Source organism: Rhodanobacter koreensis (assembly GCF_054782855.1).
The window spans coordinates 110,619-571,991 of the sequence record NZ_BAAGRR010000001.1; the positions used below are offsets into that span (position 1 = coordinate 110,619).

Genomic DNA, 461,373 nt, shown 5'->3' on the forward strand with positions numbered 1-461,373 from the left:
TTCGCCCCGTGGCCCGGCGCGCTCGGCCAACGCATCTACGCCGAGATCTCCAAACCTGCATGGCAGCAGTGGCTTGCCCACCAGACCACGCTGATCAACGAATACCGGCTCAACCCGCTCGATCCGAAGGCACGCAAGTATCTCGGCGAAGAGATGGAGAAATTCCTGTTCGGCGGCGACTTCGCCAAAGCCGCCGGCTTCACCGCACCCGACAGCGAGTCTTGACGAAAAGCTGCCCGTTCGGTCTAATACGCGGCTCCATGCAACGCGTGACCGCCCAAGCGGTTGTCCGCACTGTCGTTGCCAAGAAACCCTGGCCGGGTAGCTCAGTTGGTAGAGCAGGGGATTGAAAATCCCCGTGTCGGCGGTTCGATTCCGTCCCCGGCCACCATGTACATCCGTTGTTTACGAAAGCCGCACGAGTTGCGGCTTTTGTTTGTGCGGCAGAAACTGCCTTCGGTCCGATTCGCTGCCTCGCACAGATGATCTGCCACGAAGTGCACGTATCCGGCATGGGCTTATAGCAGCGTGGCGCAAAGATGGAGTACCCCAGCTTGCGGCTCAGCATTCAAACAGATGAGCCTTCCCTCTTTCGGCCATCGCGCATGGAGGATCCGTGCCCGGTGGGTACAGCGCATCGGCCCGCGGAACGGCCAGGGCTGAGGAACTCAACCTGGCCCTGTTTCCCAATAGGATCCGGTTGCAAGTACCTCCCACTGGGCGGGTCAAAGGTCCGGAACAGGTTGTAGTTCGTCCCCGACTCCGTATCGTAGTACTGGCCGGGATAGCGCAGGTTGAACACGTAGCCCGTCGTTGACGTCGGCTGCTGCTCCCCAAACGGATTACCCTGATAGGTCCATACAAGACGCGATCCTACGGTTCATTCTTGAGCTTTCGGCCTAGTCACTCGATTTCCGGCAGACGGATTAACTCCTCGGCTCCAGATCATCCAGAAGACAAGTCCGGCTAACGCGCCTGTGGGCGCCATCGTCAATAAATCTTCAACACGCGGCTGGTTAGGTAGTCGAATGAGGGTTGCCATCAAGGCGCCAACTAGGAGGCCTATTAGCAGCGCTGACCACCATCGCACCAAGTTCTTCCTTCTCAAAAGAAAGTATGCCGGCAGCCCAAAAAGCGCCATCAAACCACAAGAATAAACATAGACGATCGCACCCATCACTAGGAATATCCCCAGGTCTGCTAGCTTGGACGGCGGACTGATTGCAGTGCCGACGACCACGGGTACCAAGGGAGCGATCAAGAATCCCAGGACGGTAGTTATTCTGCGTTTCATAGGTAATCCTAGTGCGTGCAGCCACATTGTTGTTTTGACTGGGCGATGATTTGGCTCATTTGGCCACCCCAAACGATTTGGTTAGCGGCCCAGTTCGGCCCTATTCCACCGCCGAGCGCGGACTGTGTCCAAGCATCGCCCTCACCATAGGTATGAGCCACGCCATTTGTAACCGTTCGGGCGACATACCCTGGAGCGAAGGCACTGTTGCCCCCAGTTATATTTACGACAATCGGGGCGCCGGTGTTCAGATCGCTTGTGAGGTAAGACGTCACGGGATTGTTCGGTGCGACAAAGGGCACCGCAGCGTTGTTGGGGGTCCCACCTGGGGTGGCAGGATTCGGATTCCCAGGCGTCGGATTGTTAATAAGGCCTTGCATGACGTCGTTTGGATCAGCACAACCGATCGAGCGTGTGACGTCATACTTGTGATACCAAAAATCGTTCGGACCGAGGCTTGCCGGAAAATCGGACGGCGCAGGAAGTCGGAAGGCTGGCCCACCACCTGGATATGCGCACGTAACAGAGCCGCCACTTACTGAACAATCAAGCCCTAATGGGTCAATGTTGCTGAGCGGGGCGTTATTGCCGTAGGCATAAGTACTGATCTGCCCACCAAATAACCCCATCGGATCGCTCTGTATATAGCGTCCGCATGCTGCACAGTAATCGCGATATCCGTTGTGTAACAGGCCAGACTCGGCGTCGTAGTACTGGCCCGGATAGCGCAAGTTGAGCACGTAGCCCGTTGATGACGTCGGTTGTTGCTCGCCGAAGGGGTTGCCCACATAGGCCCACTGCCAGATCACCGTGCCCATGCCGTCAGTGACCACGCGTGGCGCACCCAGTTGATCGGCCGTCAGGTAATTGACCGTGCTCGTGGTAATGCTGCCATTGATCGTGTTGTCGATCACCGCCACCAGCAAACCGCCCAGCCAGATGTAGTCGCGGTTGGTGGTGCCGTATTCGCCGATCAATTGGCCGGCTTCGTCGTAGGCGTAACGTTCAGTCGTAGCCTGCGGGAACGCGGCCACCTTGCCGATGCGCTCGCCCATCGCGTTGTAGGTGTAAGTGCCCACCGTCTGGCCATTGAGCTGCGCCATCGTCAGGCGGTTGCGGCCGTTGTAAGCAAAGCCGTAGGTATTGCCACCGATCACGCTACCGGTCGTGTTGCCGTCGGCATCGTTGGCTCGCGGGCCGCTGCCGATGCTGGCCAGCTGATGCGTGCCGGGGGTGTAAGCATAGCTACCGGCGCCCGTGACCAGATCGGTCGCGGTTTTGCTCATGCGATCGCCGGTTTGATTGTAGGTGTAGCTTTCCAGGGTGGCGCCCGCATCGGCAATGCCGGTGAGCCGATACAACGGATCGTAGCTGTAGGTTTCCGTGGCCGGGTTGGCACCAGCCGCATTGCCGATCGCCGTGATATCACCCATCGCATCCCGCGCGAAGTGCAGGTTCAGCGCCGAGCTCGTCAGGTCGGTAAGCCGGTAGTTGGCGTCATAGCTGCGCGTAATGCCCTGGCCGTTGCCCAGCGTGTAACTGCTGATCGGCCCGAACGGCAGCCAGGTCACGTTGCTGACCACCGTGGGCGATGCCGTGCTGGCCCCTGCCGGGGTCACCTGCACGCCACTGACGCGCCCATCGCTGTCGTACGTGTAGCTGATGGCAGTCTGATCGGGTGTACTCACGCCGCTCAACCGATCTCCCGCGGTGTACGCATAGAGCGTGCTGTCGGTCTGGCTCGCCGTTATCTGCCGCTTCTGGATGACGTTACCTCGAGCGTCATAGCAGAACGCCGTGGTCACACCGCCTTCCACCACCCGCGTCAATCGGCCGACCGGACTGGACGCAGTGCATCCGGTCACTGAGTTGGCTTCGTCGTAGGCATAGCTGACGTTGAGCGTGGTGTCGGTGTAGCTGGTGCTGGCCAGCCGATTGCCCGCGTCATAGGTCGACGTGCTGACGACCCCGTTGGCATCGGTGTGTGTCAGACGGTTGCCGGCGGCATCGTAGGTGTCGGTGCTGGTGCCGGTATCCGGGCTGTGCAGCTGGGTCCGGTTGCCGAGTCCGTCGTAGGTGTAGGTGGTACTGAGAGAGGTCGGATCGGTGACGCCCGCCACGCGGTCCAGCGCGTCCAGATTCACCGTACTGGTGGTGTTCTGTGTGGCCGTGTCGGTGCCGTTGTAGTTGGCGATCGTGCTGGTCAATCGGTTGAGTGCATCGAAGCCCTGATGGCCCTGGTAACCCAACGCATCGGCACTGTGCACAAGGTTGCCGTTGGCATCGTAACTGTCGCTGTAGCCGGCGCTGAAGACTGTGTGACTGAGGCCGTCGACGAGAGCCGTAAGCTGCCCCAAGGTGTTGAACTGACGGCTCAGGCTATGCGTGACGCTGCCGCTGGCGGTGTTGACCTGCTCCTGCGTCTTGTTACCTGCCGCATCCAGCGTGTACTGGACGTAGTTGCCTTGGGCATCGGTGATACGGGTCAGGCGATGGGCCGCGTCATAGGTATAGCTGGTGGTGACGTTGTCCGGATCGGTGATCGAGGCGACCGCGCCATACGGCGTGTAGCCGATCGTCGTGGTGGCGCCCCCGACATTGCGTGAAGCCAGCCAGCCGCGCGGGGTATAGGTCAGCGTGGTGACGACGCCATTGGCATCTTGCAGGCTGGTAATGCGGCCCGCACCGTCGTAGGTCAGATACGTCGTGGTATGACCCAAGGCATCGGTCACCGACTGCAGGTCGCCGTGATGCGAGGTGGCGCTGTCGGTCAGGTAGTAGGTATAAGTGGTGACATCAGCCACATCCGTACGCGGACCATCGACGGAGAGCAGCAGGCCAACGATCGGGCATTGGATCGTATCGACGGCCGTGCAGTAGGTGTATGTCCAGCGGCGCACACCCGTCGGCGGCGTGCCGTTGGTGGCGCAGGTGTATGACGCCGCGGGGTCGATTTCGCAGCGGGCCAGCGGTTGGCCAGCGGTGTTGTAGACCCAGGCCGTCGAGGCGACAGTGGCGCCGGACGCGTTGAGCACGGTGCGCGTTAGCGGAACGCGTAGCGTGGTGTCCCAGGTCGTGTTGGTGGTGCGTTGGCTGGACGTGCCGAAGGCATCGACCTGCTGATCGAGCAGGCCGTTGGCGTCGTAAGTGGTCTTCGTGATGTTGCCGTTCCAGTCCGTGGTTGAGGCCACGTAGCCGTTGCTATCGAATGTCGCCGAGGCATTGGGCTGATCGCAGCTGGAACCGCAAGGCGCACTGACGGTGCTGGCATGCACCGATCCATTGGGCACCACGAAACTCAAGGTCGCCTGTACACCCGTGGGATACGTTACCGAGGTCGTGCTGTTGCTGTTGTAGACCACCTGGGTGAGATCGACACCTCCCGGCAAGGTCGACTTCGTGGCTTGGCCTTGAGCGTTGTAGCCAATGCTCGTTAGCCGGGTGTTTGACTCGTCGATGTCACCGGTCAGTGCATTGGGAAGATTGGTGCCGCCAGTGAGCGTGCTTTCGTTGTAGACGTACTGGCGTGTCTTCGTGTCGGGGTACGTCACGGTCGCCAAATTGCCGTTCGTACCATAGGCGTAACCGAGTACACCGCCATCAGGCTGGGTCACGGTGGCCACGTTACCTTGCGCGTTGTAGGTGAAGTTGAGCGAGCGCCCGCGCGAATCAGTTACTGTCAGCAGCAGGCCGGTCGACGGCGCCACGCTCGTCGGTGTGGAGGCTGTGCTGTACGCCAAGGTAGTGACTTGGCCATTCGTGTCCGTGATCGACAGCAGGTTACCGTTCGCGTCGTACGCCTCCTGATAGCGCGTGCTGGCATCAAAGTACAGCCATCCGGTGATCGCGCCCGCCGCATTGGTCTGCGAGGTCAGACGATCGGCGACATCGGGATCGGTTGTCCATTGGCCATTCTGCAGGGTGAAGACCACCTGCAAGCCATCCGGTCGGAACACGGTCACTATCGACGTTGTGCCGTCGCTCAGATACTCCAGGCTTCGATCGAAGCTGTGCCGCCAATGGGCACCGACGTGAGATGGAGCAACGGCTGCTTGACTGTTGTAGTAACGACGAAAGCTCAGTCCATCCAGCGATGCGTCTTCATCGTCGCGGTATTCGTTGCCGGTACCTAGGTCAATGGGGTCGCCTGCGCAGTTGCAGGGCTTGCCGGTGTTTTTGCCGGGAGCATAATCGTATGCGGTAGCTACGATGACAGAGGTTCCTCCACAGGTTCCGCTAACTTTTACCGTTGCTACCGTGGGAACGTTGTAGATTTTTTCATATGGATCGTGCAGTGAAACCTGATAAGAGCAACCTGGAAACGCGTATGCATACTGCTGCTGGTAGTGCGCCCAAAAGTCACTGACTGCAGCACTGATCGTGCCGTCCTGGGTTCCGTATGAAAGACCTATATAAGGAGGACCGTAGAACACGCCGTTCGTCTGAGTAACAGCAGCATTCTTCGCGGGAAATATTTCCGTGTCCGCCGCGCCCGCAGATGCAAAAGAAGCACTTGACGACTTCGCAAGTTCACCATGCACACTCTTGGTCGATGCAGCAACGCCAGTAGCAGAATTTGTTGTGGCACTTCCTACCAAAACGATACCCAGCAGCACGCACCGAACGAAGTCCATTTGATTCCCCTGTGACGTGGATTGCTGTGTGGATGGGACGATCCGCTGCCATTGACCAATCACGTTCATGCGTTATAGCAAATTCTTACCAAGACGCATTGTGCGTTGCGTCTACGAAGTTCACCGGCACAACAGCCTTGGCCAAGCCTTCTCTTGCATCACACAGCCACCACCGCAGGGCATGCATCAACAAAAGCCCCAACGAGAAAGGCCCCCTTTCGGGGGCCAATGAACCGGGCAACAGGGTTGCTGCGGTTCGGAGCGCTCGGTGCATCGGCGAGGAACCAGACTTCCCGTGCAAGATCAATTTGCGGCAACGACGACAGGACGGCTATCGAAGGATGGCCTCTGACCATGCAGGCGGATGCCATGTCTATAGGTAGTTCGGCGCATATCTGGGCCAAAAGTGGATATTCGTCGAGATATGTCACCGTTTTATGTGCATCAAGGGCGATTGAACTACAAGTTTGAGTTGCAGCAATCGCCGTAAGCAGCTGACATTGAAATATATTCAAAAACCTTTAAGAACAGAGTGAAAATCCCTGTGTTGGCGGTTCGATTCCGTCCCCGGCCACCATGTATACAAACGGCCTGCATCAATGCAGGCCGTTTTCGTTTGTGCGGTCAGTTGCCCAGGATCGCGCTCACACTTCGAGCCGATCATCCGAACGCGCCACCAGTGCATACAACGCCGGCATCAGGAAGATGCTGATCAATAGTCGCGTGAACAGGCCGCTGACGATGACGAGGGCAAACGGTCGCTGGGTATCCGTGCCGACGCCGGTGGACAATGCCGCCGGCAATAGCCCCAGCGCCGCCACCAATGCGGTCATCATGATCGGGCGAAGACGCAGGATGGCGCCTTCACGGATAGCCTCGGTGATACCGGTGCCGCTGCGCCGAAGTTCGTTGACGTAGGAGATGTAGACGACAGCCGTCTGCACCGAGACGCCGAACAGGGCCAGGAAGCCGATGCCGGACGACACCGAGAACGGCGTGCCGGTGAGCCAGAGCGCCACGATGCCGCCGACCGGGGCCGACAGCAGCACGCCGAGCACGGTGATCAACGGGAACTTGAAGTTGCTGTAGAGCGTGAACAGCAGCAGGAAGATCAGCGCCAGGGTCAGCGGCAGGATGACGTTGAGCTGCGCGCGCGATGCCGTGTATTCGGTGTATTCGCCACCCCAGTCCAGATGGTAGCCCTGCGGCATGACGACCTTCTTGTTGACCTGCTGGATGGCGTCTTCCACTGCGCCGGCCAGGTCGCGGCCCTGCACCGAGAACTGCACGCCGATGTAGCGCGAATTGTTCTGGCGGTAGATGAACGAGGCGCCGTTGGTCACGCGGATGTCCGCGAATTCCTTGAGCGGGATCTGCTGCCCACCGGGTGTCGCCACCGGGATGTTGCCGATTTCCTCGGGGGTGTCCCGGTACGGGCGATCGAGGCGGACCACGAGATCGAACTGCTTTTCCTGCTGCACCACCTGGGTAGCCACGTCGCCGCCGATGGCGGTGGTGATCAGGGCATTGATGTCGTCGACGTTCAATCCATAGCGGGCAATCGCCGCGCGATTGATCTTGATGGTCAGGCTGGGTTGGCCAAGCTCCTTCACCAGGGTCACGTCGTGGATGCCGCGCACCTTCTCCAGGATCTGCTTGATGGCCTTGCCCTTCTGCTGCAGCGTATCCAGGTTGGGGCCGAACACCTTGACCGCCAGGGCGCTCTTCAGGCCCGACTCTGCCTCGTCCACCGCATCCTCGGCCGGCTGGGTGTAGTTGAAGATGATGCCGGGGAACGCCTGCAGTTTCTGGTTGATGGCCTCGGTCAGCGCAGCCTTGGTGTGATAGCGGCCGGTCCATTCCGAGTAGGGTTTCAGGCCGACATAGAACTCGACGTTGAAGAAACCGGTCGAATCGGTGCCGTCGTCGGGCCGGCCCAGTTCCGAGGCGACCGTGGTGACCTCGGGAAAGGAGCGCAGGATGTCCCTGATTTCGGGCGTGATCTTCGCGGACTCGTCGAACGAAATCGTATAGGGCATCGTGGCACGCACCCACAACGCGCCTTCATCCAGCTGCGGCATGAACTCACCGCCGATGAACGGGATCAGCAGCAGCGAACCGGCCAGCAGAATGGTCGCCACACCTGTCGTCCACCATGGACGGGCAAGGCAGAGATCGAGACCCTTGGTGTAAACCGATTTGATCGCCTCGAAAGCGGCATTGCGCCGTTCACGCACACCATGGCGCATGAAGTACGCGCACAGCACCGGCAACAGCACCAGGGTGACGATGAGGGAGCCGACCAGGGCGAAAACCATCGTGTCCGCCATCGGCTTGAACAGGGTTCCCGACGGACCGGACAGCACATAGATCGGCAGAAAACTGGCCACGATGACCGCGACGGCATAGAACAGCGGGCGATCCACCTCTGCTGCAGCGTCCAGGATGATCTCCTTGATGCTGAGCGACGTTCCCTTGCGGTCGGCAACCTGGCGGAAAATGTTCTCCACCATCACCACCGCGCCGTCCACCAGGATGCCGAAATCGATCGCGCCGATGGACAGCAGGTTGGCCGAGGCTTGCTGGAGGTCCAGACAGATGAACGCGAACAGCAGCGCCAGCGGGATGGTGGTGGCGACGATCAGTCCGGCGCGGAAATCGTAGAGGAAGAAGATGAGGATCACGACGACCAGCACCATGCCGCGCAGCAGGTTGTCCTCGACAACCTTCGTGGTCAGTGCGATCAGGTCGCTGCGGTCGTAGAACGGAACGACCTTCACATCCTTGGGCAGGACCTGCTCGTTGAGTTCCTTCGTCTTCGCCTCGACTCCTTTCAGGACGTCCTGCGCCTTTTCACCCGTACGCAGCAGGATGACGCCCTCCACCGCGTCGTTCTGTTTCTCGTAGCCGAACTCGCCCAGCCGCGGCGCAATGCCGATGACCACGCGGCCGACATCCTTCAGCAGGATCGGGGTGCCGTTATGCACCGCCAGCACCACGTTGCCGATGTCTTCCAGCGTTTCCATGCGGCCCAGGCCGCGCACGTAATAGAACTGGCCGCCTTGCGAATAGAAGCCGCCGCCGGCGTTGCTGTTGTTCGCCGTCAGCGAGGCTTCCACCTGCTGCACCGACAGGCCGGCGCCGGCAACCTTCACCGGATCGAGCAGCACCTGGTATTGCATGGTGCCGCCGCCGAATCCCGAATCGTCCGCCACCCCGGGAACCGACTTGTACTGGGGTTCGATGGTCCAGGCCTCGAGCGTCTTGAGCTCCATCGGCGACCGATCCGAACTCTGCAACACGTAGCGGTAGATCAGGCCCGATGGCGAGGACAGCGGCGACACCGAAGGGGTCACCCCGCTCGGCAGGCTGACACCGGGCAGCAGGTTGAAAACCTGCTGGCGTGTGTAGTCGTCACCCGCGCCGTTGTGGAATGTGATGATGACATCGGACAATCCATACAGCGAGATCGAGCGGACGTTGTCCGTCTTCGGAATGCCGGTCATGCCGATTTCGACCGGTACCGTGATCAGCCGCTCCACTTCCTCGGCGGTATGCCCGGGCCACTGGGTGATGATCTCGACGATGGGCGGCGACAGATCCGGATAGGCGTCCACCGGCAGGCGCTGCAGCGAGCGCGCTCCCGCGCCGATCAGCACGAGCATCATCAGGATGACGAGAAAGGGCTGGCTCAGCGAAGAGGCCACGACCCGGTTCATGAGCGACGCCGTCCGCGACGGCGATGAAGGTGCCTGGTCGCTCATTGGCTTTGCATGAACTGGACGAAGATGGCGCCATCGACCACGATCTGGTCGCCGGCCTTGAGCCCTTCCGGAATCACGTACTGGTCCCCGGTGCGGGAACCCAGGGTGACATGCTGGCGCGCGAAGCTGCCGTCGTGCTGGACGGCATAGACAAACGGCAGGTTCTCGTCGTCACGCAGGATCGCCGACACCGGAACCAGCAGCCCGCTGCTTGGCTGGCGCGCCTGGATCCGCACGCGGACATACATCTGCTTTTTCAGAAGGCCTTTCGGATTTTCGACGACCACGCGGGCGATCACCGCACGGGTGTCGGGGTCGACCAGGGCCGAGATGTTGTCCACGGTTCCGGCAAGGTGGGTGGAAGCGATGCCGGTCTCCACCTGGGCGGTATCACCCACGCTGACCGAAGCCAGCTCGGAAGCGGAAATCTGCGCCATCACCCAGACCCGCGAAAGATCGGCCACGGTGAAGCACGGTGTGGTGCCTGCCTGCAGCAGTTGCCCGGGCGTGATCAGTTTTTCCGCCACGGTGCCGGTGATCGGCGAGCGGATGATGCCCTCGATACGCGACACCGACCGGCCAGCCTGGATGTCCCTGATGACCTGCGGATCCACATCCAGCGACACCAGCGCCTGCCGGGCGGCGTCACGGTCTGCCTCGGCGTTGGCTGCGTCGGTCTGAGCCTGCTCGTTTTCGCGCTGTGAAACGCCATTGTGCTGGACAAGGTCCTTGTCCGCGTCGGCTAGCCGACGGGCATTCTTTGCGGTGACGATGGCCTTGACATAGGCGCTGACGGCTGCGGCAAAATCGGGCGAATCCACTTCCGCCAGCGGCTCGCCTTTCTTGACGTGCTGGCCGGGAGAAACGAGCAGTCGTGACACCGGCCCCGAGAACGGCGCCAGTACACTGGTGGCCTGATCGTTGTCGAAGTCCACCGCACCGGTGGCCTCGACCGTCTTGCGGAACTGCGACGGTGCAACGGTGTAAAGATGGATGCTCTTGCGCTGGTCGGCCGTCAAGCTGACATTGCGGGGCGTCGCCGAGGCTGTCTGCGTGTCGTTGTCCGTCTTGCTGGAGCAACCCGGGGTCAGCACGAGCGTCGTCACCAGCATGCCCGCAGCAGCGAATGTGCGCAGCCATCTGCCCCGGTGTTCCGCATCCGGCATCGCGTAAAGAGATTTATTTTTCATCTTGATCCCGGATTGAATCCGCCTGGTCGGGGCCTGCTTGGTCTGGGCCTGCCTGCTTTGGAGCTGCCTGCAGCAGCTCGGCGCGATGCCACCAGCCACCGCCAAGCGCCTGGAACAACGCGGCCGTGTCGGCATAACGATTGGCCTGGGCCTGCACCAGGTTGATCCGGGCCTGCAGATCGGCCTGCTCCGCACTCAACAGCGAGAGATAGCTGGCATAACCGTCCTTCCATTGCCGCTGCGACAGGTCCAGGGTGACCTTGGCGGCATCGGCGGCAGCGGCAGCGGACTTCAGGCCATCGGCATCCTGGTCGAGCGCCACCAGGGTATCGGCGACATTCTGGAAGGCCGTCAGCACCGTGCTGCGATATTGCTCGGCCGCTTCGACATAGGCTGCCTTCGCGGCGCGCTGCTGGTGCAGCAACGTGCCGCCCTGGAAAATCGGCGCGGTGATGGCCGCGCCCAGATCCCAGAAACCCGTACCTGCCTTGAATACCTGGCCGATGGCCAGCGCCGTGCTGCCGGCATCCGCGGTCAACTGGATATTCGGTAGCCGGTTCGCCGTGGCGATGCCGATCTGGGCGCTGGCGGCGTGCATGTTGGCCTCGGCCTGACGCACATCCGGGCGCTGCGCCACGAGTGCCGAGGGGAGGCTCACCGGCAGGTCCTGCGGCAACCGCAGACTCGAAAGCTCGAACTTCTCGGCCGGCGCCTGGCTCGGAAACCGCCCGACCAGCACAGCCAGCAGGTGCCGCTGCTGGGCCAGCTGCTTGAGCAGCGGCGGCAGCGTTGCGGTGACCTGCGCGAGCTGCGATTCCTGCGCGGCGACATCAAGCCGGCCGGCATAACCCTTCGCAAACTGGTACTGCAGGGTTTGCAGCATCCTGGTGTTGATGTCGATCAGCTGGCGCGTCGCATCGATCTGCGCCTGCAGCGATGCTTCCTGCACCGCCGCGACGACCACGTTGGTGCTCAACGTGACGTGCGTTGCGATCATCTGGAAACGAACGGCCTGTTCCTGCGCCTTCACCGATTCCACGGTGCGGCGGTTCAGGCCGAAAAGGTCGGGGGCATACGAAATGCTGACCTGGGGAGTGAACACGTTGTACAGAAGTGCGTTTGAGCTGGGCGTGGGCGAGATAGTCCCCGGCGTCTTCTGGCGACTGGCCGAAAAGCTCGCCGAGACGCTGGGGTAGTAGGCACCTCGTTGCGCCAGCACGTTCTCCCTGGCCACCGACAATGCCGCCTGCGCCGCCTTCAAGTCGGCGTTGTTGGTGAGCGACTGTTCGATCAGCGCATTGAGCGGAGCGGAATGGAACAGCGTCCACCAGTCGCCGGGAATATCGCTGCCCTCGGCAAAGTGCTGGGCTTCACCACCAGCAACCTTCGGGGTTGCCGCAGTGGTCGAAAGTGGGCGGGAGGTATAGCCGCTGACATCGGGCGCAGCCGGCTTCCTGAAGTCGGGGCCGACCGTGCAACCGGCAACCAGCAAGCAGGCCAGCAGCGCGGGGAGAATCGGTGGCCGCGATAGTGACGCGTTCGCAAAAGACGAAATTCCCCCTGTCCTCCCCCCACCTGTCTTGCTGGTTGCGGCAAACACGTCAGCCCACGTTTTTTTCATGCGAACGCGTCTTCGAGAGCAAGGAGGAAACACGGAAAAATCCAATGAAACGCTATAACATATCAAACGATAGCGAAAGCCCTGCCGGAAGTCATGGCTGCAAGGCAGGCAGCGGGAACCGGCGCCGGTGGCTGGACACCCGTCGAACGGCCCCCGCGATATTTCACATGCCGCGAAAGCCCGGGCTGCCCGAATCTCTCGACAACTCAATCCGGCCGGGACACGACAGCCGTGGCACAGCGTTGTTGACGGGCCGAACGGAGCATCACCACGGCGGTATCGTCGACCAGGGACAGGCTGTAAAAGCGCGTGTTCCGTGCGGGAGGCGTCTGGCAGGCCCTTGCCAGCAGCGCCGGCTGCCGCTGCAGATCCGCGGCGCTGGGCTCGAAGCGCATGTCGACGACATCAGGGATGTAGTACATCAGGAACATGTGGGTGTGGAACACGTCGCCCACCTGCATGTACGGAATGATCAGCGTATGCACCAGCGGGAATTGTTCGGCGATATGCGCGGTGACCGGTGCATAGCCGATGCTGCCGTCGAGCAGCAGGGCGCGGATGGGGTGCTCCACCTTCAACTCGGCAAGATCCTCGGCAAGATGCGCAGCGATCCGGTCCTCGTAAATTTTCTGCTCGCCCAGGGCGTTGCCGTACGCGCTGGCAAAGGTGCACATGCCCAGTGCAAGCATGCACGCTGCCGCCAGGGCCCACTTCCCGGACCGATGCCACTGCCGCAACGCCGACTGCATGACGATCAGCGCCGCCGCCAGCAGCGCGCCCACGCCCATCAGCACACGCGGCTCGATCTCCGGCTTGAGCAGCACCAGCATCGGCCCGAATACGCAGGCGAGCGCGGCCAGCGGCAACAGCAGACTGGTGGCGAACAGGATCGCGCTGACCCAGAGCGGCTGCGTGAGGCGCGCCCTCAGCGCGTAGCGGATGCCGACGATCACGGGGAACAACGCCAGCAGGATCAGCACCGGGGCGAAGTACCGCCACCACTGCACATTGAAACTGCTGCCGATGAAAACAAGGAAATCGACGATATTGACCTTCACCACCGGAAGATCGTGCAGCCCGTGGATCTTTTCGCTTTGCTGCCTTACCCAGCCGTGGATGTGGATGCCGACGACGAGCTGATAGATCAGCATGGCCAGGCCCGCCTGCAGTGCGCGTGACAGGAACTGCATCGCCAGCTGGCGTGGCTGTTTGTCCTGCAGCTGGGCCAGCACCAGCTCCAGCAGGATGAAGATCAGGCAGGCATTGATGGCCGGCTGATAGAAACAGAGGCTTGCAAAAAGCGCGAGAACTCCCAGCCACCAGTCCCGACGGGTATCCCTGAGCGCAATCATCGGCAGCAGGGCAAGCAGCATCGCCATGCTCATGCTCAGGGCATCGAACTTGTAGGAAAGGCTTTCCATGTAGAACGGCTGCGCGCCAAGCGGGAATGCCACCAGCGCAGCCATCCATGGCGAGCCGATGGCGTACCGGCGTGCGATCAGCACACCAGCCCAGGCGAGGATGGCGATGGCCCCGATCTGGGTCAGCGGCGAGATGTCCACCATGGCGGAGTCGTAGTACTGCAGCAGCCGCATCAGCAGGGTCGTCAGCGGCCGGCCGTTGGAATCCCAACCGGTATGCCCGACCAGCGCGCGCTTCAGATCGTCATCGAAATAGCGGTTCGCGCGCAGTATGGGAAACAGGACCAGGAGATAGAGCGCGAGAAGGATCGCGAAAACGCTGCGGTCCGCGCTCACAGGAGCATCGCCGGTACCGGGCGGATCATCATGCGGAATCGACTGACTCACGAAGCAAGGTTCCCTGTACAAACGAGGATGTCGATCACAACCACTCCGCATTGGCCATATCAAGCCGCGCCATACGCTTCACCGGCCAGCAAACCCGAGGCCATGCCCGACATGCTGCCAGTGCGGCTTGGCAGCCGCTTCCGCGTCGGCACAGGCTATGTTCAGGCTGGCCGGAATCCGGTCGGCATGAAGCAAATCCCGCGTACTGACATGACGAATCGTACGACAGAACGGGCACGCCCTGCCCTCTTGTTCATCGCAGGTTGACCTCGGCCGGCCAAGACTCGGGTTTCCTGCAAGCAACGAGGAACCGTCACATGAAGAACAAGATCACTTCACTGACTTTCGCGCTCGCGTTGGGCACGTTTTCGCTGGGAATTTCCGGCATGGCATTCGCGCAGCAGGCCATGACCGAGCCGCAGGTGCACAGCACGCTCACCGAACAGGGCTATACCAAGGTGCACGACCTCAAGTTTCGTGACGGCATGTGGTATGCCCATGCCAGAAGCGCCAACGGCAAGCGTGTGGCTATCCGCATCGATGCGAAAAGCGGCCAGATCTATCCCGACGCACAGGTGTCGCGACTGAGTGAACGCGATGTACGCGCCTCGCTGGAAACCCAGGGCTATACGCATGTCCACGACGTGGACTACAAGGATGGCCTGTGGAACGCCAAGGCCGAAAATCCGGCCGGCAACCACGTCCGGCTGAAAATCGACGCCGGCACCGGCAAGGTGGTCGGCACCGAGTAATACCGAAAGGCGGCCCGGCGCATCCCTGGTGCGCCGGGCCGCAATGCAGCATCGCCGGCCTGGGCCATCGGTTGGGTGGACCGGTACGCGGTCGCTTACTAGTATCGGGTGTTCCCTCCCCCGCGACAGGTATCGCCCGTGAAGCGACTGATGCTTTCCACTCTTGCCCTGGCCGTATCTTCGGCCTTGATGGCCGCCAGCGTATCGGCACCCACGTTCGATCCACACCGCCTGTCCGACGAAGTGAAGACCCTGTCCTCCGATGCGTTCGAGGGCCGTGGTCCGGCCACGCCGGCCGAAACGAAGACCATCGATTACATGGTGGCGCAGATGAAGGCCGCCGGCCTGCAGCCCGGCGGCGACCTCAAGGACGGCAAGCGCACGTGGACCCAGGCCGTACCGCTGCTGCGCACCGAGATCATCGGCACGCCAAGGTTGACGCTTGCCCTGGACGGCAAGGAGCAGGCGCTGACGCAAGGCAACGAGATTGCCGTGCGCGCCCCCATGGACGGCTCGACCTCCGTCGCCATCGCCAACGCGCCGCTGGTCTTCGTCGGCTACGGCGTGAAGGCTCCGGAGCGTCACTGGGATGATTTCAAGGGCGTCGACCTGCACGGCAAGATCGCGGTGGTGCTGATCAACGATCCCGATTTCGAGACCGGCGTAGGCGATTTCGGCGGCAAGGCGATGACCTACTACGGTCGCTGGACCTACAAATACGAAGAGGCTGCGCGCCAGGGCGCGCTGGGTGTGCTGATCGTGCACGAGACTGCTCCCGCCTCGTACGGCTGGGCCACGGTGAAGAACTCCAACACCAACACGATGTTCGACATCGTGCGCGACAAGCCCGCCGCCGTGCATCCGCAGCTGGAAGCGTGGATCCAGCGCGATCTCGCCGTCGCGATGTTCAAGCAGGCCGGACTGGATTTCGACGCGCTGAAGAAGCAGGCGCAGACGCGCGACTTCAAGCCGGTGACATTGAAGGGTGAAAGCCTGTCGGCCAGCTTCAAGGTCGACAAGAGCGTGATCACCTCGCACAACATCGTCGGCCGCATCGAAGGCAGCAAGCGCCCGGACGAAACGGTGATCTACAGCGCGCACTGGGATCATCTCGGCGTCGGCCAGCCCGACGCGAAGGGCGATCGCATCTACAACGGCGCGGTCGACAATGCCACCGGCACGGCGGCGCTGATCGAACTGGGACGCGCGTTCGCACATGCACCCCGGCCCGAACGTTCAGTGGTGTTCCTCAACGTCACCGCCGAGGAGAAAGGCCTGCTCGGCTCGGAATACTACGCGACGAATCCGCTGTACCCGCTGGCCACCACCGCCGGCGTGCTCAACATGGACGCACTCGATCCGCACGGCCCGGCGCGCAACTTCACCATCTCCGGCAGTGCCAAGCTGGGCCTGCTCGACGACCTGATCGCCGACGCGAAGCAATACGGCATGAGCTACACACCCGATCCGAAGCCGGAAGCCGGCCACTTCTTCCGCTCCGATCACTTCTCGTTCGCCAAGCGCGGCGTCCCGGCGATCTCGTTCGGCTCGGGCAATGACTGGGTCGATGGCGGCCTCAAGGCCGGCAAGGCCGCCGAAGACGAGTACGTTGCCAAGCACTATCACCAGCCGTCTGACGAGTGGCAGGCAAGCTGGCCGTTCACCGGCATGGCACGCGACCTGCAGCTGCTCTACACCGTAGGCAGCCAGCTCGCCAACTCCGACCAGTGGCCGGACTGGAGCAAGGATTCGGAGTTCCGCGCCACCCGCGACGCGACGGCGGCCGAGCGCAAGTAACACCGCTTTTGCAGGAGCGACTGGAGGGCACCTCGAACAGTCCGCATTTTCATCGTCATCCCGGCGAAGGCCGGGATCGCATTTTTCCGCTGCAAAAGCACAGCGATCCCAGCCTTCGCCGGGATGACGACATGGGGAGGGTTTCGAGGCTCCTTTCAGCGGATCAAGGATTCGGAGTTCCATGCTGCGCGCGATGCAGCAGCTGCAGAACGCAAGCAAGCAATGTGCAACGTGCTCCTTCCCCTGCTTGCAGGGGAGGGGGTCAAGAGCACTGCTGCACCAGGTTCAATGCTGGCCGTAGGCCCACAGCAGGAATGGCGGCAGCATCTGTCCCCACGCCGCCTGGTTGTGGTGGCCGCCCTGCAGCAGGAACAGCGAGACATCGGCCGTGCGCGATGCGTGCCTCGCGTAATCCATGTCGACCGAGTAGCCAAGCTGCTTCAGGCCGCGCGCATGGAAGCCGTCGGTACCGCGATAGCCGCCGATGACATCCTGCACGTCGTTGACCGCATCGATGATGCCGTTGCCGTCGCGATCGCTGGTTTCCTCTGCCGTGCCCACCGCGAACCACATTTTCAGGCCGTCGCGCCGCGGCCCACGGTCTACCATGCCCTGCACCAGTCGCGTGTGCTCGATCGCCGTGGCGCTGCTGCGGTCGGCGGCCAGCCAGAACGAAGGCGAAAACGTACCGATCCGGCCGAACACGTCCGGATACTCCCAGCCAAGGTTGAACGCATTCAGCGCACCCAGCGACCAGCCAAGCATGGTGCGCTCGTGGACGGATCGGCGCGTGCGGTAATGCGCGTCGATATACGGCACCAGCGCCGTGGCGACCCAGGCGGAATAGTCCTGCGCCCGCGTGCCGATCGGCCCGATCCGCGAACCACCGGTCACGCTGCGCCCTGTCGCGCGATCGGACAGACCGTAGCCGCTGGCGCGATCGGCGAGCATGTCGATCGCGACCACGATGACCGGTTCGATCGCATGTTCGCGATAGAGCCGCGCCAGTGTTGCCTGCAGCGCCACGGCCGGCATGTCCTGACCGTCGTTCGCATACAGCACCGGAAAGCGTCGGCTCGCTGCGGCGGCGCTGCCATAGCCCGGCGGCAGGTAGATCGCCACCTTGATCCGCTCCGGCGCGAAGGCCGGCGCATCGAGCTGCAGGCGCACCACGGTGCCATCGGCACCGGCGACTGCAGCCGCTACGGGCACGACTGCTGCCCAGCCACAACCCGCGCAGCACGCCAGCAGCAACAGACAGGCGATGAACAGGCGGCGATGCATCATGCGCATCAAGCCACGCTGGCAAACCACACGCCGTAACCCGGCAGGTGCAGTTGGCCGCCGTCAAGGTGGCCTTGCAGCAGGCCATGGCCATCCACGACCACCGGCTTGCCGAGCGCGCCCGGCAATGCCAGTTCGGTCGCCGTATCGGCGAGGTTGAACACCACCAGCATGGTCTGCCCGGCCAGACTGCGGGTAAACGCCAGAACAGGCTCGGCCGTATCGAGGAAATGGATGTCGCCCCAGCGCAGCACCGGCTGCGACTGGCGCCAATGCATGAAGGTGCGAAAGCCGTTCAACACCGAATGCGGGTCGGCATCCTGGTGTGCCACCGCCAGCAAACGATGCTCACGCGGTACCGGCAGCCACGGCATGCCGCGGCTGAAGCCGGCGTGCGCATCGTCGCTCCACGGCATCGGCGTGCGACAACCGTCGCGTCCCTTGAACTGCGGCCAGAACGCAATGCCATAGGGATCCTGCAACGATTCATAGGGAACTTCAGCCTCGGTCAGGCCCAGCTCCTCACCCTGATAGACACATACCGAACCACGCAGCGAACAGACCATCGCGGTGAGCAGATTGGCCAGTTGGCTGGAAGGCTTGCCCTTGCCCCAGCGTGTCAGCACGCGCTCGACATCGTGGTTGGAGATGGCCCAGCACGGCCAGCCCTCGGTCATCTGCGCTTCCAGCGTCTGCACCGTGCCGCGGACATGCGCGGCACTGAAATCGTCGGTCAGCAGCTCGAAGCTGTAACCCATGTGCAGACGGCCATGCCGGGTATATTCGGCCATCGTCGCCAGCGAATCCTCCGAGGAGATTTCGCCCAGCGCAGCCACGTCCGGATAACCGTCCATCAATGCACGCAGCTCGCCAAGAAACGCCAGGTTCTCCGGCTGCGTGTTGTTGTAGTAGTGGTACTGGAACGCGTAGGGGTTGTCCGGACTGAAGCCGCGGCCCACGCGCCGCTCCTTCGGCTTGGGCGGGTTGTCGCGCAACTCGCGATCGTGGAAGCAGAAGTTGATGGCATCCAGGCGCACGCCGTCCACGCCCTTGTCCAGCCAGAAACGCACGCTGTCGAGGATCGCCGCGCGCACGTCCGGATTGTGAAAATTCAGGTCCGGCTGCGAAGTCAGGAAGTTGTGCAGATAGTACTGACCGCGACGCGGCTCCCATTGCCATGCCGAACCGCCGAACAGCGACAGCCAGTTGTTCGGCGCGCTGCCATCTGCCCGTGCGTCGGCCCAGACATACCAGTCGGCCTTCGGGTTGTCGCGGCTCTGCCGGCTTTCGTGGAACCACGCATGCTCGACCGAGGTATGGCTGAGCACCTGATCGATCATCACCTTCAGGCCCAGGCCGTGGGCCCTTTCCAGCAGGCGGTCGAAATCGGCCAGCGTGCCGAACAGCGGATCGACATCGCGATAGTCGGCAATGTCATAGCCGAAGTCGGCCATCGGCGACCTGAAGAACGGTGCGATCCAGATCGCATCGACGCCCAGGCTGGCCACGTAATCGAGTCGCTCGATGATGCCCGGCAGATCACCCACGCCATCGCCGTCGGTATCCAGAAAGCTGCGCGGATAGATTTGGTAGGTGACGGCGCCGCGCCACCAGGGTGCATCACTCTTTCGTATATCCATTGGGTTCCTGCCCTGATTGCAGCGACACACCCCAAGGGCGGTCCTTCCGCGGCTTGTCGGGGAGCTTAATGGCTGCATGCAATCGCGACCGCGACAGTGCATACGTATTCATGGATGCCGTCTATCGCATTGCAACATTTCATGCGCAACGACTGTTTGGACGTCCATATAAAAATCACGGAAATCCAGCGGAATGAAGCCTGGCAACGGATCATCCCCCGCAATTCCGGGCACGGGCACGCTTCGGCGAATCATGCGAAACAGCGCATTTCGATGAGATGTCACGCCTGTTTGCGATGCAAAGCAGCAGAATGAATACGTATGCAGGAAACGGTCGGGTTGCAAAACGCCGCCCTAACATGATCGCCACGTTGACGGGTCATCGGCACATGCGGCCGCGCTGTCCACTGAAAACGTTGGGGCAATGACCGCAACCAAAACAAAATGATGTGCAACCCTGGGAGGGGATAACGGTGATACTCAAACGCAACGTGCTTGCCTTGGCACTGGCATCGGTCGGTTTCTGCGCGACCTCTGCTGTTTACGCGGCGGCGCCACTGAACGACCAACCGGCCGCTCCGCAAGCGACCAGCCAGAACGCGCAGGGAGCGCAGGACACCTCCACCACGGGTGACACCACCAAATCCAATGCCTCGACCCGGGCAAAGGCGGCAGCGGATGCCAAAGCCAAGGATCTGCAAGGCATCACGGTCACCGGCTACAACAAGAGCGTCGAGACCGCGGTCGACATCCAGCGCTATGCCGACACCATCCAGAACGTGGTGACCGCCGCGGACATCGGCGGCCTGCCGGACCAGTCGATCGCCGACGCACTGACCCGCCTGCCCGGCGTCACCGCCGAGCGTATCGGTGGCCAGGCCTCGCAGATCAACTGCGGCGGCCTTTCGGGCAACTTCATCCAGACCACGCTGGATGGCCGCGTACAGCCACCGACCAGCGGCACCAACTACGTCCAGTTCGACGATTACCCGTCCGAACTGATCAACGAAGCGACCGTGTACAAGTCCTCGCAGGCTTCGCTGATCGAAGGTGGCGTGGGCTGCACGATCGCCATGAAAACGGCCAATCCACTCGAGGCCAAGCAGGAACAGACCGTCAACGTCGATTTCCGCGGCAGCTACAACAACGGGGCCAACGATGTCTACGGCGCCGATCCGATGGGCTACCGCTTCAGCGCCGCTTGGCAAGGCAAGTTCCTCGACGACACCCTGGGCGTGGGCCTGGGTTTTGCGCGCATGGTGCAGCCGCATGTCTCCGAGCAATTCGTTGGCGAAGCGTTTGACGGGCTGCAGACCATCAATGCCGCGGGACAACAGGGCTATCCATCCCAGGGTATCCAGGTGCAGCAGAACGGCGGCAGTGAGCAGCGCAACGGCTACCTGGCGAACATCGTGTGGAGGCCCACCGACAACCTGCAGATCGGCGGAAGCGGCTTCTTCTCGCAGTACAACGACGGCTCGTTCGGCCGCGGCCTCCGTGGGCAACTGTTTGACCAGGGCCAGGCGCAGATCACCAACCCCGTGTATCTGTCGAATGGCGCCATCGTCGGCGGCACCGTGAGCAGCAACGCCACACCCGACAACTTCGGGCTGGAAACCACCGCCGACAACTACACCACCCACGCCAGCGTGTTCTCCGGCGGCCTGAATGCGAAATGGACCGACGGCCCGTGGACGGTGGTGGCCGACGCTTCGATGTCGCGCTCGGTCAGCTCCGAGATCAATGTCGACACGACCGCCGACCCCTATAACGGCCTGGGTACCGCCAACCCCACGCTGATGAACCAGTCGCTCACCTATCGTCTGAACGGCCTCAATATCGGCTCGCTCACGGTTCCCGATCCCGGCATCTACACCAACCTCGGCGACATGGCATTGTCCCGCTATGGCGTCTACCCCTACGTCTATCACGATCGTGACAAGGGCTTCCGCCTCGAGGCCACCTACGAGCTGTCGGACAACCAGGTGTTCTCGGCGCTCGAAGGCGGCGTCTACATCAACAACCATACCTACAACGCCGACCGCAGCGCCTATGTGTATGGCTCGGAATGGGGTGATGCCCAGGCAACATCGGGGCCGCCGCTGGCGCTCAACAGCAGCGATGCAATCAACACCTGCTGGCGCGGTGATTTCAGCAGCTTCCCGTGCTTCCTGGCGCTGAACGGCCCGGCGATCCTCGCCGCCAACGGCGTCACCAACACGACACCGCTGAAGAGCTGGGCCAACAACTGGACGTACATCCAGAGCGGCCAGGTCGATGTCAAGTCGCGCGATGCGTACCTGATGGCCGACATCGATACCAATGTGTTCGATCACAGCGTCACCGGCAACATCGGCATGCGCGTGGTACGCACCTCGCAATACAGCAGCGGCCTGCAGGAAGTCGACAACAACGAAGGCGTGCCGATCACCGATCAGACCGGCGTGACCAGCAGCAACTACATGCCGGTCAACCAGGGCAAGACGTACACCGACTGGCTGCCGTCGATCAACCTGACCTACCACTTCGACGATGCCAACCAGCTGCGCTTCTCCGCCGCAAAGACGATGGCGCCGCCGCCGATCAGCTCGCTGCTGGCCGGCCACGGCGCATGGGAAGCCAACGGGCAGTACAACCTGTGGAGCAATACCAGTCCGCTGCTCAGCCCGATGTACGCGAACACGTTCGATCTCAGCTACGAGCACTACTTCGATCAATCCAGCGGTGCGTTCACCGCGCACGTGTACACCAAGCACGTCGAATCGTTCGTGCAGCAAATCCAGTACAACGATTTTGACTTCGCCAGCGCAGGCATCACGGTGCCGATCGATCCGACCACCGGCAAGCCCTATCTGAACGGCGTGTACCAGACCTCGTTCAACAATACCCAGGGCGGTACGGTTCACGGCCTCGACCTGTTCTACCAGAAGACCCACTTCCTGCCTGGCGTGTGGTCCGGGCTGGGCGTGAGTGGCGGTTTCTCGATGACCCAGAGCGCAGTGAAATCCGAGTCGACGATCAGCGGCCCGCCGCAGAATCAGGGCCTGCCGGGCCTGTCGAAGAAGTCTGCCACCGCAGCCCTGTTCTACGACAACGGTACGTTCTCGGCCCAGTTGTCCGGTACTTACCGCTCGTCGTTCGTGTCCGACTCGCAGATGTCGGTGAACAACCAGATCGTCTACTTCGCTCCCGAGACGGTGTTCGACTTCCAGACCGCGTACAACTTCACCAAGAACGTGGCCCTGACGCTCGAGTTCCTCAACCTGACCAACCAGCCGACCCGTACCTATTTCGGCAACTCGCAGCAGACCGGCACGATCCAGTACTTCGGCATGACGACGTATCTCGGCGTCAAGATCAAGCTGTAATGACCATGCCGGACATCACCCTCGGGATGTCCGGCCCTGTCTCCCCTGGCCGATTCCGCCTCTCCCTGCGGAGTCGGCTTTTTTTCACCTTGTTCGCCGTGCCATGACCGAGAGATGATCGCCATCTGCCCGATGGCCGTACGCATCAAGCCGATAGTCATCTGCCGATCCATTGCACTCCTGTCCGATGCCTGCGCCTGCACGACGGAGGCGCAACCACACAAAGCAGACCGACATGCCCAGATTCCCATTCTTCGCTTGCGCCATCGTCACTGTCCTCGCCCTGCTCTCGCCGGGACCGGCCTGCAGTCAACCGGATACCGGACAGTCATCGCCTGCAACCACGACCTCGCAGCAGGCACCGTCCGATGTGTGGTACGAGATCTTCGTGCGCTCGTTCTACGACACCAACGGCGACGGCATCGGTGATCTCAACGGTGTCACCGCGAAGCTCGATTACCTGAAGTCACTGGGCGTCAGCGGCATCTGGCTGATGCCGATCAATCCCTCGCCGAGCTATCACGGTTACGACATCACCGACTATTACGGCATCAATCCGCAGTACGGCACGATGGCCGACTTCCAGCGCCTGCTGGATGCGGCTCACCAGCGCGGCATCAAGGTGATCATCGACCTGGTGATCAACCACACCAGCGCGCTGCATCCGTGGTTCATCGCCGCCAACAATCCGCAGGACCCGCATCACGACTGGTACACCTGGGCGCGCGCCGGCACCGACCTCGATGCGCTCAGCGCCACCGACACGCCGGCCTGGCACACCACCCCGACGGGTCAGCACTACATCGGCGTATTCACCGGCATGATGCCCGACCTGGATTACGACACGCCCGCCGTACGCGAGGAAATGATCCGCGTGGGCCAGTTCTGGCTGAAGAAGGGGGTCGACGGTTTCCGGCTGGATGCAGCCCAGCACATCTACTACGACTTCAAGTCGCAGGATGGCAATCCGGCGATCCTGAAGAAGAACCTGGCCTGGTGGTCGCAGTTCCGCCACGGCATCGACGCAGTAACACCCGGTGCCTACGTCGTCGGCGAAGTCACGCAGAAGACGCCCGACCGACTTGCACCGTACCTGCGCCCGCTGAGTTCCGTATTCGATTTTCCGCTGGCGAAGCAACTGATCGACAGTGCGAAGAGTGAACGTGCCGGCCATCTCGCTGCGCTGCTCGCGCAGACCGAGGCCGACTATCGCAAGGTCACCGGCAAGTCGGGTGTGGATGCACCGTTCCTGTCCAATCACGACCAGGAACGCGTGATGAGCCAGCTCGACGGCAACCCGCAGCACATGCGCGTGGCTGCCGCGATGCTGCTCACCCTGCCCGGCCAGCCATTCATCTACTATGGCGAGGAATTGGGCGTGCGCGGGCAGAAACCCGATGAAGACCTGCGCGAACCGATGCGCTGGAACCGCTCGCCGAATGCGCCCGGCGAAGCCACCTGGGAAACCCCGACCACACAAGTCGATCCGGCGGTATCCGTGGAAGCGGAACAGGCTGATCCCGATTCGCTGCTGCACGACTACGCGATGCTGATCCACTGGCGCAGCCAAATCAGCGCACTGCGCGATGGCGCCATCCACCCGCTCAGCGTGGCGAACCCGCATATCGCCGCATGGAAACTCGACGACACCGGCAGCCATGTACTGGTGGTGCACAACCTGTCCGGTGCGATGCAGTCGATGCCGTTGGACTTGCCCGGCGAAGCGCACTTCAGCAAAGTGCTGCATCAGACCGGCACCGGCGCCGAAGCCCACAACGGCAGCGTAAAGCTCCCGCCCTACAGCAGCGTGATCCTGCAATGAGCCTGCGCATCCGCCCGCCTCTCTTCTGTGCTTCCATGGCCCTCGCCGGCTTCTTGGCGCTGCCGGCGGCGCGAGCCGATTTCATTGAGCCTCCGCCGATGACCGTTCACCTCGACGCCAATGGCATCACCATCGACAACGGAACCCACATCGGCCTGGTGGGCGCACCGCTCGCCATCCACTTCGACGGTGCCGGCATCCTGCATGTGCAGACTGGTGCGCCTGACGCACAGCGTGCGCTGATACTCGATCCACATCCGGAACAGTCGCAGGTGTCGGTATCGGTAAAGATGAGCCCGGACAAGCGCTCTGCAACGATGACGTCCGAGCGGCTTGTGGCGACGTGGAACGACACCACCCTGAGCATCGATGACCCCAGCGGCCGGCATCTGCTCACCCTGTATCTCAGCGGGTTGGGCGATAACAAGGCCGGATTCATGCATGCCGTGGGCGACGCCATGTATGGCATTCACGGTTTCAATGCTACTGAACCAGCCACCGACGGCCTGCTGCGCCAAGGCCATAGGCAGATCGCCAAGGCTGGCGAGCAGGGTTACGCAGGCGCGCCATTCGTGTGGAGCACGGCTGGCTATGGCGTGCTGGTGGACAGCGACAGCAACGTGGATTTCCGGGAAACACTTCCCGGCGGAAAGCCTGATGCGGATCAACACCTGGCGAACCTCGCCATCGTGCCTGAGGCGACAGCCGCGAAGGGCGCGATGGATCTCTACATCGTCGTCGGCCAGCCGCGCGAGCTGTTCGGCGCGCTGGCGCAGCTCAGCGGGCACACGCCGCTGTTCCCGAAATGGGCGATGGGCTTCACCAACAGCCAGTGGGGCATCGACCAGAAGGAGCTGCTGCAGATCGTCGACACCTATCGCGCGAAGCACATCCCGCTCGACAACTTCACGCTCGACTTCGACTGGAAAGCCTGGGGCGAGGACTGGGGCGAGTTCCGCTGGAACGCCATGAAATTTCCCGACGGCCCCGACGGCAAGCTGAAAACCGAACTGGACCAGCGCGGCATCCATCTCACCGGCATCATGAAACCGCGCGTGCATGTCGATACCGTTGAAGGCCGCTACGCCACCGCGCACGACCTGTGGCGTCCGGATGAGAAGGCCACGCCGGACTACTTCTCGCACAAGCCGGTGAAGGACATCGACTTCGACAAGCCGGCGGCACGCGCCTGGTTCTTCAACGATGCACTGAAGCATTCGTTCGCCACCGGCATCGCCGGCTGGTGGAATGACGAGGCCGATAACACGCCCAGCAACACGCAGTTCCTCAACATGCAGCGCGCGCTGTACGACGGCCAGCGCGCCATCTCGAACGAGCGCGTATGGTCGATCAACCGCAACTTCTGGCTCGGTTCGCAGCGCTATGCCTACGGCCTGTGGTCCGGCGACATTCCCACCGGCTTCGCCAGCATGGCCGGTCAGCGCGCGCGCATGTTGAGCGCGATCAACGTCGGCGCGATGCAGTGGGGCATGGACGGCGGCGGCTTCCATGGCCATCCCTCGGACGAGAACTATGCGCGCTGGATCGAGTTCGGAGCGTTCACGCCGATCTTCCGCGTGCACGGCGATTTCGGTCAGAAACGCCAGCCGTGGATGTATGGCCCGGTCGCCGAGAAGGCAGCCACCCTTGCGATCCGCCTGCGCTATGCGCTGATCCCGTACATCTACAGTTACGAATACCAGCGCCGCGTCACCGGTGTCGGCCTGGTGCGCCCGCTGCTGTTCGACTGGCCGCACGATCCGCAGGTGCGCAACGATGTCGGCGCGTGGATGTTCGGCGACTGGCTGCTGGCGTCGCCGGTGGTCGAACAGGGGCAGACTTCGAAGGACGTCTACCTGCCCGCCGGCCGCTGGACCGACTGGTTCAGCGGCAAGGTCTACGAGGGTGGCCAGACGGTCCATCTCGCGGTCGACAGCAAGATGTGGAGCGACATTCCACTGTTCATCCGCGACGGCGCGATCATCCCGACCCAGGCGGTCGAGGATTACGTCGGCCAGCATCCGATTACCCAGCTCGACGTCGAGGTGTTCCCCGCTGCGCAACGCAGCACGTTCGATTACTACGACGATGACGGCAACACGTACGACTACGAACACGGCCAGGACTACCGCCAGACTCTGGCGGTGCAGCGCAGTGGCAACACCGTGCAGCTCGACATCGGCGCTGCCGCCGGCAGCTTCAAGCCGGCACTGCAGTTCTACCTGCTGAAGATCCACGGCAGCACGACCGCGACTGTCAGCAGCCACCTGAAATCCTTCGGCAGCCTGGACGCCCTGCAGCACAGCGCTGGTGAGGGCTGGGCCAGCGGTCACGACCGCTATGGCGACGTCACCTACGTGCGGGTGACGGCAGCGCAGGCGACAAGCGTCACGCTCGACATGAAGCAGTAGTCGGAATTCCGGCTACCCGTCCGGGAGGCGTTCCAGTCGACACCCATGGTTTTTCACTGAAAGCAACGACGTTAGGAAGGTCCGAATAATTCGTCATCCCAGCGAAAGCTGGGATCCAGCGCTGGTGCAAGTCACTGAAGACGCTGGGTTCCAGCCTTCGCTGGAATGACGGGCAAAAGCTTATTCAGAGCTTCCTTAAGGGCTGAAACCTCTCCCGCACAAGGCAGGTTGCCCGAGGGGCTCGGGGCACGCATTCGCATGTGACGCAGCGCAGGATTCATCTGCCAATGGCTGGACGCACCACCTGCCGCTGTAGCAGACTGTGCCTCGATGTAAACGTTTACATCCTGATGGTTGCTGGCTTTGCCGGCCCCTTCCGCGCCCACCCCACGCGTCGAACAGGATCCGCCATGACTCTTCCTCCTTCGCTCCGAAACCTGGCCATGGGCGCCTGTGTCGCCGCCCTGCTGATCGCCGGCAACGTCAACGCCGCGACATCCGCACCAGCCACGACCACCCTGCACATCGACGCCACCGCCAAGGGCACGACCTTTCCGCATTTCTGGGAGCAGATGTTCGGCTCCGGCCGTGCCTCGCTCGCCCTGCGCGACGATTACCGCAAGGACCTCGATGCGGTGCATCAGGCCACCGGCTTCGGCTACATCCGCTTCCACGGCATCTTCGACCGCGATGTCGGCCTGGTTAGACGCGGCACCGACGGCAAGATCAGCTACAACTTCTCCTACGTCGACCAGATCTACGACGGCCTGCTCGAGCGCGGCGTGAAACCCTTCGTCGAACTGAGCTTCATGCCGGAAGAACTGACCTCCGATCCGAAGGCGATCCAGGAGTTCTGGTACCACCCCAATATCGCGCCACCGAAGGACTATGCCGAGTGGGACGCGATGATCAGCGCGTTCGCGCAGCATCTGATCGCACGCTACGGCATCGACGAAGTGGCCAGCTGGTACTTCGAGGTGTGGAACGAGCCGAACATCGGCTTCTGGGCCGGCACGCCACCGCAGCCCACCTACTTCGCCCTGTACGACCACACCGTGCGTGCACTCAAGGCAGCGAACCCGCGCCTGCGCGTGGGCGGCCCGAGCACGGCGCAAGCCGCGTGGGTACCGGACTTCCTCAAGCATGCGCACGATGCCAAGGTGCCGGTGGATTTCGTCAGCACCCATGTCTACGGCGACGACACCGCCGACAACGTGTTCAAGACCAAGGAGAACATCCCGCGCGCGGACATGGTCTGCCGCTCGGTGGACAAGGCGCACAAGGAGATCGCTGCGTCACCGTATCCGCACATGCCGCTGATCTTCAGCGAGTACAACGCCTCCTACGCGAACCTGCCCAACGTCACCGACACCGTGTTCATGGGCCCGTGGATGGCCAACACCATCCGCGAGTGCGCCGGCAAGGTCGAGATCATGAGCTACTGGTCGTTCTCCGATGTGTTCGAGGAACAGGGCGTGGTGCAGAACCCGTTCTACGGCGGCTTCGGCCTGATCGCCGCCGACCGCATCGACAAACCCGCGTTCAATGCGTTCGCGATGCTGCACAAGCTTGGCAGCACCCGACTCGCACTCGACTCCGACTCGGCCCTGGCCACTCGGCGCGATGACGGCACCGTCGTCCTTGCGCTGTGGAACTACGCGCCGCCAGTCGGTGACAAGGCCACCTACACGCCAGGCGAACCGAGCGGCGCACCGAAGCACTTCAACATCGACGTGAAACATCTCGCCGCCGGCGCCCACGCAACCCTGTGGCGCCTCGACGAGACCCATGGCAATGCCGTCGCCACCTTCGACCGGATGGGCCGCCCGGACACCCCCAGCCGCGAACAGATCGCCCAGCTGCGCGCCGCCGGCAAGTTGTCGGCACCGGAACAGATCGACCTGAGTAGCGGCAAGCTGGATATCACCATTCCGCCGCAGGGGCTGGTGGTGGTCGAGCTGCACTGAGTTCGTGCCAGATCACCCTTTGAAAGAAGGTCGCGCTCCGACGCGGCCTTCTTGTTTTTGACAAGGCACGAAGACGCCGCGCGCTCGAATGCAACGCCTCAGTAATTCAGATGCAGGTTCAACAGGTGCAGGCTGAAGGTGAACCACAAGGCCGCCAGGCACGCCAATGCCAGCACCGTGCTGTTCGCTTTCCGCCACCAGCGGCCCGGCTCGCGCCAGGCATGGCGCGCATTCATGATGGCGGCAATGCTGCCGATGACTGCCAGCAAGCCGACCAGCTGGATCAACCGCAGCGTCACATCCAGGCCGTTGTCCAGGTTCACGAAGCTGTCGTTCGCCAACTTCAGCACGTACATCCAGCCGACAGCGAACAACAGGTACAGCAACGCCGCAACACGGCTCCAGCGATACCAGCGCATGGCCTGCGCCGACAACAGCGGCGACTGGCGATAATGCCGCCGTATCAGCGCCGCGATCGGCCACAGCAACATGGCCAGCAGGAAGACCGCCAGCGCACCAAACAGCAGCGGCAGGTTCCACGCCGCGGATTGCCAGCCCGACACCGGCATGAAGACCACCACCGGCGATGCCTCGTCGTACGAGATCCAACGCAGCTTGCCGCCCTCGATCAGCGCAGCGAGATGGCTGCCGCTGGCGTCATCCAGCCAGACGTATGGCTTCACCTCGCGCCAGTGCCGTGGCTGTCCAGCCATGTCCTGGAAATCGTGGGTGACCAGGGTGCCGTCCTTGTCCATCGTGATGCGCGACTGTCCAAACGTGTTCGCCATGCTCATGAAATTGGACATCGAGGTGCGGCTGGCGATGTAGCGACCCACCAGCACGGCGCCGTGCTCACGCGCCGTGGCCAGTGTCGGCTGCAGCAGTTGCGGCAACGCCGGGAAATAGCGGTCGGTGAAACCGTTCAGCAGCTGCCGTCGCAGGCCACCGTCATCATCGCCATCGATGGACACGAACACACCCACGTTCTGGCGCACGAACAACATCATGTTGCTGTGGAACAGTTCCGTATCGCCGCCATGGCCGATGATGTCCTGGCCGTTGCGATCCATGTGATAGAAGCCCAGTGCCATCGGCAACAGGTCCGGCACCGAATAGTGCGTGTAGTCATGCATCTGCTGTGCGGTCTGCGTGCGCAGGATTTGCGCATCGCCGTAACGGCCACCCTGCAGCTGGGCGATCATGAAATGCGCCATGTCCCCGCCGCTGACCGACATGGCGCCGGCGGCCGCCGCATTCACCAGCTCGAACGGCCTTGGTGGCTCGCTGGCCTTCGCATAGCTCTTCGCCATGTCGTGTGCGAACGAGGCCGGCAATGGCTGACGGAACGTGGCGTGCTGCATGCCCAGCGGCTGCAGGATGTACTGCTCGACGTAGTCGTCGAACGGCTGGCCGGATACGCGCTGCACGATGTAGCCGGCCAGCGCGGCGCCGTAGTTCGAATAGGCAGAGACCTCGCCTGGCGGATAGACGCGCTCGGGCACCCACTCCTTGACCCAGGCCTCGTTGCTCATCAAGCGCGCCGGATCGTTGCCGCCAAGGTTCTTGATGGTTTCCTCGAAGCCTGGCGTGTGCGTCATCAGCTCGCGCAGTGTGATCGGCTTGCCGTCGCGCGGCGGAATGGTGAAATCGAGGTACTTGTTGACGTCCGCATCGAGATCGAGCTTGCCCTGCTCGACCAGCTGCATCACGGCCGTCCAGGTGAAGGTCTTGGAGATCGAACCGACACGGAACAGCGTCGTCATCGGATCGACCGGCTTCTTCGCCGCCACGTCCGCGTAACCGTAACCCTTCGCCAGCAGGATCTGGCCGTCCTTCACCACGACCACCACCGCGCCGGCGAGATTGTTCTTCTTCAATCCATAGGGAAACAGCCCGTCCAGCCAGGCACCGGCATCCGCCGCGGTCAGCTCATTCGCCCCGATCGGCCTTGCCACCACCGGCTTTTCCTCCGGCAGCGGATTGATCTGGATCTGCGCAAGGCCGAGCGATGCGGACAGTGAAAGGCCTGCGAACACCAACATGCGCAGCAGCTTGTTCATCAGCTCGAATCCCGGATGGCAAGGAAGTGAAGAATGCAGGCAAGACCCGTCGGTGCAGGGTCAATGACCCTAAGCAACGCAGATCCATCGCAGCAGGTTACCCAATGCCACCATTCGCCTGCATGAATACGTATGCAGAGGCTGGTTGCTGCAGTGCGGCGCTCCCTACCATGCAGGATCAACGAGAATAGCCGCGTATACCGATGTTGCGCCCGCAACATGCGAAGCGTGCCGCACCATGACATAACAGCAGCAGGAGGGGCATGCCGATGATGCATCTGATCCACGCCGGGACACACGCGGTGCCGGCATGCTGAGCGTACTGCTGGTCGCAGCCATGGCGGCAAGTGCAAACACACCCGCATGGCAGGACGGACTGGACTGGCACGGTGTGCACGTGAGCATGAGCCGCGATGCCCAGGATGCCTACACACTGGCATGGCCGTACGGACAGCGTGTGATCCCGGCGCAACCGCTGCACACGGATACCGCCAGTCCGCTGTTCGACGGCCTGTTTGCGATGGCGCAGGACGACCTGAAACAGGATTCGGTGACGGCGATCCGCGACGGTGCGTTCGATCACGGCCAGCCGATTCCCTGCCTGTGCTTCGAGACTGGCCTGAAATGGCCGTATGTGTGGACGCGCGACCTGTCGTATTCGATCGACTTGGGCCTGTGGCGATTCGATGCCGCACGCTCACGCAACGGGCTGAAATTCAAACTGTCCGACGTGCGCGTGCCGTCAGCGCCGCAAGGTCTGTACGTGATGCAGGACACCGGCTCCGGCGGCAGCTGGCCGATCAGCACCGATCGCGTGGTGTGGTTCCTCGGCGCGCAGCACCTGCTCGACGACAAGGCGTTCGCGGAGGATGCCTACCACGCGCTGGGCAATACGCTGGCGCAGGACCGGCAATACGCGTTCGATGCCACGTTCGGCCTCTACCGCGGCGAGACCTCGTTCCTCGACTGGCGCGAGCAGACCTATCCGGCGTGGACGGCCAATGAGGTGACCTTCATCGGCCAGTCGTTCGCGCTGTCCACCAATGTGCTGCACTACCAGGCGCTGCAACTGGCCGCCACGCAGGCCGACGCACATCACGATGCAAAAGCCGCAGGCGATTACCGCGCACAGGCAAACGCACTGAAAGCAGCAATCAACACGCACTTCTGGCGTGCCGACCGCGGCCTCTACATGAGCTACATCGGCGGTGATGGCACGCCGTACGATACTTACGACCTGCTCGGCATTGCGCTTGCGATCACCAGCGGCGTGGCCGACGGTGATCGCGCACGACAGACACTGGCGAACTACCCCACCTGGCCGGCCGGCAGCCCGGTGATCTGGCCCGAGCGCGCCGACCAGCCGATCTACCACAACCGCGCGATCTGGCCGTTCGTCAGCGCCTATGCAATGCGCGCCGCACGCATGGTGGACCAGCCGACGCGCATCGCGCACGAAATCGAGTCGGTGATGCGCGGCGCCGCACTGTACGGCTCCAACATGGAGAACTACGAGCTGCTGACCCAGGGCCAGCACCTGGACGAGGGCAGGCACAGCGGTCCGGTGGTGAATTCGCCACGCCAGCTGTGGTCGGTGGCGGCCTACTTCGCGGTGGTTACCGAAGGTGTGTTCGGCCTCACCGAAGATGGCCGCGTCGAGCCGAAACTGCCGACCTCGCTGGTGCCCATGCTCTTCGGCCAGCGCAGATCGATTACGTTGTCGCTTCCCGATCGGAAGATCACGCTGCAGCTGCCTGAAAAGTACGGCGGCAACCTGCTCGTCGCTGCACACACCACGGCGCAAGGCACGACCACCACCGTGATGCTCAAGTCGGTGCAGGTGAAGGACGTTGCACTGCGCACCGACGCGCCGCTGTATGCACCCGCAGCCCCTGCTGCTCCCGTGCTGACGGCCGATGCCAAAGGCTGGCACGTGCAGGTCGACGGCAAGGTGCAGTTCTACCTCAATGGCCAGCACCACGGCAGCATCGACGGCAGCAGCCAGATCGCCCGTCAGCCTGGGCTGCTCTGCGTCAGTGCCACGCGCACCGGCGCGCAAGGTATCGAGTCGCTGCACAGCCCCGATACCTGCGTGGGCGACTTGTCGAAAATAGCCGGCAGCTGGCCGCGCACATGGACCGCGCCGACTGCAGGCAACTACCGTGTCGCCATCGACTACGCCAACAACCACGGTCCGATCAACACCGGCATCACCGCCGCAGTGAAGATGCTGGTGATCCGCTGCGATGGCCGCGAGGATCAGCGCATGCCGATCGTGATGCCGCACAGCGCTGGCGTGCAGCATTCGACCTGGGGCCGGTTCAACGCCAAGGCTGGCGCCACCTGCCGCTTCAGCCTCGATGACGGCTTCAACATGAGCTATCTCGCCCACTTTGCCCACTACACCGGCGGCGCCGGCGGCAGCGACGGCCCGTTGAACAGCGCCAGCATCGGCGACCTGCTGATTGCGCCGCTGGGCGGCGGGGTCACCACGCCATGAAAGGCTGAGCCCGCCCAACCCTCTCCTGCAGGGGAGCGCGGCAGTTGCGATCGTGCGGTTCAGCCGCCGGCGGTGACAGCCATATCTGTGGCCGGCCGGGTGAGCTCCAGATGTTCGCGGCACAACTGTTCGACCAGCGCACGATGATCCGGCAGGTCGTCGAGCGCACGGGCGGCCACCTGCTGGATCATCGCGAATTCACGGCGAGCCGCTTCCATGTGCGGATAGGCGCTGCGCATCGGTTCGAGGTCGGTCCGGAACTCCATGCCGTACAGTATGTACTGCCAGCTGGCGGTCATGAACATTTCCAGGTCGCCGACGAAATCCAGCCGGTGCGGCGGACGGTGCTTCCACTTCGCGAGCTTGTCCTGCAGGGTTTGCGGGATGCTGGCAGCATCGGCGTTGTCGATCCAGAACTGCGAATCGCGCCGCTGGCTCAGGCAGTAGTGCATCTTGATGAAGTCGATGATGCGGTCGTAGCGCGCCACCATCATCTCGTTGAAATGCCGCGCGGCGCTTTCCATGCTGTCGGTGTCGCCCGGCAACAGATGGGTTAGCAGGTAGGACGCCAGTTCGATCAGCGCGATGCCGGTCGATTCCAGCGGCTCCACGGAGCCGCCTGACAGACCGACCGCAACGCAGTTCTTGCGCCAGGGCTCGGGCCGATAACCGGTTTCGAACTTGATGTGCATGGCCGCCAGCCCTTCGCCGGCCGACCCCAGGTAACGGCGGAACACGGCCTCCGCACGCTCGTCGCCCGTGTGGCGCGACGAATAGACATAGCCGACACCGCGGCGCGCGTGCAGACCGATGTCCCAGATCCAGCCGGCCTCCTGTGCGGTGGAGATGGTGTAAGGCGGGATCGGCGTATCCGGTTTTGCATAAGGCACCTGCAGCGCCACCGCGCGGTCGGCGAACAGGACATCGCGGCGGCTGTGAAACGGCGACTGCATGATGCCGCCGATCAAGGCGCCGCGCAGGCCGGTGCAATCCACGTAGAGATCCGCGGTGAGCTCCCCGAGTTCCTTGGTCACCACGCATGCGATGGCGCCCTGCTCGTCCAGCACGGCGCGCTCCACTGTCGCGACGTACCGCTTCACCCCCAGCGCTTCCTGCCCGTGTTCGGCCAGCACCTTGGCAAAGCAGGCCGCATTGAAATGGAACGCATGATTCATCGGCCCCTGGTAATCAGGATCCTTCGGGCGCTTGGGACCTCGCCCGTGATCGACCAGCGTGCTTTGCATGGTCACTGCATCGGCGAACGCCATCCCCGCAGGAGCGGCTCCCAGCAGCCAGTACGGCAGCAGCTCGGGCCCTCCAGGCCGCTGACTCGGCAGGCTGAATGGATGAAAGTAATGATCGCTGCCCGGCGTGCCCGGCGGCCTGACCCAATGGCGATAGTGGATACCTTGCTTGTAGGTTGCCGTGGCTCCCACCAGGAAGCGCCGCTCGTCCAGCCCGATGGCCGACAAGGTGCCGCGGATCGAAGGAAACGTGGCCTCGCCCACGCCGAGCAGACCGATATGGTCCGACTCGACCAGATGCACCTGGACACTGTCCGGGTGAGCCGCATTCATGGCCTTCGCCAGGTAGCACGCAGTCAGCCAGCCGGCCGTGCCGCCACCCACCACCAGTACTTTCTTCAATCGCGGCATGTCCTGTTCCTTTCGCAAACGATGCAACGTCACCTGTGGTTTGGCATTCGATGACGGCTTGGCCAGTTCTCACCGCGACAACATGCTCTCGTCACGCCCTCGAAAGAAAGGCCGGACCCACGCGGGTCCGGCCAAAGTGCCATTCAGGGGAGGGTTGAAGACATCCTCGTCGTGATGCCTTCAGAACGGCAACAGTGTTGCGTCACAAGCCGCACGGACTCGGCCATCAGAACCAGAAGCCCAACTGGACACCGTAGGTACGCGGCGGCAGGTATTGCGAGATGTACACCAGGTTGCCATTGACCAGGCTGCTGCCTGCGCTGGTCTTGATGCGGTCGTCGGAGACGTTCTGCACATACACGTTGACGTACCAGCGGTCGCCCGGCTCGCTGTAACGCAGCGACAGGTCGCCACGCACATACGCCTTCTGCTCGTCGGGTGCCCCCAGGTTGAACCAGCTCAGCCACTGCGCACTCTGGTACTGGGCACTCACGCGCGGCGTCAGACGGCCACCATTCGGCAAGTGGAAGTCGTGCTCGTAGATACCGGTCAGCGAAACATTCGGCGCGTGCGGCAAGTCGTTGCCGGTGACGTTCAGGCAGTTGCCCACGCCCAGCGGCGCGGTCGGCGGGCACGCCGGGAAACCGGCGTAATCGTTGCTGCCTGCGTAAAGCAACGTGCCGAGCTTCTTCCTGGGAATGGCCGAGAAGATCAGGTTGACACGATCATCCTGTTGCTGGAAAGCCAGCTCCGACTCGAGGCCGATCACTTCGGTATCGCCCTGCACGTTCGAGAAGCCCAGACCATGCGCGCCATTGGCGTAGGTGATCGGCGCGGACAGCTGGAAATTCTTGAAGTCTTCGTAGTAGGCCGCGCTGTTCCAGGTCAGATGTCCGTTGAAGAACGCGAACTTCGTGCCGATTTCGTAGTTGGTAAGCGACTCGGGCTTGTACAGCGCACCACCGTCCTGGGTGCCGCCGGACTTGTAGCCGGTGGAGACACTGGCATAGGCCAGACCATGCTCACCGATGTCCGTGTCCACACGAGCCAGCCAGGTGACCTTGCTCTTGCTGTACGTGGCGGTGTTGTACTGGCCTGCACTGAAGCCGGTCGCCGGACCCGGCAGGACACCGGGCGAGATCGGCAGCTGCGGCACGGTCGGGTCGTAGTCCCAGTCCCAGTTGATGCCGCCGTCGTTGGCCTTGTTGTCATGCGACCAGCGCGCGCCGGCGGTCAGGCGCCAATGATCGGACATATGCCAGGTGGCCTGGCCGAATACCGCCTTGGACGCCACCGTTTCCTTCGGCTGGATGAACGAGCCCTGCCAGTTGACGGTGCCTTGCTGGGTACCGTTCATGATCGGAATGTCGAAGCGGATGTTGTTGTCTTCGTGCTCGTAGTACGCACCGACGATCCAGTCGATCGCCTGCTGGCCCTTCGACTTCAGGTCGATTTCGTTGCTGTAGCTTTCGTAGTTCGAATAGTTGGTGCGGTCTTCCTGGTACACGCCGCCGGTGGTGAAACTGGTGGGTACGGCCACGCCGACATCCTGGTCGAAATCGCTCTTGCCGGAATAGCGGTTGTAGCCGGCGATATAGCTGAGCTCCATGCCATCGTTGATTTCCCAGTCCATGCGGCTGCGCACCGTCTTGGAGGTTCGATCCAGGTACGGCGCGGTGTCGATCAACGCCGACCAGAAATCCTGGCCCGGGCGCGGCTGCTGCATCAGGCTCAGGCTGGGCGTGCCGCGATCGAGGAAATACTCGTACGACAGGTTCCACTTGAACGAGTCGCTGGGTTGCCACAGCGCGCTCACGCGGGCGGCGGTCTGATCCTGTGCGTCGTACTTCTTGCCGCTCTGGATGAACTGGTTGAGGTTGATCGGCTGGAAACTGGCCGGATTGCCGCCGGAGGCGAGATAGGTCGCCTGCTGCTGGGCCACCGACGGGATTTCGCTGGCCGGATTCTGGTAGTTGACGTAGCCATCATGCTGCTCGTGCACCACGGCCACGCGCATCGCGAAGGTGCTGCTGATCGGCAGGTTGATCGCGGCGCGCGTACCCATCTGGCTGTAGCTGCCCGCCTCGATCTGCCCATTGCCGTAGAAGCCGCCATTGATGTCGGGCTTGGCGGTCTGGAAGCTGATGGCGCCAGCGGTGGCATTGCGGCCCCACAGTGTGCCCTGCGGGCCGCGCAACGCTTCGACGCTGTCCATGTCCAGCAGCAGACCCGAGGCAGCCTCGGCGCGGGGGGCATATACGCCGTCGACGAAGGTCGCGACTTCAGGATCGGCATACTCGGTCTTGGCGCTGTCGTTGCCGATACCGCGCATGGTCAGCGTCACCACGTCATGATCACCCTCCGACGTGCCCTGCAGACCCGGCACCAGCTTGGTCAGATCCTGCACGGTCATCACACGCTCCTTGTCGAGCGTGTCCGCCGTGATCGCAGTGACTGCTACCGGCGTTTTCTGCAGCGGCGTCTCGCGCTTGGTCGCGGTTACCGAGATGGCATCCAGATCCTTGACCTTCTTGTCGGCCGCGATCGGATTCTGGGATGACGGGCCTTGCGATGACGCCTCCTGACCGGCCGCAAGCACGGTGCCCGGAGCGAGCACGAGTGCCATGGCGACATACAACAACTTGTGATGCAGATTCATTTGGCTTTCCCTCTAAATCGTACGAATGGTTGTTGGCCGCCGTATGCACCGGCGAAGACAAAGATTTCCCAGCTCCCCATGGCGCGCCGCTGATCCCGAAATGACAGCGCTGTCATTGTTGGATGATAAAGTGCTCCTGCAATGAATGCTTGCCGCAGAGCAACAAGCCATCAAGACATCCAAAAACCCACGCTACACAGGCCATGGCGTTCCATGCCAAGCCTCCCCACACCTTGATATTGATGCACCGCAAATAGCCGTCTTGGCATCCAATGCCGCAAAAAAGGTGTCCGCCTGTCGACCCGCGCTTGATGAAGGCAGCGTGGCCAATGTCGAAGTCGTGCCCGCGCCGCAGCCCGGCCGACATCGCGAAGCCGACGCCGGACCGCGGCAGCGATGCCACCGTGAACAACGGTCCGGCATTCATGGCTTGTCCCCAGGGGCCGGACATGCCAGCGTCCGGTCCGCCACCGTGCCGAGCGATACGTCGGTGACGGCGACCCGCTCACCGGAATGGCTGGTCCATTCGAATGGCCGGTCCAGCCTGCTCATGTCGGCGCCGGCGTCACGGAAGCATTTCAACGGGATGCCCACGCGCAGCCACTGCCCGCGCGGCAACGCGGCGAGTTGCCGCCCGACCGGCACCTGTCCGCCGCAGCCGGCACCGCAACCGACACCGATCGAAGCTCCTTCCGGCGACAGCGCATCGACCCGCAGCGTGGTCACCAGCAACACGTCGCCATTGGTCTCACGCTCAACGTCCAGCGGCGCCGGCGCCACCAGCGCGGCACGCGCGGCGCCTTGGCCGGACCAGCTCAGGCTGCGTGCGTCTTCCTGTGCCTTGTAGTCGAACGCGCTGATCCGCAGGCTGCCGTCCGCCGTGGCGGCAGGCGTGGCGGTGACATTCGCGGCCGCGCCGTTCGCACCGGTCAGGCGCAGCGCGAAACCCTGCGCCGGCTTGCCATGGGTGAAGTAGACACCGGCCCGCGCGGCACTCAGCTCGATCCCGGCATCCTCGGACAACGGTCCGGTATCGCCACGATCGGCATAGGTCAGGCCGAAACCGTAGGGAAACTGTGGCTGCTCGCCCCGCGCGACCGCTGCGACCGGAATCTGCGCAGCAGTGCGCGGCCATGCATAGGCCAGTTTGCCGTGGAAGTCGTGGGCGATACGGCCGTCGCGGGTGCGCAGCAGCACGTCGGCGATGCCCTCGCCCTCGCTGCCCGGCAGCCAGGCCACCACGAAGGCATCGGCAGCATTGATCTCGCGGTTCACCCACAGCGGTCGCCCGGTCAGGAACACCGCCACCACCGGCACGCCCTGCCGATGCAGGCGACGCAGCAGGTCGAGGTCGCGGTCGTTGCCGGGACGATAGGCCAGGTTCGGCAAGTCGCCCTGGAATTCGGCGTAGGGATCCTCGCCGAACACCACGATGGCGACATCGGGCCGTTGCTTGTAACTGCCGTCGACCGACAGCTCGGCGCTGCCGCCGGCCGCCTGCACCTGCGCGCGGATGCCGGCCCAGATCGAGGTGGCGCCCGGGAAGTTCGCGTTGGTCAGCCCGGTGCCCTGCCAGGTCAGCGTCCAGCCGCCATTTTGTTTGGAGATGTTGTCGGCGCCGTCGCCAGCGACAAGGATGTGCTTGCGCGGATCGATCGGCAGCACGCCGCCCTTGTTCTTAAGCAGCACCAGCGACTCGCGTACCGCGCGGCGTGCCAGCGCGCGGTGCGCCGGATTGCCGACCACTTGCGCCGACCGGGCCGCCAGCGGATTGCTCGACGGCAGCACGGCCTCGAGCATGCCCAGCCGCAACTTCACCCGCAGGATGCGAGTCACCGCATCGTCGACGCGGGCCATCGGGATCACGCCGGACTTCACCTCCGCCAGCGTGTTCTTGTACAGGCCTTTCCAGGAATCAGGCGCCTCCAGCATGTCCAGCCCGGCGTTGTACGCCGCCGGGCAGTCCTCGTTGGTGCAGCCAGGCACCTGGCCGTGCGCGTTCCAGTCGCCCAGCACGATCCCGTCGAAGCCCATGCGCCCCTTCAGCACGTCGGTGATCAGCGCCTTGTTGCCGGCCATCTTCACCCCGTTCCAGCTGGAGAACGAGACCATCACCACCTGCACGCCGGCCTTGATCGCCGGCGGATAGCCGGCCGCATGCACGTCGCGCAGCACTGCCTCGCTGACCTCGGCGTCGCCCTGGTCCTTGCCGTCGCGGGTGCCGCCGTCGCCGACGAAGTGCTTGGCGGTGGCGATCACGTGTTCGGCATCCAGGAACTGCGGCGTGCCCGGCTTGCCCTCCAGCCCCTCGACCACGGCGGACGCGTACTGCGCCACCAGCGCCGGGTTTTGCGAATAGCCCTCGTAGGAGCGGCCCCAGCGCACGTCCTGCGGCACCGTAAGCGTGGGCGCGAAGGTCCAGTTGATGCCGCTGGCGCGCAGTTCCTGCGCGGTGACCTTGCCGATCTCGTGGATCAGCTGCGGATCGCGCGTGGCACCCAGCGCGGAGTTCTGCGGAAACAACGTGCTGCCGACCAGGTTGTTGTGGCCATGCACGGCATCGATGCCGAACAGCACCGGGATCGCCAGGCGTCCGCCCGAGGTATCCATCGAGGCGCGGTAAAACGCATCGGACAACGCCTGCCACTGCAGTGCCGTGGGATACGGCTGTCCGGCCGGCTTGGAGTTGCCTCCGGCCAGGATCGAGCCGAGGTGGTAAGTGCGCGCGTCGTCCGGGGTCACCGACTTGATGTCGGCCTGGATCATCTGGCCGACCTTCTGCTCCACCGACATCTTCGCCAGCAAGGCCCGAACCCGAGCCTCAAGCGAGGGATCGGGCGGCAGCGGCGAGCTGCCTTTCGGCCACAGCTCGGGATGGACGTTGGCCGTACTGCCGGCCAGTGCGGGAATCGTCATGAACAGTACGCCAGCGAGTGATACGGCCAGGGAAAGGCGACGCAGGAACGGACTCGATGGGGGCGGCAATCGCACGGCAAGGCTCCAGGCTGGCGTACCGGCGGCACGCGTCCGGGTCGCATGGTGGCATAAATGACAGCGCTGTCAATTCGCCCTGCAACATGACCGCCGGACGCTACGGCAGCATGTTGCAGCTTCAGGGAACGCGGGCGGTGGAGTCGCGGATCTGCAGGGAGAACGGCACCTGCACCAGCTGGCCGGGGCCATGACCGCGCAATACGCCCAGCAATTGCTGGGCGGCGATCTTGCCCATCTCGCGACTGGGTTGCTGGACGGTGGTCAGCGCCGGCCACAGCTGACGCGCCAGCGGCGTATCGTCGAAACCGCAGACGGACAGGTCGTGCGGCACCTTCAGGCCGTACTCGCCGGCCGCCCACATCACGCCGGTGGCCATGTCGTCGTTGGCAGCGAACACCGCCGTCGGCCGCTCGGCCAGCGCAAACAGCTGTCGCGCCGCCTCTACACCCGAGCCGAAGGTGAAAGCGCCCTGCACGATCAGTTGCGGATCCTCGGCCAGGCCCGCTGCGGCCATCGCTTCGCGATAACCGGCCAGTCGCCACTGGCTGGCACCGTGGTCGGCAATGCCGATCACATGAGCGATCCGCCGATGGCCCAACGCCAGCAGATGCTCCACCGTCGCCCGTGCGGCCTGCTGCTCGTCCATGGTCACGCCGATGGTGTCGCCACGCCGCAGCGGCGACACGCTGGCATACGGCACATTGCGCTCGCGCAGACGCTTCAGCAGCGGCGCGTAGTCGGTGATCGGCGGGGTCAGCACCACGCCGTCAGGATGGTGATCGGAAATCAGCGCGTCGAGGCGACGAATGAAATCGTCGCCGCGCATGCGCAGCGGGCGCACCATCATGCTGTAGCGGTGCGCGTCGCAGGCCTCGAGCACGCCATCCTGGATCTCGGCCAGATAGGTCGAGGCCGGGTTGTCGTTGTTGTCGTACAGCATCGCGACCAGGAACGAGCGGTTGCCCGCCAGGCTGCGCGCCGACGGGTGCGGCCGATAATCCATCGCCTCCATCGCGGCACGCACGCGCTCCCGCGTGGCATCGCTCACGTTGGCCTCGTCATTGAGCACGCGCGACACCGTCTTGGGCGATACGTTCGCCGCGCGCGCCACATCTTCGAGGCGTACCCGCATGGATTCTCCGCTGTCGTCACACTGTCGATCGACTATGCCGCCAGAGCCCTCCGCTTTACAAGGACGATCGACTTTGCCGCCGGCGATGCCGCTCTGCTGCGCGCCAGCGTCGTCATGAATACGTATGCAGACGCTGGTTGCTGCAGTGCGACGGTACCTACCATGCAGGGCTGTCACGGGCGATCGGTCGCACCGATGTTGCGCCCGCAGCATGCGGGATGCGCCGCGCCATGACATAACTGTCGCCGGCGAGGAGGTACCAATGACCCGCATCAACCACAGCGCAACCCGCACGGTGCGCGCATGCTGAGCATGCCGCCAGCGAAGGCGGCTGTGCCGCACGACATTATCCATAGCAAGGGCAGCCATTCATGACGCCGAAACCCGCACTGTCGTTCTGGCAGATCTGGAACATGTGCTTCGGCTTTCTCGGCCTCCAGTTCGGCTTTGCGCTGCAGAACGCCAACGTCAGCCGGATCTTCCAGACGCTGGGCGCGAACGTGAACGACATCCCCGCGCTGTGGATCGCTGCGCCACTGACCGGACTGATCGTGCAGCCAATCATCGGTCACTACTCCGATCGCACCTGGAACCGCCTGGGCCGGCGCCGGCCGTACTTCCTGGTCGGTGCGGTGTTCGCCTCGCTGGCACTGCTGTGGATGCCGAACGCGCCGATGTTGTGGGTGGCCGCCGGCCTGCTGTGGATCCTGGATGCGTCGATCAACGTGTCGATGGAACCGTTCCGCGCCTTCGTCGGCGATCAGCTACCGACGCAACAGCGACCGGCCGGCTATGCGATGCAGAGTTTCTTCATCGGCGTAGGCGCGGTGATCGCCTCCATGCTGCCCTGGATCCTGGCGCAGTTCGGCGTGGCCAACGTGGCGGCGGACGGCGGCATTCCCGATACCGTGAAGTATGCGTTCTACGCCGGCGGCGCGGTGCTGCTGGGGGCAGTGCTGTGGACCATCCTGAGCACGCACGAATATCCGCCCGCACAACTGCAGTCGTTTACCGACAACGTGGTGGAAAAGCCGGCGGTGGATGCATCGCACGCCTGGCGACCGGGCTTGCTCCTGCTGGTGGTCGGTATCGCGGTGCTGTTCGCGATCAGGCATTTCGCGCTTGAGAAAGAGGTCTACCTGCTGGCCGGCGGCCTGATCGTGTTCGGCCTGCTGTTCGCATGGCTGAGCCGCACCCGCAGCCACGGCATGCTGCGCGAAGTCATGGGCGACCTCTACGGCATGCCCGCCTCGATGCGGCGGCTGGCCTGGGTGCAGCTGTTCTCCTGGTTCGCGCTGTTCGCGATGTGGATCTACACCACCTCGGGCGTGACACAGACGATCTACGGCACCACCGATACCGGCTCGTCCGCCTACAACGAGGGCGCCAACTGGGTCGGCGTGCTGTTCGCCGCGTACAACGGTTTTGCCGCACTGGCCGCGGTAGTGATCCCGTTGATGGTGCGCCGCTGGGGCCTGCGCATCAGCCATGTGGTGAACCTGTGCCTGGGCGGCGCAGGGCTGCTGTCGTTCCTGTACATCCGCGACCCGCAGTGGCTGCTCGCCTCGATGGTCGGCGTCGGCTTTGCCTGGGCGTCGATCCTGTCGCTGCCGTATGCCCTGCTGTCGGACAACCTGCCGGCGGCCAAGATGGGCGTCTACATGGGTATCTTCAATTTCTTCATCGTCATCCCGCAACTGCTCGCCGCCAGCGTGCTCGGCCTGCTGCTGCGGCTGTGCTTCCACAATCAGCCGATCTGGGCACTGGCACTGGGCGGCGCCTGCCTGCTGGTCGCCGCGCTGTTCACGCTACGCGTGCGCGAGCCCGGAGCGAGTGCCGTGCCGCTATCGAGCAGCGCCACCTAGCGCCCGCCGGCTACCCGCTTAATGGGAGCGGCTATCGCTTTTGCTGGGACGAAAGGCCAACTGGATGACCGGCGCCACCGTTGCGAGGCAACACCCGGTTCCGCTGTTTCGAGGCGATTCCGGCCTTCGCCGGAATGACCGGCAAAAAGCCAATCGACGCGCGCTACTGCGAACCCGGCAACCGCCCGAAGAACCCTTCGGCCTGCTGTACCGGCAGCGCGGCTCCAAGATCATTTCCCTGCAACTCGTCGCAACCCATCTCCGCAAGGAAGGTTGCCTGCGCCTGCGTCTCCACGCCTTCGGCGGCCACCGTCATGTGCAGTTGATGACCGAGCGTGATGATGGTCCGGGCGATCGCCGCGTCATCGGCATCCGTGGGCAAGCCGCGCACGAAGCTCTGGTCGATCTTCAGTTTGTCTATGGGGAACTGCTTGAGATAAGCCAGGCTGGAATAGCCGGTGCCGAAGTCGTCCAGTGACAGCAGCGTGCCGAGTACCTTGAGCTCGGTCAGCGTGCGCCGGATCGCCGTGACGTTTTCCATCAGCGAGCTCTCGGTCATCTCGATATGCAGCATCGACGGCGGTACTGCATAACGTTGCAGCGCCGCAGCCACCTTGTCGACCAGGCCCGGGCGCTGCAGTTGCTGCGCCGAGATGTTCACCGCAAGATTGAAATCACGATGGCCGCGATCCAGCCATGTGCGCACCTGCTTGCAGGCGGCATCGAGTACCCACTCGCCGATTTCGGGCATCAGGCCCAGCGCCTCGGCCACCGGTATGAAGCGACCCGGCGATACCAGACCAAGCTGCCGGCTGTTCCAGCGCAGCAGCGCCTCGAAACCGGTCAGGACGCGATCGCCCGCCCGGTGTTGCGGCTGATAGTAGAGCTCCAGTTCGCCGTCACGGATCGCATCGCGCAGGTGGCTGCCGAGCACCAGCCGCTCCTCGAGCGCGCGCATCTGCCCGATGGAAAACTCGGAAACCCGGTCACGTCCATCCCGCTTGGCCTGGCTCATCGCAGCCTCGGCACTGCGCAGCAGGCTCTTCGGATTCGTGCCGTGATCGGGCGAATGGCTGATGCCGACGCTGGCGGTCAGCAGCAGCCGGTAGTCGTGACCTTCGATCGGTACGGCCACCGCGGCACGCAATCGTTCGGCCAGCTCAAGCGCGGCCTGTCGCGAAAGGGCGCGGACCGCGACGACGAACTTGTCGCCGGTGAAGCGTGCGATCTGGCCCTGCTCGCTCAGCGCCGCCTGCAACCGGCTGGCCAGCCGCTTCAGCACGTCATCGCCGGTCGCGTGGCCGACGGATTCGTTGACCACCTGGAAACGATCCAGCCCGATGATCAATATCCATGCCGGCACCGCCGTATCCCGCAACATCGCGGCAAGGGCACGCTCCAGCATCAGGTGATGCGGCAGGCCGGTGACCGCATCATGGCTGGAGGCATAGGCCAGTTCCGTTTCGGCTTGGCGACGCTCGGTGACGTCACGCGCCACGGCGTAGAGCATGCCGTCCGGTGCGGCAAACGAAACCCATTCCAGCGCATGTTCGCTGCCGTCCTTGCAGATGCAGCGGGTGACGAATTCATGCACCTGCTGCCCCGGCGTGGCCAGCGCCAGCAGCGGATCCTGACTGCCGGCACCATCCTCCGGCCGCAGGAATTCGCGGTAATTCCTCGACGTCAGTTCCTCCGCGCTGTAGCCGGTGACGCGCAGCAACGACGGGTTGAACTGGATGATCCGCTCACGCTGCGGATCGATGATGCAGAAGATCTCCAGCGACAGTTCGAAGAAACGGTTGCGCTCGCGCAGGCGCCCGACCAGCCGGGCGCTCTCGATCGCGATGCCGGTGATCGGCAACATGCGATCGATACTCTGCAGTTCCTCCGGACGCGGCTCGCGTTGCTCGCGGTAATACACCGCAAACGTGCCCAGTACCTCGCCATGGCTGCCGAACACCGGCGTCGACCAGCAGGCCTTCAATCCGTGGGCCAGTGCCGGCTCCTTGTAGTTCTTCCAGTACGGATGAGTGGCGATGTCTGCCACCACGACGCGCTCGCCACGCCATGCGGCGGTACCGCACGAGCCATGCGCCTCGCCGACCTCCTGCCTGTGCACGGCCTGGTTGTATGCCTCGGGCAGGCTCGGCCCGGCCCCGTGCAATACGTGCCGCCCATCGTCGTCGAGCAGCAACAGCGAGCACAACGCACCGGGATTCAGTGTTTCGTGCAGGCGAGCGATGCGCTCCAGGCTTTCCGAAAGCGGCCGTTGCGCCGCGATGCCGACCAAGATCTCGTGCTGGCCGGCAGCCATCTGTTCCGCGCGCTTGCGCTCGGTGATGTCCTGGCACGCACCCAGCATGCGGACGGCATGGCCGGTCTCGTCGATATCCACCGTGCCGCGGCTGAGCAGGGTGCGCTCGGCGCCGTCCGGGCGCACGATGCGCTCCTCGAACTCGAACGGCTGCCGGTCCCTGCCCGCCTGCTCGATGATTTGCTGCACGCGCGCACGGTCCAGCGGGTGCACCAGCGCGAGATACGCCTGAAACGTGGCCGCATGCTGCCCGGGCGCCGCGCCGTAGATGCGATACAGCTCGGCCGACCAGGTTACCCGGTTGCTGGCGATGTCCCACTCCCAGCTGCCGATGTGCGCCACCTGCTGGGCCTGGTCGAGCATGCGCTGATGCTGCTGCAACGCCTGCTCGACCTGCTTGCGTTCGGTGATGTCGAGGAAGTAGATGGTCAGGCCGTTCGCGGACGGGTAGATGCGGTTCTCGAACCAGCGGTTGTACGGCGCATAGAACGCCTCCAGCTGGATCGGGCGTTGCTCGGCCATCGCCTGCTCGTACGCGCGCTGAAACGGCTGGTCGCCCCCTTCCGGAAACTCCGCCCAGATGTGCTTGCCGATCAGTTCCTCGGCGCGACGGCCGAAGAATTCGCAGGCTCGTGCATTCAGATAGGTGTAACGCCAGTCCCGGTCCAGTGCCACATAGGCATCCGTGATTCGCTCGAACACCTGATGAAACTCCAACTCGGGCTGGGTGCGTTCCATGGGTGTGCGCGATCCTGTCATGCGGGGCTGCCAGGCAGCTGGCGCAGGTTAAGCGATCGCGTGCGCGCGTCGCAATGCATGGCGCGGTCAGACCGTTTCGGGATACGGGACGAGAGCGAGCCGAGCAAAACGCGGGGCCGGACCGTCGCCGCTAGCGCAAGCTCGACCGTCGCACCATCAGCTTCACCGGCAGCACCTGGCTTTCCACCGGTTCGCGGCGGATCAGGCTGAGCAGGCTGTCGACAAGCGCCTCGCCGGCCAGGCGGGTGTCCTGCAATACCGTGGTCAGCGGCGGATTGACGAAACTGGCCATGGCGATGTCGTCGAAGCCTACCAATGCGACGTCCTGCGGAACACGCAGGCCATGGTCGCTGAGCGCATGCATCGCGCCGATCGCGATCAGGTCGCTGGCGGCGAACACCGCATCGAAGCCGACCTCGCGGGTGATCAGCGTGCGCATCGCCTCGTAGCCCGAGCGCTCCGTGCTCTCGGCGTTTTCCTGCAGGGTGGCGTCGGGCTCCACGCCGGCCTGCTGCAAGGCATCGGCATAGCCGCGGTAACGCGCGAAGAATTCCGGATAGTGGCTGGAGGCGTCGCCAAGGAAGGCGATGCGGCGGCAGCCACGCTCCAGCAGGTGTTCGGCCACGGCCTGGCCGCCACGGAAGTTGTCGCAGCCGATCGAGACACCTGGCTGGTCCGGCAGCACCGCGCCCCAGCGCACGAAGCGGGTGCCCTGGGCAACCAGTTTCTCCAGCTTGTCGCAGTAGGCCAGGTAGTCGCCGTAGCCCAGCAGGATCAGGCCGTCGGCTTTCTTGCTGTCGGCGAAATCGGCATGCCAGTCGCGCGAGAACTGCTGGAACGAGATCAGCAGATCGTAACCCTGCAGCGCGCAGGCCCGGGTGATGGAGCCGAGCATCGACAGGAAGAACGGGTTGATGTGCGACTCGTCGGCGGTGGGGTCCTCGAAAAACAGCAATGCCAGCGTGCCGGTGTGCATCCGGCGCAGGTTCGAGGCGTTCTTGTCGAGCTTGTAGTTGAGCTGCTCCGCAGCAGCCTCGATACGTCGACGGGTTTCTTCATTGACCAGCGGGCTGCCGCGCAACGCCCGTGACACCGTGGCCTGGGAGACCCCGGCCAGATGGGCGATGTCGATGGATGTCGATTTTCCCTTCATGTGCAGCCTGATTCGGACCCGACTCGCCAGCAGGCGAAATGCCAACCACTCCGAATCCTAGCTGTTTTGCCTGCAATCTGCCGTACCCGCCGGATGTCGCTGGCGCCAGGGCGGCCAGGTCCGGCTGCTGCGCCAGTCGGCAGCAGCCGGGCGACGCGTCTCAGGCGCGCATGTCTTCCAGCTCGATGCCCTTGGTTTCGCGTACCGCATACATCACGAACAGGAACGACAGCAGCGCGAAGCCAGCGTACAGGCCGTAGGCGAAGGTCAAGCCGATCTCGGCCAGCTTCGGAAAGCTGCTGGTGATCGCGAAGTTGGCCAGCCACTGTGCCGCAGCGGCCACCGCCAGGGCCGTGGCACGAATCCGGTTCGGGAACATCTCGCCCAGGAGCACCCACACCACCGGGCCCCAGCTCACCCCGAAGAACACCACGTAGGCATTTGCCGCGACCAGGGCGATCATGCCGGTCGAACCGGGCAGGCTGAGTGCAGCACCGCTGCCGGTGGCCTGCGAAAAGCACCAGGCCATCATCCCCAGGGTAATCGCCATGCCCGCCGAGCCGATCGCCAGCAGCGGCTTGCGACCGATCTTGTCGACCAGGGAAATCGCCACCAGGGTCACCAGCACGTTGACGATCGAGGTGACCACGGTGATCGCAAACGAATTGGCCTCGCTGAAGCCGACCGAATGCCACAGGGTCGACGAGTAATAGAAGATCACGTTGATGCCGACGAACTGCTGGAATACCGACAGCAGGATGCCGATCCACACCACCGGCAGCAGGCCGGCGGCCTTTCCGCGCAGGTCGCTCAGACGGGGCTTGTGCTCCGAACGCAGACTGTCCTCGATATCGCGCAGCTTGCCGTCCAGCGCTGCGTCGCTGTGCATGTTGAGCACGCTCTGCAGCACCACGCGCGCCTCGGCCAGACGGCCCTTGGCGACCAGATGGCGTGGCGATTCCGGCACACCCAGCACCAGGGTGCCGTAGATCAGTGCCGGCAGCACCGCCGCCAGGAACATCCAGCGCCACGCCGACAGCCCCAGCCAAAAGGCATGTGACGAACCACCGGCTGCACCGGCCAGCCACGCATCGCTGAGCAAGGCCGCAAAGATGCCGAGCACGATCGCCAGTTGCTGCATCGAACCCAGCCGACCGCGGATGTATGCGGGCGATACCTCGGCAATGTAGGTGGGCGCGATCACCGAGGCCACACCGACACCGATGCCGCCGACCAGCCGCCATAGAACAAGCTGCCACACGGCCGTCGCGAGACCCGAGCCCAGTGCACTGGCCACCAGCAGCACGGCCGCCACCTGCATGGTGCGCACGCGGCCCCAGCGGTTCGCCAGCATGCCGGCATACCACGCGCCCAGCGCCGAACCGAGCAAGGCGCAAGAGACCGCGAAGCCGGTTTGTGCCGCATCCAGCGAGAAGCCGTCACGGATCGCATCGACCGCGCCGTTGATCACGGCCGTATCGAAACCGAACAGGAAACCTCCCAGCGCCGCCGCCGCCGAGATCAGCACCACCCGCGCAGTCGCGCGCTGTTCCAACCCGTCTGTCGCGTCAACCGTGCTCATTGCGTCTCCCCCACGTCATGACATCAAGAATGTGCGCCGAGTCTGCACTGCGGCCCTGTACCGTGTCCGGCTGAATACGTATGCAGCAGCCGCCCGCTGGATCGGAAGGATCAGGCGGCGATGGGCGAGTGCCCCGGTTCGCCTGCATGCAGATGTTCGAGCATGCAGCGCGCCAGTTCGGGCTCGGCCAGCACGACCAGATTAGCGCCCTGCTGCTGCAGATGCGCCATGCAGGCATCGGAATCGGCGCGGGCGATGATCTGCAGCTGCGGATTGGCCAGCCGCGCCACGCGCACCACCTCACCGCTCTCGAAGGCATCGGGCACCGTCACCACCAGTGCACGCGCCTGGGCGAGATTGGCAGCCTCGAGCACGTCGTCGCGCGACGCGTTGCCGACGATCGTTTCGATACCCTGCTGGCGCAGCATCGCGACGCGCTCCTTTTCCTCTTCCAGCACGAGTACCGCATCGCCCTGCTTTTGCAGCGCCTCGCCGACCAGCCGGCCCACCCGGCCATAGCCGGCCACCACTACATGCCCACTCAATACGCTGGCCGCAAGGATCTCCGGTGCCGGTTCGGCGATCACGGGGGCTGTCGCGCCGCCATGCTCCCGCGCCTCGCGCGTATCCAGCCACGGCCTGGCGCGATCGAGCAGCTTGAACAGCAGCGGGTTGATCAGGATCGAGAGGATCGCGGCGGCCAGCAGCACATCCTGTGCCTCCTTCGACACCAGGTGCTGTGCCACACCCACACCGATCAGGATGAACGAGAACTCTCCGATCTGCGCCAGGCTGGTGGCAATAGTCAGCGCGGTGCGCAATGGCCGTCCAAATGCCAGCACGATGCCGAACGCCGCCAGCGACTTGCCGATCACGATGATCGATAACGCCGCCAGCACCACCAGCGGCTCGGTCAACACCACCTGGTAGTTGAACAGCATGCCGATCGAGACGAAGAACAGCACCGCGAACGCATCGCGCAACGGCAGCGTCTCCTCGGTGGCACGCTGGGCCAGCTTCGACTCGCCCATCATCATGCCGGCGAAGAACGCGCCGAGTTCGAACGACACCCCGAACAGGCCGGCTGCACCGAACGCCACGCCCAGCGCGATCGCCAGCACCGCAAGACGGAACAGTTCACGCGAGCCGGTGTGCGCGACGACCTTGAGAATCCACGGGATCAGCCGACCCCCGACCACCAGCATCAGGGTGACGAATAGCACCACCTTGCCAATGGTGAGGCCAACCGTGCCGGCGATTGCTCCGAACGACAGCGTGCCGCCACCCTCCGCACCGCCACCCAGGGCCAGTCCGATCGCAGGCAGCAGCACCAGCGCCAGCACCATCGCCAGATCCTCGACGATCAGCCAGCCGACCGCGATACGACCCCGCTCGGTGTCCATCAGGCGGCGTTCTTCCATCGCCCGCAGCAGCACCACCGTACTGGCTACCGACAGGGCCAGACCAAATACGAAGCCCTGCGCGAATGGCCAGCCAAGGCCCCAGCCCAGCAGCATGCCGAGCACGGTTGCCACCGCCATCTGGCCCAACGCACCGGGAATCGCGATGCTCTTTACCGACAGCAGATCCTTCAGCGAAAAGTGCAGGCCAACGCCGAACATCAGCAAGACCACGCCCACTTCGGCCAACTGGTGCGCCAGATGACCATCGGCGACATAGCCAGGAGTGAACGGACCCACGACGACACCGGCCATCAGGTAACCGGCCAGGGGCGGCAGCCTCAGCTTGTGCGCCAGCGCGGCAAATATGAAGGCCAGCACGATGCCGCTGACGAGGGTGCCAATGAGTGGGGCGTCGTGCATGCGCGATCCTTTCGGTACAACGATGGAAGCCGCACGGGATGAGCGCGGTGCGGCATGCAGAGGTATGCGCCGTCGCCATCCGGCGCTGGCCTGCACGTGCAAGATCCTTCAGTTGTAAGGGCGATCGGCAGCCAGCGCAAGCGCTACAACCACTTAGTTACTGCGCATTGATCACCGCGAGGAAATCGCGGCCATAGCGTTTCAGCTTGGCTTCGCCGACACCGCTGATCGTGGCCAGCTCGTCCTCGTTCGCCGGCAGTGCGCGCAGCATCGCCAGCAAGGTGGCATCGTGGAACACCACATACGGCGGCACACCATGCTGCCTGGCCAGTTGCGTACGCAGGGCGCGCAGCGCATCCCACATGTCCTGCTCGTAGGCCTCGATGCCCAGACTGCTGCCGGTGACCAGCTTGCTGTCGCGGCGACGCCGGCCGCCACGTTCGGGACGCGCATCCTCGCGCAACTTCACGACCTGGTTGCCGCCAAGCACGGCCCGGCTGGCGGGAGTCAGCCGCAGCGTGCCATAGCCTTCGGCATCGGCTTCCAGCAAACCGGCCGCGAGCAGCTGGCGGAATACCGAGCGCCACTGTTTCTCGTCCATCTCGGCACCGATGCCGAACGTGCTCAGCTGATGATGATGGAGGCCGAGTACGCGCTCGGTTTCCTCGCCGCGCAGGATGTCGATCACATGTCCAGAGCCGAAACGTTGACCGCTGCGATACACCGCCGACAGCGCCTTCTGCGCCAGCACCGTGGCATCCCAGGTCTTCGGCGGCGAGATGCAGTTGTCGCAATGGCCACACGGATCAGGATAGGTTTCGCCAAACGTGCCCAGCAGCAACTGTCGACGGCAACCGGTTGCCTCGGCATAGGCCAGCAGCGATTCCAGCTTCTGCCGCTCCACCCGCTTGCGCTCGTCGGCCGATTCGGACTGCGCGATCATCTGGCTCATCGTCACCACGTCGGACAGGCCGTAGATCATCCACGCCTCGGCTGGCAGGCCGTCGCGGCCGGCACGGCCGGTCTCCTGGTAATAGCCTTCGATGCTGCGCGGCAGATCGAGGTGGGCGACGAAGCGCACGTCGGGCTTGTCGATGCCCATGCCGAACGCGACGGTGGCCACCATCACCACGCCGTCCTCGCGCAGGAAGCGTTGCTGGTTTTTCGCACGGGTGGCTGCATCCAGCCCGGCGTGATACGGCAGTGCCTCGACGCCAAGTTCGGCCAGCCACTCGGCGGTGTCGTCCACCTTCTTGCGGCTGAGGCAATAGACGATGCCGGACTCGCCCTGATGACCCTGCAGGAATTCGGTGAGCTGACGCTTCGCGTTGTGGCGCAGGCCGACCCGATAGCCGATGTTCGGCCGGTCGAAACTGGACACGAACTGCCGTGCCTGCTGCAGCGACAACCGCTCGACGATTTCCTCGCGCGTGCGCGGGTCGGCGGTGGCGGTGAGCGCAATCCGCGGCACCTCGGGAAAGCGCTGGTGCAGGATCGCCAGCTCGCGGTATTCCGGGCGGAAATCGTGGCCCCATTGCGATACGCAGTGCGCCTCGTCGATCGCGAACAGCGCCACCTCGGTGCGCTCCAGCTGCCCGAGGAAACGACCGGTCAGCAACCGCTCCGGCGCCACGTAAAGCAGGTTCAGTTCGCCCGCCAGCAATTGCCGCTCGACTTCGCGCTGCTCGTCCGCGCCGAGACTGGAATTGAGATAGGCGGCGGCGACGCCAGCTTCGCGCAGCGCGTCGACCTGATCCTGCATCAGCGCGATCAAGGGCGATACCACGATGCCCGTGCCTTGCCGCAGCAGCGCTGGAATCTGATAACACAGCGACTTGCCACCACCGGTCGGCATCAGCACCAGCGCGTCGCCACCTTCGCTCAGATGCTCGACAACGGCCTGTTGCTGGCCGCGGAAACTGGGATATCCGAAAACGCTTTGAAGCAGGTCGAGGGCAGAGGCATTCATTGGTGACATGGTAACAAACCGTCCAGGCACTCCCGTCGGCGCGTGGCCCATTCGGCAGTAGCCGAAGCGCTTGCCGGCCGTACGTGCGGCCTCACGCCGAGGAGCGGGTTACGAGGGCGGCATGCCCCACAACGCATGGTCGAGATCGCCATCCAGACCGAACCGGCTCAACGGCACACGCCCGTTCTTCACCTCGACGCCTTCGGCCCGCAGCAACCGGGATTGCTCGCGAAAACCACGACTGCCCGGCGGCATCGCGATGTGCCCGCTGGAGCGCAGGACGCGATACCACGGCAACTCCATCCCATCGGGAACCTCGCCGAGCAGCTTGCCGACCAGTCGCGCCCGTCCGGGCAAACCGGCGCGTGCTGCAATGGCGCCATAACTGGCGACGCGACCGGGCGGAATCGCGGCGATGGCGGCGTAGATGCGGGTGGCGGCATCATTCATGTGGATCGACTCGGACAGATTCATTCGAACTTGACGCGACGCGGACAGATAGACGTGGCAGAGTAGCAGCGCCTCTCGCCAGCGGAAGTCGCACCATGCGCCACTTCGAAGCCGTGCGTTCCCACATCGGCAGCCAGCACGAGCTGCGCCACAACGACCCCTACCTGATCAGCTTCGACCTGAAACTGGCGCACGATCGTCACCAGGGCATCTATCTGGCCGAACTCGAGGATGAGTCGGGCCGCCGCTACCTGCGCATCTCCACCCCGATCGGCCCGCTGGCCGGCACCGACCCCAGCCGCTGCCTGCGCTTCAACTGGCAGCAGCGCACCGGCTTTCTTGCGGTGGCGGATCTGGACGGCTCGCCTTACCTGCACCTGTGCGAAAACCGCCCCTACGAATTCCTCGACGCTGCCGAGCTGCAGCGCGTGGTGAGCGAACTGGGCGTGCTGGGTGACCAGCTGGAGCAGATCGTCGTCAACGGCGGCGACGCACTCTGATGCGGCCTACCTGGCCACTCCAATCGTCCGCACCAGCCAGTAAGCGAGCAGCGCGGTAACCGGCAGGGTCAGGATCCATGCCCACACCATGCGCTCGACCACGGACCAGCGGATCGAATTGAAGCGCTTGGCCGCGCCCACGCCCATGATCGAGGCAGACACATTGTGCGTGGTCGATACGGGGATGCCGAACGCCGAGGCCGTGAGGATGACGATCGCCGAGCTGGTCTCGGCAGCGAAGCCGTTGATCGGATGCAGCTTGACCATCTTGTGACCCAGCGTCTTGATGATGCGCCAGCCGCCACCGGCCGTACCGCCCGCCATGGTCAGCGCGCACACTACCTTCACCCAGACCGGAATGATGAAGCCACCGGCGGTGTTCTCGGCGATCTTCAGGAACCCCAGCCATTGCGGCAACTGGTCGAACTGATGCGCGGCGGTACCACCGGCCAGCGCCAGGGCGATGATGCCCATGCTCTTCTGCGCATCGTTCATGCCGTGCGCCACACCCATCGCGGTGGCCGAGACGATCTGCGCCTTGCCGAAGAAGAAGTTGACGAACGGCGTGCGACCGAACCGGCGCGACCAGCCATGCCGGTTGGCAAACCAGGCCAGCAGCGCGTACAGCGAACCCATCAGCGCGAAGCTGATGATGAAACCGCCCAGTGGTGACAGCACCATCGGGATGATCACCTTGGGGATCACGCCATGCCCGGTGATCCAGTTGCCCTGCACCCATATCACCGAACCGAAGTCGTTGCTCGATGCCGCCAGTGCGGCGCCGACCAGCGAACCGACCAACGCATGGCTGGAACTGGACGGCAGGCCCAGCCACCACGTGATCAGGTTCCACGCGATCGCCGCCAGCAAAGCGCATATCACCAGTTGCGGACCCACGTCGATCACTCCGGTATTGATCAGCCCCGAGGCGATCGTGGCCGCCACCGCCGTACCCAGCAATGCGCCGATCAGGTTGGTTACCGCGGCCAGCAACACCGCCTGGCCCGGCGTGAGCACCTTGGTGGCCACCACCGTGGCGATCGAATTGGCGGTGTCGTGGAAGCCGTTGATATAGGTGAAGGCCAGTGCGATCAGCACTTCCGCCACGACCAGGCTGAGACTCATGCGCGATCTCCGGCGGTGAGTGGCCCAGCCCGATGGAGCGTCCGGGCCACGACCCGGCGACATGCGATAGAAGGGATCACGATGGAGCCCTCAGGAGTTCTTCAGCACGATCGAATAGACGATGTTGCCCACGTCGCGGCACTTGTCGATGGCCTTCTCGATCAGCTCGAACAGGTCCTTCGCCAGCACGGCGCGCATCACGTCGCCACCCTCGACATACAAGGTGCGATACGGCGACAGCAGCATGCGGTCGCCTTCCGACTCCAGCGCCTGCAGGCGATCCTGCAGCTTCTTTACCGGGTCGATGCGCAGGCCGCGGCGCAGTTCGCCGATCATTTCTGCGACCACCTCGCTGGAGCGTTCCAGCACCAGCGCACGCTGGGCGAAATCCACCCCGCCGAGGCGGTCGGCAACGATCTCGTAGCGTTCGGCGAATTTCTCGATGGTCTTGGGAATCTTGTACAGCGCCGAATTCAGCGCCTCGATGTCCTCGCGGTCGAGTGCGGTGACAAATGTGTTCACCAAACCCTCGCTGATCTGCGCCGCCAGCTCCTTTTCGCGCGCGCGGGTGGCAGTGAATGCAGCCATCACCGAGCCCTGGCCGGGATTGTTCAGCAGCTCATGCAGGGCCTTGGCGCTCTCGCAGACGGTAGCGGCGCTCTGTTCGAGCAAACCGTAAAACTTGTCGCCTTTGCCGAAAATCGTCTGCAGTGAAAACATGCGGGCCATGCCTGAGGGAACGGGATGACAGTCATGTTACAGGACTGCCGTGCTGCCCCGCACCACTGCCTGTGCGAGGCACCGACGTGAAGTGCAGGGCCGGCTGCCCTTACACTGCAACGCATGGCACACCTATCATTGCCGCGATGCTGACCGAAATCGCGCTCGTCCTCGTCCTGGCCCTGTGCAACGGCTTCTTCGCGCTATCGGAGATGGCACTCGTCGCCTCGCGCAAGAGCCGCCTCAGACAGATGGCAAAAACCAGCCGCGGCGCCGCGCTGGCGCTGCGCCACGCCGAGGCCCCGGAGCACTTCCTGTCCACCATCCAGGTCGGCATAACCCTGCTGATGCTGGTCACCGGTGCGATCGCCGGCGACGCACTCGGCGGCCATATCGCCGATGCGTTGCAGGGCGAACAGCTGGCATGGCTGGCGCCGTACACCCGGATCCTCGGCATCGTGCTCGGCTTCGTGCTGATCTCGTTCATGCAGATCGTGATCGGTGAACTGGTACCCAAACGACTGGCCCTGTCGGCACCGGAGCGGTTCTCGTCGTACGCGGCGCTCCCGATGCTGCTGCTGTCGCGATTGACCGCACCGTTCGTATGGCTGCTGAACATATCGAGCAACGGGCTGCTGCGGTTGCTGCGAGTCAGGCAGCATGGCCAGGGCGTAGTCACCGAGGAAGAGATCCGCCTGCTGGTGGCCGAGAGCGCCGAGCAGGGCGTGCTCGATCCGGACGAGCACAACATGGTCAACCGCGTGCTGCGCCTGGGCGATCGCACGGTGGACAGCGTGATGACGCCACGCATGCGCATCGCATGGCTGGACATGGCCGCCTCGCGCGAGGAAAACATCGCGGTACTGCGCGAAACCCCTTACTCACGCTACCCCGTCTATCGCGGCGACGAGAGCGACGTGGTCGGTGTGGTCGAGGTCAAGCGCCTGCTGCACAGTTTTGCCGAGGGCAAGCCGGAGCTGTTCGACCACCTGTCCAAGCCGCTGTTCGTGCCCGCAACGGCACGCGCACTGGATCTGCTGGAGGAGTTTCGCGATGCCGAGACGCCGCTGGCGCTGGTGGTCGACGAATACGGTGACATCGAAGGCGTGGTCACCGTCAACGACTTGCTTGCCGCCGTGGTCGGCGCCGGCCAGATCGGCCATGCCGGCGACGATGAGGACGCTCCGATCGTGCAGCGCGCGGACGGCAGCTGGCTGATCGACGGCAGCCTGTCCACCGACGACCTGCGTGAACTGCTGCAGGTCGGCGAGCTGCCCGGTGAGGACGAGCACGAATACCGCACGGCGGCCGGCATGGTGATGACTGCGCTGGGCCACATCCCGCAGACCGGCGAAGTGTTCGCCTGGCATGGCATCCGTTTCGAGGTGGTCGACCTCGACGGTGCCCGCATCGACAAGTTGCTGGTCGCCCCGGCGCCGTCACGCGAACCGTCGGACGACGAGCAGTAGGCCAACCCTACTTTACCGGGCATGGCGCGGGGCACACGCTTTCCGATGGAGCGCCTCGAAAAATCCCCAATGCGTCATCCCGGCGAAGGCCGGGATGACGCCAAGAAGCGGTTTTCGAGATTCCGATAGATGCCACGGACCGAACATCTGTGGCGGGGACTGGCCGCGTCTGCACGCAGCCCTTCGTGAAAGCTGAATTCAGCCGAGCACCTGCAATACCGGCGTGGCCTGCGCCTCGCGCCCCAGCACACCGGCCAGCGCGCGCAGTCGTGCCGCCAGTTGCACTGCGTCCGGTGCACACAACGTGGCATGACCCACCTTGCGCCCCGGCCGCGCCTGCTTGCCGTAGTCGTGCCAATGCGCATCGACCGCCTGCAGCACCGGCGCCGCTGCGGGCAGATCACCGATCCAGTTGAACATCGCCGACATGCCGCGCGCCCCCGTGTCGCCGAGCGGCAGGTCGAGTACCGCCCGCACATGGTTTTCGAACTGGCTGGTGTGCGCACCCTCGATCGTCCAGTGGCCGGAATTGTGCACGCGCGGCGCCATCTCGTTGCCGAGCAGTTCGCCGTCCTTCACGAACAGCTCCAGCGCGAACACGCCCACATAATCCAGCCGCTCGGCCAGCGTGCGCGCCAGCGTCGTGGCGCGCTGCTGCAACTGCTCGATATCCAGTGCCGGCGCCAGGCTCATCGCCAGCACGCCGTCGGTATGCCAGTTGCGGGTCAGCGGCCAGGTACGGAAATCACCGTCACGACCACGCACCGCGATCACCGACAACTCACGATCGAACGGTACGAACGCCTCCAGGATCAAGCCGTGCTTCGATGCCTGCGCACCCAGCGCAGCCCATGCCGCATCGGCATCGGCCACGCTTTTCAGACGGAACTGGCCCTTGCCGTCGTAACCCAGCCGGCGTGTCTTGAGGATGGCTGGCGTGCCGATCGCAGCGATGGCCTGGTCCAGGTCCTCGCGCGTATCCACCGCCATGAATTCCGGCGTCGGCAGGCTGCACTCGCGGAACAGGGTCTTCTCGGCCAACCGGTCCTGCGCCACCGCCAGCGCCTGCGGTGCCGGCGACACCGTCACCCGTGCGGCCAGCCAGTGCGCTGTTTCGGCCGGCACGTTCTCGAAATCGAAGGTGACTACGTCGACCTGCGCGGCGAAGGCCTCCAGCGCGGCATAGTCGGCCCAGTCGGCCGCCACCAGCGGCGCGACCTGCCCCGCACAGGCATCGACCGAACTGTCCACCACCAGGGTCTTCACACCCAGCGGTGCCGCGGCCAGCGCCAGCATGCGCGCCAGCTGGCCACCGCCGAGGATGCCGAGAACGGGCTGCCGCCGGTCACTCATTGGCGCGGATCCGGTTGCTCCAGCACCGCCTGGGTCTGACGTGCCCGCCAGGCGTCCAGTGCTGTGGCCAGCGCCGGGTCATGCAGGGCAAGCACAGCCGCCGCCAGCAAACCCGCGTTCACCGCGCCGGCACGGCCAATCGCCAATGTGCCGACCGGGATGCCGGCCGGCATCTGCGCGATCGACAGCAGCGAATCCATGCCGTTCAGCGCCTTCGACTGCACCGGCACGCCGAACACCGGCAACCGCGTCTTGGCCGCCAGCATGCCGGGCAGATGCGCAGCACCGCCGGCACCGGCGATGACTACCTGGATACCGCGTGCAGCGGCTTGCTCGGCATAGCTGAACAGCAGATCCGGCGTGCGGTGCGCGGACACCACCTGCACCTCATGTGGCACGCCCAGTTCGGTCAGCACGTCGGCCGCGTGCTGCATGGTTTCCCAATCTGAACGCGACCCCATCACCACGCCGACACATGGCGGTCTGCTTGTTCCTGTCATGGTCCAGCCATCCAAAAACGGCTATTGTACGGGCTTTCCCGTACCCCGGCACCTTCCAGAAAGCCATCATGGACAAGCGTCTACTCGATATCCTGTGCTGCCCGGTCAGCAAGACACCGGTACGCCCGCTGAGCAAACACGAACTCGACGTACTGAACGATGCGATCGCGGCCGGACAGGTCGACTCGGTCGCCGGTACAGGCGTGCGCGAGCGGGTGACCGAGGCGCTGATCACCACTGACCGCAAGGTGATCTACCGGGTCGAGGATGGCATTCCGGTGATGCTGCCGGAAGAAGGTATCGGCACCACACAGCTGACGGCCTTCCCGGTTGCCCCGTAAGATCATGCGATCCATGAACCGCCTGCGGTTCGCGCATGACACGGACACCTGCTTTGGCTTATCGTCGTCATCCGTGCGGGACATCCGGATTCCGGCCGCATCTTGCAACGCTTCAGGGGATTGGCGATGAGCGAAGCCAGTGATCCATCCAGGGTCGGCAACGACCCGTCCAGAGTCGTCAACCTGAGCCAGCGGATGGACCCCGCCAGCGAGCGCGTGGGCGAACTGCTCAACGCCGTGCGCAACATCGCCAGCCGGCGGCTGCAGCAGTGGGTCGGCAATGCCTTCGAGCACGTCGACGACGCGCTTTTCGACCTGGCCGAGAAGGCCGAGAACAACGCCGCCCAGATGCACTACTTCGACGGCATGCGCGAAGTGCGCAAGCGCCGCCCGACAGTGGAACGTCACTTCCTGAGTGCCATCACCCGCAGTCTCGGCGAGCTGACCCACCCGTTGCAGCAGAGCGCCGCAACAATGCCGTCGCCCGGGACGGTCGAGCTGTCGCTGGTGGCCGACAACGAGCTGGAGGAATCGCTGGCAATCACCAGCATGATCGGCAAACACGAATCACGGCTGGCGCGTGACCTGTTTGCCGTCAACCAGCGACTGTCGGTGATCTGCGGCGGCCACAAGATCGACGACGCCGGCAACCCGGTGGCGCCGGCGATCCTGGCACAGGCATTTCGCCAGGCGCTGCACGAGCTCAGCGCGGACATGCGGGTCAAGCTGATCATCTACAAGCTGTTCGACCGCTACGTGCTGTCGTCGCTGGAAGAGCTCTATCAGGAAATCAATACCGAACTGGCCCGTGCAGGCGTACTGCCGCAGTTGCGGCATGAAGTCGTGCGCAGCGGGGGCGCGAAGGCCGGCACTGCCGGCCATGCAGGTGCACTACCTGCCAGCGAGGCAGTGCAGGTTGCCGAGGAAACCGGCGATATCCCGAGTGACCTGCTGCAGACCCTGCATGCGCTGTTCAGCGCTCGCCGCAGCTCCACAGCCACCTTTGGTTCCGGTAGCGGCATGATCCACGGCGCACCAAACGGTCCGCTGCCTTCGGCCAACGAACTGCTCGGCGCACTCAGTGTGCTGCAGAGCCAGATCGCCACCGCCGGCCCGTTGCCGCTTGCCCAGCCCGACGATGCCGCCGCGCTCAGCCGCGAAGTCATGCAGTTGAAGGGACAGCTGCTGAGTCAGATCGGCGCCCTGCGCGGCGAGCGTCCCAGCCATGTCGCCACGATCGACGAGGACACCATCGACCTGGTCGGCATGCTGTTCGAATTCATTCTGGAGGACCGCAACCTGCCCGCCGAAATGCAGGTCATGCTGGCCCGGCTGCAGATCCCCTACCTGAAGGCGGCGATCCTCGACCGCAAACTGTTCGCACACCGCCAGCATCCGGCACGCCGGCTGCTGGACTGCCTCGCCGAACAGGCCAAGGGCTGGTCGGAAGAGTCCGACCGCGACCGTCGCCTGCACGACAAGGTGAAATCGGTAGTCGATCATCTGCTGCACGACTTCGACGATGACATGAGCATCTTCGAGCGGCTGCTGGTCGACCTGCAGCAGTTCCAGGAGGTCAACAAGCGCCGCTCCGAACTGGCCGAGCAACGCGTGGCCGAATCCACCCGCGGCCGCGAGAAACTCGAGCAGGCGCGTCGGCGTGCCGCCCGTGAAATCATCGATCGCATCGGCGAGCAGAAACTGCCTCCGCTGGTACACGGCGTGCTGGCACGGGCGTGGGCCAACCATCTGGTGCTGACCTTGCTGCGCCAGGGCGAGGCTTCGCCGGAGTTCCGCAGCGGCCTGCGTTTCGTCGATGACTTTATCGCCAGCACCCGCCCCGCGACAGATCAGGAAAGCCGGCAGGTGCTGCGGCAGATGCTGCCCGGCATCGAACGATCGCTGCGCCTGGGCCTGGCCAACGTGGCGTTCCAGGAGCACGACATCGAGCGGCTGCTGGGCCAGCTGCATGCCTACTACCGGCAGCAGCTTGGCGAGGCGGTCGAGGCAGCCGAAATCATCACCGTCGAGGAAGACGCCACGATGCTGGCGATCCCGGACAGCATCCAGCCGGTCATCGAGCGCGATGCAGAGCCGGACGACAGCACCGTCGACGACAACATCGCGGTGCCGCCCGACAGCCTCGAATGGCAGCAGGTCCAGGCGTTGCAACCGGGCACCTGGCTGGAATTCAACCATATCGAAGAGGCCATGACCCGCGCCAAGCTGTCGTGGATCAGCCCGATGAGTGGACGCTACCTGTTCGTCAACCGGCGCGGTCTGAAGGTGGCCGATTACTCGCCGCAGGAACTGGCGATCCTGCTGATCGACGGTCATGCCCGCATACTCGCTGCCAACGCGCTGTTTGATCGCGCACTGAGCGCGATTGTTGGCCGCCTGAGCCAGCCGGATGCTTCTTCGCCACCTTCCACGGGCACCGAATGAGTCAACCGGCCCCACCCGCGGCACCCGATGCCGCCCATATCGCCGCCGATGTCGAACGCGCCTTCGCCGAGGATCTGGGTCCTGGCGATGCCACCGCCGGACTGCTGCCAGCCGGCGCCCACGCGCATGCCGAGCTGACCTGTCGCGACGCCGCGGTGATCGCCGGCACGGCCTGGTTCGATGCCTGCTTTCGCCGGCTGGATCCGGCTGTACGGATCGACTGGCAGGTTCATGACGGACAGCAGGTCAGTCCCGGCATGGTCATCTGCCGTCTGTCCGGCGATGCCCGTTCACTGGTCAGCGCCGAACGTTCGGCGCTGAACTTCCTGCAACTGCTGTCCGGCACTGCCACTGTCACCGCCGACTATGTGGCCGCCGTTGCCGGCACGGCCGTACGCATCCTGGACACGCGCAAGACCGTGCCCGGCCTGCGCCTTGCGCAGAAGTACGCAGTGCGCTGCGGCGGTGGCCACAACCACCGCATCGGCCTGTATGACGCGATCCTGATCAAGGAAAACCACATCATCGCCGCAGGCGGCATTGCCGCCGCCGTGCAGGCAGCGCGACAGCTGCACCCGAACCTGTTGCTGGAGGTCGAGGTGGAAACCCTCGGCGAGCTGACGCAGGCACTCGATGCCGGCGTGGACCGGATCATGCTGGACAACTTCAGCCTGTCGCAGATGACCGAGGCAGTGCAATACACCGCCGGCCGCGTACCACTGGAAGTATCCGGCAACGTCGACCTGCACACGATCGGCGAATTCGCCCGCACCGGCGTGGACTTCATCTCGGTCGGCGCCCTGACCAAGCACGTGCGGGCCATCGACCTTTCGCTGCGGCTGCAGTTGGCCTGATCGAACCCGAGAACCGGGTCGGCTCCAGCCACATGGCGGCTTGCACGCGGGTACGGGCGCCCACACACTGCAGGCATGAGCGATCTCACCAACCTGTTGCTGTTGCTGGTACTGGCGGCCATCGTCGGACTGTGGCTGAAACTCAGTGTGGCGCGCGAGCGTGCCGTGCGGGAAGCCCGGCAGCAGTGCCAGCAACACGGTCTGCAACTACTGGACGAGACTGTCGGCTTGCGCGGACTGCGCCTGCGCCGGGTCAACGGCCTGCGTCGGATCGAGCGCTGTTATGGCTTCGAGGTGAGCATCGACGGGCACGACCGCGAGCCGGGACGCCTGTGGATGCTCGACGACACCCTGAGCAGCCTGAGTCTGCCGACGATCGAATTGCTGCCGCCGCGCGAGGCGAATGCCGGACCCATGTCGTCCGGACCAGCCTTGCGCGCATCTGGCAGCAACGTCGTACCGCTGCATCCACGCCCGCGCCCGGATGGCCGGCTGCATTGAACGCCCCGCTACGCGGCCTGATGGTTCAGCCGCTTACTTGACCACGCGCAGGTGCGGCGCGCCACGCTTGGGCTTTTCGGCACCATCATCGGCGCCAGGTGCCGGCGGCGTGTCATCAGGCTCGGGAGCAGACGGCGGCGGCGTATCCCCACCTTCTTCGTCGGCAGGAAACATCATGCCCTGCCCGTTTTCCTGTGCGTAGAGCGCCAGAATCGCCTGCACGGGAATCTGGATCGTCTGGCTGGCACCCGAAAAACGCGCCTGGAAGCTGATCCATTCGTTGCCCAGATCCAGATTCGCCACCGCGCGCATGGCCAGATTCAGCACCACCTGCCCATTCTTGACCACCTGCGGCGGTACCCGCACTCCCTTGACGGTGGCGTCGACCAGCACGTAGGGCGTGAGATTGTTGTCGCTGATCCAGTCATAGATCGCCCGCAATAGATACGGGCGATTGGAGCTCATCGGTGCAGTGTCATTCTTGCTCATGGAGTTGTCGCATCACCTTTTCCTGATCGGTCATGCTGCGCGCAAAACCCTGACTATGGAACAGACGCTCGCCGTAATCGATGATCGGCTTGCCTTCGCGACCCAGCTCGACGCCCAGCCACGGCAGCCGCCAGATCACCGGCGCCACCAGACAATCGGCCAGGCTCATTTCGGGATTGAGGAAGAATTTCGATGCCTTGAACAGTGGCAGGGTGGACAGCAGCTGCTCGCGCAGGCGCTTGCGCGCAGGCTCGGCCGGCCGGCCACCGGCACGGATGGTATCCACCTCGGGCAACCAGTCCTTCTCGATCCGCACCGCTGCCACGCGCAGCCGTGCGCGCGACTGCGGGTCGATCGGCATCAGCGGCGGATGCGGGTAACGCTCATCGAGGTATTCGCAGACCACCGACGTGTCGAACAGGGTCAGGTCACGATCGATCAGGGTCGGTGTACTGGCGTACGGATTGAGGTCGATCAGATCTTCCGGCGGCTTGGCCGGATCCACAAGCACCCGTTCATAGCTGACTCCCTTGGCAGCCAGCACCAGTCGCGCGCGATGACACTGGATGTCATCGGCCGTGGTGTAGAGCGTCAGTACGGTGCGCGAGCGAACACTTTGAACCATGCTCGATTCCCCATCGATGAGACGACTGCGGCGGCTCGTGGCCGCCGCAGTCGGATAGTGCCACCCGGCGTCAGTGGACGTCCTTCCAGTATTCCTTCTTGAGCATGGCGGCCAGGAAGGTGAAGAACGCCAGGAACAGCAGCACCCAGATGCCGTAGTGGTGGCGCTGCAGCGCGGCCGGCTCGGAAGCGTATTCCAGGAAGCTGGTCAGGTCGCGGGTAGCCTGCTGAAACTGCGCCGGCGTCAGCTTGCCTGGCTTGGCCAGTTCCAGCTTCTCGACTTCGTCGGTACCCGGCTTCATCACCGCCGTCTGCATGCCCTGCAATTCCCACAGCGGGAACGGCATGGCGGCATTCGGCAGCGCCGTGTTGTTCCAGCCGATCGGGCTGTGCGGATCCAGATAGAACGAATTGAGGTACGTGTAGACCCAGTCCGCACTCTTCGCGCTCACTTCCAGCGACAGATCCGGTGGAGCCTTGCCGAACCACTTGCCTGCAGACTCGGCCGGCATGTGCGAAATCACCGGATCATCGAACCTGGCGCCGGTGAAGTTGAGGTTCTGCATCACTTCCTGTTCGGAAAGACCCAGATCCTCGGCGATGCGCGAATAGCGCACGTACTTCAGCGAGTGGCAGCCGACGCAATAGTTGAAGAACAACCTGGCGCCACGCTGCAACGAAGCCTGATCGCGCACGTCGGAACCGGACTTGAGCAACCCGGATTCGCCTTCGGCGTGCGCCGGCATGCCGCCGATCAGCAGGCCGAGCGCCAGCGCGGCCGAGGAGAGAAAATGCTTCATCGTGATCTGCCGCTTAGTCATGCATCGTCACCCGATCCGGAACCGGCTTGGTCTTCTCCCAGCCGAAATGCGTGTAGGCCCACAGGAACGCGAAGAAGCCGAAGTAGAGCAGGGTCATCAGGCGACCGAACGCGTTTTCCCAAGTCGTGAGGTCGACGTTGCCGAACCACTCCGGGATCACCTCGGCGGTGATGCCGGCACCGACCGCACCGAGACCGAAGAACGCGATCACGAACACGCCCAGCGCCACCTTGTAGCCGGTACCGCGGTAGCGGATCGACTTGACCTGGCCGCGATCGAACCACGGCAGCAGGAACAGCACGGCGATCGCGCCGAACATGGCCAGCACGCCCCACACGGCGGTGCCCGCAAACGACGGGATCATGCGCACGATCGCGTAGAACGGGGTGAAGTACCACACCGGCTTGATCTCCGCCGGGGTGACCAGGTTATTGGCCATGATCGAGTTGTCATGCTCGAGGAACCAGCCACCGAAGGTCGGCGCGAAAAAGATGATGAACGCGGCGATCAGCAGGAAGAAGCCCACGCCGACCAGATCCTTCACCGTGTAGTACGGATGGAACGGAATGCCGTCAGCCGGCTTCAGTGCATCCCAGCGATTGCCCTTCGGGCCCTTCTTGATCTCCACACCGTCCGGGTTGTTCGAACCCACTTCGTGCAGAGCGGCGATATGCAGCACCACCAGCAGCAGCAGCACGATCGGCAGCGCGATCACATGCAGGGCGAAGAAGCGGTTCAGCGTGGCATCGGCCGGCAGGAAGTCGCCCATGATCCACTCGACCAGCTGGCCGCCGATCACCGGGATCGTGCCGAACAGCGACACGATCACCTTGGCGCCCCAGAACGACATGTTGCCCCACGGCAGCACGTAGCCCATGAACGCCTCGGCCATCAGCACCAGGAAGATCAGCATGCCGAGCAGCCACACCAGCTCGCGCGGCTTCTTGTACGAGCCGTACATGATGCCGCGGAACATGTGCAGGAACACCACCACGAAGAACAGCGAGGCACCGGTGGAATGCATGTAGCGGATCAGCCAGCCCCACTCCACGTCGCGCATGATGTACTGCACCGAGTCGAAGGCTCCCGCCGCGCTCGGGTTGTAGTTCATGGTGAGGAAGATGCCGGTGACGATCTGGTTGACCAGCACCAGCAGTGCCAGCGAACCGAAGTAGTACCAGAGGTTGAAGTTCTTCGGCGCGTAGTACTCGGTCATGTGCGCGCGATACATCGGCATCATGCCGGGTGCGCGTTCGGTGACCCAGTCGCCGATGTTCGTGAATACGTTGGCCATTACGCAGCCCCCTTCGGATCCACGCCAATCTGGATGGTCGTGTCGTCAATGAAGTTGTACGGCGGGATTTCCATGTTCTTCGGCGCCGGCACACCCTGGTACACGCGACCTGCCATGTCATAGCGCGAATGGTGGCAGGGGCAGTAGTAGCCACCCTGCCAGTTCGGGTCGAACGGTTCGGGCTTCATCTCGCCCACGTAGTTCGGCACGCAGCCCAGGTGGGTGCAGATGCCGACCATCACCAGCCACTCGGGCTTGATCGAACGGGTTTCGTTCTGTGCGTATTTCGGCTGCTGGGCGGCCGAGCTGCCGTCCGACTTCGGGTCGACCAGCCTCGCAGCCTGCTGCGGCAGGGCAGCCAGCTGCGCCGGCGTGCGGTTGACGATGAAGACCGGCAGACTGCGCCACCCCACGATCAGCTGCTGACCTGACTCGATCTTTTTCAACGACTGGGTAACCGGAGCGCCAGCGGCCTTGGCGCGCGCGCTGGGTTCCCACGACTTGATGAAGGGCACAGCTGCCGACACGATTCCGATACCACCAACCACCGCGGTGGTTGCTGTCAGGAAACGGCGGCGGCCGTGATCGACGACTTCGTTCGCCATCAGGCTCTCCGGTACTTGCAATGTCATGGTGGGGTTTTGGGCCCCGCAAAAATCGCGTTAGTGTAGCGTCAGGCCTTGCCCCGTACAATAAACCGCATCCCGGCGAAGCCGATCCGCCGTGACCCTCGCCATGATTTGCCGGAACGCCCTCTCTTCGACATGAAACATGCCGCCGGCACGCTCGCCTTCATTGCCCGCTTCGTCATCCTCGGCCTGGCGGTAGCATTCGTGGTCGGCCTGTTCTGGCCTGGCAGCGGCGAGCGCATGCGCGCGCATTTCGGCCTGACCACGACGAGGTCACCGACAACCGTCACCACACATCCTGTCAGCGGCCCGGTCTCGTATGCCGATGCGGTGGCGATCGCCGCACCTTCGGTGGTGAACATCTACGCCAACAAGATCGTCACCGAACCGGCAGTGAAGATGTACGACAACCCGGTGCTGCAGCAACTGTTCGGCGGCCAGCCCACGACCTACCAGCATCGCGAGCAGACTCTCGGCTCCGGCGTCATCGTCAGTGCGCAGGGTCAGGGCTACGTGCTGACCAACAACCACGTGATCGCCCACGCCGCCGACATCCAGGTGTTGTTGTACGACGGTCGCATCGCCAAGGCCACCCTGGTGGGTGCAGACGAGGAAACCGATCTGGCGGTCCTGAAGATCGACGCCAGCAACCTGCCGGTCATCCGCATGGCCGACCAGCAATCCTTGCGCGCCGGAGACGTGGTGCTGGCCATCGGCAACCCGCTCGGCCTCAACCAGACCGTGACCATGGGCATCGTCAGCGCGGTGGGACGCCAGTTGAACAGCGCCAGTGCCGAGGATTTCATCCAGACCGACGCCGCGATCAATCCGGGCAACTCCGGTGGTGCGCTGATCAATACCGAGGGTGAACTGATCGGCATCAACACCCTGCTGATCGGCAACGCTGCCGGTGCCGAGGGCATCGGCTTCGCGATTCCCGTCGCGACCGCCCGCAAGGTGCTGGACCAGCTGATCACTACCGGCCACGTCGTGCGTGGCTGGCTGGGCGCCGATTACGCATTCGTACCATTGGCTGCCAACGGCGGCCTGCCAGCGGCAGCACGCGGCGTCCAGGTCAGCGAAGTCTACCCGGGCGGTCCGGCGGCGCAGGCCGGCATCAAGCCACGCGATATCCTGCTGCAGATCGGCGACAACAACATACTCGATCCCGCCGACCTGCGTCGGCGCGAAGCCTCCATCAAGCCGGGCAGTACGGTGGAGGTTTCAGGTCTGCGCGATGGCGCCCCGTTCCACCTCGAAGTCACCCTGGCGCAACGGCCACCGACAAGCGCCAGTGCGTCCCTGGGTGATTGATCAACCCGATCCACGCGCAGCGGCGAGCGGTGGATGGATCGCCACGCCATAGCGCTTGCGCAGGGTTTCCACGCGCTCCACATACACCTGGGTTTCCGCATACGGCGGTATGCCACTGTAGCGCTGCACCGCGCCGGGCCCAGCGTTGTAGGCAGCGGCAGCCAGTCGCTCGCTACCGTTGAAATTGTGCAGCAGCAGGCTCAGGTAACGCGCACCACCGCGGATGTTCTGATCGGTATTGAAGGCATCCAGCACGCCCATGTCGCTGGCGGTGGCCGGCATCAACTGCATCAGCCCCTGTGCGCCCTTCAGTGACAGCGCACGCGGGTTGAATGCGCTTTCGGCATGAATGATCGCGCGCAGGAAAGCTTCGTCGACGCCGTACTCCAGGCTGGCAGCGCGAATCGAATCGGCATAGGCGGTCAGGTTGAGAGAGACGCTACCCCAGCGGATCGTCGAATGCAGGTCGCAGGCGACACAGGTCGCGATATAGCTGAAGAGCATGGTGACGGTGCGACCCTTCTGGCCATCCGGATGCAGGTTGGTGTATTCCACGCTGCCATCAGCGCGCACGATGCGATAGACCGCGCCGCGCAGGATGCGGCTACCGGGATCTTCCGACACTGCAGCCAGTGGCGCCTCGGCACCATGCGATTCGTGATAACTCCACTGACCGGGCGTGCCGGCGGCAGCGGCCGCCAGCGGAAGCTTCGCCGTGGTTTCGGCCGAGCCATGCACGGCCACCAGTGAGGCGCGCTGCACCTGTGCCTCGCCGAGGCGGTGCGCGCTGCTCTCGACAGCTCCCTGCACGTTGGCAAGCGAGGTTGATTCGGCCCGCTCCGCCACGAGGCGGCGAGCCGAGGTCTCGACCGAACCGGTCACCCCGGTCAGCGCGACGCGCGGTGGAGGTGGTTCCTGACGACGGGGTGACGGCGCGACATAGGTACTGATCGCCTTGCAGCCGTGGTAGCCGGCCCTGCTGCTGCTATATGCCACCTCGCCACTGGCGCCGGTGCACTGGTACAGCGTGCCAGCCCGTGCCCCGGTGCTCCAGCATCCGACCCAGAGCAGCGCACAGCCCATCACGACCCTTGAAAGGATCGCGCTTAATGGGAAGCCCCCGGCAGGCCGATCGACGCTTCCCCCGTGGCTTGCAACGTCGAACATGGGCGCAGTGTGCCGCCATGCGTTGCCGTCGCCAAGTGTGTGCTGACCATTTCGTGCGCCATGCCCGTGCGATTGCCGTCTCGTGTCACCTGCATCGGGTCAGAGTGGACTTTGTCCAGCCTTCGAGACCGCACGACATGCATTGCAAGTGATTGATCTACCGTGCCGATCAACTGGCAGACCCGCCATGGCAGGGGTAAACTGCACGGTTCAGCAGATTGCACTCCTTTGCTTCACGAATCACGGTATCCCGAGCCATGAGCGGCAAGCCAGCTCCCGCGAAACTTTTCATCAAGACCCACGGCTGCCAGATGAACGAGTACGACTCGGCCAAGATGGCCGATGTGCTCAAGGCATCGCACGGCATGGAATTGACCCAGGACGAGTCCGAGGCGGACGTGATCCTGATCAACACCTGCTCGATCCGCGAGAAGGCCCAGGAGAAGGTATTCAGTCAGCTGGGCCGCTGGAAGGAACACAAGCGTAGCGACCGGCCGGTGCTGATCGGCGTCGGCGGCTGCGTGGCGAGCCAGGAAGGCGAGGCCATCGTGAAACGCGCACCGTACGTCGACCTGGTGTTCGGTCCGCAGACCCTGCACCGCCTGCCCGAGTTGATCGAGAAGCAACGCGCCAGCGGCAAACCGCAGGTCGACATCAGCTTTCCCGAGATCGAGAAGTTCGACCGCCTGCCGGAACCACGTGCGGAAGGTCCGACCGCCTTCGTATCGATCATGGAAGGTTGCTCGAAATACTGCTCGTACTGCGTGGTCCCGTACACCCGCGGTGAGGAGATCAGCCGTCCGTTTGACGATGTGCTGGTGGAAGTCGCCCAGCTCGCCGCGCAGGGCGTGCGCGAGGTCAACCTGCTCGGCCAGAACGTCAACGCGTATCGCGGCCCCACCCACGACGGCGGTATCGCCGACCTCGCCGTGCTGATCCACGCGATCGCGCAGATCGACGGTATCGGTCGCATCCGTTTCACCACCTCGCATCCGCTGGAGTTCTCCGACTCGCTGATCGAGGCCTATGCGAACGTGCCGCAATTGGCGAACTACCTGCACCTGCCGGTGCAGGCGGGTTCCGATCGCATCCTCAGCGCGATGAAGCGCGGCTACACCGCGCTCGAGTTCAAGCAGAAGATCCGCAAGCTGCGCGCGGTGCGGCCGGACATCTGCGTGTCCTCCGATTTCATCGTCGGCTTCCCCGGCGAGACAGCCGAGGATTTCGAAAAGACCATGAAGCTGATCGAGGACATCGGCTTCGACCAGAGCTTCTCCTTCATCTTCTCCTCGCGCCCCGGCACGCCGGCGGCGAACCTCGCCGACGACACGCCCGCGACGGAAAAGCACGCACGACTGACCCGGCTGCAGGCAACCATCAATGCCAACGCGAAACGGATCAGCCAGGCGATGATCGGCAGCGTGCAGCGTGTGCTGGTGGAAAAGCCCAGCACCCGTGACCCGAGCGAGCTGACCGGTCGCACCGAGAACATGCGCTTCGTCAACTTCCCCGGTCATCCGCGCCTGATCGGCCAGTTCGTCGACGTGGTGATCACCGAAGCGATGAGCAATTCGCTGCGTGGGCGCCTGCCATTGGCCGATGAAGTGGCTGCCTGACGCTCCCCTCCCGTCGCCCACGCACTCTCTGCCAAGGCTCCCGACGCATGTATCGCACCGGTTACACCCTGCTGCTGTTGGCTATGTTGCTGTTCGGCATGCCCCCCTGTGCCCGCGCCAGTATCGCCAATGCACCCGGCGCCAACCTGGAAGTATCACTGGTCACCTATGGCCCCGGCGAAACCTACTGGGAGCGCTTCGGCCACGATGCCATCGAGCTGCGCGACAGTGTTTCGGGCGAAGCGGTCAATTTCAATTACGGCGTATTCGATTTCAACGAATCGAACTTCTTCATCAACTTCGCACGCGGCCGCATGCACTACCTGATGGACGCCGCACCCACCGAACTCGACGAGAGCGACTACATCGCCGCCGGCCGCTCGGTGACCCGTCAACAGCTGGCGCTGAACGCCGACCAGGCCGCCGCGCTGCGCGACTTCCTGCTGTGGAACCTGCGCCCGGAAAACGCCGGCTACAACTACGACTACTACGCCGACAACTGCACCACCCGAGTGCGCGACGCACTGGACAAGGCACTCGGCGGCGTATTGAAAGCCCGGCTCGTCGCACGTGCCGGCGGCATGACTTATCGCCAGCAGACTGCACGCCTGATGAGTGCGCAGCCCTGGCTGATGCTGGTGCTGGATCTGGGTCTGGGACCGTACGCCGACCAGCCATTGAACGCCTGGCAGGAAAGCTTCCTGCCGATGGTGCTGCAAGCGCAGTTGCGCGGCGTGAGCGTCGACAACGACCACGGTGGACTGCAGCCGCTGCTGCAGGGCGAACAACTCATTTCGCCAAACCGGCTCGACGTACCACCAACAAGCGCACCCGATCTGCGCCTGCCGCTGGCGCTGGCCGGTCTACTGCTTGCTGCGCCGATCATCCTGACACGACGCTGGTGGCCCGTTGGCCATGCCCTGCTCGGCACGCTCTACCTGCTGGCGGCCGGCCTCGTCGGCGTGCTGCTGCTGGTGCTGTGGACCCTGACCACGCACCACTCGGCCTGGGCCAATGCCAATCTGCTGCTATTCAACCCGCTGGCGTTCCTGATGATGCCGACCCTATGGCGAGCCCGTCGCGGACTTGCTGCGTCACGCTTCATCGATGGCGTGCTCGCGCTGCAGCTGATCGCTGCACTGATCGCGATCCTGCTGCACCTGCTGCCCGGCACCGTGCAGCAGAACCAGCCATGGCTGCTGTTCGCGCTGCCATGCTGGCTGGCGCTGGCGTGGAGTCTGCGCAGAGCCAGCTGACTCCACCGGCCTGCGCACACCACCTGTGCCGGAACTTACGGTGATGCCGCCTCAGTTCGGCAAACGACGGATCTTCGCGCCGAGGACACCGAGCTTCTCTTCGATGTTCTCGTAGCCGCGGTCGATGTGATAGACACGGTCGACGATGGTGTCACCCTTGGCCACCAGGCCGGCCAGCACCAGGCAAGCCGAGGCGCGCAGGTCAGTGGCCATGATCGGCGCACCACTCATTTGCTGCACACCCTGGATCACGGCGGTATTGCCTTCGAGCCGGATGTCCGCGCCGAGCCGCTGCAATTCCTGCGCGTGCATGAAACGGTTCTCGAACACCGTTTCGGTCACCACGCCGGTACCTTCGGCGACGCAGTTGAGCGCCGTGAACTGCGCCTGCATGTCGGTCGGAAACGCCGGATACGGTGCCGTGCTGATGTTGACTGCCTTCGGTCGGCGACCGCCCATGTCCAGCTCGATCCAGTCGTCGCCGGTCGAAATATGCGCGCCGGATTCCTCCAGCTTGGCCAGCACCGCGTCCAGCGTGTCGGCACGGGCGCGGCGGGCACGCACCTTGCCGCCGGTCATCGCCGCGCCGACCAGGAAGGTGCCGGTCTCGATGCGATCGGGCAGCACTTCATATTCGGCGCCGTGCAGGCGCTCGACGCCATGGATCACCATGGTCGAGGTGCCGGCACCTTCGATCTGCGCGCCCATCGCGATCAGGCAGTGCGCCAGATCGACCACCTCGGGCTCCTGCGCGGCGTTCTCGATCACCGTGGTGCCCTGTGCCAGGGTCGCCGCCATCATGATGTTCTCGGTGCCGGTGACGGTGACCATGTCCATCACGATGCGCGCGCCCTTCAGCCGCGCAGCCTTCGCCTTGATATAGCCGTTCTCGACCGTGATGTCGGCGCCCAGCGCCTGCAGGCCGCGGATGTGCTGGTCGACCGGGCGCGAACCGATCGCGCAGCCACCCGGCAGCGAGACCTCGGCCTGACCGAAACGCGCCACCAGCGGGCCCAGCACCAGGATCGAGGCGCGCATCGTGCGCACCAGATCGTACGGCGCGATGCAGGTGCTGGTGGTGCGCGGATCGACATGCATCTTCATGCGGTCGTCCAGCACCAGCTGCACGCCCATCTGGCCCAACAGCTCGATGAAGGTGGTGACGTCGTGCAGATGCGGCACGTTGCCGATGCTGACCGGTTCGTCGGCCAGCAGGCAGCCGGCAAGAATCGGCAGTACGGCGTTCTTGGCGCCGGAAATGCCGACCTCGCCGTGGAGTGGCATGCCGCCACTGATCAGGATCTTGGCCATCGTTTTCCTAGACTTGTGCGCCCCTCCATGAGCGCAAAGAAGAACCGGCATCCATGCCGGACTTTTCAATTCGAGCGGAGATCACCCTCGGCGCGCTACAGCTTCCTCGGGTGTCAGGGTTTTCAACGCCAGCGCATGGATTGCGCCTCCCATCAAGTCGCCCAGCGTGGCGTAGACCAGCCGATGTCGCGCCAGCGGCAACTTGCCGGCAAACTGGCTGGCCACCACGGTAGCCTCGAAATGGACGCCATCCGCACCACTGACCTCGACCTGCGCTCCGGGCAGGCCGTTTTCGATCATTGCCTGGATGCTGGCTGGGTCCATCGGGGGTGTTCCATGCGTGAGCCTGGGTCGACACGGCACGGATTCGGGCGCTTGCCGAATCCAACGCGCGGACTTATGACGTTAAAATGCGAATATGCCATGGTAATGGAAATCCGCTGGCACAGAAACGACAGTGGCAGCAGATCGACATGATCCGATGCTCCGTCGCCCCGGCGATTCCGGCATCAGCCTTCCTACCCGAGCCCCCATGAACGCACGCATCGCACCAGCCACTCCGATCGACCTGAACCCGGACGCCATCGCCCGCAGTGCACGCGCGGTGATCGCCACCGAAGCGGAGGCGGTGCAGGCGCTGGGGCCGCGGATCGGAACCGACTTTGTCGAGGCCTGCAGGCTGATCCTGGCCTGCAAGGGCCGCGTGGTGGTCAGCGGGATGGGCAAGTCCGGGCATGTGGCGCGCAAGATCGCCGCCACCCTGGCCTCCACCGGCACCCCGGCATTCTTCGTGCACCCGGGCGAAGCCAGCCACGGCGACCTCGGCATGATCCTGCCGCAGGACGTGGTGCTGGCACTGTCCTATTCCGGCGAAACCGATGAGCTGCTGTTCATCCTGCCGGTGATCAAGCGGCAGGGTATCCCGCTGATCGCGATCACCGGCAAGCCAAGCTCCTCGCTGGCGACCCAGGCCGACGTGCATCTGGATGGCAGCATCTCCAGCGAGGCCTGCCCGCTGGGCCTGGCACCAACCACCAGCACCACCGTCGCGCTGGTGCTGGGCGACGCGCTGGCGATCGCACTGCTGGAGGCGCGCGGCTTCACCTCGGACGATTTCGCCCGTTCGCACCCGGCCGGCAGCCTTGGCCGCCGCCTGCTGCTGCACATCAGCGATGTGATGCATAGCGGCGACGACGTGCCCAGGGTGTCGCCGGACGCCAGCCTGACTGCCGCCCTGGTCGAGATGACCCGCAAGCATCTCGGCATGACCGCAGTGATCGACGCCGAACAGCATCTGCTCGGCGTATTCACCGATGGCGATCTGCGCCGTGCGCTGGACGACGAGGGCGTCGATCTGCGGGGTGCCACCGTAGCCGACCTGATGACCCGTGGCCCGAAGACGATCGGTGCCGACAAACTCGCTGCCGAGGCTGCCCAGCTGATGGAGAAGCACCAGATCCATGCGCTGCTGGTGGTCGATGACGAGCAGCGCGTGGTCGGCGCGCTGAACATTCATGATCTGCTCCGTGCACGTGTGGTCTGATCACGCGTTCCCTTCCATACCTTCCCGCACGAGCCCACCAAGCCCATGTATCTGGCTGACCTCCCCGCCGACATCCTCAATCGCGCCGCCCGGATTCGCGTGGCCGTGTTCGACGTGGACGGCACCCTGACCGACGGGCGCCTGTGGTACGGCGAGGACGGCCACGAGGCCAAGGTATTCCACGTGCATGACGGACTCGGCCTGAAACAGCTCCAGGCCAACGGCGTACAGGTGGCCCTGATCACCGCACGGATCAGCCACCCGGTTGCGCTGCGCGCCGAGGAGCTGGATATCGCCCACGTCTATCAAGGCCAGAACGACAAGCGGGGTTGCCTGCTGGAGCTGCTCGACGCCCTGCATCTCACGCCGGAACAGGCCGCCTTCACCGGCGACGACCTGCCCGACCTGCCGCCGATGCGGATTGCCGGTCTGGCTGTGGCGGTAGCAGACGCGCACCCGTGGGTCGCCGAACAGGCACACTGGCGCACCCTCAGGAAGGGTGGCAGGGGCGCCGCACGCGAGGTATGCGACCTGATCCTGCACGCACAGGGCAAGAGCGCCGCCGAGCGGGAGCGCTGGCAGTGAAACTGTGGCTCTGGCTGCGCGACCGGCGCCTGCCGGCCGCGATCATCGTGATCGCGCTCGCCGCGGGAGCCCTCCAGTTCCTGTTGTGGTGGATGGGGCCGCCGCCGGCAACCCATGATTTTGTCGGGCCGCCGCGCTCCGGCTATACGCTGATCAACGCCCGCGTGACCGAATACAACGTCGACGGCCAGCCCGGCCTGCGAGTGCAGTCGCCGCACCTAGAACGGCGCGAGGGCGACGAATCGCTGTACCTCAATTCGCCCACGTTCCAGATGCCCGCCAAGCAGCCCGGCGTCCCGGACTGGGACGGTGAATCGCTATACGGCTGGGTGAACAAGCCAGGCACCCTGCTCAAGCTGCAGGGGCCGGTTTACATACACCGCCCCGCATTCACCGACAAGCAAGGCGTAGTGCAGCCGGAAACCACAATGCATACCTCCGAGGTCACCGCATGGCCGAAAGAGGACCGTATGGAAACCGCCCAGCCGGCGCATATCGTGCAGGGCGAACGTACAATGAGCGGAATCGGCATGCGTGCCAACCTCAACGACAATCATCTGGAGCTGCTCGATGCCTCCCACATCACCTTCCCGCCACGCACGCCCAAGCCGGCTCCGGTTCGGCCTGCTGCTGCTCAGTCTGCTCGCGCTGCAACCGGCACTCGCGCGGAAAGATGATCGCCAGAAACCGATGAACGTCGTTGCCGTGCACACCGACGGCTTCTACAGCCCGAACACCATCACCACGCTCACCGGCAAGGTAGTCGTCACCCAGGGCACGCTCAAGGCCACCGGCGACAAGGCGCTCGTCTACATGGACGCCGATCAGCAGATCAGCCGCATCGTGATCACCGGCAATCCGGCGCACATCGAACAGATCGATGACAACGGCAACCTGATGACCGGTGATGCCCTGACACTCGACTACGACAACATCAACGGTATCGCCGTGCTCACCACCAACGCCGTGGTGCATCAGCAGGGTCGTGGCGAGGCGCACGGCGACAAGCTGACATACAACACCCAGACCAGCTACATGACCGGCAGCAGCAGCGGCGACGGCCTCGTGCACATGATCATCCTCCCCAAGCCACAGCCCGCCACAGCCAAACCGGCTGCGCCGGCCAAGCCAGCTGCAGGCGCCACTCCCGCACCAGCCACTACGTCGACCACGGCCAAACCGGCTCCGGCGACGAGTGCCCCGGCCGCACCAGCCCCTGGCGCCCCGTCCATCACTCATGGACAGCCGTAACCCATGCTATCCGCCGAAGGTCTGCAGAAAAGTTTCAAGGCACGCATGGTGGTACGGGACTTTGCCTTCTCGATCCGCGAAGGTGAAGTGGTTGGCCTGCTCGGTCCCAACGGTGCCGGCAAGACCACCTGTTTCTACATGGTGGTCGGGCTGATCGAAGCTGACGCCGGCAGCATCAAGCTGGACAAGCAGGACATCACCGGCCTGCCGATGCATGCGCGCGCCAAGCTCGGCATCGGCTACCTGCCACAGGAAGCCTCGGTATTCCGCCGGCTCAGCGTGGCCGACAACATCCTGGCGGTGCTGGAGCTGCGCGACGGTCTCAGCGAACAGCAGCGCAGCAGCGAACTGGAAAGCCTGCTGGACGAACTGAAGATCGGCCACATCGCCGACCAGAAAGGCATCAGCCTGTCCGGCGGCGAGCGCCGCCGCGTGGAAATCGCCCGCGCGCTGGCGGCACAGCCGCGCTACATGCTGCTGGACGAACCGTTCGCCGGTGTCGACCCGATCTCGGTCGGCGAGATCCAGCGCATCGTACGGCACCTGAAGGAGCGCGGCATCGGCGTGCTGATCACCGATCACAATGTGCGCGAGACGCTGGGCATCTGCGACCGCGCCTACATCCTGAACGACGGCGAGGTGCTGTCCCGTGGCACCCCTGCCCACATCCTCGCCGACGAGAAGGTGCGCGAGGTCTATCTGGGTCGCGAATTCCGTCTCTAACCCTTCGGTGCGCGGTTACACGGCACTCTTGCTTGCGGGCTATGGCCGCGTCTGCGGGCAAGCGCTAGGATGGCCGCGAGTTCCTTCGATCCGGCCGGCATGAAACCCGCACTGCAGTTTCGCCTCCACCAGCAGTTGACCCTGACGCCGCAACTGCAGCAGGCGATCCGCTTGCTGCAACTGTCACAGCTGGAACTGGAAGCCGAGCTGCGCCAGATCGCCGAAGGCAACCCGCTGCTCGAATTCGCCGAAGAGGTCGAGGACGAGGAAGCGGTCGATCGCGAAAGCGCCGAAAGCGAATACCCGAGCGCCGAAAGCGTCGCCTCCGCCGGCAGCAGCCAGAACGACGGCGATGACAGCACCGAATGGGCCGATGGCGTCGCCGCCGAATCGCCGATCGATTTTTCCAGCAGCAGTATCGGCAGCAGCGGCAGTCCCGGCTCGCGTGGCGACGACGATTTCGAGCCGCAGAACGCCGCTCCCGAAACCCTGCAGCAACACCTGCTGTGGCAGCTCAACCTGGCCTCGTTCAACCCGCGCCAGCATCTGATCGCCACCGTGCTGATCGACTCGCTGGATGCCGCCGGTTACCTGTCCGAGGGTATCGAGGCGGTGCTGGCCGTACTGCCTGCCGACCTGAAGGTCGGCCTCGACGAGATCGACGCCGTGCGCCGGCGGTTGCAGGGTTTCGACCCCGCCGGCGTGGGCAGCCTGGATCTGCGTGACTGCCTGCGTGTGCAGCTGGAGCAGTTCGACCCTGACACGCCGCAGTGCGAGCTGGCCCTGCGCATCGTCGACAGCGAACTGGAACTGCTTGCGCGCAACGACATCGCACGGCTGGCGCGGCGCCTACGCGCCAACGAGGACGACGTGGCCGCCGCCGCCGTGCTGATCCGCAGTCTTGATCCTCGCCCCGGCGCTGCCCTCGATGCCACTCCGGTGGAATATGTCGCGCCGGATGTCTACGCGCTGCGCGACGGCAGCCGCTGGCGGGTCAGCCTGAACCCGGATGCGCAGCCAAGGCTAGGACTCAACCAGCACTACTGCGGCCTGATCGCGCAGGCGCGCGGCGAGGACGCCAGCTGGATGCGCGGCCAGTTGCAGGAGGCGCGCTGGCTGATCAAGAGCCTGGAATCGCGCGCCGAAACCCTGCTCAAGGTCGCCGAGGCCATCGTGCACCGGCAGAGCGCCTTCCTCGAGTACGGCCCCGAGGCGATGCACCCCCTGGTGTTGCGCGAGGTGGCCGAAGAGGTGGGCATGCACGAATCAACCATTTCACGTGTCACCACCCGCAAGTACATCCATACCCCGCGCGGTACGTTCGAGCTGAAATACTTCTTTTCCAGCGGGGTTTCCACCGAGGACGGCGGCAGCGCCTCGGCCACCGCCATCCAGGCCATGTTGCGCAAGCTGGTCGACGCCGAGGATGCGCGCAGACCACTGTCCGACCAGGCGATCGCCGAGGAGTTGCAACGCAAGGGCATCCAGGTCGCCCGGCGAACCGTCGCCAAATATCGTGAGGGCTTGCGCATTCCCAGTTCCAGCGAACGACAGCGTGCCGGCTGATCCGCACGAAAAGTCGATGCGGGAACTTGGTTACCGGGAAAGCGTTCCCATACCTTAGAGAGAGAATGATTGACGATGTACCGCCGCCACGCCGGCCACGGTACGTCAAACCCGCCGCGAAACGCGGCACTGCACCACCAGAGGAGGCGCCCCATGCAATTCCAACTCAGCGGCCAGCAGATTGAAGTCACCCCGGCCCTGCGCGACCACGCCACCGCCAAGCTCGACCGCCTCACGCGCCTCGACGACAAACTGATCAGTCTCGCCATCGTGCTGTCGGTCGACAAGCTCCGGCAATGTGCCGAGGGCACGCTGGGCGTCACCGGTGCCACCCTGCATGCCGAAGCCGCCGAGGCCGACATGTACGCCTCCATCGACATCCTGTTCGACAAGCTGGTCAACCAGTTACGCAAGCATCGCGAGAAAGTCAGCGACAAACATCAGCACGAAGCGCGCGAAGCGCGCCAGTACGGCTGATCCTTCCCGCGGCCCGCCCTCCGGCGGGCCGCCTTCGTTTCAAAGGCGCATATCCGCCCAAGCTGGCACAATGGTCATGTCGTCGCAGCAGCCCGCCGGGCCCACCATGCGACGCAAGGGACTTGGCTTGGATCGGATCAGCGCGCGACAACTCTACGATGGCGTCCACGAACGCATGGCCCTGCGCTGGCTGTCCGGCATGCGCGGGGAAACGCGCGTGATCGAGCCAGGCGCGGCACAGTCGCGCCGGCCCTCCCTGATCGGCTACCTCAACGTCATCTATCCGAACAAGATCCAGATCATCGGCACCGAGGAGCTGAACTTCCTTGATGCGCTGGATTCGCGCCAGCGCTGGGAAGTGATGCACAAGATCGCCGCCTACCAGCCGGTGGCGCTGATCGTGACCAAGGACCAGACGGTACCGGCCGACTTGCGCGAGGTCGCCGAGGAAACCAACACGCCGTTGTGGATCAGCCCCAAGCGCGGCCACGAGTTGCTGACCTACCTGCAATACCATCTCGCCCGCATGCTGGCGGCAAAGACCACCCTGCACGGGGTGTTCCTGGAGGTGTTCTCGATCGGCGTGCTGATCACCGGCGAAGCCGGTTCCGGCAAGAGCGAACTGGCGCTGGAACTGATCAGTCGCGGCCACCGGCTGGTCGCGGACGACGCCACCGAGTTCACCCTGATCGCTCCGGACGTGATCGACGGCACCTGTCCCGAACTGCTGCAGGACCTGCTGGAAGTGCGCGGCCTGGGCGTGCTCAACGTGCGCGAGATGTTCGGCCACATGTCGGTCAAGCCATCGAAATACCTGCGTCTGGTGATCCACCTCAAGCCCATGCGCGACGGCGAGGAGACCGATGCGCTGACCCGGCTCACCGGCGACATCGGCCATCGCGAGATCTTCGACGTGCCGGTGCCGATGATCACCATCCCGGTGGCGCCGGGACGCAATCTTGCCGTGCTGGTCGAGGCCGCCGTGCGCAGCCACGCACTGAAGAGCAAGGGCATCGATCCGGCACAAACCTTCATCGACCGGCAGGCACATCAGCTGCGCCGGTTGCCGCCGTGGTGAACCCATGAACGAGAACAGCACGCCCCTGCTCAATCCACTGGTCGATCCGAGCGAGATCCACCTGATCGTGCTCACCGGCATGTCCGGCGGCGGCAAGACGGTGGCGCTGCGTGCGCTGGAGGACCTGGAGTTCTACTGCGTCGACAACCTGCCCTCCGCATTGCTGCCGCAGCTGGTCAACGCGGTGATCGAAGGCCACAGCAAGCACCGGCGCATTGCGGTCGGCGTGGACGTGCGCAATCGCGGCACGGACTTCGCGCACATGCCGACCGTGCTGTCGGAACTCGCCGGTGCCGGCGTGCAGGTGCACCTGATCTTCCTGGATTGCAGCGATGCGGTGCTGATCAAGCGTTACTCCGAAACCCGCCGCCGCCATCCGCTGGCCACGCGTGGCGTGTCGCTGGCCGATGCGATCGTCGAGGAACGCCGGCTGCTGCGCCCGTTGATGGCGATTGCGGAAAAAGTGATCGATTCCAGCGAACTGAACGTGCACCAGTTGCGACGCCTCGTGGCCACCGGCTACGCCCAGGCAACCGAAGGGCTCACCCTGATGTTCCAGTCGTTCGCGTTCCGTCGCGGGCTGCCGCTGGATGCGGATTTCGTGTTCGATGCCCGCTGCCTGCCGAACCCCCACTGGCACGCGCACCTGCGTCCGCTGTCGGGCAAGGATGCACCCGTGCGTGAATTCCTCGACGCCGAACCACTGGTCGCCGAATACTTTGCCGATACTGCACGCTGGCTGGATGCATGGTTGCCGCGCTTCGAACAGGACGACCGCAGCTACGTGACCATCTCGGTCGGTTGCACCGGTGGCCGGCATCGCTCGGTCTACCTGGTCGAGAAGCTCGCCGCCCATTACCGCGCCCTTCGCGAAGGCGTGCTTACCTTCCACCGCGAGCTGGAGTGAAGACCATGCCGCTTGCATATGTCACGGACAGCCAGTCATGAGCGTCGGCGTGATGTTGATGACCCACGAGGCAGTCGGCCAGGCACTGATCTCCGCCGCGCATCACGTGATGCCGAAACTGCCGCTGCAGGTGGCTGCGGTGGAAATTCCGCCGCAGTCCGATCCGGACGTGATGCGCACGCTCACCGTACGTCATGCGCGCGAGCTGGACCAAGGGGACGGAGTACTGGTGCTGGCCGATCTCTACGGTGCCACGCCGTGCAATATCGGGCTTTCGCTCGGCGCGCTGGGCGTGCATCTGCGCTGCGTCTCCGGGCTCAACCTGCCGATGCTGCTGCGCGTACTCAACTATGCGGAAAAACCACTGGACGAACTCGCCGAGATTGCGGCCAGCGGTGGCCGCGGGGGAATCTTCATAGATCATGCTTGAACAAGAAATCGTCGTTTCCAACAAGCTCGGCCTGCACGCCCGCGCCTCGGCCAAACTGGTGCAGCTCGTGCAGGGTTTCAAATCCACCGTATGGCTGGTCAGCAAGGGCCGCGAGATCAATGCGCAAAGCATCATGGGCGTGATGATGCTGGCTGCAGGCCTCGGCACACCGCTGACCATCCGCACCGATGGCCCGGACGAACAGTCGGCGCTGACCGCCGTGGTTGAACTGTTCAATCGCAAGTTCGACGAAGGAGCCTGAATGGGCAATGCGTCTGCCAAGCCGTCGATCCACCCGACCATGTCGATCCGGCATGAGTGGTGGCGTGCATGAGGCACGTGCTCAATGGCACGATCGCCGCCCACGGCATGGCGCTGGGACGGGCCCGACTGGTGCAGCCCAGCCGTTACACCGTCGACACGAGACCACTGGCCGAGGACGAGATCGAGGCCGAGATCGAGCATCTGCACCGGGCGCTGGATACGGCACGGCAGGAGCTGCGCGAACTGCGCGGCAAACTGCATGGCGCGCTCGCCCGCGAGGTCAACGAGTTCATCGACGCACACAGCCTGCTGCTGGACGACGCGGAGCTGCTGCGCGGACTGGATGACCTGGTGCGGATCGGCCACTACCGGCCCGGCGCCGCGCTGAAGAAACAGCGCGATCGCCTGTCCGCCGTGTTCGAGGCGATGGACGATCCCTATCTGCGCAGCCGCAAGGAGGATGTCGAGCAGGTGATCAACCGGGTGATTTCCGCTCTGCAGCGGCAGACCAGTCCGGAAGAACGCAAGCTGGCCGCGCGTGTGGGCGAGATCCTGATCGCCGACAGCATTGCGCCGGCCGACATGGCGCAGCTGGCCGGCAACGGCCTGCTCGGCGTGGTCGGCAGCTCAGGTAGCCCGTATTCGCACAGCGCCATCCTCGCGCGCAGCCTCGGCCTGCCGATGCTGGTCGGCACCCGCGATGCGCTCTCCAATATCCACGACGACGACCTGATCCTGCTCGATGCCGAGCGCGGCGAGGCGGTAGTGCATCCCACCGCGCAGGACCTGTCGCGCTATCGCGCCTGGCAGCGCGAGGCGGCGATCGAGGGCCGCCGCCTGGCCAAGCTGGCGAACGCACCCACGCGCACCCGCGACGATGTCGAAATCTGCCTGTACGCCAACGCCGAAACCCCGGCCGACGTGGCCAATGCGCGCGCGCGCGGCGCGGATGGCGTTGGCCTGTACCGCACCGAGTTCCTGTTCCTCAAGCACAAGGGTTTGCCGTCGGAAGACGAGCAGTTCATCGCCTACCGCGACCTGGTAATGGGCATGGGCGGTCTGCCGGTGACGATCCGCACGCTGGATCTCGGTGCCGACAAGGCCGACGCTGCCGGGCTGGTGCTGCGTGGCGAGGACAATCCCGCGCTGGGCGTGCGTGGCGTGCGCCTGTCGCTACGCTACCCGGCGGTGTTCTCCACCCAGATCCGCGCGATCCTGCGCGCTGCCTGCTACGGCCCGGTGCGCGTGCTGGTGCCGATGGTGACCCAGCCGGACGAGCTCATCGCAGTGCGCACGCTGTTCAAGCTGGCCCGGCAGGAACTGAAGCGCGAGAACATCGATCTGCCGGAGAAACTGCCGCTGGGCGCGATGATCGAAGTGCCGGCCGCGGCGATCAACGTGCGCGCCCTGCTGGAGCATGCCGACTTCCTCGCGATTGGCACCAACGACCTCGCCCAGTACGTGCTCGCCGCCGACCGCGGCAACGATGCGCTGGAGAACATCTACAACCCGCTGCAGCCGGCGCTGCTGCGGCTGCTCTCACATGTGATCAGCGCCGGTCGCCGTGCGAAGAAACCGGTGAGCCTGTGCGGCGAGATCGCCGGCGACGTGAACTTCACCGCCCTGCTGCTGATGCTGGGCCTGCACGAGTTCAGCATGCACCCCGGCCAGATTCTGCAGGTGCGTGACCGCCTCGCCACGCTGGATCATGCACACCTGCGCCACCACGCCGCCCGGCTGCTGCGTGCGCATACGCATGAACAGGCCGAGGCACTACTGAACGAGATCATGGGCGCGTCGGCCCCGGCCTGATTCGGCCGGCCGGCAGATCCGCGAGTCCCCGCAACAGCCATCCCCAATTAGTCACGAATTGTTTCGGTGCCTTTTACATGTCCCGGCGCATTGTAGGCGACTGGGGGAAGGACCTGCGTGCAGATGCGGATCGGCTGGATTTTCAGCACGCTCACTCTGCAGATCACACGCATCCGATCAATGGTTCTGGGGAGGATCCATCATGAAGAAGTTGCTGCTCGCCGGGTTGCTTGGAGGGTTGCTGGTGGCGTGGCTGATACCCACACCGGCCATGGCGCAGAATGCTTTCGACGGCACCTGGAAGGTCGACCTGAGCAAGGTGCACACACCGAAGAAGCCTGACGTCCTGTTGCTGCAGAACGGCATGTACGACTGCAAGACATGTGTGCCAGCCATTGGCGTCAAGGCGGATGGCACGGACCAGAAGGTCACCGGGCATCCGTATTTCGACACGGTGGCGATCAGGGTCGTCGACGATCACTCCATCCAGGAAACCGACAAGCGGAACGGCAAGGTCGTCGCAACATCAACCATGACGGTTGCCGCGGACGGGAAAACCGCAGCCTTCGAATTCACCGACAGCAGCAATACCAACTCCGACCCGGTGACCGGGAAAGGTAGCATGACCCGCGTGGCCACAGGCCCCAAGGGAGCACATGCCATTTCCGGTTCCTGGCGAACGACGAGCTACGGCAATGTCTCGGATAACGGGTTGACCTTCACCTACAAGGTCGACGGTGGCAACCTGAGCATGACCAGCCCGACAGGCCAGTCCTACACCGCCAGGACGGATGGTACGGATGCGCCTTACAAGGGTGATCCGGGCACCACCAGTGTCTCGATAAGAAAGCTCGACAAGAACAGCGTGGAGGAAACCGACAAGCGCGACGGCAAGGTGATCAGCGTCTCGAAAATGACCGTCGCCGACGACGGCAGGACGATGGACATCGTCGTCAACGACAAGCTGCGTGGAACCACGATGTCGTTTGTGGCGGCGAAGCAGTAGATCCTCCGCGAATCAAGCCTGCAGGAGATTCCAGGCGAACATTCAGGGGTTTCGCAGGCCATGGACGGCCTGCCGAAGGCAAGCGGCGATGAACCGGCTCAACGACCAAAACTGGTGCTGCCGAGAAAGGCGTCCAGCAAGGCACCACGGTACTTCTGCCGATGCAGCAACAGCGAGAGCTTGCGCTGCAGATCCAGGAACGGGGTCTTCAGCGCCTTCAGTCGTCCCGTCGCCAGCGCATCGGTAACTGCCACGGCAGGCAGACAGGCGATGCCGAGCCCGGCGACCACGACCTGCTTGATCGCCTCGATCTGGTCGAGCTCAAGCACGGTTTCACCCGGCGGCAGCTGCGCCAGCACGCGCTCGCTGATCGCGCGCGTGGCCGAGCCAGGCTCACGCAACACCCAGCGCGCACCGGCGAAATCCGCCGGCTTCAGGCTGCGCTTGCGCGCCAGCGGATGCTCCGGTGGCGCGCACACCACCAGCAGGTCGTCGCGCCACGGCAACACTTCCAGCAGAGGGTGTGTCACCGGCCCTTCGACACAGCCGATGTCCAGGCTGTGATCGAGCACGCCCGCCGCAATCGTCTCGGTATTCGCCACGCGCAGGCGGATCGCCACCTGCGAATGGGCCCGCACGAACGCGCCGAGCAGTTCGTCGACGCGGTAATTGCCGACCGTGTTGCTGGCACCGATGCGCAGCTCGCCGCCCAGCGCCGAGCCGTCCTCGCTGCCGCGCCGGCCGAATTCCGCATGCCGTTCCAGCAGTTCCTGCGCCAGCGGCAGCAGCTCGCGACCACGCGCATTCAACCGCAGACGGCCGCGTTCACGCGCGAACACCGGCGCATCCAGCTGCCGCTCCATTTCCGCCAGCGCCATGCTGGCGGCTGGCTGGGTCAGGTGCAGCCGCTCGGCGGCGGCACGTACGCTGCCGTGCAATGCGATCTGCACGAACACCTCAAGCTGGCGCGGACTGATGTTGATCATCAGCCTATCTTATACATCTGATCAGATATTCCAAATTTTCCTGATTGATGTGGACGCGGACAATGGCGCAACTGCAGGAGCCATGCATGAACGCGTCAGCCATCGCCAACCTCACCCGCCCCACATTGCGCAGCCGCATGCCTGGCCTGGTGCTGGCAGTCGCAATCGGCCTCGCGGCCATGCTGCTGGGGCGGGAGCTGCCGCTGATCGGCGGCCCGGTGATCGGCATCGTGCTGGGCATTATCGTACGCAACCTGCTGGCGCCCGGTGAACGCTACAGCCCGGGTATCGCGTTCGCCGGCAAGCAGGTGCTGCAGTGGTCGATCATCGCGCTGGGGTTCGGACTCAGCCTCAGCCAGGTGGCGAAGACCGGTCTCGAATCGTTGTCGGTGACCCTGGTGACGATGACCGTGGCGTTTCTCGCCGCGTGGCTGCTCGGGCGCTGGCTGGGTGTGCACGACAAGCTGAAGATCCTTATCGGCGTGGGCACCGCGATCTGCGGTGGCTCGGCGATCGCGGCAGTGACGCCGATCATCCGGCCTGACGATCACGACACCGCGTTCGCGATCTCCACCATCTTCCTGTTCAACCTGGTCGCGGTACTGCTGTTTCCCCTGCTCGGCCATCTGATGCACATGTCGGACATGGGCTTCGGCCTGTGGGCCGGCACCGCAATCAACGACACCTCGTCCGTGGTCGCTGCCGGCTACAGCTACAGCCATGCGGCCGGCGACTACGCCACCATCGTCAAGCTGACCCGCGCCACCCTGATCATTCCGGTTTGCCTGGTGCTGGCCTTCGTGGTCGCCGCACGCGAAAAGCGCAGGCACCGGCAGGAAGGCAGCGTCGGTCATTTCAGCCTGGCCAGCATCTTCCCCTGGTTCATCCTGTGGTTCCTGGTCGCCTCGGCGATCCGTACCGCGGGGCTCATCCCCGCAGCCATACAGCCGGCGATTCATACCGCGGCGGAATTCCTGATCGTCGTGGCGCTGACCGCGATCGGCCTGTCGGCGAACCTGCGCCGGATGGCCTCGACCGGCGTTCGGCCGATTCTGCTGGGGCTGGGTGTGTGGGCCGCAGTGTCGGTCAGCAGCCTGCTAGTGCAGTTGGTGATCGGGCAGCTCTGACGTTTCGCCCTCCACGCCGCACGAAGCAGGCATGCCGGAACGTCCACATGGGCTGCGACCGCGATCTTTCACAACCTGTCCGACCGCCGGCGAACGCGCAAGGTCGTGCATATTGATGGTATGTAGGGCTACCTGACCGCGCGATACTGCAGCCATGCATTGAACCTGATTGAAATGGGACAAGGAGCGGCTGCACGATGAGAGTGATCGAGCGCGAAGAGGTAGCGAGACGCCTGACCTACGACGTGTGCATCCCGATCATCAGGCAGGCCATGATCGCCTTTTCAAATGGCGAGACGCGCCAGCTCCTGCGCTCGATCATTCCACTGGCTCAAGGGCACATGTTTGGAATCATGCCTGGTGCCCTGGGCGAAAGCGCGGCCTTCGGAGCAAAACTGATCAGCGTCTATCCGGAGAATTTCGCCAAAGGTCGGCAGTCTCATCAAGGGTTGGTAGTTCTGTTCGAACCCGGCACCGGAGAGCCGGTCTGCGTGGTCCACGCAGGCGAGGTTACGGCCATCCGTACTGCCGCGGCGAGTGCGGTCGCTACGGACGCCCTTGCACGTTCGGACGCGCGCCGTCTGGCGATTCTGGGTTATGGCGAACAGGCTGCAACCCATGCAAGAGCACTGCTGAAAGTACGCAGCATTCAATCCGTACGGGTGTGGGGACGTGTCCCGGAACGCACTGAGGCATTCTGTCAGCGCATGAGCGCCGAGCTTGGCATTCCTTTCAGTGGCACAGCCGAAGTAGAAGATCTGGCGAGCGACGCCGACATCATCTGTACCGTCACCAGCGCCCGCGAGCCGGTCTTGAAAGGAGCCTGGGTACGCCCAGGCACGCACATCAATCTGGTCGGTTCGAGCGTGGCCGGACCTGTCGAGGTTGATACGGATCTCGTCGCCCGGTCGCGCTTTATCGCTGACAGCCGTGAAGGCGTGCTCCGTCAAGGCGCCGAATTTCTGAGAGCGAAAGAAGCCGGCGTAATCGACGATGACCACATCGTTGCCGAGATCGGTCAAATTCTGACAGACGACATCGTGGGCCGCCGGTCCGATGCTGACATTACGGTTTACAAATCGCTTGGCCACGTAGTGCAGGATCTGGCATGCGCATGGGCACTCTACAGCAAGCCGTAATGTCCGCCTCATGTTCTTTGAGCCATCGCTACGGCCGACGTGCGGGCCGTTTCGGGCCGCACCGCGACGCTCGCCAATGATGAGTCGGGGACATGACTTCGCGAAGCCCGCTCTTCGCTGCAACACAAGAACCGCGTGGCCATTCGACCACGCGGTGCTCCATGCTCACGCTGCCTACCGTTCCCCGCGGGCATCCCGTGCAGCATGGCGTATGGCCTCCATGGCCAGCAGATAGGCGGCCGGTCCGTGACTGATGCGGGCGACGCCCGCATCAGCCAATTCACGCACATCAGGAAGCCCTGGCATCGCCATGACGTTCAGGGGCAGGTCTGTGGTGTCGCACAATTCCCGAATGGCATCCAAGTCGACCAGACCGGGAACGAAGAATCCGGAGGCACCCGCACGTGCATAGGCGGCCGCACGCTCCTTCGCCTCGGTCATCCCTTCGGGTGGCCTGATCCCGGTACCAAGGAACAGATCGGTCCGGGCATTGATGAACAGCGGTACGCCACGCGCGTTGGCCATGGAACGGATCGCTGCGATGCGCGCGCACTGTACGTTGACGCCATGCAAACCTGTCCCGTGCACGATGCGGTCCTCGAAGTTGATACCCACCACGCCGTGGTCCATCAACCGCGCAACATTGGCTGCGCAAACTTCTGGATCATCGCTGTAACCACCCTCGACATCCACGGTCACAGGGGCATCGACCGCACCGGCGATGCGGGCGATAACCTGTTCGACGAACGCGAAAGGCATCGACTCGCCATCACCATACCCCTGCGCCGCGGCAACGGCCCAACTGCTCGTCGCGATCACGGGCGAACCCGAATCACGGATGGCCACGGCGCTGCCGGCATCCCAGGCGTTGTAGAGGACGAGGGGGCTACCTTTTACATGAAGAGAAGCCAACAACTCTGCCGATTCTTTCTGCTGCACGATACGTCTCCCGAGGTGGTTGGGCTGGTGTGATTGGGTTGAGCCTGATGCATCAAGCTGCATCAAGCTCGAACGTCAGATGTTCGGCCTTGAAGGAACGAAGGAAGTCTTCTGCATCGAAGGCTTCTCCCAAGGTGAGCGCACCGCTCCGATCAAAGGAGGATTGGAGCATGCGTGTTGCCGCCTCGACCACCAGTGGTGCCGTCACGGCGTAGATGTCCTGTCCCTGCGCGCAGGCGCGGCGCGTACCCGCACCATCACGCGCGACTACCTCCATGGCGAATGTCTGTGCGGATCGCCCGCGCGCATCGATGGCCACCGGCACGGGTGTCGCAGCGTCGCGTATTTCGTTGAGGGATGCCGCATTGAGATAGGCACGCAGGTTGCGTACATGCAGATGGCGCGAGATCGTGATGATCTCGCTGAAAGGCATTTCTTCCATTTCCTGCACGCCATGCGGCGAATCGAAAGTCCATTCTTTCTTCGTCGCCGGGATTGCCATCGGTACCAAACTGCCGTTCTCCAGCACGACGCGGGGTACTCGATTGCGCTCGCCGGTCTTTCGAGTTCCCTTGGTCGGCCACCAATGATCGAGTGCGATGGCAACAGTCATGTCATCGACGGGGTGATGGCCAACCAGGGCACTGGCGAGAAGATCAGCAAGGCCACCATAAAAACCGGCTGCGGGGATGACGGCCACGCCGGCTGCGCGGGCACGCTCGTCATACAGTTCGAATATCGAGAGCGCGCTGGCTTGTTCTGCCGTGACATCCAGATAGGCACTCCCCGCCCGCAGGGCGGCTTCCACTATCGGTGATGCCGTATCCAGGAAAGGACCGGCGCAATTGATCACCACGGCGCAGCCGGCGAACGCCTGGTCCAGGGCTGCCGCATCATCAATGGTTGCGCTTCGCGCCGTCACCCCCGCTGGAGCGCTCGATACATCGCGGCCTACCGCAATCACGGGCAAACCGCGGCGCAGGAGCTCTGCGACGACGAAGGATCCGGTGTGGCCAGTGGCGCCATAGACGGCTACGGCTGCGTTGTTCTTGATCATTTTGAGTCTCCCGATTGACGCTACAGACCTGTCTGTTCTTGTAACGCTACAGAACGGTCTGTACCATGTCAACACCGAAGTTGGCCTGGTACCCGCAATGACTACGCCCTTGCCTGTTCGAAGCCGAAAAGCCGCCGGTCCCGAACCGGGGGACGTACGCGAACGGATTCTGGAATGCGCGTCGACCCTCTTTTACCGGCAAGGCGTCCGCGCCGTTGGTGTCGATCTGGTGGTTGAGCAGGCAGGCGTGGCGAAGACGAGCCTGTATCGACACTTCCGCACGAAAGACGATCTCGTCGTCGCGTTCCTGGAACGCGAGGACGTCGACTTCTGGGCTACCTGGGATGGGGTTGCGGCCAGGCACGCGAATGACCCGACCGGCGAACTGGCGGCCCATATGCGCTGGATAGGGGAACGCCTGTCGCGTTCGAACTATCGCGGTTGTCCGCAGATCAATGTCGCTGCGGAATTCCCCGAACAGGAGCATCCGGCAAGACAGGTAGCGCGCGCGCACATGCATGGACTCCGCTCACGCCTGGGTACCATAGCCAGGCGGCTCGACGTGAAACACCCGGACGTCCTGGCTGCGCAACTGGCATTGTTGATCAATGGCGCATTCGTCAGCTCGGAACTGCTTGCCACTGACGATGCGATCCGGATTCTTCTGACGTCCGCACAGGCACTGGTTCAGGCCGCTCGCTCAGCTGAGTAGGCCTGCCTCGAAACCCGGTACGGGATGCCGCTTCCGGACTTCGGGCGTTCACGGCACCGGAGCCGAAGGTCGGCCTTGGGGCGGCGGTCTCAAGCCTTCCCCTGCTCCACCAACGTCAACGCCACCTTGTCACGCAGATAGACCGGCAACGCCAGCTCGGGCGCTTGCATACGACCGGCTCTGAACTCGCGCATGGCCAGCTCGGCAACATGCGCTGCCTGCGGGTAGCGCATGCCATCGGCCGAATGCAGGGTGCCGGTGAGTCGTTCGCACAACACCGTGGCATAGGTGGCCCAGCCGCTGCCGACCACCTGCCATGCAGCGGCCGGTGGCAATCGCAAGGTGTCGGCGGTGCAGATGCGCTCCTCGTCCAGCACGATCAGTCCACCATTGTCGTCGCGGCGGTAGCAAGCCGCATAGATCTCGCCCATGCGCGCATCGATCACGGCGAGGATTGCGGTGTCTGCTTCCTCTGGCGCTTCCAGCGCCAGCGCCGCCAGCGAGGAGATGGTGATCACCGGCAGGTCCAGCGCCAGCGCCATGCCCTGCGCCAGCGACACACCGAGGCGCACGCCGGTGAACGCGCCGGGGCCGCGACCTACCGCGATCGCGTCCAGCGCGTGGCGACCGATGCCGGCTTCGGCCAGCAGATCGTCGGCCATCGGCAGCACCAGCTCGGTATGCCGGCGCGGCGCGATCTCGCTGCGCGCGATCAGTTCGTCGCCGTGGATCAGGGCGACGGAGCAGGCTTCGGTGGCGGTTTCGATCGCGAGCAGGTTCATGATCGCTCCATGATAGCGGCTGGCGGCTCGGTCGACGTGGGCACGTACGCATACCAGTCGATGCGGCGGGTCAGGTACATCATCAATCCGACCATCGTCAGCAGCACCAAGGCGCCAATCAGCAGTGCGTACTGTTCGGCTGCGATCAGCGCATACAGCATCGCGTAGATCAGCCCCAGCACGCCGCCCAGCAGCAGCCCGGCACGTCGTGCGTGCAGCACCGCCATCGCGTAGCCGCCGACCAGCACGGCCACCGCCGCGGCCGCCAGCGCATACGCCGGGCCGAAGCCGATCTGCTCGGACAGCGCCAGCAGCACCACGTAGAACGTGGCCAGCGCCGCGCCCACCAGCAGGTATTGCACCGGATGCACGCGCAACCGCTTGAGTATCTCGAACAGGAAGAACGCCACGAAGGTCATCGCGATGAACAGCAGCCCGTACTTGCCCGCGCGCACGTTGCGCTGATACACGTCGACCGGCTGGTACAGCTGTACGCCAAATGCCGACGCCTGCAGCGCCTTGTCCATGCCGTCGCCGGCATCGGCCCAGTGCTGGCCGTAGTTGCGGTTGAGGTCGAGCATGTGCCAGTGCGCGCTGAAGCCTTTCGCATCGAGCTGACGCTCCAGCGGCAAGGCCGCACCGATGAAGCTGGGGTCGCCCCATGGCGCGTGCATCGTCACATCGGTGTTGCGCGCCAGCGGCAGCAGTTGCATCGATTCGGTGCCGGCCAGCCGGAGGCTGATCTCGACATCGATCGGCTGATCGGCAAGCGCATCCAGATCCAGCGGCACCACCACGTTCGGCCATGGCCCCAGGCGATCGGCCGACGAATCGAAGCGCACCGGCTTGCCGTTGATGCGCAACTCGCTCACTTCCTGCAGGCCGCGCAGGTCGCCGATCGGCAGCCGCAACTCGGCCTTGCCGCCCTGCCATTGCGCGTTGCTGGCGTGGCGAAACTGGGCCAGGCCCTGCGGACGGAACTGCGCACCGAGCTTCACCGTGGAAACGAACACCGGCGCGGTGTAGATGCCGTAGCTTCGGGTCTGCACGGCCATTGCCACGTCGATCTTCAGCTCGTCCGCCAGCATGCTCTCGCTGCCGACTTGCACTTGTGGCGGCTGATTCGCGGCCACGGCCAGTTGGCGGATCGTCGGTACCGTCAGCACTGGACCGCCGAGTACCTGCTGGCCACCCCAGCCCTGCGCGATCTGCGCAATTGCTGTCTCGCGCAGTTGCTGGCGTTCACTGACCAACCCGCTCACCTGCATCAGCGGTATCGTCATCAGCAGCGCCAGTACGCCGATACCCAGCACCTTGGCCGTCACCGTCTGTGTCCATGAGCCCATCGCACCGCCCTCCCCGGAATGGAGCGTCGACTACACCACTCGCAACGGCGGCAACGCGGGCAAGCGCGGCCTGCCTGCTGGCCGCAAGATGGCTGGCGGATGACCGCGAAACTTCGCGCCGCCGCCGCGGTCACTGCCAGGACAGGCAAACCAATCGGCCCGGACAGGGGAACGCCATGCACACGATCGCGAAGTTTCTGGCCCGCAACAAGGGCTTCATCACCTTCATGCTGTGCATGATCGTGTTCCGCAGCGCGGTGGCCGACTGGAACGTGGTGCCGACCGGCTCGATGCAGCCCACCATCAGGATCGGCGACCGCATTCTCGTCGACAAGCTGGCCTATGACGTGCGTCTGCCATTCACCCACGTCTCGCTCGTGCACCTGGCCGACCCGCAGCGCGGCGACATCGTGGTACTGGATTCGCACGCTGCCCACGAGCGGCTGGTGAAACGGGTGATCGGCCTGCCTGGCGACGAAGTGGCGATGCGCGGCAATGTGCTCACCATCAACGGCCGCGCGGCCAGCTATGCCCCGGGCAACTACAGCGGCATCCACGACGACCTGCAGAATCCGGCACATTACGAAATCGAGCACTACGGCGACATTCGCCACGCGATACGGCTGTCGGTGAACTGGCCCAGTCCAGCCAGCAACTTCGGGCCGGTGAAAGTACCCAAAGGACAGTATCTGCTGCTCGGCGACGATCGCGACAACAGCATGGATTCGCGCTACTTCGGCTTCTTCCCGCGCAACGAGATCATCGGGCGCTCGCGCTACGTGGTCGCGTCACTGGATCCGCAGCATCACTACCTGCCGCGCGACCATCGCTTCGGCACGGCGCTCGACTGACGTTTCAGGCCGGTGGCTGCCACAGCTCGATCCGCGTGCCTTCCGGATCCATGATCCAGCCGAAGCGGCCCAGTTCGTTGGTGTCCGTGCGTTCGTCCACCGTGACGCCGGCGGCACGCAGTTGCGCCAGCAGCACATCGAGATCGTCCACCCGGAAATTGATCATGTATGGCTGCGTGCTCGGCGCGAAGTAACCGCTGTCGGCGGCGAACGGTGCCCATAACGTGCAGCCGGGACGCTCAGCGTCCTCGTCGAAGCGCACGCCGCCCCAGTCTTCGAGAGGCAGGCCCAGATGCTTCGCGTACCAGGCACTGAGTGCTGCCGGGTCGCGCGACTTGAAGAAGATCCCGCCAAGTCCGATTGCCCTTGCCATGTCCCGCCTCCTCAACCCGTAGCTGCTGCCGCGGTCTTCGCATCATCAAAGAATGTCTGCACATCCGCCAGTTCGCGCGTACGCGGCATCGGCGGCAGGCTGGCCAGGAACAGCTTGCCATAACCCTTGGTGGTCAGCCGCGGATCGCACAGCACCAGCACGCCGCGATCATGCACGTCGCGGATCAGCCGACCAGCGCCCTGCTTCAGGGCGATCACCGCACTGGGTACCTGCCAGCCCATGAACGGGTTGATGCCGGATTGTTCCAGTGCCTCCAGCCGTGCCATCAGCACGGGATCGTCCGGCGCAGCGAACGGCAGCTTATCGATCACCACCACGCTCAATGCCTCGCCGACCACGTCGACGCCTTCCCAGAAGCTCGCCGCACCCAGCAACACGCCGTGGCCGCTGGCGCGGAATTCCTCCAGGAGACGCGGTCGCGGCGCGGTGCCTTGCACGAACAGCGGCCACGGCACCTTGTCCTGCAGCAGCTCGGCCGCACGGCGCAGCGCGCGATGCGAGGTGAACAACAGGAACGCGCGGCCGTTCGAGGCATGCAGCACCGGCAGCACGGTCTCGATCACTTGCTCGGTGTAATCACGTGCATTCGGATCGGGCAGACCGGACGGCAGATAGCACAGTGCCTGCCGTGCGTAGTCGAACGGGCTCTCCAGGCTCAGCGTCTGCGGATCATCCAGTCCGAGCTGGCGCGCGAAATGGTCGAAGTTGCTGGCCACCGACAGCGTCGCCGAGGTGTGGATCCACGCCGCATGGGTGCGCTCGCGCAGGCCGCGCATCGGCACCGCCAGATCCAGCGGTGTGGCGTACAGCGCGAAGCCGCGCGGGAAGGTTTCGTACCAGCGCACGTCACGATCGCCGTGCGACTCGACGATGCGCTCCAGCCGCTCGGTGAACAACGCAGCGCGTTCGTGCAGGTTGGTGAAGCCGCGCGAGCGCTCGGCCTGCGAGGCGAGCAGTTCGGCCAGCGTGGCCAGCAACTCGCGCAGGTCGTGCAACCCTTCGCGCACGTCGGCGCGATCCTCCAGTGGCTGAAACGCACCGCGCGCCGGCAACGCATCCATCGCCAGCCGCAGCTTGCGCAGTGCATCCTGCAGCGCTTCGACCGGCTCCAGCAGCAGACCGATCGCACCGGTGACGCCGTTGCATTCGGTCAATGCATCCTGAGCCAGCTCGCTCAGCTGGCGTGCGCTGACGCTTTGCGAGAAGAACTGCCCGGCCAGCTCGGGAATCTGGTGTGCCTCGTCAAGGATGAAGGCCGCCGCACCTGGAAGAATTTCGCCGAAGCCTTCCTGCTTCAGTGCCAGGTCGGCAAACAGCAGATGGTGGTTGACCACCACCACATCGGCCTCCAGCGCCTCGCGACGCGCCTTCACCACATGGCAGTCATCGAAGAACGGGCACTCCACGCCTAGGCAATTTTCCGGTGTAGAGGTGACGCGTGGCCACAGCGGCGATTCCTCCGGCACCTCGGCCAGTTCCATCCGGTCGCCACGTCGCGTGCGTGCCGACCAGGCACGGATCGTCGCCAGCTGCGCGGCCTGCGTGCGCTCGAACGTGGCACCCTCGCGCACGGTCTGATCGAGCCGGTGCAGGCAGAGGTAATTCGCGCGTCCCTTCAGCAAGGCCGTCTTCAGCCGCGCGCCAAGCACCGAACGCACCTTGGGCAGGTCGCGGAAATACAGCTGGTCCTGCAACGCCTTGGTGCCGGTGGAGATGATCACTCGCTCGCCCGACAACAGCGCCGGCACCAGGTAGGCGTAAGTCTTGCCGGTGCCGGTGCCCGCCTCGGCGATCAGCGTGTCGCGTCCGGTGATCGCCTGTTGCACCGCCCGCGCCATTACCTGCTGCGCCAGCCGCGGCGCGAAGTTCGGCAGCTCACGCGCAAACGGGCCATCGGCACCGAGCAGGGCGCCGACATCATCGGACCCGATGTCATCGAAATCAGTCATCCATCAAGTATGGCCGAGTGGACCGGCGCGGCAAACCGTGCTGGCGGGAACCGCGGACGGTGCAGGCACATCTACTGGACAGTGTCACCGTCCGATCCACCAAAGGAGAATCGACATGAGACTATTCGCCCCCTCGATGGCGCCCGCGCTCGATCTGCTCGATATTCGCGGGCAGCCCATCGTGATCGGCGGCAACGGTCGCCGTACCCTGCTTTCGTTCTTCCGCGATGCCGCATGCCCGTTCTGCAATTTCCGTATCTACGAGCTGACCAACCATTACCCGGCGTTGTCTGCGCTCGGCCTGGACATCGTCGCCGTGTTCAGCGCCTCGCAAGCCGAAGTACTGCGCTTCGCCGGGCGCCGTCCGCGCCCTTTCAGTATCGCGGCCGACCCTGCCTCGACCGCGCATGAGATCTACGGCATCGAGCGTTCGCTGTGGCGCAAGCTGAAGGCCATCGTGCTGCGCATTCCAACTCTGATCAGGGGCCTGCGCCTGGTCGGCCTCGCCGGCCTGAACACCGGCAACCTGATGCCCGCTGATTTCCTGATCGACGAACACGGCCGTATCGTGGAGGCCTACTACGGCAGCGACGCCGGCGACCGCATTCCGATCGAACGCATCGAACTGTTTCTCGCACGCGGACTGATCAGGCGCGCAGCATGATCCATCGCCTCGTGCCGGTCACATCGGCGGCGGCGTGCCGATGACGCGACATGTCCACTGGCGAGGACAACCGCGAAGGTCCACCATGCCGTCACCATCACGGGAGAGCGCATCATGACGACCGAGCTGTGCATGCTGATGTGGAGTGTCGTACTGGGACTGGTGCAGATCGCACTGGCCGCCGCCTGCTCGGTCGGCCAGCGCGGGCTGGGATGGGCCGCCAGCGCACGCGACGAGGTCAAGCCGCCGCTCAGCGGCATCGGTGGCCGCCTCGACCGCGCCCGCGCGAATTTCCTGGAAACTTTTCCGCTGTTCGTCGCCGTCGTGCTGACTGCCCATCTGCTGCAGCGTCACGACAACCTGACCGTACTGGGTGCGCAGCTCTACTTCTGGGCACGACTGGCCCATTTGCCAGTCTATGCCGCCGGCATTCCCTATCTGCGCACGCTGATCTGGGCGGTGAGCATCGTCGGCATCGTGCTGTTGCTGACCGCGCTGTTCTGAAAGCTCATTTGCGGGAGCTTCGCCCCTCGGTGCCGTCATTTCCGCGGCTTTCGACGGCCGAATGGCTGGTCAAGCGGGAATGACGGCAAAAAAGCGGACCTTTCGAGGTTCCTTCGAGTTTTCTGCTGACTGAGATGTCAGTTCAATAGCGTGAAATCCCCGCCTTGTGACATTGCTGCACCCACTTGCGCGCAGTGTCGGCACCCGCTTCATCTCCGGCCTGCAGGCGCATTTCCACGATGGTCTGCCAGTTGCGCGCACATAGCGGGCCCAGCTTGGGCCCGAGCGACCACGATTGATGGGCGAGCTTTTCGGCCGTGACGTAGTCCTTCAGGCGCACCGCGATCTCGGCGCGATCCTGCAGCAGGTCGGGCGAATCCGGACTGAGCTTGATCGCCTGATCGAGCTTGGCCGCGGCATCGGCGTAACGGCCAGCCTGCTCGTCATTCTTCGCGACCTCCTGCAAGGCGGTGACACCGGGATCGCGCAACGGGTTGACATCGATGACGGATTTTTCGCGATCACCGGCCGCACGTATCGCGCCGATCATGTCATGGTCCGGCACCACCGTCGGCTTGACCGGTGCCGGTGCTCGCTCGAACAGGCTGCAGCCGCCCAGCAGGATGAGGGACAACAGGACGAGGGACAGCGAGGGGCGCTTGAACGAGTGCAACATGATCAGTTCCGGATGGGGGTATCGGTTGCGGCAGGCACCGTGCTGGCGGCGGACGCCGGATGGTTGCCGCCGCCGAACAGGCTTTGCACACCCTGCCAGAAGCAGCCCTCGCTATCGCTGGACAGCGTCCCGGCAATCACCGGCACCTGCCGCGCACCTTCGCACTGCGGCTCGGTGCGCTTGCCGTCGGCCGGGTTGATCCAGGCCATTTCCAGCCCGGCGGCGGGTACGGCGGACAATGGCCGCGTGGGCAGTTTCGCGAACAGTTCGCGCCATGCGCGCAAGGCGCCGGTGGCGCCGAACAGGCCAGTCGACTTGTTGTCGTCGCGCCCCATCCAGAACACCGCCAGATGCTCGCCGGTGAAGCCGGCAAACCAGCTGTCGCGGGTGTCGTTGCTGGTGCCGGTCTTGCCCGCGGCATGCAGCCACGCCAGCCCGGAATTGCCGATGGCGCTTGCGGTGCCGTTCAACGCCACCTGCTGCATCGCCCAGGTCGTCAGGTGCACCGCGTCCTGGTATTCGCCGTTGCCGCCCTGCACCTGATAACGCTTGATGGTTCGCCCATTGCCGTCGACCACGCCGCGCACCGCCACCAGCGGCAGCGCATGGCCGTCGGCGGCCAGGTACTGGTACAGCTGGGTCAGTTGCAGCGGAGCCAGATCCAGCGCACCGATCAGCAACGACGGGCCGGGATTGACGTTGCTGAGGCCGAACGATTCGAGGAACGACTTGATCCGCGGCAGGCCCACGGCCAGACCGAGACGAATGCTGGCCAGATTCCACGACTGTTCCAGCGCTTCGACCATCGGCACCTGGCCGTGGCTCTGGTTGTCGTCGTTCTGCGGCGTCCACATGCTGCCATCGGACTGGCGCATGCTGATCGGGCTGTCGTCGAGCAGGCTGGCCAGGTTCCAGCGCCCGGGCTGGGTCAGCGCCACCAGGTAGACGAATGGCTTGATCGTCGAACCGATCGGGCGACGCGCATCCAGCGCACGGTTGAAGCCCTGGTCGCCCGGAATCTTGCTGCCAACCACGGCCAGTACGCTGCCGGTCGGCGCATCGGTTACCACCGCCGCCGCCTGCAGCGTATCGGCGCGCTTGCCCAGCGCCTTCATCGCGCCGGTGATCGCCTGCTCGGTGTACAACTGGGCGGCCGGATCGAGCGTGGTGAAGACCGACAGATTGCCCTGGCTCAGGGTTTCGTCGTCGAAATCGGCGGTGATCTGCGTACGCACCAATTGCATGAACGCGGGGAAGCGGTTGTGCGGCAATTGGCCGTTGCTGACGATATCCAGCGGCGAGGCCTGCGCGGCGTTGACCTGCGCGGCGGTAAGCAGGCCCGTATTGGCGAACTCCTGGAGCACCAGGTTGCGCCGGGCCAGCGCACGCGCCGGCGCGCGGCGTGGATCGTAATAGCTCGGCCCCTTCACCATGCCGACCAGCAGGGCGACCTCCTGCGGCCGCAGATCCTCCAGCTGGCGGCCGAAGTAGAACTCCGACGCCGCGGCAAACCCGTGCACGGCCTGATCGCCCTGTTGGCCTAGGAATACGTCGTTGACATAGGCCTCGAGAATCCGATCCTTGCCGTAATGTGCCTCCAGCAGCATCGACATCAACGCTTCGTTGATCTTGCGCGTGAAGTTCTGGTCGCGGCTCAGGAACAGGTTGCGCACCAGCTGCTGGGTCAGCGTGGAACCGCCCTGCACGGTATGCCCGGCGCGCAGGTTGGCGAACGCGGCGCGCAGGATCGCACCGAAGTCGACGCCGATGTGGTGCTTGAAATCACGATCCTCGACAGCCTGCAGGCCGGTGACCAGCAGCGGCGGCACATCGGCCAGGCGCACGAAGCGGCGTTCCTCCTGTTTGGCACCGTACAGCGTGGCGATGCGTGCCGGATCGAGGTGAGTCAGCTCGATGCTCTTGCCCGTGGCGACATCCTGCACCGACTGCACTTCCCCCTTGCCCAGGGTGACGCGGATGCGCTTCGGCAGTTCGCCGCCATCCGGGCCGGCGTAACCGCGCGAGGAAATCGTGTAGCGCGTGCCCTGCTTCATCCAGCTGCCCGCTACCTGGCCGTGGCCATCCTCACTGTAGCCGGCGAAGGTCAGTTCCAGTTCCAGCGCAGCCGGTGTCATCGGCGTATCGGCGCCCAACGGCAACGGCCGTGCATAGACGCGGGTGGGCACGGCGAACACCAGATCGTTGAAGCGATCCTGCACGCGCTTGTTCAGCACCAGCGTATAAGGCAGCACGAAGCCGAACAACAGGCCGGTGCCGATCCAGAACGGGATGCGCAACCAGGGCCAACTGGCGCGAGCGAGCGAACGTGTACGGGTCAATAGATCCAACGTGGGGGAATCCGACGGCAAAGTGAGTCGATCATAGGGCCTGCACCCCGGCGCGCAAATGAACGCCGCGGCCGGTTTCGGGGCAAAACAAGGGCAAGGTGACGGGTTGCTCTACGCTGGCGACATCCACATCGACGATTCGGGCCGGAATGGCCGCGGACTGATGCCCAGTAGCCGGCGCAATTCATCGTTGTCCGCGACCAGGTCGGTGTCCAGCCGGTTCAGCGGGCCCCGCAACGGCGGCAAGGCATGCTGTCCCAGCCGCAACAGCCATGCCGGCAACGGCAACGGCACGGTGGCCCGCGGCAGGCTACGGCGCACCCGCGCAAACATTTCCGCAGCCGGCAGACGCTCGCCGCCGCCGATCGGCAGGATGCGTCCGGCCGCCGCCGGACACTCCAGCGCGGCCAGCACGGCCTGCGCGATGTCGTCCGCATGCACCGGCTGGCGCAGGCCACGGCCCGCCGGCAGCGGAAACAGCCTCAGGCGCATCGCGCGGCGGGCAATCGGAGTCAGGCTCTTGTCCAGTCCGGCGCCATAGACCAGGGTCGGTCGCAGCACGGTCCAGTCGCAGCCGTGACGGGCGCAGGCTGCGGCCAGCGCCGCCTCGCCGTCGCGCAGCTGGCGCGAGATGTTGCGCTCGGCCGGCACGCTGGAGTCGCGCTTGGTCTCGGCACTCATCGAACTGGTGGCGATCACGCGCGGCGCATCGCTCAGCGGAGCCTGCGACAACCATTCCGCCAGCGCCCACAGCGGGCCAAAGCTGATGATCGCCGACAACGGTGGCAGCACCGGCACGATATCGGGCAGCGCACCCTGCAGCCAGTTCACGCCAGCTTGTGCCGGTCGCGGACGCCGGCTCAGCGCCAGCACCTGCTCGCCACCGGCCAGCAGGCGGGGCAACAGGAAATGGCCGATCTGACTGCTGCCGCCGAGAACCAGTACTGTCATGCCGCACTCATTGGCTGGCTTGCAGCCGCGCGCTGAGATCCAGCACGCGCGGATGATTCGGTGCCAGCTTGCGCGCGCGGTCCAGCGACTGCATGGCCCCTGCCCGATCACCATTCGTCAGCTGCTGTTCGGCCTGATCAAGCCAGGCCGATGCCAGCCGGTTGCTGAGCGCACCCTGTGCGGCATCGCCCGGCGCCAGATCGGAGAGGTTTGCCAGCATGTCGCCGGCCTGCTTCAGCTGGCCGTTGGCCAGATCCTGATTGAACTGCTGCTCGACCTGGCCCGGCAGTGCCTGCAAGCCCTGCAGCGCAGCCGCATTGTTGCCGTCGATCGCCAGCGCGCTGCGATACAGGTCATACGCGCTGTCGCCTGGCGGCATCATGATGTTGCCGTTGCGGGTAGCCACCTGTGCACGCTGCACCAGCTGCGCCACCGCCGCACTTTGCTGCGGCGACAGCGTCGCCGGCACGGGTGCGGCGGCACCATCGTCATCCGAGGGTGTTGCCGTGGTGCCGTGCGCTTGCACTGCGCTGGCCAGATGCGCCCGCACCGCCGCGAGGTCTGCCGACTTCGGCGCCAGCGCAGCGGCCTGATCGAGCAGCTTGCCGGCCTGGGCCGTGTCGCCGGCATCAATCGCGGCGCTCGCCTGAACGGTCAGGGCTTCCGCCACATCACCGAGGCCACCTTTGGCCTGCGCGTTGTCCGGATCAAGCGCGAGCGCCGCCTTGAAATGGGCCAGCGCGGTATCGTCGCCGGTGCCACCGATGCGACCAGCGCGCAACGCGTCCTGACCCTGCTTGAGGGCGGCATCCAGCGCACTGCTGTCTTGCTGGTGTACCTGTGCCTGTAGTGCACGCAGCGCCGGAAGCGCACCGTTGTTCGGCTGCAGCGCCGCGAGTTGATCGATGCTGGCGTTGGCTCGGGCGCTGTCATTCGCATCGAATGCCTTGCGCGCCTGCACTGCCAGCGCATCGCCCACCTGATCCAGTCCATGCGCCGCCACGGCGTTGCCAGGATCGGTCTGCAATACCTGCCGATACAGCGCACCGGCACCCTGCGGACCGTCCAGCTGGCCGGCAGCCAGCGCCTGCTGGGCACGATCGACCAGATCGACCGTCTTTACCTGTGCGCCGCGTGCGCTGGCAATCGACTGGTCAAGCCGATCGATGTCGCTGCCGCCACCGAGCAGCTCGCGGGCCACCGCCGCCTGCTGCGTTGCCTGGCTCAACTGGCCCGCCTGCAGTGCGGCATCGGCCTGCGACAATTCGGCCTGACCCACCTGGCGCAAACCTGCGCGTGCACGATCGTTGTCCGGTTCAAGCGCCAGTGCAGCCTGGAACAGTTCGCGCGCGCTGGTACCGTCCTGGCCGTCCAGACGACCGGCTTGCAAGGCCTGCTGCGCCTGCCCCAGCACGTTGTTGAAATCGGTGCGCGGCAGCATCCCGCGCAAGCGGCTCTGATTGATCCACAACGCGGTGACCAGCCCGATCACCAGCAAAAGCAGCAGCGGCACCAGCCAGCCACGTCGACCACCACGCCGCGGCGAGCGTGTCGTTCGTGCGGAGGACTGGCGTGGCTCGACCTTCACTTGTGGCAGACCGTCACCGGATGGCACGCGTGGCGCATCCAGGTGATCCAGATCACCCAGGGTAGGTTCGGTGCGACGGGGCGCATCCGCGTCGTGCTGGTCTCGGCGTCCGCTCATGATCCATGTCTGTTGAAGCAACTGCACGCAGCTTAGCATCGGGCTGTCGACGCGCTTCGCGCCGCCGCAACAGGCGTTCAGCTTGCGACGCGCACGCCTCGGCGAATCCGGGTATCCGGGCCATGCGCACTGAGACCCGCGGAGGCGTCCGCTAGTTCAGCCGGTGCCTACCCGTCGCACGTCGACCACGTTCGGCAGCGCCAGCAGCTTGCCGAGCAGGGTCGACAACTGGTCGAAATCGCGCACACGCAGGGTGAAACGCATCTCCACCTCGCCGGTATGGGTGATCAGCCGGCTGGACGAGGCGATGATATGGGTGCCGGCATTGCTGATGACGCCGGTAACGTCCTTCTGCAAACCCTTGCGGTCGTAGCCACGCAGCTCGATGTCGACCTCGTAGGCCTGGCTCGCGGCGCGCCCCCAGCTGACCTCGATCACCCGGTCCGGATCGCGCCGCGCCAGTCGTGCCAGGCTGCCGCAGTCGGTGCGATGCACCGACACGCCACGGCCACGGGTGATGAAACCCCGCACGGCATCGCCGGGCAGCGGCTGGCAGCAGCGCGCCAGCGTGGTCAGCAGATTGCCGATGCCCTCGATGCTGAGCGCGCCATGATCGGGCGCGTTCGCCCGCGCGCTGACCGGCGCCGTCAGCGGTACCGCCGGCTGCGCGGCCTCCTGCAGCACGCGGGCGATCTGGCCCGGCGTGATCTCGCCCAGTGCCAGCGCGATCAGCAAGTCGTCGTGGCTCTTGAGATGGAAATGCGCCGGCAGCCTTGCTGCATCCGCGGTCGACAGCGCCAGCCTTTTCATCTCGCGCTCGAACATGCCGCGGCCGACCGCGAGGTTGGTGTCGTGGGCAATCCGGTGGAACCATGCACGCACCTTGTCCTTCGCCCGCGATGTATTGAGGTAGCCGTGATGCGGTGACAGCCAGTCGCGGCTGGGTTCGGCCACCTTGGCGGTGAGGATTTCCACGCGATCGCCGCTCTGCGGCTGGAACGTCAGCGGCACGATGCGGCCGTTGACCTTGGCGCCGCGGCAGCGATGACCGACCTCCGTATGCACCAGATAGGCAAAGTCCAGCACGGTCGCGCCACGCGCCAGATCGAACACTTCGCCCTTGGGCGTCAGCAGGTAGACGCGATCTTCCAGCAGTTCGGTGTGGAGGTCGGCCGCCAGCGCGCTATCGTCCTCGCCACGCGGCTCCAGCAGCTTGCGCATCCAGGCGATCTTCGCCTCGAATTCGGCATCGGCGCTGCCACCTTCCTTGTAGCGCCAGTGTGCGGCCACACCAAGCTCGTTGGCACGATGCATCTCGTGGGTGCGGATCTGCACTTCCAGCGTGCGCCCGGCCGGGCCCAGCACGGCGGTATGCAGCGACTGGTAACCGTTGCTCTTGGGCCGCGCGATGTAGTCGTCGAACTCACCCGGCAAATGCGGCCAACGCGCATGCACCACGCCCAGCGCGGCGTAGCAGTCGGTGACGTTGTCGACCAGCACGCGCACGGCGCGGATGTCGTACAGGTCGGAGAACTCCAGCGCCTTGCGCTGCATCTTCTTCCAGATCGAGTAGATGTGTTTCGGCCGGCCGGCCAGGTCGGCACGGATGCCGGCCGCCACAAGCGCCTGCTGCAACTCGGCCAGCGCATCGCGGATGAAGCCTTCGCGGTCGGCACGGCGTTCGTCGAGCAGTTTGGCGATGCGCTGGTAGACCTCCGGCTGCAGGAAACGGAAGGCCAGATCCTCCAGCTCCCATTTCAACTGCCAGATGCCGAGGCGATTCGCCAGCGGCGCATGGATGTCGCGCGTCAGTCGCGCCAGTGCGGCGCCCTGCTCCGCCGGCAACGCTGCCGCCGCACGCATCCGCGCCAGCTGCCGCGCCAACAGCACGAATACCACGCGCAGATCGCGCACGATCGCCAGCAGCAGCCGGCGCAACCCTTCCGAACCGCCCTCCGGTGACCGCTGCGCATGCAACGCCCATACCTGCTCGGCAGCCTGCTGGCCAACGACCAGCCGCTGCAGCTCTATCGGCAATCCGCTCGCCCGTGCCGTCCACAGTGCCGGATCCATCCGCGCCAGCTCGAACCACAACGCCGCCGCCTGGGTCTGTGCATCGCAGCCCAGCATGCCGAGCAGGTCCAGCACATCGCAGCATTCGGCCTCGGGCACCGGCTGCATGGCGCAGGCCTGGAGCGCTTCGGCCAGCAACGGCGGCAAGCTGCCGGCACGATCGCGCCACTGCAACAGGCTGGAGGATTTGACGGTTCGGGCCATGAGGCAGGGTGTCCGGTACTGCTCGCTATGGTAGCCGCAGCCGCATGCCGGCGACCGCCATGCATGCGGTGCTTGGCCTGGAGGCGGTTTACCGCGCAGAATCGTCCATCCTTAATCGTTCCGCGATCCATCGTACCCAGAGGATTCACCCATGCCGATCCGCCCACGTCACCTGATCCTGTCCATGTTGCTGACGCTGCCGTTGTGCTGCCTGCCCGTGCACGCCCAGCAGGCTGCCGGCCTGCAGCAGCGCATGAGCAGCGCCGAGTTCAAGGCCGCCGGACTGGACAAGCTGTCACCGCAGGAGCTGGCCAATCTCGACAGCTGGCTGAGCACGCACGGCAAGGTCACCACCAAGGTGGTCGATGCCAGTGGCAAACCGGTGTTCTATGCCGACAAAGCCTCGCGCAGCAAGATCAACGCGCACATCGTGGGCCATTTCGGCGGCTGGCATGGCAACGACCAGCTCACCCTGGACAACGGCCAGGTATGGCAGCAGGCCAGCTCGGACGCGCCTTCCTGCATGAGCTCGGACAATCCGGTGGTCAAGGTCAAACCGTCGCTGATGAGCAGCTGGCTGATGTACGTCGACGGCTGCAATGGCGACGTGCACGTCGAGCGGGTGCGCTGACGAAGCCACCCGTGCGATGGCTGCAATCCCTGCTCGTCGCGCTGCTGGCTGCGGGCTTGACCCTGCTGGGCGTATGGCTCGTCATGCTGTGGAGCGGCGCTGGCGCGCCATCGTTGACGGATTTCGGGCAACGGCACCCGGGACTCGGTGCCGCCTTCGGCATGCTGGTGGCGGCGCTGGTCCAGCGCCGCAAGCACAAATCACGCTGAGCCGAGCGTCTCCAACGCCTTGGCCAACCGCTTCGCCGATACCGGCTCGGCGGTCTTCAGTTCCTGCGCGAACAGCGACACGCGCCATTCCTCGATCAGCCAGCGCAACTCGGCCAGGTCCGCCGCCGTGCCGGCGGCGCGGTGCTGCAGATACGCACGCCAGTACGGCATCACCTGCAGCATGCGCTGCTGGTCCTTCGCCGGATCCTGGCGCAGCCGTTCACCGCGCAGGCGCATGGCCTTCAGATAGCGCGGGAACTGCACCAGCCGCGGCAGTGGCAGTTCGCGCAGGAACCCCGGTGTGAGCAGCGCATCGAGCTGTTCGCACAGGTCGTCGTAGCTGGCGCGGGCGAAGCCCAGCAGCGGCGGCTGCAGCCAGGGTTTCAGCTCGGCCTGCGCCTCGATGATCGGCTCGGCCAGCTTCAGCCGCTCCACCGCGGCGGTAAACAGCTCGCGTGACGCCTGCACGCGCAATGTCTCGAACGCACCTGCCGTGCGAACGTCCAGATCGTGGCGTTCCAGCAGGTCGACGAAACCACCTTCGACCAGATCCTCGCGCAGCCCATCGACGCTGCCCAGCGGCGCGTACTTCAGCGACAACGGATTGGCGATCGGCAAGCGTCGACGCGCCTGCTTCACATCGCTGGCCAGCGCGTTGCGCAGCAGGCGAACCACACCCTGCTGGTGCGCCGCACGTGCCTCGTCGACACGTTCGAACACGCGCAAGGCCACCGCCTCGCCCAGATCGACCAGCGCAGGGAAGGCCAGCAGACCACCGTCGGAGCGGACCTGTGCAGGAATCTCCTCGAAATCCCAGCTGGCGACATCCTCGCGGGTCAATTCGATATCGGTCTTGCGCGAGAACGCCTCGCGCGCCTGCCCCTCCCACTGCGCGCGCAACGCGGCAAGGTCGCGGCCGCTGGCCAGCGGCCTGCCCGGCTTCGATGACGTATCGCCGTCATGCAGGCGGTAGCGCATGCGGAAGTGCGCCGGCAGGTCGACACCGGCAAACTCGGTGGCACTCACCTCGACACCGGTGGCGCGTTTCAGGAAAGCCGCCAGGGCCCTGGCCAGGGACTCGTCGCGCGGCGATTCCGCCTCGACGAAGGCGCGTGCGAAATCCGGTGCCGGCACGAAGTTGCGACGCAGCGCTTTCGGCAGTCCGCGGATCAGTTCGGCCACCTTTTCGCCGAGCAGCCCGGGTACCAGCCATTCGCAGCGCGCCGTCGGCAGTGCATTCAACATCGCCAGCGGCAGGTGCAGGGTGACACCATCAGCCTCGTCACCGGGCACAAAGCGATATTCAAGCTTGTAGTGTTGTGACCCTATATCCAGCGCCGCCGGGAAAGCTTTCGCATCCAGCCCGGCACTACCGGCCATCACGTCGCCCAGCGACCAGCGCAACGCCGCCTGCTCCGCCGGGCGCGCCTTGCGATACCACGCATCCAGTGCGCGACTGCTGGCGATCTCTTCAGGCAGCTTGCCCTCGAAGAACGCGACCAGCTCATCCTCGTGGCGGATCAACCCTTCGCGGCGCTGCTTCGCCTCGATGCCCAGCGCCTCTTCCAGCACGCGCTGGTTGGCACGAATGAAATCCGCGGCTGCTCCAGCGCGTCCTGCGCCCGCAGCACTTGACCTTCCATGGTCGGCGCCGTCGAGGTCGCCACGCACCAGCGCCTCGCGCAGGAAGATCGCGTGCGCCAGTACCGGATCCTGCGCCTGGAACGTCACCGGCCGTTTCTCCACCAGCACGAGGCCGAACAGGCTGACCTGCTCGTAGGCCACCACGCAGCCGCGCTTCCTCGACCAATGCGCGTCGCGGCAATTCATGCGCAGCAGATGCGCCGCCTGCTGCTCGATCCACAGCGGCTCGACCCGTGCATTCGCCATGCCCCACACGCGTCCACCGACATCGAGGATCTGCGCGGAGAAGATCCAGTTCGGTGGCACCTTGGACAAGGCCGAGCCGGGGAATGCCTGAAACTTGCGCTCGCGGGTGCTCTGGTAGATGCCCTTCTCGTCCTTGCGGCCGACCTGGGTGGGCAGGCCGGCGAGCAGAGAACGATGTACCGACTCATACAGGCGATCAGCCAAGTCGCTGTCCCGGCTTTCCCCTCCGCCTGCAGAGCCTGTTCCCGGCTTGATCCGGGAGGAAGACTCGGGAAGGATGCTCTTGGCCTTGAGAGCCTCGCCCCTGCCGATTTGCCCCCTGCGCCTTCCTTCGGTCGCAGGGGGCGAAGCAGAACGCGCAGGCTGCGCTGCAGGCGGTTCTGGATGCGCCCCGCCATCCTGCTTCCAGCCCAGCTCCTGCACCACCAGCAGCAACTGCCGGTGCAGCTCGCGCCATTCGCGCATGCGCATGAAGCTGAGGAAATGCCGCGAGCACCAGTCGCGCAATTTCGACTGGGTCAGTTCCTCGTGCGCATCGTGATAGGCCTTCCACAAGTTCAGCACGCCGATGAAATCGGATTTCGGATCGGCGAACGCGGCATGCGCGGCATCGGCCTGCTGGCGCGCATCGGAGGGACGCTCGCGCGGATCCTGGATGCTGAGGAAGGACACGATGGTGAGCAGTTCGCGCAGCGAATGCAGCTTCTCGCCTTCCACCAGCATGCGCGCCAGCTGCACATCGATCGGCAGCCTTGCCAGCGTGCGACCGATCGCCGTGAGCTTGCGTGCGTCGTCGATCGCCGAAATTTCCGCGAGGCGGCGATAGCCGTCCGCCACCACGCGCGGGTCCGGTGCCTCGAGGAACGGAAAATCATCCACCTCGCCCAGTTGCAGCGCCAGCATGCGCAGGATCACGTTGGCCAGCGACGAACGCAGCAGCTCCGGATCGGTGAACGCGGCACGACTGGCGTAATCGGCTTCGTCGTACAGGCGGTAACAGATGCCCGGCCCGACACGTCCGCAGCGCCCCTTGCGTTGGTCGGCCGCCGCCTGCGACACCGGCTCCACATGCAGCCGCTCGAGCTGGCTGCGCTGGCTGTAGCGCTTCACCCGCGCGGTGCCGGTATCGATCACGTAGCGGATGCGCGGCACGGTCAGCGACGTCTCGGCCACATTCGTCGCCAGCACCACGCGGCGCTTGATACCCGGCTTGAACACGCGGTCCTGATCGCCGGCGGACAGCCGCGCATACAGCGGCATGACCTCGGTCTCGCGGTATTGCCGCCGCGACAGCAGCAGATGCGCGTCGCGGATCTCGCGCTCGCCGGGCAGGAAGATCAATACATCGCCACGCGGGTCATCGTGGCTGATTTCATCGAGCACGGCGGCGACATGTTCGGCGCTGCCCTGCTGCATGTCCTTGCTGCGCCCCTGCCGGGCTGCGATCTCGTCCAGCGAGCGCCAGCGCAGCTCGACCGGATACGCGCGCCCTTCCACTTCCACCACGGGCGCGCCGTCGAAATGCTCGGCGAAGCGTGCGGTGTCGATCGTCGCCGAGGTGACGATGATCTTCAGCTCCGGCCGTTTCACCGCCAGCCGCTTCAGATAACCGAGCAGGAAGTCGATGTTGAGGCTGCGCTCGTGCGCCTCGTCGATGATGATGGTGTCATAGGCACTCAGCCACGGATCGCCCTGCGTCTCGGCAAGGAGGATGCCATCGGTCATGAACTTGATCAGGCTGCGTTCGGACACCTGGTCGTTGAAGCGCACCTGGAAACCCACCTGTTCGCCCAGCGGGGCAGCGAGTTCCTCGGCCACGCGACGCGCCACCGAGCGCGCGGCCAGCCTGCGCGGCTGGGTACAACCGATCATGCCGGCCTCGCCGCGACCGGCGGCGAGGCACAGCTTCGGCAGCTGGGTGGTCTTGCCCGAACCGGTCTCGCCGGCGATCACCACCACCTGGTGCCTGCGGATCAGCTCGACGATGTCGTCGGCGCGCGCGGTGATCGGCAGCGATTCGTCCAGCCGGATCGCCGGCTTGGACGCCTTGCGTGCGGCACGCTTCGCGGCGGAGCGTTCGATATCGGCAGCCAGTGCATCGAGCCTGCCCGTCCCCGGCTTGCGCGACAGTCCGCGCCAGCGGCCCAGCAGCCGGCCGAAGTCGCGGCTGCACACGCCATCGAGTGCCTTGCGCAAGGTGCGCAGGCGGGTGTCTGAAGAAACGGGAGATACCGGCGGGGTGGAGTCATTCATGGGACTGCACATGATAGCCGCTGGCTATCGTCGATATCGAAAGCATTCATTTCACCCCAATCGGACAAGCGGCTACTGTCACTGACAGGTTTCCACTCAAGGGTAAGGAGCAAGCGCATGGCCATGAACATCGGTATCGCCAGGAAGGATCGCGAAGCAGTCGCCAAACACCTGTCCAGGCTGCTTGCGGACACCTATTCGCTGTACCTGAAGACGCACAGCTTCCACTGGAACATCACCGGGCCGCAGTTCAACAGCCTGCACGCCATGTTCGAGACCCAGTACAACGAGCTGTGGCTGGCCGCCGACGAAGTGGCCGAGCGCATCCGCACGCTGGACGTGTTCGCGCCGGGTTCCTACAGCCAGTTCGGCAAGCTCACCTCGATCAGGGAGGAATCCGGTGTGCCGGAGTGGAAAGACATGGTCGGCCAGCTGGTCGAGGGACACGAGATCGCCGCGCATATGGCACGCGAGACAATCAAGGCCGCGGACTCTGCCGGCGACGAGGGCACGGCCGACCTGGTCACCGGCCGCCTGAAGGAACATGAGAAGACGGCCTGGATGCTGCGTTCGCTGCTGAAGTAAGCAAGTCAGCGGCCTGCGTGAAGAAACGGCACCGCCTATCAAGCAGCGCCGTTTCTTCATCGGTCATGCCGGATTGAACAAGCCACGCAGAACGGCTTACCTCTTCGGCGCCGGGCCCTTCACTGCCGTGACAAACCCGTCCGGGCGGATGTGCTTCGCATACGCCTGCTGCACTTCCGGTGCCGTCAGTTGCAAATAGTGCTGGCCGGCGATGGTCATCGCGTCCAGCGGACGACCTTCGATCGACAGGGTCAGCAACTGGTTGCCGATCGCACCGAAGCTCGACTCGCCCAACGGGATCTGCCGCAACAGGATGCCCTTGGCGCGCTTGAGATCATCGGCCGAAACCGGCTCGGTCTGCATCTGCCTCAGATCCTGCACCACGATCGCGCTGGCCGCCGCCACCTTGTCCGGGTCACTGCCGAACGACACCTTGTAGGTGCTGCGGTGCTTGTCCAGGTCGAAGCCGGTGTCCACGTTGTAGACCAGCCCGCGCTTGTCGCGCAGGTCGCGGTACAGCCGCGAGGCGTAGAAGCCGCCGCCGAGCACTTCGTTGCCGAGGTTGAGCGCATATCGCACGGGATCATCGCGGGTGACGTCGATGGTCTGTGCCATCTGCACGCTGTCCTGCACGGCGCTCCTATCCGGCACCCGCAGCTTGCCCGGCCGGTTCGGGGGCACCGCGACATAGTCGACCTCAGGCTTGGCGCCACCGGCCTTCCAGTTGCCGAAAGTCTGCTCGACCACCTGCCTGGCCTGCGCCGGATCGACCTTGCCGACGATGACGATCGAGGTCATGTCGGGACGGAAGGTCCTGGCGTAGTACTCCTTGACCTTGTCCAGGGTCAGGCCGCCAATGCTCTGCGGAGTGGCGTGGCGCAACTGCAGGTCATTCGCCGGCAGCAGGGCCTTGAGCAGACCGAGCTCGGTCAGGAAATCCGGGGACTGCAACTGACCGGCCGTGAAGCCGGCCAGTTGCTGCTGCACCACCGCGAACGCCTGTGCAGGCAGCGCCGGATGCAGTTCGTTGTCGGCCAGCAGCTTCATGCCGTCGGCAAAATGGGCAGCCGGTACTGCCAGCGAGAAGCGCGAACCGGCGCTTTCATGCGCGCTGATCTCGTCCAGCGCCTGCTGGAACTGCAGCCGGTCCAGGTGGGTGCTGCCGAAATTGAACAAACCACCGAGCACATCCTCGACGCCGTCCTCGCCTTTCGCGGCCTGCAGATCCTGATTGGTGCGGATCTGTCCATAGACCTGCACGGTGTCGCTGATCGTCTCCGGCTGCACGATCAGGCGCAGGCCGTTGGCCAGGGTGTAGGACACTGGATGCAAGGTGGAGCGTGGCAGTTCCAGTTTGGCGAACGCCTGCGCCGCCCAGTCCGGCAGGACCACCGGCTTGTCCGGACTGGACGCGAAGCTCTCGGCCCCGCCGAAGCCCTTGCCGTCAGCCGGCTTGCCCGAGCTTTCCGGGGTGAGGATCGCGGTCACCACGTGCGCCGGATCGAACGTGCGCCTGGCCAGTGCATTCACCGCCGCCGGCGTCACCGCTTCGATCGCCTGCTTCATCGCATCGGGCGAGTCCAGATCCTGGAAAGCCAGCGCCTCCGACCACGCATTGGCGAGGCCTTCCACCGAATTCTTCTTGAATTCCAGCCCGGCGATCGCCTTGCGCTTGGCCGCCTCGACCAGCGCCGGGTCGACACCTTTGGTGGCAGCCTCGGCGAGGATGGACTGCATCTTCGCCAGCACCGGCTGCGGATTGCCACCCCGCGGGAAAATGCCCATGGCCACGGCGCCACCCGCCTTCGGCATGAACTCCCCCATGAAGCCGCCGAACAGGGCGGTGCCATCCATACCCATGCCGAACAGGGCCGCACGCTGCGAATCCAGCGCCGAACTCAGCACCAGTGCGGTGGCATAGTCCTTGTCCTGCATGCCGGGCATGCGGTAGCCGAGGTAGACCGAACCGTAAGGACTGTCGGTGGGCAGTTGCACGGTTTTCGCCTGCACCGGAGTGAAGTCGAACACGGGCCGCGCCGGCAGTTGCCGGCGCGGAATGTCGCCGAACTGCAGCTTCACCCGGGCCAGCGTGGCGACCGGATCGACATCGCCGGCAATCACCAGGATCGCGTTGTTCGGTGCGTACCAGCTCTCGTGGAACTGGCGCAACATGGCCGCCGTGGTCTTGTCGAACGACTCGCGCGTACCCAGCGGCGTATGTGCGTACGGCGTGCCGGCGAACAGCTGCGCCAGCAATTGCGAGTAGAACTTGAAATCCGGGCTGGACAGGTCGCGCGACACTTCCTGCTCGATCGCCCCGCGCTCCTTCGCCCATTCGGCGTCGGCGATGTCCAGTCCGCGCATGCGCAGGGCCTCGGTATGCAGGGCCACATCCAGATCCTGCGCCGGCGCCTCGAAATAGTACTGGGTCACGCCCTGCGTGGTGTCGGCGTTGAACGCGCCCCCCATGTTCGCAGCGATCGCCGCCAACTGGTCCTTGCTCAGCCCCGGGCTGCCGCGGAACATCATGTGCTCCAGCGCATGCGCGCTACCGGGGAACCCGTCCGGTACCTCGTCCGAGCCAACCAGGTAATTCATCTCGGTGGTGACCACCGGCGCCAGTGCGTCGCGCACGATCACCACGCGCAAACCGTTGTCGAGAGTGGCGCGGGTGACATCCGCATCGCCCGTTCTCGCCCCGGCCGCCCCGGCCAACGCCACCGCGATCGCAGCAGCCAGATACCTCACAGGTTTGTTCACTCGACACCCTCTTGGTTGACGACAAGGTTTTCAGCATCCACCCAACCGGCGGACAAGCCAAGTCCGCGAGTGTGATTCACGGCGCGGCAACAGTCTTTCGACTGCGACGCCGGATGGCCGGTGGCCGTCATTGCCGATGCAGGGCCCGCGAGGACCACGCCAGGCGCGCCGAGATCAGGCTGCATGCCCAACGCTGCCGGGAGAATATGCGTCAATCGGTCAAAATCACCGCCGCTCCTGACCTTGTGCTGACCACAGTCCACGATGTTTGTTGAGCCGACAGGCATGCATTGGTTAAGCTCCCCAAGCTTTGTCGCCTGTTGCGCAGGCTCCGCCGGGGATTTTTTTGAGCGCCACCGCAGCAAACCACGACAGCCGTTTTCCCCTGTTCACCGCCTTGGTGCTTGCGCTGGTCGTGGCCGCGATGAATATCGGGCTGTGGTGGTGGGGCAACCTGCCGCACGGTCCGGATGACTGGCACGGCAAGATCAGCGGCTTCTCGCTGTCGGTATTTCAGCGTTATCAGAGTCCGTTCAAGCAGGACTACCCCAGCGACGACCAGGTCGCCGCCGATCTGAAACTGCTGCACCGCTACACCGACAACGTGCGTACCTACACGATGCAGCAGAATCCGCAGCTGTACCGACAGGCGCAGCAGGAAGGCCTGAAAGTGATGGCCGGCGCCGAGATCGACAAGCGGCTGGACAACAACGAGCGCGAGATCGACCTGCTGATCGCCAAGGCGCGGGCGTATCCCGACACCATCACCCGGGTCATCGTCGGCAACGAGGTGCTGTTCCGCAACGACCTCACGCCCGAACAGATGATGGTCTACCTGGATCGCGTGCGCGCCGCCGTGCACCAGCCGGTGTCGATCGCCGAGCCGGACTACATCTGGCTGAAGTACCCCGAGCTGGCCCGGCACGTGGACTTCATCACCATACATCTGTTTCCGTTCTGGAACGGCCGGGCACGCAACTATGCGGTGGGAGACGCGCTGGGCGCCTACCACAACATCCAGCAGCACTTTCCGAACAAGCCCATCGTGGTCGGCGAGATCGGCTGGCCGTCCAACGGCGACCGCCACGAGTATGCCGACCCGTCCGTGTCCAACGAGGCGATCTTCGACCGCAACTGGCTCAATGCGGCCAAGGCGGAGAACATCGACTACTACCTCTTCGAGGCATTCGACCAGCCGTGGAAGGAAAACCTCGGCGAAGGTCGCACCGGCGCCTACTGGGGTGTCTTCAACGCCGATCGCCAGCTGAAATTCCCGTTCACCGGCCCGGTCACCGAGGACACCGCCTGGCCATGGAAGGCGATCGCCGCCAGCCTGCTGGCGCTGTTCCCGATGATTTTCTTCGCGCGCCGCTTCAGCCGCTTCAAGTTGATGGGCCGATTCTTCTTCTGTGCCCTGATCCAGCTCGCCTGCGGCCTGATTACCTGGTCTGCCACTCTGCCATTCAACTTCTACCTGAGCTGGATCGACTGGACCATGCTCACGCTGCTGTTCCCGGCACAGATCGCGATCCTGGCGATCCTGCTGATCAACGGCTTCGAGTTCACCGAGGTGCTGTGGCGACGCGAGTGGATCCGCCACGCCGGCATGCTCACGCCCGATCCGCCCGGGAAGCAGCCGTTCGTGTCGATCCATCTGGCCTGCTACAACGAGCCACCGGAAATGGTGATCGTCACGCTCGATTCGCTGGCCGCGCTTGACTACGCCAACTTCGAAGTGCTGGTGATCGACAACAACACCAAGGATCCGGCCGTGTGGAAGCCGGTGCAGGAGTACTGCGAGAAGCTCGGCAAGCGCTTCCGCTTCTTCCATCTGGAGCCGTGGCCCGGCTACAAGGCCGGCGCGCTGAACTTCGGCCTGAAGGAAACCGACCCGCAGGCCGACGTGGTGGCCGTGATCGATGCCGACTACGAGGTGCGCGCCGACTGGCTGGCCACCCTCACCGGCTATTTCCACGACCCCAAGGTGGCCGTGGTGCAATGCCCGCAGGCACACCGCGAGTTCGCGCACAACACGTTCCGCCGCATGACCGCGTGGGAATACGACGGCTTCTTCCGCATCGGCATGCATCATCGCAACGAGCGCAACGCGATCATCCAGCACGGCACCATGACGATGGTCCGGCGCAACGCGCTGGAAGGCACCGGCGGCTGGTCCGAATGGACGATCTGCGAGGACGCCGAACTCGGCCTGCGCCTGATGCATGCCGGCTACGAGCTGGTCTATGTCGACGAACTGATGGGCAAGGGCCTGACCCCGGCCGACTTCAAGGCGTACAAGAGCCAGCGCTACCGCTGGGCGTTCGGCGCGATGCAGATCCTCAAGGGCCGCTGGAGCTGGATGACCCAGCGCGGCCCGCTCAGCGCCGGCCAGCGCTTCCACTTCCTCACCGGCTGGTTCAGCTGGTTCGCCGATGCGCTGCACCTGATCTTCACCCTGATGGCACTGTTCTGGACCGCCGGCATGGTGGCCTATCCGCAGTACTTCAGCCTGCCGATGCAGCTTTTCCTGATCCCGGTGATCGGCTTCTTCTTCGCCAAGGCGATCTTCGGCATCGTGCTGTACCGCGCACGTGTGCCGTGCAGCTGGTACGACACGCTGATGGCCTCGCTGGCCAGCATGGGACTGTCGCACGCGATCGCGCGCGGCATCCTGCACGGCCTGACCCGCGAGAAGACCTCGTTCGTGGTGACCGCCAAGAGCCGGCGCCTGGGCGGCAGCAACTTTGCCGCATTCGCGCCAGTGCGCGAGGAAGGCCTGATGGCGATCGCACTGGCGCTGTGCATCGTCGGCATGGCGCTGGGCTACGGCACCCGCTACATCGAAGGCACCCTGTGGATGTTCATCCTCGCTGCGCAGTCGATTCCGTATGTGTCGGCAGTCGTCGGCGCGTGGATTGCGCACAAGGCCGGCGACAAGGCTGGCTGATGGCACGTGTGCTGTGGAAACAAGAGCGATCGACTGCCTCCAGATGCGCTACTGATCCAGGATCAAGGAAAACCTGATGGCGCAGATCCGCTGGTTCCAGAGTCGGGAGGGCTTCACTGTCGCGGCCGAGGGCATGCGGAAAGCGATTGCGCAATGGGACATCCCCATTGCCGAAGCGACCTTCATCAACGGTCGTTGCCCGGTATGCGACAAGCAAACCGTGTTCGAGGTCAACACCGGTGCCATGTTCGCGGAGCGGCCCAATCTTCGTGAGGGTCTGCGCTGTGCGCACTGCAGGCTGACCGCGCGCCAGCGCCTGATCCTGCTGGCGATGCAGCAGGAAATCGGCAGTCTGGCCGGCCCCTTGCACGGCGCCATGCTGGAGCAGGCCACGAGACTGTATCGCGTGGCTCATGCACGATGGCCCTGGCTTGCCGGTTCGGAATATCTCGGTGACGACCACGTCAGCGGCAGACATTACTGGTGGTCAACCCACTGGTGGCGCTGGCGGCGCACACGGCACGAGTCGATCACCTCGTTCTCCCATGCCTCACATTCGCTCGATCTGCTCGTGCACAGCGACGTACTCGAACATGTCTACGACACGAAACAGGCATTGCAGGAATGCTCTCGCGTCCTGCGCAGGGGCGGCGTGATGCTGTTCACCGCACCGTTCTTTGCGGATCGGCCCGACTCCATACTGCGCGGGCGCCTGCAGGACAACGGCCAGATCGAACACCTCGAACCACCGGAATACCATGGCGACGGCATGACGCACGGCGGCATCTATACGTTCCACAATTTTGGCTGGGACTTTTTCGAGTTACTGCGTGAATCGGGTTTCAGTCTTGTTGAAATCGGCCTGTGTCATGCCCCTGACGAGGGTCTGACTTCGGCCGATCCGGCCGGTGACCAGGCATCGTGCATGCTTCCGCTGCTGTTTCGGGCGGTGAAATGATCGAGTCGCTGCAGCTTGATGCATTGCCAACATCCGGCACGTTAATCTCGCGCTTGTAACAGCCCTCGCCGTGGCACAGGCTGTCGTGACCTGAATCGATCGAGGACGGGATCCCGCCACATGCGCCGCCCCCACCGATGCCTGAACCTTGCTCGCCGGGTTTTCGCTGCTTCTGCACTGCTGCTTCCGCTGCTGGCCCATGCCGGTGTGCAGCTGGTGGTGGATGGTGTGGACGATCCGCTGAAGGGCGCGGTGACCTCGGGCGTCGAGCTGTCGCAATACGCCACCCGCGAAGTCAGCGATGCGCAGGTGCGCCGTCTGTACGAGCGCGCGACCGATCAGGTGAGATCCGCGCTTGAACCGTACGGCTATTACGACGCCAGCATCAGCGGCGACTTGCAGCAGGTCGGCAAGGACTGGCGGGTCACCCTGCATGTGAAGCCGGGAGAGCCGGTGAAGGTCACCTCGGTCGACGTGCAACTGGACAGGACGGCTGCCGAGATTGCCCCGATCCGCCGCGCACAACGCGCCATCGAGCGGCTGAAGGACAAGCCGCTGAACCACGGCAGCTACGATGCCGCCCGCGACGCCCTGAGCGCCCAGCTCACCGCCAACGGCTTCCTCGACGCCAGGCTGATCACGCATCGGGTCGAAGTGACCCGCGCCACTCGCAGCGCCGCCATCAAGCTGGCCTGGCAGGCAGGTCAGCGCTACCGCTACGGCAAGGTGCGTTTCGAGGGTGCGCAGTTCAACGACGGCTTCCTCGATCGCTATGTACCGTTCAAGTCCGGCGACTATTTTTCCCAGGGTCAGCTGCTGCAGCTGCAGCAGGCGCTGAACGGTGCCGACTATTTCGCGGTGGTCAACGTGCTTCCGGACGTGGACGAGGCAAAGGCGGGCGTGGTCGATATCAACGTGCAGCTGGCGCCTGCAAAACGCACGATCTATACGGGCGGCCCGTTCATCGGCACCGATACCGGCTTCGGCCTGCGCGGCGGCATCGAGCGACGCTGGGTGAACCGGCGCGGGCACAAGTGGAAGAACGAGCTGGTACTGGCGCAGCGGCTGAAGACGGTGTCCACGCTGTATTCGATCCCGATGCCCGGCGACAACCAGCGCAGTTTCAACTTCGGTGCGAACTACCGCGACGCGAATACCGACACCTCGCAATCGCGCACACTGGAGCTTGTCGCCAACGAAACCCGGCTGTGGCATGGCTGGACGCGCACCCTGGGTGTGCATGCGCTGGACGGTACATTCACTGTCGGCAAGATAGGCAACGAACCCGACAATGCGCCAGGTGTTGAACACGGACGCAGCACGGAAGTGTTCGCAGAGGCCTCGCTGTCGCGCAAGCAGGCCGACAATTTCGACTTCGTGCACCAGGGCTGGTCGGTCAACCTGACCGCGCGCAGCACCGCAGGCAGCCTGCTGTCCGATGCCAGCTTCAGCCAGCTCACCGCCGATGCGAAATGGATCCACGCATTCGGTGCACACCAGCGCGACCGGCTGATCCTGCGCGGCAGTGCGGGCCACACCTGGACCGACGACTTCACGGCACTCCCACCGCTGTTGCGCTTCTTCGCCGGCGGCGACCGCTCGGTGCGCGGCTACGGCTACCAGACGATTGGTCCGCTCAACAGCGAAGGCCGCGTGATCGGCGGCGAGAGCCTGCTGGTGGCCAGTACCGAAGTCGAGCACTACTTCACCCGCAACTGGGGCATGGCGGCATTCGTCGATGCCGGCAATGCATTCAGCGGCGTCGACTACCGGCCGAAGATCGGCGCCGGCCTCGGCGTGCGCTGGCGCTCTCCGGTCGGCATGGTCCGTGTCGACCTGGGCACGCCGATCAACGACTCGCAGGCGCACGGCATCGAGTTGCACCTGGTGATCGGACCGGATCTGTAGCCATGGCCACGATGACCACACCCGCAGATTCGCCCAGCCCGCCTCGTCGCCGACGCTGGTTGCGTCGAGTCGGCATCGCGCTGCTGTTGCTGCTGGTGCTGTTTGCGGCCGCGACTGGCTGGCTGCTGGGTACCGCATCCGGTCTGCGGTTTGTGCTTGCACGTGCGCAAGCCGCCACGCATGGCGCACTCCATGTAGCGCAGGCGCATGGTCGCCTGATCGGGCCGCTGGACCTGGCCGGCGTACGCTACGACGACGGCCAGGGCACCGTGGTGAAGGTGGCGAAGGCGTACCTGGACCTGCGCTTCTGGCCGTTGCTGGCCCGGCGCGCGCATGTACTGGCGCTGGATGCTGACGGCATCGATATCGCGTTGCCGAAATCAACTCCGGACAACACCGCGAGTTCCAGCAGCTTCTCGCTGCAGCCACCGATCGACCTGCTGTTCGATCGAGTGCACATCGGCAAGGTGAAGCTGACGCAGGGCGGTCAACTGCTGTTCGCCTCCGACCGGCTCGACCTCGCCGGTGACTGGACCCATCGCGGCATCACACTCCGGCAACTCGCCCTGCAGGCGCCGGACGGCCACGTCGATCTCACCGGCACCCTGGGCATTGGCCAGCGTTACCAGGGCAACGGCCATGCCAGCTTCGCGTGGAAGGTCGGCGATGCCGACTATGCTGGCAGCCTTGTCACGCATGGTGACGGCAGGAAAGCTCATGCCGATCTCGAACTCGCCGCGCCGACCACCGCACGACTGCAGCTGGATCTGAGCCAGGTCAATGACTATGCCTGGACAGCCATCCTGGACGTGCCGCGTTTCGATCCGAAGCCGCTGCTCGGCGACAGCTCGCTCACGGGGCTGGCGATCGCCGTGCAGGGCCACGGCGATCGCTACGGCGGCACGATCGATGGCCGACTCGACCTCAACGACTATCAACTGCTGCTGCAACCGTTGCGCGCGTCTGTCAGCCGCGACTTCGACACGCTCACGCTGCAGCAGCTCGATCTCGGCTCGCCGCAGATCAGGGGCCGTATCGCCGCCAGCGGTACCGTACACCTCGATGCCAGGCCCATCGACGCCGAACTGGATGTCCACTGGAGCGATCTCGTCCTGCCGGCCGAACTGGCTGGCCAGGCGCTGTCCAGCCACGGTGGCCTGAAGGCCAGCGGCAGCACCGGGAATTACCATGCCGAAGGCAGCGTCGCCATCGGGCCGCCCGGCAAGCTCGCCACGCTGGAGCTGAATCTCGACGGCACGCCACGACAAGTCACCCTGCACACACTGGCGTTGAAGCAGCCGCAAGGAAACCTTCAGGCCAATGGCGTACTGACCCTGCAACCGATGCTGGCCTGGCAGGCCGAAGCCAAGGCCAGCCGGCTCGATCCCGGCCAGTTGTTTGCCGGCTGGAATGGCAGCCTCGATTTCGATATCGCCAGCAACGGCAAGCTGCCCGCGGAAGGTCCTGACGCCACGCTGGAGATCCGCAAACTCGTCGGCAAATTGCGCGAACGAGCCATCGGCGGCAAGGGGAAGCTGCACCTGTCGCCGGATGATGTGGTCGACGGCCAGCTTCAGCTGAATTCGGGCAGCAGCACGGTGCAACTGGAGGCAAAGCCAGGCAGCAGCAACAACGCGGATCTGAAACTGGCGATCGCATCGCTGGGCGACTGGTTGCCAAATGCCGGTGGCCGTCTGGACGGCCATTTCAACATCGGCGGACGGATGCCGAAGCTCAGCATCAATGGCCAGCTGCTGGGGCAATCGCTGAGCTGGCAGCAGCAACGGGCGGATACGCTGCACCTGATCGCCGGCGTCCCGGACATCAGTCAGCCGGCCGGCAAGCTGGACCTGAAGTTGGCTGGCGTGCACCTGCAGGGGCTGACCTTCCAGCACATCAACCTGCTGGCCGAAGGCAGCCAGGGCAATCATCGACTGGACGTCGACGCGCGTGGCAGCCAGCTCTCCCTCGCGCTGGCGTTGCGTGGTGCATTGAAGGGTGACGTCTGGAACGGGACATTGACCACCCTCAACCTCGATCCACAGGGCATGCCCGGCTGGCGACTGCAACAGCCTGCGCAACTGGGCTACAACCATGGCGCGATGAACCTGTCCGAGCTGTGCCTGAATGCCGGCGATCCCCTGCTATGCATCACTGCCAGGCACGACAAGGCCGGCAACCTCGACGCCGGTTACCGGTTGCGCGCCCTGCCGCTGGCCCTGCTGCTGAACGCGGCCGGTGAAGCCGGGTTGCCGATACGGGCCGACGGCGTTCTGGCCGGTGATGGCAAGCTCCACCGCACAGCGACCGGCACATTCAGCGGCAGCGCCTCGCTCAACTCGGCCCGGGGCAGCATCACCTATACCGACCAGCCTGACGCTCCCTTGCTGCACTACGACCAGTTCAGCCTCAATGCCGAGTTCACGCCCGCCAGCCAGCGCATCGACGTGCACGGCGGCCTCGATCAGGGTGGACGCATGGACGGCCAGATCACCCTGAGCGGGGCCCAGCAGTCGCTGGGCGGCGAGCTGACGATGCGTCTGAACAGCCTCGCCTTCATCGAACTGCTGAGCAACGAAGTGGCGAACGTCAAGGGCCACCTCGATGGCACGTTCCGCTTCGCCGGCACGTTGCAGCAGCCGTCCATCCATGGCCAGGCCACGGTCGCCGACTTCGCCGCGGAAATCCCCACGGCCGGCCTCAAGCTCAGCCAGGGCCGTCTGGTGGTCAGTACCACGGATGCGCAGCAGTTCCGTGTCGACGGCAGCGTGCAATCCGGCAAGGGTACGGTCGCGATCAATGGCAGCGCCGGACTGGGTGCAGGCGCATCTACCGCGATCACGCTCAAGGGCAGCCAGTTCACCGCCGCGGACATTCCCGCTGCCAAAGTGGTGATCTCGCCCGACCTGACCGTGAGGCAGGATGCCGGCGGCATGGCCATCGGCGGCAGCGTGATGCTCGACAGCGCCGACGTGAATGTGGACAAGCTGCCCGGTGCAGGCGGCACCAAGGCTTCGCCCGATGTGGTCGTGATCGACGAGAAGCAGCAGGAACAGGCCGCCAGCCGGATCCCGGTCAGTGCGCAGGTCAAGGTGGATCTCGGACGCAAGACGCACCTGGTCGGCATGGGCCTGGATGGCCGGCTCAGTGGCGTGCTCACGGTCGTCGAACGTCCCGGCCGCGTCACCACAGGCCAGGGCCAGATCGCGGTGGACGGCACCTACAAAGCCTATGGCCAGCAGTTGCAGATCCAGCGCGGCCAGCTGCTGTTCGCCAGCACGCCGATCGACAACCCGGGCCTGAATATCCGCGCCGTGCGCAAGCTCAATCCCACCGCCACCATCGACGAAGGCCAGGAGGTCGGCCTGCTGATCGCCGGCACGGCGCAACGACCGATCCTCACCGTTTTCTCCAATCCGGTGATGGAGCAGTCCGACGCGTTGTCCTACCTGGTCACCGGCAAACCGCTGTCACAGGTGAAGGGTGGCGAAGGCGACATGGTCGGCGCCGCTGCACAGGCACTCGGCTCGGCCGCTGGCGACCTGCTGGCCAAGGGCATCGGCTCGAAAATCGGCGTGGACGATATCGGCGTGTCCAGCAACGAGGCGCTCGGCGGCAGTTCTGCCTTCACCGTGGGCAAGTATCTGTCGCCACGACTATATCTCAGCTACGGCGTCGGCCTGTTCGAGCCGGGCGAAGTCATCACCCTGCGCTACCGACTCAGCCATCGCTGGAACTTCGAGGCGCAGAACGCCACCGATTTCACCCGCGCCAGCCTGAACTACCGGCTCGAGAAATGATCGCGCGACAGCAACCGTTCAAACCCTGCCCTGATAATCCATTCAACGTCGTGATTCCACTCGAACCGTCGAGTGTTGACAGATGATTCTGCGAATTCCCGCAGGGATGGCAGAACGGATACCCAGCAGCTTCCCCTTTCCGCCTTGAGGTCGTCCCGTGATCCGCAAGCCGCTTGCCAGAAATGCGATGTACACCCTGCTATGCGCAGGTTTCGTGGTCCTGTCCGGTTGCAACCAATCACCCGCACCCACGCAGAATCCCGCCGGTTCGGCTTCTGCCGCACCGGCATCCCCGCAGACTGCCGCTGCAGCACAGTCTGCGTCGTACACACCGCCCACAGCCGATCAGCTGTATCAACTGGTAGCGCCGATTGCCTTGTTTCCCGACAACCTGGTCGCCCAGGTGCTGGCCGGGTCGACGTATCCGGACCAGATCACCGCCGCCGACAATTTCCTGGCGCAGAATCCGGGCCTGAAAGCCGACGCGCTGCAGGCACAGGTCAACCCGCAGCCATGGGATGCAAGCGTCAAGGCATTGACCACCTTTCCATCCGTGCTGGATCAGATGGCCAAGAATCTCCAGTGGACCAGCGCCCTGGGCGAGGCCTACGTCAACGACCCGACCGATGTGATGAATGCCATCCAGGTGATGCGCCAGCGTGCATCCCAGAAGGGCAATCTGCGCAGCACCGCGCAGCAGGTCGTGCAGACCCAGCCAGCGGTAGTCAGCGACAACACGTCATATGCAGATGACGGACAGCAGCCTGCCTATTACGACGGCCCCGCCGTGGTGGAGGCGCCTCCACAGACCATCGAAATCATGCCGGCACAACAGGACACGGTATACGTGCCGAGTTACGACCCGCAGACCGTCTACGGTGGTGATGTACCGGTCTACCCGAGCTACAGCTATCAGCCGAGCGGCTACAGTACCGGCGAAATCGTGACCGCCGGTGCGATTACCTTTGGTGCCGGCATCCTGATCGGGTCGTTGCTGGAAAACCATCACCGTGACGGCGGCGGCTACAGCAATCCACCTCCGCCGCCTGGCGGTGGCTGGCACAGCTGGGGCATGAACTGGGGTGGCCGTGGTGCAGGCGGTGGCGGGCAGCGGCCGGCGGTCATCCACAACAACACGACCTACGTATCGCGCTCCAGCACCGTGATCAATCGCTATACCACCAACAACATCAACAACAGTCGCACGACGATCAACAACGTCAACAACAGCCGCAATCAGGTCGTGCAGAACCGCGACACGGGCAATCGAGCCGCCAATGCATTCCCGCATCCGGCCGCAAACGGAAATCCGCCAGCAACGCCGCGGGGTGCCATGTCGATGCCGCATTTCGACAAGACACCCCAGCAGCGAGTGACCGCCGCACAGAAAGCTGGTCCGTTGCCGAACAACACAGCGCGACCGGTTCAGATGCCACCTCGCGCCGGCATCCCGCGCACCCCGCCGGCTCATGCGCCGGCCACCGAGCCGAACCATGAAGTGCGTCCGATGCCCGCTGCACGACCGGCGCAACAGGAAGCTGTCAGGCCGATGCCGCAACACACCGGTCCGGCGACGCAGCCTGCAGCAGCTCCACGCTTTGCGCCGCACCCGGCAACGGCACCTCATGCAGCTCCGGCGCCCCGTGAAGCCGCACCGCCCCGGCAAGCTCCGGCACCTCGCCCAGCTCCGGCACCCCGTGAAGCAGCACCACCCCGACAGGCTCCGGCACCACGTCCGGCTCCCGCACCGCGTGAAGCCGCACCGCCTCGGCAGGCTCCGGCGCCGCGGCAGGCTCCGGCGCCTCGTCCGGCTCCGGCACAGCAACATCCCAATGCCGAGCATCATCCGGCCCCCCCTGCACGAACCAACGAACAGAAGCGTAAGCAGGACGACAAGAACAACCAGAACGGTCACTCCTGACAAACTCAAACGTGCCTGCGCCACCGGCAATGGCGCAGGCACGTTGATGAACATGCACCGGCGATGCAACGGCGTATCCCCGGAAACGTCGCTGCCTGCTGCATCCGGCGATCACCGCCAGCCGCTAGCCCATAAGTCATGCGCACAAACCCGAGGTGGCGGACTATCGTGGGCGTCTGACTCCTGCCGGGATAGAAGCCATGCGACACGTCCGTTGGATCCTGACTGCCGCCGTGCTGTGCGGTTCAAGCGCATGGGCGGCCTCGCCCGTGCCAACGGCGCAACAAACCGGGAATCACCCGTCCGGAATTGATCTGGCCGGCATCGACCATGGCGTGAAGCCGGGCGACGACTTCTTCCGCTACGCCAACGGCGGCTGGCTGAAAACCGCGCAGATCCCCGCTGACCGCTCCAGCACCGGCACCTTCCTCAAGGTGTTCGAGCAGGCCGAAAAGGACACCGCCGAACTGATCCGCAACGCCGGCACCAGCCATCCCGCTGCCGGCACCAGCACGCGCAAGATCGCGGACTACTACGCCGCCTGGATGGACACCGCCACGATCGAGAAGCACGGCCTTGCCCCGCTCAAGCGGGAACTGGCGCAGATCGACGCAATCGCCTCGCGCCAGGATCTCGCCCGCGTGCTGGGCAGCCGCCTGCGTGCCGACGTCGACCCGATCAATGCCACCAACTTCCACACCGAAAACCTGTTCGGCCTGTTCGTGGCACAGGGACTGGAAGATCCCTCGCGCAATACCGCCTACCTGTTGCAGGGTGGACTGGGCATGCCCAGTCGCGACTACTACCTGTCGAACGACCCGCACATGGCAGCGTTCCGCGCGAAATACCAGACCTATGTTGCCGCCATGCTGAAGCAGGCCGGCATCGTCGACGCGGAAGCCAGGGCTGCGATCATCCTCGACCTCGAGACGAAGATCGCCAGGGCACAAACCAGCCTGATCGACAGCCAGGACGTGCACAAGGCGAACAACCTCTGGCGGACGGCCGACTTCGCGCAGAAAGCACCGGGCCTCGACTGGCCTGCCTACTTCAAGGCTGCCGGCCTCGACGGCCAACCGCAGATCGACGCCTGGCAACCGGCCGCCATCACCGGCCTGTCCGCGCTGACCGCCAGCGAGCCGTTGCAGGCATGGAAGGATCTGCTGATCTTCCACACGCTCGACCACAGCGCCAGCTTGCTGCCCCAGGCCTATGCCGACCTCAGCTTCGATTTCCACGGCCGTACCCTGCAGGGTACGCCGGCGCAGCAGCCGCGCTGGAAGCGCGCCGTGGGCGCCACCAATGTCGATCTCGGCGACGCGGTGGGCCAGCTCTACGTCAAGCATTACTTCCCGGCCTCGTCCAAGGCCGCAGTGCAACAGCTGGTGAAGAACCTGATCGCCGCCTTCAACGACCGCATCGACACCTTGAGCTGGATGACGCCGGCCACCCGGCAGAAGGCGAAGGCCAAGCTGGTCACGCTGCGCGTCGGCGTCGGCTACCCGGAAACCTGGCGCGACTACGCTTCACTCGAGGTCCGCCCCGACGACGCGCTCGGCAACCACCTGCGCGCCGAGCGGTTCGAGTACGCCCACCAGCTGGCCAAGCTGGGCCAGCCGGTCGATCGCGGCGAATGGTGGATGACGCCGCAGACCGTCAACGCGGTGAACCTGCCGCTGCAGAACGCGCTGAACTTCCCCGCCGCGATCCTGCAGCCGCCGTTCTTCGATCCGAAGGCGGACGCTGCCGCCAACTACGGTGCCATCGGCGCCATCATCGGCCACGAGATCAGCCACAGCTTCGACAACACCGGCGCCGAGTTCGATGCGCAGGGCAAGCTTGAGAACTGGTGGACACCGGCCGACCTCGACCACTTCAAGGCCGCGACCGCACAACTGGCAAAGCAGTTCGACCAGTACGAAGCCCTGCCCGGCCTGCACGTCAGCGGCGAGCAGACCCTGGGCGAAGACATCGCCGACGTGTCCGGCCTGACCATCGCGTATCTCGCCTATCACAAGTCGCTCGACGGCAAGCCGGCACCGGTGATCGACGGCCTCAGTGGCGACCAGCGCTTCTTCCTTGCCTTCGGCCAGGCCTGGCGCTCGAAGATCCGCGACGACGCGCTTCGCCAGCGCCTCAACACCGACGTACATGCCCCCGCCGACTTCCGCGCACAGACCGTGCGCAACCTCGACGCCTGGTATCCCGCGTTCGACGTGAAGCCCGGCGAGAAGTTGTATCTCGATCCGAAGGAGCGGGTGAAGATCTGGTAATACTCGCCAGGACGTAGAAACAAAAGGGCCGTGATTCAAGTGAATCACGGCCCTTTTCGTCCCTGCAATCAACCGATACCAAGCCCGTCGATCCCGCTGATGGCGGCAGCGTCGAAACCGCCCAGCGCGGTAAAACACCGACCACGTTCCGCGTAATCCTTGAACTGATCGAAACTGGGTGCACCGGGCGACAGCAGGATCACGCCATCTTTCGGGGTGCGCGCTTTCGCCTCGGCCACCGCGCTGGCGAGATCGTGGACGCGCACGATCGGGCAACGCACTTCATCTGCACGCAATGCCGTTTCGATGCGGGCGCCATTGCTGCCCATGCAGACGATCGCGTGGGCGGGTGCGCTATGCATTGCATCGACAAACGGCATCCAGTCCAGCCCGCGGTCATGGCCACCGACCAGCACGGTGATCTCTCGACCACGCAGGCTTTCCAATGCCGCCAGCGTGGCCAGCGGCGTGGTGCTGATCGAGTCATTGATCCAATGCCAGCCATCGTGCTCGCCCAGCGGTTGCAGGCGATGCGGCAGCGGGCGGAAATGCGCAAGCGCCGGCGCGGCAGCCAGTGCATCCATGCCCGCGGCAGCCAGTGCCGCCAGCGCGGCGCAGGCATTGAGCGCGTTGTGCAGGCCTGGCGCGGCCAGCTGTTCTACCGGAAATACGTCTTGCTTGCCACGACGGATGAAGCCATCGGCGACATGCCAGCCTTCAGGCCGGCCAAACAGCAAGCGGTGCGGATGTGCCTGCGTCCGTTCCAGCAATACCGGCTGCAATGCATTGACCAGCAGTTGCCGGGAGACATCGGCCAGGCGCAGCTTGTCCGCCACATAGCGTTCGCGTGAGCCATGCCAGTCCAGATGCTCCTCGTACAGGCTGGTGATCACGCCGAGCTCCAGCGGACCAGCCTCACCCGTCTGGAAACTGGACAGCTCGATCACCCACAGGTCGGCGTGCCGATCGAGCAGTTCCAGCAGCGGCAAGCCGATATTTCCCGCCAGCGCCGTGCGCAGGCCGAGTGCGCGCGCCAGGTGTGCGATCAGCGCACTGGTGGTGCTCTTGCCCTTGGTACCGGTGACGGCAATCACGCGCGCATCGGACCGCTTTTCGAAGGAGTGTTCGCCAAACCACAGCGCCGTACCGGACGTGAACTGCGTGCCCCGTGCCTGTGCCGCGAGCAACGCGGGCTTGTATGCCGAAATACCGGGCGACTTAACCACCACATCGAAAGCGCCCAGCATCGACGCATCCGGCTCGCCCGCAACAATATCCAGTGCAGCATCGAACGCACGTGCCGATTCGACTTCAGCCACCCCGCAGAACAATGTCAGCGGCTGCAGCGGCAGCCGCTGGCGCAACGCCGCGATAGCCGCACGACTTTCGCGACCGAAACCCCAGATCGCGACACGCCGGCCGGCCAGATCAGCGATACGCATCAGCCGATCGACTTCAGAGCAGGCTGCAATCGCGTCGGCACGCGTTGCTCGGCGGACGGTTCCAGCCACGGTTCCAGTGCCAGCTGCGTGGCATCGAGCTGCGGCAGGATCTCGCTGCGGAAGCGTTCGACAAGCGCGTCCTCCTGCCATTCCGGCCGCTGACTCAGCGCGTACATCGCAGCGCGTGCCTCGGCACCTTCGCCCACGCATTCGAATGGCTTGTGATCCTGGTACTCGAGCAACGCGTCGAAGCCGCCGGCCTGGTTTTCATCATCCAGCAGGTTGCGACCGAAAATCGACAGCAGCCGCGGCTTGGGCAGGAACGGTGCCAGCGCGAGAAACACGAAGTGGCATTTCGGGCACTGCCCGCACCAGCGATCCGCCGGCTTCGGGCCGAGAATCCTGAAGTTGCGGTTGCAACTGGAAAACACGTCGAAATACGGCGTCAACTTCGCGAATGCCCGGGTGATCGCCAGCTCCGAATACGGGCGCAACAGCGAGCAATAGTCGAGATCGCTGGCCACGTGGGTATGCAACCAGTCACCAAGCAGTTGCTCGAACGCGTAACCCTTGCTCCACTGGTGGTTCACCTGCTGGCCTTCGTATTCCAGCGTGGCGGCCGAGGCGGAGCGCTCGTTGGCGAACGTGATGGAGTCATAACCGTACAGGATGGCGGCCACCGCGAGGATCGCCGAATTCACTGCCGTCACCGGGATGTGGCCGTTCCATGCACCGAGCCGGTTCAGCTCGAACAGCTCAGGCGCCAGTTCGCGCTGGATGTTCAACATGGGCAGGCCGGTGCGCTCGGCGCAGGCGGCGATCAAGGCGGAATTGCCGACCCACACCGCAGTCGCTTCGCCGCCGATCGACTTGATTGCCTCGACCGCAACCAGCGAATCCTTGCCACCGCCGATCGGCACCAGCGTGCGTTTCGGCAAACCCGCGGCCTTTGCCACCGATGGTGCCGCGCCGCCACGTGGAAACGCTATGCGCCCACGCAAGTCCAACCCGTTGCGATAGGCAAACTCAGCCAGCCCGTGCAGATACAGCTGATCAAGCAATTCGGCAGTGGCATCATCGAGTGGGCCGCTGGCCACCTCGATTTTCGGCGGCACACCAGCCTTGTAGTAGCTTACGCCGGCGATCAGATGCAGCAGTTTCAGCGCCGCCTCAAATGCCGCGGCGCGCGCAGCCGGAACCGCCAGCGCATTCGGGAAACGAATCCGCTCGACCAGCTCCTCACCGTCGTCGAACGCGTACGCCAGCTCGGCCACGCCATCGGCGTAGCTGCAGCGCACGAAACGGAAGACCTGGGTCAGGCGGGGTTGCATCACGGTACTCACCAATACTTTCTCCGCGCCGTAGCGCCTATTCGATCACGATCTCGTCGGCTTCGTCGCGCAGGTTGTAGTGCGAGGACATCACCTTGCCGTACGCACCAGCCTGGGCAATCAGGATCACGTCACCCTCCTGTGCCTCCGGCAGGCGACGATCGGTGCCGAGCACGTCGCCGCTCTCGCAGATCGGACCCACCACCTGGTACAGCGCGGTGGCCGGTTCGTCGAGCCGAGTCAGGTTCACGATCTCGTGCCAGGCATCGTACAGCGCGGGACGGATCAGGCTGTTCATGCCGGTGTCGATGCCGAGGTAACGGAATGCGCCCTTGCCCTTCAGCTGGGTTACCTGCGCCAGCAACGCGCCGGCATCGGCCACCAGATAACGCCCCGGCTCCATCCACAGTTGATAGTGCGGATAGGCTGCCTTGACCTCGCGCAGCACGCGGTCGAGCGCCGCAATGTCGAGCCGCGCCTCACCCGGATGCGACGGCACGCCGAGGCCACCGCCGATATCGATGAAGCTGACGCTGCCGATGCGCTCGGCCAGACTGGCCAGCTGGCCATAGACCTCGCCCCAATGGGCGTCGTCCAGAATGCCCGAGCCCAGATGCGCATGCAGACCACGCACGATCACGCCATGCGCATCGGCCAGTCGCAGGAAGGCATCGATCAGTTCCGCCGGCAAGCCGAACTTGCTGCCGCTGCCGCCGGTGCGCACCTTTTCGTGGTGGCCGAGACCGCGCCCCAGATCCACGCGTAGGACGATCTCGCGACCACGGAACAGTTCGCCCCAGTGCTCCAGCGGATACAGCGAATCGAGCGAAACGGTGGCACGCGTACCCAGCGCCCATGCGTAATCCTCGCGCGGCGCGAAGTTCGGCGTGAACAGCAGCGGTGCCGCTTCAGGCACCACGGCACTCACCGCTTTCAGTTCGCCGGGTGAAACGCACTCGAAACCGAAACCCTCTTCGGCCAGCACGCGCAGGATGGCTGGATGCGTGTTCGCCTTGACCGCGTAATGCAGGCGATCCACTGCGGCGAGCGTTTTCAGCTCGCGCGCCTGCTGGCGTACCGTCGGCAGGTGATAGACATAGCGTGGCGTGGCTTCGGCAGCCAGTTCCAGCAACTGCTGCCGCGCCGAGCCACGCCACCACGCCGTCGCTGCACCAGTTGCCTCACCACTGCCATACAGCGCCTGCCAGCTGGGACCGAACAGTGCGCTGTCGTCGGTGCGCAGCGCACCGGCGGCGATCAGCAGGTCGTGCAGGTGCGGCAGCAGCGTGTCGACCACTTCCTCGTCCACCACGAAGGTGAGGTTGAGGTTGTTCGACGATTGCGAAATCAGGTGCACGCGCAACTGGCCGAACTCGGCCAGCACGCCGGACAGCGTATGCAGCAGCGAACGCATGCCGCGACCGACCAGGGTGATCGCCGCGCACGGCGCAATCACCTTGACCCGGCATACCTTGGCCAGGTCAGTGGCCAGCGCGGCAATCGCGTCGGAGTCGAGCAGGTTCTCGGTGGGATCGAGCGACACGGTGACATTGGTCTCGGCCGAACCGATCAGGTCGACCGACAAGCCGTGTTGCTTGAACTGGGCGAACACGTCGGCAAGGAAGCCGACCTGCTGCCACATGCCGACCGACTCCATCGACACCAGGGTGATGCCCTTGCGCGCGCTGATCGCCTTGACGCTGGGCGCGTGCGCGCGCACTTCGGGACCGATCACCGTGCCGTCGAGTTCAGGGCGGTTGGTGTCCTTGATCAGCAACGGCACACGCGGCTCGCGCAGCGGCGACAGGCAGCGCGGATGCAGCACCTTGGCGCCGGTGGAGGCGATTTCCTGCGCCTCCTCGTAATCCAGCCGCTGCAGCAGGCGCGCGCCCGGTACCTGGCGCGGATTGGCGGTGAACATGCCGGCCACGTCGGTCCAGATCTCCACCCGCTGCGCCTTCAGCAATGCGCCAAAGTAGGAAGCCGACGTGTCCGAGCCACCGCGACCGAGCAGCACGGTTCGGCCCTGTGCCTCTCGGGCAATGAAACCCTGGGTAATGAACACCTCGCCCAGCACCGCCAACCGTGCGGCCAGTACCGGATCGGGCCGCGAATCGACCATCGAGGACAGCAACCGCGTGCGCTCGTTCTGGTTCGGCAATGCCACGGCAGCCAGGCAGTCACGGGCATCCAGCCATTCCGTGGGCAGCCCGCTGTGACTGAGAAAGGCGGCGCCAAGCGCGCTGGACATCAGCTCGCCATGCGCCTGCACCTGCGCCTGCCAAGCCAGCTCGCCCAGCGCCGCGGTACCCTCGCCGGCCAGTTTTGCCAGTTCGGACAAGCGGGCAGCCAGCGTGTCCGGCACAGCCAGCTGCATGTGTTCCAGCAGCTCGTAGTGCCTCTGCGTGATCGCCTTGGCTGCCTCGCTGCGTTTGCCCGCGTCGCCCTGCGCGCACATTTGCTTGAGCGCATCGGTAATGCCGGTCAGCGCGGAGACGACCACCAGCACGCGCGCGCCTTCGGCGCGGCGGCTGGCAACCAGCTCACGGATGTTCTGCCAGCGGGGAAGCGTCGCGACACTGGTGCCGCCGAACTTCATCACGATCCAGGGGGCGTCCGCAGATAGCGGCACGGGGTTTGGCGGAGTCACGGGCATTCGCTATGGGCGGTTGGGGGAGGAAGGCATCCGGGCAGTGTTGCGCTGCGGCATCGGAATTGCAAATGGTTTTCCCGGAAATTCCGTTTGGACGTATGGACGTCCGAATTTACGGGTGACTTCATCCCCCTCCCCTGCTTGCAGGGGAGGGTCGGGGTGGGGTGTTCTTGATCTTGACGAAGAGCTGACCCCTCCTCAATCCTCCCCCGAGGGGGAGGAGGCCATGGCGTGCGCTGCGCGCACATCGTCATTGGATAACTACAGGGATCCGGCCAATCCGTGCCTGCCACTCCTTCGGACCCGTCTGGTGCACCGAGGTGCCGGCCGAATCCACCGCCACGGTGACCGGCATGTCCTGCACGGTGAACTCGTAGATCGCCTCCATGCCCAGGTCGGCGAAGCCGACCACGCGCGAGGCCTTGATCGCCTTGGACACCAGATAAGCAGCACCCCCCACAGCCATCAGGTAGACCGACTGGTGTCTCTTGATCGCATCGATCGCTGCAGGACCGCGCTCGGCCTTGCCGACCATGCCCAACAAGCCAGTCTGCGCCAGCACCTGCTCGGTGAACTTGTCCATGCGTGTGGCGGTGGTCGGGCCGGCCGGTCCCACCACCTCGTCACGCACCGGGTCCACCGGGCCGACGTAGTAAATGAAGCGACCCTTGAAGTCGACCGGCAGCGGCTCGCCCTTGTTGAGCATCTCGACCATGCGCTTGTGCGCGGCATCGCGGCCTGTCAGCAGCTTGCCGTTGAGCAACAGCACTTCGCCCGGTTTCCAGCTCGTCACTTCCTCGCGCGTCACGGTGTCGAGATCCACCCGGCGTCCCTTCGAGGTGTCGTAGGTCAGTTTCGGCCAGTCTTCCAGCGACGGCGGATCGAGCATCACCGGGCCGGAGCCGTCCAGCGTGAAATGCGCGTGGCGCGTGGCGGCGCAGTTCGGAATCAATGCCACCGGCAGATTGGCGGCATGGGTCGGGTAGTCCTTGATCTTGATGTCGAGCACGGTGGTGAGGCCGCCCAGGCCCTGCGCACCGATACCGAGCGCATTGACCTTCTCGTACAGCTCGATGCGCAGTTCCTCGGCGCGATTGGCTGGGCCGCGTGCGATCAGCTCCTGGATGTCGATCGGCTCCATCAGCGCCTCCTTCGCCATCAGCATCGCCTTCTCGGCGGTACCACCGATGCCCAGCCCCAGCATCCCCGGCGGACACCAGCCGGCACCCATGGTCGGCACGGTCTTCAGCACCCAGTCGACGATCGAGTCGGACGGATTGAGCATCACGAACTTCGACTTCGCCTCGGAACCGCCGCCCTTCGCCGCGACGATCACGTCGACCTTGTTGCCCGGCACGATCGACACGTTGATCACCGCCGGCGTGTTGTCCTTCGTGTTCACACGCTTGCCGGCCGGGTCGGCCAGGATGCTCGCGCGCAGCTTGTTGTCCGGGTCGTTGTAGGCGCGGCGCACACCCTCGTTGATCATGTCGTCCAGCGACAGCGTGGCGTCCCACTGCACATCCATGCCGACCTTGATGAACACGGTGACGATGCCGGTGTCCTGGCACAGCGGGCGATGCCCCTCGGCCGCCATCCGCGAGTTGATCAGGATCTGCGCCATCGCATCCTTCGCGGCCGGGCTTTCCTCGCGCTCATAGGCGGCGGCGAGGCCCTTGATGTAGTCGACCGGGTGGTAATAGCTGATGTACTGCAGCGCATCGGCAACGGACTGGATCAGATCGTCTTGCTTGATAGTGGTCATGGGGCGGCTTTGGATGGGTGGGCAACCAGCGCCTGCGGACACTTCCGCAGCGCGCAACCTGTCTATTGTGCCGCAACCGGGCGATTCGAATCTGGCTGCGGCATGGCAGCCGAATGTCCACTTGCCGCCGACGGAGCGCCAGTGGCATGGTTTCAGGCCCCTCCGACCGCCGCCCAACAACCATGCCCAGCCCACGCCGTTTCCTGCAACTGGACGTTTTCGCGAGCCACCTGTTTGACGGCAATCCGCTGGCCGTGGTGGTCGACGCCGTCGGGCTGGACAGTGACGCCATGCAGCGCATCGCGCGCTGGACCAATCTCTCCGAGACCGCTTTCCTGCTGCCACCGACACAGGCACAGGCCGACTACCGCGTGCGCATTTTCACGCCACGCCAGGAGTTGCCTTTCGCCGGTCATCCCAGTGTGGGCAGTGCCTATGCAGCGATCGAGACCGGCCTGGTGCCCACCGGAAAGACCTCACTGGTGCAGGAATGCGCAGCCGGCCTGTTGCCGGTGCGGGTGACAGGCGATGGGCCGTCACGGATCATCCACGTGCAGGCGCCACCGGCACGTTTGACCGCGATGGATGACACCTTGCGTGCCCGCCTGGCTGCCGCACTGCACGTCGAATTGGCGCACGACCAGGCCTGTCACGTCGACAATGGACCGCACTGGATCATCTGTGACCTGCACGAGGCCGCCACCGTGCGCTCGCTGCAACCGGACATGGACATCATCGCCAGACTCTGCGAGCAGCAGGACGCCGTAGGCGTCAGCGTGTTCGGACGCGAACACGACGAAGACGTGGCGATGGCCGTGCGCGCATTCTGCCCGGCCGATGGCATTCCGGAAGATCCGGTTACCGGCAGCGCCAATGCAGCGATCATGGCATGGCTCATTACACGCGGTGATCACGCCGGCTGCGGCCTGCGCTATCGCGCCAGTCAGGGGCGTGAAGTTGGCCGCGATGGTTATGTGGAAGTCGCCCATGATCCGGCCAGCAGCGCCATCACGATTGGCGGCGCCTGCGTGATCGGCGTGCGCGGTGAATTGCATATCGGCTGATGCCGTTGACACATACCGTGCCGCGAGCCTCGCCCAAGTCGACATAACCGGCTTCGACACCGAAATCGACGCTTCCCTGTTTGGTTGTTTTTGCTTACACGCCCCGCGGCCCCGCATGCCTCTTGCGCCCGGGAGTGCGCATTCTTGGGGATGGCAAAAACCGTCTGCAAATTGCGCAATAACGCGCAAGCTTCCAATCAAGTAATTGCGCTTGCGCAATATTTTGCGACACTTCCGTTCGGCACCCGTCCCGCGTAGCTTTAGGCGATCTGCATGCGACGATCTTCAGGGGGACCGTTGTGCAGATGAAGATCGGTTGGGGATTAGGGATTACCTGAGTCACCGCATTACGGCCTGGCCTGACGGCGAGACCCCCTGCATGGATGACAAATGCGCGGGAAACTGCCGCTTCATGCCAGAGATTTCTTCATGGGAGAAACTCACATGCTTGCGCAACTGCATCGCACTACTCTCGCAACGTCCCTGGCGTTGCTGCTCACCGGCTTCAGCACCGCCTCGCTGGCAGCCACTCCACAGACAAGCATCGACGCGGGCATGGCGGCGACCAGCCAGCCAGTGCACGTCACGCTGATACTGAGACTGCACAATTCCGCTGCGCTGGAGCAATACATCCAGCAAACCGTCACTCCCAGCAGCCCGCATTACCACCAGTTTCTCAGCACCAGCCAGTTCGCCAGCCAGTACGGCGCCACCGATGCGGAAATCGCCAGGGTCCAGGCGTACCTGCAGAAACAGGGGCTGGAAAGCCAGGTGATGGCGAACCATCTCGCGATCCAGACCACCGGCACGATCGGCCAGTTCAACCAGGCCTTCCAGACGTCCATTCACACCTACGTTTCGCGTACCACGGGCCGCTCCTTCCATCGCCCCGCCGCGGCCCTGGTGCTGCCATCTGCATTGGCCGACACCGTGGCGTTCGCCAGCGGGCTCAGCAACGAAAGAAAATACCTGTCGCACCGCATCAGCGCACCCGCGCTGGCCGGGCAGTCGAAGGTTCTGGCGCTCGGCCCGACCACGTCGGGCAAGACTGCTAGCGGCAATCCCACTGCGACGGGCAAACCGGGCAGCTATACCGTGGGCGACGTCGCCAATCTGTACAACATCAATCCGCTCTACCAGCACGGCATCACCGGCAAGGGTTCGACCGTGGCCATCGTCACCCTGTCAAATTTCTATCCGGCGGACGCGACGACCTACTGGACTGACATTGGACTGACCACCAAGCCCAATCGCATCACGGTCATTCCCATCGACGGTGGTGGTGTCATCGACGGTGGCAGTGGCGAAACGGCCCTCGACGTCGAGCAGTCCGGCGGTCTCGCACCTTTCGCGAACATACTCGTCTATGAAGCCCCCAATGCCGGCAATGGCTTCACCGATGCCTTCCTGCAAGCCGTGTCCGACAACAAGGCGGACAGCATCTCGACCAGTTGGGGATTGCCGGAGATTTTCAATTTCGCCGCATTGAACGTCACCGGCGCCAGCGATACCGACACCACTGACGTCGGCGACCTGCAGGCGTTCCATCAGATCTTCATGGAGGCCGCGGCGCAAGGACAATCCGTGTTCGCCGCATCCGGCGATTCGGGCGCTTACGACACCGTGCGCGATCTCGGCGACGGGACAGGCCCCAATGAATATACGGGGCCATTGACCGTCGACTCTCCGGCATCCGATCCGTACATAACCGCTGCCGGCGGAACCACGGTGCCGTTCACCTTCACGAGCCGCTCGGGCGGTTCGGTGACCATCAAGAAAGAAAGCGTGTGGGGCTGGGACTATCTGCTGCCGTTCTTCCCCAAGAGCGAGCTGTTCTCCGCAGGTGGCGGCGGCGGCGTGAGTGTCTACTGGAATGAACCGTTCTATCAGCTGCTTACCCGGGGCATTCGCCGCAGCGAAAAGAATCAGTCACTGGTATTCAACGACCCCTCGGCAGGCCCCACCACCTTGCTGAAGCTGCCGGCCAACTTCCGCGGCAGAAACGTTCCCGACATTTCGTTGAATGCGGATCCGGAAAGCGGCTACATCGTCGTTTCCACCAGCGACGGCGGCATCATCCAGGAGGGCGGCACCAGCTTCGTCGCGCCACAGCTCAACGGTATCAGCGCCTTGCTGACGCAGAGTGCCGGACATCGCATCGGCTTCTGGAATCCGCAGGTCTATCTGCTGCAGGACATCTTCGGTGGCAGCCAATGGTCGCCATTCAACGATATCCGCGCCGGCGACAACTGGTTCTATAGCGGCATCCCCGGCTACGACCAAGGCTCGGGCGTCGGCTCACTCAACGTGGCGAACCTCGACCTGTTCCTGCGCAGTGGCTTCTAGGAACAGGCCCAACGGCTCGGAAACCTCCGGGTTCTCCGAGCCTGTCTGACCTGTCATCGCTGGCTGGTGCCCATGTCGGGCCACCGGCCAGCGATGCGCCAGGGCTTGCCGTCAAGCAAACCCATCGGCATGCTCGCTGCCACTTCCCGCGGCAGCCATGTCCATGAGTGATTCCTCGCCATCCGGCGGCTATGCCCGCAGCCTGCGTCCGCTGGACGCCGCGCTGATCGTGGTTGGCGGCATCATCGGCGGCGGCATCTTCCTCAATCCCGGGATTGCCGCACAACGCACCGATTCGGGACTGACACTGCTGCTGCTGTGGGCAGGCGCCGGCGTACTCACCCTGATCGGCGCGCTCTGCTACGCCGAACTCGGTGCACGGCGGCCGCATGCCGGTGGCACCTATGTCTACCTGCGCGAGGCGTTTGGGCCGCTGGCCGGCTTCCTGTTCGGCTGGACCATGCTGCTGGTGATCTATTCGGGCTCCAGCGCCGCGGTGGCGACGATCTTCGCCAGCTATGCAGCCTCGCTGTTCGGCCTGTCGCCGGCGATGGCCCTGCCGCTGACAGTGGGCGCACTGGTGTTCGTCGGCGGTATCAACCTGTTCGGCATACGGCTTGGTGCACAGATCCAGAATCTGTTCGCCCTGCTCAAGCTGCTGGCCGTGGCGGTGCTGGTGGTGTGCGGGCTGTTCCTGGCAGGCGCCGGCCACACTGGTGTACTGGCCGTCGATCCGGCGCATAGCGGCGCAGGTTTCATAGGCGCCGCGCTGCCGGTGCTGTTTGCGTATTCCGGTTTCACCTATCTCAACAACCTGGCCGGTGAAGTACGCGATCCGCAGCGCACGCTGCCACGCGCCCTGCTGCTCGGCATGCTGCTGGTGATCATCGCCTACGTACTGGTCAACGTGGCGTACCTGGCGGTGCTGGGCCATGCCGGCCTCGCTGCCAGTCGCGCGCCGGCCGCGGACGTGATGCAGCAGGTATTCGGCCTGTTTGGCGCCAAGCTGATCGCGCTCGGCGTGGCGATTTCCACCCTCGGCTTCTGCAACATCACCCTGGTCGCCGGTGCGCGGGTGCTGCAGGTGATGGGGGAGGACGGGCTGTTCTTCCGTTCGGTGGCGCGGCTGCACCCGCGTTATCGCACACCGAATACCGCGCTGCTGTTGCTGGTCGGCTGGGCGATCGTGCTGGCACTGTCGGGCAGCTACGGCCAGCTGCTGGATTACGCCACCTTCGGCGACTGGCTGGCCTGTGCGGTCGGTGTCGCCACGCTGTTCTGGTATCGCCGCCGCGATGGCAGCACGGCCAGTTTCAGGGTGCCGGGCTACCCGTGGCTGCCGTTGCTGTTCATCGGCATCGTGGCGTGGGTGGTGGTGATGACGATGCGCGACAACCCGCGCAATGCCGGTATCGGGCTGCTGATCATGGGCGCCGGCGTGCCGGTGTATGGGGTCTGGCGCCACTTGTTCAGGCGCACGCATCCCTAAGCCGGTGGCAGCAATGCCACAATGTGCGGATCGAACTCAAGGAGATGTTGGATGGCGCCCGCGCAAGACCTGGCCACGCCGGTAACCTCGGCAAGCAGCATCGTGCCCGAGAAGGTGCGTGGCGGCATCGATCTTGAGATCAACGGCGAGCACTTCCGCCACACCGGTGATCCGCAGATGCCGCTGCTGTGGTATCTGCGCGATGTGCTGCGGCTGACCGGCACCAAGTACGCCGGCATGCACGGTGAAACCGGGGCCGATCTGGTGCTGCTGGATGGAAAGATGGTTTCCGCCGCCACCCAGCCGATGGCCAAACTGGACGGCAAGTCGGTGGTCACGGTGGAAGGCCTGGCTGCCAGTGACGGCAGCCTGCATCCCGTGCAGCAGGCCTTTATCGACGAAGACGCGATCGGCTGCGGCTACTGCACGCCCGGCTGGCTGATTGCCGCCGTCGACCTGCTCAGGCGCAAACCGAAACCCGGCGACGACGATCTCGACCAGTTGCCGAACCTGTGCCGCTGCGGCTGCCAGACCCGTGTGCGCAGCGCGATCAAGCGCGTCGCCGCCGGCAAGGTGGGCCAGGCATGAACGATCGCGGCACCTCCGATCACACCTCCCCCGATGGCATCAGGCTCTCGCGTCGCCGCTTCCTGCAGGTGCTGGCTGCTGGCACCGGCGTCCTGATGGTTGGCATCCGCACCGCCAACGCATCCGATGCACCGCTGCCGCTCGCCCTGCTCGGCGACAATTTCTACGATCTCGGCGCCTATGTGCGCATCGACAGCGACGGCAATGTGCTGATCGGCGCACGCGATCCGGATACCGGCACCGGTGTGGCCACCTCGCTGCCGCGGATCATCGCCGACGAACTCGATGCCGACTGGAACCGTGTCAGCGTGGTGCCGCTAGGCCTCGGCGTGACCGACAACAACGGCCAGCCGCGCTGGACCTACGGACGCCAGATCGGCGGCATCGGCGGTTCGATTCCCGCCGCCTGGAACGACCTGCGCCAGGCAGGGGCACTGGCGCGCTGGCTACTGCTGCAGGCTGCGGCCCGCCAGCTCGGCGTGCCGGCCGACAAGCTGCACACCGACTCCGGCATGGTGATCGCTCCGGACGGTCGCCGCTTCAGCTACGCCAGCCTCGCCGGCGACGCCAGCAAGATCGCCCTGCCGAACAATCCTCCGCCACTGAAGACACCGGATCGCTACCGCCTGATCGGCCAGCCCGCCGGTGACGTGGACGCACGCGGGATCGTCACCGGCCTGACCCCGTTCGCGATCGACCACCACTACGGCGACGCCCTCGTCGCCGTGCTCGCGCATTGCCCGTGGCCGGACGGCACGCTGGCCCACTTCGACTTCGCCGACACCTTGGCCACCAAGGGCGTGGTGAAGGTGGTGCAGCTGAAACCCGAGCCCGGCCAGCCGCTGGGCAGCACGGTGATTGCCCCGGCCGTGGCGGTACTCGCCGAAGATACCTGGTCGGCCCTGCAAGGCCGGCAGAAACTCAAGCTCGAGTGGAAACCCGGCGCCAGCGGTGCCGAAAGCAGTGCCACGCTGGAGCAGCAGGCCGAAGCACTGGTCGCCGGCAAGACCGATCCCTCCATGCGCGTGCGCAACGACGGCGACGTCGAGGCCGCCGGCAAGAAGGCCGCACGCCGGTTGCAGGCAACCTACTACCAGCCATGGCTGGCGCATGCCACGGCCGAGCCGATGAACTGCCTGATCCGGCTGGCCAAGGATCACGCCAGCGTGGTCGTACCGACCCAGGCACCACAGCAAGCCTGGGCCGTGGTGCAGCGCCTGACCGGCCTCGCCCCTGCGCAGATCGAGATCAGCGTGCCGCGTGTCGGCGGCGGTTACGGACGCCGGCTCGACCACGACTACGTCGCCGAAGCGGTGATGCTGGCCAAGGTGGTCGACAAGCCGGTGCGCCTGCTGTGGACACACGGACAGGATCTCGATCACGACTACTACCGTTCCGGCAGCGTGCATCAGCTCAGCGTGGTTCTCGACCGCAAGCGCGAGTTGCTGGGCTGGAACCAGCGCATGGCCAGCGCCTCGGCGCTGGTGCGCCGCGGCGTGCCGGACAACCGCCTGTGGACCTCCGAGCTCGAGGCCGATCAGCTGCCGGCCGCACTCGTGCCCAACTTCCGCAGCGACTGGTATGCACTCAACTCGTCGATTCCGCGTGGGCCGATGCGCGGCATGCCGCACCTCAGCAACGCGTTCGCGGTGGAAAGTTTCATCGACGAAATCGCGCACAGCATGAAGGAGGATCCGCTCGACACGCACCTGCGCATACTCGGCGCCCCGCGTCAGCTGTCGCTGAGCGCCGGTGGCGTACTGGACACCGGCCGGCTGATCAACGTGCTGAAGCTGGTCGCCGACCGCATCGAGTGGAAGAACTGGCTGCACAGCGTGAACGGCCTCGGCATCGCCTGCTGGCACGTCAACGGCGCCTATGTGGCGCATGCGATCGAAGTGGCGATGCAGGGCGAGAAACTGATCATCCAGCGTGTCGTCTGCGCGGTCGACGTCGGCCGCGTGATCAACCCGCAGGGTCTGCAAGGCCAGGTCGCCGGTGCCACGCTCGATGCGCTCTCCACCGCACTCAACCTGGCGATCACGTTCAAGGATGGCCAGATCCAGCAGCACAATTTCAAGGATTACCCGCTGGCCAGCATGGCCCAGCTGCCCGATGCGGTGGAAGTGATCACGGTGCCGCGCGATGACCTCCCACCCACCGGCGCCAGCTTCCTCGCCATGCCCACCGCTGCCCCTGCGCTGGCCAACGCCGTGTTCCGCGCCACCGCCGTGCGCGTTCGCCGGCTGCCGTTGATGAAGGAGTTGCTGCGGTTGCTGTGAGCATTGCATCCCGCGCGGCACTGACACGACACTGCCGCAAAAGGAACAACACCAAGATCAGCGGTAACCGAAAGCTCGGGGCAAGAGCATCAGGTGTGTGATGTTGACAGGCAGTTCTTACGGAAATGTATGCGCTTGCCTAGTCTTCGATTGCTCGCGAGTTCATTCTGTGCCGCCTGACGCTGGAATGAAGCGACGGCGAAACTGTTCACCTTGAACGGCTACTCATACCGCAACTCGATCAAGGGTCACCGGATCGGGAGCTGTCTTTGAACCCTCGACAAATCCGTATGCAGCGATGCCAAAGGCAAGGTGTGGCTCTAGTACCGGAACGCACTTTTGAATCAGGAGTGCGGTTGCTATTGCAGCTGCCTGTGCCGCTTCTACATATGAAAGGTTGAGCGCCTCCTGGGTGCGCAAGAACACTGGCTCTAGCTGTCTTTGGGTGGAAAGGAAGTCCAGCTGAGGCTGGTGAGCGGGGTCTTTGTTCGGGACGAGCTTGGAGCTGTCCAACTCGATGCCGACATGAGCCAATACGTTGCCAAGAATCTGGACAAGCCTCGGGCCTTGTTCGTTTGCCACATCGGAGAGAACAGCCTGCCCTGGAGTTACTGAGGAAAGCGAAAATGCAAAAGATCGGAACAAAAAGGTGCCAGCCATACGTGCTGTCGCAGCAATTGCGGTCTCTGCGTGTACACCTTTGTCATTATTTAGTGCTGTGACAACCAAACCAACAAATTGTTGTGCGGCTTCCTGCTGCTCTTTACTTGGCGACGTCATAACAGTTTCCATGCGGCATAACGCTGGAGTTAAGCGGCAGCGTAGCCGTCCACTTTGAACGAATTGTTAGGCTCCATGCTATCCCTTGCCGCCCATCATTCCGTGACCGTCGATCAACCGTGTGTCGCGCTTTACAAGCGCCCCGTCCTCGTTACAGCTCCAGCGCTGCAGGACATAGGGATAGAAACCAGTTATCTCGAAAATCGACAGCTGGAAGCGGGCACCCCAAGCGGTGTCTTTTGGCATAACCCAAACCACTTGCCTCCCGGCATCCTTACGTAACCCAGCTCGAACTAGGTGCTTCTTGAGCAGCTCGATGTCAGAAGTGGGCTCACGTAGTGTGCCGTCAACATGAGCGGGGAGCACAGTTGCGACCCGGTTCTGTATGATTTTGGAATTTAAGCCAATGCCCTCGCGCGCTGCCAGAGACCCAAGGATAAACGTTCTGTCCTCATCGCTCAGAGGCTCATCCAAGTAGTAAACGGGGATCGTCGTCTCCATGCTTTATGTGGACCTAACTCAAAGTAGATTTCAAACGCAGTCTAATCCTGCAGCCTGCCCTCGCCGTACCCCTCAGTGGAACTGATCGCTCGCCGGCACCCATGAGGTGGATGACGAGGTGGAGGGATGAGCCAGCTTGACCGGCAGCGTGATTCCTTCGCAACCGGGCGGTGGCGGACCACCGGCGACGCGGGCTTCGGCACATTGCACGCTGTTGTCGAGATGAATCGGCGTTGCCGATGCCACGGTGCTGGTCGCTGGCGATGGCGTGGGTGCAGCCACCGGATTGGCAGGTGCCAGATGCAGTCGGTCGTAGACCTTGGCGGCGACGGGTGCAGGCGGCGGATCGGGATTGCCGCAGCCGAACAGGGCCATCGGCAGCAATGGCACGACCTTGCATTCGACGCGTATGCCGCGTGGCAGGTGGAAGGTATGCGCGACCGTGGTCTTTTCCACGGCATGGCGTAACGCCGTATCGACCGAGCTTTCGTCTTCCGGGGTCCAGTCCGCATCGAAGCGGGTGGGTTGGTAACCGATGTTCGGCGTGCCATGCCCCATGATCTGGGTGTCACCGCTCGGCTTCAGCTGTACGTAGCCGTTCGGTGAACCCTGCCTTGCTCCTTTGGCTGCACCGGGCTGGTTGCCACCGGCCTGGCCGGTGCCGGATTCCTTGCCACCGGTGCCGCTGGCGTTGCCCTGCCCAGGCGTGGGCTGTGGGCCATGGGCATGATGACCCTCGCTTTCCGGCACGGCAGCCACCCCGTTGGGCTCGCCGGGTATGGCGGTATCGCTGCCCTGCGGGGTGGCATTGGGCGCCGTGCTGACGTCACGCTCCGTACCGGTGTGGCCCGGACTGGACGTGGCCGCCGGCTGCCCGCTCGCGGTCGGTGCCGGCGACTCGCTCGGCGTGCTCGCCGTCGCCGGCGACGGGGTGACGGTAGTGACGGTGACGGCAGGCGGCGCGCTGATCTGCGGCCGCTCGATCGGCGACAGGGGAATCGACGCGGAAGCCTTCTGCGCGCTTTCGACCTTCACCGACGGTGCGTGTACTTGCACCTGCGCCGGAGCCACCGGTGCCGGCGGAACCACCGCCAGTTCCGGTTCGGCCACATCGATCTTCGCTGCCTGCAGCTTCGGCTGTTCGCGCGGCACGCTTGCCGCAGGCACGCTCAGCCGGGGCTGCAGATTTACCGTGGGCAGCGGCTGCGCCGGCAGCGTGATCGGCTGCGGCTCGGGTACCGGCGGTGTTGCCGGCACTTCGGCACGGACCGGCGTCACGCTCGCGGGCGTATCGGCCTTCGGTACCGTGGTGTTCAACGCGATGTTCGACACCGTGATCGGTGGCATCGCCGACACCGCCCGCGTCGGCAGTGCCAGCGAAGGCGGTGGCGGCAGTGGACGGGTGCCTTCGAGCTGCGGCCGGCGCACCGGCTCGGGTTGGAACTTCGGCGGTACCGGCGGCTGCAGTACCGGGGTGGGCAGGCTCACCGTCGGCGGTACACCAGCCTGCGTGATCGGTTGCAGTGATGGCGCCGGCGCGGGTCGCGGCAGGCTGACCGGCGGTGGCGGCGAAGCCACTGGTCTCGGTGTCGGCGCGCCGGACTTCGTCGTCTGCGCAACTACCGGCGATGCAGAGGCCGGGACCGCTGCCTGTGCCGTGACGACGGCCTGCATGCTTGTGCTGCGACGGCTGACGGATACGGCTCGACTGGCACTGCCCTGATGACGCGGCCCCAGCTCTTTCGGTGGCGTGCCAAGCGGCGGCGGCGGGGGCTCGGGCGCCTCGATCAGGCGCACCTGCAGGAACTGCTCTTTCGACTCCCTCGGCGGCTTCACCTCATAGGCCGGCCCGAGCACGAAACTAAACAGGAAGACCAGGTGCACCAGCAAGGTACCCACCGCTGCGAACACGCGCGGCCATCGCTCGCCCGGGCGCTCGCGGCGACGCCGGCGATAGATGCCGGCACGAGTGGCGGCAGCCAGCGGCGAGCTCAGGATGGTCCGCGAAGGGTGGCTGGCAGGAGGGCCGGCGGCAGGTTGATCCGGGGGCGGCAAGGGCATGCGGCCAGTGTAACGGGCACCGCCGTGGTTCCGCATGACACTCAGAGCCTGTTCCATGTCTCCGCGTGGAGACATGGAACAGGCTCTCAGGGATGACTGGCGGCCCCCGCGGCACGATCATGCAGTTCGGCGTCGACCGCGCGATTCGGCGTATCGACCGGACAACCCCACGCCAGCGGTTTGCCGGCACGGTACATCGCAATACACGCCTCGATACCCGGCGGCTTGGGCGCATGTGGATCGGCCGCCAGTGGTGTGGGCGCCATGCTCAGGCGCTCGTCGCCATCCTTCGCCGAGGGTGGTGGCGGCGGATCGCCACCGCAGCCGCCGGCCAGCATCGCAAGGGAAACGCCGCAGTGGATGCGCACGCCACCGGGCAGCCGGATGGTTTTCTTGACCGTGGTCTTGTCCACCAGCTTCTGCAGGGCGTTGTCGACCACGTTGCCCCTGCCGCTCCAGTCGTCATCGAAACGTGTCGCCTGGTACTTGACCGGATTGTCGTGCCGCATGACCTGCGTGTCGCCCTGCGGCAGGTTCTGCACATAGCCTGGTGTCGGTGCGCTGGCAGCCGCGGCCGGCAGTCGAGGCTGGCCATTGCTGTCGAACAGCCGCGACGTGTCGGCCGGTTTCGGCGTCGGTGGCAACTGCACCGTCATCGCTTCCTTCGATATCGGCTCGTGCGGCTTCGGCGTTGCGCGTGGTCTTGCCAGCGGCGGCGGTGTCGGCGGTGGCTGAACCACGGGCTTCGGCTGGTGTGTGATGAAGCGCACCTCCAACACCTCCTCCGGCCGCGCATGCGGCGGTACCGTTGCCGGCGGCGGGTGCATCTCGCCCCAGATCACCAGCATGAACACCACGTGCAGCAAGAGCGCCACGACCAGCGCCAATACGTGCCAGCGTCGCTCCCGCCACGGCTCGCGCCAGCGCACTTGCCGCAACCTCGCCCGGGTCGGCGCGTCCAGCGGAGTCAGCCCACGATCCGTCCGCCCATCGTCCGGCGACGGCTGGCTGTGCTGTTCGACCTGCAGCGAATGAGCGATGACGACACCTCGGTGACGCGGATGACTGCCGGCAGGATGCCGGATGACATTTGAACGCGGGAGGACTCGCGCATGCACATGGGGGTTTCACGTGCCCATGACAGACCGCCCGGCGCGGCCCCGGTTCCCCGCACTGCAGCTTGACCGCACCCGGCATTCGCTCAAATCTAGGCGGGCGGCGTCACCCGCCGCCCCGCCATGACCGCCCTCGTCCCGAACCTGCGATGGACGACCATGACGGCCCGCCACTTCAGTCGCCAACGCGCGGCTTCGTGCGGCGCCGTTGTCCATGCCGACACGATCCGCGCCCAGTCATGGGAGGGTCGCATCGTGTCGTACAACACGGAAAGCATCCGCAACATCGCGCTCGCCGGCCACGCCGGCGTGGGCAAGACCACGCTGTTCGAGGCCCTGCTGATGGCCGGCGGCGCGATCCAGACACCGGGCTCGGTGGAGCGCGGCACCACCGTCTCCGATACCGACAGCCAGGAAAAGGCGCGCGCACATTCGATCGACAGCTGCGTCGCGCATATCGACCACGGCGGCTGTCACCTCAACCTGATCGACACCGCGGGCTACGCGGATTTCCGCGGCGCCACGCTGTCCGCATTGGCGGCGGTGGAAACCGTGGCGGTCGTGGTCAATGCGATCAACGGCATCGAACACGGCACCCGCCGCATGATGGCGCATGCACGCTCGCGCGGACTGGCACGCATGCTGGTGATCAACAAGATCGACTTCGACGGTGCCAACCTGGGCGCGCTGGTGGATGCGCTGCGCGAGGAATTTGGCAACGAATGCCTGCCGGTGAACCTGCCGGCCGGTCACGGCAAGCGTGTGCTGGACTGTTTCTTCCACAGCGAAGGTGCCACCGATTTCTCCTCGCTGGCCGAAGCGCACCAGCGCATCCTGGACCAGGTGGTCGAGATCAACGAGACGATGATGGGTGCCTACCTCGACGCCGGCGAAAGTGCGCTGACACCACAGCAGTTGCACGATGCGTTCGAGCAGTGCCTGCGCGAAGGCCATCTGGTTCCGATCTGCTTCGTCAGCGCACGCACCGGCGTGGGCGTTCGTGAATGGCTGGATGTCGCCGAACGGTTGCTGCCGAATCCCGACGAAGGCAACCCGCCACCATTCGTACGCGGCGATGGCGAACCGCTGATGGTCAGTGCCGACCCGGCCAGCCACGTGATCGCCGACGTGTTCAAGATCGTCAACGATCCCTTCGTCGGCAAACTCGGCGTGTTCCGCGTATGGCAGGGCACGATCCGCCGCGACAGCCAGCTGCTGATCGACGACGGCCGCAAGCCATTCAAGGTCGGCCATCTGTTCCGCGTGCAGGGCAAGACACACGTGGAGATCGAGGCGGCGATCCCCGGCGATATCGCCGCGGTGGCCAAGATCGAGGACATCCATTTCGATGCGGTGCTGCACGACTCGCACGACGAGGATCGCATCACGCTGGCGCCGCTGGCGTTTCCTGCACCGATGTATGGCCTGGCGCTGGAACCCAAGCACAAGGGCCAGGAGCAGAAACTCTCCAATGCGCTGGGACGGCTGGCCGAGGAAGATCCGTGCTTTCGCGTCGAGCACCACAAGGAACTCAACGAAACGGTGGTGCGCGGCCTTTCCGACCTGCATCTGAAGGTGATGCTGGAGCGCATGCGCGAACGCTACGGCGTCGAGGTGGTGACCCATCCACCACGCATCGCCTACCGCGAAACCATCGCTGCCCACGCCGAGGGGCATCACCGGCACAAGAAGCAGACCGGCGGTGCGGGCCAGTTCGGCGAAGTGTTCCTGCGGGTGGAACCACTCGAGCGCGGTGCCGGTTTCGAATTCGTCGACGCCGTGAAGGGTGGCGTGATTCCCGGCCAGTTCCTGCCGGCGATCGAGAAGGGCGTGCGCCAGGCGATGGAGCATGGCGCGATCGCCGGCTATCCGCTGCAGGACCTGCGCGTGACCGTGTACGACGGCAAATACCACCCCGTCGACTCGAAGGAAGTGGCCTTCATCAGTGCGGGCAAGAAGGCGTTTCTCGACGCCGTCGGCAAGGCAAAGCCGACCGTGCTGGAACCGATCGTGAACGTCGAGGTGGCCATACCCGAGCACAACGTCGGCGACGTCACCGGCGGCCTCGCCGGCAAGCGCGCGCGCATCATGGGCACCGACGCCCAACGCGGCGGCGAACTGGTGATCAAGGCGCAGGCGCCGCTGGCCGAACTGATCGACTATCCGACCGAGCTGAAGTCGATGACTGGTGGCCGCGGCCGCTACAGCCTCGACCTCAGCCACTATGAGGCGGTACCGCCGAACGTGCAGAAGCAGCTCAGCGAGGCATGGAAACCGCATGTGGAGGAGGACTAACTCCAGCACCGGATCGTGGCCTTCACCGCGCCAGCACTTGATCCATGGCGGGATGCCGCGATCCGTATTCCTTCAGCACACACTGCGCAGGGCCGCAGGAGAGCACGATGAGCCGAGCCTTCACCAAGGAATCCGACGACGGCGATGCGCCGGCGTTGCCGGACATGCCATTGAGCGAGCACCCGAACTACGTCACGCCGCGTGGCCTGGCGCAGCTGCGTGCGCGGCTGCAGGCGGCCACCGCGCGACGCGATGCGCTGAAAGCCTCGAGCGATACGCTGTCGCAGCAGAATGAACTGGCGCCGCTGGAGCGCGAACTGCGCTGGCTCCACGCACGGGTGAACAGCGCCATCGAGGTGGATCTGCTCTCACAACCACAGGATCGCGTCGCGTTCGGCGCGATCGTCACCGTGGACAGCGTCGAGGGCGAGCAGCGCTACTGCATCGTCGGTGAGGACGAGGCCGACGCGGAACAGCACCGGGTCAGCTACCTCTCGCCGCTGGCGCAGGCCTTGCTCGGTGCCCAGATCGGCGATGAAGTGAACTGGAAACGCCCGGCCGGCGACCTGCTGATCGAGGTGGTGGCGATCGACTACGACGGCGAGACCCGGCCATGACGACCGCGCTGCTGCAGCCCTAGAGCCGACCACCCCGCTTCACGCTGAGATAGCGCTCGATCAGCGCGCCGGACAGCTCGCTGCAGCTGACATCGAGCGTGTTCACGCCTTCGCGGCGCAGGCCTTCGTGCACGCGCTCGCGTTCGCTCAGATAGTGCATCGCCGCCGCGCTGCGGATGCCGGTTTCCAAGCTGTCGCCGGCCTCGGCAGCGGCCCGGTCCAGTGCCAGCTCGCGCAGACTGACCAGCATCACCAGATGACGCTGCGCCAGCATGGCCACGGCCGCACGCAGCTCCGCATCGTCCTCGTCGCGTACGTTGGTGACCAGCACGATCAGCGCACGACGCTGCTGGTGTGCCTGCAGTGCACTGGCCGCGGCAAGGTAATCGGTGGCCAGCGGCATCGCCTGCAGGTCATAGCCGGCGGCGAGCAGCATGTCCATGCCGCCACCGCCCTGCTGCGGCGGCAGCCAGCGCTGTTGCTGACCGGTGCAGGCCAGCATGCCGACCGCATCGCCCTGACGCAGCGCGATGCTGGCCAGCGCCAGCGAGGCATTCAGCACATGGTCGAAATGCGCCAGATGATCGTCCTGCGCCAGCATGCGTCGGCCGCAGTCGAGCATCAGCACCACCTGCTGGTTGCGCTCGTCGCGATACTCGCGCGAGATCAGCCGGTTGCTGCGCGCGGTGGCCTTCCAGTCGATCTTGCGCAGGCTGTCGCCGACGCGATAGTCGCGCAGCTCCTGGAATTCGGTCCCTTCACCGCGACGACGCTGCAGCCGTGCACCGACGCTGCGCGAGGCCAGCTCGACGCTGAGTCCGGCCAGCTCGGCCAGTGATGCGAAGTTCGGATAGACCTTCACCGTGGAGGTCACACCAACAAACCGAAGGGATGTCCAGCATTGCCACGGGGAACGCAGTTGCAGATGGCAGCCTTCGAAACCGAACTGGCCGCGCGCATCCGGCGTCACCGTGTAGTCGAGCAGCAGTTCGTTGCCGGGCCGCAGCAGCAATGTGCGCGGCATCCCGCGCACCGCCCAGCCGCCCGGGTGCAGGTCGTGCAGGCGCAGGTGCTGTGTGCGCGCAGCGACCGCACGCAGACGCAGGCCAACGTGCGCCTCGGGGCCGAGTGGCATCACCGGGGACACCTCACGCTGCAGGTCCGGCGACGGCATGCGCTGCAGGCGCCAGCCATCCAGCAGCGCCAGCAGTGCCACGACCAGGGCATACGCCAGCCATGCCGACAACGGCAGCCAGCCCACACTCGTCAGCACGCCGAGTGCGGCCCAACCTGCCAGCAGCCACAACAGGAGAGGCGACGGTCGCATCATTGGCGAGGTGCGGGCACCTTGTGCAGCAGCGCGCCGAGTACATCGTCCGCACGCTGCCGCTCGATCAATGCCTCCGGTGCCAGCAGCAGGCGATGCCGCAGCGCCGGCAACGCCACTGCGCGCACGTCGTCCGGGGTGACGAAATCACGGCCGTCGATTACCGCCTGCGCACGCGCCAGCCGCGCCAGTGCCAGCCCACCGCGCGGACCCGCGCCGCCGATCACACCCGGCCATTCGCGCGTGGCGCGCACGATGCGCACGGCGTAGTCAGTCACCGCGGCATCCATGCGGATCGCGGCGACACCCTGCTGCAATGCCAGCAATTCCGGCTGCCCCATCACCGGCTGCACCCGCGAGACATCGAGGTCGGCGGCCACCTTGCCGTTGACCACGCTGGCGACCATGCGGCGCTCGTCTTCCAGCGTGGGATAGCCGATCAATACCTTGATCAGGAAGCGGTCGAGCTGAGCCTCGGGCAGCGGATAGGTACCTTCCTGCTCGATCGGATTCTGCGTGGCCACCACCATGAACGGCGCCGGCAACGGAAAGCGGCGCCCCTCGATGGTGACCTGCCCTTCCTGCATCGATTCCAGCAGCGCCGCCTGTGTCTTGGCCGGCGCGCGATTGATCTCGTCGGCCAGCAGCAGGTTGGCGAACACCGGGCCGCGGCGGATCTGGAAGCGCTCGCTCTTGGGATCGTAGATCGCATGACCGGTGACATCCGCCGGCATCAGGTCCGGGGTGAACTGCACTCGCCCGAAGGTGCAGCTGACTGATGCCGCCAGCGCACGCACCAGCAGGGTCTTGCCCAGCCCGGGCACACCCTCGATCAGCACGTGCCCGGCCGCCAGCAACGCCAGCAGTACCTGGTCGAACACCTCGGTCTGGCCGATGAAGGCGTGTGCGACCTGCGCACGCAGCGCACGCGCGTGTTCGCCGAGTTCGGCGGTCGACAACGATACCGGCGGTGTGGCCGGCTCGGCCGTGAGAGTCTCGATGGTCATGGGCGGCTCCTGAGTCGCGCCAGGGTAGATATGCATGCACGAAACGCCTGCGCGTTCGCGGGTGACTGAAAGGCCTGAGCGACCTGCCCGGGAGCGAGCTGGCTGCGCTGTGCGATACGCGCGTACAGGGCATCGCCAACCAGCATGATGCAGGCCGGGTCGCGTCGGCGCAGGCGTACCAGCACCGCCTGGCAGGCCAGGTTGTGCAGACTGCGTCCGCTGTCGCGACGGTAGATGAATTCACCGGCCGCCTGTATATGTTCAAGCAGGGCACGACGGTGCAATGACTGTGCCGGCATCAACGGCCCGAACCGCTCGCTGCGCATCGCCATCCACGCAGCCAGCAGCAGGGTCAGCGCCAGCAGCGCCGGCCAGCCCCTGAGCAGCAGCAGTTTCAGGAACGACATGCCGTCCAGCGCATACACCAGATAGACCTCACCCTGCCCGAGATTCGGCGCCAGCAGGCGCAAGCCGAACTGCTGCGCCGCAGTCTTGCGCAGCTGTTCGTGCGAGAGCATGTCCATGTTCACCAGCAGGCTGACCGAACCGGCCGCCACTCTTGTGCGGGCGAACAGATAGCCATCCTGCAGATTGCCGATCGCCGCATCGACAGCTGCGCCGGCAGCCGGTTTCAGCCGGAACCGCTGGCCACACAACTGCACATCGCTGGCTTCCTTCCCGCCGGCAGCACCCGCCGCATGGATCACACTGCAGGCGTACTCCGCCGTGCGCGGATCGAGCAAGTTCAATGCCTCGTACAATGGCGTATGCACGGCCACCGCCGCCCCCGGTGACAGCAGCAAATGACCACCCGCGCGCACCCAGGCAACGATCCGTCTGGCGTCGTCGACATCGACGCGGCCGACATCGTCACCCAGCACCAGGGTGTCGCCGGGCCTGAGCGGCATCTTCTGCGGATCCAGCGAAGTCAGCGAGGTCACCGTGTAATCCAGCCGGCGCAGTATTTGCTCGAGCGCAAAGAAGCGGTTGAAGTTCGCCTCGCCGTGCGCGGGGACTGGTTCGGTGACAACCTTGCGCTCGAAAGTGGCAAAGAAGGCTCCGACCAGGAGCAACAGCACGCCCAGCGCCAGCAGGCTCACGTAGAACGCATTGCGGTTCATGCCGGCGCCCCCGCCTGCGCCGGCCAGCCGACCAGCAGGTTCTCGACGGTGGCGTCATCCGGGTAGCGTCCGGCATAGGCAGCGAACTGCCAGGTGCGCACGATGGCGATGATGCGTTGCGCGCGCGCCTGGTCGGCCATCGCCGCGGCCTGACGCAGCCAGTCCGCCTCGGTCGCATCCATCGACGACGGCAGCTGCAGCAAGCGTGCGGTCTGTTCCACACAGCCGCGATACAGCAACGCCAGCGCCTCGCGCTGATGCTGCGTCCGCCATAGTGCGCGAATGGCGCCAGCCAGATCCGCCGGCAATGGTGCATCCGCCACCACCTGCGTGCGCAATGCCGGTATCGGCGAGGTCGGTGCCGCATCGGTGACGGTGTGCGTACTCCATCGGCGCCAGACGAATCGCAGCAGTGCCATGACCGCCACCGCCAGCGCCAACCACAATGCCAGTTTCAGGATCATCGCCACCGCGCCGGCGAATCCCGGAAACAGTGGCTGCATGGGCACGGCCGCCGGCCGCGGTGCCGGCGTGTACTTGAATACCCATTCGCGCGTCTTGCGCTCGCCTCCGAAGCGCGGATCCCGATACGTCTCGGCTGCCGCGTCCGCGAAGCGTTGCTGGTCGGCGTTGTCCACTGGCTGCCCGAACACCTGCTCCAGCGACATTGGCGTTGTCACACGCGAACCGTGCGCACTGTCTGCCGCATGGCTGGACAACGGCCAGCAACAGGCACACGCCAGCAGCAAGGCCAGCGCCTTGCCACTCAGCAGCAACCGCTGACGCAGGCGACGAAATGCCAGGTCGATATCCCACGCTTCCAGCTGCGTGCGCCGGTTGAGATACAGCGCGAATCCGCATGCCACGTACAGCGGCTCGATCGCGCTCATCGCCAGATAGGCCACCAACGAAGTCAGCAGCATCCAGATCGTCGATGCCGCGTGCACGTCGACACGAAAGAAGTCGCGCAACGACTCCGGCAGCCATTCGCGTGGAATCAACAGCATCGCCAGCAGCCACACGCTGAGGAACAGCACCAGTTCGAATTGCAGGCAGCCGTAAGTGAGCAGGCTGGCGTCGGTCACGGTGCGCCTGCGCAATACGCTCCAGCGTGCCGAACGTTGCTTGCGCGGCAGGCCTTCGAGCAAGTCCAGTGGCAGGCGCAGCGAACGGTTGCTGTCGACCCGCAACCAGCTCAACGCCGCCCAGGTGCTGCCCCACGACCACTGACCCTGGCCATGCAGGGTCTCGCGCCAGCCTGGCGCACGATCGAACACCGCGCGCGACAACACGTACAGCGGCAACCGGTCGAACAACGGCTTGAGCCACCACATCAGCACCAGGCCCAGCCAGGGCAGCCCCAATGCAACACCGAGCGCATTGCAGATCACGAATACCGGCAAGGTGAACGCAAACCATGCCGACCACACGGCGCGCGCATTCGCCCGCAGCATCGTGGCGCCCAGATCCAGCGCCTCGCGTGGCGCACGTGGCCGCAGCACCACGCTGATCCGCTCAAGCTCCATGGCTGCGCTCCCTGCCGCCGCGCCACAACCAGCCCAGCACGAGCAGCCACAGCAACGCACCGCTGCCGAATTTCACTCCGTCCGGCAACGCTGCGATCGACGACCAGTACGCCTCGATGAAGGCCGCGGCCAGCAGCATCGCGAACGCGCCCAGCGCCAGCTGCGCGCCGATCCAGCCGGCCGCGACCAGCGCCGGTCCGCGTCGTTGCCGACCCGGCATCAACAGGGTCAGGCCCAACTGCAGCCCGGCACCGCCGGCAATCACCAGCGCGCTCAGCTCGAACGCCGAATGCCCCACCACGAAACGCCAGAACGGACCACCGTAACCGATCGCGGTGAGATGCCCGGCCACGCCGCCGATCAGCACGCCGTTGGCGGCCAGCACATAGACTGCACCGACGCCGAAGAACAAGCCCGAGGCGAAAGTACGGAACGCGATGCCGACGTTGTTCATCACGTAAAAGCCGAACATCTGCAGATCGGTGCCGCTGCTGCGCCCGATGTGGGTATTCGCCGGGTCGTACATCTTTTCGAACTGCGCCAGTTGCGCACTGCTGAATACCGTATGCGCCAGCTCGGGACGCAGCTGCATAAGCACCAGGGTCGCCAGCGCAGGCAGATAGAACAGCAGCAGCGCTGCCGTCATGCAACGCCACTGCGACCGTACCAGTCGCGGAAAACCGGCCAGCAGGAACACGGCCACCCGATGCCAGCGTGGCGCCGGCGGCTGGTACAGCACGCGATGCCCCTGCTGCACCAGTCGCTGCAGCCGATCGGTGACCTCGCGGCTGTAGCCGCGCCCGCGCGCCAGCGCCAGCTGGTGGCACAGGCGTCGGTAGGATTGCGGGAAATCCAGCGCATGTTCCTGCCGCATGGTGCGTTGTGGCTGCCGGTCGAGTGCGCTCAGCCAGGACTGCAGGACGTCCCACTCGCGACCGTACATGGCGACGAAACGCTCCTGCTTCATGAGCGCCCCAGCAGCCAGTTGGCATGAGCGATCAGCTGCGACACGGCGGCGCCATCGCGGCGGCCGGTCAACGGCATCAGCAGGTTGGCCAGTTCCTCCTGCCGTTGCAGGGTGAGCTGGCCGGAACGCTCGGCGAATTCCACCAGGGCAGCCTGCTCGTCCGCCGCCAGCACAACCGGCGGCGGTATGGCCGCCATCGTCGGCACCTGCGTGCCGGCCGGCAGCTCGACCGCATGCACCACCATCGTGCCAGCCACGATGTCGCCGATGCGGCGTGCATGCGGGTCGATCAGCGTGCAGACCAGGCCGACGCCATACACGCCGGGCAACGCATCCACCACGCGCAGCAGGTTGCGCACCACCGACGGCACCCACGTCACCGGCGTGCCATCGGCATTGACCACGCGCAGGCCGAGCGCGCGCTTGCCCAGCGTCTGGCCGCCCAGCCAGACCTCGCACACCACCGAATAGGCCCACATCAATCCGAACATCAGCAGCATGGCCAGCCCGTTGCCACCCACGCCGAGCAATCCCAGCGGGATCATCGCCAACACGAACGCACCCATGCGCAGCAGTGCATCGAGCATCCATGCCTGCGCACGCGGCAGCGCGCCGGCAGCGCGCAGACGCAGGCTGATCCCCTCGGGGGTTTCGATCTCGCGTACCGTGTCGAGCATCAAACGTCGACGACGATGGTGTCGGCGATCAGGTCATGCAGACAGCGCCGTTCCTTGCCGAAGATCAGCAACGGATCGACCAGATTGACAAGCCTGCCCACGACAGGGATCAGGCCGATCAGAATGACCGGCACCACCCGCAGGAAGATGTAGCGGGCCAACCCGACACGGTTGCCGTCGGTGCGCACGATGGCAATGTCCAGCGCGCGCTTGCCGATGGTCTGGCCGCTGCGATGAATCATGATGCAGTTGACGACGAATACGCCGATCAACAGGGCCAGACCCAGCACTATCAGGCCCACCATTGGCGAAGCAGGCTTCAGCCCCTGCCTGACGCCAGTCGCCATGGTGGCGCCCCAGATGATCGGGAGGATCCAGATCAGGCTGACCAGGCCATCCAGCAGCGCAGCGCCAAGGCGTTTGCCACGTCCGGACTTGCGGTTTTCCAGATCATGCGCATCCCATGCGGCCACATCGTCGACCACGGCCGCTGGCGCGGCATACGGATTCGCTTCCATCGCTTCCTTCCCCTTGTTGCTGTCCCCGTTGCCCTCCCCCATGTCGGGCAACGATGCGAGTATAGAAGCGAATTTTGACCGCTGACTACCGCTTGGGCTTGAGCAGGGTACCGGTGCATTTCGGCGAGCCGCACAGGCACACCCACAGCTTCTTCAGGCGCGCCGTGTGCGGCACTTCCAGCACGATGCCGTAGTCGTAGGTGAGCTCCTCACCGGGCTTGATCGCGCGAATCGTCTCGATCACCACGCGGTCCCTGCGCGGATCGCCGCTGGCGCTCTCCTCGACCACCGCGCGGCAGTTCGGCGCGCAGCTGTGGTTGATCCAGCGTGCGCTGTTGCCATGCTGGTTGGCGTCGATGATGTACTCGTCGTTGAGCGTGAACAGGAACGTGTGGCCTGTCTCGCCGCCATCTCCGTACAGCTCGTCGGCTTCGACATGGGTCAGCAGCCTGCCCTTGTACTCGATGATCTCCTCGCCCTTGGGGATAGGGGTGGTGGCGAATACGCCATTGCCGTGGATCGGCGAGCGGCGGGCGGTGATGCGACGGGTCATGAAGAAGTCTGCGGCTTGGGAAGGACCCACGATGATGCCCGCTGTGTCTCGCCATGGGAACCGGCGCTGACTTTGTCATGCCTGCTGGGCTAAGATTCAAACAATCGTTTGAGGAGTCACCATGAAACGACTGTTGCGCGGTTTTCTGCTGGTCATCCTGGTTGCCGGTCTGCTCGCCTGCGGGCCACAGAAGAAAAGCGTCTACCCGCCCACGGTGAGCATCCAGCAACTGGTCGTGCTGCCGAACGGCCAGTGGCGGCTGACCGTGCGCATCCAGAACAACAGCTATGGCGAAATGGATTTCAGTTCGATCGACGGCCAGTTGCAGATCGCCGCCCTGGTGCCGATCCGCCTGCATGCGGATTTCAGGCTGGATATTCCGGCGCTGGTCGGAGACGTGATCCAGCTCGACGTGCTGCCCACGGAGCCGATGAGCACCGCGCTCCATGCCATCGCCGGCAAGGGCAGCGCCGGCTCGCTCGGCTACCGCGTCAGCGGCAGCACCAATGCGAAACCCGAGCAGGAAAAACAGCCGCGCGATTTCGATTTCAGCGGCAACGACTGGCTCTCGCCGGTACCTGGCATCCCCAACACTTACCGCTGACGTCGCAGCCACGACGTCATCTTTCACCGAAGGAATCAACATGACTGCCTACAAGGCCCCGCTCGACGATCTGCGTTTCGCCCTGTTCGACGTGCTCGGCGCCGAAAAGACCCTGACCTCGCTGCGCGGCGGCGAGGCACACAGCCGCGACCTGCTCGATGCCGTGCTGGAGGAAGCCGGCCGCCTCAGCGAGCAGTTGCTGGCACCGACCAATGGCCCCGCCGACGAGGAAGGCTGCCACTTCGACAAGGCCAGCCAGTCGGTGACCACGCCAAAGGGCTTCAAGGAAGCCTTCAAGCAGTTTGCGGAAGGCGGTTGGACCGGCCTGACCAACCCTGAAAAATACGGCGGCCAGGCGCTGCCCGGCGTGCTCGGCACCGCCACCACCGAGATCTTCCAGTCCGGCAACCTGGCGTGGAGCCTGTATCCGCTGCTGTCCGAAGGCGCCACCCACGCGCTGGAAATCCACGGCGAGGAATGGCAGCGCGAACGCTTCATGAAGCCGATCGTCGAAGGCCGCTGGACCGGCACGATGTGCCTGACCGAACCCCAGGCCGGCTCCGACCTTGGCCTGCTGAAGACCCGTGCGGAGGCCGGCGACAACGGCACCTACAAGATCACCGGCACCAAGATCTTCATCAGCGCCGGCGAGCACGACCTCACCGAGAACATCGTGCACCTGGTGCTTGCGCGCCTGCCCGACGCGCCGGAAGGCAGCCGTGGCATCTCGATGTTCATCGTGCCGAAGTTCAAGGTGAACGAGGATGGTTCGCTCGGCGCGCGCAACACGGTCGCCGCCGGCGCGATCGAGCACAAGATGGGCATCCACGCCTGCTCCACCTGCGTGATGAACTTCGACGGCGCCGAAGGCTACCTGATCGGCAAGCCGCACAAGGGCTTGATGGCGATGTTCACCATGATGAATGCGGCACGCCTGTCGGTCGGCGTGCAGGGCCTGGCGCTGGCCGAGCGCGCGCTGCAGAACAGCCTCAACTACGCGCGCGAGCGGCTGCAGTCGCGCTCGCTGTCCGGACCGAAATTCCCCGACAAGCCGGCCGACAACTTGCTGGTGCAGCCGGACGTGCGCCGCATGCTGTTGACCCAGCGCGCGTTCGTCGAAGGCTCGCGCGCGCTGGTGCTGTATACCGCGCTGCAGACCGACATCGAATCGCGTGCCGCCGACGAGGCCGCCCGCAAGGCCGCCGGCGAGCTGGTCGCCTTCCTCATTCCGATCGCCAAGGGTGTCGTCACCGAACTGGCGCAGGAATGCACCAAGGAAGCCCTGCAGGTCTATGGCGGTCACGGCTACATCGCCGAGAACGGCATGGAGCAGTTCGTGCGCGATGCCCGCATCATCACCCTGTATGAAGGCACCACCGGGATCCAGGCCGCCGACCTGCTCGGCCGCAAGATCCTCCAGCTGCAGGGTGTCGGCGCCAAGCACTTCCTGCAGGAGATCAGCGCGTTCTGCCAGCAGCACAGCGCCGACGCATCGCTGCGCAGCCTGATCGGCCCGCTGGCTGTCGCCACCAGGGAATGGAGCGACCTCACCGTGAGTCTGGCCCAGCGCATGCAGGCCAACCCGGAGGAACTCGGCGCCGCCGCCAACGACTATCTGTACTACTCCGGCTACGTCACCCTGGCCTACCTGTGGGCACGCAGCGTGACCGCCGCCGAGGCCAGCCACCAGTCGGCCGCGTTCAAGCAGGCCAAGCGCGACACCGCCGCGTTCTACTTCGCCCGACTGCTGCCGCGCACTCTGATGCACAAAGCAGCCATCGAGGCCGGCGTCGGCACCTTGCCCGACATCGCCTGAGACATCATCGGACCATCAGCAAAGAGCCCGGGCATGCCCGGGCTCTTTTTTGGATCGCATACCGGTCAGTCGTTCAACGGCCGATGACGTTCAAGAGACGACCACTGCCACCGGCTGACCATGAGGGATGTGCCCAGGTTGGTCACCTATGGCGCAAGAACGACATCATTCACGGCCGCTCGCAGCACATCAGTACCTGGAGCTGTCCTGAAGCGTGCTTCCCCCCATCCGCAGGTACTGCTGGATGAGTTCTTCATGGGCATCGGCGGCCAGCAGCAGTTCACGTGCCATGGCTTCCTGCGCATCCGCGACGCTCGGCTTCCGTGACGCGACAGGCGGCGTTTTCACGATGCGCGGAACGGGCGCCTCGGCCACGACCGATTCGGACTCGAGCAGGTAGGAGATGTCATAGGCATGATCGTTCATGCATTGAACGAAGCAATATGCTTGCCAACTCCAGACCGAAACACACGATGCCGTGGCATGGTGCGGCTGTCGCCCGATCACGGTCCACATCCGCAAGGAGACTCCTGAATCCGGGCGTGCGATCGGACGGATCGCAGAAAGACTTGATCGCCTTCTGCCGGGTCTCGCCTGGCCGCCCGCTATTCGGCGAGCTCGAAACGCGTGGTGCGCGTGGCCGGGTCCGCTTCGACCAGCCTGACCTCGACATCGGCTCCCAAGGGCAGTGCGGACGCGCTGGAAACGGTCGCCTCGATCGCGGGGTCGCGCACGATGACGACGCCCTTCTTGGGGTCGCCGGACGCGACCTCGACGATGGCGCCGGCGAAGGTCTCGCCTACGCGTGCGGCCAGCACCTCCGCTTCGGCCAGATCGAGGACGGCCTTCTCGTACTGCCGCGCGCGATGGCCCGAGGCCTGCATCGTGGCGGGCAGGCCCGGCAACGCCGAGAGTACCCACGCGGGTACTGGCTGCTTCGCGCACAGCGCCACGCAGACTTCGCCGGTGTAGCGATCGACCAGCCGACGCAGCGGCGCGGTGGCGTGGGTATATTCCGCGGCCAGCGCCCACTGCATCGGCTGCGCAGGCAGCTCGCCGTCGAACGCCGCATAGCCGGCGCCGCGCAGCACCGTGGTGCACGCGGTCAGCATCGCGACATGCGTGTCCTTGGCCGGGTCGAGCGAACGGATGAAATCGGGATAGCTCCGTGCAGGCGGCCAGTCGATGCCGAGCGCCTTCGCGGTGATGCGCAATCGCTGCAGCGACTGCGGTTCGGGTTCGGGCAAGGTGCGCAGCAGGCCGACCTTCGCCTGCACCATCAGCTGCGCCGCCGCCATGCCGGTCAACAGCGAGATCTGCTCGTTCCAGTCCTCGACCGGCAGGCGCGCACGGAAGGCCAGCGTCCACTGGCCGTCGACCACGTCGATTTCCTGCTCGGGCAACGGCAGGCTGATACCGCCACGGGAGAATTCGCGCTGCCGGCGCAATTCGCCGATCTCGCGCAACACGGCCCACATCGGATCGGCGGTACCGGCGTCGATCAGCCGCTGTACACCGGCGTAGTCGAGCCTGGCGCGGCTGGTGACGCGTGCTCGCCGCACGTCGATACCGGCGATCTCGCCACCTTTGTCCAGCTCGATCGTCCAAAGCAGGGCGGGGCGCAACTGGCCCGGCAACAGCGAGGTGGCACCCTCGGACAGCACTTTGGGATGTAACGGGATCTTGGCATCCGCGCCGTACAGCGTCTCGCCGCGCCGGTTCGCCTCGAGATCGACCGGGTCGCCGGCGGTGACAAAGGCGGCGACATCGGCAATCGCGTAGTAGACGCGATAACCGGCACCGCCGTGCTCGACGTACATCGCCTGGTCCAGGTCCATCGATCCCGGCGGATCGATCGTGATCAGCGCGATATCGGTACGATCGAGCTCGGGCAGCCGCGGATTGGCGGCGGCCCGTGCGGCGGCGGCCTCGACTTCCGGCGGAAACGCCAGTGGCAGTTTCAGCGTGGCCTGAATGTCACGCATGCCCTGCGTGAGTGCGTCGTTGTCGGCTTGAACATGGATGCGGCGGGTGGTCGACACAGGCAATCTTCCAGGCGGGTGGCTGGCGACAATCCGGGACCAACGCATCGCCCGGCGGGTGGTCGTGCTGCCCGGAATATACATGCGTCGCCCGGGACTTCCGCAGCCACCGCGTCAGGTGTAGAAACGACAGGGCCATCCCCCGCATCCTGTCGACCGCATCATGACCACCACCTCCCTGCTGATCCGTCTGGCCGAAGACGACGACGATTTCATCCTTTCGCTGGTGCCGCGCTTCGTGGATTTCACGCTGCCACCCTGGCGACGGCGACACGAATGTGTCGAGGGCATCCGCAACGACCTGTTGCGACATCTGGAAGACCAGCCGGCAAACAGCTATTTATTCGTGGCCGAAGACGCAGACGGCACGCGGGTGGGTTTCATCCACCTGCAGCGCACCGCGGATTTCTTCACCGGCCGCAGCAATTGCCACATCTCCGATCTGGCGGTGGCGCCGCAGCACGAGGGTAACGGGGTCGGCCAGGCCCTGCTGGCACATGCCGAGGGTTGGGCACGCGAACATCAGTGCCAGCTGGTGACGCTGGCGGTGTTTCCCGGCAACGAGCGCGCACGCGCGCTGTACGAGGCGACCGGTTATGCACCGGATCTGCTGCGACTGGCCAAGGCGGTGCGCTGAGCACGGCGAGGCACAAAAAAAAGATGGTGCCTGCGCACCATCTTTCTTCAAACGCCGAACGGCATGTTCCAGACCCGTCGCAGCGGTTCACCACCGCTGCGACGATTCAAGGACGCTCAGTTCCGGGTCGTGCTGCCAGCCGCTTCAGCCTGCTCACGCGCACTGAGGCGCTGGGTCAGACGGTCGATATTGGCCAGTGACAGGAGATGCGCGTAGATCCAGCCGAACACGCCTTCGCGCACGAATTCGTGGGCGGTCTTCTCGTCCAGCGCGCGCAGCTTTTCTTCGTTGACCACGAACAGGCCGTTGAGGTTGATCGACTGGCCTTCCGCGCCATCCTTGCCATCCTTCTGCAGCCGGATGTTGCGCGGTTCGAGCAGGCCATACTTGTTGAGCTGCTGCATGAACCAGCGGGTGCGCTGGATGTTCTGCTGGAACTCGCCGAGGAATTTCACCGCATTGGTCAGCAGCTCCGTGTCCGTGCCGTCTTCCTTGAACAGGCGCTCGCCCTCGACCGTACCGAAGCCCTCGTAACGCTCGTCGAGGAACACGGTGAGGTCCTCGCCCTCCTCCTGACCGGCCGGCTTCTCGGCCAGCACGAACGGATAGCGCCGCACGAACGCCGGGATATAGGTGTTCGGTGCCCACTGGCCGTCGGCGTCGACGAACAGGTTTTCATCCTGGCGCAGACCCAGCAGCGCGATCGGGCCGGCATCATTGACGTCATTGCCCGCAAACACGATCAACAGATCACGCGCAGCAAGACCGAACTCGGTACCGGTGAGCGGCACCGAATGCACGTTCATCGCGAACTTCAGGGTCGGCATGCCCTTCAGGCGCAGATCCCTGTGTGTGGCGCGATTGAGCGGCACCGGATGCTCGTAGAAAAGAACTTCAGCCACGTTGACTACCTCTGTCCCCGCCGTGCCGGGTCACCACCGAAGCGCCCCTACCAAACCCGGCGTGGGGTCTGTGTGACTGATGATCATATCAGCGCTGCAGTACGTCGCGCGACTGTACGGGGGATGGCTGGTTCACCGCGCTAGCATGCGAATTGCAATGAAATTGGTCTATGCTGGCTCCAGACAAGCATTCTGCATCGCTGAAACGCTCTCAAGGCCCTGGCTGAAGGACGATCTACATGCTGATGGAAGTGCCAAGTCGGGCCGATCTCAATGCGACCCGCGTACTGTCGCTGGACTCGGCCGGCCGCATCCTCGACTGGATCAGCTGGCAGGAGGCGGTGTGCCTGTACGTCCGCGACGCCGTGGCCTGGACGCTGGGCGACCCCTGCCTCACCGTGCACGGCGGCATCAATCGCCTGCATGGCATGCAGAGCCTGCTGCAGTTGCACCCGATCATCGCCAGCACCGGCCGCTGCCGCGATCACGCCGTCGACCCGGCGCCTGCCCTCACCAACACCGCGCTGTTCGCCCGTGACCGTCATCTGTGCCTGTACTGCGGCGATCACTTCACCCGCGGCGAACTGACCCGCGACCATGTGCTGCCGATTTCCAAACGCGGCAAGGACGAATGGGAGAACGTGGTCAGCGCCTGTCTCGCCTGCAACCTGAAAAAGAGCAATCGCACCCCGCAGCAGGCCAATATGCCGCTGCTGGCTGTACCGTACCGGCCCAGCTGGGTCGAGCATCTGATCCTGTCCAACCGCAATATTCTGGCCGACCAGATGGATTTCCTGGTCAGCCATCTGCCGCGCGACCGGCGCCCGCACGCCGCCTGAAGGCGGGCGATAGCGCCCACACGCCCAGGTTCCGCCCGGCGCTGCCCTTGCCCCGCCTCTCCGCTGGGCCAACAATACGCAGATGAACGACCTTTCCCACTATCCCCACCTGGCTCCGATCGAGACGCCGGCCGACCTGCGTCGCGTCCCTGACGACGAGCTGCCCGCGGTCGCCGACGAACTGCGCCAGTACCTGATCGAGGCCGTGGCCAGCTCCGGCGGCCACTTCGGTGCAGGCCTGGGCGTGGTCGAGCTCACCGTCGCTCTGCACCACGTGTTCGACACACCGCACGATCGCCTGGTGTGGGACGTCGGCCACCAGTGCTATCCGCACAAGATCCTCACCGGCCGTCGCGAGCGGATCACCACGATCAAGAAGAAGGACGGGCTGGCTCCGTTCCCGCGGCGCGAGGAGAGCGAATACGACACCTTCGGCGTCGGCCACTCCTCCACCTCGATCTCGGCTGCATTGGGCATGGCGATCGCCGCGCAGCGCAAGGGGGACAACCGCAAGGTCGTCGCGGTGATCGGCGACGGCGCGATGACCGCCGGCATGGCGTTCGAAGCGCTGAACCACGGTGGTGACGTGGAACCCAACATGCTGGTGGTGTTCAACGACAACGGCATGTCGATCAGCGAAAACGTCGGCGCGTTGACCAAGGTGATGGCCCGCGCGATGGCCAGTCGCCGGCTCAACGCGTGGCGCGAGCGGGCCAAGCGGGCGATCCCGAAGCAGTCGTTCTTCGGCCGCTGGTTCAAGCGCTGGGAGGAACACGCCAAGGGCATGTTCGTGCCCAGCACGCTGTTCGAGGAACTGGGCTTCCACTACACCGGCCCCATCGACGGCCACAACATCCCGCAGCTGCTGCAGGCGCTGCGCACGGTGAAGAACCTGCCCGGTCCGCAGCTGCTGCACGTGATCACCACCAAGGGCAAGGGCTATGCCCCGGCCGAGCAGGCGCAGATCGAGTATCACGCGGTCGGCCCGTTCGACCCGCAGGCCGGCCTGATCAAGAAAAATGCGCCGGCCAAGCCGACCTATACCGACATTTTCGGCGACTGGCTGTGCGACCAGGCCGCCGCCGACCAGCGCCTGCTCGGGATCACCCCGGCGATGCGCGAAGGGTCCGGCCTGGTGCGTTTCTCGAAGGCATATCCGCAACGCTATTTCGACGTGGCGATCGCCGAGCAACACGCGGTGACGCTGGCCGCCGGCATGGCCTGCGAAGGTGCGAAACCCGTCGTGGCGATCTATTCCACCTTCCTGCAGCGCGCCTATGACCAGGCGATCCACGATGTGGCACTGCAGAATCTCGACGTGACGTTCGCGATCGACCGCGCCGGCGTGGTCGGCCCGGACGGTGCCACCCATTCCGGCAGCTTTGACCTGTCGTTCCTGCGCTGCCTGCCGAACATGGTCATCATGGCGCCGGCCGACGAGAACGAATGCCGCATGATGCTGAGCACCGGCTTCCAGTATCCCGGCCCCGCCGCCATCCGCTACCCACGCGGCAGCGGCACCGGAGCCGCGATCCACCCGCAGCTCGACACCTTGCCGATCGGCAAGGCCGAACTGCGTCGCCGCGGCCGTGGTCTCGCCCTGCTGAGCTTCGGCGCGATGCTGGCGCCGGCCGCCACGATCGCCGCCGAGCTCGATGCCAGCCTGGTCAACATGCGTTTCGTGAAGCCGCTGGACGAGGCAATGATCCTCGAACTGGCGCGAACCCACGACGCCTTCGTCACGCTGGAAGACAACGCGATCGCCGGTGGCGCCGGCTCGGCCGTGGCCGAATGCCTGGCTGCGCACGGCATCAGCCTGCCGATCCTTCATCTCGGCCTGCCGGACATCTATCTGGAACATGGCAGTCGAGAAGAAGTGCTGAGCATGGCCGGGCTCGACCTGCCCGGCATCCGCAACGCGATACGTGCCCGTTTCCCGCAGGCGGGCATGCTCAACCAGGCCAACGCCTGAGTCCGCTGTCACGGCGGTTCGACGGTACGGCAACGTTGCGGGGTGGTCTGCACCAGTTCGACCCGGCTGGCGCAGGCATCACCATGAGGAGCCACGCAATCCATGAGCGGGTGGTTGATCCGTGCCGTCAACGCAAGCCGGCAGCACGCCATGGCGGTGGTGCTGGCGTTCGCCATGCTGACTGCCGGCTGCCTGTACTACGCGGCCGGTCATCTGGGTATCGATACGGATACCGATCACATGTTCGCGGCCAGCTTGCCGTGGCGGCAGCACGAACTGGCCTTCGACCGCGAGTTTCCGCAGTTCGATAATCTGCTGGTCGCCGTCGTGCGCGGCGCCACACCCGAAGAAACCGACCAGGCTGCGGCTGCGCTGGCTGCCACGCTGGGTGTCGATCGGCAGCATTTCCATGACGTGACACGACCGGATGCCGACCCGTTCTTCCGGCGCGAAGGCCTGCTGCTGCTCGGCCCGGACGACCTGGGCACACTACTCGGCTCGCTGATGGCGGCGCAGCCGTTGCTCGGGCCGCTGGCCAGCGATCCGTCGGCACGCGGGCTCCTGCAGGGTGTTTCGCTGATGGCCGAGGGCGTGCGCATCGAGCACGCCGACCTCAGTGCGTACAACACCGCGTTGCGACAGCTGCAGCAAGTACTCGATCACGCAGGCACCAGTCGACCCGTGCCGCTGTCGTGGCAGTCCCTGCTTGGCTCAGACGCCACCCGCCAGACCGACAATCTGCGGCTGGTGCTGCTGCACCCGATACTGGAGAACGGCTCGCTGCAACCAGGCCTCGCCGCCACGCAGGCACTGGAGCGCGCCATCGCGGCGCTGCCGGCCGTGCGCAGCGGCCGCGTGCGGGTGAATTACACCGGCTCGGTGGCTCTCTCGGATGTGCAGTTCGGTGCACTGACCGAAGGCATCGTCGGCAGCACCCTGGCCAGTCTCGCCCTGCTCGCGCTGTGGCTTTACCTGGCACTGCGCTCGTGGCGGCTGATCGTGGCAGTGCTGCTCACCCTGCTGGCTGGTCTGGCACTGACCCTGGGCTTCGCCGCAATGGCCATCGGCACACTGAACCTGATCTCGATAGCGTTTGCGGTGCTGTTCGTCGGCCTCGCCGTGGATTTCGCGATCCAGTTCGCGGTGCGCCTGCGCGACGAACGGCTGCATCAGCCTGCACTGGCTGATGCACTGAACGGAACCGCACGTGCAGCAGGCGCCCAGATCGCCGTAGCTGCGGTGGCCATCGCCTGTGGCTTTCTCGCATTCGCGCCGACCGCCTTTGTCGGCGTGGCCGAACTGGGACTGATCGCCGGCGTGGGCATGGGCCTTGCCCTGCTCTGCACGCTGACCCTGCTGCCGGCACTGCTGTGGTTATTCCAGCCGCGCGACCAGCAGCGCGAACTGGCGCTGCCGTTTGGCAGCACCTGCGACGCGATGCTGCAGCGGCATCGCATCATCGTGCTCGGCCTGTTTGCCGTACTCGCGGCGGCAGGTGCGATCGCCGCCGTGCGCATGCCGTTCGATGCCAATCCGCTGCATACGCAGAATCCCGACTCCGAGCCGATGCGTACGCTGCGCAGCCTCACGGACAACCCGGTCACGAACCCGTTCAACATCGACCTCATGGCGACCGACCTGGCCCAGGCACGCACACTTGGCGATCGTCTCGGGCACCTGCCCGAAGTGGCCAGCGTGATCTCCGGCGCCACCTTCGTGCCTGCGCAGCAGCAGGCACAGCTCGACCAGCTGGAGCAAGCGCAAGACTTGTTGCTGCCCTCGCTCGAGCCGGAAGGGACCGCACCCCCGGTGACACCCGCCGCGTTGCGCGAGGCGATTACCGATACCCGCGACGCGATTGCCCGCGCCGACGCGAACCTGCCCGCCGATTCACCGCTGCGTGGCATCGACACTGCGCTGCAACACCTTGCCGGTGCGCCGGACGCACGCCTGCTGGCAATGAACGAGGCGGTCACCCGATTCCTGCCCGACGAATTGGCCAGCCTGCGCGATGCGCTGAACGCCGCACCGATCACCCTGCAGAACCTGCCGGCCTCGATCCGTCGCGACTGGTTTGCCGCGGACGGCCGCGTGCACCTGCAGGTATCACCGACCATCGCCGCGCACGACACCGCGGGCTTGCGTCGCTTCGTCGATGCCGTGCAGGCAATCGCGCCGGAAGCCGGCGGTCCGGCCGTCACCACCATCGCCTCCGCCGACACCATCATGCACGCCTTCCTTCAGGCCGCGGTGCTCGCCACACTGGCCATCGCGCTGGTATTGCTGTGTACGCTGCGACGACTGCGCGATAGCGGCATCGTTCTGCTGACGCTGGCCATGTCGGCGCTGCTCACCGCCTTGCTGGCGCGCATGGCCGGCATGGCGATCAACTACGCCAACATCATCGCGCTGCCGTTGCTGCTGGGGGTCGGCGTCTCGTTCAACGTCTACTTCGTGATGAACTGGCGCGCCGGCATGCGCAGCTTCGTCGGCTCCGCCTCGGCGCGCGCGGTGCTGTTTTCCGCACTCACCACCGGTACCGCGTTCGGCTCGCTGGCGCTGTCGCATGATCGCGGCATGGCCAGCATGGGCAGCCTGCTGCTGCTCAGCCTGGTCGCCGTGCTGCTGGCGACCTTCGTGTTCCTGCCCGCCCTGCTCTACACGCTGAAGCCAGCTAGGGATGCCCTGGCCCATTCTACGTAGGCGTCACCGTGACTGTCTGTTCGCAGGCCACAGGGCCGTCGGCGAAGACAGACTGGCCGTCTGTCGAGACGGTGGACCGAAGGCATGCGGACAGACAGTCACAGCCCCACGCATTGAATTTAAAGTGATGGGGTGATGTCCAGAAGGTGCGTAGGCTGCGCCGCGCAGCTTGGCAATACGGCCACGCGCAACACACCCTACGCGCCTTCTGGACATCATGACATCTACGTAGAATGGGCCAGGGCATCCCTAGAACGGCACGTTGACCGAGACGCCGAGCGTGCGCGGCGTGGACAACTGCACCAGCATCGGGCCACCCACGCTGGCGAGAAAACTGACCGATTCGGAGTTGAGCGTGCCAATCGCCACCCGGCGATCAAGCGCGTTGCGCAGGTAAAGATCCACGCTGACACCACTGCGCAAGGTCATGCCGGTGTCGAGATCGAGCATGGCGAAACCGGGCAGGTTGAAGTTGGGGTCGCTCGAATCACCCTCGAAGCCCGCGTTGCGCTGGCTCGACAGACGCAGGTTGGCACCGGCATAGGCTGCATCGCCGGCCAGCCGGAAGTTGTACTTCGCGGCAAGCGTGGCCGTCTCCTTGGCCGAATACGGCAGGCGCGCACCGTCCTCGATACCCTGCTGCGGATTGCCCTGCAAGGTGCGTGCGTCGGTATAGGCACCCGAGCCGCTGAGCATCCATGGCCCGGTTGCATAGGTGGCCTGAAACTCGAGACCCTTGATCCTCGAATCACCCGCATTCTCGATGATCGCGTTGCCGACCGTGTAGGTGATCAGCTGCATGTTGTGCCATTCGATGTCGTAGGCATCGATACCCACGTTCAGATGGCCATCCAGATGACTTCCCTTGTAGCCGAGTTCATAGCTCTGCAGCGTATCCGAACCGAAGGTGTCGCCGGCGTTCGGATTGGAGCCGAAGATCGTGCTCTGCACCGGCGCCTGCAAGCCACCGGGACGATAGCCGGTCGATGCGCGCATGTAGTAGCTGCGGGTCTTGTCCGGCCGGTAACTGGCGGTGAGCATCTTGGTGATGTCGTCGCTGATCATGCCCTCGCGGAAACCGCCCGGGCTGCCGGCCACCGAGCCATCCTCGAAGTTGGAAAGATGCTGCGAATTGCCGCTGGCGCGCACACCGGCCGCCAGGTCGATCGTCGGGGTGATGTGCCAGGTCACGTCACCGTAGCCGGCATATTCCTGGTAGCGGGAATTCACCTGTTGCGCCAGCAGGATGCTCCGGCCCGGTGGCGGTAGGTTCGCACCTTCCAGCGCGTACTGCTCCCACTCGTCCTCGCGGTTGAACCACAGCCCCGCCAGCCAGTCGAAGTGGTCGCCCTTGCCTGAGGTCAGGCGGATTTCCTGCGAGGCCTTGTGCACGTCGTATCGGGAGTCGACATAGAGCGAGCTGAGCGCGCTGTCGCCACCGAGTGCAGGATAAAGCTGGTTGTACAGGGTCAGGAATCCATCCGGGTAATCCTGCACGCTGTGGTTGACGAAATTCTGGTACGAGCTGATCCAGTCCAGGTTGGCCCAGCCGAAGTCGTAACCGGCATGGAATGAATACAGCTGCAGGGTCTGCGTGAACGGTTCCCGATGATTGAGCTGGCGATTGTAGGGGCCACCCGACGCAGGCTGGCCCGTAGTCAGCGAATAGTCGGCCATCGACAGGCCATCGGCAGCGATACGCTGGACCATCGCGCTGAGGTTGAAGCTGAGCTTGTCGGTCGGATCGACCTCAAGCTGCGCACGCACCCCCTGAGTATGTGTGCGGTCGTCACCATTGGACGGCGTTTCGCCCACGGCGCGGTATAGCCCGGCACTGTGCTGATCCATTACCGATACGCGCAAGGCCGCCTTGTCCTGGACCAGCGGAATATTCAGCGTGGCCCGCTCGGTGTAATTCATGCCGGCTTGCTGGGTATGCGAGATGTCGAAGCCCGCTGATCCGGAAAACCCGCTGGTATCGGGCTTGTTGGTGACGTACTTGACCAGGCCACCCATCGAGCCGGCGCCGTACAGCGTGCCCTGCGGGCCGTACAGGAACTCGATGTGATCCAGATCCATCAACGCCGCGTCGAACACGAAGGTGGCGGCCGAGGCATACACGGTGCTGCCACCGACCGGCACGTCGTCCATGTATACCGATACGGTGGGACTGGTCTGGTTGCCGGTGGACACGCCGCGCATGATCAGCTCGCCTTCACCGGCACCGCCCGAGCTGGCGAAGAACACGCCCGGCTGGTACGAGACATAGTCGCTGAGCGTGCGGGCACCGACCTTCTGCAGGTCGGCCGCCTTCACCGTATCCACATGCATCGGCACTTCGCGCGACGGCTCGCGCCGGCGATTTGCAGTGACGATGACTTCGCCCAGTGTCGTCGCCTGCCTGGCATTTCCCCCACGGCTGTCAGCGGCCGGTGGCGTGGCATTTGCGCCGGTCGGCGCCGGAGTCGATTGCGCGGCGACCAGCGCCGGAATGCAGCACAGTGAAGCACCGATCAGGCGATACCAGCGATGACTGCCGGCGACATGAAGCCTTCCACCGGCACGGCCCGAGACACTACCCGCATGAAACTGCATGAGTCTGCATCCTCATCTGGCACGGATAATCCCGGTGCGGATGACAGCAGATCAAGGCCCGCCGGGATCCAACCGAGAACGACATGCGGGTGCCAGCTTAGCGCGACCATCGACAAGGCACCACGACGACCATCCCCTTGCGATCAGCAACAACCGCCGCTGACCCGATCGCGCTGCTCCAGGTCCCTGGCCGTGAACACATTGGCATAACCGGCGTCGACGAGCAGTTTGCGGATGGCGACGCCCTGATTCCAGCCATGCTCGAACAGCAGCCAGCCACCGGGCTGCAGGTGCACGCGTGCATCGCACACGATGCGGCGGATATCGTCGAGGCCATCCTGGCCGGAGGCCAGTGCACTGGCCGGTTCGAAACGCAGGTCACCTTGCGCCAGATGCGGATCGTCAGCCTCGATATATGGCGGGTTGGAAACGATCAGGTCGAAACGCTGGCCGGCGAGCGGCGCGAGCCAGTCACCGTTCACGAATGCAACGTTGCCGATAGCGAGGCTCCGGGCATTGTGCTTGGCGACCGCAAGCGCTTCGACACTGGTGTCGGTAGCGGTGATGCGTGCCAGCGGACGTTCGCTGGCAATCGCCAGCGCGATCGCGCCGCTGCCGGTGCCGAGATCCGCCACGTTGCATGCCATGTCGCGTGGCAGTCGCTGCAATGCCAGCTCGACCAGCAGTTCGGTTTCCGTCCGTGGAATCAGCGTGGCCGGGCTCACCGCCAGCTCCAGCGACCAGAAGCCGCGGCGGCCGGTGATATACGCCACCGGCTCGCCGGCTTCGCGGCGTTCGAGCAGCGCCACGTACGAGGCTTCGACATTCTCGTCCAGCAGGTCATCGGCATGCGAGTACAACCAGCTGCGTGGCTTGGCGAGCGCGTGCAACAGCAACGCCTCGGCATCGGCGCGCTCGCCGAGCCGTAGCGTGGCCGCAGCCAGCGTGCTGCGGACATCAGGCATCGTGCGACTGCCCCGTTGGCGAGCTCGGCAATTCCGGGGGCACCACCGCCGGCGTCGGCTCGGATTTGCGCCAATAGCCGCCATGCGTCCATGCATCGAAAGCCCAGCGCAGCCAGCCGATCAGTGCGTTCGCCAGCCACAGCGCCCAGGCCAGCATGGCGAGCTTGTAGACCCACAGCGAAACGCTGAACACGCCGCCGCTGGGCAACACGCCGGCACTCTGGTCGGCAAACCAGCGCAGGCTCCACGCGCTGGAGTCGTTGCCGGCCACATGCATGTCCGGCAGGCCGAGCAACCCTTTCGGCACGGCAGCGATCAGCACGGCCAGCGCCAGCAACGTAAGCGCGGCAAGACCCAGCTGCAACAGGTTGAACTTCGTCGTACCCAACGATGCCGGTGGCGTATTGCGTGCGCGCAGCCCAAGCAGGATCAGCCAGACCACCACCAGCGCGTAGGCACTCCACGCGAAGGCCGAGAAGCCCAGCCCGAGCAGCAGCCAGTGCCGGAAGCGCAGCGGCGTCGGTGCGTAACGTGCCAGCAGCCACGCCGCCAGCAGCAGCACGATCAGCTGCGACCAGTACAGCACCGCCGGACCCACGATCGGGCCCCATGTCCATAGCACCCAGCGATCCTGCGGCAACTGCAGCGAGAGATCGACGTTCGCCACCGGCGCGTGCAGGTCGAATACCGGCGTGTGCACGCGGGCGGCAACTCCATCCGGCTCACGCAGGCGCAGCGTATAGGCATGTTCGCCAGGCAATAGCGGCAGGCCGAGCTTGCCGTCACGCACGGCAAGATTGATCGACTCATCATCGCGCTTGGCATCCAGCAATTCGCTGCCCGCAGGCAGGCTGATCGCATGCTCGCCGCCGCGGGTACTGCGTGCCTGCAGGCTCAGCGTGACTTCGCTGGCACGCTCGCCCGTCGCGCTGGTCAGATGCACGCTGTCGAAGGCAAGGCTGTCGCCCGCCACCGCCACCGGCTGGCTGAAGGCGAGCTGCAGGCTCTCGCCGGGCAACGGCTGGAAACGCAGGCCGTCGTTGCTGGCACTGGTCGGTACACCCTTGGCCTCGACATGCCACATCGGCGCCACATGTACCTCCCACACCTCGGCACGATCGCCCAGTGCCGGGGCCTGCAGCGACAGTTGCGCCGTGTGATCGAGACGGCTGGTCCAGCGCACGACGTTGCTGTTCGCATTGAAGGTGATACTGATGCGGCCATCCTTGACCAGTGCATCGTCGCCGAGTGGATGCTCGCCTGGCAGCAACGGCAAGCTGATGCTGAAACCGCCCTGCTGAGGCGCGATGCGTTCGACCTGGTTCTCCACCTCCCAATCGACGCCCAGCGCCAGGCTGCGGGTCAACCGCACATATGGCGGGAAACTCTGCACCGTCGGCAGGCTCTTGCCATCGCTGGCGGTACGCATGCGATGCAGCGCGATGCTGTCGCCCAGCGGGCGACCATCGTCGACACCATCCAGCGACCAACCCATGCCGTCGACGGTCTGACCGCCGAACACGATGCGCTGCGGCCGCACGGTGAAGCGCAGGCTGGCGCTGTCCGCCGCGCCGATACGGTAGTGCAGGCTGATCCGATGCACGCCGCGGTCCAGCCGCACCAGCAACTGATCGTTGTTGCGCGTGAGTGCCGCGTCGGCATGACCGTCCACACTGACGTCGGACAGTTGCAGCACATCGTCGTCCTGCGGCAACGGCAGCGCGATCGGTGCGCCCACATGCGCTTCCAGTTCCACATCGAGCAGATCGCCACTGGCCTGCAGCTGGGCCTGCGCAATGACGGCGCATGCCGGCACACACTTCGGCACCTCGGTGAGCCGGTTGCGCAACTGGTCCAGCAACTGCTGGCTCGGCAGGCTCTGCGCATGCGCGCCATGCGGCAACAGCGCAAAGGCAAGCAGGGCAGCACCCATCACACCGCTGCCACGCCAGTCGCGCCAGCGACCACGCAAGGGCAACAGCAGGGTAGTCACCAGCTTCGCCAGCAGGGCGGCCAGCAGGCCAACCATCGCCACACGCAGCAGGCGCACCAGCCAGGCGGGTGCGATCATCAGGCGCGTGCTCTGCTCCGGCGTCACCGGCCCGGACCAGCCCAGACGATAGTTGTTGCCCTCATCCCAATGCGGCGTGCCGGCGCCGGCCTGGATCAGGGCCCGGTTGTCCTGCTCCGAACTCACCAAGTCGGATGCCGATACCCTGGTGCCCGTCACGACCACGCTCTGCAGTCTTCCTGACATGGCCACATCTGCCGACTCCACCACCGATGATGCGACGGCATTGTTGCTCACCTCTTCGACGGGAGCTGGCGGAGCCGGTGGCGCCGGTGCTGCTGGGGCGAACTGGCGCATGATCGCGGGCGGCGGTTGTTTCATCGCCTTGTTCGCATAACGCTCGTCCTGCGCCGCCGGCTCGATGAAATTTGCCGAGACGATCCGGTTCTGGTTGGCAGCCTCCAGTTGCGGATGCAGAGCGTATTGCAGTTGGGTCGCGACGAAGGGCAAGGTCCACAGCAACGCCAGCACGAAGACGGCTACCGCGCCGATGCGTGCCACGGATCTCAGGCGTCCTTCCGGTAGCGCACGCAACAGCAACGTCAGCGCCAGCACGATTGCCAGCGTCCACAGCGGCGCAGCGCTTTCGTGCTGCGCCAGCGCGAGATAGGCGGCAGCCAGAATGGCCCACGGCCAGCCGAGCAGACGCCCGGCCAGCAGCGCAATCAGCGCCACCACGAACAGGTCAAGCAGGCTCCACTGCGCCACCCACGAATCGGGCGAGCGATCGACACCGCTTGCCCCGAGCAGGCGGTAGCCATACGGCAGATGCAGGGTGGCATTGATCCCTTCCAACGGCAGTTTCCATCCCGAACTGGGCATCGCACCACCACGTGTCGGCAGGCGCAGGCCAGCGTTGAGGTTGAGTTGCTGGTCACGCAGCTCGATCCCGCTCAGGCCATCCGTGCCCCTGGTCACCAGAAGCGGGGTGTCGTTCTGCGCAGCACGCTGCAGCTGCCACGGTGCGGCTACATCCAGCCGCTGGTGATGGTGCAGCTCGCCGCTGAGATGATCGGCGACGCTGAGGCCACCACCGTCGAAGTCCAGCCACAATTGACGCTGCAGATGCAGCTGATCGCCCTGGCCACCCTCATCCCCGCGATTGCCCTGCTCGATCGCCAGACCGGAGGCATCATCCAGAACATAGGCAGGAAGATCGGCCCAGTCACCCGGTACACCCGCTTGAGCGGCATCGGTCGCGTTGCCTTCCACGCGCGTGCCGCGCAGCGCGGTATCGTCGGCATAACTCCAGACTTCCTGCCGCGGCCAAGGGGCCGCCGGCAGCTTCAACGCAACCTTGCTCAGCGGGGCGATGCTGCGCGAAGCCAGCGTGATCGTCCATTGCCCCGGACGCAGCTGCACGCGCAATTGACCATCGTTCTCCAGTCGCGCCGGCAGATCACCCGACAAAGCCGTCGCGACGAAGCCAGCCGGCAATACCGGGCCCAACAGCTGCTCGCGCGCACTACCGGTGACGTTGAACTGCAACCGTGTTTCCAGCATGGCAGGCAGACCGTCTTCGAGATGTCGGTACACGCGCAGCGACAAGGCATCGGCAGCGCGCTGTGCCGCGGCAGCTTCGCCGAGCGTGAGCTGGTCACCATTGCGCTCGATCCGCGTCACAGCCGCCCCATCGACGCTCAGTGTGATCAGTCCGATCGTCGCCGGCACATGCAGCCGTGCCGGGCGCGTTGTCCATGGCAAGCTGCCGCGCAGCTGATAGTCGCCGGGCGTCAACCACACCATCGGCTGGCCACCTCGTTGCAGGACCGTGGCCGGCTGGTTGTTCGTGCTCACCTGCTGCGGCCAGTTTTTTTCGTCACCCGGCAGCGCCACCCAACTCGGTGCGTCCACATGCACGTTCAGGCTGAAGTGTCCGCCATCCTGGCTGGCGTCGAGTGTCAAACGGCCGGGCCACGCACACTGATAGCTGGCTTCATAGGAAGATGGCATCTGGTTGGCGAGGAACGGGCAGTCGTGCCGTGGCACCTCGTGCAGCACCCAGGCCTGCCAGTCGCGCAATGGCGGCGGCACGTCCTGCGCCGGCAGAGGCGCGACAAACAGCAGCCACAGACCCAGCAACCCAAAACCCAGCAACCCTGGCGATCGACGAAGCATGCGTTTCTCCCTGTGTGCCCGCGGGGCCGGCACAGTGTAAGTGGTACACGGCAGGCCCACAGCAGCAACTGCATCCTGAAGGAGTCGTCGCCCGTATCTGCATGCATGCCACCTCAGCCTCTGATGAAACGCAGCCTGCTGCGCAATGGGGTTAACCGGCCAGCCACATCGGCCAAGCCCATGGACCATCCAAAGGAAAACGCATGCCGAGCAGTACACCCAGCCCCATCCGCGGCCCGTTTCGCCGAGGCCTGCTAGCTACCGCGCTGATGCTGCTCGGCGGCGCCCTGCTCACCGGTTGCCAGGCCGTGCTTTTCAGCGGTCTCAACGCCACCGCCAGCAAGACGGGAGTGGTCGTGCAGCGCGGTGTGGTGTTCGATGCGGTGCACCAGCTCGCACTCGACGTTTATCGGCCAAGCGACGCCAGCCATGCGCCGGTGGTGGTGTTTTTCTTCGGCGGCAGCTGGAAGTCCGGCAAGCGGCAGTGGTACGCATGGGTAGGCGAGACGCTGGCCAGGCGGGGCCTGGTGGTGGTGATTCCCGACTACCGCCTGTGGCCCATGGTGAAACTGGATGGCTTCATGCAGGATGCCGCACACGCGGTGGCGTGGACGCATGCACACGCCGGCGAATACGGCGGCAACCCGGACGACCTGTTCGTGATGGGTCACTCGGCCGGCGCGCACATCGGCGCACTGCTGGCCACCGACGCACACTGGTTGAATGCCGTCGGCATGCAGCCGCGGCAACTGGCCGGCTTCATCGGCCTGGCCGGTCCGTACGATTTTCTGCCGCTGAAGGATCCGGATTTCATCGACATGTTCGGCACCACACACAAAGCACAACTGCGCTCGCAGCCGGTGCACTTCGTCAATGGCGACGAGCCACCGATGCTGCTGATGCAGGGCACCACCGACAAGATCGTCTGGCCACGCAACGCCGAATCACTGGCACGCGCCTTGCGCCAGGAAAACGAGCCGGTCGAGGTCAAGCTCTATCCGGATATCGGCCACTTCGCGATCCTGTTCTCGATCTCGAAGCCGCTGCGTGACAAGGCACCGGTGATCCAGGATGTCGTGCAATTCATCCACGAGCATCCCCGTGCGGTATCCGTGGCAGCCCCGGCGGAAGTTAGTGCGCCGTGATCAGCGACGCACCGGCTCGATCGCCTGGGTGATCGCCTCGAACACCCATTGCCGAAACCAGCTGTGCGCGCGGTCGCCGTCTTTCGACGCATGCCAGTAGGCCAGGATCGGAAACGCCTTCAGCCGGATCGGCAGCGGCTGCACGGCAATCGGCAGCAGCGTGGCCAGGTGGTTGGCATACGAGCGCGGCACGGTCAGCAGCATCTGAGTGGCCGCGGCGATCTGGCAGGCGGAAAAGTAGTGCTGGCTGACCAGCTGCACATGGCGGAACATGCCGTTCTGGCCGAGCAGCATGTCCAGCGCATTGGCCTCGCCCAGCGCCGATACGGCGACGTGGCGGGCGCTCATGTAGTCGCTGCGCCTGAGTTGCGTGGCGCACGGGTGATCGGCGCGCATCACCACGACCAGTGACTCGTCGAGCAGACGTTTGCGGGAAATCTGCGCACTGGCCCGCAGTGGCCGATCCACTACCAGATCGACCGTGCCCGCCGCCAGCTCCCGTTCCACGTCATCGGCAGCAACACGACGACTGACCACGCGCAACTGCGGCGCGTGCTGCTCGATCCGCGCCAGCAGCGAAGGCAACGCGATCGATTCAAGGATGTCGCGAAAACCGACGGTCAACTCGAGATCCAGCTGCGCCGGATCGAAACGCGGCTGCGCGTGTGCAGTGGCATGCAGGCCTTTCAGATGCAGCTGCACCGCCGGCATCATCGTGCGCACCTTCTCGGTGGGCAGCAGCCGGTTGCCTTGACGTACAAATAGCGGATCACCCAGTTGGTCGCGCAAGCGCTGCAACGCATGCGTGACCGCCGGCTGGGTAAGGTGCAGCACGCGTGCGGCGGCACTGACGCCGCCATGGCTGTAGATCGCATCGAGCACGCGGAACAGGTTCAGGTCGATGCGGTTGTCGGTGCGGTCCATGTCCTGCTCCGTAAAAGAAACTTCGAAAAGCCATCGTCATTCCTGCGATAGCAGGAATGACGAGTGAAAGCCCTGTTTTTCGAGACCTCCTAAAGTGCCTGTGCGGGTTTGCATGCCATGCCAACGCCCATCGATAATTCTGATGGATAGTCATAAAGCATATTCATTTTACTAATTCTATAGGTGCGGCGTAGGCTGACCGCTGGTCAGGAGGAATACACGTGGACTTCGCCGCCTCGGAACGTACGCAGGCTCTAGTCGAACGCCTCTCCGCCTTCATGCGCGATGAGGTGGTTCCAGCCGAACGGATCTACGCCGCGCAACTGAGCGGCAGCAGCGACCATCGCCAGTGGCGGCAGCCAGCCGTGATGGAAACCTTGAAGGCAAAGGCACGCGCCGCCGGACTGTGGAACCTGTTCCTGCCCGACACCGAACACGGCGCCGGGCTCAGCCATGTGGACTACGCACCACTGGCCGAGATCATGGGGCACTCCTTCATCGCGCCCGAAGTGTTCAACTGCAGCGCGCCCGACAGCGGCAACATGGAAGTGCTGCATCGCTATGGCGCGCCGGAACAGCAGCAGCGCTGGCTGCAACCGCTGCTTGCCGGCCAGATTCGCTCGGCCTTCGGCATGACCGAACCCGACGTGGCCTCCTCCGACGCCACCAACATGCAGGCCACCGCCACCATCGAGGGCGACCAAGTCGTGTTGAACGGCCGCAAGTGGTGGACTACTGGCGCCGGGCATCCGCATTGCCGCTTCGTGATCTTCATGGGGCTGAGCGATCCACACGCCGAACCGCACCGCCGTCACAGCATGGTGATCTGCCCGCTCGACAGTCCGGGCGTCAGCATCGAGCGCATGCTGCCGGTGTTCCATCACTTCGACGAACCCAGCGGTCATGGCGAATTGAGCTTCACCGATGTGAGGCTATCGGTGGAAAACGTGATCCTCGGTGCCGGCCGCGGCTTCGAGATCGCCCAGGGTCGACTCGGGCCCGGGCGCGTGCACCACTGCATGCGCGCGATCGGCGCGGCGGAACGCGCGCTGGCCCTGCTGTGCGCTCGCGCCCGTTCGCGCGTCGCGTTCGGCAAGCCGTTGTCCGAACTGGGCGGCAATCCGGACATCATCGCCAACCTGCGCATGGCGATCGAGCAGGCACGTCTGCTGACGCTGAAAACCGCCTGGACATTGGACACGCACGGCACCAAGGCTGCGCTGAGCCTGATCTCGCAGATCAAGGTGGTGGTGCCGGCCGTGGCCCAGCAGGCTGCCGATGCGGCCATCCAGATCCACGGCGGCGCTGGTCTGTCCGACGATTTCCCATTAGCACAGCTGTATGCGTATGCACGTGTGCTGCGCTTGGCCGATGGGCCGGACGAAGTTCATCGTGGCGTGATCGCACGGTTGGAGTTGAAGGCGCAAGGCGCACCGGAGCCGGCGCGATGACCACGCCGCTGGATCAACCGCGTGCGGTGCGTGGCGAAGATGCCCTCGATCTGCCACGTGTCGATGCATTTTTGCAGCAACACATCACGGGACTCGAAGGCACGCCGACGCTCGCGCAGTTTCCCGGTGGCGCCTCCAACCTTACCTATCTGATTACCTACGGCAATCGCGAACTGGTGCTGCGCCGGCCGCCGGCCGGCGCCAAGGCGAAATCCGCGCACGACATGCTGCGCGAGGCGCAGGTGATGGCGGCGTTGAAGCCGCACTATCCGTACGTGCCGGCGATCCTCGCCAGCTGCGACGACGCATCAGTAATCGGCCACGACTTCTATGTGATGGAGCGGCTGCGCGGCACCATCCTGCGCCGCGAGCTGCCGCCCGAGCTGGGTCTCGATGCGGAGGGCGTGCGTCAACTCTGTCAGGGCTTCATCGACCGCCTGATCGAACTGCATCAGGTCGATGCCTCGCTGCCCGAGCTACAGCACATCGGCAAGGGTGAGGGCTATATCGCGAGGCAGGTCGCTGGCTGGAGTGATCGCTGGCAGAAGTCGCTCACCGAGGACACCGATGCCTGCGCCGATGTCCTCGCGTGGCTGGCGGCGAAACAGCCGGCACACGACAACGCCAGCTGCGTGATCCACAACGACTACCGCTTCGACAACGTGGTGCTCGATCCCGACCATCCACTCGACATCATCGGCGTGCTGGACTGGGAGATGGCCACCATCGGCGATCCGCTGATGGATCTGGGCGGCTCGCTGGCGTACTGGGTGCAGGCCGACGACGATGCCACGTTCCAGTCGTTCCGCCGCCAGCCCACGCATGTGCCCGGCATGCCGACGCGGCGCGAGGTGATCGATTACTACGGCCAGCGCAGCGGTCTGCACGTGGGCAACTTCGATTTCTACGAAGTGTTCGGACTGTTCCGGCTGATGGTGATCATCCAGCAGATCTACCGTCGTTTCGTGCTGGGCCAGACCAGCAACCCGCAGTTCGCCGGCTTCGGCCAGGCGGCAAGCTACATGGGCGGACGCTGCCGCCGCATCATCGGTCGCTCGACGCTGTGAGCGCACGCAGCCTGCTGCTGATACGTCATGGTCAGGCCAGCTTCGGCGCCGAGGACTACGATCGGTTGTCGCCGCTTGGCGAGGAACAGTCGCAACTATTGGGCTCGTGGCTGGCAACGTGCGGATCGCCACCAGACCTCATCGCGATCGGCCCGCGCAAGCGACATCGGCGCACGGCCGAGCTCTGTCTCGAAGCCGCCGGCATCGACCTCGCGCCATTGACGCTGGATGGCCTGGACGAAGTCGATCACCACGAACTGCTTGCGCGACTTCGCCCCGACCTGAATGGACCCGGCGCACTGCGCGCCGAATTGAAGCAGGCACCCGATCCACACCGCGCGTTCCAGCGACTGTTCGCCGATGCCGTCGCGCGCTGGGTCGACGGTGCGCACGATGCCGAATACCAACTCACCTGGCCGGCCTTTCGCAGCAACGTAATGGGCGCACTGCAGGCACTGACCGAGCATCCTGCACGCACGATCTGGGCGTTCACTTCCGGCGGCCCAATCGCCGTGCTCGCCAACACGCTGTTCGACGCACCGCTGGCACAGACCTTCAAACTCAGCTGGCCGTTGGTGAACACCGGCCTCACACGGCTGCGACTCGGTCAACGCGGCGCGACGCTGATTACCTATAACGCGTGGCCGCATCTGGAACGTGCGGACGACGCAGCACTAGTGACGCTTCGATGACTCATTTTTGGCACCCTCCGAAAGTTTCACCCCGTCATGCCAGCGAAGGCTGGCATCCAGTGACTTTCCCGCGATATCCAAAGACGCCGGATCCCTGCGTTTGCAGGGATGACGGCAAAGAAAGCGATAGCACCCAACACTCTTGAGCGACCCATCATGACCACACCCACCACGTTCGACCTCTCCGGCAAGATCGCCATCGTCACCGGTGCCAGCCGCGGCATCGGCGCCGAAATTGCGAAACTGCTGGCCGCGCACGGCGCGCATACGATCGTCTCCAGCCGGCGCGAGGCCGACTGCCAGCTTGTGGTCGACGAGATCGTCGCGGCGGGCGGATCAGCCGAGGCATTCGCCTGTCATATCGGTGAATTGGTGCAAATCGAGGCACTCTTCGCGCACGTGACGCAACGCCACGGCCGGCTCGACATCCTGGTCAACAACGCGGCCACCAATCCCTACTTCGGCAGCATCCTCGATACCGATCCGGGTATCTTCCAGAAGACCGTCGACGTCAACATCCGCGGCTACTTCTACATGTCAACGCATGGCGCGAAGCTGATGGCCGCCAACGGCGGCGGCACGATCGTCAACGTGGCTTCGGTCAACGGCGTGGTACCGGGCTTCCAGCAGGGCATCTACTCGATCACCAAGGCCGCAGTGATCTCGATGACCAAGGCATTCGCCGTGGAATGCGCCGCATCCGGCGTGCGCTGCAATGCGCTGCTGCCGGGACTGACCGACACCAAGTTCGCCTCGGTGCTGGTGAATACGCCGACCATCCTCAAGCAGGCGCTGGCGCATGTGCCGATGCGCCGCGTGGCGCAGCCTTCGGAGATGGCCGGCGCCGTGCTCTATCTCGCCTCCGATGCGTCGTCGTACACCACGGGCGCGGTGCTGAACGTCGATGGTGGCTACCTCTGTGTCTGATCTGACCCATATCGCAAGGAACAAGCCATGACCGAACCTTCCGCACAGCGCGTCGCCGGCAAGCGCGCCTTCGTTACCGGCGCGGCCGGTGGTCTCGGCGCCGCGATTGCGCGCATGCTTGCGCGTCACGGCGCGCATGTCTTTCTGACTGATATCGACGAAGCCGGTGTGCGCGCCGTGGCGGACGAGATCAACCACGAACGTGGCCGGCAAGTCGCCTGGTCCGCCGCGCAGGACGTGCGCGACGAAGAACGCTGGCATACGCTGCTCGCCGAGGCGAGCGCAGCCATGGGCGGCCTTTCCGTGCTGGTCAACAATGCCGGCATCGGTTCGCTTGGCACGGTGGAACAGATCGAGCTGAAGGAGTGGCGCCGTGTGATGAGCGTCAACGTGGAAAGCATCATGCTCGGCTGCAAGCATGCGCTGCCGCATATGCGTGCACATCAGCCCGCATCGATCGTCAACATCTCCTCGCTGGCCGCGTTCAAGGTCGGCCCCGATTACACCGCCTACAACACCTCCAAGGCCGCGGTGGCGATGCTCACGAAATCGGTCGCGATCGACTGCACCCGGCAGAAGGTCGACGTGCGCTGCAACTCGATCCACCCGGCCTTCATCCGCACCGGCATCGTGGCGCCGTTCTTCGACGCACTGGGCGAGGAGGAAGCCACCCGCAAGCTCACCCACGGCATTCCCATGCACCGCCTCGGCGAGCCGGACGATGTCGCCTATGCCGTGTTGTACCTGGCCTCCGACGAAAGCCGCTACGTCACCGCCGCCGAAATGGTGATCGACGGCGGCGCCTGCGCCGTATAGTCGAACCCACCCACTCCCCTTCCCGCATCACGGTGAATCCCATGTCCTACGTCAATCGCCAGCTGCGCCTGAAGACCCGCCCCGAAGGCCTGGTCAAGCGCGAGAACTTCGACCTGGTCGAACAGCCCGTGCCCGAACTGAAGGACGGCGAGGTGCTGCTGCGCGTGCTGTACCTGTCGATGGATCCCACCAACCGCGTGTGGATGCGCGACATCCCGCAATACCTGCCGCCCGTGGCGATCGGCGAAGTGATGCGCGCGCTCGGCCTCGGCCGCGTGGTGCAGTCACGCTCGACGCAATACAAGGAAGGCGACCTGGTGCAAGGCATCACCGGTTGGCAGGACTACCTGGTCCTGCACGACAGCGCCAAGGGCTACGTGCGCCTGCCTGCCGATCCCGGCATCCCGCTACCCACCCTGCTCGGCGCCTGCGGCATGAGTGGCGTCACCGCCTACTACGGCCTCACCGACATCGCCCCGGTGCAGCCCGGCGAAACCCTGGTGGTCTCCGCCGCCGCCGGCTCGGTCGGCTCCATCGCCGGCCAGATCGGCAAGATCCACGGCGCCCGCGTGGTCGGCATCGCCGGCGGTGCCGACAAGTGCCGTTATCTTACCGACGAACTCGGCTTCGACGCCGCCGTCGACTACAAGGCCGAAGACTTCAAGCAACAACTCAAGGCCGCCACCCCCGACGGCGTCCACGTCAACTTCGAGAACGTCGGCGGCGACGTGATGCGCGCGGTGCTCTCACGCATGGTCATCGGCGGCCGCGTCGCCCTGTGCGGCCTGATCTCCGGCTACAACAGCGCCGAACGCCCCAGCGACGACTACGGCGTGTTCGTGATGAAGCGCCTCAGCATGCGCGGGTTTCTGATCCTCGATTACACGAAGACGCGCGAAGCGGTGCAGGCGCTGGGTGGGTGGATTCGCGAAGGGAAGTTGAAGGCGGAGGAGACGGTGGCAGAAGGGTTGGAGAATGCGCCCGAGGTGCTCAATCGGTTGTTTGATGGAAGTCATCGGGGGAAGCTGGTGTTGCGGGTGGACTCGCAGGCGTAAGGGGTTATTGTTGTGTAATCTCCGCTATCGATCCGTAGCGGACAGTGCTCGCAGGTATTGTCTTGGCAGGCCGTGTCAATTCACTGTAGTAAGGGGAGAGGTGGCTTGAAAACGCCAGACGAATTCGCTCAATTGATGAGCGAAAAGAATCCGAATCTAAATAAACGGCCCGAAGGGGCATTCGTGGTTTCGCCCGTTAAACGAAAAGAGCCTGTTAATCTTTTTTGGCCACGGGTGGGCAATTTCGAAGAAGCCGTCAAGGCTTCAGACATGGGCTTCGCGGCAGCTATATTGATCGCGGCAGTTAACGCGATCATCGCTACGGCGAGCCTCATAGGGCACACAACGATATTAGGGATCGGCCCGGGCGCGTATGTGGATGCCGCGGTTTTTGCCATCGTTGCGTACGGTATCCGTCTTAGGTCCAGCACAGCAGCTGTCGTCGGGCTGGGGCTCTTCGCGGTAGAAAAGATCTGCCAATTCGCCATTCAGCCTAAGTCCTTGCTAGGTCTTAGTACGACTATATTTCTGCTGTGCGCTTTTATTAGCGGTGTTCGGGGCACGTTTGCTTACCACCGCTTAGCGCCAGAGAATGCTGCAAAAGGCGAGTCTCTCATGGTGCTTGGGGTGAATTTGCGCAAACCCTTGGCAATTTGGGTTACAGCTTTGCTGAGCGCACTGATCCTATGGAAAACGACCCTAGGCTGGATACACACTTTTGAGACGCTTTACAGTGCGACCCCCGGCGCCTCAACCGTCGCAGGGGGCGACCTTCTTTCATACGTGCTTAGAGTTGCATCGCTCGCGCTATCGGCGATGACCCTGTATGCAATCGTGCGAAAGCCGGGTTGGGGCCATATGGTATGTGCATTGTTCTCGGTGGCTTTTGTTGCAATCGTTGTGATTGCTTTCTTTCACCAGAATCTGCCTGTCACATTTGCGGCCCGGGTAGCAACTTGTGCGCTGATCTGCGCGCCTTTGGCGCTTTTTTTAAATGCAGTATGTCTCGGTAGGACAAGCAAGGCTTATTTCGAGAACGCTGCGATCGATCCGAAGCATGCTGATCAGAGCTGACGTCTGGCCCTTATCTTCTCGGTTTTGCCAAGCTGTTGCATCGACCGGTTGAACCCGCCACCCCAAGCAGACGTTCCCAGATATCGTTTCGGCTTATTCGCGAGCGACGTTGAAGCAAGAGCTTTCGTGCTCCTTCGGCGCCCGAGTTACTTTCTCTTTGCGTGGCCAAAGAGAAAGCTAACCAAAGAGAAAGGCCACCCCGCTTGGCGCTTGCCGGATCAAGTCCGGGACAGGCTCTGCCCTGACGAAAGGGAGTCGACATCCTTGTCGACCCCGCCTCACCGCCGCGCAGGGGCCCCAGTAGAGCAGCGGGCCATCGTGGCCCGCACTATTCAAAAGAGCGAGGTCAACAGCCAGAGCCAGAACAACAGCAGAACAACGTTTTGCTTGGCCTTAAGCTTTCGGAATGCTCTGAACTAAGTCTTTGCCCGTCATTCCAGCGAACGCTGGAATCCAGCGTCTTCAAGTTCCTTCCAACGGCACTGGATCCCAGCTTTCGCTGGGATGACGAGCCATTCAGGCCATCCTTTGCTGTTGCTTCCGAGCTTTTCACTGAGTACGGACCAGGATGGCCCGCTGCTCTACCGGGGACCCCTCTGAAGCGGCGGCCGGGTGGAGGAAAGCTCGCAGGGTGGTTCGCATGGATGCGAACCAGTTTGGCGTCAGCACAGAGCCTGTCCCGGACTTGATCCGGGAATGCCCTGTCGACAAACCCCGTAACCCGACCGCGAACCTTGCGAGCATGGATGCCCGCAAGGCGCGTAAGCGGGGTGGCCTTCTCTTTTGGTTACTTTTCTCTTGGCCACGCAAGAGAAAAGTAACTCGGTCGCCGAAGGCGATCGATCGCTTTGCACCTGAGCCTCGCATCGAGGCAGATCGAGCAAGCGAGAGAAAGTGACTCGCCCTCCGCAGGCGCACGAAAGCCCTGCTTCAAAAAAGCCAGCGACCGAAACCACCAACACATTCATCCACTCCGCAACCGCAACAACAAACCGAAATATCGACAAGTCACCCGCGACCCATTTGCAGCGACCATCGCGCACAGAAAAGTCCGCAATGTGTGCAAGCCATAACGCGATCCACAGTACAATTTTCACTTCAAGGTGAGCGCCCGGCACTCATCATCCCCATCATCACTCTCACCTTGTCCTTCAGACATTGCATGACTGAACCCGTCGCCACCGACCCCTATCCCTTTCTTGGCCGTGGATCCAGAACCGGCGAACTGATTCGGGCCTACGACTGGCAGAAAACCTCCCTGGGCAAGCTTGGCCAATGGCCCGAGTGCCTGCGGGCAGCGGTGTCACTGATCCTGCGCAGCGATGTACCGATGACCATCCAGTGGGGACCCGAGGGTTACATGCTCTACAACGATGCGTACCGTGAAATCGCCGGCTCCCGTCACCCCGGGCTGCTGGGCCAGACGATCCACGACAGCTGGTCGGAGATAGCCGACTTCAGGGCACAGGTAGTGAGCCATGTGCTCAAGGGAAACACCATCAACTACTGCAATGAACATTTCGTTTTGTTGCGCAATGGCGAGCCCGAGGACATCTGGCTCGACATCAACTACAGCCCCATCGTCAATGAAACCGGGACGCCCGTCGGGGTGTTCGCGATCGTCAAGAACACCACCAAGCAATTTCAATCCGAAGAGCGCCTTCGGATTGCCCAGGAAGCCGGCGGCGTGGGCATATTCGAGTTGTATCCGGATTCCGGCCGTCTTGAGGTTTCCGATCAATATCGACGCATCTGGGGGCTTGGCGCCGATGTTGTCGTCACGGTTGAACTGCTGGCCAGCCTCGTACACCCGGATGACCGACGTGCGGTAGGGCATCAACGCACCGGCATGGCCGATCGACTCGCTTATGCAGAGTACCGGCGCATTGACCCCGTCACGGGCGAAATCCGGTGGATCGCTCGCCAGGGCGAAGTCATTTCCGCCAAAGGTGTCGCCAAGCGTTATGTCGGTATCGTGATGGATATTACCGATCGGAAAAAATCCGAAGCGGCCCTGGCTGAAAGCGAGGCACGATGGCGCCATCTGGTCGAGCAGATGGATATCAAGGAGATCCGGCATCGCAATGTCCGCGCGCTCGTCAAGGAGCTCGAACACCATGCGGGCCGCGACGGAAAGCGCACCGGAGGCCTGACCATGCTGGCCGGGATGCTCGGCAAGTCAGCTGCGCAGGTCAGCCGATTCGCATCCGAAAAACCCTCCACGCATATCGGCGACCGGATTGCCCGCGAAATCGAGGAAGCTTTCGAAAAAGAACGTGGATGGATGGACCATGTGCAGTGGGGCGCCAACGCGGATGACGTCAAGTCTGCTCACACCCGTTGATATCTGACCTGAGACGCGCGCAAGCCGCTTGCGGCTTGCGACAGTCACAGCCACAGTCTCACACCGTGTGACGGCGACAGGTGAAAAAACCATTGAATGTCAGTCGCCCGGACGACGGATCCGTGCTGAGCTTTTCGGGGCTGGCAATGTCTCCGGAATGAAGCAGGCTGCCGTCGTAGAAGATCATGCGGTTCCATCGCGCCGGTACGCTGCCGATTTGCGTGAAATAGCTGTTCGATGCATGGATATAGCCCGGCTGAATCCCGTAGCGCCGAGTGAAGGCTTCGCCGGACAAAGCAGTCGAATCGGCGAACAGTCGTGAAGTTTCGGCAGGCGAACCGGTGGGCTCATAGAAACTCGTGCCACCCAGGCCTTGATCCTTGAACAGATACAACACCGAAGCCTGGATGCTGAACACACGATCGAGATTGAAATTGTCGCTGTGACACATCCATTGACAGGGTCGCAGTGCCTCCGGTGGCAGAGTCACCATCGACAGCCGGCAGTGCATCTGCAGCAGCCGACGAGCGTCGAACAGGCTGCGCATCCGATGGATAAAGAACTCCCTCAACGCATCGTTGACCGGCGCCGGTGCCAACAGGTAGTTGCCTGGATAAGCACTGAAGTCGATGCGACGAAACGCGTCGCCGCGCGCCGCGGCCCATGCAACGAATCGTTCCGGCTCCAGCAGCACATCGTCGGCGACATAACACGTGCTGCCGTTCGCCAGCGGCACCCGATCGATCCGGGCCTGTGGATTGAACACCTGGATGGGTTGCGTCTCCATGGGATTCGCCGCCGGTAATACACGCCTGGGGATCACCAGACCAGACTCGGTCCAGCCTCACACCTTGTCGCCGCGATGACGACCTGACTCCAACTTTATATCGGCTTCCGGCCCGTGGTTGGCTTGTGTGCCTGATCAGCCGTGCTGCCATCTCGGGCAGCCTGCTTTTGCCCGAAGGCCCAGATGCAATCCGGCGCGGGAAATGACTGTTCCTCGCGCCGGATTGCATGAAGACCTAGGCCATCTTCAGCGCAGAATCGCCGCCGGATCCTGCTTCGTCTTCAACGCACTGCACAGCCGGATCGATTCACCGGTCTGCGCCAGGCCACGCTCGATGCCTGCCGCATCGGTCAGACGCGGCTTGAAGAAAGCCTGCAGGCGATCGGCTTCCGCCTGCGAACAGCCACCACCGGCGGCCAGTCGCGGCAGGAAGCCTCCCGCGAAACTGCCGGTGCGCGCCAGGATCTGCGGGTAGTGCGCAGTGAACCACTGCCACATCGCATCGCGCTGGGCTGTCGTGTCGCGGCCGCTCATCAGCAGCATCGCCATCTCGCCGACCTTGACCTGCTTGTCCAGGGCGAAGTTGCGTACCTGTTCGGTCAGCGCCGGATCCTCCACGCTGGACAGGCCGCCGAGGATGCCGTTGCGCAACGCCGCGTCACTGGTCTTCGGCAGTTCGGCGATCAGCGCATCTACAGCGGGCTTGCCCTGCTCCTGCACCGCGATGCCGAGCGCGTCGCCGAGCAGATCCGGATCGGCCGCGGCCAGATCCAGACGGCCATCCGCCTTCGGCTTCAGTGCCGCCTCACCCTGCTTGAGCAGGGCAGCACGCACTTCGGGCAGCTTGAAGTCGAACGCCAGGCTGCTGGCGAGCGTGCTGCGCAGCAACGAGTTGTCCTCGGATTCGCCAGCCTTGCGCTGGTAGCCGAGCTGTTCGAGGCGCGGCAGGTAGGCGTCCTTCACCCACGCGGCCACGCGTGCGCGCTGCGCATCGGTGGTGGCTTCGTACTGGTAGATCCAGCCGAGCTGGGTGAGTGGCGCAGTGGCGACCTCGCGGATCTTCGAGCCGGTCAGCGGCTTCAACGCGGCCAGCACATCGCCAGCATCCAGATCGCCGTGGCGGAAACCGGCATTGATCGCGTCGGCATAAGCCAGCTGCTCCGCATCGCTGAGCTTGCCAGCCTCACGAGTCAGGCTGGCCAGCTCCTGCCTGCCCAGGCTGAAGCGGTAGTAGCCGCCGGCATTCGCATTCGGCATCACCCAGGTCGGGTTGCTGGCACCGGCCAGCACCATCGAGCCGGTCGCCTTGTCGAGCATCTCGCAGCTGACCTTGCTGGACGGCGCTCCATCTTTGCCAATGGCGGCCGTGCCATAGCGCACGCATACCGGCACGCCCCAGATGCGCTGCACATCGCCGGTGCTGCCGAGCGGCAGGTAACGGCTCTGACTCAGCTGCAGCACGGTCTTGCCATTCTTCTGTTCCAGCTTCGTCTGCACATATGGCACGCCGGACTGGTCGAGGAAACTGTTGAATGCGTGCTTGAACGCCTCACCCTTGCCTGCGGCGGCGGCGATCGCACCCACCAGGTCATCGGCGGTGGCATTGCCGAACTTGTGCTGCTGGATATACGCGCGCATGCCCTTCTGGAAGGTCTTCTCGCCGACATAGTTCTCGAACATGCCGATGACGCTGGCGCCCTTCTGGTAGGTAATGCCATCGAACGCGGTCATGATGTCGCCGTTGCCGGTGATCGGTTGGCGTATGCTCCGCGCGCTGACCAGGCTGTCATTCGTCATCGCACCCTGTGCATTGTGTACGCGGTCGAGATCGGCGCGGTATTCCGGATGCACCTCCATCGTCACCTTCTGCTGCATCCAGGTGGCGAAGGCCTCGTTGAGCCAGATGTCGTTCCACCACGCCAGCGTCACCGTGTCGCCGGTCCACTGGTGCGCCAGCTCATGCGCGGTGACGTTGAACGAACCACGTACGTTGCGCGCCGGGGAATCCTTGTCGAGCAGCAGCAGCCAGTCGCGGAACGTCACCAGTCCGGCATTCTCCATCGCGCCGGCGGAGAAGTCCGGCGCGGCGAGCACGTCGAGCTTGTCCCACGGATAGCCGAAGCCGTAGTAATTCTCCAGCGCATGGATGATGCTCGGCGTTTCGCCCAGCACATGCTGCATGCGATGCGCCTCGCCGGCGGCCGCAATGCCGCGCAACGGCAGCGGCTTCGAGCGGTAGGCATCAGGCGAGATGTCCGGCGCCGTGGCAATGCTCCACGGGCCGACACCGAAGGCGACCAGATAGGTCGGCAGCGGCAGCGTCTGCGCGAAGGTCAGCGTCTTCCAGCCCTTGCCAGCCGGAACTTCCTTCACCTGCTGCGTGTTGGCCACCGCGACCTGGCTGTCGGGAATGGTCAGGCTGATGTCGAACGGTGTCTTGAAGCCGGGCTCGTCGAAACCCGGAAAGGCGAAGCGCGCGCTGATCGGCTCCATCTGCGTCATCGCATACGGTTGCCCCTTGGCACTGACCTTATACAGGCCCTGCAGCTGCGCATTGAGCGGCGCGGTGTACTCGAAGCTCAGGGTCAGCTGCTGCGGCTGCAGCGTGCTGCCGAAATCGACCCGTACCACGCCTGCCTTCGGATCCACCGCGACATACTTGCCCGCGTGTACCTTGCCGGCCGCATCGGTAATGGCCACCTTCGACACTTTCAGCTCGCTGCCATCCAGCCACAGATGGTCGGAAGCCTGGGTCAGCTTCACCTTGATCGTGGTGGTGCCGGAGAAATCCTGTTGCGCCGGGTCGACTTTGAACGCGAGCTGGTACGACTGCGGCACGGCCCAGCGCGGCAAACGGCCCTGCGGCGCCTGTTCGGTGCCGGCGGCAAACGCGGCAGCACAGCAGGCCGCAAGCGCGGTCAGCAGAAGAGGACAAACGAAACGACGCATGGGCTTTCCCTGGGCAAATGGAGAACACCCACGCTAAGGCGCGCCATGACTTTCGACCCAGTGCCATAAGACATGGCCGCTCCGCGCCTGAAACCTCGAGAACCTGCTTCTCGATCATCATCCCGGTGAATGACACCATGGCGAGGCTCTTCACGATTCCCACCTAGCGCTGGCGACATGCAGGCTCGAAAAAAAAACCGGCGGTGAAGCGAACTTCACCGCCGGTGGGCAACCTGCGCGTCAGCGGGGGAGGGAGGGGCTCCTGACGCGCAGATACAGCAAGTCGGTTGCTCGGGACGGGCCGTCCTGGACGATGCCGACGCAACAAAGATAGAACTCCCACTTGCATCGTTCAAATTGATTGTTACCATCGCAGCCATAGGTTGAATCTATTGCTTCAGTGAGGCGTGCGATGAACCTGCGGGACCTCCAGTACCTGGTGGCGCTGGCCGAGCATCGGCACTTCGGCCGCGCCGCGGATGCGTGCTTCGTCAGCCAGCCGACCCTGTCCACCCAGATCAAGAAGCTGGAGGACGAGCTCGGCGTGCCACTGGTCGAGCGTACCCCGCGCAAGGTGCTGCTCACCGATGTCGGTCGCGACATCGCCATCCGCGCGCGCGACGTGCTCAACGAGATCGAGCAGATCCGTGGCGTGGCCCGGCGCACGCTCGATCCGGAATCCGGCACGGTGCGGCTGGGGATCTTCCCGACACTCGGCCCGTACCTGCTGCCGCATGTGCTGCCGCTGGTGCGCGCCACGTTCCCGCGGCTGGAGCTGCTGCTGGTCGAGGAGAAGACCGAGGTGGTGCTGCGCATGTTGCGCGAGGGTAAGCTGGATGCCGGCATCCTCGCCCTGCCCTTGCATGAAGACAGCCTGCATACCGAGTTCCTGTTCGAGGAACCGTTCCTGCTGGCGGTCTCGGGCGAGCACCCGCTGGCACACAAGCAGGGCCTGCTGAAGCTGGCCGACCTGTCCAACCAGAACCTGCTGCTGCTGGAGGACGGCCACTGCCTGCGCGACCAGGCGCTCGAGGTCTGCCACATGGTGGGCGCCGGCGAGCACAGCGGCTTCCGCGCCACCAGCCTGGAGACGTTGCGGCAGATGGTGGCGGCGAACGTCGGCATCACCCTGTTGCCGGTCACCGCGGTGAAGCCGCCGGTGGCACCGGTGGAAAACCTGCATCTGATCGAGTTCAAGGGGCACCCGCCGAGCCGGCGCATCGCCATGGTCTGGCGCAAGAGCTCGGCCATGGCTGGATTCCTGCTGCGGCTGGCGGCAATCTTCCAGCGCTTGCCGTCCGACCTGCTCGATGCGCATACCGCCGCCACACCACTGGCTACGGAAGCCACACCCATAGGGAAACGTCGCGCCGCGCGCCGATAGCCGCCGGCTATCCGTTCCATCGAGACAATCAATTTCATCCCCTGCCCGCCGGGCGCTACGCTCGACCGGTCACGACCGCAAGGCCGACTCGTATTTCCCTCCCAGCCACACGCCACGAGGTGATGTCATGAGTAACCTGAAAGGCTCGAAGACCGAGCAGAACCTGAAAGACGCCTTTGCCGGCGAATCGATGGCCAACCGCCGCTACCTCTACTTCGCCGGCAAGGCGGACGTGGAAGGATTCAACGATGTCTCCGCGGTGTTCCGCTCCACCGCCGAAGGCGAGACCGGCCATGCTCACGGCCACCTTGAATACCTGGAAAACGTGGGCGACCCCGCCACCGGCCTGCCGTTCGGCGAGACCCACCTGAACCTGAAGAGCGCCATCGCCGGCGAGACCCACGAGTACACCGACATGTACCCGGGCATGGCCAAGTCGGCGCGCGACGAAGGCTTCGACGAGATCGCCGACTGGTTCGAGACCCTGGCCAAGGCCGAGCGCTCGCACGCCAACCGCTTCACCAAGGCGCTGGGCGAGCTGGGTTAAGGAACCGCTGAACAAGCCGTCATCCCGGCGGAAGCTGGGATCCAGCGACTCGGCAAATTCTCAAAGACGCTGGATTCCGGCATTCACCGGAATGACGGATTGGGGACATGACGCTCCCTGATCCAACCCCATTGAGCCTGCGGGTAGACAACGATGGTCGAGCCGATTAGCGATACGCGCGAAGGCAATCTGGAGGCGCCGACCCGGCATCCGCTGGACTGGCTCAACCCCGAATTCATGGATCAGCAGGCGCTGGACGCGGAGCTGGAACGCGTATTCAACATCTGCCACGGTTGCCGCCGCTGCGTCAGCCTGTGCCACGCCTTCCCCACCCTGTTCGACCTGATCGACGAATCGAAGACGATGGAGATCGACGGCGTCGACAAGGCCGACTATGCCAAGGTCACCGAGCAGTGCTACCTGTGCGACCTGTGCTACCAGACCAAGTGCCCGTACACACCGCCGCATCCGTGGAACGTGGATTTCCCGCACCTGATGCTGCGTGCCAAGGCGGTGTCGTTCCAGCGTGACGGCGCGCCGATATCGGCGAAGATCCTGTCCAACACCCGCGCGGTCGGCAAGCTCGCCTCGATCCCGGTGGTGGTGCAGGTGATCAATGCCGCCAATCGCAACCCGGGCGCGCGCAAGCTGCTGGAAAAAACCATGGGCGTCGATGCCGACGCGCGCGTGCCCGAGTACCACACGCCGCCCGCGCGCAAGCGCCTGCGCGATCTCGACGGCAGCGGCACGGCGACGCCCGCCGGCCGCACGCGCGGCAAGCTAGCCATCTTCGCCACCTGCTACTGCGACCATTCCGACCCGGTGGTGGTCGAGGATCTCGCTGCGGTGCTGACGCACAATGCGATCCCGACGAAACTGGTCGAGCAGGAAAGCTGCTGCGGGATGCCCAAGCTCGAACTGGGCGATCTGCAGACGGTGAAGAAATACAAGGAACGCAACATCCCGGTGCTGGCGAAGATGGCGCGCGAAGGCTGGGACTTCACCGCGGCGATCCCTTCCTGCGTGCTGATGTTCAAGCAGGAACTGCCGTTGATGTTCCCCGACGATGCCGATGTGGCGCTGGTGCGCGAGCGTTTCTTCGATCCGTTCGAATACCTCGCCGAGCGCCACAAGGCCGGCCTGCTGCAGACTAACTTCAAGCAGTCGCTGGGCAAGGTCGCCTGGCAGGTGCCGTGCCACCAGCGTGTGCAAAAGATCGGCCCGAAGACCCGCGACATCCTGCAACTGGTACCGGACACCGAAGTCGTCACGATCGAACGCTGCTCCGGCCACGACGGCACCTATGGCGTGAAGCATGCGACCTATGCGCTCTCCCGCAAACTGGCCAAACCCGTGGAAAGTCGCGTGCAACAAGCCGAAGCCGACCACTTCACCAGCGACTGCCCGATGGCCGGCGGCCACATCGCCCACGGCCTCGACGACAAGCCGGCCGCGGAGCATCCGCTGAGTCTGTTGCGCAAGGCGTACGGCATTTGAGGAGCGCATCCCGCCGCCATTGATCTCCGTGCTCGTCATTCCCGCGAAGGCGGGAATCGCAATTGCCTTTACTCCGTAGACAACCATGGATGGCCAGCTTCGCTGCCATGAAGCGATTCCCGCCTTCGCGGGAATGACGACAAAATAAGGCACTCACACATCACACCGACACCATCCTGGACACAGCATGCAAAAGCTGACCCGCACCGACCTGCTCACCCTCGAAGCCTATGCGCAACAACGCGACGAGTTCCGTGCCCGCGTCATGGCACACAAGAAGAAGCGCACGGTGCATATCGGCGAGCACCTCACGCTGATCTTCGAGGATCGCCTGAGCGTGCAATACCAGGTACAGGAAATGCTGCGCATCGAACGCATCTTCGAGGCTGCCGGCATCCAGGATGAACTCGATGCCTACAATCCGCTGATCCCCAATGGCCGCAATCTCAAGGCCACCATGCTGATCGAGTACGATGACGTCGAGCAGCGCAAGCGAGAACTGGTTCGCCTGCGCAACATCGAGCACACCATCATGCTGACCGTGCACGGGCACGCGCCGGTCACGGCGATCGCCGACGAGGACATGGAACGCAGCAATGACGAAAAAACCGCCGCCGTGCACTTCCTGCGCTTCGAGCTCGACGCGGCGATGATCGCGAACTGGAACGCCGGCGCACCGGTCACGCTGGCCTCGACCCTGCCCGCGATGCCGGTCGAAGCGACCCTCACGCCCGAACAGCGCTGCATGCTGGCGGCAGACTTCACCCGCTGATCTACCTCCGCCTCTCCCGCAGAGACACCACGCTGAGGCATCATGGATCACCGAAGGCATGGTGCCCTTCCGGGGACGGGTAACCAGCATGCGCAGACTCCTGATCGCCGCCGTCCTGCTGCTGGCCGTGCTGGGCGGACTGTCGCACTGGCACCGTCGCGCCCTGCATCCGGCGCCCGGCGTGCTGGCACCGGATGCACCCGAGCAGATCGACATCGACGACGGGGCGAAGCTGCAACGAGGCGACGTGACGCTGACCACCCGCGCGCGCTTCACCCTCACCGCGCGCGTGCTGTCACGCAAGGACTACTCCTGGGGCGACGATGCCAAACTGATCCCCGAGGACCTCGCACTCGGCTGGGGCCGCATGTCCGACAGCGCCGTTCTGGCCAGTATCGACATCACGCAGTCCGACCGCTTCTACTACTGGCATGTGAAGCAGTTTCCGATCCCGCGCCGCGAAATCGAAACCTCCAGCGCCAACATGCACATGATCCCCGCCGATGCCGGCGTACTGCACGAACTCAGGGAAGTACGTGCGGGCGAAGTCGTGCATATCGAAGGCTTCCTGGTCGACGCCAGCCGCCCTGGTGGCTGGCACTGGAACACCTCGATGACCCGCGACGATGTCGGCGCGGGAGCGTGCGAGCTGGTCTATGTGGAGAGCCTGCAACAGGCGATGCCACGCTGACTCGACGAGGGCAGTTGCCAGCCCCGCCTACGTTTGTCCTAGCCAATACGGGATATTCCCGCCGACACCCGGCTGCTGCAGCATGATTCTGCGGCACTTGCCTGCGGCGGCATGACGGATCGACGAGAGTTGGACCTCGTGAACCGGCATCTCGATGTACTCGCGTTCGATCCACGTTCCGAGTAAAAGCCTGCACAAAGCGAATGCATACGCGTCAATGTCTCGACAGGGGAACAGAGATGAATGCGACAGTCGCCGAAGCCAACGGGTTACGGGCCGAGAGCCGATACTTTTACGTGTGGATGGCAGGCGCGTTTGTTCTGGTCGCCTTTGGCGGCTTCGTACCGACCTACTGGGCGCCCGTGGTGGCCGGTACCTTCCACGCGCCGCCGATCATTCACATCCACGGCATGCTGATGTTTACCTGGACCTGCTTTTATTTCGTCCAGACCGCACTGGTGGCTTCAGGGCGCACGATCGACCATCGCTCCTGGGGGTTGGCCGGTATCGCGCTGTTCAGCGTCATTGCGTGCGCCATCCTGGTCGGCGAAATGGCCGTGATCAAGCGCGACGAGGCCGCCGGCATGGGCGATGCCGCGCGCCGCTTCGCCGCTGTCACGTTATGCGCATGGCCCTTGATGGTCGGCCTGTTTGCCCTGGCGATCGTCAACATTCGGCGTCCGCAGGTGCACAAGCGCCTGATGACGCTGCTGATGGCCGCAATGATGACTCCAGCCATCGCACGCGTGTTTCTGACGATGCTCGCTCCCTCCGGTGCTGCAACAGGTGGTCCACCGCCGCCCTTTGTGTCGATACCGCCTGGACTGGTTGCCGATCTCTTCATCGTCGTCGCCATCGCGTTTGATTGGCGCACACGCGGACGGCCTCATCCGGTTTATCTCTATGGCGGTGCAGCCGTCGTTGCCCAGCAGATACTTGCCGTTCTATTTGCGGCCACGCCGACCTGGATGCGCATCGCCAGGGCTTTCGAGAGCCTTGCCGGATAACTCCTGCTCCATGGGCGACCTCTGTTGATGCCGTGCGGCTATCTGACTTGCCGCGCCATTCGCGCCTGCCTGAAGCGACTGCACCGCGTGAATCGAAACGCGTTACGCCATCTCGCCGACATATGAGGCCGACGCGCCCGGCTCTTCCGACGAAGCGTGCGATGTCATGCGCGTCCGCAGGTGCTCGGCAAGCCGCAGGCTCAAGGCGACGATGGTAAGTGTCGGAAACGCCCAGCCACCGGTCGGAAAGACCGAGCTGCCCGCGACATGCAGGTTGTCGATGCCATGCACGCGGCAGTGACGATCGACGACGCCTTGCCGCGGGTCATCGGACATCCGCGTCGTCCCCAGGTGATGGGCGGTGCCGCGTACCTGCGGCACTGCACTGTCGTCGCTCCCAAGCCACGGCTCGGGCTGGAACCGGCCGCCGCACGCGCGCGCGAGTTCCGTGCCGAACAAGGTCGCAGCGGCACGGTATGTATGCCGGTCGAGCGCGGTGAGCCGCCAGTCGACACAGACCTTGCGCTGGCCCAGAGCATCACGCTCGGTTCCCAGCGTGACCCGGCTGTCGGGATTGGGCGCCTGCTCGAAATAGCCGATCAGGTCGACGTGGGTGCTCTTCACCGCAGGCTGGTCAGCCAGCTTGCGCACATATGCCCTGGCGACATCCCCCACACCCAAACTCAGGCGCAGGGCCAGCCGGCCGATTCCGGCCGGGGCTGCGCCAGCATCATCCGGATTGACGCGAGTCCCGTTCTTCAGCGCGGCGCAAAGCCGCTCCTCCAGCGCCGAACTTTCGTCCTGTCTGGGCGGACGAAGCGCGGCGCGCAGCTCGCGCAAGGCACGTATCCCCTTCGGGATCGGACCTTCCACGGCGACCGGGCGGACGCGTCCATTCAACAATCCGTATGCCCTCAGCGCTTCGTCCGACAGGCCGATCTCCGGGAACGAGGGTGCGACGCCCTTGCCACCGGTGCGGTCATAGGGACGCGTGACTCTATCCGGGACATCCGTGAAAAGCGTACCGAGCTTGCCGGTGGGATGGTCCATGAAGTAACGCCCGACCAGGTCATGGTCATTGCCCAGTCCGTGTCGCGCCACGGAGTCCGACGACAACAACAGCCGCGCATTCTCGATGCCGCCACAGGCAAGCACGTAGTGCCGCGCGCGCACCACGCCCTGCCGCCCACCAAGTGACCCGATGCGCGCCTGCCGCACGGAAGCGCCGGAAGGACTGGCTTCGAGCTCGAGCAGATTGGCATGCAGCAGGACCGTGATGTTCGGTGCCTGCTCCAGCTCGGACCGATACGCCGCGCCGAACAGGATCGGACTGCGCACAAAAATCTGGTTGACCAGTTTGCTGGCGTCGAAGGAAACCGGTGGACGCGCTGGCGGAGTGAGGAACGAACCATCCACGAAACCGTGGGTTTCGATCTGGCAAAACGCCTGTGCGCGAACGTAGTACGGCTCAAGCTCGGCATACGAGAGCGGCCAGCCGCTGTGCGGGACCCAGTCACGCTCTGCCAGATCCGAGCTGCTCAGTGGAATGCAGCCACCACCCCAGAGATTGCAGCTGCCTCCGAATGCCCGCAGTCGGGAGATGCCCGCATCGAACTCCGGGGATCCGATGGAGGTGCCTTCGTAGAGAGCCTGGCTACTCTCCTCGCCGGCCAGTCCACCGCTTTCGATCACGCATACGCTCACCGCGGTGCCGATGAACGTCCGGGCCATGGCGATTCCTGCGGGGCCCGCTCCGATGATGCAGAGATCCGTCTCGACATCGGTCGGAGCGGTCCCGTCAAGGTAGTCGATCGTCATTCACCCTCCCCCGAAGCGCCTCATGTACATGCCCCAAGTCGCACCGTTTCAGCCGCGCCGGGCGCGGAAAGCCTCTGGCCACGCGCCGAGCCCCCTCGCTCCGCACCCCCCGGTCCGTTTCTGCAGGGCCGTTGCGTGGCCCGGACGGAATACGCGCTGCCGGATTATGCGCCGAGTGTGAATGCCTGTGGCGCACATTGCCTCAGATCGAACGGCCTACCCCGATCGGACAATCCGCCGGCAGGTTTCAGTAACGCAACAGGCTGTGCAGCAGTTGGCCACCCGACCAGCGATCACGCCCGTGCAGCCCGACCAGCTCGATGACTACGCTGGCACCCACGAGCTCGCCATCCAGCTTCCCGACCAGGGCACTGGCTGCCGCCAGAGTGCCTCCGGTGGCCAGCACATCATCCACGAGCAGCACGCGCTCGCCGGGCCTGATGGCGTCATGCTGCGCCTCCAGCCGGTCACTGCCGTATTCCAGCTGATAGTCCACTGCCACCACCGGCGGCGGCAGTTTGCCGGGCTTGCGCAATGGCACGAAACCCGCGTGCAGCTTCTGCGCCAGCGCGGCACCGAAGATGAAGCCGCGTGCCTCGATGCCGCACACGGCCTGCACACGACTGCCCTGCCACGGCTCGGCCAGCGCGTCGATGCATCGCGCGAAGCCGCCTGCATCGGCGAGCAACGGGGTGACATCGCGGAACATCACACCGGGCGTGGGGAAATCCGGTACGGCGCGGATCAGTGCGGCGAGGTCTTGCATGAAGCTTCCTTGGGGATGGCGCGATCGTTCGAAGCGTGTTTCCCGGCACCACTCAACAGGGCATGACCAGCGGCCCGTCGGGCAGGTCACCGATTTCGTCAATGGCCTGTCGCGCCTCGCAGAGCTGAGCCTCAACCTCACTCACGATGCCGCTGGCGAGTGCCAGGCTCGATTCAGGCACCATCACCGCGATGTAGTCCATCGCCGGCAGCTGGCCCACCGCGCCGGTGAGGTACTCACCGGCAATGAACGCGGGAATGCCGCCGGCCTCCAGCGCATCCTTGACCAGGTGGGCATCGAACAGGTTTTCGGCTCGATAGACGATATGCATGGCCTGCACGCTAACCCCGGCGCCGGCGCGGGGCAAGCGATGCCCTTCACGCGCGGCAGGTCCGGGCGACCTGCGCCCGGTCACCCCGACAGGGTAAACTTGGGTGTTTCCGCTACCGCACGCGAGCTTTGCCTGATGTCGACTGAAAATCCCGCCGCCGCTGCCGCCAACCCGACTGCGGCCGTCCCTCAGGATTTCATCCGGCAGATCGTGCGCGACGACCTCGCCTCGGGCAAGCACCACGCGGTCCATACACGCTTTCCGCCCGAGCCGAACGGCTACCTGCATATCGGCCACGCCAAGGCGATCTGCCTGAGCTTCGGCATCGCAGGCGAGTTCAAGGGCTGGTGCAACCTGCGCCTGGACGATACCAACCCGGGCAAGGAAGACCCGGAGTTCGTCGAGGGCATCAAGGACGACGTGCGCTGGCTCGGCTTCGAGTGGCACTCGCTGCGCCACGCCTCGGACTACTTCGAGGTGTTCTACCGCTCCGCACTCAAGCTGATCGAGGACGGCGTGGCCTATGTGGATGACCTGAATGCCGAGGAGATGCGCGAGTACCGTGGCACGTTGACCGCGCCGGGTCGCCACTCGCCGTACCGCGACCGCAGCGTGCAGGAGAACCTCGACCTTTTCCATCGCATGCGCGCGGGCGAATTCGCCGATGGCAGCAAGACGCTGCGCGCGAAGATCGACATGGGCGCCGGCAACATCAACCTGCGCGATCCGGCGATCTACCGCATCCGCAAGGTCACCCACCAGAACACCGGCGACGCGTGGCCGATCTACCCGATGTACGACTACGCCCACTGCCTGTCCGACGCGATGGAAGGCATCACGCATTCGCTGTGCACGCTGGAGTTCGAGGATCACCGGCCGCTGTACGACTGGTTCGTCGACAAGGTCGACCTGCCGAACCATCCCGAGCTGTGGCAGTCGGTGGTCGCTGCGGGCCTGGAGGCGAAGCCGGCCAAGCCGCGCCAGATCGAGTTCTCCCGGCTCAACCTGAGCTACTGCATCACCAGCAAGCGCAAGCTGGCGCAACTGGTCAGCGAAGGCTTTGTCGACGGCTGGGACGATCCGCGCATGAACACCCTGCGCGGTCTGCGCCGGCGCGGTTTCACGCCGGCTGGCCTGCGCCTGCTGATCGAGCGCGTCGGCGTCAGCAAGCAGAACAGCGTGATCGACTATGCCGTGCTGGAAGGCTGCATCCGCGAGGACCTGGATGTCACCGCGCCACGCCGCATGGCCGTGCTCGACCCGCTCAAGCTGGTGCTGACCAACCTGCCGGAAGGTCACGAGGAAACGCTGACCTTTGCGAATCATCCGAAGGATGAGAGCTTCGGCACGCGCGAGGTGCCGTTCGCACGCGAGGTATGGATCGAGCGCGAGGATTTCGCCGAGGTGCCCCCGAAGGGTTTCCATCGCCTGAAGCCCGATGGCGAGGTGCGCCTGCGCGGCGTCGGCATCGTCAAGTGCGAGCAGGTCATCAAGGATGCGGACGGCAACGTGACCGAGCTGCACGGCACGCTCGATCCGGAAACCCGCCACGGCCTGCCGGGTGCCGACCGCAAGGTGAAGGGCACGATCCACTGGGTCAGCGCGAAGCACGCGGTGGCCGCCGAGGTGCGCCTGTACGACCGCCAGTTCAGCGTGGCCGCGCCGGAGAGCGAGGAGGACGGCAAGAGCTGGCTCGACCACGTCAACCCTCATGCCAAGCGTGTGGTGCGGGCATGGCTGGAACCGACTGCCGCCGGGGTCGAGGCGGAACAGCGTTTCCAGTTCGAGCGGCTGGGTTACTTCGTCGCCGACCGCGTCGACCACCGTGCCGCCGCGCCGGTGTTCAACCGCACCGTGACCTTGCGTGATGTCTGGGCGAAACCCGCGGGCCAGTAAGCGGAGAGAATCATGCTGCCTCTGCAAATCCATCTGACTCTGCCGCCATGGATTGGCGATGTTGCCGACGCAAGCCGGAACTATCTCACCGATGAGGACAAAGTCGGCCTGGCGATCGAGCTCTCGAAACACAATGTCGAACGCAGTCATGGCGGGCCGTTCGGCGCGGCCGTGTTCAACGAAGCGGGCCGGCTGATCTCGGTCGGCGTGAACCGCGTGGTGCCGCAGACCTGTTCGGTGGCGCACGCGGAAATGATGGCGTACATGGCCGCACAGCAGCGCCTCGCCGCGTTCCGGCTCAATGAACAGGGTGGCCGCTACATCCTGGCCACCAGCGCGCAGCCTTGCTGCCAGTGCTTCGGCGCCACGATCTGGGCCGGCATCGACGAGTTGCTGATCGGCGCACGCGCGGAAGACGTCGAGGAACTCACCGAGTTCGACGAAGGTCCGCTGCCGGCCGACTGGATCGGTGAACTGCAGCGCCGCCACATCGCGGTTCGCCGCGACATCCTGCGCGACCAGGCGCGCACCGTGCTGGCGGCCTACGGCGCTGGCGGCACATCGTATTGAGCCGCCTGCGCGCCGCGCTGCCGCTGATCCTGCTGGTGCTGGCAGGTATCGTGCTGTTCGCCTCGGGCATGTTCGACCAGCTCAATCCCGAGAACCTGGTGGCACACCAGCAGCAGCTGCATGCACGGATCGCCGAGCATCCCTGGCTGGCCCGGCTGATCTTCATCGGCCTGCTGACCCTGGCCACGTCCACCGGCATCCCCGGCACGATCGTGGTAATCCTTGCCGGCGGTTTCGCGTTCGGCACCGTCGAGGGCACGCTGTGTTCGTCGATCGGACTGACCCTGGGCTCACTGATCCTCTACCTGGCCAGTCGCTACGCGTTTGGTGCCGGCAGCAAGCATCCACCCGCGATCGTCGCCAAGCTGCATCACAGCTTCGAACGTCACCCGGTGAGTTACACGCTGTTCCTGCGCTTCGTGCCGATCGTACCGTTCGGCATGGTCACGGTGAGCCTGGCGTGGTTGCGTTGCCCGTTGTGGCTGTTCCTTGGCGCCACCTGGCTGGGTGGCACGGTGATGCTGGTCTTCGAGAGCCAGATCGGTGCCGGCGTCGGCGAGGCCCTGAGCCATGGCGACCGCATGGGCCTGAGCCTGCTGCTGTACCGACCGATATGGCTGCCGTTGTGCGGCGTCACCCTGCTCTCGCTGTTGCCCATCCTGATCGAACGCCTGCTGCTGAGATATCGGCAAACCCGGGTCGAACCGCCCGGTACAGACGACGGCAACTGACCCTGGCCGTCCAGCCGACGCCTTATGGTCGGGCTGTCGAACGTCGCTTTTCGCGGTAGGCTCGGTATCGACAGGTACCGTGCCGGGGGATCGGATAGACGAGATGGCCAGGTTCTGGATGAAACGGCTCTGGCGTCAAGCCTCGCTGATGCAGCGGCTGGCCTTCGTCGCCCTGGTGCCAACCCTGGTCACGGCGTCCTTGCTGGCGGCCATCCTGACCCATTACCAGCTGATCACGCTGCGCAGCATGGGACAGAACACGGCCGATGCCGTTGCCACCCAGGCGGCATCCATTACCGCCGGACCGTTGCACGACATGCAGCGACGCGAACTGATCCGCATTGCGCAATCCATCGCCAACCTCCCGCATGTGACACACGTGCAGATCCGTGCCGCCAATGGGGAAATCCTCGCCGACAGACATGGCCGCAACGAAACAAGGCCGCAGGAAAGCCTGACCGTGGTGCGCGATGTGCTCGACAGCGATCAGCCGCAGGCGGCACCGCTGGGCTCGGTGATGATCGACGTAAGCGTGGACGAGGCGATTGCCGCGCAACGTGCCAGCCTGCGCATCGCGCTGCTCGCGCTGGCGACGAGCCTGCTGGTCGCGGCAGTGATCGCGTGGCAGGCCGCAAGCTGGATCAGTGCTCCCTTGCGACGGCTGGCACACGCGGTGCACGAACTGGGGCGTGGCGATCACCCGGTGGCCGTCCGCGTGACGGATCAGACGGAAATCGGCGAGTTGCAACATGGTTTCAACAGCGCCGCCGCGGCCCTGTTCGACATGCACCGCGGCATGGCGCGGGAGATCGAACAAGCCACCCTGGAGCTGGCGCGCAAGAACGCTGCACTCGAGGCAGCCAGCGTGGCCAAGGCGCGCTTCCTCGCCTCCGCTTCGCATGACCTGCGCCAGCCGCTGTATGCATTGACCCTGTTCTCCTCCGCACTCGCGGTCGACGAAAACGACCCGGTCCGGCTGGACCGCATTGCACACATCCAGGAATGCGTGGAAGCACTCGATCACCTGTTCAGCGAGCTGCTCGATCTGTCTCGGCTGGAAACCGGAGCGATGCAGATCGAGATCAGCGAGTTCCCGCTCGATCCGGTGTTCGAGGAAGTGAGCCGCAATTTCCGCATGATTGCCGAACAGCAGGATCTGCGCCTGACCGTGCGCACGACCCACCTGTGGGTGCGCAGCGACCGCACCATGCTTGCCCGCATCCTCAACAATCTGGTCAGCAATGCACTGCGCTATACCCAGGAGGGTGGCGTACTGGTCGGAGCCCGCCGATGCCTGGACGGCACCGTGCGGATTGATGTGTGGGACACCGGCAGCGGCATCGCGCCCGAGCACCGGGAACGCGTCTTCGACGAATTCTACCGGGTGGACAACCCGGGCAGCGACCACTCGGGCGGCCAGCACCGCGGCCTCGGCCTGGGCCTGGCCACGGTGCAGCGGCTGGCCGAATTGCTGGATACCCGCGTGGTGCTGAAATCCCATGCGGGGCGCGGCAGTGTGTTCAGCTTCCACGTATGCGAAGTGCCGGCGCGGCAAATCCACGCCCTGCAGATCGACGCGCCGCCGCTGGACGTATCGGGCATGCGCGTGCTGGTGATTGATGACGAACCGGCGATTCTTTCCGGCATCCGCTATCTGTTGCGCAGCTGGGGTTGCGATGTGGCGATCGCCGAAGACCGCTCCCAGGCGCTGGAAGCCGCCGAAAGCTGGCCACGCCAGCCCGACATCGTGATCTCCGACCTGCACCTGCGCGACGGTAAAAGCGGTCTGGACGCGCTGGCCGCGCTGGATCGCTATTACATGCGCGACGGCATGCCGCCGTTTCCACGTCTGCTGATCACCGGTGAAACGCGCAGTGACCGCTTGTGCGAGATCCAGGCAGCGAGGATTCCGGTGCTCTACAAGCCGGTGTCCCCGGAACAGTTGCGCGAGGCCATGATGGCCGTCTGGACGTCCTCGCGCAATGTGGCCTGACATCATCCCGGCTTCGACAGGTTGCTGCGGACACATGTCGGAGGTATGTTGCTGCGGACGCAGACGTGCCGCGGCCGGGGTGCCACGATACCGCCAGGGGGAACGGATATGCGGATACTGATTGCGGACGACCATCGACTGATCGTCGAGGGTGTCAAAATCAAACTCGCCGAACTCGGCGCGGACACCGAGTTTTCGGTGGCGATGGACGTTGGCCAACTGCGCCATTCGCTTCAGCACGATCCCGCACCTGACCTGGCGCTGATCGACCTGGCCATGCCTGGCGGCGATGGGCATGCACATCTGGCCGAAACCATCCGCCAGTTGCCCGGCGTGCCGGTGATCGTGCTCTCGGGGTCGGAGGATCCTGCGCTGATGAAGGCGCTGCTCGCGATGGGCGTGCAGGGTTTCATCCCGAAGGCTTATTCACCCGAGGTGATGCTGTCGGCGGTGCGACTGGTGCTGTGTGGCGGGGTTTACGTGCCGCCCATGCTGCTGCAGGATCCGGGTGGCGCCACCGGCATGGCTGCCGCGCAGGATGAGGCGGCAACCTCCATGGAGGAGCGGTTGCGCAAGCTGCTCACCGAACGCCAGGTCGACGTCTTGCGGCTATTGTCGCAAGGCAAGCCGAACAAGGTGATTGCCCACAACCTTGGCATCAGCGAAGGCACCGTCAAGATCCATCTCGCGGCGATCTTCCGTGCGCTCAAGGTGCGCAACCGGGTCGAGGCCGCCGTGGCCTCCCGGCACATCAGCGGACTCTGACCGCGGCATCATTCAGGGTAATGCCTGTCACGGCAGGCGTAACATGGTGTGCATCGGCACGGCGTATGCTGGCCGACAAGGGTCGGGAGATGACCCCGTGCGCATGGCGGCCATGCTGTGATCAGCCGCAAGGGAGTGGTTCCGTGCCGGGAAAACGCAGCGCTGACACAGTACAGCCTCACCAGTCGCAGGCCTTGGTTCGGCATGCCGCAGTACTGGCACTACTGGCGCTGCTGGTTCTGACCTGCTCGTCCCTGCACGCCGCCGACGCGGCCAAGCCATCGTCGTCGCTGACATTCGGCATCCTGCCGATTGGCGGCCCTTCCGAATCGCTGGATGCGTGGCGGCCGATGCTGGATGACATGGGCAGGGCATTGCAACGTCCCATGCACAGTATTTCGGTGAGCACCTATGAGGGCCTGGCCCAGGCAATGTCCGAAGATCGCGTGGACGTTGCCTTTGTCTCCGGTGTGATCGCTCTCGACGCGGTCACTCGCGACCGCATGCAGGTCATCGCCCAGCTCACCCGCGGCGATGGTTCACGTGGCTACTATTCGGTCCTGCTGGTGCAGAAGGACTCGCCGATCCGCACCCTGGATGACCTGTACCGCAAACCGGGCCACTGGCGCTTCGCGCGCGGAGAGTCACTGTCGACTTCCGGCTACCTGGTACCCGAGACCCAGCTGTTCGCCAGCCACAAGCTCGATTCGGACACGTTCTTCGCGAGCGTCCTGGTCAACAACCACCAGAACAACGCACTGTCGGTGGCCAACGGCGAAGTGGACGTGGCCACCAACAATACCGCGGACCTGGAACGCTTCGCCCAGCACTTCCCGGAACAGTACGCACGCCTGCGCATATTGTGGAAATCTACCCTGATTCCGCATGCCGTCATCATCGTGCGCAACGACCTGTCGCCGCAGCTGCGCGCGTCGATTGCGGATTTCATCACCCGCTACGCAAAGGCCGGCCCGAATGTGGTCGCGGAGCGGGCAAAGCTGAAGCTGATCCACGACATCAGCGGCTTTGCACCAGCCGACGACGCCACCCTGGTGCCGTTTGCCGATATCAGCTACACGCTGGAACGCCGCCGCGCGCTCAGCGCGCAATGGGTCAACGACGCAGCGATGCATGCACGCCTGCAGAAGATCGAGAACGACCACCAGCACTTGGTCCGGCTGCTCAAGGCCAATCGGCCGATGGATTTGCCGTATCGAGGCGACGGACCCTGACCGCTGGCGATCGGATGACGCGAGGCTCGCGCATCATCATGTTCGGATCGCTTCTGGAACCGCATGGCACCGAAACCGGACCGGCAAAGAAAAACCCGCATGGTCATGGACCGTGCGGGCTTCTGAATTGGTGGGTCGTCCGGGATTCGAACCCGGGACCAATAGATTAAAAGTCTACTGCTCTACCAACTGAGCTAACGACCCATCATTGCAAAACTCAAGCAGACAATTTTACGGGCTGGACGGCAACGGCACAAGCAAGAGCACACTCAGACATAGCGTGTGGGATCGACCAGGCCCGCCTCGCGGAAGCCCTGCGCACGCAGTCGGCAGGCATCACAATGACCGCAGGCGCGACCGTCCTCGTCGGCCTGGTAGCAGCTGACCGTGGCCGAGAAATCCACGCCGAGGCGCTGGCCTTCGCGTGCGATGTCGGCCTTGCTCATGCGCATCAGTGGCGCGTGGATGCGGATACCCGCGCCTTCGACACCCGCCTTGGTGGCGACATTCGCCAGCGCCTCGAAGGCGTCGACAAAAGCGGGGCGGCAATCCGGATAACCCGAGTAGTCGACCGCGTTCACGCCGCACCAGATGTCGCTGGAACCGAGCACCTCGGCCCAGCCAAGCGCAATCGACAGCATGATGGTGTTGCGCGCGGGCACATAGGTCACAGGGATGTGGCCGTCACCGTCGTGCGCACCGTCGTCCAGCGGCACATCGATGTCGGCGGTCAGCGCCGAGCCGCCGATGCTGCGCAGGTCGATGCCGACCGTCTTGTGTTCCACCGCACCGAGCATGCGCGAGACCCGGTCGGACGCGGCCAGTTCGGAGTTGTGGCGCTGGCCGTAGGCCACGCTCAGCGCATGCACCTGATAACCCTGTTCACGCGCCAGCGCGATGGTGACGGCCGAATCCATGCCGCCGGAAACCAGCACGACGGCCTTGGGCAACGAATTTTGAGACATGATGTATTCCACACAGAAGTGACCGGTCACCGGCCGCAAACGCCACCGGCAACACAGGCCGGCGCGAGGGTTTTCTTGTCGCTTGCGGCAATATGGCCACAGCGCGGATTTTCTTGAAGAGTGCGGCCATGGATGGCCGCTTTTTGATCTTGGCGTTCAGGGATGAACGCACAAATTAGTGTCCGGCGGCATCGTTCCACAGCAGCTTGTGCAGCTGCATTTGAAAGCGCACCGGCAATCTGTCCTCGATGATCCACTCGGCCAGTTCGCGCGGCTGCACGGCACCGTGCACCGGCGAGAACAGCACCATGCAGCGCTGTGCCAGCGCGTGTTCACTCAGCACCTCGCGCGACCATTCGTAGTCGGCGCGGCTGGCGATCACGATCTTGATCTGGTCGTGGGGCAGCAGGTGATCGAGGTTGGACCACAGGTTGCGCCCGCTTTCACCCGAATCCGGCGCCTTCAGGTCCATCACCTTGCGTACGCGCGGATCGACCGCTGAGACATCGAGCGCGCCGGAGGTTTCCAGCGATACTTCATACCCGGCGTCGCACAGTTTCCGCAGCAGGATCAGGCAGCGTTTCTGCGCCAGCGGCTCTCCACCCGTCACGCAGACGTGCTTCGCGCCATGCGAGGCCACCTCGGCAAGGATGTCGTCGATCGCGCGCCAGTCGCCGCCATAGAAGGAATATTCGGTGTCGCACCAGACGCAGCGCAAAGGGCAGCCGGTGAGCCGCACGAACACGGTGCGCCAGCCGATCGCATCGGCTTCGCCCTGGATCGAGTGGAAAATCTCGGTGATGCGCAGCCGTTCGGTGACTGCTGCGGCGGGCGTGGGAGTATCCACGCTTGCGCTGTTGCCGTTCATTGCGGCGACCTCAGTTGGCCGGCTGCGACTGGATGCGCTGCAGGCGTTCCTTGGCCAGGCTGGCGGCCTTGGAGTCTGGATACTTGGTGGTCACTTGCGTCAGCGTGGCCTTGGCCGCAGCGTTCTGCTTCAGCTCAAGCTGGCTGTAACCGATCTTGAGCAAGGCATCGGGTGCCTTCTCGCTTTGCGGAAACTGGCTGAGCAACTGCTGAAAGGATTCCAGTGCCACCGGGTAATTGGTGGTGACGTAATACGACTCGCCCAGCCAGTACCAGGCATTGGGCGTGAGCGGGTGATTCGGGTATTGCTTGATGAAGCTGCGGAACTCGCGCGACGCCTGCACGTAATCGCCTGCGCGAATCGCCTTGAAGGCCACGTCGTAGGCACCCTGGGCGGCAGCCGGGTCACCACCATTTGCCGCACTACCCGCAGCGGCGGGCTGTGCTGCCGGGGCATTGCCAGCGGCAGCTGCGGCGACCGGAGCTGCCGGATTGGCAGCCGGGGCTTGCGGGTTGTTGCCGCCTGCAGCGGCGCCGGCATTGCCGCTCTCGAGACGCCCCAGGCGGGCGTCGAGGTCGCTGTACTGTGCCTTGTTCTTGTCTTCGAGTTCCTGCTGCTTGTGCTGCAGCTCCTCGATCTGCCCCTGCAACTGCTGCACCTGCGCCTGCAGTTGCTGCATCTGGTTGACCATGCCGATGCCGGACTGGTCCTTGTTCTGTGCCTGCTGTTCCAGTGCAGCGACGCGATCGGCCAGACTCAGCCGCGAACTCTGCGCGCATACCGGTAACGCGAACAGCATGGCGGACGCAATTGCGCCCGCCATGCCGATCCTGGCTGAAAGGCTCTTAGCCAGTCGCATCATCACTTACTGCGCCGTGTAGACGATCTCGACGCGACGGTTCTTGCTCCAGCAATCCTCGTTGTGCTCGCGGCACACCGGCTTCTCTTTGCCGTAGCTGATCACTTCGAGCTGGCTGGCCGAACCACCGGCTGCCTGCAGCGCGCTGGACACGGCATTGCCACGACGCTCGCCGAGGCCCAGGTTGTACTCACGCGTACCGCGCTCGTCGGTGTTGCCTTCGAGACGGATGTGCGACATCGGGCGGTCCTGCAGGTACTTGGCGTGGCACGCCATGATCTGCTGGAACTCCGGCTTGATTTCGGTCTTGTCGAAATCGAAGTACACGACGCGCTGACGCAGGCAGGCATCGGTATCGAGATCGGCAGGGGTGTACTTGCCATTGGACTGGTTGCTCTCAGTCTGGGCAACCGGCTCTGGAGCCTGCGCCTGCGGCTTGACTTCCTGCTTCTTGGAGCAGGCGGCCGCGCCAACACAAAGCAGGGCGACCAGGGCGACGCGAACGGTCTTATTCATGGTGACGTTCCTTACGAGTTGAGTTCCGACAAACGATGACGATCGAGGTTACGGGACAACGACGCCGGTTAACCGGCTGTTATTTTGACACGTGTAAGACCATTAGTGCGCGATAACGCACGTCGATCTGACTGGTCGTGACGCGGCAAAGCGCCACAACCGGAAACCGAAATACGCCAAAGGCGCTGTTCGGGCCCAATCCCTGGGCATCATGATGCCACACATGGTGCGCAGCAACATGGAAAATCAGCGTTGACGATACGGACCCCAGGCAGGTTCCTGCACGTTGCCATCGGCAAGTGCGAGCCGCTGCCGGACCATCCCGTCGTTGGATACCGAATACAGAACCCCGCGACTACCCTCGGTGGCGGCGTACAGCAGCATGCTTGCGTTTGGCGCAAAACTGACGGCGTCGTCGATCGGACCAGGAGAGACGTAACGCACCTGCCCACCCAGGCTACGATCCAGTATCGCAATACGATACACGTTCCCGTTGCCCTGCACCATGGCGATCTGCTTGCCGTCGTAGCTTACCGAGGCCTTGAGGTTGTTCTGGCCCTGGAAGCTGATCCGCTCGGCAGCGCCACCCGTGGCCGGAATCTGGTAGATCTGCGGCCGACCGGAACGGTCGGAGGTGAAATAGATGCTCTGGCCATCCGGCGCCCATGTCGGTTCGGTATCGATCGCCAGGTTGTTGGTCAGACGGGTTTCCTGGCGACTGCCCAGATCCAGCACGTAGATTTCGGGATTGCCGACATAGGACAGCGAGAGCGCCAGCTTGCTGCCGTCCGGCGAAAAAGCCGGCGCGCCGTTGATGCCCTTGTGGGACGAGACCAGCTGGCGCGAGCCGGTGGTGATGTCCTGGATATAGATGTTCGAGTTGCCGCTCTCGAACGACACGTAGGCGATCTTCCGGCCATCCGGCGACCACGCCGGCGACAGCAGCGACTCCTTGGAGCGGGCGACCACCTGCGGGTTGTAACCGTCCGAGTCGGCCACGATCAACGAATAGGTCGTGTTGTTGCCCAGGCCGACGGCGGTGATATAGGCGATGCGCGTCCAGAACGCACCGCGCACGCCGGTGATCTTTTCGTAGATCTGGTCGGCGATCTGGTGCGCCACGCCACGCAGGTCGCCGGCGGGGACGGTGAACGCCTGCGCCAGCAGGCTCTGCTGCTTGTTGACGTCCCACAACTCGTACTCGACCTTCAGCATGCCGCCGCCGGCATCGCTGATGCGGCCGACGGTGATGTAGTCCTGCTTGAGCAGGCGCCAGGTGGCGAACTTGATGTCCGAGCCCTGCGACGGGGTCTCCACGATGTCGCTCTTGGCCAGCGAGCGGAACTTGCCGGAGCGGTTGAAATCGTTGCGCATCACGTCGGCGATGTCGGTCGACAGTGGCGCCCCGCCCTGCTGGGCGAACGGCACCACCACGATCGGCGTGGCGGTCTTGACGCCGCCGACGATGTCGACATTCAGTGACTGGGCACTGACCGGGCCGACGAACAGCGCCGCGATGGCCAGCAGGACGAGGGCGAAGCTTGAGCTGAATTTGCGCATGGGCTTGATCATTGCGGCCTGAAGGTGAAGGTAAGGTTGCGCTGGAACACGCTCTCAAAACCCTTGTAGGGCAAGGTCTTGGTTCGCAGCACCGCATTTTCGACCGAACGTCGGCCGGCATCGTCGTAGGGGCAGCTGGAATCCACGGTGGCACTCAGCACGTCACCGCCGGGTGATTGCACGATATGAACCTGGCACGGAACGCTCGGCATGTTATCCGGCCGCAGCCAGTTCGGCGTGACCGCATTCTGAATGGCTGCTGCATATTCACTGCTCAGGTCGCTGTTCGGACTGTTGTTGCCGGTCTGGCGCTGGGCGGCATTAGGCAGATCGGCCTGAGCGTCGTCCTGGGAGTTCTTCAGGTCTTCCATCTGCTGCTGGGCCTGCTTGACCCTGCTGTCGAGCTTTTTCGTCTGCTGCGCCGCCGCGTCCATTTTCGCGAGCAATTCATCTGCCTTTTTCAGGGCCTCCTTCTGCTTGGCTGCCTGCGCGTCCAGCTCGGACTGGCGCTGGCGCTGCTTCTCTTCCTGCAGCTGCTTGGCCTCGGCCTGCTGCGCCGCGTCCTCGACCACCCGCTCCTGATCCTTCACATCCGGATGCTCGGGCGGTGGCGGCAGGGCTTTCACCTGCGGCGTCTGCGGCGGCGGCACGGGCGGCGGCGGAACCGTGGGCGGTGGCGGCACGGTATTGGGTATGGGCTTGACCTTGACGGCCTTGGGCGGCGGACTGCCGGTCGTGCCGATCAGGGTCGCCTCGATGACTTGCCCCTGCAATTGCAGCGGCTTGGAGCAGGTGATCGGATTCATCCAGGTCGGCAGATGCAGCGCCTCGAAGGCGCTCTCATAGCTGGAACACGGCAGGATCGCGAGGAACAGGAACCCCACGATGCCGATATGCAGGATGGCGGAAAGTACGACCGCCTTCGGCGTCGCCTTACTTTCGTCCATTGGACGCGCTCTTGCCCTGCTCAGGCTGGCCCATCAGGCCCACTTTGGCGACACCGGCCTGCTGCAGGTCGGCCAGCACCTTGAACACGCCGCCATAGCTGCCGCGTTCGTCGCCGCCGACCAGCACGCTGACTTCGGGGTTCTCGCGCACGAAGGCGCCCACCTTGACCTGCAGCGTGTTCTCGTCGACCAGCTCCTTCTTCTCGCCGCTGAGGGTGAGATAAAGCTGGCCGTCCTGCAGGACCGAGACCAGCACCGGATCCTTCTTCTGCTGCAGCGACTTGGCATTGGCCTGCGGCAGCTGCACGTCGACGCTGGAATTCATCATCGGCGTGGTGACCATGAAGATGATAAGCAACACCAGCATCACGTCGATGTACGGCACGACGTTGATTTCGGATTTGAGCTTGTAGCGCTTCTGGCGCCGGGAAGTGGCCATGACTGCTGCTCCGCTCAGGCCACGTCGTCGGTCTGGATCTGCCGCTGCAGCACGGAGGAGAACTCTTCCTGGAACACGTCATAGCGCGAGGCGATGCGCTCGACCTTGGTGGCATAGCGGTTGTACGCCCACTGCGCCGGGATCGCCGCGAACAGGCCCATCGCCGTGGCGATCAGCGCCTCGGAGATGTGCGGCGCGACCACCGCGATGGTCACGTCCTTCATCTCGCCCAGGCCCTGGAACGCGCCCATGATGCCCCACACGGTACCGAACAGACCCACGTACGGACTGATCGAACCGACGTTGGCGAGGAACTCCAGGTTGCGTTCGAGCAGGCCGATCTCGCGCGTGCCGGCTACCTGCATGGCGCGCTCGGAGCCCTCGATCACACTGCGCGTGTCGTGCGTCTTGCGTTGACGCTGGCGCGCGAATTCGCGGAAGCCCGATTCGAAGATGTTCTCGATGCCGCCATTGTTGCCGCCGCGGTTGCTGACCTCGCGGAACAACTGGGCCAGGTCGCCACCGGACCAGAAACGCTCCTCGAACGCCTCGGCATCCTGCAGCGCCGCCTTGGTCTGCGCGTATTTGCGGATGATGATCACCCACGACAGAAACGAGAACACCAGCAACACCAGCAGCACCAGTTGCACCGGCATGCTCGAATCCGCGATCAGCGAGAAAATGTTCAGTCCACCGTTCATTGCTTGAAGGTTCTCCGCCAGTCGGCTTGGTTGTCAGGGTGCAGGTTCGAAAATCAGGTCGGTCGGAATCGGTGCCGCACGCATGCGCTGGATGTCCACGCAAGCCACCCGCACCTGGGCGCGGATCAGGCTAATGCCGTCCGCCCGGGTAATCGTCTGGGTGAACAGGATACTGGCTGCGCGTCGTTCTTTGACTGCCACCGTCACAAACAGTTCATCATCCAGCAGGGCTGGCCCGAGGAAGTCGATCTGCATGTCGCGCACCATGAAGGCCAGCCCCGTCGCCTGCTTGAACGCCGACTGGTCGACGCCTAGCGCACGCATCCATTCACTGCGGGCACGTTCCATGAAACGCAGGTAGCCGGCGTGATAGACCACGCCACCGGCGTCGGTGTCTTCCCAGTACACCCGAACCGGCCAGCTGAAAGGCGGCTTCTGCACGGACTCAGACATCGTCGGCCCCGGCACTGAACAGGTCGGCCGCCTGCGCCTGGCGCGGCGGCGGGGTCAGTCCGAGATGACGCCAGCCCTTGGCACTGACCATGCGGCCACGCGCGGTGCGGATCAGGTAACCCTGCTGGATCAGGTACGGCTCGACCACATCCTCGAGCGTGCCGCGGTCCTCGCTCAACGCGGCGGCCAGCGATTCCACCCCGACCGGGCCGCCGTCGAAATTCTCGATGATCAGGCCGAGCAGACGCCGGTCCAGTTCGTCGAAACCTTCCGGATCGATCTTCAGCATGTCCAGCGCAGCCCGCGCCGCGGTCAGTGTGATCTCGCCACCGGCACGCACCTCGGCGTAATCGCGTACGCGGCGCAGCAGGCGGTTGGCGATACGCGGCGTGCCGCGCGAACGACGGGCGATTTCCTGCGCGCCTTCCGGTGCGCAGACGATGCCGAGGATGCGTGCGGCCCGCCGCACGATCGCGGTGAGCTCCTCAGCGGTATAGAACTCCAGCCGCTGCACAATGCCGAAACGGTCGCGCAGCGGCGCGGTGAGCATGCCGGCGCGGGTGGTCGCGCCGATCAGGGTGAACGGCGGCAGGTCCAGCTTGATCGATCGCGCGGCCGGACCCTCGCCGATCATGATGTCGATCTGGAAATCCTCCATCGCCGGGTACAGCACCTCTTCCACTACCGGCGACAGGCGATGGATCTCGTCGACGAACAGCACGTCGTTCGCCTCGAGGTTGGTCAGCAGTGCGGCGAGGTCGCCGGCACGCTCCAGCACCGGACCGGAGGTGGAGCGCAGATTGACGCCCAGTTCGTTGGCGATGACGTGACTGAGCGTGGTCTTGCCCAGGCCGGGCGGTCCGAAGATCAGCACGTGATCCAGCGCGCCACCGCGCTTCCTGGCTGCCTCGATGTAGATCGACAGCTGTTCGCGCACCGCCTGCTGGCCGAGATACTCAGCCAGCCGTTTCGGACGGATGGTGGCTTCCAGGGCCTCGTCGTCGAGCTGTGCGGCAGCGGTGATGATGCGGTGTTCGGTCATGGGGGGGATTATGGCGGCTTGCGCTTGGGAAATGGAGCAAAAAGGCCGCCGTACCTTCTGTGCCAGGAAAGTGCTTTCCTGGCTCGCCTGGTCGGGGAATGCCCGACCAGGCTCCGTGGGCTGATCGCCAAGGCGATCAGCCCGCGTGCGATCCATCCATGGCTCGCGGTGGATGTCCGATCCGCGAGCGGATCAGATCTCCACCTGCGCGCCCAGCTCGATCAGCCGGTTGCCCGGAATCTGGAAGAACGCCGTGGCCGGCACGGCATTGCGTGCCATGAAAGCGAACAGCTTGTCGCGCCAGAGCACCATGCCGGGACGACGCTTGTCGGCAACGATGTTTTCGCGCGAGAGAAAGAACGTGGTGTCCATCAGGTCGAACGGCAGGCCAGTGCGTGAACACATCGACAGCGCCAACGGGATGTTCGGATCCTCGGCGAAACCGAAACGCAGCTCCAGCCCGAAGAATTCGTTGCCCATGGTTGTGATGTGAATCCGCTCGCCGGCATCGGCGACCGGCGTTTCCAGCATGTCCACTGTCAGCATGACGTTGCGCTCATGCAGCACCTTGTTGTGCTTGAGGTTGTGCAGCAGCGCATGCGGCACCGCATTCTGGTTCGCAGTAAGAAATACCGCCGTACCCGGCACCCGCAGCGGCGGATGCTCGGAGATGTTCTCGATGAACGGCGCCAGCGCCAGGCCACCCTGCTTGATCTCGCGGACCACCAGCTCGCGGCCGCGGCGCCAGGTAGTCATCAGCACGAACACCCCCAGACCCAGTACCAGCGGGAACCAGCCGCCGAATTCGATCTTGATCAGGTTTGCGCCGAGGAAGGACAGGTCGATGGTCAGGAACAGCACGCCCGCCGCCAGCACCGCGATCGGGTGCCAATGCCACTGATAGCGCGCCACCACCAGGGCCAGCAAGGTGGTGATCGTCATGGTGCCGGTCACCGCAATGCCGTAGGCCGCGCTCAGGCTGTCGGAGCTGCGGAACCCGAACACCGCCACCAGCACCATCACCAGCAGGAAACTGTTGACCCACGGCACGAAGATCTGCCCGGACATTTCGCGCGAGGTATGCACCACCTGCATGCGCATCGAGTAGCCCAGCGACATCGCCTCGCGGGTCATCGAGAACGCGCCCGAGATCACTGCCTGCGCGGCGATCACGGCGGCCAGCGTGGCCAGGCCGATCATCGGATACAGCAGTACCTGCGGCACCATCTTGAAGAACGGGTTGTCGATCGCCTCCGGATGGGCAAGCAGCAAGGCGCCCTGGCCGAAATAATTGAGCACCAGAGCCGGCAATACGAAGCTGAACCAGGCCAGCCGGATGGGCTTTTTGCCGAAATGCCCCATGTCGGCGTACAGCGCCTCGGCGCCGGTCAGTGCCAGCACCACACCGCCGAGTGCAATGAACGCCTGCATCCCATGCGTGGAGAAGAAGCGCAAGCCATGGACTGGATTGATCGCCCACAACACCTGCGGATTTTTCGCGATCAGATGCACGCCAAGCAGGGCAATCACGATGAACCAGACCATCATCACCGGCCCGAATACGTTGCCCACGCGTGCCGTGCCGTGACGCTGCATGGCAAACAGGATGAACAGGACCACCGCTGTCACCGGCACCACCCAATGTGCCAGGCCGGGCGCCGCCACCTTCATGCCCTCTACGGCACCCAACACCGTGATGGCCGGCGTGATCACGCCATCGCCATAGAACAGCGAAGCGCCGAAGATGCCGAGGATGGCCAATACCCAGCGCAGTTTCGGCTGCTCGCGCACGCTGCGCTGGGCCAGCGCCATCAACGCCATGATGCCGCCCTCGCCCTTGTTGTCGGCACGCATGATGAACACCACGTATTTCAGCGACACCACCAGGATCTGTGCCCAGAAAATCAGCGAAAGCACGCCATAGATGCTTTCGGGTGTCGGCCTCATTCCGTCATGGCTGAGCGTGGTCTGCAGGGTGTACAGCGGGCTGGTGCCAATATCGCCGTAGACCACGCCGATCGCGCCCACTGCAAGCGCCGCCAGACGCCGCTTGGTTTCGGACTCATTGGTTCCGGGCATGGTTTCCTGACTCACGGACTCAACTCCCGAGTGCGGCGCGCAGCGCCTTGCGAATGATCGTTTCGGCGCTGTCGCCCTCAGCAGCTACCTTCTGCACCAGCCGGGTGACTTCGGCCGGTTTGTAACCCAGCTGTTGCAATGCCACGGTGGCTTCGCCAGCCGCATCGAGCGGCGCTCCGGCACCTTGCATCGTTCCACCGGGCAGCGCCGACAAGCTCTCGAGACGGTCGCGCAACTCCACCACGATGCGTTCCGCGGTCTTCTTGCCGATGCCGGGAATCTTGGTCAGCGCAACCACGTCGCCGGCATGCACCAGTCGCGCAAAGTGATCAGTGGAGACACCGGACAACACCGCCAGCGCGATCTTCGCGCCAATCCCGCTGACCTTCAGCAGGTTGCGGAACAGCATGCGTTCGCTCTCGTGCAGGAAGCCGTACAGCGTCACGCTGTCTTCCTTCACTGCATGATGAGTGAGCAGGATCACTTCCTTGCCGATGCCCGGCAGGTCGTAGATCGTCGACATCGGCGCCTCGACTTCATAGCCGACACCACCGACTTCGACCAGCAGCAAGGGAGGCTGCTTGGCGACCAGGATGCCGCGCAGACGTCCGATCATCGGCGCCGCCTCCAGGCCATGCGCGGAATGCCGACGCGGGCCAGGCTGGCGCGGGTATGCGCATGGGTTACCGCAACCGCCAGCGCATCGGCGGCATCAGCCTGCAACGGTCCCTTGAGACCGAGCAAGACACCGATCATGTGCTGCACCTGGGTCTTGTCGCTGCGACCACTTCCCACCACGGACTGCTTCACTTCGGTTGCTGCATATTCGTGCACCACGATCCCCCGACTGACCACCGCGCAGATCGCGGCGCCGCGCGCCTGCCCCAGCTTCAGCGCCGAATCCGGATTGCGCGCCATGAACACGCGCTCGATCCCGCACTCGGCCGGCTGATGCGCGGCGATGATGTCACACAGTTCGTCAAAGATGCGTTTCAGGCGCAACGGAAACGTGGCCTCGCCAGCGACTGCCAGCGCACCGTGAAAGACATGGGAGAGCCTGCCTGCGTCGTCCACATCGATGATGCCCACGCCAGTACGCTGGCTGCCCGGGTCGATGCCGATGATTCTGGTCATGGAGCGCAGCCCGGCGCGTCGGCAGGCGCACCTGCCGACTGGCGCTTACGAATGGGTTCCAGCCGTCAACGCGGCGTTGTGGTAGATCTCGTGCACATCGTCGAGCTCTTCCAGCCAGTCGATCAGATCGAGCAGGGCTTCCTGCGCCTCGGCGGGAATCGCCACACGATTGGCCGGACGCATCACCACATCGGCACGCGACGGCTTGAGGTTGGTGGCGGCAAGCGCCTGCTGCACCGCCTCGAAGCTTTCCGGCGCACACAGCACGCTGCTCTCGCCCGCTTCGTTGACCACGTCGTCAGCCCCAGCCTCCAGTGCGGCTTCCAGGATCTTTTCCTCCTGTGCACCATCACCGGCCGTGTCGTATACCAGCTCGCCACAGCGGCTGAACTGGAATGCCACCGAGCCGCTGGTACCGAGGTTGCCACCATGCTTGGTCAGCGCATGACGCACGTCGGCCACCGTGCGCACCGGGTTGTCGGTGACGCAGTCGATGATCAGCGCAATGCCCGCCGGACCGTAACCCTCGTAGCGCAGTTCCTGCATGTCGGCGCCGCCGTCGGCACCGGAGCCGCGCTTGATCGCGCGCTCGATGGTGTCCTTGGTCATGTTCGCCGACAGTGCCTTGTCGACTGCCGCACGCAGCCGCGGATTGCCGGCCGGATCAGCCACCCCGGCACGCGTGGCGACCGTGATTTCGCGGATCAGCTTGGTGAACACCTTGGCACGCTTGGCGTCCTCGGCATTCTTGCGACCTTCGATGGACGGGCCTCTACCCATGACAATGCCTGCACTCGGATCAGATGAACGAATCGGGAATTTTACCTGATTTCGGATCGCGTGCCGGGATTCGGCATGGAAGGCAGGCTGCGAACAAACCGCTCAGCCAGCCTCGAAACGGCCCTGGTGCAGGAATCGGGCAACACGCTGCGCCACCTCGGCCGAGAACAGCAGCCCGGTATGGTTGGCCTCGACCACGCAATGGGCAGCCAGGCCAGGCAAGCGGGTTTCCTCCACCGCCACGGTGCCATCATGTTCGCCAGCGAAGTGGCCCAGCATGGCACCGAGGCCGAGCGGCATGCGGCCGGCGATCATGCCGACCTCGCGCGGGCCGTCCCAGCGCTCGAACCCCTGCTGCAGCAACTCGCGGTTATGCCCCAGCAGTACCTCACCCCCACGCCCCCACGCAGCGAATCCGCGTGCCGCCGCGCTGCCCTTCAGCGGCGAGCCCAGACAGACGATACGTCCCGGCGGCAGTTCACCGTCGAGGCAGGCCCGCAAGGCCAGCAGACCGCCGAGGCTGTGGCCGACCAGATGCACGGCATTGGCCTCCAAGGCCAATCCTGTCATGCGTACCTGCAATCGATCGAGGATGCGCTGCTGGGTCGCCGCCACGCTCAGATAGTCGAAGCGGTGCACGCGAAAGCCCGCCTCGATCAGCCGACGATGCAGCATCGACAGCGCGAAACCGCGCATCCACAGGCCATGCAGCAGGATCACATGATCAGTCATGACGCGCATGAGGCCTGACGCGAAGTGGAAGAAATGACAATGCCGCCACCGGCAGCTGCATTCGCAAGGCTGATCCGGCGCCGACCACGTCGCTCGTCGACCGCGTCACTGCGCAAACTCAGGGGCCGACCGTCGCGCTGCCCAGTACCTGCACATGCAGTTCCTTCAATTGCACCGCGGGGATCGGCGATGGCGCATCAGTCATCAGATCCTGCGCGCTGGTGGTCTTGGGGAACGCGATCACGTCACGGATCGATTCGGTACCAGCCATCAGCGCAGCGATGCGGTCGATGCCGAACGCCAGTCCACCATGCGGCGGCGCGCCGAACTTGAGCGCCTTCAACAAGAACCCGAACTTCGCCTCGGCCTCGTCCGCGCCGATACCGAGCAGCTCGAACACCGCGCTCTGCATCTCCGGCCGATGGATGCGGATCGAACCGCCGCCGATCTCGTTGCCGTTGAGCACCATGTCGTAACCGCGGCTCACCGCATTCGCGGCGTTCGCACGCAGATCGGCGACGTCGTCGATCTTCGGCGCGGTGAACGGGTGATGCAGGGCGACGAAGCGCTGCTCCTCCGCGTCGTATTCGAACATCGGGAAGTCGGTGACCCACAACGGTTTCCAGCTGTCCTCGACCAGGCCGCAATCCTTGGCGACCTTGAGGCGCAGCGCGCCCATGAAGTCGGTAACGGTCTTCCAGGTGCCGGCACCGAAGAACACGAGATCGCCGGTCTGTGCGCCGGTCGCCTTGAGCACGCCGCCCAGCGCCGCGTCATCGAGAAACTTCGCCACCGGCGAATTGATCCCATCGCGCCCCTTGGCCAGATCCTCGACCTTGAGCCAGGCCAGGCCTTTGGCGCCGTAACGCGACACGTATTCGGTCAGCCCGTCGATATCCTTGCGGCTCAACGAGCTGCCGCCTGGCACGCGCAGCGCAGCGACGCGACCGTTCGGATCATTCGCCGGCCCGGCGAATACCTTGAACTCGACATGCTTCAGCACATCGGCCACATCGACCAGTTCCAGCGCAATGCGCAGATCGGGCTTGTCCGAACCGAAGCGACGCATCGCCTCGGCCCAGGTCATGCGCGGGAAGACCGCATCGAGTTCGACACCCTGTACTTCCTTGAACACGTGGCGGATCAATTCCTCCACGAAGTCCTGCACGTCCTGTTCCTCGACGAAGGCGAATTCGAGATCGAGCTGGGTGAACTCCGGCTGGCGGTCGGCGCGCAGGTCCTCGTCGCGGAAGCAGCGTGCAATCTGATAGTAGCGGTCGAAACCGGCCATCATCAGGATCTGCTTGAACAGCTGCGGCGACTGCGGCAACGCATAGAACTGGCCCGGGTGCACGCGGCTCGGCACCAGGTAGTCGCGCGCGCCTTCCGGCGTCGCCTTGGTCAGGATCGGCGTCTCGACGTCCTGGAAACCACGCTCGTCGAGATAACGACGCAATGCCTGCACCAGCTTGATGCGCTTGCGCATCATCGCCTGCATCTCCGGACGGCGCAGGTCGAGGTAGCGGTAGGTCATCCGCATGTCCTCGTTCGGGCTCTCGTGCAGCGCGAACGGCAGATCCTTTGCGGCATTGAGGATCTCGACCGTATCGGCCAGCAGCTCGACCGTGCCGGTCTTCAGCTTGTCGTTGACCGACAGGCGCCTGCGCAGCGTGCCGGTGACGCGCAGACAGTATTCATTGCCGATCTCGCCGGCCACGGCAAACGCCGCCGCGTTGTCGCGCTCGATCACCACCTGGGCCAGGCCTTCGTGGTCACGCAGATCGACGAAAGCAACATGGGCCTGCAGCCGGATCTTGTTGACCCAACCGCACAGGGTAACGGTCTGGTCGACCAGGGACTCGTCAATGAGGCCGCAGTAATGCGTGCGCATGCGCTTGAAACTCCGGGCCGCAGGGCGGCTGAAACAGATGGAAAAGACCCGGAATCTTACCACTGCACCGCATGGCCGGGCTGTCCCGGTCCCGGCAATGCCCCGCTCAGTCGCCGCTGGTGGCCTTGCTTGCTGGCGCAGCGGGCGCCGGAGCCGGTGTCGCCGCAACCGGCGCAGCGGCCGCAGTTTCGCTCGCAGCGGGCTTGTCGCTGGCGGCTCCATCGGCCAGGTTGCGCTTCTTGTCGCCCTCTTTCTTGAAGTCGGTCTCGTACCAGCCGCTGCCAGCCAGGCGGAACGACGGTGCACTGACCCGACGCCGCAACTGCGGCGCATCACAGGCCGGACAGATCGACGGATCGGTGTCGGACAACTTCTGCAGGCGGTCAAATCGGTGACCGCAACTGTTGCATTCAAATTCGTAGATGGGCACGGGGCTCCTCGCTTGCCAGCCCTGCCTCAAGGCGGCAGCGGGCCATTATCGGCCCATCCGCCAGGATTTCAACGTGTGATCGGTTGCATGGACACCTTCGTCGCCATCTATCAGCCTGAAGACACGAGGTGAAGCCGTACACCCGTCATCACCCGAGGGAATATCCACATTACTTTGTGTTTGAACATGTTTGGACGTCTAAACGTCTATTGACACCAGTGAAGCACACCACTAGTCTGAATTTGTCGCATTGCAACAAACCACAATAAGGGGAACACCCATGAGCAAGCGTTTCCAGACTGCCCTCTCGACTTCGCTGACGGCCGCCGTGCTGTTCGCATTGGCAAGCACTGTTGCCAGCGCACAGGACACCGCCTCGTCGACTACGCCTGCCGCCCCCAGCAAGGCGAAGAACCTGAGCGAAGTGATCGTCACCGGCACGCGCTCGGACAGCCGTACCGAAAGCAGCTCACTCACACCGGTCGACGTGGTCTCGGCCAAGGTGCTGCAGCAGACCGGCACCAACGACCTGCCCACGGCGCTCGCCCGCATCATCCCGTCACTGAACTTCCCGCGCCCCGCCGCGGCCGATACGGCGGACACGCAACGCCCGGCGCAGTTGCGCGGGTTGTCGCCGGATCAGGTGCTGGTGCTGGTGAACGGCAAGCGCTGGCATCCCGGCGCGATCCTGCTGAACAACGGCGTGATCGGGCGCGGCTCGCAGTCGGTGGACCTCAATACCATCCCGCTGTCGGCCATCGATCACATCGAAGTCCTGCGCGACGGCGCGTCGGCACAGTACGGTTCCGACGCCATCGCCGGCGTCATCAACATCATCCTGAAGAAGGGCGCGAAGGGAGGCGACATCGAGCTCACCGGCGGCCAGTATTCCGCCGGCGACGGCCGCCAATGGCAGGGCTCGGCCAACTTCGGCATCCCGCTGAGCGACGACAAGGGCTGGCTGCGCCTCACCATGCAGAGCGGCAACGAGGATTACACCAATCGCGCGGGGCCGGACACCCGCCCCGGCTTCGGCGGTCTTGGCGTGAACTTCCGCCAGGGCGACCCGGCGGTGCATGACACCAACGTGCTGCTCAACACGCAGTACGACATCACACCCGATGTGCAGTTCTACGCATTCGGTCATTACGGCCGCCGCCAAAGCACGTCGCCGGCATTTTTCCGCTATGGCATCAATTCACCGAAACCGAACAATCCTCTGATCGGCGAGGTTTATCCCGACGGTTTCCTGCCGCTTGAGCACGCCGACTCCACCGACCAATCCCTCGTCGCGGGCCTGCGCGGCACGGTCGACGGCTGGCGCTGGGATCTGAGCGGCAACTATGGCGGCAACCGCGTCTCCTATGAAACGCAGCACAGCCTCAACTACGCCTACCTGCACGACTTCGGAACCACACCGACCACGTTCGACGATGGACTGCTGTACGCCACGCAGCAAAGCGTCGACCTCGACATCGCCAAGGATGTCCCGGTCAGCTGGTTGCCCAATCCGGTCACGGTGGCGTTCGGTGCGGAATACCTGCGCCAGACCTACGAAATCCAGGCCGGCTCGTTGCCGTCCTGGTACGTCGGCACATCCGGCGTCTCGGGAGGCGCGCAGGGATTCGCCGGCTGGCAGCCCTCAAACGCGATCGATGCGTCGCGCCAGGACGTCGCCGAATATCTCGACCTGGAAACCAATCTGACCGACAAGCTTGGCGTCTCGGCGGCGGTGCGGCATGAGCATTACAACGATTTCGGCGACACCACATCGGGCTCGCTGGCTGGCCGCTTCGACTTCACCGACACGTTTGCCATCCGCGCCAGCGCCTCGACCGGCTTCCGGGCGCCTTCGCTGGGCCAGGAATACTTTTCGCAGACGTCCTCGCTGTTTTTCGCCAACGGCAATTCGGCGGGCCTGCCGGCCGGCATCTACAACTCGGGTCTGGTGCCGGTGGGCAGCCAGATCGCGCGCCTGCTCGGCGCGGAGCCGCTGAAGCCGGAGAAGTCGAGGAACTTCACCCTGGGCACGGTCTGGAATCCCACCGATGCGCTCAGCCTCAGCCTGGACGTGTACCAGATCAACATCCAGAACCGCATCGCCCTCTCCGGCGCGATCTCGACCACCTCGCCGACCGTGGTCAGCTACCTGGCGGCCAACGGCATCAGCAACCTCAACTACAGCAGCATCGACTACTTCACCAACGCCGCGAACACACGCACGCGCGGCATCGACATCGTGGGCACCTACCTGGCCGACCTGGGCAGCGCGGGCACCCTCGCCACCACGCTGAGTGCCAACTACAACCAGAACGTGGTCACCAGCGTCAAACCCAACCCGGCGGTATTGACCGACCTGGGCATCAATTTCGTCCGCCTGAACCGCCAGGACATCAAGGGCTACCTGGCCAATTCGAGTCCGCGCAGCAAACTCATCCTCAGCGAGCAGTACAACGTCGGAAACTGGGGAGTGACGGGCACGCTGACCCGCTACGGCAGCTACACCAGCTATGTCAGCAGTCTGGCCAGCTACAACGCAGCCACCGGCGTGGTCGACCAGACCTTCACGCCCAAATGGATTCTCGATCTGGCGGTGAACTACAACCTGCGCAACTGGACGTTCACGGTGGGTGCGGATGACGCACTCAACACCTATCCCGACAAGAACATTCCCAACAACACCAACAACGGTACGCTGCCCTATTCCACGTTCTCTCCATTCGGCTACAACGGCGCCTACGTGTACGGCAAGGTGCGCTACAGCTGGTGACCTCAACAGTCACCTGATCGACCACAGGAATCCCGGCGCAAGCCGGGATTCCTGTGTCTGCCGGACAAGATTGCTGCCGGATGAGGTCAGCCCTGGTGGAATACCAGGTGGCCGCCGGCAGCATCCACCTTGATCACGGCGCCGGCCACATAACGCCCTTCGAGGATTTCCCGCGCCAGCGGATTCTCCAGTTGCTGCTGGATCGCACGCTTCAGCGGCCGCGCCCCGTAGACCGGATCGAAGCCGACGTTGCCGAGCAACGCCAGCGCCCCGTCGCTGACTTCCATCTTCAGCTGGCGCTCGGCCAGGCGCTTCTCCAGATACGCCAGCTGGATCCGGGCGATGGCACGGATCTGCGCCTTGTCGAGCGGACGGAACACCACCAGTTCGTCGAGCCGGTTGATGAACTCGGGACGGAAGTGCGCCTGCACCACGCCGAGCACCGACGCCTTCATCTGCGTGTACTGCTCCTCGGCATCGCTACCTTCGCTGTTCTCGGACGCGTCCTGGATCATCTGCGAGCCGAGGTTCGAGGTCATCACGATCACGGTGTTGCGGAAATCCACCGTGCGGCCCTGTCCGTCGGTGAGGCGGCCATCGTCCAGCACCTGCAGCAGGATGTTGAACACATCCGGATGCGCCTTTTCGACCTCGTCCAGCAGGATCACGCTGTATGGCCGGCGGCGTACTGCCTCGGTGAGATAGCCACCTTCCTCGTAACCGACGTAGCCCGGCGGCGCACCGACCAGCCGGCTCACCGAGTGCTTTTCCATGAACTCGCTCATGTCGATACGCACCATCGCATCGGTGGTGTCGAACATGAACTCGGCCAGCGCCTTGCACAACTCGGTCTTGCCCACGCCGGTGGGGCCGAGGAACAGGAATGAACCATTCGGCCGGTTCGGATCGGACAGGCCGGCGCGGGAACGACGGATCGCATCCGACACCGCGCGCACTGCCTCGTCCTGGCCGACCACGCGCTTGTGCAACGCTTCTTCCATGTGCAGCAGCTTGTCGCGCTCGCCTTCCAGCATCTTGCTGACCGGAATGCCGGTCCAGCGCGAGACCACTTCGGCGATCTCCTCGTCGGTAACCTTGTCCTGCACCAGGGTGAAGTCCTGCTTCTCGGCAGCCTGCGCGGCCGCGAGCTGCTTTTCCAGTTCCGGCAGCCGGCCGTATTGGATCTCGCTCATCTTCGCGTAGTCCTGCCGGCGCTGGGCCGCTTCCAGTTCCAGCCGCGCCTGCTCGATCTGCTCTTTCACCCTGGTCGTGCCCTGCAGCGCGGCCTTTTCGGATTTCCAGATCTCGTCGAGATCGGAGAACTCGCGCTCGAGTTTCCCGATATCGGACTCCAGGTCGGCAAGACGCTGCTTGCTGGCCTCGTCCTTCTCCTTCTTCAGCATCTCGCGCTGGATCTTCAGCTGGATCAAACGGCGCTCGAGGCGATCGAGTTCTTCCGGCTTGGAATCGATTTCCATGCGGATGCGCGAAGCCGCCTCGTCCATCAGGTCGATCGCCTTGTCAGGCAGCTGGCGATCGGTGATGTAGCGGTTCGAAAGCGTGGCGGCGGCGACGATGGCCGGGTCGGTGATCTCCACGCCATGATGCACCGCATAGCGCTCCTTCAGCCCGCGCAGGATCGCGATGGTGTCCTCGACCGACGGCTCGCCCACGAACACTTTCTGGAAGCGGCGCTCCAGCGCGGCATCCTTCTCGATATACTTGCGGTACTCGTCCAGCGTGGTGGCGCCGATGCAGTGCAGCTCGCCGCGCGCCAGCGCCGGCTTGAGCATGTTGCCGGCATCCATCGCGCCATCGGCCTTGCCCGCACCGACCATGGTGTGCAGCTCGTCGATGAACAGGATCACCCGGCCTTCCTGCTTGGACAGGTCGTTGAGCACGGCCTTCAGGCGCTCCTCGAATTCGCCGCGGAACTTCGCACCGGCAATCAGCGCGCCCATGTCCAGTGCCAGCACGCGACGGCCGCGCAAGCCCTCGGGCACTTCGTCCTTGATGATGCGCTGGGCCAGCCCTTCGACGATCGCGGTCTTGCCCACGCCGGGCTCGCCGATCAGCACCGGATTGTTCTTGGTGCGGCGCTGAAGTACCTGGATGGTGCGACGGATTTCCTCGTCGCGACCGATCACCGGATCGAGCTTGCCGGACTCGGCGCGCGCAGTCAGGTCGATACAGTATTTCTCCAGCGCCTGGCGTTGTTCCTCGGCGTTCTCGCTCTGCACCTTCTCGCCGCCACGCAGCTTGTCGATCGCCGCTTCGAGATTCGACTTGGTCGCACCGGCCGCCTTCAACGCCGCGCCAAGTTCACCCTTGTCGTCCAGCGCCGCCAGCACGAACAGTTCGCTGGCGATGAACTGGTCGCCACGCTGCTGCGCCAGCTTGTCGGTGAGGTTGAGCAAGCGGGTCAGCTCGTTGCCGGCGTGGATATTGCCTTCCTGCCCGCTGACCTTCGGCAAGCGTTCCAGCATGTCGTTGACACGCTGTCGCAGCGCCGGCACGTTGACCTGCGCCTGGGTCAGCAAGGGCCCCGTCGAACCACCCTGCTGATCGAGCAGCGCGGCCATCACATGCGCCGGTTCAAGCATGTTGTTGTCGCGACCCACGGCCAGCGACTGCGCGTCGGCCAGCGATTGCTGGAAACGCGAGGTGAGTTTGTCCATCCGCATATCGTGATCCCCGCAAGAGGTAAAGGATTTGGCGGACTTGCCGCCACTGCCCGGTTAGATGCGGACAACGGCAGGTGATTCAAGCGACATGGCATGCGAATGCCGCGTCAAGGCCCCGGCGAGCGATCAGCTGTCGGCCAGCCAGATCAGGCTGGCAAAACGGCCACTGCGCGCACCGTCGCGACGGTACGAATAGAAGCGCGTATCACTGAATGTATCGAAGCCGCCGCCGTGGATCCGCGTCACGCCCGCCGCCATCAGCCGCCGCCGTGCCAGCCCGGCCAGGTCGCACCGCCAGTGACCGGGCCTGGTCGGCATGAAGCATGCCGCGGCCATCGCGTCGTTTGCCACAAACGCGACACGCACTTCCTCGCCCACCTCGTATGAAGCCTCGCCGATACATGGTCCCAGCCACGCCAACAGCCGCTCACGCGGCGAATGCAGCTGGGTCAGGGTTGCCTCCAGCACGCCGGTGGCGAGGCCGCGCCAGCCGGCATGTGCAACGCCGATCTCGCTGCCATCGTCGGCGCAAAACAGTACGGGCAGGCAATCCGCCGTGAGGATCGACAGCACGGTACCGGGGATATGCGATACCGCCGCATCCGCCTGCGGCTCGTCCGAGCTGGGCAACGGCCCCAGCTCGGCCACGCTGATGCCGTGCACCTGATGCAGCCAGCGTGGCGCTGCCGGCAGCGCCAGCGCCTGCTGCAATGCGCTGCGGTTGGCCGCCACCGCATCGGCCATGTCACCGCTGCGCTGGCCCAGATTGAAACGCTCGAACGGCGATGCCGAGATGCCCGGCCCTTGCCGGGTGGTGATGGCAGCGTGGACACGCGATGGAGCCGGCCAGTCGGGAAAGATCCAGGTGTCGGTCATGGCGTTGCCCGGAATCGGATGGGGGACGGGGAATCATCCAAGCTTAAACGAAGGCTGCCGGCGGACGGACAAATCACCGGCCAGCCGGTGATTCAATAATCATCCGGGCCATGTTCGAGCAGATCCGTACGCAATGCCTCGATCAGCACCAGCTGGTCGGCCGGACGTTCGGCACTGAACGAGAGCAGCTCGCCGCTGACCGGATGCTCGAACGACAATCGCTCTGCATGCAGCGCCTGGCGCCGGAAACTGCGCAGCGCGGCGATCAGCCCGGGCGTGGCGCCCTTGGGCAGCTTCAGGCCACCGCCATACAGCGGATCGCCGATCAGCGGATGCCCGATATGCGCCAGATGCACGCGGATCTGGTGCGTGCGGCCGGTTTCCAGCTGGCATTGCAGCAGGCTGTGTGCACGGAAGCGTTCGCGCAGCCGGTAATGCGTCACCGCACGCTTGCCATCCTCCTCGTCGCGCACCGCCTGACGCAAGCGATCGCCCATGCTGCGGCCGATCGGCGCATCCACCGTGCCTCCAGCCACCAGGGTGCCCAGCACCACCGCCTCGTACTGACGCTCGACCTCGTGACGCGACAGCATGTCCACCAGGGCGGTCACCGCCGGCAGCGATTTGGCCACCACCATCAGACCGGATGTGTCCTTGTCCAGTCGGTGCACGATACCGGCACGCGGCAGCTCGGCCAGCCTCGGATCATGGTGCAGCAAGGCATTGAGCAGGGTGCCCGCCGGGTTGCCGGCGCCTGGATGCACTACCAGCCCGGCGGGCTTGTCCAGCACCAGCAGATGCTCGTCCTCGTGCACGATGGCCAGTGCAATGGCCTCCGGCGCACTGCTCAACTCGGCCTCCAGCTCGACCTGCAGCCGCACCAGCTCGCCACCGCGCAGCAACTGGCGCGGTGGCGCCACCGCACCATCCAGGGTCACCGCCCCTGACTTGATCCAGCCGCTGAGCCGCGACCGCGAATAGTCGGGGAACATCTCGGCCAAAGCCTGGTCGAACCTGCGTCCTGCTGCGCCCAACGGCACCGCGGCCTCATGCCGGATGGTGGTCATGCCGGCACCCGCGGGTGATGGGCGGTTTCGGCTATCATGCCTTTTCGATCAAACATCTGAATCCTGTCCTCATGCGCGTAATCAAGTTGCCGATGTCCCCATTGCCTGCTCTGAAGGTGCTCGTCGTGCTCGCGCTCGCCGTGTCGGTGAGCGCCTGTTCGATGTTCCATCACAAGAAGCGCGACAACATCGACACGATGCCGGTGGACGCGCTCTACAACCAGGCGCACACCTCGCTGGAAAACGCCGACTACGCGGCGTCCACCAGGGCCTACCAGCGCCTGATCGCGCGTTTTCCCTCGGGTGAATACCATGACCAGGCCCAGCTCGAGCTGGCCTATTCCCAGTACAAGGACAACCAGCCGGATGATGCCTTGTCGACCGTCAATGGCTTCATCAAGACGAATCCTGCCAACAAACATGTCGATTATGCCTATTACTTGCGTGGCCTGATCAATTTCGATCGCACCAGCGGCTTTCTCGAACGCCATACCAAGCACAGCGACAGCCAGACCCGTCGCGACCAGGGCTACAACCTGCAGTCCTTCGACGACTTTTCCGAGCTGTCGCGCCGCTTCCCGGACAGCGCCTACACTGCCGACGCGCGCCAGCGCATGATCTACCTGCGCAACGTGCTGGCCCAGTACGAGATCAACGTGGCCGAGTTTTACTTGCGCAACAAGGCCTATGTCGGGTCCGCCGACCGCGCGCAGTATGTGATCGAGCACTACCAGCAGGCACCGCAGACCGGTGATGCCCTGGCCATCCTCACCCGCAGCTACCTGGCACTGGGCCACAAGGAACTCGCCGATCAGACCCGCCAGGTGCTGGCGCTGAACTACCCGAACCACCCCTACCTGACCGATCCCAAGTGGCCGCGTGCACCGTCCACGCTGCGCAAGATGGTGCCGTTCTCCGGTCATCACTGAGTTTCAGTTATCCGGATCACATGAGCCGGCGATCGCTCGCCGGCTTTTTTGTGCCTGGCGTTTCGCGCCGGCACATGCAATGGCCGGCACCTTTTGCCGCATGCGTGCATCCCATCACGTCGGCCAGATCGCTGCGACAACGCGCCATCTGTTGCTCATCCGGCAACCGACTATTCTCGCAACCCTAGACCAGCATCCAGAGTACCTCTTGAAAGTGACCCCGCCCGGCCTTTGGGCCATCGCGCTTGCCTTGTCCAGCAGCCGGTTGCTGGCAGCCGATCCCGCACCGGCGACCACCACCCTGGCGCCAATATCGGTGCATGCCAGCGACAGCATGGTGACGGAGACACCGGCGGTGCAGGTGCGTGTCACCCGCAAGCAGCTGCAAAAACAGAACGCCACCAGCAGCGCCGATGCGCTGAAATACGTACCGAACATGATGGTGCGTGCACGCTACATCGGCGATCCGAATGCGGTGATCAGCGGACGCAACGCCGGCACCCTGCAGAGCGCACGCAGCCTGGTCTATGCCGACGGCCTGCTGCTGTCCAACCTGATGACCAACGGTTACAACGGTGCGCCGCGCTGGGGCATGGTGACACCGGAGGAAATCGGTGCGGTCGATGTCCTGTATGGGCCGTATTCCGCGCTGTACCCGGGCAACTCGCTGGGCACCACCGTACTGATCCACACCGTGCTGCCGCAGCACCTGGTTGCCAGCGTCAGCACGCAGCTCTTCAGCCAGGACTACCACGACGCCTACGGTGCCGGCGGCCACTACAGCGGCAGTCAGTTCGCCGCCACGCTGGGCAACAAGCAGGGCCGCTGGAGCTGGCTGCTCGCCTTGAGCCGGCTGGACAACGACGCTCAGCCGTTGCAGTACGCCACCGCGACGCCCGGCGGCAGCGCCATGGCGGCAACGCCCGTCACTGGCGCCACGCTCGATCGCAATCCGAATGGCACACCGCGGCTGGTTTACGGCGCCAACAGCATCGAGCACACCGTGCAGACCCAGGCCAAGCTGAAACTGGGCGTGGATATCACCGAACATGTCGCCGCGTTGTTCACGCTCGGCTGGTGGCACGATGACGCCGAGGATCGCACCCGCAGCCTGATCCGCAACGCCAGCGGCCAGCCGGTCGGCGGCGGTGTGATCAGCGCCGACGGCCAAACCTGGACGTTGCCGGCGAGCGGCCTCGCGCCGACGGCCGGGATCGATTCGCACATGCTGTACGGTGCCGAGCTGAACGGCCACTTCGACAACGGCTGGCGCTGGACCGCCGTGGCCAGCCACTACGATTTCCTGCATTCGCTGGCGGCCACCGCGTACCTGGCCGAACCCGGCACGCCGATCGGCGGTCCCGGCACCATCGCCGACATGAGCGGCTCCGGCTGGAGCACCTTCGACCTGCGCAGTTCCGGCCCACTCGGCGATCAGCACATGCTGTACGCCGGCATGCATGACGACCGCTATGTACTGGAAACCCGGGTGCGCAATGCCAGCGACTGGCTCGGAGACGCCGACGGCACACCGGTCAGCGCGTTCGCCGGACGCACCCAGACCCGCGCCGCCTACCTGCAGGATGTATGGAGCTTCGCCCCAGCCTGGGCACTGACCCTCGGCGGACGGCTGGAGCAATGGCGCGCCTATGGCGGCCTGCTGGGCAACGCCAGCAGCACGCTGCGCTACGCGGACCGGCAGCGTACGGATTTTTCGCCGAAGGCGGCGTTGAGCTGGGATTTCGCCGACGAGTGGCAGCTGCGGCTGGCCCACGGCAAGGCCGTACGTTACCCGACCGTGGCCGAGCTGTTCCAGGGCACGATTTCGGCCAATGCGATCGTCAACAACAATCCCGGACTCAAGCCCGAGATCGACGAATCCACCGACCTCACCCTGACCCGCCAACTGAGCCACGGCCACTGGCGCGTCTCGCTGTTCCAGGATCGCATCGCCGATGCGTTGTACTCGCAGACCGACATCACCGTCACGCCCACCGTCACCAGCGTGCAGAACATCAACCTGATGCGTGTGCGCGGCGTCGAAGGCGAACTGGGCCTGACCGACGTATGGACATCCGGGCTGGATGTCTCGGCCAGCCTTGCCCTCAACGACGCGAAGACGTTGCAGGACAGCCAGTACCCGCTGGCCGACGGCAAGATCTTCCCGCGCATCCCGCAGGTCCGCGCCAGCCTGTTCGCCGACTACCGGTTCGCGCCGCAGTGGGATGTCTCGCTCGGCATCCGTCATTCCGGCCGCCAGTACGGCACGCTGAACAACAGCGATTTCGTCAACACCTACGGTGCGGTGAGCAGCTTCACCGTGGCCGATGCGAAACTGCGCTGGAAGTTCTCGCCGGGCTGGGCCGCCTCGCTCGGCGTCGACAACCTCACCAACGCCAGATACTGGGTCTACCATCCCTACGCCGGCCGCACCGTGTTCGGCCAGCTGCGCTGGGATCTGTGACCCGCGCACCATCGAGAACTTTCATGCGCAAGTTGATCCTCGCCCTGCTCTGGCTCCTGCCGCTGGCCGCCATCGCCCATGACGACATGGCGATGATGCAGATGACCAAGGGTCCGGAACTTGGTGCCAGCGCAGCGTTCGATGCGCATGGCCGGTTGTGGGTGGTCGACGCGACGAATGGCCATGTGCGACTGCGCCACTCGGACGATGACGGCAAAACGCTCGGTGCGCCGGTCGACGTGAACACCGTGGCCGAACCGATCTACGACAGTGCGGAAAACCGGCCGAAGATCGCGTTCGGTCCGCACGACGAGCTGTACGTGAGCTGGTCGCAGCCACGTGCGAAACCGTGGACCGGCTTCGTGCGCTTCGCCCGTTCACTGGATGGGGGCAAACACTTCTCCACCCCGCTCACCGTGCATCACGACCACGCCGAGATCACCCATCGTTTCGACACACTGGCGGTCGATGGCCACGGTCGCGTGGTGCTTGCCTGGATCGACAAGCGCGACCTGGAGGCTGCCCATGCGAAGGGCGAGCGTTACCTCGGTGCGGCCGTGTACTACAGCTGGTCGGACGACGCAGGGCGCAGCTTCGTGCCCGAGCGCAAGCTGATCGACCAGAGCTGCGAATGCTGCCGCATCGCCATCGCTCGTACACCGCACGGTGACGTCGCGGTGTTCTTCCGCAGCATCTTCGGCGACAACATCCGCGATCACGCCTATGCCGTGCTGCACACGGACGGCCAGCCCAGCCACGCCGAGCGCGCCACCTTCGACCAGTGGCAGATCGCCGCCTGCCCGGAGCACGGCCCCGGCCTCGCCATCGCTGCCGACGGCACACGCCACGCCGTGTGGTACGAGGCCAAAGGCAGACCCACCATCTGGTACGGCCAGCTCGACCCGGGGCATCCGCCGCAACACGCACTGGCGATCGCCGGTGCCGGCGCCAGCCACGCCGACGTGGCCGTGCACGACAAGACCGTATGGATCACGTGGAATCAGGTGAGCGCCAACGGCTATGCGTTGATGCTGCGCCGCTCGCTCGATAACGGCATGCATTTCGATGCGGCACGCGAAATCGCCCATAGCGCTGACGCCGTCGGCTCGCCGCAGCTGCTGGAAAAACAGGACCGCGCCTTCGTCGCATGGAACACCGCAAGCGGCTTTCGCCTGATTCCGGTCGAGGCACCGTGATGAAACGCCTGCTGTTTGCATTCGCCTGCCTGCTGCCGGCACTCGCCAGCGCCGGTTCGCTGCAGCCACTGGCCGCCGCCGATGTTCCGGCCCTGCTGAAGCCGCCGGCTCACGGTGAACGGATCATTGCGCTGTGGTCGCTCGACTGCGTCTATTGCGAGCCGAACCTCGAAGCCCTGGCCATGCTGCAACGCGCGCACCCGCAGGACATCGAACTGCTGGTGATCGCCACCGACAGCATCGAACAACACGATGCGATCGAAGCGCGCCTGCGCCAGATGAAGCTGGCCGACTATCCGTCACGTGCTTATGCCGAGGGCTCGCCCGAGCGGATCAACTTCCTGCTCGACCCGAACTGGGGCGGCGAGACCCCGCGCGTGCTGGTGATACGCGCCGACGGCAGCCGGCTTGGGCTCAGCGGTGCGCTGACACCCATGGAACTCAGGCAACTTCCATAAGAAAGCACGACGGTTACGGCTGTGCCGTGCTGTCGGCCGGCGCCGGCGGCTCCGCGGTGCCATCGTCCTCATCGCCATAGATCGCCACGTGCGGCACGCCATCCGCACCGATCCAGCCGCGATACATGCCATCGGTGTTGAACGGGATCGAGATATGGCCATCCGCATCCAGCGCGATCGCACCGCCGTTGCCTCCCATCGACGGGATTTCCTGATTGATCACCTGCGCAGCGGCGCGTTTCAGCGGCACGCGCATCTGGGTCACCATCATGCAGATCTCGTGCGCCGCGACGGTGCGGATGTAGTACTCGCCCCAGCCGGTGCCGGACACCGCGCAACCGGCGTTGGCGTAGGTGCCGGCGCCGATGATCGGTGAATCGCCGATGCGGCCCCAGCGTTTGTCGGTCATGCCGCCGGTCGACGTACCAGCGGCAAGATGACCCTCGGCATCCAGTGCCACCGCACCGACCGTGCCGAAGTGTTTGGCCGTCTCCACGTCTGCATGCGGCTGCTTCGCGGCATCTTCCTTCAACGCCTTCTGCAGCTGCTGCCAGCGCTCCTCCGTGCGGAAGTACGAGGGATCGACCAGGGTGATGCCCTGCTCCTTCGCGAATTCCTCGGCACCGGCGCCGGCCAGCATCACATGCGGCGAATGCTCCATCACCGCCCGCGCCAGCAGGATCGGATTCTTCACGTGTTGCACGTCGGCCACGGAACCGGCGCGCAGCGTGTTGCCATCCATGATCGCCGCGTCCATTTCGTTCTTGCCATCGTGGGTGAACACCGAACCCCTGCCGGCGTTGAAGTTCGGATCGTCCTCCAGCACGGTGATCGCCGCCGTCACCGCATCCAGCGCCGGCTTGCCCGCCTTGAGCTGGGCATAGCCGTTCTGCAGCGCCAGCTTCAGTGCGGCGCGCACCGCCTTTTCCTTCGCGGGAGTCATCTCGCGCTTGATCACCCCAGCCCCGCCGTGGATCACCAGCACGGGTGAAACGGCGGCATGGGTCATGGTGGCGACTCCGAAGACGGCAAGGGCGACAAACAGGCGATGCGGTTTCACGTGTTTCTCTCTGACGGCAACGGCACCGAGTATAACCAGCCGCCTTGCGGGCTAAGCCGCACATCTAGCAATTGGCTGACCAGTTCCGTGTTACCGCGGCATGCGACCTTGGTACGAAGCCGCCCGGGGCCAATCCGTCGTATTCTTGGCAGCTGAACTCTCCCTGCGGAAGGCATGGCAATGGACAAGGTTTACCCAAGCGCGGCGAAAGCCCTCGACGGCCTGCTGGTCGATGGCATGACGATCGCTGCCGGCGGCTTCGGCCTGTGCGGCATCCCCGAGAACCTGATCGGCGCGTTGCTGGAAGCCGGCACCAAGGGCCTGACCATTGTCGGCAACAACGCCGGCGTGGACGATTTCGGCATGGGCCCGCTGCTGAAGACGCATCAGGTCAAGCGCGTGTACGCCTCCTACGTCGGCGAGAACAAGGAGTTCGAACGTCAGGTGCTGGCCGGTGAGCTGGAACTGCACCTGACCCCACAGGGCACGCTGGCCGAGAAGTTGCGCGCCGGTGGTGCCGGCATTCCCGGTTTCTACACGCGCACGGCGTTCGGCACCAAGCTGGCCGAAGGCAAGGAAACCAAGGCCTTCGGCGACAAGGAATACGTGCTGGAAGAGGCCATTACGGCCGACCTGTCGATCGTCAAGGCATGGAAGGGCGACGCCCACGGCAACCTGGTGTTCCGCGAGACCGCACGCAATTTCAACCCGATGATCGCCACCTGCGGCAAGGCCTGCGTGGCCGAGGTGGAGCATCTGGTACCGGTAGGCGAGCTGGATCCGAACAACATTCACGTGCCGGGCATCTACGTCGACCGCATCGTGCAGGGCGCGAAGTACGAGAAGCGCATCGAATTCCGCACCCTTGCCGGCGTGGCCTCCGGCAAGGAAAGCCCGATCCGCGTGGCGATGGCCAAACGTGCGGCGAAGGAACTGCAGGACGGTTTCTACGTCAACCTCGGCATCGGCATCCCCACCATGGTGGCGAACTACATTCCCGACGGCGTCAACGTCACCCTGCAGTCGGAGAACGGTCTGCTCGGCATCGGCCCGTTCCCGACCGAGGCGCAGATCGACCCCGACCTGATCAATGCCGGCAAGCAGACCATCACCACCTTGCCTGGTTCGAGCTTCTTCTCCAGCGCGGAGTCGTTCGCGATGATCCGCGGTGGCCACATCGACCTGTCGATCCTCGGCGGACTGGAAGTCTCCGCCCATGGCGACCTGGCTAACTGGATGGTGCCGGGCAAGATGGTCAAGGGTCCCGGCGGCGCGATGGATCTGGTGAGCGGCGTCAAGCGCGTGGTGGTACTGATGGAGCACAACGCGAAGGACGGCTCGCCGAAAATCAAGGACGCCTGCGACCTGCCGCTGACCGGCAAGCAGGTGGTCGACCTGATCATCACCGACCTGTGCGTGTTCGAGGTAGCCAAGGGCAAGGGGCTGACTCTGATCGAGCTCAACGACGGCGTCACGCTGGACGAAGTGAAGGCGAAGACCGGTTGCGCGTTCGCGGTGGCCGCCTCATTGGCTGGCTGATCCGTAGTCGATGCGCAGGCATGGTTGAAGAATGCTTCGAAAAACCTGTCTCCTGCCGTCATTCCCGCTTTCGCGGGAATGACGTCGTGGAATCTCCGGGATTCCTGAAACAGCTCTCATAAAGCGCGTGGATCGCGTGCGAAGAGAACTCTGCTACTGCAGAAACGCGCGCACCGCCGCCGCATCGAACGGCCAGTCCAGCTCGCGGTCGTCGCGTGCATCGCGCAATACCGGCACCCGCGTGCCGTAGCGCTGCTGCAGTTCCACCGCATCATCCACCCACACGGTGTCGAAATCCGGCGCGCGTGCCTCGGCCAGCACGGCCAGCGCGAGGTCGCACAGGTGGCAATAATCGCGCTGGTACAGGATCAGATCGGACATGCGCCTGCGAATGGACTGCCAAACATGGGGACGCCGCGTAGAATAACCGGTTCACTCCCTTCCCCGGCAGCACCCCATGGCCGTCAGCGTATTCGACTTGTTCAAGATCGGCATTGGCCCCTCCTCCTCGCACACGGTGGGACCGATGCGCGCCGCGGCACGTTTCGCCGAACGCTGGCTGGAAGAGAAAGGCGTGCTGGACCGCGTGGCCCGCGTGCGCGCCGAGCTGTACGGCTCGCTGGCGATGACGGGCCGCGGCCACGGCACCGACAAGGCCGTGCTGCTGGGACTGGAAGGCCAGCACCCGGACACCGTCGATCCGGACCAGATCCCCGCCACGCTCGAACGCATCCGCAAGACACAGCGCCTGCGCGTGCTCGGCAGGCACGAGATCGAGTTCGAGGAAAAGCGCGATCTGGTCTTCAACAAGCGCCAGAAGCTGCCGTTCCACACCAACGGCATGCGCTTCAGCGCGTATGACGCCGACGGCAACGAACTGGCCACGCGCGATTACTACTCGGTCGGTGGCGGCTTCGTGGTCAACACCGACGAGGCAGCGGAAGACCGCATCGTGGCCGACACCACCGAGCAGCCCTACGCCTTCACCACCGGCGACCAGATGCTGGCGCTGTGCAAGCAGCACAACATGACCATCGCCCAGCTGATGCTGGCGAACGAAACCGTCTGGCGCAGCGAGGAGGAAACCCGCACTGGCTTGTTGACGATATGGAAGGCGATGCAGGATTGCGTCACCCGCGGCCTGCGCTCGCCCGGCACCCTGCCCGGCGGCCTGCACGTGGCACGCCGCGCACCGGCGATGGCCGAGGAGCTGCGCAACCAGCCCGAGGCCGCGCTGAAGGATCCGCTGACCATCCTGGACTGGGTGAACCTGTACGCGCTTGCCGTGAACGAGGAGAACGCCGCCGGCGGACGCGTGGTCACCGCGCCGACCAACGGCGCGGCCGGCATCGTGCCCGCAGTGGGCCACTACTACCTGCGCTTCTGCCCGAAGGCGAATGACGACGGCATCATCGACTACCTGCTCACCGCTGCCGCCATCGGCATCCTGTACAAGGAAAACGCCTCGATCTCGGGGGCCGAAGTCGGCTGCCAGGGCGAAGTCGGCGTGGCCTGCTCGATGGCCGCCGGCGGCCTCACCGCTGCACTCGGCGGCAACGTGATGCAGGTCGAGAACGCCGCCGAGATCGGCATGGAACACAACCTCGGCCTCACCTGCGACCCGATCGGCGGCCTGGTGCAGATCCCCTGCATCGAACGCAATGCGATGGGTTCGGTCAAGGCGATCAACGCCAGCCGCATGGCGCTGAAGAGCGACGGCAAGCACCGTGTCTCGCTCGACAAGGTGATCAAGACCATGCGCGACACCGGCCGCGACATGAAGGACAAGTACAAGGAGACCTCGCGTGGCGGATTGGCCGTCAACGTCATCGAGTGCTGAGTCGATGAGGGCCGGTTCAACCTTGTCCGATTAGCGCCTCGACCACCTGCTGGGCCATCGCCTCGGCGCTGCGTTCAGCCGCGTGCAGATGCACTTCGGCGTGCTCCGGTGGCTCGTACGGCGAATCGATGCCGGTGAAATTCCGTATCTCGCCGGCACGTGCCTTGGCGTAAAGCCCCTTCGCATCGCGCTGTTCGCAGATCGCCAGCGGCGTATCCATGAAGACTTCGTTGAACTCGCCTTCGGCAAACAAGTCCCGCGCCATGCGTCGCTCGTTGCGGAACGGGCTGATGAACGAGACCAGCACGATCAGGCCGGCATCCACCATCAGCTTCGCCACCTCGGCCACGCGGCGGATGTTCTCGACGCGATCCTCGGCGGTGAAGCCCAGATCGCGGTTGAGGCCATGCCTCACGTTGTCGCCGTCCAGCATGTAGGTGTGATAGCCCAGCGCGTGCAGGCGCTTTTCCACCAGGTTGGCCACGGTCGACTTGCCCGAACCGGACAAGCCGGTGAACCACAGGCAGGTCGGTGCCTGCCCCTTGATCCTTGCGCGCGCCGTGCGATCGACATCCATGTGCTGCCAGTGGATGTTGTCGGCACGCCGCAGGGCGAAGTTCAGCGTACCGGCGGCCACCGTGTTGTTGCTCTGCCGATCGATCAGGATGAACGCACCCATCTCGCGGCAATGTGCATACGACTCGAACGCGATGGCGTGGTCGAGGCTGATATTGCAATAGCCCACTTCGTTCAGTTCCAGCCGCTTGGCGGCCAGCGCTTCCTGCGTGTTGACGTCGACCTTGTGCTTGATCTCGGTGATCTGTGCACTCACCGTGCGCGCGCCGATCTTCAGCCAGTAGGATCGCCCCGGCAGCAGCGGCGCCTCGCCCATCCACAGCAGGTGCGCGGCGAACTGGTCGGCCACCTGTGGCGGCTGCGTGGCCGCGGCGATGACATCGCCACGACTGATGTCGCGCTCGTCAGTCAGCGTCAGAGTGACCGCGTCGCCAAGGCCGGCGCGCGGCAAGTCACCGTCGGCCGTGACGATGCGCGCCACCCGTGAACGGGCACCACTCGGCAGCACCACCACTTCGTCGCCCGGCGCAATCGAACCGGCGACGACGTGGCCCGCGTAGCCGCGGAAGTTCTGGTCGGGCCGGCATACCCACTGCACCGGCAGACGGAAGCCGACGTCGTCGGCCACGTGCGCGATCTGTACTGTCTCGAGTTGTTCCAGCAGGCTGGGGCCGTCGTACCAGCCGACGCAGTCCGAACGACTGCTGACATTCTCGCCACGCAGCGCCGACAGCGGCACCGCGCTGACCTGCGCGATCCCCATCGAAGCAGCCAGCTCGCGATAGTCGGCCTCGATCGCGCGGAACACGTCCTCGGAGTAATCGATCAGGTCCATCTTGTTCACCGCCAGCAGCACATGGCGGATGCCGAGCAGTGCGCAGATGTAGGTATGCCGACGCGTCTGCGTCAACAGGCCCTTGCGCGCATCGACCAGCACCACGGCAAGATCGGCGGTGGAGGCGCCGGTGGCCATGTTGCGCGTGTACTGCTCGTGGCCGGGACAGTCGGCCACGATGAACTTGCGCCGCTCCGTGCTGAAGAAGCGGTAGGCGACATCGATGGTGATGCCCTGCTCGCGCTCGGCGGAGAGGCCGTCGACCAGCAGGGCGAAATCCAGCTCGCCGTTCTGCGTGCCATGACGCAGGCTGTCGCCTTTCAGCGCGGCCAGCTGGTCATCGAACAACAGCTTGCTGTCGTACAGCAGGCGCCCGAGCAGGGTGCTCTTGCCGTCGTCCACGCTGCCGCAGGTGATGAAGCGCAGCAGGCTCTTGGTCTCGTGCTGCTGCAGATAGGCGTCGATCGCGGTGGTGGCGTCATGCTCCTTGCGCATCAGAAATAGCCCTCCTGCTTCTTCTTCTCCATCGAGGCGGAGGGATCGTGATCGATCACCCGACCCTGACGCTCGGAGGTGCGCGCCACCAGCATTTCCTGGATGACCGCCGGCAGCGTATCCGCGTCGGATTCGACCGCGCCGGTCAACGGATAGCAGCCCAAGGTGCGGAAACGCACCTTGCGCATCTGCGGGATCTCGCCCGGCCGCAGCGGCATGCGCTCGTCGTCGACCATGATCAAGGCGCCGTCGCGCTCGACCACCGGCCGCTCGGCGGCGAGGTACAGCGAAGGCACCTCGATCTTTTCCCGATAGATGTACAGCCAGATATCCAGCTCGGTCCAGTTCGACAGCGGAAACACGCGCACGCTCTCGCCCTTGGCGATGCGCGCGTTGTAGAGATTCCACAGCTCCGGACGCTGGCTCTTCGGGTCCCAGCGGTGCTGCGCATTGCGGAACGAGAACACTCGCTCCTTGGCGCGCGACTTCTCCTCGTCGCGGCGTGCACCGCCGATCGCGGCGTCGAACTGATGCTTGTCCAGCGCCTGCTTCAGCGCCTGGGTCTTCATGATGTCGGTATGCACGGTCGCGCCGTGGCTGAACGGGCCGATGCCCTGCGCCACCCCGTCCTGATTGATATGCACGATCAAGCGGCAGCCGGTCTCCCGCGCGCGGCGATCGCGGAACGCGATCATCTCGCGAAACTTCCATGTCGTGTCCACGTGCAGCAGCGGAATCGGCGGCGGTGCCGGGTAGAACGCCTTCTGCAGCAGGTGCAGCAGCACCGAGGAGTCCTTGCCGATCGAATACATCATCACCGGGTTGCGGAACTCCGCCGCCACCTCGCGCAGGATGTGGATGCTTTCCGATTCCAGGTGCTTCAGGTGCGATGCGTGCGCTAGCGCGTCGATGTTTGTCATGTCGCTGCCGTTGTTATCCATTCGGATTCTAGTCGGGCCCATGCCGTTTGCGTAATGACCAGCGGATTTATGCATATACGGCAACGGGCGGCGCACGCACCCCTGTGATCGCATGCGGCCAGGAAAAGGTTTGCGCGCGTTGGGACAAGGGCGATTACGGGCCAGCTGTCAGGTAAACGGCAGCACCCTCGATCCGCACCGCCACCTCGCGCAGATGTTCGCCACGGCAGGGGCCTGCGATGCACAGTCCATCCCCCTGATTGAAAGTGGCGCCGTGCACGGCGCAGATCAGTGTGTCGTTCTTCAGCAGGAACTTGCCCGGCGCATAGTCCAGCCGGCGCCCCGCATGCGGGCAGACGTTGAGATAGCCGCGCACGCGATCGCCGTGGCGCAGCAGGATCAGGCTCTCCGCGCCGTCAGGCAGCAGCGCATCGACGGCGGTGGCGCCGCCATCGGGAATCTCGTCCAACTGGCATAACCACTGAACGGAGCTGACTGTATCCATCGGCACTTGCCTCGCGGGCTGGATGGCCCCATGGTTGCACGCATGATTTCAAGCGTAAGTCGTTGATTTTACCATACGGATTTTTAACACATGCACTTCGCCATCCACCCGTTGCACCGTTCACGTCACCCGCTGGTTCGCGCCCTGTCGTTGTTGCTCGGCGTGGCACTGGTCGGCGTATTGCTGGTGTTCGGCCTGGTGGTGGCCGGTGTGCTGCTGGTCGGTGGTGGCCTGCTGCTGGCCTGGCGCCAGTGGAAGCTTCACCACGGGCCGGCCAAACCCGCCACAGCTCGCACCGCACATCAGCCTGACGTGCTGGAAGGCGAGTTCGTGGTGATCCGGCAGGATCGTCCCGTCGCGCACTGACCCTCCCGTGCGAGCCGTCAGGATTCGGACAACACGGCGCCCCAGATCGCGCTCACAAAATCCGCCGACCTCGCGGATAATGCGCCGTCCCCACTCGACCCGCCCCTCATGTCCGAGCACCCTGCGGCTGGCACGTCGCATCACCTGACCGACCCTCGCGTATTGATTCCACTGGCGCTGCTCGCGCTGTACGTGATCTGGGGCTCGACCTATCTGGGCATCCGCTTCGCACTGGAAAGCTACCCGCCGTTCCTGCTCGCCGGCGTCCGCTTCCTGTGCGCCGGCGTGGCCTTGTACGGATTCCTGCGTCTGCGCGGCATGGCGCCGCCGACGCGCCTGCAATGGCGCAACGCGGGGTTCACCGGCTTGCTGCTGCTCGGTTTCGGCAATGGCCTGGTCTGTTTCGCCGAGGAGCGGGTGAGTTCCGGCATTGCCGCCGTGGCGGTGGCCAGCATGCCGCTGTTCGCCGCGCTGTTCTCCGGCATGTATGGCGAATGGCCCAACCGGCGCGAGAGCATCGGCCTGGCGATCGGCTTCGCCGGCGTGATCGTGCTGAACCTGGGCAGCAGCCTGTCGGGCTCGCGGCTCGGTGCGGTCGCCCTGCTGGTTGCGGCGATGTGCTGGGCGTTCGGCTCGGCCTGGAGCCGCCGCCGGGAAATGCCACCAGGGCCGATGAACACCGCTGCACAGATGCTGTGCGCCAGTATCGCGCTGTTGATCTTCGGCTTCGCCAGCGGCGAGCACTTGCCGGCACATCCGGCCACACGCGCCACTATGGCCGTGCTCTATCTGGCCGTGTTCGGATCGCTGATCGCGTTCAGTGCTTACCTGTACGTGTTGAAGCATGCGCGGCCGGCGTTGAGTACCAGCTATGCGTATGTGAATCCGCCGGTGGCGGTGCTGTTCGGGGTGCTGCTGGCCGGCGAACACATCGGCCCGTACGATCTCGCCGGCATGGCGATCATCCTGCTCGGCGTGCTGGTGATTACGCTGGCGAAGCAGAAGCGGGCGCACTGAAGCGGGCCGCCGATCACTCCGGAAACGACGGCTTCAGCGCCAGCCGGACGTGATCGGATAGCGCCGCTCGCGCCCGAACGCCCGCGTGGTCACGCGCGGCCCCGGTGCAGATTGCCGGCGTTTGAACTCGTTCAGCAGCACCAGCCGCACCACCCGACGCACGGTGTCGGCATGGAAACCCTGGGCGGCGATCTCTGCCTGCGACTGCTCGCCTTCGATGAAACGCTCGAGAATCGCATCCAGTTCGTCGTACGGTGGCAGGGAATCCTGGTCGGTCTGGTTGTCGCGCAATTCGGCCGACGGCGGCCGCTCGATCACCGCCGACGGGATGCACTCCAGCTCGCCCAGCTGCGCGGCATGCGCATTGCGCCAGCGCGACAACCGGTACACCACGGTCTTGTAGACATCCTTCAACGGTGCGTAGGCGCCGCACATGTCGCCGTACAGGGTGGCGTATCCCACCGCCATCTCGCTCTTGTTGCCGGTCGCCAGCAGCAGCAGGCCATGCTTGTTGGACAAGGCCATCAGCATCACGCCGCGGGTACGCGACTGCAGATTCTCCTCGGTGGTATCGGGCGCCTTGCCGGCGAACGCGGGGGCGAGTGCATCGACGAACGACTGGTAGGTGCTCTCGATATCGATCACGTGATAGTCGACGCCCAGCTGCACCGCTTGCGCGCGCGCGCCATCCAGCGACAACTGCGAGGTGTAGCGGGTCGGCATCATCACCGCGGTGACCCGCTTCGCGCCCAGTGCATCGACCGCCAGCGCCAAGGTCAGCGCCGAGTCGATGCCGCCGGACAGGCCCAGCAGCACACCGCCGAAACCGTTCTTGTCGATGTAGTCGCGGATGCCGCGCACCAGCGCGGCATACAGCGTGGCCTCGATGCAGCCGTCCTGCGCCACCGGCCAGTCTTCGGCATGCAGGGTCCGCGTGGCCGCATCGAATTCCGCCCAGAGCAACGCATCCACGAAGGCCGGCGCGCGCGCCGCGATCGACCCATCGCCATTCACCAGCAGCGACGCACCGTCGTAGACGACTTCGTCCTGGCCGCCGACCAGGTTGAGATACACGATCGCACAGCCGGTTTCGCTTGCACGTGCCACCAGCACCTCTTCGCGCGTGACCTGCTTGGCGTCGTCCCAGGGCGAGGCATTGATCACCACCAGCAGCTCCGCACCGGCGGCGGCGGCTCGCGCGGCGGGCTCCGGCTGCCACACGTCCTCGCAGATCAGCAGACCCAGCTGTACGCCACCAACCATCGCGGTGACCGTTTCGTGGCCGCGACGGAAATAGCGCTTGTCGTCGAACACGCCATAGTTCGGCAACGCCTGCTTGTGTGCGGTGGCCTTGATGCAGCCGTCGCGCAGCAGACTGGCGGCGTTGTATACCTCGCCCTCGCTGTGCGGATGGCCGACCAGCGCAGCGACACCGTTGGTGGCCTGCGCCAGCGCATCGAGCTCGCTTTCGCAGGCGGCAAGAAAGCTGGGCCGCAGCAGCAGGTCCTCCGGCGGATAGCCGCTCAGGGTCAACTCGGGAAACACCACCAGCCCGGCGCCACCGCTGCGCGCCTGTGCGATCAGGTCACACGCCTTCGCGGCGTTCGCCGCCACCGCACCCACCGCGAAATCGAACTGGGCCAGTGCCAGACGCAGCCTTGCCATGAACGTGCTCCTGAAATGACGAAGGCCGCGACTTTTCGGGTCGCGGCCTTCGCATTTTAAAGCAGTCGGCGCTGACTTACTTCTTCATCAGACCTGCGAGGGTCTTGCCGAGGTCGGCCGGCGATTTCACCGTGGTGACACCCGCCTTCTCCAGCGCGGCGAACTTCGCCGCAGCGGTGCCCTTGCCGCCGGAGATGATCGCACCGGCGTGGCCCATGCGCTTGCCGGCCGGGGCCGAGGCACCGGCGATGAACGAGACCACCGGCTTCTTGACGTACTCACCGATGAACTCGGCCGCATCTTCCTCGGCACTGCCGCCGATCTCGCCGACCATGATGATGCCTTCGGTCTGCGGGTCATCCTGGAACAGCTTGAGGCAGTCGATGAAGTTCAGGCCGTTGATCGGATCGCCGCCGATGCCGATGCACGTGGACTGGCCCAGGCCTTCGTTGGTGGTCTGGAATACGGCCTCATAGGTCAGCGTGCCGGAACGCGACACGATGCCGACCTTGCCCGGCTTGTGGATGTGACCCGGCATGATGCCGATCTTGCATTCGCCCGGGGTGATGATGCCGGGGCAGTTCGGCCCGATCAGCACGATCTCCGGATGCTGCTGCAGCACGTTCTTAACGCGCAGCATGTCGAGCACCGGGATGCCTTCGGTGATCGCCACGATGACCTTGATGCCGGCGTCGATCGCCTCGAGGATCGAATCGGCCGCGAACGGCGGCGGCACGAAGATCACCGACGCGTCGGCGCGGGTTTCCAGCACGGCTTCGTCCACCGAATTGAAGACCGGCAGGCCGATATGCTCGGAACCGCCCTTGCCCGGGGTGACGCCGCCGACCACTTTCGTGCCGTAGTCGAGGCACTGCTGTGCATGGAAGGTGCCCTGCTGGCCGGTAAAGCCCTGCACGATCACCTTGGTGTTCTTGTTGACCAAAACGCTCATTCGATTACTCCTCAGGCCTTCGCGGCAGCCACGGCTTTCTGGGCCGCGTCGTTGAGATCGTCCGCTGGCGTGATCGCCAGGCCGGAATTGGCCAGCAGTTCGCGGCCCTGATCGACATTGGTGCCCTGCAGGCGCACCACCACGGGGATTTTCAGGCCCACTTCCTTGACCGCGGCGATGATGCCCTCGGCGATCAGGTCGCAGCGCACGATGCCGCCGAAGATGTTGACCAGGATGCAGCGCACCTTGTCCGAGGACAGGATCAGCTTGAACGCCTCGGTCACGCGCTCCTTGGTGGCGCCGCCGCCAACGTCGAGGAAGTTGGCCGGCTCGCCGCCCGCCAGCTTGATCACGTCCATCGTGGCCATCGCCAGGCCGGCGCCGTTGACCATGCAGCCGATCGTGCCGTCCATCGTCACGTAGTTGAGGTTGTTCTGCAGCGCGGCGGCTTCGGCGGCGTCTTCCTGGGTCAGGTCGCGCATCGCGGCGAGGTTCGGATGACGGAACTCGGCGTTGTCGTCGGAGTTGACCTTGCCGTCGAGCGCAGCGAGGTTGCCGTCCTCGAGGATGGCCAGCGGGTTCAACTCGACCAGGGCCAGGTCCTGCTCGTTGAACAGCTTGTACAGGCCCAGCATGATCTTGGTCAGCTGGTTGACCTGCTTGCCGTTCAGATCCATCGCGAAACCGAGCTGGCGGCACTGGTACGGCTGCAGCCCTTCGACGAAGTCGATCACGATCGTGTGGATGTCTTCCGGCGTCTCCTTGGCAACCTGCTCGATGTCCACGCCGCCGTGCTTGGAGGCGATGAACGAGACCGCCTTGCTGTCGCGGTCGACCAGGATCGACAGGTACAGCTCCTTGGCGATATTGGTCGCGTCGGTGACCAGCACCAGGTTCACCGGCAATGCACGGCCGGCGGACTGGTAGGTTTCCATATGGGTGCCGAGCATGCCCTTGGCGGCGGCGCGGACATCATCGAAGCTCTTGCAGAACTTCACACCGCCGGCCTTGCCGCGGCCACCGGCATGGATCTGTGCCTTGACCATCCATTGCGAGCCACCAAGATGCTTGGCGGCGTCGACGGCAGCGTCGGGAGAGTTGGCGATCTTGCCCGGCGGCACGGCAATGCCGTACTGCGCGAACAGTTCTTTGGCCTGGTATTCGTGGAAATTCATTCGATACCTCGAGCGAACGGAAAAACTATGGCGGCCGCACGCGTACGGATCAGCGTGGGTCAGGGAAGTCGGACGGCGGGGTGACGCGCTGCCGAATGCAGTGCACATGCCGGTGAATCGGCAAAACCGCGCAATACGGCCGCCTATTTTCGCGGAAGCGGGCTGCAATGGAAAGAGCCGCGTGCGGGCACCACCCAGCAGGCCGGTTTCATGCGCCCCTGCGTGCCGTTCCAACACCGATCAGCCCGTCTATACTGGTCCTGAACCGCCATGGAGTGCCCCGCCACGTGTCCAGCGCGCCACCCTTCTCCGCTACCCGCACGGGCGGTCCCGCGACAATCCGCCATGAACTGACCTTCCTCAACACCTTCCGGCTAGTGCAGGCGCTGGTCTATGCAGGCCTGGCCTTCAGCCCGGCCGGGATGGGCTGGCCCAAGCTGGCCTCCCCCCAGCTTGCCCACGGCGTGGCCGCGGCGTACCTGATCTTTGCGCTGGTCGCACTGCTGTTCAACCGGCGCAGCATGGCCTACGCCAGCATGGCGGTCTCGGTGACCCTGACGGTGGACATCCTCGCCGCCGTGCTGGCGATCGTCGCCATGCCCGATGCGCGCATCGGCATCTCGATGATGCTGGCGGTGAACCTGAGCGCCGGCGCACTGATCCTGCCGCTGCGGCTGTCCAGTTTCTTCGCTGCGCTGGCCACGCTGGGCATCCTCGGACATACCTTTTTCGGCACCTCGAACAACCCCGGCGATCGTGATCTGCTGGAAGCCGCCCTGTTCGGCCTGGCGTATTTCGCCAGCACCACGCTGTGCCACGTGCTGGGCCGCCAGTTGCGCGCCACCGAGGCGCTGGCCGAGCAACGCAGCACCGACCTGGCCAACCTTTCGCAGATCAACGAGCTGATCATCCGCCGCATGAAGACCGGCGTGCTGCTGGTCGACGACGCCAACCGCATCCACCAGATCAACGAGTCGGCCTGGATGCTGATGGGCAATCCCCGCGCCGACCAGCGCGACCTGGGCCAGCTGGCGCCGGAACTGTCGCGCCGGCTTTATCACTGGATGACGTCCGGAAAGCTGGACGAGACCGCCACCCAGCTCGCCGATGGTGTCCCCGAGGTGGTGCCGCGCTTCACCCGGTTGGCGCCGAACGACGACTCGCACGTACTCATCTTCCTCGACGATACCTCGCTGCTGTCGCGGCGCGCGGAGGAACTCACGCTCAGCTCGCTCGGCCGGCTGTCCGCCTCGATCGCCCATGAGATCCGCAATCCGCTGGCGGCGATCCGCTACTCGGCCCAGCTACTGGCCGAGTCGACCAGCATGGATTCCACCGACCAGCGCATGGTCGAGATCATCAACAACCACTGCATCCGGCTCAACGAGATCATCGAGAACATCCTGCAGCTGTCACGGCGCGAGCGCTCGCGACCGGAGACGCTGGATCTCGGACACTGGGTGCAGGCCTTCGTCGAAGAATACGTCCAGGGCAACGACCTCGGCGGCGATTCGCTGCGGGCGATCACCAGCAACAACACCCCGGTGGCTGCCGTGGCCGATCCGCAGCAACTGCAGCAGGTGCTGTGGAACCTGGTGCAGAACGCGCTGCGCTACGGCCGGCTGCCCGGCGAGCCGGCACGGGTGATGGTGGTGACCCGGCAGGGCGAACATGGCGTGCCTATCCTGGAAGTGATCGACCGCGGCCCCGGCATCGCGCCGAAGGTGGCCGCGCAGATCTTCGAGCCGTTCTATACCACTCACGAATACGGCACCGGTCTGGGCCTGTACCTTGCCCGCCAGATGAGCGAGGCCAATCAGGCAGCCCTGGAATACGTCCGCGTCGCCGGCGGCGGCAGCTGCTTCCGGCTGGTGCTGACACCCCCGGCGCGCGGCCCTGCCGATACCGCCGAGACCGCCCAGACCGCCACGCGTTGACGTTGCTGACGCGGGCAGCGGCAAGCTTCCTACGAGGACAGGCCATACGATGAAGCGCGCTGCATGGCTCTCCGTGTCGCTCGGCCTGATCTTTCCGTGGCTGGCCATTGCCGATCCTGCGTCCAAACCGATCCTGGTCGGGAATGCGGACAATCAGATCGCGCTGCAATCCGCGGCACCTGTCCCGAAGGTGCTGAGCCTGACGGGCACGGGCGGGACAACATGGCAGGGCATCGGTGCCGAGACCCTCATCGACAGCGCGACGGTCGATGGTGTGGCCGTTCCACTGCATTGGCGATTCGACCCCGGCGCCAGCCGCATCCGCGACGATTCCGCCAGCCTCGCATACGAGGATCGCTCTACCGGCCTGCGGCTTTATTGGGAGTGGCGGGCACCAGCGCAGCACGGCCCGATCGAGCACGTGATCCGTATCGAAAACCCGGGCCGTCACGAGGTCTGGATCCCGTTGCAGGACAGCTTTCGCTTTGCATGGAAGATCGCAGCGAGTCAGTCGCTGGAACAGCTGTGGATCGACAAGGGCGCCGGCGAGGCGCCGCCCGTCGGGACGCATCTTGTGCCGGTTGCCGAGGGTTATCACTGGCGCGGCGTATCGAGTACGTTCGCGCATCCGCCGGCGGGCGAACCGCGCGAGATCATCCCCTACTTCCTCGTCCGCGATGTCGGCTCGACGAACAGTGGATGGTATGTCGGGCTGGAATTCAGCGGCCGCACCGCGATGGAGCTGAAACGGCACGGCAATGAGCTCGAAGGTGTGATGGGACTCAATCCCGAACCGGGCCCCTTTCGCACACGCCTGGCACCCGGTGAAACCTTCAGCACGCCGACCGTATTCATCGGCGCCAGCGATGGCGACGTGGACGATACCGGCAACACGCTGCGGCGCTGGGTGCGCAAGGTATTGAACAATCCCGCCACCGTGCACGATCCCGCCTATCCGACCGTGACCATCAACAGCTGGGGCAGCGCGATGGCGATTACCGACGCCCAGGCCCGGCGCATGATCGACGATGCGCACAGCCTGGGTTTCGAGATGTTCCACCTCGATGCCGGCTGGTTCCGTGCGGTCGGCGACTGGCATCCGGACCCGCGGAAATTTCCACACGGCATTGCGGCGATCTCGGACTACGCGCACAGCCGCGGCCTGAAGTTCGGCCTCTGGGTCGATTGGGCGCAGGCGGGTACGAGCACGCAACCCGGCGCGCTGAACGTCGCCGATCCGCATGTCCGCGACTGGCTGACCGCCGATCCGCCGCCAGGCTGGAAACCCGCGGAGTTCAAGGGCATCACGATCGACCTGGGCGTACCTGCTGCACAAGCGTGGGCGACGCGCGAAGTCAATCGGATCGTGCACGACTATCACGTCGACATGCTCGAACACGACGGCTATGTCGTCGCCCAGGACTGCGTCCGCAGCGATCATCCACATGCGCCGGCCGACCCCGCAAAAACCCGGCACTACAGCGACGACGACTTCCTCTGGGCCGATGGCGCCAACTCGACCGATGTCAGCCTGCACGCCACGCATGCCTACTACGAGATACAAGCAGGCCTGCGACGCGCGCACCCGGGCCTGATGCTGGAAATCTGCAACGACGGCGGGCGCATGGTCGACTTCGGCAGCGCCGCGCACGGCGATTATTTTTCCATCGTGGACGCCTACGACCCGGTATCGAACCGGCAGGCGTTCTACGACGCCAGCCATGTACTGCCCCCGGCGATGCTCGAAGCCTATGTGAAGGCATGGCCGACGCCGCACATCGAGAATTTCCGCTACATGCTGCGCAGCGGGATGATGGGCTGGCTGACCGTGATGATAGACAGCAACAGCTGGAGCCGCGAGCAACATGTCGCGGCAGCCAGGGAGATCGCGTTCTACAAGTCGACCCTGCGCCCGTTGATACGCGATGCCGACCTTTACCACGTGGGTCCGCGACCGGATGGCCACGGTTGGGACGGGCTGGAATACTTCGATGCCGGTCGGGACAAGGGCGTGCTCTACGCATTCCATGGCAGCGAGGCAGCACCGGGCGAACTCCGGTTCAACTTGCGCGGCTTGCGCGGCGACCACAGATACCGGCTGCATTTCAGGGACCGTTCCTCACCTGATCGCGAAGTCGACGGGCGCGAGCTGATGGAGTCCGGCGTTGCCGTGGCATTGCCGATGGCGGATTCGTCCGAACTGGTGACGATCGAGGCTTTGCCATGAGCAACAGGTATCGCCTGGCAGTGGCCCTGTCCTGCGCCTGCGCCTGCGCCATGTTTGCGTCACAACAGGTCGCTGCGGCACAGGTCGAAACGAGCTCATCTGCGGCGCAGCAGCAGCAGCACGGCAAGCTGGTGGTCCAACCTGCGGTAATCGTCGCTGCCGCGGCGGCTTACCGGAATCCGAATCCGGCATTGCAGGCAATGGTGCGTTCGGCCCTGCTCAATACCGGCACCCAGATCATGGCGACGGACGACGGCACCGCCTACGTCAAGACCGGCGATATCCCCGCCGAGTGGCTGCGCGACTCGAGCGTGCAGGTCGAGGCCACCTATCTCGACTATGCCCGCGATCCGCAGGTCCGCGCCCTGTTCAAGGCCGTGATCCAGCGCCAGGCGAAGTACCTGATCGTCGATCCGTATGCCAATGCCTTCAGGCAGGACTACACGGTATGGGAGCGCAAGTTCGAACTGGACTCGCTGTGCTATCCGGTCCTGCTCGCATGGAAATATTACCGGGTGACCGGCGATGCGTCGGTATTCACGCCCGAACTCAGGCAGGCCTTCCTGCGTGTGCTCGACGTCATGAAGATCGAGCAGGATCATCGGCGCAGCAGCAGGTACCGCTTCAAGTCCGACACCGAGGAAGCCGGCGTCAATCCGGTGACCGATACCGGCATGATCTGGACCGGCTTCCGTCCCTCGGACGACCCGTGCGTCTACAACTACCTGATCCCCGCTGAAATGATGGCGGTGCAGGCCTTGTCGGCGCTTATGGATATTGCCGCGATCTATCACGATCCGCGGATGGCAGTACGCGCCGGGAAGCTGCGCCGGCAAGTGCATGCGGGCATCCAGAAATACGGCATCGTGAAGGGGCCTGCCGGCAAACCGATCTATGCCTATGAAGTCGACGGGCTCGGCCACGCGAACCTGATGGACGACGCGAACCTCCCGAACCTGCTCGCGGCGCCGTATTCCGGTTATGTCGACATTGACGATCCGATCTACCGGAACACCCGGCATTTCGTGCTCTCACGGGCCAACCCGTTTTACTACTCCGGTCCGCTCGCAGCCGGACTGGGCAGCCCGCACACTCCCGTCGGCATGATCTGGCCGCTCGGCCTGCTCGCCGAAGGATTCACCACGAGCGACCCGGCCGAACAGCAACGCATGCTGGCCATGCTGCTGGCCAGCGATCCGGGCGACCACCGGTTGCACGAATCCTTCGACCCGCATGACCCCACGAAATTCACGCGCGAGGATTTCGGCTGGCCCAATGCGTTCTTCACCGAATACATGGCGAAACTGCGCGGAGCCCCGGCGCATCCGACACCGAGTACGGCCGGCCTGCGCTTCGACGTGGAGCCGGCGCACTGAGTGCGCGGGCGAATCTTGCGGGTCACACTGACTCGCGCGCAGTATGCGGATCATGGGGCGACACAGGAAAACGACGGATGGCGGGCAATTTCAATTTCACGTTCAAGGGACCGCGCAGCGACAGTCAGACAGGATTCGCAGCGGCCACAGGCGTGCCCGGTTCAACGATTTTCTCCACCACCACGCCTGGCGGAACAGCCGCGAGCGGGTCGAGTGCCAACCCTTCGGCAGGGTTGCCTCCGATAGTGCCGGCGCTGCGCCCGTTCGATCTTTTCCCTACCCGTATCTGGCAGGCAAAGATGCCCGCACTGGCTCCGCACCTGGAGCAGTGGGTGGCTGCCGTGCTGGCACTGCGGGCGGCCAGCCCCCGCCCGGCGGGCCGTACCAACCGCCAGGGCTGGAACAGCGAGGACATGGCGATACTGGAGCAACCGGTCTTTGCGCAGCTGCAGCAGGCGATACGTTCGGGTTGCGCCAGCGCCCTGGGCGACATGGGCATACGTGACATTCCGTTCAAGCTGCAATCGTGGATCAACATGCATGACCGCGGCGGCTTCAACTTCCTGCATGTGCACGAGGGCTGCCTGCTGTCAGGCTGCTTCTATCTGAAGGTACCCTCCGGTTCGGGCAAGCTGGTGTTCCGCGATCCGCGCCCCGGCGTCATCCATGGCTACGTGAAAGGTGCCGTACCGAACGGCTACAGCGATATCCAGCTGACACCCGATGCCAGTTTGCTGGTGCTGTTCCCGTGCTGGATGGAACATTTCGTGGAACCCCACGACAGCGACGAGCCACGCATCTCGATCTCCTTCAATGCCGTGGCGGCCTAGAGCGGACCCGCAACACTCCTAGCGATCGGGCACCACATCGAAGGCCACCGTGAGGCGGGTCTGGTCGCCTGAAAAAGGCACCGTACCGTGCCAGAAATAGGACGGAAACAACACCAGCATGCCCACTTCAGGACGCACCACATGTTCTGCCGGCAATGACGGTGTCGTCGCGATACTGGGCTCACCAAAGGTGAGCACGCCGTCCTGGCTTTGCGTATCGGCCATGCTGTCGGGCAGCTCGATGTAACAGGCCGATGAAATCCAGCCGCGTGGATGAACGTGATTGGTGTGAAAGCCGGATGTACGCAGCCTCACCGACCAGCTGCCATTGAAGCGCCAGATGCCCTGGTCGCGACGGCGCAACGGATCGGGCCCATACGCCACTATCTGCTCCAGATAATGGCGTATGGGTGCATCGAAAGCCCGGAACAACGCCTGGATCACCGGGTCCACGCTGCGCGTCAGTTCTTCGGTGGTCTCCGTGCCATGGCGCAACGATTGAAACAGCAGCGGGTGGTTGTGGGCGCTGTGCAGGCGGTCGAGACTGTTTTTCAAGTCGGCGAAGAAACTGTTCAGATCCGACCATGGCGACGGCACGTCGAGTTGCTGCGGCACGACCAGCCGCGGGTAATCGCAAAACTCGTGGTAGCGCGCATCGCCAAGCAGGCGCCACGCCGTTGTCTGCAGTGCGATCAGATACTGATCGTCGGGGGTGGCGGCCAACAGCGCATCACAATGAGGCAACGCACCCGTTGCATCGCCCACGCCGAGCCGGGCGGCAATCATGAGCTTGCGGGCCGCCATGTCGGTCGGCAATGCACTGAGTGCGCGCTCGGCAAGTCCCAAGGCGGTCGACGGGTCGAATTCCAGCGCCGCCAGACCCGCGCGCACCAGCAACGCCGGCGGGGCATGCGAACGCGAAGCTTGCGCAGCCAGACAGGCATACGCGCCGCGCGCATCTCCGGCACCCTGCAGGATGGCCGCTTTTGCTGCCCACAAGGCATCGTCGTTGGCAAACGTCTGCAAGGCTTGATCCATCATGGCGGTAGCCTGGGCGCTGTCACCGGTACGCATCCATATCAGCCGGGCGAGATGGCTTTGCGCTTCCAGCATGCGCGGCTCCAGCCGTAGACAATCGCGCAAGGCAGCTTCGGCGCGGTCGAATTCGCCGAGCGCCGTCAAGCTGCGTGCATGAGTGTGGTGCAGCGCCGCGGTTGCATGCCCCTGGGTCAGCACATGCTGGGTGACACGCGCTGCCTCGGCATGCTGGTTCGCTGCGCCGAGGGCAATCGCCAGTGCATGGGCGACAGCCGGATTGTCCGGCGAGGCAACGGTCAGACGTCGATAGCCGGCAACCGCTTCGTCATGGCGTCCCAGCGCGACCAGCGCAGCCACATGTTGTGTTGCCAGCTCCGGGTCGACATCGCCGCTGGTGCAATAGGGCGCGACGGCGGCAAGCGCCTGCGCCGGACGCTGAAGATCGTTGTAATAGCGGGCGAGTACCAGCGCGGCACGCGGAGACGGCGGCGAGCCCGTGGCGGCACGCTGCAACAGTGGTTCGGCTTCGCTGGCGCGACCAGCGTTGAGCAGCAGTTCGCCCAGAGTCGCCAGTGTGGGCGTCCAGTTCGGATCGAGCGCAAGTGCATGGCGCAAGAGTGTTTCGGCGCCGACGACATCACCCAGCGCCTGCCTGGTGCCTGCGAGCAGCCGTTGCGCTTCCACGAAATCCGGGTACTCGGCAACAATGGTTTCGAGTTGATCATGTGCAACCCGGAAATGGCCCGCCTGCAGCAGCGCACCGATGCGCCGCATGGTGTCGATGACGCCGGAAGGGATCATGGCCATCCGCCGGCAGACTGGTTTGGTTGATTCATCGTCGACACTGTTCGTTGCCTGCTTCCGATCGCCAAATCAATGGACCAGATCGCCATTCGCTTTCATGTGTCCCGAAACGCGGTGCTTGATGGTCGCTGCACCGAGCGGACAACAGGCATGCAGACCGGCGTGAAGCATGAATGTAACGCGCCCGTGCGCCAGACGAAATGGCCCGGATCGTCGAGGGAAACAATCCGGGCCATCCGGGCCGACACGGCCAAGGCATGTGGAACAACTTAGAAGCTGTATTTCGCCTGCAGATTCACTTCACGTCCTTCGATGGAACGAGCCATGATGACGCCGCCGATACCCGTATTGACGCCAAAGATCCGCGAGTTGCCTTCGGTCAGGCCGATCTGGTTGGTCAGATTGGTTCCGCGCAGGGTGAATTGCCAGTTGCTGGCGTAATTGGCAACGATGCCGGCATCCAGGGTGTAGTACGAACCCAGCGGCTGCAGACCGGACTGGTCTTCATAACGTTGACCGATATGCGTATAGGTCACGAACGCGCTGATATCTCCCCAACTCGTCGGAATCCGGTAGCTCGGCGTGAACATGTAACGCACCTTGGGCTGCCGTTGCAGAGGTTCGCCGTCGAGGCCGACACACTGCACACCACCATTGATGTCGGTGTATTGCGCACATCCGTTGTAATTCGTGTAGTGGCCGTCCATGTAATCGCCGACCAGGGCCAGCTTCAGGTTTTCAATCGGCGACCATGTCGCGTTCAGGTTCAAGCCCTTGGTCGATGATCCGTAATTGGAGATCGCGCCGATCGGAACACCAGCCCCGTTGGTTTCCTGGTACTGCAGGCCGGTGAATTTCCGGAAGTAGACGCTGGCATCGACGTAAAGGACCGGCGTCTGGTATTTGAAGCCGGCTTCCAGGTTGCGGACCTTCTCCATCGGCGAGAAATTGCCGCCGGTCCCGCGGATGCCGTTGTCGAAGTCGTCGAAATGGCCGCCCGTATTGGCGCGACCGTACACGCTCATGTTGTCGGCCAGCTCGTAGTTCGCGCCGATGGTGAACGACGGATGGGTCTTGTCGTAGTCCAGATGCGTGAACGTGCCATTGCAGATCGAGACTTTGTTGTCGTACAGGGTGTACTGATTGCCATCCAGGTCGACGGTCGTGAAATTGCAGGTGTTCTGGCTCGCATGAATGTTTTCAATGCGTGCGGAGGCATCCAGCAGCCAGGGACCGGTCTTCCAGGAGTCCGACAGGTAGAACGCCTTGTTGGTCGCCACGCCGTTTTCGGAAGTATCGAAATTGTCGTTGAAGTCGGTGAAGCCCTGCGGATTGGTGACGTAGAAGGTGTGCCCATTCTGGACATAGCTCACCGTGATCGGCTTGGCATTGTTCGTGTTGGTCATCAGCATCTGGTTGCCCAGCGACCAGTTGTCGTTGTCGGTCGAGCGCGCGAAGTAGAACCCGGCAGTCAGCGTATTGCCGTCGAACAGCTCCTTGCTGAGCCGGAAATCGTTGTTGAAGGTATGCAGCTGCTTCTGGATGTACCACCAGCCCTGATGGATGACGCTTTGATTCAGCGGCACTGCACCACCGCCGACATAGTTGGCCTGGACGTTGGTACCGGCCGGCAGACCCAGGGTGTCACTATCCACCGGCTTGCCGGCACTGCTGCAGAAACCGGCAGGCTGCGCGATGTTGCAGCCGTAGAGGTAGTAGCTCAGCGGCTTCGGGTTGGGACCTGAAAACAGCGCATTGGTATTGAGCTGGCCACCACCGACCACGAAATGATCATCCACCTTCCAGCCATCGCCAAAATCGGCGCTGTAGGTGCCACCGAAATAGTTGAGCTTGCCACCGCGCCCGTTGGCCAGGTTTGCGTTCAGCATGTTGCCGTAGGGCCCGGGCACCTGGACGTGCTGGATCGCCTTGCTGTAGTAGGTACCGGTCAGCGCATCGATCCCGGGAAAGCTGCTGTAACTCGAACCGCTGCCCTGGATCAACGCGGTCGGAGTGATGAACTGGTTCTTGTCGTCGAGCGAACGCGCCCAGAGCATCAGAGTGCCGTTGTCCATGTCATGGGTCAGGGTCGCGGTCAGCTGACCGCCGTTGTCGGAGGGGTATTGCGGGTCACGCACGCCGTCGGACCTGCGGTAGAAGCCGCCGATGCTGCCGTACCAGTTTTCGGCGATGGGAAAGCCGTAAAAACCATCCACGCGATACAGGCCTTCGGAGCCATAGGTCACGCCGATGTCGCCCGAGGGAACTTCCGTCCCCTGGCGCAGGATGAAGTTCGCCGTGGCACCCATCTGACCCGGACCGAAGATGGCGCCCGGACCACCTTGCACGACCTCGACGCGCTCGATGGTGTCATCGAGACGGAACAACGAGCTGCTGTCCATGAAGGACAGCGATGGCATGCCGTACAGCGGTGTGCCGTTGACCATCATGGTAAAGAACGGAGCATCGCCGCCGCCCGGAAAGCCGGCGATTTCGATGTTGGCGCCAGTCTGGCCACCGCTGGATTCCGGCCAGATTCCCGGCGAGATCTTCAGCAGGTCGGCGGTGCTCTTCGGGTTGGCATCCGTGATCTGCTGCCGATCGGCGACGACCACGTTGTAACTGGCGTCAATTTTCTTGACGCCGCCGGCATTGGCGGTCACGACGACGGCCTGCAGGGATTTGACGTCTTTGAGCCCGGCATTGGGCTGTTTTTTGGCGGCGGGCGCACTATTGGTCTGGGTATCGACCTGTGCCGCCGGGGCTGGTGCATTCTGGTCAGCCGCCAAGACCATCTGCGGGAGCGCCGCCGTGATCGCGGTCACCAGTGCCAGTCTGACTAGTTCGGGGTGATTCATGGTACTCCCTCCTCAAGGTGGTGTTGGAACACCGGTTTTCGATCCGAAGTTGTTTTCGTTCTGATTTATCAATGGATGACTCGGCGATAGCGCTGACCTCAGCCCGGCTGGACAAACTGCTCCAGCCTGAATGACGCCAGATCGGGCAGTACCGCATCCGCCTCCCCCAATATCCGCATATCGCCGATGCCCAGGGCGGCCATGCCCGCAGACTTGATTGCCGCTATGCCAGCTTGCGCGTCTTCGATGCCGAGACAGTCGGCAGCGTCGACACCCAGCGCCGCGGCGGCGCGCTGGAAAATTTCCGGATCGGGCTTCGCGCGAGCAATCGTCGAGACGTCGACGATGTGATCGAAGAATTCACCGATGCCCATGCGTTCGACGAGCTCGCCCGCGCTGCGACTGGCTGATGCCAGGGCGACCTTCAAACCGGCCTTGCGCGCGGCCTTCAACGTTGCCAGCGCACCCGGGAGAAGATCCCGGGCCGAAAATGTCTCGATGGCCTTCCGGTAATAGGCATTCTTCCGATCGGCGAGTTGCTGCTTTTGCTCGCGCGTATAACCGGCGGCAGCTTCGCCGAGAACGATTTCAAGCGAGGCGGCGCGATCGACGCCCTTGAGCTTCTCGCCAATGCCATCGTTCCACGGCAGGCCGATCTCGTCCGTCAACCGTTTCCAGGCGGCATGATGCAGATGTGCGGTATCGGCCAGCACGCCGTCGAGATCGAAAACCAACGCCTTGAATGCATGCGGGAACGCCACCGCGATACGTTGCGGCGAGGCGACCGGATGAAGGTGCCTGTTCAATGCCTGCGATTGCGTGGCACCTTCCGTCAGCAGCAGCGGTTTGCCGGCATGCATGATGCTCAACGGTGCACCGCTGGTCAGGGTGTAACAGGCGGTTTGTGCGTCGACGGCAATGGTGATGTATCGGTTCTTCCAGACCATGCTGAAACGGTATCCACGCCATGCCGGTGGCAGGATCGGATCGAACCCGATGCCGCCAGCCGCGATGCGCAGGCCGCCGAATCCCCAGGCAAGCGCCAGCCAGCTTCCGGCCATGGCGGCCATGTGTGCACCGTGGCTGGTGTTCGCGTGCAGATCGTCGAGGTCGACACGCAATGCCTCCATGAAATAGTCACGCGACTTCTCGGCGTAACCGATTTCGGCGGCAAGTACGGCAAAAGTGGACGCGGACAGCGTCGAGTCGTGGACCGTGATCGCCTCGTAATAGTCGAAGCTGCGTCGCTTGGTGGCACGATCGACGTTGTCGCCCGCGAGCACCAGCGCCAGCAGCGCGTCCGCCTGCTTGCACACCTGGTGCCGATACAAGGTCAGTGGGTGGTGATGCATCAGCAGGGGATATTTTTCCGGCGGAGTGCCGGCGAAATCCCATCGCGGCTTGTCCAGAAAGGTATCGTCCTGCGCGACGATGCCCAGACGCTCGTCATACGGCAGATACATCGCATCGGCCGCGCGCGACCAGTCGGCGATTTCAGGTTCCGACAATTCGAGTTTCTGCCGAAGCGCTGCAAAAGTCTCCGGCGCGCCGTCGGCCAGCTCGCGCACCACCCGGGCGGCATAGCGAAGATGCTCCTGCGCCATCCGGTTGGTGTAGTAGTTGTTGTCGACCAGCGCGGTGTATTCGTCCGGTCCGGTCACGTCATTGATGCAGAATGCACCGCCGCGACGCTGGTTGAAATGTCCGACCTGAAGCCAGATGCGTGCCGTCTCGATCAGCATTTCCGCGCCGCCCTCGGCGAGAAAGGTCCGATCGTCACTGGCCTCGACGTAGAGCTTGATCGCAAAGGCTATCGCGGCATTGATGTGATATTGCGCTGACCCGCTCGGGTAGTGTGCCGAGCATTCGTCGCCGCCGATCGTGCGCCATGGATACAGCGCGCCGCGCGCATGGTTCATCTCGCGAGCATGAGCACGTGCATGATCGAGCGTGCGCAGGCGCCAGAGCAGGCTCGGCTTTACCAGCGCCGGCGCGGTGAGCGCGAGCGCAGGCAGCACGAAGGTCTCCGAATCCCAGAACACATGGCCTTCGTAGCCCTCGCCGGTCAGGCCCTTCGCGGCGATGCCGCCATGCCCGTCGCGCGCGGCGGACTGAAAGATGTGGAACAGGTTGAACTTCAGTGCCTGCTCGCTGCGCTTGTCATGGTCGATCGAAAGACTGGCGCGTTCCCAGAAGGCGGCGCAATCGCTTGCCTGGACCTGCACCAGCGCGTCGAAGCCGCCCTCGATGGCGCTGGCAAGCGCGACCGCGGCTCGCGAATGCAAGGCTTCGTCGGATATCTCCTGCTGTGGCTGGCTCCATGCATACGCGACGAGCTTCTCGATCACGGCCGAACCGCCCGCCGCGAGATGTCCTTCATAGCTCTGTCGTACACATCCGGCATCCGCTGCAGCAGCGGAGAAGGCGAGCCCGCTGAACCGGTGGCGCTGCATGCAGACCACGCCAATCGCGCTTTCACCGGTGCGTTGTGCAAGCCACGCCTCGTCTTCCGTGGCGGAGGTATGCGATACCTGCAAGGCAAGGCCGCTGCCGGCACCAAAGCGCGGATCATCGCCCTGCGCCGCTGCGGCCCGGTCGCCGGATATCGATGACTCGAATGTCACCGGGCCGGCATAGTCGATCGAACGCAGGCGCATGCGGATGCAGAGCAGGCCCGGGTGCGTGACCGGCACCACGCGCTCTGCCTCGAGTTCGAACGTATGCCCCTGCGCGGTGCGCCAGCGCAGGAAACGGGAGAGTTTTCCTTCGCGCAGATCGAGCACCCGATTGAACGCGAGGAGCTCACCCTGCACTGGGTCGATGTACAGATCGCCCAGCTTGATGCGTATGGCGGTCGCTTCGGCGACCGGCAGGCGCGTATCCGTGTTCCGCGCGAAACCGAAGTGGCGCTCGTGATGGTGAATGGGTGCGCGTTCCCACACGCCGGCCAGAAAGCTTCCCTGGGTTGAGCTGGGCGATTCCTCGAAACCGCCGCGTACACCGAGCGTCCCGTTGGCCAGCGCGAACAGGGTTTCATCGCGCGCGGCGTGGGCCGGCTGCCACCGTGACTGGCTCAGCCGCCACGTGTCGGCATCTGCAGCTGGCGCGTCGAACCCGTCGGGATGCGCAGCCTCCCGCACGAAGTCGGTGCGTCCGGCAACCTTCTGCCGGGTATGGCGATGGTCGCTGCTCATGAAAGCCGGCGAGCCCGGCCGTCTACGACCCGCAACAACGACGTGGGGCGACATGAGCACGCGCGGTCCCGAATGATGAATTTTCCCCGTGACAAGCATTTCCTCCCTCTGGCGCGTGCGTGGATGAGCGTGGATGAGCAATGTTTCGACCTGCCCCTACAGATCTTGCGGCGAACCTAACATCTAATGTTATCGGTATCAAGATATCGATAACATTTGTTGCAAATGCACATCTCCCACGGCTCTGCATCACGTGCCGCCGCCATGACACGCGCAGTTGCGCGGCGTAGGATCGAGCGAATATCGCCTGATCGGGTGCCATGCCGCGATGACCAGTGAGTTCAATCCCGCGCGCCGGACAATCCTCAAGTACGGTGTGCTTTCGACAGCAGGATTGGCGCTATGGCGAGGCAACCGGAACGCGGTTGCTTCGGCGTCGCCGGCGTCGGCGCCGCTGGCCGAACTCGGCCATGGACAAGTACGGTTCGCGCCCGGCCCGCTGCAGCGACAGGTTCGCGAGAACCATCATCTTGTTCTGCATCTCGATGAAGACGCCTTGCTGCGGCCGTTTCGCCTGCGCAGCGGACTACCCGCACCGGGGCAGGAACTTGGCGGCTGGTACGACACCTGGGGTTTCGCGCCGGGTGCCACATTCGGCCAGTGGTTGAGTGCCCTGGCGCGCTACTACGCGATCACCGGTGATACCGCGACGCGTGCGAAGATCGACCGGATGGTGCGTGGATATGCCGCAACCGCCGATGCGGACGGCAAGTTCTATCGCAACAACCGATTCCCGTCCTACATATACGACAAGCTGGTCGCCGGCCTGGTCGATGCAAGGCAATTGGCCGGCAACGACATGGCGCTCGCCACGCTGAGCCGCACGACCCAGGCGGCACTGCCATACCTTCCGCCGCACGCGATGCCCCGCAACGAAGCGGCCAAGCCGGGCGAAGACTTCAGCCAGCATGCCTGGGATGAAAGCTACACCCTGCCGGAAAACCAGTTCCTGGCATTCCGCCTGACCGGTGACGCGCAACATCGCGCCCTCGCCAGGCGCTTCCTTTACGACGACTTCTTCCTGCCCCTGGCACACGGGGAAAACGTGCTGCCAGGCAAGCACGCCTACAGTCACATGAATGCCCTGAGCTCGGCCGCACAGGCATACCTGTCTCTCGACCAGCCGGCCTACCTGCAGGCCGCGCAGCAAGGATTCGCGATGGTCGACGCACAGAGCTTCGCCTCCGGCGGCTGGGGGCCGGACGAGCATTTCGTGGCGCCCGGCAGCGGCAAGCTCGGTGCCAGCCTGGCAGCGGAGCACAAGAGTTTCGAGACGCCGTGCGGATCCTATGCCCACTTCAAGCTGACCCGCTACCTGCTGCGGATCACCCGCGACTCGCGTTACGGCGACAGCATGGAACGCGTGCTCTACAACACCGTGCTCGGCGCGTTGCCGATCCAGCCTGACGGTCATGCGTTCTACTATTCCGACTACACCCGGCAGGCACACAAGAGCTTTCACCCCGACCGCTGGCCGTGCTGCTCCGGCACCCTGCCGCTGATCGCGGCGGACTACCACATCAGCGCCGCCTTCACCGATCCGCAAGGCATCTACGTGAATCTGTATGCGCCAGCCCGGATCGATTGGCGGCAGGACAATGTCGAGTCGCGTCTGACGATCGAAACACGCTACCCGTACGCCAGCGCGATCTCGATCATCGTGCAGACGCCGACAGCCCAGGTGTTTTCAGTCAACCTGCGCATTCCCGCCTGGGCCGGCGGCGCGAGCTTGCGCATCAATGGCAAGCACGCGACGCAGCCACTGGCTGCGGGGACTTTCGCGACGATTCGCCGCCCCTGGCGTGCGGGCGACCGGATCGAGCTCGACCTGCCGTTGCGGACGCAACTGCAAAGCATCGACCCCGAACATCCGGACACGGTGGCCCTGCTTGCCGGTCCATTGGTGCTGATGCGCCTGCGCGATACCAGTGTGCCGGCTCCGCTGGATCGCCGCGCGCTGCTGTCGGCGCAACCGGTGCTGGACAACGCTACGTCCTGGCGCATCGGCGCGGGCAGCGCGGCGGTCACGCTGCGTCCGTTCCTCGATATCGGACGCGAAGGCTACAGCGCCTACCAGGACGTGCCTGCAGCCTGAGATGGGAATCGGCATGCGCGGCATGCGGGAACAGCGTGACCCGATGACCCACCAGCAACCTCCCGCCCGGTTGTCTAGGTCGCGCGGACGATCAGGCTCACCGGCAGGATCTCCGACTCCGTCGGCTCATCCCGGATCAATGCCAGCACCTTGCGCGCCAGCAGGATGCCTCCTTCCGGCCAATCCTGCCGCACCGAGCTGAGCGGCGGCAGAAAGCTGGCCCCCAGCGGCATGTCGTCGTAACCCACCACCGAGACATCGCCCGGCACGGAACGGCCCATTTCCTGGATACCACGGATCGCACCCATTGCCAGCAGGTCGCTGCAGGCGAAGATGGCATCGAAATCGACCTTGCGAGCATGCAACGAGTGCACCGCGTCCATGCCCGAATCCGGCGTGAACTCGTCGCGTCGCATCAGCAGGGGCTTGATGCCATGAACGCCGAGGGCACTGACGAAACCATTCAGACGCTCGAAGATCTCGGGATGGCTGGGGTTGCCGATGAACACCGGGCGCCGCCGGCCCAGCGCAAAGAAATGATCGGCCACCACCGCGCCGCCCTGCCGGTTGTCGCTGCCGACGACCACATGCGAGTCTCCCTCCAGGCCAGCGCCCCACACGACCATCGGCACGCCAAGCTTGTCGAACCGGTGCACCGCATCCTGATGCACGCCCTGGCCGAGCAGGATCAGCCCGTCGGCCGCCTGCACGGCGGCCGCGCTCGCGCCTTGCCGCGTGGTCAAGAGCACGCTGTACCCTGCCGCGGTCAGCTCCTGCGAAATGCCGCCGAGCAATCCCAACGGGTAAGGATCAAACATGGTGCGATCGGTGGATGGCTTCATCTCGACGATCACCGCCACCGTGTGGCTGCGACGCAGGCGCAGGTTGCGTGCACTGATGTTGAGCTTGTAGCCGTGCTCCCGCGCCAGCTCGCGGATCCGGTCGCGCGTTTCCGGATTGACCAGCGGACTGTCGGCCAGCGCCCTCGACACGGTTATCTTCGACAGGCCGGCCAGCTTGGCAAGATCCGCCATGGTCGGCCCGGTCGAGTGCAATTTGCCCACCTGCTTCTTGCTTGTCCGACTCAATTCCCGATCCTCCTGTTGACAACGCAAGGTCGCTGGCTCATTCGCGCCGGCTCGTGACGGCTTTCTTGATGCCTCCCAGCCAGCGGCAGCCGAAGCGTGGGCGGCCGCGGCTTTCAGGTTGCAACCCTGCGCTCGTCCAGGATTTGCCCGTCCCGGGGAAACCCCGATCACCAAGCCTGCATAGGATCACGAGGCGAGTCCGCCAATCAATGGCCGGGACATGCCAGCCCGACATGCAACAAGGCCCGTCAATGGTCTCGAGTACTTTCATCGTCAATACATGCCGCCGCGCCCGAGTTGGGCGGCCATGCGCGCTGGATGCATCCGTCCCGGGCATGGCCTTCGAGACCTCGCCCGATCCAGACTGCCACATGCTGTCGCTGCGGGTTTGTGCGCAGGATAACCGTTTTGAATGATATCGTTAACATGGATTGATACCGATATCATTTTTGGGCACACTGCCAGTACATGTCCCGATTCCACGCGCATGGATGATCTGCAGCGCATCAAGAGACGATGCAGATCGTTTCCATCCACGAACCCATCATGAAACAGGCGTCCATGAACCGATTGCGCATGATCGCAGCACTGGCACTGATCTACATGGTGTTCGCGATCCTGCTCAACAGCGTCGGCACCGTGATCCTGCAGGCGATCCACACGTTCGGCGTGGACAAGCCACAGGCCAGCCTGCTGGAACTGTTCAAGGACCTGACCATCGCGGTGACTTCGCTGCTGGTCGCCTCGTTCCTGCCCCTGCTGGGGTACCGGCGCGCCATGATGCTTGCGCTGGCGATCGTCGGCGCGGCGTGCATGCTGATGCCGCTGTATCCGGGCTTCCACACCACCGAATTGCTGTTCACCTGCATCGGCATTTCGTTTGCGCTGACCAAGGTGGCGGTCTATTCGTCGATCGGATTGCTGACCCGCGACAAGGCCGAACACGGCCGGCTGACCAACACCATCGAGGGCCTTTTCATGGTCGGCGTGCTCGCCGGCGGCTGGATCTTCAGCGCCTTCATCGACCATGCCGCGCCGGCGAACCCGTCCTGGCTCAATGTCTACTGGTTGCTGACCGCGATCTGCGCGCTGGTGATCGTGCTGCTGGCGAGCTCGCAACTGGACGAATCGGCGGCACACAGCGAAAAGACCAACTCGATGCGCGGCTCGCTGCAGGAGATGCTGCAGCTGTTCCTGCGCCCGCTGGTCTACGTGTTCCTGATCTCCGCCTTCCTGTATGTGCTGATCGAGCAAAGTTTTGGCACCTGGCTGCCGACGTTCAACAACGAGGTGCTGAAGCTGCCCAACGCGATGAGCATCCAGGTCGCCAGCATCCTCGCCGGCGCCACCGCGATCGGTCGCCTGCTCGCCGGTCAGGTGCTGCGGCGGGTACCTTGGCATGTGCTGCTGAACATCTGCGTGATCGGCATGGGTCTGCTGGTCGTCGTGGTCCTGCCGCTGGCCAGGAACGTGGCGGCGCGCGCCGACATCGACTGGTTCAACGCACCGGTGGCGGCCTACCTGATTCCTCTGATCGGCCTGCTGATGGCGCCGATCTATCCGGTGATCAATTCGGTGGCGCTCAGTTCGTTGCCGAAGCCCTCGCATGCGGCGATGACCGGGTTGATCGTGATCTTCTCCGCGCTCGGCGGCACGCTGGGCTCGCGCATCACCGCGATCGTGTTCGCGCGCTTCGACGGCATCCATGCCTTCTATTTCTCGCTGATCCCGATGACGTTGTTGTTGATCCTGCTGTTCCTGTTCAAGCGCGAAACCGATCGCTCGGGGGCCGTCGCCCCGGTCAAGGTCGGTCTTGCCGCCAAGTAGGCGTCTTCCCGGAGGGGATCGCGCACGTTGCCACGATGGAGCCACCATGACATTCCGTCTCATCAAGCTTGCCTGTCTTTCCGTGATCGCCGCCATGGTCGCGGCACCCGCCTTCGGCCAGACCGATCCGAGCTTCCTGCTCACCGCCACGGCGAAGAATTTCGACAGCTACTTTCCCAGCTACCTGGCCAATGGCTATTTCTCGACGATGACGTCGCCGCGCGGGACCGAGCCCAACATGGGCTACATGGTCGCGTTCATGGACTATGCGAAGGGCGACATCTCGCGTCCCGCAGCGATCCCCGGCTGGAGCGAGATCGACTACAACCCGGGCGGCGGCTGGCTCAATGCGATCCGCCTCGATCCGAAGATCTTCGCCGGCTACGCGCAGACGCTGGACATGCACGCCGGCACGCTGACCACCCGCTACCGCTTCGCCTACGCGAACAAGGCCACCGACGTGAAGGTGACCACCTTTGTCAGCCAGGCCGATCCGCATCTCGCCGCCAGCCAGCTGTCGATCACCCCGCAATTCGATGGCAAGGTACAGCTGACCTTCCCGATCCGACTTTGGTCCGAGCACCAGCCGCGCTTCCCGATCGCGAGCATGACCGGCGACGAGATGATCAACGCGGTGATCGCCAGCGGCCAGACCCTGCAGAACAAGCCGGTACCGACACCGGATCGGGCGGCGGTCTGGTATCCCGGCTATACCAAGGTGACATCCAGCGATGGCGACACCCGCGAACTGACCTTGTGGCTCGATGGCAAGGCGGAACAGGGACTAAGCATGGCCGAAGCGGCGGCGATCAGCCTGCCGGCCGGGATCCAGGTCGACGAGGTGAAGCTCGAAAAGGGTCCCGACAAGCTGTCGCTGAACCTGACCGTCAGCGTGCATAAGGGCAAGACCTACACCTTCACCAAGTACATCGCCGCGTCGCGGCAGGACTGGGGTGGCGACGCCAAGACCGACGTGGCACTCGCCGAGGCGGCGCGCAAGACCGGTTTCGACAGCCTGCTCACCCGCCACGTCGCGGCGTGGAACGAGCTGTGGAAATCCGACATCGTGGTCGAGGGTGACCCGAAGGTGCAGCTGGCCGTGCATTCGGACCTGTACTACCTGCTATCCAACACCACCGTCGGCACCGCGTGGCCGATGGGCGCCTGTGCGCTGACGCCGGGCTACGCCGGGCATGCGTTCTGGGACAGCGATTCGTGGGTGTTCCCCGCGCTGCTGCTGCTGCACCCGGAGCGGGCCAAGCCGATCGTGATGTTCCGCGATCGCACGATGGAGCCTGCGCGTGCCCGCGCGAAGCAATACGGCGCCAGCGGCACCATGTACCCGTGGGAGGCGGACCCGCAGACCGGTGTCGACAACACGCCCCATTTCGCCTACGGCGTATTCCGCGAGATCCACGTCAACGCGGACATCGCGATCGCGCAATGGCAGTACTACCTCGCCAGCGGCGATGACGCGTGGCTGAAAAAGGACGGCTGGCCGGTGATCCAGGCGATCGCCGAGTTCTGGACCAGCCGGGTGACCTACAACAAGACCGAGGATCGTTACGAGATCCTGCACGTCACGTCGCCCGACGAAGCCTACGACGACGTGCCGAACGACTCGTTCACCAACGCCGCGGCACGCAAGGCGCTGGAGATCGCCATCAAGGCGGCCAAGGTCGTCGGTGGCCAAGCCGACCCGAAGTGGGCCGAGATCGCCACGAAGATGTACATCCCGTTCGACAGCGCGAATCAGCGGCATCTCGATTTCGACGCCTCGGTACCGCACGACAAGATCACCTGGATGGGCTCGTCGCTGGCCTGGCTGATGTATCCGAACCTCGACCTGCCGATGTCGGCACAGATCCGCCGCAACGATTTCGCGTTCCAGTTGCAGGAGCTGAAGACCCACGGCGACGACCCCAACGAGATGATGATGGTGATGCTCGCCGTCGGCGAGGCCGAACTGGGCGACGGCAAGGCCGCGGGCGACTGGATCCAGCGCAACCTGATCGGCTTCCTGAAGCCGCCGTTCAACGTGCGCACCGAGACCGTCGCCAACAACGCCGGCTACATCCTGGCGACCTCGGCCGGTTTCGTGCAGAGCTTCGTCTACGGCCTGTCCGGCCTGCGCATCGAGGACAAGGGTCTGGTCGAGGCGTATGCCCCGGTACTCCCGCCCACCTGGAAGTCGCTGACCCTCAAGCGTGTCAGCTTCCGCGGCAAGCATTTCGACGTCGCGATCGGACGCGATGCCAGCGGCAAGGTCACGCTCACCCGTCACGCGGAATAGCAGCATCGAGGCCGCGCCAGGCATCCCGGCGCGGCACTCTGGAGATGTCAATGAAGCATCCGGTCCAGAAGTTCGTCGTGTTGCTCGTGGCCGCGGTCGGTTGCTTTGCAACGATCGCGCAGGCGGCCACCGACCCGAGCTTTCTGCTGACCGCAACCTCGAAGGATTTCGCCAGCTACTTCCCCGGCCAGTTGGCCAACGGTTATCTGTCCACCACGACCGCGCCGCGGGGTACCGAGGGCAACCTCGCCTACATGGTCGCGTTCATGGACTATGCCAAGGACGACATGTCGCGGCCTGCAGCCATCCCCGGCTGGACCGAGATCGACTACAGCACCGGCCAGTCCGACGCCGGTCACTTCTGGATGAACCAGGTTGACCTGAGCCCTTCGGTATTCCAGGACTACCAGCAGGTGCTGGACCTGCACGACGCCACCCTGACCACCAGCTATCGCTACCTCGATCACGGCAAGGCCACCCGGATCAAGGTGGTGACCCTGGTCAGCGAGGCATCCCCGCATCTGGCCGCCAGCCAGATCTCGATCACGCCCGACTTCGACGGCGTGGTGCAGTTGTCGTTCGCGTTCAACCTGTGGGCGCCTTACCAGCCCAGGTTGCCGCTGGCGAAGTTGAGCGGTGACGAGATGCAGACCGCCGTGGCCGCGCACAACCTGGGCTTCCAGGCGATTCCACCGGCCACGCCGGATCGCGCCGCCGTGTGGTATCACGGCGATACCCATGTGCTGGCCGATGACGGTGACAGCAAGCACCTGACCCTGTGGCTCGATGGCCGCGCCGAGCAGGGTCTCGGCATGGCCGAGGCGGCCGCGATCAGCCTGCCGGGGGGACTGAAGCCGGTCGAGGTCACGCTGGACAAGGGCATCTACCGGCTCTCGCTCGATCTTCGCGTGCAGGTGCGCAAGGGCCAGACCTATACCTTCACCAAATACGTCGCGGCATCGCGCGCGGACTGGGGCGGCGATGCCAGGGCCGATCTCGCGCTGGCCACGGCTGCCCGCAGCGAAGGCTTCGACGCCCTGCTCGATGCGCACAAGGCGGCATGGGCCAGCTTGTGGAAGACCGACATCCGCATCGACGGCGATCCGAACGCGCAACGCGTCGTGCATTCGGACCTGTACTACCTGCTCGCCAACGCCACGCCCGACACCGCGTGGGCGATCGGTGCCTGCGGCCTGACCACCGGCTATGTCGGCCACATCTTCTGGGACAGCGATTCGTGGATCTTCCCGGCGCTGGTGCTGCTGCATCCACGCTACGCCAAGTCGCTGGTGATGTTCCGTGACCGTACCCTGCCCGCCGCGCAGCAACGAGCGAGCGCACGCAGCCTGCAAGGCGCGATGTACCCATGGGAGGCCGATCCTGAAAACGGCACCGAGCAAGTCGTGCATGCCGCCTGGGTATTGGGCGAGCGCGAGATCCACGTCAATGCCGACGTGGCGATCGCGCAATGGCAGTACTACCTGGCCAGCGGCGACGAGGCGTGGCTGAAAGCCCACGGCTGGCCGGTGATCCGCGACGTCGCGCGCTACTGGACCAGCCGGGCGAGCTGGAACCCCGGCAAGCAGCGCTACGACATCCTGCACGTCACCTCGGTCGAGGAAAATTACAACGACGTGCCCAACGACACCTTCACCAATGCCGACGCAGCCAAGGCCTTGCGGATCGCGACTGCTGCCGCGGCCGTCGTCGGCGAGAAGCCCGATCCACGCTGGGCCGCTATCGCCGCGAAGCTCTACCTGCCGTTTTCCGCCAGCGGACAGCACCACCTCGACATGGATGAGACAGTGCAGCACAACCTCGGTGGCAGCGACCTCACCTTCCTGTCGTTCCCCTCCATCGACCTGCCGATGAGCGAGCAAGTGCGACGCAACGACTACGCGATCGCAATAAAGCCGATGGAAACATCGAAGCGAATCCCCACCACGATGGGACTCGGCCCGGCGCCGATCGCCGCCGCGGCCAGCGGCAACGCAGCCGACGCGGGCCGCTGGATCGCGCGCAATGCCGCCGATGACATGTTCAAGCCGCCGTTCAACGTGCGCCCCGAGACTGCCACCAACAACACGGGTTACTTCCTCACCGGCTCGGGTGGATTCGTGCAAGGCCTGCTCTACGGCCTGACCGGGCTGCGCATCGAACCGAAGGGTCTGCTCGAAGCCTATCCGCCGGTGCTGCCGCCGGCATGGAAATCCATGACGCTGAAAGACATCACGTTCCGCGGCAGACATTACGACATCACGATTGACCGCGATGCCAGTGGAAAGACTCGCCTGACGCGGAAGGCACTCTGATGCTTCACCACGCGATGCGCCGATGCCGCCCGGCACCCCGAACGTTTCGCACCTGACAAATCGGACGCAAGACATGACAGACATGCAAGGCTCGTCCCGCCAACTGATCCGGACAATCCATCCATGCGCCAATCGGCCCTGGCGATCGGCACATGGCCGGTTGCGCATCTTCGTACTGTTGATCGCGCTCGCATTCGCGAGCAGCGCCACCGCAGCAACCCGACCCGATCCGGTCAAGACCCGCGCCTACATCGATCACGCGTGGAACACCCTGACCCGCTCGCTGGATGATTGCTCGGCGCTGGCCGACAGCAAGGTGGACACGCACTCGGTGCTCTATCTGCCCGCGCAGTTGCCCGTGTCGGAGCAGCTTCGCGGGATCGCGAAACGTTGCGGCGTCAGCCTCAGCGCCTTGCCACGCGTCATCAACAAGCTCGGCGACATCGATGCTGCGCAATTGCCCACGCAGGGGCTGCTCTACCTGCCCCATCCCTACGTCGTGCCGGGCGGTTTCTTCAACGAGATGTACGGCTGGGACAGCTATTTCATCGTATTGGGCCTGGTCGCCGACCATCGCGCCGGACTCGCGCGCGACATGGTCGACAACGCCTTGTTCGAGGTCCAGTACTACGGCGGTGTCTTGAATGCGAACCGCACCTACTACCTCAGTCGTTCGCAGCCTCCCTTTCTTACCGCCATGATGTCCGCTGTACTCGATGATCCGGCCAGTTTTCACGACAAGGCGGCAATGCAGGCCTGGCTTGCGCAGGCGTACCCCCTGGCCGTGCGCAACCACGATATCTGGACGCGCACCGAGCATCGTGCCGGCGATACCGGTCTGGCGCGTTATTTCGACCTGGGCAGCGGCCCGGTGCTGGAGGCACGCGATGCCAGCTATTACCGCGGCGTGATCGAGTGGTTGCTTGCGCATCTCTCCGAAGATCCCGGTTACCTCGTGAAGGCGTCGAAGCATCCCGATGACGCCGAGGCTGCACATCTGAAGTCGGCGAGCTGCGATGTGCACACTTCGAAAGTGTGCGCCGACGCGTGGGTGAAAGGCTATCGATTGAGTGCCGACTACTACCTGGGCGATCGCGCCATGCGCGAGTCGGGCTTCGACATCAATTTCCATTTCGGCCCGTTTGCCGGATCGACCCATCACTATGCGGCGGTGGGCTTGAACAGCCTGCTCTATCGCTATGAAATGGATCTGCGCGACTTTGCGCTGAAACTCGGCAAGACCGCTGATGCCGCTCACTGGGCGAGCGCGGCACAGGCGCGCAGGCGGGCCATGGATCGATACCTGTGGCAGCCTGATGCGGGCATGTACATGGACTACGACTTCGTTGCCGGGAAGCCCGCGACCCATCCCTACATCACCACCTTCTATCCGCTCTGGGCACACGCGGCTTCCGCACAGCAGGCCAGCGCGGTGCGTGGCCATCTTTCGATCTTCGAGCGGCCGGGCGGCCTCTCCATGGACGATCGACCCAGCGGCGCGCAATGGGACGAGCCCTTCGGCTGGGCCCCCACGAACTGGCTCGCCGTCTCCGGCCTCGATGCCTATGGCTTCCACGACGATGCGCGCCGCCTCGCCGGGAAATTCTCGGCAACCGTCGATCGCGGCGTGGCGGCGGACGGAACCATTCGCGAGAAGTACAACATGGTGCTCGGCAATGCTGACGTCCATATCAGCGCCGGCTATACCCAGAACGTCGTCGGCTTCGGATGGACGAATGGCGTGTACCTGAAGCTGCAGGAGATCCTGCAGGGCAACGTCACGCCCGCGTCAGCTACACCTCCGCACCCCGCATCGGCAGGCGGCGTGAAGTGACATTCGCCCAGTCCACCGGCGCGACTACTCCGAACCAGCAACACAGGAGGAACACCATGCATGCACCATGTCTTCCACGCATCCTGTCCGGCATCGTGCTGTGCGCAGGCATGTCGGGCACGGCAGCGTTCGCGCAGACCTCGTCACCCGGCGTGCAGGCCGACGGCAGTGTGACGTCGCCCGCGGCAACCGTGCCTTATTCGGATCTCGCATCGCCGGAAGCACGGGCTTTCTTTCCGAAGATGCTGGCCGCCGGCGGCAAGGCGCCCCCACTGACGGCACCGATCGCCCAGAGCCGTGCGTTCTACGACCACATGAACAGCGACCGTGCCGCGCGCATGGAAAAGCTGTATCCGGTAAAGACCCATACTGAAACCATCGCCGGCGTCGGCACCGACGTCGTGCTTCCCGCGCAAGGTGTGGCCCCGGAGAATGCGCACCGCGTGCTGATCAACCTGCACGGCGGTGCCTTCCTGTGGGGCGCGCATAGCGGTGCTCTGGTCGAGTCCATCCCGATCGCCAGCATCGGCCGCATCAAGGTCATCAGCGTCGACTATCGGCAAGGGCCCGAGTACAGCTTCCCCGCCGCCAGCGACGACGTGGAGGCGGTCTATCGCGCGCTGCTCAAGCAGTACAAGCCTGCCGAGATCGGCATCTACGGATGCTCCGCCGGCGGCATACTCACCGCCGAAGCCATCGCCCGCTTCATCACCGACAAGCTGCCGGTCCCGGGCGCCATCGGCACCTTCTGCGGCTCGCTGACCGACCTGAGCGGCGATTCGTCCTACGTTGCTCCGCTGTTGAACGGCCAGGGCGTCCCGGCACATCGGCTCGGCCTGACCGACCTGCCCTATTTCCATGGCGCCAACCCCCGGGACCCGCTGGTGCAACCGGGCCTTTCGCCGGCGTTGCTGGCGAAATTCCCGCCCACCCTGCTGATCACCGGCACCCGTGACATGGCGATGAGCTCGGTGATCCACAGCCAGCAACTGCTCGATCGGGCCGGGGTGCAGACCGAGCTGCATGTATGGGAAGGCATGTGGCACTCGTTCTTCTCGGACCCGGAGCTGCCCGAATCCCGCGAGGCCTATGCCGTGACGGCGAGATTCTTCAACCGCAGACTGGGACATTAGAAACCCGAACGCCCGATGACAGCCTTTGCCCCGCAGCGTGGGGCCGGGTATTCTCTGATGTATCGACAGCCACGCGCCGTGCCATGAACCCACAGACCGTCCTGGTCATTGACGACGAACGCGACATCCGCGAGCTGCTCACCATCACGCTGGGTCGGATGGACCTGCAGGTCGAAGCCGTTGGTACCGTGACCGAAGCGCGCCGTGCGCTGGCTGAACGCAGCTACGACCTGTGTTTCACCGACATGCGGCTGCCCGACGGCAACGGCCAGGAGGTCATCGAGCTGATTGCCGAGACCTGTCCGGACACGCCGGTGGCGATGATCACCGCCTACGGCAATGTCGATGCCGCGGTGAACGCGCTTAAGGCGGGTGCGTTCGATTTCGTCTCCAAGCCGGTCGACATCCAGATGCTGCGTGGCCTGGTGCGCACGGCCCTGCGACTGGCCGAAGAGAAGCGCAACGGCGGCACGGCGGCGAAAAGTGGCGGTTCCGGTGACCGCCTGATCGGCGACTCGACGGCCATGCAGCAGGTGCGCGCCACCATCGCCAAGCTCGCCCGCAACCAGGCCCCGGTGTATATCGCCGGCGAATCCGGCGTCGGCAAGGAACTGGTGGCCCGACTGATCCACGAGCAGGGTCCCCGCGCCAGCGGTCCGTTTGTGCCGGTCAATTGCGGCGCGATCCCCTCCGAGCTGATGGAAAGCGAATTCTTCGGCCATCGCAAGGGCAGCTTCACCGGTGCCGGCACCGACAAGGAAGGCCTGTTCCAGGCGGCCCAGGGCGGTACGCTGTTTCTCGATGAAGTGGCCGAGCTGCCGCTGCACATGCAGGTGAAATTGCTGCGCGCCATCCAGGAAAAGGCGGTGCGTCCGATCGGTGGCCGCGACGAGATTCCGGTGGATGTGCGCATCCTGTCCGCCACCCACAAGAATCTCGGCCAGCTGGTCGAGCAGGGGCAGTTCCGCCAGGATCTGTTCTACCGCATCAACGTGATCGAGCTGCGCGTGCCGCCGCTGCGCGAGCGTCGCGGTGACGTGCCGCAGCTGTCCGCCTTCATCCTGCAGGCGCTTTCCGGCAAGAGCGGCGACGGCGTCGGCCGGCTGTCGCCGGCAGCACGCGATGCGCTGGAAGCGTATGAGTTCCCCGGCAACGTGCGCGAGCTGGAAAACATCCTCGAGCGCGCGATGGCGATGTGCGACGGCAGCACCATCGAAGCCGCCGACCTGATGCTGCCGCAACGCAGCGCGCGCGCCGCGAACCCGGAGCTGGCGATACCCGGCCGCGAGGCGCCCCCTGCGCCACCATCGGCCGCCGGTGCCGATGGCGGCCTCGACGACTACATCAGCAATATCGAGCGCACCGCCATCGTCAAGGCGCTGGAGGAGTCGCGCTACAACAAGACCGCCGCCGCGCGGAAACTCGGCATCACGTTCCGTGCGCTGCGCTACAAGCTGAAGAAGCTCGGCATCGACTGACGTAGAAAGCCGCGCGGGCCACTCGCTCTCCTCACACCGCGCGAGTCGCCTCCACCGGCGTCGCGTGTTGCGCCGAGCGCACGGTGAATGCCGATCTGTCGGCACCGCTGGTTGACCCAGAAACTGCTTAGCCCGACGATGCCTGCCGCCGTCGCCAGCAAGAGCATCACGCAGACTGTGATGGCATCGGTGTAAGCGAGCAGGTCGGGCGGCTCGCCCTTGTTGTTCGCCGGACCGAAATTGTCGATCTGCGGCACGAACAACTGACCCGATTTCCATGGAATGGGGTCAGCCGCGGTGGCACGAAACACCGCGTAGGTGGTCATGCAGGCGGCTACACCACAACCCATCAGCACGATCACCAGTACAGTCAAAGCCCTGCTGCGGCGGAAGCTGCGCAAGACCAGCCCGAAATAATAGGCAGCCATGCCCGATGGATCGCCATGCCGGCATGGCTCGCGCAGTGACCGGCTTACCTGTCACCCGCGTCGACCCCAAGCGCCTTGCGCAGGGTACGCAGCAACACCTGGGTGGTGACCGGCTTGTCGATCACGTAGAGCTTCTCCAGCGGCGGCAGCTCGTGCAGGTCCGGTGGTGCGCCGGGGCGTGCCAGCAGGATCACGGCGCCGGTGTAGCCCTGCTCGATCAGCGCGGCCAGCGTACGCACACCGGTGAACAGGTTCATGTCCGCATCCAGCAGGACCAGATCGGGCAGGCCACCGGCCTCGATCCATTGCAATGCCGCCGTACCGCTCTGGCTGGCATGGGCCTGATAACCGTAGGCATCGAGCGTGTCGGCCAGCAGCGACAACTGGCCGGCTTCCTCCACCACCACCAGCACGCGCTCGGCGGCACCTTCCAGGTTGCCCTCGCCATCCAGCCGATCATCATCCGCCACCAGCGAATCCAGTGGGATATAGAGATCGAAACGCGTGCCCCGGCCCGGCTCGCTGTCCACCCGCATCACGCCACCGTGAGTGCCGACAATGCGCTTGCACGACAGCAACCCCAGTCCGGTGCCCGCTTCCTTGGTGGTGAAGAACGGCTCGAACAGATGCTCCAGCACTGTCTGATCCATGCCGGGGCCGCTGTCGATCACGCTGATGCGCAGGTACTGACCCAGCCGTGGCTGCTCTTCCGGCAGGAAGAAGTCGGCCGACAACTGCACTTGCGAGGTCTCGATGCGCAGGCTGCCACCGTCCGGCATGGCCTGGATCGCGTTCAGGCACAGATTGAGCAGGCACTGCTGCAGTTCGGTATGGTTGCCCTCGAACGACAGCTCCGGATCGTCGATCGCCAGCTCCATCGTCACCGTACTCGGCACACTGGCCTGCATCAGCAGACCGAATGCACTGAACAACGTACCCAGTCGCACCTGCTCAGCGCGGCGCGCGCCGCGTGCGAACGACAGCATCGAGTGCACCATGTCCAGGCCGCGCTTGCCGCAATCACGTACGAGCTTGCCCAGCCGCGCCAGACGCGGATCGTCCTGGTAATCCTGCAGGCTGTCGCCGGCCAGCAGCAGCGGCTGCAGCAGGTTGCGCAGGTCATGGCTGAGTCCGCCGGCGAGCATCGCGAGACTCTCGAAGCGCTGCGCCCGGATCAGCTCCGCCTCGGTACGGCGAGAAGTCCGCCGCGTCTCGGCCTCGGCCAATGCGCGACGGACCGCGCTGGCCAGCCGGGCCGGGTTCTGCTTGAGGATGTAGTCGGTGGCGCCGTTGCGCAGCGCCTCGATCGCAGCCTCCTCGCCCAGCGTGGCGGAAACGAAGATGAACGGAAGGTCCTCGTCATGCTGTCGCAGCAGTTCAAGCGCGTGCTGGCCGGAAAAGCCGGGCATGCTGAGGTCGGACAGCACGATGTGCGGCTTGAACTCCTTCAGCGCGGCGACGAAGCGCTGCTCGTCGTCGACCAGCTGCACTTCATAGGTGATGCCGTCGCCTTCGAGTTCGGCCAGCACCAGCTCGGCATCGAGCTCGCTGTCCTCGACCTGCAGCACACGAATGGTTGGCATCGGTCGAATCTGCCGGTTTGGCATGTGGGTTCCCGCGACGGCTCTGTATGGTGTGCATGTGCAACTTCCGCGAAGCAGCAAAGCTGCGCCCGCGCCCCTGTTACTTTAAGCGATCAATCGTTCTCGGGTCCCTGGTTGAGTACTGCCCAGAACTGGCCCAGCGTGCGCACTGCCTCGAAAAACTGATCCACGTCGACCGGCTTGATCACATACGCATTGGCGCCGAGGTCCCAACTGCGAGCCAGATCGCTTTCCTCGCGCGAGGAGGACAGGATCACCACCGGAATCCGTCGCATCCGTTCGTCCTTGCGCATGTGGGTCAGCACGTCGAGCCCGTTCATCCGCGGCATCTTGATGTCCAGCAATACCACCGCCGGATCGCCTGGCTCGCGCGAGGCCCATTCGCCACGCGCGTGGAGGTAATCCAGACATTCCACGCCATCCTCGACATGCACCACCGGGTTGGCCAGGTGGGCCTCGTTCAGTGCATCCATGGCCATTTCGGCATCGGCCATGCTGTCCTCGACCAGCAGGATGGTACGCAGCTCACGTTTATTCATGTTCGACTCTCAGGTACGTGCCCCGGCCAGGTCGGTAGCCGGCAGCGAAAAATGGAAACGGGCACCCTGCCCCAGCTCGGCCTCGGCCCAGACGCGACCACCGTGGCGCACCACGATCCGTCGCACATTGGCCAGGCCGATGCCGTTGCCGGGAAATTCCGAAGCGCGATGCAGCCGCTGGAACACCCCGAACAGCTTGTCCGCATACTGCATGTCGAACCCGGCGCCATTGTCGGCCACGGTGAATTCGTAATCACCGTTGCGTCCCTGCTGCATGCTCACTTCGATGCGCGCCACCTCGCAGTGGCCGGTGTATTTGACCGCATTGCCGAGCAGGTTCTGCCATACCGTACGCAACATGTTCTCGTCGCCGATCACCATCGGCAACGGCGCGATGGACCAGACGATGCGCCGGTCCGATGCACCCGACTCGGCCAGTGCGCGTGCCTCCTCGACCAGCGACTGCATGTCGACCGCCTGCAGGCGCAGCGCACCACGACCGAGCCGCGAGAACACCAGCAGGTCATCGATCAGCAACGCCATGCGCTGCGACGACGCACCGATCACCTCGATGTAGTGGCTGGTCTTGTCGTCACTGCGTTCACCCAGGTGCTGCTCCAGCTTGCGTGCAAATCCGGCGATGTGCCGCAGCGGTGCACGCAGGTCGTGCGATACCGAATAGCTGAATGCCTCCAGCTCGCGATTGACGTCGGAAATCTGCGTGACCTTGCCTTCGAGCTGACGGTTGAGCTCGTTCACGTGCTGCTCGGCCAGCGCACGCACGGTGACATCGCTGACGGTCACCAGCAGTGCCGGTGTGTCGGTATCCTGCTGCTGCAGTCGGCGTGCATTGATCACCACGTGCCGATCCATGCCCTCGACGGTACGCTGGATCGTGTCGTAGTCCCACAGCTCACGGTCGCGCAACAGCACATCCTTGAGCCGCTGCAGCAGCACGCTGTCGCTCCAGGCGCCCTGGCCGATCTGTGCCAGCGGCTGCGCACGCTGCCGCGGGTCCACTCCATACATCTCGCCGAATGCGTTGTTTACCTGCAGGCTGTTCAGGTCTTCGTCGAACAGGGCGATCGGCTCGCGCACGGCCTGCAGGATGAACTGCGAGCGCAGCACCGCGCGGCCCTCACGGGTCTCCGCCAGCTGACGCCGTCCGATCTGTCGTTCGGACGCGATCACGATGATCGTCAGCAGTATCAACTGCGCCAGCGCGGTGATGCTGAGCACGATGTGGCTGTTCGATACATGCTGCTGGACCGTCGTACGGCGGCTCGCCAGCAGACTGTCTTCGTGATGCACGATGTCCGCGATGTCGTTGCTGATGATGAACAGGTCACCCGCATCGCGCAACGATTTCCGGGCCTCCTCCCGATCGCCCTGCTGCAACTGCGACAGTGCCCGGTTCATCAACGCCAGCCGGCCCTTGAGGCCGTTTTCCAGCGAACCTATCCTGACCTGCTGGTCCGGGCTGTCCCGGGTCATCGCGCGCAGCTCCCGCAACAGCCCTGCCACCTGCTGGTTGGCAAACTGTGCGCGCTTCTGCGTCAATTCATCGCTGTCGCCCGCCAGCAGCCGATAGATGGCGCCTTCGCTGTCACGGGCCACGTAGGCGAGATCGTAAGTGGTCGATTTCACGGCATTGGAGTGGATCACCCAGTCCGTGGCCAGCTGGGTATCACGCGCACTGGAAAGCGTCACTGCAAACGGCAGACCGACAATGGCCAGCACCGCCATTAACAGGCCGGCTGTACGCCAGCGCATGATGCCCCGCTCTTTCATTTGGCTTGCTGCATCGGCCAGCCCGATCCGGAAGACGACTGGAAGCATTCTGGCATGTTTTCGCGGGCCATCCACCCGGCCCGCCGACGCCGCCGGCGGGCCATTGTGCCGCGCTCCACGACGCGGTTCACCGGAACCCGGAGCTCCTTACTGGCCGTAGCGACTGGTCGCTGTCGGTCGCGCCGCATCACCAATGCCCCAGGCCCGGTTCGGCTTCGCCTGCATGGTGAAATGCAAGTCACCACCAGCGAGGATCTCGGCATGACGGAGATAGACACGATCCAGCGGCTTGCCGTTGAGCGTCACCGCACCGATGTAGGGATGTGCATCATCCAGGTGATCGGCCACCACCGTGAACGTGTGGCCATTCGGCAGATGGATCGCCGCCTTCGGCACGAACGGCCGGCCGATCGCGTACTCGTCGCTGGCCGGCGTCACCGGGTAGAAACCCAGCGCGGTGAACACGTACCACGCCGACATCTGGCCGAGGTCGTCGTTGCCGGCGAGACCGTCGGGCCGCGTGGCGTACTGGCTGTCCATGATCTGCTTCAGCCGCTGCTGGGTCTTCCACGGTGCACCGGCATAGTCGTACAGGTAGGCGATATGGTGGCTCGGCTCGTTGCCGTGCGCGTACCAGCCGATCAGGCCGGTGATGTCTTCCACGTTCTTGAACTGCGCCGGATCGACCTTGGTATCGAATACCTGGTCGAGCTTGGCAACAAACTTCGCATCGCCGCCCATCGCACCGATCAGCCCGGCCACGTCTTGCGGCACATACCAGGAGTACTGCCAGGCATTGCCCTCGGTGTAGTCGCTGCCGTAGCCGGCGAAAGCCGGATCGAACGGTTCGCGAAACTGGCCATTGCTCAGCTTCGCGCGCATGAAACCGGTTTTCGGATCCCAGGCGTTGCGCCAGTTCGTAGCGCGCTTCTCGAAGGTGGCTGCGATGTCGGTCTTGCCCATCGCCCTGACCATCTGCGCCAGCGACCAGTCGTCATAGGCGTATTCCTCGGTCTTGGAAGCGGCCTCCACTTCCTTGTCGATCGGCACATAGCCGAGCTTCATGTAGTCGGCGAGGTCACCGTAGGGCCCATAGGTAGCACTGGCCACCATCGCCTTCATCGCCGCGTCGGCATCGAAGCCGCGCACGCCCTTGATGTACGCATCGGCAATGATCGGCACCGCGTGGTAACCGATCATGCACCACGTCTCCAGCCCCTGGTACGCCCACACGGGCAGGATGCCGAACGGGCTGGCTTCGCGCGCGGCGATCAGCGAACGGATGAACTGCGTGCTGAGGTCAGGCCGCAGCAGCACCATCAGCGGCTCCTCGGCACGATAGACATCCCACATCGACCAGCTGGAATAGAAGTCGAAACCGTCGGCGTGATGTACCTGGTGATCCGGCCCGCGGTAGTCGCCGTTGACATCCATGCTCAGCGTCGGCGCCAGCATCGCGTGATACAGCGAGGTGTAGAAACCGGTGCGCTGTGCCGGCGAGCCGTCCACGTCGATCACCGACAGCGCCTTGTCCCACGCCGCTTTCGCGGCGGCGCGGCGACCGTCGAAGTCCCAGCCCTGCCCGTCCTGATCGAGGTTGGCGACGGCGTTCGCCTCGCTGACCGGAGAAATCGCCACCTTCACCTCGAGCGGCTGTTTCAGCGCACCGAAATCGAACACGCCGACCAGCGCACGGCCGTTTTGCGCATCATGATCTTCCGGCTGATTGCCCGGCCCCGCAAACCCTTTGTAGGCGATGCCGGTCTCGCGGTTGTACAGCTCGCGCGACGTCATCGGTTGCGAGAAACGCATCGCGAAGCACAGCTCGCGTCCCGGTGCCCAGCCGCGGGTGGTGCGGCAGCCCGTCACGGTGCCGTCGGCATGCACGCGCAGATCCGCCCACAGCACCTTGCCCGGGTAGTCGTAGATGCTCGGACGCAGGTCGAGCAGCAGATGTGCCGGCTTGCCGGTCGGGAAAGTGTAGCGATGCCAGCCGATCCGCTGCCCGGCGGTGAGTTCGGCACGCACGCCGTAATCGCTCAGCGTCACCGCGTAGTAACCGGCCTGCACCACTTCACTGGCATGGCTGAAGCGTGAGCGATAGCCGCTGCCCGGCTTCGTCGCATCGCCGGGCTCCAGCTTCACCTCGCCGCTGATCGGCATCACCAGCACATCGCCGAGATCCGAATGTCCGGAGCCGGAAAAGTGCGTGTGCGAGAAGCCCATGATGGTGGGGTCGCCATACTGGTAGCCCGCCGCCCATTTGTAGGCATGCTTGAAATCCGGCATCGCCGTATCCGGCGACAACTGGATCATCCCGAACGGCACGGTGGCGCCGGGAAAGGTGTGGCCGTCGCCGCCGGTACCGATGCGCGGATCAACTTCACTGCCATGCCCGGTGGCCGCTGCGGCGATACCGGGCAGCAGGGACAACGCCAGCGCGACCGGCAACCACGAGCGAAACAGCTGATGCGCCATGAAGCTTCCCCTTGGGCGGTGAATCGGAAACACTTGATTTAGATCGGTTGAAATCGAACGCTAACACCACCTCCCGGTTCGCACATGCTGCAACGCGCAAACCCCTCGCCTCCTCGAAGAGGCTTCCGCCGATGCGCGAAATTCGGTCGAAGCAGCCACGTACTTCGTGCTGCAGGGGAACCCGATGGGCACCACGGTTTCACCGAACCCGAATTTCGTCGGCAAACAGCCAGATGTCCTTGTTGCCGCCGGGAAACGTTGCCGGCAGCGACTCAACCTTGTTCGCCACGACGCGGATGTAGCGTGCGATCACGGGCTTCGCTGGACTGAACTCGATTCGCCGCAGCAACGGCTTCGTATCCGACAGATCCGCCCTGGGCTCGTCCACATGCAACTGTGTCCAGCGCTTGCCGTCGAGTGAAACGGAAAATGTCACCCGCTGCGGCAGCAGGATCCTCGAATCGGTCGCCTGCAGGAATCCCACGTCGATCGAATGAAGTGTCGTGTTCTGCTGCAGGTCGATCGTCGCATCGAGATCGCTGTCGTGCCAGGCCGCCCAGCGACCGTCATGGAAATCATCGCTGCCGCTCACGCCGTCCACCAGCGCGCTCCCTGGTGCATACGTGGAAGAGGCAGGTTTCGTGAATGTGATGGGTCTGCCCAGCGCGAGACTGTCCTTCAGCATGAAGGAGCTCGCGTTGTCATAACGCAGCCCCCTGCGGAACGGCGCCACCTTCAGTGTGCCTGCCTGGCGTATGTCCACGGTATCGCCGAAGGAAGGCGATTGTGCGGTCGGTTCCCTGCCGTTCGTGGTGTAGTGGTTTTGCAAGTCGTCGAAGCCGCGCTTCGCATGCAGCTGCCAGCCGTCGTGGCCGGCATTCACGCTGACCGTGTAGGCGACCACGGGCTGGTCCGTCGGGCCGTAGGCGACCCGCTGTGCATCGAGCCAAGGATAGTGCGCCTGCAGGCGATGCTGGAAATCCCCATAGGCTGCCTCATCGTGTGCACCGCCGCTCCACAGGTTTTCCGCGAAGGCCTGCAGGCGCGGATACATTCTGGGTTCCGCATTGAACGGATTCGCGCGCTCGCTCCACAACGGCGCCTCGGCACCCAGAATCTGCGCGCGATGCGTTACGAAGGCGGAGTCGTCTGCCGGCACCGCGGACCCGCTGATGTTCGTGCGATATATCCCCTCGACAGTCAGCTTTTCCGGCGGCGAATCCAGGTAGAACGGCCCGGCCACGATGATGCGGTTGCCGTTCACCAGCGCCTTGCGCGCTTCGTCGTCGCCACGCCAGATCTCGATGATCGCGTCCTGGCTGGCGCCGCCTTCGAGAATCTCGTCCCAGCCCATCAGGGTCTTGCCCTTGCCGGCCAGGTAACGCTGGATGCGCTGAATGAAATAGCTTTGCAGACCGTCCTCGTCCTTGAATCCCTGTGCATGCATCAACTGCTGGCAGGACGCGCAGTCGTGCCAGCGATCCTTGGGCACCTCGTCGCCACCGATGTGCACCCAGGGCGCGGGGAACAGCGGAAGCACTTCATCCAGCACGTTCTGAAGAAAGGTGAAGGTACCCGCGTCACCCACGCAGTCGATGTCCTTGAACACGCCCCAGGTCGTCGGCACGGCAAGGGCCTTCCCGGTGCATGACAGCTCCGGGTATGCCGCCAGCGCCGCCATGCTGTGTCCCGGCATCTCGATCTCCGGGATCACCATGATGTTGCGTCGGCGCGCATATGCGACCACGTCGCGGATCTGCGCCTGCGTGTAGAAGCCACCGTAGCGGCTGCCGTCCGCCTCGGTGCGCCACGCACCGACCTCGGTGAGTTTCGGATAACGCTTGATCTGGATACGCCAGCCCTGGTCGTCCGTCAGGTGCCAGTGGAAAACGTTGATCTTGTAGTAGCTGAGCAGATCGAGCTGCTTCTCGATGAAGGCAACCGGATAGAAGTGCCGGCCGACGTCAAGCATGAAACCGCGGTACGCGAACGCCGGCGCATCCTCGATGCGCACGGCCGGAATCTGCATCGACGTACTTTTCCCAGGCGGCAACAGTTGCCGCAGTGTCTGCACACCCCAGAACAGACCCTTGTCGGTCGCCGCGCTGATCGTGACCTGTTGCGGTGTCACCTCCAGTCGATACGCCTCGTCGCCGTGCACGGATGAATCGATCCTCAACGCGATCCCGTGCGCGGCATGACCCGCGGATACGGCGATGCCGGTCTGCTCGTGGATCGCATCACGCAGGAACGAGGCGATCTCGCGCGAACGCGCATCCCCGGGAGCAACGATTCCGGTATGCGCATCCAGCCGGTAACTGCCCTCGCCGACCTCCATCTGCTGCGGCTTCGGGATGATCGAGATATCACTCGCAGCACAGACACCTGCCAGCAGGACGGAAAGCAGCAGCCACCAGGTCGCAAGGGTCTTGAACATTGTGAGCTCCAGCCATTTGAATAGGACGACTGGCCGTCGTGCGCTGGTCGGCTCCGGCATTGCCGGGGCCGACCAGGCAGAACCGCTCAAATCACCTTCAATCGAGCCTGCCTCAGTTGAGCCTGCTTCAATCAAGTTTGTAGTCGAACGTGAGGAACATCTCGCGACCGTTGTATTCACTGCCGGTCTGCCCCGTCGTGACGAACTCGAAGCCACCGGCGTAGTACGGAATCGAAGAGACCTTGTTGAAAATGTTGGACACGGTGAACTTCAACTTGGTATCCGGGTTGATCTGCCAGCCGATCGAGGTGTTCCAGGTAATCCACACCGGCGTATGGCCCTCGTACTCGGTGTCGCTAACGGTTACAGGTGTGCCATTGACTTTCACCTGGCAAACACCGGTAGGAACCGTCTCGGTGCCATTTTGCACAGTAATCATGCTCGGCTGGATGCCATTGGGCAGCGTATTACAACTACCGTAGTTCGGGGAGCGCAGGCTGCCGTCGCGCACACCGGAGATCGACACGTCCCAGTCGCCCTTGTGCCAGTCGCCGATCCACGTGATCCTGCTCGCCACATTGTTGTAGCGGGTGTTTTGCAGCTCGTCGGAAGCCAGCACACGCTGCTTGTATTCGAGGTTGTCGGTGTAGTTGATGTTGGCGCTGAAGTCACCGTAATCCTCGGTGTGCAGCCTGTAGTCCAGCGAGGCATCTATACCGCTCACGTACAGCGAAGCCTCGTTGATTGGGCCGGACTCCTCCGAAACGATCTGGCCAGCCGCATTGCGCTGGACCATCTGGGTCACCATGTTGCAATACGCCGAACCCGGCACGTGCGCCGTATACGGCGACAAAGCCGATGTGCCGTTTGCCTGGTAGCCGGTCAGGCAACCGGCCTCGTCGACCAGCACGGTGGCCGGGTCGAGGTACTCGATGGCGTTGTCCACTCCCATGTGCCAGTAGTCGGCAGAGAACGACAAGCCCTGCACGCCCGGAATCTGCCACACGAAACCATAGGTCCAGGAGTGGCCAGTCTGCGGCTGCAACAAGCGGCTGCCTTCCGTAGTCAGGTTGTAGTACTGCGAGGTGGAGCGCTGCACCTGGCTGCACCACGTGCTGTTGCTCTGACCGGCCTTAATGGCGTTGATGCACTGCAAGGGATCGATGTAATCACCGATCGGCGAGGTGGAGCCGGTCAGGTAGACGGCTTGCATGTCTGGCGCCTTGAAGTTGGTGCCGTAGCTACCGCGAAGCAGCAGACCGTCATACGGCCGCCATTCGAGGCCCGTGCCCCAGGTACGGGCCACGTCGGCGCGGCTGGCGTCGTGGTACTTGTCCAGACGGCCGGAGATGGTCCATGTCACCGAATCCAGAATCGGTACGCGGAATTCGTTGCCGAACGAATAGCGCTGACGAGTGCCGCCGCCGGTGAGATACGCCCCGAACGGATTCTGGAAATTGTTGTTGTCACCGCGCGCGTCGGGCGAGAGCAGGAAGCCGTTGTGCGCGGCCTCCAGCACCGCCGCCCAGCCTATCGGCTCCTCACTCACCCACGGGAGCTTGAAAAGGTCGCCGTTGATGCGGAACTGCACCTGGTCCAGCCACGACGAGGAGGTGTTTTCGCCATTAACCCCGAACTGGCTGTATTGCTGCGGCGTGATGGGGTTCCACCACTGCTGCCAGTTCATGGCATAAATGGGAATGGTGGTGCTGGCGCCACCATCGACGTTGCTGTTGCCCGAGACGGTGGTGGTGCCCAACTGCTTGCCTTGGAAGAAGTTGGTCATGGCATTGATGTCGATGCCCGTGTAGTCCTCGCGCACGGTGTACTTCTGGCTGTTTAGGTTCAAGTCCCAGTTGAACCGGCTGTCATCGAAGCTGCCCCGCAGGCCGGTCTGGATGTTCCAGTTTTGCTCACGGTCGTGGGTGTTGGCCGACGTGCCCATTTCCTGCGCAGTCAACTGGCGCACGGCCTGACTAATGACCTGCCCCGTACTCTGGTCATAGAACGGACCGGTGGCGAATGCGGGTAACTGGGTGTTGGAGATGCCCACCGTGTCATACAAGGCCACCGAGCCATAGAGCTGCAGGCTGCTGCCCTTGAAATCGTACTCGCCGGCCAGGTAAGCGTTGTTGCTGATGCTGCCGGGCGTCAGCACCCAGTTCTGAAACAAGGTGGGCTGCGAGCAGTAGTAACCATTATTCGTCACGTTGGCGATCTGGGTGCCATTGGTGGTGACGGTATGCGACTGGCTCAACTGCGAGTTCGTGAACTTCCCGCAGGTGCCCGCCGGCGGCGTGAGGTACTGGCCCGAGCCGTTCTGCGCGGAGAGGGCAATCGCGCCTTGCGCGTCGTACTGGTAGCCGAACATGCGCGAAGCCGGGCTCCAGGAACCGTAGCCTGCAGAGGCCACCGAGTCCTGATACGGACGATCACTACCCCACAACGCCGTACGGTTGGACTTCTCCACGTTGTAGAGGATGTGCCAGTTGTCGCCGGACTTGCCACCGAAGAAGTTGATGTCGCCATAGGCGCGGCCACCGCGGGTGGCACCGCCGCCGGTGACTTGCAGTTCGTCACCCTGGTAGTTCTTCTTCAGGATCACGTTGATCACACCCGCCACTGCGTCCGAGCCGTAGATCGACGAGGCGCCGGAGGCCAGGACCTCGATATGGTCGATCATGCCGGTAGGGATGTTGTTGTAGTTCTGGAAGTTGCTCTGCTTGTTCAACGGCTGCGGGTAATCCACCACACGATGGCCGTCGATCAACAGCAGACTGAAGCCAGGGCCGACGCCGCGCAGGTTGACCGAGCGCGCATTGACCGAGCTGGAACCCCACGAGGACGGGTCCGATGTCTGCTGGCCCACCTGCGGCAACGAATCCAGGAATTCCCACAGGGTGGTGAAGCCCTGTTGCTTGATCTGTTCGCCGGTGATGCTGACCACGGGCGCATTACCTTCGATTTCCACGCGCGGGATCATCGAGCCGGTGACCGTGACCTCCTTCAGTTTGACCGCCTTGTTCTTGTCCGTCGCGCTGGACGATTGCTCGTCCTGCTGCGCGCTCGATGACGCCTGCTGCGCAGCAGGTGGCTGATCGCTGCCGGACGACGCCGACTGCGCGAAAGCCGGTGGCCCGAACAGCGCCAGCGCCATGGCACTGGCCAGCACGCTACGATGAAAACGGATCTTGCCCATGATTGCCCTCTCCCCGTTGAAACCCGATCTGTGATGTGAAACCCCGGGTCCCCAAACCCGGCGCCGATAAACCACCCTCCGCCACCTTCCACTCGACGTACCCGGGTCTTCGACGGAAGACCTCATGAACGTCTGTATCGATCCAAATCAAGTGCCGCCTTCAACCCTCCTGCCACGTCCCGCGTCACCGTTACCGAGATGAAGTTGCCGAACTGGCCTGAGACGAACGACGCCCGGTCGCGGGCAATTCATCCCAAATCTGCGGATCTTCCGCCCCCAGTACCCACGAGCAGAATCCCTGCAGGCCGTATTGCCTCACCACCGCATAGCGGTCGCGGAAGGCATGCGCATCGGGCAGGAATACCCACTCGCGCATCTGGTCGCGATAGAAGTAGAACCAGGATTCGTGCTCGACCGGATCCCACTGCACCGTGGCACCGTATTGCTTGGCCAGCGGCAGCGATTCATCGGCGTCGATGTAGTCGGCCGAAATGTTCGACGACTCCTTGCCATCCGCGTGCACCGGATTGCCGGCGTACCAGTGGTAGCCGTACAGCGGAATGCCCAGCGAGAGCTTTTCCTTCGGCACCACAGCCAGTGCGTATTTCAGGTGCTCCATGGTCCATGGCATGCCGGCCACCGGACCAGGCGTGGTCCAGCGCGTGTGCTGGTCGTAGGTCATCAGACAGACCAGGTCCAGCACCCTAACCAGTGCCTTCAGGTCGTAGGCACCGCGCCAGTATTGCCACATCCATTTGCTGAAGGCGCCGCCGCCGGCATAGCCGGGCGCATTGGGCACCACGGCCATCGACAACTGCAGGCCATGCTTGTGCAGTGCCTCGGCCGTCTGTTTCGTCAACAATGTCAGTGCGTCGCGATCGGTCCAGGCGATGTTCTCGAAGTCGAACTGGAAGCCGCTGAAGCCGTGCAGCGTGGCCTGCCCGATGAGCGAGCCGATCATCGCCTGCTTGGCCTTCTCGTTGCCCAGCAATTGATGGAATTTCGCACGATCGCCACCCGCCGAAACGATCGGCATCACCGTCACGCCGTTCGCCTTGGCAACCTGCATCACGTAGGGATTGGGTTGCCCGGAGACCAGACCGTCCTCGTCCACGTTGTACCAGGTCGGCACCAGCACATCGATCTTGTCGGCGTGATGCACGAACGAGTCGATCGATTTCTGCGAGTCCAGCATGTAGAACAGCGCACTCGGCGCATGTGCGGATGCACCGAACGGCAGGACCAGGCACAGCAGGACGAACAGGCACTTCATCATGGTCGTATGCATCCGCATCAGGGGCGTTCCATCCCGATGCGGTACGCATAGACATGCACACCGGCCGGCTGCGCCGGCAAATCGAGGCTCAGGCCATCGGGCTGTTGCTTGAAGACAATCGGCTTGCCGGTCGCCAACGATGTCACCGAGGTGACCTTCGTCGCCGGGCCGATCGAATGGATCAGCGCATGGCCCGTCGTCGGCCACGCCATCTCGATGGCGTACAGCTGCGAGCCCTTCGTGGTGAAGCGGAAATCCTCCGCGGTGTACGGCTTGGTCTTGGTGTCCTCCATCGTGCCGGCAACCACTTGAGTCGGGCCTTCACCAAAGCGTCGCCATGGTCGCGTGCCGTAGATCGCCTCGCCATTGGTATGCAGCCACTGGCCGATCGCCTGCAGGATGTGCGTTGCCTGCGGCGGGATGGTGCCGTCGGCCTTGGGGCCGATGTTGAGCAGCAGGTTGCCGTTCTTGCTGACCACATCGGCGAGCAACTGCACGATCTCGTCAGGTGACTTGTAGGTATCGCCTTCGGCGTATCCCCACGAATCGGGGCTGACCGAGGTTTCGGTCTGCCATGGCTCCTGGCGGATATCCGCCGCCTGCCCGCGCTCGATGTTCATCGTGCCGGTGCCGGGACGCATGTCGTCGAGCTTGTAGAACTGCACGACCGGCTGCTTCCGCGCTGCCGCCTGGTTGTAGTAGAACGCGACGAACTCGGCCAGCGCGCCGCGGAAACGCGGCTGGCCGACCCACCAGTCGAAGTACATCAGGTCAGGGTGGTAGTCCTGCACGATCTCGGACGAACGCGCCAGCCAGTCGTCGAGGTAGGCGTCGGACACAAACGTCCAATCGACCTCCTGGCCGTCTTCGCCCTTGGCCGATTCCGACGGATGCGCCGGGCCATACAGCGCGGCGTAGCGCGGATCGTTCACGTCGGAATTGAAGGTGCGCCCGTATTCATAGAACCAGTCGTGCTCGGCCCGATGCGACGACAGGCCCAGCTTCATGCCCTGCGCGCGGATCGCCTTGGCCAGTTCGCCGATCACGTCGCGATGCGGGCCCATCTTCACCGCGGTCCAGTCGGACAGTTTCGAGTCGTACATGGCGAAGCCATCGTGGTGCTCGGCAACCGGCACCACATAGCGCGCACCGGCCTCGCGGAACAATTTCGCCCAGGCCTGCGGATCGAAATGCTCGGCCTTGAAACGCGGGATCAGGTCCTTGTAGCCGACCTGGGGCATCGGCCCATAGGTAGCCACCTGATGCTGGTAATAGTTGGCGTACTCGCCGGTGCGTTCGTAGGCGTGCCGCGGATACCACTCGCCTTTGTAGGCTGCCACCGAATACACACCCCAGTGGATGAAGATGCCGAACTTGGCATCCCGATACCACTCGGGAGTGCGGTAAGCGGTCAGGCTCTGCCACTCCGGCTGCATCGGTCCCTGCCAGGCGACCTTGCGGACCTGCGTGAGGATGGCCTTGCGCGCACCGTCGTATGGCCGGTTGGCAGCCACCCACTGCTGCTCGATCGTTGCCGCATCCGGTGGAGTCACCGAAGGTGGCGCATCGGCGGCGATCGCCGCCGTGCCGCAGATGGCGGCAACCATGCACGCCCCCATGCAAAACGATGGCACGCGATCCATCAGCCACGACCTGCGACCGTTCGTTCCTGCTTGCTGCTCGTCGCGCATGGACTCAGCCCGCCTGATCGTGGACGGGACGATTCATCAGCCAGCTCGCTGCGCCAATGACGCCTAGCTGGCCGTGATCCACCACATGCACGGGAATGGTTTGCAGGAAGGGGCGCATGGCACCCTTGTCGAGAAAGCGATGGATGAAAGCACTTTTCCGCACGAACCCGATCGTGCGGGCCAGAAAACCGCCGGCGAGATAGACGCCACCGGTCGCGCCATAAAGCATGGCCAGATCGCCCGCAAACGAGCCGAGCCATCCGCAGAACATCTGCAGCGTCTCCACGGCCAGTGCATCTTCGTTGGCACCCGCTGCCGCGGTAAGGGCCTCCGGCTGGTCGAACACCACCGGTTGCCGTTCCAGCCGGCACAAAGCGCGATACAGGCGCAACAGACCGGGGCCGGACAACACGTGGTCGTACGGCACATGGGTGTCGGCCAGTGCCAACTCGCCCAGCACTTGCTGCTCGCGACCCACGCGCGCGGCGAGCTGGATATGACCCGCCTCGGTGGCCAGGACGACCGGTCGCGGACCGGGCAGACGCACCGCCACGCCCAGTCCCGTTCCCGGCCCGACAACCACGACGGGGCCTGCGCCAGGTCGCGGATCTTGCAGCGGCATCATGCTGGCCACGTCCAGATAGGCCGTGGCATATGCCAGTGCCTCGAAATCGTTCATGACCTTGACTTCGTCCAGCGCCAGCACCTGCTCGAGTGTTGCCGGCACGATCGGCCACTGCAGGTGGCTGCTGACCACTTGGCCTTCATGCAGGAAACCCGCACAGGCGAGCGCGAGCTGCTGCGGCCTGACGGCGTACTCATCGCAGAATGCCCGCACGATGACATCCAGGCCCGCGTACTCGGCGCATTTGTAGGTACGGTGGGTCAGTACCGTCGGGGTCTCCCGATCCGGACCAAAGGCAACCAGCCCGACACGGGCATGGGTGCCGCCGACATCAGCGGCAAGCCATGCATGTCGCTCATCGAAGCGTGGAACTGTTGCCGCAACGGGCATGGCTCCTTCACGACCGGTGGGCAACGAGTCGATATCACGTATCGCGCAATGCATTTGGCCACCACCTTTCATGTACCGCTCCACCCGGATGTACCGCTCCGCTCAGCGCGCTGAATCGGCGGAGCTGTCACGTCGTCAACCTGCCGAACGAGCCCCGCGCATCCCCTCCCGAGCGTTACGAGGGTGGTCTTGAGGCAGCCCAGCGCGACACCGCCGTTGCATGGGTGAATTAATACTTCATATTTAGATCGAGGCAAGTTGCAACGCAACAAAACTGTCGCGCGAATTTCGAGTCATGCGATCCCGTGGCATTTCTGCCCGACACGCGAGGTTTTCAGCACACGCTGCTCAGGTGGCAGCGAGAGAAACCGCCGCCGTGGCCGGCATGCCGAACGCTGGCGGCCGATCGGCCAGGGCCGCACCGAATTGCCGGTTCGGCGTCGCGGACATGCGGAACTCCAGGGTGCCGCCAGCGGCCAGTTCGGCGTGGCTGATCCAGCTGCGTGTCCACGGCTTGCCGTTCCATTGCACCGATTCGATATAAGACCGCTCCGGCCCGTTGCCGATCGTGCGGATGATCAGCTTCCGGTCACCGGCAAGCGCGACCTCGGCGTGATCCAGCAGCGGACTGCCGAATACGTAATGAGTACTTACCGGATCGACCGCGTACAGGCCCAGCGCACTCAGCACGTACCACGCGCTCATCTGTCCGCAGTCTTCGTTGCCGGCCAGGCCATCGGGATCCGGCGGATACATGGTGTCCAGCAACATGCGCACGCGCGCCTGCGTCTTGTAGTGCGCGCCGGTATACGCGTAGAGATAGGCCACGTGATGGCTCGGCTCGTTGCCGTGCGCATACTGGCCCACCATGCCTGCGATATCCGGCGGCGCATCGGCCGGTAGTGTGGAGCTGGTGGTGAACAGCTCGTCCAGCTTGCGCTCGAACGTCTGCTGGCCGCCGAACATGTCCATGTACGCATACAGGTCATGCTGGTTGAGAAAGGTCGCTTCCCACGCGTTGGACTCGGTGAAGTCGCGCCATTGTTCCGAATGGCCCATGCTGCGCGGATCAAACGGTTCCAGCCATTGGCCATCCAGTCCACGTGGCCGCATGAAGTTCAGCTTCTTGTCGAAGACATGGCGATAGTTGCGCGAACGCCGGCGCAGTGCCTCGGCATCGTCCCTGGCGCCGGCCGCCTCGGCCAGATGCGCCATCGCCCAGTCGTCATACGCGTATTCGAGTGTCTTGCTGACGGCCTCGCCCTCCTTGTCGCTGGGGATGTAGCCCAGCTTGCGGTAGTACGGCAGGCCACGATAGTCGTCGTCCATCGCGCGCTTGCGATAGATCGGCCACGCGCGCGCGTAATCGATGCCGGTGAAACCCTTGGCCTGCGCTTCGGCGATCACCACGGCGGAGTGGTAGCCGATCATGCAGCCGGTTTCCACGCCTTGTAGCGGCCACACCGGCGGCCCCGCGGGACTTTCCGCGGCCATCCGCACCAGCCCGTTGACCAGGTTCGGCACGCGCTCCGGCTGGTACAGCGTCAGCAGCGGATGCAGCGCACGATAGGTATCCCACAGGGAGTACGTGCTGTAGTTGTGCTCGCCCTCCGGCAGCTGGTGCACGGCCAGGTCCATGCCGCGGTAACGGCCATCGGCGTCGCTGAACAGCGTGGGCGCGAGCATGGTGTGGTACAGCGCGCTGTAGAAGCTGCGCAGGACCGACGTGGACGATGACTCGATGCGAATGCGCGAAAGCTCACGCTCCCAGGTTTCCGCCGCGCTTCCCCGCACCCGCTCGAAATTCCAATCGGGAATGCCCGCATCGAGGTTGCGCAAGGCTCCATCGATGTCGACCGCCGAAATGCCCACCTTGACCAGCAGCGGCGCATGCGCTGCATCGTCGAGATGCAGCACGGCCTTCAGATGCGTGCCCCTGGCCTCGGACGTGCCATCCGGCAACGGCTGGTCTTCGCTGTACAGCGAGGCACGCGCGAATGGCCGCGACAGCTTCATCGCAAAATAGAGATGCCGCCCGTCCGCCCACTGATGCACGCGGCGACCGCCGACCAGGGTGTCGTTGCCGACGATGCGCAATGTCGCGTCGCTGACCTTGCACGGCACCTTGGCGTCGTCGTGGAAACCATGCGCGAGATCGACCAGCAGATGCGCGTCGCCGCCTTTGCCGAAAGTGTAGCGATGCAGGCCCGCACGCAGCGTGGCCGTCAGTTCGGCGAGGACGTCGTGATCGGTGAGGTGCACGCGGTAATAGCCGGGCACGCCATGCTCCGAGGCGCGGTCGTAGCGTGAACGATAGCCCTTGCCAGGATGCGCCACGCTGTCCGGTGACAGCTGCGGCCCATGCGCGGCGCCGTCGAAGCGCGAGCGGTAATTCTCGTCCGGCAGGCCACGTGCACCCGGCTGCAGCAGCACCGGCCCCTGCGCCGGCATCACCAGCACGTCGAGCATGTCGCTGGCGCCGGTGCCGCTGAGATGCGTGTGCGAGAAACCCATGATCGAGCCGTCGCCCTGGTGGTATCCCGAACTGGCATCCCAGCCCGCATCATTGGTGTCGGGGCTGAGCTGGACCATGCCCCACGGCATCGACGCGCCGGGATAGAGGTGGCCATGCCCGCCCGTGCCGATGAATACATCGACGTGCCGCGAGACACCGGCAGCCGACGACGATGCCTGGCCAGCGCCCGGATGTCTGCCCGCGACGCGTGGAGCGGCGAAGGCGGCAGCGGGATCAAGGCGACCGAGCAGGCCAAGGGCCGCTGCGCCTTGCAGGAATTGTCGACGGGTCACCATGCCATCTCTCCAGTTCGTCAATCATGTGCCGCGTGGAATCACGCCGCGCTCAGGCGCGCCGCAGCAGCTGGGGTTGTCGTCCGGCCAGGTCGACGATCAGCTCGCCGAACAGGCTGTTGGCCCAGGCGAACCAGGGCCGGGTGTAGTGCGTTGGATCATCCTGGTCGAAGGTCTCATGCATGAAGCCGCTGCCCGCATCGGTATCGCGCAACCATCCCAGGCATTGCCGGATCTGCGCGGGATCGTCGCTGCTCTGTGCATACAACATGATCGACATCGGCCAGATCATGCGCAGCCCCTCGTGCGGGCCACCAATACCTTCCGCCGCACGGCCCTTGAAGAAATACGGATTGCGCGCACTCCATGCCAGGTCACGCGTGCGGCGATACAGCGGATCGTTGCGATGGCAGCAACCCAGATACGGCAGGCTGAGCAGGCTCGGCGCATTCGCATCGTCCATGAACAACTGGTTGCCGAAACCGTCGATCTCGTACGCCCAATAATCGTGGCCGTCGTCGCGGCCATCACCATCGTGCATGCGCCCGTCGCGATGTACTGCCTGCTCCACTTCATCGGCGAGTGCTTCGCAATCGGCAGCGAAGGCGAGATCCCGGTGGATGGCACGGCTCATCTGCGCCAGCTGGCGCAGGCTGACCACGGCAAACAGGTTCGCGGGCACGAACAGCGGATACAGGCAGGCATCGTCGGAGGGACGGAACATCGAATGGATCATGCCGTTGGGCCGCGTCGGGTTGCCGTAGCCGCCGAGGAACTGGCTATCGGTCGGCACTTCCGACTCGCGCTGGAAGTGGTAAGGCCCGCGATCATGTTTGCGCTGCTGCACGCGGAAGGTCTTGAGCACCAGCTGCATGGCCGCACGCCAGTCGTCGTCGAACGGTTCCGTATCCGCCGTGGCCTGCCAGTAGCCATGTGCCATCCGGATCGGATAGCAGAGCGAGTCGATCTCCCATTTGCGTTCACCGACGCCGGGCTTCATGTCGGTGCTGTCGTGGCGTGCCCAGGACAGCGGCGGCGCATGCGGATCGGGCATGAACGCGTTCGCGTACGGATCGATGCGGATGCAGCGCGCCTGGCGCCGGATCAACCCGCGGAACAGTCGACGCAGTGCGGGATCACCGTCGGCCAGCGGAATATACGGCACCACCTGTGCGGAGGAATCGCGCAGCCACATGGCATCGATGTCGCCGGTGATGATGAAGGTGTCCGGCTTGCCGTCCAGCGTACCGAGCTCGACGGTTGTATCCAGCGTGTTCGGATAGCAGTTCTCGAACATCCACGCCAGCTTGGGATCGTCGATGACGGACTTCACCCGGGCAAGCTGGCGCTCGACGGCGTCGCTGGCAAACTTGCGCTTGCCTGGCGCAGGGCGCTTGCTCGCGTAGGTCGACCTGATGTCATTCGACGACACTCGTGCCTGCGCCAGAGCGGGCAGCACTCCGGCAGCGGCGCCAGAGGCAGCGACACCTAACCATTTCAGGAAATCACGGCGCGTCGGAGTGGACATCAGCGGGGCACTCCCGTCATGGCATCGGCCAGGTTCTGTATCTGCAACGCATGCCGCAGCCGGTCAAGCGCAACCCGGCTCTTCACGACCAGCGTCACGCTCTGTCCGGGCAGGATATCGAAGGCGTTGTCGGAAACCTCGGCGTCGAGATCGCCGAAGGACACCCAGACATCGCGTGCGAGCTTGTCGGCGCCGAGGGTCAACGTGTAGCCATCCGGCGCCACCTCAAGTTTGGACCGGACCTGTGGCGCAGGCAGCCGAAGGTTCCTGGCATCGTCGAAGAACACCAGGTTCCGCGATATCGTCCTTTCGCCATCGATCAGCTCGAACACGGCGAAAGTCGCATGCGGGTCCGCACCCTTGAGCAGCTGGGCGTCGGTGTAGCTGGCGACCCGGATGCTGGTCAGCGCAGGCAGGGTCACCGATTCCTCATGTTCATCCAGCACCTTGCCTGCGAAGTTCATCACGCGCATGCGCCAGCGTGCAGGCAGAGATGTCGTGCGGTCGGAAACCAGCGAAACCATGGTGCTGCCATCGTGCCGCAGGGCAGCAACAAGCAACGGGGCATAGAAGCGGCGTGCATGGAACTGCAGCGCCTTCCAGCGACCGTAGTAGTCGATGCTCGACCACGACGCTCCAGGCCAGACGTCATTGAGCTGCCAGTACAGCGAACCCATCGATTGCGGCCTGGCGGCGCGTAGATGCTCCGCCGCCAGCTGGATGCCATCAGCCTGCATCACCTGGCCGAGATAGACAAAAGACGAAAAATCCCTGGGAGTGCCGTAACTGCGCGAGATGTAAAGCAGAAGACGCTTGTTGCCGTTGCCGCTGTCGTATTTCTGGTGCGCGCGCATCACCGGCGATTCCGGCTGCAAGTCGCCCTGATCGGCAAACGCCTGGATCGTGCGCATCACCGGAAACGACTGCAGACCGTATTCCGACTGGAAACGCGGTGTGATGTCGAGGTACTCGGTGGCCGGCTTCGCTTCACCCGACCACACGTTCCAGTAGTGGTAATCACCGTCATCAAGCACGTTGGCAGGGCCGTCGTAATCGGTGCTCGGCGAACTCGCCCAGTACGGTACATCGCTGTCGTAACGGGTGACCACGTCGCGCAGCACATTGCCGAACAGATTGACCATGCCGGTGACGATGCGCTCGCGTTCGTCCGGCGAGACCGTCTTCTTGAATGCCTCGCGATCTGGCCAGGATTCCCAGCCGGTCTGCACCTCGTTGTTGCCGCACCACAACACGATGCTGGGATGGTCGCGCAGTCGCTTGACCTGCTCGATCGCTTCCTGCCGCGTGTTCTCCGTAAAAGCCACATCGTGCGGCGGGATCGCACCGCCGAACATGAAGTCCTGCCAGATCATGATGCCGAGGCGATCAGCCATCTCGTAGAAACGGTCCGATTCGTAATAGCCACCACCCCACATGCGCAGCATGTTCATGTTGGCGTCGCGCGCGGATTCCAGCACGTGGCGCACCTGCGCATCACTGACACGTGTCGGAAAACTGTCGAAGGGAATCAGGTCGGCGCCCTTGGCGAACACCGGGATGCCGTTGATGACGAATTCGAAACTCCTGCCCCACTGGTCCTTCTGCCGGCGCAGTTCGACGGTGCGCAGGCCGGTGGCGTGCCGGGCGCTGTACTGCTCGCCATCGGCATCGCGGATGCTGGCCTTGAAGGTATACATGTCCTGCGCGCCGTACCCGGCCGGATACCACAGCTTCGGACTGGCGATGCGCAACGGCACGCTGACCGGGTTGCTGCCGGGATCGACCGTGACGTCACGCTCGACCTGCGCGACCGGCTTGCCGTCAGGACCGCTTACCTCGACGTCGACGTGCAGTGGCCGACTGGCATCGGCCTCGATCTCGAACTGCGCGTCGACATGCGCGGCGGTGGCGCTGATATGCGTCTGCGCAATGTGGAAATCGGCGACGCGCAGCACATCCCAGCTGTCCAGATGCACGTCCTGCCAGATGCCCTCGGTAACGATGCGCGGGCCCCAGTCCCAGCCGTATTGATAGTTGGCCTTGCGCAGGTAATTGGCCGTCTGTTTGCCCTTGGGTTCGTCACCGAAAGACGAATCGAACTCACCCGGCAATGCATAGGGCTGCTTGAGCAGCCACGGCTGCAGGCGTTTGATCGGCGAGTACAGCCGCACTTCCAGCGTATTCGCGCCTTCGCGAAGCAGTGACTTCACCGGTATCCGCCAGCGGCGAAACATGTTGTCGGCGGCGATCAGCCTGCTGCCATTGAGATAGACGTCCGCAAAGGTGTCCAGGCCGTCCAGCACCAGCTCGATGTGCTTGCGTGCCAACGTGGCGCGGTCCACGTTGAACACCGACCGATACTGCCAGTCGGACAGGCCCACCCACTGAATCTGCGCTTCGTTGTCTCGATGGAACGGATCAGCGACCAGGCCGGCCGCCAGCAGGTCCGTCTGCACGGTGCCGGGCACGGCGGCGGGTTGCCAGCGCGCGGCCTGCGGGTGAGCTGCGGCATGGCCGTCACCCGGAGCGAGCCGGAACTGCCAGCCGCCGTCCAGCATCTGCGTAGTCAGGGATGCCGCCATGCCATGCAGCGGCAGCATCAGCGCCACCAGAGCAATGATTGCCCGGATCAGGCCTCGCTCCATGCACAACCGGTGCGCGCGTGATCTCACTGGGTTGATCGAGGCGATCATGTTGATACCTGTACGCGGCAGCAATGTCGTGGGGGCGCAGCAACAAGTCCGGTCATGGCAGCTGTGAACATCCCCGACCCCTTACCCAAGGCAGCGATCCTGTGTGCGGCCTGTCTCGTCACTCACGCACACGAGCTGCTTGCGCGAACCATCGAGGTGCTGTCCACTGAAAATTTAGATCGATCTATTTCTGTACGTTAGCATTCGTTTCGCGGCCGATGCATGCCGCACTGCAATATGCCGTTGCATGCTCGATTTCGGTTACATTTGGATCGTTCCAATCAGCGGATAGCCGGCCATGGCCACGGAAAGCACCCACCCTGTCCATCGCAAGATCACCCTCAATGACATCGCCAGGGAATGCGATGTCTCACGCGCCACCGTCTCACTGGTGCTGCGCGGCAGTCCGCTGGTGAACAAGCACACCCGTGCCCGCGTCGAGGAGGAACTGCGCCGGCAGGGCTACGTCTACAACCGTGCCGCCGCCAATCTGCGCCGGCGTACTTCGTCCAGCATCGCGCTGGTACTGAACGACCTGGCCAATCCATTCTTCGCCGAGTTCGCCGCGGGCGTCGACGCTGCGGTCGGCGATGCCGGTTTCGTCACCCTGCTCGGCTGCACCAGCGAATCCTCGACGCGCGAACAGGCGGTGCTCGGCTCGCTGATCGAACACGGACCGGCCGGCATCATCCTGTCGCCGGCCGAAGGCAGCAACGCACAGCAGGTGCTGGCCGCGATGGGCGCACAGACGCCGTTGCTGCTGTTCAACCGAGAACTCGGCGGCGACCTGCCGGAATACGCGCACTGGGATCTGCTGATGCTGGACAACCAGCGCGGCACCCGGCTCGCTACCGAACACCTGATCGCGCAAGGCCACCGGCGCATCGCGTTCTTCGGCGGCCATCGCGACTCCAGCTCCTGTCGCCAGCGCCACGCCGGCTATGCCGAAGCGATGCAGGCGGCCGGCCTGCACATCGAACCGCACTGGCAGGTGGAGTGCGCGCCGACCCGGCTCGATGCCGCCGGCCGGACTTCCGCACTGTTCGCGAGCACGCCGATACCGACCGCGGCGGTCTGCTACAACGATGCCGTTGCATTGGGCCTGATGCTCGGTCTCAACCAGCGTGGCCTGCAACCGGGTCGCGACTTCGCCCTGACCGGCTTCGACGACATTGCCGAGGCATCCGTGAGCATGCCGCCGCTGACCACGCTCAGCGCGGCACCGCGCGCACGCGGCCGTCAGGCCGCCGAACTGCTGCTGCAACGCCTGCGCGAACCGGCGGCCAGCACCCGTCGCACCATCGCGCCGGTGCAACTGGTCATCCGCGAAAGCAGCTGCCCGCCAATCACCGTCTGACCTTTCCATCCAGGGGACCCCCTATGGCCTTTGCCACTGCGCCACAGTCATCCGCCACCACTGGTTCATCCGGCCAGCGCTACACCGATTACCCGATGGCGCTCGGCGTGCTCACCACGATCTTCTTCATGTGGGGCTTCCTGACCTGCCTCAACGACATCCTGATTCCGCACCTGAAATCGATCTTCCAGCTCGGCTACGCGCAGGCGATCCTGGTGCAGTTCACCTTCTTCGGCGCGTACTTTCTGATGGCGCTGCCGGCCGGGCGATTGGTCGCCGCACTGGGCTACAAGAAGGGCATCGTCGCCGGACTGGCGATCGCCGGACTCGGTGCACTCGGCTTCTGGCCTGCTGCCGACCTGCACCTGTATCCCGCCTTCCTGGGTGCGTTGTTCGTACTGGCCACCGGCATCACGGTGTTGCAGGTGGCCGCCAATCCGTATGTGGCGTTGCTGGGACCTGAGGCGACCAGTTCCAGCCGGCTGACCCTGGCGCAGGCGCTGAATTCGCTGGGTACCACGCTGGCCCCCTTGTTCGGCGGCCTGTTGATCCTCTCCAATGTCGTCAAGAATCCCGACGAGCTGGCCGCGCTGGCGCCGGCCCAGCGGCTGCTCTATGACACCCAGCAGGCCCAGGCGGTGCAGTTCCCCTATATCGGGCTGGCCGTGGTGCTGTTCCTGCTGGCGATCTTCGTATGGTTGTTCCGCCTGCCGGCGTTGAGCGAGGCCACCGACAAGGGCGACCACGACAAGCACGGCTTCATCGAGGTGCTGCGCCATCCGCACGTGTTGTTCGGCGTGCTCGGCATCTTCTTCTATGTCGGTGCCGAAGTGTCGATCGGCAGCTTCATGGTCAATTACCTGTCGATGCCCGATATCGGCCACATGAGCGAACAGCAGGCAGCACACTATGTGTCCTGGTACTGGGGTGGCGCGATGGTCGGCCGCTTCATCGGTTCGGCGCTGATGGCGAAGTTTTCACCACGAAAACTGCTGGCGCTGTTCGCCACGATCAATGCCCTGCTGGTATTGACCACCATGCTCGGTGGCGGCGACATCGCGGTGTACAGCATCATCGCGATCGGCCTGTTCAACTCGATCATGTTCCCGACCATCTTCGCGCTCGGCATCGAGCGGCTGGGGCCGATGACCAGCAAGGCCTCCAGCCTGCTGATCATGGCGATCGTGGGCGGTGCCGTGATTCCCTATGTGCAGGGCGTGTTTGCCGACCACATCGGCCTGCAGCATGCGTTCTTCCTGCCGCTGCTCTGCTATCTGTACATCGTGTTCTACGGCATCCGCGGCTCCAGGGTGCGCAACCTGCCGCAAGCCGGCTGAAAGGGGCGTTGCGCTGCCCGAGCCTTTCCCATTCCGAGAAATCATCCGCATGTCCAAACCACCCATCCTGTGCTTCGGCGAGGCGCTGATCGACTTTCATGCCGAAGGCGGCGCCGGCTCCGGTTTTGCGCGGCAGTTCGTGCCGTTTGCCGGCGGTGCCCCGGCCAACGTTGCGGTGGCCGCCGCCCGGCTCGGCGGCACGGCACGTTTCGCCGGCATGCTGTCGCATGACCGCTTCGGCGATTTCCTGCTGGACAGCCTGCAGCATGCCGGCGTCGGCACCGACGACGTGGTGCGCACCGAGGCGGCGAATACCGCGCTCGCGTTCGTCACGCTGGATGCCCACGGCGAACGCAGCTTCAGTTTCTATCGCGAGAACACGGCCGACCTGCTGTTCCGTCCGTCTGATTTCCGCGCTGACACGTTCCGCGATGTCGCCGTGTTCCATGTCTGCTCCAACAGCATGACCGACCCGGCGCTGGCCGCAGCCACCCGCGAAGGCATGCAACGCGCGCACGCCACCGGCGCACTCGTCAGCTTCGATCTCAACCTGCGTCCGGCGCTGTGGCCGGCCGGCCCCGATCCCCAGCCGCTGCTGTGGCCGGCGTTGCATCTGGCCGATGTGGTGAAGCTGAGCGCAGAGGAATTCGCGTGGCTCGCGGTGGATGGCGAGCAGGCCGCACTGGACCGGCTGTGGCTGGGCCGCACCCGGCTGGTGGTGGTGACCGATGGCTCCAAGCCGCTGCGCTGGTTCCATCCCGATGCCGACGGTGAACTGCCGTGCTATCCGGTCGACGTGGTCGATTCCACCGCCGCCGGTGACGCCTTCGTCGGTGGCCTGCTGTGCTGCCTCGCCGAGCTTGCGGCCGGACCGGACCGGATCGACCAGCTCGTCACCAAACTGCCGCGCCTGCACGCCATGCTGCGCTTCGCCGCTGCCTGCGGCGCGCTCACCGTCACACGCCAGGGTTCGTTCGCCGCGATGCCGCGCGGCGACGAAGTGCTGGCTTTCATGGAGCAACAGGCATGAGTGCCGCTCCCGCCATGCCCGACTTCCGTTCCGCCGCATTCCTGCGCAGCCATATCGCACAGACGATGGCGTTCTATCACCCGCGTGCGATCGATCCGGACGGCGGCTTCTTCCACTATTTCAAGGACGACGGCACGATCTACGATCGCCGCCATCGTCACCTGGTCAGCAGCACGCGCTTCGTCTTCAACTATGCGATGGCGGCGCTCGAGTTCGACAACCGTGACTATCTGGCTGCGGCGCGACATGGCCTGAGCTACCTGCGCGAGGTACACCGCGATCCGCGCAGCGGTGGCTATGCCTGGACGATCCGTGACGGCCAACCGGAAGACCGCACCAACCACGCCTATGGCGTGGCCTTCGTGCTGCTCGCCTATGCCACCGCCTGCAAGGCCGGCATCGCCGAAGCCGCGGCATGGATGGACGAGACATGGCAGCTGCTGGAGCGGCACTTCTGGGATGCCGATGCCGGGCTGTACCGCGACGAGGCCGATGCCGACTGGCACTTCAGCGACTACCGCGGACAGAACGCGAACATGCACATGTGCGAGGCGATGCTGGCGGCCTACCAGGCCAGCGACGAGCCGCGCTACCTGGAACGCGCGCTCACCCTCGCCGATCACATGACACGCCGCCAGGCGGCCAAGGCCGGCGGACTGGTGTGGGAGCACTACGACAGCGACTGGAAGATCGACTGGGATTACCACCGCGACGATCCGAAACACCTGTTCCGCCCGTGGGGTTTCCAGCCGGGTCACCAGACCGAATGGGCCAAGCTGCTGCTGATCCTGGAACCCTTGCTGCTGGAGCGCGGCCGCGAGGAAAACTGGCTGCTGCCGACCGCGAAGCAGCTGTTCGACACCGCGCTGGCGCGTGCCTGGGACAACGAATACGGCGGCATCTGCTACGGCTTCGCGCCGGACGGCAGCGTGTGCGACGACGACAAGTATTTCTGGGTGCAGGCCGAATCGCTGGTCGCCGCCGCGCTGCTGCATGCGCGCACCGGCCTGGCCGTATATGACGACTGGTACGGGAAGCTGTGGGCATACGCGTGGGAGCATTTCGTCGATCACCAGTACGGTGCCTGGTACCGCATTCTCACCCGCGACAACCGCAAGTACGACGACGAGAAAAGCCCGGCCGGCAAGGTCGATTACCACACCATGGGTGCCTGCCACGAATTGCTGCACGTGTACCCGTCGGGCTGATGCCGCCCCGGAGGCTCAGTTCAGCACCCGGCTGGCGGCATCGGCACGGATCCGGCCGGGGCTGATCCCGCTCACCCGCTTGAACAGGCGCCGGAACGCCGCCTCGCTGCTGTAACCGAGCTGCTCGGCGATGCATGCCACAGACTGCTGCCGGGTGCGCAGCAATTGTTCGGCGATGCTCACGCGCCACTGCGTGACGTATTGCATCGGCGGCATCTTCATCAACTGCGTGAAGCGCTCGGCGAACGCCGAGCGCGACATGCAGGCATGCGAGGCCATCGATTGCATGGTCCACGCATGACCCGGAGTTTCATGCACAGCCTGCAGCACTCTGGAGATGCGCGCGTCGGACAATGCCGCAAACACGCCGCGCCGCTCGCCGGCGCGATGGACGTAGTCACAGACGGCTAGCGCGAACATGGCATCGGCCAGCTTGTTCAGAAGCACCTGCCGGCCGGACAACCCGGCATTCACCACCTCGACCATCATGCGCGACAACTGCCGGAAGGTGTTGCCGGCGTCTTTCGAGCGGACCACGAAGCAGGCAGGCAATGCATGGCTGAGCGGATGTTGCGAGTTGCCCGAGAAGTGCAGTTCGCCGCAGATCAGACTGGTGCGATCGGCGTGCTCCGAAGCCGTGTGGCCGACCGCGCCGAGTCGATGCGGGTCGCCGTGCGGAAAGATCACCAGATCGCCCGCCTCCAGATCCAGTGCGTGTTCCAGTGCGCTGCAATGAACCTGGCACCGGCCTGCACCAACCAGATGGAAAAGGCCGCAATGATAGCGTGGCTCGTCGAGAAACCATGAGCCGCAGCGGTGCAGTTCGGCGACGACATCCACCCGCAGCATGGACTGATTGAGCAACGACTCGAGCGCCGGTTCGATCAGCGTGGGACGCGGCCCGTCGGACAACATCGGATTGAGTTCGATATACACGGGACGTCCTTCCGTCGAGTAGCTCTATGGCTTACTTCGTCGGAAGCACGTTGAGGGTTACACGTCCGATTTACCCCCATGGACACCGGCGCAGACCGGGGCGACCAGGCAGATACCTTCAAGGCAACGACCAGCCGCCGATCAGCCCACTGCCGAGCCACTGTTGCAGCAGGCCGGCCATACGCCGCATCGCGATCGCCGGATCGTGATGTTCGGCAAGACGCTCGCACAACGACGCAAACGATTCGCCATTGATGGCTCCTGCCAGCGCGGAGCGTTCGTCAGCCTCGATCTGCCGGTAGCGCACGGTCAGCGACTGGCGCCAGACCAGCAGATGACGCGACTTGTCATAGCGACGCCGGCGCGGGCGCGGATCGCTGCGATCGGCGGCGCGGCGGAAGGACTCGACGTTGTGCCGGGTCGACAGCACCTGCAGGTGCGCGAGCGGACGCAGGCGCAGGTCCGCCCATGCATCGGCGGGCACGCCGGCCAGATCCGTCGTGGCAAGCGCAGGCTCATCGGCCGCATCGAATGCCGTGGAGATGGCCCAGTCCAGCCCTGCCATCTCGGCCAACTCGGGCTTGTCGCGCCAGGGCAGCGTGTACTCCAGAAACGCTGCCAGGCCGGCACCGTGCCAGCGGATGTTGTAGTGGCCGGAAGGATGCGCCTCGACATAGCTTTCCAGCAGGTTGCCGAAACGCCGGCCTGCCATCATGGCCAATCCCGGGAATTCCGTGGCCAGCGCGTCGCGCAGGCGGATGCGGTAACCATGTCGATAGATGGCCAGCCGACTCGCGGCATCGGCGCGTGCATCGGCATGCAGCTCGGGCAGCCTCGGCGACTGGTCGGCCAGCACGGCTTGCAGCAGGTGCTGCTGCAACGCCTGCAGGCTGCTCATGCCGCCTCCTGCAGCAAGGGCATCGCCAGCAAACGCGCATGATCGAGCTCGGCCAGCAACTCGGCCAGCGGCGGCATGTGGTCGTCGCGTTCGATCATCGCCGAGACCCTGCCGTAGCGACGCACGGCTTCGATGTAGAGCTCCCACACTGCATCGACGACCGGCGCATCATGGGTATCGATGAGCAGATGCCCGCCATGCTCATGACCGGCCAGATGGAATTGCTGCACGCGTGAAGCCGGGATGCCGTCGAGATAATCCAGCGGCGAGAACCCGTGGTTGTGCGCGCTGACATGGATGTTGTTGATGTCGAGCAGGATCAGGCAGTCCGCGCGCTCGGCCACCGCGGCCAGAAACTGCCACTCGGTGAGCTGCGAATCGGCAAAGCTGATATAGCTGGAAACATTCTCCAGCAGGATGCGCCGGCCCAGCACGTCCTGCACGCGCCGTACCCGATCGACGACATGCGTGAGCGCTTCCTCGGTATAGGGCAATGGCATCAGATCATGCAGGTTGACGCCCTGCACCCCGGTCCAGCACAGGTGGTCGGAGATCCATGCGGGTTCCACACGCCGTGCCAGCGCGGCGAGGCGGGCAAGATAACCCTCATCCAGCGGATCGGTGCTGCCGATCGACATCGATACGCCGTGCATCGCCAGCGGGAAGCGCTCGCGGAATTTTTCCAGCCAGACCAGCGGGCGCCCGCCGGGAATCATGTAATTCTCGGAAACAACCTCCAGCCACTCGACATGGCCAGGGTTCTCGAGCAATGCCTCGTAATACTCGACGCGCAGACCCAGGCCATAACCCAGGCAGGGCAGCTTGCGAGAGTTTGTCTCGGTAGTCATGGCATCGGAGACCGTGAGCAGGCAACTTGAAGAAGAAGGGCTTTCCAGCCACGCCGGAAAGCCCTTCTGGCGGTATCAGGAAGACTTGTTGGCTGCCTGGGCAGCCGTGCAGTCGGCCTGGGTCTTCTGCATGGTGAAACCCTGACCCTTGCACGAGTTCTGACCCTTGCACGAATTGGTTGCCTGCTTGCACGCGCCATGACCCTTGCAGGATGACGAGTTCATGCACTTGACCGCGGCCGCACTGCCGGCACCGCTCGGAGCAGCGACGGCAGCGGACATCGAGGACACGGCGAACATACCGGCGACCATCATGGCCATCGCGGCACCGTTGAGTTTGTTGGTCTTCATTAAAGTAACTCCTGACAAGTCATGTGGGCCGCATCGGTGCGGCATGAGGGAGATCTTGCCGGGCTGGGTTTTCGTACCGCCTTGAACCCGTTCCGACAATCGCATTCTCTGCATCAGCGTGGCTGCTGACTGTTCCCGCGCATCCTGTTTTTGTGCCCGATCGTCCGGCATCGAGCAAGCCGGGGCACGACCGGACGCACGGCAAGAAAGCGTGGACGCCCGAACATGGCGGGGCGCCGATGACCACCCGCATGATGCTGGCACACCCATGCTCACAGGACTCCCATGATGCGCCAGTTCATCGCTGACAAGGCTTCACGCCTGCTCGACCTGCTCCACGCCGGACGCTGGATCGGCCCGCTCGTGCCACGCCTCGTGTTCGGCTATTTCTGGCTGGAAACGGGCATCGCCAAAGTACAGAACCTGGACGGGTTCACCCAGCGCTTTGTCGGCTGGCATATCCCCTACCCCGCGTTCAGCGCCGGCCTGTCGGCCTGGACCGAACTGCTTGGCGGGCTGCTGATCATGCTCGGTCTGTGCACCCGGCTGATCTGCATACCGATGCTCATCAACATGGCCGTCGCCGTGACCCTGGTGGTATCGACCAACCTCATGGGACTGGACGATTACGTCGAGGCGGACGAGGTGGTCTACAGCCTGATCTTCTTCTGGCTGCTCATCGCCGGCCCCGGCAAGGCCAGCCTCGACACGCTGCTGGCGCGCTGGCTCGGCATTCGCACGCATGCCTGATCGGTGGCCGCACAGGTAACCGGGGCGATCCCGGCAACGAAAAGCTGGGTGCATCACGTCGAATCACGTCGACGAAGTCCATCGGCACACTTTCCATGACTACGGGTACCACCATGAAAACAGGCATAGGCAAATATTTGATGGGCGGCGCACTTTCCCTGATGCTGGCCGGCAGCGCACTGGCGGCCGAAGTGCCGTTCAACCAGGCCCGCTTCGAGCAGGCCAGGGCGTCTGGTCAGCCGGTAGTCGTCTATTTCCATGCGGACTGGTGCCCGACCTGTCGCGTGCAGCAGCCGATCGTGGCCCGGCTTGCCGCAGAACCACAGTTGAAACCGGTGACGATCTTCGAGGCCGATTACGACACCGAAACCGCGCTGGAGAAAACGTTGAAGGTCACACAGCAGTCGACTTTCGTCGTCTTCCGGCAGGGCCACGAAGTCACCCGCTCCACGGGCCAGACCGCAGAGCCGGCAATCCGCGCGACGCTGCTGAAGGCCTTGTAATGGACTTCGGCATCGGCACATATGCGGTGAGCTTTCTGGCTGGCGTCGCATCCATCCTCTCGCCGTGCGTGCTGCCGATCCTGCCGATCCTGATCGCCTCGGCACTGTCCCGGCATCGCCTTGGCACGGCGGCGCTGGCGCTGGGACTCGCGTTGTCGTTCGCGCTGGTCGGCATCTTCATCGCCACCCTGGGCGCATCCATCGGCCTGGGCCCCGAGACGATGCGGCACGTAGCTGCCACGTTGATGGTGCTGTTCGGCGTGGTGATGCTCTCGTCATGGCTGCAGGCCGGATTCGCGCGTTTCAGCTCGGGCCTCGGTTCGACCGGTCAGCGCGCGCTCGGTGCGATCAAGGGCGAAGGCCCGCTCAGCCAGTTCCTGATCGGCCTGCTGCTCGGCCTGGTCTGGAGCCCCTGCGTCGGCCCCACGCTCGGTGCCGCCACCACGCTGGCGGCACAAGGCAGGGATCTCGTCCAGATCAGCCTGCTCATGCTTGTATTCGGACTGGGCGCCGGGTTTCCGCTGCTGATCCTGGGTGGCCTGTCGCACGCGACGATGATGCGGGTGCGCGGTTCACTGGCATCCGTCGGACATGTCGCGAAGTCGGTGATGGGCGGTCTGTTCGTGCTGCTCGGCGTACTCATCCTCACCGGCCTCGACCGCCGGCTTGAAGGCTTTCTCCTGTCGATCAGCCCCGAATGGCTGACACGGCTGACGACTTCGCTGTGACGGGCAGATGTCCTGCAGGAAATGCCACGGCCCACGTCCGCGGTCGAAAGGGTTCGCCACCTGCATGAGTCCTGCGGCATGCCCGCAACCATGCCGCACCGCTGCCGCAGATCACCCGTGCGGTGCATCTCCCCGATAACGCAAGGCTTCCACCAGCAGCGAAAACGCCGGCGAGTGCTGGCGCCGGCTCGGGTAATAGAGGTGGTAGCCGGGGAAAGGCGGGCACCAGTCGGCGAGCACGCGTTGCAGCTTGCCGTCGGCGATGTCGACCCGAACGATGTCCTCGGGCACGCAGGCGAGGCCGAAGCCATCGAGCGCCGACGCGATGATGTGGCGGGTGTTGTTGAAGGTCAGCCTTCCTTCCACGCGTACGTTCAGCGCGCGGCCCTTCTTCTCGAACTCCCATGCGTACAGGCCGCCGCGTGTGAGGAAACGGAGATTGATGCAGTCGTGGCCGGTGAGGTCGCGTGGCGTCTTCACCCTGGGGCGCGAGGCCAGATAGTCCGGTGAACCGACCACGGCCATGCGCATCGGCGGACCGATCGGCAAGGCGATCATGTCATTGGCCACCTGTTCGCCGAGGCGGATGCCGGCATCGAAGCGCTCGGCAACGATGTCGGTGAGGCTGGAATCGCTGATCACCTCGACGCGAATGTCCGGGTACTCGGGCAACAGCTTGCGCAGCACCGGCCACAGGATGCTGCTCGCGGCATGTTCGCCGGTGGTGATGCGCAAACTTCCGCTTGGCTTGTCGCGCAGTTCGCTCAGATTGGCCAAGGCCGCGTCGATGTCCTCGAAGTTCGGCGTCAGCTCGCTGGCCAGTCGCTCGCCCGCTTCGGTGGGGGCCACGTTGCGCGTGGTGCGGGTCAGCAGGCGCAGCCCCAGCCGTGCCTCCAGCCCGCGGATGGTATGGCTGAGTGCCGACTGCGACACACCGAGCTGCGCGGCGGCACGCGTGAAGCTGCGCTCGCGTGCCACCGCGAGGAAGGCCAGCAGGTCGTTGTAGTTCTCGCGTGCCATGTGCCGGCCATCCATTGATGAATTCAGATCATAAGAGCATTCGAATTATCCCGTCTAATCAAACAAGCCCCGGCGGCACAAACTGCACGCATTCCGATAACGGGATCTGCCACCTGACAGGCCAGCAGCAGAATGCACGGCCTGCATCCGCGCAGCAGCCTTGGTAAAGGCCTGAAGGTCATCGGCGCCGTCAATGCCGCAACACCTGCCTTGGAGAAACACCATGAGAACCCGGGTTCTTGGAAACAGCGGCCTCGAAGTCTCCGCCATCGGCTTCGGTTGCATGGGCATGACTTCCGCGTACGGGCAGCCGGGTGACCGGCAGGACATGATCGCGCTCACGCGAGCCGCCGTGGAGCGCGGTGTCACGTTCTTCGATACGGCCGAGTCCTATGGCCCGTTTGCCAACGAGGAGCTGGTGGGCGAGGCGCTGACGCCGGTACGCGACCGGGTCGTGATCGCGACCAAGTTCGGCTTCGACATCGACCTGCAGACCGGTGAACGGCGCGGCGGCGTCAACAGCCGTCCCGAGCACATCAAGGCGGTCGCCGAAGCGTCGCTGAAGCGGCTCAGGACCGACCGCATCGACCTGTTCTATCAGCACCGCGTCGACCCGAGCGTACCGATGGAGGAAGTGGCCGGCGCAGTCAGGGATCTGATCGCCGCAGGCAAGGTCAGGCACTTCGGCCTGTCCGAAGCAGGTGTCGGCAGCATCCGCCGCGCCCACGCGGTGCAGCCGGTTGCCGCCGTCCAGAGCGAGTATTCGCTGTGGTGGCGCGGACCGGAAACCGAGATCCTGCCGACCCTGGAAGAACTGGGTATCGGCTTCGTGCCATTCAGTCCGCTGGGTGCGGGCTTTCTCACCGGCAAGATCGACGAAACTACCCGGTTCGAGAGCACGGACTTCCGCACCGCAGTTCCCCGTTTCGCGCCGGAAGCGCTGAAGGCGAACATGGCACTCGTGGATCTCGTGCGCAGCGTAGCTACACGCAAGGGCGCGACGCCCGCACAGATTGCCATCGCCTGGCTGCTTACGCAGAAGCCGTGGATTGTGCCGATTCCCGGCACCACGAAACTGCATCGATTTGACGAGAACCTTGGCGCGCTTGCCGTCGACCTCACCGCCGTTGACTTGCGTGAGATCGACGAAGCCGCCTCGAAAATCACGACGCAGGGCGCTCGTCTGCCCGAGAGCGTACTGAAAATGACCGGACTGTAATTCCTGGACTATCGGAATCAATGAAATGAAAAGCCGCATATTGGGAAACAGCCGACTCGAGGTTTCCGCGCTCGGCTTCGGCTGCATGGGATTGAACTTCGGCTACGGCCCTGGCCCGGGCAAACAGGAAGCCATCCAACTCATCCGCGAGGCGTTCGAGGCCGGCGTGACCTTCTTCGATACCGCCGAGACCTACGGCCCGTTCACCAACGAGGAACTGGCCGGCGAAGCACTCGCACCGATCCGCGACAAGGTGGTGATCGCCACCAAGTTCGGCTTCAAGGACGGCGACTCGAAGACCGGCATGGACAGCCGGCCGGAGCGCATCCGGGTGGTCGCCGACGCTTCGCTCAAGCGGCTGCGGACTGATCGCATCGACCTGTTCTACCAGCACCGCGTCGATCCGAACGTGCCGATGGAAGACGTGGCCGGCGCAGTCAAGGAGTTGATCGCCGAGGGCAAGGTGAAGCACTTCGGCCTGTCGGAAGCCGGCGTGCAGTCGATTCGCCGAGCGCATGCGGTACAGCCGGTCGCGGCGCTGCAAAGCGAGTATTCGCTGTGGTGGCGCGAGCCCGAGCAGGACGTGTTGCCGGTGTGCGAGGAGCTGGGCATCGGCTTCGTTCCGTTCAGCCCGCTCGGCAAGGGCTTCCTCACCGGCAAGATCGATGCGAGTACCGCGTTCGCCAAGGACGACTTCCGCAACCTCGTGCCGCGCTTCTCGCCGGAAGCGCGCCAGGCCAATCAGGCGCTGGTCGATCTGCTCGGCAGGATCGCCGCCGGCAGGCAGGCGACGCCCGCACAGGTCGCGCTGGCCTGGCTGCTCGCGCAGAAGCCATGGATCGTGCCGATTCCCGGCACCACCAAGCTGCATCGTCTGCAGGAAAACATCGGTGCCGCCGCGATCGATCTGGGCAAGGTCGAACTGCGCCAGATCGAAGACGCCGTGTCGCAGATCCAGGTACAGGGTGATCGCTATCCAGCCCATCTGGCCGCGCGCGCGGGCAAGTGAGTGATCGTTACGGCAGGGAGCTTCGAATAATTTCACCTCAAGTTCGTCATCCCTGCGGCTTTCAACAGCCACTGGAATGACGAGATTGGAAAGTTTTTCGATGCTCCCGGCATCCGACGAGCAGAACGAAATTTGGAGACAGCACCATGGCAATCACCGAAACCGCACAACGCAATCACGACCAGCTGTTTCCCAATCACGTCTCGACGCTGAAGGTCAGCGATCCCGAGCTGATCGAGACCTTCGACAATTGGGCGTTCGACGAGGTGATCGAAGCCGCCGACATGGATGTCCGCCTGCGCCTGATGGTTCAACTGGCGGCGCTGATCGCCTGCCAGGCCGTAAACGAATACCGCGTGATGCTTGGCGCAGCCCTCAACGTCGGCGTGACGCCGGTCGAGGCCAGGGAAATCCTGTATCAGGCACTGCCCTACGTGGGCATGGCCAGGTTGTTCGATTTCCTGCATGCCACCAGTGAGGTATTCGTGAGCCGCGGCATCGCCTTGCCGCTGCCGGAGCAGTCGACCACGACGGCGGACACGCGGTTCGAGAAGGGACGGGCAGCGCAGAAGCGGATCTTCGGCGATCGCATCGATGCGATGGTCGCGCAGTCGCCGAAGGATCAGCTGCACATCCAGCGTTTCCTGTCAGCGAACTGCTTCGGCGATTACTACACTCGCAACGGCCTGGACTTGCGCACTCGCGAACTGCTGACGTTCGCGATCCTCGCGTCACTCGGTGGCTGCGAACCACAACTGGCCGGTCACGTCGCGGGGAACCTGGCCGTCGGCAACGATCGCCAGGTGCTCATCGCCACCATCACGCAGCTTTTGCCCTTCATCGGTTATCCACGCACATTGAATGCCATAAGGGTGATCAACGAGGGCACCTTAGCGTGAGCTTTTATGTCGTCATTCCCGCGAAGGCGGGAATGACGGCGGAGAGTCCCCCGTAATGACGAGAGCCGAAGTGTTGTGCATCACTCCGCATACGTTTCCGTCCACCCACAGGAATTGCTCACCATGGAAATCATCCGCAACGGCTCGCTGCCCTCCGTCACCGGGCCGGCCGAGTACTTCACCGGCAAGGTGCGCATCGATTCGCCGTTCAAGGGCATCGGTGGCGCGAACGTGTCCGGCGGCATCGTCACCTTCGAGCCGGGTGCGCGCAGTGCCTGGCATACCCATCCGCTGGGACAGATCCTGATCGTCACCGCCGGCAAGGGCTGGACCCAGTGCGAGGGCGGCCCGATCGTGGAGATCAACGCCGGCGACATCGTCTGCTGCCCGTCGAACCATCGACACTGGCACGGCGCCACCCCGACCACCGCGATGACCCATATCGCCGTCCAGGAAGCGAAGGACGGCAAGGTGGTCGAGTGGATGGAGAAGGTCACCGATGAGGAATATCTTGCAGGGCCGACACCCTGACCCCATTACTTCAGCACCCCTGATCCAAGCCACCAGCAAGGAAAACCCCATGACCACCAAAGCCTACGGCGCACACGCCGCCGACAAGCCGCTGCAATCCATCGACATCGAGCGCCGTGCACCCGGCCCGCAGGATGTGCAGATCGACATCGCCTATTGCGGCGTCTGCCATTCCGACCTGCATACCGTGCGCTCCGAATGGGGCGGCACGCTGTATCCCTGCGTGCCGGGCCACGAGATCGTCGGCCACGTCAGCGCGGTGGGCAGCGAGGTCTCCGGCTTCAAGGTCGGCGACACCGTGGGCGTGGGTTGCCTGGTCGGCAGCTGTCAGCATTGTGCGGCCTGCGACGAGGGCCTGGAACAGTATTGCGAGAACGGTTTCGTCGGCACCTACAACGGCCCGACCGCGGACGCGCCCGGACACACGCTGGGCGGCTATTCGCAGCGCATCGTGGTCGATAAAAAGTTCGTGCTGAAGATCCGCCACCCCGAATCGCAGCTCGCCGCGGTCGCACCGCTGCTGTGCGCAGGCATCACAACCTACTCGCCGCTGCGGCACTGGAACGTCGGCCCCGGCAAGAAGGTTGGCGTGGTCGGCATCGGCGGCCTCGGGCATATGGGCGTGAAGCTCGCGCATGCGATGGGAGCGCACGTGGTGGCGTTCACCACCTCGGACAACAAGCGCCAGGCAGCACTGGACCTGGGTGCGGACGAGGTAGTGGTGTCGCGCAACGAGAGCGAGATGCGCGCGCACGCCAACAGCTTCGACTTCATCCTCAACACCGTGGCCGCCAGCCATTCGCTGGATGCCTTCACCGGCCTGCTCAAGCGCGACGGCACGCTGGTGCTGGTCGGCGTGCCGGAGCATCCGCATCCGTCACCGAGCGTGGCCAACCTGATCTTCAAGCGACGGAACATCGCCGGCTCGCTGATCGGCGGCATCGCCGAAACCCAGGAAATGCTGGATTTCTGCGCGGAAAAAGGCATCGTCTCCGACATCGAGATGATCCCGGTGCAGCAGATCGACGAGGCCTACGATCGCATGGTGAAGGGCGACGTGAAGTACCGCTTCGTCATCGACAGTGCATCGCTGGCGAAATGAGGTTTCCTTCGAGGGCACCCGGCATCGTGTAACGCTGCCTGACAGCGATGGCCATGCCTTCGCGAAAGCTCCAAGTACAGTGCTTCAAAAGGAAACAGCCCGCCAATTGGCGGGCTGTTTCGTCTTTGCAACGCTCGACGACTGGCAATCCCTAGAACGGAATCTCGTCATCCGCGAAACCGCTGTCGGCCGGCGGAGGCGCCTGGCGCTGCTCGCTGCCGCCGCGCGACTGGCCACCGTAGTTGCCACCGCCCTGCTGGCGCTGGCCACCGCCCTGCGGACGCTCGCGCTGGAACCCGCCGCCGCTGCCACCGCCCTCACCGCCGCCGAGGCCACCGAGCATCTGCATGTCGCTGGCGATGATGTCGGTCGAGTACTTCTCGACGCCGCTCTTGTCGGTGTACTTGTCGGTACGCAGCGAGCCTTCGATATAGACCTGCCGGCCCTTCTTCAGGTATTCGCCGGCGATCTCCGCCAGCTTGCCGAACATCTTCACGCGGTGCCACTCGGTGCGTTCCTGCTTCTCGCCGCTCTGCTTGTCGGTCCAGCTTTCCGAGGTGGCGATGCTCAGCGAGGTGATCGCCGCACCGCTGCTGGTGTAACGGACTTCGGGGTCGTTGCCGAGATTGCCGACCAGGATGACTTTGTTGACGCCACGTGCCATGGGATTGTCCTCTGTTGAACCGGCCGCAAGTGATGGGATGGGTTGCGGCCGGAGTGGTGAAACTGATTGGCTATCATAACCGCGTGGCAGATCGAATCCACCTGTGCTAAGCCCAGCCAGGCGTGGGCCGGCTCCGATACCGGCCGTCTGTGCCGGAGGCCAGGTACCGCAAGGGTTCTGGCCGTCAGCCGGGCTACGCCACGATGAACCGGTGACCAACCCCCGGTTCGGTCTTCAACCAGCGCGGATTGGTGGGGTCGTCGCCCAGTTTCTGCCGCAGCTTGCCGATCACGATGCGCAGGTACTGGCTGTCGCCGGTGTGGGTCGGCCCCCATACCTCACGCAGCAATTGCTGCTGGGTGACCACGCGGCCGGCATGGCGCAGCAGCATCGCCAGCACGGCGAATTCCTTGCGGGTCAGTGCCAGCGGCACGCCATCCAGACTCACCTCGCGACGGGCCAGATCGATGCTGAGCCGGCCATCGTCGTAGCGCGGTGGCACCTCCGGCTCGCCCGGCCGGTTGCGCAGCAGCGCACGCAGGCGCGCCATCAGTTCCTGGATGCCGAACGGCTTGGTCATGTAGTCGTTCGCGCCGCGATCCAGCGCGCGTACCTTTTCACTCTCGGCATCACGCACCGACAGCATCAGCACCGGCAGCTGACTCCACTGGCGCAGTTCGGCCAGCACGGCGTGCCCCTCCATGTCCGGCAGGCCGATATCGAGAATCACCAGATCCGGTGTGCGCGTGGCCGCCAGTGCCAGCCCCTCGGCAGCCGTCGCCGCCAGCAGCACTTCGTAGCCCTCGGCGCGCAGGCCAATGTCCAGAAAGCGGCGGATCTGCGCTTCGTCGTCGATCACCAGGATGCGCGGAGCGGCTGAAGTCATGAGTCGGGCATCACTGATCAACATCGGGTGGCTGCGGCAACGGCAGGCTGATGCGGATGGTGGTGCCGATGCCGTCGCCGGGCAAGGCCTCCACGCTGCCGCCGTGCGCGCCGATCATGCCGCGGCAGATCGCCAGGCCCAGTCCGGTGCCCTGCGGCGCCCGATCACCACGTGATACCGAGTAGAACATGTCGAAGATGCGCGCCCGTTCGTCTTCCGGTATGCCAGGGCCGCGATCGCTGACGTCGATCAGCAGGCGTTCGCCGCTGCTGTGCACGCTGACCCGGACCGGCTCGTCCGGCGGCGAAAAACGCGCGGCGTTCTCCAGGATGTTGAACAGCGCCTGCTCGATCAACGCGGGATGCACGTAAAGCAGCACCGTCTCCGGCGGCGTGATCGTCTCCACCCGCAACTCCGGGAACAGCTTGCGCAGCCGCGTCACCGCGGCGGCCACGATCTCCGCGCTGTCGGTCCAGTCGCGATTGAGTTTCAGCGTGCCGTGGCCGAGCCGGGTCATGTCGAGCAGGTTCTGGATATAGCGGTCCAGCCGCTGTCCCTCGCCGAGGATCGCCTGCAGCAACTCGTGGCGTTCCTTCGGCGGCAATTTCTCCTCGTAGCTGATCAGGGTGCCGGCGGCACCGATCATCGAGGCCAGTGGCGAGCGCAGGTCGTGCGACACCGACGACAGCAGCGCGTTGCGCAGGCGCTCGGTCTCGCCCTGCACGCGCGCTCCTTCGAGTTCGTCGGACAACCGGGCGCGTTCCAGCGCCTGGCCGATGTCCTGCGTCATCGCCAGCGCGAGACTGCGCTGGTCGGGATCGGGCTCGCCCATCGCCGGATCGAAACGCAGCGCCATCGCGCCCAGCGGGCGGTTCTCATTGCCTAACGGTAGCACCCAGCATGGCGCCGCATTCAAGGTATCGGTATAGCGACCGGCCGGCTCGCCATGTCGATCGCTCCAGTCAGCCGCAGCCAGGTCCTGGGGAGACAGGGCGCGTTCCGGCGGCACGCTCGCCACCACACGCAGCACCTGCTCCGCATCGCGGGCGAGGATGGCTGCCTCGCAGCGCAGCGCATGCGCCAGTGCCTTGCTGCCGGCCGCACGAATACCTGTAGCGTCGGCGCTGGTGGTCAGCTGCTGACCCAGGATGAGCAGCGCGCGCGATTGCACGTGCGCGGCGCGCAACGACTCCACCTGCAGCGCCAGCCGGGTCGCCAGACGGCTGCACACCAGCGCCGCGACCAGGAACAGGCCTACCGCCAGCACATCGTCGGAACTGGCGATGTCCAGCGAGTAGCGTGGCGGCGCGAAGAAGAAGTTGTAGCCGACAAAACACAAGATGGCCGTATAGACGGCTACCGCCATGCGAGTGCGCACCGCCACCACCAGTACCGCGGTGAGGAAGATCAGCGACAGGTTCGCCACCGACAGGTAGCGGTCTCCGATGAAAGCCAGCCCCAGCGCCACCAGCGTGGCCAGGGTGGCGTAGAGGTATTCGCCACGCCGACCCAGTCCACCCGGCATGTTCGGCAGGCGCAGGCGACGGCGTGACGCCGCCCGCTCGCTCGGCGTGGCGATGATGGTCAGTTCCAGGTGTGCGCCACGACGCAGCAGCAACTGGGTCAGCGAGCGGCCGAGCATGCGCGCCACCACCCGTTCGCGGGTGCGGCCGAGGATGATCTGGCCGACGCCCTCGCGATCGGCGTGTGCCAGCAGTTCGTCCGCGATCGCATGGCCGCGCAGGATGATCGCCTCGCCGCCGAGCCGGCGCGCCAGCCGCATCGCCGCATCGCGCCGCTCACGGCGCGCGGGATCCAGCCGTGCACCGGTATCGACGAAGGCGACGCTCCACGGTGCACCGCGACGCTCGGCGATGCGCCTTGCCACGCGTACCAGGTACTCGCTCTGACCGTGGCCGTCGATCGCCGCCAGCACGCGCCGGCGCACCGTCATCGCGCTGCCGCGCGCCAGCATGTGCTCGCGCAGGTCGCTGTCGACGTGGCCGGCGATGGTGTCCAGCGCCAGCTCGCGCAAGGCGGCCAGATTGGTCGGCGAGAAGAACGCGTCGAGCGCGGCGGCGGCCGTCTCCGGCACATACACCTTGCCCTGCTTGAGCCGACCGATCAGCTCGCGCGGCGGCAGGTCGACCAGCACGATGTCGCGCGCGTGATCGAGGAAGGCATCCGGCACGGTCTCGCGCACGGTGATGCCGGTGATGCGGCGCACCTGGTCGTTGAGGCTTTCCAGATGCTGCACGTTGAGTGCGCTGTACACCTCGATGCCGGCATCGAGCAGCTCGGCGATATCCTGCCAGCGCCGCTCATGCCGGCCGCCGGGCAGGTTGCGGTGTGCCAGCTCGTCGACCAGCAGCACCGCCGGCTTGCGCGCCAGCGCGGCATCCAGATCGAACTCGGTGAAGTCGCGCTCGCTGCCGTCGGACGACTTGTAACGCACCTGGCGGCGCGGCAGCACCTCCATGCCTTCCAGCAAGGCTGCGGTTTCGGCGCGGCCGTGCGTCTCGACCACGCCGACCACCACATCCACGCCCTGCCGCTTCAGCTCGCGCGCGGCGGACAGCATCGCGTAGGTCTTGCCGACGCCGGGCGCGGCGCCGAGAAAGATCTTCAGCCGATGGTTGCGCTCATCCTGCCCGGTACTCAGCAGGGCGTCGGCACGCGCTTCGCGGGAGGGTTCGGTCATGCCCAGGGTTCGATCATGCGTGAAGCAGTCCGGTGAATAGCGCTACGTTAGCGCGATCAGCTGCCGTGCGTCTGCGGCGCATCCAGCGCGAGGTTAAGCTGCAGCACGTTGACCCGTGGCTCACCGAGCACACCGAGCTGGCGCCCGCTGGTGTATTCGTTCACCAGTGCCTGTACCTGCGCGGTGCTGAGCCCACGCGCCTTCGCCACCCGCGCCAGCTGGTACTGCGCCGCCGCCGGACTGATCTCCGGGTCGAGGCCACTGCCCGAGGCAGTGACCAGATCCACCGGGACCGGCGCGGTGTTGCCCGGATCGGCGGCGCGCAGCGCGGCGATGCGCTGCTTCACCGCGTCGGTCAGCGCCGGATTGGTCGGGCTCAGGTTGGAGCCACCTGAGTTGACGCCGTTGTCCGCCTGCGGCGTGGTCGCCGACGGCCGGCCCCAGAAGTACTTCGGGTCGGTGAACGACTGGCCGATCAGCACGGAACCGATCGGCTTGCCGTCCCTCACGATCAGGCTGCCGTTGGCCTGCCGCGGAAAGACCAGCTGGGCCAGCCCGGTGGCCACCAGTGGATAGAGCACGCCGGTGATCACGGTCATCAGCAACAGCAGCATCACGGCATTGCGCAAGAGCTTGGTCATGGTCATCACCTCAGTAGTGCAGGATCGCGTCGATCAGGGCGACGGCCTGGTAGTCCTTTCTGCCGCCGTCGTAGGCGTTCAAGTCATACGAGTGCTCGTAACGCAGCTCCGGCTGGATTTCCAGATCCTGCGACACCCAATGCGTAAGGCCGATGGTGTGGCTGCTGTAACGCGTGGCGTAGCCGGTGCGCTGGCCTTTCTCGTCGTCATAGAACTCGTTGCGGATCGACAGCAAGTTCTTCGTGTCCAGCTCGATATTGAGGTAATTGACCACGCCGAACTCGCCGGCTTCGCCCGCCAGTGCAGACGAACCGGCAACGCCGGGCGCACCACCCGGGCCGTAACCCGGAATGTTGCGACCAAACATCCGATACGCCTCGGTGAGGATGTGCACGTGCTCGCTGAAGCGATGACCCCAGGTCATCACGTACATCTGCACGTTGTTGTAGTTGTAGTTGTTGCCGTTCAGGCTGTTGATGCAGGGGTAAAGTATGTCGTTGTTGCTGGCCGAGACCCAGCGCACGCAGGCCTGCAGCGTGGGCCGTGCGGCTGAATTCCAGACTGCCGTGTCGTTGCTGCCATTGATGCCAAGCTGCACCGTCCACTGGTCGTTGAGCTTGGTGGTGGTCATCACGCCCATCTGGGTATACGGGTCGACCGTGTACAGGATCGAGTGGGTCATCAGATAGTTCTGCGGCGAGAACTGCGCCTCGATATCCGGTAGCGACAGCCAGCGGCCGACACGGACCACCATGCCCTCGGCAACCCACGGGATATACAAGTCCGCATAGAACAGCATGGGATCCTCGCCGTAGATCTTGCCGTTGAGCTGCTGGCCTGGCGCCGGGTTGTTCAGCAGTTGATTGCTGAAGACACCCTTCATGGTGGTGTAGTGGTAGTCGTAACCCCACAGGTTGGAGATGTTGAAACCCCAATCGAGATGATCGGTCTGCACGGTGTCCTCGACACGCGTGATGTTGGTCACCAGCTGATCGAACTCGACGCGGTTCGGCCGCGTGTTGTACGAGAGCGGAAAGTTGGTGAAGCTGGAACTGCTGAGGTTGGCCGACGGCGTGGCCCAACCGAAGATCTCGATCCGATTGCGCTGCATCCAGCTGCCCAGCGCGGTACAGGCCAGCGCCTTCTCCAGCGGGTATTGGGAATTCGTGTCCGGTACTCCGATGGGCGCAGGCACACCACCCAGCTGCCATTCCGAGCTGGGAAACGGGGGTGAATCGAGCGGCGCATCCATCGCGCGACGCTTCGGCGCCGGCGCGTTCGGGTCGGCCGGCTGCGCGTCTTCGCGATAGGCCGAGGCAAGGCGACTGAGGAATCCGGCCGAACAGTCGTTGCTGGTTACATGCGTGGATGCCGGCGTTGAGCTTACTGATTGAGGATCCGGCGTGCTGACTGAGGTGGTAGCCGCGATGGACTGGCCGATCAGCAGCATCGTCATCAACATCGCACTGGAAAGCATTTTCTTGCACAACATGGGAAATCCTTGTGGGTGACCTCGAAGTACCTATCCTCTTGTCGTCATCCCGGCCTTCGCCGGGATGACATGATTCGGATGTTTTCGAGATCCCCATTGCAGCGGCCCATACCGAACCGCGCGTGATGGTGGATGAATAAATTTCGCGTAGCGTCAAATACCGGCGTAGCCGCCGAGCACGTAGTCGTCGTCGGCATTGCTCGTGCCGCTGTGCTCGACCGACTCAGCGATGACATGGGTGATTGGTTCGCAGCGTGAGCGCGACGGCAACGCAATCACCACATCACAGGGCCCGTCGTTGGCCGACAGGCGCAGCTCCATATCGGGATGGGTTTCGTCGGGCAGCGATACCGAGAGTTTCAGTGTTTGCATGACATAACTCCGAAGAAGGAAGTCGTCATCCCAGCGAAAGCTGGGACCCAGTGCCAGTCGCTTGACCACAAGTCGCTGGATCCCAGCTTTCGCTGGGATGACGAGCAAAAGAAATCAGGCCAGTCCGCACAGGACCAGCAATATGTCGATGATCTTGATACCCAGGAACGGCACCACGATGCCGCCCAGGCCGTAGACCAGCAGATTGCGGCGGAGCAGCGAACCGGCGCCGAGCGCGCGGTACTTCACGCCCTTCAGCGCCAGCGGGATCAGGAAGATGATGATCAGCGCGTTGAAGATTACCGCCGACAGGATCGCGCTCTGTGGTGTCGCCAGGTGCATCACGTTGAGCGTGTTGAGCGCCGGATAGGTGGTCGCGAACGCCGCCGGAATGATCGCGAAGTATTTGGCGATGTCGTTGGAAATCGAGAACGTGGTCAGCGCGCCGCGGGTGATCAGCATCTGCTTGCCGATCTCCACCACCTCGATCAACTTGGTCGGATTCGAATCGAGGTCGACCATGTTGCCGGCCTCTTTCGCGGCCTGCGTGCCGGTGTTCATCGCCACCGCCACGTCGGCCTGGGCCAGCGCCGGTGCGTCATTGGTACCGTCGCCACACATCGCCACCAGCCGGTTCTGCGCCTGGATGTCGCGGATCAGCTTGAGCTTGGCTTCGGGCGTGGCTTCGGCGAGGAAATCGTCCACGCCCGCCTCCGCCGCGATCGCTGCGGCGGTGAGCGGATTGTCGCCGGTGATCATGATGGTCTTGATGCCCATCTTGCGCATCTCGGCGAAGCGCTCCTTGATGCCACCCTTGACGATGTCCTTCAGCTCGATCACGCCCAGCGCCCGCGCACCTTCGGTGACGATCAGCGGGGTGGCGCCGCGCCGCGCGATGTCCTCGGCCATGCGTTTCACGAGCGGCGGCAGGTGGCTGTTCTGCGCCTCCAGATATTTCTCCACGGCATCCAGCGCGCCCTTGCGGATCTGCCGCGTACCGAAATCCACGCCGCTCATGCGGGTCTGCGCGGTGAACGGCACGAACTGCGCGCGCATCGGCTCGAGCTGCTGTTCGCGCAAGCCGAAGTTCTCCTTCGCCAGCACCACGATGCTTCGACCTTCCGGTGTCTCGTCGGCCAGCGAGGCCAGCTGCGCGGCCTCGGCCATGATCTTCTCGTCGATGCCCGGCGCCGGATAAAACGCCACCGCCTGGCGATTGCCCAGGGTGATGGTGCCGGTCTTGTCGAGCAGCAGCACGTCGACGTCGCCAGCGGCCTCGACCGCACGGCCGGAGGTGGCGATCACGTTGGCGCGGATCATCCGGTCCATGCCGGCAATGCCGATCGCCGACAGCAGTGCGCCGATCGTGGTGGGAATCAGGCACACCAGCAGCGCAACCAGCACCGTCAGCGTGATCGGATGACCAACGCCGGCGACCTGCACGCTGTAGATCGAATACGGCAGCAAGGTGGCGCAGGCCAACAGGAAGATCAGGGTGAACTTCGCCAGCAGGATGGTCAGCGCGATCTCGTTCGGTGTCTTGCGCCGTTTGGAGCCTTCGACCATCGCGATCATGCGGTCGAGAAAGCTCTCGCCCGGATTGCTGGTGATGCGCACCACCAGCCAGTCCGACAGCACCCGAGTACCACCAGTCACCGCGCTGCGATCGCCACCGGATTCGCGGATCACCGGTGCGGACTCACCGGTGATCGCGCTCTCGTCCACGCTGGCCGCACCGACCACCACCTCACCATCGCCGGGAACCTGCTCGCCGGCCTCGACCAGCACATGGTGCCCGGTGCGCAATTCGACCGACGGGATGAACGTGATCACGGCATGGCGATCGGCCGATGCCAGCTTCTTCGCGACCACATCCTTGCGCGAACCGCGCAATGCATTGGCCTGCGCCTTGCCGCGACCTTCCGCCAGCGCCTCGGCGAAGTTCGCGAACAGCAGGGTGAACCACAGCCACAGGCTGACCCAGAAGATGAAGCTTGCCGGCGCCTCGCCGTGACCGGAATGCGCCTGATACCAGCAGGCCTGCACCCACAACAAGGTGGTCAGCACGCTGCAGACGAGTACGACGAACATCACCGGATTGCGGAACTGCAACCGCGGCGACAGCTTGCGGAACGAATCGGCCATCGCCGTGAGCACCAGCTCGCGACTGAAGCCGCTCGCGGCTTGAGTTTGTGCAGTCATGATTCAGTGTCCCGACATCAGGGATTCGGCGATCGGCCCCAGGGCCAGTGCCGGAAGGAAGGTCAGCGCGCCGACCACGACCACCACGCAGACCAGCAGCGTGATGAACAGCGGCGTATGCGTAGGCAAGGTGCCGGCCGATTCGGGTACGTGGCGCTTGGCTGCGAGCGAGCCGGCCATCGCCAGCATCGCGATGGCGAGCGGGAAACGGGCAAGGAACATGCAGATGCCGAGCAACACGTTCCAGAACGGCGTGTTGGCCGAGAGCCCGCCGAACGCACTGCCGTTGTTGTTGGAAGCCGAGCTGACCGCGTAGAGGATCTCGCTGAAGCCATGCGCGCCGGGATTGGCCACGCCCGCCACACCCGCCGGCGTCATCACCGCGATGGCCGTGCCGATCACCACCAGCGCACACGGCAGCAGCACCGCGAGGCTGGCCATCTTCATCTCGTAGGCCTCGATCTTCTTGCCGAGGTATTCCGGCGTGCGGCCGACCATCAGCCCGGCGATGAACACCGCCACCACCGCGAAGGCGAGCATGCCGTACAGGCCCGAGCCCACGCCGCCGAAGATCACTTCGCCGAGCTGCATCAGCCACATCGGCACCAGGCCGCCAAGCGGAGTCAGCGAATCGTGCATCGCATTCACTGCACCACAGGAGGCAGCCGTGGTGATCGCCGCGAACAGGCCGGACGCAGCGATGCCGAAGCGGGTCTCCTTGCCTTCCATATTGCCGCCGGCCTGCAGCGCGGAGGCATGCTGATCGACCGCCAGCCCATGCAGCGCAGGATTGCCAGCCTGCTCGGCCGCGACCAGGGCGATCGTCAGCGGGATGAAGATCAGCAGCATGGTGGCGAGGATGGCCCAGCCCTGGCGCCGGTCGTCCACCTGCATGCCGAACATGTAGCAGAGGCCGCCGGGGATCAGCAGGATCGCCAGCATCTCGATGAAGTTGGAGAACGGCGTGGGGTTCTCATACGGATGCGCCGAGTTGGCATTGAAGAAGCCGCCACCATTGGTGCCGAGCATCTTGATCGCGATCTGCGACGCGGCCGGACCCATCGGCAAGGTCTGCGTGGTGAGCTGCGCGGGTTTGGTTTCCGGGTTGCCGGAGGCATCCTTGACAGGGTTGCCGACCGCATCGGTCACCGGTTGGGCATAGGTGCTGGTCTGTACCACCGGCACGTCGACATACGGCTTGAAGTTCTGCACCACGCCCTGCGACACCAGCAGCAACGTCATCAGCAGCGACAGCGGCAGCAGCACGTACAGCGTGCTGCGCGTGAGGTCGACCCAGAAGTTGCCGATGGTAAGCGCGCTGCGCCGACTGAAGCCGCGCACCACCGCCACCAGCACGGCAATACCGGTCGCCGCAGAGAGGAAGTTCTGCACCGCCAGACCCGACATCTGGGTCAGGTAGCTCATCGTCGACTCGCCGGCGTAGCCCTGCCAGTTGGTGTTGGTGGCAAAGCTGATCGCGGTGTTCATCGCCGAATCGGGCGACACCGCGCCGAAGTGCTGCGGGTTCAGCGGCAACCACGGCTGCACGCGCTGCAACAGATAGACCACCAGCACGCCGAGCACGTTGAACAGCAGCATGGCCAGCGCATAGCGCTTCCAGCTCATACCCTCATCGCCGCGGATGCCGCACAGGCGGTAGATGCCGCGCTCCACGCGACCGCCGAAGCGGGTAACCCGGTTCGGCGCATTAGCGAACACCAGCGCCATATAACTGCCAACCGGCTTCACCAGCAGCAGCAACACCACGAGGTACAGACCGACCTGCAGGAAATCATTGGTGGTCATTCGAACCACTCCGGCTTGAGCAGAGCCACACACAGGTAGCCGGCCAGCGCCACGGCGATCAGGCCGGCGACGACATAGAGGACATTCATGACGGGAAACTCATGCAGTAGGGAAAGGCAGACGCGGCGGACCGCGTTACTTGCGCGGACTCAGCCGATCGCAGATCAGCGCAAAGCCCAGTGTGGCCGCGCACAGCACGAGCAGGAACAGCAGGTAGACGAAATCCATCGGCGTCGACTCCATGAAAGGGCGACGCGCACTGTAGGAAGTGCCGTATAAGAACGGGGTATCGGGACGGCGGCTACGCGTATAGAACGCGTAAATTTTCCGCCCGACGTTGCGCGTCTGCGGTCAGGCCGTCATGTGCAACGAGCCATCACCCGTCGCAGCCGTATCCGCCGGCAATCGCGCGACCGAATAACCTGCCGCATCCCACGCATCGAGCCCGCCAAGCAGCGGGCGCACATTGCGATAGCCGATCGCCATCAGCAGCTTGGCCGCCCTGGCGGCGGATACCTCGTTCGGGCAGCTGCAGTAGATCACCAGCTCGCGATCCGACGGAATGTCATGCAAGGCCTTGCCGACACTCTCCAGATCGGCCAGCAGTGCGCCGGGAATGACCCGCGTGTCGAGCAGCCGTGCCGCCTGCGAACGCACGTCGACCACCACCGGATCCTGGCCGCCCATGATGGACCGGTTCAGTTCATCCACCGTGATGCGTGCCATGCGCAAGGCCAGCAGCAAACGCCGGCGCTGCCACCACTTGACGGCAATGTAGAGCGCGAGCAGGACCAGCAGCAGTTCGAACGCCACGGTGCCGGCACTGGCCATGGCCGCCAGCACCACGTCGACCTGTTTGGCAAACGCGTAACCCAACCCAACCGCGAGACCCGCCCATAGCAGCGAACCGAACCCATCGAGCAGCACGAACGCGGCCGTACGCAAACCCATCGCGCCCACCAGCGGCGGCGCCACCGTCGACAGACCCGGCACGAACTTGGCAATCAGCAGGACCCGTCCGCGCCAGCGCTGGAAGCGCAATTCGGACTGCTTCACGCAGGAGTCGGGTGACAGCGAGATGCGGCAAAGCGTGCGCATCACGCCGGAGCCGAAGCGGCGACCCGCCCAGTACCAGGCCAGATCGCTGAGCAGGCAGGCGAGCACCGCCGCCAGCACCACGCCGGCCAGCGCCAGCCTGCCGTTCGCCGCCAGTGCACCGGCCACGACCATGGTCGGCACCGCCGGCACCGGCACGCCGGCCTGCTCCACCAGCACATTGAGGAACACCAGCAACAAGCCGTATTGCGCGATCAGGGCGATGATTTCATGGGCCATCGGATCGGTACTCGAGCACGGTCAGGCGGAACCGCAGATGCCCATGATTGGGCCGGCCAGCGGCGATTGCAAACCCTTCGGTACCCGCACCAGCCTCGCCATTACTTTCATCCGGCCGATGGCCCAAAAACTCTCAAAACCTGCCGACAGCGTCACCCCGGCGAAGGCCGTGATCCAGGCTTGCGCGCGGGCGTTACATGGATGACCTGCTTCGTCGGCCTGCAGCGATCCCGGCCTTCGCCGGGACGACGGCAAAAAATCAGTGGCGTCGCCCTATAATCAGGTCGATACGCCGCCTTGAAGCCTCCATGAACCTGATGCCTGCCGACGCCCGTCCCGCCGACTTCGCCCATGTACGCGACCTCGCCGCTGCCGACATGCAGCGCGTCGATGCGCTGATCCGCCGGCGGCTGTCCTCCGACGTGGTGCTGATCAACCAGATTGCCGACCATATCATCGCCGGCGGCGGCAAGCGGCTGCGCCCCATGCTGCATGTACTGGCCGCCGGTGCCGCCGGCTATCGCGGTGACCACCACATCAAGCTCGCGGCGATCGTCGAGTTCATCCATACATCGACACTGCTGCATGACGACGTGGTCGACGAGTCCGACCTGCGCCGCGGTCGCAAGACCGCGAATGCACTGTGGGGCAACGCCGCGAGCGTGCTGGTGGGCGATTTCCTGTATTCACGTTCGTTCCAGCTGATGGTGGAACTGGACGACATGCGCATCATGCGCATCCTCGCCGACACCACCAACACCATCGCCGAAGGTGAGGTGCTGCAGCTCCTCAACATCGGCAATGCCGACGTGAACGAAACCGCCTACCTCGCTGTGATCGAGCGCAAGACCGCGGTACTGTTCGCCGCCGCCACCGAACTCGGCGGCATCCTCGGCGGCCTGCCGGAAACCCAGGTGGCTGCACTGCGTCGCTACGGCATGGAACTGGGCTACGCCTTCCAGATCGCCGACGACCTGCTCGACTACATCAGCGATGCCGGCACGCTGGGCAAGAACATCGGCGACGACCTGGCCGAGGGCAAGCCCACCCTGCCCCTGATCTACGCGCTGGAAAAGGCCGACCCGGAACAGGCACAGTCGCTGCGTCACGCGATCGAACACGGCGGCCTCGATTCGCTCGACCGCATCATCGCGTCGATCCGCGACTCCGGGGCACTGGAGCGCACCCGCGAACGCGCAGTAACCCACGCAGAGGCCGCACGTTCGGCGCTCGCCGTGCTCTCCCCCTCGGCTTATCGCGACGCCCTGGCCACCCTCGCCGACTACTCGGTGCAGCGCACGTTCTGACCGCACCTGCACGCCGCCACTGTGAGAGGAGCTTCAGCCCCGGCGTTCCGGCTTCATCGGCAAGCAACAGCGTCGCAACTGAAGTCGCTCCCGCAGAAAAGTGTGCTTGCCAGCACGTCGCAGGCCCAGCTCACAGCCACTTCGACCGCTTGAGCAGGAAGAAGATGCCGCCGACCACGCTGGCGACGACCGCAATGATGGCGGGGTAGGCCCAGGGCTGGCTGAGTTCGGGCATGTGGGTGAAGTTCATGCCGTACCAGCTGGTGAACAAGGTGGGCACGGCGAGCATCGCGGCATAGCCGGCCAGTTTCTTCATCACCTCGTTCTGACCCAGTGTCACCAGCGAGAGGTTGACGTTGATCGCGGCGGTGAGCATCTCGCGCATCGCGCTGATCGACTCGTTGACCCGGAACACATGGTCGTAGACGTCGCTGAAATACGCGCGCAGTTCGTCGGGTATCAGCTTGGGGTGCAGCTTCACCAGCTGGCTGATGATGTCCTGCAACGGTGCCACCGCGAGGCGCAGCGTCATCAGGTCACGCTGCATGTCGTACAGCCGCCGCACCGTCCCGCGGTTGAACGTGTCGACAAAGATGTCCTGCTCCAGCTTCTGCAACTCCTCGCGGAAGTCACGCACGATCGGCAGCATGTTGTCGACGATGAAGTCGAGCACGCTGTACAGCGCGTAGCTGGGACCCAGCGCGAGCAGGTGTGGTGCGTGCTCGCAATCGCGTCGAGCAGGTGCATAGGACAGCGACGCGCCGTGACGTACGGTGACCAGATAACGCGGGCCGAGAAAAATATGCGTCTCGCCGAACGCCAGTCGGGTGCCAACCATCTGCGCGGTCTGCACGACCAGGAACAGCGAGTCGCCATAGGCGTCAATCTTGGTACGCTGATGGGCGTTGTGCGCATCCTCGATCGCCAGATCGTGCAGGCCGAATTCCTGCTGCAGCTTCAGCAGCAGCGCCTCATCGGGCTCGTGCAAACCGACCCAGACGAAGGTGTCCGGCTGCGCCAGCACATCGCTGATCGCATCGAGCGTGATCTCCCCGATCCGGTTGCCGTCGTTCCGGTAGGCTACGCAGTTGACCACCATCGGCAGCGCGGTGGTCGACGGTGCGGGTGCTGGCGGCGTGATCAGGTCCATCGCCGCATGATGCCCCGCAGTGCAAGACAGGGCAATTGCAGTGCCCGCACGGTTCCTGTGGCAGCACTTTTACGCACGCTGCGATTTCAGCCGCTTGAGGATTTCCTCGCGCGCCTCGCGCAGGATCGAGTCACGGTCGAGGCTGGCGACGATCTCGGCGACGGCACGCTTGGCACCGGCCTCGCCCCAGGATTTGCCGGCGATCAGATAACGCTCGGCGGCGCGACCGATCAACACGGTGGCATACCAGCCCAGCGCTCCCTGCGCGGCGGCGGTGACTACCACCGACAGGCCCGCGCTGACGCCTTTCAGTGCGGAGGCGACCAGTTGCATGCCCCAGATCGCGCCCATCAGCGCGGCCAGCTGGGCGGAGATCACCGCCACCAGCCGGCCGGATTCGGCACGGGTCAGCGGCAGTCCATACACGCGCGACAACTGCACCACCATCGCCGCATCGAGCCCGGCGGCGGCGAGCAGATCGGCGACCGGAATCGGGTTCAGCGCGACCGCCACGCCCTTGGCAATGCAGTAGTGGCGGATCAGTTTCGCCGCGATCGCCTGCCGCGTCTGCGCGATGCGCGCGCTGACCTGGTCGGTGAGCCGGCCGGCGTACAGCCCGGCGTTGATCGCCGACAGCGTCTTGCCTTCGCGTGCCGCGATCGCCAGCAACCGTTCGCGCAGCGCGGCAACATCGGGTGCGCGCGTCTGCTCATGCGCCTGCTCGCGACCGTGCGCATCGATCTCGATGACCCGTTGCGCGGCCGGATGTGCGGCCACGGCGAGCACATCTTCCGCACGCACCAGCCCGGCAACGCGCAGGCGCAGGTGTTCGAGCAGGCTGTCCAGTTCGTCGCGGCCGTAGCGGTCGGTCTTGTTCAGCGCCAGCAGCAGCGGACGCTGGGTAGCGGCGAGCGTCTTCAGCGCGTCGAGTTCCTCGCGAGTGAGGTCGCCGTCGCACACGAAGATCACCAGGTCGCTGACCTCGGCCACCTCGAATGCGAGCCGCTCGCGCGCCTCGCCGTCCAGTTCGTTGATGCCGGGCGTGTCGATCAGCACCAGGCCGTCGTGCTGCGCCTCGTCGAGCATCGCGTGTGCGGCGTCCGTGGTGGTGCCGTGCAGCACGCCTACGCTGAACGCCTCGCGGCCGAGCAACGCATTGCCCAGCGCCGACTTGCCGGTGGAGACGCGGCCGAACACGGCAATGTGCAGTTCGCCGCGTTCGAGCTTGTCCAGCATGCTTTCGATACGGCCGAAGTCGGTGGCAAGTTCGCTGCGCACCGAGGCCGGGATGGTCGGATCATCGAGCAGGTTGCGCAGGCTGTCGGCCACGCGCGTCGAGTCGCTGCCCTGGTGGCGCGGGGCCGGGGTGGCAACGGTGCGGGTTGGCGTGATCCAGCCACGCAGGCGTCGCCACAGGTGGTCGCTCGCCATCGTGGTGCGGGACTACTTCGACGCAAGCTGCAAATGGGCGATGATCTTGACATCTGCGCCGATCACCGAGGTATCGGCGTAATCGCCCGTACCCACACCGAAATCGAGCCGCTTCAGGGCGCCCGCCACGTCCATCACGGCAGAACCGCCCTGTGACCTGAACGACACGGTGAGGCTCAGCGGCTTGGTGACGCCGCGCAGGGTCAGCTGGCCGTCGGCGATCACTTGCGCACCATTCTGGTGGAAACCGGTGGTCACGAAATGGGCCGTGGGGAATTTGGCCACGTTGAAGAAGTCCGCGCCGGGCAGCGCGCTGTCCTGATCGTGGTCACCGGTCTTGGCGCTGGCCAGCGTCACGGTCACGTCGAATTTCGAGCTGTCGAGATGGGCCGGGTCGTAGCTGATCGCCGCCGTCCACTGGCCGAAGTTGCCATTGAACGCAGCGCCCTGGTAAGTGCCGCTGAAACCGAGCCGGCTCAGCTCGGGACGCACGGTGTAATCCGTGGCCGCGGCAGCGCACGGCAGTGCGAGTGCAAACAGCAAGATGGCAAGTCGTTTCATGGGGAGTCTCCTGTGGAGGTCGAGCCGTTGCGCAAGCGGCCAAAGGGAAGCATCCGACGCAACACGTTGTCGTTGTCGAACACGTGATGCTTCAGCGCTGCACCCACGTGCGCCAGCAGCACCAGGATCAGCAACCAGAACAGATATTCGTGCACGGCATGCGACAAATGGCGCATGTCGTCGTTTTTCGCCACCAGCGCCGGCAGGTTGAACAGCTTGAACCACTGCAGCGGCTTTCCGGTGACGGAATTGAACCACCAGCCACTGAGCGGCAGCGCCACGATCAACACATACATTACGCCGTGTACGGCCTGCGCGCCCAGCTGCTGCCAGTGCGGCGCAGGCTCTTCACGAGGGCGGCCGTCACCCCAGCGCCACAGCACGCGCAGCAGCACCAGCGCGAGCACGGTCAGGCCGATCGACTTGTGCAAGGCCAGCCAGTTGATCTTCTGCATCGGCGAACGGGCCAGATCCATCAGCAGGCCGAAGATGCCATTGCCGATGATGGCCAGCGCGATGGTCCAGTGGAAGAACTTGGCGACCGAACCCCACTGGCGGTCATTGCTGAGCAGACTCATGGTTGTTCCTTGGGTTTTGAAGTGGGGGCGTCGCTACGGATCGCCTCGATTTCCAGCCACACGCTGACCTGGTGCCCGATCGAACCGGCAAAGCTGGTCATGCCGAATGCGTCACGATCCAGCAGGACGGTGGCGGAGAAGCCAGCCACATCGTGCAGGCCATAGATGGTCCGTCCGGCGCGATTGAAGGTGAACGGAATGTTCACCGGCTGACTGATTCCGCGCAGGCTCAGCCGGCCATGCAGTATGCCGTGATGGTCGTCCTTGCGCTCGACGCCGGTACTGACGAAATGGGCGTAACGGTTGCGTGAACAATCAAGCAGGGCCGGCTTGCACACGGCCGTATTCCAGTCCGCATCGCCCATGTCCAGGCTGCCCAGGTCGATGTCCAGTTCGGTGGCCGCGTTGCTCCAGTCGTCCGGGTCGAAACGCAGCCAGCCGCTGGCGACATGCAGCCGTCCAAACGGGCGCGAATAGCCGTCATGGCTGATGCTGAAGACGATCTGGCTATGCACCGTGTCATAGCGATAACCGGCACTGGCGGCGTGCACCTGCGCCAAAGGCAGCAGGGTCAGCGCAAACCACCACAACCAACCGCTTGAACGTGAACGGAGCATGCGGTGAAGTCTCGCCGATTGGCCGTGGCGGTGCCAGCACCGGTCCGGAAACGGTGGGTTTCCGTCCCACAACGTCATTCCGGCGAAGGCCGGAATCGCCTCACAACAGCAAAGCGAACCAGTCATTTGACCCAAGGACCTGGATGGCTGGCTTCTGGATGACCGGCTTCGCCGTCAAAGGGCGATTCCGGCCTTCGCCGAATGACGACAAATAGGGGCCATTCAAGATGCCCGAGGCTTCTCCCACAAAGGCCAGCCGGAAAAGAAAACGGCGGCCCGGAGGCCGCCGTTTTGTCATGCCGGATGGATTCGATACCGACTCAGTTCGATGCCGCCTTCGGCGCATCCTTGGCGGTCCACTGCTTCAGCCACGCGTTGACGGCGTCGTGCCACTGCACGCTGTTGTGCGGCTTCAGCACCCAATGGTTCTCGTCCGGGAAGGTCAGGAATTCGCTGGGAATGCCGCGGCGCTGCATCGCCGTGAACGCGCCCAGGCCCTGGGTGATCGGGATGCGGAAATCGTCGCCGCTGTGCACCACCAGCATCGGCACGCGCCAGTCCTTGACGTGGTTGACCGGGTTGAACTTCTCGTAGTTCTCGGGATGCTCCCACGGTGTGCCGCCGTTCTCCTTCTCCTCGAACCACAGCTCCTCGGTGTCGTAGTACATCGCGCGCGCGTCGAACACACCGTCGTGGTCGACTAGGCACTTCCACGGCTTGTTCCACACGCCGGCGATCCAGTAGGTCATGTAGCCGCCGTAGCTGGCACCGAGTGCACAGGCGCGGTCGCCGTCGAGGAAGCTGTACTTGTCCAGCGCGGCCTTCCAGCCCAGCTTCAGATCCTCCAGCGGCTTGCCGCCCCAGTCGCCCGAGATGGAATCGGTGAACGCCTGGCCATAACCGGTGGAACCGTGGAAGTTCACCGTCACCACCGCGAAACCCTGCCCCGCGTAGGTCTGCGGATTCCAGCGGTAACTCCAGCCATTGGTCATTGCGCCCTGCGGGCCGCCGTGGATGATGAAGGCGACCGGATAGGTCTTGCCCGGCTGGTAGTCGACCGGCTTGACCACGTAGCCCTGCACGGTCTGGTTGTTCCAGCCCTTGAAATTGAAGAACTCGAAATCACCGACCTTGGCGTTCTTCAGGTCTTCCGCGTTGAAGTGGGTGACCTGCTTCAGGTCGCTGCCATTGGCATTGGCAACGTACAGATCGGCCGGCCGCTTCAGGTCGTCGCGTGTCAGCAGCAACTTGTCACCCACCAGTGAATAGCCATCCACGGTGCCGTCACCGACCAGCTCGGTGACCTTGCCGCTGGCCGTATCGATCGCGAACAGCGGGTGCTCCCCGTTGTCGTCAGTGGTGGTGTACAGCGTCTTTCCATCGGCCGAAATGGTGAGGCCGCCGGGCGAGCGATCCCACTTCGGATCGACCTCGTGCCTGGCACCGGTGGCCAGGTCCAACGCCATGATAGCGAAGCGGTCGGCCTCGAAACCAGGCGTCTTCATCGCCAGGTAGTACAACGTCTTGCCGTCCGGCGATGCCACCGGATACGCATCCCACGCCTTGTTGTCGGCGGTGAGGTTCTTCGGTGCGACCGAACCATCCGTTGGCACACTGTACACATCGAAGTTGGTCGACCACGGTTCGCTGGTGCCGGCGATGCGCGCATCGAAATACACGGTGCGGCCATCCGGCGCGAAGCTGAACTCGCTCTCGTCGCCAAACGGCTTGCTTGGCACATCGCCGTCGATGCCACGGCTGAGCAGAGTCGGCTCCACCGGCAGCTGGCCCTTGCCATCGAAGCTGGCCACGAACAACTGGTTACGCCGGCCATTGGCCCAGGTATCCCAGTGCCGCACGAACAACTTCTTGTACAGCGTGCCGCTGGCCTTGTCCTTGTCACGCGCCTCGACGCGCTGCTGGGTGCAGGCCAAGGTCGCGCAATCGGTGAACACCTCGTACGACAGCAACACCTTCTTGCCATCCGGCGACAACTTGTAGTCATTGATGTCCAGCGGCGTGTGGCTCACCTGCACCGGCGCAGCATGCTTCGCCAGACTCAAACCATCCTTGCCACCCAGGTCCAGCCGCCACAACTGCGCCACACCCTTCGTGGGCGCCACGAAATACAGGCTACGCCCATCCGCCGACCAGCGCGCCGAACCGCCCTTGTCCACCACCTTCACCGGCCGGTTGCCGTTGTCCGACAGATCCAGCACATACACCGCGTTGACGCCCTTGTTCGCCGCATAGTCGGTACTGCGCACGCCGAACGCCGCATAGCGCCCATCCGGCGACAACTGCGGATCGCTGACCCGCTCCATCATCACCAGGTCGCGCACATTGAACGGATGCGGGCCCTGCGCCTTGACGAAACTGGTGTCCACGGCATCGCTCGCCAGCGCAGGTGCAGCCACCAGCGCGAACAGCAGCGCGGCTATCAGAGGTTTCATGGGAGTTCCTTGTGCGTGGCGAAAAGGCGACGGTAAGCGCCAGCGACGCATCAGGCAAGCCTTCCCATCCACGCCGGACCAACGGCTGGCCACCCCTACCGGCCTGCTACATGTGAAAGACAATGAGGGAGCCTCCTGTCAGGCAACGCGCTGACCACGCCTATCGGCCGAGCCATTCGTGCATACTCAGTCCATCGGCAAAGCGGAGCGCAATCGCATGCCCACGACTGATTTGGCGTGTCGCCAGAGCTGGCAGTGGCGGTTCCTGATCTTGTTCATCGGTCTGTTGGCTCTCGGGTTTCGCTATTACTACGTCACCCACGCCGAAGTATTCCAACCAGTCAACCAGCCCAACGTTCGTGCCGATGCGGTCGAGTATTACGCGTATGCGCGCAACCTGGTCCGGCATGGTGTGTTCTCCAAGGCGCCGGAGGGTGTAGCCCCTCTCGTCGGCGACAGTTACCGCGACCCTGGCTATCCGGTCTTTCTGGCCGGCTGGATGAAGCTCTTCAGCCAATGGGACAGCTGGTATGCCGCCGTGCTGCTTGCGCAGGCCGTGCTGGGCGCACTGACCGTTGTTTTCATGCTGTGCCTGGGCCGGCGCTGGATGCCGATGCGCTGGCTGGCAGTGGCGGGCGTGCTGATGACGGTCTGGCCACATAGCGTGGCCATGTGCAGCTACCTGCTGTCGGAGACCCTGTTCGGCTTTCTGCTCGCCTTGGGCCTGTTGTTGCTGGGCATGGCGCTCGAGCGGCGCAGTGTTGGATGGGCGGCAGCCAGTGGCATCGCCCTGTCGCTGGCCGCCTTAACCAATGCCATCTTGCTGCCGCTCGCCTTTTTGCTAGCCGTGTACCTGTGCGTACGGCGGCAAATGAGCATCAGCATGTCTGCCGGCCTGATTATCGCGGCCCTGCTCATGATCGCGCCCTGGGCCATACGCAACAGCCTGCTCCCCGCCAACGACGCCACCTCCAGCGGACGTGCCCTGACCAACCTGGTGCAGGGCTCATGGCCCGGTTACCACGGCGCGTACCAGGCCGCGATGAAACATGATCCGGATGGCATCATCGTCATGGCTGCCATCGACCGGGAAATTGCCACGATCGAACCCCACCCCTTGGCTGGACTGGACTTGATCGGACGACGCGTGGCCGAGGATCCAGGCCACTACATCCGGTGGTATCTGAGCAAGCCTGCTCTGTTGTGGGAGTGGGATATCCGCATGGGCCAGGGCGATGTCTATGTTTACCCCACGCGAAACTCGCCCTTCAAAGTCAGCCCGATCTATCGCGCCGTGGGCGCCATCAGCCACTCACTCAATCCATGGCTGTTTGCATTGGCGATGATCGGCGGCGTGCTCGCGCTGATGCCCAGGCACAAGATCCAGCCGAGCATCGCCGCAACGGCGCTGACGCTGGCGCTGGTCACGGTGGTCTACAGCGTGCTGCAGGCCGAACCCCGCTACGCGATCCCGTTTCGTGGGGCGGAGATCATGCTGGCCGTTTTCGTTGCCTGTCGAGGCATCCATGCCATCACCCAGCTCAGGGCGTGGCCCCGGGCCAAACCCGCACATATGTGACACCCGTCTCAGCCTAACCATCCGACACGGCGAACCTGGGTCGACAACGATGACGCCAGCGGAACCTTGGTACAAAACGTGCCTGCCACCGGTGCACTCACAGGGGAGTCCATCATGTGTCAGCGTATTTCCGCCGGTTTTACCTTGATCGAACTGATGATCGTCGTGGCGATCATCGCGATCCTTGCCGCCATCGCCATACCCGCCTATCAGGACTATCTGGTCCGCTCACAGGTATCCGAAGGAATGGTCCTGGCCAGCGGTGCCAAGGCGGCCATATGGGACTATGTCTCAAATACGGGCACCTTCCCTCCCAGCAACCAGTCGGCAGGCCTGTCCAAAGCCACATCCATCACTGGCGCCTACGTTTCCAGCGTGGACGTGACCGATGGCAAGATCACGGTCTCGTACAACGGCCCCAAAGCCAACCGCGCGATCACCAGCAGTAACCTGGTGTTGTCACCGATCAGCAGCGCAGGCAGCATCACCTGGAACTGCACCCCCAGCACGCTGGACGCGAAATACCTGCCGACCACCTGCCGCAATTAGTCCTTGCGATGGGCTGATCACTGGGATGCAAAAAAAGAGAAACTGACAAGAAACGTCACTATTTGCCCAGAAACGACTGTCGTCCGCGGGAGCAGTTGGTCACGCTTCCGGCATCTGCCGGACAACAAAGGACAGCGCTTGCGGGGTATCGTGACGAAAGGCACAATCCGAATACCCTTATCATGAGGGAATACGCCAGCGGCAGGTGTGGCACACAATCTGCTTCACTCTGCCGCGAGCTTCCTGGTCGTTCCTGACCACGAGTATGGGGTCCGATCCTGCCTAGGGGGATACGGGACTGGGGCTCAGGGGGCATCACCGCGGTTAGCTAACCAAATACAGAGGAACCACCATGAAGAGCATGCAGAAAGGCTTTACCCTGATCGAACTGATGATCGTGGTTGCGATCATCGCGATCCTCGCCGCTATCGCTATCCCGGCCTATCAGGACTACCTGGTCCGCACGCAGGTCTCCGAAGGCGCGGTGCTGACCGACGGCGCCAAGACGGCGATCTCCGAGTTCTACAGCAACACGGGCAAATTCCCTTCCACCAATGCATCGGCCGGTCTCGCCCTGCCCTCGAGCATTAAAGGCAAGTACGTTGATTCTGTCGATGTGAGCGCCAACGCGGGCCAGATCGTCGCCAAGTTCGGCACCGGTGCCAACACGGCCATCCAGACCAAGGATTTTGTGCTCTCCGCGGTGACCAGCACCGGCAGCATTGCCTGGACCTGCACTCTGAGCAGTGTTGCCCAGAAGTACCTGCCTACCTCTTGCCGTTCGTAATATTCGGGTTCGATAAGATCCAAGCCAGAAGGGCCGCTTCGTGCGGCCCTTTTGTTTTTCTGGGGGCTGCGATGCGCCATCGTCTTGCATTCGTGCCATGGCTGGTATTGCTGGCCTTGGTGGTGTCGGCCATGACGGCTTACTGGCCGGGCCTGCATGGCGCGTTTCTGTTTGACGACTTTGGCAACCTGCCGGCCCTCGGTGCCAGTGGCCCGATCGACCATTGGCCGACATTCTGGCGCTACATCACGTCGGGCATCGCCGACCCTACCGGGCGGCCGCTGACGATGCTGACTTTTCTCATCGATGCCCGCAACTGGCCCGCCGACCCGTACCCGTTCAAACGCACCAACCTGATCCTGCACGTTCTCAACGGTGTGCTGCTGTATGCCCTGCTGGTCAAGCTCGGGCGGACGTTGGCACTGGACACACTGCGCTGCCAAGTTGCCGCCTTGCTCGGCACGGCCCTGTGGCTGCTGCACCCGCTGCTGGTATCGACCACGCTTTACATCGTGCAACGCGAAGCGATGCTGCCGGCAACCTGCGCACTGGCTGGCTTGCTTATCTGGCTGCATGGACGCGCACGGCTGCTGGACGGAAAAGTCGCCTCGGGGTGCATCTGGAGCGTGACTGGCCTGGGCGGCTTCACCCTGCTGGGTATGCTGGCGAAAGCCAACGGCATCTTGCTGCCGTTATATGCCTTGCTGATCGAGATCGTTCTGCTCGCTCCCCGGCTAGTGCCACCTCCAGGCAGGGCACGGCAGACTCATCGCGGCATTCTGCTGGTCTTTGCCGTGGTTCCCGCCATGGCAATCGGGGCTTATCTGCTGTGGATCGGCATCTATGGCGTCATCGCCGGCGGCCCCGCACTGCGCCCATGGACCTATGCGCAACGGCTGTTGACCGAACCGCGCGTGCTGATGGATTACCTCCAGTTGCTGTGGTTGCCGCGGCCGTTCTCCAGCGGGCTGTTCAACGACCAGTACACCGCCTCGACCTCCCTGCTGCATCCCGCCGCCACGCTGCCGGCGATCCTCGCGGTAATGTTGCTGATCGGTGGTGCGTGGCACCTGCGCCGGCGCCATCCTGCACCGAGTCTGGCGATCCTGTTCTATTTCGCCGGACAGTTGATCGAGTCCTCATCGATACCGCTGGAGCTGTATTTCGAGCATCGCAATTACGTGCCTGCCCTGCTGATGTTCTGGCCGCTCGGCCTATGGCTGACCGACACGCGCTCCCTCAAGGCCACCAAGCGGTTCTTGCTGATCGCATTGCCCTTGGGCCTGGCTTGGCTGACCCACACGCGGGCTGACTTGTGGGGGAACGTGCGCGAACAGGCTTTGATCTGGGCACAGACCAACCCGGACTCACCACGGGCCCAGGCCAACGCCGCGCAAATCGAGATGCAGAACGGGCGTCCGCGAAAAGCCATAAGCAGGCTGGAAAAGTTGCTTGCCGCCCAACCCGATCAGGCGCAGCTCGCCTTCAACCTGATCGGTGCACGTTGCATGACCGGAGGCATCAGCCCAGCAGACCTGGCTGCCACGCGCACCGCCATGCGCGGAACCGCCAACGTTGGTGCGCTGCTGGCGCACTGGTTTGATCGCGTCTTGCCAGTGGTCATGGCCGGCGGCTGCCCGGGCCTGACGCCAGATGGCCTGCAGAGTCTGATCGATGCCGGCCTGCAAAATCCCCGGCTCGGCGCAGCCGGCCCACGGCAGGATCTCACCTATTTGCGTGGCCGCATCGCACTTGCGCAGCATCGACCGGATGCCGCGCTGGCCGACTTCACGCAGGCGCTGGACCTGCAGGTACGGCCAGACATGGCGCTGCAAGTGGCCGCCACCCTGGCCTCGGCAGGTTATCCTGCGCAGGGCCTGCAACTGCTGGATCATTATCAGACCGTGGAAAAGGATGTGGTGCCACCGGGGTTCGGCATGCCGATGGTCCATGCCTGGATCCTGGCTCGCCAGAACTATTGGCCACTCGAATTGAAACGCCTGCGAGATGTGCTCGCCCAGCAGGAGCAGACATCCACTCCCATGCCAGCCCCGTTGCCCACAGCTCCCCGACCTGCCGACAGGTGAGCCGTTCCACCCGCGAATCCCGGACAGGCCATGCTTCCAAAAACCTCGTTGACCCGCCCGCTGACATTGAGTGCGTTATTCCTGCTGCTGGTCCTGCTGATGCTGCCCAACCTGATCTGGTATGCGTACCAGCCCAGTCTGCAGACGGCGATCGAGGCGCTGTTCATACCAGGCATTCTTCTTCTGGCGCTTTTCGCCCTGCTCGGAAATCTGCCCTGGCTGGCCTGTCTGCTGCTGGCGCCTTTCGTGCTGCTGGCTCCGATAGAAGCGTACTACGTGGCGATCTACCACCACCCCACCTCGGCCGAGATCATCGGTACCCTGGTCGCCAGCAATCCCAGGGAGACCCGCGAGTATCTGGGGGCCGCCCTGGTACCGATCGGATTGGGCCTGCTGGCGGCGTTGGCGCTGGCTTTGCTGGCCGCGTGGCGGAGTGCGCGGGAACGCCTGCGCTGGCGCGGCCGCGTGCGCGAATGGGTACTCGCCCTGGTCGCCGGCACGCCACTAGCGACCTTGGCCGTAGCCATGATTGCAACGAGCGGAAGCCTTCACCAGCGCATGCGAAGCGCCACGGTGCTGGCCTCGACGTTCACCGCTGCGATCGAACCAGGATATCCCTTTGGCCTGTTCCAGCGCGTCCATGTGTACCACCGGGAATGGACCGCCATGCGCACCGATGCGGCCAGGCTGGACGCCTTCCGCTTTCACGCCCGGCGCATCACCCAGGTGCATCAGCGTCAGGTGTATGTGCTGGTGATTGGCGAAAGCAGCAGGCGCGATCACTGGCAGCTGTTTGGCTATACACGCCCGACCAACCCCGAACTGAGCCGAATGAGCAACCTGGTGCCTATCGGCGATATGGTCACGTCGTGGCCTGAATCATTGCAAGCCATTCCACTGGTGCTGACGCGCAAACCGATCACCCTCGCCAGCCCCACCTTTGGCGAGGCCTCCATCCTGCGTGCAATGCAGGAAGCCGGCTACGAGACCTACTGGATTTCCAACCAGCTGGCGATCGGTAAATTCGACTCTCCCGTGTCTACCTATGCGTATGAGGCGCAGCATGTCAAATGGCTGAATCACGCCTCATGGACAGCACCAGGAAGCTATGACGAAGACCTGCTGAAACCCCTGCGAGACGCCTTGGGTGACTCCACGCATGACCTGTTCATCGTGCTGCACATGATGGGCAGCCACACCGGCTACGACTTCCGTTATCCGGCCGAGTTCAAGCGCTTTCGACCCACGATGGCGGATGCAGGAAGCGAGGCCTCCACGCTCGCACGTCAGCAGAACAGCTACGACAACACGATCCTCTACACGGATCATGTGCTGGCCAGTGCCATCGATATCCTGCGCCAAAGCGGCGCGATGACGACACTATGGTATGCGTCCGACCATGGCGAGATGTTGCGCACGGCGACGTGTTCGCTATATGGACATGGCCTTGGAACCCGTTACGAATTCGAGGTGCCGGCATTGTTCTGGTACTCCGACACGTATGCGCACCAGTTCCCGGAGCGGGTTGCCGCTCTGGTCAGCCACTCGCGGGATCGCACACTCAGCGCGAGCACGTTCGAGTCACTGATCGACATGGCTGGTGTCGATTTTCCTGGCCACGATGAAAGCTGGAGCCTGTTCAACCAGCACTGGCAGTATCGGCCACGCATCGTCAGTTCATACTGGCAGGCCGATTTCGACAAGGCTGATTTCGGCAAGAATTGTCCGTTGGTGCTGCCGGGCCCAGCGCCGGATTCGCCACAAGGCGACAATGCACTGTCGAAAAAGACAAGCGCGCCCCCAAACCGGGCGCGCCCTACAGCGAAGAAAACACAAGACTGACTCCTTGGCCGCTGCACCCGGACACGTAGCATGTTCAGATACATCCATTTCCATGCATACCATCTTCGAGTAACCCTGAGCCCATGAAAGCATCTTCGTCTGGTCGTCCCGGTCTCTGGCTCTTGCTTGCCTTCCTGATCGTCACTGCGGCCGTTTACTGGCCGGGCCTATCGGGGGGATTCCAGTTCGACGACTACCCCAATATCGTCGACAACAAGGGGGTACAACCGCATGACGCCAGCCTCTCATCGCTGGTCGGCGCCGCACTCGCCTCACCTGCCAGCGAATTCAAGCGCCCGCTGGCGTCGCTGAGTTTCGCCGCCAACTACCTCGCAAGCGGCCTCGATCCTTACTGGATGAAACTGAGCAACCTGATCATCCACCTGATGAACGGGTTGCTGGTGTTTCTGCTGGCGCGAGCGCTGCTGCTCGTGGATGGCTCGTCGCAGAGGCCATTCCTTGTGGGAGCGGCTTCAGCGGCGATGCCCTCGCGCTCCACTGCTGGACACCTCGACAGTGGGGTTGAGGTGTCGACCAAGGGCATCACGACTGAGGTCGCTCCTGCAACAACAGCCGACCCCACCAACGATCGTGCCGGCACCGTTGCCGCCCTGATCGCTGGCGGCTGGATGCTGCTGCCGATCAACCTCACTGGCGTGCTGTATGTGGTGCAGCGCATGGAGAGCATGGCCAACCTGTTCGTGCTGCTCGGCCTGATCGGCTACGTAGCCGGGCGCCGCCGCATGCTGGGAACGCCGGCCGCCTGCGGAGTCATTCCGGCCCATACTCGTCAGAGGCCGCCGGAGCAGAGCCGCACCTCCACCAGCATTCGAGGCTTCATCCTCTGCGCAGCCAGCACCACCCTCCCGGCGGCAGTCGGCATCCTGGCCAAGGAAACCGCGGTGATGCTGCCGCTGTATGCCTTCCTGATCGAATGGATTCTGTTCGGCTTTCAGCACCCCGCGGACACGACCGGGGCTGCAGTCCCCCAACCGACACCAGTGCGGCGAAGTGACCGCCGCATCCTCGGCCTGTTCGTGCTGGTGCTGGCGCTGCCCATGGTCGCGGGGCTGGCCCGTCTGCTGCCCGGCCTGCTCAGCCCCGAAGCCTGGGCCACTCGCGATTTCAGCCTGAGCACGCGCCTGCTCAGCGAGGCGCGCATCGTCGTCGACTACATCGTATGGACGCTGCTGCCGTCACCGCATGCACTATCGTTCTATCACGACAATTTCCACATCTCGAGCGGACTATTGCAGCCGTGGACCACCCTGGCCAGCATCGCCCTGCTTGGCGCACTGGTCGCGCTGATGTTCTGGCTGCGCCAACGCCAGCCGCTGACCGCACTCGGCATCGCGTTGTTCCTGGGCTGCCAGTTGCTCACCGGCACCATCATTCCGCTGGAACTGATCTACGAGCACCGCAACTATTTCGCCAGCTTCGGCCTGTTGCTGGCGATCGTACCCTTGCTCGCCGCCCCATCCATCGCCTCGGCTGAAGCCGCTCCAACCGTTGCTCAGGGCATGCCGATGGCGCTGCCGCGCTACGCGCTGCTGGCCGGGCTGATGCTGTGCTGGGCCGCATTGACCGCACTCACCTCCTATGCCTGGGGCAATCCGCTGCGACTGGCCGAAGACCTGGCTGCGCGGGCGCCGCAGTCGCCGCGCGCGCAGTACGAATTGGGCCGTACCTACATCATCTATTCGCACTACGATCCGGCCTCGCCATTCATCCGGCTGGCCTATCCCCCGCTGGAGCGATCTGCCGCGCTGCCGAATTCCTCGATCCTGCCCGAGCAGGCATTGATCTTCATGAACGCCCGGATGCATCTGCCGCTCAAGGATGCCTGGTGGGACAGCATGATCACCAAGCTGGAGCGGCACAAACCGGGCGTGCAGGATGAAAGCTCGCTCGTGGCCCTGACCCAGTGCGCGCATGAAAAGCACTGCAAACTTCCGCAAGATCGCATGGTCGCTGCTTATCTTGCAGCGCTGAGTCATCCTGATCCGAGCGCAAGACTCCTTGCGGATTACAGCAACTATTGCTGGAACATACTTGGTGACAGAGCCGTTGCGATCCGAATGATCGACGATGCCGTCAAGGCAGCCCCCGCCGAGCCAGCCTATCTGATTACCCAAGTTCGCATGCTGGCGGCCGAATCGAAACGCACGGAAGCATTCAAGGCGCTCAACAAGTTGCAGGCCCTGAACTACGGCGGCCGTCTGAACAGCGACATTTCGCAGTTGCGTGCGCTACCGGAACTCAAGTAACTGAAGATGGCGCTGACTCTTTCGGCACGTCCCTGCCAAAGTAGTGCTTTGGAAGTTTGATCAATCATGTCTGATACTGACAACCGAGAGCCGCTCAACGAAACGCATGAGCCGCTCCCTGTGCAAGTAGTTTACATACTCGCTTACCGGGCACCGGGATATATCCGTACCGAGAGCCTGCTGACTGCACTGCGCTCCGGCAACCACATGAACATTGCCGTTGCCCGCAACAAGCATCCAGGCATACGCCGCTATATCGAAACGTGGAACGCACTGCGACAGCTTCGCGCGAAAATCACCCCGGATATCTATGTGATCGGTTTTCGCGGACATGAGATTTTCTGGCCCATACGCTGGCTGACCCGTGGAAAGCCACTCATATTCGACGCCATGATGTCGCCTTATGGCGCGCTCCACGACGAGTACGGCGACAGCGCGCCACATCGCTGGCTGGCCAAAATGATCTATCCGCTTGAACGGCTGATGCTTCGGCGTGCAGACCTCGTGTTGACCGACACCCAGCTGCATGCCGAGTTCTACGCGCGGACATTCGGGTTGCCCATCGAACACTTCTGCCCGCTGCCAGTGGGCGCCATTGAGCCGGCGGGGAGCGCGGCGCCTTCCACGCATGGCAGGGGCGACCCCTTCAGCGTGCTGTTTTACGGCTCATTCCTGCCGCTACATGGCATCCAGGTCATTGTTTCGGCCGCGGCGCAACTTACCGATCTGCCGATCCGCTTCGACTTTATCGGTGGAAGCAAAGCCCAGGCGCGCGGCTTGCACCGCCTCTGCCAAACGTCTGACGTGACAAACTTCACCTACCGTCGCTGGGTGGAATTCGAGCAACTGCTGCAGCAGGACATACCTAACGCAGATCTTTGCCTGGGCGGTCCGTTTGGAGGCACGCCGCAGGCCAGGCGAGTGGTCACCACCAAGACATCGCAATGCTTGGCGTTGGGCAAAGCCACGGTCATCGGCAAAACAGATGAAGATTACGGATTCGTTGACAAGGGCAATTGCCTGCTGGTGGCTCAGGCAGATGCCGCTGCACTCGCTGCCGGCATTCGATGGGCATTCGAGAATCGCGCATCGCTAGCCGAACTGGGCGAGCGCGGCCGCGACGCCTATCACACGCATCTCTCCACCAGTGTCATCACGACGCGCCTGCAAACAGCGCTGACCCAGCTGGTAGCTAACTCCACGAAAACTCCGGCGAGCTGATCCGGCTTTCGTAGCCACGACGGCACTAAGCGCGAGACCCAACTGCTCGCCGACATGCTGGTACGCCGATTCAGGCACCTCTGCGCTGATACCGCCGATCCGAGGGAAATGGACTACGCCAAATCGGCGTGCCAGTCTCGCCAATGAATTTCGCATTCTGCGGAACCAATCCGTGCGCCAGCTTTCTGGCAATCAGGGCGATGTGCATCGGGCGAAAAGCCTCCACCGCCAGCAGTTGCAGACCCATGTGATCAACCATCTCCACTGCGAGACGCGTATCGAAAACATGTTGATGCAGACACCGGTTTTCAAAGTTGCGTCTGGAGCGATCCCGAAAGGTCCCCAAATCGCCAGCGCGGTAATCCATGCGCAGGTCGTGAAGGCGCAGGATCTCATCCAGATGCGTCATGTCATCTTCCTGCATCCTGGCGTCGAAATCCTGGATCATGTGTGCCAGGGTCGTCACTGGCCTGCGATGGTCAAACGTACCGTCCTTGTGCGGCACCACGAGTACCAGCAAGCCGTCGTCCTTGAGCACCCGAACCCATTCCGACAAACCCTGCAGGGGATTGGCAAGATGTTCGATGCAGTGCGATGAAAGGACAAAGTCGTAGGATGCGTCGGCAATACCCTTGAGGCAACTCGCCTCGACAACATACTGGCGACCGGGCGTCGCCCGCTTGTCGAAGACAAAGCTGTTTCCCTCACGGATCTCCCCCTCCCATACCGTGTCACCACTGAAATTGCAGTTATCGATACACGCAGCAACAGGATATACGGGAATGCTGCCGCGTGAACCGAAGATCGTGCTTGGGCCACCCAACTCCAGTCCTTTTCCCGTCTGGAAAGCAGACAGGCATTGCTTGAAATAGCGCAGGCGATAAGGCATGGCCACGCGGTAGATATCCATCAGCACCGCGGCCATACCCAGCGACATGAATCTTGCGTGGGCTCTCTTTAACACGGCTTGGTTTCCTCTGGATTCCGGACAGTCACCGGCAGTGCTGGCAACCTGCTACTCGATTGATGCAATGTAGAGGCGAATCGACAGCGCTCGGCCATGCGCAACGCCTTGCGATCATTCACGCGGATAAAGCGCCGGATCATGGTCTGAACTCTCCCATGCGGCCACGCAGGCCGTCGCAGAGTCCGCGCATGGCCATCCTCAACGACGCACGCCGTGCATCGCCATAGAAAACATGGCAATAGAAGATTGCGGTGAACGACCAGATGATCCGGATTCTCCAGCGAATGCCACGGTAACCATTGAATTGCAGGCGAACCAGATTGCGGATCTGGTAGTAGATCCGCAATGGACTATGCACATTGCCCTTGATCCAGCCGAAGAACCAGAACCGCAGGGTCGCATCGCCCATCCGGTGAAGCATCGTCGCCCAGGCTGTGCCATAAAGTGGCAAGCCATGCGCCCGGGCGCGATAGCACCATTCCGTGTCGACGCAATCGATGAAGAAGTCCTCGCGCATCAGGCCCACTTCGTCAAATGTAGCCATTGGCACCAGCGTCCCCGAGGTGATCAAGGTGATGGCTTCGACATGCGGCTCTTCCACGGATGCGCTTCGACGCCCGTAAAAGGGCCTGCCCTTGACCACCACGTGAAACGGAAAAAGCTTGCCGCTGTTGATATTGATGAAGCTGGAGCCAATGGCGCCTACCCGGGTAACCTGTCGGCGCAGATCGGCCTCGGCACGCAGCAGACCCTTGACCATGTCGGGCGCCGGTTCGCTGTCCTGATCGGACAACAGCACATGGGTCGCACCAGCAGATTTGGCCGCTTCAATCCCCACATTGAGCGCCTTGGCAATGCCAAGATTGCATCCCAGACGAATGAGCTCGACGTTGGAACACCCCAAATCACGACAAACGGATTCGGCCCTGAGGTCTACTTGCGGTGAGTTGTCGACGACCAACACTCGCTTGACCTGTGGCGCGAGTAGCGTGAGCAGCATCGTCAACGGCTGGACCTGCGGCAAATAGGTCACCACCACCGCAAACACGCACTCCGCACATTTTCCCGTCACGGCAATTTGCACGCCGTAAAGGTCAGGAACTCGCGCCGCGCAGGCCGGAGCATGGCGCTCAACTCGGCCAGCATCGCGGAAACCTGAGGCACCCCCTTGATCGCGGCCTCGTCGGCAAGGTCACCGCGTACGATGGCCTCGCTTGCCGGGTAAATGGTCAACGGAATCAATCCATGCCAGCGCTGGAGAATGTTTTTAAAGCCGGCCTTTTCCAGCGACATCCGCAGCGAGCGCGGAGTGAATAGCATCAGGTGTCTGGGCGGATCCAGCGCCATCCAGTCAGGACCAAATCGCCGCGCCCCAGCACTCTCCAGATTGGGCGTCTCCAGCCAGAGATAACCGCCCGGCTTGAGCAGTCGATACAAAGTGCCCAACAGTTGAATGGGATCGTAAACGTGCTCAATGACGTGACTGATCGTGATGACGTCGTACCGTGCGTTCTCCTGCAGCAGGTCATCCACCGAAGCACAGCGCACGTCCAGCCCCTGCACGCGCGCCACTGCAACCGCCTTGGGGTCGAAATCGATGCCTTGCGCACTCCAGCCCATTTCTCCGGCAAGCTTGAGAAAGCCGCCGTTGCCGAAACCGACATCGAGCAATTGCCTGCCGTTTTCAGGCCGCCGCGGAAGGTGTCGACACTGCGCGTCGGCTTTCGCGCGCATCGAAGGCACCAGCGCGACCAGCCAGCGGCCGCCCCTGGCTGCCGGCGTTCGTTTCAGCCCATAGCGTGCATTCTTGTAATCATTGATCCATGCATGCAACCGACGAATCAGCGGACTCGTGGGCAGCACGGAGACGTCATCGTCGGCAACATGCGTGACGTAATCTTCGTAGGCACGGCCAATGCTGGCCTTGCTCGGGCGTGGATCAAGCCACGCCGAACGGCAGTGTACGCAACGATAAAGCGTCCATTTGCCCGGCGCCAAGCCAAACACCCGATCCGTCAAACCAGCATACAGCAGCTCACGTTCTGCAGTGGCACAGACCGGACAGTTCGGCGCGGGCTCCAAGTCTTCCGCAGGCCATGGTTCATGTTTCATGTAGCGCTCGTCATGAAAGTGTGTCGATGCCAGCGAAGATACAAGCTTTTCAAAACGACACCGCAGAATATCGAAGTCAGCAGGGTCACTGGCAGCACCACCAGCGGGCGTTGGCTGGCCATGGGCACACACAACACCATGGATGCCAATATCGCCCAGAACAATCCTTTGGCCAGAACCCCTCGCTGTGCTGGCTGCAACGCCATGGCCGACAAGTAAAGGAAGATGGAATCGAGGGCAACACGAAACATCCACGCCAGAGCAGCGCCCACCACACCCCATAGCGATACAGCCCAGAGCAACATGCCCACGAAAACGGGCAATTCGGCCAAATGCAGTTTGGCTGTCAGGTCCGAGCGACCATGGGCCTGCAACAAGGCGTAGGGTACGTGCGCCGCGCTGTTGGCAAACACTCCCACCAGCAAGATCTGGAAAACAGGCAGCGTTGGCAGGGCAAATTTTTGCCCCAACCACAGCGTAAGCAACGGCTTGGCAAAAGCCATGGCGATCAACAACGGTGGCAGCATCAGTGCAACCAACGCGGTCATCGCAGCGCTGAGCAACTGAGCCGAATCTTCCTGACGTGCCTGCGCCTCGGCCAGTGCCGGAAACACGGCACCTATCGCGGTCATCGGCAGACTGGTGACGCGCAGCAGTGCATCGTAAGGAACCGTATAGGTGGCCAGTGCGGCCGAAGGGAATACGCTGGCAAGGTAAAACCGATCCCCGTAAACCATCAACGGGCCGACGATGTTGCTCACGGACAGCCAGCCACCGAATCGCAGCAGGTGGCGAAAGTCCTCTGGCTCAATGGTCGCGCCCGGAACGAGTGGTACGCTGCGTCGCAACAACCTGAGCCATACGACCACACCCACAGCGCGGCTCAGGGCGAGCGCGGCGATGGCCCAGCCGACGTCAGGGCGCCACAACGCTACCATCGTCGGCAGACCGAATTGCGCCACGCTCAGCATGGCTCGCCGCGTGCTAACGCGACGGAACTCCTGCAGTCCTTCGAGCGACCCCATCGCCCCCGCGGCGACCAGGGTGAAAGGTATCGACAGCGCCACGGCGCGCAGACCGATAATCGTCTCCGCCGCCAATGAATCTTGTAGATGGAACAGGTGCCTCACTACCCACGGCACGATCAGCCACAACACCATCAACCAGAACAACCCGAATGCCGCCAACAGGCGCATGACTTTCCACACCAAGGCGGCCACTGAAGCCCGCGGGCACCCACGCCCGAGGGCACTGGAGACCGTCTGCGTGAGTGAGCGCCCTAGGCCAAGATCGAACAGACCCGAGAAACCGATCAGTCCCAATGCGAGGGTAAACACACCCAGCCGGGCGGCGCCCAGCGAGTGCAGGAGGATCGGAAGCGCAACCAGCCCCACTGCGACCGATGCCAGTGTGCCACCCACGTTCCAGGCTGCGTTGCGAGCTACCTGATCGCTCATCGCGAAAAAACGTTATGCATCGCGTCGATACATCAAACCGGTGATCTGCTCGGACACCAACCCGATCAGAAACACGATCACCGCGGCACTCCACATCAGAGTGCTGCCATTGGTGAGGCGGCCGTCATGCAAATACGTCCAGGCGTAGTTGGCGCACCCGAGCAGGAAAAACGCGGCACTGGCTGGCACGAACAGCTTCAACGGTGAATACAGCGTGGCGATCTTGAAAATGATCAGCAGGAAGCGCAGGCCGTCGCGCAATGGCTTGATATGGCTCTTGCCGACGCGCTGGGCCGCCTTGATCGGCACGTAGGCAACCGGGTAGGCACTGCGGAAGAACGCCATGGTGCTGGTGGTGGGATAGCTGAAACCGTTCGGCAGCAGGTGGATGAACTCCCGGAATTTTTCCGCACGCACGGCGCGGAAGCCGGAGGTGAGATCAAGCACGGGGTGGCCGGTCATGCGGGTGGCGAGCCAGTTGTACAGCGTATTGGCGAGACCGCGACCCACGCCGGCCTGGCTGCCCCAGTCGCGGGCACCGACCACCATGTCGTAGCCCTGCCCCAGCTTTTCCAGCAAACGGGCGATGTCGACCGGATCGTGCTGACCATCGCCGTCCATGAAGACCAGGAGGTCGCCGCTGGCGGCGCGCGCGCCACGCTTGATCGCGGCGCCATTGCCCATCGAATACGGCGAGGACAGGCAGGCCACACCGCTGCCGGCGCAGATGCCGCGGGTGTCGTCGGTGGAACCGTCGTCGACCACGATGATCTCGGCATCGGGATGCGTGACGCGCAGGCGTGGCAACAGGGCAGCCAGTGCGGGCGCCTCGTTCTTGGCGGGCAGGATGATGCTCAGGCGGTTCAAGAGTGGCTCCCCTAATGAATGGGAATCATAGCGTGAAGGCATGATCGAGGTTGGGTGCCCGGTTGACGTTTTGCGTGAGGCTACCGTAGGGAATGTGGCCTGCTTGTCACGCCCGGGAATGCCGCAGCCGCCCCTGCATGGGGAGCTTCGGACTGGATAGCCGCAGGGTCCGGGGCGATACGCGAACGTCGCGACCGAAGCCGCTCTCCCATGAATCCATCTTTCTTTGGCGGATCTGCGACGGACTGGATTGTGCCTTGCAACATCCAGCCCGCGCCGGTTTCAGGCAAAGGATGACCTGACAGCCCGACTGCGGTAGATTCAACCACATACAGGGGCAAGGTCGAATCTGGTTATGTCATCTCAATTGCAACCGTCGTCGCTCGCGGGCCTGTCCGGCATGGCGCGCCGGCTGGTGTCCGATGGGGTGCTGCCCGAGGCCGATGTACGCAAGGCCATGGTCGACAGCAGCCAGCACAAGGTCACCTTGGCGGCTTGGCTACTGGACCAGAACCTGGTCGAAGGTGCCCGACTGACCCAGGTCGCTTCGGCCGAGTTCGGCATGCCGATGATGGACGTGGCTGCCCTGAGTACCACCACCATGCCGCTGGATCTGATCAGCGAGGCCTTGATCACCAAGCACCAGGCGTTGCCACTGTTCCGGCGCGGCAAGCGGTTGTTTGTCGGTATCGCGGATCCGATGCAGTCGCATGCACTGGACGAGATCAAGTTCCATTCCAATTGCATGGTGGAACCGATCCTGGTCGAACGCGGCCCGCTGCTGCGGGTGATCGAGAGCCTGCTCAACAGCATGCGCGACACCATGCCCGACATGGGTGGTGGCGATCTGGACGGCCTGGAGTTGGAAGGTGGCGACGACGAGGCCGAGTCAACCGGCATCGACGCCAACGCCAACGATGATGCGCCGGTGGTGAAGTTCGTCAACAAGATCCTGGTCGATGCGATCCGCCGCGGCGCTTCGGATATCCACTTCGAACCGTTCGAGACCCAATATCGGGTGCGCCTGCGCATGGACGGCATGTTGAAGGCGGTGGCCAGTCCACCGATGAAGATGGCAAACCGCATCTCTTCGCGCATCAAGGTGATGGCGCAGCTGGACATTGCCGAGAAGCGCATACCGCAGGATGGCCGCATCAAGCTCAACCTGTCCAAGACCCGCGCGATCGACTTCCGCGTGAGCTCGCTGCCGACACTGTTCGGCGAGAAGATCGTGCTGCGTATCCTGGACGGTTCGTCGGCCAAGATCGGCATCGAAAAACTCGGCTACGAGCCGGAACAGCAGAAGCTGTACATCGACGCCATCCACAAGCCGTACGGCATGGTGCTGGTCACCGGCCCGACCGGTTCCGGCAAGACGGTGTCGCTGTACACCGGCCTGAACATGCTCAACACCGCCGAACGCAACATCTCGACGGTGGAGGACCCGGTGGAAATCCGAGTCGAGGGCATCAACCAGGTGCAGCAGAACGTGAAGCGCGGCATGACATTTGCCAGCGCGCTGCGTTCGTTCCTGCGCCAGGACCCGGACGTGATCATGGTCGGCGAGATCCGCGACCTGGAAACTGCCGAGATCGCGATCAAGGCCGCCCAGACCGGCCACATGGTGCTGTCCACCCTGCACACCAACGATGCCGCGCAGACCATCGCGCGCCTGATGAACATGGGTATCGCGCCGTACAACATCACCTCGTCGGTCACCTTGATCATCGCTCAACGCTTGGCGCGCCGGCTGCACGACTGCAAGAAACCGATGAACCTGCCACCTGAAGTCCTGCTGGCCGCCGGTTTCAGTCAGGTCGACATCGACGCCGGCCTGACCATTTACGAAGCCGGTGGCTGTGATGGATGCAACGAGGGCTACAAGGGCCGAGTGGGCATTTATCAGGTGATGCCAATGCTGGAAGATATCCAGAAAATCATCCTGAAGGGTGGCAATGCGCTGCAGATTGCCGAGGTGGCCAAGGCCGCAGGCATCAACGATCTGCGCGCGTCGGCCCTGCTCAAGGTGAAGCAGGGGTTGACCAGCCTGACCGAGATCGACCGGGTGACCAAGGAGTGATCTAGTGAAACCGGGACGCCTTTGGCACTGAAGTTGCGCCAAGCACCACGGTTTGGCACGAACGAAATAGCATAAGCTGCACGAGATATGTCAGCCGCCGACGTAGGCGGGCCTGAACTGAACCACGGGGGAGGATGCGCATGGCCACGGCTACCGCAAACGCAAAGACCAATTTGAACAAGGCACAGGCTCTCGGTGCCCAGCGCGCCGAAGTCAGCCGTCTGACTACCTATGAGTGGGTGGCGCTGGACAAGCGCGGCAAGCGCATGAAGGGCGATATGCCGGCGAAGAACGCCACGCTGGTCAAGGCCGAACTGCGCCGCCAGGGCATGAATCCGCAGACCGTGAAGGAGCGTTCCAAGCCGTTGTTCGGCTCCACCGGCAGCACGGTCAAACCGGGTGACGTCGCCGTATTCAGCCGCCAGATCGCCACCATGATGGCCTCCGGCGTACCGATGGTGCAGTCGTTCGACATCATCGCCGACGGTCAGAAGAACGTCCGCTTCAAGAACATCCTGCTGGATGTGAAACAGAACATCGAAGGCGGTGCAGCGTTGCATGAGGCGCTGGGTCGCTACCCGGTGCAGTTCGACGAGTTGTACTGCAACCTGGTCCATGCCGGTGAAACTTCCGGTGTGCTGGATACCGTGCTGGACACCGTCGCGACCTACAAGGAGCGTACGGAGGCGATCAAGAAGAAGATCAAGAAAGCGCTGTTCTACCCGATGATGGTGCTGGTGGTGGTGTTCCTGGTCATTCTGATCATGCTGCTGTTCGTGGTGCCGGTGTTCGCGAAAACCTTCCAGGATGCGGGTGCCCAGCTACCCGCACCAACCCAGCTGCTGGTCGACGCATCGAAGTTCATGCAGAGCTGCTGGTACATCGTGGTTGGCGTGATCGTCGGCAGCATCGTAGCCTTGGTCGTGGCCAAGAAGCGCTCACCGAAGTTCGCCCATTTTCTTGACCGCATGGCGCTGAAAATGCCGGTGATGGGCAACATCGTGCGCAATTCCGCCATCGCTCGTTTCGCCCGTACGCTCGGCGTGACGTTCCGCGCCGGCGTGCCGCTCGTGGAAGCATTGGATGCGGTGGCCGGCGCCACCGGCAGCATCGTCTATGGTGATGCGGTCAAGCAGATGCGCGACGACATCGCAGTGGGCCACCAGCTGCAGCTGGCGATGAAGCAGACTGGCCTGTTCCCCAACATGGTGGTGCAGATGACGGCGATCGGCGAAGAATCTGGTGCCTTGGACAACATGCTGTTCAAGGTGGCCGAGTTTTACGAGGAAGAGGTGGAAAACGCGGTCGACACCCTGTCCACTCTGCTCGAACCGATCATCATGGTGGTGCTCGGCACGATCGTCGGCGGCATCGTGATCGCGCTGTACCTGCCGATCTTCAAACTCGCCGGCACGTTCTGACCTCATTCCAAAAGCCCTCACATCTACGAGAGCGGCGGGCATTGCCCGCCGCTCTCGTTACTGCAGGAGCGCACCCTGTGCGCGATGCTTTTTCCACAACCGGCCTCAGAGCATCGCGCACAAGGTGCGCTCCTGCACGAAGAACCGTACCCTTACGTGATCCTTCTGCCGGGTCCATTCAGTGAGCCAGGTTTTCCCGATGCCCGAGCTTCCCTTCGTCTTATGGATCGCCTTTGCCGCCGTGCTCGGTCTGGTGGTAGGCAGCTTTCTCAACGTGGTGATCCTGCGGTTGCCGGAGCGGATGGCGGCAGGATGGCGGCAGGAGGCACGCGATGTGCTGGAGCTGGAGGCCGACACGACGCCGCTGCCGCCGGGTATCGTGCGTGAACCCTCGCACTGCCCGCACTGCAAGCACCCGTTGTCGGCGCTGGACAATATCCCGCTGTTCGGCTGGCTGCTGTTGCGTGGACGCTGCCGTTACTGCCAGACCCGCATATCGATCCAGTACCCGCTGGTGGAACTGCTCGGCGGCGTGCTCAGCGCCGTAATCGTGTGGAAGTTCGGCCCGTCATGGATGGCACTGGCAGGACTGCTGCTGACCTGGACCCTGATCGCGCTCTCAGGCATCGACTTCCGCACCCAGCTGCTGCCCGACCAGTTGACGTTGCCACTGCTATGGCTGGGACTGCTGCTGGCGCTGTTGCCGATGTTCGTCACGGCGCCAGCCGCGATCCTCGGCACCGCGATCGGCTACCTGAGCCTGTGGAGCGTGTACTGGCTGTTCAAGCTGCTCACCGGCAAGGAAGGCATGGGCTACGGCGATTTCAAGCTGCTGGCCGCACTGGGCGCCTGGATGGGTCCGGTGGCGCTGTTGCCGATCATCCTGCTCTCCTCGCTGATTGGCGCCCTGGTCGGCGGCAGCCTGATCGCATTGCGACGGCACCAGCGCGAGGTGCCTATGCCGTTCGGCCCGTTCATTGCAGCCGCCGGCTGGGTCTGGTTTGTGGCTGGCCCCGATTTGTTGCAGGGCTACATGCACCTGACCGGGATGCGATGAGCAAGCAACTGCACGCCATGATCGTTGCGCTGACCGGTGGGGTAGCTGCCGGCAAGACGGCCGTGGCACAACGCTTCGAGGCACTCGGCGTGCGTGTGCATGATGCGGATGTGGCCGCCCGCGAAGTAGTCGAGCCGGGTACGCCCGGACTGGCGGCCGTTGTCGGCACGTTCGGCACCGCCGTACTGGATGCCTCGGGTCGGCTCGATCGCCCCGCGATGCGCCAGCGCGTGTTTGCCGATCCGGTGGCGCGACAGCAGCTGGAGGCGATCATCCATCCGCTGGTACGCCAGTGGTTGCGCGATCGATCGCTGGCCGATTACGGGCCGTATTGTCTGCTGGCGATTCCGCTGTTGGCGGAAAACATCGCGCACTATCGCTGGGTCGATCGTGTGCTGCTGGTCGATGTGCCCGAGTCGGTGCAACTAACGCGTCTGGTCGCCCGCGACGGCCTCGACGAGACCCTCGCCCGGCGCATGCTGGCCAGTCAGGCCAGCCGTGCCGAACGGCTCGCGCTGGCCGACGACGTGATCGAGAACAGCGGCGATGAAATCGTGCTCGACCAGGCCATCGCCGAACTGCATCAACGCTACCTCGTGCTGGCTTCGTAGGGCTGTGCACTGCCTGCCGCCTTCACCATGTTTCGTATTCACCAAAAGCCAAAAGCGGCAGACAGCGCCCGCTTCACCAGCGTAAGCAACCCGATACCCCTCATCGTCATTCCGGCGCTGGCCGGAATCGCTTCACAGGAGCGAAGCTGGCCGCTGCTCTTCAACAACGCAGCAACTCACCCCCATGCGTGAAAGCGATTCCGGCCAGCGCCGGAATGACGGCGGGAGTTGACGGCAGCTCGCCGGGGGTTGTGTGCTGGGTACCGGAGACCGCTGAGCAGTAACAATCAAAACATGCTTCACAAGGCGGCATAGGCCGCCCACGTCGAAATGCTTTACGCAAGCCAGAATTCGCGGATGCCGGCGACACCCTGCCCGCTGTGCTGGCGGGCCTCGGTGATCTGGGAAGGGGCCGTGCCACCCAGTGCATACACCGGCAACGCGGCGGCCTCGGCCAGCGACTGGAATCCGGACCAGCCCAGCGGAGGTGTCTGCGGATGGCTAGGGGTACCGGCCAGCGGCGACAGCGTGGCGAAGTCCGCACCGATATGAGACGCCAGGGCCAACTGCACCGCGTCGTGGCAGCTGACGCCGACCAACTGTTGTAGCGGCAGCGGTCGCTCGGACAGCGCTGACAACTGCGCACTCTTCAGATGCACGCCGACGTCCAGGCTGCGAGCGCCCTCGATATCCCCGTTGAGCAGCAGCTGCGTGCCGTGTCGTCGTGCCAGTGGCAGCAGGGCAGCGGCAAGTTGGCGCACGAGTTCACGCGGCCACAGCGGCAGGCGCAGCTGCATCATCCGCTCACCGCGCTCGATCGCGCGGCCAATCCGTTTGAACCACAAGCCGCACTGATCGGGTGGCACGTCCGACGGAGTGATCGGATAGCGGGCAGGCAAGCGCAGTGCCTGCAGGATTGCGCGATCGGCCAGGGTAAGGATGGCCGGATCGATCTGAGCGGGCTGCAGCCATTGCAGCGCCTGGTCTTCGCGCGATTGCGGTGTGTTTTCCCATTGCTCGACCCGCCACGTGTCCAGCAACAGTTCGCGATCGGTGTAATGGCATGGCACCCGGATCAGCGGCTCGGCACGTTGCAGGGTGATACCCAGTTCCTCGTGCAGTTCGCGCGCCAGCGCCGCCAGCGGCTCCTCGCCGGGGTCGAGCTTGCCGCCGGGAAACTCCCACAGACCAGCCAGATGCTTGCCGGGCGGACGCTGCGCCAGCAGCACACGCCCCTCGGCGTCGAGCATGACGCCGGCCATCACATGCATGACCACCGGCTTGGGCGCGGTGGGTACGGGCATCAGCTGTTGCGCAGGTATTCGACCATGTCGAAGCCGTAGACGTGTTCGGCATCGGCCTTGTGGTGCACGCGAGAGACCTCGACCCAGTCGCTGAAATGCACACCGGGGAAAAACGTGTCGGCGCCATCGATCGCGGCACTGACCCAGGTCAGGTACATGCGCCGGGCACTCGGCAACGCTTCGGAAAATACCTGGCCGCCGCCAATCACCATCAAGCCGGTGTTATCGGTACGGGCCTGGGCTTCCGCCACCGACCGCACGGTGATCTGGCCGGGAAACGGCGCCTCATGCCGACGCGACAGCACCAGATTGACCCGATCCGGCAACGCGCGACCGATCGACACCGCCGTGTTGTAGCCCATGAGCACATTCTTGCCGGTGGTCAACTGCTTGAACCAGCGCAGGTCATCGGGGAGGTGCCACGGCAGTTGCCCCTTGCGCCCGATGGCGAAGTTTTCGTCGAGTGCGGCAATCAGCGAAATGGCCATGTGAAATCCTTGAAAGATGTGTTCGATAAAGTGGCCCGCGCGCCCGGGATCGCGCTGCCGAATGCGTCGAATCTTAGCAGGATGCGATACACCCAGCGGTGCCTGTGACGGGCTTGAACTGGTTGTGCGCGCTCCGGCCGGCGGCAATTTATTGCGATGGCAATACCGCAGTCGAAGATGTGCGATGCCACCCGTACGGACCTCACCTACACGGCCACCTCGGCCTTGATTGCCGGATGCGGCGCATAATCCTCGATCGCGACATCCGCGTAACGGAAGTCGAAGATCGAGCGCACCTCGGGATTGAGCTGCAGACGCGGCAGCGGCCGGGGTTCGCGTGCCAGCTGCAGGCGCGCCTGCTCGACATGGTTGTTGTAAAGATGGGCATCGCCCAGCGTGTGCACGAAATCACCCACGCCAAGTCCGCACACCTGCGCCACCATGTGGGTGAGCAACGCATAGCTAGCGATGTTGAACGGGACGCCGAGGAAGATGTCGCCGGAGCGCTGGTACAACTGGCAACTCAACTTGCCGTCCGCCACGTAGAACTGGAACAGGCTGTGGCACGGCATCAGCGCCATTTTCGGCAGCTCGCCGACATTCCACGCGCTGACGATCAGCCGGCGCGAATCGGGGTTGCGCCGGATCTCGTCGATCACCCAGCGGATCTGGTCGACCACGCCACCGTCGGCGGTGGGCCACGCGCGCCACTGTTGGCCGTAGACCGGTCCGAGGTCACCGTTTTCGTCCGCCCATTCGTCCCAGATCCGTACGCCATGTTCCTTCAGATAGGCGATATTGGTATCGCCGCGCAGGAACCAGATCAGCTCATGCACGATGGATTTCAGGTGCAGCTTCTTGGTGGTGACCAGCGGAAAACCCTGGCTCAGATCGAAACGCAACTGCCAGCCGAACACGCTGCGCGTGCCGGTGCCGGTGCGGTCGGTCTTTGCGGTACCGTGTTCCAGTACGTGACGCAGCAGGTCGAGATAGGCGCGCATCGCTTCACTCCTTGTCCGGCATGGCCACCGTATAAAGGCGCAGTGTCGGTGCGCGCCGCGACAGCCATAGCAGCCACAGGCCGATCACGACCATCGGCAATGACTGCATCTGCCCCATCGTCACCCATTGCGTTCCGAAGTAGTAACCCAGCTGCGGATCGGGCAACCGCACAAACTCCACCGCAAAACGGAAGCAGCCATACATCAGTGCGAACAGACCCGACACCAGGTAACGCGGTCGCGGCTTCATCGACACCAGCCACAGCACGACAAACATCACCACGCCTTCCAGCGCCAGCTCATACAGCTCCGACGGATGACGCGTCAGACCGCCAAGCTGCTGCAGCTGCGGCAACCACGCCGGATGGCTGTCGACGTAAGCCATGTCATCGGCACGCGCATTCGGATAGATCATGCCCCACGCCAGCGCGGTGGGCTTGCCCCACAACTCGCCGTTGATGAAATTGCCCAGCCGCCCCAGACCCAGCCCGATCGGCACCAGTGGCGCAACGAAATCCACCGTGTCGAAAAAATGCAGCCGCTGCCGACGTGACCACCACCAGACCGCGGCCAGCACGCCGAGCATGCCGCCATGAAAACTCATGCCGCCATCCCAGACCCGGAACAGGGCCAGCGGCTCGGTCCAGATCCAGCGGATGCCGCCAGCGTAGTAGAACAGCATGTACCAGACGCGGCCGCCGACGATCACGCCCATCATGCCGTAGAAGAACAGGTCACCCAGCGCATCGCGGCTGACCGGCAGGCGCCCGTGCCGTCGCCGGTATTCGCCGAGCAAGGCCACGCTGAGGAATCCGAGCAGGTACATCAGCCCATACCAGTGCACCTGGATCGGGCCGAGATGAAAGGCAACCGGATTGAGGTCAACGACGAAAGGCTGGGACATGGTGGCCTGGCGAATTTTTACAATCTCCAAGTGTAGCCGGTCGCGACCGCCTTCTCTTTCGATCCGTCATGCGGCACCACAATGCCTCGCCACCTGAATGCGCGAGGATGGGGCCGCCGGATTACAGCAACACCGGCCGATCCGGCAGTTCGTCCGGGTTGGCCTTGTCGTTGCCGGGGAAATGCCGGGTCAACAGCGCATGAGTGGCGACGATGCCTTCGAGGCTGCCCTCGCGCCATTGCCCGCGCGCGTAGCAGTCGCGCATGCGCGCGCAGATCGCCTCCCATTCGGCCGCCGTGACCTGCGCGGCAATGCCACGGTCGGCGACGATCTCGATGCAGTGCTCGGCCATCAGCACGTAGAACAGCACGCCGCTGTTGTGCTCGGTGTCCCATACGCGCAGCTGGCCGAATACCTGCCGTGCACGAGTAGCCGCATCGAGGCCCTCCAGCACCGCCAGCGGTGCCAGCCGGCCCTCGAGTGCGAAACAAACCTCGCCCCGATGGGTGCGTTCGCCGGCGGCAATCGCCGCGGTCATCTCGTCCAGCACCGCGGCGGGAAAACAGCGACGCAACTGGAACCAGCCGCCGAACAGGTTTGCCAGCACTCGTCGGATGCGTGTCATCACCAGCTCCCCGAGGCACCGCCGCCGCCGAAGCTGCCGCCGCCACCGCTGAAACCACCACCGCCACCGAAACCACCGCCACCACCGCCGAAGCCGCCACCACCAAAACCACCCCAGCCACCGCCACCGATCGAACGCCCGGCGCCACCCGGCAGGATCATCAGCACACCACCGATCAAGGCACCGAGGATGCCGGCGCCCATCGAGACCAGCAGCCACAGCAGGCCGCCGGTCAGCACGGCGCCCAGCGGCGTACGCACCCAGGTACTGGTCCGACCCAGCATGCTGCGCAGGAACAGGGCAACGAATACGCCGATCATGAGACTGTTCTGCAAGCCGGGGCCGGCATGCTCCGAATGGGGGGCACCCTGCACTGGCGGCGGCAGTGCCTCGCCATTGATCAGCTGGGTCAACGCACCGACCGCGTCGCTGATGCCACCGAAATAGTCGCCAGTGCGGAATTTCGGTGCGATGTACTCACGGATGATGCGCGCGCAGGCCGCGTCTGGAATCGCGCCTTCCAGGCCGTAGCCCACTTCGATGCGCACGTTGCGGTCGTTCTTGACGATCAGCAGGAACACGCCATCGTCGATACCCTTGCGGCCGATCTTGTTCGCTTCGGCCACCGCCAGTGAATAACTGTCGATATCCTGCCTCGCCGTGGTAGCGACCATCAGCACCACCAGCTGCGCACCCTTGGCCTTCTCCAGCGCGACCAGTTGCGTGTCCAGCTGATCGACCTGCGCCGCGGTCAGCGTGCCGGTGAGGTCGGTGACATGACGCGCCAGCTTCGGCACTGTATCGGCTGCATGCAACCATGCCGGCGACAGCAAGGCCATCGCCAGAAGCAGGATCAGGCGCGGGAAGCGCCGGGGCATCATCAATGCGCCGAAGTGGCGGGTGCCGGTGCGTTGGTGCCGAAATCCACGGTCGGCGCGGTGGAAATCGCCTTCTCGTTGTCCACGCTGAAATTCGGCTTCACGGCGTAACCGAACATCTTCGCGGTGAGATTGTTCGGGAAGGTGCGGATCATCGAGTTGTAATCCTGCACCGCCTGCACGTAACGGTTGCGCGCCACGGTGACCCGGTTTTCGGTGCCTTCCAGTTGCGCCTGCAGGTTCTGGAACAGTCCGTCGGCCTTCAGCTGCGGATAGTTCTCGCTCACCACCATCAGTCGCGACAACGCATTGCCCAGCTCACCCTGTGCCGCCTGGAATTGCTGCAGTTTCTGCGGATCGTTCAGCGAATCGGCGTTGACCTGCAGGCTGCCGACCTTGGCGCGGGCATTGGTCACCTCGACGAAGACCTTTTCCTCGTGCTGGGCATAGCCCTTGACCGTATTGACCAGGTTCGGTACCAGATCGGCACGGCGCTGGTACTGGTTGAGTACCTCGGACCAGGCCGCCTTGACTGCCTCGTCCTGCTTCTGGATGGCGTTGTACCCGCACCCCGAAAGCATGACAACGAGCAGCAGAAGCACGAAGTTGCGCAGGGTTTTCATGAGGTCGCTCCCGTCCCGTGGATGGTCATTGCATCATCCCATGCGGTCCGGCGCAATCGTGTCGCCGCGGAATGAACGCCGGGCGCTCAGCCGAACAGGCGCGGGCCGAGAATCAATCCCCAGCTCAGCACCACCAGCACCAGCAGCACGAAGACCGCCGCCGAGCCCATGTCCTTGGCGCGCCCGGCCAGCTCGTGGAATTCCGGGCTGACCTTGTCGACCACGGCCTCGATCGCCGAATTGAGCAGCTCGGCCGACAGCACCAGCAGCGGTGCCAGGATCAGCGCGAATTTCTCCAGGCCGCCGTTGCCCAGCCACAGGCCGAGCGGCACCAGCACGATGACCAGGCAGGCCTCGAGCCGGAACGAGGCCTCATGGCGCCAGCCGGCATGAAAACCCTTCATCGACCACTGAAAGGCCTTCCAGAGCTGTTTGGGACCACGAAAACCTTCGGCTGCCATTCCGGTGCGACCGCTCAGCTGAACGCCGGCAGGTGCCGAGCGATGGCGGGGACGATCGACGCCGCAGGGCGGATGGGCGATGCTGAAAGTTCGAAGACGGGCATGGTGCAGAGGGCTCCCCATAAGGCGCACAAGACTCGAATGATGCCACAGGCGGCGCGCCCGCAGGCAGTCGGCAAAGCCGCGCCACGTGAGTATCCACGCGACCCGGTGCAAGACCGCCAGGCGTCCGTCATGTCGCAGTGCAGCTACACCGGAATGACGAATAGGTTACGCTTCGTCGGTTGTGATCCGTTCAGGATCGCATGTCATCGGCAGCGCTTCGGCGGCGCCACGATTTGAATCATGCACGGAAAAGATATGGCAACCCAGAATCCGCCTGTGTCGCAGGCTCGCTCCTTCAGCACCGTCTTCCTGATCGAAATGTGGGAGCGTTTCGGCTTCTACGGCATGCAGGTGCTGATGGTCACCTACATGATGAAGAAGCTTGGTTTCATCGACACCAGGGCCAACCTGGTATGGGGCGCAGCCGCAGCGCTGATCTATGCCACGCCGGCGATCGGTGGCTGGGTTGGCGACAAGCTGATCGGAACGCGTCGAACGATGCTGGTTGGTGCCGTGGTGCTCGCGCTCGGCTACTCCATGCTGTGGGTGCCAACCAACAACGCCTACTTCCTGTATATGGCGCTCGGCGTGATCATCGTCGGCAACGGCTTCTTCAAGCCGAATGCCGGCAATCTGGTCCGCAAGATCTATGAGGGTGACGACACCCGCATCGACAGCGCATTCACCATCTACTACATGGCGGTGAACATCGGCTCGATGATCTCGATGACACTCACCCCGCTGATCCGCGATTACGTGGGAGCCCACTACGGCGACGAGATGGGCTGGCACACCGCCTTCGGCGCCTGCGCGGTCGGCCTGATCCTCGGTATCGGCAACTACCTTCTGATGTACCGCACGCTGGCGCATATCGGCTCGCCACCGGACGAACAGCGGGTGAGCTTCGGCAAGGCACTGGGCATCTTCCTCGCAGCGCTGGTCATGGTGTTCGTCTCGGCGTTCATCCTGCAGAGCCTGCTGGTTGCGCAGATCTGCGTGTATGCGGCCGGCGTGGTGATCCTCGGCATCTTTTTCCACTTGATCAACAGCAGCCAGCAGCACGAACGCGCCGGTCTGGTCGCTGCCCTGGTACTGACCGTACAGACGATCTTCTTCTTCATCTTCTACGCGCAGATGGCGACGTCGCTGAATCTGTTTGCGCAGCACAATGTCGATCTTTCGTTCAATATTTTCGGCTTCCACCTGTTCAACTGGATTCCCGAGCAATACCAGAACCTCAACGCGATCTGGATCGTGCTGCTCAGCCCGGTACTGGTCGTCATCTACAACACGCTGGGCAGGATCGGCAAGGATCCCTCGGTGGCGGCCAAGTTCGCCTGGGGCTTTGCCGCCGTCGCACTCGGCTTCTTCATCTACGGTGTCGGCGCCCTGGGCGCGGTCAATGGCCAGGTGTCGTCGTGGATCATGGTCTGGGGCTATGGCCTGTATTCGCTCGGTGAACTGCTGGTCAGCGGCCTTGGACTGGCGATGATCGCGCGCTACGTGCCGGCCCGCATGGGCGGCTTCATGATGGGTGCGTACTACGTGGCTGTCGGTATCTCGCAGTATCTCGGCAGTGTGGTGGCAAACCATGCGCACATTCCGGAAAACCTCACCGATCCGGTGCAGTCGCTGGCGATCTACACCCATCTGTTCAACATCCTCGGTTTTGTCGGTATCGGATGCACGGTCATCGCGCTGGTGATGCTGCCGCTGATGAAGAAATTGTCGACCAGCCATTCCGACTCTGCGGCCAACCATCACTCGCTGCCGGCCGTTCGCAGTGAGGAATTCGATACGCCGGTTTGACCCCGATGAACCCGTCGCATGATGTGCGGCGGGTTCTCGCGTGCTCCGGCAAGCCTGGATGAACAGCATGCCGCACCGGCCCGCCCAACCTACCGGTCCGTTTGCACTGACACGCACGCTGGCGTGGCTGAGGCTTTGCGCGATCGCCGGGCAAAGCGTGGCCGTACTGGTCTGTGCGTGGTGGATGCGGCTCGATATCCCGCTGCTGCCGCTGCTGCTCGGCATCGGCCTGCTCGCGGTGTTCTCGGTCTTTGCGGCATGGCGGCTGCGCCAGCCATGGCCACTGCGCGAGTGGGAAACCATCGGCCATATTGCAGCCGACACGCTGGTGCTCGGCTACCTGCTGTACTTCACCGGCGGCGCCAGCAACCCGTTCATCACCCTGCTGCTGGTGCCGATCGCGCTCAGCGCGGCAGCACTGTCGGTACGCGCGATCCTGGCGGTCGCGGCGCTAGCCGGTTTCGCCTATCTGATCCTGCTGTGCTGGCACGTACCGCTGCCGATGCCGATGCACGGCGAGAACGGCCTGCATGGCGGCTTTTCGCTGCACGTGGCCGGCATGGGCGTGAACTTCGTGATCAGCGCGCTATTGCTGGGTTTCTTCATCAACCGGCTGGCGCATGCCTTGCGCGTGCAGCAGCTGGAAGTGCAGCGGGTGCGCGAGCGAGCGCTGCGCGACGAGGGCATCCTGGCGATCGCCACCCAGGCCGCCGGTGCCGCGCATGAGCTCAACACGCCGCTGTCGACCATGCGCACCCTGCTGCCGGAGCTGCGCCGCGAGCACGCCAGCGATGCCCTGCTGGCCGAGGATCTGGTGCTGCTGGAAGACCAGGTCGATCGCTGCCGCACGATCCTGCGCGAGATGGTCGCGTTCGGGAAGGCACAGCTGTCGCAGGAACCGGAGCGGCTCAGCGTGGCGCAGTTCATCCACGGTTGTCTGGAGCGGTTCCAGCTGCTGCGGCCAGAGGCGGAGCTGACTTTGGAGCTGGACGAAGCCACCGCGCAGACCGTGTTGCGCACGCCACCGGGCCTGCGTCATGCCCTGCTCAACCTGCTCAACAACGCTGCCGATGCCTCGGCCAGTAGCGACTCACAGGTGGTGGTACTGCATGTTGCGCGTGACGCCGGCTGGTTGCAGCTTTGTGTGCGTGATCATGGCCCCGGCTTCGATCCGGACGGCGAACCCGCAGCGCGACTCGGGCACTCGCAGAAGCAGGCCGGCCTGGGCATCGGCCTGGCCCTGGCCGAAGCCACCGCCGAGCGCCTGAACGGCAAGCTGACCGCCGTCAACACCGAACACGGTGCCGAGGTGTGCCTGCACCTTCCGCTGGCCGTGATTGCCGACCGCTAGCCAAGGGGCAAGCCTCGCAGGACGTGCATGCCGTGGCACTTCCGGCAAGAATGGGCGCGATCCACTCAGGGAAACACCCGATGACCGAGTTGCCCCACGCCGCCACGACGCGCCCGCTGCTGCTGGTCGACGATGACGCCACCTTCGTCCGCGTGCTGGCTCGCGCGCTGACCTCGCGTGGCTTCGAGGTCATCACGGCAACCAATTTCGACGAGGCGCGTGCGCTGGCTCGCCGCCAGCACCCGCGCTACTGCGTACTCGACCTCAAGCTGGGCGAGGAAAGCGGCCTGCGGCTGATTCCCGAACTTCATACCCTGGTACCCGACCTGCGCGTGCTGCTGCTGACCGGCTACGCCTCGATCGCCACGGCGGTGGAGGCGATCAAGCGCGGCGCGCACGACTACCTGGCCAAGCCGGTCGACGCCGACGCGGTGGTGCGCGCCCTGCTCGACGGCGACAACAGCGACATCGACGAGCACGAGTTGCCGGATACCCCCGAGGCGCCACTCGCGCTGCGTCGGCTGGAATGGGAGCACATCCAGCGCGTGCTGACCGAATGCGACGGCAACATCTCCGAGACCGCACGGCGGCTCGGCATGCACCGCCGCACGCTGCAGCGCAAGCTGAGCAAGCACCCGGTACGCGAACGGCCGGAGCGCGAATAGCCCCGGTTGGCCTGGCCGATGGTCACCTTCGACCATCGTCGCCTTGTCCGGGCAGCCGCCGGCACGCGACGATGTCGCGATGAGCCGTGGGAGAACCGGATGAACGCAATACGCGATGGATTCATGGCACGCGCCGCCTTGCGCATTGCGACCTGGGCGGAACGCTGGTTCCCCGACGCATGGGTATTTGCCGCGCTCGGCGTGATCGTGGTGGCGCTGGCGGCATTCTGCTTTGGTGCCACCCCCACCGCGGCGGTCAGCGCATTCGGCGACGGTTTCTGGAGCCTGATTCCGTTCACCATGCAGATGGCGTTCGTGGTGATCGGCGGTTACGTCCTGGCCACCGCACCGATCGTGGCGCGCTTCATCGACGTGCTGGCGCGCGCGCCGCGCACGGGGCGTGGCGCGATCGTGTACGTGGCCCTGGTCAGCATGCTGGCATCACTGCTGAGCTGGGGTTTCTCGCTGGTATTCGGCGGCCTGCTGGTACGTGCACTGGCGCGACGCAGCGGCCTGCGCATGGATTACCGCGCCGCCGGTGCGGCGGCCTACCTCGGCCTCGGCGCGATCTGGGCGATGGGGCTGTCGTCATCGGCGGCGCAGTTGCAGGCGAATCCGGCCAGCATGCCACCAGGCCTGCTGGCGATCACCGGCGTGCTGCCCTTCAGCGAGACGATTTTCCTGTGGCAGTCGTTCGTGCTGACCGGCGTGCTGATCGTGGCATCGCTGCTGATCTGCTGGACCACCGCACCGTCGGATGCGAACGCGCGCACCGCGCAGGATTTCGACCTCGGCGAAACCTCGACGCCGGCATTGCCGCCGCGCACGCGCCCCGGCGAGTGGCTGGAATACAGCCCGCTGCTGTCACTGGCGATCGGCCTGCTCGGCCTCGGCTGGCTTGGCCACGAGTTCGCCAGCAAGCCGGCGATCAGTGCGATCGCCAACCTCAACACCTACAACTTCCTGTTCCTCACCCTCGGCGTGCTACTGCACTGGCGGCCACGCAGCTTCCTCGATGCCGTGACACGCGCCGTGCCCAGCACGGCCGGCGTGCTGATCCAGTTTCCGCTGTACGGCGGCATCGCCGCGCTGCTCACGCAAGTGCACGGCACCGGCGGCGTGACGCTGGCGCACCGGCTGTCGAACCTGTTCGTGCATCTCGCCTCCACCGACAGTTTCCCGGCGGTGATGGGCGCCTACTCCGCCGTGCTCGGCTTCTTCGTGCCTTCCGGCGGTGGAAAATGGCTGGTCGAGGCGCCCTACGTGATGCAGGCAGCGAACGATCTGCACGTGCACCTTGGCTGGGCAGTACAGGTGTACAACGCCGCCGAGGCACTGCCGAACCTGATCAATCCGTTCTGGATGCTGCCATTGCTCGGCGTACTGGGATTGAAGGCGCGCGACGTGGTCGGCTACACCTTCATGCAATTGATCGTACACGTGCCGCTGGTGCTGGGCTTGCTGTGGCTGCTCGGCTTGACGCTCACATATGTGCCGCCGGTGATGCCGTAGGAATCTCACATCGTGAACCCCTCTCCCGACGGGAGAGGGATCCTCAGATCACAGCTCGCGCAACGCCGTGGTCACCGGTAGCCGTGCCGCACGAACGGCCGGGAACAGGCCGCCGATGAAGCCGATGGCCAACGCCCATTTCAGGCCGGTCCAGAGCACGACTGGCGCAACCTTGAACTCGAAGGTGAGCTGGCCTGTGGTGCCGGCGGCCAAGGTGGACGCGGTGTAGCCATTGAATATCAGCCACGCGATGATGCCGCCGAGCGCACCTCCGATCAGCGCGAGCAACATGGTTTCGAGCATGATCGCCATGACCACCGGCAAGCCGCGGAAGCCGATCGCCCGCAGTGTCGCGATCTCGCGGGCGCGAGTGGCAACGGCGGCGAACATCGTGTTGAGTGCGCCAAATACGGCACCGATCGCCATGATCGCGCCGACCACGATGCCGATGATGGTGATGGCTTTCGATGTGCCTTCGGACTGCTTGCTGAAATACTCGAGCGTCGTGGCCACATCAACCTGCAATCGCGGATCTGAGGACAGCTCCGCCTTGAACTTGTCGAAAGCGGCAGGTCCGGTAAGCCTGGCGAACACGGTCGTCACACTGGAACCACGCCGATAGGCAGGACCGACAATGCCCGCATCCGCCCACAACTCGGAATCCATCGCATCGTTCGAGGCGAAGATGCCGGTGACTGTCCAGACCTGATTGCCCAGCTTGATCTGCTTGCCCGGTTCGAGGCCGGCAAACTGGTGCTGTGCGCCCTTGCCGGCCACCAGCTCGTACTTGCCCGGCTCGAACTTGCGCCCTGCGATGATTTTCGCGTTGGTGCGCAGCTTCCATGCCTCGTCGCCGATGCCGCGCAATTGCACACTGCCGATATCTTTATCCGGATCGCCACCCTTCATCGGCAGATTGGCCGCAACGACGAGTTCCGGCGAAGCAATCGGCTTGCCCTGGTCATCCCTGGCGATGCCGGGTGCCTGCGCAATGACCAGAGCGCTGTCGCGACCCAGCACGGACGAAACCTCCGCCGCCGAACCGCCGCGCATCACGATCGCGGTGTCGTCGGAGCCGGTGCGGCGCAGGGTTTCGCTATAGCCGTTGGCCATCGCCAGCATGGCCACCAGCACGGCGACCACACCGGCGATGCCGATCACGATCACGGCGGAGGAACCGAGCCGCTGCGGCAACGTACTGACACCCACGGCAGTCACCGACCAGGTCTGCTGGCCACGTCGCGTCAAGACCATCCAGAGGGCAAGCAGCCCCAGCAAGACCAGCATGCCCTGCCAGGGCAGATTCAGAAATATCATCACGCCGACGATGACGACCACAAGGGTCACCAGACCGATCACGAATTTCATTGCGTTTCTCCTCAGCGTCCGGCCAGTGCATCGACAATGTTCAGGCGCATTGCTCGCCAGGCGGGCAAGATGCCGATGACCAACCCGATCACGATGGCCAGGGCGATACCCAGCGCCCAGCTGCCGGCACCGACGCTCGTGTGAGTGATCATGCCGCCGCTCTGCGATGACATGATCGGTGCAAGCACGCTGACCAGGCCAAGGCCGATCAGTCCACCCAACAGCAACAACAGCACCGACTCGGCCAGCACCATCATCAATACGGCAGTGCTGGAGAAACCGATCGTCTTGAGCACCGCCAGTTCGGAGGTGCGCTCGCGCACCGCCTGCATCATCGTGTTGCCGGTCAACAGCACCAGCGTGAAGAACACGGCACCCATGATCGACGTCACGATCAGGCCGATGTCGGCCATCTGCTTGATCCAGTTCGCGGTCGCCGCCTGCTCGGTCTGGGTTTTCGTCTCGTGATCGGAATTGGCCGATAGCGCGTCGATCGCCCTGGCGATGCGGTCGGACTGATTGATGTCATTGACCCGGCTGATGTACCAACCCACCATGCCTTGGTTGTAGGGCGTGGTTTCGTCGAACATCTTCCAGTGCATGATGATCATCTGGCTCTGGAAGGCTTTCGCGTCCTTGGAATGCATGACGCCAACCAGATTGAAATTCCAGTTCTTGCTGCCGGCCTTGTTCGGGAAAATCTGCGACTGCAGCGGAATCTTGTCGCCGACTTTCCAGCCGTATTTCTTGACGATGATCTCGCCAGCGAGGATGCCGTCCTGGGTCGAATCGAACGCCTTGCGCTCAGCAGGGGCCACCTCGACTTCGGGATAGAGATCAAGATAGTTCGGGCTCACCGCGAAAGTGAACACCTGGTTGTGCGGGTCTTGGTAAGCACCACCGAACCAGTTCGCGTAAGCAACGTCCTTGATCCCGTTGACCGTGGCGATCTGCGCACCGAGTCCTTGCGGCAAGGGCTGGATGAAGGACAGTCGTGCCCCGGTCTGCAGGCGCTCGGCGCCGTTCGCCGACTGGCCCGCCTCCGCGAACGAAACGCGCACGGCATCCAGCAGACCGAACAGCAGAAACGCGGCGATGATCGACACCAGCGTGAGTATCGTGCGGGTCTTGCGCCGGAACAGCGCCGCCCAGATCAGATGAAGGTATTTCATCGTCGTCTCCTCAGGCCGTTGCCTGCTCGACTAGCGTGCCCTTGTCCAGATGCAGCGTGTGGCTGGCGTATTCGGCAGCCTTCGGATCATGGGTGACCATCACGATGGTCTTGCCGTGCTCGCGGTTGAGCTGCTGCAGCAGCCCGAGTACGTCCTCGGCGGACTGGCGATCCAGGTCGCCGGTCGGCTCGTCGCAGACCAGCAAGGTGGGATCGGACACGATCGCGCGGGCGATCGCGACGCGCTGCTGCTGACCGCCGGACAGCTCGCTCGGCTTGTGCGTGGCACGATCGGCCAGCCCGACCAGCTGCAGCGCAATCGATGCGTTCTTCCTGCGCTGGGCGCCGGAGAGCTTGGTGAGCAGCAAGGGCAGCTCCACATTGCGCTGCGCCGACAACATCGGCATCAGGTTGTAGAACTGGAACACGAAGCCGACATTCGACGCGCGCCATTTCGCCAGCGCGCCACCGCCAAGCTGATCGATGCGCTGCCCGCCCACGGTGATGCTGCCGGCGCTCGGCGTATCCAGGCCGCCGATCAGATTCAGCAGGGTGGTCTTGCCGGAGCCGGACGGCCCCATCAGCGCCAGGAAATCACCTTCGGCGATCGCCAGGTTGACGTGGTGCAGCACCTCGACCTTCTGCTTGCCTCGCTCGTAGGTCTTGGCCAGGTTCTGGATATCGATCAGTGTGCCCATCATGTTTCTCCGATGAAGATAAGAATCTGCTGGCTCGTCCGGGTGTCGACGAACGAGGCACCGGCAAATCGACGAGGGCGTCAGGATTTGCCGTGTTCGACCTGGATATCCGAACCATCGTGCAACCCCGCCGATGGCGACACCACCACGCTGTCGCCCGGTTTTACCGCCGCCGGCAGCAGGCGCAGCTCGCCGTAGGCTTGCGCAGCCGGATCCACGATGCGCTGACGCACGTGACCATCTTCGACCACGAACACCACGCTGTGACCATCCCTCTGCACGATCGCTGCCGCCGGTACCAGCACGCCCTGCGGCGCCCGCGCGCTGGCCTGCGGCTTCACCTCGAGGAACGACACCCGTACGCCCATGTCGGGCACGATGCGCGCGTCCTTCTGCTCCAGCGCCACGCGTACCTTGATGGTGGCCTTGCCGCGATCGGCGGTCGGCACGATGGCAATCACGTGGGCGGGAATCTTCCAGTCCGGATAAGCGTCCAGCACCGCCTCGGCGGCCATGTCCGGCTTGACCCGGCCGATATAGGCCTCGTTCACGTCGACATCGACTTCCAGCGAATCCATGTCGACGATGGTGCCCACGCCGGTGCGGGTGAAGCCGCCACCCGCCGAGAACGGCGAAATGATCTCGCCGACCTGGGCGTCCTTGGTAGTGATCACGCCGGTGAACGGCGCACGCACCACGCAGTAATCGAAATTGACCTGCGCCTCGGTGACTTGCGCGTCCGCGGATATCGCAGTCTTCTGCTGCGAGGCGAGCACGGCACGCGTGCTGTCGGCCAGCGTGACCGCCTGCTCGGCCGACTGCTTCGACACCAGCCCTTGTGCGGCCAGCGACTGCTGGCGTGCCGCGTCGCGCAGGTTCTGCGCCAGCTGGGACTGGTATTGCACCACCAGCGCGTGGGCGGCGGCGGCCTGCGCCTTGGCTGTGTCGAGCGCCGCCTTGTAGGCACTGTCGTCCAGCCGTGCCAGCACCTGATCCTGTTTGACGTGATCGCCTTCCTCGATCAGTACCGCGGTCAACGTGCCCGTGATCTGCGCCGACACGGTGGCCTGCCGCCGCGCAGTGACATAACCGGTGGCCTGCAGCACCGCGCCAGCCTCGCGATCGGACGTCGGTGTGACCGCCACGGCGGTCTGCACAGGCAGCGGACGATGCCCGAACAGCATCCAGCCCGCACCACCCAGCAACAGCAGAACCACGACGATCGCGCCGATGATCCATGGCCAGCGGCCGCTGCCACCCTCGTGATCATCACGCTGATGGCGCTCGATGCGCAGTTCCTTCAACAGATCGGCGTTGCTCACCCTGACTCCCTCCGGCCCGGCCGGTTGCTCGACAAGTACAAGACTGGCTGATCGGCTGCAGCGCCGGCAGGGCGCAGCATCAGGCATCGTCAATGACAGATGTCATCCATGCAAGCCCCGACGACGGCCGGATCAGTTTGCTACGCTTGCCCGCATGACCTACACGATTGCGCCACCTGTCCTCCCGAGCCTGCCGGTCAACGGCAGCGACCAGCGTTTCCCGATCCGCCGCGTATTCTGCATCGGCCGCAACTACGCCGAGCATGCCCGCGAAATGGGCGCCAGCGTGGACAAGTCCACGCCGATGTTTTTCTGCAAGCCGGCCGACGCAGTAGTCAGTGACGGTGCCGATGTGCCCTACCCCTCGGCCACCAGCGACCTGCATCACGAAGTGGAGATGGTGGTGGCATTGGGCCAGGGTGGCCGCGACATCTCTCCGGACCAGGCCGCCGCGCTGGTATGGGGCTATGGCGTGGGACTGGATCTGACGCGCCGTGACCTGCAGGCGCTGGCCAAGGCCAAGGGGCATCCGTGGGATGTGGCCAAGGGGTTCGACCATTCCGCCCCGGTTTCCGCGCTGCGCCCGGCAACGGAAGTGATGCTGGACGCAGGCAGCGTATTGCGCCTGAGCGTCAATGGCGAGCTGCGCCAGCAAACTACCTTGGGTGAAATGGTGCATGGCGTGCCGCAAATTATTGCGGCGCTGTCCACGCTGTTCGAGCTGAAAGCGGGCGACCTGATCTTCACCGGTACACCGGCCGGCGTTGCTGCGTTGCAACGCGGCGACCGCTTTCATGCGGAACTGGTCGGGGTCGCCGAACTGGATGGCCGGGTCGTCTGAATTCAGGTGCCGCGCCTCTGTGCGCGATGACATCCCTGCGCTAAAGTCCATAGGCCATTCGGCACAACCTTTGGGAGGAAAAAGCATGAGCATGCTGCAGGAATTCAAGGCTTTCGCCATGCGCGGCAGTGTCGTTGACCTGGCGGTCGGTGTCGTCATTGGCGGTGCGTTCGGCAAGATCGTCAGCTCCCTCGTCGACAAGATCATCATGCCGCCGATTGGTATGCTCACCGGTGGTATCGATTTCAGCCAGCTGAAGTGGGTGCTCAAGCCGGGCGATGACAGCGACCCGAAGCACAAGATTGCGGAAGTGGCGATCGGCTACGGCGACTTCATCAATACCGTGATTACCTTCCTCATCATTGCGGCGGCGATCTTCCTGGTGGTCAAGGCGATCAACAGCATGCAGAAGAAACAGGAAGCGGCGCCCGCCGCTCCGCCAGCCGATGTGGCACTGCTCACCGAGATCCGCGATCTGCTGAAAAACAAACCGTAAGGCGACGCTGCATTCCCGGGGCCGGGCCATTTCTCATGGCCCGGCCCTGTCGTTCCAACGGCAGGCATGACTTCTGGCCTAAGCGATACCCGGCAGCGGCGCCATAATCGGGGTTTATCCAGCGGAGTCACCCGATGCGCCGTCCCCGTCTCACCCTGCTCGCTGCCAGCCTGCTGCTGGCCACCGGCATCGCCAGCGCCGCCAGCAACACCACCACGATTCCCTCTGCAGCCGTAAAGACGGCCGAACAGTTGCGTGACAAGGCCATGCACGACGACACCGGTTACCGGATCGTCGCATCGCTGACCACCGAGATCGGTCCGCGCATGGCCGGCAGTGATGCCGACCAGCGCGCGCGCGACTGGGCCATCGCCAAGTTCAAGGCGCTCGGCTACGACAAGGTCTATACCGAGGCGGTGACGTATCCACTGTGGGTTCGCCATAGCGAACACGGCGCGATCGTCGCTCCGTTTCCGCAGCCACTGGTGCTGACCGCCCTGGGCTATTCGCCCGGCACACCGAAGGGTGGGCTCAGCGCACAAGTCGTCCAGTTCGACAGCCTGGATGCCTTGAAGGCGGCTGATCCGGCCAAGGTGAAGGGCAAGATCGTCTACATCGGCTATCGCATGCAGCGCCACAAGGACGGCCACGACTACGGCATGGGTTCGGCCGTGCGCACCACCGGCCCGGTGATCGCGGCGGCCAAGGGTGCAGCGGGCTACCTGCTGCGCTCCGCCGGTACCGATGCAAACCAGCGCATCGCGCATACCGGCGTCACCGGTTTCACCGACCCGGCCAAGGCCATTCCTGCCGCCGCACTGTCCAATCCGGACGCCGACCAGCTCGAACGCGTACTGGCCTACGGCAAGCCGGTAACGGTGAAACTGGATCTGGATTGCGGCATCGTCGGCCAGTACACCGGCGCCAACGTGATCGGCGAGATCACCGGCAAGAAATATCCCGACCAGGTGGTCGCGATCGGCGGCCACCTCGATTCATGGGATCCGGGTACGGGCGCGATCGACGATGGCGCCGGCGTGGCGATCGCCATGGCGGCCGGCAAGCTGATCCACGATCTGCCGCAGCGACCCGATCGCACGATCCGCGTAATCGCGTTCGCCAACGAGGAGATGGGCCTGTGGGGCGGCAAGGCCTATGCCGAGAAGCACGCCGCCGAGGTCGGCAAGTTCCAGTTGGGCACCGAATCCGATTTCGGTTCCGGCCCGGTCTGGCGCATGAGCGCCAGCGTGAAGCCGGCAGCACGTGAGGCGATCGGCCAGATCGCCAACGTGCTGGCGCCGATCGGCGTGGCCTACGATACCAAGCATCCCGGCGGCGGCGGCTCGGACCTGTCGCAGATGCACGGCAAGGGCATGGCCGCGTTGTCGCTGACCCAGGACGGCACGCACTACTTCGACTGGCACCACACCTCCAACGACACGCTCGACAAGATCGACCCGAAGGAACTGGCGCAGAACGTGGCGGTGTACGCCACGTTCTCCTACATGGCGGCGCAGGCCGATGGCGACTTCGGCTCCGCACCGGGCGCATTCGCCGGCGACGGTGCCGGCGAATGATCGCTGCCACTTGAACGGGTGACGAAGAAGGCGGCCTACGGGCCGCCTTCTTCGTCTGCGATCACTCCGAAACCCGAGTCGTCGCCGTCACTCAGCCTGCGCTTCCAGCTTCTTGCCGTGACGACTGGCGAAACGCTGCTGCAGGCGATCCATGTACAGGTAGATCACCGGCGTGAGGTACAGGGTGAGCACCTGCGATACCAGCAGGCCACCGACCACCGCCAGACCCAGCGGACGCCGCGACGAGGCACCGGCGCCCAGACCCAGCGCGATCGGCAGCGTGCCGGCGAACGCGCACATGGTGGTCATCATGATCGGACGGAAACGCACATGGCAGGCCTCGACGATTGCCTCGGCCGGCGACATGCCTTCCACCCGCTGCCGTTCCAGCGCGAAGTCGATCAGCATGATCGCGTTCTTCTTGACGATGCCGATCAGCATCACGATACCCACGAAGGAGAACAGGTCCAGCGGCGCATGGAAGATCATCAGGGTGAGCAGCGCGCCCACACCTGCCGCCGGCAGGCCGGACAGGATCGTCAGCGGGTGGATGAAGCTCTCGTAGAGGATGCCCAGCACCAGGTAGATCACGAACAGCGCGAGCACCAGCAGCAGGCCCATGCCCTGCATGGATTGCTGGAACGCCTGGGCCGTACCCTGCACGCTGCCGGTGATCGAGGCGGGCAGGTTCATCTGCCGCATCGCGCCGTCGATCTCGCCCACCGCCTGGCTGAGGCTCACGCCCGGTGCCAGGTTGAACGAGATCGTCACCGCCGGCAGTTCGCCCTGGTGATTGACCGTAAGCGGCTGCGCTCCGCGCTGGAAGCTGGCCACCGTGCTCAACGGCACCAGGGCGCCGTTGGTTGAAGTGACATAGAGCTGCGACAGCACATCCGGATCGTCCTGCAACTTGTAACTCACCTGCAGGATCACCCAGTACTGCGTGGCCGAACCGTAGATCGTCGACACCTGGCCCTCGCCGAACGCCGTGCCCAGCGCGTTCTGCACCTGGTACATGGTCAGGCCCAGCGGCGCCAGCTTGTCGCGATCCACCTTCACCGCGATGGCCGGGCCATTCAGGTCGAGATCGCTGGTGACATCCTGGAAACCGGGCAGCCGGGCGAACGCGTTGAGCACCTTGCCCGACCAGCCGTACAGCGCGGCCAGGTCGGTCGACTGCAAGGTGTACTGGTACTCCGCCTTGGACGCACGACCGCCCACCTGGATCGCCGGCGGATTCTGGATGTAGGCGCGGATGCCCTCCACCTTCGCGAACTTCTGCCGCAATTCCTGGATGATCTGGTCCGGATCGAGACTGCGTTCGCCGGCCGGCTTCAGGCGCATGAAGATCGAACCGTTGTTGGTGGTGGTGCGCGAACCGCCCGAACCCACCGACGACATGTAGCCGTCGATGTTCGGGTCCTGCCCCACGATCTCCGCCAGCCGCTGCTGGCGCTGCTCCATGCCGGTGATGGAAATGTCGTCCGGGCCCTCGGTGTTGACATTGAGCTGACCGGTATCGCCGGCCGGGATGAAGTCCTTGTCCACCACCACGAACATCACGGCGGTGGCCACCAGGCTGGCAAAGAACACTCCCAGCACCACCCGCGGATGATCCACCGCCCAGCCCAGCGAACGGTTGTAGCCGTCGCGCACCTGATTGAAGCCGCGATCGAACCACAGCACCACGCGCGATTTCTTCTCGTGCTCGGCATGCTTCACGAAGCGGCTGCACAGCATCGGCGTCAGTGTGATCGAGACGAAACCCGAGATCAGGATCGCCACGCTCAGCGTCACCGCGAACTCGTGGAACAGCCGCCCCACGATGCCTCCCATGAACATCACCGGCAGGAACACCGCCACCAGCGACAGCGTCATCGAGAAGATCGTGAAGCCGATCTCGCTGGCACCGAGCATGGATGCTTCGTACGGGTCCATGCCCGTCTCGACGTGGCGCACGATGTTCTCCAGCATCACGATCGCGTCGTCCACCACGAAGCCGACCACCAGAGTCAACGCCAGCAGCGAGAGATTGTCCAGGCTGTAGCCCAGCGCGAACATCACCCCGAACGTGCCGATGATCGACACCGGCAGCGCCAGCGCGGGAATCAGCGTGGCCGAGGCATTGCCGAGGAACAGGTAGATCACCAGGATCACCAGCACGCCGGCCAGCAGCAGGGTGTACTGCACGTCATCCACCGACGCGCGGATCGACACCGATCGATCGTACAGCGTCTGCAGCTTGATCGACGGCGGCAGCGTGGCCTCGAACTGCGGCAGCACGGCGCGGATGCGCTCGATCGTGGCCACGGTGTTGGAGCCCGGCTGGCGGTCGATCGCCAGCACGATCGCGCGCTTGCCGTTGTACCAGCTCGCCACCTGGTCGTTCTGCACGCTGTCGGCAGCATGGCCGAGCGCGGACAACCGGATCGGCGCACCGTTGCGATAGGCCACGATCAGGTCGTTGTACGGCGCAGCCGTCTGCAACTGGCCATCCGAACTCACCTGCAGCAGTTGCCGGCTGCCGTTGAGCGACCCGGTGGCGAGATTGACGTTGGCATTCGAGATCGCCTGCTGCAGCGTGTCGATACCGATACCGCTGGTGGCCAGCTTGCTCGGGTCGACGCTGATGCGCACGGCGTATTTCTGCGAACCGAACACGCTCACCTGCGCCACGCCCTCGATCATCGACAGCTGCTGGGCCAGCTGGGTCTCGCCGTATTCGTCCACGGTCGACAGCGGCAGCGTGTCCGAGCTCAGCGTGAGGTAGAGGATCGCCTTGTCCGCCGGATTCACCTTGCGGAAAGTGGGCGGCGTCGGCATGTTGGTCGGCAGCTGGCGCTGCGCCGCCGAGATCGCCGCCTGCACGTCCTGCGCCGCGCCATCGATATCGCGGCTGAGATCGAAGGTCAGCGTGATCGAGGTCGAGCCCAGCGCGCTGGTCGAGGTCATCTGGTCGATGCCGGCGATGGTGGAGAACTGGTTCTCCAGCGGCGTGGCCACCGCCGTTGCCATCGTCTCCGGCGAGGCGCCCGGCAGGCTGGCGCTCACCGAGATGGTCGGAAAGTCCACGTTCGGCAGTTCGTTCACCGCCAGATTCGGATACGCGGCCACGCCGAACACGAGCAGCGCGATCATCAGCAGCGCCGTCATCACCGGCCGGCGGATGCACAGGGCAGGAAGGTTCATGGCTCAGCTGCCGTTGTTGCTGGTGATGCGCACATGGGTACCGTTGACCAGCAGCATCTGGCCATCGGTCACCACCTGCTCGCCGCCGTTCAGCCCCTTGCTGATCACGACCCGGTCTCCGCTGCCGACTCCGACCGTGACCATGCGCTGCTGTGCTTCACCATCAGCGCCCACGACGAACACGAAGCTCCCGTCCGGCGAGTTCTGCAGTGCCACCACCGGCACGGTCACCACATTGCTCAGGCGCGCGGTCGGCAGACTCACCTGGACGAACTGGCCCGGCGTCAGCTGGTCATCCGTATTGCCGTAGACGGCCTTCAACTGGATGGTGCCGGTGCTGGTGTCCACCGCGTTGTTGATGAAGTCCAGCGTGGCCTGCATTGCGCTCTTGCCGCCCGGCACCATCGCCGTCACCGGCAGTGCACCGCGCGCATGCGAGGCCTTGAGCCCGGCCAGTTCGGATTCGGGAATGGAGAACGTGATGTAGATCGGATGCACCTGGTTGAGCACGACGAGATTGGTGCTGTTCGCGCTGACCTGTGCGCCGGGATAGACCAGCGGCGCCCCGGCGATGCTGTCGACCGGCGCACGGATCTGCGCATAGCCCAACTGCGTGCGCGCCAGCTCCACCGCGGCGGTGTCGGCTTTCACCGAGGCGGCATAAAGGCCCTCGTTGGCCTTGTAGGTGTCGACATCGGACTGGGCCACATACCCCTTGGCCAGCAACGGGGTGTAGCGCTTCAACAGAGTCTGCGCATTGACGAGCTGCGCCTGATCCTTGGCCAGATTGCCCAGCGCCTCGTCCAGCTGCGATTGCAGCAGGCTGGGGTCGATGCGGATGATGGTTTCGCCCTGTTTGACACGGCCACCCGGCCGAAACGACAACGCCAGCAGCTGGCCGCTCACCCGCGATTGCACATTGACCGTGGAATAGGCTTCGGCACTGCCGATCACCTTGAGCGAAACATCCAGGTCGCCGCGCTGGGCCTGGGCCACCTTGACCGGCACGGCCGCAGGCTCCGTCGCATGCTGGGCGGCGGACGCACGACGATGCCCGTACCAGAACACCGACAGCGCGACCAGACACAGCACGACCACGATCAGTAAAAGTTTTTTCAAGAACATGCGTCTCGTACTCGACGTTTCGTACCGCGAATTCGCGGCAACGTCACGCGCTGTGGTGGGCCCATCCGGCGTGACCGGCGCAGCTGCATATACGGCAGGCCCGGCGAGGTCAACCGCAGCAACGACGCGCCGCCTTACCTGTCACGACATAAGTCTGCACTATGCCGCCTGGACGCGCCGTCCGGACCGGGACCGATGGCACTGGTCACTCAAGATATTACGTCTGATAACCTGGCTGTTCGGCTTCGTCCGGCACCTGCTCGAGCGCCAGCAGGTTGTCCTTGATCCGATTGATCACCGCCAGCGCCTGCTGCAGCTCGTCATGATCGATGCCACGGGTGGCGTCCTTGCGCAGGTCGCGCGCAATCAATTCCATATCGTCGACGATCACACGCGCCTGCTCGGTGGTATGCAGCCGCCACGCACGGCGGTCCTTCGGGTCAGGGCGGCGTTCGACAAAGCCGGCAACCTGCAGCCGATCGATCACGCGGCCCACGGCGATCGGTTCCATTTCCAGAAACTCGGCCAGCTCGGTTTGCCGCAGCCCCTCACGGTGGTACAACACCTTGGTCGCGCGCCATTGCGCACGGGTCAACCCGAATTTCACCGCGCGCCGGTCGAAGTGCTTGCGGAACAGCAAGGTCACGTCGCTGAGCAGATAGCCGAAGGAAATGTCTTCCGTTTTCGCCATGATCCGTTGGAACCTCCCCGCAACCCGTACATTCGTCTGAAGCATACGGCGCAGCCACCGTCGAAGCCATGCCCATCCAGGTCATCACCGCCGATATCACCCGGTTACACGTGGACGCGATCGTCAACGCAGCCAATCCCGGGCTGCTCGGCGGTGGTGGCGTGGATGGGGCGATCCATCGTGCCGCTGGACCGGCGCTGCTGGAAGCCTGCCGCAGATTGCCCGAATCCGCGCCCGGCGTGCGCTGCCCGACCGGCGAGGCGTGCGTCACACCCGGCTTCGGATTGCCCGCACGGCATGTGATCCACACGGTGGGGCCGGTCTGGTACGGCGGCGACCGGGGCGAACCGGTACTGCTGGAGCATTGCTATCGCAACGCATTGCGCCTGTTGCGCGAATACGGATTGCACACGATTGCGTTTCCGGCGATCAGTTGCGGTGTATACGGCTATCCGCCCGCAGAGGCCGCCAGGGTGGCCGTGAACACCTTGCGGGGCGAGCTTGCCGATGACGCCTCGATCGAGGTTGCCTTGTGCTGCTTCAGCGATGCCATGCGTGCGACCTGTCAGCACGCGCTCAATGCAGCTTGAACGGATACAGCGGCGGCAGATCCGAACCTTGATCGCCTGCATCTGCCACCCGCCAGACGAAGCCACGCCTGAACACTTCCACCAGCGTCACCGTGCCATCCGGCATCGCCACGCCGGCGTAATGGCGTTGCTGCAGGGCAGCGATCGCTGCGCGCTGCGCCTCGTCGCCCAGCGCAGCCGCCAGTTCGCCCAGATGCTGGATCGCCGGACGTTCGGTACGTGCCCATGCCAGCAGGCTGCGCACCTGGGCCGTCGCATCGCTGCCACGCACCGCGGCGAGAAAAGCCAGCTGGCATTGGCGCGCCGAGGTGCGCGCCGCCACCGGTATTGTAGCTGCCGGCATGGCCGAACGTCGTCGCCATAGCCACCACGCCAGAATGCTGAGCAGCCACAGACCGATGCTGGCCAGGGCTATCCAGCGCCACGGCATGGCCGACGCTGTGGTCGCCGTCGCGACCGCCGTCGGCGCGACACCCGCGCCATCCGCCGCAGGAGTCATGGCCGCGGCAGCCGGCGACGTCGCCGCCGCACCGACCGCCGGCAGTATCGTGATGCTGCGAGCCGGAATCTGCGCCACTTCCATGCGATCGGTCAGCACGTTCCACCATTTCAGGGTAGTGGCCGGGATGGTCAACGTGCCGGCACGCTCCGGCACGATCGCAAACGCCTGCTGCCGCCAGCCGACGATCCACTGACCGTCGTTGCGGTTGCCGCTGGCCGGCTTGTCCGGATAGACCGTGGCGCCATCCAGTGGCGGCAGGCTCAGCGCCGGCAACGTCTCGTACGACAGGCCGGTCGCCTCCAGGCGCATGGTGAGGTTCAACGGCTGCCCCACCCGCGGCGTGTCCTGCGCTGTCGGCAAACCATCCAGGGTCAGATTCAGCTGACGCGCCGGCAACCACGCACTCTTGCCCCAGTCGGCAGGCGGCGCCTGTACGTCGATCGCCAGCGCCGGTGCACTGGCCGAGACCGGCAGGCTGGCTCCGAAGAAACTGTTGGGATCGTTGGGATCGACCGCCGCGCCCTGGAAATCCACGGCAGGAATATCGAGGTGCCCGGCATGCTGCGGGACCAGTGCATAGCGCTGTTCCAGCACATGATAGTTGCGGCCAGCACGCTCGGCATCGTAGTTCAGTCCGTTGCCGAGCTGGCTGATCTGTGCACCCTCGACCTGCGGCGGCGCGGGCGCATCGCCGCTGATGCGGTTCGCGTAGTACAGCCGCACCACATAGCTCAGCTGCTGGCCGACGTAGCCGTGCGCCGGCTCGACCTGCGCCTCCATGAAGACATCCTTGCCGGTGGCCGCGGCCGTCGCCGGATCAGGCTCAGTCACCTGCAGCTGCAGCGGCGTGGTCTGGCTGCCGGCCACGGTCAACGCGGGAATCTGCAGGGTGCCGGTGTGCCTGGGACGCAAGGCAACGCCGAACGTCATCGTCGAGGTCGCCGCGCCATTGACGACACTGAGGCTGCTGTTCTGCGAGGTGCCCAGGATCTCGAAGTCCTTGTTCAGCGCCCCCAGATCAGGTGCGTCGACGTTGCCGGCATGACCATTGACGCGCAGGTTCAGCGTCACCGTCTCGCCCAGCTGCACGCTGTTGCGATCCAGGCTGGCCGTCACGTCGGCGGCATGGCCAAGTGAGGGCGCCAGCAGCAGCGCCAGCAGGCAACTGGCAATGAATCGTCGAAAGATCACGGCTGATCATCCTCGTTCGGTGCGCCGCCGTGGCGCTGCAGATATTCCAGTTCGAACTTGCGCCGCAGCAGTGCACCGGGATCGTCCGGCACCCGCTGCAGGGCCTGGCGCAGATCGGCGGGCAGCTTCGATTGCGGATCACCTTGCGCCATGGCACCGAGCTGATGGACCGGCTTGCCCGGCTGATCCTTCGGCTGGCCGGCCAGGGCCTGATCCATCTGTTTCTGCAGGGCCTTCTGCGCCTGCTCGGCCTGTGCCTTCTGTTCAGCCTGCTGCTGTGGCGTCAGCGGCTTGGGCTGATCGCCGGCCTGATCCTTGCCGGAGCGATCCTTGCCCGGCTGATCCTGCGCCTGCGATGAATCATCCTTGCCACCCTGGTCGGACGGCTTGCCGGCATCCTGCTTCGACTGCTGATCCTGCGGCTTGCCTGTCTTGTTGTCCTTGCCCTGCCCGTCGGACGATGGCTTGTCTTTGTTGCCGTTCTGACCCGACTGCTGCTCCTGCTGTTGTTGCTTGTCCTGTGGTTGCTTCTGTTGCTGATGCAGCCAGTCCTCGACCGCCTGGCGATTCGCCTTGGCATCGGCATTGCCCGGATCGAGTTTCAAGGCATGATCGTAGGCAGCGATGGCCTGTTGATAATGGCTTTGTTTGGCCAGCGCATTGCCGAGGTTGTATGCCGCATCGCTGCCGGGAGCACGTTGCAAGGCCTGCACCGCGCTGGCGTAATCGCCGGCACGGTACGCTGCCGCACCGCGCCAGGCCGGATCATGGGCGAGCTGTTGCGCCTGCTTCGCATCACCATCGCGCAACGCCTGCGCTGCCTGCTGGTCGGGGCGCTGCCACAGGTCATGCCAGCTCGCCGCCTCGGCGGTAACAGGCATCAGCGGTAGCAACACCAGCGGAAGCAGCAACACCCAGCCACGCCGGAACGCCAGCGCCACGATCGGCAGCAAGGGCAGCAACAGCCACGGGCCGCGATCCTGCCACTCGTCACCGGCCTGTCCGCTCACCGTGGTTGCCGGTCCAGCGCGCAACTGCGCATGCAGCGCATCGATGTCGCCATGATCCGCCTGCATCGGCACGTAGCGACCACCGCCGGCAGCTGCCAATTCAGCGAGTACGGTGTCGTCCCGGCGAGCCAGCGTCATCCGGCCCTGCGCATCGCGCAGAAAACCGCCATCGGCGAGCGGCACCGGACCACCCTGCGACGTGCCGACGCCTAGTACCGACACCTGCACACCGGCCGACTTCGCCTTGCGCGCCGCGGCATCCGCGGCAGCATCGGCTTGATCGGTGATCAGCACCAGCGAGCCGCCGCTGGTCTTGGCATCATGGATCAGCGCGACACCGCGCTCGATCGCCAGTGCCGCGTTGTTGCCGTCCACCGGCATCGTATCCGGCGCCATCGCATCAAGCAGATCGTCGAGGCTGTTCGCGTCGGAGGTCAGCGGTGCCACCACGAACGCTTCGCCCGCATAGCCGATCAAGGCATTCAACCCATCGCGATTGCTGGCCAGCAGGTCGTGTGCCTTGTAGCGAGCGCGATCGAGCCGGCTCGGTGCCATGTCGCGCGCCAGCATGTCTTGCGACAGCGAAATCGCCACCACCTGCACGGCACGGCTCGCATACAGCGGCTGCATGACGCGACTCCAGCTCGGGCCGGCCAGCGCCAGCGCGCATAGCGTCCAGCCCAGCGCAAACAGCCATAGCGGCAAGCTCCGGTTGCCGGCACGGCCACGCAGCAGATATGGCAACAAGTCGGCATCAACGAGTCGCAGCAGTTCCTGTTGAGCCACATCGCGCCGCGTACCCAACCAGCCCAGCAATGGCAGCAGGGCCAATGCGGTCAGCCACCACGGGCGCAGAAAATGGAACTGTTGCAGCGCCTCGCTCATGCGGGCTGCTCCGATGCACGACCGAACCGGCGCGGCACGATCACCAGCAACAGCAGCGCGATCGCGGCCAGCAGCGGCCAGCGGAACAGCTCATGTCGTGGTCGCAGTGTCGGCCCGTGCTGTGGCATCGGTTCCAGTGCGTCGATGGCACGATAGGCATCGGCCAGCTCATGGCTGTCGGTGGCGCGGAAGAACTGGCCGCCGGTTTCCCTGGCGATGGTGGTGAGCATGTCCGCATCCAGGTCCGCCGAGGGATTGATCAGCTGGCTGCCGAAGAATCCCGGCACGCGCATTTGCGTGGCGCCGATGCCGATGGTGTAGATGCGTACGCCAGCGGCCTTCGCCGCGCGGGCTGCCTCACGCGGCGAAATGCTGCCGGCATTGTTGACACCGTCGGTCAGCAGTACGAGCACGCGTGCCTGCTGCGGCAGCGCCGACAAGCGTTTCACCGCCACCGCGATGGCATCGCCGATCGCGGTCTCGGTACCGGCCAACCCCACCACCGCGCCCTGCAACTGGGCACGCACGGCGGACAGATCGTAGGTCAGCGGCGTCACCAGAAATGCCTGGCTGCCGAACAGGACCAGACCCATCTCGTCGCCGCTGCGGCGATGGATGAAGTCACCCGCAATCGCCTCGACCGCACCGAAGCGACTGACCGGATGGCCCGCCAGTTCCATGTCCTGGGTGCGCATGCTGCCGGACAGATCCACTGCCAGCATCACGGCGCGCCCACTGCGCTGCTGGGCCTGCGGCGGCCCGACCCATTGCGGACGCGCCGCTGCACCCAGCAGGCATAGCCACGCCAGCGCCAGCAGCCAGGGCACGATGCCGTGCGTGGCGTTGCCACTCATCGTGGTCAAGCGCAATCCCGGTTGCGGCAGATACAAGGCCCGCCCCGGTGCTGCCGACCGCAGCCAGCGCCGCAGCAGCCATGGCAGCGGCAACAGCACGATCACCCACGGCCACGCAAAGTCAGGCATGCGTGTCCTCCATCGCCACCGCTTTCCAGGCTGCCGGTTTCAACGCCAAAGACAGCCATTGCCGCACGGCTGCCACGACGACGGCGTGATCGAACGACGGTTGCGGGCGATAGATCGCCTGCTCCAGCATCAGCAACCGGTCCAGCGCGAGCGCATCGATCGGCACTCGCGCCAGCGTCTGCCGCCATGCGTCGCCGCGCTGCTGTGCGGCCATGGCATCGTGCCGACGCGCCACGCGCCGCAACAGCTGGTGCAGTCCGCTTGCCAATGCAGACTGATCGCCATCGAGTTGATATTGGTGTGCGAGCCCATCGAGTTCGTGCAGCACCTGTTCGCGCCGACGAATCCCATGACGATGCCGTCGCCACCACCAGGCACCCAGCAACAACGCTGCCAGCAATAAAACGGCCAGCGCCCACCAACCAGGAGCCAATGGCCACCACGAAAGCTCGGGAGGCAGATGAATATCGCGCAAGTGAGGGCCTGCAAGCGCGACAGGCACAGTTGTTGGAATGGGCAAGGCGCTCATCGTGCCGACCTCGCGACACCGAACAAGGCGGTCATCGACACCAGCGGATCGGCCACGGTATCCATGTGGCTGCAGCGCAGGTTCAGCGATTGCGCCAGTTCACCCAGCCGTGCCGGACCGGCACCAAGCGCACGCTGAAAATCACGACGCTGACGGTCGGACTGCAGCACCACCTCGCTGCGCTCGCCCGCGTGTTCCAGCGGATAGCGTCCGACAGGCGCAAGCGCGAGTTCCAGCGCATCGGCGACCACCAGCACGCTGACGCCGGCGTGACGGGTGAGGTCAAGCAGTCGCTGCCGGGCCGACGCATCACAACTGAAACCGTCGCTGATCAGCAGCACACGGCTGGCGCCATGCAGCACTCTACCCGCACGGATCAGCGCATCGGCCAGCGTCTCGGTCTTGTCCGATGAAGGCAGCGCATCCCACTCGGCCAGCGCACCGCATACGGCCAGCGCACCGCGCGGGCCGGCCTGCGGGCGCAGCAACTGCTCGGCGTGGCCGAACGCCATCACCCCGACCCGCTCGCCCGCGCGCACTGCATACCAGGCCGCGCAGGCTGCCGCGCGTGCCGCCTGCACCGACTTGAAGCGTACCTGCGTACCGAAGCGCATGCTGGCGTGGGTATCCAGCAGGATCAGCAGGCAGCCCTCGCGATCCTCCTGGAACAACTTGGTGTGCAGCTTGCCGCTGCGCGCCGTGAGCCGCCAGTCGAGCCGGCGCACATCATCACCAGCCATGTAGACGCGCGACTCGGCGTAATCCATTCCGCGGCCATATAGCCGGCTGGACTGCTGACCACTACGCGCCGCACGACTGAGCAACGGCGCCATGCGGACACGACCGACCCGCGCACGCAGCGCAATCAGTTCGGCCAGCGATACCTGGCCGCGACCATCACCATCCACCCACGGTTGCACGACAGCGTTCACGGCAGCGGCACGAGATCCAGCAGGCGGTCGATCACCTGATCCGGTCGCACGCCCTCGGCTTCTGCCTCGTAACTGAGCAGTACGCGGTGGCGCAAGACCTCGTGGACGATCGCATGCACGTCCTCCGGCAACACGTAGTCACGCCCGGACAACCATGCCTGCGCACGCGCGCAACGATCCAGCGCAATGGTTGCGCGCGGGCTGCCGCCCCAGGCGATCCAGCGCTTGAACTCGGGCCCGTAGCGGCCGGCATCGCGCGTGGCCAGCACCAGCTGGGTCAGGTATTCCTCCAGCGCCGGTGCCATGTGCACGGCCATCGCCGCGTCGCGTGCAGCAAACACATCGGCCTGGCTCAGCAGGGCTAGTGGCGCAGCCACCGGGTGCGCGCGCTGACTGGCCTGTCCACGCGCCAGCCGGAGTATCGCCAGCTCGGCAACGGCATCGGGATAGCCGATCGTCACGTGCATCAGGAAGCGGTCGAGCTGGGCCTCCGGCAATGTGAACGTGCCTTCCTGCTCGATCGGATTCTGCGTCGCCATCACCATGAACAACTCGGGCAGCTGCCAGGTGCTGCGGCCTACCGTGATCTGCTGTTCGGCCATTGCCTCCAGCAGCGCCGACTGCACCTTCGCCGGTGCACGGTTGATCTCGTCAGCCAGCACGATGTTGTGGAACAGTGGGCCGCGCTCGAACTCGAAACTGCCGGACTGCGGGCGGAACACGTCGGTGCCGGTGAGATCCGCCGGCAACAGGTCCGGGGTGAACTGCACCCGATGGAAATCCGCCCGGATCCGTGCCGCCAGCGCCTTGACCGCGGTGGTCTTGGCCAGGCCGGGCGCACCCTCGACCAGCAGATGGCCATCGGCCAGCAACGCCACCAGCAGGCATTCGATCAGGTGCGGCTGACCGATGACGCAGGCTTGCAGCTCGTCGCGCAATCGCGCGAAGACCTGCTGCAAACGGCTCTGGGACGAAATTTCTGGCATATCCATGATCGGTTTCCGTGGTCGGCGTGGCGCTGACCGGATGCGGCATGTCACTCGGGATGCCGGCTCCGCTCGCGTGCTACTGACCATAACCGGCGCCGGAAGTTTAATTAGCCGCACGATGTCATTCCGTATAAAACAAAGAGGCGGCCGAAGCCGCCTCCTTGATGCTTTGCAAGCTGCGACTTACTGCAGCGTGTCGCTGAGCACACGCGGCGTCACGAAGATCAGCAGTTCAGCCTTGGTATCGCCACGCGTCGTCTGCCGGAACAGGATGCCGATGCCCGGGATATCTCCCAGACCGGGCACCTTGGTGATCGTGTTGGTCTTGTCGACCTCGTAGATGCCACCGAGCACCACGGTCTGTCCGTTGTCCACCAGCACCGAGGTGTTGATCGAACGGGTATCGATGTTCGGCACCTGGCCGCTGCCGGGCACCTGGGTATAACCTGCCAGCGCATCCTTGGTCACGTTGATCGCGAGATACACGCGGCCGTCGGCCGTGATTGTCGGCGTCACCTTCAACTCGAGCACGGCGTCCTTGAAGGCCACCGTAGCCGTACCACTGCCAGCGCTACCACCGGTAGTGTTCTGGAAGGTGACGTAGCCGATTTCCTGGCCTTGGCGGATCACGGCCTCGACATTGTTGGCGGTGATCACGCGCGGACTGGAGATCACCTCGCTGCGCCCTTCGGTCTGTGCCGCGGAAAGCTCCAGATCGAGCGCGTAGTTGGCACCGAGGATGGCCAGGCCGAAACTGCCGGAAGGCGCGGAAGCCGGCAGGTTTACAGCGAGCCCGCTGGCCGTGCCTGCGCCGTTGTCGGTGCCCCCGATCGAAACGACATTGCCACCACCGACACCAGTTGCCAAGCTCGTCTGGGCGGCGGCGGCATTCTGGAACTGGGTGTTGTTCTGACGACCGCTGACACCGAACTTCGCTCCCAGCTCGCGGGTAAAGTCATCTGTGGCGATCACGATGCGTGACTCGATCAGCACCTGTTGCACCGGCTTGTCCAGCACCGCGATCAGATCGCGCAACTGCTTGATCTTTTCCGGCGTGTCGTTCAACAGCAGCGTGTTGGTGCGCACATCGTAGGAGGCACTGCCTCGTGTCGACAGGAAACCGCGCTGGGTATTAGCGCCACCGCCGCCACCTTGAGATTGCAGGCTTCCGGTAGTCAGCAGCTTGGCAATGTCGGCAGCCTTGCCATAGCTGATCGGGACGTAAGCGGTTTCCAGCTCGGCGGTGTCCTGCGCCTTCAGCTTGGCGTCGGCAATATCCTGCTCGTACTTGGCCAGCTCGCCCTGCGGCGCGACCCAGATCACGTTGCCGTTGCGGCGCTTGTCCAAGGTCTTGGCGCGCAGGATCACGTCCAGCGCCTGATCCCATGGCACATTGACCAGGCGCAGGGTGACACTGCCACCGACGCTGTCCGATGCAACCAGGTTGAGTCCCGATACATCAGCGATCAGCTGCAACGCGGAGCGCACCGGAATATCCTGGAAATTGAAGGTGACACGCTTGCCGCTGTAGCTCGGTTCCTGCCCTGCCTTGGCCAGCTGGGCGGCCTTGGCGTCCACTTTCTTTGGTGCCACTTCGACCACGTACTGATCGGGTGTCTGGTAAGCCGAGGTATCGACATCACCCTTGATCGCGATCTCCATGCGTGCACCACCGCCCACACCGGCATGGGTGACAATGGATTGCACCGGCGTGGCGAAATCCAGCGTATCCAGTCGCTGCGCGAGATTGGCCGGCAGGTTCGCGTGATCGATCGTGACCAGCACCTTGTCACCCTTGCGGGTCATCTCGGCATTCGCACCGCTGCCGCTGAAGCTGATCAGCACGCGGCCTTCACCGTTCGTGCCGCGACGGAAGTCGATATTGGAGATCGACGGGCCATTCGAGGCCGAGGGCAATGCCTTGCTCGGATCAACGGCCGCAGCCGTGGTCACGGACTGGTCCGACGAACCGTTGTTGATGGTCAGTACCAGGCTGTTGCCTTCAACACGGGAACGGTAACTGGACTCGCGCATCAGCTCGACCACCACGCGTGTGCGGCCACCGGCAGCAACCGCGGAGACACCGGAAGTCGAGCCCTGGCCGATATCCACATGGCGCGCGGCCGCATTGTCGGTATCGGCGAAATCAATCGCGATGCGCGGTGGATTGCCGGTAGTGAATATCTTCGGTTGAGGCACCGGGCCATTGCCGAAATCCATGTGCAGCTGAACCTTGCCGCCTGGCAAGGTATCGTAGCTGATGTTCTTGAGCGTGCTGCTGGCTGCCATCGCGGTGCTGCTCCACGTGGCGGCAGCGAGCAACAGGCCCATCAGCATGTAACGGCTTGCATGGCGCATGACACGGCCCCGGACGGATTGGATTTGGTTGGTCATTGCATCAGCCCCTGTCTACCTATTTCGCGGCAAGCGCGATGCTGGCCGGACGTTCCATCCAGCCGCCATTACCGTTGGATACCAGCTCGACCAGATCGATATGGTCATCGCTGATGGCCGTGATGTGCCCATAGTTCAGGCCCATGTACTCGCCAACGTGAACACGGTGGATCACGCCACCCGGATCCTTCACCAACACCTCCAGGCCGGATCCGGCACCGAGCGTGCCGACCATCTTCAAGGTATCGAGGGCGAACATTTCCAGTGGCTGCTTCGCACGATTGGCATCGGGTCGCGGACCACTGCTGCTGTTGGCCTGCAGTTCGGCCGTACTTGGACTGAACGGGTCACGCCGGTCCTGATCGTCGTACTTGAACGTTTCGAATGTCTTGATCACCGGCAACGGGGGAATCGGCGCACCCCTCTTGGCCTTTTCCTGGGCCACCCAGTCGCGCAGATCCGACATGCCTCGGGTGCATCCACCCAGGACCAAGGCGGCCCCAAGCATCAGCATTGCGCGCATCACGAAGGTCGGCCTGATGGCAGCAAACTTGTTCATTTCTGCCCCCCGCCTTGGCATTCTTCTTGGTCGCGGCGGCGCTCTCTTCGTCGTCCAGATAACGGTAGGTCTTCACCGTGCCCTGCAGCACCAACTGCCCATCATCCGGGGCACTACCACCCTTGGCGGGTTTCGCCGGGGTCAACGAGACATCATGCAGGGTCAGGATCACGACCCGCGGCAACGAGGCCACGCCGCTGATAAAGGTGCCGAACTGGTGATAGGTACCGGTCATGCGCAAGGTGATGGGCTTCTCCGCATAGAAGTCCTTGGGTACTTCCGGACCAGGCTGGAACAGTTCGGTCTGCAAACCCGCTGACAAGGCGGTCTGCGAGATATCGACCAGCAACTCGGGCATTTCGGTCTTGCTGGGCAACTGGCGCAGCAGCTGGCGCAACATGTCCTGCATCTCGTCGAGCTGCTGCTGCAGCGCTTCGAGGTTGACCGCCTTGGCCTGCTTGGTCGAGAACTCCTGTTTGAGGCTCTCTTCCTTGCTGGCCAGCGAAGTCAGGCTGTCCTGCTGGTCACTGACGAAGAAGTACCAGCCGACCAGCAAGACGACCGCAAACAGCAGCACGGTAAAGAAGATCTTGACCGATTGTGGCCAGCCACCAACGTTGTTGCGATCCAGGCTGCGGATATCGTCGAGGAACTTCATCATTTGGTTCCTCCCGCAGTGGTCGCGCTCGCCGGTCCGAACACCGATTTCGCCGGCGCGGTATAGTTGGTTTTTGTCTGCGCCGCCTCCAACGCCTTTGCCATCGCATCGAGTTTCGCGCGATCCGCCGGTGTGGCGTTAGGTTTCGCCTGTGCCGCTTTCAACGCCTCTACCATCGCCTCGACTTGCGCGCGCTCTGCCGGCGTGGTGGCAACTGGCGGCGGGGGCAACTTGAGATTATCGGCCTCGTCCGTCTTTGGCCGGCTCAGCGTCACATCCAGGCCGAACGTATAAGGCATGCGGGAAGAGTCATGGCTGTTTTCGGTCTTGCGCAGGTCGGCATGTCCCATCCAGGGCGACACTTCGATGTTGCGCATGTATTCGGCGACACTGGCATTGGACTGCGCCACACCATCGAGCGACATCGACTGGCCACTCTGCTTGAGTCCGGTCAGGCGTGCGCTGGAGGGGATCGTCTTCACCAGCTCATCGAACAGATGCACCATCTGCGAGCGGTCCGCCTGCAACTGCTCGATGATCTGCTTGCGCGCCAGCAGATGCGCACGAACCGTTTCCAGGTCCTTGATCTTGGCGATGCGCACGTCGAGCTGCTTGATCTCGGTCTGCAGATACGTATTGCGGTCGTTCTGATTGTCGATGCGCTGATTCATCCAGAACACCCACAGCAGCAGCACGCCAAGCGACGCCACGAAGGCGGCGGCCAGCTGCATGTAGAACTCGCGTTCGCGCTGCTTGCGCCGTTCGGCGCGCCACGGAAGTAGGTTGACATGTGCCATCAGTCGAAGCTCCTCATGGCGAGGCCGACTGCAATCATCAAGGCGGGTGCGTCCTGGGCCAGCGACTGCGCCTGCACCCTTGGTGAAAGCGACATGCGGGCCAGCGGGTTGGCAACGACGCAGGGAACGCCGAGCTGCTCTTCCAGCATCGGACCCAGCCCCTCGATCGAGGCGCAACCGCCCGCCAGCACCACCTGGTCGACCTTGCTGTATTCACTGCCGGCAAAGAAGAACTGCAGCAGGCGGCTGATCTGCTGGATCAGCGACTCCTTGAACGGCTCCAGCGCCTCGGTTTCGTACGATTCGGGAAGACCGCCCTTGCGCTTGGCGCGACCGGCCTCCTCGTAGGAGAGCCCGAAGCGGCGCATGATCTCGTCGGTCAGCTGCTTGCCACCGAAGACCTGTTCGCGAGAGTAGATGGTGCGCTGGTTGCGCAGCACCGACAGCGTGGTCATGGTGGCGCCAATGTCGACCACCGCCACCAGTGCGTCACGCCCGACGTTGAGCTGGTCGGCGACCATCGCGAAGGCGTTCTCCATCGCGAACGCCTCGACATCGATCACGCTGGCGGTGAGTCCACCCAGATCCAGTGCCGCCACACGCATGTCGACGTTCTCGGTACGCGAGGCCGCCAGCAACACGTTGTTCATGTCGGGGTTGTCGCGTACCGGCCCGATCACCTCGTAGTCGAGGCTGACTTCGTCGATCGGATACGGGATGTACTGGTTCGCCTCGACCTGGATCTGGCCTTCCAGGTCGTCGTCGGAAAGCTCGCTGGTCATCGGGATGATGCGGGTGATCACCGCCGAGCCGGCCACCGCGGCCGACGCGTGCTTGAGCTTGGAGCCCGAACGCGCCAGGGCACGGCGGATCGCATCGCCCACCGCCTCGACCTCGACGATGTTCTTTTCGACCACGGCATTGGGTGGCAATGGCTCGACCGCGTAATGCTCCACGCGATAGCGGCCACCCGCTTGGCTTAGCTGCAGCAGCTTGACGGCAGTCGAACTGATGTCGACACCAATCAGCGCCGGCTTCTTGGGTGTAAAGAGCCCCACGGTGTTTCCCCCTTGCCGCTGACGCCCGAACCAGAATCCTGGCGGGATGCGCAGTGGCATTAAATCGAAAAATTAACGCAATGGCAACGGTCTACGGAAACTTTCTCAAGTAATTGGCGTGATGTCCAACACATTTACGGAAGCGCCCCTTTGGCGCAACCCTTGCTTTGGTCGACCACGCCGCATGTGGCAGATACTGCTACATCTATACTCTGGCATGTTTTGACTCAGGTCTCGCTATCCCCCACACCATGCGAATTTTCAAGCGTTTGTTGCGCTGGGCATTGATCCTGGCCTTTAGTGGTTTGCTGCTGGCGGTTATCGCGGTTGGTGTGGCGTACTGGCTGGTCGCTCCAAGACTCCCCTCGGTGGCCGTCCTCAAGGACTACCACATGCAGGTGCCGCTTCGTGTGCTGAGCGCCGACAGCAAGCTGATTGCCAGCTTCGGCGAGACTCGGCGCATCCCGGTAGCCATCGCCGACGTGCCGGACCTGCTCAAGCATGCCGTGCTGTCGGCCGAGGATGCGGAGTTCTACCACCATCCCGGCGTGGACTGGCGCGGCATCGTCCGCGCCGGCTGGCATGTCGTGGTGACCGGCGGCGACAAGGGGCCTGGCGGTTCGACGATTACCCAGCAGGTGGCACGCAACATCTTCCTGAGCCCGGAAAAACTGTATTCACGCAAGCTCACCGAGATCTTCATCGCCTTGCGTATCGAGCATGAACTCAGCAAGGACCAGATCCTCGAGTTGTATCTCAACAAGATGTTCCTCGGTCATCGCTCCTACGGTGTGGCCGCAGCTGCCGAGTATTACTACGGCAAGACGCTGGACCAGCTGACCGTGGCCGAGTGCGCGCTGATTGCCTCGACCTTCCAGCTGCCCTCGGTGGTCAATCCGATCAACAGCCCCAAGCGCGCGATTGCCCGGCGCAATTGGGTCCTGGGCGAAATGCTCCGGCATGGCTACATCACCAAACCGGTGTACGAGCAGGCGATTGCCGAACCGAACCATGCCTACCCGCATGAGCAGCCGATCGAGGTGGATGCACCCTATCTGGCGGAAATGGTGCGCCGACAGGTACTCGACCGTCTGGGCAATGAGGCGCTGACCGAAGGCTACGTGGTCAAGACCACGCTGCAGAGCACTCGCCAGCAGGCTGCCGTGGAGGCGCTGCGCAATGGCCTGATGATCTACGATCACCGGCATGGCTGGCGCGGACCGGAAGCGCATCAGGACCTGCCTGCCGACGCCAGTGATCAGGATTACGACAACCTGCTTTCCAGCTATACCGTGATCTCGGGCCTGCAGCCGGGCCTGGTCACGGCCAGCAGCGCCAAGGAAGCCACGGTCTACCTGTCCAGTCATGAAAACGTGGAACTCGACCTGACCGCGATGAGCTGGGCCCGGCCACGCATCGACGATGACCGTGTCGGCGCCGCCCCACGCAGCGTCGACAGCGTGCTGAAACGCGGCGATATCGTGCGTCTGTCGCGCGACGACAAGGGCAACTGGCAACTGGATCAGATACCTGCCGCCCAGGCTGCGCTGACCTCGATCAACCCGGAGGATGGCTCAATCCAGGCACTCGTCGGCGGCTTCAATTTCGCACGCAGCAAATTCAATCGTGCCGTGATGGCGGCGCGCCAGCCCGGCTCGAGTTTCAAGCCGTACCTGTATTCGGCCGCGTTCGAGCGCGGCTTCACGCCGTCCTCGATCATCAACGACGCACCACTGGCGCTGCCCGATCCATCGCGACCCGACGGCATCTGGACACCCTCCAACGACGACGGCAAGTTCGCAGGCCCCATGCGCCTGCGGGAAGCACTGGTGCAGTCGAAGAACCTGGTCTCGGTGCGCCTGCTCGATGCCATGGGCGTACGCTACGCGCGCGAGTACGCCACCCGTTTCGGCTTCCCGCTCGACGCGCTGCCGGCCAACCTGTCGCTGGCATTGGGCACGGCTTCCGTGTCGCCGATGAGCATGGCTCGTGGTTATGCCGTGTTCGCCAACGGCGGCTATCTGGTCACGCCGTATTTCATCAGCGAAATCGATGACCGCAATGGCAAGCCGGTGTACCAGGCCAACCCGGCCCGTGCCTGCAACGACTGCCAGGAGCGCCTGCTCGACACGCGACCGCCCGGGCCACCACCGGCCGACATGCTCAAGACCCCGGCCAACGATGTCGCCGCAGCGACCAGCGCCGCACCGGCGCAGGCCAGCAGCATCGATGGCGTCGGCGTGGCGGTACTCCCCGCGGACGTGCATGGCGAGAGCGCCCATCCGCCCGTACTCGCGCCACGCGTCATTGACCCCCGCAACGATTACCTGATCACCTCGCTGATGAAGGACGTGATCCTGCGCGGTACCGGCTCGGCCGCGAAGACGCTGGATCGCACCGACCTGGCCGGCAAGACCGGCTCCACCAATGACCATCGCGACGCCTGGTTCGTCGGCTTCAACGGCGACCTGTCCACCGCGGTATGGGTGGGCTACGACAACTATGCCTCGCTGGGGCATGGCGAATTCGGCGCCAAGGCGGCGCTGCCGATCTGGATGGATTACATGGCCACCGTGCTGAAGGGTCTGCCCGAGAACTCGCTACCCATGCCGCCCGGGATAAGTACCGTGCTGATCAACAGCCAGAACGGCCTGCCCACCTCGGCAGGCGATCCGAATGGCATGAACGAGATCTTCAAGGTGGAAGACGTCGACCGCCTGCGTGCCCAGGCCACCCAGCAGAACGAGCAGGATCAGCAACACGCCTACGATATCTTCTGATCCTTAGCTCTTCTGAGCTTTGGCCGGCTGCTTCGGGTAAGGTGGGAGCCGCCGGTTACCGAACGACGAGGAACGCGCCATGTCGCGAGGCGAACATCACCGCATCCATGCGCATGACCGAGTGCAGCGCAATCGGTTGCGCATCGCCCAGGAGGCTGCACGCCTGATGAGCGAGCACGGCATCCGCGACTTTCATCACGCCAAGCTGAAGGCCGCCGAGCGGCTCGGCATACTCGACACCCAGGCGTTGCCGCGCAACCTGGAAATCGAACAGGCGCTGCGCGAGCACCAGCGCCTGTTCCTGGCGAACAGCCAGCCGCAGTTGCTGCGCCAGCGGCGCGAGGCGGCCATCGAGGCGATGCGATTCCTCGGCATATTCGAACCCCGCCTGGTCGGCGCCGTGCTCGAAGGCACCGCCGACGCACACTCGGCGGTATGCCTGCATGTGTTCAGCGATGACCCCGATGCAGTCGAGCTGTACTTGCGCGAACACGGCGTCCCGGTCGAGACGCAAACCCGGCGCCTGCGCTACGGCCGTGACGAACAGCCCGAGTATCCGGTGCTGCTGTTTGCCGCCGACGAACTGCCGTTCGACCTGACCGTGCTGCCGCGCGATGCCCAGCGCCGGGCACCGCTGGACCGGGCAGATGATCGACCGATGCGTCGCGCCGCACTGGCGCAGGTGGAGATCCTGCTGGCGGAAGATGCCGACGACGACGGATTCGAACAGCGCCTCGCCAGCGCGCTGCGCTGAGCCAGCACCACGGACACCCCAAAACAAGACGCCCCGGTGGAAACCGGGGCGGTTGTCATTGCATGGAAGGAATCGTCGATCAGCGCTTGGCGGTCGGCGCGTAATCGCGCACGTCGGCGCCGGTGTAGATCTGGCGCGGGCGGCCGATGCGCGATCCCGGCGTCTCGTGCTGCTCGATCCAGTGCGCGATCCAGCCGGAGGTACGCGCAATCGCGAACATCACGGTGAACATCTCGGTCGGGATGCCCAGCGCCTTGTAGATGATGCCGGAGTAGAAATCGACGTTCGGATACAGCTTGCGCTCGACGAAGTAGTCGTCCTTCAGCGCCGCCTCTTCCAGCTTCATCGCCACGTCGAGCAGCGGATCGTTGACGCCGAGCTCGGCCAGCACCTTGTGACACATCTCGCGGATGATCTTCGCGCGCGGGTCGAAGTTCTTGTACACACGATGGCCGAAGCCCATCAGGCGGAAGCTGTCGTTCTTGTCCTTGGCGCGCTTGACCGCGGTCTCGACCTTGTCCGGCGTACCGATTTCCCTGAGCTGCTTGAGCACCGCCTCGTTGGCACCACCATGAGCAGGCCCCCACAGTGCCGTGATGCCGGCAGCGATCGACGCGTACGGGTTGGCACCGGTGGAGCCGACCAAGCGCACGGTCGAGGTGGAGGCGTTCTGCTCGTGATCGGCGTGCAGGATGAACAACAGATCCAGCGCCTTGGCGGCCACCGGATTCAGCTGCAGCGGCTCGCTCGGCACCTCGAACATCATGTGCAGGAAGCGGGTGACGTATTCGAGGTTGTTGCGCGGGTAGCGCACCGGCCAACCGACCGAGTAACGGAAGCAGGCAGCGGCAATCGTCGGCATTTTCGCGATCAGGCGGATCGCCGCCATCTTGCGGTCGGCCGGGTTCTCCACGTCGAGGTCGTCGTGATAGAACGCCGACAGCGAAGCCACCGCCGCGGCGAGCATCGCCATCGGATGCGCGTCGTGGTGGAAGCCCTGGAAAAAGTTCTTCTGCGCCTCATGCATCATCGTGTGATGCGTGATGTCGTGCTCGAACGTGGCGAACTCGGCCGCCTTCGGCAGTTCGCCGTTGAGCAGCAGGTAAGCCACCTCGAGGAAACTGGACTTTTCCGCCAGCTGCTCGATCGGGTAGCCGCGGTACAGCAGCACGCCCTGGTCGCCGTCGATGTAAGTGATGGCGCTCTTGGTGCTGGCGGTGCTGCCGTAGCCGGGGTCGTAGGTGAAGTGGCCGGTGTCCTTGTACAGCGTGCCGATGTCGATGCAGGCCGGCCCTAGCGTGCCACTGATCAGCGGCAGCTCACTGCTGCGGTTGCTCGACTCATCCACCAGCTTGACGATTTTGGGATCGGACACGGAAACCTCCTCACATGTGGGTCACCACCGGAGGCGACCGTCATGACGGCGCCATCCGGCGAGGGAATGCCTGGCATCGCACGCCGGGGAAACATGCGATGCAACGGACGCCGATGGCGTCTGACACCCACCATTATCGCACAAGGCTCCGTATGCATTCGATGGCGAATGGTCGAATGGCGGCCACGAAAAAACACGGGGCGAGCCTGCGCTCACCCCGTGTCTTGAATCGAATCTGGCCGGCCATCGAAAACGATGGCCGTGCAGCCGCTTATTCCTTGGCAGCGCCCGCGTAACGACGACGGAACTTGTCGACGCGACCACCGACATCCAGCGACTTCTGCTTGCCGGTGTAGAACGGGTGCGAATGGCTGGAGATATCCACCTTGATCAGCGGGTACTCATTGCCGTCTTCCCACTTGATGGTTTCCTTGCTGGACATGGTCGACTTGGTCAGGAACGAGAAGTCGGACGACAGGTCCTGGAACACCACCGGGTTGTAGTTCGGATGGATATCGGGCTTCATGACAGGCTCTAAAGCGGTGGTGAAAAGAGCGGTATTGTAACGAGTAATCGACCCCCGTCGCAAGTCTTGGGCCATTCGGACAAGGAATGCCCCGCCATTGCCGCCTTCGCGGATCAGCCTTCCACACCCAGCGCGCGCCGCACCATCGCGGCAAAGCGGGCCTGATCCACTTCCAGCACGATATTCGCCTGGGCCGGACGACCCAGCCGTGCGGCCCAGTCAACCACCGTCGCACCACGGGTCAACCGGCCGTCCAGCTCCACGGCGACGGCGCGCGTCTCGCTGCGGGTGACGATCGAGGGATCGATCGCCACCGCCATCGCCAATGCGTCGGCGGCGATCACCCCGCTGCGGTCATATTTCGCGTTGTAGCGTCGCGCCGTGGTGACGATCTGCCCGAAGAAATCGGCGCGCCGGTCGCCAGCTGCCAGCCAGGCATCGAATTCGGCATCGTCGAACGCATGCCGCATGGTGGCCTCCCAATCGACCAGGTCGAATGACGGAAACGCCTCGAACACCACGTGTGCCGCCTCCGGGTCGAAGCCGACATTGAATTCGGCTGGCACCTTGCCGGTGTTGCCGCGACCGGTTACCGCGCCGCCCATTACCACCAGCCGGGCCACCCGCCCGGGCAACGTCGGATCCAGCCGCAATGCCAGTGCCAGATTGGTCAGCGGCGCCAGCGCTACCAGGGTCAGCTCGCCCGGACGCTCGCGGGTCAGTCGCAGCAGCGCGAGAGCCGCCGACTCATCCACAAGCGCAGCTTTCGGCTCGGGAAAGCCGATATCACCGAAGCCGTCCTCACCATGCACGAACGCCGCATCCTCATCCGGCGCACGCACCAGCGGTGTGGCACAGCCGGCAAACACCGGCGTACTGCCGCCGAGCAGGTCGACCAAAGTGCGCGCATTGCGCACCGTATGGCCCAGTCCCACGTTACCGGCGGCAACACTCAGACCGGCAATATCGGCATGCGCATGCGCCATCAGGATGGCCAGCGCATCGTCCACGCCGGGGTCGGTATCAATCAGCAGTTGCGGTCGGGTCATGACTTGTCGTCGCTATCGAATCGCCCAGTGTATGGGACCGGAATCGGGAATGGGAAATAGCCATGGCCGACCTCGCGCCGTGATCCGGGTTTACCACCCCATTTCCGATCCCCGGCAACTCAGGCATTCACGTAACGTGCGGCACCGCCGATCCAGCGTTCGATCAATCGCTCGGTCTGTTGCGGATGCTTCGCCAGCATGAGCTGGCCGACCTGTTGCACGGCCGGCAACAGGTGCGCATCGCGGCTCAGGTCGGCGATGCGGAACGCGAGCTGGCCGGTCTGCCGCGTACCCAGCACCTCGCCGGGACCACGCAGTTCCAGATCCTTCTCGGCGATGCGGAAGCCGTCGCTGGTCTCGCGCATCACCTGCAACCGCTCGCGCGCGAGCTGACCCATCGGCGGCTGATATAGCAGCACACAATTGGAGGCCCGTGCGCCGCGCCCGACGCGGCCACGCAACTGGTGCAACTGGGCCAGCCCGAGCCGCTCGCTGTTCTCGATCACCATCAGGCTGGCGTTGGGAACATCCACGCCGACCTCGATCACGGTGGTGGCGACCAGCACCGAGAGCTCGCCGGCCTTGAACGCATCCATCACCGCCTGCTTTTCCTTCGGCTTCATGCGGCCGTGGATCAGTCCCACCCTGAAACCGGCCAGGGCAGCGGACAATTCGGCATGTGCCACCTCGGCCGCCTGTGCGCGCAACTGTTCGGATTCCTCGATCAAGGTGCATACCCAGTACACCTGCCGCCCCTCGCCGCAGGCGGCGTGGATGCGCTCGATCACCTCGATCCGGCGCGCATTGGAAATTGCGATGGTCTGCACTGGCGTACGGCCGGGCGGCAGCTCGTCGATGGACGACACGTCCAGATCGGCGTATGCGCTCATCGCGAGCGTGCGCGGAATCGGAGTGGCCGTCAGCACCAGCTGGTGTGGCACCAGCTCGCCGTCCTTGCCCTTGTCGCGCAGAGCCAACCGCTGCTGCACGCCGAAACGGTGCTGTTCGTCGACGATCACCAACCCCAGCCGCGCGAACGCGACGCCTTCCTGCATCAACGCATGCGTGCCGATCACCACCGACGCACCGGCCGCGACCCGCTCCAGTGCGAGCTTGCGTGACTTCCCGGTCACCTTGCCGGCCAGCCACTCCACTTCGATACCCAGCGGTTGCAACCAGTGCCGGAAATTGTGCAGGTGCTGTTCGGCCAGCAGTTCGGTCGGCGCCATCAGCGCGACCTGATATCCCGACTCCACTGCGATCAGTGCAGCCAGCGCGGCGACCACCGTCTTGCCACTGCCGACATCGCCCTGCACCAACCGCAGCATCGGTTTGGACTGCGCCAGGTCCCGTGCGACTTCCGTGCTGACGCGCTGCTGTGCCGCGGTCAACCCGAACGACAAGCCGGCAAGCATTCGCTGCTGTAAATGGCCCGTGCCACCCAGCGCCGGCGCATGCCGGCGACGCACCGCCGCACGCATGCGCTTCAGACTCAGGTGCTGGGTCAGCAACTCCTCGAACGCCAGTCGTTGCTGTGCCGGATGGTGTCCGAGCGTGAGCTGCCCGAGATGCGCATCCGGTGGTGGCCGATGCACGTACAGCAGTGCGTCGCGCAGCGAGGTGAGTCCGTGCTGTGCGCACAATCCAGGCGGGATCAATTCCAGCTGTTCCGCCGATGGCAACAGCGTCAGCGCCTTGCCGATCACACCGGCCAGCCGCTTCTGGCCCAGACCCTCGGTGGTCGGGTAGATCGGACTGAGCAGCTCGTCGACGACCACCGCATCGTCGCCACTCAACCGCTGGTATTGCGGATGCACCATCTCCAGTCCCTGCGCGCCGTGGCGTACCTCGCCAAAGCAGAGCAGGCGGGTGCCGGGCTGCAATTGCTCGGCCTGCGCGCGGTTGAAATGGAAAAAGCGCAGCAGCAGGGTCTGCCGGCTGGCATCGCCGATCGCCACCTTCAATTGCGGGCGATAGCGGAATCCGCGCTCGACCGCCTCGACCACGCCTTCGACCTGTGCCTGCTCGCCGACATGCAGATCCGCGATGGCGGTGACCCGGGTCTTGTCCTCGTAGCGCAGCGGCAGGTGAAACCAAAGGTCCTGCACCCGCTCCAGCCCGAGCCGCGCCAGCGATGCGACCAGTGCGGGACCGACACCAGGCAACGCGCTGACCGGAGCGATACCCGGATCAGTGTCAGCGGCTGGAGCGGAACGAGAGGTGCGAACGGCCATGACGTGCAAGCCTAACCGAGCACCACCTCGCACCGTAAGCCGGACACCGACGCAGACTGTCGGCGCGGCCCGCGCAGAGAATCAGTTCATCCCCATCATGGCTGCCTCATCAGGGCAACCCCATCACGACAACACCATCACCGCGTCGACCTCGACCTGTGCCGCCTTCGGCAGGCCGGACACCTCGATCGTGGAGCGCGCCGGATACGGTGGCTGGAAGTATTCCGCCATCACCGCATTGACCGCGGCAAAGTTCGCAAGGTCAGTGACATAGATGCCCACGCGCACCACCTGCGCCAGTGAACCACCTGCGGCCTGCGCCACGGCGGCCAGGTTGTCGAACACCCGTCGTGTCTGCATCGTGATGTCGCCATCGACCAGCGACATGGTGGCCGGATCGAGCGGAATCTGACCCGAGAAGTAAACGGTATTGCCGGCACGCACGGCCTGCGAATACGGACCGATGGCGGCCGGTGCCAGTTCGGTGGTGATGATGCTGCGTGACATGGGATTGCCTCGAAAGTCGACATGGGGGACCGGCAAAGCCTATCGCCTCATCGCGTATGTGCAAGCCTCGGCGCAGCCGGACCGGTACCCGCAATGATCATCGCTAGAGCGGGTAGCGGTATACCCCGCTGACCACGCCGGTGCGGCGCACACGGCGGATCACGTCGGCAAGGTGCTTGCGATTCCTCACTTCCAGCGCAAACAGCAAGGTGGCAGCAGTACCATCACGCTCGACGTATTCCACGTTCTCGATATTCGAGTCAGCCGCGGCGATCGCGGCAGCCACGGTGGCCAGCACACCCGGCCGGTTGATGACCTCGATGCGCAGCTCGGCGCGATAATCGCCTTCCACGTCGCGGTCCCACTCGATCGCCACGCAGCGTTCGGGCGACTTGCGCAGCTCGATCACATTCGGGCATTCCTCGCGATGCACCACGATGCCCTTGCCGGAGGACAGGTAGCCGATGATCTGGTCGCCGGGCAACGGGTGGCAGCAGTTGGCGAAGCTCAGCACGCCGCGTTCCGCACCGGTGATGCGGATCTTCTCGTGCACATGCGGTGATGCTTGTGACGGGATGCCGCGCCGCTTGCCGCGTGACGCCAGCAGCTGGCTGGCCACCACGTCGGGCATGCGATTGCCCAGTGCGATGTCGGACAGCAGCTCTTCCAGCCGTTTGAGCTTGGATGCCTCCAGGAAACGATCGAGCACGGCGGCCGGAATCGCATCCAGACTGCTGCCCTGCGCATCCAGCGCACGATCGAGCATGCGATGGCCGAAGTCGACCGCATCCTCGTGCTGCAGATGTTTCAGGTATTGGCGAATCGCGGTGCGTGCCTTGCCGGTCACCACCACTTCCAGCCACGCCGGATTCGGCACCGCCGACGGCGCCGTGATGATCTCCACCAGCTGGCCCGACTCCAGTCGCGTGCGCAACGGCAGCAGCTTCTTGTCGACGCGCGCCGCCACGGCGTGATCGCCGACATCGGTGTGCACGGCGTAGGCAAAGTCCAGTGCCGTGGCGTTGCGCGGCAGCGACAGGATGTCGCCACGCGGGGTGAACAGATAGACCTCGTCGGGGAACAGATCGATCTTGACGTTCTCGATGAACTCCGACGACGACGCCGTGTGCGCCGAACTGTCGACCAGCGATGACAGCCATTCCCGCGCACGCGCCTGGGCACTGTTGGCCGGACCGCTGTCCGTCTTGTACGCCCAGTGGGCAGCGACCCCGCTTTCGGCCACCGAATCCATCTCGGCGGTGCGGATCTGCACCTCGATCGGTGCGCCGAACGGCCCCAGCAACACGGTATGCAGCGACTGGTAGCCGTTCGCCTTCGGGATCGCGATGAAATCCTTGAAGCGCTTGTCCACCGGCTTGTACAGCGCGTGGACCGCGCCAAGCGCCATGTAACAGCTCATCGCGTTGTCGACGACCACGCGGAAACCGTAGACGTCCATCAGCTGGGTGAAACTCTTGTGCTCGCCGCGCATCTTCGAATAGATGCTCCACGGCGACTTGATCCGACCGACCACGCGTGACGCCAGGTGATCGGCTGCCAGCCGTGTGGTCAGCGCCGTTTCGATCTTGCCCATCGCCTCGCGGCGGTTGCCCAGCGCCGCACGGATACGCTCGCTGATCACCCGGTAGCGGTCCGGGTACAGGGCGCGGAAGCCCAGATCCTGCAACTCCGCCTTGAACTTGTTCATGCCAAGACGTTGCGCAATTGGCGCGTAGATCTCCAGCGTCTCGCGTGCGATGCGGCGACGCGAAGGCGCGTCCTTGGCACCGAGAGTGCGCATGTTGTGCAGGCGGTCGGCCAGCTTGATCAGGATCACGCGCAGGTCGCGCGCCATCGCCAGCAACATCTTGCGAAAGCTTTCCGCATCCGCCTCCTGACGGCTGCCGAAGCGCATCTTGTCGAGCTTGGTGACACCGTCGACCAGTTCGGCGACGACCTCGCCGAATTCGGTGGCGAGTACCTCGCGAGTGAGTTCGGTGTCTTCCAGGGTGTCGTGCAGGATCGCGGCAATGATCGTTTCGGCATCCAGCCGCAGTTCGGCGAGAATGCCGGCCACCGCCACCGGATGGGTGATGTACGGCTCACCACTCTTGCGTTCCTGGCCCGCGTGCGCACTGGCACCGATCAGGAAGGCGCGCAGCACGCGCTCGATCTGCGCTTCTGGCAGATACGCAATACGTTCTTTCAGTGCCAGCACGTACGGCGGCAAGGTGGAGAGGTCGACGGAAGTGGCAGGCGCGACCACGGTCATCGATGCTGGTGCCGTTTCAGGCACCCACCTCGCCACAGGCAGAACGACGGGCGACCAGACGCGCGCATTCCGTCACCCCGGGCATGCCGGCGTGGTGGACTCGCGTTCTACAGCCGCCGCCATCCATATCAGTCGTCGCCACCCTTGGACAGGTCGTCGTCCACTTCGGCCGCGGCCCATTCCAGCGCTTCGCGCTCGGCGCGCTCGCGCTCGGCCTTGTCGATCTGGTCGATCGTGGCCTGGTCGATGCGACGTGCGGCGATTTCGCGCAACGCCAGCACGGTCGGCTTGTCATGGTCGGGATTGACAGCCGGTTCGGCACCCTTTTCCAGCTGACGTGCGCGCTTGGTCGCCATCAGCACCAGCTCGAAACGGTTGTCGACTACCTCGAGGCAGTCTTCCACGGTAATGCGTGCCATGCGAAATCCTTAGGGAATAAATAACTTATATGGTCGGACAGTGTAGCCAGCGGGTGCTTGGCTGGCAATGCGACCAGCGCGTATGATGGCCGGCTGCGGCGCTCCGGGCACACTACCGGCGAAAGCACACCGAAAGCCGTGCAAGATATAAAACCAGTCGGTACAATTATACCGTCCCCGCCCTCGCCGCGATCCCCACCTCCCATGCCCCCACTGCCGCGCTTTCCCGCCCTGAGCCGCTGCCTGCCCCTGCTCGCCCTTGTGCTGCTGGCTGGCTGCACGATCGCCAAGCCGCGTACCGACGATCCGCTGGAGAAGGTCAACCGCAAGGTCTACGCCTTCAACAATTCGCTGGACAAGGCGATCATTCGCCCGGTGGCGGTGGGCTACCGCAACGTGACCAACGAACCGGTACGCAGCTCGGTCAGCGACTTCTTCAGCAACCTCCACATGCCGATCACGATCGCCAACGATCTGCTGCAGGCACGGCCGAAGCAGGCCGCGCAGGGTACCGGCCGCTTCCTGGTCAACCTGACGCTGGGCATCGGTGGCATTTTCGATCCGGCCAGCAAGATGGGCATACCGCAGGACAAGACCGACTTCGGCATCACACTGGCCCGCTGGGGCGTCCCGGATGGCGACTTCGTGATGCTTCCATTCTTCGGACCGACCACTTTCCGCGACGTGTGGCAGCTGCCTGTCGACGGCTACTTCTTCGACCCGCTGTCCTACTTCGAACGCGACCACTCCTTCGGGTACGGCCAGTACTACATCCCCCAAGTGCTGTATCTGGTGTCGCTGCGCTCCCAGTACATCGATGCCGAGAGTTTCCTGCAATCCGCCTACGATCCGTACGCGTTCATACGCGACGCCTATCGCCAGCAGCGGCTTTACCAGCTGTATGACGGCCACGTGCCGGACTCGGTCATCGAGCAGATGCAGGGTCTCGACAACAAGGACTTCGACCCCGATCAATTGCTGGATCAGCAGCATCAGTGGCAAAACAAACACCCGGATCAAGCCACCAAACAGTAGCGGATAGCTTCGGCGGCTTGATGTACGACACGAAGGAAGGGGCCCGCAGGCCCCTTCCTTCGTTACTGCCATTGTCAACGGGTCAGCCGATCAGGCGATCGACTTCACAGACCTGTGCCAGCACCTGCATGCCGGCCGGCATGTGAATGACCTGCACGGCATGTCCGCGCCGGGCGGCCTCGGCCACCACGGCAAGCACGCACGACAGGCCGGCACTGTCGCTATACCGCACATCGGCCAGATCGAGCTGAGCCACCTTGTTTTCGGCCAGCGCGGCCTGTATCGCCTGCAAGGCCGACGCCGCCGTATCGAAGCTCAGCACGCCGTTCACGCCGAGCGTTCCCGGCGTACTCGTGGTCAGTTGAACATCGTGTTCGGCTGCGTTCGTCACTTCCCGGCCTTGCTGTCCTGTTCCATCGATTTCAGTGCATTCTCGCCCTGGGTCTCGAGGTTCTTGATCAGCTGATCGATGCCGACTTTGCGAATCTCCGCATCGACCTGATTGCGGTAATTGGTGACATAGGAGATGCCCTCGATGATCACGTCGTAAGCCTTCCAGTCGCCGGTGCGGCTCTTGCGGAACGCGTAGTCGATCGACACCGACTTGCCGTCGTCCATCAGCACCTGGGTGCGCACCACGGTACGCTTGTCGTTGAGGTCACCGTTGAACGGCAGCACCTTGACGCGGCCGCGGGTGTAGTCGAGCAGGCCCGAGGCGTAACGGTGGGTGATCGAGTTGTAGAACGCCTTGGAGAAGCGGTCGCGCTGCTCAGGCGTCGCCTCACGGGCGTGCTGGCCGAGCACCAGGATCGAGGCATAGTCGACGTCGAAGTGCGGCAGGAACACCTCGTCGATGATGTTGACCAGCTTTTCCTGGTTGTGCTGCAGCTCCTGACGGTGGCCGTCGATGTCATTCGCCAGCTGATCGGCAATCGACTGCACGATCTGTTCGGGAGCCTGCTGGGTGGCGGGGGCAGTCGCCGGGGCAGCGTCCTGAGCGGCACCTTGAGCGAATGCCGCCGGGGCTGCGGCAATGACGCCCATTGCAATGGCGGTGGCAAGAGCCAGTCTGCGCAACATGGGTAACTCCTTCAGCTGAAGCCGGCTCAATGCTTGCCGGCGGGGGCGGGGGTATCTGACGATTTGCCGTTGCCGGCATCTTTCTTGTCGCTGGACGGACTGGATGAGCTGGACGAACCATTGACCAGGAACTTGCCGATCAGGTCCTCCAGCTGCATCGCGGACTGGGTCAGCACCATCTCATCGCCATCCTTGAGCGCATCGGGCGAGCCGCCCGGCTGGATCGCAACATACTGGGTGCCGATCAAACCGCTGGTGAACACTGCGGCGGACGAATCGTCGGGAATCGCGTTATAGCGCTTGTCGATCGCCAGCGTGACCTTGGCGTCAAGCTTCACCGGATCGGCGACGATGGCCTGCACACTGCCGATCGGCACGCCGGCCATCTTCACCGGAGCGCCGACCGAGAGTGCACCGACATTGGTGAAATCGGCCTTCACCGAATACGTGCCACCCAGATTGTCGGCCACGCCGCCGGCGCCGAAGAACTTGCCGATCATCTCCTCCAGCTGCTGCGCCGGCTTGGTCAGGGCCAGCGTGCCGCCGTCGGCCACGGTCTTCTTCGACGTGCCGTACAGGATGCCGACGTACTGGTCGCCCAGCAGTCCGCTGGTGTAGATCGTGGCCACCGAATCGAGCGGGATCCTGTCGTAGTTCTTGTCGATCGTCAGCTTCACGTCGGCCACTTCCTGGCCGGGCTCCAGCGTGATCGACTGCACCTGGCCGATCCGCACGCCGGCAACCTTCACCGGAGCGCGCTCCTTCAGCTGGCCGATGTTGGCGAAATGCGCATCGACGGTATAGCTGGCGCCCTGATGCACGTTCGCCACCGAACTGGTCTGCGTCGCCAGATAGGCCAGCGCAGCAAAACCGAGCACGATGAACAGGCCGGTGCCGACGGCATAGGAACTTCTCTGTTGGCTCACGGCAGAATCCTCAACGAAAAACGATTGGTCATGGCAGTCACATCAGGAAGGCGGTAAGCACGAAGTCCAGTGCCAGGATGGCAATCGACGAGGCGACCACGGTACGGGTGGTGGCATAGGCCACACCCTCGCTGGTCGGCGGCGTGGTGAAACCCTGGAAGACCGCGATCAGCGACACCACGGCACCAAACACCAGGCTCTTGAACAGCACACCGTTGACGATATCGGTATGTACGACCACCACCGCGGTCATGTTCGACCAGAACGTGCCGTTGTCGATGCCGAGCCAGGTCACGCCAACCAGGTGGCCGCCGAAGATCGCCATCGCGCAGAACACGCAGCACAGCAGCGGCATCGCGATCAGGCCGGCCAGGAAACGCGGCGTGGCGACGTAGGCAATCGGGTCGACCGCCATCATCTCCATCGCGTCGATCTGGTCGGTGGCACGCATCAGGCCGATTTCGGCGGTGATCGAGGTGCCCGCGCGCCCGGCAAACAAGAGCGCAGTCACCACCGGCCCCAGTTCGCGATACACCGCCAGCGCCACCACCATGCCGCTGGCCGAGGTGCTGCCGAAAATCGACAGCACGTTGTACAGCTGCAGCATCAGCACCATGCCGATGAACAGGCCGCAGACCATGATGATGGTCAGGCTCATCGCACCGACGAACCACAGCTGGCGGATCGTCTCGCGGATATAACGGAAGCTGCGTGGGATCGTCGCCAGCAAGCTGAGCAGGAACAGGCCACAGTTGCCGATCTGCGCCAGCGACTGCATCACCACGTTGTTGTGTTGGGGTGCACGCGCGTTCATTTCTTCGCTCCGGCAAAGCCCAGTGCCTGCGCATAGTCGCCGGCCGGGTACTGGAACGGCACCGGGCCATCCGCCTCGCCGCCAAAGAACTGCCGTGTCCACGGCGAACCGTCATTCGCGATGGTCTTCGGATCGCCCTGCGCCACCACCTTGCCGTTGGCGATCAGGAAAACGTGATCGGCCACCTGCTTGACGGCCTCCAGTTCGTGCGCCACCAGCACACTGGTGATGCCGAGGGTCTGGTTGAGCGTGCGGATCAATTTCAACACCTGATTCAAGGCCACCGGATCGAGCCCCACGAACGGCTCGTCGTACAGGATCAGCATCGGATCGAACACGATCGCCCGCGCCAGCGCCACGCGCCGTGCCATGCCACCGGACAGCTCGTTCGGCATCAGCCGCGCAGCACCGCGCAGGCCCACTGCCTGCAGTTTCAGCAACACCAGGTCGCGGATCAGCACTTCCGGCAACTTCGTGTGCTGGCGCAGCGGAAACGCCACGTTCTCGAACACGTCGAAATCGGTCAGCAGGGCTGAATTCTGGAACAGATAGCCGATCCCCTCACGCAGCTTGTACAGCTGCTCGCGCGACAACCCCGGCACGTTTTCGCCGTTGACATGGATCGTGCCCGTATCGGGACGCATCTGGCCCGTGATGTGCTTGAGCAGGGTGGTCTTGCCGGTGCCGCTGGGACCCATGATCGCGGTGACCTTGCCGCGCGGGATATCCAGATCCAGCGCGTCGAAGATGGTCTTGCCGTTGAGCACCGTGGTCAGCCCACGGATCCGCACCAGGGTGCTGTCATCAGGCGTGGCGCGAACGGGGTCGGTCATGGGCGGAGGTAGCCAAGGGGAAGCGGACAAGGTAGCCGAAGCGCGTTGCGAAGGCCATGCGGGACGTACCCTGCCCGGCCGTCACTCAGGCCTCGGCAGCCAGCAGTTCGACGATCAATGCCTCGTGCCGTTGCCACTGCAAGGCGCTACGCAGGCGCACCGCCCGCACGATCGCCTGCAGGCCGGCCAGCGCATCTTCGAACACGTCGTTGACCAGGATGTAGTCGAACTCGTGTGCGTGGGCTATCTCGCCGCGCGAATTGCGCAATCGGCGCTCGATGACCTCGACGCTATCGGAGCCTCGGCCACGCAGCCGGCGCTCAAGTTCCGCCCGAGACGGTGGCAGGATGAACACGCTGACGCAGTCGGGCTTGGCGCGGCGGATCTGCTCGGCCCCTTGCCAGTCAATCTCCAGCAACACGTCACGCCCCTGTGTCAGCAGGGTTTGCACCGATGTACAGGAGGTTCCGTACAGGTTGCCGTGAACCTCGGCGTGTTCGAGAAAGATGCCCTCGGCAATCTCGCGCTCGAACTCGCCGCGCTCGACGAAGTAATAGTGCCGCCCATACAGCTCGCCGGTTCGTGGTGGCCGCGTCGTGTGCGACACCGACAGCGAAATCGCCGGTTCGCGCTCGAGCAACGCATTGACCAGGGTGGACTTGCCGGCACCCGAAGGCGCGGCGATCACGAACAAGGTGCCTTCGATCGGCTTACTGCTGGGGTCGTCCGCGCTCATTCGATCTTGTGCCTACAATCCTGGGCATGCGCGCAAATCGCACCACGCAAGAGCCACGTCGCCTCGATTTGCGGCGTGGGCAGCAGCATGGATGCAAGGGTTCGACAGACGCGATTTCATCCGACAAGTATAACGGCTTCTGGCCGATGCTCCCGCAGCGACGCTGCTTGCCGTGGCAACGCTGCGATGCGGCATGCCGGTCGCACTCGATATGGCGGCCACCTTTTAGTTCAGCGCAGGCATTTCGCTCTGCAAAAATCACCGATGGTTTTCATCTCCGGCACAGCAACCGGTAGCATTTATGCCTACCTCATCACAGCGATCACAGTGTGATGGTTGCCTCATGTTCATCTTTGCTGGCATCCTCGTCCCAGCCGCTCAGGACGACCAACCCAAGAATCAATAGCCGGGACAAGTGGGACAGGGGGGAATGTGAACAACAAGATGCCCGTGCAGTTGCGCGAGAGCGATCCTGCGTTCCAAGCAGCGCATTCACCTGCAGCAGGTGATTTGCCCCCAGAGTCCCAGTCTGATGCTTCGGTCGTGAGCGATGCCGCCGAAACATCCAGCAACCGTTCCGCTCACAACACCGGAGATGGCACGGCTCCAGCAGACTTGCGACACTCCCGCAACGGCCGCATGAAAATCTTCGACAAGAACAACCGCGTCACATGGTTGGTGGTCTGTATCGTGCTCGCCGGCATCGTCGGCTGGGTACTCATGCGCACAGGGGTGATCCAGTGAGTACTGCATACCGGACACAACTGCCCCGCTGACTTTCAGCGCAAGCGGCAGGACGGCACCCAGCGAAGAGATCCACAAATGGCGGTCTGCCGGACTTTGCCGTGTGCCGCCGGGCACTACTCGATGTTCTGCACCTGTTCGCGCATCTGCTCGATCAGCACCTTCAGCTCGACCGCGGCATTGGTACTGCGCGCATCGACCGACTTGGAACCCAGCGTGTTCGCTTCGCGGTTGAACTCCTGCATCAGGAAGTCGAGGCGACGACCAACCGGCTCCTTCAGCCCGAGCACGCGACGCGTCTCGGCGATATGTGTGGCAAGGCGATCCAGTTCCTCATCCACGTCGGTGCGGGTGATCTGCAGTACCAGCTCCTGTTCCAGCCGGCCCGGTTCCACCGGCTGCTTGAGATCGGCCAGCCGTGTTTCCAGCCTGGTACGCAGCGCGGCACGGATTTCCGGCATCCAGCCGCGCACGTCGGCAACCACGCGCTCGACGCCATCCAGCTTGTCGCGCAGGATCTCGCCGAGCTTCGCGCCCTCGCGTTCACGCGTGGCGGTGAGCGCGTCCAGCGCACGATCAAGCACGTCGAACAGTGCGGCCTGCTGAGCCTCCGGATCGGTTTCGGCCTGCTGCATCACGCCCGGGAAACGCAGCAGCTCGGTGAACTGCACCTGCATGCCGGGAAACAATGCCGTCATATCCAGATTCAGTTCCGACAACCGGGACATCAACGCATGGTTGATCTGCAGTGATTCGCTGCGCGAATCACTGGCACGACGTACGGTGATGTCGAGTTTCCCGCGTGACAGCTTCGCCGCGATCCGCTCGCGCAACTGCGATTCGAAACTGCGCAGATCGTCCGGCAGGCGCGGGCTCAGCTCCAGGTAGCGGTGATTGACCGTGCGAAGCTCGCAACTGAGCGTACCGGCGGGGCCGGTGGTTTCGGCACTGGCGTAGGCCGTCATGCTGCGGATCATCGGGATCGTCCGGACGTGGGGAAGGGACGCAATGGTAAACTCTCCCGTCCAACCTTGCCCAATTCGGCAGGCACCTCGCCAGGACTCCCATGAACTCCGTCACCCGTCCCAGTGGCCGCGCCAGCGACCAGCTGCGCACCGTCAGCATCGAGCGCCACTACACCCGCCACGCCGAAGGCTCGGTGCTGGTGAGCTTCGGCGATACCCGCGTGCTGTGCACCGCCAGCATCGAGGATCGAGCGCCGGCCTGGCTGCGCGGCAAGGGCGAAGGCTGGGTCACCGCCGAATACGGCATGTTGCCGCGCGCCACCAACACCCGCATGCAGCGAGAGGCCGCGCGCGGCGGCCAGGGCGGCCGCACCATGGAGATCCAGCGACTGATCGGCCGCAGCCTGCGTGCCTGCGTCAACCGCCAGGCACTGGGCGAACGCGTGATCACGCTGGACTGCGATGTGCTGCAGGCCGACGGCGGCACCCGCACCGCAGCGATCACCGGCGCCTACGTGGCCCTGGTCGACGCGGTGAACCTGCTGATGAAGCGCGAGAACCTCAAGCGCAACCCGGTCGTCGGCGCGGTCGCCGCGGTGTCGGTTGGCATCTACCAGGGCCTGCCGGTACTCGACCTGGACTATGCCGAGGACTCGAACTGCGATACCGACATGAATGTCGTGATGAACGACGGCGGCGGTTTCATCGAGGTGCAGGGCACTGCCGAAGGCCATGCGTTCCGCCGCGACGAGATGGATGCATTGCTGGCACTGGCCGAGAAAGGCATCGGCGAACTGGTCGCGGCGCAGCGTGCGGCGCTGGCGCAGGGCTGATCCAGGATGTCGCGTATCGTCCTGGCCAGCAGCAATCCTGGCAAGCTGAAGGAATTCGGCGCGATGCTGGCCGACAGCGGCCTTGAGGTGATTCCCCAGGCCAGCCTGGGCATCGAGGACGCCGAAGAAACCGGTCTGACCTTCGTCGAGAATGCCCTGCTCAAGGCACGCCACGCTGCGCAGGTGAGCGGCCTGCCTGCACTGGCGGACGACTCGGGGCTGTGCGTGGATCACCTGCACGGTGCACCGGGCCTGTACTCCGCGCGCTACAGCGGCGGTCATGGCGACGCGGCGGCGAACAATGCCAAGCTGCTGCGCGAACTCGACGGCGTGCCCACCGAAGAGCGTGGCGCATTCTTCATTTGCGTGCTGGTGCTGCTGCAGCACGCCGACGATCCCGCGCCGCTGATCGCCGAAGCACGCTGGCATGGGCGGATTCTCACCGAAGGTCGCGGCAGCGGTGGCTTCGGCTACAACCCGGTGTTCCTGCCTGAAGGCTACGGGCAAAGCGTGGCTGAAATGGACGACGCGCTGAAGAACCGGCTCAGCCATCGCGGCCAGGCGTTGGCCTTGCTGCACGAACGGCTGCGCGAACTGCCCCGCGCATGAGCCTGCTTGCACCGCCGCTAGCGCTGTACGTGCACATGCCGTGGTGCGTGAAGAAGTGTCCGTATTGCGATTTCAACTCGCACGGCTTGCGCAGCGAACCACCGCCGTATGCCGACTACATCGATCACCTGCTGGTCGATCTGGACGCCGACCGCGCCGATTTCGGTGCGGCACTCGAAGGCCGACCCATCCTCAGCATCTTCTTCGGCGGCGGCACGCCAAGCCTGTTTTCACCCGGGCTGATCGGCCGGCTGCTCGACGGCGTGCGTCAGCGCCTGCCACTGGCCGACGCCGCCGAAATCACCCTGGAGACCAATCCCGGCACGGTCGAGCACGGACGCTTCGATGGCTACCTGGCTGCCGGCGTCAACCGCATCTCGTTCGGCGTGCAGAGTTTTGACGACGACAAGCTGAAGCGGCTCGGCCGCATTCACTCGGCCAGCGAAGCGGAGACCGCGGTGAAGTCCGCGCAAGACGCCGGTTACGAAAACATCAACCTCGACCTGATGTACGCACTGCCGCAACAGACTCTGCAAGGAGCACTGACCGATGTGGAGCGTGCGGTCGCCTTGCAGCCCACGCATATCTCGCATTACCAGCTGACGCTGGAACCGAACACCGCGTTCGCCGCGAACCCGCCACCGCTGCCGGACGACGACCACGCCTGGGCGATGCAGGAAGCCTGCGAGCAACGCCTCGCCGATGCCGGCTATGGCCAGTACGAAATCTCCGCCTACGCACAGCCCAAGCGACGCTGCACGCACAACCTCAACTACTGGCAGTTCGGCGATTACCTCGGCATCGGCGCCGGGGCCCATGGCAAGCTGAGCGATCCCGGCAGCGGCCAGGTGCACCGGCGCTGGAAAACCCGCCACCCGCGTGCCTACATGGAAGCGGCCGGCAGTGCGGCACGGATCGGTGGTGACAATGTGGTCAGTGCCGCCGAGCTGCCATTCGAATACATGCTCAACGCACTGCGCCTGATCGACGGCGTGCCGATGGCGGATTTCGCCGAGCGCACCGGCCTGCCAGCGGAACGTATCGCTACGGCGCTGGCTGCAGCAAACCGGCGCGGATGGTTGCACGAGGATCCGCAGCGACTGCGTACCACGGCGCTGGGCCAGCGATTTCTCAACGACGTGATTGCCAGTTTTCTCGATTGAATCGGCCTGCCGGCCAACGATGGCATACCCATGGCAACCGGCATAGACTTGCCGCATCGGGGGATTAGACAGGTTCTTTCATGGATGTCGGACAGGATCGACGCGGCCCGCCTGCGTCCCATCAGGCTGCCCGCCTGAACAGTGGGCACTGGCCCGCGCGTGCGCAACGGTTGCTCGAGGAAAGCTACAGGCTTTGCGTGGATGGTCTGCACGAACCGCTGCGGCGTTGCCTGGGCGACTTCGAGCAACAATTGTTCGCGCAGGCCGAGCGTGCGCATCACCATGTCCAGCAGCAGGATTTCTACAGCAGCCGGCAACGCGTGCTGCAGGATCGGACCCAGTTCGAACAGCGATTCATCGTACGGCTCGCTGAAGCCTTCAACGCACTGGAAGCCGATACTGCCCCATCTGTTCCCATCGACATCACCGGGACGAAAGCATGGCAGTCGCTCGAGTTGCTCGATCCGGTCGAGCAGGAGCTGACGATGGCGGTGGAACAACTCGGTGCGCGCGGCGAAGTCCGCCACAGCAGCGTGTTGTACGAACTGGGCTACCGACTGGCTGTTCTGGTCGGCACGCCGCCATTGGAAGGAGCCAAGCTGCCGTTGGGGCCATATGCGCTGACCCTGGCGTTTCACGAGGCCAGTGCCGAGCTGCAGCTGCCGCTGGCGCACCAGTTGCTGCTGCTGCAAAGCTTTGACCAGTGGTTGATCCACTCCCTGGCTCCCTTGTACGACAGCATCAACGCGCAACTGCAGGCCGACGGCATCCTGCCGCAACTGCGCAGCATTCCGATCCCGCGAAGTATCAGCAAACGGGCGCGCCCCCAGGCTGCAGCAGCGGAGACAGCGGCTGCGGCCGAGGCAGCCCCCATCGCCAGCGGAGGTGGCACCGGCGGCGGATCCGGCAGTTCGATCGAAGTACTGGAGTCACTGCGCGACCTGCTGGCCCAGCAACGCGCCAACCATGGCAGCCCCGCCGGGCAGTCCGGCGGCCAGGTCGCCAGCCCCGACGAACTGCAGGCCGCACTGGGCGCATTGCAGCAGCATCTGGCCCAGGTCACCGGCCAGGCCAGTCGCGAACTGCGCAGTGCCCAGCGACTGCGCGAGGAACTGCTGATCCAGCTCAATCTGGGCAAACCCAGCGGCGCGCCGCATACCCAGTTGACCGGCGAACAGGGCGATACCGTGGAACTGGTCGCGATGCTGTTCGAGCAGCTCGGCCAGCAACTGCAGCAGGGTGGCAGCGCGCACAACCTGCTCGGCGATCTGCAGCTGCCGGTATTGCGCATGGCGGTGGCCGACAAGGGTTTCTTCGAGAAACGCGAACATCCGGCGCGCAAGCTGCTGGATACCGTGACTGCCGCGGCCAACGACTGGCTCGACGGCAGCGATGACGAGAGCAACCGGCCGCTGGCGAACAAGCTCGAACAGCTGGTTGCCCGTGCCAGCCAGGAACCGCCCAGCGCCGGTCTGTACACCACCCTGCTGGCGGACATCGAACACCATCTGGCCCTGCTCACACGCAAGGCGCAGGCGGCCGAACGCCGCCATGTCGAAGCTGCGCAGGGACGCGAGCGGCTGGATCAGGCACGCCACCGTGCCGGCGAACTGATGGCCGAACGCTTTGCGCAGTCGCCGCCGCGTGGCCTGCTGCGCGCCCTGCTGGACCGGGCCTGGTCGGACGTGCTGGCGCTGACTCTGCTGCGCCATGGCGAGGACAGCGCGGCCTTCGGCAAGCAGCTGGCGATCACCGACCAGTTGCTCGGCCGCCTGCCGACAGGTGACCGGCTGCAGTTGCAGCAGAACGTCGAAAACGGCCTGCAGCAGATCGGCATGCACGCCGAGGAAGCGGAGCAGGTGGCGCAACGGTTGCTCGGTACGGAGAAGCCCGATCCCGCCTCGGACCTGCCCAGCGCCACCGACCTTGCGCTGCGCCTGAAACAGCACCAGCGCCTCGGCGAGCAACATTCGACCCAGCAGTCCACGCCGCATTCCGGCCCGCAGCCCACGCCGCCGGCATCGCCGCCAGAATTCGCGCATTCCGCGCCACCGGCACCACTACCCAAGTCGCCGCATTCCGCCGTGCATGAGCCGGCCCCTGTCCAACCGGCAAGGGCACCGGAACCGAGTCCCCGCGACCGGCGCATCGAAAAGCATCTGAGCGAGCTGCCGTTCGGCAGCTGGTTCGAGTTCGTCGACCCGTCCAATGGCCAGATCGCACGGCGCAAGCTCGCCTGGCATTCGCCGGTATCCGGCCGCTGCCTGCTGGTCAGCCGGCGTGGCCAGCGCGGCGAGGAGATGACCCTGGCCGAGCTGGCCCACCAGATCGCCATCGGCCATGCCTGCGAAGTGCCTGCACAGCGCGAGAGCCTGCTCGACCGCGCCTGGCGCAGCCTCACCGGCAACCTGCGCCGGTCGGCCGGCGCTGGCCATTCCGTTTCGCAGGAGCCTGGTCACCGATGAGTCCGCAGAACAACACCAGCAATCAGCGCCGTGCCGAGCGCAAACACGCCGCCGTCACAGCCATCGTGACCGATGTGATCAGCGGCCTGCCGATCGGGCATCTGGGCAATCTCTCCAGCACCGGCATGCTGTTGATCTGCGCGCAGGCACCACGCAGCGAGGCGATTTATCAGGTCAGCATGAGCTTGCCGGGATCCGGCCGGATGCTGACGCAGTCGCAGCCGATCGAGGCCGGCATTCAGGAACAATGGCATGAGGTCGCCGCCAGTTCCGGACAGATCTGGGCCGGTTACCGGATCGTGGCGATCAGCGACAGCGACTCGGCCCGCCTCGACAGCTGGCTGGCACAGACCTGACCCGCCTCTGGAAGTGACGGCGATGGCGCGCGATCATGAGCGCCATCATCTCCCCACCCCGCGCCACCGGCAGTTCGGGCCACGCATGCGAGTGCCCTGCGCGGCAGCTGGCTTGCATCAGGCCATGCTTGCTCCGGCGACCGGTCCCGTCCGCTCCTGCAGGAATCCCCATGCACGATCCACTCGCCTCGCTTTTTCCGCAGCATCTGGCCACCTTGCAAGAACGCGCCGGCCACGCGCTCGTACTCGGCGGCTTCGACCATCTGCTGATCGCCGCCGGCACGCCGCTGCGCAAATTTCTGGATGACCAGGACTACCCGTTCATCGCCAGTCCGCATTTCAGGCACTGGCTGCCGCTGACGGATGCACCGGGCAGCTGGATTGCCTACACACCAGGCGCGAAGCCGAGGCTGGTGTTCGTGCAGCCGCGCGACTACTGGCACGTGGTGCCGGAAGCACCTCATGGTTACTGGGTCGAACACTTCGACATCACCATCGTGCGCAGCGCGGAAGAAGCCATCACCCAACTGCCGACTGGCAAGCGTGCGGTGATCGCACCGGCCTGCCCCGGCATCGACGGCGTGGAGATCAACAATCCGCAGCCGGTGCTCGACTACCTGCACTGGTACCGCAGCTACAAGACACCGTACGAACTGGCGCTGATGCGCGAGGCCAGCCGCATCGGCACGCGCGCGCACTGCGCCGCCGAAGCCGCGTTCCGCGCCGGCGAAAGCGAATTCGGCATCCAGCTGGCCTACCTCGCCGCTGCGCAGCAGACCGATGCCGAGCTGCCCTACGCCAATATCGTCGGCCTGAACGAACATGGCGCGGTGCTGCACTACACGCATTTCGACCGCACGCCGCCGGCACACAGCCGCTCGTTCCTGATCGACGCCGGCGCCAGTGCGGCCGGCTACGCCAGCGACATCACGCGCACCCATGCCTCGCCGCAGGCACCGGAATTCCAGGCACTGATCGACAGCGTCGATGCCGCGCAGCAGGGTTTCGTCGCGAAAGTGCGCACCGGGCAGAGCTATCCCGAACTGCACATCCATGCCCATCACGTGCTGGCCGGCGTATTGCGCGAGCACGGCTTCATCCGCATGAGCGCCGAGAGCGCGGTGGAATCCGGCGTGAGCAGCGCGTTCTTCCCGCACGGTCTCGGCCATCCGATCGGCCTGCAGGTGCACGATGTGGCCGGCTTCCAGCAGAGCGAGCTTGGCGGCAGCATCGCGCGCCCGGCTGGCCACCCCTATCTGCGCATGACCCGCATGCTGGAACCTGGCATGGTCGTGACGATCGAGCCGGGCCTGTACTTCATCGACATGCTGCTAGCCGAACTGCGCGACAAACCGATGTCGGCTGACATCGACTGGGCGAAGGTCGACGCATTCCGCCAGTATGGCGGCATCCGCATCGAGGACGACGTGGTGTGCACCGGCGACGCGCCGGAGAACCTCACCCGCAACGCGTTCGCGCTGATCTGAGCCGATCAGCGCCAATACGCCCTGCAGGAATGCCGGTGGGCACGGATGCCCCCTGCCATCGCAAGAGGCTCCGTGCCCAAGCACACTGCGACGATCCGCCGCTGTGACATTCCTCCGCATCAAGACAACGCCTTGGCGGCGTATGCTGATAGGCAGCTACCCGCATGGATTCGTCACATGTCCGGCTCTGCGGCCTCCAGTGCCCCGACTGAAAACGCTAGCGTAGCGCCGCGCCCGCTGCGCCGGCTGACGCTCGAGTTGTTCGGCGTCATCATCCTGAAGATCACGCTGCTGATGCTGATCTGGTGGGTGGCATTCGCGCCGCAGCCGAAACCCGACACCAGCCCGGATGCGATTGCGCATCGGCTGTCACCTTCCTCCTCCCAACCTCCTTCTGCAGGTCACCCATGATCATCGATGCCGATGTCGTCACGCTGTCGCGCCTGCAGTTCGCGCTGACCGCGCTGTACCACTTCCTGTTCGTGCCGCTGACCTTGGGGCTGGTATGGATGCTGGCGATCATGGAGAGCGTCTACGTGATGACCGGGCGCGAAGTGTGGAAGCGCATGGTGCAGTTCTGGGGCGTGCTGTTCGGCATCAACTTCGCAATGGGCGTGGCCACCGGCGTGACGATGGAGTTCCAGTTCGGCATGAACTGGGCCTACTACTCGCACTACGTGGGCGACATCTTCGGCGCGCCGCTGGCGATCGAGGGGATGATGGCGTTCTTCCTCGAGGCCACCCTGGTCGGCGTGTTCTTCATGGGCTGGGATCGCATCTCGCGGATCAAGCATCTGCTGGTGACCTGGTTCCTCGCGCTGGGCACCAGCCTCTCGGCGTTGTGGATCCTGGTGGCGAATGCGTGGATGCAGCATCCGGTCGGCGCAGAGTTCAACCCGCAGACCATGCGCATGGAAGTGACCTCGTTCTCCGAGGTGCTGTTCAACCCGGTGGCGCAGGACAAGTTCGTGCACACGGTGAGCGCCGGCTACGTGATGGGCGCGATGTTCGTGCTGTCGATCAGTGCCTGGTATCTGCTGCGCGGGCGCAACGTCGATTTCGCCAAACGTTCGATGACGGTAGCGGCCAGCTTCGGCCTCGCTGCGGCGCTGTCGGTGGTGGTGCTGGGCGACGCGTCGGGCTACACCGTGTCGCTCAACCAGAAGATGAAGATGGCCTCGATCGAAGCGATGTGGCACACGGAGCCGGCACCAGCCTCATTCACCCTGTTTGGCATTCCCGACGTGCAGCAGCGCACGACCCACTACGCGGTAAAGGTTCCCTGGGTCATGGGCCTGATCGGCACCCACTCCATCGACGAGACGATGCCCGGCATCGCCGAGCTGGTGGATGCCGCCAAAGGCCGCATCGGCAACGGCATCCAGGCTTACGACGCGATGCTGATGCTGCGCCAGGACAAGGACAACGCACAGGCGAAAGCCACGCTGACCGCGCACGACCAGGATCTCGGCTACGCGCTGCTGCTGAAGAAATACGTCGACGATCCGCGCCAGGCCACGCCGGCGGATATCCAGAAGGCCGCCGACAGCACGATCCCGAACGTACCGGTGCTGTTCTGGGCGTTCCGCATCATGGTCGGCTGCGGCTTCTATTTCATCGCGCTGTTCGCGTTCTCGTTCTGGAAAGCCAGCACCCGCAGACTGGACAGCCAGCGCTGGTACCTGCGGCTGGCGTTGTGGAGCCTGCCGCTGCCGTGGGTGGCGATCGAGCTGGGCTGGATCGTGGCCGAATACGGCCGTCAGCCATGGGCGATCGAGGGCGTGCTGCCCACGGCGCTGGGCGTGTCGTCGGTGAGTGCCGGCCAGGTACTGACCTCGCTCGGCGGTTTCGTGCTGTTCTATACCGCGCTGGCGATCGTCGACGTGACGCTGATGCTGAAGTTCACGCGCAAGGGGCCGGACGGATTGGGTATCTGGCCGCAAGGAGAAACCCATGTTTGACTACGCCACGCTACGGGTGATCTGGTGGGCCCTGCTCGGCACCCTGCTGATCGGCTTCGCGATCATGGACGGTTTCGATTTCGGCGTCGCCGGCCTGCTCAAGGTATTGGGCCGCGACAACGAGGAGCGACTGGTGCTGCTGGAAGGTATCGAGCCGACCTGGGAAGGCAACCAGGTGTGGTTCATCCTCGCCGGCGGCGCGACGTTCGCGGCCTGGCCGATGCTCTATGCGGTGTCGTTCTCCGGCATGTACCTGGCGATCGCACTGGTGCTGCTGGCCTTCATCCTGCGTCCGGTCGGCTTCAATTTCCGCGGCAAGATCCATGACTCGCGCTGGGCCTCGCTGTGGGACTGGGTGCTCACCGGCTCCGGGCTCGTGGTGATGCTGGTGGCCGGCGTCGCGTTCGGCAATCTGTTCCTCGGCGTGCCGTTTCAGTTCGACGGTGATCTGCGCATGAGCTGGCATGGCGGATTCTTCGAGCTGCTGCATCCGTTCGCGTTGCTGTGCGGGCTGGTGTCACTGAGCATGCTGCTCGCGCACGGCGCCTGCTGGGCCGCGCTGAAGGCCGACCAGACGATTGCCGTGCGCGCGGTCAGGATCGCCCGCTGGATGACATTGATCTATGCCGCCCTCTACGTGCTGGCCGGCGTCTGGGTGGCCTACGGCATTCCCGGTTATGCGGTAGCCGGCCCGGCAGTGACCGATGGCGCCTCCAATCCACTGTACAAGCAGGTCGCCGTAGGCGGCAGCTGGTTTGCCAGTTACATGCAATATCCGTGGTTCTGGCTCGCGCCGCTGCTGGCACTGGCCGCGGCTGTCGGCGTGCAGGCCCTGATCGGCCGGCGCAGCGTCGCCGGCTTCATCGCCAGCAGCCTGATGGTGGGCAGTACCATCGCCTCGGCCGGCTTCGCGCTGTTTCCGTTCCTGCTGCCGTCCAGCCTCGATCCGCGTTCCAGCCTCACCGTATGGGACGCCTCCTCCAGCCAGGGCACCCTGAAGCTGATGCTGGTGGTCACGGCCGTATTGCTGCCGATCGTCATGCTCTACACCGGCTGGGTGTATCGGGTGATGCGTGGAAGGGTCACGCTGGAACAGGTGCGCAAGGCGCACGGCGGTTATTGAAAGGAGCGCAATGTCATGTGGTATTTCTCGTGGATTCTGGGACTCGGGCTGGCCTGCGCCTTCGCCATCCTCAATGCGATGTGGTACGAGGTGCACGCCACCGATGAGGCGCATCGCCAACGCACCGATGCCGAGCTGCCGGACGAGCTGAGCTAGCGCGCAGCCAGCAAGGCCTCGATTGCCTCGGCCTGTTTCGGCATCGCTTCAGTGAGCACTTCGCAGCCATCGCGGGTCACCGCCACATCGTCCTCGATGCGGATGCCGATGCCGCGCCAGCGCTCGGCCACCGAACGATCATCCGGCGCCACATACAGGCCCGGTTCCACCGTCAATACCATGTCCGGTTCCAGCAGGCGCGATTCGCCGTCGACGCGGTAGTCGCCGACGTCGTGCACATCCAGCCCCAGCCAGTGACCGGTCTTGGCCGGAAAGAACCGCTGGTAGCTGCCTTCGGCAATCGCCGTGTCGGCATCGCCCTTGAGCAAGCCCAGCTGGCACAGGCCTTCGGCCAGCACCCGCACCGCCGCGGCGTGCGCCGCGCCGAACGGGCGACCGGGCCGGACTTCGTCGATCGCCGCCAGCTGCGCGGTCAGCACCACGTCGTACAGCGCGCGCTGCTCGCGGCTGTAGCGGCCGCTCACCGGGAACGTGCGGCTGATGTCGGACGCATAGCAGTCCAGTTCGGCACCGGCATCGATCAGCAGCAGCTCTCCATCGTTGAGCGTCGCGCGATTGGCCTGGTAATGCATCACGCAGGCATTCGTACCGCCGGCGACGATCGGCGGGAACGCCGGCACGGCACCGCGGCCGCGCATCACCCGCAGCAATTCGGCCTCGACCTCGTACTCGTGGCGGCCCGGCGTAGCCGCCTGCAACGCCGCCAGATGCGCCTCGACCGCGATCGCCGCCGAAGCACGCATCAGCTTCAGCTCGGCACGCGACTTGTACAGCCGCAGATCGTGCAGCAGATGGCCCAGCGCAACGAACTCCTTCGGCACCACACCGCCGCCGCGCATCTGGCGCAGCCGGCGCATCCAGCCGAGCAGCTGCGAGTCGAACTCCGGCTCGCGGCCGAAATGGCAATACACGCGGCTGCGGCCCTCGATCATCCCGGGCAGGATGTCGTCGATGTCGTCAATCGGGAACGCGTCGTCCATGCCGTACTCGGCCACCGCGCGTTCGGTGCCGATCGTCTGACCATGCCAGCGTTCGCGCACGGGGTCGCGTTCGCGGCAGAACAGCACCGCCTCGCCGTGCCGGCGGCCGGGCAGCAGCGCCAGCACCGCACTGGCTTCGGGAAAGCCGCCCAGATAGTGGAAGTCGGAATCCTGCCGGTAAGGCCACGCCGCATCGGCATTGCGCATCCGCTCGGTCGCCGCGGCGACCAGCAGCACCGCATCCTCGCCGGCCATCTGCATCAGCTGGCGGCGACGGCGCGCGAACTCGTCCGGCGCGATCGCCAGCGCAGCCAGTGCCGGTACTGTCGGAATCAATGCACGGTGCCGCTGGCGGATCCATCGTGCGCGGTGCATTCGGTGTGCAGCAGCATCGCGCCGACCCGCACGAACTCCTGCACCTCGATCAGCGCATCCTCGTCCTCCTCTTCACTGCCGAAATCGAACGACGAGCCGGCGATGGTACCGAGGTCGCGCAGGATCTCCTGCGCCTCGTCCGACAACTGCGCATGCGCCGACGTGCCGGCCAGACCGAAACCACCGAGAAAACCGCGGCACCAGTCGACCATCGCCTCGGCACGTTCGGCCAGCGGACGGTCGTCCTCCGGCAGCAGCGGCTCGAAGCCGAGCTCGGGATCGGCCAGTTCGGCCGCGCATTGCCGGGCGAGCCGGTCCAGCAACGCCTCGTCATCCGCCGTCGGCTCGGTAGCTTCGCCGTCGAGCTGCAATGCGGCCAGCACGGAGGTGCCGTGCAGGGAACCGCCACCAGCCAGATAGCCGCACAGCGAACCATGCAGCTCGCTGGCCTCGGTACCCAGCCGCAGGCGCATGATCAGCGCATCGATATCGTCGTGGCCCACAAGCCCGGTAGCCGTCATGGCGGTGCTCCTTCAAGGAATGGCCGCCAGTTTAATCCAGCTGCGATGACGGCTACCGCTTGCCACTGCGGACCGCACAGATTTTCGCCAGCGTCCTGCTATAGTTTCTCGCATGAGTACGCCTGACCACATCCAACAAGAGCCGGTCCATCAAGAACTGGCTGCGCTGGCCCAGCAGCTCGACCGGCTGCTCGACACCGTGCGTCGACTCACCGAGGAAAACCACAGCCTGCGCCATAGTCAGGAACAGCTGTCCGGTGAACGCGCAGGTCTGCTGGCGCGGAACGAGCAGGCACGCAGCCGCGTCGAAGCCATGATCCAGCGGCTGAAATCGCTAGAGAGCAACGGTTGATGAACACACCTGCCAGTGAACCCGTCGCGCTGCGGCTGATCGATCGTGAATTCCTGATTGCCTGCGCGCCCGAAGAGCGCGAGGGCCTGCTGGAAGCGGCCGGCTTTCTCGATCGCAAGATGCGCGAGCTGCGCGCAAACGCCAGAGCGCCCAGCTTCGAAAGGCTGGCGGTACTGACCGCGATCAGCGTCACCCACGAATTCCTGGCCCTGCGCAAGCAGCACGACGGACAGGAACAACGCCTCAGCGAGGGTCTTGCGGCATTGCGGCGCAAGCTGGATGCCGCCCTCGACAGCGAGCGCTGAATCGCTGAACCGACCGCATGACGAGGTAACCACTGATGTACCTCATCAGTGGCGCATTTCAGGCCAAGAGCCTAGAATGATCCCCGGCGTTTTCTGTGATGTGCGCCAGCACACTCTTACATTTGCCTTGTTCCTAAATACGGCCCCGGGTCGGCTTCACATCGGTTGTTGTGCATGTCCGCCACGTGCGGAAAGCCTCGAGACCATGTAGCTCTCCCACCTGATCCATCTCGGATCAAGGTCGTTTGGTGGGCAGCGGCATCGCGGTTGACGCCACTCATTCCCCGCCCCGTTCGTCCCGCGATGAACGGGGCGGATTTTCACTGGAGATGCGCGAAACGTGGACGCCACCGCCCAACGACGCGAGCTTCGCCAGCGCCTGGCCGAGCAGCGTCGCGCACTCACGCCTTCCCAGCGCATCGCCGCCGCGCAGGGTCTGCGCCACAGCCTCGAACAGCTCCCCGAATACCTCACTGATGGCCGCGTCGCCGGTTACTGGGCCACTCACGGCGAGCTGCCGCTCAATCTGGTGATTCCGCCGCTGACCGCACGCGGCCAGCAGTTCCTGCTGCCGGTCATCGGCAAGGGACGGCGCCTGCGCTTCGCACCCTGGCAATCCGGTGAGGAAGTGCAACCGAACCGCTACGGCATTCCCGAGCCGGCCGCACCACGCGAATTGCTGGAACCGTTCCAGCTCGACCTGGTGCTGGTGCCGCTGCTCGGCTTCGATCGCCGCGGCAACCGGCTCGGACATGGTGGCGGCTACTACGACCGCAGCTTTGCCTTCCTCAACGAGCAGGTGCGCCCGACCGAGCCGTTGCTGGTCGGCATCGCTTACTCCTTCCAGGAATTGCCGCAGGTCACGGAGGAAGCGTGGGATGTTCCGCTCGACTTCATCGCCACCGAGCACGAGCTGATCGACTGCAACCCTGGGGTAAGCGCATGAAACACTGGTTGATGAAATCCGAGCCCGAGGCGTTCTCGATCGACGACTTGAAGCGCAAAAAGCGGGAAGCCTGGGACGGCGTGCGCAACTATCAGGCGCGCAACTTCATGCGCGATAGCATGCGGCCCGGCGACAAGGTGTTCTTCTATCACTCCAACTGCGCCGAACCCGGCATCGTCGGCATCGCCGAGGTCGCGTCCGACGCGTATCCCGATCCCAGCCAGTTCGACGCCAAGAGCAAATATTTCGATCCCACCAGCAAGCGCGAGGAACCGCGCTGGATGCTGGTCGACGTGAAGTTCGTGAAGAAGCTCAAGCGCACGATTACGCTGGACGAACTCAAGGGTCACGAGGCGCTGGACGAAATGCTGTTGCTGCGCAAAGGCAACCGGCTCTCGGTGATGCCGGTGGCTGCCACGGAATGGCAGTACATCCTCACGCTCGAATGATTTGGGTCCACTCCACGCCGCATCTACCCCTGTCCAGACAATCTCTTCCCGGAATCCATGTGATGAGCAACCCGAACGAAAAACGCCAGGCCGGCGAGGCCGCGATCCGCTACGTCGAGGACGGTGCCATCGTCGGCGTCGGCACCGGCTCCACCGTCGCGTTCTTCATCGACGCGCTGGCCGACCTGAAGGACCGCATCCAGGGCGCCGTATCCAGCTCGGAGCAGTCCACCGCGCAACTGAAACGGCTGGGCATTCCGGTACTCGATCTCAACAGCGCCGGACCGCTGACGATCTACATCGACGGTGCCGACGAGTGTGATCCGTTCAAGCGGCTGATCAAGGGCGGCGGCGCTGCCCTGACCCGCGAAAAGATCGTTGCGGCAGCGAGCGAGAAGTTCGTCTGCATCATCGACTCCAGCAAGCGGGTCGACCTGCTCGGCAAGTTTCCGGTGCCGATCGAGGTGATCCCGATGGCACGCAGCCTGGTCGGCCGCGAGATCGTCAAGCGCGGTGGCCAGCCGGTGTGGCGCGATGGCGTGGTCACCGACAACGGCAACTGGATCATCGACGTGCACGGCTGGCAGATCACCGATCCGGCCGCGCTGGAGAGCGAACTGAACCAGTTGCCCGGCATCGTCACCGTCGGCCTGTTCGCGCGGCGGCCGGCCGATGTGGTGCTGATCGGTGACCGGGAAATGTAGGCGGCTGAATCCACTGCGTACGAAAAACGGCCCATCAGGGCCGTTTTTCGTTTCCGCCGGGTACGGCACTACGCGACGGGGCGCGGCTTCAAACCATCACGGAAACGCAGGTGGCGGGAGGAGTTGCGCGCCTCGCGCAAACGCCTGGCATGCGCCGACAGCAGATCGCCGCGGGTGATGATGCCGACCAGCTGCTGCGGGTCGTCCTTGCCCAACACCACCAGCCGGCCCACGCTTTCGGCCACCATGTGATCGGCAGCCTCGCGCAGCGAGTGGCTTTCGTTCACCGCGATCAGCGGTCGCGTTATCAGCTCGCCCAGGGTCAAGGTGTAATGCCATTGCGGATCGAGCAGGGTACGGCGAGTCAGCACGCCCTGCACGCGGCCACTCTCATCCAGCACCGGATAGCCCTGGTGTTGTGTCTCCGGCACGCCTTCGGCCAGCCAGCGGCGCACTTCGGCCAATGCCTGCGTGGTGCGCAGCGTCACCACGTTGCGCGAGCAGGCCTCGCCCACGCCGACCTGGTCGAGATAGTCGGCCACATATTCGGACGGCACGCGTACGCCGCGACGCACGATCTTCTCGGTCATGATGGTGTTGCGCATCATCAGCGCCGAGATCAGGTAGGCCGCCGTGCAGCCACCGAGCAGCGGCAACAGGCCGGCCGGCTGGCCGGTGGTCTCGAACGCGAACACCACCGCGGTGAGCAGCGCACGCGAGGCGCCGGCGAAGATCGCCGCCATGCCGACCAGTGCCGCGATACGCGGGTCCACACCGAACTGCGGCGCCACCATCACCATGCCGATGCCGATCAGCGCACCCAGCGCGCCACCGATGGTGAACAGCGGTGCCAGTGTGCCACCGGAAGTACCGCTGCCCAGGGCAATCGACCACGACACGAACTTCATCACGCACAGGAACGCCAGTGCCGCCAGCGTCAGCTTGCCGTTGAGGATGTTCTCGATATTGGTATAGCCCACGCCCAGGGTCAGCGGCGCGAAGTAGCCGACCACACCTACTACCAGGCCACCGATCGCCGGCCACCACATCCAGTGCACCGGCAATTTCTCGAACCAGTCCTCGATGTCGTACACGATGCGCGTGGTCCACACGCTGACCAGGCCGATCAGCGCGCCGATGAGCACGTAGATCAGCAGTGCCATGCCGCCGGGCGACGCCAGCACCGGCATCTGGAATACCGGCGTGGAACCCTGCAGGAAATAGCGCACGCCGGTGGCGGCGACACAGGCCAGCGCTACCGGAATCAACGAGCGCGGGCGCAGTTCGAACAACAGCAGCTCGACCGCCAGCACCACCGCTGCGATCGGTGCGGAGAACACCGCCGCCATGCCGGCAGCCGCGCCAGCGGCCAGCAGCACCTTGCGCTCGCTGCCGGTGACCTTCAGCACCTGGCCGATGAACGAGCCCAATGCACCGCCGGTGGCGATGATCGGGCCCTCGGCGCCGAACGGGCCGCCTGTACCGATCGCGATCGCCGAGGAGATCGGCTTCAGGAAAGTGATCCGCGGCGGAATCTTCGACTCGTTCAGCAGCACCTGTTCCATCGCCTCGGGGATGCCGTGGCCACGGATCGCGCGCGAGCCCCAGCGCGCCATCACGCCGACGATCAAACCGCCGATCACCGGGATCAGCACGACCCGCCAGCCCAGGTGCGGCACCGCATCGGCCGGTGACGAGAACGCGGTCGACCAGCGGCCGTAGAACGCCAGGTTCGTCACCACGCCGATCAGTGCAGTCAGCAGCTTCGCGATCAGCGCGGCCAGCACGCCCAACACGACCGAGACGGCCGTGATCCGCAGCACGCGCCGATCCACCAGGGTCGAACGACGCGGCATGCGTGCCGCGTCCAGACTCGCACTCATGCCGGGCGCCAACGGCAGCGCGTCAGTACTGCCTTCGGTCCGCACGCCCGGATGGCCGGGCTCGTTGTCGTGCACAGAAGTCATGGATCCGCCCGGGAGGTTAAAGGCGGAAATTTTACGCTGGTGCAGCGCAGAACCGAAGAGTGAAGCGTGATGATTTGCAACGAAATATCTTGCAGTCAGCCGTCATCCGTGGACCGTTGACACGTAGCCGGGTCAAGTCGATGGCTGTAGCCATCACCGGAGCCAGGCAGCGGCACACGTCCATCCCGACCCATGGCGGAAACGAAAAAGCCCGCCGGAAGGCGGGCTTTGGATCGCATCACCACGCATTGCTGCGCGTGTCGGGATCGGGATGTGGCAGCCCCGGATGGATTCGAACCACCGATGCCTGAGTCAGAGTCAGGTGCCTTACCGCTTGGCGACGGGGCTATGAAGCTGAGTTTAGCGCTTCGAGAACTGCGTGGCGCGACGTGCCTTGTGCAGACCGACCTTCTTGCGCTCGACCTCGCGGGCGTCACGGGTCACGAAACCGGCCTTGCGCAGCGGCGACTTCAGGCTTTCGTCGTACTCGATCAGTGCGCGGGCGATGCCCAGACGGATCGCGCCGGCCTGGCCGGTGATGCCGCCACCGGCAACCGTCACGGTGATGTCGAACTTGTCCGTGTTCTGGGTCAGCTCAAGCGGCTGGCGCACGATCATGCACGAGGTCTCGCGACCAAAGAAGGCCTCGAGCGACTTGCCGTTGACTTCGATCGCGCCCTTGCCCTTGCGCAGGAACACGCGGGCGGCGGAGGTCTTGCGGCGGCCGGTGCCGTAATTCTGCTGGATCGTCATGATGGTTCCTTAGAGTTCCAGCGCCTGCGGCTGCTGTGCGGTATGCGGATGCTCGGCGCCACCATAGACCTTGAGCTTGCGGTACATCTCGCGGCCCAGCGGGTTCTTCGGCAGCATGCCCTTGACGGCGGTCTCGATCACGCGCTCCGGATGGGTCGCCAGCAGGTCCTTAAGACTGGTCGTCTTCAGGTTGCCGATGTAGCCGGTGAAGCGGTGGTACATCTTGTCGTCCAGCTTGGCACCGGTGACAGCCACCTTCTGCGCGTTGATCACCACGATATAATCACCGGTGTCGCAGTGCGGGGTGTATTCCGGCTTGTGCTTGCCGCGCAGACGACGGGCGATTTCGGTCGACAGGCGACCGAGCGTCTTGTTCGTGGCATCGACCACGAACCAGTCGCGCTTGACGTTGTCTGCATTGGCGCTAAACGTTTTCATTTCAGAATACCTGTCTGCCGCCGTGAGGCGGTATGCATGATTCAAGAAAGCATGCTTCGGTGGAACAAAGGCGCGAGATGATAGCGGAGCTGTCATCCATGGCGCAAGCCCACCGACCGGCGAGCTGTGAGCTGGCAATGATAGCATGACGAGCATGCCGCTTGAAAAGTCCCCCATGCGCGCGCCGGCCGGCCGCATCGCCGAGCTGGCCGACCAATGCGTGCAATGCGGGCTGTGCCTGCCGGTATGCCCGACCTATGCGCTGGACCGCAACGAGGCGGAATCACCCCGCGGGCGCATCGCGATTGCCGCAGCCCTGGCTCGCGGCCAAGCCGATCCCACGGCAGGACTGCGCGAGCACCTGGACCACTGCCTGGGTTGCCTGAATTGTGAAACGGCATGCCCGGCCAACGTGCAGTACGGCGAATTGCTGATCGAAACCCGCGCCATGCTGGGACCCGCGCCACAGCGGCCCCGGCAATTACTGAACCTGATCAAGCGCCCTGTGCTGATGCGTACTTTGCGCCGCATCGGCGGCTGGATGGCACTGTCGCACTGGAAGGACTGGCTGGCGCGACGACTGCCAGCGACCTCGCCCTGGCGCGCCGCCCTGCTGATCATGCCGGCTGCCACCCCCACCGCACGTGTTCAGGCCAGCCGGGATGAGGCCAGCCAAGGTGAGAGTGAGCAGGCGCGGTTGGCGCTGTTCCCCGGTTGTGTAGCCGGCGTCGACGATACCCAAGCGCAGCAGGCCGCCGTGACCTTGCTGCACGCCGCGGGCTTCCGGGTCAGCGTCTTGCCTGCCTTCTGCTGTGGCGCGATGGATCTGCACGGTGGCCTGGTGCATGCCGCCGGACAGGCCGCGCAGCATGTGCGCCAGGCATGGGAAGCCAGCGGTGCAGCGCGACTGGTTTCGGTGACGCCCGGCTGCATCGGCACACTGCACCGCGCCCTGCCCGGCGTGAACGTGATCGACCCGCTGGAGCTATTGGCGGCACATGCCGAAAAACTGCATTTTCGCCCGCTGGCGCAACGTGTGGCGCTGCATCTGCCCTGCACGCAGATCAACGTGGCGCGCAGCGACAGTGCGACACTGCAACTGCTGCGTCGCGTGCCTGGGCTGGACGTGATGCCGTTGCCACGACCGCCTCACTGCTGCGGTGCAGCCGGCAGCCACCTGCTGGAATTTCCCGAGCGCGCCGCCCGGCTGCGCGATGCAACGCTGCGGCAAGCCGCCATGCTGGACCCGCAGCTACTGTTGTCGTCCAATATCGGTTGTCGCCTGCATCTGGCCGCCGGTTTCGATGCACACGGCCTGCATTGGCCAACCCGGCATCCACTGACCTTGCTGGCGCAGCAATTGATAAACACCACGTTGGATCAGGCAAGCCCATGAATATCCGCACGCTCAGCCCACTCGACCGCCTGCTCGCCGGCTGCGAGCGCGCGCTGGAAGCGATCGCCGGCGCGCCGGCATCCCAGCGTCCCTCACCTGCCACCGGTATCGGCGAAGCCGAGCTGGACGATACCGAGCGCCGCCATGCCGCCGGCCTGATGCGGATCAACCATACCGGCGAGGTCTGCGCCCAGGCGCTGTATCTCGGCCAGGCCGTCCTCGCGCGCAACGCGGATAACCGCGAACACCTGCTGCACGCGGCGGCCGAAGAAACCGACCACCTGGCCTGGTGCACACAACGCCTGCAGCAGCTGGACAGCCGCCCCAGCGTGCTCAACCCGCTGTGGTACCTCGGCAGCTATGCGATCGGCGCGGCCGCCGCACTGGCCGGCGATCCCGTCAGCCTCGGCTTCGTGGTGGAAACCGAGCGTCAGGTGGAAGCGCACCTGGCCGAACATCTGGAGAAACTGCCGGCGCAGGACGAACGCTCGCGCGCCGTGCTGACCCAGATGCAGGCCGATGAAATACGCCATGCCCAGGCCGCGCAGGAGCGCGGCGGCGTCGAACTGCCGTTCCCGCTGCCACATCTGATGCACTTCAGTTCGACGGTCATGAAGACGGTGGCGTATCGCGTTTGATGGGCGCGTCGCCCCGGACAGCCCTTTCGCGAGCACCCGCCCTCACCTCAACCCTCTCTCCCACAGGGACTACCTTCGGGTCGCCTGCAGGGGAGAGAAGGGAAGAAAAAACCCGCCTTTCGGCGGGTTTTTCGTCACATCAGGTTGCGGCCGTGGAACAGCTCCTCGATCTCGCGGCGCAACAGCGACTCGATGCGCTGGCGCTCCTTGAACGACAGGTCGTCCGCGTGCGAGTCGAACAGGTACGTGTCGAGGTCGAAGTCCTTGATGTGCATCTTCGTGTGGAACATGTTTTCCTGGTACACGTTGACGTCGAACATCTCGTACTTCTGGCGGATGTGCTTGGCCAGGTAGTCCTGCACCGAGTTGATCTTGTGGTCGATGAAGTGCTTCTTGCCCTTGATGTCGCGGGTGAAGCCGCGCACGCGGTAGTCGCACACCACGATGTCCGACTCGAAACTGTCGATCAGGTAGTTCAGGGCCTTCAGCGGCGAGATCACGCCACAGGTGGCCACGTCGATATCAGCGCGGAACGTGGCGATGCCGTTGTGCGGATGCGTCTCCGGGTACGTGTGGACGGTGATGTGGCTCTTGTCCATGTGCGCGACGACGGCACCGGAAATGGTGTCGCGGCCGAGTTTCTCCAGCACCGGCTCCTCGGAGATCAGCATGGTCACCGAGGCACCTTGGGGATCGTAGTCCTGGCGCGCGATGTTCAGGATGTTCGCGCCGATGATCTCGGCCACGTCGGTGAGGATCTGGGTCAGGCGGTCGGCGTCGTACTGGTCATCGATGTACTCGATGTAGTTGCGGCGCTGGTCTTCCGACACGGCGTAGCAGATGTCGTAGATGTTGAAGCTCAGTGCCTTGGTCAGGTTGTTGAAACCCTGCAGGCGCAGACGGGGAAGTGGTTTGACCACGGCGGCTCTCCATGACCGGACATCCGGTCAGCAGTAGAGGCGGGTTAGCGACAAGGGTCCCCGCAGAATGGTGTGAAGCGCAGGCAGGTAGCCTGCACGACCCTTGTGAACGGCATGCGACAAGCTCATCGCTACCGAAAGACTGCGAAGTATGCGGCAAAACAAAACGAAATTGAACCTGCGGCAAGCCGTCCGGGTTTGCCATAATGCCTAGCTTGCGGAAGTATCACGGATACGCATGCTGCGATTGCGATGGTCGCTGCGGGCAAGACAACCAATTCGGGGGTGATCGTGGCGCAACTCAAATACCAGCTTCAACAGGCTTTCGAGCGCTCGCAGGCGCCGCTCGGCTTTGCTCCGGACCCTGTCGCGATGGAACGTTTTCTCGGGCTGTGCCATCGCCGCCGCTACCCGGGCAAGACCGCCATCATCCGCCCCGGCGACCCGGCCAACACGCTGTATTACGTGATCGAAGGGTCGCTGGCGGTCTGCACCGAGGACGAGCAGGGACGTGAACTGATCCTCGCCTACATCAGCCGTGGCCAGTTCATCGGCGAGATGGGCCTGTTCGTGGAACAGGCGCAGCGCGAGTCGATGGTGCGTACACGTACCCCATGCGAGATGGCCGAGGTCAGCTACGAACGGCTGTTCCAGCTGATGGAAGGCCCGCTGCGCGAGGAATGTCCGAAGATCCTGTTCACGATCGGCGCCCAGCTCACCAACCGCCTGCTGCGCACCTCGCGCCAGGTCAGCCGGATGGCCTTCATGGATGTCACCAACCGCATCTCGCGCACCTTGCTGGACCTGTGCCAGGAACCGGATTCGATGACGCATCCGGACGGCACCCAGATCCGCATCTCGCGCCAGGAAGTGAGCCGCATCGTCGGCTGCTCGCGCGAGATGGTCGGCCGCGTGCTCAAGCAGCTGGAAGAGCAGCGGATGATCGACGTCTCCGGCAAGACCATCGTGGTGCGCGGCACCCGCTAGGATTGGCGCGCCGTTCGTTTGCGGACCGGTGCAGCGCCCTTCTTCGGCGCGTAAATCATGTAGACGTCGGCTCGCGCGTAATGCGAGTCGCTGCGGATCGTCGGCTGCAACACAAAGCCGGCCCGCTCGTACATGTGCAGCGCGGGCTTCAGGCTGCTGTTCGATTCAAGGAACAGGGTATGGCCGCGGCGTCGCTGGAACTCGGCGATCGCCGCATCCAGCAGCCGGCTTCCGGCACCCAGGCCGCGGAACGATTCGTCCACCCCCATCTTGGAAAGTTCATAGACGCCCTGCTCTTCGTGCAGCAGCGCGCAGGTGCCGATCACCACGTCGCCCAGCAGCGCGAAGAAGATGGCTCCGCCCGGCTCCAGCACCGCATGTTCGGGGTCACGCAATACCTGTTCGTCGATCGGCTCGATCACGAAGTGCTTTTTCAGCCACGCTGCGTTGAGCCTGTAGAAGTGCTCGCGCAGCCGCGGCTCGAACGGCACGACCTCGACCTTCGACTGCTTCAGCACCACGTGCCTGGCCAGAATTTTCTCGACGATCGATTGCTCGTCCAGGGCGTGCTCACAGGCATGCAGTGCTTGCAGCAAGCGCTCGCTTTCCTGCCCCAATGAATCCTGCACGCCCTGCCGGATGGCCGCCCAGACCGGACCCAACCCGGCCAGCGACCGGCTTCCCTTCTCGGTCAGTACCAGCAGGCTGCGCCGTCCATCGGCCGGATCGTTGCGGCGCCGGATCATGCCAGCACGCAGCAGACGACCTGCCAGCTGGCTTACTGCCGAATGAGTCTGGCCAATGGCGCTGGCCACCTCGGTAACGGTGGCAGGGCCGCGTTCCCACAGATAACGCATCACCGGAAACCAGCGCGATTCGATCCCGGCACCGCAGCTCCGATAGACCTCGTCGGCGGCGGCGTAGAAGCGATCACTGAGCGCCTTCAGGCGACTGCCGAACGCCAGTTCGGAAAGAGAGGACAGGTACACGGCCAACTCCGGCAATTACGTAAGTACTAACGTAATAAGTCGTCGATCATGCCGCAAGTGCCGCGAAACACCGCCGGCAATGATGGAGAAACGCGCGCACGGTCATTCCCTTGAAGAAACGTGACGGCGACTCAGAACCACTCGACGCGGGTAACTGCCCGGCCGAGCGCCTTCTCGATCTTCTTGCACAGCGTGGGCGTGCCGTTGACCAGCACCGCCTCGGTGGCCAGTTTCAGCATCGGTGCGTCGTATATCGAATCACCGTAGGCCACCTGCCACGCCGTGAGGCCGTGCTGCGCCAGCAACTGCACCTTGCGTCGCCCCACGTTGTGCCATTGCGGCCGCATGCCGAGCCAGCCGCGACGCAGTCGCGAGGCGAGCACCTCCAGGTTGGTCAACCCCAGCTGCTGCAGGATGCCGCTTACCAGGGCGTGCTCGCAGCCGGTCACCACGATCACCCGGTCGCCGGCAGCCTGATGCCGGCGCAACGTCTGCAGACCATCGCGGCAGAACTGCCGCGGCCGGTGCACCAGGCTCGCGGCAAACGCATCGGCCGCCGCCTGGTAGCGCTTCTCGCTCAGCCCGAGCAGGGCGACGCGCACCAGCGTGCGTAACGGCAACCGGCGCGAGAACGGCAGCTGCAGCAGCAACAGTGGCGTGCACAGCAAGGCCAGCAATTTGCGCCACAGCGAACTCCTGTAACGCTCGCGCATGAACAGGTAGAACGCATCGCCGTGAATCAGCACGCCGTCGAAATCGAACAACACTACACGCTGAATCACTGCAGGCTGCGCCGCCGCGTCAGCCGCTACCGCATCCATCTCCCCCTTTGGCATGATGGTCACGGCGTGGCGAACAATCGTCGCAATTCGCTGCCGGGATCCTCGGCGCGCATGAAGGCTTCGCCGATCAGAAACGCCTGGATGCCACCCTCGCGCAGACGCGCCACGTCTTCCGGCGTATGGATGCCGGACTCGGCCACCAGCACGCGGTCGTACTCGATCATCGCCTGCAGCGCCAGCGAGGTGTCCAGCGAAGTCTCGAAATTGCGCAGGTTGCGGTTGTTGACGCCGATCAACGGCACCGGCAACGCCAGCGCACGCTCCATCTCTTCCTCGTTGTGCACTTCGCACAGCACGTCCAGATCGAGTTCGGCGGCGAGCAGCGACAGTTGCAGCAATACATCGTCGTCCAGCGCGGCGACGATCAGCAGGATGCAGTCGGCACCGATCGCACGCGCTTCGTATACCTGATACGGATCGATGATGAAGTCCTTGCGCAGCAGCGGCAGCGAACAGGCCGCGCGCGCCTGTTGCAGGAACGCCTCGCTGCCCTGGAAGAAATCGCTGTCGGTCAGCACCGACAGGCAGGCAGCTCCGGCCTTCTCATAGCTCTTCGCAATCGCCGCCGGGTCGAAATCCGCGCGGATCACGCCCTTGCTCGGACTGGCCTTCTTCACCTCGGCGATCACTGCAGGCAGGCCAGCAGCGATCTTTGCCTCGATCGCAGCGGCAAAACCGCGGGTATCCGGCTGCTCGGCAATGCGCGCCATCAGCCCGGCCAGCGGCAGCTTCGTCTGGCGTTCGGCAATCTCTTCCGCCTTGCGGGCAAGAATGCGATTGAGAATGTCGGTCATGGCATCTCGCTCGTTCGTGTATAAGCGCATCCTATGCGCGATTGCGATGTCGTGTCGTCAACGCGATGAACACACGCCCTTCAGCGTGCCGTCACATCGAGCCGGCAAGCCGCTGGGTAGCCGCCACGAAGGCCTGCATTTTCGCATGCGCCGCGCCGCTGGCAATCGTTTCGCGCGCACGCTCGATGCCGTCGTCGATGGATTCGACCACATCGGCCGCATACAGCGCGGCGCCGGCGTTCAGGCAGACGATGTCATGCGGGATGCCACGGCGGCCCTCCAATGCCTCCAGCAGCATCGCCTTCGACTCATCCACGTTTTCCACCCGCAGATTGCGGCTGGAGGCCATCGCCAGACCGTAATCCTCCGGCTCGATCTCGTACTCGCGCACCACGCCATGGCGCAGTTCACCGACCAGGGTAGCCGCGCCCAGCGAGATCTCGTCCATGCCGTCGCGCCCCCACACCACCATCGCATGCTGCGCGCCGAGTTGTTGCAACACGCGTACCTGGATGCCGACCAGGTCGGGATGGAACACGCCCATCAGGATGTTCGGTGCATCGGCCGGATTGGTCAGCGGACCGAGGATGTTGAACAGCGTGCGCACGCCCATCTCCTTGCGCACCGGCGCCACCACCTTCATCGCCGGATGATGGTTCGGCGCGAACATGAAGCCGATGCCGGTCGCCGCCATGCACTCGGCCACTTGGGCCGGCTTCAGGTCGATCGACGCACCGAGTGCCTCCAGCACATCCGCGCTGCCGGACTTCGACGATACGCTGCGCCCGCCATGCTTGGCGACGCGTGCACCTGCCGCCGCCGCGACGAACATCGAGGCGGTGGAGATGTTGAAGCTCGATGCACCGTCGCCGCCGGTGCCCACGATGTCGAGGAAATGCGCGTGTGGTGGTGCGTCGACCTTGGCCGATAGTTCGCGCATCACGCGCGCCGCACCGGTGATCTCGCCGACGGTTTCCTTCTTCACGCGCAGACCGGTCATGATCGCTGCGGTCATCAGCGGGCTCACCTCGCCACGCATGATCTGGCGCATCAGCGCGATCATCTCGTCGTGGAAGATCTCTCGATGCTCGATCGTGCGCTGCAGTGCTTCCTGCGGGGTAATCGTGATGTCGCGACCATGCCCGTTCATGCGGCCAGCCGCAGCGGCAGCCCGAGGAAATTGCGCAGCAGATCGTGACCGTACTGGGTCAGGATCGACTCGGGATGAAACTGCACGCCCTCGACCGGCAGCGTCTTGTGGCGCAGGCCCATGATCTCGTCGATCGAACCATCCGGATTCTCCGTCCACGCGGTGACTTCAAGACAGTCCGGCAGCGACGACTGCTCGACCACCAGCGAGTGGTAGCGCGTCGCCTCGAACGGATCCGGCAGGCCGGCGAACACGCCCTGTCCGCGATGGCGCACCGGCGATGTCTTGCCATGCATGATCTGCTTGGCGCGGATCACCTTGCCGCCGAACACCTGGCCGATCGCCTGATGACCGAGGCACACGCCGAACACCGGGATCTCGCCGGACAGTTCGCGCAATACATCCAGCGACACGCCCGAATCATCCGGCGTGCCCGGCCCGGGCGAGATCATGATGTGCGAAGGCCTCAGAGCGCGGATGCCGGCGATATCCAGCGCATCGTTGCGCACCACCTTCACCTGCTGCCCCAGCTCGCCGAGATACTGCACGAGGTTGAAGGTAAAGCTGTCGTAGTTGTCGATCATCAGGAGCATGGCTGGCCTTGCGAGATGGCGACATGGTGCGCGCCGCGGGTTCCGTATTATAGCCTTCCACTTGCCCGCGAGCCCGACGGCTCAACTGCAACAAAGGGCCAGGCCTGCTTGTTGTTGCGGGCCATCGCCTTGAACGGGCGAGCACCGAGCCGTCCGGCGAGGCACCGGCACTGCCTGGATGTATCGCTCACTCCGCCAGCACGCCTGCATCACGCAGGCGCTGACGCAGGTGATCCAGTCTGTCGCCATAAAGGGCGCTGCGCGCGGTGTCGCTGCGCAACGGTTGCCGTACCTGCGCCGCGCTTGGTGAGCTGAGCACCGCGCGCGACGTCTGGTGAAATTCGAGACATGCGGGATCGAACGGCAAGCCGCAGAAGTCCAACAGGCGGCGGGTCACGGGTTCCGGCTCGGCCACCAGCGACTCGTAGGGGAGATCGAACACGCGGGCCGGATACTTTTCGAGCCAGAATCGTGTCAGGCGCAGGAAATCGATGCAGTAATCGGCCATCTCGTCGAGATCGCAGGTAAAACCGACCTTTTCGGTGAAACATTGTCGATAGCACGCCAGGCACGTTTCCACCGGATCGCGCCGCACGATGATCACGCGCGCCGCCGGCAACATCGCCAGTGCCGCGCCGACGAGGTACCAGGTCACCAGGCTTTTGTCGGTGAAGCGCGGTTTGGTCTTGCGCCAGTTGGTGGTCCGCGCGAGGTAGTCGTTGCCCATGCGCCGCCAATCCTGCGCCGTGGCGTCCGGCGCCCACAGCGGAAACGCCGAATGGCGGCGCTGCGTTTCCGCGTCGATCACCTGCGACATGTCCTTGATCTCGTTGGCGCCCTCGACCTCCGGATGCGAGGCCAGGATCTGTTCGACCAGGGTCGAGCCGGAACGCGGAATGCTGACGATGAAGATGACCTCACGGCCCAGCCCTGCATCCAGCGGCGGCGGCATGTCGTTGGCGAAGATGCGCTGGATCGCCTCGACGCGCCGGTGCTCGCCCGCGGCGTCCCACCTCACCCGCTTGCGCCGCGATGCATTCGCGAGCCGGAACATCTCAAAGGCTTGCGCATAGTCGCGCTGATCTTCCAGCGCCTTCGCCAGGGTAAAGCTGAGCAGCTCGCGATCGCGGTCTGACAGATTCGCGCGCGTCAGGGCCTGCCGCAGTGAAGCTTCATCCGCGGCATCGAAGCGAACCGTGTTGAGGTTCGACAATCCAAACCATCCCTCGGCGTTGCCCGGATCAACTTTCAGCATGCCGCGGAATCCGGCCACGGCAGCGTCGATCTGACCGAGGCTCGCCTGCGCCCGGGCCAGTGAAAGCATGGCCGGAATGTATGAGGGAACCAGCTCGAGCGCGCGCCGCAACGCTTCGATGGCTTCTTCCGTATGCGTCTGTCGCCATAGCGCCTCGCCGAGATTGAACCAGGCTGATCCCGAGTTGGGCGCCAGTTCGCAAGCACGACGCAACTGCGCCATGGCCTCATCGATCTCGCCGCGTTCATACAGGGCGATGCCGAGTCCGATGCGCAGATCGGAATCCTCCGGCCATGCCGGCAACACCCGTCGAAAACAATTGGCGGCCTTGGCGTGGTCGCCACGACGCTGGGCAGCCGTGCCCAGCATGCGGATGGCATCCGCTTCATCCGGCACCAGCGCCAGCACCTGGACGATAAGGCGCTCGGCGGCATCGAATTGTCGCTGCGCCCACGCCTGGCGCGCGCTCGCCAACATGCCGGCGGCTTGCTGCGAAAGTGGCTGTCGAATCGGACCCGGCATCGATGGAAACTCTGTGGGGAGCGTCAACACGGCAGGCTACACAAGTCGCGCACCGGCCGCAAAAAATCGCCGGGAGCGATTTTTGGCATCGCGTCAGCGATGGCCCGAAGGGCGACTGCCAAGGATGGAGGTCGCAAAAAAGACGCCGGGCGTGAGCCCGGCGTCGGTGGTTTGCCTGCGTGATTTAGAAATCGTAGGCCACGGAGAGCCGTGCGCTACGCGGTGGCCGGGTGTTCTCAAGTCTGCCGTAGTCGGCATTCGGACTGCTGGTGGTTCCGAACGAGTCGTTGTAGAAAATCCCCGTCTGCTCGTTGAACAGATTGAATATCGCGAAGTTGAAGTCGAGCTTGTGCTGGGCCCAACCCGGCTTGTAGTCCAGACTCAGGCCGACGTCGTGAGTCCAGGGCGTAAAGCCCAGCGAACCCGGCGGTACCGGTTGCCCGCCGCACCAGAAGTAGGTGTGCGAACCATGCAGAGCTACCTGATCTGGTCCGTATCCGCCACGGCAGAGACGCGGTGTACCCGAGGTGATGTACAGGTTCGCGCCGACCGTCCACTCAGGCGTGAGTGCATAGGCACCGAAGATCTTGAACTGGTGCTGGCGGCTGTTGGGCAGGATGCCGCTGGAGTACTCCATTCTTTCCGGGAAGTCCCACGCGGTGGTGAGTGACTCGTACGATCCTCCCTGCTGGGAATACGTGCTTACCGGTCCCTCGTCATTGCCCCAGGTCCGGGAGAACACATAGTCGAACTTGCCAAACCACTTGCCGTCCCACGCATGCTCCAGCGACAGATCCAGCGAGTAGTAGCGGCGCTCCGGGCCCTTGACGAAGCCTTGATCCTCCTTGGTGAATTTCACTGGAACGAGTGATCCGTCCGGTGCCTTCATCAGGATGTCGTTGGTTATGCCCGGATTGACCAGCACAAGACTCTGGGCGTAGTTGCTGCAGTCTGCCGGCGTCATCCATGCATAGCCTTGCGCCACACCGGCCGCGCACTCGCGCTGCTCATCGTCGTAGTCGTCGATGATGCGGTTCATCCGCTGGTAGGTACCGGTGGCGCCAAACACCCACTGCGTGCCCAGCATCTGGAACTGCTGCTGCATGCCCAGCACATAGTTGTCGGAGAACTCGGCCTTGATGTTCTGCGCGGCCGATACGCGCGGATCCTTGGCTTGGCCGTATTCGCTGTCGATCGACACGCCCGTGGACGGACTCTGCGGCAAGGGCGTGAACCCGATCGGTGCGCCGGTGGCCGGATCGATGCCCGTGTAGGTGCCGTACACGCCGGCATTCGTCACGGGAGCGGCAATGGACAGTGCCACCTGATCCGGCAGCGCCAGGTAATAGCGGCCGGCATTGCCGAACACCTTCAAGCTGGCATCGCCATGCACGTCCCAGCTGAAGCCAAGGCGGGGCGCCCATTGCGGCTTGGTCTCCCTGATATAGGGCACGCCCGACGCGTCGTAGTTGGTGAACTGGTCGTCGCGCAGGCCGATGTTCAGCAACAGGTGGGGGGTGACCTGCCAGTTGTCCTGGATGTACTGGGCACGCTGGGCCACATGCACGGAGGCGACGCTGAGGTCGACATGCTGTTGCACGTAGTAGCAGTTTCCACCATGGCACTGGGTCGATGGGGCGACATACGGCGGAACGTTGGGATCGGTGCCGAACACTGCCTGACCGGGAGCGCTTTCCCCGTAGATCCATTCATAGCCCGGCCCGGTGTTCTGCGAACCGTCATTCAGATCGTAGGAGTTGATGTTGTCGATGCCGACCGAGAAATCGTGGTCGCCCAGCTTGTAGTCAAGACTCAGGCGGTAGTTGGTGATCGATTCGCTGTGCCTGGGATCGGCGATGGTCGAGTTGCCCTGCGAGCTGACGATACCTCCCGGCGGCACAAACGCGGGATCCTGCTGCGAAGCGCTCTCGATATGCGGCAAGGCAGGATCGAAACCCGGATAACCCGGCTGCTGCGAGTAGTACTCGCCGTGCATTTTTCCGAACATCGCGTTGAGCGTGAGATCGTCGGTGATGTAAGAGGTGTAGTTCGCCGTCCACATCTTGAAAACGGTCTTGTACGTCTGATCGAGGCTCGAGAAACCACCGTTCTGCAAGGTGCTGTAGTCGAAGTCGTCGAAACTCCCCCATGTCTTGTTCGAATTCTTCAGGCCGGTAACGGTCAGCGTATTGCTGTCATTGATGTTCCAGCTCAGCTTGCCGTACAGCTTGGGATCGTGAACCGTGGTTATGTGTGTGGTGGCACCGCTGCCACTGAACTCGGACGTCGACCTGGCGTGCAAGTCGTCCTGCTCGGCACTGATGAAGAAAAACAGCTTGTCCTTGATGATCGGGCCGCTGATGTAGGCGTCGTAGATCGTCTCGCTGCCCTTGTCGCCATTGCGGTAAAAGGCTATGTCGCCGGGCTGGTTGCCCGGATTTTTATCAAGCGGATTGGCGTAGTAGTAGTTGATGGGGCTGGCCTGCAGACTCGCCGGCTGCCACAGCGCACGCGCACCGAAATGCACGTCGTTGTCGCCGCTCTTGCCGATCTGGTTGATCACGCCACCGATGGAGCGGCCGTATTGGGCGCCGTAACCGCTGGTGAAAGTCTGCTGCTGCTCGATGGCGCCGTACGGCAGCGTGACGCCACCCTGGTTGTTGAGCGCCTCGGTGACGTTCATGCCGTCGACGTAGTAGGCGTTCTCGGCCGTCGAAGCGCCGCCGAACACATTGATCGGCGTACCAAGCGGGCCGCCGCCGACCTGGGGCGAGCCCATGCCCACGCCCGGTGCCAGCATAGCGATGTCTTCCGCGGTGCGCTGGATCGGCAGCTGCTGCAACTGCTTGGCCGTGATCGTCGTGACCTGGTTGGTCGTGGTCACGTCGATTGGTGGAATGGCATTGCCCGAAACGTTGATCGTCGCCAGATTCTGTGCATTGGCGGCGCTGGCAGCGGAGATGAAGTCGACGGCCACTGCGCCCGCGGCAACCGGACTGACACCGCTGCGAGTCTGCACGACCTTGCCATCCTGCAGCAGCGATACCGTATAGGTACCTACTGGAAGGGTGATCGCGTATTTGCCGGACGACCCGACCGTGATGGTGCGATTGAAACCCGCGCCGCCGGTGATCTGAATGCTTTCGTTGGCGGCCACCGGTACCGTGCCGTAGATGGTGCCGTTGATCGCCTGCGACCAGGCGGCACCTCCAAAACCCATGGTGATGGAGCCGATAGCCAACGCCAGCGCCTTGCGCTGGAAAGCGTTGTTGCGCCGCGACGCGATAGGAAATTTGTTTCTCATTGATATATACCCCGTTCGATCAATGGCCTAGCTGGTTGATGAATCCCCTGCAACGAACTTGAAATCAACTTCGGTGGTAAACGCGTGGGTCGGTAGCGAACAGGAAGCATCGAATGGGCTTCATGACATGGCGCTCCTGTCCAGATGAGCAGCCCGCGGAGCAAGCATGTCGGCAGACACGCCCGCATCGACCAGCGCCGAAGGCAACGGCCTTCCCAGCGCCAGGTGGGCACAGGCCTCGCCCATCGCGGCACAGGTCTGGATGCCGTAGCCGCCTTGTGCAGCGATCCAGAAGAAGCCCTGCGCATCGGTGGCGAAACCGCCGACCAGATCGCCGTCGGCGACGAACGAGCGCAGCCCGGCCCAGGTACGGCGAGGACGACGGATGGTCATCGTGGTGGCTTCCTCGATGCGATGGATGCCGAGCGCGATGTCGTATTCCTCCGGCTGCACGTCATGCGGTTGCACCGGATCGGCATTGGCGCAGGAACCCAGCAGCAGGCCGGCATCGGGCTTGAAGTAGAAGCTCTCGTCGAAACTGGTGATGAAGGGCCAGTGCGAGGTCTTCAGGTTTTCCGGCGCATCGAACACGAATGCCGATCGACGTTTCGGCGTGATGCCGATCGGCATCACGCCCGCCATCGCCGCCACCTGATCGACCCACGCGCCCGCTGCGTTGAGCAGCAACGGTGCGCGAAACACCTGCTCGCCATCGTCGACCGTCCAACCCTGGGTATCGCGGACGATCGCACGGATGCCGACATTCAGGCGCAACTGCCCGCCGCGCGTGCGCATTCCGCGCAGAAAGCCCTGGTGCAGTTCGTTGACGTCGATGTCCGCGGCACCGGGCTCGTGCAATCCTATCTGCGCAAATTCCGGTTTCAGCACTGGCACGGTGTCGAGCAGTTTCTTTGCATCACGCAGCTCGACATCACGGGTGAACGGCGCGATCGCATCGTGCAATGCGAGCACCTTCTCGACCTGTTCGGCGGTGCCGATGATGGTGGAACCGCGTGCCGAGATAATCGGCTGCGCCGCGAAGCCTGCCGGCGGCTGCGCGAGAAACGGGCGCGTGGCACGGGTAAGCATGCGTACCTGCGGCGAGCCGTAGGTTTCGCTGAACAGCGCCGCCGAGCGGCCGGTGGAATGCATCCCCGCATACGCTTCGCGCTCGAGTACCAGCACGCGTGCATGCGGCGCCATGAAGTACGCGACCGAGGCGCCGGCGATGCCTGCGCCGATCACGATGGCATCGAAGTCGGTGGTACGTTCGCTCATGCGATATCACGCCTCGATTGATGCGCCACCACACTGGTGGCAGTGAGATCGGCGGTGACGTTGCCCAGCGTCGCGAGCGCGTCCGGGACGGTGTCGACCGCAAGCATCAGACCGAGCGGCCCCAACGGCAGACCCATCGCCTGCGCCACCGGCAGGTTGGTGGCGATGAATGTGACCTGCCCCGGCAAACCGACCGAGCCCAGGCTGATCACCACCGCCAGCAAGGCGCCGGTCAACAGCTGCGCCGCGGAGAGATCGATGCCGTAGGCCCAGGCGATGAAGGCCGCGGATGTCATGTACTGCACCGGACTGGTGAGGCGGAACAACGAGACCGCCATGGGCAATACCAGCGCGGTGACGGGCGCGGGGTAACCGAGCTCGCGGTCCGCGCTCTCCAGCATCGCCGGCAGCGAAGCCAGGGAGGATTGCGTGCTCACCGCAACGGCCTGAGCCGGCAGCAGCGCCGCGACGAATCGGCGAATGCGTTCGCCGCCGAAGAACATCGCCACCGGCAGCATCATCAACGCCACCGCCAGATACAGCAGACATTCGACCAGCACGTACACGGCGAGTGCGCTGAGCATGCCAAGGCCGGCGCGTGCGCACACCGAAAGAATCAGCGCGAACACACCCAGCGGCGCCGCCCACAACACCCAGCGCACGATCACGATCATGGCGTCGGCGATCGCCTGGAAAAACTCCACCAGCATGGTGCGACGCGCAGGCATGATCTGGGTCAGCGCAAAGCCGAGGAACAAGGCGAACACCACCAGTGGCAGCATCGCGCTCTGCGCCGCGGCCATGATCGCGTTGTTCGGCACGATCGCAACCAGCGCATCGACCCAGCCTGCCGGCGCCGTCTGCGCCGCCGGCAATACCGCAGCGTGATCCAGCGCCGCCGCCAGCGTCGGGTTATGCGGAAACAGTCGAAACACCCACGGCGCGGCCAGCGCGGTGAACAACGCACCCAACGTCAGCAGCACGATGAACGCCACGATCGCCCGACGCGCGATGCGACCCGATGCCGCCGCGTCGGTGGCGGTGTTCACCCCGATCACCACCAGGGCCAGCACCAGTGGCACCACGGTCATCTGCAACGCGTTCAACCACAGCTTGCCGAGTGGCTGCGCGACATTGGCGACCTTCAGCGCCATGACCGGATGCCACGCGGCGAGCAGCAGACCGACGACAGCGCCTGCCGCCAGACCCACGAGCACGCGACTGGTCGGGCTCATCGTGCGGAATCCTTCGCTGCGACGAGCGGCAGCTTCCAGTCGGCACGCACCTTCAGATAGGCATCTTGCGGCAGCAGCACGAATACCGGTTCCTGTTCCGGCTTCAGCCATGCGACCAGCGATTCCATCACCGACGGCGTCATCGCCGTGCAGCCGGTGGTGGCGTCGGTCGGCGATTTCCACAGATGGCCGAAGATGCAGCTTCCGGCCAGCGGCCTGGCCTGGGGATTCTGTTCGATATTGAAGCCCAGCCGATAGCGTTGATCGCCATTGACATGGATGTCCCGACGCATCGGTTCGGTGGAACCTTTCACCGCGGCCTCGCCGACCACCTTCGCGTCGACGATGCGGTTGTATTGCGCGGCACCGCTCACGTCCACGCAGTAGTCGGTGGCGGTCAGCGCGCGATACGGCATGGACGTGTCGGCCTTGTTCGCGTAGCCGAAGACCGTGCCGATGCGGAACACGCCAGCCGGACTGCGATTGTCGCCCTCGTGCTTCACCGGCCCGTCCGTGCGCGGCGCATTCAGGCCAAGCCCCCAGCCGGCGCCGTTGCGGCCGATCGTCACCGGCGCGTCGATGCCCGCGGCAACCCAGCCGCGCTTCCCGCGGGTGAAGGTACGCAGCGTGCCGTGATCGCTGTTCCAGTCAGCCACGGTGACCAGCACCAACTGCCGCGACGACTGCCACGCATCGGCCTCGGCCGCGTGCAGATCGCCGACCATGAAGGCCGCGCAGAATGCCAGCGATGCGATACCTGTTACGAGACGCAAATGGAAAGAGCGTGGAAACGACATGTGGATTCGCCTTGAAAGTGACGGCAACTACGGCTCGAGCATCTGCTGGATGCGGTCGAGGTTGGCCCGCAACTGGGCATGACGGTCGTCGTGCCCTTCGCACAGCAACATGAACACGTTGTCCAGCAGATGCTGTAGCGCCGACTGGTAAAGCAGTGGCTGGATGTACGGCAGCTCGTCGTGGGCCGACACCAGCAGCGCGAGGTCGGACAGCGTGCGCAGCGGATTGGCGGTATGCCGCGTGACCGAAATGACCTTGCCGCGGCGCTCACGGAAATAGCGGCTGATCTTGCACAGCGCCGGATGGTTGCCGTGCTCGGAGAACACCAGCAGCACATCACCCTGCCCCGCCGCGGAGACATTCGCGGTCATCCGCGCGGTGTCGAAATTGTGCACGGTGAGTATGCCCAGCAGCGACAGCCGAAGGGCAAAATTCCGCGCGTAGATGTCGTCCTCGCCCAGGCCGATGATGAAGACCTTGCCGGCCCGGCCAGCCTGCTCGATGGTGTCAGCCACTTCCTGGATGGTGGCAGGCGAGTTGATCAGTCGGGTGGCTTCCTCGGCCTCCGATTTGCGTCGCCACAGGTTCTCCGCCAGCGACCCGCCTTGCTCGCCGCTGGCCGATGTCGCGACCTGCAGCGCATCGCCGTTGTCGGCTCGTGCGTTGGCCTCGCCGATCGAATATTTCAGGTCGGGATAGCCCTTGAAACCGAGCTTCTGGGTGAACTTGACCACGCTGGACTGGCTGATGCCCAACGCGTTCGCGAGCTGTTGCGAGGAGTAATCGCGCAGCAGCTGTGCGTTCTCCAGGATGAAGTCGGCAATGCGCCGCTCCACCGCCGACATCTGGTCGCGCTCCGAGCGGATTTTGACCAGGGGCGACATCACTCTTCGACCCTTTCAAGCCCGCGGATTTCACGGATGCCCAGGCCGGGCGCCTCGGTCACCGAAATTTCCGACTCGTTGAAGATGACCCCGCCATCAATCGGATTGAACTTGGCCAGCGAGGGCCCGTCCAGGTCGACCTTGGTGATCACATCCGACTTGGCCACCGCCACGTGCACCGCCGCGGCCACGCTGATGCTGGTTTCCAGCATGCAGCCGATCATGCATTCGATGCCGTGCATCGCGGCTATGTCGGCGATGCGGATCGCGTTGGAGATGCCACCGGTCTTCATCAGCTTGATGTTGATGATGTCGGCTGCGCGCATGCGGATCAGCTCGATCACCTCCATCGGGCCGAACACGCTCTCGTCGGCCATCACCGGCGTGTGCACGCGTTCGGTCACGTAGCGCATGCCGGCCAGGTCGCGTGCCTTCACCGGCTGCTCGATCAGCTCCAGCTTGATGCCGGCATCTTCCAGCGTCTGCAGCGCATACACCGCCTGCTTGGCGGTCCAGCCCTGGTTGGCGTCCAGCCGCAGCAGCGCGCGGCCTTCGACGGCGGTGTAGATCGCGCGCACGCGCTCGATGTCCACGCCGATGTCCTTGCCGACCTTGATCTTCAGCGATTCGAAACCACGCTCCACCGCCGCCACCGAATCGGCCACCATCTTGTCGATGTAGTCGACGCTGATGGTGATATCGGTGGTGATCGCCGGATCGCCGCCGCCGAGCAGCTTGTACAGCGGCGCCTTGTAGAGCTGGCCCCACAGGTCGTAGATCGCGATCTCCACCGCCGCCTTGGCGCTGGTGTTCTTTTCCATCGCACCCTGGATCAGCTGGGTGATGCGGTTGAGGTCGGCCACGTCCATCCCGATCAGCCGCGGCGAGATGTAGTGGCGGATCGCGTCGATGATCGAGCCATGCGTGTCGCCGGTGATCACTGCCGTCGCCGGCGCCTCGCCGTAGCCGATGTTGCCATCGTCGGTATGCACCATCACCACGATGTCCTCGATCGTGGATACCGTGCGCAGGGCGGTCTTGAACGGCGTCTTCAGCGGCACACGCAGCATGCCGAAGGTGATGTTGGTGATTTTCATGAGGCAATCTTCATGGAGTCCGTATCCTGTTGTTCTTGAAGCCGCATGCGGCGATCAGCGGCGAATGCGTACGATGCTGGTCATGCGGTCGACGTAGGTCTGGTGGTCGTTGAACTGGTTCGGCAGCAGCGGCATGACCGCCACCGAATTGAGCTTGACGTGGCCAAAGCTGCCGTCGCTCTTGCGATACGTCATGCCGCCGACGTCGTTGATCACATAGGGTTGACCGTCGCGCTGGCCGATCACCATCATCACGTGGCCGGGGATGTAGACCAGGTCGCCGACCTGCAGCTCATGCGCCGCCTTGAGGCGTGCGTCGTGGCTGTCGGCCGCGGTGAATGTGCGGTGCTCGAGCGCCGGGCTGATCGCCTGCTTGCTGGTGTTGCGCGGCATCTGCACACCCATGCTGCGGTAGACGTCGGAGACGAAACCGCTGCAGTCGCGACCATCGTAATCGTGGCCCCAGCCATAGCGTTCGCCGAGAAACTTGAAGGCCTGGCGGATGATGTTGGCCGGCGTCAGCGGCAGGTAATCGGCTGCGCTGTCGGCGTTCTTCTGCAGCAAGGCCGGCGTGAACTGCAACGTGCCGTCGGCAGCTCGCAGCGGCAGCTGCAGGACATACGTCGCGTACGGCGTCTGACCGTTGACCGGCTGGTCCGGCGGCAGATCGACCTGCAGCGGCACCCGCGTGCTCATGTCGAGCTGCAACTGCGATACACCAGGCACCTCGCGGGTAAATACGGTGCGCTCGGTGGCGCCGGTGATCACCCGATACGGCGTCTTGTCCGCATAGCCGAATACCTGTGCCGCGCTGCCTTCGGCGATGTTCTCCTTGCGGGTCCATGCGGCGTAGCGCGGGCTCATCACGAACAGCCACTGGCCGTCGCGGCTGGCGTGCAGGATCACCACCGGCACGCCGGGGAACTCGGCGGTCTCCTGGAAGCGGTCGATGTCGGTGTCGCCCTTGTGGCTGAACACGCGCAGATCGGTGGGGAACGTGCGGAACAGCGCGCGCCGCACCACCAGGCCGTAACGCGTGTCCTGCCGGGCGGGGATGGCCGCCAGCGCGAGATTGTCGGCCATCGCATCCAGTGCCGTCGCCGGCACCGGCTTGCCGTCCACGTCGTAGAGCGGATGCTCGGGCCGCACCGACAGCTCGTTGATCCAGCCGGCCACCTGCTCGTGCGACAGCGACTTCGGCAATGCGCGCAAGTCGTGCATCGACGGATCGGTCTGCAACAGTTTCGCGTTCTCCGCCTCGATCTCCGCCCGGGTCAGGATCACCCGGTCCGGCTGCTTCTGCAGGCCGATCCAGTAGTCGGGGGTGAGCTGCGCGTCGCCCACGCCCATCACGCCGGACGGCGGGATCGCGCCGGTCGCAACGCTGTCGCGCGCGTGCAGCGGCGCGACGAGTCCGATGGCAAGCAGCAGCGTGGCGAAGAGTGGAATTCGCATGATCATGTTCCTCAGAGAGAGCCGCCTCGCGGCCCGGCCAGCGCGGACATCACGGCAGCCACCAGCAGGCCGAAGCCGGTGCCGATGATGTAGCCCAGCAGGGCGCGCACCGGTACCAGTGCGCGCGAATAACTCGGGGCCAGCACCGGCGTGGCGGCGACGCCGCCGATCTGCGCCAGCGACGAGATGTTGCAAAGGTAGAGGTCGAAGCGGAACAGCTTGGCGAAGCCCACGTAACGAACGGACAGGTGAGCACGATGGGCGGCAGCACATTGGAAATCCGCCAGTTGAATCCGCGCTCCGCAGCAGGAAACAGCCCGGCGGCCAGCAACATCACCGCCAGATATGGCCAAACCGTATGGATCACCAACGTCCCCTCTTTGGGTCGCCCATCAGCGTGGCCGGGCGATGGTTTCATATGAAAAGAATAGGTGATTCCTATCTGATTTGATCGAAGCATAAATTATTGACCGCGATTTGCAAGCATGTTACACAACAGTTTCAAGGGGCTCGGCGCGGGGCGTTTGACGGTGGGCATTCGATGATGATCAGGCTGCACCCGATCACGAACAGGGGACGCCAGCGTGCGGGGCTGCATGCGATTTTGCTGATGCTTCTGCTCGCTTCATCGCCGCTCTTTGCGGTCGAACAGGCGCCGCCCACGGCCATCGTTGCGCAGATCGATGCCGGTCATTTCAAGGCCGCCGATGCAGCGATTGCCGACGCGCTCAAGCAACCGAACCTGTCCGCCGGGCAGAAGCGCGCATTGCTTTTCCAGCGCGAGCGCATGCGCCGCATCCTGATCGATTTCACGCTGAGCGCCGACGACGTCAAGGCCCGCGTACGCAAGGAAATTCCCGACTTATCCGATGCCGAATTCGCCAAGTGGGATGCGGCCGGACTGTTCGAGCACCAGCTCATCGACGGTCGCACGCTGTACTTCAAGCGCTCACCGAGCAACCTGTTCCGCATCAGCCCCGAAGCCCTGGCGCGTCGCGCGGTGCAGACGCCGATCACCGGCGGTCCGATGGAAACGCTGAACGATCACCAGCGCGCGATCCGCAGCACGGCGCTGGCGGAACATCGCAGCAGCGTGCTGCCGCGGCGCATCCGCATGACGCAGATCCTCTCGGTGAAAGCCGATGCGGTGCCGGCCGGCCAGACGGTGCGGGCGTGGATTCCCTATCCGCGCGCCATACCCGGCCAGCAGGAGGACATCCGCTATGTCGCCAGCGAGCCGGCGAAGCACGAGATCGCTCCCGCGTCGGCCATGCAACGCACGGTATACCTGGAAAAACCGGCCAGGGCCGGACAGAAGACCGAGTTCTCGGTGACCTATGAGGTGACCCTGTACGCGCAATACCACGACATCGACGCGAGCAAGGTGACGGCGGAGAAAATCACGCCCGCGCTCGCACCGTTCGTCGCCGAACGGCCTCCGCATATTGTGTTCACCGACGCGATGCGCGCGTTCTCGCACAAGGTGGTCGGCGACGAGAAGAATCCGTATCGCATCGCGCAGAAGCTGTTCGCCGCGGTGGATCGCATTCCATGGGCCGGCGCGCGCGAGTACTCGACCATTTCCAACATCAGCGACTACGCGTTGCACGCCGGCCACGCCGACTGCGGCCAGCAGACGCTGCTGCTGATGACCCTGCTGCGCCTCAACGGCATTCCCACCCGCTGGCAGTCCGGCATGGTGTTCGCCGACGACGGCAAATACAACGACATCCACGACTGGGGCTATCTGTACCTCGCACCGTACGGATGGGTGCCGATGGACGTCACCACCGGCCGGCTGCAGCCCGGCCCCGGCGACGACAAGTCGCTGGAATGGTTCTACCTCGGCGGCCTCGACAACTACCGGCTCGCCTTCAACGACGACTTCGGGCAGGCATTTGTTCCAGCCAAGGAATATTTCCGCTCCGACAACGTCGATTCGCAACGCGGCGAAGCGGAATGGGGCGGCGGCAATCTCTATTTCGATCAGCTGAATTATGACTTCAAGTGGACGTTTCCAGCCGGACCGGAAGATGCCGGTGCGCACGGACGCAGCGGCGAATGACCAGCAGCTTTTCATGAGAGGCATCGACATCGTCGATGGAAGATGGGGATATGGGCAGCAGTCAGACTTTTCGCAGAACAGCATTTTGCATGGCGCCAGGCCCATGCCTCTCATCGATGGCCGTGCCGACCGCATTCGCCGACAACAAGCTGCCGTTCGATAGCGGCGACATGCGCGGAGAGCTGAGGATTTTCGACTTGCTCAACCAGCAACGCACGGCGCAGGTGGGCCGAAACCCGCAAAGCGGCATGGGCCAGTACACCGACAGCTTCCTGCAGCCGATCGTGTCCAGCCACCTCGCCACGCGCAGCTGTCGTTCTCCGCTGATTTCCGATGACTCCCCAATCGCGGCCCGCACCTTTGCGGGTCGTGTCTTTTTTCCAATCAAGCGATTTCGATTTGACCGGTCAGGTGACACTCCTTGATATCCATGACCCAGACATTCACGGCCACCTCGTCCCTTCCGGTGCCAGGCACGACCATCGACGGCGTCGATCTCGCCGCATTGACGGCGCAGCTCGGCACGCCGCTGCATGCCTATTCCGCCAGCGCGATCCGTTTGCGCATCGATGCATTGCAGACGGCACTGCATGGACTCGATGCCACCATCTGCTACGCCGTCAAGGCGAATCCCAACATGGCGATTCTGCACCTGATGGCACAGGCAGGCGTCGGCGCGGACATCGTTTCCGCCGGCGAGTTGCGCCGCTGCCTGCATGCCGGCATGCCCGCGGAACGCATCGTGTTTTCCGGGGTCGGCAAGAGCGAGGATGAAATAGCCGGCGCGCTCGACGTCGGCATCCAGCGCTTCAACGTCGAATCGCATGACGAATTGCTCACCCTGCAACGGCTCGCTAAAGCGCGGCAGATGACGGCATGTGCCGCGGTACGCATCAATCCGGATGTCGACGCACAGACCCACGCGAAGATCTCCACCGGCAAGTCGGAGAACAAGTTCGGCGTAAGCATCGACGAGGCGCGCCGCTGGTTCGCCGACCGCAAGCAGCTTTCGCACGTCAGGCTGGATGGTCTGCATGTGCACATCGGTTCGCAGATTCTCTCGCTGGAACCCTACCGAATGGCGCTCGCCAGGGTCGCCGAGTTCTGGCGCGAGCTGGTGCAGGCCGGGCATCCGGTCAACAGCATCGATGTCGGCGGCGGACTCGGCGTGTGCTATCGCGCCGGCACGGATCATCCGATCGCGGCGGCCGACTATGTCGCCGTGATCCGCGAGGCACTGGCCGGCTATCGAGGCAGATTGCTGCTGGAACCCGGGCGCTATCTGGTGGCCGAGGCCGGTGTGCTGCTGACCCGCGTGCTGCGCATCAAGCAGGGTGAAGCGCGCCAGTTCCTGGTGCTCGACGCGGCCATGAACGACCTGCAGCGGCCGAGCCTGTACGACGCCTGGCACGACATCGTGCCGGTGCGCGACGATCCGTCGCGGGCGATGGCCACGTACGACATCGTCGGCCCGGTATGCGAAACCGGCGATACCTTCGCGCGTTCACGCGAGCTGTCCGAGTGCGTGGCGGGCGACCTGTTGATGATCAAGGCCACCGGAGCGTACGGTGCTTCGATGGCTTCCACCTACAACTCGCGGCCGCTGGCGGCCGAAGTGATGCTCGACAAGGGCCGCTATGCCGTGGTCCGTCGACGCCAGCACTTCGAGGACATGATCGCCGGCGAACAGCCGGCTCGAAACTGGCAAACGACTTGAATGGGAAAGCCACATGACATCCATCGCACGCATCGCCACCCTTGCCACGCTGACCCTGGCCTGCACGTTTCCCGCACTGGCGCAGCAGGATCCGCCGATCACCATCGACACGCATGTCGACATTCCGTTCTCCTACATGCGAGAACCGCGTTTCGATGTCGGCAAGCCCACACCGCTATTGGTCGACCTGGGCAAGATGGAGCGTGGCGGACTGAATGCCGCGTTCTTCGTGGTCTGGGTGCCGCAGCACAAGCTCGATGCAGCAGGCTACGCCAAGGCAGTGGCGCAGGCCGAGCAGAAGTACGACGACATCGGCCGCATGCTGATGCAGTATCCCGACCGCATCCGCCTGGCCACCACGCCGGAGCAGTTGCTGGCCAACCACAAGGCCGGCCTGCTGTCGGCGACGATCGAGATCGAGAACGGCTACTCGCTCGGTCACGACATCCATCGCCTCGATGCCGCCTACGATCGCGGCGCACGCTCGATCGGGCTCGCCCATGTCGGCAACAACGACCTGTGCACCAGCTCGCTGCCCGACACGGAACACGGCGAGCCGGCGATGAACAGCGCCGGCGACACCGGCATGAGCGACTTCGGCCGTGCCGTGGTGAAGCGCGCCAACCAGCTCGGCATGCTGGTCGATGTCTCGCACTCGTCGGACGCCTGCGTGCGCGAGGTGCTCAAGCTGTCCACGGCGCCGGTCTACGCCTCGCACTCCGGTGCCCGCGCCGTGCTCGACCACCCGCGCAACCTGCCCGACGACCTGCTGCGCGCGATCGCCGCCAAGGGCGGCGTGGTCGACGCGGTGGCCTACAAGGAATTCCTGAAGCATGACCCGGGCCGCGAGGCCGCCGAAAAGAAACTGCAGAACGCCATCGCGAAGCAGCTCGGCGACAAGGAGTACGACAGCGACAAGGACGACTACCTGCCGGCGATGGACAAGGGCATGGCCGAGATCCAGAAGGAGTACCCGCTGGCCACGCTGGACGACTACATGAACCAGATCCAGCACATGGTGAAGGTGGCCGGCATCGACCACGTCGGCATCGCCTCCGACTTCGACGGCGGCGGCGGCATCACCGGCTGGGCCAACGCCGGCGAGACACGCAACGTCACCGCCGCCCTGCGCAAGCGCGGCTTCAGCGACGCCGACATCGCCAAGCTGTGGGGCGGCAACCTGCTGCGCGTGTGGCGCGAGGTCGACCGCGATGCGCAGCACTGACACGATGCGCAGCGCATCTCGCCTCTTGCGCCCTCCTCTGCGACGCAGGGGAGGATTGGGGAGGGGTGCTTTTCCGCTCGCGCTTTTGTTCCTGCTCGTCACTCTGGGCGCTACCGCACGCCCCGCCAATCCCACCTACGACAAGCTCGTCGATGCCGTGGTCGCCCGCTATCACCTGCCCGGCATCGTCGTCGGCGTGATCGAGGACGGCAAGGTGGTCTACACCCGCACGTCGGGCGAACTCGTCGCCGGTTCGGGCGAGAAGGTCAATGCGCAAACGCTGTTCAAGATCGCCTCCAACAGCAAGGCGATGACCACCGCCCTGCTCGGCCGGCTGGTCGACCAGGGCAAGCTGCACTGGGACGATCCGGTAACGAAATACCTGCCGCAGTTCCGCATGCACGATCCCTGGGTCACGCAACAGATGCGCGTGGCCGACCTGCTCACCCATTCCAGTGGCCTGCCCGAGGGCGGTGGCGACCTGATGCTGTGGCCGGAGCCGAACGACTTCACCCGCGCGGACATCATCCATGGCCTGGCCTACATCAAGCCGGGCTACAGCTTTCGCTCGCAGTACCAGTACGACAACCTGCTCTACGTGGTGGCCGGCGAAGTGGCCGCGGCTGCCGGCGGCGCGCCGTACGAGACGCTGATGCATCGCGAGGTGTTCGAGCCGCTGGGCCTTGCACGCTGCCAGGTCGGCCAGTGGAACCGCGATGCCGTCGGCAACGTGGCGCAACCGCACCGGCAGGAAAACGGCCGCAACATCGCGATGCGCGAAGACGGTGCCGTGGTGCCGGCGATCACCTCGGATGCCGCCGGCGGCATCCGCTGCGATCTCGACGACATGCTGGCCTGGGCACGCAACTGGCTCGACCCCACTCCGGCGCAACTGGCATGGCTGTCGCCGGCGCAGCGCCGGATACTGCAATCGCCGCACATGCTGATTCCGGTGTCCGCACAGCGCCGCGCATGGGACAACTCGCACGTGATGGCCTACGGCTACGGCTGGCGCATGACCGATGTCGATGGCCAGTGGCTGGTCTGGCATACCGGCACGCTGAGCGGCATGTATTCGATGCTGGCGTTGCTGCCGGATCGCAAGGACGGCTTCGTGTTCATGATCAACGGCGAAGCCGACGATGCGCGCACCGTGCTCGGCGAAGTGCTGACCAAGCACTTCACCGCACCCGGCGAACAACACGACGTGAACTGGTATGCCGACGCGCTCGAACACGCCGCGGAACAGCATGCAGGGAAATCGCCGGCGCCGGATACCTCGGCGCAACGGCCAGCCACCGCGGCCGAGTTGGCGACGTGGACGGGCATCTATCGCGACCCGTGGTTCGGCGATGTCTCGCTGTGCCCGCACGATGGCCAGGTGCATTTCGCCGCCTCGAAATCGCCGAAGCTTGCCGGCAGCGTGATGCGCCTGGGTTCACGCTATCTGGTGCATTGGGACCATGTCGGCGAGCTGGATGCGTGGCTGGATTTCCACGCGGCGCAGGGCACGCAACCGATCACGCTGACCATGGCCAAGACCGATCCGCAGGGCGACTTCAGTTCCGACTATGAAGACCTGCATTTCAGCCGCGTACAGGAGTGCCACTGAGCCATGCGAATGCTTTCCGCCACGCTTCTGCTTGCGGCAACGGTGTTTTGCTGCAGCGTCGATGCCGACCAGCCACCGCAACTTTCACCGGCGAAAACCGCCGCCGCGGCCGGGCTGGTCGATATCCGCACGCTGGTGCCGGACATCGCCGAAAACATCCACTACGCCGGCAGCGACAATTTCGTCGGGCGCCCGGTGGACGGCTACCGCGCGCCGAAATGTTTCCTTCAGCGCCAGGCCGCCGAGGCACTGGCGCGCGTCGAACGCGACCTGCGCCCGCAACACCTGCGCCTGAAGATCTGGGACTGCTACCGTCCGGCCCGCGCAGTGGCGGATTTCGTGCGCTGGGCACACGACCTCGGCGACCAGCGCACCAAGCCGGCGCACTATCCGCGACTGGACAAGGGTGCGCTGCTGGGCGACTACATCGCGCCAGTCTCCGGCCACAGCCGCGGCGGCACGGTCGATCTCACCATGGAACGCTGCGCGGCGGACGGCACGCATTGCATGCCGCTCGACATGGGCACCGATTTCGATTTCTTCGACGTGCGTGCGCATACCGATGCACCCGACGTCACGCCGCTGCAGCACCGCAACCGCCTGCTCCTGCGCTCAGCGATGGAACATGGCGGTTTCGTCAACTACACGATGGAATGGTGGCACTACACGCTGACGCCGGAACCGACGCCGCACACGATCTACGACGTACCCGTGCAGTAACTCAGCTTTTCCCCTCTCCCTGCGGGAGAGAGTACCCGCAGGGCGGGTGAGGGTTCGGGCGGAGCGCAGCACCTCGCGCTGGCCGAATCTTCTCCCCAACCCCTCCCCCAAAGGGGAGAGGCTCAACAAGCTTCACGCACGGAGACTCGCCATGCGCCTCGCCATGTTGTTCGCTTCGCTCTTGTTCGTCGTCTGCTCGACGCACGCAGCAACATCCGACGCGATCCAGAACGCCAACCGCCTGATGCAGCCATACACCGGCGACGTACCCGGCGCCGTGCTGCTGGTGATCAGGAACGGTGTTCCGCTGATCCGCCGCGGCTACGGCATGGCGAACCTCGAACAACATATGGCGGCCGCGCCCGACACCAACTATCGGCTCGCCTCGGTGACCAAGCAGTTCACCGCCGCGTCGATCCTGCTGCTGGCCGAGGACGGCAAGCTGAAGCTCGACGATTCGATCCGTCACTGGTTGCCGTCACTGCCGCCCATGACCGACAAGGTCACCTTGCGCGAGCTGCTCAGCCACACCGGCGGCCTGATCGACTATGAAGACCTGATGCCGGCTAACACCACCGAACAGCTCAACGACAACGACGTGCTGCGGATGCTCTCGGCCAGCACGAAAAGCTATTTCGCGCCCGGCACTGCCTACCGCTACAGCAACTCCGGCTACGTGCTGCTCGGCCTGGTGGTGGAGAAAGCGTCGGGCGAAAGCCTGCCCGCGTTCATGCAACAGCGCATCTTCAAGCCGCTGCACATGGACCACACTCTGTTGTATGTGCGTGGCGGCCCCGAAGTGAGTCATCGCGCCTACGGCT

At 64.2% G+C, this 461,373-nt stretch carries 364 protein-coding genes, 3 tRNA genes, 1 other RNA gene and 4 pseudogenes (2 of these 372 running past the window's edge); 165 read left to right on the forward strand and 207 right to left on the reverse strand.

Features of this window, described 5'->3' with window-relative positions; genetic code table 11:
• On the forward strand, positions 1-225 hold the 3' portion of the coding sequence (locus ACYVKM_RS00600) for an oxidative damage protection protein (protein WP_460875049.1). It extends 54 nt beyond the left edge of the window; the window shows 225 of its 279 coding nt (coding positions 55-279); the start codon falls outside the window, past its left edge; its stop codon occupies positions 223-225.
• 90 nt (positions 226-315) lie between these two features.
• Positions 316-391, forward strand: a tRNA-Phe gene (locus ACYVKM_RS00605).
• A gap of 177 nt (positions 392-568) precedes the next feature.
• On the opposite strand, the pseudogene ACYVKM_RS00610 reads toward ACYVKM_RS00605, so the two are convergent.
• The 6 genes and pseudogenes from ACYVKM_RS00610 to ACYVKM_RS00635 all read right to left on the reverse strand — a co-directional run.
• A pseudogene (locus ACYVKM_RS00610) lies at positions 569-832 on the reverse strand (RHS repeat-associated core domain-containing protein); the annotation flags it as partial.
• 470 nt (positions 833-1,302) lie between these two features.
• Positions 1,303-5,997: an RHS repeat-associated core domain-containing protein gene (locus ACYVKM_RS00615; RefSeq protein WP_460875050.1), complete on the reverse strand. Its 4,695-nt coding sequence runs from the start codon at positions 5,995-5,997 to the stop codon at positions 1,303-1,305.
• 575 nt (positions 5,998-6,572) lie between these two features.
• Positions 6,573-9,635, reverse strand: a complete 3,063-nt coding sequence (locus tag ACYVKM_RS00620) for an efflux RND transporter permease subunit (RefSeq protein WP_460875051.1) — start codon at positions 9,633-9,635, stop codon at positions 6,573-6,575.
• 53 nt (positions 9,636-9,688) lie between these two features.
• Positions 9,689-10,882 carry an efflux RND transporter periplasmic adaptor subunit gene (locus tag ACYVKM_RS00625; RefSeq protein WP_460875052.1) on the reverse strand — a complete coding sequence of 398 codons (1,194 nt, stop codon included), beginning with the start codon at positions 10,880-10,882 and terminating at the stop codon, positions 9,689-9,691.
• Positions 10,872-12,503, reverse strand: a complete 1,632-nt coding sequence (locus ACYVKM_RS00630) for an efflux transporter outer membrane subunit (protein ID WP_460875053.1) — start codon at positions 12,501-12,503, stop codon at positions 10,872-10,874. The genes ACYVKM_RS00625 and ACYVKM_RS00630 overlap by 11 nt, the downstream gene beginning before the upstream one ends.
• Positions 12,504-12,709: 206 nt before the next feature.
• A complete protein-coding gene (locus ACYVKM_RS00635) occupies positions 12,710-14,311 on the reverse strand; it encodes a glucosyltransferase domain-containing protein (RefSeq protein WP_460875054.1) in 1,602 nt (533 codons plus the stop codon).
• Between the two features lie 317 nt (positions 14,312-14,628).
• Between ACYVKM_RS00635 and ACYVKM_RS00640 the strand changes: the two genes are divergently transcribed.
• Both ACYVKM_RS00640 and ACYVKM_RS00645 read left to right on the forward strand, forming a co-directional pair.
• On the forward strand, positions 14,629-15,063 hold the full coding sequence (locus tag ACYVKM_RS00640; protein ID WP_460875055.1) for a PepSY domain-containing protein: 435 nt from the start codon (positions 14,629-14,631) through the stop codon (positions 15,061-15,063).
• A gap of 150 nt (positions 15,064-15,213) precedes the next feature.
• The gene (locus tag ACYVKM_RS00645) at positions 15,214-16,860 is read left to right on the forward strand and encodes a M28 family metallopeptidase (protein ID WP_460876473.1); all 1,647 of its coding nucleotides are present in this window, start codon (positions 15,214-15,216) and stop codon (positions 16,858-16,860) included.
• 285 nt (positions 16,861-17,145) lie between these two features.
• Here ACYVKM_RS00645 and ACYVKM_RS00650 read toward each other — a convergent pair whose 3' ends face one another.
• On the reverse strand, positions 17,146-18,147 hold the full coding sequence (locus ACYVKM_RS00650) for an alpha/beta hydrolase (RefSeq protein WP_460875056.1): 1,002 nt from the start codon (positions 18,145-18,147) through the stop codon (positions 17,146-17,148).
• A 5-nt stretch (positions 18,148-18,152) separates the two neighbouring features.
• Complete coding sequence (locus tag ACYVKM_RS00655; RefSeq protein ID WP_460875057.1) at positions 18,153-19,784, reverse strand: alpha-glucosidase family protein; 1,632 nt, start codon at positions 19,782-19,784, stop codon at positions 18,153-18,155.
• 473 nt (positions 19,785-20,257) lie between these two features.
• On the opposite strand from ACYVKM_RS00655, the gene ACYVKM_RS00660 reads away from it, so the two are divergent.
• The 4 genes from ACYVKM_RS00660 (at position 20,258) to ACYVKM_RS00675 (ending at position 29,352) form a co-directional block, all read left to right on the forward strand.
• Positions 20,258-23,152, forward strand: a complete 2,895-nt coding sequence (locus ACYVKM_RS00660; protein ID WP_460875058.1) for a TonB-dependent receptor — start codon at positions 20,258-20,260, stop codon at positions 23,150-23,152.
• Positions 23,153-23,387: 235 nt separating this feature from the next.
• Positions 23,388-24,974: an alpha-amylase family glycosyl hydrolase gene (locus ACYVKM_RS00665; protein WP_460875059.1), complete on the forward strand. Its 1,587-nt coding sequence runs from the start codon at positions 23,388-23,390 to the stop codon at positions 24,972-24,974.
• Positions 24,975-25,072: 98 nt separating this feature from the next.
• Complete coding sequence (locus ACYVKM_RS00670) at positions 25,073-27,385, forward strand: TIM-barrel domain-containing protein (protein ID WP_460875060.1); 2,313 nt, start codon at positions 25,073-25,075, stop codon at positions 27,383-27,385.
• A gap of 410 nt (positions 27,386-27,795) precedes the next feature.
• Positions 27,796-29,352 carry a GH39 family glycosyl hydrolase gene (locus ACYVKM_RS00675; RefSeq protein WP_460875061.1) on the forward strand — a complete coding sequence of 519 codons (1,557 nt, stop codon included), beginning with the start codon at positions 27,796-27,798 and terminating at the stop codon, positions 29,350-29,352.
• 98 nt (positions 29,353-29,450) lie between these two features.
• Here ACYVKM_RS00675 and ACYVKM_RS00680 read toward each other — a convergent pair whose 3' ends face one another.
• Positions 29,451-31,412: a serine hydrolase domain-containing protein gene (locus tag ACYVKM_RS00680; RefSeq protein ID WP_460875062.1), complete on the reverse strand. Its 1,962-nt coding sequence runs from the start codon at positions 31,410-31,412 to the stop codon at positions 29,451-29,453.
• A 310-nt stretch (positions 31,413-31,722) separates the two neighbouring features.
• Here ACYVKM_RS00680 and ACYVKM_RS00685 point away from each other — a divergent pair, with 310 nt between their 5' ends.
• Positions 31,723-33,912, forward strand: coding sequence for an alpha-L-rhamnosidase-related protein (locus ACYVKM_RS00685; protein ID WP_460875063.1), 2,190 nt, complete (start codon positions 31,723-31,725; stop codon positions 33,910-33,912).
• Between the two features lie 59 nt (positions 33,913-33,971).
• On the opposite strand, the gene ACYVKM_RS00690 is transcribed toward ACYVKM_RS00685, so the two are convergent.
• The 5 genes from ACYVKM_RS00690 to ACYVKM_RS00710 form a co-directional block, all read right to left on the reverse strand.
• Complete coding sequence (locus tag ACYVKM_RS00690) at positions 33,972-35,567, reverse strand: tryptophan halogenase family protein (RefSeq protein ID WP_460875064.1); 1,596 nt, start codon at positions 35,565-35,567, stop codon at positions 33,972-33,974.
• A 226-nt stretch (positions 35,568-35,793) separates the two neighbouring features.
• On the reverse strand, positions 35,794-38,226 hold the full coding sequence (locus ACYVKM_RS00695) for a TonB-dependent receptor (RefSeq protein WP_460875065.1): 2,433 nt from the start codon (positions 38,224-38,226) through the stop codon (positions 35,794-35,796).
• 112 nt (positions 38,227-38,338) lie between these two features.
• The gene (locus tag ACYVKM_RS00700) at positions 38,339-38,653 is read right to left on the reverse strand and encodes a hypothetical protein (protein WP_460875066.1); all 315 of its coding nucleotides are present in this window, start codon (positions 38,651-38,653) and stop codon (positions 38,339-38,341) included.
• Positions 38,650-41,142 (reverse strand): glycoside hydrolase family 3 protein, encoded by a 2,493-nt coding sequence (locus tag ACYVKM_RS00705; protein WP_460876475.1) that lies wholly within the window; start codon positions 41,140-41,142, stop codon positions 38,650-38,652. Before ACYVKM_RS00705 ends, ACYVKM_RS00700 begins: the two co-directional genes overlap by 4 nt.
• A gap of 196 nt (positions 41,143-41,338) precedes the next feature.
• Positions 41,339-42,352: a LacI family DNA-binding transcriptional regulator gene (locus ACYVKM_RS00710; RefSeq protein ID WP_460875067.1), complete on the reverse strand. Its 1,014-nt coding sequence runs from the start codon at positions 42,350-42,352 to the stop codon at positions 41,339-41,341.
• A gap of 371 nt (positions 42,353-42,723) precedes the next feature.
• On the opposite strand from ACYVKM_RS00710, the gene ACYVKM_RS00715 reads away from it, so the two are divergent.
• Positions 42,724-44,217 carry an MFS transporter gene (locus tag ACYVKM_RS00715; protein ID WP_460875068.1) on the forward strand — a complete coding sequence of 498 codons (1,494 nt, stop codon included), beginning with the start codon at positions 42,724-42,726 and terminating at the stop codon, positions 44,215-44,217.
• A 163-nt stretch (positions 44,218-44,380) separates the two neighbouring features.
• Here ACYVKM_RS00715 and ACYVKM_RS00720 read toward each other — a convergent pair whose 3' ends face one another.
• The 6 genes from ACYVKM_RS00720 to ACYVKM_RS00745 form a co-directional block, all read right to left on the reverse strand.
• Complete coding sequence (locus tag ACYVKM_RS00720; RefSeq protein ID WP_460875069.1) at positions 44,381-47,269, reverse strand: bifunctional diguanylate cyclase/phosphodiesterase; 2,889 nt, start codon at positions 47,267-47,269, stop codon at positions 44,381-44,383.
• Positions 47,270-47,420: 151 nt separating this feature from the next.
• Positions 47,421-48,443, reverse strand: a complete 1,023-nt coding sequence (locus ACYVKM_RS00725; RefSeq protein ID WP_460875070.1) for a LacI family DNA-binding transcriptional regulator — start codon at positions 48,441-48,443, stop codon at positions 47,421-47,423.
• 160 nt (positions 48,444-48,603) lie between these two features.
• Complete coding sequence (locus tag ACYVKM_RS00730; protein ID WP_460875071.1) at positions 48,604-50,025, reverse strand: sugar porter family MFS transporter; 1,422 nt, start codon at positions 50,023-50,025, stop codon at positions 48,604-48,606.
• Positions 50,026-50,135: 110 nt separating this feature from the next.
• Positions 50,136-51,848 (reverse strand): cation:proton antiporter domain-containing protein, encoded by a 1,713-nt coding sequence (locus ACYVKM_RS00735; RefSeq protein ID WP_460875072.1) that lies wholly within the window; start codon positions 51,846-51,848, stop codon positions 50,136-50,138.
• Between the two features lie 157 nt (positions 51,849-52,005).
• Positions 52,006-53,817, reverse strand: coding sequence for a DNA helicase RecQ (recQ, locus tag ACYVKM_RS00740; protein ID WP_460875073.1), 1,812 nt, complete (start codon positions 53,815-53,817; stop codon positions 52,006-52,008).
• A 108-nt stretch (positions 53,818-53,925) separates the two neighbouring features.
• On the reverse strand, positions 53,926-54,267 hold the full coding sequence (locus tag ACYVKM_RS00745) for an MGMT family protein (RefSeq protein ID WP_460875074.1): 342 nt from the start codon (positions 54,265-54,267) through the stop codon (positions 53,926-53,928).
• A gap of 95 nt (positions 54,268-54,362) precedes the next feature.
• Between ACYVKM_RS00745 and ACYVKM_RS00750 the strand changes: the two genes are divergently transcribed.
• Positions 54,363-54,767, forward strand: coding sequence for a hypothetical protein (locus ACYVKM_RS00750; RefSeq protein ID WP_460875075.1), 405 nt, complete (start codon positions 54,363-54,365; stop codon positions 54,765-54,767).
• A gap of 6 nt (positions 54,768-54,773) precedes the next feature.
• Here the strand turns inward: ACYVKM_RS00750 and ACYVKM_RS00755 are convergent, their stop codons facing one another.
• Positions 54,774-55,892, reverse strand: coding sequence for an inorganic phosphate transporter (locus tag ACYVKM_RS00755; RefSeq protein ID WP_460875076.1), 1,119 nt, complete (start codon positions 55,890-55,892; stop codon positions 54,774-54,776).
• Positions 55,893-55,982: 90 nt separating this feature from the next.
• On the reverse strand, positions 55,983-56,612 hold the full coding sequence (locus ACYVKM_RS00760; protein ID WP_460875077.1) for a DUF47 domain-containing protein: 630 nt from the start codon (positions 56,610-56,612) through the stop codon (positions 55,983-55,985).
• Between the two features lie 146 nt (positions 56,613-56,758).
• Between ACYVKM_RS00760 and ACYVKM_RS00765 the strand changes: the two genes are divergently transcribed.
• Positions 56,759-58,081 (forward strand): hemolysin family protein, encoded by a 1,323-nt coding sequence (locus ACYVKM_RS00765; RefSeq protein ID WP_460875078.1) that lies wholly within the window; start codon positions 56,759-56,761, stop codon positions 58,079-58,081.
• 198 nt (positions 58,082-58,279) lie between these two features.
• On the opposite strand, the gene ACYVKM_RS00770 is transcribed toward ACYVKM_RS00765, so the two are convergent.
• Both ACYVKM_RS00770 and purE read right to left on the reverse strand, forming a co-directional pair.
• Positions 58,280-59,434 carry a 5-(carboxyamino)imidazole ribonucleotide synthase gene (locus ACYVKM_RS00770; protein WP_460875079.1) on the reverse strand — a complete coding sequence of 385 codons (1,155 nt, stop codon included), beginning with the start codon at positions 59,432-59,434 and terminating at the stop codon, positions 58,280-58,282.
• The gene (purE, locus tag ACYVKM_RS00775; protein ID WP_460875080.1) at positions 59,431-59,934 is read right to left on the reverse strand and encodes a 5-(carboxyamino)imidazole ribonucleotide mutase; all 504 of its coding nucleotides are present in this window, start codon (positions 59,932-59,934) and stop codon (positions 59,431-59,433) included. Before purE ends, ACYVKM_RS00770 begins: the two co-directional genes overlap by 4 nt.
• A 68-nt stretch (positions 59,935-60,002) precedes the next feature.
• On the opposite strand from purE, the gene ACYVKM_RS00780 reads away from it, so the two are divergent.
• The 4 genes from ACYVKM_RS00780 to ACYVKM_RS00795 all read left to right on the forward strand — a co-directional run bounded on the left by ACYVKM_RS00780 (position 60,003) and on the right by ACYVKM_RS00795 (position 64,075).
• Positions 60,003-60,275, forward strand: coding sequence for a Trm112 family protein (locus ACYVKM_RS00780; RefSeq protein ID WP_460875081.1), 273 nt, complete (start codon positions 60,003-60,005; stop codon positions 60,273-60,275).
• A gap of 126 nt (positions 60,276-60,401) precedes the next feature.
• Complete coding sequence (locus ACYVKM_RS00785) at positions 60,402-62,720, forward strand: DUF1631 domain-containing protein (RefSeq protein WP_460875082.1); 2,319 nt, start codon at positions 60,402-60,404, stop codon at positions 62,718-62,720.
• Positions 62,717-63,574, forward strand: coding sequence for a carboxylating nicotinate-nucleotide diphosphorylase (gene nadC / locus ACYVKM_RS00790; RefSeq protein WP_460875083.1), 858 nt, complete (start codon positions 62,717-62,719; stop codon positions 63,572-63,574). Before ACYVKM_RS00785 ends, nadC begins: the two co-directional genes overlap by 4 nt.
• A 75-nt stretch (positions 63,575-63,649) precedes the next feature.
• Entirely contained in the window at positions 63,650-64,075 is a 426-nt protein-coding gene (locus ACYVKM_RS00795; RefSeq protein ID WP_460875084.1) for a DUF3301 domain-containing protein, read from the forward strand.
• A gap of 33 nt (positions 64,076-64,108) precedes the next feature.
• Here ACYVKM_RS00795 and ACYVKM_RS00800 read toward each other — a convergent pair whose 3' ends face one another.
• From ACYVKM_RS00800 to petA, 5 genes are all read right to left on the reverse strand, one after another.
• The gene (locus tag ACYVKM_RS00800) at positions 64,109-64,564 is read right to left on the reverse strand and encodes a ClpXP protease specificity-enhancing factor (RefSeq protein ID WP_460875085.1); all 456 of its coding nucleotides are present in this window, start codon (positions 64,562-64,564) and stop codon (positions 64,109-64,111) included.
• Positions 64,551-65,189: a glutathione S-transferase N-terminal domain-containing protein gene (locus ACYVKM_RS00805; RefSeq protein ID WP_460875086.1), complete on the reverse strand. Its 639-nt coding sequence runs from the start codon at positions 65,187-65,189 to the stop codon at positions 64,551-64,553. The genes ACYVKM_RS00800 and ACYVKM_RS00805 overlap by 14 nt, the downstream gene beginning before the upstream one ends.
• Before the next feature lie 70 nt (positions 65,190-65,259).
• Entirely contained in the window at positions 65,260-66,009 is a 750-nt protein-coding gene (locus tag ACYVKM_RS00810; protein WP_460875087.1) for a cytochrome c1, read from the reverse strand.
• Entirely contained in the window at positions 66,002-67,303 is a 1,302-nt protein-coding gene (locus ACYVKM_RS00815) for a cytochrome b (protein WP_460875088.1), read from the reverse strand. The genes ACYVKM_RS00810 and ACYVKM_RS00815 overlap by 8 nt, the downstream gene beginning before the upstream one ends.
• Positions 67,303-67,908 carry a ubiquinol-cytochrome c reductase iron-sulfur subunit gene (gene petA, locus ACYVKM_RS00820; RefSeq protein WP_460875089.1) on the reverse strand — a complete coding sequence of 202 codons (606 nt, stop codon included), beginning with the start codon at positions 67,906-67,908 and terminating at the stop codon, positions 67,303-67,305. Before petA ends, ACYVKM_RS00815 begins: the two co-directional genes overlap by 1 nt.
• Positions 67,909-68,067: 159 nt before the next feature.
• On the opposite strand from petA, the gene ACYVKM_RS00825 reads away from it, so the two are divergent.
• A complete protein-coding gene (locus ACYVKM_RS00825; protein ID WP_460875090.1) occupies positions 68,068-69,246 on the forward strand; it encodes a S1C family serine protease in 1,179 nt (392 codons plus the stop codon).
• Here ACYVKM_RS00825 and ACYVKM_RS00830 read toward each other — a convergent pair whose 3' ends face one another.
• Positions 69,247-70,329 carry a lytic transglycosylase domain-containing protein gene (locus ACYVKM_RS00830; protein ID WP_460875091.1) on the reverse strand — a complete coding sequence of 361 codons (1,083 nt, stop codon included), beginning with the start codon at positions 70,327-70,329 and terminating at the stop codon, positions 69,247-69,249.
• A gap of 341 nt (positions 70,330-70,670) precedes the next feature.
• Here ACYVKM_RS00830 and miaB point away from each other — a divergent pair, with 341 nt between their 5' ends.
• Complete coding sequence (gene miaB, locus ACYVKM_RS00835; RefSeq protein WP_460875092.1) at positions 70,671-72,029, forward strand: tRNA (N6-isopentenyl adenosine(37)-C2)-methylthiotransferase MiaB; 1,359 nt, start codon at positions 70,671-70,673, stop codon at positions 72,027-72,029.
• 47 nt (positions 72,030-72,076) lie between these two features.
• Entirely contained in the window at positions 72,077-73,285 is a 1,209-nt protein-coding gene (locus ACYVKM_RS00840; protein ID WP_460875093.1) for a lipoprotein N-acyltransferase Lnb domain-containing protein, read from the forward strand.
• Between the two features lie 51 nt (positions 73,286-73,336).
• Here ACYVKM_RS00840 and murA read toward each other — a convergent pair whose 3' ends face one another.
• Complete coding sequence (gene murA / locus ACYVKM_RS00845) at positions 73,337-74,596, reverse strand: UDP-N-acetylglucosamine 1-carboxyvinyltransferase (RefSeq protein ID WP_460875094.1); 1,260 nt, start codon at positions 74,594-74,596, stop codon at positions 73,337-73,339.
• A gap of 81 nt (positions 74,597-74,677) precedes the next feature.
• Positions 74,678-74,920, reverse strand: coding sequence for a BolA family protein (locus tag ACYVKM_RS00850; protein WP_460875095.1), 243 nt, complete (start codon positions 74,918-74,920; stop codon positions 74,678-74,680).
• Between the two features lie 208 nt (positions 74,921-75,128).
• Between ACYVKM_RS00850 and ACYVKM_RS00855 the strand changes: the two genes are divergently transcribed.
• From ACYVKM_RS00855 to ACYVKM_RS00915, 13 genes are all read left to right on the forward strand, one after another.
• Positions 75,129-76,139, forward strand: coding sequence for a KpsF/GutQ family sugar-phosphate isomerase (locus tag ACYVKM_RS00855; RefSeq protein WP_460875096.1), 1,011 nt, complete (start codon positions 75,129-75,131; stop codon positions 76,137-76,139).
• A 45-nt stretch (positions 76,140-76,184) separates the two neighbouring features.
• Positions 76,185-76,724, forward strand: a complete 540-nt coding sequence (locus ACYVKM_RS00860; protein WP_460875097.1) for a KdsC family phosphatase — start codon at positions 76,185-76,187, stop codon at positions 76,722-76,724.
• Positions 76,721-77,401, forward strand: coding sequence for an LPS export ABC transporter periplasmic protein LptC (lptC, locus tag ACYVKM_RS00865; protein ID WP_460875098.1), 681 nt, complete (start codon positions 76,721-76,723; stop codon positions 77,399-77,401). The genes ACYVKM_RS00860 and lptC overlap by 4 nt, the downstream gene beginning before the upstream one ends.
• A gap of 13 nt (positions 77,402-77,414) precedes the next feature.
• Positions 77,415-77,975: a lipopolysaccharide transport periplasmic protein LptA gene (gene lptA / locus ACYVKM_RS00870; RefSeq protein ID WP_460875099.1), complete on the forward strand. Its 561-nt coding sequence runs from the start codon at positions 77,415-77,417 to the stop codon at positions 77,973-77,975.
• A gap of 3 nt (positions 77,976-77,978) precedes the next feature.
• The gene (gene lptB, locus ACYVKM_RS00875; protein WP_460875100.1) at positions 77,979-78,698 is read left to right on the forward strand and encodes an LPS export ABC transporter ATP-binding protein; all 720 of its coding nucleotides are present in this window, start codon (positions 77,979-77,981) and stop codon (positions 78,696-78,698) included.
• A 99-nt stretch (positions 78,699-78,797) separates the two neighbouring features.
• Positions 78,798-80,264, forward strand: coding sequence for an RNA polymerase factor sigma-54 (locus ACYVKM_RS00880; protein ID WP_460875101.1), 1,467 nt, complete (start codon positions 78,798-78,800; stop codon positions 80,262-80,264).
• Between the two features lie 153 nt (positions 80,265-80,417).
• On the forward strand, positions 80,418-80,741 hold the full coding sequence (hpf, locus tag ACYVKM_RS00885) for a ribosome hibernation-promoting factor, HPF/YfiA family (RefSeq protein ID WP_460875102.1): 324 nt from the start codon (positions 80,418-80,420) through the stop codon (positions 80,739-80,741).
• Between the two features lie 106 nt (positions 80,742-80,847).
• Entirely contained in the window at positions 80,848-81,819 is a 972-nt protein-coding gene (gene hprK, locus ACYVKM_RS00890; RefSeq protein ID WP_460876476.1) for an HPr(Ser) kinase/phosphatase, read from the forward strand.
• Between the two features lie 4 nt (positions 81,820-81,823).
• Complete coding sequence (gene rapZ, locus ACYVKM_RS00895; RefSeq protein ID WP_460875103.1) at positions 81,824-82,726, forward strand: RNase adapter RapZ; 903 nt, start codon at positions 81,824-81,826, stop codon at positions 82,724-82,726.
• Between the two features lie 37 nt (positions 82,727-82,763).
• Complete coding sequence (locus ACYVKM_RS00900; RefSeq protein WP_460875104.1) at positions 82,764-83,156, forward strand: PTS sugar transporter subunit IIA; 393 nt, start codon at positions 82,764-82,766, stop codon at positions 83,154-83,156.
• The gene (locus ACYVKM_RS00905; RefSeq protein ID WP_460875105.1) at positions 83,149-83,418 is read left to right on the forward strand and encodes an HPr family phosphocarrier protein; all 270 of its coding nucleotides are present in this window, start codon (positions 83,149-83,151) and stop codon (positions 83,416-83,418) included. Before ACYVKM_RS00900 ends, ACYVKM_RS00905 begins: the two co-directional genes overlap by 8 nt.
• Positions 83,419-83,486: 68 nt before the next feature.
• Entirely contained in the window at positions 83,487-85,232 is a 1,746-nt protein-coding gene (gene ptsP / locus ACYVKM_RS00910) for a phosphoenolpyruvate--protein phosphotransferase (RefSeq protein WP_460875106.1), read from the forward strand.
• Between the two features lie 202 nt (positions 85,233-85,434).
• A complete protein-coding gene (locus ACYVKM_RS00915) occupies positions 85,435-86,238 on the forward strand; it encodes a hypothetical protein (RefSeq protein WP_460875107.1) in 804 nt (267 codons plus the stop codon).
• Positions 86,239-86,336: 98 nt separating this feature from the next.
• Here the strand turns inward: ACYVKM_RS00915 and ACYVKM_RS00920 are convergent, their stop codons facing one another.
• Positions 86,337-87,224: a LysR family transcriptional regulator gene (locus tag ACYVKM_RS00920; RefSeq protein WP_460875108.1), complete on the reverse strand. Its 888-nt coding sequence runs from the start codon at positions 87,222-87,224 to the stop codon at positions 86,337-86,339.
• 86 nt (positions 87,225-87,310) lie between these two features.
• On the opposite strand from ACYVKM_RS00920, the gene ACYVKM_RS00925 reads away from it, so the two are divergent.
• Entirely contained in the window at positions 87,311-88,351 is a 1,041-nt protein-coding gene (locus tag ACYVKM_RS00925; RefSeq protein ID WP_460875109.1) for a YeiH family protein, read from the forward strand.
• A 197-nt stretch (positions 88,352-88,548) separates the two neighbouring features.
• Positions 88,549-89,490, forward strand: coding sequence for an ornithine cyclodeaminase family protein (locus ACYVKM_RS00930; protein ID WP_460875110.1), 942 nt, complete (start codon positions 88,549-88,551; stop codon positions 89,488-89,490).
• A 174-nt stretch (positions 89,491-89,664) separates the two neighbouring features.
• On the opposite strand, the gene ACYVKM_RS00935 is transcribed toward ACYVKM_RS00930, so the two are convergent.
• Both ACYVKM_RS00935 and ACYVKM_RS00940 read right to left on the reverse strand, forming a co-directional pair.
• Positions 89,665-90,429, reverse strand: a complete 765-nt coding sequence (locus ACYVKM_RS00935) for an isocitrate lyase/PEP mutase family protein (protein WP_460875111.1) — start codon at positions 90,427-90,429, stop codon at positions 89,665-89,667.
• Positions 90,430-90,481: 52 nt separating this feature from the next.
• Positions 90,482-91,486, reverse strand: a complete 1,005-nt coding sequence (locus ACYVKM_RS00940) for a saccharopine dehydrogenase family protein (RefSeq protein ID WP_460875112.1) — start codon at positions 91,484-91,486, stop codon at positions 90,482-90,484.
• 97 nt (positions 91,487-91,583) lie between these two features.
• Here ACYVKM_RS00940 and ACYVKM_RS00945 point away from each other — a divergent pair, with 97 nt between their 5' ends.
• Positions 91,584-92,198 (forward strand): TetR/AcrR family transcriptional regulator, encoded by a 615-nt coding sequence (locus ACYVKM_RS00945; protein WP_460875113.1) that lies wholly within the window; start codon positions 91,584-91,586, stop codon positions 92,196-92,198.
• 89 nt (positions 92,199-92,287) lie between these two features.
• Here the strand turns inward: ACYVKM_RS00945 and tsaB are convergent, their stop codons facing one another.
• Together tsaB and creD are read right to left on the reverse strand one after the other, a co-directional pair.
• Positions 92,288-92,980 carry a tRNA (adenosine(37)-N6)-threonylcarbamoyltransferase complex dimerization subunit type 1 TsaB gene (gene tsaB / locus ACYVKM_RS00950; protein ID WP_460875114.1) on the reverse strand — a complete coding sequence of 231 codons (693 nt, stop codon included), beginning with the start codon at positions 92,978-92,980 and terminating at the stop codon, positions 92,288-92,290.
• Entirely contained in the window at positions 92,977-94,326 is a 1,350-nt protein-coding gene (gene creD, locus ACYVKM_RS00955) for a cell envelope integrity protein CreD (protein ID WP_460875115.1), read from the reverse strand. The genes tsaB and creD overlap by 4 nt, the downstream gene beginning before the upstream one ends.
• Before the next feature lie 176 nt (positions 94,327-94,502).
• On the opposite strand from creD, the gene lepB reads away from it, so the two are divergent.
• Positions 94,503-95,177, forward strand: coding sequence for a signal peptidase I (gene lepB, locus ACYVKM_RS00960; protein WP_460875116.1), 675 nt, complete (start codon positions 94,503-94,505; stop codon positions 95,175-95,177).
• 4 nt (positions 95,178-95,181) lie between these two features.
• On the opposite strand, the gene ACYVKM_RS00965 is transcribed toward lepB, so the two are convergent.
• Positions 95,182-95,550: a VOC family protein gene (locus tag ACYVKM_RS00965; RefSeq protein WP_460875117.1), complete on the reverse strand. Its 369-nt coding sequence runs from the start codon at positions 95,548-95,550 to the stop codon at positions 95,182-95,184.
• Between the two features lie 11 nt (positions 95,551-95,561).
• On the reverse strand, positions 95,562-97,520 hold the full coding sequence (locus tag ACYVKM_RS00970; protein ID WP_460875118.1) for an ATP-dependent DNA helicase: 1,959 nt from the start codon (positions 97,518-97,520) through the stop codon (positions 95,562-95,564).
• A 115-nt stretch (positions 97,521-97,635) separates the two neighbouring features.
• Here ACYVKM_RS00970 and ACYVKM_RS00975 point away from each other — a divergent pair, with 115 nt between their 5' ends.
• On the forward strand, positions 97,636-98,184 hold the full coding sequence (locus tag ACYVKM_RS00975; RefSeq protein WP_460875119.1) for a redoxin domain-containing protein: 549 nt from the start codon (positions 97,636-97,638) through the stop codon (positions 98,182-98,184).
• A 114-nt stretch (positions 98,185-98,298) separates the two neighbouring features.
• Positions 98,299-98,688 carry an MAPEG family protein gene (locus ACYVKM_RS00980; RefSeq protein WP_460875120.1) on the forward strand — a complete coding sequence of 130 codons (390 nt, stop codon included), beginning with the start codon at positions 98,299-98,301 and terminating at the stop codon, positions 98,686-98,688.
• A 142-nt stretch (positions 98,689-98,830) separates the two neighbouring features.
• On the opposite strand, the gene ACYVKM_RS00985 is transcribed toward ACYVKM_RS00980, so the two are convergent.
• From ACYVKM_RS00985 to ACYVKM_RS01005, 5 genes are all read right to left on the reverse strand, one after another.
• Positions 98,831-99,364, reverse strand: coding sequence for a tetratricopeptide repeat protein (locus ACYVKM_RS00985; RefSeq protein WP_460875121.1), 534 nt, complete (start codon positions 99,362-99,364; stop codon positions 98,831-98,833).
• Positions 99,365-99,366: 2 nt separating this feature from the next.
• Positions 99,367-101,712 (reverse strand): penicillin-binding protein 1B, encoded by a 2,346-nt coding sequence (gene mrcB, locus ACYVKM_RS00990; protein WP_460875122.1) that lies wholly within the window; start codon positions 101,710-101,712, stop codon positions 99,367-99,369.
• 111 nt (positions 101,713-101,823) lie between these two features.
• The gene (locus tag ACYVKM_RS00995) at positions 101,824-102,663 is read right to left on the reverse strand and encodes an SDR family oxidoreductase (RefSeq protein WP_460875123.1); all 840 of its coding nucleotides are present in this window, start codon (positions 102,661-102,663) and stop codon (positions 101,824-101,826) included.
• Positions 102,664-102,670: 7 nt separating this feature from the next.
• Positions 102,671-104,368: a hypothetical protein gene (locus ACYVKM_RS01000; RefSeq protein WP_460875124.1), complete on the reverse strand. Its 1,698-nt coding sequence runs from the start codon at positions 104,366-104,368 to the stop codon at positions 102,671-102,673.
• 156 nt (positions 104,369-104,524) lie between these two features.
• Positions 104,525-106,645 (reverse strand): RelA/SpoT family protein, encoded by a 2,121-nt coding sequence (locus ACYVKM_RS01005; RefSeq protein WP_460875125.1) that lies wholly within the window; start codon positions 106,643-106,645, stop codon positions 104,525-104,527.
• Between the two features lie 151 nt (positions 106,646-106,796).
• Here ACYVKM_RS01005 and ACYVKM_RS01010 point away from each other — a divergent pair, with 151 nt between their 5' ends.
• Both ACYVKM_RS01010 and ACYVKM_RS01015 read left to right on the forward strand, forming a co-directional pair.
• A complete protein-coding gene (locus tag ACYVKM_RS01010) occupies positions 106,797-107,276 on the forward strand; it encodes a hypothetical protein (protein ID WP_460875126.1) in 480 nt (159 codons plus the stop codon).
• Between the two features lie 11 nt (positions 107,277-107,287).
• Positions 107,288-107,485 carry a hypothetical protein gene (locus tag ACYVKM_RS01015; RefSeq protein WP_460875127.1) on the forward strand — a complete coding sequence of 66 codons (198 nt, stop codon included), beginning with the start codon at positions 107,288-107,290 and terminating at the stop codon, positions 107,483-107,485.
• Here the strand turns inward: ACYVKM_RS01015 and hrpA are convergent.
• Positions 107,477-111,640: pseudogene (gene hrpA, locus ACYVKM_RS01020) on the reverse strand (ATP-dependent RNA helicase HrpA). The gene ACYVKM_RS01015 and the pseudogene hrpA overlap by 9 nt on opposite strands.
• Positions 111,641-111,745: 105 nt before the next feature.
• On the opposite strand from hrpA, the gene ACYVKM_RS01025 reads away from it, so the two are divergent.
• Positions 111,746-112,213, forward strand: a complete 468-nt coding sequence (locus ACYVKM_RS01025; RefSeq protein ID WP_460875128.1) for a Dps family protein — start codon at positions 111,746-111,748, stop codon at positions 112,211-112,213.
• 96 nt (positions 112,214-112,309) lie between these two features.
• On the opposite strand, the gene ACYVKM_RS01030 is transcribed toward ACYVKM_RS01025, so the two are convergent.
• The gene (locus ACYVKM_RS01030) at positions 112,310-114,973 is read right to left on the reverse strand and encodes a M16 family metallopeptidase (RefSeq protein WP_460875129.1); all 2,664 of its coding nucleotides are present in this window, start codon (positions 114,971-114,973) and stop codon (positions 112,310-112,312) included.
• A 346-nt stretch (positions 114,974-115,319) separates the two neighbouring features.
• On the opposite strand from ACYVKM_RS01030, the gene ACYVKM_RS01035 reads away from it, so the two are divergent.
• The 6 genes from ACYVKM_RS01035 to ACYVKM_RS01060 all read left to right on the forward strand — a co-directional run bounded on the left by ACYVKM_RS01035 (position 115,320) and on the right by ACYVKM_RS01060 (position 128,780).
• Entirely contained in the window at positions 115,320-117,920 is a 2,601-nt protein-coding gene (locus ACYVKM_RS01035) for a glycosyltransferase family 2 protein (protein ID WP_460875130.1), read from the forward strand.
• Positions 117,921-117,996: 76 nt separating this feature from the next.
• Complete coding sequence (locus ACYVKM_RS01040; RefSeq protein ID WP_460875131.1) at positions 117,997-118,878, forward strand: methyltransferase domain-containing protein; 882 nt, start codon at positions 117,997-117,999, stop codon at positions 118,876-118,878.
• Between the two features lie 120 nt (positions 118,879-118,998).
• Positions 118,999-120,786 (forward strand): autotransporter assembly complex protein TamA, encoded by a 1,788-nt coding sequence (locus tag ACYVKM_RS01045; protein ID WP_460875132.1) that lies wholly within the window; start codon positions 118,999-119,001, stop codon positions 120,784-120,786.
• Positions 120,787-120,788: 2 nt separating this feature from the next.
• Positions 120,789-124,586 (forward strand): translocation/assembly module TamB domain-containing protein, encoded by a 3,798-nt coding sequence (locus tag ACYVKM_RS01050; RefSeq protein WP_460875133.1) that lies wholly within the window; start codon positions 120,789-120,791, stop codon positions 124,584-124,586.
• 157 nt (positions 124,587-124,743) lie between these two features.
• Positions 124,744-126,507, forward strand: a complete 1,764-nt coding sequence (locus tag ACYVKM_RS01055) for a DUF3300 domain-containing protein (protein ID WP_460875134.1) — start codon at positions 124,744-124,746, stop codon at positions 126,505-126,507.
• A 200-nt stretch (positions 126,508-126,707) separates the two neighbouring features.
• Complete coding sequence (locus ACYVKM_RS01060) at positions 126,708-128,780, forward strand: M13 family metallopeptidase (protein ID WP_460875135.1); 2,073 nt, start codon at positions 126,708-126,710, stop codon at positions 128,778-128,780.
• 68 nt (positions 128,781-128,848) lie between these two features.
• Here ACYVKM_RS01060 and murD read toward each other — a convergent pair whose 3' ends face one another.
• The 4 genes from murD to ACYVKM_RS01080 form a co-directional block, all read right to left on the reverse strand.
• Positions 128,849-130,222: a UDP-N-acetylmuramoyl-L-alanine--D-glutamate ligase gene (gene murD / locus ACYVKM_RS01065; RefSeq protein ID WP_460875136.1), complete on the reverse strand. Its 1,374-nt coding sequence runs from the start codon at positions 130,220-130,222 to the stop codon at positions 128,849-128,851.
• Entirely contained in the window at positions 130,222-131,553 is a 1,332-nt protein-coding gene (gene murL, locus ACYVKM_RS01070) for a UDP-N-acetyl-alpha-D-muramoyl-L-alanyl-L-glutamate epimerase (RefSeq protein ID WP_460875137.1), read from the reverse strand. Before murL ends, murD begins: the two co-directional genes overlap by 1 nt.
• 37 nt (positions 131,554-131,590) lie before the next feature.
• Entirely contained in the window at positions 131,591-134,203 is a 2,613-nt protein-coding gene (locus tag ACYVKM_RS01075) for a bifunctional aspartate kinase/diaminopimelate decarboxylase (protein WP_460875138.1), read from the reverse strand.
• Between the two features lie 253 nt (positions 134,204-134,456).
• On the reverse strand, positions 134,457-135,971 hold the full coding sequence (locus ACYVKM_RS01080; RefSeq protein ID WP_460875139.1) for a fumarate hydratase: 1,515 nt from the start codon (positions 135,969-135,971) through the stop codon (positions 134,457-134,459).
• Between the two features lie 182 nt (positions 135,972-136,153).
• Here ACYVKM_RS01080 and ACYVKM_RS01085 point away from each other — a divergent pair, with 182 nt between their 5' ends.
• The 5 genes from ACYVKM_RS01085 to ACYVKM_RS01105 all read left to right on the forward strand — a co-directional run bounded on the left by ACYVKM_RS01085 (position 136,154) and on the right by ACYVKM_RS01105 (position 143,740).
• On the forward strand, positions 136,154-137,035 hold the full coding sequence (locus tag ACYVKM_RS01085) for a PhzF family phenazine biosynthesis protein (RefSeq protein WP_460875140.1): 882 nt from the start codon (positions 136,154-136,156) through the stop codon (positions 137,033-137,035).
• Positions 137,036-137,479: 444 nt separating this feature from the next.
• Positions 137,480-139,381 carry a S53 family peptidase gene (locus ACYVKM_RS01090; protein ID WP_460875141.1) on the forward strand — a complete coding sequence of 634 codons (1,902 nt, stop codon included), beginning with the start codon at positions 137,480-137,482 and terminating at the stop codon, positions 139,379-139,381.
• A 163-nt stretch (positions 139,382-139,544) separates the two neighbouring features.
• Positions 139,545-140,870, forward strand: coding sequence for an APC family permease (locus tag ACYVKM_RS01095; RefSeq protein WP_460875142.1), 1,326 nt, complete (start codon positions 139,545-139,547; stop codon positions 140,868-140,870).
• Positions 140,871-140,921: 51 nt separating this feature from the next.
• Positions 140,922-141,458 (forward strand): (2Fe-2S)-binding protein, encoded by a 537-nt coding sequence (locus ACYVKM_RS01100; RefSeq protein ID WP_460875143.1) that lies wholly within the window; start codon positions 140,922-140,924, stop codon positions 141,456-141,458.
• A complete protein-coding gene (locus tag ACYVKM_RS01105) occupies positions 141,455-143,740 on the forward strand; it encodes a xanthine dehydrogenase family protein molybdopterin-binding subunit (protein ID WP_460875144.1) in 2,286 nt (761 codons plus the stop codon). The genes ACYVKM_RS01100 and ACYVKM_RS01105 overlap by 4 nt, the downstream gene beginning before the upstream one ends.
• Positions 143,741-143,965: 225 nt before the next feature.
• On the opposite strand, the gene ACYVKM_RS01110 is transcribed toward ACYVKM_RS01105, so the two are convergent.
• The 4 genes from ACYVKM_RS01110 to ACYVKM_RS01125 all read right to left on the reverse strand — a co-directional run bounded on the left by ACYVKM_RS01110 (position 143,966) and on the right by ACYVKM_RS01125 (position 148,011).
• A complete protein-coding gene (locus ACYVKM_RS01110) occupies positions 143,966-144,532 on the reverse strand; it encodes a hypothetical protein (RefSeq protein ID WP_460875145.1) in 567 nt (188 codons plus the stop codon).
• A gap of 66 nt (positions 144,533-144,598) precedes the next feature.
• Entirely contained in the window at positions 144,599-145,021 is a 423-nt protein-coding gene (locus tag ACYVKM_RS01115) for a hypothetical protein (RefSeq protein ID WP_460875146.1), read from the reverse strand.
• A gap of 72 nt (positions 145,022-145,093) precedes the next feature.
• A complete protein-coding gene (locus ACYVKM_RS01120) occupies positions 145,094-147,082 on the reverse strand; it encodes a hypothetical protein (protein ID WP_460875147.1) in 1,989 nt (662 codons plus the stop codon).
• A gap of 86 nt (positions 147,083-147,168) precedes the next feature.
• Entirely contained in the window at positions 147,169-148,011 is an 843-nt protein-coding gene (locus ACYVKM_RS01125; protein WP_460875148.1) for a hypothetical protein, read from the reverse strand.
• 441 nt (positions 148,012-148,452) lie between these two features.
• Between ACYVKM_RS01125 and fusA the strand changes: the two genes are divergently transcribed.
• Together fusA and ACYVKM_RS01135 are read left to right on the forward strand one after the other, a co-directional pair.
• On the forward strand, positions 148,453-150,492 hold the full coding sequence (fusA, locus tag ACYVKM_RS01130; protein WP_460875149.1) for an elongation factor G: 2,040 nt from the start codon (positions 148,453-148,455) through the stop codon (positions 150,490-150,492).
• A 107-nt stretch (positions 150,493-150,599) separates the two neighbouring features.
• The gene (locus ACYVKM_RS01135) at positions 150,600-151,109 is read left to right on the forward strand and encodes a GreA/GreB family elongation factor (RefSeq protein WP_460875150.1); all 510 of its coding nucleotides are present in this window, start codon (positions 150,600-150,602) and stop codon (positions 151,107-151,109) included.
• 19 nt (positions 151,110-151,128) lie between these two features.
• Here ACYVKM_RS01135 and ACYVKM_RS01140 read toward each other — a convergent pair whose 3' ends face one another.
• The 8 genes from ACYVKM_RS01140 to ACYVKM_RS01175 form a co-directional block, all read right to left on the reverse strand.
• Entirely contained in the window at positions 151,129-152,436 is a 1,308-nt protein-coding gene (locus ACYVKM_RS01140) for a DUF58 domain-containing protein (protein ID WP_460875151.1), read from the reverse strand.
• Positions 152,436-153,443, reverse strand: coding sequence for an AAA family ATPase (locus ACYVKM_RS01145; RefSeq protein WP_460875152.1), 1,008 nt, complete (start codon positions 153,441-153,443; stop codon positions 152,436-152,438). The genes ACYVKM_RS01140 and ACYVKM_RS01145 overlap by 1 nt, the downstream gene beginning before the upstream one ends.
• Positions 153,440-154,564: a DUF4350 domain-containing protein gene (locus ACYVKM_RS01150; protein ID WP_460875153.1), complete on the reverse strand. Its 1,125-nt coding sequence runs from the start codon at positions 154,562-154,564 to the stop codon at positions 153,440-153,442. The genes ACYVKM_RS01145 and ACYVKM_RS01150 overlap by 4 nt, the downstream gene beginning before the upstream one ends.
• The gene (locus tag ACYVKM_RS01155) at positions 154,561-156,090 is read right to left on the reverse strand and encodes a DUF4129 domain-containing protein (protein ID WP_460875154.1); all 1,530 of its coding nucleotides are present in this window, start codon (positions 156,088-156,090) and stop codon (positions 154,561-154,563) included. Before ACYVKM_RS01155 ends, ACYVKM_RS01150 begins: the two co-directional genes overlap by 4 nt.
• A complete protein-coding gene (locus ACYVKM_RS01160) occupies positions 156,080-157,057 on the reverse strand; it encodes a stage II sporulation protein M (protein WP_460875155.1) in 978 nt (325 codons plus the stop codon). The genes ACYVKM_RS01155 and ACYVKM_RS01160 overlap by 11 nt, the downstream gene beginning before the upstream one ends.
• Positions 157,054-157,734 carry an RDD family protein gene (locus ACYVKM_RS01165; protein ID WP_460875156.1) on the reverse strand — a complete coding sequence of 227 codons (681 nt, stop codon included), beginning with the start codon at positions 157,732-157,734 and terminating at the stop codon, positions 157,054-157,056. The genes ACYVKM_RS01160 and ACYVKM_RS01165 overlap by 4 nt, the downstream gene beginning before the upstream one ends.
• Complete coding sequence (locus ACYVKM_RS01170; protein WP_460875157.1) at positions 157,734-158,252, reverse strand: RDD family protein; 519 nt, start codon at positions 158,250-158,252, stop codon at positions 157,734-157,736. The genes ACYVKM_RS01165 and ACYVKM_RS01170 overlap by 1 nt, the downstream gene beginning before the upstream one ends.
• 85 nt (positions 158,253-158,337) lie before the next feature.
• Complete coding sequence (locus ACYVKM_RS01175; protein ID WP_460875158.1) at positions 158,338-158,805, reverse strand: SET domain-containing protein; 468 nt, start codon at positions 158,803-158,805, stop codon at positions 158,338-158,340.
• Between the two features lie 121 nt (positions 158,806-158,926).
• Here ACYVKM_RS01175 and ACYVKM_RS01180 point away from each other — a divergent pair, with 121 nt between their 5' ends.
• Both ACYVKM_RS01180 and ACYVKM_RS01185 read left to right on the forward strand, forming a co-directional pair.
• Positions 158,927-159,409 (forward strand): hypothetical protein, encoded by a 483-nt coding sequence (locus ACYVKM_RS01180; RefSeq protein ID WP_460875159.1) that lies wholly within the window; start codon positions 158,927-158,929, stop codon positions 159,407-159,409.
• Between the two features lie 40 nt (positions 159,410-159,449).
• Positions 159,450-161,225: an acyl-CoA dehydrogenase C-terminal domain-containing protein gene (locus ACYVKM_RS01185; RefSeq protein ID WP_460875160.1), complete on the forward strand. Its 1,776-nt coding sequence runs from the start codon at positions 159,450-159,452 to the stop codon at positions 161,223-161,225.
• Between the two features lie 189 nt (positions 161,226-161,414).
• Here the strand turns inward: ACYVKM_RS01185 and ACYVKM_RS01190 are convergent, their stop codons facing one another.
• Entirely contained in the window at positions 161,415-161,651 is a 237-nt protein-coding gene (locus ACYVKM_RS01190; RefSeq protein ID WP_460875161.1) for a hypothetical protein, read from the reverse strand.
• Between the two features lie 179 nt (positions 161,652-161,830).
• On the reverse strand, positions 161,831-163,267 hold the full coding sequence (locus tag ACYVKM_RS01195; protein ID WP_460875162.1) for an RNB domain-containing ribonuclease: 1,437 nt from the start codon (positions 163,265-163,267) through the stop codon (positions 161,831-161,833).
• A 163-nt stretch (positions 163,268-163,430) separates the two neighbouring features.
• Here ACYVKM_RS01195 and ACYVKM_RS01200 point away from each other — a divergent pair, with 163 nt between their 5' ends.
• On the forward strand, positions 163,431-163,904 hold the full coding sequence (locus ACYVKM_RS01200; protein WP_460875163.1) for a GNAT family N-acetyltransferase: 474 nt from the start codon (positions 163,431-163,433) through the stop codon (positions 163,902-163,904).
• Between the two features lie 116 nt (positions 163,905-164,020).
• Here ACYVKM_RS01200 and ACYVKM_RS01205 read toward each other — a convergent pair whose 3' ends face one another.
• Positions 164,021-164,806 (reverse strand): SapC family protein, encoded by a 786-nt coding sequence (locus ACYVKM_RS01205; protein WP_460875164.1) that lies wholly within the window; start codon positions 164,804-164,806, stop codon positions 164,021-164,023.
• A 239-nt stretch (positions 164,807-165,045) separates the two neighbouring features.
• Between ACYVKM_RS01205 and ACYVKM_RS01210 the strand changes: the two genes are divergently transcribed.
• The 3 genes from ACYVKM_RS01210 to ACYVKM_RS01220 all read left to right on the forward strand — a co-directional run bounded on the left by ACYVKM_RS01210 (position 165,046) and on the right by ACYVKM_RS01220 (position 170,320).
• On the forward strand, positions 165,046-165,645 hold the full coding sequence (locus ACYVKM_RS01210) for an HNH endonuclease (RefSeq protein ID WP_460875165.1): 600 nt from the start codon (positions 165,046-165,048) through the stop codon (positions 165,643-165,645).
• 82 nt (positions 165,646-165,727) lie between these two features.
• Positions 165,728-167,617, forward strand: a complete 1,890-nt coding sequence (gene dxs / locus ACYVKM_RS01215) for a 1-deoxy-D-xylulose-5-phosphate synthase (RefSeq protein WP_460875166.1) — start codon at positions 165,728-165,730, stop codon at positions 167,615-167,617.
• 102 nt (positions 167,618-167,719) lie between these two features.
• Complete coding sequence (locus ACYVKM_RS01220) at positions 167,720-170,320, forward strand: MMPL family transporter (protein WP_460875167.1); 2,601 nt, start codon at positions 167,720-167,722, stop codon at positions 170,318-170,320.
• 249 nt (positions 170,321-170,569) lie between these two features.
• Here ACYVKM_RS01220 and ACYVKM_RS01225 read toward each other — a convergent pair whose 3' ends face one another.
• The 3 genes from ACYVKM_RS01225 to ACYVKM_RS01235 form a co-directional block, all read right to left on the reverse strand.
• Entirely contained in the window at positions 170,570-172,915 is a 2,346-nt protein-coding gene (locus ACYVKM_RS01225) for a TonB-dependent receptor (protein ID WP_460875168.1), read from the reverse strand.
• Between the two features lie 143 nt (positions 172,916-173,058).
• Positions 173,059-173,880: a peptide chain release factor N(5)-glutamine methyltransferase gene (gene prmC / locus ACYVKM_RS01230; RefSeq protein WP_460875169.1), complete on the reverse strand. Its 822-nt coding sequence runs from the start codon at positions 173,878-173,880 to the stop codon at positions 173,059-173,061.
• Positions 173,873-178,069 (reverse strand): hypothetical protein, encoded by a 4,197-nt coding sequence (locus tag ACYVKM_RS01235; RefSeq protein WP_460875170.1) that lies wholly within the window; start codon positions 178,067-178,069, stop codon positions 173,873-173,875. The genes prmC and ACYVKM_RS01235 overlap by 8 nt, the downstream gene beginning before the upstream one ends.
• Before the next feature lie 203 nt (positions 178,070-178,272).
• Here ACYVKM_RS01235 and ACYVKM_RS01240 point away from each other — a divergent pair, with 203 nt between their 5' ends.
• Positions 178,273-179,214 carry an alpha/beta hydrolase gene (locus tag ACYVKM_RS01240; RefSeq protein WP_460875171.1) on the forward strand — a complete coding sequence of 314 codons (942 nt, stop codon included), beginning with the start codon at positions 178,273-178,275 and terminating at the stop codon, positions 179,212-179,214.
• On the opposite strand, the gene ACYVKM_RS01245 is transcribed toward ACYVKM_RS01240, so the two are convergent.
• Positions 179,215-180,138: a LysR family transcriptional regulator gene (locus ACYVKM_RS01245; protein ID WP_460875172.1), complete on the reverse strand. Its 924-nt coding sequence runs from the start codon at positions 180,136-180,138 to the stop codon at positions 179,215-179,217.
• Between the two features lie 221 nt (positions 180,139-180,359).
• On the opposite strand from ACYVKM_RS01245, the gene ACYVKM_RS01250 reads away from it, so the two are divergent.
• The 8 genes from ACYVKM_RS01250 to ACYVKM_RS01285 all read left to right on the forward strand — a co-directional run bounded on the left by ACYVKM_RS01250 (position 180,360) and on the right by ACYVKM_RS01285 (position 189,564).
• Positions 180,360-181,589 carry an acyl-CoA dehydrogenase family protein gene (locus ACYVKM_RS01250; protein WP_460875173.1) on the forward strand — a complete coding sequence of 410 codons (1,230 nt, stop codon included), beginning with the start codon at positions 180,360-180,362 and terminating at the stop codon, positions 181,587-181,589.
• Positions 181,586-182,656, forward strand: coding sequence for a phosphotransferase family protein (locus ACYVKM_RS01255; protein WP_460875174.1), 1,071 nt, complete (start codon positions 181,586-181,588; stop codon positions 182,654-182,656). The genes ACYVKM_RS01250 and ACYVKM_RS01255 overlap by 4 nt, the downstream gene beginning before the upstream one ends.
• The gene (locus ACYVKM_RS01260; protein ID WP_460875175.1) at positions 182,653-183,348 is read left to right on the forward strand and encodes a histidine phosphatase family protein; all 696 of its coding nucleotides are present in this window, start codon (positions 182,653-182,655) and stop codon (positions 183,346-183,348) included. The genes ACYVKM_RS01255 and ACYVKM_RS01260 overlap by 4 nt, the downstream gene beginning before the upstream one ends.
• Before the next feature lie 156 nt (positions 183,349-183,504).
• A complete protein-coding gene (locus ACYVKM_RS01265) occupies positions 183,505-184,275 on the forward strand; it encodes an SDR family oxidoreductase (protein ID WP_460875176.1) in 771 nt (256 codons plus the stop codon).
• A 27-nt stretch (positions 184,276-184,302) separates the two neighbouring features.
• Positions 184,303-185,091: an SDR family oxidoreductase gene (locus tag ACYVKM_RS01270; protein ID WP_460875177.1), complete on the forward strand. Its 789-nt coding sequence runs from the start codon at positions 184,303-184,305 to the stop codon at positions 185,089-185,091.
• Positions 185,092-185,132: 41 nt separating this feature from the next.
• Entirely contained in the window at positions 185,133-186,146 is a 1,014-nt protein-coding gene (locus ACYVKM_RS01275; protein ID WP_460875178.1) for an NADP-dependent oxidoreductase, read from the forward strand.
• 105 nt (positions 186,147-186,251) lie between these two features.
• Positions 186,252-187,220: a hypothetical protein gene (locus ACYVKM_RS01280; RefSeq protein WP_460875179.1), complete on the forward strand. Its 969-nt coding sequence runs from the start codon at positions 186,252-186,254 to the stop codon at positions 187,218-187,220.
• A 1,162-nt stretch (positions 187,221-188,382) separates the two neighbouring features.
• A complete protein-coding gene (locus ACYVKM_RS01285) occupies positions 188,383-189,564 on the forward strand; it encodes a PAS domain-containing protein (RefSeq protein WP_460875180.1) in 1,182 nt (393 codons plus the stop codon).
• 58 nt (positions 189,565-189,622) lie between these two features.
• On the opposite strand, the gene ACYVKM_RS01290 is transcribed toward ACYVKM_RS01285, so the two are convergent.
• Together ACYVKM_RS01290 and ACYVKM_RS01295 are read right to left on the reverse strand one after the other, a co-directional pair.
• The gene (locus ACYVKM_RS01290; RefSeq protein ID WP_460875181.1) at positions 189,623-190,351 is read right to left on the reverse strand and encodes a DUF6445 family protein; all 729 of its coding nucleotides are present in this window, start codon (positions 190,349-190,351) and stop codon (positions 189,623-189,625) included.
• 246 nt (positions 190,352-190,597) lie between these two features.
• A complete protein-coding gene (locus tag ACYVKM_RS01295) occupies positions 190,598-193,300 on the reverse strand; it encodes a M1 family metallopeptidase (protein WP_460875182.1) in 2,703 nt (900 codons plus the stop codon).
• A 412-nt stretch (positions 193,301-193,712) separates the two neighbouring features.
• Here ACYVKM_RS01295 and ACYVKM_RS01300 point away from each other — a divergent pair, with 412 nt between their 5' ends.
• From ACYVKM_RS01300 to ACYVKM_RS01325, 6 genes are all read left to right on the forward strand, one after another.
• Positions 193,713-194,684: a LysR substrate-binding domain-containing protein gene (locus ACYVKM_RS01300; RefSeq protein WP_460875183.1), complete on the forward strand. Its 972-nt coding sequence runs from the start codon at positions 193,713-193,715 to the stop codon at positions 194,682-194,684.
• Between the two features lie 127 nt (positions 194,685-194,811).
• A complete protein-coding gene (locus ACYVKM_RS01305; RefSeq protein ID WP_460875184.1) occupies positions 194,812-195,231 on the forward strand; it encodes a rubrerythrin family protein in 420 nt (139 codons plus the stop codon).
• 153 nt (positions 195,232-195,384) lie between these two features.
• A complete protein-coding gene (locus ACYVKM_RS01310; RefSeq protein ID WP_460875185.1) occupies positions 195,385-196,728 on the forward strand; it encodes a (Fe-S)-binding protein in 1,344 nt (447 codons plus the stop codon).
• 187 nt (positions 196,729-196,915) lie between these two features.
• On the forward strand, positions 196,916-197,500 hold the full coding sequence (locus ACYVKM_RS01315; RefSeq protein WP_460875186.1) for a DUF3501 family protein: 585 nt from the start codon (positions 196,916-196,918) through the stop codon (positions 197,498-197,500).
• Positions 197,501-197,588: 88 nt separating this feature from the next.
• On the forward strand, positions 197,589-198,191 hold the full coding sequence (locus tag ACYVKM_RS01320) for a hypothetical protein (RefSeq protein WP_460875187.1): 603 nt from the start codon (positions 197,589-197,591) through the stop codon (positions 198,189-198,191).
• 239 nt (positions 198,192-198,430) lie between these two features.
• Positions 198,431-199,198 carry a hypothetical protein gene (locus ACYVKM_RS01325; RefSeq protein ID WP_460875188.1) on the forward strand — a complete coding sequence of 256 codons (768 nt, stop codon included), beginning with the start codon at positions 198,431-198,433 and terminating at the stop codon, positions 199,196-199,198.
• A 102-nt stretch (positions 199,199-199,300) separates the two neighbouring features.
• On the opposite strand, the gene ACYVKM_RS01330 is transcribed toward ACYVKM_RS01325, so the two are convergent.
• The 3 genes from ACYVKM_RS01330 to ACYVKM_RS01340 form a co-directional block, all read right to left on the reverse strand.
• Positions 199,301-201,016 carry a GMC oxidoreductase gene (locus ACYVKM_RS01330; protein ID WP_460875189.1) on the reverse strand — a complete coding sequence of 572 codons (1,716 nt, stop codon included), beginning with the start codon at positions 201,014-201,016 and terminating at the stop codon, positions 199,301-199,303.
• 247 nt (positions 201,017-201,263) lie between these two features.
• Positions 201,264-201,782: an adenine phosphoribosyltransferase gene (locus ACYVKM_RS01335; RefSeq protein ID WP_460875190.1), complete on the reverse strand. Its 519-nt coding sequence runs from the start codon at positions 201,780-201,782 to the stop codon at positions 201,264-201,266.
• Positions 201,783-201,834: 52 nt separating this feature from the next.
• Complete coding sequence (locus ACYVKM_RS01340; RefSeq protein WP_460875191.1) at positions 201,835-202,113, reverse strand: putative signal transducing protein; 279 nt, start codon at positions 202,111-202,113, stop codon at positions 201,835-201,837.
• Positions 202,114-202,248: 135 nt separating this feature from the next.
• Here ACYVKM_RS01340 and ACYVKM_RS01345 point away from each other — a divergent pair, with 135 nt between their 5' ends.
• From ACYVKM_RS01345 to phnD, 6 genes are all read left to right on the forward strand, one after another.
• Positions 202,249-204,009: a glutamine--tRNA ligase/YqeY domain fusion protein gene (locus ACYVKM_RS01345; protein ID WP_460875192.1), complete on the forward strand. Its 1,761-nt coding sequence runs from the start codon at positions 202,249-202,251 to the stop codon at positions 204,007-204,009.
• Between the two features lie 12 nt (positions 204,010-204,021).
• Positions 204,022-204,579: a nucleoside deaminase gene (locus ACYVKM_RS01350; RefSeq protein ID WP_460875193.1), complete on the forward strand. Its 558-nt coding sequence runs from the start codon at positions 204,022-204,024 to the stop codon at positions 204,577-204,579.
• Complete coding sequence (locus tag ACYVKM_RS01355; RefSeq protein ID WP_460875194.1) at positions 204,576-205,310, forward strand: TVP38/TMEM64 family protein; 735 nt, start codon at positions 204,576-204,578, stop codon at positions 205,308-205,310. The genes ACYVKM_RS01350 and ACYVKM_RS01355 overlap by 4 nt, the downstream gene beginning before the upstream one ends.
• 103 nt (positions 205,311-205,413) lie before the next feature.
• A complete protein-coding gene (locus ACYVKM_RS01360) occupies positions 205,414-207,303 on the forward strand; it encodes an ATP-binding response regulator (protein WP_460875195.1) in 1,890 nt (629 codons plus the stop codon).
• 108 nt (positions 207,304-207,411) lie between these two features.
• Complete coding sequence (locus ACYVKM_RS01365; RefSeq protein WP_460875196.1) at positions 207,412-208,068, forward strand: LuxR C-terminal-related transcriptional regulator; 657 nt, start codon at positions 207,412-207,414, stop codon at positions 208,066-208,068.
• A gap of 194 nt (positions 208,069-208,262) precedes the next feature.
• Positions 208,263-209,300: a phosphate/phosphite/phosphonate ABC transporter substrate-binding protein gene (phnD, locus tag ACYVKM_RS01370; protein WP_460875197.1), complete on the forward strand. Its 1,038-nt coding sequence runs from the start codon at positions 208,263-208,265 to the stop codon at positions 209,298-209,300.
• Positions 209,301-209,428: 128 nt separating this feature from the next.
• Here the strand turns inward: phnD and ACYVKM_RS01375 are convergent.
• The 18 genes from ACYVKM_RS01375 to ACYVKM_RS01460 form a co-directional block, all read right to left on the reverse strand.
• Positions 209,429-209,504 (reverse strand) — tRNA-Lys (locus ACYVKM_RS01375).
• 65 nt (positions 209,505-209,569) lie between these two features.
• A complete protein-coding gene (queC, locus tag ACYVKM_RS01380; protein WP_460875198.1) occupies positions 209,570-210,265 on the reverse strand; it encodes a 7-cyano-7-deazaguanine synthase QueC in 696 nt (231 codons plus the stop codon).
• Positions 210,266-210,440: 175 nt separating this feature from the next.
• Positions 210,441-211,133: a 7-carboxy-7-deazaguanine synthase QueE gene (gene queE / locus ACYVKM_RS01385; protein WP_460875199.1), complete on the reverse strand. Its 693-nt coding sequence runs from the start codon at positions 211,131-211,133 to the stop codon at positions 210,441-210,443.
• 10 nt (positions 211,134-211,143) lie between these two features.
• Complete coding sequence (ybgF, locus tag ACYVKM_RS01390) at positions 211,144-211,956, reverse strand: tol-pal system protein YbgF (RefSeq protein WP_460875200.1); 813 nt, start codon at positions 211,954-211,956, stop codon at positions 211,144-211,146.
• Between the two features lie 42 nt (positions 211,957-211,998).
• On the reverse strand, positions 211,999-212,508 hold the full coding sequence (pal, locus tag ACYVKM_RS01395) for a peptidoglycan-associated lipoprotein Pal (protein ID WP_460875201.1): 510 nt from the start codon (positions 212,506-212,508) through the stop codon (positions 211,999-212,001).
• A gap of 246 nt (positions 212,509-212,754) precedes the next feature.
• A complete protein-coding gene (gene tolB, locus ACYVKM_RS01400) occupies positions 212,755-214,068 on the reverse strand; it encodes a Tol-Pal system beta propeller repeat protein TolB (protein WP_460875202.1) in 1,314 nt (437 codons plus the stop codon).
• Between the two features lie 8 nt (positions 214,069-214,076).
• A complete protein-coding gene (gene tolA, locus ACYVKM_RS01405; RefSeq protein WP_460875203.1) occupies positions 214,077-215,015 on the reverse strand; it encodes a cell envelope integrity protein TolA in 939 nt (312 codons plus the stop codon).
• Complete coding sequence (gene tolR, locus ACYVKM_RS01410) at positions 215,002-215,454, reverse strand: protein TolR (RefSeq protein WP_460875204.1); 453 nt, start codon at positions 215,452-215,454, stop codon at positions 215,002-215,004. The genes tolA and tolR overlap by 14 nt, the downstream gene beginning before the upstream one ends.
• A gap of 14 nt (positions 215,455-215,468) precedes the next feature.
• Positions 215,469-216,155 (reverse strand): protein TolQ, encoded by a 687-nt coding sequence (tolQ, locus tag ACYVKM_RS01415; RefSeq protein WP_460875205.1) that lies wholly within the window; start codon positions 216,153-216,155, stop codon positions 215,469-215,471.
• 33 nt (positions 216,156-216,188) lie between these two features.
• A complete protein-coding gene (ybgC, locus tag ACYVKM_RS01420; protein ID WP_460875206.1) occupies positions 216,189-216,608 on the reverse strand; it encodes a tol-pal system-associated acyl-CoA thioesterase in 420 nt (139 codons plus the stop codon).
• Positions 216,601-217,650 (reverse strand): Holliday junction branch migration DNA helicase RuvB, encoded by a 1,050-nt coding sequence (gene ruvB, locus ACYVKM_RS01425; RefSeq protein ID WP_460875207.1) that lies wholly within the window; start codon positions 217,648-217,650, stop codon positions 216,601-216,603. Before ruvB ends, ybgC begins: the two co-directional genes overlap by 8 nt.
• A gap of 192 nt (positions 217,651-217,842) precedes the next feature.
• Positions 217,843-219,729 (reverse strand): potassium transporter Kup, encoded by a 1,887-nt coding sequence (locus tag ACYVKM_RS01430; RefSeq protein ID WP_460876478.1) that lies wholly within the window; start codon positions 219,727-219,729, stop codon positions 217,843-217,845.
• Positions 219,730-219,748: 19 nt separating this feature from the next.
• Entirely contained in the window at positions 219,749-220,345 is a 597-nt protein-coding gene (gene ruvA, locus ACYVKM_RS01435; RefSeq protein WP_460875208.1) for a Holliday junction branch migration protein RuvA, read from the reverse strand.
• On the reverse strand, positions 220,342-220,863 hold the full coding sequence (ruvC, locus tag ACYVKM_RS01440; protein WP_460875209.1) for a crossover junction endodeoxyribonuclease RuvC: 522 nt from the start codon (positions 220,861-220,863) through the stop codon (positions 220,342-220,344). The genes ruvA and ruvC overlap by 4 nt, the downstream gene beginning before the upstream one ends.
• Before the next feature lie 45 nt (positions 220,864-220,908).
• Positions 220,909-221,643, reverse strand: coding sequence for a YebC/PmpR family DNA-binding transcriptional regulator (locus tag ACYVKM_RS01445; protein ID WP_460875210.1), 735 nt, complete (start codon positions 221,641-221,643; stop codon positions 220,909-220,911).
• Positions 221,644-221,745: 102 nt separating this feature from the next.
• Complete coding sequence (locus ACYVKM_RS01450) at positions 221,746-222,375, reverse strand: alpha/beta fold hydrolase (protein ID WP_460875211.1); 630 nt, start codon at positions 222,373-222,375, stop codon at positions 221,746-221,748.
• A gap of 118 nt (positions 222,376-222,493) precedes the next feature.
• Positions 222,494-224,266 (reverse strand): aspartate--tRNA ligase, encoded by a 1,773-nt coding sequence (gene aspS / locus ACYVKM_RS01455; protein ID WP_460875212.1) that lies wholly within the window; start codon positions 224,264-224,266, stop codon positions 222,494-222,496.
• A gap of 106 nt (positions 224,267-224,372) precedes the next feature.
• A complete protein-coding gene (locus ACYVKM_RS01460) occupies positions 224,373-224,696 on the reverse strand; it encodes an FmdB family zinc ribbon protein (protein WP_460875213.1) in 324 nt (107 codons plus the stop codon).
• Between the two features lie 280 nt (positions 224,697-224,976).
• Between ACYVKM_RS01460 and ACYVKM_RS01465 the strand changes: the two genes are divergently transcribed.
• Entirely contained in the window at positions 224,977-227,466 is a 2,490-nt protein-coding gene (locus ACYVKM_RS01465) for a TonB-dependent receptor plug domain-containing protein (RefSeq protein ID WP_460875214.1), read from the forward strand.
• 86 nt (positions 227,467-227,552) lie between these two features.
• Here the strand turns inward: ACYVKM_RS01465 and clpB are convergent, their stop codons facing one another.
• The 3 genes from clpB to rluD form a co-directional block, all read right to left on the reverse strand.
• A complete protein-coding gene (clpB, locus tag ACYVKM_RS01470; protein ID WP_460875215.1) occupies positions 227,553-230,150 on the reverse strand; it encodes an ATP-dependent chaperone ClpB in 2,598 nt (865 codons plus the stop codon).
• 126 nt (positions 230,151-230,276) lie between these two features.
• Positions 230,277-231,026: a peptidoglycan editing factor PgeF gene (pgeF, locus tag ACYVKM_RS01475; protein WP_460875216.1), complete on the reverse strand. Its 750-nt coding sequence runs from the start codon at positions 231,024-231,026 to the stop codon at positions 230,277-230,279.
• Between the two features lie 92 nt (positions 231,027-231,118).
• A complete protein-coding gene (gene rluD / locus ACYVKM_RS01480; protein ID WP_460875217.1) occupies positions 231,119-232,093 on the reverse strand; it encodes a 23S rRNA pseudouridine(1911/1915/1917) synthase RluD in 975 nt (324 codons plus the stop codon).
• A gap of 71 nt (positions 232,094-232,164) precedes the next feature.
• On the opposite strand from rluD, the gene ACYVKM_RS01485 reads away from it, so the two are divergent.
• The 4 genes from ACYVKM_RS01485 (at position 232,165) to ACYVKM_RS01500 (ending at position 237,140) form a co-directional block, all read left to right on the forward strand.
• Positions 232,165-233,022 carry an outer membrane protein assembly factor BamD gene (locus ACYVKM_RS01485; RefSeq protein WP_460875218.1) on the forward strand — a complete coding sequence of 286 codons (858 nt, stop codon included), beginning with the start codon at positions 232,165-232,167 and terminating at the stop codon, positions 233,020-233,022.
• Between the two features lie 214 nt (positions 233,023-233,236).
• Positions 233,237-235,486, forward strand: coding sequence for a TonB-dependent receptor (locus ACYVKM_RS01490; RefSeq protein WP_460876480.1), 2,250 nt, complete (start codon positions 233,237-233,239; stop codon positions 235,484-235,486).
• Positions 235,487-235,509: 23 nt separating this feature from the next.
• Entirely contained in the window at positions 235,510-236,682 is a 1,173-nt protein-coding gene (locus ACYVKM_RS01495) for a sialidase family protein (protein WP_460875219.1), read from the forward strand.
• The gene (locus ACYVKM_RS01500) at positions 236,682-237,140 is read left to right on the forward strand and encodes a thioredoxin domain-containing protein (protein WP_460875220.1); all 459 of its coding nucleotides are present in this window, start codon (positions 236,682-236,684) and stop codon (positions 237,138-237,140) included. The genes ACYVKM_RS01495 and ACYVKM_RS01500 overlap by 1 nt, the downstream gene beginning before the upstream one ends.
• A gap of 13 nt (positions 237,141-237,153) precedes the next feature.
• Here ACYVKM_RS01500 and ACYVKM_RS01505 read toward each other — a convergent pair whose 3' ends face one another.
• Positions 237,154-238,149 (reverse strand): isoaspartyl peptidase/L-asparaginase family protein, encoded by a 996-nt coding sequence (locus ACYVKM_RS01505; protein ID WP_460876482.1) that lies wholly within the window; start codon positions 238,147-238,149, stop codon positions 237,154-237,156.
• Between the two features lie 231 nt (positions 238,150-238,380).
• On the opposite strand from ACYVKM_RS01505, the gene ACYVKM_RS01510 reads away from it, so the two are divergent.
• Positions 238,381-239,739, forward strand: coding sequence for a 3-oxoacid CoA-transferase (locus ACYVKM_RS01510; RefSeq protein WP_460875221.1), 1,359 nt, complete (start codon positions 238,381-238,383; stop codon positions 239,737-239,739).
• Positions 239,740-239,892: 153 nt separating this feature from the next.
• Here the strand turns inward: ACYVKM_RS01510 and ACYVKM_RS01515 are convergent, their stop codons facing one another.
• Positions 239,893-240,120, reverse strand: coding sequence for a glutaredoxin family protein (locus ACYVKM_RS01515; RefSeq protein ID WP_460875222.1), 228 nt, complete (start codon positions 240,118-240,120; stop codon positions 239,893-239,895).
• Positions 240,121-240,196: 76 nt separating this feature from the next.
• Here ACYVKM_RS01515 and ACYVKM_RS01520 point away from each other — a divergent pair, with 76 nt between their 5' ends.
• Positions 240,197-241,579, forward strand: a complete 1,383-nt coding sequence (locus ACYVKM_RS01520; RefSeq protein ID WP_460875223.1) for an L-serine ammonia-lyase — start codon at positions 240,197-240,199, stop codon at positions 241,577-241,579.
• A gap of 16 nt (positions 241,580-241,595) precedes the next feature.
• Here ACYVKM_RS01520 and cysN read toward each other — a convergent pair whose 3' ends face one another.
• From cysN to ACYVKM_RS01535, 3 genes are all read right to left on the reverse strand, one after another.
• Positions 241,596-243,485: a sulfate adenylyltransferase subunit CysN gene (gene cysN, locus ACYVKM_RS01525; RefSeq protein ID WP_460875224.1), complete on the reverse strand. Its 1,890-nt coding sequence runs from the start codon at positions 243,483-243,485 to the stop codon at positions 241,596-241,598.
• A complete protein-coding gene (cysD, locus tag ACYVKM_RS01530) occupies positions 243,485-244,405 on the reverse strand; it encodes a sulfate adenylyltransferase subunit CysD (protein WP_460875225.1) in 921 nt (306 codons plus the stop codon). The genes cysN and cysD overlap by 1 nt, the downstream gene beginning before the upstream one ends.
• Before the next feature lie 154 nt (positions 244,406-244,559).
• Positions 244,560-244,910: a Rieske (2Fe-2S) protein gene (locus ACYVKM_RS01535; RefSeq protein WP_460875226.1), complete on the reverse strand. Its 351-nt coding sequence runs from the start codon at positions 244,908-244,910 to the stop codon at positions 244,560-244,562.
• A 90-nt stretch (positions 244,911-245,000) separates the two neighbouring features.
• Between ACYVKM_RS01535 and ACYVKM_RS01540 the strand changes: the two genes are divergently transcribed.
• On the forward strand, positions 245,001-245,276 hold the full coding sequence (locus ACYVKM_RS01540; protein WP_460875227.1) for a hypothetical protein: 276 nt from the start codon (positions 245,001-245,003) through the stop codon (positions 245,274-245,276).
• 108 nt (positions 245,277-245,384) lie between these two features.
• A complete protein-coding gene (gene yedA, locus ACYVKM_RS01545) occupies positions 245,385-246,293 on the forward strand; it encodes a drug/metabolite exporter YedA (protein WP_460875228.1) in 909 nt (302 codons plus the stop codon).
• Positions 246,294-246,326: 33 nt separating this feature from the next.
• Here yedA and ACYVKM_RS01550 read toward each other — a convergent pair whose 3' ends face one another.
• The 3 genes from ACYVKM_RS01550 to sucC form a co-directional block, all read right to left on the reverse strand.
• Positions 246,327-247,958, reverse strand: a complete 1,632-nt coding sequence (locus ACYVKM_RS01550) for an NAD+ synthase (protein ID WP_460875229.1) — start codon at positions 247,956-247,958, stop codon at positions 246,327-246,329.
• A 76-nt stretch (positions 247,959-248,034) separates the two neighbouring features.
• Complete coding sequence (gene sucD / locus ACYVKM_RS01555) at positions 248,035-248,910, reverse strand: succinate--CoA ligase subunit alpha (protein ID WP_460875230.1); 876 nt, start codon at positions 248,908-248,910, stop codon at positions 248,035-248,037.
• 11 nt (positions 248,911-248,921) lie between these two features.
• Positions 248,922-250,193: an ADP-forming succinate--CoA ligase subunit beta gene (gene sucC, locus ACYVKM_RS01560; protein ID WP_460875231.1), complete on the reverse strand. Its 1,272-nt coding sequence runs from the start codon at positions 250,191-250,193 to the stop codon at positions 248,922-248,924.
• 179 nt (positions 250,194-250,372) lie between these two features.
• Between sucC and ACYVKM_RS01565 the strand changes: the two genes are divergently transcribed.
• The 4 genes from ACYVKM_RS01565 to ACYVKM_RS01580 all read left to right on the forward strand — a co-directional run bounded on the left by ACYVKM_RS01565 (position 250,373) and on the right by ACYVKM_RS01580 (position 256,455).
• A complete protein-coding gene (locus ACYVKM_RS01565) occupies positions 250,373-252,022 on the forward strand; it encodes a sensor histidine kinase (RefSeq protein WP_460875232.1) in 1,650 nt (549 codons plus the stop codon).
• 49 nt (positions 252,023-252,071) lie between these two features.
• On the forward strand, positions 252,072-254,249 hold the full coding sequence (locus ACYVKM_RS01570) for an alpha-galactosidase (protein ID WP_460875233.1): 2,178 nt from the start codon (positions 252,072-252,074) through the stop codon (positions 254,247-254,249).
• Positions 254,246-255,625, forward strand: a complete 1,380-nt coding sequence (locus ACYVKM_RS01575; protein WP_460875234.1) for a glycoside hydrolase family 125 protein — start codon at positions 254,246-254,248, stop codon at positions 255,623-255,625. The genes ACYVKM_RS01570 and ACYVKM_RS01575 overlap by 4 nt, the downstream gene beginning before the upstream one ends.
• A 77-nt stretch (positions 255,626-255,702) precedes the next feature.
• On the forward strand, positions 255,703-256,455 hold the full coding sequence (locus tag ACYVKM_RS01580; protein ID WP_460875235.1) for a TIGR02466 family protein: 753 nt from the start codon (positions 255,703-255,705) through the stop codon (positions 256,453-256,455).
• Between the two features lie 18 nt (positions 256,456-256,473).
• Here the strand turns inward: ACYVKM_RS01580 and ACYVKM_RS01585 are convergent, their stop codons facing one another.
• The 3 genes from ACYVKM_RS01585 to pgmB form a co-directional block, all read right to left on the reverse strand.
• The gene (locus ACYVKM_RS01585; protein WP_460875236.1) at positions 256,474-258,294 is read right to left on the reverse strand and encodes a 2OG-Fe(II) oxygenase family protein; all 1,821 of its coding nucleotides are present in this window, start codon (positions 258,292-258,294) and stop codon (positions 256,474-256,476) included.
• A gap of 272 nt (positions 258,295-258,566) precedes the next feature.
• A complete protein-coding gene (locus ACYVKM_RS01590) occupies positions 258,567-261,155 on the reverse strand; it encodes a TonB-dependent receptor (protein ID WP_460875237.1) in 2,589 nt (862 codons plus the stop codon).
• 98 nt (positions 261,156-261,253) lie between these two features.
• Entirely contained in the window at positions 261,254-264,349 is a 3,096-nt protein-coding gene (pgmB, locus tag ACYVKM_RS01595) for a beta-phosphoglucomutase (RefSeq protein ID WP_460875238.1), read from the reverse strand.
• A 328-nt stretch (positions 264,350-264,677) separates the two neighbouring features.
• Here pgmB and ACYVKM_RS01600 point away from each other — a divergent pair, with 328 nt between their 5' ends.
• Positions 264,678-266,504 (forward strand): beta-L-arabinofuranosidase domain-containing protein, encoded by a 1,827-nt coding sequence (locus ACYVKM_RS01600; RefSeq protein WP_460875239.1) that lies wholly within the window; start codon positions 264,678-264,680, stop codon positions 266,502-266,504.
• A 74-nt stretch (positions 266,505-266,578) separates the two neighbouring features.
• On the opposite strand, the gene ACYVKM_RS01605 is transcribed toward ACYVKM_RS01600, so the two are convergent.
• Positions 266,579-267,538, reverse strand: a complete 960-nt coding sequence (locus ACYVKM_RS01605; RefSeq protein WP_460876483.1) for a LacI family DNA-binding transcriptional regulator — start codon at positions 267,536-267,538, stop codon at positions 266,579-266,581.
• Between the two features lie 615 nt (positions 267,539-268,153).
• Here ACYVKM_RS01605 and ACYVKM_RS01610 point away from each other — a divergent pair.
• From ACYVKM_RS01610 to ACYVKM_RS01635, 6 genes are all read left to right on the forward strand, one after another.
• Positions 268,154-269,419 (forward strand): MFS transporter, encoded by a 1,266-nt coding sequence (locus ACYVKM_RS01610; protein WP_460875240.1) that lies wholly within the window; start codon positions 268,154-268,156, stop codon positions 269,417-269,419.
• Positions 269,420-269,465: 46 nt separating this feature from the next.
• Positions 269,466-271,712 carry a glycosyl hydrolase family 95 catalytic domain-containing protein gene (locus tag ACYVKM_RS01615; RefSeq protein WP_460875241.1) on the forward strand — a complete coding sequence of 749 codons (2,247 nt, stop codon included), beginning with the start codon at positions 269,466-269,468 and terminating at the stop codon, positions 271,710-271,712.
• Between the two features lie 50 nt (positions 271,713-271,762).
• Positions 271,763-274,024, forward strand: coding sequence for a glycoside hydrolase family 65 protein (locus ACYVKM_RS01620; RefSeq protein WP_460875242.1), 2,262 nt, complete (start codon positions 271,763-271,765; stop codon positions 274,022-274,024).
• Positions 274,025-274,184: 160 nt separating this feature from the next.
• Positions 274,185-275,858, forward strand: a complete 1,674-nt coding sequence (locus tag ACYVKM_RS01625) for a trehalase family glycosidase (RefSeq protein WP_460875243.1) — start codon at positions 274,185-274,187, stop codon at positions 275,856-275,858.
• Between the two features lie 56 nt (positions 275,859-275,914).
• Positions 275,915-276,991 carry an alpha/beta hydrolase gene (locus ACYVKM_RS01630; RefSeq protein ID WP_460875244.1) on the forward strand — a complete coding sequence of 359 codons (1,077 nt, stop codon included), beginning with the start codon at positions 275,915-275,917 and terminating at the stop codon, positions 276,989-276,991.
• A gap of 83 nt (positions 276,992-277,074) precedes the next feature.
• On the forward strand, positions 277,075-278,469 hold the full coding sequence (locus tag ACYVKM_RS01635) for a sigma-54-dependent transcriptional regulator (RefSeq protein ID WP_460875245.1): 1,395 nt from the start codon (positions 277,075-277,077) through the stop codon (positions 278,467-278,469).
• Here ACYVKM_RS01635 and ACYVKM_RS01640 read toward each other — a convergent pair.
• The 13 genes from ACYVKM_RS01640 to ACYVKM_RS01700 form a co-directional block, all read right to left on the reverse strand.
• Positions 278,439-278,897 (reverse strand): ABC transporter permease, encoded by a 459-nt coding sequence (locus ACYVKM_RS01640; protein ID WP_460875246.1) that lies wholly within the window; start codon positions 278,895-278,897, stop codon positions 278,439-278,441. The genes ACYVKM_RS01635 and ACYVKM_RS01640 overlap by 31 nt on opposite strands.
• A gap of 44 nt (positions 278,898-278,941) precedes the next feature.
• Complete coding sequence (locus tag ACYVKM_RS01645; protein WP_460875247.1) at positions 278,942-280,480, reverse strand: response regulator; 1,539 nt, start codon at positions 280,478-280,480, stop codon at positions 278,942-278,944.
• 113 nt (positions 280,481-280,593) lie between these two features.
• Positions 280,594-281,040, reverse strand: coding sequence for a response regulator (locus ACYVKM_RS01650; protein ID WP_460875248.1), 447 nt, complete (start codon positions 281,038-281,040; stop codon positions 280,594-280,596).
• Positions 281,041-281,049: 9 nt separating this feature from the next.
• Positions 281,050-282,813: a sensor histidine kinase gene (locus ACYVKM_RS01655; RefSeq protein ID WP_460875249.1), complete on the reverse strand. Its 1,764-nt coding sequence runs from the start codon at positions 282,811-282,813 to the stop codon at positions 281,050-281,052.
• A 165-nt stretch (positions 282,814-282,978) separates the two neighbouring features.
• Positions 282,979-285,309, reverse strand: a complete 2,331-nt coding sequence (locus ACYVKM_RS01660) for a GH92 family glycosyl hydrolase (protein WP_460875250.1) — start codon at positions 285,307-285,309, stop codon at positions 282,979-282,981.
• Between the two features lie 199 nt (positions 285,310-285,508).
• Positions 285,509-287,746 (reverse strand): glycoside hydrolase family 20 protein, encoded by a 2,238-nt coding sequence (locus tag ACYVKM_RS01665; protein WP_460875251.1) that lies wholly within the window; start codon positions 287,744-287,746, stop codon positions 285,509-285,511.
• 127 nt (positions 287,747-287,873) lie between these two features.
• Complete coding sequence (locus ACYVKM_RS01670) at positions 287,874-290,945, reverse strand: TonB-dependent receptor domain-containing protein (protein ID WP_460875252.1); 3,072 nt, start codon at positions 290,943-290,945, stop codon at positions 287,874-287,876.
• Positions 290,946-291,135: 190 nt separating this feature from the next.
• Positions 291,136-292,221: a glycosyl hydrolase family 18 protein gene (locus ACYVKM_RS01675; RefSeq protein WP_460875253.1), complete on the reverse strand. Its 1,086-nt coding sequence runs from the start codon at positions 292,219-292,221 to the stop codon at positions 291,136-291,138.
• A gap of 17 nt (positions 292,222-292,238) precedes the next feature.
• The gene (locus ACYVKM_RS01680) at positions 292,239-293,828 is read right to left on the reverse strand and encodes an alpha-L-fucosidase (RefSeq protein WP_460875255.1); all 1,590 of its coding nucleotides are present in this window, start codon (positions 293,826-293,828) and stop codon (positions 292,239-292,241) included.
• An 88-nt stretch (positions 293,829-293,916) separates the two neighbouring features.
• A complete protein-coding gene (locus ACYVKM_RS01685) occupies positions 293,917-294,927 on the reverse strand; it encodes a glucokinase (RefSeq protein WP_460875257.1) in 1,011 nt (336 codons plus the stop codon).
• A gap of 348 nt (positions 294,928-295,275) precedes the next feature.
• Positions 295,276-297,738: a GH92 family glycosyl hydrolase gene (locus ACYVKM_RS01690; protein ID WP_460875259.1), complete on the reverse strand. Its 2,463-nt coding sequence runs from the start codon at positions 297,736-297,738 to the stop codon at positions 295,276-295,278.
• 49 nt (positions 297,739-297,787) lie between these two features.
• Positions 297,788-299,263: a glycoside hydrolase family 125 protein gene (locus tag ACYVKM_RS01695; RefSeq protein WP_460875260.1), complete on the reverse strand. Its 1,476-nt coding sequence runs from the start codon at positions 299,261-299,263 to the stop codon at positions 297,788-297,790.
• Positions 299,263-301,863: a beta-mannosidase gene (locus tag ACYVKM_RS01700; protein ID WP_460876485.1), complete on the reverse strand. Its 2,601-nt coding sequence runs from the start codon at positions 301,861-301,863 to the stop codon at positions 299,263-299,265. Before ACYVKM_RS01700 ends, ACYVKM_RS01695 begins: the two co-directional genes overlap by 1 nt.
• Positions 301,864-302,254: 391 nt before the next feature.
• Between ACYVKM_RS01700 and ACYVKM_RS01705 the strand changes: the two genes are divergently transcribed.
• The 4 genes from ACYVKM_RS01705 (at position 302,255) to ACYVKM_RS01720 (ending at position 306,888) form a co-directional block, all read left to right on the forward strand.
• Entirely contained in the window at positions 302,255-303,313 is a 1,059-nt protein-coding gene (locus tag ACYVKM_RS01705; protein ID WP_460875262.1) for a LacI family DNA-binding transcriptional regulator, read from the forward strand.
• Positions 303,314-303,408: 95 nt separating this feature from the next.
• Positions 303,409-304,650: an L-fucose:H+ symporter permease gene (fucP, locus tag ACYVKM_RS01710; protein WP_460876486.1), complete on the forward strand. Its 1,242-nt coding sequence runs from the start codon at positions 303,409-303,411 to the stop codon at positions 304,648-304,650.
• A 43-nt stretch (positions 304,651-304,693) separates the two neighbouring features.
• Positions 304,694-305,680, forward strand: a complete 987-nt coding sequence (locus ACYVKM_RS01715) for a carbohydrate kinase family protein (RefSeq protein ID WP_460876488.1) — start codon at positions 304,694-304,696, stop codon at positions 305,678-305,680.
• Complete coding sequence (locus tag ACYVKM_RS01720; protein WP_460875264.1) at positions 305,677-306,888, forward strand: AGE family epimerase/isomerase; 1,212 nt, start codon at positions 305,677-305,679, stop codon at positions 306,886-306,888. The genes ACYVKM_RS01715 and ACYVKM_RS01720 overlap by 4 nt, the downstream gene beginning before the upstream one ends.
• A 15-nt stretch (positions 306,889-306,903) precedes the next feature.
• On the opposite strand, the gene ACYVKM_RS01725 is transcribed toward ACYVKM_RS01720, so the two are convergent.
• The 4 genes from ACYVKM_RS01725 to bufA2 form a co-directional block, all read right to left on the reverse strand.
• Entirely contained in the window at positions 306,904-307,824 is a 921-nt protein-coding gene (locus tag ACYVKM_RS01725; RefSeq protein WP_460875265.1) for a helix-turn-helix transcriptional regulator, read from the reverse strand.
• Between the two features lie 118 nt (positions 307,825-307,942).
• Entirely contained in the window at positions 307,943-308,722 is a 780-nt protein-coding gene (locus ACYVKM_RS01730) for an HvfC/BufC family peptide modification chaperone (RefSeq protein WP_460875266.1), read from the reverse strand.
• Complete coding sequence (gene bufB, locus ACYVKM_RS01735; RefSeq protein WP_460875267.1) at positions 308,719-309,570, reverse strand: MNIO family bufferin maturase; 852 nt, start codon at positions 309,568-309,570, stop codon at positions 308,719-308,721. The genes ACYVKM_RS01730 and bufB overlap by 4 nt, the downstream gene beginning before the upstream one ends.
• 75 nt (positions 309,571-309,645) lie before the next feature.
• Complete coding sequence (gene bufA2 / locus ACYVKM_RS01740; protein WP_460875268.1) at positions 309,646-309,921, reverse strand: BufA2 family periplasmic bufferin-type metallophore; 276 nt, start codon at positions 309,919-309,921, stop codon at positions 309,646-309,648.
• Between the two features lie 288 nt (positions 309,922-310,209).
• Between bufA2 and ACYVKM_RS01745 the strand changes: the two genes are divergently transcribed.
• The 3 genes from ACYVKM_RS01745 to ACYVKM_RS01755 all read left to right on the forward strand — a co-directional run bounded on the left by ACYVKM_RS01745 (position 310,210) and on the right by ACYVKM_RS01755 (position 311,902).
• On the forward strand, positions 310,210-310,671 hold the full coding sequence (locus ACYVKM_RS01745; protein WP_460875270.1) for a DoxX family protein: 462 nt from the start codon (positions 310,210-310,212) through the stop codon (positions 310,669-310,671).
• A 113-nt stretch (positions 310,672-310,784) separates the two neighbouring features.
• Positions 310,785-311,174, forward strand: coding sequence for a thioredoxin family protein (locus ACYVKM_RS01750; protein ID WP_460875272.1), 390 nt, complete (start codon positions 310,785-310,787; stop codon positions 311,172-311,174).
• Entirely contained in the window at positions 311,174-311,902 is a 729-nt protein-coding gene (locus ACYVKM_RS01755; protein WP_460875273.1) for a cytochrome c biogenesis CcdA family protein, read from the forward strand. The genes ACYVKM_RS01750 and ACYVKM_RS01755 overlap by 1 nt, the downstream gene beginning before the upstream one ends.
• 111 nt (positions 311,903-312,013) lie before the next feature.
• Here ACYVKM_RS01755 and ACYVKM_RS01760 read toward each other — a convergent pair whose 3' ends face one another.
• Positions 312,014-312,922 carry a LysR family transcriptional regulator gene (locus ACYVKM_RS01760; protein WP_460875275.1) on the reverse strand — a complete coding sequence of 303 codons (909 nt, stop codon included), beginning with the start codon at positions 312,920-312,922 and terminating at the stop codon, positions 312,014-312,016.
• 223 nt (positions 312,923-313,145) lie between these two features.
• Here ACYVKM_RS01760 and ACYVKM_RS01765 point away from each other — a divergent pair, with 223 nt between their 5' ends.
• The 5 genes from ACYVKM_RS01765 (at position 313,146) to ACYVKM_RS01785 (ending at position 317,682) form a co-directional block, all read left to right on the forward strand.
• Positions 313,146-314,141 (forward strand): aldo/keto reductase, encoded by a 996-nt coding sequence (locus tag ACYVKM_RS01765; protein ID WP_460875277.1) that lies wholly within the window; start codon positions 313,146-313,148, stop codon positions 314,139-314,141.
• A 25-nt stretch (positions 314,142-314,166) separates the two neighbouring features.
• Complete coding sequence (locus tag ACYVKM_RS01770) at positions 314,167-315,150, forward strand: aldo/keto reductase (protein ID WP_460875280.1); 984 nt, start codon at positions 314,167-314,169, stop codon at positions 315,148-315,150.
• Between the two features lie 146 nt (positions 315,151-315,296).
• Positions 315,297-316,049 carry a carboxymuconolactone decarboxylase family protein gene (locus tag ACYVKM_RS01775; protein WP_460875282.1) on the forward strand — a complete coding sequence of 251 codons (753 nt, stop codon included), beginning with the start codon at positions 315,297-315,299 and terminating at the stop codon, positions 316,047-316,049.
• Positions 316,050-316,172: 123 nt separating this feature from the next.
• Positions 316,173-316,580: a (R)-mandelonitrile lyase gene (locus tag ACYVKM_RS01780; protein ID WP_460875284.1), complete on the forward strand. Its 408-nt coding sequence runs from the start codon at positions 316,173-316,175 to the stop codon at positions 316,578-316,580.
• Positions 316,581-316,629: 49 nt separating this feature from the next.
• The gene (locus ACYVKM_RS01785) at positions 316,630-317,682 is read left to right on the forward strand and encodes an NAD(P)-dependent alcohol dehydrogenase (protein WP_460875286.1); all 1,053 of its coding nucleotides are present in this window, start codon (positions 316,630-316,632) and stop codon (positions 317,680-317,682) included.
• A gap of 151 nt (positions 317,683-317,833) precedes the next feature.
• Here ACYVKM_RS01785 and ssb read toward each other — a convergent pair whose 3' ends face one another.
• The 10 genes from ssb to ACYVKM_RS01835 all read right to left on the reverse strand — a co-directional run bounded on the left by ssb (position 317,834) and on the right by ACYVKM_RS01835 (position 329,781).
• Positions 317,834-318,346: a single-stranded DNA-binding protein gene (gene ssb, locus ACYVKM_RS01790; RefSeq protein WP_460875288.1), complete on the reverse strand. Its 513-nt coding sequence runs from the start codon at positions 318,344-318,346 to the stop codon at positions 317,834-317,836.
• A 193-nt stretch (positions 318,347-318,539) separates the two neighbouring features.
• Positions 318,540-319,232: a response regulator gene (locus ACYVKM_RS01795; RefSeq protein ID WP_460875289.1), complete on the reverse strand. Its 693-nt coding sequence runs from the start codon at positions 319,230-319,232 to the stop codon at positions 318,540-318,542.
• A 10-nt stretch (positions 319,233-319,242) separates the two neighbouring features.
• Complete coding sequence (locus tag ACYVKM_RS01800; protein ID WP_460875290.1) at positions 319,243-321,933, reverse strand: ATP-binding protein; 2,691 nt, start codon at positions 321,931-321,933, stop codon at positions 319,243-319,245.
• A gap of 56 nt (positions 321,934-321,989) precedes the next feature.
• The gene (gene kdpC, locus ACYVKM_RS01805) at positions 321,990-322,574 is read right to left on the reverse strand and encodes a potassium-transporting ATPase subunit KdpC (protein ID WP_460875291.1); all 585 of its coding nucleotides are present in this window, start codon (positions 322,572-322,574) and stop codon (positions 321,990-321,992) included.
• Positions 322,575-322,584: 10 nt separating this feature from the next.
• A complete protein-coding gene (locus tag ACYVKM_RS01810) occupies positions 322,585-324,066 on the reverse strand; it encodes an outer membrane beta-barrel protein (RefSeq protein ID WP_460875293.1) in 1,482 nt (493 codons plus the stop codon).
• Between the two features lie 153 nt (positions 324,067-324,219).
• Positions 324,220-324,438, reverse strand: a complete 219-nt coding sequence (locus tag ACYVKM_RS01815) for a hypothetical protein (RefSeq protein WP_460875295.1) — start codon at positions 324,436-324,438, stop codon at positions 324,220-324,222.
• Positions 324,439-324,552: 114 nt separating this feature from the next.
• Positions 324,553-326,640, reverse strand: coding sequence for a potassium-transporting ATPase subunit KdpB (kdpB, locus tag ACYVKM_RS01820; protein ID WP_460875296.1), 2,088 nt, complete (start codon positions 326,638-326,640; stop codon positions 324,553-324,555).
• A gap of 3 nt (positions 326,641-326,643) precedes the next feature.
• Positions 326,644-328,446, reverse strand: a complete 1,803-nt coding sequence (gene kdpA, locus ACYVKM_RS01825; protein WP_460875298.1) for a potassium-transporting ATPase subunit KdpA — start codon at positions 328,444-328,446, stop codon at positions 326,644-326,646.
• Positions 328,443-328,535 carry a K(+)-transporting ATPase subunit F gene (kdpF, locus tag ACYVKM_RS01830; RefSeq protein ID WP_189441078.1) on the reverse strand — a complete coding sequence of 31 codons (93 nt, stop codon included), beginning with the start codon at positions 328,533-328,535 and terminating at the stop codon, positions 328,443-328,445. Before kdpF ends, kdpA begins: the two co-directional genes overlap by 4 nt.
• Positions 328,536-328,797: 262 nt before the next feature.
• Complete coding sequence (locus tag ACYVKM_RS01835; protein WP_460875299.1) at positions 328,798-329,781, reverse strand: DedA family protein/thiosulfate sulfurtransferase GlpE; 984 nt, start codon at positions 329,779-329,781, stop codon at positions 328,798-328,800.
• A 308-nt stretch (positions 329,782-330,089) separates the two neighbouring features.
• Between ACYVKM_RS01835 and ACYVKM_RS01840 the strand changes: the two genes are divergently transcribed.
• A complete protein-coding gene (locus tag ACYVKM_RS01840; protein WP_460875301.1) occupies positions 330,090-331,088 on the forward strand; it encodes a polyprenyl synthetase family protein in 999 nt (332 codons plus the stop codon).
• 130 nt (positions 331,089-331,218) lie between these two features.
• Here the strand turns inward: ACYVKM_RS01840 and ACYVKM_RS01845 are convergent, their stop codons facing one another.
• From ACYVKM_RS01845 to ACYVKM_RS01870, 6 genes are all read right to left on the reverse strand, one after another.
• Entirely contained in the window at positions 331,219-332,238 is a 1,020-nt protein-coding gene (locus tag ACYVKM_RS01845) for a magnesium and cobalt transport protein CorA (protein WP_460875303.1), read from the reverse strand.
• Between the two features lie 69 nt (positions 332,239-332,307).
• Entirely contained in the window at positions 332,308-333,669 is a 1,362-nt protein-coding gene (locus ACYVKM_RS01850; RefSeq protein WP_460875304.1) for a DUF697 domain-containing protein, read from the reverse strand.
• Positions 333,670-333,681: 12 nt separating this feature from the next.
• Complete coding sequence (locus tag ACYVKM_RS01855) at positions 333,682-334,230, reverse strand: YceI family protein (protein ID WP_460875306.1); 549 nt, start codon at positions 334,228-334,230, stop codon at positions 333,682-333,684.
• Complete coding sequence (locus tag ACYVKM_RS01860; protein WP_460875307.1) at positions 334,227-334,808, reverse strand: cytochrome b; 582 nt, start codon at positions 334,806-334,808, stop codon at positions 334,227-334,229. Before ACYVKM_RS01860 ends, ACYVKM_RS01855 begins: the two co-directional genes overlap by 4 nt.
• Positions 334,805-335,425, reverse strand: coding sequence for a YceI family protein (locus ACYVKM_RS01865; RefSeq protein ID WP_460875309.1), 621 nt, complete (start codon positions 335,423-335,425; stop codon positions 334,805-334,807). The genes ACYVKM_RS01860 and ACYVKM_RS01865 overlap by 4 nt, the downstream gene beginning before the upstream one ends.
• Positions 335,426-335,745: 320 nt before the next feature.
• Positions 335,746-337,878 carry a prolyl oligopeptidase family serine peptidase gene (locus ACYVKM_RS01870; RefSeq protein WP_460875310.1) on the reverse strand — a complete coding sequence of 711 codons (2,133 nt, stop codon included), beginning with the start codon at positions 337,876-337,878 and terminating at the stop codon, positions 335,746-335,748.
• A 217-nt stretch (positions 337,879-338,095) separates the two neighbouring features.
• On the opposite strand from ACYVKM_RS01870, the gene ACYVKM_RS01875 reads away from it, so the two are divergent.
• From ACYVKM_RS01875 to ACYVKM_RS01905, 7 genes are all read left to right on the forward strand, one after another.
• Positions 338,096-339,457 carry an ArnT family glycosyltransferase gene (locus ACYVKM_RS01875; protein ID WP_460875311.1) on the forward strand — a complete coding sequence of 454 codons (1,362 nt, stop codon included), beginning with the start codon at positions 338,096-338,098 and terminating at the stop codon, positions 339,455-339,457.
• 114 nt (positions 339,458-339,571) lie between these two features.
• Positions 339,572-340,006 carry a pilin gene (locus ACYVKM_RS01880; protein WP_460876490.1) on the forward strand — a complete coding sequence of 145 codons (435 nt, stop codon included), beginning with the start codon at positions 339,572-339,574 and terminating at the stop codon, positions 340,004-340,006.
• Positions 340,007-340,358: 352 nt separating this feature from the next.
• Complete coding sequence (locus tag ACYVKM_RS01885; RefSeq protein ID WP_460875313.1) at positions 340,359-340,793, forward strand: pilin; 435 nt, start codon at positions 340,359-340,361, stop codon at positions 340,791-340,793.
• A 71-nt stretch (positions 340,794-340,864) separates the two neighbouring features.
• Positions 340,865-342,880 (forward strand): tetratricopeptide repeat protein, encoded by a 2,016-nt coding sequence (locus ACYVKM_RS01890; protein WP_460875314.1) that lies wholly within the window; start codon positions 340,865-340,867, stop codon positions 342,878-342,880.
• A 30-nt stretch (positions 342,881-342,910) separates the two neighbouring features.
• Positions 342,911-344,722 carry a phosphoethanolamine transferase gene (locus ACYVKM_RS01895; RefSeq protein WP_460875316.1) on the forward strand — a complete coding sequence of 604 codons (1,812 nt, stop codon included), beginning with the start codon at positions 342,911-342,913 and terminating at the stop codon, positions 344,720-344,722.
• Between the two features lie 83 nt (positions 344,723-344,805).
• Positions 344,806-346,989, forward strand: coding sequence for a hypothetical protein (locus ACYVKM_RS01900; protein WP_460875317.1), 2,184 nt, complete (start codon positions 344,806-344,808; stop codon positions 346,987-346,989).
• A 66-nt stretch (positions 346,990-347,055) separates the two neighbouring features.
• The gene (locus ACYVKM_RS01905; RefSeq protein WP_460875319.1) at positions 347,056-348,210 is read left to right on the forward strand and encodes a glycosyltransferase; all 1,155 of its coding nucleotides are present in this window, start codon (positions 347,056-347,058) and stop codon (positions 348,208-348,210) included.
• 70 nt (positions 348,211-348,280) lie between these two features.
• On the opposite strand, the gene ACYVKM_RS01910 is transcribed toward ACYVKM_RS01905, so the two are convergent.
• From ACYVKM_RS01910 to ACYVKM_RS01930, 5 genes are all read right to left on the reverse strand, one after another.
• Entirely contained in the window at positions 348,281-349,147 is an 867-nt protein-coding gene (locus ACYVKM_RS01910) for a methyltransferase domain-containing protein (protein ID WP_460875320.1), read from the reverse strand.
• A gap of 166 nt (positions 349,148-349,313) precedes the next feature.
• Positions 349,314-350,261, reverse strand: coding sequence for a glycosyltransferase family 2 protein (locus ACYVKM_RS01915; protein WP_460875322.1), 948 nt, complete (start codon positions 350,259-350,261; stop codon positions 349,314-349,316).
• Positions 350,246-351,289: a class I SAM-dependent methyltransferase gene (locus tag ACYVKM_RS01920; protein ID WP_460875323.1), complete on the reverse strand. Its 1,044-nt coding sequence runs from the start codon at positions 351,287-351,289 to the stop codon at positions 350,246-350,248. Before ACYVKM_RS01920 ends, ACYVKM_RS01915 begins: the two co-directional genes overlap by 16 nt.
• Positions 351,286-352,746, reverse strand: a complete 1,461-nt coding sequence (locus tag ACYVKM_RS01925) for a flippase (RefSeq protein WP_460875325.1) — start codon at positions 352,744-352,746, stop codon at positions 351,286-351,288. Before ACYVKM_RS01925 ends, ACYVKM_RS01920 begins: the two co-directional genes overlap by 4 nt.
• Positions 352,747-352,758: 12 nt before the next feature.
• Complete coding sequence (locus ACYVKM_RS01930; protein ID WP_460875326.1) at positions 352,759-353,613, reverse strand: glycosyltransferase family 2 protein; 855 nt, start codon at positions 353,611-353,613, stop codon at positions 352,759-352,761.
• A gap of 355 nt (positions 353,614-353,968) precedes the next feature.
• Between ACYVKM_RS01930 and pilB the strand changes: the two genes are divergently transcribed.
• The 5 genes from pilB (at position 353,969) to ACYVKM_RS01955 (ending at position 358,974) form a co-directional block, all read left to right on the forward strand.
• Positions 353,969-355,693: a type IV-A pilus assembly ATPase PilB gene (pilB, locus tag ACYVKM_RS01935; RefSeq protein WP_460875328.1), complete on the forward strand. Its 1,725-nt coding sequence runs from the start codon at positions 353,969-353,971 to the stop codon at positions 355,691-355,693.
• A gap of 140 nt (positions 355,694-355,833) precedes the next feature.
• Positions 355,834-357,114, forward strand: a complete 1,281-nt coding sequence (locus tag ACYVKM_RS01940) for a type II secretion system F family protein (protein WP_460875330.1) — start codon at positions 355,834-355,836, stop codon at positions 357,112-357,114.
• A 199-nt stretch (positions 357,115-357,313) separates the two neighbouring features.
• Positions 357,314-358,171 (forward strand): prepilin peptidase, encoded by an 858-nt coding sequence (locus ACYVKM_RS01945; protein WP_460875332.1) that lies wholly within the window; start codon positions 357,314-357,316, stop codon positions 358,169-358,171.
• A complete protein-coding gene (gene coaE, locus ACYVKM_RS01950) occupies positions 358,168-358,782 on the forward strand; it encodes a dephospho-CoA kinase (RefSeq protein WP_460875333.1) in 615 nt (204 codons plus the stop codon). Before ACYVKM_RS01945 ends, coaE begins: the two co-directional genes overlap by 4 nt.
• 27 nt (positions 358,783-358,809) lie before the next feature.
• On the forward strand, positions 358,810-358,974 hold the full coding sequence (locus ACYVKM_RS01955; RefSeq protein ID WP_460875334.1) for a hypothetical protein: 165 nt from the start codon (positions 358,810-358,812) through the stop codon (positions 358,972-358,974).
• A gap of 143 nt (positions 358,975-359,117) precedes the next feature.
• Here ACYVKM_RS01955 and ACYVKM_RS01960 read toward each other — a convergent pair whose 3' ends face one another.
• The 8 genes from ACYVKM_RS01960 to ACYVKM_RS01995 form a co-directional block, all read right to left on the reverse strand.
• Positions 359,118-360,086, reverse strand: coding sequence for a Nudix family hydrolase (locus ACYVKM_RS01960; protein ID WP_460875336.1), 969 nt, complete (start codon positions 360,084-360,086; stop codon positions 359,118-359,120).
• Complete coding sequence (locus ACYVKM_RS01965) at positions 360,086-360,574, reverse strand: dihydrofolate reductase (RefSeq protein ID WP_460875338.1); 489 nt, start codon at positions 360,572-360,574, stop codon at positions 360,086-360,088. The genes ACYVKM_RS01960 and ACYVKM_RS01965 overlap by 1 nt, the downstream gene beginning before the upstream one ends.
• Positions 360,575-360,780: 206 nt before the next feature.
• Positions 360,781-361,575: a thymidylate synthase gene (locus ACYVKM_RS01970; RefSeq protein WP_460875340.1), complete on the reverse strand. Its 795-nt coding sequence runs from the start codon at positions 361,573-361,575 to the stop codon at positions 360,781-360,783.
• A 4-nt stretch (positions 361,576-361,579) separates the two neighbouring features.
• Entirely contained in the window at positions 361,580-362,479 is a 900-nt protein-coding gene (gene lgt / locus ACYVKM_RS01975) for a prolipoprotein diacylglyceryl transferase (RefSeq protein WP_460875341.1), read from the reverse strand.
• A gap of 121 nt (positions 362,480-362,600) precedes the next feature.
• Positions 362,601-363,104 carry a TPM domain-containing protein gene (locus tag ACYVKM_RS01980; protein WP_460875342.1) on the reverse strand — a complete coding sequence of 168 codons (504 nt, stop codon included), beginning with the start codon at positions 363,102-363,104 and terminating at the stop codon, positions 362,601-362,603.
• Positions 363,104-363,982 carry a TPM domain-containing protein gene (locus ACYVKM_RS01985; RefSeq protein WP_460875344.1) on the reverse strand — a complete coding sequence of 293 codons (879 nt, stop codon included), beginning with the start codon at positions 363,980-363,982 and terminating at the stop codon, positions 363,104-363,106. The genes ACYVKM_RS01980 and ACYVKM_RS01985 overlap by 1 nt, the downstream gene beginning before the upstream one ends.
• Positions 363,983-363,984: 2 nt before the next feature.
• Positions 363,985-364,605: a LemA family protein gene (locus ACYVKM_RS01990; RefSeq protein ID WP_460875346.1), complete on the reverse strand. Its 621-nt coding sequence runs from the start codon at positions 364,603-364,605 to the stop codon at positions 363,985-363,987.
• A gap of 86 nt (positions 364,606-364,691) precedes the next feature.
• Positions 364,692-365,066 (reverse strand): diacylglycerol kinase, encoded by a 375-nt coding sequence (locus tag ACYVKM_RS01995; protein ID WP_460875347.1) that lies wholly within the window; start codon positions 365,064-365,066, stop codon positions 364,692-364,694.
• Here ACYVKM_RS01995 and ACYVKM_RS02000 point away from each other — a divergent pair.
• The 5 genes from ACYVKM_RS02000 to ACYVKM_RS02020 all read left to right on the forward strand — a co-directional run bounded on the left by ACYVKM_RS02000 (position 364,995) and on the right by ACYVKM_RS02020 (position 370,508).
• Positions 364,995-365,408: a hypothetical protein gene (locus ACYVKM_RS02000; RefSeq protein ID WP_460876549.1), complete on the forward strand. Its 414-nt coding sequence runs from the start codon at positions 364,995-364,997 to the stop codon at positions 365,406-365,408. The genes ACYVKM_RS01995 and ACYVKM_RS02000 overlap by 72 nt on opposite strands.
• A gap of 18 nt (positions 365,409-365,426) precedes the next feature.
• Entirely contained in the window at positions 365,427-366,980 is a 1,554-nt protein-coding gene (locus ACYVKM_RS02005; RefSeq protein WP_460875348.1) for a peptide MFS transporter, read from the forward strand.
• A 67-nt stretch (positions 366,981-367,047) separates the two neighbouring features.
• The gene (locus ACYVKM_RS02010) at positions 367,048-368,331 is read left to right on the forward strand and encodes an ATP-binding protein (protein WP_460875350.1); all 1,284 of its coding nucleotides are present in this window, start codon (positions 367,048-367,050) and stop codon (positions 368,329-368,331) included.
• Positions 368,332-368,411: 80 nt separating this feature from the next.
• Positions 368,412-368,996 carry a response regulator transcription factor gene (locus ACYVKM_RS02015; RefSeq protein ID WP_460875352.1) on the forward strand — a complete coding sequence of 195 codons (585 nt, stop codon included), beginning with the start codon at positions 368,412-368,414 and terminating at the stop codon, positions 368,994-368,996.
• A 123-nt stretch (positions 368,997-369,119) separates the two neighbouring features.
• Positions 369,120-370,508 carry a short-chain fatty acid transporter gene (locus ACYVKM_RS02020; protein ID WP_460876492.1) on the forward strand — a complete coding sequence of 463 codons (1,389 nt, stop codon included), beginning with the start codon at positions 369,120-369,122 and terminating at the stop codon, positions 370,506-370,508.
• Positions 370,509-370,556: 48 nt separating this feature from the next.
• Here ACYVKM_RS02020 and ACYVKM_RS02025 read toward each other — a convergent pair whose 3' ends face one another.
• From ACYVKM_RS02025 to ACYVKM_RS02040, 4 genes are all read right to left on the reverse strand, one after another.
• On the reverse strand, positions 370,557-371,876 hold the full coding sequence (locus ACYVKM_RS02025; RefSeq protein WP_460875353.1) for an ABC transporter permease: 1,320 nt from the start codon (positions 371,874-371,876) through the stop codon (positions 370,557-370,559).
• Between the two features lie 11 nt (positions 371,877-371,887).
• Positions 371,888-373,048, reverse strand: a complete 1,161-nt coding sequence (locus ACYVKM_RS02030; protein ID WP_460875355.1) for an ABC transporter permease — start codon at positions 373,046-373,048, stop codon at positions 371,888-371,890.
• A gap of 10 nt (positions 373,049-373,058) precedes the next feature.
• Positions 373,059-373,745 (reverse strand): ABC transporter ATP-binding protein, encoded by a 687-nt coding sequence (locus tag ACYVKM_RS02035; RefSeq protein WP_460875356.1) that lies wholly within the window; start codon positions 373,743-373,745, stop codon positions 373,059-373,061.
• Between the two features lie 80 nt (positions 373,746-373,825).
• Positions 373,826-375,067, reverse strand: a complete 1,242-nt coding sequence (locus tag ACYVKM_RS02040) for an efflux RND transporter periplasmic adaptor subunit (RefSeq protein ID WP_460875358.1) — start codon at positions 375,065-375,067, stop codon at positions 373,826-373,828.
• A 154-nt stretch (positions 375,068-375,221) separates the two neighbouring features.
• Here ACYVKM_RS02040 and ACYVKM_RS02045 point away from each other — a divergent pair, with 154 nt between their 5' ends.
• From ACYVKM_RS02045 to ACYVKM_RS02055, 3 genes are all read left to right on the forward strand, one after another.
• Complete coding sequence (locus ACYVKM_RS02045) at positions 375,222-375,908, forward strand: fumarylacetoacetate hydrolase family protein (RefSeq protein WP_460875359.1); 687 nt, start codon at positions 375,222-375,224, stop codon at positions 375,906-375,908.
• A gap of 85 nt (positions 375,909-375,993) precedes the next feature.
• Positions 375,994-376,404, forward strand: a complete 411-nt coding sequence (gene mscL, locus ACYVKM_RS02050) for a large-conductance mechanosensitive channel protein MscL (RefSeq protein WP_460876494.1) — start codon at positions 375,994-375,996, stop codon at positions 376,402-376,404.
• Between the two features lie 134 nt (positions 376,405-376,538).
• Positions 376,539-377,981, forward strand: coding sequence for a M20/M25/M40 family metallo-hydrolase (locus tag ACYVKM_RS02055; RefSeq protein ID WP_460875360.1), 1,443 nt, complete (start codon positions 376,539-376,541; stop codon positions 377,979-377,981).
• Between the two features lie 87 nt (positions 377,982-378,068).
• On the opposite strand, the gene ACYVKM_RS02060 is transcribed toward ACYVKM_RS02055, so the two are convergent.
• The 3 genes from ACYVKM_RS02060 to ACYVKM_RS02070 form a co-directional block, all read right to left on the reverse strand.
• A complete protein-coding gene (locus ACYVKM_RS02060) occupies positions 378,069-381,170 on the reverse strand; it encodes an efflux RND transporter permease subunit (protein ID WP_460875362.1) in 3,102 nt (1,033 codons plus the stop codon).
• A 3-nt stretch (positions 381,171-381,173) separates the two neighbouring features.
• Positions 381,174-382,295 carry an efflux RND transporter periplasmic adaptor subunit gene (locus ACYVKM_RS02065; RefSeq protein WP_460875363.1) on the reverse strand — a complete coding sequence of 374 codons (1,122 nt, stop codon included), beginning with the start codon at positions 382,293-382,295 and terminating at the stop codon, positions 381,174-381,176.
• Between the two features lie 217 nt (positions 382,296-382,512).
• Positions 382,513-382,986: a MarR family winged helix-turn-helix transcriptional regulator gene (locus ACYVKM_RS02070; protein ID WP_460875364.1), complete on the reverse strand. Its 474-nt coding sequence runs from the start codon at positions 382,984-382,986 to the stop codon at positions 382,513-382,515.
• Between the two features lie 68 nt (positions 382,987-383,054).
• Between ACYVKM_RS02070 and ACYVKM_RS02075 the strand changes: the two genes are divergently transcribed.
• Complete coding sequence (locus ACYVKM_RS02075) at positions 383,055-383,576, forward strand: O-acetyl-ADP-ribose deacetylase (RefSeq protein ID WP_460875366.1); 522 nt, start codon at positions 383,055-383,057, stop codon at positions 383,574-383,576.
• Here ACYVKM_RS02075 and ACYVKM_RS02080 read toward each other — a convergent pair.
• The 11 genes and pseudogenes from ACYVKM_RS02080 to ACYVKM_RS02130 form a co-directional block, all read right to left on the reverse strand.
• A complete protein-coding gene (locus tag ACYVKM_RS02080) occupies positions 383,563-385,269 on the reverse strand; it encodes a BatD family protein (RefSeq protein WP_460875368.1) in 1,707 nt (568 codons plus the stop codon). The two genes, ACYVKM_RS02075 and ACYVKM_RS02080, sit on opposite strands and share 14 nt — an antisense overlap.
• Positions 385,266-387,164, reverse strand: coding sequence for a tetratricopeptide repeat protein (locus ACYVKM_RS02085; protein WP_460875369.1), 1,899 nt, complete (start codon positions 387,162-387,164; stop codon positions 385,266-385,268). Before ACYVKM_RS02085 ends, ACYVKM_RS02080 begins: the two co-directional genes overlap by 4 nt.
• Complete coding sequence (locus ACYVKM_RS02090) at positions 387,161-388,147, reverse strand: VWA domain-containing protein (RefSeq protein ID WP_460875371.1); 987 nt, start codon at positions 388,145-388,147, stop codon at positions 387,161-387,163. Before ACYVKM_RS02090 ends, ACYVKM_RS02085 begins: the two co-directional genes overlap by 4 nt.
• Positions 388,140-388,622, reverse strand: a complete 483-nt coding sequence (locus ACYVKM_RS02095; protein ID WP_460875372.1) for a DUF4381 domain-containing protein — start codon at positions 388,620-388,622, stop codon at positions 388,140-388,142. The genes ACYVKM_RS02090 and ACYVKM_RS02095 overlap by 8 nt, the downstream gene beginning before the upstream one ends.
• A 50-nt stretch (positions 388,623-388,672) precedes the next feature.
• Positions 388,673-389,608, reverse strand: coding sequence for a DUF58 domain-containing protein (locus ACYVKM_RS02100; RefSeq protein WP_460875373.1), 936 nt, complete (start codon positions 389,606-389,608; stop codon positions 388,673-388,675).
• The gene (locus ACYVKM_RS02105; RefSeq protein WP_460875374.1) at positions 389,605-390,600 is read right to left on the reverse strand and encodes an AAA family ATPase; all 996 of its coding nucleotides are present in this window, start codon (positions 390,598-390,600) and stop codon (positions 389,605-389,607) included. Before ACYVKM_RS02105 ends, ACYVKM_RS02100 begins: the two co-directional genes overlap by 4 nt.
• Positions 390,601-390,780: 180 nt before the next feature.
• Positions 390,781-392,955 (reverse strand): type IV pilus secretin PilQ, encoded by a 2,175-nt coding sequence (gene pilQ / locus ACYVKM_RS02110; protein ID WP_460875376.1) that lies wholly within the window; start codon positions 392,953-392,955, stop codon positions 390,781-390,783.
• A gap of 55 nt (positions 392,956-393,010) precedes the next feature.
• A complete protein-coding gene (locus tag ACYVKM_RS02115) occupies positions 393,011-393,550 on the reverse strand; it encodes a pilus assembly protein PilP (RefSeq protein ID WP_460875377.1) in 540 nt (179 codons plus the stop codon).
• Positions 393,543-394,211: pseudogene (locus tag ACYVKM_RS02120) on the reverse strand (type IV pilus inner membrane component PilO); the annotation flags it as partial. The gene ACYVKM_RS02115 and the pseudogene ACYVKM_RS02120, both read right to left, overlap by 8 nt.
• Complete coding sequence (locus ACYVKM_RS02125) at positions 394,208-395,005, reverse strand: PilN domain-containing protein (RefSeq protein ID WP_460875378.1); 798 nt, start codon at positions 395,003-395,005, stop codon at positions 394,208-394,210. The pseudogene ACYVKM_RS02120 and the gene ACYVKM_RS02125, both read right to left, overlap by 4 nt.
• Entirely contained in the window at positions 395,005-396,063 is a 1,059-nt protein-coding gene (locus tag ACYVKM_RS02130) for a pilus assembly protein PilM (protein ID WP_077441011.1), read from the reverse strand. The genes ACYVKM_RS02125 and ACYVKM_RS02130 overlap by 1 nt, the downstream gene beginning before the upstream one ends.
• A 251-nt stretch (positions 396,064-396,314) precedes the next feature.
• On the opposite strand from ACYVKM_RS02130, the gene ACYVKM_RS02135 reads away from it, so the two are divergent.
• Positions 396,315-398,843, forward strand: coding sequence for a penicillin-binding protein 1A (locus ACYVKM_RS02135; RefSeq protein ID WP_460875380.1), 2,529 nt, complete (start codon positions 396,315-396,317; stop codon positions 398,841-398,843).
• Between the two features lie 79 nt (positions 398,844-398,922).
• Positions 398,923-399,597 (forward strand): hypothetical protein, encoded by a 675-nt coding sequence (locus ACYVKM_RS02140; protein ID WP_460875381.1) that lies wholly within the window; start codon positions 398,923-398,925, stop codon positions 399,595-399,597.
• Between the two features lie 79 nt (positions 399,598-399,676).
• On the opposite strand, the gene ACYVKM_RS02145 is transcribed toward ACYVKM_RS02140, so the two are convergent.
• From ACYVKM_RS02145 to rpoZ, 7 genes are all read right to left on the reverse strand, one after another.
• A complete protein-coding gene (locus tag ACYVKM_RS02145; RefSeq protein ID WP_460875382.1) occupies positions 399,677-400,972 on the reverse strand; it encodes a citrate synthase in 1,296 nt (431 codons plus the stop codon).
• A 271-nt stretch (positions 400,973-401,243) separates the two neighbouring features.
• Positions 401,244-401,498, reverse strand: coding sequence for a type B 50S ribosomal protein L31 (locus ACYVKM_RS02150; protein WP_077441007.1), 255 nt, complete (start codon positions 401,496-401,498; stop codon positions 401,244-401,246).
• A gap of 113 nt (positions 401,499-401,611) precedes the next feature.
• The gene (locus ACYVKM_RS02155; protein WP_460875384.1) at positions 401,612-402,547 is read right to left on the reverse strand and encodes a nucleoside hydrolase; all 936 of its coding nucleotides are present in this window, start codon (positions 402,545-402,547) and stop codon (positions 401,612-401,614) included.
• A 119-nt stretch (positions 402,548-402,666) separates the two neighbouring features.
• Positions 402,667-404,781, reverse strand: a complete 2,115-nt coding sequence (gene recG, locus ACYVKM_RS02160; RefSeq protein ID WP_460875385.1) for an ATP-dependent DNA helicase RecG — start codon at positions 404,779-404,781, stop codon at positions 402,667-402,669.
• Positions 404,782-404,904: 123 nt separating this feature from the next.
• Positions 404,905-405,288, reverse strand: a complete 384-nt coding sequence (locus ACYVKM_RS02165; RefSeq protein ID WP_460875387.1) for a RidA family protein — start codon at positions 405,286-405,288, stop codon at positions 404,905-404,907.
• A gap of 103 nt (positions 405,289-405,391) precedes the next feature.
• The gene (locus ACYVKM_RS02170; protein ID WP_460875388.1) at positions 405,392-407,560 is read right to left on the reverse strand and encodes a RelA/SpoT family protein; all 2,169 of its coding nucleotides are present in this window, start codon (positions 407,558-407,560) and stop codon (positions 405,392-405,394) included.
• Between the two features lie 128 nt (positions 407,561-407,688).
• Positions 407,689-407,979, reverse strand: coding sequence for a DNA-directed RNA polymerase subunit omega (rpoZ, locus tag ACYVKM_RS02175; RefSeq protein WP_007509529.1), 291 nt, complete (start codon positions 407,977-407,979; stop codon positions 407,689-407,691).
• 204 nt (positions 407,980-408,183) lie between these two features.
• On the opposite strand from rpoZ, the gene ACYVKM_RS02180 reads away from it, so the two are divergent.
• Complete coding sequence (locus ACYVKM_RS02180) at positions 408,184-409,014, forward strand: MlaA family lipoprotein (RefSeq protein ID WP_460875391.1); 831 nt, start codon at positions 408,184-408,186, stop codon at positions 409,012-409,014.
• Positions 409,015-409,096: 82 nt separating this feature from the next.
• Here the strand turns inward: ACYVKM_RS02180 and ACYVKM_RS02185 are convergent, their stop codons facing one another.
• The 6 genes from ACYVKM_RS02185 to gmk form a co-directional block, all read right to left on the reverse strand.
• Positions 409,097-409,405, reverse strand: coding sequence for an STAS domain-containing protein (locus tag ACYVKM_RS02185; RefSeq protein WP_460875393.1), 309 nt, complete (start codon positions 409,403-409,405; stop codon positions 409,097-409,099).
• Positions 409,402-410,094, reverse strand: a complete 693-nt coding sequence (locus ACYVKM_RS02190; RefSeq protein ID WP_460875394.1) for an MlaC/ttg2D family ABC transporter substrate-binding protein — start codon at positions 410,092-410,094, stop codon at positions 409,402-409,404. Before ACYVKM_RS02190 ends, ACYVKM_RS02185 begins: the two co-directional genes overlap by 4 nt.
• Before the next feature lie 26 nt (positions 410,095-410,120).
• Entirely contained in the window at positions 410,121-411,020 is a 900-nt protein-coding gene (gene mlaD / locus ACYVKM_RS02195) for an outer membrane lipid asymmetry maintenance protein MlaD (RefSeq protein ID WP_460875395.1), read from the reverse strand.
• A 37-nt stretch (positions 411,021-411,057) separates the two neighbouring features.
• Positions 411,058-411,834 carry a lipid asymmetry maintenance ABC transporter permease subunit MlaE gene (gene mlaE, locus ACYVKM_RS02200; protein ID WP_460875396.1) on the reverse strand — a complete coding sequence of 259 codons (777 nt, stop codon included), beginning with the start codon at positions 411,832-411,834 and terminating at the stop codon, positions 411,058-411,060.
• Positions 411,831-412,667: an ABC transporter ATP-binding protein gene (locus tag ACYVKM_RS02205; protein WP_460875397.1), complete on the reverse strand. Its 837-nt coding sequence runs from the start codon at positions 412,665-412,667 to the stop codon at positions 411,831-411,833. The genes mlaE and ACYVKM_RS02205 overlap by 4 nt, the downstream gene beginning before the upstream one ends.
• Positions 412,668-412,752: 85 nt before the next feature.
• A complete protein-coding gene (gene gmk / locus ACYVKM_RS02210; protein WP_460875398.1) occupies positions 412,753-413,403 on the reverse strand; it encodes a guanylate kinase in 651 nt (216 codons plus the stop codon).
• Positions 413,404-413,835: 432 nt separating this feature from the next.
• Between gmk and ACYVKM_RS02215 the strand changes: the two genes are divergently transcribed.
• On the forward strand, positions 413,836-414,147 hold the full coding sequence (locus tag ACYVKM_RS02215) for a hypothetical protein (RefSeq protein ID WP_460875400.1): 312 nt from the start codon (positions 413,836-413,838) through the stop codon (positions 414,145-414,147).
• 116 nt (positions 414,148-414,263) lie between these two features.
• Here ACYVKM_RS02215 and ACYVKM_RS02220 read toward each other — a convergent pair whose 3' ends face one another.
• On the reverse strand, positions 414,264-415,124 hold the full coding sequence (locus ACYVKM_RS02220) for a YicC/YloC family endoribonuclease (RefSeq protein WP_460875401.1): 861 nt from the start codon (positions 415,122-415,124) through the stop codon (positions 414,264-414,266).
• A gap of 89 nt (positions 415,125-415,213) precedes the next feature.
• Between ACYVKM_RS02220 and rph the strand changes: the two genes are divergently transcribed.
• From rph to cydX, 10 genes are all read left to right on the forward strand, one after another.
• Entirely contained in the window at positions 415,214-415,945 is a 732-nt protein-coding gene (rph, locus tag ACYVKM_RS02225) for a ribonuclease PH (protein ID WP_460875402.1), read from the forward strand.
• Between the two features lie 6 nt (positions 415,946-415,951).
• A complete protein-coding gene (rdgB, locus tag ACYVKM_RS02230; RefSeq protein ID WP_460875404.1) occupies positions 415,952-416,554 on the forward strand; it encodes an RdgB/HAM1 family non-canonical purine NTP pyrophosphatase in 603 nt (200 codons plus the stop codon).
• Complete coding sequence (hemW, locus tag ACYVKM_RS02235) at positions 416,551-417,717, forward strand: radical SAM family heme chaperone HemW (RefSeq protein WP_460875405.1); 1,167 nt, start codon at positions 416,551-416,553, stop codon at positions 417,715-417,717. The genes rdgB and hemW overlap by 4 nt, the downstream gene beginning before the upstream one ends.
• Positions 417,718-417,797: 80 nt before the next feature.
• Entirely contained in the window at positions 417,798-420,182 is a 2,385-nt protein-coding gene (locus ACYVKM_RS02240) for a DUF1631 family protein (protein ID WP_460875407.1), read from the forward strand.
• Positions 420,179-420,538, forward strand: a complete 360-nt coding sequence (locus ACYVKM_RS02245; protein WP_460875409.1) for a PilZ domain-containing protein — start codon at positions 420,179-420,181, stop codon at positions 420,536-420,538. The genes ACYVKM_RS02240 and ACYVKM_RS02245 overlap by 4 nt, the downstream gene beginning before the upstream one ends.
• Positions 420,539-420,708: 170 nt before the next feature.
• Complete coding sequence (gene pepQ / locus ACYVKM_RS02250; protein WP_460875411.1) at positions 420,709-422,025, forward strand: Xaa-Pro dipeptidase; 1,317 nt, start codon at positions 420,709-420,711, stop codon at positions 422,023-422,025.
• 177 nt (positions 422,026-422,202) lie between these two features.
• A complete protein-coding gene (cydP, locus tag ACYVKM_RS02255) occupies positions 422,203-422,436 on the forward strand; it encodes a cytochrome oxidase putative small subunit CydP (protein ID WP_460875413.1) in 234 nt (77 codons plus the stop codon).
• Positions 422,433-423,986, forward strand: a complete 1,554-nt coding sequence (locus ACYVKM_RS02260) for a cytochrome ubiquinol oxidase subunit I (RefSeq protein WP_460875414.1) — start codon at positions 422,433-422,435, stop codon at positions 423,984-423,986. The genes cydP and ACYVKM_RS02260 overlap by 4 nt, the downstream gene beginning before the upstream one ends.
• The gene (gene cydB / locus ACYVKM_RS02265; protein ID WP_460875416.1) at positions 423,979-425,109 is read left to right on the forward strand and encodes a cytochrome d ubiquinol oxidase subunit II; all 1,131 of its coding nucleotides are present in this window, start codon (positions 423,979-423,981) and stop codon (positions 425,107-425,109) included. The genes ACYVKM_RS02260 and cydB overlap by 8 nt, the downstream gene beginning before the upstream one ends.
• 15 nt (positions 425,110-425,124) lie before the next feature.
• Positions 425,125-425,265 carry a cytochrome bd-I oxidase subunit CydX gene (gene cydX, locus ACYVKM_RS02270; RefSeq protein ID WP_460875417.1) on the forward strand — a complete coding sequence of 47 codons (141 nt, stop codon included), beginning with the start codon at positions 425,125-425,127 and terminating at the stop codon, positions 425,263-425,265.
• On the opposite strand, the gene ACYVKM_RS02275 is transcribed toward cydX, so the two are convergent.
• Together ACYVKM_RS02275 and ACYVKM_RS02280 are read right to left on the reverse strand one after the other, a co-directional pair.
• A complete protein-coding gene (locus ACYVKM_RS02275) occupies positions 425,262-426,641 on the reverse strand; it encodes an aminopeptidase P N-terminal domain-containing protein (protein ID WP_460875419.1) in 1,380 nt (459 codons plus the stop codon). The two genes, cydX and ACYVKM_RS02275, sit on opposite strands and share 4 nt — an antisense overlap.
• On the reverse strand, positions 426,599-427,162 hold the full coding sequence (locus ACYVKM_RS02280; RefSeq protein WP_460875420.1) for a UPF0149 family protein: 564 nt from the start codon (positions 427,160-427,162) through the stop codon (positions 426,599-426,601). Before ACYVKM_RS02280 ends, ACYVKM_RS02275 begins: the two co-directional genes overlap by 43 nt.
• A 112-nt stretch (positions 427,163-427,274) precedes the next feature.
• Between ACYVKM_RS02280 and ACYVKM_RS02285 the strand changes: the two genes are divergently transcribed.
• From ACYVKM_RS02285 to rpiA, 6 genes are all read left to right on the forward strand, one after another.
• A complete protein-coding gene (locus ACYVKM_RS02285; protein ID WP_460875421.1) occupies positions 427,275-427,514 on the forward strand; it encodes a TIGR02449 family protein in 240 nt (79 codons plus the stop codon).
• Entirely contained in the window at positions 427,514-427,819 is a 306-nt protein-coding gene (locus ACYVKM_RS02290; RefSeq protein ID WP_460875423.1) for a cell division protein ZapA, read from the forward strand. Before ACYVKM_RS02285 ends, ACYVKM_RS02290 begins: the two co-directional genes overlap by 1 nt.
• Positions 427,820-427,906: 87 nt before the next feature.
• Positions 427,907-428,093, forward strand: a non-coding RNA gene (ssrS, locus tag ACYVKM_RS02295) — 6S RNA.
• A 66-nt stretch (positions 428,094-428,159) separates the two neighbouring features.
• Positions 428,160-428,765, forward strand: coding sequence for a 5-formyltetrahydrofolate cyclo-ligase (locus ACYVKM_RS02300; RefSeq protein ID WP_460875424.1), 606 nt, complete (start codon positions 428,160-428,162; stop codon positions 428,763-428,765).
• Positions 428,762-429,214, forward strand: a complete 453-nt coding sequence (locus ACYVKM_RS02305; RefSeq protein WP_189441223.1) for an EVE domain-containing protein — start codon at positions 428,762-428,764, stop codon at positions 429,212-429,214. The genes ACYVKM_RS02300 and ACYVKM_RS02305 overlap by 4 nt, the downstream gene beginning before the upstream one ends.
• 62 nt (positions 429,215-429,276) lie before the next feature.
• A complete protein-coding gene (gene rpiA / locus ACYVKM_RS02310) occupies positions 429,277-429,918 on the forward strand; it encodes a ribose-5-phosphate isomerase RpiA (RefSeq protein ID WP_460875425.1) in 642 nt (213 codons plus the stop codon).
• A 68-nt stretch (positions 429,919-429,986) separates the two neighbouring features.
• On the opposite strand, the gene ACYVKM_RS02315 is transcribed toward rpiA, so the two are convergent.
• The 4 genes from ACYVKM_RS02315 to rplM form a co-directional block, all read right to left on the reverse strand.
• Complete coding sequence (locus ACYVKM_RS02315; protein ID WP_460875427.1) at positions 429,987-431,885, reverse strand: chloride channel protein; 1,899 nt, start codon at positions 431,883-431,885, stop codon at positions 429,987-429,989.
• A 274-nt stretch (positions 431,886-432,159) separates the two neighbouring features.
• Positions 432,160-432,233, reverse strand: a tRNA-Gln gene (locus tag ACYVKM_RS02320).
• A 12-nt stretch (positions 432,234-432,245) separates the two neighbouring features.
• Entirely contained in the window at positions 432,246-432,638 is a 393-nt protein-coding gene (gene rpsI / locus ACYVKM_RS02325) for a 30S ribosomal protein S9 (RefSeq protein ID WP_460875429.1), read from the reverse strand.
• Between the two features lie 9 nt (positions 432,639-432,647).
• Complete coding sequence (rplM, locus tag ACYVKM_RS02330) at positions 432,648-433,076, reverse strand: 50S ribosomal protein L13 (protein WP_460875431.1); 429 nt, start codon at positions 433,074-433,076, stop codon at positions 432,648-432,650.
• Between the two features lie 154 nt (positions 433,077-433,230).
• On the opposite strand from rplM, the gene ACYVKM_RS02335 reads away from it, so the two are divergent.
• Positions 433,231-434,472, forward strand: a complete 1,242-nt coding sequence (locus ACYVKM_RS02335; RefSeq protein WP_460875432.1) for a (Fe-S)-binding protein — start codon at positions 433,231-433,233, stop codon at positions 434,470-434,472.
• Positions 434,469-435,110 (forward strand): 2-polyprenyl-3-methyl-6-methoxy-1,4-benzoquinone monooxygenase, encoded by a 642-nt coding sequence (coq7, locus tag ACYVKM_RS02340; protein ID WP_460875433.1) that lies wholly within the window; start codon positions 434,469-434,471, stop codon positions 435,108-435,110. The genes ACYVKM_RS02335 and coq7 overlap by 4 nt, the downstream gene beginning before the upstream one ends.
• A gap of 134 nt (positions 435,111-435,244) precedes the next feature.
• Here the strand turns inward: coq7 and speD are convergent, their stop codons facing one another.
• Positions 435,245-436,030, reverse strand: a complete 786-nt coding sequence (gene speD, locus ACYVKM_RS02345) for an adenosylmethionine decarboxylase (RefSeq protein ID WP_460875434.1) — start codon at positions 436,028-436,030, stop codon at positions 435,245-435,247.
• 285 nt (positions 436,031-436,315) lie between these two features.
• Here speD and crp point away from each other — a divergent pair, with 285 nt between their 5' ends.
• The gene (gene crp / locus ACYVKM_RS02350) at positions 436,316-437,017 is read left to right on the forward strand and encodes a cAMP-activated global transcriptional regulator CRP (RefSeq protein ID WP_460876496.1); all 702 of its coding nucleotides are present in this window, start codon (positions 436,316-436,318) and stop codon (positions 437,015-437,017) included.
• Here crp and ACYVKM_RS02355 read toward each other — a convergent pair.
• The 14 genes and pseudogenes from ACYVKM_RS02355 to ACYVKM_RS02420 all read right to left on the reverse strand — a co-directional run.
• Positions 437,014-438,006 carry a bifunctional helix-turn-helix transcriptional regulator/GNAT family N-acetyltransferase gene (locus ACYVKM_RS02355; RefSeq protein WP_460875436.1) on the reverse strand — a complete coding sequence of 331 codons (993 nt, stop codon included), beginning with the start codon at positions 438,004-438,006 and terminating at the stop codon, positions 437,014-437,016. The two genes, crp and ACYVKM_RS02355, sit on opposite strands and share 4 nt — an antisense overlap.
• A gap of 131 nt (positions 438,007-438,137) precedes the next feature.
• Entirely contained in the window at positions 438,138-438,842 is a 705-nt protein-coding gene (locus ACYVKM_RS02360) for an HAD family hydrolase (protein WP_460875438.1), read from the reverse strand.
• 5 nt (positions 438,843-438,847) lie between these two features.
• Positions 438,848-439,642 (reverse strand): indole-3-glycerol phosphate synthase TrpC, encoded by a 795-nt coding sequence (gene trpC / locus ACYVKM_RS02365; RefSeq protein ID WP_460875440.1) that lies wholly within the window; start codon positions 439,640-439,642, stop codon positions 438,848-438,850.
• A gap of 91 nt (positions 439,643-439,733) precedes the next feature.
• Positions 439,734-440,792, reverse strand: a complete 1,059-nt coding sequence (gene trpD, locus ACYVKM_RS02370; protein ID WP_460875442.1) for an anthranilate phosphoribosyltransferase — start codon at positions 440,790-440,792, stop codon at positions 439,734-439,736.
• The gene (locus ACYVKM_RS02375; protein WP_460875444.1) at positions 440,789-441,385 is read right to left on the reverse strand and encodes an anthranilate synthase component II; all 597 of its coding nucleotides are present in this window, start codon (positions 441,383-441,385) and stop codon (positions 440,789-440,791) included. The genes trpD and ACYVKM_RS02375 overlap by 4 nt, the downstream gene beginning before the upstream one ends.
• Positions 441,386-441,572: 187 nt before the next feature.
• A complete protein-coding gene (locus tag ACYVKM_RS02380; RefSeq protein WP_460875446.1) occupies positions 441,573-443,117 on the reverse strand; it encodes a sulfotransferase in 1,545 nt (514 codons plus the stop codon).
• Positions 443,118-443,346: 229 nt separating this feature from the next.
• Positions 443,347-446,466, reverse strand: coding sequence for a TonB-dependent receptor (locus ACYVKM_RS02385; protein WP_460875448.1), 3,120 nt, complete (start codon positions 446,464-446,466; stop codon positions 443,347-443,349).
• 120 nt (positions 446,467-446,586) lie between these two features.
• Positions 446,587-447,744 carry an NAD(P)/FAD-dependent oxidoreductase gene (locus ACYVKM_RS02390; RefSeq protein ID WP_460875449.1) on the reverse strand — a complete coding sequence of 386 codons (1,158 nt, stop codon included), beginning with the start codon at positions 447,742-447,744 and terminating at the stop codon, positions 446,587-446,589.
• Entirely contained in the window at positions 447,741-448,979 is a 1,239-nt protein-coding gene (locus ACYVKM_RS02395) for a dicarboxylate/amino acid:cation symporter (protein ID WP_460875451.1), read from the reverse strand. Before ACYVKM_RS02395 ends, ACYVKM_RS02390 begins: the two co-directional genes overlap by 4 nt.
• The gene (locus tag ACYVKM_RS02400; protein ID WP_460876498.1) at positions 448,976-449,752 is read right to left on the reverse strand and encodes a L,D-transpeptidase family protein; all 777 of its coding nucleotides are present in this window, start codon (positions 449,750-449,752) and stop codon (positions 448,976-448,978) included. The genes ACYVKM_RS02395 and ACYVKM_RS02400 overlap by 4 nt, the downstream gene beginning before the upstream one ends.
• Positions 449,753-449,803: 51 nt before the next feature.
• Positions 449,804-450,661, reverse strand: coding sequence for a MurR/RpiR family transcriptional regulator (locus ACYVKM_RS02405; RefSeq protein ID WP_460875452.1), 858 nt, complete (start codon positions 450,659-450,661; stop codon positions 449,804-449,806).
• The gene (locus ACYVKM_RS02410; protein WP_460875454.1) at positions 450,661-451,758 is read right to left on the reverse strand and encodes a dipeptide epimerase; all 1,098 of its coding nucleotides are present in this window, start codon (positions 451,756-451,758) and stop codon (positions 450,661-450,663) included. Before ACYVKM_RS02410 ends, ACYVKM_RS02405 begins: the two co-directional genes overlap by 1 nt.
• 54 nt (positions 451,759-451,812) lie before the next feature.
• Positions 451,813-453,213: a C40 family peptidase gene (locus tag ACYVKM_RS02415; protein WP_460875456.1), complete on the reverse strand. Its 1,401-nt coding sequence runs from the start codon at positions 453,211-453,213 to the stop codon at positions 451,813-451,815.
• A gap of 11 nt (positions 453,214-453,224) precedes the next feature.
• A pseudogene (locus tag ACYVKM_RS02420) lies at positions 453,225-453,446 on the reverse strand (DUF819 family protein); the annotation flags it as partial.
• Positions 453,447-453,823: 377 nt separating this feature from the next.
• Between ACYVKM_RS02420 and ACYVKM_RS02425 the strand changes: the two are divergent.
• The 7 genes from ACYVKM_RS02425 to ACYVKM_RS02455 all read left to right on the forward strand — a co-directional run.
• Positions 453,824-455,278, forward strand: a complete 1,455-nt coding sequence (locus tag ACYVKM_RS02425; protein WP_460875457.1) for a transglutaminase-like domain-containing protein — start codon at positions 453,824-453,826, stop codon at positions 455,276-455,278.
• 116 nt (positions 455,279-455,394) lie between these two features.
• A complete protein-coding gene (locus ACYVKM_RS02430) occupies positions 455,395-455,703 on the forward strand; it encodes a hypothetical protein (protein WP_460875458.1) in 309 nt (102 codons plus the stop codon).
• Between the two features lie 5 nt (positions 455,704-455,708).
• Positions 455,709-456,995, forward strand: coding sequence for a diaminopimelate decarboxylase (gene lysA, locus ACYVKM_RS02435; protein WP_460875459.1), 1,287 nt, complete (start codon positions 455,709-455,711; stop codon positions 456,993-456,995).
• 13 nt (positions 456,996-457,008) lie between these two features.
• Complete coding sequence (locus ACYVKM_RS02440) at positions 457,009-458,220, forward strand: dipeptidase (RefSeq protein ID WP_460875461.1); 1,212 nt, start codon at positions 457,009-457,011, stop codon at positions 458,218-458,220.
• Positions 458,221-458,224: 4 nt separating this feature from the next.
• Positions 458,225-459,832, forward strand: a complete 1,608-nt coding sequence (locus ACYVKM_RS02445; protein ID WP_460875462.1) for a serine hydrolase — start codon at positions 458,225-458,227, stop codon at positions 459,830-459,832.
• A gap of 3 nt (positions 459,833-459,835) precedes the next feature.
• Positions 459,836-460,552, forward strand: coding sequence for a M15 family metallopeptidase (locus ACYVKM_RS02450; protein ID WP_460875464.1), 717 nt, complete (start codon positions 459,836-459,838; stop codon positions 460,550-460,552).
• Positions 460,553-460,703: 151 nt separating this feature from the next.
• On the forward strand, positions 460,704-461,373 hold the 5' portion of the coding sequence (locus ACYVKM_RS02455) for a serine hydrolase domain-containing protein (protein ID WP_460875466.1). The gene runs 383 nt beyond the window's last position; the window shows 670 of its 1,053 coding nt (coding positions 1-670); its start codon is at positions 460,704-460,706; the stop codon falls past the right edge of the window.

Bases quoted from the DNA above. Each gene is read 5' to 3' on its own strand.
- ACYVKM_RS02140 (WP_460875381.1), top strand. From the start codon at position 398,923: ATGTCGCGAGGCGAACATCACCGCATCCATGCGCATGACCGAGTGCAG.
- yedA (WP_460875228.1), top strand. From the start codon at position 245,385: ATGTCCGAGCACCCTGCGGCTGGCACGTCGCATCACCTGACCGACCCT.
- ACYVKM_RS00785 (WP_460875082.1), top strand. From the start codon at position 60,402: ATGAGCGAAGCCAGTGATCCATCCAGGGTCGGCAACGACCCGTCCAGA.
- pepQ (WP_460875411.1), top strand. From the start codon at position 420,709: ATGCACGATCCACTCGCCTCGCTTTTTCCGCAGCATCTGGCCACCTTG.
- ACYVKM_RS02280 (WP_460875420.1), bottom strand. From the start codon at position 427,162: ATGACGGCTACCGGGCTTGTGGGCCACGACGATATCGATGCGCTGATC.
- ACYVKM_RS02035 (WP_460875356.1), bottom strand. From the start codon at position 373,745: ATGGGCACACTGATCGATATCCAGAACCTGGCCAAGACCTACGAGCGA.
- trpC (WP_460875440.1), bottom strand. From the start codon at position 439,642: ATGACCGACATTCTCAATCGCATTCTTGCCCGCAAGGCGGAAGAGATT.
- ACYVKM_RS01485 (WP_460875218.1), top strand. From the start codon at position 232,165: ATGCGCGTAATCAAGTTGCCGATGTCCCCATTGCCTGCTCTGAAGGTG.
- ACYVKM_RS01815 (WP_460875295.1), bottom strand. From the start codon at position 324,438: ATGCAAACACTGAAACTCTCGGTATCGCTGCCCGACGAAACCCATCCC.
- ACYVKM_RS01910 (WP_460875320.1), bottom strand. From the start codon at position 349,147: ATGTCGCTGGGTATGGCCGCGGTGCTGATGGATATCTACCGCGTGGCC.
- ACYVKM_RS01680 (WP_460875255.1), bottom strand. From the start codon at position 293,828: ATGGTTGCCGCCATCTGCGGCACGGCGGCGATCGCCGCCGATGCGCCA.
- ACYVKM_RS00985 (WP_460875121.1), bottom strand. From the start codon at position 99,364: ATGTTGCACTCGTTCAAGCGCCCCTCGCTGTCCCTCGTCCTGTTGTCC.
- ACYVKM_RS01610 (WP_460875240.1), top strand. From the start codon at position 268,154: ATGAACCGATTGCGCATGATCGCAGCACTGGCACTGATCTACATGGTG.
- ACYVKM_RS01505 (WP_460876482.1), bottom strand. From the start codon at position 238,149: ATGACCCATGCCGCCGTTTCACCCGTGCTGGTGATCCACGGCGGGGCT.
- ACYVKM_RS01330 (WP_460875189.1), bottom strand. From the start codon at position 201,016: ATGACGATCGACTACCTTGACGGGACCGCTCCGACCGATGTCGAGACG.
- ACYVKM_RS01515 (WP_460875222.1), bottom strand. From the start codon at position 240,120: ATGTCCGATCTGATCCTGTACCAGCGCGATTATTGCCACCTGTGCGAC.
- ACYVKM_RS00940 (WP_460875112.1), bottom strand. From the start codon at position 91,486: ATGATCAAGAACAACGCAGCCGTAGCCGTCTATGGCGCCACTGGCCAC.
- ACYVKM_RS00615 (WP_460875050.1), bottom strand. From the start codon at position 5,997: ATGAACGTGATTGGTCAATGGCAGCGGATCGTCCCATCCACACAGCAA.
- rapZ (WP_460875103.1), top strand. From the start codon at position 81,824: ATGAACGAGAACAGCACGCCCCTGCTCAATCCACTGGTCGATCCGAGC.
- ACYVKM_RS02065 (WP_460875363.1), bottom strand. From the start codon at position 382,295: ATGTTCTTGAAAAAACTTTTACTGATCGTGGTCGTGCTGTGTCTGGTC.
- ACYVKM_RS01160 (WP_460875155.1), bottom strand. From the start codon at position 157,057: ATGAAGCAGGAGCGTTTCGTCGCCATGTACGGTCGCGAGTGGGACGTC.
- ACYVKM_RS00920 (WP_460875108.1), bottom strand. From the start codon at position 87,224: ATGATCAACATCAGTCCGCGCCAGCTTGAGGTGTTCGTGCAGATCGCA.
- rph (WP_460875402.1), top strand. From the start codon at position 415,214: ATGAACTCCGTCACCCGTCCCAGTGGCCGCGCCAGCGACCAGCTGCGC.
- ACYVKM_RS00720 (WP_460875069.1), bottom strand. From the start codon at position 47,269: ATGGAACGCACCCAGCCCGAGTTGGAGTTTCATCAGGTGTTCGAGCGA.
- ACYVKM_RS01585 (WP_460875236.1), bottom strand. From the start codon at position 258,294: ATGATCCCTTCCGGCGTCATCGACACCATGCGGCGCATCGGTGCGCTG.
- ACYVKM_RS02445 (WP_460875462.1), top strand. From the start codon at position 458,225: ATGCGCAGCGCATCTCGCCTCTTGCGCCCTCCTCTGCGACGCAGGGGA.
- ACYVKM_RS01925 (WP_460875325.1), bottom strand. From the start codon at position 352,746: ATGAGCGATCAGGTAGCTCGCAACGCAGCCTGGAACGTGGGTGGCACA.
- ACYVKM_RS01135 (WP_460875150.1), top strand. From the start codon at position 150,600: ATGAGCCGAGCCTTCACCAAGGAATCCGACGACGGCGATGCGCCGGCG.
- ACYVKM_RS01220 (WP_460875167.1), top strand. From the start codon at position 167,720: ATGAGCGGGTGGTTGATCCGTGCCGTCAACGCAAGCCGGCAGCACGCC.
- ACYVKM_RS00630 (WP_460875053.1), bottom strand. From the start codon at position 12,503: ATGAAAAAAACGTGGGCTGACGTGTTTGCCGCAACCAGCAAGACAGGT.
- ACYVKM_RS01960 (WP_460875336.1), bottom strand. From the start codon at position 360,086: ATGCCCGTACCCACCGCGCCCAAGCCGGTGGTCATGCATGTGATGGCC.
- ACYVKM_RS01875 (WP_460875311.1), top strand. From the start codon at position 338,096: ATGCCCACGACTGATTTGGCGTGTCGCCAGAGCTGGCAGTGGCGGTTC.
- ACYVKM_RS01305 (WP_460875184.1), top strand. From the start codon at position 194,812: ATGAGTAACCTGAAAGGCTCGAAGACCGAGCAGAACCTGAAAGACGCC.
- ACYVKM_RS00860 (WP_460875097.1), top strand. From the start codon at position 76,185: ATGTATCTGGCTGACCTCCCCGCCGACATCCTCAATCGCGCCGCCCGG.
- ACYVKM_RS01275 (WP_460875178.1), top strand. From the start codon at position 185,133: ATGTCCTACGTCAATCGCCAGCTGCGCCTGAAGACCCGCCCCGAAGGC.
- ACYVKM_RS00825 (WP_460875090.1), top strand. From the start codon at position 68,068: ATGAAACATGCCGCCGGCACGCTCGCCTTCATTGCCCGCTTCGTCATC.
- cysD (WP_460875225.1), bottom strand. From the start codon at position 244,405: ATGACAAACATCGACGCGCTAGCGCACGCATCGCACCTGAAGCACCTG.
- ACYVKM_RS01115 (WP_460875146.1), bottom strand. From the start codon at position 145,021: ATGGAGACGACGATCCCCGTTTACTACTTGGATGAGCCTCTGAGCGAT.
- ACYVKM_RS00980 (WP_460875120.1), top strand. From the start codon at position 98,299: ATGACGACCGAGCTGTGCATGCTGATGTGGAGTGTCGTACTGGGACTG.
- ACYVKM_RS02000 (WP_460876549.1), top strand. From the start codon at position 364,995: ATGAAAACCCTTCATCGACCACTGAAAGGCCTTCCAGAGCTGTTTGGG.
- tolA (WP_460875203.1), bottom strand. From the start codon at position 215,015: ATGGACGAAAGTAAGGCGACGCCGAAGGCGGTCGTACTTTCCGCCATC.
- ACYVKM_RS00705 (WP_460876475.1), bottom strand. From the start codon at position 41,142: ATGACGATTCCCGCACTGGCCGGCAGTACGGCCAACGTCCATCCCGAG.
- ACYVKM_RS01640 (WP_460875246.1), bottom strand. From the start codon at position 278,897: ATGGCTGCCTATTATTTCGGGCTGGTCTTGCGCAGCTTCCGCCGCAGC.
- ACYVKM_RS01775 (WP_460875282.1), top strand. From the start codon at position 315,297: ATGGCAATCACCGAAACCGCACAACGCAATCACGACCAGCTGTTTCCC.
- ACYVKM_RS00780 (WP_460875081.1), top strand. From the start codon at position 60,003: ATGGACAAGCGTCTACTCGATATCCTGTGCTGCCCGGTCAGCAAGACA.
- ACYVKM_RS01985 (WP_460875344.1), bottom strand. From the start codon at position 363,982: ATGCCCCGGCGCTTCCCGCGCCTGATCCTGCTTCTGGCGATGGCCTTG.
- ACYVKM_RS02085 (WP_460875369.1), bottom strand. From the start codon at position 387,164: ATGAGCGAGGCGCTGCAACAGTTCCATTTTCTGCGCCCGTGGTGGCTG.
- ACYVKM_RS01780 (WP_460875284.1), top strand. From the start codon at position 316,173: ATGGAAATCATCCGCAACGGCTCGCTGCCCTCCGTCACCGGGCCGGCC.
- ACYVKM_RS00815 (WP_460875088.1), bottom strand. From the start codon at position 67,303: ATGGCCAACGTATTCACGAACATCGGCGACTGGGTCACCGAACGCGCA.
- dxs (WP_460875166.1), top strand. From the start codon at position 165,728: ATGAACGACCTTTCCCACTATCCCCACCTGGCTCCGATCGAGACGCCG.
- ACYVKM_RS01045 (WP_460875132.1), top strand. From the start codon at position 118,999: ATGCGCCGCCCCCACCGATGCCTGAACCTTGCTCGCCGGGTTTTCGCT.
- ACYVKM_RS01965 (WP_460875338.1), bottom strand. From the start codon at position 360,574: ATGGCCATTTCGCTGATTGCCGCACTCGACGAAAACTTCGCCATCGGG.
- ACYVKM_RS01080 (WP_460875139.1), bottom strand. From the start codon at position 135,971: ATGACCACTATCAAGCAAGACGATCTGATCCAGTCCGTTGCCGATGCG.
- ACYVKM_RS00715 (WP_460875068.1), top strand. From the start codon at position 42,724: ATGACGCCGAAACCCGCACTGTCGTTCTGGCAGATCTGGAACATGTGC.
- ACYVKM_RS02205 (WP_460875397.1), bottom strand. From the start codon at position 412,667: ATGACCGACCCCGTTCGCGCCACGCCTGATGACAGCACCCTGGTGCGG.
- ACYVKM_RS00725 (WP_460875070.1), bottom strand. From the start codon at position 48,443: ATGAAGGGAAAATCGACATCCATCGACATCGCCCATCTGGCCGGGGTC.
- murL (WP_460875137.1), bottom strand. From the start codon at position 131,553: ATGCAACCCCGCCTGACCCAGGTCTTCCGTTTCGTGCGCTGCAGCTAC.
- cydB (WP_460875416.1), top strand. From the start codon at position 423,979: ATGTTTGACTACGCCACGCTACGGGTGATCTGGTGGGCCCTGCTCGGC.
- ACYVKM_RS01170 (WP_460875157.1), bottom strand. From the start codon at position 158,252: ATGGAAGCGAATCCGTATGCCGCGCCAGCGGCCGTGGTCGACGATGTG.
- murD (WP_460875136.1), bottom strand. From the start codon at position 130,222: ATGCGTATCGCTGATCTGGCCGGCCGGCGTGTCGCGATCTGGGGTTTC.
- ptsP (WP_460875106.1), top strand. From the start codon at position 83,487: ATGAGGCACGTGCTCAATGGCACGATCGCCGCCCACGGCATGGCGCTG.
- ACYVKM_RS00710 (WP_460875067.1), bottom strand. From the start codon at position 42,352: ATGCGGGTACGCCTCGAAGATGTGGCGCGCGCGGCGAACGTATCGCCC.
- gmk (WP_460875398.1), bottom strand. From the start codon at position 413,403: ATGAGCGCGGACGACCCCAGCAGTAAGCCGATCGAAGGCACCTTGTTC.
- rluD (WP_460875217.1), bottom strand. From the start codon at position 232,093: ATGACCACCATCCGGCATGAGGCCGCGGTGCCGTTGGGCGCAGCAGGA.
- ACYVKM_RS00850 (WP_460875095.1), bottom strand. From the start codon at position 74,920: ATGGACCCAGCCAGCATCCAGGCAATGATCGAAAACGGCCTGCCCGGA.
- ACYVKM_RS01185 (WP_460875160.1), top strand. From the start codon at position 159,450: ATGACTGCCTACAAGGCCCCGCTCGACGATCTGCGTTTCGCCCTGTTC.
- ACYVKM_RS00670 (WP_460875060.1), top strand. From the start codon at position 25,073: ATGACCGTTCACCTCGACGCCAATGGCATCACCATCGACAACGGAACC.
- ACYVKM_RS01920 (WP_460875323.1), bottom strand. From the start codon at position 351,289: ATGAAACATGAACCATGGCCTGCGGAAGACTTGGAGCCCGCGCCGAAC.
- ACYVKM_RS02405 (WP_460875452.1), bottom strand. From the start codon at position 450,661: ATGTCGCCCCTGGTCAAAATCCGCTCGGAGCGCGACCAGATGTCGGCG.
- ACYVKM_RS01520 (WP_460875223.1), top strand. From the start codon at position 240,197: ATGGCCGTCAGCGTATTCGACTTGTTCAAGATCGGCATTGGCCCCTCC.
- sucD (WP_460875230.1), bottom strand. From the start codon at position 248,910: ATGAGCGTTTTGGTCAACAAGAACACCAAGGTGATCGTGCAGGGCTTT.
- coaE (WP_460875333.1), top strand. From the start codon at position 358,168: ATGAGCAAGCAACTGCACGCCATGATCGTTGCGCTGACCGGTGGGGTA.
- kdpA (WP_460875298.1), bottom strand. From the start codon at position 328,446: ATGACCACCAATGATTTCCTGCAGGTCGGTCTGTACCTCGTGGTGTTG.
- ACYVKM_RS01040 (WP_460875131.1), top strand. From the start codon at position 117,997: ATGGCGCAGATCCGCTGGTTCCAGAGTCGGGAGGGCTTCACTGTCGCG.
- hpf (WP_460875102.1), top strand. From the start codon at position 80,418: ATGCAATTCCAACTCAGCGGCCAGCAGATTGAAGTCACCCCGGCCCTG.
- ACYVKM_RS00930 (WP_460875110.1), top strand. From the start codon at position 88,549: ATGAGAGTGATCGAGCGCGAAGAGGTAGCGAGACGCCTGACCTACGAC.
- ACYVKM_RS00680 (WP_460875062.1), bottom strand. From the start codon at position 31,412: ATGAACAAGCTGCTGCGCATGTTGGTGTTCGCAGGCCTTTCACTGTCC.
- ACYVKM_RS02075 (WP_460875366.1), top strand. From the start codon at position 383,055: ATGCCCATCCAGGTCATCACCGCCGATATCACCCGGTTACACGTGGAC.
- ACYVKM_RS02070 (WP_460875364.1), bottom strand. From the start codon at position 382,986: ATGGCGAAAACGGAAGACATTTCCTTCGGCTATCTGCTCAGCGACGTG.
- queC (WP_460875198.1), bottom strand. From the start codon at position 210,265: ATGTCTCAAAATTCGTTGCCCAAGGCCGTCGTGCTGGTTTCCGGCGGC.
- ACYVKM_RS00975 (WP_460875119.1), top strand. From the start codon at position 97,636: ATGAGACTATTCGCCCCCTCGATGGCGCCCGCGCTCGATCTGCTCGAT.
- ACYVKM_RS01760 (WP_460875275.1), bottom strand. From the start codon at position 312,922: ATGGCACGCGAGAACTACAACGACCTGCTGGCCTTCCTCGCGGTGGCA.
- ACYVKM_RS01265 (WP_460875176.1), top strand. From the start codon at position 183,505: ATGACCACACCCACCACGTTCGACCTCTCCGGCAAGATCGCCATCGTC.
- ACYVKM_RS00905 (WP_460875105.1), top strand. From the start codon at position 83,149: ATGCTTGAACAAGAAATCGTCGTTTCCAACAAGCTCGGCCTGCACGCC.
- ACYVKM_RS01315 (WP_460875186.1), top strand. From the start codon at position 196,916: ATGCAAAAGCTGACCCGCACCGACCTGCTCACCCTCGAAGCCTATGCG.
- nadC (WP_460875083.1), top strand. From the start codon at position 62,717: ATGAGTCAACCGGCCCCACCCGCGGCACCCGATGCCGCCCATATCGCC.
- ACYVKM_RS01165 (WP_460875156.1), bottom strand. From the start codon at position 157,734: ATGCTCGACACGGTACGCGAGATCGAAACCCCCGAGGGGATCAGCCTG.
- ACYVKM_RS01105 (WP_460875144.1), top strand. From the start codon at position 141,455: ATGAACGATCGCGGCACCTCCGATCACACCTCCCCCGATGGCATCAGG.
- ACYVKM_RS02190 (WP_460875394.1), bottom strand. From the start codon at position 410,094: ATGTTGCGCAGACTGGCTCTTGCCACCGCCATTGCAATGGGCGTCATT.
- ACYVKM_RS01865 (WP_460875309.1), bottom strand. From the start codon at position 335,425: ATGCTCCGTTCACGTTCAAGCGGTTGGTTGTGGTGGTTTGCGCTGACC.
- ACYVKM_RS00795 (WP_460875084.1), top strand. From the start codon at position 63,650: ATGAGCGATCTCACCAACCTGTTGCTGTTGCTGGTACTGGCGGCCATC.
- ACYVKM_RS02395 (WP_460875451.1), bottom strand. From the start codon at position 448,979: ATGAGCCCGACCAGTCGCGTGCTCGTGGGTCTGGCGGCAGGCGCTGTC.
- ACYVKM_RS01645 (WP_460875247.1), bottom strand. From the start codon at position 280,480: ATGCCAACCATTCGTGTGCTGCAGGTCGAGGACAGCGAGCTCGATGCC.
- recG (WP_460875385.1), bottom strand. From the start codon at position 404,781: ATGGCCGTTCGCACCTCTCGTTCCGCTCCAGCCGCTGACACTGATCCG.
- ACYVKM_RS01620 (WP_460875242.1), top strand. From the start codon at position 271,763: ATGAAGCATCCGGTCCAGAAGTTCGTCGTGTTGCTCGTGGCCGCGGTC.
- ACYVKM_RS01200 (WP_460875163.1), top strand. From the start codon at position 163,431: ATGACCACCACCTCCCTGCTGATCCGTCTGGCCGAAGACGACGACGAT.
- rplM (WP_460875431.1), bottom strand. From the start codon at position 433,076: ATGAAAACGTTTAGCGCCAATGCAGACAACGTCAAGCGCGACTGGTTC.
- ACYVKM_RS00925 (WP_460875109.1), top strand. From the start codon at position 87,311: ATGAACGCGTCAGCCATCGCCAACCTCACCCGCCCCACATTGCGCAGC.
- ACYVKM_RS01675 (WP_460875253.1), bottom strand. From the start codon at position 292,221: ATGATGAAGTGCCTGTTCGTCCTGCTGTGCCTGGTCCTGCCGTTCGGT.
- ACYVKM_RS01535 (WP_460875226.1), bottom strand. From the start codon at position 244,910: ATGGATACAGTCAGCTCCGTTCAGTGGTTATGCCAGTTGGACGAGATT.
- cydP (WP_460875413.1), top strand. From the start codon at position 422,203: ATGTCCGGCTCTGCGGCCTCCAGTGCCCCGACTGAAAACGCTAGCGTA.
- ACYVKM_RS01730 (WP_460875266.1), bottom strand. From the start codon at position 308,722: ATGAGCAGCCTGCAGGCGTTGCAGCAGCACCTGCTGCAAGCCGTGCTG.
- ACYVKM_RS01795 (WP_460875289.1), bottom strand. From the start codon at position 319,232: ATGACTTCAGCCGCTCCGCGCATCCTGGTGATCGACGACGAAGCGCAG.
- lptA (WP_460875099.1), top strand. From the start codon at position 77,415: ATGAACGTCGTTGCCGTGCACACCGACGGCTTCTACAGCCCGAACACC.
- ACYVKM_RS01290 (WP_460875181.1), bottom strand. From the start codon at position 190,351: ATGGAGACGCAACCCATCCAGGTGTTCAATCCACAGGCCCGGATCGAT.
- ACYVKM_RS01270 (WP_460875177.1), top strand. From the start codon at position 184,303: ATGACCGAACCTTCCGCACAGCGCGTCGCCGGCAAGCGCGCCTTCGTT.
- ACYVKM_RS02045 (WP_460875359.1), top strand. From the start codon at position 375,222: ATGACCTACACGATTGCGCCACCTGTCCTCCCGAGCCTGCCGGTCAAC.
- bufA2 (WP_460875268.1), bottom strand. From the start codon at position 309,921: ATGAAGACCAACAAACTCAACGGTGCCGCGATGGCCATGATGGTCGCC.
- ACYVKM_RS01120 (WP_460875147.1), bottom strand. From the start codon at position 147,082: ATGCCCTTGCCGCCCCCGGATCAACCTGCCGCCGGCCCTCCTGCCAGC.
- ACYVKM_RS00965 (WP_460875117.1), bottom strand. From the start codon at position 95,550: ATGGCAAGGGCAATCGGACTTGGCGGGATCTTCTTCAAGTCGCGCGAC.
- ACYVKM_RS02305 (WP_189441223.1), top strand. From the start codon at position 428,762: ATGAAACACTGGTTGATGAAATCCGAGCCCGAGGCGTTCTCGATCGAC.
- ACYVKM_RS02135 (WP_460875380.1), top strand. From the start codon at position 396,315: ATGCGAATTTTCAAGCGTTTGTTGCGCTGGGCATTGATCCTGGCCTTT.
- ACYVKM_RS02240 (WP_460875407.1), top strand. From the start codon at position 417,798: ATGGATGTCGGACAGGATCGACGCGGCCCGCCTGCGTCCCATCAGGCT.
- ruvB (WP_460875207.1), bottom strand. From the start codon at position 217,650: ATGACCGAACACCGCATCATCACCGCTGCCGCACAGCTCGACGACGAG.
- ACYVKM_RS01510 (WP_460875221.1), top strand. From the start codon at position 238,381: ATGGACAAGGTTTACCCAAGCGCGGCGAAAGCCCTCGACGGCCTGCTG.
- ACYVKM_RS00645 (WP_460876473.1), top strand. From the start codon at position 15,214: ATGCTTTCCACTCTTGCCCTGGCCGTATCTTCGGCCTTGATGGCCGCC.
- ACYVKM_RS01900 (WP_460875317.1), top strand. From the start codon at position 344,806: ATGAAAGCATCTTCGTCTGGTCGTCCCGGTCTCTGGCTCTTGCTTGCC.
- ACYVKM_RS00900 (WP_460875104.1), top strand. From the start codon at position 82,764: ATGAGCGTCGGCGTGATGTTGATGACCCACGAGGCAGTCGGCCAGGCA.
- ACYVKM_RS02105 (WP_460875374.1), bottom strand. From the start codon at position 390,600: ATGGATATGCCAGAAATTTCGTCCCAGAGCCGTTTGCAGCAGGTCTTC.
- ACYVKM_RS01845 (WP_460875303.1), bottom strand. From the start codon at position 332,238: ATGGACCTGATCACGCCGCCAGCACCCGCACCGTCGACCACCGCGCTG.
- tolQ (WP_460875205.1), bottom strand. From the start codon at position 216,155: ATGAACGGTGGACTGAACATTTTCTCGCTGATCGCGGATTCGAGCATG.
- ACYVKM_RS02030 (WP_460875355.1), bottom strand. From the start codon at position 373,048: ATGAAATACCTTCATCTGATCTGGGCGGCGCTGTTCCGGCGCAAGACC.
- ACYVKM_RS02155 (WP_460875384.1), bottom strand. From the start codon at position 402,547: ATGACCCGACCGCAACTGCTGATTGATACCGACCCCGGCGTGGACGAT.
- ACYVKM_RS02180 (WP_460875391.1), top strand. From the start codon at position 408,184: ATGCCCCCACTGCCGCGCTTTCCCGCCCTGAGCCGCTGCCTGCCCCTG.
- ACYVKM_RS01580 (WP_460875235.1), top strand. From the start codon at position 255,703: ATGGCGGGCAATTTCAATTTCACGTTCAAGGGACCGCGCAGCGACAGT.
- ACYVKM_RS01225 (WP_460875168.1), bottom strand. From the start codon at position 172,915: ATGCAGTTTCATGCGGGTAGTGTCTCGGGCCGTGCCGGTGGAAGGCTT.
- ACYVKM_RS02375 (WP_460875444.1), bottom strand. From the start codon at position 441,385: ATGCTCCTGATGATCGACAACTACGACAGCTTTACCTTCAACCTCGTG.
- ACYVKM_RS02390 (WP_460875449.1), bottom strand. From the start codon at position 447,744: ATGAGCGAACGTACCACCGACTTCGATGCCATCGTGATCGGCGCAGGC.
- cydX (WP_460875417.1), top strand. From the start codon at position 425,125: ATGTGGTATTTCTCGTGGATTCTGGGACTCGGGCTGGCCTGCGCCTTC.
- ACYVKM_RS01615 (WP_460875241.1), top strand. From the start codon at position 269,466: ATGACATTCCGTCTCATCAAGCTTGCCTGTCTTTCCGTGATCGCCGCC.
- ACYVKM_RS00995 (WP_460875123.1), bottom strand. From the start codon at position 102,663: ATGACAGTACTGGTTCTCGGCGGCAGCAGTCAGATCGGCCATTTCCTG.
- ACYVKM_RS00855 (WP_460875096.1), top strand. From the start codon at position 75,129: ATGAACGCACGCATCGCACCAGCCACTCCGATCGACCTGAACCCGGAC.
- ACYVKM_RS02275 (WP_460875419.1), bottom strand. From the start codon at position 426,641: ATGCACCGCGCACGATGGATCCGCCAGCGGCACCGTGCATTGATTCCG.
- ACYVKM_RS01670 (WP_460875252.1), bottom strand. From the start codon at position 290,945: ATGGGCAAGATCCGTTTTCATCGTAGCGTGCTGGCCAGTGCCATGGCG.
- ACYVKM_RS01155 (WP_460875154.1), bottom strand. From the start codon at position 156,090: ATGGAGCTTGAGCGGATCAGCGTGGTGCTGCGGCCACGTGCGCCACGC.
- ACYVKM_RS02020 (WP_460876492.1), top strand. From the start codon at position 369,120: ATGGCACGCGCCGCCTTGCGCATTGCGACCTGGGCGGAACGCTGGTTC.
- ACYVKM_RS02335 (WP_460875432.1), top strand. From the start codon at position 433,231: ATGCCGCTTGAAAAGTCCCCCATGCGCGCGCCGGCCGGCCGCATCGCC.
- ACYVKM_RS02090 (WP_460875371.1), bottom strand. From the start codon at position 388,147: ATGCCTGACTTTGCGTGGCCGTGGGTGATCGTGCTGTTGCCGCTGCCA.
- ACYVKM_RS01995 (WP_460875347.1), bottom strand. From the start codon at position 365,066: ATGGCAGCCGAAGGTTTTCGTGGTCCCAAACAGCTCTGGAAGGCCTTT.
- queE (WP_460875199.1), bottom strand. From the start codon at position 211,133: ATGAACGGCAACAGCGCAAGCGTGGATACTCCCACGCCCGCCGCAGCA.
- ACYVKM_RS01445 (WP_460875210.1), bottom strand. From the start codon at position 221,643: ATGGGTAGAGGCCCGTCCATCGAAGGTCGCAAGAATGCCGAGGACGCC.
- ACYVKM_RS01320 (WP_460875187.1), top strand. From the start codon at position 197,589: ATGCGCAGACTCCTGATCGCCGCCGTCCTGCTGCTGGCCGTGCTGGGC.
- coq7 (WP_460875433.1), top strand. From the start codon at position 434,469: ATGAATATCCGCACGCTCAGCCCACTCGACCGCCTGCTCGCCGGCTGC.
- petA (WP_460875089.1), bottom strand. From the start codon at position 67,908: ATGGCGAACGAAGTCGTCGATCACGGCCGCCGCCGTTTCCTGACAGCA.
- ACYVKM_RS02060 (WP_460875362.1), bottom strand. From the start codon at position 381,170: ATGAACCTTCCTGCCCTGTGCATCCGCCGGCCGGTGATGACGGCGCTG.
- ACYVKM_RS00700 (WP_460875066.1), bottom strand. From the start codon at position 38,653: ATGAATGCCGGACCGTTGTTCACGGTGGCATCGCTGCCGCGGTCCGGC.
- ruvC (WP_460875209.1), bottom strand. From the start codon at position 220,863: ATGACCAGAATCATCGGCATCGACCCGGGCAGCCAGCGTACTGGCGTG.
- ACYVKM_RS01465 (WP_460875214.1), top strand. From the start codon at position 224,977: ATGAGCAAGCGTTTCCAGACTGCCCTCTCGACTTCGCTGACGGCCGCC.
- ACYVKM_RS01300 (WP_460875183.1), top strand. From the start codon at position 193,713: ATGAACCTGCGGGACCTCCAGTACCTGGTGGCGCTGGCCGAGCATCGG.
- kdpB (WP_460875296.1), bottom strand. From the start codon at position 326,640: ATGACTGCACAAACTCAAGCCGCGAGCGGCTTCAGTCGCGAGCTGGTG.
- ACYVKM_RS01855 (WP_460875306.1), bottom strand. From the start codon at position 334,230: ATGAAACGACTTGCCATCTTGCTGTTTGCACTCGCACTGCCGTGCGCT.
- ACYVKM_RS02025 (WP_460875353.1), bottom strand. From the start codon at position 371,876: ATGAAATTCGTGATCGGTCTGGTGACCCTTGTGGTCGTCATCGTCGGC.
- ybgC (WP_460875206.1), bottom strand. From the start codon at position 216,608: ATGTCTGAGTCCGTGCAGAAGCCGCCTTTCAGCTGGCCGGTTCGGGTG.
- ACYVKM_RS01940 (WP_460875330.1), top strand. From the start codon at position 355,834: ATGGCCACGGCTACCGCAAACGCAAAGACCAATTTGAACAAGGCACAG.
- ACYVKM_RS01210 (WP_460875165.1), top strand. From the start codon at position 165,046: ATGCTGATGGAAGTGCCAAGTCGGGCCGATCTCAATGCGACCCGCGTA.
- ACYVKM_RS02260 (WP_460875414.1), top strand. From the start codon at position 422,433: ATGATCATCGATGCCGATGTCGTCACGCTGTCGCGCCTGCAGTTCGCG.
- ACYVKM_RS01540 (WP_460875227.1), top strand. From the start codon at position 245,001: ATGCACTTCGCCATCCACCCGTTGCACCGTTCACGTCACCCGCTGGTT.
- ACYVKM_RS02415 (WP_460875456.1), bottom strand. From the start codon at position 453,213: ATGCGAATTCCACTCTTCGCCACGCTGCTGCTTGCCATCGGACTCGTC.
- ACYVKM_RS01700 (WP_460876485.1), bottom strand. From the start codon at position 301,863: ATGCTGCCGCTGCATGGCATGGCGGCATCCCTGACTACGCAGATGCTG.
- ACYVKM_RS00750 (WP_460875075.1), top strand. From the start codon at position 54,363: ATGCGCCACTTCGAAGCCGTGCGTTCCCACATCGGCAGCCAGCACGAG.
- ACYVKM_RS01000 (WP_460875124.1), bottom strand. From the start codon at position 104,368: ATGAGCGGACGCCGAGACCAGCACGACGCGGATGCGCCCCGTCGCACC.
- ACYVKM_RS01870 (WP_460875310.1), bottom strand. From the start codon at position 337,878: ATGAAACCTCTGATAGCCGCGCTGCTGTTCGCGCTGGTGGCTGCACCT.
- ACYVKM_RS01885 (WP_460875313.1), top strand. From the start codon at position 340,359: ATGAAGAGCATGCAGAAAGGCTTTACCCTGATCGAACTGATGATCGTG.
- ACYVKM_RS01345 (WP_460875192.1), top strand. From the start codon at position 202,249: ATGTCGACTGAAAATCCCGCCGCCGCTGCCGCCAACCCGACTGCGGCC.
- ACYVKM_RS01085 (WP_460875140.1), top strand. From the start codon at position 136,154: ATGCCCAGCCCACGCCGTTTCCTGCAACTGGACGTTTTCGCGAGCCAC.
- ACYVKM_RS01765 (WP_460875277.1), top strand. From the start codon at position 313,146: ATGAGAACCCGGGTTCTTGGAAACAGCGGCCTCGAAGTCTCCGCCATC.
- ACYVKM_RS02360 (WP_460875438.1), bottom strand. From the start codon at position 438,842: ATGCCAAAGGGGGAGATGGATGCGGTAGCGGCTGACGCGGCGGCGCAG.
- clpB (WP_460875215.1), bottom strand. From the start codon at position 230,150: ATGCGGATGGACAAACTCACCTCGCGTTTCCAGCAATCGCTGGCCGAC.
- bufB (WP_460875267.1), bottom strand. From the start codon at position 309,570: ATGACTACCGAGACAAACTCTCGCAAGCTGCCCTGCCTGGGTTATGGC.
- ACYVKM_RS00945 (WP_460875113.1), top strand. From the start codon at position 91,584: ATGACTACGCCCTTGCCTGTTCGAAGCCGAAAAGCCGCCGGTCCCGAA.
- ssb (WP_460875288.1), bottom strand. From the start codon at position 318,346: ATGGCACGTGGCGTCAACAAAGTCATCCTGGTCGGCAATCTCGGCAAC.
- ACYVKM_RS02150 (WP_077441007.1), bottom strand. From the start codon at position 401,498: ATGAAGCCCGATATCCATCCGAACTACAACCCGGTGGTGTTCCAGGAC.
- ACYVKM_RS00665 (WP_460875059.1), top strand. From the start codon at position 23,388: ATGCCCAGATTCCCATTCTTCGCTTGCGCCATCGTCACTGTCCTCGCC.
- ACYVKM_RS01190 (WP_460875161.1), bottom strand. From the start codon at position 161,651: ATGAACGATCATGCCTATGACATCTCCTACCTGCTCGAGTCCGAATCG.
- murA (WP_460875094.1), bottom strand. From the start codon at position 74,596: ATGGCCAAGATCCTGATCAGTGGCGGCATGCCACTCCACGGCGAGGTC.
- ACYVKM_RS01895 (WP_460875316.1), top strand. From the start codon at position 342,911: ATGCTTCCAAAAACCTCGTTGACCCGCCCGCTGACATTGAGTGCGTTA.
- ACYVKM_RS02430 (WP_460875458.1), top strand. From the start codon at position 455,395: ATGGCCGTGCCGACCGCATTCGCCGACAACAAGCTGCCGTTCGATAGC.
- kdpC (WP_460875291.1), bottom strand. From the start codon at position 322,574: ATGACCAAGCTCTTGCGCAATGCCGTGATGCTGCTGTTGCTGATGACC.
- ACYVKM_RS01970 (WP_460875340.1), bottom strand. From the start codon at position 361,575: ATGCGCGCCTATCTCGACCTGCTGCGTCACGTACTGGAACACGGTACC.
- ACYVKM_RS01905 (WP_460875319.1), top strand. From the start codon at position 347,056: ATGTCTGATACTGACAACCGAGAGCCGCTCAACGAAACGCATGAGCCG.
- ACYVKM_RS01785 (WP_460875286.1), top strand. From the start codon at position 316,630: ATGACCACCAAAGCCTACGGCGCACACGCCGCCGACAAGCCGCTGCAA.
- ACYVKM_RS01335 (WP_460875190.1), bottom strand. From the start codon at position 201,782: ATGCAAGACCTCGCCGCACTGATCCGCGCCGTACCGGATTTCCCCACG.
- ACYVKM_RS01850 (WP_460875304.1), bottom strand. From the start codon at position 333,669: ATGGCGAGCGACCACCTGTGGCGACGCCTGCGTGGCTGGATCACGCCA.
- ACYVKM_RS01685 (WP_460875257.1), bottom strand. From the start codon at position 294,927: ATGCCCGTTGCGGCAACAGTTCCACGCTTCGATGAGCGACATGCATGG.
- recQ (WP_460875073.1), bottom strand. From the start codon at position 53,817: ATGAATGCCTCTGCCCTCGACCTGCTTCAAAGCGTTTTCGGATATCCC.
- ACYVKM_RS00675 (WP_460875061.1), top strand. From the start codon at position 27,796: ATGACTCTTCCTCCTTCGCTCCGAAACCTGGCCATGGGCGCCTGTGTC.
- ACYVKM_RS02245 (WP_460875409.1), top strand. From the start codon at position 420,179: ATGAGTCCGCAGAACAACACCAGCAATCAGCGCCGTGCCGAGCGCAAA.
- ACYVKM_RS02290 (WP_460875423.1), top strand. From the start codon at position 427,514: ATGAACACACCTGCCAGTGAACCCGTCGCGCTGCGGCTGATCGATCGT.
- ACYVKM_RS01150 (WP_460875153.1), bottom strand. From the start codon at position 154,564: ATGAACCGCAATGCGTTCTACGTGAGCCTGCTGGCGCTGGGCGTGCTG.
- ACYVKM_RS01890 (WP_460875314.1), top strand. From the start codon at position 340,865: ATGCGCCATCGTCTTGCATTCGTGCCATGGCTGGTATTGCTGGCCTTG.
- ACYVKM_RS00770 (WP_460875079.1), bottom strand. From the start codon at position 59,434: ATGAGTGACCGGCGGCAGCCCGTTCTCGGCATCCTCGGCGGTGGCCAG.
- tolB (WP_460875202.1), bottom strand. From the start codon at position 214,068: ATGCGCAAATTCAGCTCAAGCTTCGCCCTCGTCCTGCTGGCCATCGCG.
- ACYVKM_RS00730 (WP_460875071.1), bottom strand. From the start codon at position 50,025: ATGAGCACGGTTGACGCGACAGACGGGTTGGAACAGCGCGCGACTGCG.
- ACYVKM_RS02440 (WP_460875461.1), top strand. From the start codon at position 457,009: ATGACATCCATCGCACGCATCGCCACCCTTGCCACGCTGACCCTGGCC.
- ACYVKM_RS01840 (WP_460875301.1), top strand. From the start codon at position 330,090: ATGAACCTGATGCCTGCCGACGCCCGTCCCGCCGACTTCGCCCATGTA.
- pgeF (WP_460875216.1), bottom strand. From the start codon at position 231,026: ATGACCGACACCTGGATCTTTCCCGACTGGCCGGCTCCATCGCGTGTC.
- ACYVKM_RS02410 (WP_460875454.1), bottom strand. From the start codon at position 451,758: ATGAAAATCACCAACATCACCTTCGGCATGCTGCGTGTGCCGCTGAAG.
- ACYVKM_RS00745 (WP_460875074.1), bottom strand. From the start codon at position 54,267: ATGAATGATGCCGCCACCCGCATCTACGCCGCCATCGCCGCGATTCCG.
- ACYVKM_RS00625 (WP_460875052.1), bottom strand. From the start codon at position 10,882: ATGAAAAATAAATCTCTTTACGCGATGCCGGATGCGGAACACCGGGGC.
- ACYVKM_RS00640 (WP_460875055.1), top strand. From the start codon at position 14,629: ATGAAGAACAAGATCACTTCACTGACTTTCGCGCTCGCGTTGGGCACG.
- hprK (WP_460876476.1), top strand. From the start codon at position 80,848: ATGCGACGCAAGGGACTTGGCTTGGATCGGATCAGCGCGCGACAACTC.
- ybgF (WP_460875200.1), bottom strand. From the start codon at position 211,956: ATGGCGGGCGCAATTGCGTCCGCCATGCTGTTCGCGTTACCGGTATGC.
- rdgB (WP_460875404.1), top strand. From the start codon at position 415,952: ATGTCGCGTATCGTCCTGGCCAGCAGCAATCCTGGCAAGCTGAAGGAA.
- ACYVKM_RS01665 (WP_460875251.1), bottom strand. From the start codon at position 287,746: ATGTTCAAGACCCTTGCGACCTGGTGGCTGCTGCTTTCCGTCCTGCTG.
- ACYVKM_RS01605 (WP_460876483.1), bottom strand. From the start codon at position 267,538: ATGGCGGATCTTGCCAAGCTGGCCGGCCTGTCGAAGATAACCGTGTCG.
- ACYVKM_RS01575 (WP_460875234.1), top strand. From the start codon at position 254,246: ATGAGCAACAGGTATCGCCTGGCAGTGGCCCTGTCCTGCGCCTGCGCC.
- ACYVKM_RS00810 (WP_460875087.1), bottom strand. From the start codon at position 66,009: ATGACTAAGCGGCAGATCACGATGAAGCATTTTCTCTCCTCGGCCGCG.
- ACYVKM_RS01800 (WP_460875290.1), bottom strand. From the start codon at position 321,933: ATGACCGAACCCTCCCGCGAAGCGCGTGCCGACGCCCTGCTGAGTACC.
- ACYVKM_RS01010 (WP_460875126.1), top strand. From the start codon at position 106,797: ATGCCGATCCGCCCACGTCACCTGATCCTGTCCATGTTGCTGACGCTG.
- ACYVKM_RS00800 (WP_460875085.1), bottom strand. From the start codon at position 64,564: ATGAGCAAGAATGACACTGCACCGATGAGCTCCAATCGCCCGTATCTA.
- pal (WP_460875201.1), bottom strand. From the start codon at position 212,508: ATGAATAAGACCGTTCGCGTCGCCCTGGTCGCCCTGCTTTGTGTTGGC.
- kdpF (WP_189441078.1), bottom strand. From the start codon at position 328,535: ATGAATGTCCTCTATGTCGTCGCCGGCCTGATCGCCGTGGCGCTGGCC.
- ACYVKM_RS01660 (WP_460875250.1), bottom strand. From the start codon at position 285,309: ATGGCGCATCAGCTGTTTCGCTCGTGGTTGCCGGTCGCGCTGGCGTTG.
- ACYVKM_RS02010 (WP_460875350.1), top strand. From the start codon at position 367,048: ATGCCGCACCGGCCCGCCCAACCTACCGGTCCGTTTGCACTGACACGC.
- ACYVKM_RS01025 (WP_460875128.1), top strand. From the start codon at position 111,746: ATGGCCATGAACATCGGTATCGCCAGGAAGGATCGCGAAGCAGTCGCC.
- mlaE (WP_460875396.1), bottom strand. From the start codon at position 411,834: ATGAACGCGCGTGCACCCCAACACAACAACGTGGTGATGCAGTCGCTG.
- ACYVKM_RS01295 (WP_460875182.1), bottom strand. From the start codon at position 193,300: ATGCGTCGTTTCGTTTGTCCTCTTCTGCTGACCGCGCTTGCGGCCTGC.
- ACYVKM_RS00970 (WP_460875118.1), bottom strand. From the start codon at position 97,520: ATGACTGATTTCGATGACATCGGGTCCGATGATGTCGGCGCCCTGCTC.
- ACYVKM_RS01050 (WP_460875133.1), top strand. From the start codon at position 120,789: ATGGCCACGATGACCACACCCGCAGATTCGCCCAGCCCGCCTCGTCGC.
- ACYVKM_RS01810 (WP_460875293.1), bottom strand. From the start codon at position 324,066: ATGTTGTGCAAGAAAATGCTTTCCAGTGCGATGTTGATGACGATGCTG.
- ACYVKM_RS01500 (WP_460875220.1), top strand. From the start codon at position 236,682: ATGAAACGCCTGCTGTTTGCATTCGCCTGCCTGCTGCCGGCACTCGCC.
- lptB (WP_460875100.1), top strand. From the start codon at position 77,979: ATGCTATCCGCCGAAGGTCTGCAGAAAAGTTTCAAGGCACGCATGGTG.
- ACYVKM_RS01570 (WP_460875233.1), top strand. From the start codon at position 252,072: ATGAAGCGCGCTGCATGGCTCTCCGTGTCGCTCGGCCTGATCTTTCCG.
- ACYVKM_RS02220 (WP_460875401.1), bottom strand. From the start codon at position 415,124: ATGATCCGCAGCATGACGGCCTACGCCAGTGCCGAAACCACCGGCCCC.
- ACYVKM_RS01600 (WP_460875239.1), top strand. From the start codon at position 264,678: ATGACCAGTGAGTTCAATCCCGCGCGCCGGACAATCCTCAAGTACGGT.
- ACYVKM_RS01240 (WP_460875171.1), top strand. From the start codon at position 178,273: ATGCCGAGCAGTACACCCAGCCCCATCCGCGGCCCGTTTCGCCGAGGC.
- rpsI (WP_460875429.1), bottom strand. From the start codon at position 432,638: ATGACGATCCAGCAGAATTACGGCACCGGCCGCCGCAAGACCTCCGCC.
- ACYVKM_RS02285 (WP_460875421.1), top strand. From the start codon at position 427,275: ATGAGTACGCCTGACCACATCCAACAAGAGCCGGTCCATCAAGAACTG.
- tsaB (WP_460875114.1), bottom strand. From the start codon at position 92,980: ATGAACCTGCTCGCGATCGAAACCGCCACCGAAGCCTGCTCCGTCGCC.
- ACYVKM_RS01110 (WP_460875145.1), bottom strand. From the start codon at position 144,532: ATGGAAACTGTTATGACGTCGCCAAGTAAAGAGCAGCAGGAAGCCGCA.
- ACYVKM_RS02055 (WP_460875360.1), top strand. From the start codon at position 376,539: ATGCGCCGTCCCCGTCTCACCCTGCTCGCTGCCAGCCTGCTGCTGGCC.
- ACYVKM_RS00830 (WP_460875091.1), bottom strand. From the start codon at position 70,329: ATGGGCTGTGCGCTGCTCTGGGTCGGATGCTGGAGCACCGGGGCACGG.
- ACYVKM_RS02380 (WP_460875446.1), bottom strand. From the start codon at position 443,117: ATGTTGGCGAGCGCGCGCCAGGCGTGGGCGCAGCGACAATTCGATGCC.
- ACYVKM_RS02170 (WP_460875388.1), bottom strand. From the start codon at position 407,560: ATGACCGTGGTCGCGCCTGCCACTTCCGTCGACCTCTCCACCTTGCCG.
- creD (WP_460875115.1), bottom strand. From the start codon at position 94,326: ATGGGCTCATGGACACAGACGGTGACGGCCAAGGTGCTGGGTATCGGC.
- ACYVKM_RS00735 (WP_460875072.1), bottom strand. From the start codon at position 51,848: ATGCACGACGCCCCACTCATTGGCACCCTCGTCAGCGGCATCGTGCTG.
- pilQ (WP_460875376.1), bottom strand. From the start codon at position 392,955: ATGCGCCATGCAAGCCGTTACATGCTGATGGGCCTGTTGCTCGCTGCC.
- ACYVKM_RS01325 (WP_460875188.1), top strand. From the start codon at position 198,431: ATGAATGCGACAGTCGCCGAAGCCAACGGGTTACGGGCCGAGAGCCGA.
- ACYVKM_RS01880 (WP_460876490.1), top strand. From the start codon at position 339,572: ATGTGTCAGCGTATTTCCGCCGGTTTTACCTTGATCGAACTGATGATC.
- ACYVKM_RS00655 (WP_460875057.1), bottom strand. From the start codon at position 19,784: ATGGATATACGAAAGAGTGATGCACCCTGGTGGCGCGGCGCCGTCACC.
- prmC (WP_460875169.1), bottom strand. From the start codon at position 173,880: ATGCCTGATGTCCGCAGCACGCTGGCTGCGGCCACGCTACGGCTCGGC.
- ACYVKM_RS01255 (WP_460875174.1), top strand. From the start codon at position 181,586: ATGACCACGCCGCTGGATCAACCGCGTGCGGTGCGTGGCGAAGATGCC.
- ACYVKM_RS01310 (WP_460875185.1), top strand. From the start codon at position 195,385: ATGGTCGAGCCGATTAGCGATACGCGCGAAGGCAATCTGGAGGCGCCG.
- ACYVKM_RS01980 (WP_460875342.1), bottom strand. From the start codon at position 363,104: ATGACACGCATCCGACGAGTGCTGGCAAACCTGTTCGGCGGCTGGTTC.
- miaB (WP_460875092.1), top strand. From the start codon at position 70,671: ATGAGCGGCAAGCCAGCTCCCGCGAAACTTTTCATCAAGACCCACGGC.
- ACYVKM_RS01060 (WP_460875135.1), top strand. From the start codon at position 126,708: ATGCGACACGTCCGTTGGATCCTGACTGCCGCCGTGCTGTGCGGTTCA.
- ACYVKM_RS02005 (WP_460875348.1), top strand. From the start codon at position 365,427: ATGGCAACCCAGAATCCGCCTGTGTCGCAGGCTCGCTCCTTCAGCACC.
- lgt (WP_460875341.1), bottom strand. From the start codon at position 362,479: ATGTCCCAGCCTTTCGTCGTTGACCTCAATCCGGTTGCCTTTCATCTC.
- ACYVKM_RS01770 (WP_460875280.1), top strand. From the start codon at position 314,167: ATGAAAAGCCGCATATTGGGAAACAGCCGACTCGAGGTTTCCGCGCTC.
- aspS (WP_460875212.1), bottom strand. From the start codon at position 224,266: ATGCGCACGCATTACTGCGGCCTCATTGACGAGTCCCTGGTCGACCAG.
- purE (WP_460875080.1), bottom strand. From the start codon at position 59,934: ATGACAGGAACAAGCAGACCGCCATGTGTCGGCGTGGTGATGGGGTCG.
- ACYVKM_RS02015 (WP_460875352.1), top strand. From the start codon at position 368,412: ATGACCGAGTTGCCCCACGCCGCCACGACGCGCCCGCTGCTGCTGGTC.
- ACYVKM_RS00840 (WP_460875093.1), top strand. From the start codon at position 72,077: ATGTATCGCACCGGTTACACCCTGCTGCTGTTGGCTATGTTGCTGTTC.
- ACYVKM_RS01235 (WP_460875170.1), bottom strand. From the start codon at position 178,069: ATGCTTCGTCGATCGCCAGGGTTGCTGGGTTTTGGGTTGCTGGGTCTG.
- ACYVKM_RS02115 (WP_460875377.1), bottom strand. From the start codon at position 393,550: ATGAACAAGTTTGCTGCCATCAGGCCGACCTTCGTGATGCGCGCAATG.
- ACYVKM_RS01990 (WP_460875346.1), bottom strand. From the start codon at position 364,605: ATGAAAACCCTGCGCAACTTCGTGCTTCTGCTGCTCGTTGTCATGCTT.
- ACYVKM_RS01755 (WP_460875273.1), top strand. From the start codon at position 311,174: ATGGACTTCGGCATCGGCACATATGCGGTGAGCTTTCTGGCTGGCGTC.
- ACYVKM_RS01145 (WP_460875152.1), bottom strand. From the start codon at position 153,443: ATGACCATCGAGACTCTCACGGCCGAGCCGGCCACACCGCCGGTATCG.
- ACYVKM_RS01285 (WP_460875180.1), top strand. From the start codon at position 188,383: ATGACTGAACCCGTCGCCACCGACCCCTATCCCTTTCTTGGCCGTGGA.
- ACYVKM_RS01245 (WP_460875172.1), bottom strand. From the start codon at position 180,138: ATGGACCGCACCGACAACCGCATCGACCTGAACCTGTTCCGCGTGCTC.
- hemW (WP_460875405.1), top strand. From the start codon at position 416,551: ATGAGCCTGCTTGCACCGCCGCTAGCGCTGTACGTGCACATGCCGTGG.
- ACYVKM_RS00685 (WP_460875063.1), top strand. From the start codon at position 31,723: ATGCTGAGCGTACTGCTGGTCGCAGCCATGGCGGCAAGTGCAAACACA.
- sucC (WP_460875231.1), bottom strand. From the start codon at position 250,193: ATGTGCACTGCATTCGGCAGCGCGTCACCCCGCCGTCCGACTTCCCTG.
- ACYVKM_RS01590 (WP_460875237.1), bottom strand. From the start codon at position 261,155: ATGAATCACCCCGAACTAGTCAGACTGGCACTGGTGACCGCGATCACG.
- ACYVKM_RS01690 (WP_460875259.1), bottom strand. From the start codon at position 297,738: ATGGTGACCCGTCGACAATTCCTGCAAGGCGCAGCGGCCCTTGGCCTG.
- ACYVKM_RS01705 (WP_460875262.1), top strand. From the start codon at position 302,255: ATGGCCACGGAAAGCACCCACCCTGTCCATCGCAAGATCACCCTCAAT.
- ACYVKM_RS02425 (WP_460875457.1), top strand. From the start codon at position 453,824: ATGCTTCTGCTCGCTTCATCGCCGCTCTTTGCGGTCGAACAGGCGCCG.
- ACYVKM_RS01350 (WP_460875193.1), top strand. From the start codon at position 204,022: ATGCTGCCTCTGCAAATCCATCTGACTCTGCCGCCATGGATTGGCGAT.
- ACYVKM_RS00755 (WP_460875076.1), bottom strand. From the start codon at position 55,892: ATGAGTCTCAGCCTGGTCGTGGCGGAAGTGCTGATCGCACTGGCCTTC.
- ACYVKM_RS01550 (WP_460875229.1), bottom strand. From the start codon at position 247,958: ATGGCAAGGCTGCGTCTGGCACTGGCCCAGTTCGATTTCGCGGTGGGT.
- ACYVKM_RS01100 (WP_460875143.1), top strand. From the start codon at position 140,922: ATGGCGCCCGCGCAAGACCTGGCCACGCCGGTAACCTCGGCAAGCAGC.
- rpoZ (WP_007509529.1), bottom strand. From the start codon at position 407,979: ATGGCACGCATTACCGTGGAAGACTGCCTCGAGGTAGTCGACAACCGT.
- ACYVKM_RS01720 (WP_460875264.1), top strand. From the start codon at position 305,677: ATGAGTGCCGCTCCCGCCATGCCCGACTTCCGTTCCGCCGCATTCCTG.
- ACYVKM_RS01095 (WP_460875142.1), top strand. From the start codon at position 139,545: ATGAGTGATTCCTCGCCATCCGGCGGCTATGCCCGCAGCCTGCGTCCG.
- ACYVKM_RS01090 (WP_460875141.1), top strand. From the start codon at position 137,480: ATGCTTGCGCAACTGCATCGCACTACTCTCGCAACGTCCCTGGCGTTG.
- pilB (WP_460875328.1), top strand. From the start codon at position 353,969: ATGTCATCTCAATTGCAACCGTCGTCGCTCGCGGGCCTGTCCGGCATG.
- ACYVKM_RS02165 (WP_460875387.1), bottom strand. From the start codon at position 405,288: ATGTCACGCAGCATCATCACCACCGAACTGGCACCGGCCGCCATCGGT.
- ACYVKM_RS01835 (WP_460875299.1), bottom strand. From the start codon at position 329,781: ATGGCCCATGAAATCATCGCCCTGATCGCGCAATACGGCTTGTTGCTG.
- ACYVKM_RS01695 (WP_460875260.1), bottom strand. From the start codon at position 299,263: ATGTCCACTCCGACGCGCCGTGATTTCCTGAAATGGTTAGGTGTCGCT.
- ACYVKM_RS01340 (WP_460875191.1), bottom strand. From the start codon at position 202,113: ATGCATATCGTCTATCGAGCCGAAAACCTGTTCGATGCCCACCTGGTC.
- ACYVKM_RS01005 (WP_460875125.1), bottom strand. From the start codon at position 106,645: ATGGCCCGAACCGTCAAATCCTCCAGCCTGTTGCAGTGGCGCGATCGT.
- ACYVKM_RS01650 (WP_460875248.1), bottom strand. From the start codon at position 281,040: ATGAATAAACGTGAGCTGCGTACCATCCTGCTGGTCGAGGACAGCATG.
- ACYVKM_RS01495 (WP_460875219.1), top strand. From the start codon at position 235,510: ATGCGCAAGTTGATCCTCGCCCTGCTCTGGCTCCTGCCGCTGGCCGCC.
- ACYVKM_RS01750 (WP_460875272.1), top strand. From the start codon at position 310,785: ATGAAAACAGGCATAGGCAAATATTTGATGGGCGGCGCACTTTCCCTG.
- ACYVKM_RS00880 (WP_460875101.1), top strand. From the start codon at position 78,798: ATGAAACCCGCACTGCAGTTTCGCCTCCACCAGCAGTTGACCCTGACG.
- ACYVKM_RS00690 (WP_460875064.1), bottom strand. From the start codon at position 35,567: ATGCCGCGATTGAAGAAAGTACTGGTGGTGGGTGGCGGCACGGCCGGC.
- ACYVKM_RS01450 (WP_460875211.1), bottom strand. From the start codon at position 222,375: ATGACTGATCATGTGATCCTGCTGCATGGCCTGTGGATGCGCGGTTTC.
- ACYVKM_RS02315 (WP_460875427.1), bottom strand. From the start codon at position 431,885: ATGACTTCTGTGCACGACAACGAGCCCGGCCATCCGGGCGTGCGGACC.
- ACYVKM_RS00915 (WP_460875107.1), top strand. From the start codon at position 85,435: ATGAAGAAGTTGCTGCTCGCCGGGTTGCTTGGAGGGTTGCTGGTGGCG.
- fucP (WP_460876486.1), top strand. From the start codon at position 303,409: ATGGCGCTCGGCGTGCTCACCACGATCTTCTTCATGTGGGGCTTCCTG.
- ACYVKM_RS01655 (WP_460875249.1), bottom strand. From the start codon at position 282,813: ATGCGCTGGCGTACAGCCGGCCTGTTAATGGCGGTGCTGGCCATTGTC.
- ACYVKM_RS00805 (WP_460875086.1), bottom strand. From the start codon at position 65,189: ATGGTTCAAAGTGTTCGCTCGCGCACCGTACTGACGCTCTACACCACG.
- ACYVKM_RS00760 (WP_460875077.1), bottom strand. From the start codon at position 56,612: ATGTTTTCACTGCAGACGATTTTCGGCAAAGGCGACAAGTTTTACGGT.
- lepB (WP_460875116.1), top strand. From the start codon at position 94,503: ATGCACACGATCGCGAAGTTTCTGGCCCGCAACAAGGGCTTCATCACC.
- ACYVKM_RS01175 (WP_460875158.1), bottom strand. From the start codon at position 158,805: ATGACCCGTCGCATCACCGCCCGCCGCTCGCCGATCCACGGCAATGGC.
- ACYVKM_RS01630 (WP_460875244.1), top strand. From the start codon at position 275,915: ATGCATGCACCATGTCTTCCACGCATCCTGTCCGGCATCGTGCTGTGC.
- mscL (WP_460876494.1), top strand. From the start codon at position 375,994: ATGAGCATGCTGCAGGAATTCAAGGCTTTCGCCATGCGCGGCAGTGTC.
- ACYVKM_RS01635 (WP_460875245.1), top strand. From the start codon at position 277,075: ATGAACCCACAGACCGTCCTGGTCATTGACGACGAACGCGACATCCGC.
- ruvA (WP_460875208.1), bottom strand. From the start codon at position 220,345: ATGATCGGACGTCTGCGCGGCATCCTGGTCGCCAAGCAGCCTCCCTTG.
- trpD (WP_460875442.1), bottom strand. From the start codon at position 440,792: ATGAACGGGCATGGTCGCGACATCACGATTACCCCGCAGGAAGCACTG.
- ACYVKM_RS01945 (WP_460875332.1), top strand. From the start codon at position 357,314: ATGCCCGAGCTTCCCTTCGTCTTATGGATCGCCTTTGCCGCCGTGCTC.
- ACYVKM_RS02125 (WP_460875378.1), bottom strand. From the start codon at position 395,005: ATGGCACATGTCAACCTACTTCCGTGGCGCGCCGAACGGCGCAAGCAG.
- ACYVKM_RS01140 (WP_460875151.1), bottom strand. From the start codon at position 152,436: ATGCGACCGTCGCCTCTCCTGTTGTGGCTGCTGGCAGGTTGGGCCGCA.
- pgmB (WP_460875238.1), bottom strand. From the start codon at position 264,349: ATGAGCAGCGACCATCGCCATACCCGGCAGAAGGTTGCCGGACGCACC.
- ACYVKM_RS00695 (WP_460875065.1), bottom strand. From the start codon at position 38,226: ATGAATCTGCATCACAAGTTGTTGTATGTCGCCATGGCACTCGTGCTC.
- ACYVKM_RS01955 (WP_460875334.1), top strand. From the start codon at position 358,810: ATGTTTCGTATTCACCAAAAGCCAAAAGCGGCAGACAGCGCCCGCTTC.
- rpiA (WP_460875425.1), top strand. From the start codon at position 429,277: ATGAGCAACCCGAACGAAAAACGCCAGGCCGGCGAGGCCGCGATCCGC.
- lysA (WP_460875459.1), top strand. From the start codon at position 455,709: ATGACCCAGACATTCACGGCCACCTCGTCCCTTCCGGTGCCAGGCACG.
- ACYVKM_RS00650 (WP_460875056.1), bottom strand. From the start codon at position 18,147: ATGATGCATCGCCGCCTGTTCATCGCCTGTCTGTTGCTGCTGGCGTGC.
- ACYVKM_RS01360 (WP_460875195.1), top strand. From the start codon at position 205,414: ATGGCCAGGTTCTGGATGAAACGGCTCTGGCGTCAAGCCTCGCTGATG.
- tolR (WP_460875204.1), bottom strand. From the start codon at position 215,454: ATGGCCACTTCCCGGCGCCAGAAGCGCTACAAGCTCAAATCCGAAATC.
- ACYVKM_RS01180 (WP_460875159.1), top strand. From the start codon at position 158,927: ATGAAACGACTGTTGCGCGGTTTTCTGCTGGTCATCCTGGTTGCCGGT.
- ACYVKM_RS02385 (WP_460875448.1), bottom strand. From the start codon at position 446,466: ATGAGAAACAAATTTCCTATCGCGTCGCGGCGCAACAACGCTTTCCAG.
- ACYVKM_RS01860 (WP_460875307.1), bottom strand. From the start codon at position 334,808: ATGAGTCTGCTCAGCAATGACCGCCAGTGGGGTTCGGTCGCCAAGTTC.
- ACYVKM_RS01365 (WP_460875196.1), top strand. From the start codon at position 207,412: ATGCGGATACTGATTGCGGACGACCATCGACTGATCGTCGAGGGTGTC.
- ACYVKM_RS00765 (WP_460875078.1), top strand. From the start codon at position 56,759: ATGCTGACCGAAATCGCGCTCGTCCTCGTCCTGGCCCTGTGCAACGGC.
- ACYVKM_RS01430 (WP_460876478.1), bottom strand. From the start codon at position 219,729: ATGCCCGGAACCAATGAGTCCGAAACCAAGCGGCGTCTGGCGGCGCTT.
- ACYVKM_RS02450 (WP_460875464.1), top strand. From the start codon at position 459,836: ATGCGAATGCTTTCCGCCACGCTTCTGCTTGCGGCAACGGTGTTTTGC.
- cysN (WP_460875224.1), bottom strand. From the start codon at position 243,485: ATGCGCAAGGAGCATGACGCCACCACCGCGATCGACGCCTATCTGCAG.
- ACYVKM_RS01745 (WP_460875270.1), top strand. From the start codon at position 310,210: ATGCGCCAGTTCATCGCTGACAAGGCTTCACGCCTGCTCGACCTGCTC.